The 461,373-nt window shown below is 41.6% G+C and carries 341 protein-coding genes, 6 tRNA genes, 3 rRNA genes, 1 other RNA gene and 2 pseudogenes (2 of these 353 cut by a window edge); 176 read left to right on the forward strand and 177 right to left on the reverse strand.

Annotated features, from left to right (window positions below; translation table 11 throughout):
• From AXF23_RS11075 to AXF23_RS11095, 5 genes are all read right to left on the reverse strand, one after another.
• Positions 1-318, reverse strand: partial view of a toprim domain-containing protein gene (locus AXF23_RS11075; RefSeq protein WP_004342659.1) — the 5' end (the start) only. 618 nt of this gene lie to the left of the window's left edge; 318 of the gene's 936 nt are visible here — the first part of the coding sequence; it begins with the start codon at positions 316-318; its stop codon lies beyond the left edge, outside the window.
• A gap of 458 nt (positions 319-776) precedes the next feature.
• Positions 777-1,967, reverse strand: a complete 1,191-nt coding sequence (locus AXF23_RS11080) for a primase-helicase family protein (RefSeq protein WP_004342658.1) — start codon at positions 1,965-1,967, stop codon at positions 777-779.
• A 4-nt stretch (positions 1,968-1,971) separates the two neighbouring features.
• Positions 1,972-2,286, reverse strand: a complete 315-nt coding sequence (locus AXF23_RS11085; RefSeq protein WP_004342657.1) for a helix-turn-helix transcriptional regulator — start codon at positions 2,284-2,286, stop codon at positions 1,972-1,974.
• Positions 2,287-2,460: 174 nt separating this feature from the next.
• Positions 2,461-3,384: a DUF6043 family protein gene (locus tag AXF23_RS11090; RefSeq protein WP_004342656.1), complete on the reverse strand. Its 924-nt coding sequence runs from the start codon at positions 3,382-3,384 to the stop codon at positions 2,461-2,463.
• Positions 3,385-3,390: 6 nt separating this feature from the next.
• Positions 3,391-4,728 (reverse strand): site-specific integrase, encoded by a 1,338-nt coding sequence (locus AXF23_RS11095; protein ID WP_107625339.1) that lies wholly within the window; start codon positions 4,726-4,728, stop codon positions 3,391-3,393.
• Positions 4,729-5,175: 447 nt separating this feature from the next.
• On the opposite strand from AXF23_RS11095, the gene AXF23_RS11100 reads away from it, so the two are divergent.
• The 7 genes from AXF23_RS11100 (at position 5,176) to AXF23_RS11135 (ending at position 11,184) form a co-directional block, all read left to right on the forward strand.
• Positions 5,176-6,096 (forward strand): hypothetical protein, encoded by a 921-nt coding sequence (locus AXF23_RS11100; protein ID WP_009433951.1) that lies wholly within the window; start codon positions 5,176-5,178, stop codon positions 6,094-6,096.
• Positions 6,097-6,220: 124 nt separating this feature from the next.
• The gene (locus AXF23_RS11105) at positions 6,221-6,514 is read left to right on the forward strand and encodes a helix-turn-helix domain-containing protein (RefSeq protein ID WP_009433880.1); all 294 of its coding nucleotides are present in this window, start codon (positions 6,221-6,223) and stop codon (positions 6,512-6,514) included.
• Between the two features lie 3 nt (positions 6,515-6,517).
• Positions 6,518-7,708, forward strand: a complete 1,191-nt coding sequence (locus AXF23_RS11110) for a primase-helicase family protein (RefSeq protein WP_107625340.1) — start codon at positions 6,518-6,520, stop codon at positions 7,706-7,708.
• Positions 7,709-8,190: 482 nt separating this feature from the next.
• Positions 8,191-9,120, forward strand: a complete 930-nt coding sequence (locus AXF23_RS11120; protein ID WP_009433995.1) for a toprim domain-containing protein — start codon at positions 8,191-8,193, stop codon at positions 9,118-9,120.
• A gap of 143 nt (positions 9,121-9,263) precedes the next feature.
• Positions 9,264-9,617 (forward strand): plasmid mobilization protein, encoded by a 354-nt coding sequence (gene mobC / locus AXF23_RS11125; protein ID WP_107625341.1) that lies wholly within the window; start codon positions 9,264-9,266, stop codon positions 9,615-9,617.
• Positions 9,614-10,534, forward strand: coding sequence for a relaxase/mobilization nuclease domain-containing protein (locus AXF23_RS11130; RefSeq protein ID WP_107625342.1), 921 nt, complete (start codon positions 9,614-9,616; stop codon positions 10,532-10,534). The genes mobC and AXF23_RS11130 overlap by 4 nt, the downstream gene beginning before the upstream one ends.
• Before the next feature lie 2 nt (positions 10,535-10,536).
• Positions 10,537-11,184 (forward strand): hypothetical protein, encoded by a 648-nt coding sequence (locus tag AXF23_RS11135; RefSeq protein WP_107625343.1) that lies wholly within the window; start codon positions 10,537-10,539, stop codon positions 11,182-11,184.
• Positions 11,185-11,350: 166 nt separating this feature from the next.
• Here the strand turns inward: AXF23_RS11135 and AXF23_RS11140 are convergent, their stop codons facing one another.
• The 11 genes from AXF23_RS11140 to AXF23_RS11190 all read right to left on the reverse strand — a co-directional run bounded on the left by AXF23_RS11140 (position 11,351) and on the right by AXF23_RS11190 (position 28,341).
• Positions 11,351-12,193 (reverse strand): agmatine deiminase family protein, encoded by an 843-nt coding sequence (locus tag AXF23_RS11140; protein WP_009433879.1) that lies wholly within the window; start codon positions 12,191-12,193, stop codon positions 11,351-11,353.
• A complete protein-coding gene (locus tag AXF23_RS11145) occupies positions 12,190-12,921 on the reverse strand; it encodes a hypothetical protein (protein WP_009433954.1) in 732 nt (243 codons plus the stop codon). The genes AXF23_RS11140 and AXF23_RS11145 overlap by 4 nt, the downstream gene beginning before the upstream one ends.
• Before the next feature lie 4 nt (positions 12,922-12,925).
• Positions 12,926-14,464: an RNA-binding domain-containing protein gene (locus tag AXF23_RS11150; RefSeq protein ID WP_107625876.1), complete on the reverse strand. Its 1,539-nt coding sequence runs from the start codon at positions 14,462-14,464 to the stop codon at positions 12,926-12,928.
• 1 nt (position 14,465) lies between these two features.
• Positions 14,466-17,663 carry a P-loop NTPase fold protein gene (locus AXF23_RS11155; protein ID WP_009433953.1) on the reverse strand — a complete coding sequence of 1,066 codons (3,198 nt, stop codon included), beginning with the start codon at positions 17,661-17,663 and terminating at the stop codon, positions 14,466-14,468.
• Between the two features lie 29 nt (positions 17,664-17,692).
• Entirely contained in the window at positions 17,693-20,341 is a 2,649-nt protein-coding gene (locus AXF23_RS11160; protein ID WP_107625344.1) for a DEAD/DEAH box helicase, read from the reverse strand.
• Positions 20,342-20,344: 3 nt separating this feature from the next.
• Complete coding sequence (locus AXF23_RS11165; protein ID WP_009434003.1) at positions 20,345-21,949, reverse strand: site-specific DNA-methyltransferase; 1,605 nt, start codon at positions 21,947-21,949, stop codon at positions 20,345-20,347.
• Positions 21,950-21,958: 9 nt separating this feature from the next.
• The gene (locus AXF23_RS11170) at positions 21,959-23,467 is read right to left on the reverse strand and encodes an argonaute/piwi family protein (protein ID WP_004381192.1); all 1,509 of its coding nucleotides are present in this window, start codon (positions 23,465-23,467) and stop codon (positions 21,959-21,961) included.
• On the reverse strand, positions 23,464-24,828 hold the full coding sequence (locus AXF23_RS11175) for a toll/interleukin-1 receptor domain-containing protein (protein ID WP_009433915.1): 1,365 nt from the start codon (positions 24,826-24,828) through the stop codon (positions 23,464-23,466). Before AXF23_RS11175 ends, AXF23_RS11170 begins: the two co-directional genes overlap by 4 nt.
• Before the next feature lie 33 nt (positions 24,829-24,861).
• Positions 24,862-25,071 carry a helix-turn-helix transcriptional regulator gene (locus AXF23_RS11180; RefSeq protein WP_004381194.1) on the reverse strand — a complete coding sequence of 70 codons (210 nt, stop codon included), beginning with the start codon at positions 25,069-25,071 and terminating at the stop codon, positions 24,862-24,864.
• 116 nt (positions 25,072-25,187) lie between these two features.
• Entirely contained in the window at positions 25,188-26,411 is a 1,224-nt protein-coding gene (locus tag AXF23_RS11185) for a site-specific integrase (RefSeq protein ID WP_107625345.1), read from the reverse strand.
• 364 nt (positions 26,412-26,775) lie between these two features.
• Positions 26,776-28,341 carry a sulfatase gene (locus tag AXF23_RS11190; RefSeq protein WP_107625346.1) on the reverse strand — a complete coding sequence of 522 codons (1,566 nt, stop codon included), beginning with the start codon at positions 28,339-28,341 and terminating at the stop codon, positions 26,776-26,778.
• Positions 28,342-28,552: 211 nt separating this feature from the next.
• Here AXF23_RS11190 and AXF23_RS11195 point away from each other — a divergent pair, with 211 nt between their 5' ends.
• Together AXF23_RS11195 and AXF23_RS11200 are read left to right on the forward strand one after the other, a co-directional pair.
• Positions 28,553-30,379: a transglutaminase domain-containing protein gene (locus tag AXF23_RS11195; RefSeq protein ID WP_199222186.1), complete on the forward strand. Its 1,827-nt coding sequence runs from the start codon at positions 28,553-28,555 to the stop codon at positions 30,377-30,379.
• 52 nt (positions 30,380-30,431) lie between these two features.
• Positions 30,432-32,564 (forward strand): DUF3857 domain-containing protein, encoded by a 2,133-nt coding sequence (locus AXF23_RS11200; RefSeq protein ID WP_107625347.1) that lies wholly within the window; start codon positions 30,432-30,434, stop codon positions 32,562-32,564.
• A gap of 596 nt (positions 32,565-33,160) precedes the next feature.
• On the opposite strand, the gene AXF23_RS11205 is transcribed toward AXF23_RS11200, so the two are convergent.
• The 3 genes from AXF23_RS11205 to AXF23_RS11215 are packed head-to-tail and all read right to left on the reverse strand — an operon-like array spanning position 33,161 to position 35,851.
• Positions 33,161-34,039, reverse strand: coding sequence for a DNA-methyltransferase (locus tag AXF23_RS11205; RefSeq protein ID WP_107625348.1), 879 nt, complete (start codon positions 34,037-34,039; stop codon positions 33,161-33,163).
• The gene (locus AXF23_RS11210) at positions 34,036-34,860 is read right to left on the reverse strand and encodes a type II restriction endonuclease (protein ID WP_107625878.1); all 825 of its coding nucleotides are present in this window, start codon (positions 34,858-34,860) and stop codon (positions 34,036-34,038) included. Before AXF23_RS11210 ends, AXF23_RS11205 begins: the two co-directional genes overlap by 4 nt.
• Positions 34,861-34,876: 16 nt before the next feature.
• Positions 34,877-35,851, reverse strand: coding sequence for a DNA adenine methylase (locus AXF23_RS11215; protein WP_107625349.1), 975 nt, complete (start codon positions 35,849-35,851; stop codon positions 34,877-34,879).
• Positions 35,852-36,312: 461 nt separating this feature from the next.
• Between AXF23_RS11215 and AXF23_RS11220 the strand changes: the two genes are divergently transcribed.
• From AXF23_RS11220 to AXF23_RS11235, 4 genes are all read left to right on the forward strand, one after another.
• Complete coding sequence (locus AXF23_RS11220) at positions 36,313-38,193, forward strand: IS1634 family transposase (RefSeq protein WP_107624702.1); 1,881 nt, start codon at positions 36,313-36,315, stop codon at positions 38,191-38,193.
• 618 nt (positions 38,194-38,811) lie between these two features.
• Positions 38,812-39,888, forward strand: coding sequence for an ankyrin repeat domain-containing protein (locus AXF23_RS11225; protein ID WP_107625879.1), 1,077 nt, complete (start codon positions 38,812-38,814; stop codon positions 39,886-39,888).
• Between the two features lie 117 nt (positions 39,889-40,005).
• Complete coding sequence (locus tag AXF23_RS11230) at positions 40,006-40,623, forward strand: DUF2238 domain-containing protein (protein ID WP_199222187.1); 618 nt, start codon at positions 40,006-40,008, stop codon at positions 40,621-40,623.
• 173 nt (positions 40,624-40,796) lie between these two features.
• On the forward strand, positions 40,797-41,654 hold the full coding sequence (locus tag AXF23_RS11235; protein ID WP_009012595.1) for an enoyl-ACP reductase FabI: 858 nt from the start codon (positions 40,797-40,799) through the stop codon (positions 41,652-41,654).
• A gap of 548 nt (positions 41,655-42,202) precedes the next feature.
• Here AXF23_RS11235 and AXF23_RS11240 read toward each other — a convergent pair.
• The 5 genes from AXF23_RS11240 to dgt form a co-directional block, all read right to left on the reverse strand.
• Positions 42,203-42,670, reverse strand: coding sequence for an RNase H family protein (locus tag AXF23_RS11240; protein WP_107625350.1), 468 nt, complete (start codon positions 42,668-42,670; stop codon positions 42,203-42,205).
• 231 nt (positions 42,671-42,901) lie between these two features.
• Positions 42,902-44,722, reverse strand: a complete 1,821-nt coding sequence (argS, locus tag AXF23_RS11245; RefSeq protein ID WP_107625351.1) for an arginine--tRNA ligase — start codon at positions 44,720-44,722, stop codon at positions 42,902-42,904.
• A 337-nt stretch (positions 44,723-45,059) separates the two neighbouring features.
• On the reverse strand, positions 45,060-48,506 hold the full coding sequence (locus tag AXF23_RS11250; protein WP_107625352.1) for an AAA domain-containing protein: 3,447 nt from the start codon (positions 48,504-48,506) through the stop codon (positions 45,060-45,062).
• Between the two features lie 267 nt (positions 48,507-48,773).
• Positions 48,774-49,769, reverse strand: a complete 996-nt coding sequence (locus tag AXF23_RS11255; RefSeq protein ID WP_107625353.1) for a YqiA/YcfP family alpha/beta fold hydrolase — start codon at positions 49,767-49,769, stop codon at positions 48,774-48,776.
• Between the two features lie 211 nt (positions 49,770-49,980).
• Positions 49,981-51,318: a dGTP triphosphohydrolase gene (gene dgt / locus AXF23_RS11260; protein ID WP_107625354.1), complete on the reverse strand. Its 1,338-nt coding sequence runs from the start codon at positions 51,316-51,318 to the stop codon at positions 49,981-49,983.
• Between the two features lie 248 nt (positions 51,319-51,566).
• On the opposite strand from dgt, the gene dut reads away from it, so the two are divergent.
• The 8 genes from dut to AXF23_RS11295 all read left to right on the forward strand — a co-directional run bounded on the left by dut (position 51,567) and on the right by AXF23_RS11295 (position 61,372).
• Positions 51,567-52,004, forward strand: a complete 438-nt coding sequence (gene dut, locus AXF23_RS11265; RefSeq protein ID WP_009012588.1) for a dUTP diphosphatase — start codon at positions 51,567-51,569, stop codon at positions 52,002-52,004.
• Positions 52,005-52,025: 21 nt separating this feature from the next.
• The gene (locus tag AXF23_RS11270; RefSeq protein WP_107625355.1) at positions 52,026-53,762 is read left to right on the forward strand and encodes a tetratricopeptide repeat protein; all 1,737 of its coding nucleotides are present in this window, start codon (positions 52,026-52,028) and stop codon (positions 53,760-53,762) included.
• Positions 53,759-54,670 (forward strand): lipoprotein insertase outer membrane protein LolB1, encoded by a 912-nt coding sequence (locus AXF23_RS11275; RefSeq protein ID WP_107625356.1) that lies wholly within the window; start codon positions 53,759-53,761, stop codon positions 54,668-54,670. Before AXF23_RS11270 ends, AXF23_RS11275 begins: the two co-directional genes overlap by 4 nt.
• Positions 54,671-56,740 (forward strand): murein hydrolase activator EnvC family protein, encoded by a 2,070-nt coding sequence (locus tag AXF23_RS11280; RefSeq protein WP_107625357.1) that lies wholly within the window; start codon positions 54,671-54,673, stop codon positions 56,738-56,740.
• Between the two features lie 746 nt (positions 56,741-57,486).
• Positions 57,487-59,295 carry an AMP-dependent synthetase/ligase gene (locus AXF23_RS11285; RefSeq protein ID WP_107625358.1) on the forward strand — a complete coding sequence of 603 codons (1,809 nt, stop codon included), beginning with the start codon at positions 57,487-57,489 and terminating at the stop codon, positions 59,293-59,295.
• A 190-nt stretch (positions 59,296-59,485) separates the two neighbouring features.
• The gene (gene prfB / locus AXF23_RS11290; protein ID WP_009012582.1) at positions 59,486-60,601 is read left to right on the forward strand and encodes a peptide chain release factor 2; all 1,116 of its coding nucleotides are present in this window, start codon (positions 59,486-59,488) and stop codon (positions 60,599-60,601) included.
• 56 nt (positions 60,602-60,657) lie between these two features.
• Positions 60,658-60,798, forward strand: a complete 141-nt coding sequence (locus AXF23_RS16125) for a hypothetical protein (protein ID WP_009012581.1) — start codon at positions 60,658-60,660, stop codon at positions 60,796-60,798.
• A 76-nt stretch (positions 60,799-60,874) separates the two neighbouring features.
• On the forward strand, positions 60,875-61,372 hold the full coding sequence (locus AXF23_RS11295; protein WP_107625359.1) for a CYTH domain-containing protein: 498 nt from the start codon (positions 60,875-60,877) through the stop codon (positions 61,370-61,372).
• Here the strand turns inward: AXF23_RS11295 and AXF23_RS11300 are convergent.
• A complete protein-coding gene (locus AXF23_RS11300; protein WP_107625360.1) occupies positions 61,332-61,724 on the reverse strand; it encodes a VanZ family protein in 393 nt (130 codons plus the stop codon). The two genes, AXF23_RS11295 and AXF23_RS11300, sit on opposite strands and share 41 nt — an antisense overlap.
• 72 nt (positions 61,725-61,796) lie before the next feature.
• On the opposite strand from AXF23_RS11300, the gene AXF23_RS11305 reads away from it, so the two are divergent.
• From AXF23_RS11305 to AXF23_RS11320, 4 genes are all read left to right on the forward strand, one after another.
• Positions 61,797-63,158, forward strand: a complete 1,362-nt coding sequence (locus tag AXF23_RS11305; RefSeq protein ID WP_107625361.1) for a sodium-dependent transporter — start codon at positions 61,797-61,799, stop codon at positions 63,156-63,158.
• 238 nt (positions 63,159-63,396) lie between these two features.
• The gene (locus AXF23_RS11310; RefSeq protein WP_107625362.1) at positions 63,397-64,368 is read left to right on the forward strand and encodes a ComEA family DNA-binding protein; all 972 of its coding nucleotides are present in this window, start codon (positions 63,397-63,399) and stop codon (positions 64,366-64,368) included.
• Positions 64,369-64,776: 408 nt separating this feature from the next.
• Positions 64,777-66,099, forward strand: a complete 1,323-nt coding sequence (murF, locus tag AXF23_RS11315) for a UDP-N-acetylmuramoyl-tripeptide--D-alanyl-D-alanine ligase (protein ID WP_107625881.1) — start codon at positions 64,777-64,779, stop codon at positions 66,097-66,099.
• Between the two features lie 77 nt (positions 66,100-66,176).
• Positions 66,177-66,249, forward strand: a tRNA-Pro gene (locus AXF23_RS11320).
• A 99-nt stretch (positions 66,250-66,348) separates the two neighbouring features.
• On the opposite strand, the gene dusB is transcribed toward AXF23_RS11320, so the two are convergent.
• Entirely contained in the window at positions 66,349-67,305 is a 957-nt protein-coding gene (gene dusB / locus AXF23_RS11325; protein WP_107625363.1) for a tRNA dihydrouridine synthase DusB, read from the reverse strand.
• Positions 67,306-67,557: 252 nt separating this feature from the next.
• Here dusB and AXF23_RS11330 point away from each other — a divergent pair, with 252 nt between their 5' ends.
• On the forward strand, positions 67,558-69,435 hold the full coding sequence (locus tag AXF23_RS11330) for a heavy metal translocating P-type ATPase (protein ID WP_089365401.1): 1,878 nt from the start codon (positions 67,558-67,560) through the stop codon (positions 69,433-69,435).
• Positions 69,436-69,559: 124 nt separating this feature from the next.
• Here the strand turns inward: AXF23_RS11330 and radC are convergent, their stop codons facing one another.
• Positions 69,560-70,258, reverse strand: coding sequence for a RadC family protein (gene radC, locus AXF23_RS11335; protein WP_009012573.1), 699 nt, complete (start codon positions 70,256-70,258; stop codon positions 69,560-69,562).
• A 22-nt stretch (positions 70,259-70,280) separates the two neighbouring features.
• On the reverse strand, positions 70,281-71,321 hold the full coding sequence (locus AXF23_RS11340; protein ID WP_107625364.1) for a glycosyltransferase family 2 protein: 1,041 nt from the start codon (positions 71,319-71,321) through the stop codon (positions 70,281-70,283).
• Between the two features lie 487 nt (positions 71,322-71,808).
• Here AXF23_RS11340 and AXF23_RS11345 point away from each other — a divergent pair, with 487 nt between their 5' ends.
• Together AXF23_RS11345 and AXF23_RS11350 are read left to right on the forward strand one after the other, a co-directional pair.
• Entirely contained in the window at positions 71,809-73,008 is a 1,200-nt protein-coding gene (locus AXF23_RS11345) for a 1-acyl-sn-glycerol-3-phosphate acyltransferase (RefSeq protein ID WP_107625365.1), read from the forward strand.
• A gap of 45 nt (positions 73,009-73,053) precedes the next feature.
• A complete protein-coding gene (locus AXF23_RS11350) occupies positions 73,054-73,704 on the forward strand; it encodes a NigD1/NigD2 family lipoprotein (RefSeq protein ID WP_107625882.1) in 651 nt (216 codons plus the stop codon).
• A gap of 243 nt (positions 73,705-73,947) precedes the next feature.
• On the opposite strand, the gene AXF23_RS11355 is transcribed toward AXF23_RS11350, so the two are convergent.
• Positions 73,948-74,901 (reverse strand): NAD-dependent epimerase/dehydratase family protein, encoded by a 954-nt coding sequence (locus AXF23_RS11355; protein ID WP_107625366.1) that lies wholly within the window; start codon positions 74,899-74,901, stop codon positions 73,948-73,950.
• 179 nt (positions 74,902-75,080) lie between these two features.
• Between AXF23_RS11355 and kbl the strand changes: the two genes are divergently transcribed.
• Complete coding sequence (gene kbl / locus AXF23_RS11360) at positions 75,081-76,268, forward strand: glycine C-acetyltransferase (RefSeq protein ID WP_107625367.1); 1,188 nt, start codon at positions 75,081-75,083, stop codon at positions 76,266-76,268.
• 187 nt (positions 76,269-76,455) lie between these two features.
• Here the strand turns inward: kbl and AXF23_RS11365 are convergent, their stop codons facing one another.
• The 4 genes from AXF23_RS11365 to AXF23_RS11385 form a co-directional block, all read right to left on the reverse strand.
• Positions 76,456-79,098, reverse strand: coding sequence for a thiol protease/hemagglutinin PrtT (locus AXF23_RS11365; RefSeq protein WP_107625368.1), 2,643 nt, complete (start codon positions 79,096-79,098; stop codon positions 76,456-76,458).
• 1,378 nt (positions 79,099-80,476) lie between these two features.
• Positions 80,477-82,357 carry an IS1634 family transposase gene (locus AXF23_RS11370; protein WP_107625369.1) on the reverse strand — a complete coding sequence of 627 codons (1,881 nt, stop codon included), beginning with the start codon at positions 82,355-82,357 and terminating at the stop codon, positions 80,477-80,479.
• Between the two features lie 420 nt (positions 82,358-82,777).
• Positions 82,778-83,677: an SPFH domain-containing protein gene (locus AXF23_RS11380; RefSeq protein ID WP_107625371.1), complete on the reverse strand. Its 900-nt coding sequence runs from the start codon at positions 83,675-83,677 to the stop codon at positions 82,778-82,780.
• 209 nt (positions 83,678-83,886) lie between these two features.
• Complete coding sequence (locus AXF23_RS11385; protein WP_107625372.1) at positions 83,887-84,789, reverse strand: hydrogen peroxide-inducible genes activator; 903 nt, start codon at positions 84,787-84,789, stop codon at positions 83,887-83,889.
• A 23-nt stretch (positions 84,790-84,812) separates the two neighbouring features.
• On the opposite strand from AXF23_RS11385, the gene AXF23_RS15855 reads away from it, so the two are divergent.
• The 3 genes from AXF23_RS15855 (at position 84,813) to ahpF (ending at position 87,588) form a co-directional block, all read left to right on the forward strand.
• Positions 84,813-85,142: a hypothetical protein gene (locus AXF23_RS15855; RefSeq protein ID WP_146156741.1), complete on the forward strand. Its 330-nt coding sequence runs from the start codon at positions 84,813-84,815 to the stop codon at positions 85,140-85,142.
• A gap of 210 nt (positions 85,143-85,352) precedes the next feature.
• Positions 85,353-85,919 carry an alkyl hydroperoxide reductase subunit C gene (ahpC, locus tag AXF23_RS11390; protein WP_089365394.1) on the forward strand — a complete coding sequence of 189 codons (567 nt, stop codon included), beginning with the start codon at positions 85,353-85,355 and terminating at the stop codon, positions 85,917-85,919.
• Positions 85,920-86,034: 115 nt separating this feature from the next.
• Positions 86,035-87,588: an alkyl hydroperoxide reductase subunit F gene (gene ahpF / locus AXF23_RS11395; RefSeq protein WP_107625373.1), complete on the forward strand. Its 1,554-nt coding sequence runs from the start codon at positions 86,035-86,037 to the stop codon at positions 87,586-87,588.
• 170 nt (positions 87,589-87,758) lie between these two features.
• On the opposite strand, the gene AXF23_RS11400 is transcribed toward ahpF, so the two are convergent.
• From AXF23_RS11400 to AXF23_RS16130, 4 genes are all read right to left on the reverse strand, one after another.
• Positions 87,759-87,959 carry a helix-turn-helix transcriptional regulator gene (locus AXF23_RS11400; RefSeq protein ID WP_009012559.1) on the reverse strand — a complete coding sequence of 67 codons (201 nt, stop codon included), beginning with the start codon at positions 87,957-87,959 and terminating at the stop codon, positions 87,759-87,761.
• Positions 87,949-88,440, reverse strand: a complete 492-nt coding sequence (locus AXF23_RS11405; protein WP_107625374.1) for a hypothetical protein — start codon at positions 88,438-88,440, stop codon at positions 87,949-87,951. Before AXF23_RS11405 ends, AXF23_RS11400 begins: the two co-directional genes overlap by 11 nt.
• A gap of 136 nt (positions 88,441-88,576) precedes the next feature.
• Positions 88,577-89,170 (reverse strand): hypothetical protein, encoded by a 594-nt coding sequence (locus AXF23_RS11410; protein WP_107625375.1) that lies wholly within the window; start codon positions 89,168-89,170, stop codon positions 88,577-88,579.
• 308 nt (positions 89,171-89,478) lie between these two features.
• Positions 89,479-89,751: a hypothetical protein gene (locus AXF23_RS16130; RefSeq protein WP_199222213.1), complete on the reverse strand. Its 273-nt coding sequence runs from the start codon at positions 89,749-89,751 to the stop codon at positions 89,479-89,481.
• 59 nt (positions 89,752-89,810) lie between these two features.
• Here AXF23_RS16130 and AXF23_RS11420 point away from each other — a divergent pair, with 59 nt between their 5' ends.
• Positions 89,811-90,131 carry a metal-sulfur cluster assembly factor gene (locus AXF23_RS11420; protein WP_107625376.1) on the forward strand — a complete coding sequence of 107 codons (321 nt, stop codon included), beginning with the start codon at positions 89,811-89,813 and terminating at the stop codon, positions 90,129-90,131.
• 132 nt (positions 90,132-90,263) lie between these two features.
• Complete coding sequence (locus AXF23_RS11425; RefSeq protein ID WP_009012553.1) at positions 90,264-91,028, forward strand: UDP-2,3-diacylglucosamine diphosphatase; 765 nt, start codon at positions 90,264-90,266, stop codon at positions 91,026-91,028.
• 381 nt (positions 91,029-91,409) lie between these two features.
• Here AXF23_RS11425 and AXF23_RS11430 read toward each other — a convergent pair whose 3' ends face one another.
• Together AXF23_RS11430 and pta are read right to left on the reverse strand one after the other, a co-directional pair.
• Complete coding sequence (locus tag AXF23_RS11430; protein ID WP_089365388.1) at positions 91,410-92,615, reverse strand: acetate kinase; 1,206 nt, start codon at positions 92,613-92,615, stop codon at positions 91,410-91,412.
• A gap of 117 nt (positions 92,616-92,732) precedes the next feature.
• Positions 92,733-93,776, reverse strand: coding sequence for a phosphate acetyltransferase (pta, locus tag AXF23_RS11435; RefSeq protein WP_107625377.1), 1,044 nt, complete (start codon positions 93,774-93,776; stop codon positions 92,733-92,735).
• 410 nt (positions 93,777-94,186) lie between these two features.
• Here pta and AXF23_RS11440 point away from each other — a divergent pair, with 410 nt between their 5' ends.
• Entirely contained in the window at positions 94,187-95,932 is a 1,746-nt protein-coding gene (locus tag AXF23_RS11440; RefSeq protein WP_107625883.1) for a GNAT family N-acetyltransferase, read from the forward strand.
• Between the two features lie 208 nt (positions 95,933-96,140).
• Here the strand turns inward: AXF23_RS11440 and cdaA are convergent, their stop codons facing one another.
• The 3 genes from cdaA to efp all read right to left on the reverse strand — a co-directional run bounded on the left by cdaA (position 96,141) and on the right by efp (position 99,381).
• Positions 96,141-96,917: a diadenylate cyclase CdaA gene (cdaA, locus tag AXF23_RS11445; protein WP_089365387.1), complete on the reverse strand. Its 777-nt coding sequence runs from the start codon at positions 96,915-96,917 to the stop codon at positions 96,141-96,143.
• A gap of 120 nt (positions 96,918-97,037) precedes the next feature.
• Positions 97,038-97,880 (reverse strand): dihydropteroate synthase, encoded by an 843-nt coding sequence (gene folP / locus AXF23_RS11450; RefSeq protein ID WP_107625378.1) that lies wholly within the window; start codon positions 97,878-97,880, stop codon positions 97,038-97,040.
• A gap of 934 nt (positions 97,881-98,814) precedes the next feature.
• Positions 98,815-99,381 carry an elongation factor P gene (efp, locus tag AXF23_RS11455; protein WP_009012547.1) on the reverse strand — a complete coding sequence of 189 codons (567 nt, stop codon included), beginning with the start codon at positions 99,379-99,381 and terminating at the stop codon, positions 98,815-98,817.
• Positions 99,382-99,599: 218 nt separating this feature from the next.
• Between efp and rpmH the strand changes: the two genes are divergently transcribed.
• The 4 genes from rpmH to AXF23_RS11475 all read left to right on the forward strand — a co-directional run bounded on the left by rpmH (position 99,600) and on the right by AXF23_RS11475 (position 103,029).
• On the forward strand, positions 99,600-99,755 hold the full coding sequence (gene rpmH / locus AXF23_RS11460) for a 50S ribosomal protein L34 (protein ID WP_004361653.1): 156 nt from the start codon (positions 99,600-99,602) through the stop codon (positions 99,753-99,755).
• Between the two features lie 217 nt (positions 99,756-99,972).
• The gene (locus AXF23_RS11465) at positions 99,973-100,752 is read left to right on the forward strand and encodes a PASTA domain-containing protein (protein WP_107625379.1); all 780 of its coding nucleotides are present in this window, start codon (positions 99,973-99,975) and stop codon (positions 100,750-100,752) included.
• Positions 100,753-100,758: 6 nt separating this feature from the next.
• The gene (locus AXF23_RS11470; RefSeq protein WP_107625380.1) at positions 100,759-101,859 is read left to right on the forward strand and encodes an RluA family pseudouridine synthase; all 1,101 of its coding nucleotides are present in this window, start codon (positions 100,759-100,761) and stop codon (positions 101,857-101,859) included.
• Between the two features lie 174 nt (positions 101,860-102,033).
• The gene (locus AXF23_RS11475) at positions 102,034-103,029 is read left to right on the forward strand and encodes a D-alanine--D-alanine ligase (protein ID WP_107625381.1); all 996 of its coding nucleotides are present in this window, start codon (positions 102,034-102,036) and stop codon (positions 103,027-103,029) included.
• Between the two features lie 145 nt (positions 103,030-103,174).
• Here the strand turns inward: AXF23_RS11475 and AXF23_RS11480 are convergent, their stop codons facing one another.
• On the reverse strand, positions 103,175-104,134 hold the full coding sequence (locus tag AXF23_RS11480; RefSeq protein WP_089365382.1) for a M48 family metallopeptidase: 960 nt from the start codon (positions 104,132-104,134) through the stop codon (positions 103,175-103,177).
• A gap of 803 nt (positions 104,135-104,937) precedes the next feature.
• Positions 104,938-105,666, reverse strand: coding sequence for a Bax inhibitor-1/YccA family protein (locus AXF23_RS11485; protein WP_089365381.1), 729 nt, complete (start codon positions 105,664-105,666; stop codon positions 104,938-104,940).
• Positions 105,667-106,048: 382 nt separating this feature from the next.
• Here AXF23_RS11485 and pflB point away from each other — a divergent pair, with 382 nt between their 5' ends.
• The 15 genes from pflB (at position 106,049) to AXF23_RS11570 (ending at position 125,644) form a co-directional block, all read left to right on the forward strand.
• Positions 106,049-108,295, forward strand: a complete 2,247-nt coding sequence (pflB, locus tag AXF23_RS11490; RefSeq protein ID WP_009012539.1) for a formate C-acetyltransferase — start codon at positions 106,049-106,051, stop codon at positions 108,293-108,295.
• On the forward strand, positions 108,282-109,064 hold the full coding sequence (gene pflA, locus AXF23_RS11495) for a pyruvate formate-lyase-activating protein (protein ID WP_167386060.1): 783 nt from the start codon (positions 108,282-108,284) through the stop codon (positions 109,062-109,064). Before pflB ends, pflA begins: the two co-directional genes overlap by 14 nt.
• A 343-nt stretch (positions 109,065-109,407) precedes the next feature.
• Entirely contained in the window at positions 109,408-109,884 is a 477-nt protein-coding gene (locus AXF23_RS11500; protein WP_089365379.1) for an arginine repressor, read from the forward strand.
• A gap of 643 nt (positions 109,885-110,527) precedes the next feature.
• A complete protein-coding gene (locus AXF23_RS11505) occupies positions 110,528-111,082 on the forward strand; it encodes a helix-turn-helix domain-containing protein (RefSeq protein ID WP_107625382.1) in 555 nt (184 codons plus the stop codon).
• 134 nt (positions 111,083-111,216) lie between these two features.
• Positions 111,217-112,890, forward strand: coding sequence for an AMP-binding protein (locus AXF23_RS11510; protein WP_107625383.1), 1,674 nt, complete (start codon positions 111,217-111,219; stop codon positions 112,888-112,890).
• 628 nt (positions 112,891-113,518) lie between these two features.
• Positions 113,519-115,049 (forward strand): 16S ribosomal RNA (locus AXF23_RS11520).
• A 417-nt stretch (positions 115,050-115,466) separates the two neighbouring features.
• Positions 115,467-118,369 (forward strand): 23S ribosomal RNA (locus tag AXF23_RS11525).
• A 299-nt stretch (positions 118,370-118,668) separates the two neighbouring features.
• Positions 118,669-118,781, forward strand: a 5S ribosomal RNA gene (gene rrf, locus AXF23_RS11530).
• The 16S, 23S and 5S rRNA genes sit together here, the layout of an rRNA operon.
• A 404-nt stretch (positions 118,782-119,185) precedes the next feature.
• Positions 119,186-120,352, forward strand: a complete 1,167-nt coding sequence (locus AXF23_RS11540) for a sensor histidine kinase (protein ID WP_107625385.1) — start codon at positions 119,186-119,188, stop codon at positions 120,350-120,352.
• Between the two features lie 352 nt (positions 120,353-120,704).
• Complete coding sequence (locus AXF23_RS11545) at positions 120,705-121,223, forward strand: YceD family protein (protein ID WP_013264881.1); 519 nt, start codon at positions 120,705-120,707, stop codon at positions 121,221-121,223.
• A 22-nt stretch (positions 121,224-121,245) separates the two neighbouring features.
• Positions 121,246-121,431 (forward strand): 50S ribosomal protein L32, encoded by a 186-nt coding sequence (gene rpmF, locus AXF23_RS11550; protein ID WP_009012646.1) that lies wholly within the window; start codon positions 121,246-121,248, stop codon positions 121,429-121,431.
• 2 nt (positions 121,432-121,433) lie between these two features.
• Positions 121,434-122,453, forward strand: a complete 1,020-nt coding sequence (locus AXF23_RS11555) for a beta-ketoacyl-ACP synthase III (RefSeq protein WP_107625386.1) — start codon at positions 121,434-121,436, stop codon at positions 122,451-122,453.
• Between the two features lie 187 nt (positions 122,454-122,640).
• A complete protein-coding gene (era, locus tag AXF23_RS11560) occupies positions 122,641-123,522 on the forward strand; it encodes a GTPase Era (protein ID WP_107625387.1) in 882 nt (293 codons plus the stop codon).
• Between the two features lie 386 nt (positions 123,523-123,908).
• On the forward strand, positions 123,909-125,222 hold the full coding sequence (gene der / locus AXF23_RS11565) for a ribosome biogenesis GTPase Der (protein ID WP_009012649.1): 1,314 nt from the start codon (positions 123,909-123,911) through the stop codon (positions 125,220-125,222).
• A gap of 17 nt (positions 125,223-125,239) precedes the next feature.
• A complete protein-coding gene (locus AXF23_RS11570) occupies positions 125,240-125,644 on the forward strand; it encodes a hypothetical protein (RefSeq protein WP_107625388.1) in 405 nt (134 codons plus the stop codon).
• A 1,067-nt stretch (positions 125,645-126,711) separates the two neighbouring features.
• On the opposite strand, the gene AXF23_RS11575 is transcribed toward AXF23_RS11570, so the two are convergent.
• From AXF23_RS11575 to AXF23_RS11585, 3 genes are all read right to left on the reverse strand, one after another.
• Positions 126,712-127,479, reverse strand: coding sequence for an ABC transporter ATP-binding protein (locus AXF23_RS11575; protein ID WP_107625389.1), 768 nt, complete (start codon positions 127,477-127,479; stop codon positions 126,712-126,714).
• A gap of 52 nt (positions 127,480-127,531) precedes the next feature.
• Positions 127,532-127,930, reverse strand: a complete 399-nt coding sequence (locus tag AXF23_RS11580; protein WP_107625390.1) for a four helix bundle protein — start codon at positions 127,928-127,930, stop codon at positions 127,532-127,534.
• Positions 127,931-128,067: 137 nt separating this feature from the next.
• Positions 128,068-128,814, reverse strand: coding sequence for an MlaE family ABC transporter permease (locus tag AXF23_RS11585; RefSeq protein ID WP_009012652.1), 747 nt, complete (start codon positions 128,812-128,814; stop codon positions 128,068-128,070).
• 187 nt (positions 128,815-129,001) lie between these two features.
• On the opposite strand from AXF23_RS11585, the gene AXF23_RS11590 reads away from it, so the two are divergent.
• From AXF23_RS11590 to AXF23_RS11625, 8 genes are all read left to right on the forward strand, one after another.
• Complete coding sequence (locus tag AXF23_RS11590) at positions 129,002-130,111, forward strand: transposase (RefSeq protein WP_107625391.1); 1,110 nt, start codon at positions 129,002-129,004, stop codon at positions 130,109-130,111.
• Between the two features lie 198 nt (positions 130,112-130,309).
• Complete coding sequence (lptB, locus tag AXF23_RS11595; RefSeq protein WP_009012654.1) at positions 130,310-131,137, forward strand: LPS export ABC transporter ATP-binding protein; 828 nt, start codon at positions 130,310-130,312, stop codon at positions 131,135-131,137.
• Between the two features lie 440 nt (positions 131,138-131,577).
• Positions 131,578-132,942: a trigger factor gene (gene tig / locus AXF23_RS11600; protein WP_107625392.1), complete on the forward strand. Its 1,365-nt coding sequence runs from the start codon at positions 131,578-131,580 to the stop codon at positions 132,940-132,942.
• A 178-nt stretch (positions 132,943-133,120) separates the two neighbouring features.
• On the forward strand, positions 133,121-133,813 hold the full coding sequence (gene clpP / locus AXF23_RS11605) for an ATP-dependent Clp endopeptidase proteolytic subunit ClpP (RefSeq protein WP_107625393.1): 693 nt from the start codon (positions 133,121-133,123) through the stop codon (positions 133,811-133,813).
• Between the two features lie 9 nt (positions 133,814-133,822).
• Entirely contained in the window at positions 133,823-135,061 is a 1,239-nt protein-coding gene (clpX, locus tag AXF23_RS11610) for an ATP-dependent Clp protease ATP-binding subunit ClpX (protein ID WP_107625394.1), read from the forward strand.
• Positions 135,062-135,161: 100 nt separating this feature from the next.
• Positions 135,162-137,345 (forward strand): DNA helicase RecQ, encoded by a 2,184-nt coding sequence (gene recQ, locus AXF23_RS11615; RefSeq protein ID WP_009012658.1) that lies wholly within the window; start codon positions 135,162-135,164, stop codon positions 137,343-137,345.
• Between the two features lie 281 nt (positions 137,346-137,626).
• Positions 137,627-137,977, forward strand: coding sequence for a type II toxin-antitoxin system RelE/ParE family toxin (locus AXF23_RS11620; protein WP_089367017.1), 351 nt, complete (start codon positions 137,627-137,629; stop codon positions 137,975-137,977).
• Positions 137,978-137,980: 3 nt separating this feature from the next.
• Entirely contained in the window at positions 137,981-138,292 is a 312-nt protein-coding gene (locus tag AXF23_RS11625) for a helix-turn-helix domain-containing protein (RefSeq protein WP_089367007.1), read from the forward strand.
• Positions 138,293-138,558: 266 nt separating this feature from the next.
• Here the strand turns inward: AXF23_RS11625 and AXF23_RS11630 are convergent, their stop codons facing one another.
• Together AXF23_RS11630 and AXF23_RS11635 are read right to left on the reverse strand one after the other, a co-directional pair.
• On the reverse strand, positions 138,559-139,047 hold the full coding sequence (locus tag AXF23_RS11630; protein WP_107625395.1) for a Dps family protein: 489 nt from the start codon (positions 139,045-139,047) through the stop codon (positions 138,559-138,561).
• A 292-nt stretch (positions 139,048-139,339) separates the two neighbouring features.
• Positions 139,340-139,828: a Dps family protein gene (locus AXF23_RS11635; RefSeq protein ID WP_107625396.1), complete on the reverse strand. Its 489-nt coding sequence runs from the start codon at positions 139,826-139,828 to the stop codon at positions 139,340-139,342.
• Positions 139,829-140,159: 331 nt separating this feature from the next.
• Here AXF23_RS11635 and guaB point away from each other — a divergent pair, with 331 nt between their 5' ends.
• The 6 genes from guaB to mutL all read left to right on the forward strand — a co-directional run bounded on the left by guaB (position 140,160) and on the right by mutL (position 148,751).
• Positions 140,160-141,644, forward strand: coding sequence for an IMP dehydrogenase (gene guaB / locus AXF23_RS11640; RefSeq protein WP_107625397.1), 1,485 nt, complete (start codon positions 140,160-140,162; stop codon positions 141,642-141,644).
• 74 nt (positions 141,645-141,718) lie between these two features.
• A complete protein-coding gene (locus tag AXF23_RS11645; protein ID WP_107625398.1) occupies positions 141,719-143,143 on the forward strand; it encodes a peptidylprolyl isomerase in 1,425 nt (474 codons plus the stop codon).
• 17 nt (positions 143,144-143,160) lie between these two features.
• The gene (locus AXF23_RS11650; RefSeq protein ID WP_107625399.1) at positions 143,161-144,606 is read left to right on the forward strand and encodes a peptidylprolyl isomerase; all 1,446 of its coding nucleotides are present in this window, start codon (positions 143,161-143,163) and stop codon (positions 144,604-144,606) included.
• Positions 144,607-144,659: 53 nt separating this feature from the next.
• Positions 144,660-146,534, forward strand: a complete 1,875-nt coding sequence (locus AXF23_RS11655; protein WP_089367003.1) for an OstA-like protein — start codon at positions 144,660-144,662, stop codon at positions 146,532-146,534.
• 28 nt (positions 146,535-146,562) lie between these two features.
• Complete coding sequence (locus tag AXF23_RS11660) at positions 146,563-146,853, forward strand: Ntn hydrolase family protein (protein WP_107625400.1); 291 nt, start codon at positions 146,563-146,565, stop codon at positions 146,851-146,853.
• Positions 146,854-146,861: 8 nt separating this feature from the next.
• On the forward strand, positions 146,862-148,751 hold the full coding sequence (gene mutL, locus AXF23_RS11665) for a DNA mismatch repair endonuclease MutL (protein ID WP_107625401.1): 1,890 nt from the start codon (positions 146,862-146,864) through the stop codon (positions 148,749-148,751).
• An 859-nt stretch (positions 148,752-149,610) separates the two neighbouring features.
• Here the strand turns inward: mutL and AXF23_RS11670 are convergent.
• From AXF23_RS11670 to AXF23_RS11680, 3 genes are read right to left on the reverse strand one after another with little or no spacing between them, the layout of a single operon-like run.
• A complete protein-coding gene (locus AXF23_RS11670; protein ID WP_107625402.1) occupies positions 149,611-150,222 on the reverse strand; it encodes a DUF8188 family protein in 612 nt (203 codons plus the stop codon).
• Complete coding sequence (locus tag AXF23_RS11675) at positions 150,219-151,424, reverse strand: DUF4280 domain-containing protein (RefSeq protein ID WP_107625403.1); 1,206 nt, start codon at positions 151,422-151,424, stop codon at positions 150,219-150,221. Before AXF23_RS11675 ends, AXF23_RS11670 begins: the two co-directional genes overlap by 4 nt.
• 2 nt (positions 151,425-151,426) lie before the next feature.
• Entirely contained in the window at positions 151,427-152,227 is an 801-nt protein-coding gene (locus AXF23_RS11680; protein ID WP_107625404.1) for a hypothetical protein, read from the reverse strand.
• Between the two features lie 1,486 nt (positions 152,228-153,713).
• Between AXF23_RS11680 and AXF23_RS11685 the strand changes: the two genes are divergently transcribed.
• Entirely contained in the window at positions 153,714-154,877 is a 1,164-nt protein-coding gene (locus tag AXF23_RS11685) for an OmpA family protein (protein ID WP_107625405.1), read from the forward strand.
• A 130-nt stretch (positions 154,878-155,007) separates the two neighbouring features.
• Here the strand turns inward: AXF23_RS11685 and lipA are convergent, their stop codons facing one another.
• On the reverse strand, positions 155,008-156,831 hold the full coding sequence (gene lipA / locus AXF23_RS11690; RefSeq protein ID WP_107625406.1) for a lipoyl synthase: 1,824 nt from the start codon (positions 156,829-156,831) through the stop codon (positions 155,008-155,010).
• Positions 156,832-157,052: 221 nt separating this feature from the next.
• Between lipA and AXF23_RS11695 the strand changes: the two genes are divergently transcribed.
• Both AXF23_RS11695 and AXF23_RS11700 read left to right on the forward strand, forming a co-directional pair.
• Positions 157,053-157,460, forward strand: coding sequence for an FMN-binding protein (locus tag AXF23_RS11695; protein ID WP_107625407.1), 408 nt, complete (start codon positions 157,053-157,055; stop codon positions 157,458-157,460).
• A gap of 28 nt (positions 157,461-157,488) precedes the next feature.
• Entirely contained in the window at positions 157,489-157,773 is a 285-nt protein-coding gene (locus tag AXF23_RS11700; protein WP_089367094.1) for a putative quinol monooxygenase, read from the forward strand.
• Between the two features lie 203 nt (positions 157,774-157,976).
• Here AXF23_RS11700 and AXF23_RS11705 read toward each other — a convergent pair whose 3' ends face one another.
• Positions 157,977-158,990 carry an aspartate-semialdehyde dehydrogenase gene (locus AXF23_RS11705; RefSeq protein WP_107625408.1) on the reverse strand — a complete coding sequence of 338 codons (1,014 nt, stop codon included), beginning with the start codon at positions 158,988-158,990 and terminating at the stop codon, positions 157,977-157,979.
• A gap of 275 nt (positions 158,991-159,265) precedes the next feature.
• Here AXF23_RS11705 and AXF23_RS11710 point away from each other — a divergent pair, with 275 nt between their 5' ends.
• The 5 genes from AXF23_RS11710 to AXF23_RS11730 all read left to right on the forward strand — a co-directional run bounded on the left by AXF23_RS11710 (position 159,266) and on the right by AXF23_RS11730 (position 164,675).
• On the forward strand, positions 159,266-161,383 hold the full coding sequence (locus AXF23_RS11710) for a cation:proton antiporter (protein WP_107625409.1): 2,118 nt from the start codon (positions 159,266-159,268) through the stop codon (positions 161,381-161,383).
• A gap of 76 nt (positions 161,384-161,459) precedes the next feature.
• A complete protein-coding gene (locus AXF23_RS11715; protein WP_107625410.1) occupies positions 161,460-162,134 on the forward strand; it encodes an ABC transporter ATP-binding protein in 675 nt (224 codons plus the stop codon).
• Between the two features lie 84 nt (positions 162,135-162,218).
• Complete coding sequence (locus AXF23_RS11720; protein ID WP_107625884.1) at positions 162,219-162,602, forward strand: GxxExxY protein; 384 nt, start codon at positions 162,219-162,221, stop codon at positions 162,600-162,602.
• Positions 162,603-162,730: 128 nt separating this feature from the next.
• Positions 162,731-163,591, forward strand: coding sequence for a CvfB family protein (locus AXF23_RS11725; protein ID WP_107625411.1), 861 nt, complete (start codon positions 162,731-162,733; stop codon positions 163,589-163,591).
• A gap of 199 nt (positions 163,592-163,790) precedes the next feature.
• Positions 163,791-164,675, forward strand: a complete 885-nt coding sequence (locus AXF23_RS11730) for a tRNA threonylcarbamoyladenosine dehydratase (protein WP_107625412.1) — start codon at positions 163,791-163,793, stop codon at positions 164,673-164,675.
• A 165-nt stretch (positions 164,676-164,840) separates the two neighbouring features.
• Here AXF23_RS11730 and AXF23_RS11735 read toward each other — a convergent pair whose 3' ends face one another.
• A complete protein-coding gene (locus tag AXF23_RS11735) occupies positions 164,841-165,245 on the reverse strand; it encodes an OsmC family protein (protein WP_009012682.1) in 405 nt (134 codons plus the stop codon).
• Between the two features lie 349 nt (positions 165,246-165,594).
• Between AXF23_RS11735 and AXF23_RS11740 the strand changes: the two genes are divergently transcribed.
• Complete coding sequence (locus AXF23_RS11740; RefSeq protein ID WP_107625413.1) at positions 165,595-166,197, forward strand: TetR/AcrR family transcriptional regulator; 603 nt, start codon at positions 165,595-165,597, stop codon at positions 166,195-166,197.
• 20 nt (positions 166,198-166,217) lie between these two features.
• Complete coding sequence (locus tag AXF23_RS11745) at positions 166,218-167,213, forward strand: Acg family FMN-binding oxidoreductase (RefSeq protein ID WP_107625414.1); 996 nt, start codon at positions 166,218-166,220, stop codon at positions 167,211-167,213.
• Positions 167,214-167,363: 150 nt separating this feature from the next.
• Here the strand turns inward: AXF23_RS11745 and AXF23_RS15860 are convergent, their stop codons facing one another.
• The 7 genes from AXF23_RS15860 to AXF23_RS11775 form a co-directional block, all read right to left on the reverse strand.
• Positions 167,364-167,639, reverse strand: a complete 276-nt coding sequence (locus AXF23_RS15860; RefSeq protein ID WP_146156742.1) for a hypothetical protein — start codon at positions 167,637-167,639, stop codon at positions 167,364-167,366.
• 699 nt (positions 167,640-168,338) lie between these two features.
• Positions 168,339-169,010, reverse strand: coding sequence for a YiiX/YebB-like N1pC/P60 family cysteine hydrolase (locus AXF23_RS11750; RefSeq protein WP_107625415.1), 672 nt, complete (start codon positions 169,008-169,010; stop codon positions 168,339-168,341).
• Between the two features lie 112 nt (positions 169,011-169,122).
• Complete coding sequence (gene asnS, locus AXF23_RS11755) at positions 169,123-170,514, reverse strand: asparagine--tRNA ligase (protein WP_107625416.1); 1,392 nt, start codon at positions 170,512-170,514, stop codon at positions 169,123-169,125.
• A gap of 140 nt (positions 170,515-170,654) precedes the next feature.
• Positions 170,655-172,202 (reverse strand): pseudouridine synthase, encoded by a 1,548-nt coding sequence (locus AXF23_RS11760; RefSeq protein WP_107625417.1) that lies wholly within the window; start codon positions 172,200-172,202, stop codon positions 170,655-170,657.
• Positions 172,203-172,341: 139 nt separating this feature from the next.
• The gene (gene purB / locus AXF23_RS11765; protein ID WP_107625418.1) at positions 172,342-173,688 is read right to left on the reverse strand and encodes an adenylosuccinate lyase; all 1,347 of its coding nucleotides are present in this window, start codon (positions 173,686-173,688) and stop codon (positions 172,342-172,344) included.
• 157 nt (positions 173,689-173,845) lie between these two features.
• Positions 173,846-173,920 (reverse strand) — tRNA-Val (locus AXF23_RS11770).
• 48 nt (positions 173,921-173,968) lie between these two features.
• Positions 173,969-174,043 (reverse strand) — tRNA-Val (locus tag AXF23_RS11775).
• Positions 174,044-174,491: 448 nt separating this feature from the next.
• On the opposite strand from AXF23_RS11775, the gene AXF23_RS11780 reads away from it, so the two are divergent.
• Positions 174,492-174,926 carry an HU family DNA-binding protein gene (locus AXF23_RS11780; RefSeq protein WP_107625419.1) on the forward strand — a complete coding sequence of 145 codons (435 nt, stop codon included), beginning with the start codon at positions 174,492-174,494 and terminating at the stop codon, positions 174,924-174,926.
• A gap of 416 nt (positions 174,927-175,342) precedes the next feature.
• Complete coding sequence (locus AXF23_RS11785) at positions 175,343-175,858, forward strand: outer membrane protein (RefSeq protein ID WP_107625420.1); 516 nt, start codon at positions 175,343-175,345, stop codon at positions 175,856-175,858.
• A 432-nt stretch (positions 175,859-176,290) separates the two neighbouring features.
• On the opposite strand, the gene AXF23_RS11790 is transcribed toward AXF23_RS11785, so the two are convergent.
• From AXF23_RS11790 to AXF23_RS11835, 10 genes are all read right to left on the reverse strand, one after another.
• Entirely contained in the window at positions 176,291-179,029 is a 2,739-nt protein-coding gene (locus tag AXF23_RS11790; protein WP_107625421.1) for a TonB-dependent receptor, read from the reverse strand.
• The gene (locus AXF23_RS11795) at positions 179,030-179,881 is read right to left on the reverse strand and encodes a GLPGLI family protein (RefSeq protein WP_107625422.1); all 852 of its coding nucleotides are present in this window, start codon (positions 179,879-179,881) and stop codon (positions 179,030-179,032) included.
• Positions 179,882-180,160: 279 nt separating this feature from the next.
• Positions 180,161-180,649 (reverse strand): phosphohydrolase, encoded by a 489-nt coding sequence (locus AXF23_RS11800; protein WP_107625423.1) that lies wholly within the window; start codon positions 180,647-180,649, stop codon positions 180,161-180,163.
• Positions 180,650-181,126: 477 nt separating this feature from the next.
• Positions 181,127-181,342: a hypothetical protein gene (locus AXF23_RS11805; RefSeq protein ID WP_107625424.1), complete on the reverse strand. Its 216-nt coding sequence runs from the start codon at positions 181,340-181,342 to the stop codon at positions 181,127-181,129.
• A 223-nt stretch (positions 181,343-181,565) separates the two neighbouring features.
• Positions 181,566-181,994, reverse strand: a complete 429-nt coding sequence (locus tag AXF23_RS11810; RefSeq protein WP_107625425.1) for a hypothetical protein — start codon at positions 181,992-181,994, stop codon at positions 181,566-181,568.
• A 2-nt stretch (positions 181,995-181,996) separates the two neighbouring features.
• The gene (locus tag AXF23_RS11815; protein ID WP_009013228.1) at positions 181,997-182,560 is read right to left on the reverse strand and encodes an HNH endonuclease; all 564 of its coding nucleotides are present in this window, start codon (positions 182,558-182,560) and stop codon (positions 181,997-181,999) included.
• Entirely contained in the window at positions 182,557-186,066 is a 3,510-nt protein-coding gene (locus AXF23_RS11820; RefSeq protein WP_107625426.1) for an ATP-binding protein, read from the reverse strand. The genes AXF23_RS11815 and AXF23_RS11820 overlap by 4 nt, the downstream gene beginning before the upstream one ends.
• On the reverse strand, positions 186,063-186,587 hold the full coding sequence (locus tag AXF23_RS11825; protein ID WP_107625427.1) for a hypothetical protein: 525 nt from the start codon (positions 186,585-186,587) through the stop codon (positions 186,063-186,065). The genes AXF23_RS11820 and AXF23_RS11825 overlap by 4 nt, the downstream gene beginning before the upstream one ends.
• A gap of 2 nt (positions 186,588-186,589) precedes the next feature.
• Positions 186,590-188,857 (reverse strand): dynamin family protein, encoded by a 2,268-nt coding sequence (locus AXF23_RS11830; protein ID WP_107625428.1) that lies wholly within the window; start codon positions 188,855-188,857, stop codon positions 186,590-186,592.
• Positions 188,858-188,867: 10 nt separating this feature from the next.
• On the reverse strand, positions 188,868-190,139 hold the full coding sequence (locus AXF23_RS11835) for a dynamin family protein (protein ID WP_107625429.1): 1,272 nt from the start codon (positions 190,137-190,139) through the stop codon (positions 188,868-188,870).
• An 888-nt stretch (positions 190,140-191,027) separates the two neighbouring features.
• Between AXF23_RS11835 and AXF23_RS11845 the strand changes: the two genes are divergently transcribed.
• Positions 191,028-192,800 (forward strand): phosphoethanolamine transferase family, encoded by a 1,773-nt coding sequence (locus AXF23_RS11845; protein ID WP_107625431.1) that lies wholly within the window; start codon positions 191,028-191,030, stop codon positions 192,798-192,800.
• A 213-nt stretch (positions 192,801-193,013) separates the two neighbouring features.
• Here AXF23_RS11845 and AXF23_RS11850 read toward each other — a convergent pair whose 3' ends face one another.
• The 14 genes from AXF23_RS11850 to AXF23_RS11915 form a co-directional block, all read right to left on the reverse strand.
• Positions 193,014-193,472: a DUF6078 family protein gene (locus AXF23_RS11850; RefSeq protein WP_107625432.1), complete on the reverse strand. Its 459-nt coding sequence runs from the start codon at positions 193,470-193,472 to the stop codon at positions 193,014-193,016.
• A 26-nt stretch (positions 193,473-193,498) separates the two neighbouring features.
• Positions 193,499-194,329, reverse strand: a complete 831-nt coding sequence (locus AXF23_RS11855) for a CPBP family intramembrane glutamic endopeptidase (protein ID WP_107625433.1) — start codon at positions 194,327-194,329, stop codon at positions 193,499-193,501.
• Between the two features lie 329 nt (positions 194,330-194,658).
• A complete protein-coding gene (locus AXF23_RS11860; RefSeq protein WP_107625434.1) occupies positions 194,659-197,622 on the reverse strand; it encodes an RNA-binding domain-containing protein in 2,964 nt (987 codons plus the stop codon).
• Positions 197,623-198,148: 526 nt separating this feature from the next.
• Positions 198,149-199,417 carry a PDDEXK-like family protein gene (locus tag AXF23_RS11865; protein WP_233251295.1) on the reverse strand — a complete coding sequence of 423 codons (1,269 nt, stop codon included), beginning with the start codon at positions 199,415-199,417 and terminating at the stop codon, positions 198,149-198,151.
• Between the two features lie 323 nt (positions 199,418-199,740).
• Positions 199,741-200,352 (reverse strand): DUF7255 family protein, encoded by a 612-nt coding sequence (locus AXF23_RS11870; protein WP_107625435.1) that lies wholly within the window; start codon positions 200,350-200,352, stop codon positions 199,741-199,743.
• 74 nt (positions 200,353-200,426) lie between these two features.
• A complete protein-coding gene (gene dnaK / locus AXF23_RS11875; RefSeq protein ID WP_107625436.1) occupies positions 200,427-202,334 on the reverse strand; it encodes a molecular chaperone DnaK in 1,908 nt (635 codons plus the stop codon).
• A 283-nt stretch (positions 202,335-202,617) separates the two neighbouring features.
• Positions 202,618-203,238: a DUF4840 domain-containing protein gene (locus AXF23_RS11880; RefSeq protein ID WP_107625885.1), complete on the reverse strand. Its 621-nt coding sequence runs from the start codon at positions 203,236-203,238 to the stop codon at positions 202,618-202,620.
• Between the two features lie 486 nt (positions 203,239-203,724).
• On the reverse strand, positions 203,725-205,182 hold the full coding sequence (locus AXF23_RS11885; RefSeq protein WP_107625437.1) for a TrkH family potassium uptake protein: 1,458 nt from the start codon (positions 205,180-205,182) through the stop codon (positions 203,725-203,727).
• Between the two features lie 2 nt (positions 205,183-205,184).
• A complete protein-coding gene (gene trkA / locus AXF23_RS11890; RefSeq protein ID WP_009013286.1) occupies positions 205,185-206,525 on the reverse strand; it encodes a Trk system potassium transporter TrkA in 1,341 nt (446 codons plus the stop codon).
• Between the two features lie 60 nt (positions 206,526-206,585).
• A complete protein-coding gene (dxs, locus tag AXF23_RS11895; RefSeq protein WP_107625438.1) occupies positions 206,586-208,508 on the reverse strand; it encodes a 1-deoxy-D-xylulose-5-phosphate synthase in 1,923 nt (640 codons plus the stop codon).
• Positions 208,509-209,047: 539 nt separating this feature from the next.
• Complete coding sequence (locus tag AXF23_RS11900; RefSeq protein WP_107625439.1) at positions 209,048-210,130, reverse strand: OmpA family protein; 1,083 nt, start codon at positions 210,128-210,130, stop codon at positions 209,048-209,050.
• A gap of 435 nt (positions 210,131-210,565) precedes the next feature.
• Entirely contained in the window at positions 210,566-211,987 is a 1,422-nt protein-coding gene (locus AXF23_RS11905; protein ID WP_107625440.1) for an MATE family efflux transporter, read from the reverse strand.
• Positions 211,988-212,219: 232 nt separating this feature from the next.
• Positions 212,220-212,900, reverse strand: a complete 681-nt coding sequence (locus AXF23_RS11910; RefSeq protein WP_107625441.1) for an FKBP-type peptidyl-prolyl cis-trans isomerase — start codon at positions 212,898-212,900, stop codon at positions 212,220-212,222.
• A gap of 113 nt (positions 212,901-213,013) precedes the next feature.
• A complete protein-coding gene (locus AXF23_RS11915) occupies positions 213,014-214,561 on the reverse strand; it encodes a glycine--tRNA ligase (RefSeq protein WP_089366581.1) in 1,548 nt (515 codons plus the stop codon).
• 340 nt (positions 214,562-214,901) lie between these two features.
• Between AXF23_RS11915 and AXF23_RS11920 the strand changes: the two genes are divergently transcribed.
• The 3 genes from AXF23_RS11920 to AXF23_RS11930 all read left to right on the forward strand — a co-directional run bounded on the left by AXF23_RS11920 (position 214,902) and on the right by AXF23_RS11930 (position 219,655).
• Positions 214,902-217,628: a DNA gyrase/topoisomerase IV subunit A gene (locus AXF23_RS11920; protein ID WP_107625442.1), complete on the forward strand. Its 2,727-nt coding sequence runs from the start codon at positions 214,902-214,904 to the stop codon at positions 217,626-217,628.
• Positions 217,629-217,784: 156 nt separating this feature from the next.
• Positions 217,785-218,621, forward strand: a complete 837-nt coding sequence (locus tag AXF23_RS11925) for a DUF3316 domain-containing protein (protein WP_107625886.1) — start codon at positions 217,785-217,787, stop codon at positions 218,619-218,621.
• Positions 218,618-219,655 carry a S41 family peptidase gene (locus AXF23_RS11930; RefSeq protein WP_107625443.1) on the forward strand — a complete coding sequence of 346 codons (1,038 nt, stop codon included), beginning with the start codon at positions 218,618-218,620 and terminating at the stop codon, positions 219,653-219,655. Before AXF23_RS11925 ends, AXF23_RS11930 begins: the two co-directional genes overlap by 4 nt.
• Before the next feature lie 37 nt (positions 219,656-219,692).
• On the opposite strand, the gene AXF23_RS11935 is transcribed toward AXF23_RS11930, so the two are convergent.
• Complete coding sequence (locus AXF23_RS11935) at positions 219,693-220,190, reverse strand: hypothetical protein (RefSeq protein WP_233251296.1); 498 nt, start codon at positions 220,188-220,190, stop codon at positions 219,693-219,695.
• A gap of 286 nt (positions 220,191-220,476) precedes the next feature.
• Between AXF23_RS11935 and AXF23_RS11940 the strand changes: the two genes are divergently transcribed.
• From AXF23_RS11940 to AXF23_RS12000, 13 genes are all read left to right on the forward strand, one after another.
• Positions 220,477-220,558: transfer RNA gene (locus AXF23_RS11940), tRNA-Leu, on the forward strand.
• Between the two features lie 420 nt (positions 220,559-220,978).
• Positions 220,979-221,860, forward strand: a complete 882-nt coding sequence (locus tag AXF23_RS11945; protein ID WP_107625445.1) for a hypothetical protein — start codon at positions 220,979-220,981, stop codon at positions 221,858-221,860.
• A 1,063-nt stretch (positions 221,861-222,923) separates the two neighbouring features.
• The gene (locus AXF23_RS11950; RefSeq protein WP_107625446.1) at positions 222,924-225,800 is read left to right on the forward strand and encodes a DEAD/DEAH box helicase family protein; all 2,877 of its coding nucleotides are present in this window, start codon (positions 222,924-222,926) and stop codon (positions 225,798-225,800) included.
• 11 nt (positions 225,801-225,811) lie between these two features.
• On the forward strand, positions 225,812-227,674 hold the full coding sequence (locus AXF23_RS11955; protein WP_107625447.1) for a DNA-methyltransferase: 1,863 nt from the start codon (positions 225,812-225,814) through the stop codon (positions 227,672-227,674).
• 591 nt (positions 227,675-228,265) lie between these two features.
• Positions 228,266-229,519, forward strand: coding sequence for an ATP-binding protein (locus AXF23_RS11960; RefSeq protein WP_107625448.1), 1,254 nt, complete (start codon positions 228,266-228,268; stop codon positions 229,517-229,519).
• Between the two features lie 246 nt (positions 229,520-229,765).
• Positions 229,766-230,971, forward strand: a complete 1,206-nt coding sequence (locus AXF23_RS11970) for a ComEC/Rec2 family competence protein (RefSeq protein WP_107625450.1) — start codon at positions 229,766-229,768, stop codon at positions 230,969-230,971.
• Positions 230,955-235,196 (forward strand): serine protease, encoded by a 4,242-nt coding sequence (locus tag AXF23_RS11975; protein ID WP_107625451.1) that lies wholly within the window; start codon positions 230,955-230,957, stop codon positions 235,194-235,196. The genes AXF23_RS11970 and AXF23_RS11975 overlap by 17 nt, the downstream gene beginning before the upstream one ends.
• A gap of 67 nt (positions 235,197-235,263) precedes the next feature.
• Positions 235,264-236,043 carry a hypothetical protein gene (locus AXF23_RS11980; protein WP_107625452.1) on the forward strand — a complete coding sequence of 260 codons (780 nt, stop codon included), beginning with the start codon at positions 235,264-235,266 and terminating at the stop codon, positions 236,041-236,043.
• Between the two features lie 610 nt (positions 236,044-236,653).
• Entirely contained in the window at positions 236,654-236,920 is a 267-nt protein-coding gene (locus AXF23_RS11985) for a hypothetical protein (RefSeq protein ID WP_146156743.1), read from the forward strand.
• Between the two features lie 19 nt (positions 236,921-236,939).
• Positions 236,940-238,178, forward strand: a complete 1,239-nt coding sequence (locus AXF23_RS11990; RefSeq protein ID WP_107625454.1) for a VapE domain-containing protein — start codon at positions 236,940-236,942, stop codon at positions 238,176-238,178.
• Between the two features lie 397 nt (positions 238,179-238,575).
• Positions 238,576-239,424 carry a DNA damage-inducible protein D gene (dinD, locus tag AXF23_RS11995; protein ID WP_107625455.1) on the forward strand — a complete coding sequence of 283 codons (849 nt, stop codon included), beginning with the start codon at positions 238,576-238,578 and terminating at the stop codon, positions 239,422-239,424.
• A 418-nt stretch (positions 239,425-239,842) separates the two neighbouring features.
• Entirely contained in the window at positions 239,843-240,013 is a 171-nt protein-coding gene (locus AXF23_RS15980) for a hypothetical protein (RefSeq protein ID WP_158267693.1), read from the forward strand.
• A gap of 130 nt (positions 240,014-240,143) precedes the next feature.
• The gene (locus AXF23_RS12000) at positions 240,144-240,647 is read left to right on the forward strand and encodes a hypothetical protein (protein ID WP_146156744.1); all 504 of its coding nucleotides are present in this window, start codon (positions 240,144-240,146) and stop codon (positions 240,645-240,647) included.
• A gap of 159 nt (positions 240,648-240,806) precedes the next feature.
• On the opposite strand, the gene AXF23_RS12005 is transcribed toward AXF23_RS12000, so the two are convergent.
• From AXF23_RS12005 to AXF23_RS12015, 3 genes are all read right to left on the reverse strand, one after another.
• Positions 240,807-242,108, reverse strand: coding sequence for an alpha-L-fucosidase (locus AXF23_RS12005; protein ID WP_107625457.1), 1,302 nt, complete (start codon positions 242,106-242,108; stop codon positions 240,807-240,809).
• A gap of 129 nt (positions 242,109-242,237) precedes the next feature.
• Positions 242,238-243,251 (reverse strand): DUF4435 domain-containing protein, encoded by a 1,014-nt coding sequence (locus tag AXF23_RS12010; protein WP_107625458.1) that lies wholly within the window; start codon positions 243,249-243,251, stop codon positions 242,238-242,240.
• Positions 243,252-243,270: 19 nt separating this feature from the next.
• Entirely contained in the window at positions 243,271-244,089 is an 819-nt protein-coding gene (locus AXF23_RS12015; RefSeq protein WP_089366484.1) for an AAA family ATPase, read from the reverse strand.
• A gap of 193 nt (positions 244,090-244,282) precedes the next feature.
• Here AXF23_RS12015 and cysK point away from each other — a divergent pair, with 193 nt between their 5' ends.
• From cysK to AXF23_RS12030, 3 genes are all read left to right on the forward strand, one after another.
• On the forward strand, positions 244,283-245,230 hold the full coding sequence (cysK, locus tag AXF23_RS12020; protein WP_009011384.1) for a cysteine synthase A: 948 nt from the start codon (positions 244,283-244,285) through the stop codon (positions 245,228-245,230).
• A 1,129-nt stretch (positions 245,231-246,359) separates the two neighbouring features.
• Entirely contained in the window at positions 246,360-247,775 is a 1,416-nt protein-coding gene (locus AXF23_RS12025; RefSeq protein WP_107625459.1) for a hypothetical protein, read from the forward strand.
• A gap of 10 nt (positions 247,776-247,785) precedes the next feature.
• The gene (locus AXF23_RS12030) at positions 247,786-248,526 is read left to right on the forward strand and encodes a hypothetical protein (protein WP_004360737.1); all 741 of its coding nucleotides are present in this window, start codon (positions 247,786-247,788) and stop codon (positions 248,524-248,526) included.
• A gap of 182 nt (positions 248,527-248,708) precedes the next feature.
• Here AXF23_RS12030 and sprA read toward each other — a convergent pair whose 3' ends face one another.
• Together sprA and ruvA are read right to left on the reverse strand one after the other, a co-directional pair.
• Complete coding sequence (gene sprA / locus AXF23_RS12035) at positions 248,709-256,271, reverse strand: T9SS outer membrane translocon Sov/SprA (protein ID WP_107625460.1); 7,563 nt, start codon at positions 256,269-256,271, stop codon at positions 248,709-248,711.
• 202 nt (positions 256,272-256,473) lie between these two features.
• Positions 256,474-257,091, reverse strand: a complete 618-nt coding sequence (gene ruvA / locus AXF23_RS12040) for a Holliday junction branch migration protein RuvA (RefSeq protein ID WP_089366490.1) — start codon at positions 257,089-257,091, stop codon at positions 256,474-256,476.
• Between the two features lie 952 nt (positions 257,092-258,043).
• Here ruvA and AXF23_RS12045 point away from each other — a divergent pair.
• From AXF23_RS12045 to AXF23_RS12090, 9 genes are all read left to right on the forward strand, one after another.
• A complete protein-coding gene (locus tag AXF23_RS12045; protein ID WP_013264716.1) occupies positions 258,044-258,943 on the forward strand; it encodes a diaminopimelate dehydrogenase in 900 nt (299 codons plus the stop codon).
• A 161-nt stretch (positions 258,944-259,104) separates the two neighbouring features.
• A complete protein-coding gene (locus AXF23_RS12050; RefSeq protein WP_089366523.1) occupies positions 259,105-259,512 on the forward strand; it encodes a hypothetical protein in 408 nt (135 codons plus the stop codon).
• Positions 259,509-260,840: a D-alanyl-D-alanine carboxypeptidase/D-alanyl-D-alanine endopeptidase gene (gene dacB / locus AXF23_RS12055; protein WP_199222188.1), complete on the forward strand. Its 1,332-nt coding sequence runs from the start codon at positions 259,509-259,511 to the stop codon at positions 260,838-260,840. Before AXF23_RS12050 ends, dacB begins: the two co-directional genes overlap by 4 nt.
• A gap of 84 nt (positions 260,841-260,924) precedes the next feature.
• Positions 260,925-262,130 (forward strand): mechanosensitive ion channel family protein, encoded by a 1,206-nt coding sequence (locus tag AXF23_RS12060; protein ID WP_199222189.1) that lies wholly within the window; start codon positions 260,925-260,927, stop codon positions 262,128-262,130.
• A gap of 1,712 nt (positions 262,131-263,842) precedes the next feature.
• Entirely contained in the window at positions 263,843-265,354 is a 1,512-nt protein-coding gene (locus AXF23_RS12070) for a class I SAM-dependent DNA methyltransferase (RefSeq protein WP_107625888.1), read from the forward strand.
• Positions 265,355-265,471: 117 nt separating this feature from the next.
• A complete protein-coding gene (locus tag AXF23_RS12075) occupies positions 265,472-266,632 on the forward strand; it encodes a restriction endonuclease subunit S (RefSeq protein ID WP_107625463.1) in 1,161 nt (386 codons plus the stop codon).
• A gap of 45 nt (positions 266,633-266,677) precedes the next feature.
• The gene (locus tag AXF23_RS12080; protein WP_107625464.1) at positions 266,678-270,010 is read left to right on the forward strand and encodes a type I restriction endonuclease subunit R; all 3,333 of its coding nucleotides are present in this window, start codon (positions 266,678-266,680) and stop codon (positions 270,008-270,010) included.
• 392 nt (positions 270,011-270,402) lie between these two features.
• The gene (locus tag AXF23_RS12085) at positions 270,403-270,951 is read left to right on the forward strand and encodes a hypothetical protein (RefSeq protein WP_233251297.1); all 549 of its coding nucleotides are present in this window, start codon (positions 270,403-270,405) and stop codon (positions 270,949-270,951) included.
• 247 nt (positions 270,952-271,198) lie between these two features.
• Entirely contained in the window at positions 271,199-271,720 is a 522-nt protein-coding gene (locus AXF23_RS12090) for a hypothetical protein (RefSeq protein WP_107625465.1), read from the forward strand.
• 59 nt (positions 271,721-271,779) lie between these two features.
• Here AXF23_RS12090 and AXF23_RS12095 read toward each other — a convergent pair whose 3' ends face one another.
• Positions 271,780-272,841, reverse strand: coding sequence for an AAA family ATPase (locus tag AXF23_RS12095; protein WP_107625466.1), 1,062 nt, complete (start codon positions 272,839-272,841; stop codon positions 271,780-271,782).
• Positions 272,842-273,284: 443 nt separating this feature from the next.
• A complete protein-coding gene (locus AXF23_RS12100; RefSeq protein ID WP_107625467.1) occupies positions 273,285-273,668 on the reverse strand; it encodes a hypothetical protein in 384 nt (127 codons plus the stop codon).
• A 382-nt stretch (positions 273,669-274,050) separates the two neighbouring features.
• On the opposite strand from AXF23_RS12100, the gene AXF23_RS16630 reads away from it, so the two are divergent.
• The 3 genes from AXF23_RS16630 (at position 274,051) to AXF23_RS12115 (ending at position 280,033) form a co-directional block, all read left to right on the forward strand.
• A complete protein-coding gene (locus tag AXF23_RS16630; RefSeq protein ID WP_107625468.1) occupies positions 274,051-274,455 on the forward strand; it encodes a DUF6769 family protein in 405 nt (134 codons plus the stop codon).
• Between the two features lie 80 nt (positions 274,456-274,535).
• On the forward strand, positions 274,536-278,873 hold the full coding sequence (locus tag AXF23_RS12110) for a CusA/CzcA family heavy metal efflux RND transporter (RefSeq protein WP_107625469.1): 4,338 nt from the start codon (positions 274,536-274,538) through the stop codon (positions 278,871-278,873).
• Between the two features lie 5 nt (positions 278,874-278,878).
• Positions 278,879-280,033 (forward strand): efflux RND transporter periplasmic adaptor subunit, encoded by a 1,155-nt coding sequence (locus AXF23_RS12115; RefSeq protein ID WP_158267694.1) that lies wholly within the window; start codon positions 278,879-278,881, stop codon positions 280,031-280,033.
• 258 nt (positions 280,034-280,291) lie between these two features.
• On the opposite strand, the gene AXF23_RS12120 is transcribed toward AXF23_RS12115, so the two are convergent.
• From AXF23_RS12120 to AXF23_RS12135, 4 genes are all read right to left on the reverse strand, one after another.
• Positions 280,292-282,025, reverse strand: a complete 1,734-nt coding sequence (locus tag AXF23_RS12120) for an acyl-CoA dehydrogenase family protein (RefSeq protein ID WP_107625471.1) — start codon at positions 282,023-282,025, stop codon at positions 280,292-280,294.
• Between the two features lie 92 nt (positions 282,026-282,117).
• Positions 282,118-282,513: an endonuclease domain-containing protein gene (locus tag AXF23_RS12125; protein ID WP_107625472.1), complete on the reverse strand. Its 396-nt coding sequence runs from the start codon at positions 282,511-282,513 to the stop codon at positions 282,118-282,120.
• A gap of 140 nt (positions 282,514-282,653) precedes the next feature.
• Positions 282,654-283,676 (reverse strand): electron transfer flavoprotein subunit alpha/FixB family protein, encoded by a 1,023-nt coding sequence (locus tag AXF23_RS12130; protein ID WP_009011404.1) that lies wholly within the window; start codon positions 283,674-283,676, stop codon positions 282,654-282,656.
• A gap of 267 nt (positions 283,677-283,943) precedes the next feature.
• Positions 283,944-284,813: an electron transfer flavoprotein subunit beta/FixA family protein gene (locus AXF23_RS12135; protein WP_107625473.1), complete on the reverse strand. Its 870-nt coding sequence runs from the start codon at positions 284,811-284,813 to the stop codon at positions 283,944-283,946.
• Between the two features lie 657 nt (positions 284,814-285,470).
• On the opposite strand from AXF23_RS12135, the gene AXF23_RS12140 reads away from it, so the two are divergent.
• The 3 genes from AXF23_RS12140 to AXF23_RS16135 all read left to right on the forward strand — a co-directional run bounded on the left by AXF23_RS12140 (position 285,471) and on the right by AXF23_RS16135 (position 289,128).
• Positions 285,471-286,604, forward strand: coding sequence for a hypothetical protein (locus tag AXF23_RS12140; protein WP_107625474.1), 1,134 nt, complete (start codon positions 285,471-285,473; stop codon positions 286,602-286,604).
• A 134-nt stretch (positions 286,605-286,738) separates the two neighbouring features.
• Positions 286,739-288,673: a DNA primase gene (gene dnaG, locus AXF23_RS12145; protein WP_199222190.1), complete on the forward strand. Its 1,935-nt coding sequence runs from the start codon at positions 286,739-286,741 to the stop codon at positions 288,671-288,673.
• A 5-nt stretch (positions 288,674-288,678) separates the two neighbouring features.
• Entirely contained in the window at positions 288,679-289,128 is a 450-nt protein-coding gene (locus AXF23_RS16135) for a hypothetical protein (protein WP_199222191.1), read from the forward strand.
• A 237-nt stretch (positions 289,129-289,365) separates the two neighbouring features.
• Here the strand turns inward: AXF23_RS16135 and AXF23_RS12155 are convergent, their stop codons facing one another.
• Together AXF23_RS12155 and AXF23_RS12160 are read right to left on the reverse strand one after the other, a co-directional pair.
• Positions 289,366-289,635: a hypothetical protein gene (locus AXF23_RS12155; RefSeq protein ID WP_107625476.1), complete on the reverse strand. Its 270-nt coding sequence runs from the start codon at positions 289,633-289,635 to the stop codon at positions 289,366-289,368.
• Positions 289,636-289,758: 123 nt separating this feature from the next.
• Positions 289,759-289,962 carry a hypothetical protein gene (locus tag AXF23_RS12160; RefSeq protein ID WP_107625477.1) on the reverse strand — a complete coding sequence of 68 codons (204 nt, stop codon included), beginning with the start codon at positions 289,960-289,962 and terminating at the stop codon, positions 289,759-289,761.
• 438 nt (positions 289,963-290,400) lie between these two features.
• Between AXF23_RS12160 and AXF23_RS12165 the strand changes: the two genes are divergently transcribed.
• The 11 genes from AXF23_RS12165 to AXF23_RS12215 all read left to right on the forward strand — a co-directional run bounded on the left by AXF23_RS12165 (position 290,401) and on the right by AXF23_RS12215 (position 304,320).
• Entirely contained in the window at positions 290,401-292,329 is a 1,929-nt protein-coding gene (locus AXF23_RS12165) for a phosphatidylinositol-specific phospholipase C domain-containing protein (RefSeq protein WP_107625478.1), read from the forward strand.
• Between the two features lie 790 nt (positions 292,330-293,119).
• A complete protein-coding gene (gene dnaG / locus AXF23_RS12170) occupies positions 293,120-295,054 on the forward strand; it encodes a DNA primase (RefSeq protein ID WP_199222192.1) in 1,935 nt (644 codons plus the stop codon).
• A 5-nt stretch (positions 295,055-295,059) separates the two neighbouring features.
• Positions 295,060-296,745, forward strand: coding sequence for a hypothetical protein (locus AXF23_RS12175; RefSeq protein WP_233251298.1), 1,686 nt, complete (start codon positions 295,060-295,062; stop codon positions 296,743-296,745).
• A gap of 19 nt (positions 296,746-296,764) precedes the next feature.
• Positions 296,765-298,186: a cardiolipin synthase gene (gene cls, locus AXF23_RS12180; protein WP_107625481.1), complete on the forward strand. Its 1,422-nt coding sequence runs from the start codon at positions 296,765-296,767 to the stop codon at positions 298,184-298,186.
• Positions 298,187-298,729: 543 nt separating this feature from the next.
• Complete coding sequence (locus AXF23_RS12190; RefSeq protein WP_107625483.1) at positions 298,730-298,933, forward strand: hypothetical protein; 204 nt, start codon at positions 298,730-298,732, stop codon at positions 298,931-298,933.
• A 43-nt stretch (positions 298,934-298,976) separates the two neighbouring features.
• Complete coding sequence (locus AXF23_RS12195) at positions 298,977-300,584, forward strand: Lcl C-terminal domain-containing protein (protein WP_107625889.1); 1,608 nt, start codon at positions 298,977-298,979, stop codon at positions 300,582-300,584.
• Positions 300,585-300,712: 128 nt separating this feature from the next.
• Entirely contained in the window at positions 300,713-301,231 is a 519-nt protein-coding gene (locus AXF23_RS12200) for a hypothetical protein (RefSeq protein ID WP_107625484.1), read from the forward strand.
• A gap of 27 nt (positions 301,232-301,258) precedes the next feature.
• Positions 301,259-301,630, forward strand: coding sequence for a four helix bundle protein (locus AXF23_RS12205; protein ID WP_107625485.1), 372 nt, complete (start codon positions 301,259-301,261; stop codon positions 301,628-301,630).
• Positions 301,631-301,934: 304 nt separating this feature from the next.
• Positions 301,935-302,111: a hypothetical protein gene (locus tag AXF23_RS15985; protein WP_158267695.1), complete on the forward strand. Its 177-nt coding sequence runs from the start codon at positions 301,935-301,937 to the stop codon at positions 302,109-302,111.
• Between the two features lie 79 nt (positions 302,112-302,190).
• Positions 302,191-303,549: an RNA-directed DNA polymerase gene (locus AXF23_RS12210; protein WP_107625486.1), complete on the forward strand. Its 1,359-nt coding sequence runs from the start codon at positions 302,191-302,193 to the stop codon at positions 303,547-303,549.
• Positions 303,550-303,876: 327 nt separating this feature from the next.
• Positions 303,877-304,320 carry an HU family DNA-binding protein gene (locus tag AXF23_RS12215; protein ID WP_107625487.1) on the forward strand — a complete coding sequence of 148 codons (444 nt, stop codon included), beginning with the start codon at positions 303,877-303,879 and terminating at the stop codon, positions 304,318-304,320.
• A 254-nt stretch (positions 304,321-304,574) separates the two neighbouring features.
• On the opposite strand, the gene rsmD is transcribed toward AXF23_RS12215, so the two are convergent.
• Positions 304,575-305,114, reverse strand: a complete 540-nt coding sequence (rsmD, locus tag AXF23_RS12220) for a 16S rRNA (guanine(966)-N(2))-methyltransferase RsmD (RefSeq protein WP_107625488.1) — start codon at positions 305,112-305,114, stop codon at positions 304,575-304,577.
• Between the two features lie 147 nt (positions 305,115-305,261).
• Complete coding sequence (locus AXF23_RS12225) at positions 305,262-306,074, reverse strand: DUF3822 family protein (RefSeq protein WP_199222193.1); 813 nt, start codon at positions 306,072-306,074, stop codon at positions 305,262-305,264.
• A 225-nt stretch (positions 306,075-306,299) separates the two neighbouring features.
• Between AXF23_RS12225 and AXF23_RS12230 the strand changes: the two genes are divergently transcribed.
• Entirely contained in the window at positions 306,300-306,803 is a 504-nt protein-coding gene (locus AXF23_RS12230) for a CidA/LrgA family protein (RefSeq protein WP_107625490.1), read from the forward strand.
• Positions 306,803-307,552 carry an LrgB family protein gene (locus tag AXF23_RS12235; protein WP_107625491.1) on the forward strand — a complete coding sequence of 250 codons (750 nt, stop codon included), beginning with the start codon at positions 306,803-306,805 and terminating at the stop codon, positions 307,550-307,552. Before AXF23_RS12230 ends, AXF23_RS12235 begins: the two co-directional genes overlap by 1 nt.
• Positions 307,553-308,179: 627 nt before the next feature.
• On the opposite strand, the gene AXF23_RS12240 is transcribed toward AXF23_RS12235, so the two are convergent.
• The 3 genes and pseudogenes from AXF23_RS12240 to AXF23_RS12255 all read right to left on the reverse strand — a co-directional run bounded on the left by AXF23_RS12240 (position 308,180) and on the right by AXF23_RS12255 (position 311,047).
• Positions 308,180-309,247 carry a Fic family protein gene (locus AXF23_RS12240; RefSeq protein WP_107625492.1) on the reverse strand — a complete coding sequence of 356 codons (1,068 nt, stop codon included), beginning with the start codon at positions 309,245-309,247 and terminating at the stop codon, positions 308,180-308,182.
• Positions 309,248-309,676: 429 nt separating this feature from the next.
• A pseudogene (locus AXF23_RS12245) lies at positions 309,677-310,135 on the reverse strand (response regulator transcription factor); the annotation flags it as partial.
• Positions 310,136-310,684: 549 nt separating this feature from the next.
• Positions 310,685-311,047: a hypothetical protein gene (locus AXF23_RS12255; protein WP_107625494.1), complete on the reverse strand. Its 363-nt coding sequence runs from the start codon at positions 311,045-311,047 to the stop codon at positions 310,685-310,687.
• A 395-nt stretch (positions 311,048-311,442) separates the two neighbouring features.
• Here AXF23_RS12255 and AXF23_RS12260 point away from each other — a divergent pair, with 395 nt between their 5' ends.
• A complete protein-coding gene (locus AXF23_RS12260) occupies positions 311,443-313,737 on the forward strand; it encodes a TonB-dependent receptor (RefSeq protein ID WP_233251299.1) in 2,295 nt (764 codons plus the stop codon).
• Positions 313,738-313,930: 193 nt separating this feature from the next.
• Here the strand turns inward: AXF23_RS12260 and AXF23_RS12265 are convergent, their stop codons facing one another.
• The 6 genes from AXF23_RS12265 to AXF23_RS12290 form a co-directional block, all read right to left on the reverse strand.
• Positions 313,931-316,753 carry a M16 family metallopeptidase gene (locus tag AXF23_RS12265; RefSeq protein ID WP_107625496.1) on the reverse strand — a complete coding sequence of 941 codons (2,823 nt, stop codon included), beginning with the start codon at positions 316,751-316,753 and terminating at the stop codon, positions 313,931-313,933.
• A gap of 201 nt (positions 316,754-316,954) precedes the next feature.
• The gene (locus AXF23_RS12270; RefSeq protein ID WP_233251300.1) at positions 316,955-318,556 is read right to left on the reverse strand and encodes a DUF6850 family outer membrane beta-barrel protein; all 1,602 of its coding nucleotides are present in this window, start codon (positions 318,554-318,556) and stop codon (positions 316,955-316,957) included.
• A 45-nt stretch (positions 318,557-318,601) separates the two neighbouring features.
• Entirely contained in the window at positions 318,602-319,723 is a 1,122-nt protein-coding gene (locus AXF23_RS12275; RefSeq protein ID WP_107625498.1) for a DUF4876 domain-containing protein, read from the reverse strand.
• A gap of 30 nt (positions 319,724-319,753) precedes the next feature.
• Positions 319,754-320,269: a T9SS type A sorting domain-containing protein gene (locus AXF23_RS12280; protein WP_107625499.1), complete on the reverse strand. Its 516-nt coding sequence runs from the start codon at positions 320,267-320,269 to the stop codon at positions 319,754-319,756.
• A 38-nt stretch (positions 320,270-320,307) separates the two neighbouring features.
• Positions 320,308-320,688, reverse strand: coding sequence for a hypothetical protein (locus AXF23_RS12285; RefSeq protein WP_107625500.1), 381 nt, complete (start codon positions 320,686-320,688; stop codon positions 320,308-320,310).
• Positions 320,688-323,642: a TonB-dependent receptor gene (locus AXF23_RS12290; RefSeq protein WP_107625501.1), complete on the reverse strand. Its 2,955-nt coding sequence runs from the start codon at positions 323,640-323,642 to the stop codon at positions 320,688-320,690. The genes AXF23_RS12285 and AXF23_RS12290 overlap by 1 nt, the downstream gene beginning before the upstream one ends.
• Before the next feature lie 896 nt (positions 323,643-324,538).
• Here AXF23_RS12290 and AXF23_RS12295 point away from each other — a divergent pair.
• Positions 324,539-325,420 (forward strand): hypothetical protein, encoded by an 882-nt coding sequence (locus tag AXF23_RS12295; protein ID WP_158267696.1) that lies wholly within the window; start codon positions 324,539-324,541, stop codon positions 325,418-325,420.
• Positions 325,421-325,597: 177 nt separating this feature from the next.
• Here AXF23_RS12295 and AXF23_RS16365 read toward each other — a convergent pair.
• The 7 genes and pseudogenes from AXF23_RS16365 to AXF23_RS12330 form a co-directional block, all read right to left on the reverse strand.
• Positions 325,598-325,781: pseudogene (locus AXF23_RS16365) on the reverse strand (transposase); the annotation flags it as partial.
• A gap of 37 nt (positions 325,782-325,818) precedes the next feature.
• Positions 325,819-326,112: a hypothetical protein gene (locus AXF23_RS12305; protein ID WP_107625503.1), complete on the reverse strand. Its 294-nt coding sequence runs from the start codon at positions 326,110-326,112 to the stop codon at positions 325,819-325,821.
• Between the two features lie 440 nt (positions 326,113-326,552).
• Positions 326,553-328,847: a RelA/SpoT family protein gene (locus AXF23_RS12310; protein WP_107625504.1), complete on the reverse strand. Its 2,295-nt coding sequence runs from the start codon at positions 328,845-328,847 to the stop codon at positions 326,553-326,555.
• Positions 328,848-328,887: 40 nt separating this feature from the next.
• Positions 328,888-330,024, reverse strand: a complete 1,137-nt coding sequence (locus AXF23_RS12315) for a lytic transglycosylase domain-containing protein (RefSeq protein WP_107625505.1) — start codon at positions 330,022-330,024, stop codon at positions 328,888-328,890.
• Between the two features lie 40 nt (positions 330,025-330,064).
• Positions 330,065-330,844 (reverse strand): DUF5683 domain-containing protein, encoded by a 780-nt coding sequence (locus AXF23_RS12320; protein WP_107625506.1) that lies wholly within the window; start codon positions 330,842-330,844, stop codon positions 330,065-330,067.
• Positions 330,845-331,014: 170 nt separating this feature from the next.
• Complete coding sequence (locus tag AXF23_RS12325; protein WP_009011440.1) at positions 331,015-331,920, reverse strand: ParB/RepB/Spo0J family partition protein; 906 nt, start codon at positions 331,918-331,920, stop codon at positions 331,015-331,017.
• 210 nt (positions 331,921-332,130) lie between these two features.
• Positions 332,131-332,898 carry a ParA family protein gene (locus tag AXF23_RS12330; protein ID WP_009011441.1) on the reverse strand — a complete coding sequence of 256 codons (768 nt, stop codon included), beginning with the start codon at positions 332,896-332,898 and terminating at the stop codon, positions 332,131-332,133.
• Between the two features lie 114 nt (positions 332,899-333,012).
• Here AXF23_RS12330 and surE point away from each other — a divergent pair, with 114 nt between their 5' ends.
• Both surE and lpxB read left to right on the forward strand, forming a co-directional pair.
• Positions 333,013-333,786, forward strand: a complete 774-nt coding sequence (gene surE / locus AXF23_RS12335) for a 5'/3'-nucleotidase SurE (protein ID WP_089367221.1) — start codon at positions 333,013-333,015, stop codon at positions 333,784-333,786.
• Positions 333,787-333,798: 12 nt separating this feature from the next.
• Positions 333,799-334,998 carry a lipid-A-disaccharide synthase gene (gene lpxB / locus AXF23_RS12340; RefSeq protein WP_107625507.1) on the forward strand — a complete coding sequence of 400 codons (1,200 nt, stop codon included), beginning with the start codon at positions 333,799-333,801 and terminating at the stop codon, positions 334,996-334,998.
• Between the two features lie 228 nt (positions 334,999-335,226).
• Here the strand turns inward: lpxB and alaS are convergent, their stop codons facing one another.
• Positions 335,227-337,893, reverse strand: a complete 2,667-nt coding sequence (alaS, locus tag AXF23_RS12345) for an alanine--tRNA ligase (RefSeq protein WP_107625508.1) — start codon at positions 337,891-337,893, stop codon at positions 335,227-335,229.
• 178 nt (positions 337,894-338,071) lie between these two features.
• Between alaS and AXF23_RS12350 the strand changes: the two genes are divergently transcribed.
• A complete protein-coding gene (locus tag AXF23_RS12350) occupies positions 338,072-338,410 on the forward strand; it encodes a MerR family transcriptional regulator (protein ID WP_089367224.1) in 339 nt (112 codons plus the stop codon).
• Positions 338,411-339,094: 684 nt separating this feature from the next.
• Here AXF23_RS12350 and AXF23_RS12355 read toward each other — a convergent pair.
• The 3 genes from AXF23_RS12355 to AXF23_RS12365 all read right to left on the reverse strand — a co-directional run bounded on the left by AXF23_RS12355 (position 339,095) and on the right by AXF23_RS12365 (position 343,701).
• The gene (locus AXF23_RS12355; protein WP_107625890.1) at positions 339,095-340,054 is read right to left on the reverse strand and encodes a hypothetical protein; all 960 of its coding nucleotides are present in this window, start codon (positions 340,052-340,054) and stop codon (positions 339,095-339,097) included.
• 121 nt (positions 340,055-340,175) lie between these two features.
• The gene (locus AXF23_RS12360) at positions 340,176-340,943 is read right to left on the reverse strand and encodes a copper homeostasis protein CutC (RefSeq protein ID WP_107625509.1); all 768 of its coding nucleotides are present in this window, start codon (positions 340,941-340,943) and stop codon (positions 340,176-340,178) included.
• Positions 340,944-341,103: 160 nt separating this feature from the next.
• Positions 341,104-343,701, reverse strand: a complete 2,598-nt coding sequence (locus AXF23_RS12365; RefSeq protein WP_107625510.1) for a transglutaminase domain-containing protein — start codon at positions 343,699-343,701, stop codon at positions 341,104-341,106.
• A 498-nt stretch (positions 343,702-344,199) separates the two neighbouring features.
• On the opposite strand from AXF23_RS12365, the gene AXF23_RS12370 reads away from it, so the two are divergent.
• Positions 344,200-345,603, forward strand: a complete 1,404-nt coding sequence (locus tag AXF23_RS12370) for a C1 family peptidase (RefSeq protein ID WP_042856070.1) — start codon at positions 344,200-344,202, stop codon at positions 345,601-345,603.
• A gap of 340 nt (positions 345,604-345,943) precedes the next feature.
• Here the strand turns inward: AXF23_RS12370 and AXF23_RS12375 are convergent, their stop codons facing one another.
• Positions 345,944-347,563, reverse strand: coding sequence for a RagB/SusD family nutrient uptake outer membrane protein (locus tag AXF23_RS12375; protein WP_107625511.1), 1,620 nt, complete (start codon positions 347,561-347,563; stop codon positions 345,944-345,946).
• A 32-nt stretch (positions 347,564-347,595) separates the two neighbouring features.
• On the reverse strand, positions 347,596-350,331 hold the full coding sequence (locus AXF23_RS12380; RefSeq protein WP_107625512.1) for a SusC/RagA family TonB-linked outer membrane protein: 2,736 nt from the start codon (positions 350,329-350,331) through the stop codon (positions 347,596-347,598).
• 171 nt (positions 350,332-350,502) lie between these two features.
• Between AXF23_RS12380 and AXF23_RS12385 the strand changes: the two genes are divergently transcribed.
• Positions 350,503-353,670: a glycoside hydrolase family 2 TIM barrel-domain containing protein gene (locus tag AXF23_RS12385; protein ID WP_107625513.1), complete on the forward strand. Its 3,168-nt coding sequence runs from the start codon at positions 350,503-350,505 to the stop codon at positions 353,668-353,670.
• Between the two features lie 222 nt (positions 353,671-353,892).
• On the opposite strand, the gene AXF23_RS12390 is transcribed toward AXF23_RS12385, so the two are convergent.
• The 4 genes from AXF23_RS12390 to rsfS all read right to left on the reverse strand — a co-directional run bounded on the left by AXF23_RS12390 (position 353,893) and on the right by rsfS (position 357,948).
• Positions 353,893-354,540 (reverse strand): SprT-like domain-containing protein, encoded by a 648-nt coding sequence (locus tag AXF23_RS12390; RefSeq protein WP_107625514.1) that lies wholly within the window; start codon positions 354,538-354,540, stop codon positions 353,893-353,895.
• An 81-nt stretch (positions 354,541-354,621) separates the two neighbouring features.
• A complete protein-coding gene (locus AXF23_RS12395; RefSeq protein WP_089366475.1) occupies positions 354,622-355,494 on the reverse strand; it encodes a phosphatidate cytidylyltransferase in 873 nt (290 codons plus the stop codon).
• A 14-nt stretch (positions 355,495-355,508) separates the two neighbouring features.
• Positions 355,509-357,539: an ATP-dependent zinc metalloprotease FtsH gene (gene ftsH / locus AXF23_RS12400; RefSeq protein ID WP_107625515.1), complete on the reverse strand. Its 2,031-nt coding sequence runs from the start codon at positions 357,537-357,539 to the stop codon at positions 355,509-355,511.
• 49 nt (positions 357,540-357,588) lie between these two features.
• Positions 357,589-357,948 carry a ribosome silencing factor gene (gene rsfS / locus AXF23_RS12405; RefSeq protein WP_009011509.1) on the reverse strand — a complete coding sequence of 120 codons (360 nt, stop codon included), beginning with the start codon at positions 357,946-357,948 and terminating at the stop codon, positions 357,589-357,591.
• A 237-nt stretch (positions 357,949-358,185) separates the two neighbouring features.
• On the opposite strand from rsfS, the gene AXF23_RS12410 reads away from it, so the two are divergent.
• A tRNA-Gln gene (locus AXF23_RS12410) sits at positions 358,186-358,256 on the forward strand.
• Positions 358,257-358,330: 74 nt separating this feature from the next.
• Positions 358,331-358,717, forward strand: a complete 387-nt coding sequence (locus tag AXF23_RS12415) for a rhodanese-like domain-containing protein (protein ID WP_107625516.1) — start codon at positions 358,331-358,333, stop codon at positions 358,715-358,717.
• Positions 358,718-359,041: 324 nt separating this feature from the next.
• On the opposite strand, the gene AXF23_RS12425 is transcribed toward AXF23_RS12415, so the two are convergent.
• From AXF23_RS12425 to AXF23_RS12465, 9 genes are all read right to left on the reverse strand, one after another.
• Positions 359,042-360,931, reverse strand: coding sequence for a DUF349 domain-containing protein (locus AXF23_RS12425; protein WP_042856073.1), 1,890 nt, complete (start codon positions 360,929-360,931; stop codon positions 359,042-359,044).
• A 157-nt stretch (positions 360,932-361,088) separates the two neighbouring features.
• On the reverse strand, positions 361,089-362,015 hold the full coding sequence (locus AXF23_RS12430) for a magnesium transporter CorA family protein (protein WP_009011512.1): 927 nt from the start codon (positions 362,013-362,015) through the stop codon (positions 361,089-361,091).
• 520 nt (positions 362,016-362,535) lie between these two features.
• Positions 362,536-363,567: an AMP-binding protein gene (locus AXF23_RS12435; protein ID WP_107625518.1), complete on the reverse strand. Its 1,032-nt coding sequence runs from the start codon at positions 363,565-363,567 to the stop codon at positions 362,536-362,538.
• A 133-nt stretch (positions 363,568-363,700) separates the two neighbouring features.
• A complete protein-coding gene (locus AXF23_RS12440; protein ID WP_107625519.1) occupies positions 363,701-364,738 on the reverse strand; it encodes an o-succinylbenzoate synthase in 1,038 nt (345 codons plus the stop codon).
• A 10-nt stretch (positions 364,739-364,748) separates the two neighbouring features.
• Positions 364,749-365,300 (reverse strand): four helix bundle suffix domain-containing protein, encoded by a 552-nt coding sequence (locus AXF23_RS12445; protein WP_107625520.1) that lies wholly within the window; start codon positions 365,298-365,300, stop codon positions 364,749-364,751.
• Positions 365,301-365,455: 155 nt separating this feature from the next.
• On the reverse strand, positions 365,456-366,283 hold the full coding sequence (gene menB / locus AXF23_RS12450) for a 1,4-dihydroxy-2-naphthoyl-CoA synthase (RefSeq protein ID WP_009011516.1): 828 nt from the start codon (positions 366,281-366,283) through the stop codon (positions 365,456-365,458).
• An 80-nt stretch (positions 366,284-366,363) separates the two neighbouring features.
• Positions 366,364-368,028 (reverse strand): 2-succinyl-5-enolpyruvyl-6-hydroxy-3-cyclohexene-1-carboxylic-acid synthase, encoded by a 1,665-nt coding sequence (gene menD / locus AXF23_RS12455; protein WP_107625521.1) that lies wholly within the window; start codon positions 368,026-368,028, stop codon positions 366,364-366,366.
• Between the two features lie 140 nt (positions 368,029-368,168).
• On the reverse strand, positions 368,169-369,215 hold the full coding sequence (locus tag AXF23_RS12460; protein WP_107625522.1) for an isochorismate synthase: 1,047 nt from the start codon (positions 369,213-369,215) through the stop codon (positions 368,169-368,171).
• A complete protein-coding gene (locus AXF23_RS12465) occupies positions 369,216-369,632 on the reverse strand; it encodes a PaaI family thioesterase (protein WP_009011519.1) in 417 nt (138 codons plus the stop codon).
• Between the two features lie 1,383 nt (positions 369,633-371,015).
• Between AXF23_RS12465 and lysS the strand changes: the two genes are divergently transcribed.
• The 4 genes from lysS to AXF23_RS12485 all read left to right on the forward strand — a co-directional run bounded on the left by lysS (position 371,016) and on the right by AXF23_RS12485 (position 376,232).
• On the forward strand, positions 371,016-372,752 hold the full coding sequence (gene lysS, locus AXF23_RS12470) for a lysine--tRNA ligase (protein ID WP_009011520.1): 1,737 nt from the start codon (positions 371,016-371,018) through the stop codon (positions 372,750-372,752).
• 174 nt (positions 372,753-372,926) lie between these two features.
• Entirely contained in the window at positions 372,927-373,922 is a 996-nt protein-coding gene (locus AXF23_RS12475; RefSeq protein ID WP_107625523.1) for an NAD(P)H-dependent glycerol-3-phosphate dehydrogenase, read from the forward strand.
• 6 nt (positions 373,923-373,928) lie between these two features.
• A complete protein-coding gene (locus AXF23_RS12480; protein WP_107625524.1) occupies positions 373,929-375,284 on the forward strand; it encodes a glucose-6-phosphate isomerase in 1,356 nt (451 codons plus the stop codon).
• 213 nt (positions 375,285-375,497) lie between these two features.
• On the forward strand, positions 375,498-376,232 hold the full coding sequence (locus tag AXF23_RS12485; protein ID WP_199222210.1) for an inorganic diphosphatase: 735 nt from the start codon (positions 375,498-375,500) through the stop codon (positions 376,230-376,232).
• Positions 376,233-376,429: 197 nt separating this feature from the next.
• Here the strand turns inward: AXF23_RS12485 and rsgA are convergent, their stop codons facing one another.
• From rsgA to rsmA, 4 genes are all read right to left on the reverse strand, one after another.
• Positions 376,430-377,374, reverse strand: a complete 945-nt coding sequence (rsgA, locus tag AXF23_RS12490; protein WP_107625525.1) for a ribosome small subunit-dependent GTPase A — start codon at positions 377,372-377,374, stop codon at positions 376,430-376,432.
• Between the two features lie 154 nt (positions 377,375-377,528).
• Entirely contained in the window at positions 377,529-378,089 is a 561-nt protein-coding gene (frr, locus tag AXF23_RS12495; protein WP_009011525.1) for a ribosome recycling factor, read from the reverse strand.
• A 167-nt stretch (positions 378,090-378,256) separates the two neighbouring features.
• Positions 378,257-378,736, reverse strand: coding sequence for a GAF domain-containing protein (locus AXF23_RS12500; RefSeq protein WP_107625526.1), 480 nt, complete (start codon positions 378,734-378,736; stop codon positions 378,257-378,259).
• Between the two features lie 5 nt (positions 378,737-378,741).
• The gene (gene rsmA, locus AXF23_RS12505; protein WP_107625527.1) at positions 378,742-379,545 is read right to left on the reverse strand and encodes a 16S rRNA (adenine(1518)-N(6)/adenine(1519)-N(6))-dimethyltransferase RsmA; all 804 of its coding nucleotides are present in this window, start codon (positions 379,543-379,545) and stop codon (positions 378,742-378,744) included.
• A 78-nt stretch (positions 379,546-379,623) separates the two neighbouring features.
• On the opposite strand from rsmA, the gene AXF23_RS12510 reads away from it, so the two are divergent.
• The 3 genes from AXF23_RS12510 to AXF23_RS12520 all read left to right on the forward strand — a co-directional run bounded on the left by AXF23_RS12510 (position 379,624) and on the right by AXF23_RS12520 (position 383,502).
• Entirely contained in the window at positions 379,624-380,652 is a 1,029-nt protein-coding gene (locus AXF23_RS12510) for a lysylphosphatidylglycerol synthase transmembrane domain-containing protein (RefSeq protein WP_107625528.1), read from the forward strand.
• 65 nt (positions 380,653-380,717) lie between these two features.
• Entirely contained in the window at positions 380,718-382,172 is a 1,455-nt protein-coding gene (locus tag AXF23_RS12515) for an aminoacyl-histidine dipeptidase (protein ID WP_107625529.1), read from the forward strand.
• 454 nt (positions 382,173-382,626) lie between these two features.
• Positions 382,627-383,502, forward strand: coding sequence for a hypothetical protein (locus AXF23_RS12520; RefSeq protein WP_107625530.1), 876 nt, complete (start codon positions 382,627-382,629; stop codon positions 383,500-383,502).
• Between the two features lie 72 nt (positions 383,503-383,574).
• On the opposite strand, the gene AXF23_RS12525 is transcribed toward AXF23_RS12520, so the two are convergent.
• From AXF23_RS12525 to AXF23_RS12540, 4 genes are all read right to left on the reverse strand, one after another.
• A complete protein-coding gene (locus AXF23_RS12525; RefSeq protein ID WP_107625892.1) occupies positions 383,575-384,153 on the reverse strand; it encodes a hypothetical protein in 579 nt (192 codons plus the stop codon).
• A gap of 473 nt (positions 384,154-384,626) precedes the next feature.
• Positions 384,627-385,049 (reverse strand): RNA-binding S4 domain-containing protein, encoded by a 423-nt coding sequence (locus AXF23_RS12530; protein ID WP_107625531.1) that lies wholly within the window; start codon positions 385,047-385,049, stop codon positions 384,627-384,629.
• 31 nt (positions 385,050-385,080) lie between these two features.
• Positions 385,081-385,653 carry an aminoacyl-tRNA hydrolase gene (gene pth / locus AXF23_RS12535; RefSeq protein WP_089366456.1) on the reverse strand — a complete coding sequence of 191 codons (573 nt, stop codon included), beginning with the start codon at positions 385,651-385,653 and terminating at the stop codon, positions 385,081-385,083.
• A gap of 35 nt (positions 385,654-385,688) precedes the next feature.
• Positions 385,689-386,291, reverse strand: a complete 603-nt coding sequence (locus tag AXF23_RS12540) for a 50S ribosomal protein L25/general stress protein Ctc (RefSeq protein WP_089366455.1) — start codon at positions 386,289-386,291, stop codon at positions 385,689-385,691.
• Between the two features lie 262 nt (positions 386,292-386,553).
• On the opposite strand from AXF23_RS12540, the gene nusB reads away from it, so the two are divergent.
• From nusB to AXF23_RS12565, 5 genes are all read left to right on the forward strand, one after another.
• Positions 386,554-387,627: a transcription antitermination factor NusB gene (nusB, locus tag AXF23_RS12545; RefSeq protein ID WP_107625532.1), complete on the forward strand. Its 1,074-nt coding sequence runs from the start codon at positions 386,554-386,556 to the stop codon at positions 387,625-387,627.
• A gap of 157 nt (positions 387,628-387,784) precedes the next feature.
• Complete coding sequence (yajC, locus tag AXF23_RS12550; RefSeq protein WP_107625533.1) at positions 387,785-388,114, forward strand: preprotein translocase subunit YajC; 330 nt, start codon at positions 387,785-387,787, stop codon at positions 388,112-388,114.
• 35 nt (positions 388,115-388,149) lie between these two features.
• Complete coding sequence (locus AXF23_RS12555) at positions 388,150-389,160, forward strand: CdaR family protein (protein WP_107625534.1); 1,011 nt, start codon at positions 388,150-388,152, stop codon at positions 389,158-389,160.
• Entirely contained in the window at positions 389,157-389,720 is a 564-nt protein-coding gene (coaE, locus tag AXF23_RS12560; protein ID WP_107625535.1) for a dephospho-CoA kinase, read from the forward strand. Before AXF23_RS12555 ends, coaE begins: the two co-directional genes overlap by 4 nt.
• A 27-nt stretch (positions 389,721-389,747) precedes the next feature.
• Positions 389,748-390,185 (forward strand): DUF5606 family protein, encoded by a 438-nt coding sequence (locus tag AXF23_RS12565; RefSeq protein WP_009011539.1) that lies wholly within the window; start codon positions 389,748-389,750, stop codon positions 390,183-390,185.
• Between the two features lie 95 nt (positions 390,186-390,280).
• Here AXF23_RS12565 and AXF23_RS12570 read toward each other — a convergent pair whose 3' ends face one another.
• Both AXF23_RS12570 and AXF23_RS12575 read right to left on the reverse strand, forming a co-directional pair.
• Positions 390,281-391,111, reverse strand: coding sequence for a DUF4846 domain-containing protein (locus tag AXF23_RS12570; protein ID WP_107625893.1), 831 nt, complete (start codon positions 391,109-391,111; stop codon positions 390,281-390,283).
• Positions 391,112-391,630: 519 nt separating this feature from the next.
• Positions 391,631-392,038, reverse strand: a complete 408-nt coding sequence (locus AXF23_RS12575; RefSeq protein ID WP_009011541.1) for an Hsp20/alpha crystallin family protein — start codon at positions 392,036-392,038, stop codon at positions 391,631-391,633.
• A gap of 310 nt (positions 392,039-392,348) precedes the next feature.
• On the opposite strand from AXF23_RS12575, the gene AXF23_RS12580 reads away from it, so the two are divergent.
• A complete protein-coding gene (locus AXF23_RS12580; protein ID WP_107625536.1) occupies positions 392,349-395,192 on the forward strand; it encodes a choice-of-anchor J domain-containing protein in 2,844 nt (947 codons plus the stop codon).
• 127 nt (positions 395,193-395,319) lie between these two features.
• Here the strand turns inward: AXF23_RS12580 and AXF23_RS12585 are convergent, their stop codons facing one another.
• A complete protein-coding gene (locus AXF23_RS12585; RefSeq protein WP_107625537.1) occupies positions 395,320-395,661 on the reverse strand; it encodes a DUF488 domain-containing protein in 342 nt (113 codons plus the stop codon).
• A gap of 4 nt (positions 395,662-395,665) precedes the next feature.
• Complete coding sequence (locus AXF23_RS12590; protein WP_089366449.1) at positions 395,666-396,190, reverse strand: hemerythrin domain-containing protein; 525 nt, start codon at positions 396,188-396,190, stop codon at positions 395,666-395,668.
• A 142-nt stretch (positions 396,191-396,332) separates the two neighbouring features.
• Here AXF23_RS12590 and AXF23_RS12595 point away from each other — a divergent pair, with 142 nt between their 5' ends.
• Both AXF23_RS12595 and AXF23_RS12600 read left to right on the forward strand, forming a co-directional pair.
• Positions 396,333-397,004 (forward strand): Crp/Fnr family transcriptional regulator, encoded by a 672-nt coding sequence (locus tag AXF23_RS12595; protein ID WP_089366448.1) that lies wholly within the window; start codon positions 396,333-396,335, stop codon positions 397,002-397,004.
• 51 nt (positions 397,005-397,055) lie between these two features.
• Positions 397,056-397,979, forward strand: a complete 924-nt coding sequence (locus tag AXF23_RS12600; RefSeq protein WP_107625538.1) for a calcium/sodium antiporter — start codon at positions 397,056-397,058, stop codon at positions 397,977-397,979.
• A 494-nt stretch (positions 397,980-398,473) separates the two neighbouring features.
• Here AXF23_RS12600 and AXF23_RS12605 read toward each other — a convergent pair whose 3' ends face one another.
• Positions 398,474-399,310, reverse strand: a complete 837-nt coding sequence (locus AXF23_RS12605) for a TlpA disulfide reductase family protein (protein ID WP_107625539.1) — start codon at positions 399,308-399,310, stop codon at positions 398,474-398,476.
• 394 nt (positions 399,311-399,704) lie between these two features.
• Here AXF23_RS12605 and AXF23_RS12610 point away from each other — a divergent pair, with 394 nt between their 5' ends.
• The 6 genes from AXF23_RS12610 (at position 399,705) to AXF23_RS12635 (ending at position 404,731) form a co-directional block, all read left to right on the forward strand.
• On the forward strand, positions 399,705-401,360 hold the full coding sequence (locus AXF23_RS12610; protein WP_107625540.1) for a hypothetical protein: 1,656 nt from the start codon (positions 399,705-399,707) through the stop codon (positions 401,358-401,360).
• A gap of 18 nt (positions 401,361-401,378) precedes the next feature.
• Positions 401,379-401,591, forward strand: a complete 213-nt coding sequence (locus AXF23_RS12615) for a hypothetical protein (protein WP_009011549.1) — start codon at positions 401,379-401,381, stop codon at positions 401,589-401,591.
• A 272-nt stretch (positions 401,592-401,863) separates the two neighbouring features.
• Positions 401,864-402,556 (forward strand): queuosine precursor transporter, encoded by a 693-nt coding sequence (locus AXF23_RS12620; RefSeq protein ID WP_107625541.1) that lies wholly within the window; start codon positions 401,864-401,866, stop codon positions 402,554-402,556.
• 365 nt (positions 402,557-402,921) lie between these two features.
• Positions 402,922-403,161 carry a helix-turn-helix domain-containing protein gene (locus AXF23_RS16370; protein ID WP_233251303.1) on the forward strand — a complete coding sequence of 80 codons (240 nt, stop codon included), beginning with the start codon at positions 402,922-402,924 and terminating at the stop codon, positions 403,159-403,161.
• 59 nt (positions 403,162-403,220) lie between these two features.
• Positions 403,221-403,676: a preQ(1) synthase gene (gene queF / locus AXF23_RS12630; RefSeq protein ID WP_009011552.1), complete on the forward strand. Its 456-nt coding sequence runs from the start codon at positions 403,221-403,223 to the stop codon at positions 403,674-403,676.
• Positions 403,677-403,714: 38 nt separating this feature from the next.
• Positions 403,715-404,731, forward strand: coding sequence for an endopeptidase (locus AXF23_RS12635; protein ID WP_233251304.1), 1,017 nt, complete (start codon positions 403,715-403,717; stop codon positions 404,729-404,731).
• A gap of 241 nt (positions 404,732-404,972) precedes the next feature.
• Here the strand turns inward: AXF23_RS12635 and AXF23_RS12640 are convergent, their stop codons facing one another.
• From AXF23_RS12640 to AXF23_RS12655, 4 genes are all read right to left on the reverse strand, one after another.
• On the reverse strand, positions 404,973-405,920 hold the full coding sequence (locus AXF23_RS12640; RefSeq protein WP_107625543.1) for a HipA domain-containing protein: 948 nt from the start codon (positions 405,918-405,920) through the stop codon (positions 404,973-404,975).
• Positions 405,917-406,252, reverse strand: coding sequence for a HipA N-terminal domain-containing protein (locus AXF23_RS12645; RefSeq protein ID WP_089366442.1), 336 nt, complete (start codon positions 406,250-406,252; stop codon positions 405,917-405,919). The genes AXF23_RS12640 and AXF23_RS12645 overlap by 4 nt, the downstream gene beginning before the upstream one ends.
• Positions 406,249-406,485, reverse strand: a complete 237-nt coding sequence (locus AXF23_RS12650) for a helix-turn-helix transcriptional regulator (protein ID WP_107625544.1) — start codon at positions 406,483-406,485, stop codon at positions 406,249-406,251. The genes AXF23_RS12645 and AXF23_RS12650 overlap by 4 nt, the downstream gene beginning before the upstream one ends.
• A gap of 622 nt (positions 406,486-407,107) precedes the next feature.
• Positions 407,108-408,403: a histidine-type phosphatase gene (locus tag AXF23_RS12655; RefSeq protein WP_107625545.1), complete on the reverse strand. Its 1,296-nt coding sequence runs from the start codon at positions 408,401-408,403 to the stop codon at positions 407,108-407,110.
• 506 nt (positions 408,404-408,909) lie between these two features.
• Here AXF23_RS12655 and AXF23_RS12660 point away from each other — a divergent pair.
• On the forward strand, positions 408,910-410,202 hold the full coding sequence (locus tag AXF23_RS12660; protein ID WP_107625546.1) for a Gfo/Idh/MocA family protein: 1,293 nt from the start codon (positions 408,910-408,912) through the stop codon (positions 410,200-410,202).
• A 507-nt stretch (positions 410,203-410,709) separates the two neighbouring features.
• Complete coding sequence (locus AXF23_RS12665) at positions 410,710-411,840, forward strand: BPL-N domain-containing protein (RefSeq protein ID WP_107625547.1); 1,131 nt, start codon at positions 410,710-410,712, stop codon at positions 411,838-411,840.
• Between the two features lie 351 nt (positions 411,841-412,191).
• On the opposite strand, the gene ssrA is transcribed toward AXF23_RS12665, so the two are convergent.
• Positions 412,192-412,592: a transfer-messenger RNA gene (ssrA, locus tag AXF23_RS12670) on the reverse strand.
• Positions 412,593-412,802: 210 nt separating this feature from the next.
• Between ssrA and mfd the strand changes: the two genes are divergently transcribed.
• The 4 genes from mfd to AXF23_RS12690 all read left to right on the forward strand — a co-directional run bounded on the left by mfd (position 412,803) and on the right by AXF23_RS12690 (position 418,944).
• The gene (gene mfd, locus AXF23_RS12675) at positions 412,803-416,333 is read left to right on the forward strand and encodes a transcription-repair coupling factor (RefSeq protein WP_199222194.1); all 3,531 of its coding nucleotides are present in this window, start codon (positions 412,803-412,805) and stop codon (positions 416,331-416,333) included.
• A gap of 496 nt (positions 416,334-416,829) precedes the next feature.
• Positions 416,830-417,159, forward strand: coding sequence for a nucleotidyltransferase domain-containing protein (locus AXF23_RS12680; RefSeq protein ID WP_107625548.1), 330 nt, complete (start codon positions 416,830-416,832; stop codon positions 417,157-417,159).
• Complete coding sequence (locus AXF23_RS12685) at positions 417,153-417,551, forward strand: HEPN domain-containing protein (protein WP_107625549.1); 399 nt, start codon at positions 417,153-417,155, stop codon at positions 417,549-417,551. The genes AXF23_RS12680 and AXF23_RS12685 overlap by 7 nt, the downstream gene beginning before the upstream one ends.
• 31 nt (positions 417,552-417,582) lie before the next feature.
• Positions 417,583-418,944 carry a dipeptidase gene (locus AXF23_RS12690; RefSeq protein WP_107625550.1) on the forward strand — a complete coding sequence of 454 codons (1,362 nt, stop codon included), beginning with the start codon at positions 417,583-417,585 and terminating at the stop codon, positions 418,942-418,944.
• Positions 418,945-419,293: 349 nt separating this feature from the next.
• Here AXF23_RS12690 and AXF23_RS12695 read toward each other — a convergent pair whose 3' ends face one another.
• From AXF23_RS12695 to AXF23_RS12730, 8 genes are all read right to left on the reverse strand, one after another.
• Positions 419,294-420,040, reverse strand: coding sequence for a polyprenol monophosphomannose synthase (locus AXF23_RS12695; RefSeq protein WP_107625551.1), 747 nt, complete (start codon positions 420,038-420,040; stop codon positions 419,294-419,296).
• A 65-nt stretch (positions 420,041-420,105) separates the two neighbouring features.
• Complete coding sequence (locus AXF23_RS12700; RefSeq protein ID WP_107625552.1) at positions 420,106-420,918, reverse strand: lysophospholipid acyltransferase family protein; 813 nt, start codon at positions 420,916-420,918, stop codon at positions 420,106-420,108.
• Positions 420,919-420,935: 17 nt separating this feature from the next.
• Complete coding sequence (locus AXF23_RS12705) at positions 420,936-422,108, reverse strand: metallophosphoesterase (protein WP_107625553.1); 1,173 nt, start codon at positions 422,106-422,108, stop codon at positions 420,936-420,938.
• On the reverse strand, positions 422,105-422,944 hold the full coding sequence (locus AXF23_RS12710; RefSeq protein WP_107625554.1) for a vitamin B12 dependent-methionine synthase activation domain-containing protein: 840 nt from the start codon (positions 422,942-422,944) through the stop codon (positions 422,105-422,107). Before AXF23_RS12710 ends, AXF23_RS12705 begins: the two co-directional genes overlap by 4 nt.
• Positions 422,945-422,950: 6 nt before the next feature.
• Complete coding sequence (locus AXF23_RS12715; RefSeq protein ID WP_107625555.1) at positions 422,951-424,300, reverse strand: dihydroorotase; 1,350 nt, start codon at positions 424,298-424,300, stop codon at positions 422,951-422,953.
• 335 nt (positions 424,301-424,635) lie between these two features.
• The gene (locus tag AXF23_RS12720; protein ID WP_009011569.1) at positions 424,636-425,484 is read right to left on the reverse strand and encodes a DUF4369 domain-containing protein; all 849 of its coding nucleotides are present in this window, start codon (positions 425,482-425,484) and stop codon (positions 424,636-424,638) included.
• A gap of 108 nt (positions 425,485-425,592) precedes the next feature.
• Positions 425,593-426,027, reverse strand: a complete 435-nt coding sequence (locus AXF23_RS12725) for a hypothetical protein (protein ID WP_009011570.1) — start codon at positions 426,025-426,027, stop codon at positions 425,593-425,595.
• Positions 426,011-426,355: an FtsB family cell division protein gene (locus AXF23_RS12730; protein WP_107625556.1), complete on the reverse strand. Its 345-nt coding sequence runs from the start codon at positions 426,353-426,355 to the stop codon at positions 426,011-426,013. Before AXF23_RS12730 ends, AXF23_RS12725 begins: the two co-directional genes overlap by 17 nt.
• A 157-nt stretch (positions 426,356-426,512) precedes the next feature.
• Here AXF23_RS12730 and AXF23_RS12735 point away from each other — a divergent pair, with 157 nt between their 5' ends.
• From AXF23_RS12735 to AXF23_RS12755, 5 genes are all read left to right on the forward strand, one after another.
• Positions 426,513-428,324 (forward strand): DNA polymerase III subunit gamma/tau, encoded by a 1,812-nt coding sequence (locus AXF23_RS12735; RefSeq protein WP_107625557.1) that lies wholly within the window; start codon positions 426,513-426,515, stop codon positions 428,322-428,324.
• Positions 428,325-428,760: 436 nt separating this feature from the next.
• Positions 428,761-431,607: a putative LPS assembly protein LptD gene (locus AXF23_RS12740; RefSeq protein ID WP_107625558.1), complete on the forward strand. Its 2,847-nt coding sequence runs from the start codon at positions 428,761-428,763 to the stop codon at positions 431,605-431,607.
• Between the two features lie 90 nt (positions 431,608-431,697).
• Positions 431,698-432,873, forward strand: coding sequence for a trans-sulfuration enzyme family protein (locus AXF23_RS12745; protein ID WP_107625559.1), 1,176 nt, complete (start codon positions 431,698-431,700; stop codon positions 432,871-432,873).
• On the forward strand, positions 432,873-434,051 hold the full coding sequence (locus tag AXF23_RS12750; protein ID WP_199222195.1) for a MalY/PatB family protein: 1,179 nt from the start codon (positions 432,873-432,875) through the stop codon (positions 434,049-434,051). The genes AXF23_RS12745 and AXF23_RS12750 overlap by 1 nt, the downstream gene beginning before the upstream one ends.
• Before the next feature lie 12 nt (positions 434,052-434,063).
• Positions 434,064-434,579: a nitroreductase family protein gene (locus AXF23_RS12755; protein ID WP_107625561.1), complete on the forward strand. Its 516-nt coding sequence runs from the start codon at positions 434,064-434,066 to the stop codon at positions 434,577-434,579.
• 408 nt (positions 434,580-434,987) lie between these two features.
• Here AXF23_RS12755 and AXF23_RS12760 read toward each other — a convergent pair whose 3' ends face one another.
• From AXF23_RS12760 to AXF23_RS12795, 8 genes are all read right to left on the reverse strand, one after another.
• Positions 434,988-435,809, reverse strand: a complete 822-nt coding sequence (locus AXF23_RS12760; protein ID WP_009011578.1) for a zinc ribbon domain-containing protein — start codon at positions 435,807-435,809, stop codon at positions 434,988-434,990.
• Positions 435,810-435,937: 128 nt separating this feature from the next.
• The gene (locus AXF23_RS12765) at positions 435,938-436,753 is read right to left on the reverse strand and encodes a Nif3-like dinuclear metal center hexameric protein (protein WP_107625562.1); all 816 of its coding nucleotides are present in this window, start codon (positions 436,751-436,753) and stop codon (positions 435,938-435,940) included.
• Between the two features lie 85 nt (positions 436,754-436,838).
• Positions 436,839-437,747, reverse strand: coding sequence for a Cbp1 family collagen-binding glycoprotein adhesin (locus AXF23_RS12770; protein ID WP_233251305.1), 909 nt, complete (start codon positions 437,745-437,747; stop codon positions 436,839-436,841).
• A gap of 143 nt (positions 437,748-437,890) precedes the next feature.
• A complete protein-coding gene (locus AXF23_RS12775) occupies positions 437,891-438,838 on the reverse strand; it encodes a DUF4595 domain-containing protein (RefSeq protein WP_107625564.1) in 948 nt (315 codons plus the stop codon).
• Positions 438,839-438,989: 151 nt separating this feature from the next.
• Complete coding sequence (locus AXF23_RS12780) at positions 438,990-441,260, reverse strand: cation:proton antiporter (RefSeq protein WP_107625565.1); 2,271 nt, start codon at positions 441,258-441,260, stop codon at positions 438,990-438,992.
• A 217-nt stretch (positions 441,261-441,477) separates the two neighbouring features.
• The gene (gene pepT, locus AXF23_RS12785) at positions 441,478-442,701 is read right to left on the reverse strand and encodes a peptidase T (RefSeq protein WP_107625566.1); all 1,224 of its coding nucleotides are present in this window, start codon (positions 442,699-442,701) and stop codon (positions 441,478-441,480) included.
• A 408-nt stretch (positions 442,702-443,109) separates the two neighbouring features.
• Positions 443,110-444,309 carry a dicarboxylate/amino acid:cation symporter gene (locus tag AXF23_RS12790; RefSeq protein WP_107625567.1) on the reverse strand — a complete coding sequence of 400 codons (1,200 nt, stop codon included), beginning with the start codon at positions 444,307-444,309 and terminating at the stop codon, positions 443,110-443,112.
• A gap of 761 nt (positions 444,310-445,070) precedes the next feature.
• Positions 445,071-445,144, reverse strand: a tRNA-Arg gene (locus tag AXF23_RS12795).
• 398 nt (positions 445,145-445,542) lie between these two features.
• Here AXF23_RS12795 and asnA point away from each other — a divergent pair.
• Entirely contained in the window at positions 445,543-446,580 is a 1,038-nt protein-coding gene (gene asnA / locus AXF23_RS12800; protein WP_107625896.1) for an aspartate--ammonia ligase, read from the forward strand.
• A gap of 485 nt (positions 446,581-447,065) precedes the next feature.
• Here asnA and AXF23_RS12805 read toward each other — a convergent pair whose 3' ends face one another.
• The 3 genes from AXF23_RS12805 to AXF23_RS12815 all read right to left on the reverse strand — a co-directional run bounded on the left by AXF23_RS12805 (position 447,066) and on the right by AXF23_RS12815 (position 450,394).
• The gene (locus AXF23_RS12805) at positions 447,066-447,950 is read right to left on the reverse strand and encodes a carbon-nitrogen hydrolase (protein ID WP_009011587.1); all 885 of its coding nucleotides are present in this window, start codon (positions 447,948-447,950) and stop codon (positions 447,066-447,068) included.
• Between the two features lie 88 nt (positions 447,951-448,038).
• A complete protein-coding gene (locus AXF23_RS12810; protein WP_107625568.1) occupies positions 448,039-449,106 on the reverse strand; it encodes an agmatine deiminase family protein in 1,068 nt (355 codons plus the stop codon).
• Positions 449,107-449,767: 661 nt separating this feature from the next.
• Positions 449,768-450,394: a tetratricopeptide repeat protein gene (locus tag AXF23_RS12815; protein ID WP_107625569.1), complete on the reverse strand. Its 627-nt coding sequence runs from the start codon at positions 450,392-450,394 to the stop codon at positions 449,768-449,770.
• Between the two features lie 1,232 nt (positions 450,395-451,626).
• On the opposite strand from AXF23_RS12815, the gene AXF23_RS12820 reads away from it, so the two are divergent.
• From AXF23_RS12820 to AXF23_RS12830, 3 genes are all read left to right on the forward strand, one after another.
• Positions 451,627-451,905, forward strand: a complete 279-nt coding sequence (locus AXF23_RS12820) for a CD225/dispanin family protein (RefSeq protein WP_009011593.1) — start codon at positions 451,627-451,629, stop codon at positions 451,903-451,905.
• Positions 451,906-451,944: 39 nt separating this feature from the next.
• A complete protein-coding gene (locus AXF23_RS16500) occupies positions 451,945-452,289 on the forward strand; it encodes a DUF2752 domain-containing protein (protein WP_255413688.1) in 345 nt (114 codons plus the stop codon).
• 66 nt (positions 452,290-452,355) lie between these two features.
• Positions 452,356-452,706: a TM2 domain-containing protein gene (locus AXF23_RS12830; RefSeq protein WP_107625570.1), complete on the forward strand. Its 351-nt coding sequence runs from the start codon at positions 452,356-452,358 to the stop codon at positions 452,704-452,706.
• A gap of 100 nt (positions 452,707-452,806) precedes the next feature.
• On the opposite strand, the gene AXF23_RS12835 is transcribed toward AXF23_RS12830, so the two are convergent.
• The 3 genes from AXF23_RS12835 to AXF23_RS12845 all read right to left on the reverse strand — a co-directional run bounded on the left by AXF23_RS12835 (position 452,807) and on the right by AXF23_RS12845 (position 455,914).
• On the reverse strand, positions 452,807-453,553 hold the full coding sequence (locus AXF23_RS12835; protein ID WP_107625571.1) for a peptidylprolyl isomerase: 747 nt from the start codon (positions 453,551-453,553) through the stop codon (positions 452,807-452,809).
• A gap of 201 nt (positions 453,554-453,754) precedes the next feature.
• Positions 453,755-454,573, reverse strand: coding sequence for a DnaJ domain-containing protein (locus AXF23_RS12840; RefSeq protein ID WP_107625572.1), 819 nt, complete (start codon positions 454,571-454,573; stop codon positions 453,755-453,757).
• Between the two features lie 891 nt (positions 454,574-455,464).
• Positions 455,465-455,914 carry a type I restriction enzyme HsdR N-terminal domain-containing protein gene (locus AXF23_RS12845; RefSeq protein WP_089365893.1) on the reverse strand — a complete coding sequence of 150 codons (450 nt, stop codon included), beginning with the start codon at positions 455,912-455,914 and terminating at the stop codon, positions 455,465-455,467.
• 222 nt (positions 455,915-456,136) lie between these two features.
• Between AXF23_RS12845 and holA the strand changes: the two genes are divergently transcribed.
• The 3 genes from holA to AXF23_RS12860 form a co-directional block, all read left to right on the forward strand.
• A complete protein-coding gene (gene holA / locus AXF23_RS12850; RefSeq protein WP_107625573.1) occupies positions 456,137-457,162 on the forward strand; it encodes a DNA polymerase III subunit delta in 1,026 nt (341 codons plus the stop codon).
• Positions 457,163-457,999: 837 nt separating this feature from the next.
• Positions 458,000-458,470 (forward strand): helix-turn-helix domain-containing protein, encoded by a 471-nt coding sequence (locus AXF23_RS12855; protein WP_107625574.1) that lies wholly within the window; start codon positions 458,000-458,002, stop codon positions 458,468-458,470.
• A 1,187-nt stretch (positions 458,471-459,657) separates the two neighbouring features.
• Positions 459,658-461,373: the 5' portion of a DUF4011 domain-containing protein gene (locus AXF23_RS12860; protein WP_107625575.1), read on the forward strand. The gene runs 3,603 nt beyond the window's last position; only the first 1,716 of its 5,319 coding nucleotides appear in the window; it begins with the start codon at positions 459,658-459,660; its stop codon lies beyond the right edge, outside the window.

The raw sequence follows: 461,373 nt of genomic DNA on the forward strand, positions 1-461,373 counted from the left end.
AGTAGTAATCCTTGTAGGTTGGTAGGAGTGATAGTTCATAGTGGATATGCCTGGAGCTGACTTTTCTATTTGTGCAAGCAGATAGGAAATATCTCTTGAATGATATAACTCTTCTGCAAGTGCGATGATACTACCACCTTTGCCAAGTCCGAAGTCATACCAAAGGTTGAGCTTTGTGTTTACCTTGAATGATGCCTGTGTTTCGTTTCTAAATGGCGATTTATAATATAACTTCTCGCCACTAATTTTGATAGGTGTATGCCCTATACTTTGCAGAAAGTCCTGCAATTTGATATGTTTTGCTGTTTCAATGTTCATAATTGTACGGCTTAGATGTTGTTAGAAAATTGATGATTTGATGAGTTTACTTGTAAGTGCTTGATAATGAGTGTTTATATTATACATCAACTCTTCATCAAAAAAATAAACTAAAGGGGAAGTGATGCTTGTGCAACTATATCTTTACTTCGTTATTTCACGGTTTCATCTTATCACTATTTACCAGATAAGATATTTTTTCTTGGGGAGCAAGTTGTACTTTTGTGCAGACAAAAGTGCTTGCTACTTCAGGAAGTAGTGAAATCGCTACTCTATGTTCTCAGGATTTACTGCTTACCAAAAGAGAAACTTGGCACCATAGTACACTATTTCTCTTTTGGACAGCAATTATACACTTCATCCATGATTTATTTCTGATGGATTTCTGATGAGCATTTATTCTCCTTATATTCAGTAGCTTATATTCTTGTTTCATCATTTCATCAAAATAATAGTATTTATTTCTCTGAAAGTTGTTCGAGAGTGACGGTGTAGTACCTGCCCATTCTCCTTACATCGGAATAATAGTTTGGGCGATTGAAGTCTATCTGGTAGGTGGTGTAGCAAAGTGTATTGCTTGCTGGCTGCAATTTCCAAATATCTTGTACTATCTTTCGCACATGGCTTTTCTCAGCTTTCACTTGCGTATAGTTGAGTAGCGTAACTATGTCGTTTAGGCAGAAAGAATACTCTTTAATATTCATCTGCTTCATGATGTCAATGGCAAGTTCTGCCATTTCAATCTCCAACTTGTTACGATTGCTCCTAATAATTCGTTTTAAAGCTGGTGTTTCCGTGAGTTTAGGATTGAACCACATACGGCTTTCTTCTTGGGTACTTAGTGTGCGATGCTGGAGAAAAAATAGGAAGGCAGGTATTTCTTCTTTGAGCTTCTTGAGAAAATCCGTATCATCAGATTGCAGCTTTTCTATTTTTCTCACCCAATAGCGGGTTTCTCCCATGTCTATGATAAGAGGGAGATACTCGTTGTTGGAGCAGAGTACAAATTTGGAAAAGAAAGCTATTTCAGAGCGGTCTTTTCCTTTGGCCTCCACCTTGTAGGTATGTGTGGTACTTAGGTTCTTTAGTCGTTCACTGTCTTCCCTACGGTTAAGCAGCACTTCATCTACTACGATGATGAGCTTTCCTGCCCAGTCGGCATTGAACTGACTGCGGAAGTCTTCATTGGTGTTAAAGGTTACATTGTCCTTAAAAATGGCTTTAAGGAAGTTGAGAAAAGTACTTTTACCAGTATTGCGCTCCTCTGATACCAACAGAAGAATAGGTAATTTCTGAATGGGCTTTAGATAGAGCAGCTGCAAATAATCCATTCCTAACTCGTACTGTTCACCAAATATATGCGATACAAGGGCTTCTATGTGTGAGAATGTTCCTTCTTTGGGCTCATGGTCTATCGGCTCATAGAGATTGAGGAAGTTTGCTACAACTGGTTGATAGTTCACATGGTCTGGCAAGGTACAGAAGCCATTGTACTTAGGTACACTTGCCATAAAGTCCTTGCCATGGTCTTGGCGCAGCGTTTCGTTGTTCCATACGATACGCTTGCGTACAAAGCCACCTCCTAATTTGGGTTGGTCTACCAATTTATATAAGGTGGTACCAACTCGGATATATTCTTCCTTTTCCATAGTATTAGATTTTTGAGGTTGCGTTACCTAAGATTTTCTGCACATCAGACATTCTGTATCTGACCTTGTTCCCTACCTTTATAGGCTTCAGATAGTTCTTCTTGCCCCAATGCCATAAGGTAGCATCACAGACTCCACATAATTGTTTTACTTCTTCCTTAGAAAGAAAGCGTTCCTTACGTGATTCTTCAACGATGGTTGTAAGTTCGTCTTTTGCACGGTTAATAAGGTCGTTGGAAAATGCCAACAAATCCTCACCAGACACCTCTAATCGCACATGTGCGTTAGAGCCTTGAATGATAGATAAAATATCGGTCATATTTTTTAGACTCCACCAGCTTGTTTGACTTCCTGTTGTCGGTGGCTTGCAAACAAAAAGTCGCCACCTCGGTTGAGATGACGACTGCAAATTTATATCGAAAAATGATTGATTTTCAACGAATTGCAAAACGCTTAATTCGCTTAAATATTAAACGAATTAAACGAACTGTTATTAGGATAAAAAGGTCTTGAATTCATCTATTGAAGCACGGTCTTCTCCCTTATCCATCAACCTAATTCCTGTTTTTCCAATAGTCTCTGAAAGCTCTTTATAGGCATTTTGAACACCACGAAGTCCCACTAATTGAACGTTGTAATAGTCGGATAATGCTCTATGAAATGGCGCAATATCACATTCGTTAAGTAAGCCCCGTTCTTCCAAAGCAATTTTGAGATAAACAATATCTTTCTCTTTTGGCTTGGTTAATATTCTATTCCTTATCTTAGAAAGCAACTCTTCGTTTGCTTCTGGCTTTAAAAGTTCCTTCAAATTCCTTTCATCCTTTGGTCTGCCACGCTTCTTGTTGATAACATTGTTACTGTTACCATCAGAAGTTTTCGCTTCTTCCAATGCTGATTCAACAATTGTATCTGTGGATAAGGAATGTTTATACAATCTAAATTCCTCCCAATCTTCCTTGGTTCTTTCTCCAGAAGATATACTTTTATGAATAATGTATTTGACCAACAACGACAAAATCCATCTATGAACTCTATTAGTTTTATTATTATGAATAAGGCTCTCACCCTGTTCTACCATACACTCGTAACTTCTGCCATAATACAGCCATGCAAGCATAGCTGGTACAATGGAGTGTTTATCGATGTTATGGAACTCATTCACCAAGTTCTCTGCAAGATTTGAATTAGTCAAGATACCTTCCAAGGAAGAAAAGTCTTTCAGAGTATCGTTAGATATTCTCTTTTTTACAGCATCTTTGTATTTGGGAACTAACCTCACTACTAACATGAACACTTTCTGAAATCCTGCACTATCCTTACGGTTCATTTCTTCAACAAATGAACCATACTCTTTAGGATGTGTATCAAGCCACTCTTTTATTAGGCATTTAAACTCTTCAAATTTATCTGTCATACGGATTTAGTCTAAGATTTTAACCAAGTCTTTCTTCATTTCTTCATCAATATCTCTGTATCGCCTAAAGGCTTTACTTCCCTCTTTGTGTCCTGATAACGCTGAAACCAAATTAGGGTCTTTTACTTTCTTGTAGATATTGCCGATAAATGTACGTCTTGCTAAATGGCTACTTGCAACCTCGTACAAGGGTCGCTTCACTTCTTCATGAGTCAATGGATCCAGAATTGTTACTATCCTATCAACTCCAGCTTCCTCGAAGATTCGCTTGATAGCTACATTATATTTCTGCTCGGATATGAATGGGAACAACTTTGCTCCCTTATAGTCATTGTACCGTTCCAATATAGCTTTAGCTTTATTATTCAAAGGAACTCTTACCGTTACAGGATTACCCTCTCTGGTCTTTTTGGGAATATACTCAATAGCTTCATTCACGATGTTTCTTCTCGTCAACCTATATAAGTCACTCACCCTACAACCTATCAAGGTCTGAAAGATAAAGATGTCCCTCTGAATGGTAAGCTGTGGATGTGCGGATAGGTCTGCATCAAATATTTGGTCACGTTCATCCAGTGTAATATAATAAGGTGTACCATAGGTACATTCATCTAATGGGAACTCGTCGAAAGGACGATTTGTTGTTATCTTTCTATCATAACACCAAATAAAGAACGTCCTTATGCGAGAAAATCTATCTATTAAAGTGTTCTTACCTCTTGGTAATGGAACACGCTTCTCTGGAAACGCTTCATATAGCTTGGGATATTTCTCATAATAGATATGCTCATTTTCAAAGAAATCCCACATATTCCTTAAAGTGTTAGAGGTTACATCATCTACATCAAGAATAAAATCACGATGTCCACGCTTTACGGTCTTCACATACATTTCATACCGTGCCAATGAACGCCTAATAACCTTAAAGTTCTTTACTCGTACTGCTGATAGTTTATGTTCTATCAGAAATTTATCAAAGAGTTCCAAGAGTTTTGGCTTATTTTCCTGCATCAACTCTTCTTCCGTTTTGTAACGATTAGGATGATGGTACTTGTTGATAATCATTGCCAGCCATTCACTATCTGCTTCTTCTGTATATTGCTCTGTAATTACTGACACAATATCTTGTATACTCTGCGCCAAATGTAATTTATTCTCTTCAGAAACCAGCGCAACACGGTCTTTGTACCCTTGCTTCTCACTACTCCAATGATTGGGATTAATTACAAGCTCACTTGCAGCCTTAATGTCTTTCTTTCCGTCACGCAAACGAAAATAGATAGTAGCCATACTATCCGTATCATTCTTTTTTGCGGTCTTTCGGATGAATGCAGTAACCTTCATAAATCAATGCTTTTAGTTCTGCTGCAAAGATACATAATTGTTCCCAAATTGTTCCCAATCATCCTAAATTTATTTTTATCACTTTCAACCAAACTAAATTCGTTATTACTTTATTGCATTGATTATTAGTTATTTATATTAAATAATGAGATTTAATAGGATTAAATAAGATGTTCCCATATTTAATATTTCAAATGCGGGTCTGGGTACTACAAATCCCTTGTAAATCGCTGATTTACAAGGGATTTTTCTTTTTCAGTATGTACTAAAAGTGTACTTTGTAACAAAACAATGAGAAAGGTGTACTTTTATAGCTTTTCGCCTCTTAGTTTTATATTTAATTAACGACAACTCTTCCCTTTTATTCTGTTTATTTCCCTTTCTTGGCTTTTTCTCCAACGAATGCCCTATCTTTGTAAACAATACCTATCTTAGAAAATTGAAAAAATGGAAAATGACAATCTAAAGATACAGCTTGACAGTATTCAACGAATATTAAGCTATTGCATTACTCAGACCTACAATGTGCTCATTGGAAATATTCTGAGGAAGAAAGGTTGCATCAACAATATACAGTTCAAAGAGATTTTGCAGAAAGAATATATCCGAATAACCGATGAACTTTCTTCCATCTATCTCAATCATTCTGCTCTCGCATGTGTAGAGGAGTACTACAATGCTGGCGACTTCTTGTGGGAAAGTACCTTTTTTGAATCACTGACCAAAGAACAAAAACAGAAATATACCTCTTTCCCCGTATCTTCATTTGAATATGCAAAGTACATTGAGGCACATATCTACTATAATGATGCCCTGCCGATGTTCTCTTATCTTGTCGATGCTATTTTGTATGAACGCTACACAGAATATCTCATGGGAGAAATAGACCGCATAGAATTGACAGAGGTACAAACCGTTCAGCCTCGCTCTTCAATTTTGGTAAACGATGAACCATGTGAGCAGAAAAAGAAACCTGTCATTGTTGGTAAAGAAATAAATCCATTTCAATCTGATTTTACGGAAGAGCAAATAGAGATTCTTACCACTTGCATCAACGAAATTCAATTATTCACGACCAACATATCCTCCAATATTCTCAAAGACTTCTTTGCTTGTAAACTAAAAGGTGTCTTGAAATCAAACAACAACCGCCAACTGGCATATCTCATGCAGAGTCTTAATCTGAAAGGATTCATTACAGATGAATGGCAATCTGCGATTGCTCGTAATGAACTTGTATTAGGGAAGACAAAAGATACATCACTGACACGCACCGATCTTTCCACTGCAACAGACCAAATCAATATGAAGCAGCCGAAAGGATGGGAAACTATTGATAAATACATCAAACAACTGAAAAAAGGTTGAGCATAGGTTGATACCTCAAACATTGCTCAATGCCAATTACTTTTATCGTTTCTAATTTTGTCCTCGTTAACGAATAATTAGCGAAGGTGCACCTTCATATTGTTTAATTCAAAATGTTTGCAATATGGACAAAACATTAGAAACGCGAGTTGAAGAACTCGAACAACTGGTTTTCATGAACAAGAACGTGCTTAGTTTCGAGGAAGCAAGCAAGTTCTTAAATCTATCCAAGAGTTATCTCTACAAACTTACTTCTGGGAACTTGATACCGCATTACAAGCCACAAGGAAAGATGCTTTACTTTGAGAAAGCAGAACTTGAAGCATGGCTACGGCAGAACCCTATTAAAACTTCTGCACAGAAAAATCAAGAAGCCCAAAGGTATATCATGGGCAGCAAACCTTTAATGCAGAAGTAACTTATGGCACACGAAGATTTTATCCGTGTTGGCACAACCTTATACAAGATTGTGAACCAACCACGCATCAATGGCGGTTTCGCCAAAAAGCGTATTGTGTGGAACAATGAGACATTGCGGCAGGACTATGGAAAGGATTTCATAGCCACAGTCCCAAAGTATGACGGCTTTTGCACAGTTCCCAACCATGTGAACTATCAACCTGTGATCGATAAGTTTCTTAATCTCTATGAACCAATAGGGCACCAGCCAAAAGAAGGAGAGTTTCCACACATCGAATCCCTGGTACATCACATTTTCGGGGAGCAATATGAGTTGGGCATAGACTACTTGCAGTTACTCTATCTCCAACCCGTGCAGAAACTTCCCATCCTTTTGATGGTTTCAGAAGAAAGGAATACAGGCAAGAGTACATTCCTTAATTTCCTTAAAGCTGTCTTCCAGAATAATGTAACTTTCAACACGAATGAGGACTTTCGCAGCCAGTTCAATGCTGATTGGGCAGGGAAACTGCTTATCGTTGTGGACGAAGTTTTGCTCAACCGCAGGGAAGATAGCGAGCGGCTCAAAAACCTCAGTACGACACTTTCTTATAAGGTGGAAGCAAAAGGCAAAGACAGAGACGAAATCTCCTTCTTTGCTAAGTTCGTGCTCTGCTCCAATAACGAGTTACTCCCTGTCATCATTGATGTGGGAGAAAACCGATATTGGGTAAGAAAAATAAACAGGCTTGATAGTGACGACACCGACTTTCTGCAAAAGCTGAAAGCCGAGATACCTGCCTTTCTTTATTTCCTGCAGCATCGCACGCTATCTACCCAAAAGGAAAGTCGTATGTGGTTTGCACCCAAGCTGACTTTTACACCCGCTCTACAGCGTATAATACGCAGCAATAGAAATAAGATAGAGTTGGAAATGTCTGAACTCTGCTTAGAGGTAATGGAGCAGATGGTGGTTACCGAGTATTCTTTCTGTATCAATGATATGGTGTGCCTACTAAACAACACAGGCTGCAAGGCTGACAATAGCCAAGTCCGTAGGATTGTGCAGGATATTTGGAAGCTCTCGCCTGCTCCCAACAGTCTTACCTATCTCACCTATCAGATTGACTACAATAGCTTCAGGAACTATTCGCCCATCAAGAGGACAGGTAGGTACTACACCGCGACCAAAGAACTACTCACAAACATTTAATCATTTATTTTGATGAAATGATGAAAGGAGTATATAAGATTCTGATTGACAATGTCTTACTCATTCATCCTTTTGCTCATCAGTATAAAGGAATGATGAAAGAAGTATTCTATACTATCCAAAAGAGAAATATATCAAGTTTCTCTTTTGGTTGGCTCCTTTATGTGAGTTGCGACCCCATTTCCCGATTTCGCGAAATCGGTAACACTTTTGTCCGCACAAAAGTACAACTTGCTAAACAAGGTCAGATGTGTTATAACGGAGAAATCTCTGTATTTCGGGAAAATGTTAGAGAGCGAGATCGGGAAATAACGAAGTCATGAAATCGAGATTTTGGCACTTCTATGAAGCATAAAAGTATATTCTACTTTGGTAGGCATTGTGATGAAGCTACGATGAGTACATAAGTCGTTTATAACGAGTAGATTATGTTTCATTTCATCAAATCATCAATTTTTCAAACCATTCAACTTCATTGTAATATGAACATTCAAGAAATTAAAACAATAAGACTGCAAGATTTTCTTGCAAGTCTGGGACATACACCTATCAAACAACAAGGTAACAAGTTATGGTATCTCTCCCCCTTTCGTACAGAACACCATGCTTCATTCAAGGTAAACACAAATCTCAACCAATGGTATGACTTTGGAATAGGAAAAGGTGGAAACATCATCGCTCTGGCAGAGGAACTATATAAGTCTTCCGATGTGTCCTATCTTATTAGACAGATAGAACGCAATGCTCTAAGTTGTGTGCATCCCTTATCTATTCCTTATTCAAGGAAGGAATCACCACAACACGCACACCCCTTTGAGAACTTAAAAGTTCTACCTTTGACACATCCTGCCCTTATCAGATACTTATATGAAAGATGTATTGACATGGAAGTAGCTACCATTGTGTGTAAAGAACTTCATTACGACTCTAATGGTAAGCATTATTTTGGGATAGGTTTTCCCAATAGTGCAGGTGGGTATGAAATACGCAACCCGTTCTTCAAAGGCTGCATTGCTCCAAAGGATATTAGTGTTTTCTATGCCCATGAGTCGAAGAAGATTTGCTTTCTTTTCGAGGGTTTTATGGACTTTTTGTCTTTTATTACACTAAGAAAATTGAAGAATCCGCAGCGGACAGGGCTAAGCCAACAAGATTACATAGTCCTCAATTCTGTATCAAATATTCATAAGGTTACAGAGAAGTTGTCGCATTACGACAGCATCCAATGCTACTTGGATAATGACGATGCAGGCAGGAATGCTTATAAACAATTATCGAAAGAATTGAGTCGTTCAGTCTTAGATTCATCTTCTTTGTATAGTGATTTCAAGGATCTAAACGACTATTTATGTGCTGAATTCAAGCATTCAGAGAAAGCAGAAAATAAGAAGACCAAAGGGATTAAGCTATGATTACAAGAATAGTTTTACATAATCTGTTTACTGGGGGAGCAAGTTTATGTTTTGGGCATACCAAAACCACTTGCCCACCTCCTGACAGTCGTTGCAGAGAATCATCCCGCTGGTCTCCATCAAATCAAATTAAAGAAACAAGTATGATAAAAACAGAATATAAAAAAGGTAGTCGCCCAACCAAGGGCGTAGCCGAAAAGAAGAAATACCGTATCACGGTGAAACTGAATACGCAGGATTACTATACGCTCAAAGGCAAAGCCAAAAGCGCAGGAGTAACCATGAGTGAGTTTGTAAGAAAAGTTCTTGATAAAGGAAATGTCATTGAACGACTGACCGTAGAGCAAGCAGACTTCATCCGTAAGCTGTGTGGAATGGCAAACAATCTCAATCAATTGGCACATCGTGCCAATGCGGATGGGTTTCATGTCGTTGCTCCTTTCCACAAAATCATCATTGGCAAGATTGACAAAATCCTAAATCTGATACGAAAATGATTGCCAAGATAATGAAAGGTTCGGGCTTCAAGGGTGTTATTAACTACATCCTCGACCCGAAGAAAGGAACGGAACTTATAGATAGTTCGGGTGTAAGGACAGATGATATTAGCCACATCATTCAGAGCTTCATCGACCAAACAAATCTAAACTCAAGAGTGAGTAAGGTCGTCGGACATATCTCCTTGAGTTTCTCCACACAGGATTCTCTCAAATTAAGCAACGAGTTCATGACACAAGTCGCTCGTGAGTATATGGAGAAAATGGGGATAAAAGATACGCAGTATATCATAGGTCGCCATTTTGACAAGGATCATCCGCATGTCCATATTGCTTTCAATAGGATAGACAATCACGGCAAGACCATCTCCGACAAAAACGACAGATTCAGAAGCGAGAAGATTTGTAAGGAACTGACCACTAAATATGATTTATACTTTGCCAGTGGCAAGGAGAAAATCAAGGAACACCGCTTGAAAGAACCAGACAAGACCAAGTATGAGATTTATCAGGCTTTAAGGGAAAAGATTCCTAAAAGCAGGAATTGGAAATCATTACTCGCTCACCTGAGAAATGAAGGGATTGATGTGCACTTCAAATACAAAGGCAATACACAAGAAGTACAGGGCATTGTCTTTGAGAAGAACGGCTATCATTTCAACGGATCAAAGGTGGACAGGAGTTGCAGCTATTCCAAGATTGATTTTGCCTTGCAGCAGACTAACAAAGAAAACTGTCAACAGGCACAAGGAACCGTCAATCTTATATCAGATGTTGCAGATGCTACGAGCACACTTGTTAATGACTTCATCGAGGGAGGATTAGACCTATTTCAGTCTCACGGTACAGTTCCTGCGGAAGTTTACAACACACTCGACAAAAAGAAGAAAAAGAAAAAACGTAAAATACATTTATAACTATGGCAGATAATAATACATTTGTTCTCTTTGAGGAAATCAAGAACAAGTTGGAGGCAATTTACAAGGAAGTAAGGGAACTTAAAGAAAAGGACATCAGTTCTGTTTCTCTTCCTACACCTACTATTCCAGCGCAAAGTAATGAACAGCAAGACCAAGAGCTGCTCAAACAATATGAGCAGAAAACGAAGGAGATACTCAATAAGTATATAGCCATACAAATGCGTATCAAGGATGAGGAAGCCAAATCTATTGATAAGTTGGTGGCAAGCGTATTGACTATGTTACATGAGTGGCAGGAGCAGAAAGAGCATCCACAACCACAGGAGCAGATTCATAGGCACAGTTTCGACATCAAGTCGTCAAAAGTCTTTACTACTATGGTGTCTGTATCTATGCTTTGTTTTGTTTCTTTGGTCGGCAACTACTTCTTGTGGCAAAGCAAACAACAATACAAAGATGATGCCTTGAAGTTCCGAATTATCAGAGTGTGGCGAGGTTGCAGTCCAAAGGAAATCCTATGGCTCAACGATGTGTTTGATATTCATCGAAACGAAATTGCAATCAAAAATATCAAGAAGAAAACTGATGGCTACGACTTGGAATTAAAGCAGAAAGCAGATAGTCTGATGCAAAGGAAACTGAAGTAGCCTCATATGGAACAAGCCTAACCAAACAGAATACTTGGTTGGGCTGGTTATATCACTTTTTCCATCGTCTTTGACACTGTGATCTTCATAACTACTTCTACTTGTCAAGAAATTAGGCATAAAAAGCTATTATGGTAGATATAGTAAAAGAAGACATCCGGAAAATCTATTCTTTAATATTCCATGACATACAATTAAAGGCTCCTCCATATTTACTAATTAGATAAGGAGCAGGTATTTGTATTATCTTTTGGCTATGAAATAAAGACTGTAAATACTCTAAGGCTATACTATCAGTTTTTAAATTGAGTCCAGGCACCAAAATTACCTTAGATGTTTGCAGAAAATTAATATAAGCCCACGAATCATTGATAGTATAAGGTAATGGAAGTTCATGCACAATATAGCCATTCTCCTCTAATATTTTTCTTATTCGCTTTCCATTTCTTGGAGCAAAATTGGTATAGTCTGCCATTAATAATTCTTTGTCTTTTACAAATCTTACCATACCATCTGTATGGCCACACTTATCTTGCGACCTGTTACACCAAGGAAGTATTATTATCTCTGTTTGGAAAGCTTTTTCTAAGCGATAGATTAATTTTAATTTATTTTGATATTGTGGGTTCTCTATAAATATCTTTTCTGTCATTAGAACATGATACGGAGTCTTAACGACATTACCACCATCAATAGTAATATCTGAGAGATTAATAAACTTGTTATCATTGAGATTGAGAAAAGATAAAGGTTCGTCTACATTCGTAATAAACTCACGTTTTCCCCTCTTATTCAAATAGTCTGGCTTGTACTTATACTTTACAAAAGTATTATCCGTAACCTGTATTGGCATATAGTCACGACACCAATAATCTGCAGTCTTACACAAAACATCTACATGTATCTGATAGTCTTGTAAGACAGACTTCACCGCTTCGTACAATTGCCTATAGTCATTGGCCAAATGAGCCGAGAAGTATACACTGTTGGTTTGACTTGATAATATCATACCCTTCTTGCTTTTAGTAAGTTTGTTAGCAGATGATAAGGTTCTTTTCGATAGTATCGCCATGGTCGGATATCTTTCTCTGGTGACTTTATAGAGGTTTGATTTCCATTGTTATCAATGACGAATTTATTAATATTAATGCGTGGGGCTGCTACAGAACAAAATGATGGCAGTATTTGTAATTCTGGTAACCATTCCATTTGGATAGCCGACTTTAATGTATCATTGTCTGGCTCCATAAACTGGAGATAGTCATAAATATACGAGCTTGCCATCCTCTTATCTCTATTTAAATTTGCTTTATTACTTTGCTCATTTCTATCAACGACATTAAAGGTTTTGATTAGAATGGATGCGCGATATTCGCCTTCTTTCTCAAAAGTAATATCCAGACCAAATTTATGCAAATAGAAACTTCCTATCTTCAAATATGGTGTATTCACAGTCCTATAATCTGCATCATCTAATTTATTTCGATGAAACATAACAGGATCATGAACAAACTCTTGATTAGCCGACTTCTCTACATGAAAATAAAATTCTATAGAATGGGCATAAATCTCAAATCTCCTGTTTATTAACAGAAACCCACCAAATAATAAGGTGTCTGCTACCATGGAAAATTGTTCTTCTAATAGTTTCTCTCCTATTAAATTTCTTAAACAATCGGGATTTACTTCAACATTATGCTGAAACTGTTTTAATGCAAGCAATAAATTCGTTTCCATATTTCTATTCTATAATTTCCCAGAAGCCACTTTTATCCGAGCCGACTCTACGAAGATACTTGCCACGCATAAATTCAATATTACGCATGATTGTACTACCACTCAATCCTATAATAGAAGCCATTTCTTCCTTTGTAATATAAGGGTTTTCTACCATCAGTCGTAAAATAGAGATACGATTCGCTGTAAGTTTATCCCCCTGTTTGGCTGCTTTTGCTATTAATCTATCTATAGTATCATTGGAATTTATAGTTGCATTTTCGGCATTTACAGTCGCGTTTTGAGCATTTACAGTATCTTTTGGACTATTTGCAGTTGCATTTACAGTTGCATTTTTGGTATTTACAGTCGCATAGCCATTGGTTATAGACCGATGTATAACTTTTGGAACTGTAATTTTAAGGATAAAATCATCCAAATGATATGTAGGGATTGGCGACCTATTAGCTTCCAACTCTCTACACACACGATCCACACCCTCACCAAATTCTTTCACAAAGTCGTACGCTTTGAGGAATTGGGCAATTTTTGGATTGCGAGAGAAATGTGTATGACGGATGTTAGAGGGCTTGACCATTCCAGGTAATCTGCCCGGAGACTCGAACACAAGCCGATCATCAAGCATTTTGATTTGAATTTCCGTACCCTTAATATTGTAGGCACGGTGACAACAAGCGTTAACTACCATTTCTTGTATCACAAACTTTGGGTAATCTCTATGGGTTACGAACTGTCCATGCTGCCCAAGGAACGTATGCTCCTCCACTTGTGTTTCAAGATAAGCTATCGTGGCTTTCACTTGATCAAGTATCGTTCCTTCAAAGGTTACATCCTTAATCACATTCATATCTGCACCCACTTGTTCCTCTGTACCTTTATAGCGAATAAAGCGAGTGCGTCCACGAGGGAAGAACTTCTGGGGATATTTGCCAAATAGCAGAATACAAGCCACACTAACTTGCTCTTCTCCCTTTGCGTTTATAGTCAAGAATCCATTGTTCTCTTGTAGATATTGCTTTGCAGACTTGGTATAACCTATCAATTCCGTATATCTTTCGACAGCAGCCATATCAATATCATCTACCGTAGCACCATACACAGCCGTATCCTCATAATAACGCTCGCCCTTGTCGTACATCAACTGTATACGCTCTTCAAAAGACAACTTTCTACTCTTATCACCAACACGCATATAGGCTTCGTCTGCCTGATTAGCGTGTAGCTCCGAACTTGCAGGGATATACATCAACAAGATATGGTTGTCGTTCCCATCCTTATCAGTACAGGGCAGTAGGTTGCTGGTAATAGGCACAGAAGGATTACAGAAATCTAAAGGAACACGCAGCAACTCATTCAGCTTCTCTATATGTTGATCCACGCCTTCTATCTTCCTCGTCTTATCAGACACACCAATAGCAATCGTTCCGCCATCAGCATTTGCAAATGCCACGATGGTGATAGCCAATGCCTTCGGATCTATTTGAATACTTTTGCAGTCAAATGTCTGATCTTCTTTACGGAGTATTATTTCTTGTATAATCATCTTATTCATTATTCTCTGTGTCTCCACTTTCAAAAACAACACCGATTGCCTCTGCAAATTGTCTCAATGTAATATCTTTTGTATTATCAACAATATTATGTAGTGTTTGCTTAAAGTCATTCGCAGCATTACCTGCATGATTTATCAAGGATATATAGAATTCTTTCTGTTCTAATATAATATTCCGGCAATCTTCACTACTTATAATTGGCTTCAAAATTTTATCAACAGAATCTCCAGCCCTATCCTCTAGTTTTCCTTGTGTCCTAAACCATTGTTCAAAGAATTTAAATTTTTCCCTATCGATAGAAACCCTCCCATTACAATAAGAATTTCGTATATCTGATATTATTGAATATGTAGTGCATTTATCAATGCTATTGATTATCTTGGAGTAGTCTTCTGGCAAAGGGAGAGTCTGTACATTATTACCAATATCTTGTAATATTTTCTTACCGAAGTCGGAAATATTAGTAGGCAAAGGATGCATGAACTCTGTTCCGACGAACTCGCGTATAGCTATAAACCAATAATATGTCGTACGACTGTTTCGTTGAGCATATAATTCTTCTGTAGAAACTGTATTAATTGCTTCAATGACTATTTTATTTAATTTCTCTGTCAGTTCATTCTTGTATTGAATAGACAACTTATAAAACGATGCATTTGGAATAATTTTCTGAATATTATCATTAGTTATATTCCCATCTACATTATTGCTCCAATCAGACAGTTGATCTAACATTTCTTTGTCTGAAACACCAATCCTATCCTTTATTTGAAAGTACAGAGGAAGAATATCTTCTATCAAAAGATGTTCTCCTTTTCTGTTTTGAGTCATATATTTTAACACATCATTCAGTAGGCTATTATCCCAATTGAGACTCTTTTGTAGAAGTTCTCCATAATCTGCATAGTAATCAATAACTCCTGCTATTTCAGGAATGCATGATGTATTTACTGATGATACCGGTTGACCTTGTGCTAATCTCATGGCAACAATATCAATATAACCTTTTTGTGTTGGTTCTATTTGTTGCATTATAGAACTAACTGTCTGTGAGGTCAAGCTTTTTTGTAATGGTTTTTTATCTGATAGCTTTTTATAAGTTAAAAATATCTCCCCAATAGAAGAAGCTTCAACTTTATCTTCTTCAATATACAATTCTATGGCATTTATTAATTTAGGGAATTTATAATTCGTATCACCGTCCAATAAAGCTATTACATCAGAATAAGAATAATCACCAGTGTTCAATTTCTCAGATAAATATGCATCAAAAGAGGTCGCGACAGTATGAACACGATATTTTTTATATTCATCCTTTGCCTCTCGTAAGTAATCAATGAAGATTTCTGGATTTACATTTTTATCCTTTACCTGTGTTAATTGGCATGAAATGTTTTCTTCTATAAGATATTTTTCCAATTCTTTCAATGAAGCAAAATATGCATTGCCCTTAAATTCAGAAAAATCGTAAATCTTTAGGTAGAAAGCTTCTACAATCCTTTTAAGGGTTAGCTGATCTTTAACTTTTGAGAGTATGACTTTGTATTCATTTGTTAACATCTGCTTTTCTATTGGCAATTGCACCTTTCTTAGAGCAATGGAATTCCATATTTTCTGTATATTCGCATTATTTTTATTTAGTTTGCCAATACAATTGATTAAATTATCAACAGGAATATCATCCCTATTGATAGCAACATCTTCTAAAACTGCGTCAAAAGAAATATTTGACTCAGCATACTCATTAATATCATATCCTTCTGTTTCTGAAATACATTTTTCAATATATTTTGTCAATGGGATCTGCCTTGCAAGTTCAACATCTACCCCATATACTAAAGCTGCTATTTCTTTTTGCATTTGCATGTCATTATTGACAATAGAGCTTACATTTTTCAAATATTCACCAGACAAAATTTGCGTATTAGGATGTTCTAATATATCATCTTGAAATAGTAAAAAAACAGCCATGTTAATAAGAGAAATATCATTTGCCCGCTCTTGCTTTAACGCTACAATTGCATTTATATACATAATAATATCCCTAACATTTGCGTCAGGCCTTACCATACGACATAATCTATTTATCGTTTCACGAGAGTCCTCTTCCGCATTTCCAAATGCCTCTATAAAAAGTTTTTCAAATAGATTACGATAATCCGTAATAACAGGCGGTGCAACTCTATATATTACTGGAAATGTTTTACTAATAAAAAGTTGGGTAAGTTCCTTTGCCTCATCAGCCTTTTCATTTCCAAAAGCGCAGGCCAAATGTTTTTTATCAAAAGGGATAATCGCCCAAATATTCTCAAATCCGTCATCAGCAAAAAAAGTATGAATAGAAGACCATAGCTCCTTAACTTTCTCAGCAGGTAGACGATCCATATTATCAAATACAAGTATTAACTTCGGTTTGTTGTTATTCTTAATATAGTTTGATATGTCCATCATCCATGCCTTAAATTCTATGACCGTTGGCTCATCTTCACTTAAAGTTTCATAGCAAACATCATTTTCAATCTTATCATTATATATGGCTAATAAATAACTAAGACCATACCTGTGATTTCTTAGATACGCACATAACCATACGATTAATCCTATGATAACAGGAAGAGCTGAAATAATAATAGAAACTATTGTCTGCAACCAATTGGTAGAAGTTGGCTTGATAACATATGAAATATAGGTAAAAATAGGGGTCAAGATTGCAACTAATGCAGTTGCAGCCATGCCATTACTAATTTGGGGATACTTCTCTGTAACTTTTTCTGTTTTCCTAGCTAATAAGTACTTTAGTTTCTCCGCCCAAGAAACCGTTTTTTCTCCTCCACCTTTTATTCTAATTGTAGAATTGCCAGACAAAAATCTATCATCTATTAATTTAGCTGTCAATAGTTCTAAAATGGAACGTCTTTGTAAGTCTTCTTGATGCCCCCATGCGTCGTATTCAAAGAAATAATATTTATCAGACAATTCTTTCTCTAATAGTCTTACCAAGTTTGTTTTACCAGCCCCCCATTCTCCTTGAATACCAATAATTTTGGGCAAGGCATCTTCTTTTGGTAGAACATCATTCTTAATAATCTGCCGTGCAATTGCTTTTGCAAGTTTTGTCTGAGATGCGCCATCAAACTTATCGAACCCTTTAGGCCGATTCTGAATGAATTTTGGGAAAAGGTTATTCATATTATACTCCTTTTTACTATATTTCTAATTTATAACTCATTCAAATACTGCAACAACTGCTTGACAGTAATTGCACCTTCTATCTCTTTTGTTTGGAATACCATAAAATATTTATAGTCGCTTCCAGCAAGGTCGGCCCATTTATTACCAAGCCAAATCTTGTTCTTCGAATCATCATTGACTAAATGGTCGCCTTTTGCCTCTACAAGAATAGTGTTTCCAGACTTCATACGAATGATAAAGTCGGGGTAATGATTGATATACCCATTAATGCAGAAATCCTTCTTTTCTCGATTACGATGCCAGAACAAGACATTGGGATTATCAGCTATGGCAGAAATGACATCGTATTCAAAGTCATTGACCGTTTCTTCGGCAACATACAACCCTTTATCAATGCCGACCATTTCTTCTTTTGGCATTGCAATAGCATCAATAAAGGTATAATGCCCTTTAAGTTGAATCTTTCCCACATTTAACCATTGCAGGAAAACCTGTTTTTGGTAATCCTTTAAGAGAATCTCTATTTTTTCTTTGATGGCATCTCGTGTCAAGTAGAGGTTGTCCACCAAACTAGCAATAGCGTCGGTATCGAGTCCAGAAATCACCCTATCTATGTATTTCTTAATATCTGGCTCCACAACATTGTCAAACTTAACCATACTTGCAATTTGCTTGCTTAACATCTCTTTCTGAGTGGTTGCGGACTTATCCATATATTGCTGTCGAATAAAGTCTATGGCTTGCTGATTATTGCGGCGCACTGGCACATAATCATCGCCAGATTCCGCAACATCGATAGTAATACCCTGTGGGCGGACAATGGTGAAATCCACAGTAGCATCCTTTGAAGGCAAATCAAAACCTTTCGTCAACATCGATTTTTCCAAAGGAATCCATTCCTCATCGGAGAATATTGATGCAACAGTCTTTGTGTAGAAGACAGGGAGGTTTATTTCTGCTACTACCTCTTTATAACTTTCATTGATAGGATAATACATTTCTGTTGGTATAATAGCCGCAAGTGGATCGATGTTTCCACTTTGTGACTGTTCATTTATTTTCTGATTATACTCATTGCCCATCTGCTCCGCCTGCTTTTGTAAGTCTTGGATATATTTACTTGGAGCATCGTTCTGTATCGTTTCTTTGATTGTAGCTACCTCTTCTATTGATAATTCGATAGCATCCTCTACCTCATTCTTTTTCTCCTGATTTTGTGGCTTATCAAACAAATTGGGAATACTTTTCTTTTCTTCTGCAACACTATCCATATTTACTTCACGGAAGTCTTTTTTGCTGAATCCCGCCTTTTGTAACGAAAGAATGATTCTCTCGACTGTATCACGGAAGTCATTACTGCTTGTGAAAACATAGGAAAGATTGAGCAAAGGATTCTGATGCTGGGTGGTATATGGCTGACGGAGTATGCGCCCCAAAATTTGTTCTACATCAACACGACTTGTTTTGTTCGCCAATGTTGCCAAAATGTAGGCAAAGGGACAATCCCAACCTTCTTTCAGCGCATTTATGGTTATAATGTATCTTACTTCACAAGCACGACTCATCAAGTCAATGCTCTTTAATTCGTCTTTATTAGCCGTCTTGATTTTGATTTGCTCCTCAGGAATACCAAAACCAATAAGGTTGTTTTTTATCTTATCAAAAGTAATGTTGTCGTTATCAATCTTTGGTTGAGCTTGAAATAATACAATTGGACGGATGTATCTACCACCATGCTTTTCCATCTCAACGGCATGTTGTTCCAGACTATTACGCATTCGGATGGCACTAACAAGCACATCTTTAGGCGAGTTGCGATTTTCCACGATAACGGGAAGTTTCACCATGTTTTCACGCTTCAGTTGCATGGCATCTACAAAACTGATGATATTGCTATTGTCGCGTGGAGTTGCTGTCAATTCCAATATGAATCGGGGAGATAGATTGTTGAGCAGTTCTACTCTTAGATCGGCCTTGAAGTTATGACTTTCATCTACTATCACCAACGGGTTCTGCTGGGCTATCACCTGTATGAGTGCCGTTGGGTCTGCATTGTCAATCAACTGGTCTGGGTGAACATAATATTGCGTATGTTCAAGGAAGTTTCCATTCTCTCGAAAAGCACGAGGTTTCAATTGCTCTACACTTTTGTCTTTCTTCACACGGATGGTTTCCACAAACGACTGGGCACTTAACACGAAGATGGTCAGATTATCGTGCATCTGTACAGGGCTAATGCCTTGCCCCATCAGCGCAGCCTCCTTGTCCACCACTGTTACACGGTGGGAAAATAATGCATCTATTGTTTGACGATAGGGATGAGTGGCATCCTGTAATTTCTCCAAAGTTTGCTTGAGAATGGTATCGCTGGGAACAAACCATGCCACAACCCGATTAGGAGTACCTGTTTGCAGGTTATCCATAATCCTTTTAATAGCATTGCAGGCAATGAATGTCTTGCCACCCGCTGTAGGAACTTTCAGCGTTACACGCGGCGCACCGTTCACGGTATTGACATAGGGATGCAGATAGCTGTTACTGAATCCGTTCACCGAAACTCCTCTGTTTCCCCAATATTGAGAATAGGCTACAGAGAGACTTTTGCTACCATTCAAAGTCTCAATATATTGCTCCAAATCTCGGAGCACTTGGTGTTGATATTCTTTCAGTTGCATACTTTAAAATCTATTGATGTCACGAGGAATCTTCTTGAATGTAATATTCAATTGCGCCAGCTGCTCTTTACTAATCGTGCAGATATCAGCATAAATCACATAATGGTCTGCAGTCTTGGGTACTATGTTTAATGTGTCATACGACAAAGTTGTGATCTCATTGGGCTCGTAATAAAAAAAATAGCCCGTACCATCCTTGTAGTCTAACAGATAGGGATAATCCACTGTTTGCTGATTTGTCAGGTAATCGTGGGTCTCTGTATAATAAATGTATTCACGCATCTTTCCTATACCGACCTGCTCGTTTAGGTTACCATCTTCATTGAACAGAGGAGAACCTAATTCGTAGTAATCGAAAGAGCCCCCCAAGCCTTCAACAGCTTTCTTCCCTTCTCCGTAGCCTTTGATTACCCGGCGTATTCGTTCCGCAGTAATACTTTCTGCATAAGCTTCCATTTCTATTAAGATAAACTTTCTGTTGCCCTTCGTATTAAAATTAACATCTAACACAGAATGAGCTGTCGTTCCTGAGCCTGCAAAAGAATCGAGGATAATACTATCATCATCAGTTGCAATTTGAATCAGGTGTTCTATCAATTGGAATGGTTTAGGTGTCGTAAAAGGAATTTGTTCAGAGAAGATATTTTTTAAATTGTTCTTGGCGATTTCATTTGTAGCCACATCAGCAGCAAAGAGAATGGTTTCAGGGGTTAATCCTCTATCTTTATCATTTAGATATGTCTTCTTTCGCGGAACATTATTACCACTTTCTCCAAACCAAATTCGTCTATCGGCAATAGCTTGCCGCATTACCTCTTCTGTATATAACCAACAGCGTCCATTTGGTAAAGTATGTTTTTTTCCGTTTGGAGCTATCAATGTGTAAAATTGGCTTTCAGTGGCATGTCCTGCTTGTGCTGTTGCTGGGTCAGACTTCCATAAGCCACGTGGGTCATTATCAGGGTTTTGATATCTACTCAATGCTTCTTTCGACATGGGTAAGAGATGCAGGCATCTATCTGTCTTCATTATATCTTTACAATAGCAAAGGATATAATCGTGACGACATGAAACAACCTTTCTATTCTCTCTATTTTTTCTTTTTTCCCAAATAAAAGTGGCTACAAAATTTGTGCTGCCGAAAATTTCATCACAAATACACTTTAGATTCGCATATTCATTATCATCAATACTTATAAAAATAATTCCTGTACTGGATAATAGCAACTGGAGTAGCCTTAGCCTTGGATACATCATGCAAAGCCATTTATCATGCCTGCTAAGATCTTCGCCCTCGACACCTACCACTTCTCCGAGCCATTTGCGTATGTGTGGGTCATTCACATTATCGTTATACACCCAGCCCTCTTCGCCTGTATTATAGGGAGGATCTATATAGACGCAATCTACTCGTCCCTCATATTCTGGTAATAATGCCTTTAACGCTTCGAGATTATCTCCATGAATAATCTTATTTCCACTATGAGTTTCAGAGGTATCAGAAGGCTTGTCTCCTCGATACCCATATTTGTGTTCCAACACACGGAAGGGTACCTCCGCATGATGGTTAACAACCTTATCTTTTCCTATCCAATGTAGTGTAGGCATATCTCAATTTTATATATAAAACTTAAAAGGTAATACACCTGTGTCTAAATCTTTTCCTGCTGTCAATATTTCTCCTATTGAGTCTGCAAATTTTAATGTTACAGGTAATCCATCTCCATAAATACATGCATTATAATTGAGTTTTGTCAAACTCATAATATCTTTGCAAACAATATCAATATTTGCATTTCCACGGGTGATTTGAATATCAATAGGATTCGGAGTTTCCAATCCAATTTGAGTTTTAAACCTTGGAATATAACCTTTGGTCCACAAAAGGGCTTTATATTCATCATATTGGAGCATTAGTCCTCGCGGCACACAATAAGAAAATTGCCGATACAATTTGAAGGTGTTGTTACTTCTGATTCTTACACCAATTATTTTTGATTTGTTACATGAGGCTTCTTCAAAACCTGCCCACTCTGCATCATCAAAGTATGTTCTTGCATGAATAAACACTTCTGATGGATAGGATCCAAATTTACTAAAATATGATTCTAATGATTGGCTTATTATATTATATGCATCCTCTTTTGACAAATGAAACTCTTTGGTCTGTGGGTTCCACCAAGGTCCGACATTGCCTTTAAATACCATACCATCTCCAGAATCAAGGAACATTTGTGCCGCACAACAGGCATTCCTGTTTTTTTCATCAGTTTTTTTATAAACTAATCCTAAATAACAGACTCCTTCTCGAACCTCCCCCATTTTCCATGGCAGTCCTCCAAGCTTATAATATATGGCAGATGCTAAGTTCCAAGCTTTTGCAGTTCTAACTTGTTCTTCTTTCTCTATTTGTTTTTCAGACAATCCAATATTTGATATTTTTGAATCTCTGATAATTTGCGTCGCTATATTACTCCCTAACAGTCTTGCTTTTAACTGGTTGTGAAAATTTATTTCATATTCATAAGCTTCCCTTATTTTATCATCTTCTTTCTGAAACTCGGGAAAGAGATTCTGATTATTTGGATTTAAAATCTCTTTTGAAAACTTAGTGTGTATATTATCCTCAGCTTTCTTAATTTTTGATTGTGGTCGGCCATAAGTAAAAATAACTTCTGGAATAACTACTAACCAAAGGTTCACGGGAATTTCTTCCTCTTTCATGTAAGCCATCAAAGGATCTACATATAAATTCACAAGTTCATGAATGCGAATATGTGCATTTGTATGTCTTAAAGCCGATTTAATATTTTCTTCTTTTACATCTATTTGCGGTATATTTCCAAAATTCACAGCTATCCCCATTGTAGATTCAATTCCAGGAAAAATAGGATACTTTTTAGAATCTTTAATTGGCAGTATTTGTTCATGCAGTTTTCTAAGATAATCTGTCATAGATAATCGTGCCGCTGCGGGTCCAATAATACCCAGTGTTATTGAACCTTTTAACTTCGTCTTGTCAAAAGGGCCAAATAACATCAGGCCATCTCTCGGGTCTATTGCCTTTTGGTTACAGCCAAATGTTAGAAATGGTTCTTCTATGTATTTAATAATTGGCTCTATCATTCTGTTTTATCTTCATCTATCAAGTCTACAATGTCATCTTCACTCATGGTGCTACATGGGTCATAATAGCCATATTCACTCCAAAAGGTTTCTGTCCAATTTTTCATTTCAAGCATATCATTAGACTGGCTTACTGAAAGCTTTATCTCTTCATTATTATCTTGTAAAGAAAATAAAAGTGCTATCAGCATATCCCTCCATTGTTCATTGAAAAAGGTTTTCCCTTTATTTCTTCGGTAAGAGTGTTGAGTTGAATCATTATCTATAATATTCACCCCATCTTGAGTAAATATCAAATGCGACTTAATAGAAGCCCCAATAAAAGGATGAACGATTGGTTGTATGGATATTCCGTAATGCCAAAAGCCTTTATCTTTATATCTGCCACCTAATGATTTTCTTTTGTTTTTTGAGGAGTATTTATATTTAAAATGAATGGGGATTGGCTTTTTCTTATATATAGGTCGATAAAAAACATATTTTTTATTAGATAGCTCCGTTTTGCGATAACCTTTATTCCTAATAATTTCCGAGATTAAATATCTCAAGAAATCTTTAAAATGATTTACTACATCCTTGTGTGTAGGGAAGCTATCAGAATTGAAGCCATATAAAATTTGTTCGAGAGAGAAAGAATATACCGACTGTGGATGAACATCAAAACTTTGTCCCTCTTTATCTATTAGATATGACAATCTATCATCAAAAGAAGATAATGTATTTGCCAATTGAGCTATAGGAATATTTATGTTCGCTTGTCGAATATAGGTAGCCTGTTCTTTATTGAGGAATTGATACATGTAAAATTTCTGGGGAATTGATTTTACACTCCACCAAGAAGTATAGTATAATTCTTTCTTCAAGACAATTGATGAATCGGTCGAATATGAAGTTTCGTACCAATTTGATAGTGAAGATTCTATATCTGTACTATATGTTACTCCATCTTTATCTAACTTCTTAAATAGCTGTACCAATCCTTTTGCCCAGTTCCCAACAAATGGGATATGATTGATATTGGGTAATCCAATTACAAGATTATATGCAGAATCATCAATATGTAACGGAATAACAAACTCTGTGTCATTCTTTATTCCTACAAGACTTTTGGCATATTCTAATTCATCTTCGATACCTTTTTTGAATATACCATCACGTACGATATTTTTAGAATAAACTAGCAAAACTTTTCGAGAGGAGTAAATTGCTGTCTGTATGGTTTGCCAGAAACGTTCTCCTCCAAGAAGTCCATTTTTGTCAATCCATACTTGATAGCCCCGCATTTCTAAACGAGAAGCGAGCCATATGGTAAAGTCATTATCTTCTGGTGTCGCATGACTTATGAATATTTGATCTTTCATCTTAATATCACGATACTCGTTTATATATGAGGATTAAATATCCTCTGTCCACAACAAATCATCAACTCTCACTCCCAATATCTTTGCCAACTGAATGAACATTTCAACATTGGGTTGGGCAACATTCGTTACCCACTTTGATATAACAGCAGGGTCTTTATCCAAGATTTCTGCCAGTTGTTTATTGGTCATTCCTTTTTCTGCGAGAACCACCTTTAAACGGTTTATTTTCTTGCGTTCCATACTTATGTAACTTGATTACGCCATAAAATTACTCATTATTTTTCAGAATGTATCTCTTTTGAGTAAAAAGATGGTTGTTACTAATCAAAAAAATGTTCTTTAATTCATTTTTCTTGTTATAACTTCAATTCTGGCAAACTATTAATAGCCTCCGACTTTAACTTATCCACAGCACGAGTATATTTCTCGGTATGCTTCAATCCGCTATGCCCTAAAAGACTTGCAACGGTCTTGATATTGGCACCATTATTCAAGATATTCACGGCAAAACTATGGCGGGCACAATGCCAGCTGATGTGTTTATTGATACCTGCACGCTTTACCCATCGCTTTACGGATTTGCAACAACTCTCGTATGTGGGTAAATTGAAAATGGAAGTATCTAAGTCTTCGGGAGCTTCTCCTATCAATGAAAGCAAACCATCGTTCAAAGGGATAACCACACCACTATTGGCAGAATGTCCTTTGGTTTTATTCTGCTCAAACTTCAATAGGCGATTGGTGTAATCAATGTTCTTATAGGTTAGATCTTTCACATCGCAGAAGCGCAAACCACAATATAGGCATAGAATAAAGGCTCGTCTGACATTGGGATTCTCGTTGTCGTAATGACATTGAATTAAAGATTGGATTTCGTCCATAGACAGCACATCCTTGCGCAAAATCTGCTCATCGACCTTGCACACCACAGCCTTACATGGATCTTTCAACATCACTTCATGGTCGATAGCATAACGCACCACTTTCTTGAAACGCTGGTAGATGCTCTTTGCACCTTCACCAACACTTCGCGATTGCAGATATTCCACAAACCGTTCCATCATTTCTTTGGTTATCAGATTGGGCTTGATACTATACTCATAGAGAGGGTAGTGCTCTTTCAGAAAGTCTTTAAAACGATTCAAGGCTATCTTTATCATTCGCAGGTCTTTCTTGGTATAGCTATCAATGTAAGCCTGATAGTAGTCTAAGAAGTTAATACTCCTATCTTTTTTCAAACGATAGCCAAGCATACTTTCCTTAAACTGTTGTTCACGCTCGGCACGAATTTTAGCAGCCAATTCAAGTGTTTCTTTATTTTGCTGTCGCTCGGCAGGGGTACGGGGCTTGGCTATCAAATACAACTGCAAATTCTCTTTTCGCCTGTTGTGTTTGATGTGAACTTTGGGCTTGCCCATCATCTTACCTGTTTCATACAAAACAGGATTACCATTATCGTCTAAAACAGGCGTTTCTTCTCTACCGAGATAATACTCCAAATAGAGACTAATCCGACCATCAACAAGCACATTTTGCTCCAATTTCGGGTTTTCCTTTGCTTTATTCTCTAACTTTGCCATAATTGATAGTTATGTACCTAAATGTGTATCAGACCGAGTAAATCATTAACTCGTTTATTTTCAGATGCTTTCTTATTTTGCAAAGATACTAAAAAGTTTCGAATATCAAAGTGTACTAAAAGTGTACTATCTAACCAAAAACAGGCAAAAATGGGCTAATTTGGCAAAAATAAGAAAAAATGCAAATTGCTGATTATCAGCATTATATATTCTTTTCATTTCTCTTGTTTTCACTACCTTGTACCGGGTCTGGGTACTACAAATCCCTTGTGAATCGATGATTTGCAAGGGATTTTTATTTTATAAGGGATACTTAAAGTTTTGTTTGATGTTAATGAATAGACGTTGGAATTGTTGAATAGAGTTATGGGGATTGTGGATACGCTTCTTTTTTGTGTGCTACAATCGGTTGCTGGGCCTTCATTTTACGCAAACGGGTGATGAGGTGGCGGAAAAGACGTGCTACAAGTTCGGGGTGAGAGGGAGCAAGGTCGTGATTCTCGGAGAGGTCGGTTGAGAGGTCATAAAGCTCTTTATTCCCTGTAAGATACGAATAGATTAGTTTCCACTTTCCCTCACGAATAGCACAGTTGAGGCTGATGCCCAGTCCTTCACCATCCCATATATTAGGATAGTTCCACACCAGTTGACGTTTCTCAAAGCCCTGTTGCCTACCACGAAGTATCGGTGTAATATCTTCACCATCAATAGTCTGTGGCACATGATAGTGCTTGATTCCCGCTATAGAGAGCAGGGTAGGGTAAAGGTCCTCGATGATTATCGGAGTATTTGAACGTGAGTTGGGCTTTACCACGTGGTTCCATTTCACAATGAAAGGCACTCTTATCCCTCCTTCATATAGTGACCCTTTACCGCTCTTGAGTGGTGCATTCTGTGTGTAAAGCTCCCCGTCTCTCCAATAGGACGATGAGGCAAGTCCTCCGTTATCACTCATAAAGATGATAATCGTCTCTCGCTTGAGTCCAGCCTGCGCCACCCAGTCCATGAGGTCGCCCAAACTTTTATCCATTCCAGCAATCAACGAGGCGTAGGCAGCCTCCTTCTCCGATAGTCCACGTGCACGATAGGTGGGATAGAAACGCATATCTCGGTCGATGGGAACGTGTACGGCATAATGAGACATATATAGATAGAACGGCTGGTCATACTTTTTCGCCTTCTCCAAAGCCGCTATCGCCTCCCGTGTAAGGGCTTCAGTCGCAAAGATGCCAGTCCCCCAATAACGTTCCAAGCCAGGTATTGCGAAGGGAGATGTGGGCTTCCCATCCTTAGTAAAGCCATAGTTACGCTCACTGAGATAGGTTGCTAAGCCACCAGCAGCAGTACCAGTTATGTTTGTATCGAAACCAAAGTGGCAGGGATTCTCACCTGGAGTATCAATCGCACCCCAGTGTGCTTTCCCACAGTGTATGGTGTGATAGCCCGCATTCTTTAGTAGTTGTACAAAGGAAATCGCCTTTGCTGTATGCCCCACATTACCACTCTGCGCAATACCATTGTAATTCCAATCAGGTAGTGTGACCCCATCTCGCTTCCCATCTGTCATCTGGTCGCGATGCAAGGTCCAATTCGTTACCCGATGCCGTGCCATATTCATACCAGTCATCAAGCTACATCTTGAGGGCGAACTGATAGGTGTTGCGTACGCATCTGTGAACATCATCCCCTCTGTAGCAAGTCTTTCCATATTCGGGGTGTCGTATTTTCGATTATTAGCAGTAATCGAATCGGCAAAAGGAAGGGACGTATCCTGCCATCCCATATCGTCAACCATAAAGAAGATAATATTGGGCTGCGACTTTACTTGTTGTGCATTAGCTGGAAGGAGAGCCCCTATTGACATCAACGAAGCCGTTACGAACAGGGGAGAAGGGCGTCTCGTGAAATGGAAGAGATAGGTATTCTTCATTGTTGATAATTATTGCTTGGGTTCTTAGTCATGCTACAAAGTTAAAAAGAAAGTAGGTAACAACAACATAATTTTACGATGTTATTAAAAAAATATAAGACTTTTATGTCCTATTCAGAATAATTTTCTATCTTTGCACGTGGTCTTTATTCCAAATTTTCAAGTTATTACCAATAGGCAGTATAACGATTTCTATCTATTTTATCTTCAGATGGTAAGCTATTTAAAAACAATCCGTTCGCTGGTTACAGTACTTCTTTTCACGTGCTGTACGGCTTATGCTCAGGCACAACAATGGGACGATAAGATTCTTATCTCACAATGTGACGAACAATACACATTGACTTTTGATGGTGATAAACCTATTGTAAAGAACATAGAGAAAATCACTTATCAGTCTAATTCAGTGACGAAAGTAATGCCAGAAACCACGGTCTTCTATGGAGAATTTATCTCTTTGGATAATATCTCGGGGCATGGTCAGAAGCAATATACGAATGTCACTCCTGAAAATGTGTTCTACGACGATACGAAGGCATGCACCCTTCAAGGTGAGATAAGTAAGAAAGGCAAAACAAGCAGTGCTTCCTTCGAGCGCACCTTTAAGGATATTAAGTATTTCACACGTGTTTATTTGCTCGAGGACTATTTCATTCAGCACAAGACACTGACCATCACTATTCCTAAGAAGTTGGCTGGTTATAGGCTTAAAGAAATGAACTTTGAGGGTTATAACATACAGGTTGCACATGAGTCAACGCCTACGGATGAAGTTTACCGCTATACCATGACGAACTGCAATCGTATGAAAGAGGATCCGCACATGCCTCCTTCTTCAAGTGTCTATCCTTATCTTTTAATTATCGGTCCCTTTGCTGATGTCAACGACTTGTACAGCTGGTCGATGAAAATGGCTGACGTAGATTGCAATATACCTAATCTTCAGTCACTCTTAGCCGAGATTAATAAAACAAGTAAGACTCCCGAAGACCGCATAAGCAACACTTATCGATGGGTGCAGGACAACATCAGATATATAGCCTACGAAGCCGGAATAGCCGGACATTGCCCAGATACACCTGCCGAGGTGCTCCGTAAGCGTTATGGTGATTGTAAGGGAATGGCGTTACTGCTCACTACCTTACTTAAAGCACAGGGTTTCGATGCTCGTTGGACAGATATAGGAACGGAGGAGATACCCTTTAAGATGAGTGATGTCCCTACTCTTGCAAGTGCCGATCACGTGATTTGTACGCTCTTATATAAAGGTAAGACTTACTTTATTGATGCTACTTGCAAGCACATCCCATATACTTATACTCCGCAGCACATACAGGGCTCGCAAGCAATGATTGCCAATGGCGACCGCCCAAGACTTGAGATTGTGCCCGTCAGGAAGCCTGATGAGTCTATTGATAGCCTCTCTTACAATTATCAACTACAAGGAGATGCACTTGTGGGAACGGCAACCTACATGACTCGAGGCGATATGAAGGAATGGTTTATGACGGTTTCTGACAAGGCTGGGAGCAAACATAACGATGATTTACTTGCCAATAATCTTAATTCAGACACACATAATATGACGGTATCTGACGTGAAATGGATGGATGATGATCCTCGCCACGAATGGGGAAAGTTTACTGGTAACGTTGTTAATAAGCCTGCTGTGCAACAGGCTGATGGTGAGTTATATATCGAGATGAGTCCACATAATAATCTCTTCGATGCTCGCATTGATACCACACAACGCACGCATGATTTCTATTTACCAGTTCGATGCAATGTAGTTAGGCAAGCTGTGCTAACCATTCCTGCTGGTTATCGTGTAGATTACTTACCTTCTTCAGCTACTTTTAATACTCCAGAGGGTACGTTCACCTGTCAATTTGTGCAGAATGGGAACGTTATCACTTTCCGTCAAAAGATGCAAATAAACAAAAGGCAAATCCCATTAAAGAACATACCACAGTGGAATGATGCGCTAAGGAAGTGGACGGATGCTTGTAACGAGCAAGTTGTCTTGAAGCGAAGATAGCCTTTTCTTCGTTCGTTTTAACTGCTATTAATTATTATCAATACATATAATTATGAAAAAGCTAATCACATTGCTACTCCTCACCATCATAACTCTTCCTATGATGGCATTCGATGATGAGGACTATCAAAAGTTTGCACGTGAAGTGAAAGCGGAGGTCTGGAAGAAGGATCTCCCACAATTCAACAATCGTACAGTACCGGAAAAGTATAATAAAGAGTCGGCTGTTGTCTTGGCGAGATATGAGGAGATTGGAGTCGACTATAGTAACCGCTTCAGTGCTCTTAGCCTTGGTAAGGTGAAGCAATGTACGGGCACTCATCTCGTCCGTAACCTTGTGAAGATTAATGATAAGGCTGCTTTGGACAAGTTCTCTACCTTTGAGTTCCGCACCTACGACTATTCTCTCAATAATGGACTATGGCGTAACGACCGCCGAACAGTGCTCGGTGTACGTGTTATCAAGCCTAATGGAACGATTAAGGAAGTAGAAGAGAAGGATTATCAAGACGATAACGAAGGGAAGAAAGGAGAAGAGAAACATGCAAAGCTTGGTGTTCCTAATCTGCAAGTAGGCGACATGATTGACTACTTCTACTATGACTATGACAAGTTAAGAGAGGAGAATATTGACCCAATAGTGTTCTTCTTTGGTGGTCAATATCCTATCCTTGATTATCAGGTTCATTGCTCTATTGATAAGGACTTATGCACTCAGTACCGCACAATGAATGGTGCTCCTGATTTTAAGCAAGGTGCTGACAAGGATGCTGTTGTTCTTGATGTTCGTGAGAAGAATATCGATAAGACTATGCCCGATTACGCTTACAATCCATTGGCGCAGACACCTTATACAATGTTATTCATCAATGCGGACGTAGTTTTAGAGTACATTCCAAAGAGCATGAAGGTCAAAGGTTTGCAGGCAAACCCCGATGCGAAGGTCATTCAAGAGGACGCTTGGACACTCTGGGATGTGACTACTAGCAAGTGGACATTCTATAAGATGTTCAACAAAGTGATTGATGAAGCGAAGAAAATCAGCGATCCAACAGAGAGAGCAAACTATGTCTACAATTTCGCTATGTTGAACACCTTGGTGCATAATAATCCTTATTTCTCCTACAGGAACTTTGGTTCTGTATTCGCATTCCTACTTGATAAGCTCAAAGTACCCTACTCACGTTTGTTGGTAACTAACCGCATGACCGAACCTATTGGGCAGTTGGCGAATATCTGGAATGTAACAGATGGATTCATGTTGAGTAATGGTCAGTGTTATTTTCCTCTAAGTACTCGATACGTCACTACGGCTAACACCATTCCATCTATCTATCAGAACCGAGACGCTGTGGCTACTGATGCCAAGAAGAAGTTCCAAAAAGGACCTTTTAGAAACGTGACAGTGCCGGGTAGTCAGGCGAAGGATAACACGGAGAAGGTGGATATTGATGCTACTATCGATGGTATCTTGCTGAACATCAAACGCCAAGATGCAACCACAGGATGCGACAAGGAAGGTAACATCATGGACTATACTTCAGCCGAGCAGATGGCTCAGGCATGGGGTGCTGACTATGGCGTAACAAAGTTCGCACAGCTTTATGACAAGGGATTAAACGTTGCTGACCAGCGAGCAGCAGAACGTGCAGAGCAAGATAAGAAATCTATTGCAGATAACTTCAGCGATGAGATTAAGGGATATCACGACCGTGCAGCAGTGAAAGTGAATGACACTAAGGTGCTCTCATGCGGTGAGAAGGATAAACCCTTTACTTATCTTGTAGATTACCAGATGGATGGTCTGGTCAAGAAAGCTGGTCGCAACCTTGTAGTCTCTGTCGGTCAGCTTGTCGGTCAACAGGTTCATATAGAGGGAGCAGAGCGTCAGCGCAATGTAGATATTATCTATCCTTACCCAAGAACCTACTCTGTTACAGTACGTCTGACCATTCCTAATGGTTATACAGTATCTCCCGAAAGCTTGCAGAAACTCAATTCTAATGTAGATAATAGTGCAATATCCTTTACATCAAAGGCTTCTGTCGAGGATGGTAAACTATTAATGACTTTCGAGAAGGTGTATAAGCAGTACCGAGTGCCAGTTTCTCAGTGGTCAGACGTGTTATCTGCTCTTGATAAAGCATACGATTTCAATAGCTTACAAGTTATTTTGAAGAAGTAATCAAAACTCTCTCACGCTTCTCATAGAACCCTTCCCATTCTCTCTGAAGGGGAAGGAGATTCTAACGAATGTTAGCTTGAAAGAGGAGAATGAAACCTTAATATGGCGGACAGATACCCAAATCTATCCGCCTTTTTGTTGTCTCGTCTACCTCACAATATTCTATATAAGATATTTCCAAAGAGCCAATACGCCTCTTTTTGAATAAAGTCTTGTCGATAGAGGGAGATGTGAGGCACCCCTCTCCCTCGTTCCGTTTTCTCAAGTAGATTTATAAGCAGTTGTTGAGTAATCTACAAATCGGCTTGGAGAAAGGCGTAGACATCCTTCACCAGGTTAAACCAATAAAGATAGTTCCTCTACCAAATAAAGTTAAGCATGTTGTCTTTGTCTTTTTCTATTTATGTCCCCAGGAGGCCGTATTCTATATCTTTTAAATTGCAGAGTAATTCTTCTTTACTTTTGATACATCTCCCTAACATCTTCCTAATTAGGTGGTGTTACTATGTCTTAACACCTATTTAAATATTATGTGATAGATATGTTTGCCAATATCTCTTAGATAGATATCTTTATGTCACCTAATTAACAGTATCCTAAATCCAAGGAGTGTTGTAGCACGCTTGCGAGCTATCGGATACGACAGAGGTGTCCGATGCGGGTATGATGTTATTCTTTTCTAATCGTTTGAGGTAACTCCATCGAATGTTTGGGTCTTCTAATTCAAGTCTTCTTGCCCTACTCATATTCAGAAACTCTTCCTCCTTCTCCAGCCCAAGATAGTTTCTTCCCAACAAGTTTGCGGCTATGCCTGTTGTAGCACTCCCACTAAAGGGATCGAGAATCCACGCATTAACTTCAGTACTTGCCTGAATTAGTCTTGCTAATAGGCCTAATGGTTTTTGTGTAGGATGCTTTCCACATGTCTTTTCCCATATCCCAATGGCTGGTAAGTGCCATACATCTGTCATCTGTTTATTCCCATTTAGTTCTTTCATTAAGGCATAGTTAAAGTAATGGGGTACTTTTGAAGATTTACGCGCCCAAATAATAAACTCAGTAGAGAATGTAAAATAACGACAAGAAATATTAGGTGGAGGGTTCGTTTTAGCCCATGTTATAACATTCAATATCTTGAATCCTAATTTTAATAACTGTTGTTGTACACTGAAGATATTATGGTGTGTACCTGATATCCATATCGTGGCATTGTCTTTCATGTGCTCACGTACAACAGAAAGCCAGCGCAGATTGAAAGCATCCAACTCTTCTGGTGTAGTTGGTTTGTCCCAAACACCCTTATCCACACAGACTATCTTGCCACTCTGATAGCTGATACCGCCACCTGACAGGAAGTAGGGAGGATCCGCAAAGACCATATCAAAGCCAAACTTAAACTTTGATAATGTTTCAACACAATCACCTTGAATAAGTGTGAAATCGTTGTTTGGTGATTTATAAAAGGATGAGATCATTCTTTAATAAGCTTCAGAAAATCACTTATACTTGTTAGGTTATAGACGCTGGGGATGATGTTATATGCTTCATGAAGTTTAGTTCTTGCATCCTTCCAGCCAATACCATCAGTAATCCATACGAACTCAAAGTTTGGAACTGAATTTACTTTTGGTGCAATGTCAGTATATGCACGAGCAACTTCGTTTAGTTTTGAGCCTCCTCCGCTATAGAAGTTTACTTCTATAAGATAAGTCTTTTGATGTGCTTCTATTACAAAATCAAAGCGCTTCTCATCATCTCCTAAAACTCTTTTAATGTCTGTCCATTCTTTAGAATACACTTCTTTTCGATAAGTGATATTGTTGTCATCAAATATCTTAGATATCATGTTCTCCATAACATGCCCACTTCTATTTTTACGAGCATTACTATCAAGACCTGTTTCGATGCCGAAGACGTAATCAACAAGGTTCTTTATCCTTCCTTCTTTTAGTATATGAGCAAGTCCAGTGTCCTCTAAATACTCAACAACACTATCCACGCTTTCAAAGAAACTGTTAAGAGCAACGCACTCTCCATTGGCGTTAAGCACCTTCTTCTGCCCATTACTACGAACAGCAATGAGGATATCTAAGATGTTGAAAGCCGTTTTGTCTCGTTCCCAAATCGTTTCAACACTTCGTCGAAGGTCGTTTGTTCCTATGAGACTATTCAGCATACATAGGCTTAACTTTATGTTCTCAACATTATTAGATATTTTATCAAAATCGCAGAAGAAACCTAATGTTTGGTTTGTTTCCCGTAGTTGAGACATGAAAGTCCCAAAGTTTTTCTCCATATTCATTATGATTAAGTTAGACGATATGCGTTTTTACGTTTGCTTCTCTTTCCTGTCTTAAGTTTTCGATGTAGCTTACTTTGGAGGTGTTGGCCTTAGTGTTCAAATAATTGTGTACTAATATCTCTGTTAGTTTTCCTCTTTTATGAGGGTTGGAGTTAATACTTCTTGAAGCTACGAGGCGTTCTATTGAGTAAGATCTATAAAGATTATCAAAGAAATTGTCGTCTCCGTTCATTCCTTTACAGTCTGAATTGCTAAGCATAAATTTATGGCCAGCATCATGAATCTTATCACAATATTCTTTTAATCTTACCTGAGCGTTATCATTAAAAGCCTCTTTTGTATAATCGTTAAAACTGGAAGTGTTACTTAAAGGGCGATAGGGTGGGTCAAAATAAAAGAGAGTCTTGCCTTGAGCATAGTCAAATGTTGCCTCAAAGTCAGCATTGATAATCTCAACCCGTTGTAACAGTTCGCTATCTCTTCGAATGGTATTAGGATCGCAAATAGTAGGATTTGCGTATTTCCCAAAGGGGACATTGAATAGACCTCGCTTGTTTACGCGGTAGAGTCCATTAAAGCAAGTCCTATTGAGGAAAAAGAATAATGTCGTATTCTCAACTGCTTTTAAGTCCTTCTGATTGTAGCGTTCACGCATGTTTAGGAAGAATAATTTACGTTCCTCCTCTGTTTTAAGGTCCCGATAAGTGTTTTCTATTTCGTACAATGCTTCTATTAATTGCTCTGGTAGGTCTCTAACCGTTTGATAACAGGTACAGAGATCGCTGTTGATATCATTGATGATAGCATGTTGAATACAAGGATAACGCTGTAACATATAGAAGAGCATGGCTCCTCCACCTACGAATGGCTCTATGTATGTAGCATTCTCCCAATTATCAAAGTCAGCTGGAAGCTGTGCTTCAAGTTGTTCAATGAGTTGGGTCTTACCGCCAACCCATTTGATAAATGGCTTTGCTTTAAACATATTATTTATAGTTTACTTGAGTAGACAAAAATACAAAAAAACTATGAAGAAGCCATATTTATTCAGATGAAAATAAGAATAATGTGTGATTACGGGGATGATTGAAAGGCTGTCATTCGTCTTTAATCATCTTACTATTATTACTATTTAATCGGATAGTCGACTGTCTCTGATTTTGTTTTATTTATTGTTTGGTTATCCTCCTTGTATGTTGCATCCCTCCATGGCCTAAATAGCCATCTACAACTTTGTTATTAGTGGTACTGTCAAGGGCCTTTTAAGAAATATAAGAGCTTAGCCCAAGTTTAACCGGCAAAATTATTTTTCATAAATTTTCGGGATATTTTGTGTAGTATCAATTTGATAAATAATTGATAATCAAACATAGGGTATTGTAACGAGGAGTAAAATCTGATTTGTAGGACACAGCCATATCAAAATTATTTTGTTACTTTGCACTCATGCACGCAAATGTACAGACACGATTCAACCCTGTAACAGGCGACATGGCTCCTTATTATCGCATCAAGGAGTCATATCGTGACGTGCAGGGTCATGTACATTCGCTAATTTTGTTAAACATCGGGTTCGAACCTTCACTTACTGCTGTACAGGTTCGAAAAATTGCATACGCTCTTACCAAACGCTTCAAAACAAGAAATACACCCTCGCTTTTCAAAGAGCGTCTTGAAGAACTTACTCCTATTGAACAGGCAAAGGCTGACGAATGGTGGATCCGTATGGAGAAAGAAGGTGGAATCGATCGGTTTAATAAGGAAGAGCAGAAGTCGCTGAGAAAATATGAGAACTATATTGACCTTGAGACGGCAAACTATACTGACGCAAGGGATGTCGGTGCTGAGTGGCTCTGCAAGCAGACAATCGACAAGCTGCAATTAGAGGGTTTTCTGCGCAAAAACGGCTGGACGGAGAATACGATACACACGGCTTTGTCAGCATTGATTGTCCGTACGGTATATGCAGTTTCTGAACGTTCATCTTATTATTATTTGCGCGATAACTCGGCTGCTGGCGAACTTTACAGTGGAGTTCCTGGCTGGACACCAGGAATCAATTCTCTGTATAAAATCACTGACAAGTTATATGAACTAAAGGAACAGTTAGAGCGTCATCTGTGCAGCGTTACTGACGATCTCTTTAATATAGACAACAAGTTGATGCTCTTCGACTTAACCAACTTCTATTTCGAGGGTAGCAAGCGTAATAGCGATAAAGCCAAGTTCGGTCGTTCAAAAGAAAAACGCTCTGACTGTAAGCTACTTGTACTTGCATTATGTATCAATAAAGAAGGTTTTATACGTTATTCTTCAATCTTGGAGGGTAATACAGCAGATCCCAAGTCTCTACCCAATATGATTGATACGCTGGCAAAGAGAAATCCATCACGAATCAAGGATACGCTCGTTGTCATGGATGCAGGTGTTGCCACGGAAGAGAACTTGGAGCTAATAAAGAAAAAGGGTTACAATTATCTCTGCGTATCCCGTACGAAAATGAAAGACTATACGCTCAGTGATGATAATAAGAGCGTTACGGTAATGGATGCCCGTCGGCAGAAGATAACGCTGAAAGAGGTTAAGACAGAGGATGATAAGGATTATTATCTCGAAATAACATCTCCTTCGAAAGCTATGACAGAGTCGTCCATGAACAGAGTCTGGAGAGAGCGTTTTGAGATGGAACTGCAGAGGATAAACGATGGAATTTCCAAGAAAGGTGGAACAAAAACCTATGAAAAGGTTGTTGAACGTACAGGACGTGCCATACAGAAGTACCCTTCTATAGCGAAGTTCTACCAGATAAGCTACATAAAAAATGAGAAGAAACCCAAGCAGATGCTACGTGTAGACTGGGAGATAAAAGACCTCTCAGCAATGGAATCTGGTCATGGAGTCTATTTCCTCCGCAGCAATGTCAGGACACTTTCTGAGCGTGTGACATGGGAATACTACAATCTCATTCGCGAGATAGAATGCACGAACAGACAACTAAAGAATGATCTCAACCTCCGTCCAATCTATCATCAGAAAGATGAGCGAAGCGACGCACACCTTTTCTTCGGTTTATTAGCCTACTGGGTGGTAAACACCATCCGTTGTCAATTAAAACGGGAAGGAGAATCCTGTTACTGGACCGAGATAGTACGACGTATGAGCACCCAAAAGCTTGTCACCACACAAGGGAAGAATCCATTAGGTGAAACCATCGAGATGCGCCAATGCAGTAGTCCTTCGAAACAAGCAAAACAGATATACGATAAGTTGAACTTAAAACACTCACCATTCAAAAAGAATAAAATTTGTAGGACACAGAGCCCATAAGAAAAACGATGAAAGCACGGTGACAGTTAGATTAGGCGAAAGTGGGTGTTAAACTTGGGTTAGATAAGGGATATTTTGCATCTTAAGAATATAAAGAGACCATGGCGGTTTCGTTGTGCTTAACCTTCTTCTTAGAATTATTTTCATGAAAAGAAATATTTTTTCTCACGTAAATAAATATTTTTTTTCATGAAGAAAATTATTTTTTTTCATGAAAATAATTCGAGAAGGGGATGGGGGGATGAGGTGGAACAGGGATGGGAGGCTAATGAACGATGGCTTTTATACTAATAAAAAACGCTTGTTACCGTTTTTGAGTAGTGCATTATTCTACTATTAAAAGCGCTTGTTTCTTTTCAGAGTTAGCGCATTGTTCTACTATTAAAGGCTCTTGATTCCTTTTAGAAATAGCGCCTTGTTCTACTATTAAAGGCTCTTGATTCCTTTTAGAAATAGCGGTTTGGTCTACTATTAAAAGCCCTTGATTCCTTTTAGAAATAGCGGCTTGTTTAACTTAAAAAAACTTGCTTATGTCTTATTGTAGCGTTTTTTTTGCGTTTATGGTATGTTTTAGCTATTGAAATTCGTATCTTTGTTGCTGATTATATATGTAATCTTATGAAACTAAGTATCTTTGATAATACTCTTCCTTTGTGGTTAAGAAGGGTCTCATGGGTATTCCTTACGCCTGTTCCGATTGCTCCATTTGTCTTTATTTGGACTATAATGAACTATGACGGACCTACTAATGAATTGGAGAGAATTGGTATGCTCCTTCTCTTCAATAGCTATTCTCTATGGCTTATTGGAGTAGTTCAGTTGGGAGCTGTTCTGTATCGACGCTATCATAAGGTGCTCATCTCGATTATTCCGCACGCCATTCTTGTGTTGATTATAGGCTTGTTGATAACCTGGTTAGCGCTTCGTCCTGTAGCTCCTTCTACGTTGGATGGGTATAGATATACGATATATCGTGATACACCAGCTGCTGAGCTTGCCACAGCAGTAGAGGATAATGACACTATGGAGATCGATCGTATCTTATCCAGTCAGCCAAAGTTGGTGAACTTCCAAGATACGCTTTATGGGCAGAGTATGCTGAGGTTTGCTTGTTTGGATGGGAATGTAGCTACAGTGAAGAGCTTATTGCGATATGGTGCCAACCCAAATCTCAGTAACTGGTATGATGGTAGGACGCCTTTGATAAGCCTTTGTGAAATTCCTAATCCATCTGAGGAGCAACTCAAGATAGCGGAGATATTACTGCAACATGGGGCTACGGTGAAACCAATAAAATCTTACTTGAAAGATTTTAAGCGCCTACCAGATTCCGAAGACGATACTATCAGTTTGGCTCCATTGGACATGGCAGCAGGAAGAGGGTCGCTTCCAATGGTGAAGTTATTGTTGAAACATGGTGCAGACGTAAATTATCAAGAGTACTACACGGCTAATGATAGCACTTACAAAAGCTATTCAGCTGTTACGATAGCAATGATCGGTAGGCGTTATGAGGTTGTTACTTATCTTTTGGAGCATGGTGCTAATCCTTTTCTGACGTTCTATGAAGACAATGAGACCTTGTTGTCCATGATTGAGAAGAGTCTTAAAGACCCAAGGATTAGCCCCTACGATAGGGAGCAGACGGAGAAAATCAAGCATGTGATTATGACCTACAAAGGGCGTTCATATTAATTGAGCGTTTTAGTTGAGGCTTGTTAGGGGATGAGAAGATGTTGAAGAGGCGTATTAAAAGTATTAATCTGTAAAAGAAAAAGCCACCTTTGGTGTTGATAGATAAACAGTTTGCTGATGGATAAGATAAGACTTACACTCGTATTAATGCTGGTGATGTTAACTGTCGTTACTTGTATTCACCCGATTTATCCGAATGAACAGGTGCTACAACATATCGGTACAGTCTTGTTATTGGTACCTCTGACCACCGATGTGTTTAGGAAGCGGTTGCCAATGTCAGCCTTTATCGGTATTAGTTGTTTCACGATTCTTCATGTTATAGGTGCCCGTTACATTTATTCCTACGTCCCCTATAAGGAGTGGGCAGTCTCATTAGGTTTGGTAGAAAGAGGTTTCTTTCATGATCCACGCAATCACTACGACCGGTTAGTGCACTTTTCATTTGGTGTGTTGTTCTTTCCTTATTTTGTTTATGTTTGTAGAAAGTGGGTAAAACAATCATCTATTGTAGCTGTTTTCATGGCGTGGTTGATGGTTCAGACGGGTAGTATGATTTACGAACTATTTGAGTGGCTACTGACGATCGTCATGTCTTCGGATGTAGCCGACAATTATAACGGACAGCAAGGAGACATGTGGGATGCACAGAAGGACATGGCTATGGCATTAGTGGGGTCTACGAGGATGCTGATGACATATATGTTGCGTTGTGTAATAGTGCGTAGGAAGTAGGGTGGAAAGTGGCCTAACGGCAGGTTGATGAAGGTCCTAATATGGATAAGAAAGTCAGGACAAGGGAGGAGTATTGGCATTTATAGATGTCATTTTGACGTAATTTATGTATAAATCCTTGGGAAATCAGCCTTTTTTTCTTACCTTTACACCAAATTTGAATAACGTAGATTATGAGTTACAACTTATTAAAAGGTAAAAGAGGTATTATTTTTGGAGCCCTCAATGAGAAGTCTATCGCATGGAAAGTAGCTGAGAGAGCCGTTGAGGAAGGTGCAGTAATCACTTTGTCAAATACTCCTGTTGCAGTGAGAATGGGTACAGTAAATGCACTGTCAGAGAAGTTGAACTGCGAGGTTATCCCTGCTGACGCAACCAATGTAGAGGACTTAGAGAACGTGTTCAAGCGCTCTATGGAAGTGTTGGGGGGTAAGATCGACTTCGTTCTACACTCAATTGGTATGTCACCAAACGTGCGCAAGCATCGTACATACGATGATTTGGACTACAATCTGCTTGATACAACACTCGATATCTCTGCTGTATCATTCCATAAGATGATACAGAGTGCTAAGAAGTTGGATGCTATCAACGAGTATGGTTCAATCCTTGCTCTCTCTTATGTGGCTGCTCAGCGTACCTTCTACGGCTACAATGATATGGCAGATGCTAAGGCTTTATTGGAGAGTATAGGCCGTAGTTTCGGCTACATCTATGGCCGCGAGAAGCATGTACGTATCAATACCATCTCTCAATCACCTACAATGACAACCGCAGGGTCTGGTGTTAAGGGTATGGATAAGCTCTTTGACTTCGCCGATCGTATGTCTCCATTGGGTAACGCAAGTGCTGATGAGTGTGCAGACTATTGTATCGTGATGTTCTCAGACCTCACTCGTAAGGTTACAATGCAGAACCTCTATCATGATGGAGGCTTCTCTAATGTAGGTATGAGTCTACGTGCTATGGCCACATACGAGAAGGGTCTTGATGAATATAAGGACGAGAACGGTAATATAATATACGGTTAACAACCTCTAACTAAGTCCTACAAAGAAGGAATAGAACCTACGGGAGGTAGTTTAGATAGGCAATTTCTCTAACCTCCTCCGATGGTAGGAAGCGACTAACGAAAGCCCGTTAGGGTGAGAGGCTGTCTGCTTCACTTTTCTAAAAGGGAAAGGGCTTGGAAAAAGTGTAATGTATAAGAAAAGCTTCAGTAGGCTGAGACTTACTGAAGCTTTTTGTTTTCTTTTATTGACGTATAACCTTGGTGGGAGTTTGCTTGTTAGTTCAGAGGAAAAGAGAATAGGGTTCTTTCTCTGTTGGGTGGACTGAGTTAGGTGTCTCAATAAGGGTTGCTCTTTTTAAAAGAAGGCTGAAAAAGGCTCATAAGTAAGGGTTACCTGGCTTTTAGAAGGAGCGAAATAAATTTTTAATTAATGGTTTCTCCTCTTTCAAGAAGGGTGAAATGGGATCTATCAAACTATTTGTGTTTAGTTCTTGGCTACGCTTAGTAAAGGTTGAGATGAGCTTCTAAGCCATGTCTTTCTCCCTTTCAGAAGAGTGGGATGAGGGCTTATTTCCTTCCAAAGTCGGCAGGTATCTCCCCCCACATCTTTGTTTCCCACTTTATAATAGGTGTCGTTATCTTATGCGTTTTGAGCCAGTGTTCAGCGCGGGCGATGACCTGGTGGAGTTGTTCTGTACCTGCGTTACGTACGAGAGTGGTCTTACAACGCTTTTTGTTCACCCATAAGATGGCATTATAAGAGTCGCTGTAAATGACTTTGTCCTTGATTCCCTGTTTCTCCATCAACGCCAAGGCATGAACAATAGCAAGGAATTCACCAATATTATTCGTCCCCATTACCGGGCCAAAATGGAATACTTGTTCTCCTGTCTGTAGGTCAACACATTGATACTCCATAGGTCCTGGATTACCAGAACAAGCGGCGTCAACAGCCCAAGAGGGACATTGCACCTCAGGTGGCAACGGCAATACGGTATCGTTGCGGTAGGTAGGAGGGTTTACAAGTTGGCTCATTGAATTTGCTGTTTACTGCAGTTGTTGTTTGTTGTTCTTTGATTCCAAAGCCATTGTAGTTTGTTTTCTCTTATTTATTACTCCCTACTAATGGTTCTTACTCTTTGTTATAAGTAAATCAAAAGAGGGGGTACAGATTAATAAACTATTGTGTAGTAAGCTTTCTACAAGGTATATTAATCTATAACCCCATTAGGTCTCCCCGTCCTTGGAAGGGTCGGAGAGATAGTTTTACATCCTCTCTGGTACCTCAATACCAAGTAGTGCCATACCGTTCTTGATAACTTTAGCTACGTTCTTAGCAAGCATCAAGCGGGTAATCTTCTCTGCTTCGGTGTCTGCATTGAGTATGCTGTAGTCATGATAGAACTGGTTAAACTCCTTGGTGAGCTCATAGCAGTAGTTTGCTATACCACTTGGACTATAGTCAACACCTGCCTGTGCGACAGCAACACTAAAGTCGTTGAGCTTTTGGATGAGTGCTTTCTCCTTCTCATTGAGCGGTGCATCATCGCTAAGGGATGTTGGTAAGGTGATATTCTGTGCTTCGGCCTTACGAAGAATACTGCGAATACGTGCATAGGTGTACTGAATGAAGGGGCCAGTATTACCATTGAAGTCGATAGACTCCTCTGGGTTAAATAGCATGTTCTTACGTGCGTCGACCTTAAGGATGAAGTATTTCAAAGCTCCCAGACCCACGATACGTGCAATCTCGTCCTTCTCCTCCTCTGTAATACCTTCCAGTTTGTTCACCTTATCTTCGCTAAGTGTCTTCGCATTCACAATCATTGAGGCTACAAGATCATCCGCATCGACAACCGTACCCTCACGACTTTTCATCTTGCCGTTCGGTAGTTCGACCATACCATACGAGAAGTGAACAAGGTCTTTACCCCATTTAAAGCCCAAGCGGTCCAAGAGTATGGATAGAACTTGGAAGTGATAGTTCTGCTCATTACCCACGACATAAATCATCTTGTCGATAGGAAAGTCGTTGAAGCGCATCTCTGCCGTACCAATGTCCTGTGTCATGTAAACTGATGTACCGTCTTTACGCAGCAAGAGCTTCTGGTCCAAGCCTTCATCTGTTAGGTCGGCCCATACTGAGTTATCGTCTTTACGGATGAAGAGCCCCTTTGCAAGACCTTCTTCCACCTTCTTTTTACCAACGAGGTAGGTGTTTGATTCGTAGTAGATCTTGTCGAAACCGACTCCTAACGCCTTATAAGTCTCATCGAAACCAGCGTAAACCCAGTTGTTCATCATCTCCCACAAACCACGTATCTCAGGGTCGTTATTTTCCCATTTCACGAGCATGTCGTGTGCTTCCTTAATCAGTGGAGCCTCTTGTTCAGCCTTTTCTTTCGCCTTATCGGCCGTCATACCTGCTTCTTCATACTGCTTTTGCAGTTGCTGACACTCCTCTTTAAAGTGCTTATCGAATAGTACGTAGAAGTCACCAATCAAATGGTCGCCTTTCTTACCAGCCTTTTCTGGTGTGATACCATTGCCCCACTTCTGCCAAGCCAACATAGACTTACAGATGTGGATACCACGGTCATTAACGATATTCGTCTTTACCACCTTGTTACCGTTAGCCTCCATAATCTGTGCCAACGACCAACCGAGCAAGTTGTTACGTACATGTCCGAGGTGGAGAGGCTTATTAGTGTTAGGTGAAGAGTATTCAATCATCACCAAAGGACTCTCCTCTGTCACCGGCTTCTCGCCAAACTTTTCGTCAGCGTTAATGTCGTTCAACAGACCCGTCCATGCTGCTTGTGCAATAACAAGGTTAAGGAAACCCTTAACAACGTTGAAATCAGCCACAGCCTTGCAGTTCTTCTTCAAGTATTCACCTATATCTTGTGCCGTGTCCTCGGGCTTCTTGTGTGAAGTCTTCAGTAGTGGGAATGTTACGAGTGTGAGGTTACCCTCAAAGTCGCTGCGTGTTTTCTGCAACTGAATCATCTTCTCTGGGACTTCTGTCCCATATAACTCCTTGACAGCTGCAAGTGCAGCAATGGTAATTTGCGCTTCTATCTTCATCTTTTATTACTTTTTATCTGTTTGCAAAGTTACGGAAAATCAGTTGAATAACGGCAGGAGGAAGCTTGTTAATTCTCATTTCGTAAATTAGATGCCGTAATTAGGCTTACTTTTAAGCCAAAACACGTATGTTGTAGATTGTTATAACGAGTCCTACCCACTTTCTCCATTAGGTTTATATGTGGTTGTGTAACTCCTTTCTGATACTAACTTACAACAGAGTTGATAATCTACAAGATGCCTTTTAATCCTCAGCACTATTAGAGACTATGCCCCACATCCTTTGTGCATATCTACAACAAGAAATGTTACCATATATCCTTTTTCCTCACCTTATCTATCCCCACGTATAGTATCCACCCTTCTCTTTGAGATAGTCAATGAGTTCCTCAAAGAGTTGGTTCTGTCTTAATGTCGATTCATTACCTGTTAGAATTAGCTGTTTGCGGGCTCTCGTGATAGCAACATTCAGTTTACGGTCAATAGGCAAACCATCTTCATAGAAGGTGTTGGCCGTTAGGAAGTCAAGTTGATAGCGACTTTGAATAGTGAACGAATACAGGATAATATCACGCTGGCTACCCTGATAGCGTTCAACAGTGTCTATACTGATTTCTTCAAGTTCGTGAATACCAAGTTTCTCTATCTCCTTTCGTATCATTGCAATCTGATTTCTATAAGGCACAATGACCCCAACAGATTTCTGTGCATCGAAGTCCTTGCCAAGTTGTCGGTATAGTCGTTTAAGTAGATCAGTGATGATACGAGCCTCCTCCATGTTTACCTTCTCTGATATATTCAGTTGTCTACAAGGTTTTGAAGGGATGAATATCATACGATGCGCCTTTAACAGCTCGTCAGTTTCGTCTTCGCTTGCTTCGTTGTAGGCTAATGTTTCTTCCAACTGGTGGGCTAATGGAACACACTCCAACCGTTCTTTAGCATAGAACTTACGATTGGCAAAATCGGCGATAGCGGGGTGCATGCGTCCTTGCTTGTGTAGTGTACCAATAAAATCAGTTCTTCCAGCTACCCGTTCGGTAAGGATAAGTCTCTCAAACAAGGAATTAGCACAGGATAAGAGATGGATGTCTTTGAGAATCTGATGGCTCTCGTCCATCTCTAAAGAGTCTTGTTGCTGCACCACCGCAGGCAGTTGTTTATGGTCGCCTATTAGTATAAACCGATCTACTGCACGCTCTTCTCCATGTCGGGCAGACAGTAGTCCAATCACATTAGGCTCTAATATCTGACTTGCTTCATCGATGATAGCGAGGTCAAAATGCTTGATGTTAAAGAGCGAAGCATTACTGTTCATTGTAGAGGTAGTGGCTACTACGATGCGAGCAGCAACCAAGGTAGACTTGATACTGTTGAGGGTTGCATTCTCATCTAACACCTCCTTCAATAGATGGTCGCTGTATTTCGGATCACAACTGAACTCGTTACCTATGCGGATGTAGTCGAGTTTGTTCTCTGTCAGCATATTACAAACCTCATCGACAGCACGATTTGTATAAGCAAGGAGGAGGATGGATGGTTGGGGGGTGGGTGTTGAGTGTTGGGTGTTGATGGTTTCTGATGGGTTGTTAGGCATAGAAACATTCGTTATACAAGCTGCTGATGATTGCGAATAGATGTTGCCAGCCAGCTCTTCACGCACAAGGAACTGCAGAGCCTGTGAAGTCTTACCCGTACCAGGAGGACCGATTAGAAGAAAATAGTCCTGTGCTTGCTTTGCTTTCAAGACGATTTCGTCATAATCGGGGTGGTAGCTACGAGACAAAGTAAGCGACTTGTCGCTGCGTGGCGCACGTTGTCCTAAAAGTAGCTGACGCCGTTCTTCACTTGAGGTGATGAAGGTGTGTAGACTTCTGATAGCCGATGTACCACCGATGTCACTCCCCGCATGTTCAATGGCGAAGTAGTCTCCGTTGATGAGGTTAGGGTTTTGCTGTCCGTCATTGAGGTGTACAACAAGTTTGTCACCGTGTATCTCCTGTAGAGAACCTTTGAAAAGAATACTCTTCCTGACGTCAGGAGTCTCCTTCTTCTTGTATGCATAGAGGTAAATCATGTCTCCTCTGCGAAAGTTAGGGAGGAAGTCTTCACCCTGTTGAGGCACGGAGAGCGTGATAGTATCGTATCCGTTGAACGAGTTGCTACGCTCTTTCTCGATGATAGTCAGACCTGTATATATGTTACCCGTCTCTTTCTTCTCCGCAAGCGGCATGTTCCAAAGGTCGGCATTGCTACTCCCAACGCCCTCTTGCACACCCACTTTAGAAACCAACTGTTCCTTGATAACGAAAGTCATCATACGTGTGAAATAAGCTCTTTCGAGGTCGCTGAGCTGATGGAGTGGTGCCAGTAATGCTATGAGTGGTGGTAGGAGATAACGTTTATAGAAATCATCATCATGCTTCTCAGTGTTCAGTGTTTGCGGAGTAAGCAGTGGTAATATCTTTTCAAAACCATTTTCTGCCATCCAGAACTCCGTTGCCACAGCTTGGTTACGGAAGCGAATAGCCTCACGTATCAGTTTTTGCAATGGTTCAACCTCAAGTAGTCCGTCAGGTAGAGGATACTTAGAATACAACAACTCGATGTGTGTGTTCTTCGGACTGAGTTGGAAATTATATTGCAGAATACCATAGTAGAGCAACAACTGCACGTAGTGTTTCTCTACATGAAGCGACCCATGCTCATTGCGACTCTTTCTTTCAATAAAGTAATTCTTGCCCGACTTCTGTTCAACAAGCAGTTTTAAGTCGGTCGTCATAAGGTCTACACGCCCCTGTATGCCTAACCGCTCGCATACAAACGATGGTTCGAGGATAGCTTTCTGGCGGTCGAAACTACGGAAGATTTCGTCTACAATCTCCTTGATGTTCTCTACCTGTCGTTCAGCGTCTTGTTTGAACGATGCTGCATCAAAGCCAGGACAGGTGGCATAGTCCAATGCCTTCTCTCTAAAGTTAGACCTAAAGGTGTCTTTAATGTCGTATTCTGCAGGATGATTGATGATATCATCGAGGGCAGAACCAGCAAAGTTACCCAATAGAAAATACTTGTTACTGAGACGAGGACTAAGTCGGTTGACGGTGAAGAGCAACGGATGATGTCCGTAAGACTCAAAACAGTTGGCAATGGTAGAGATGTCTATGAGATAGTCTGGCTCAACAACGACAAGACGTGGTACTACCTTCTTGCGTGTGACAGTACAGTCAAGAAGGTTCAGTTGCATCCCTTCGCGTAGCAAAGGGCGTAAGTAGCTGAAGTCGATATACTCTGGTGTGTCCATATAGTCTACTGTCAGGAGCTCTTCGCTACTGTCCTGATTGGTTACAGCTACTTGAATTGTCTTGTCATCCCACTCTCTTACGATACAGCGGATGTATCGATAATTCATTATCTGTATGTTCTCTGTTGTGCGTCCACGTGCAGGAATCATCTTAACAAGGAACGAAGGGATAGCTTCCTGTACGACTGCAGAGACGAAGATTGCCAAGGCACGACAGTCGTAGGCCACGTCGTCGGGTAGGATGGGGGCCGTAGAGTTACTATGCCTACGCATTTTCTGTATTGCTACAATGTCATGTGGAGCTATATGATGTTGTCTACATAGCGACTCCACCTGCGACGACAGGTTACCGAAACCATGTCGGGTATTTTTCAATCCTTCGTGACAAGCAATGACAAGTGTCTCGTGCATGATGAGAGCCTGCGTTTCAGAAGGTGCCGAAAGGATGTCGGCAATACGTGCAAAGAGTTCGTGTGCCATGATGAGAGAGTTTCCTTAGTACGCTGAACGTGTATGACGTGTATTCTTACAGAGCGTGGAGATTGATTTGCTGGGTTATGTTTTGAGTGGGTGTTATTGCTTTGTTGTCAGTTTGCTATGCGCTTTATCTATTGCAGAGAGTCCTCTGTCGTGAATTATTTTCATGAAAAGAAGAATTTTTTTTCATGAAGAAAAATATTTTTTTTCATGACAAGAAATATTTTTTTTCATGAAAATAATTCGAGGAAGATTGACCGTTTTGCTCGCTTACTGTCCTCCTAAGCGTTCAAAGAAAGTGATAATTTCCTCCCAAGTCTTGAACTCTTCGCTACCAAAAAGCAATGTTGTTCCGAGGAAATCATCGTGTTCTTTACTACTGATAAGGTAGTCGCCATAGAGAAGCTGCGGCTGGTTGGTGAAGATAGCATGGTTCCAAGCAGGTGCACTGAAGGTGTCCTCTATCCATGCTTGCTGTTCGGTGATTGCAGATGGGTTGTTTGTCGGTGCTGGACAGGCAAAGAATACGTTGTAGTTATCGAGCAAGAACTCGTAAGCCTTGTTCAGACTCGACTTCGGTTTGCCGTATCCATCAGCGAGCGTGTTCTGGTCTATGAGTACAGTTCGCCGTTCGCGTCCCTCCTGTCGGTCGTCAATCCATCGGATGACGGGCATTAGGTAGTGGTAAACAGCCTTCTCGATGAGTCGGTGTTCACCATGAAAACGAATCGCTTGAGGGTAGTGCTCGCTGAAAAGGTCGAAGGTATGGACAACGGGATCAGCGTCGCCAAAAAGTCCGAAGACACGTTGCTGCTCCTCTTCCGTCACTTGAGAGAAGCACTTCTCGGTTATCTCTTTGTATTCCTTAACCAATGCTTTGGTGACGATAACCTCCTGTATGCCATCTTGTCGAGGATTTTGAAACACTTGTTTACCCATCATATTGGTCTCGCTGATGGTAGTTCCCATCTGAAAAGCAGGATTTACGCATATTCGATCGACCCCATAAAGCATCTCCGTGTACATTCCTCCCATTGAAGTACCTATGATTAAGTCGGGCTTCTCGGTGTCGACAAGATTGTTTAACAGCTCCATCGCCTCCTCAGGATGTATGGGGAGGTCGGGCGCAATGACTGTAGCTTCGGGCATGTAGTCCCTTAGTATTTGTACTGTGTGACTTGAACCGGCTGACATGAAGCCGTGAACGTAGATAATCTTCTTTCCTACCATGAGGTCAGGAAAGGTCTTTTTATATTGATTTTCCATTGTTTCTGTCTGGGAGTTAAAGGAGTTGAAGGAGTGAAATGGAGTTAAGACAAATGCGTTGTGGGGTGTCTTTATGTTGATATTCCATTGTTTCTTTTTAGGAGTGAAAGGAGTTGAAGGAGTGAAAGGGAGTTAAGACAAATGTCTTGTAGAGTGCTTTAATCCTTTTCCTCTAAGTCCTCTTTGCCTTGTGAAAAGGCTGAAGAGAGGGTTAAACTATGGGAAGACTGATACCGTTTATCTTCTGATAGATATCGAGCGCATAGATGTCTGTCATCCCACTGATGAAGTCGAGCACTGCCATGATACGTGTTTCAAGACAGGGACTTTGGATGTCATACTGACTTGAGAAGCGTCGGATGAGTTGCTGACTATGGAAATGGTCGGGCTCAACAGCCGCTCCGATGAGTGCTTCCATCAGTGTTTCCATAATCTTATAACCTGATAGTTCAACGTCGAGGACCGCTTTACTGCGGTAAATCCTGTCTACTGAGACCTCTGTACAGTGCTTGTAAGCCTGTCGAGGAAGCTCGGATATATGCTTGATAAGCGACCCCTCGAATGTTCCATTGAGTATTTCGTCCTCGTGTTCGACGAAGACATTGACGCACTCGGCCTCTAATAATCCCACAGCACAAGCACGGAAATAAACGACTTGTTCGTTTTGGTCGGTCACCCCCTCGTCCTTTATGCGCTGACGAATACTCTTCTTTGTCGCCTCATCGAAGAAGCCAAGGAGTAAGTCGGCTGTCTCCTCAAACGAAAGGAGCTTGAGTTTATGAGAATCTTCGATATCCATAATCTCGTAACAGATGTCGTCTGCCGCCTCCATAAGGTAGGTTAGTGGATGGCGAACATAACAGATACCTTTCTCCGAGCTATCCTTCTGTATGATACCTAATTCATCAGCAATCTTCTTGTAAGTGTCTTCCTCTGTAGCAAAGAAACCGAACTTGCCGTGTTTGCCAGCGTAGGTAGAACTGAAAGGATACTTGACAATACTCGCAAGGGTAGTGTAGGTCATCACAAATCCACCTTCTCTTCGGCCCAAAAAACGGTGGGTCAGTAGGCGGAAGGCGTTGGCGTTGCCCTCAAAATGGGTGATGTCCTCCCAGAAATGTGGACTGACACGGTCCTTTAAGCTGGCTCCTGGGCCTTCAGTGAAGAATGCTTGCATCGCCTTCTCACCACTATGACCGAAAGGAGGGTTACCCATGTCGTGCGCATAACAAGCTGTCTGTACGATGGTTCCAATCTCTTCAAAGAGCGTTCCACGTAACGTTGGGTGCTTTTCGATGAGTTTTCTTGCTACGTCATCACCCAAGGACTTACCTAAGGAGGCCACTTCCAAGGAGTGAGTGAGGCGGTTGTGCACAAAGACACTGCCTGGTAGAGGGAACACTTGGGTTTTGTTCTGCAGTCGTCGGAAGGGTGCAGAATATATCAGTCGGTCGCTGTCACGCTTGAATTCAGAACGGTCGTCGTGCCGAAGGGCATGTCGCTCTTCCTGTCCGAGACGCTTGTTGGATATTAATTGTTGCCAGTTCATTGCGGTTGATGTTGGTTGATGGGTGTTGAATGTTGGGTGTTGATGAAATGAGCTGATGCTGAGTTGGGGTATTGAAAGTTGGTTGATGGGTGTTGAATGTTGGGTGTTGATGAAATGAGATGATGATTAGTTCGGTGATTGAAAGCTACACGCAAAAGTAATTAAAATTGGCTAAAAACAAGTTTTTTACTACATAAAATGTATGAATATGGCTTTAATTGCTTAATTTTGTACCTTATTATATAGCAATGATACAGATAAAAGTAATCAATAAAGGGCATCAGCAGCTTCCTGCTTATGCTACTTCACAGAGTGCGGGGATGGACCTCCGCGCTAATATCGACGCACCTATCGTATTGAAACCCATGGAGAGAAGACTCGTTCCGACTGGTCTTCATATCGCTCTACCAGTAGGGTTTGAGGCACAGGTGCGCCCTCGTAGTGGTCTTGCCTTGAAGCATGGACTAACTGTTCTGAACTCTCCTGGTACGATAGATGCCGATTATCGTGGTGAAATCATGGTTCTTCTCATTAACTTCTCAGATGAGCCTTTCACCATCAACGACGGTGAACGCATTGCACAAATGGTCATTGCACGGCATGAACAGGCTGAGTTTGTTGAGGTGGATATGCTTGATGAGACCGAAAGGGGTGAAGGGGGGTATGGCCACACGGGCGTGAAATAAAGATAAAGAAAGGAACTATAAATGTTCAATAAAGTTATATTGAAAGGCATAAAGATACGTCGCACCCTCATTGCGCTTGCTCTGCTGGGTGGCTCTTTGGCTGTACATGCTGACCGAGAGGATAGCCTTCAAAGCTATAACTACTTCTTCCTTGAGGCGATGAGACAGCAGGATATGGGCAACTTAACGGCTGCTTTCGACCTACTACGCCATGCACGCGACCTCAATCCAGCTGCTCCAGAGGTTTATTATCAGTTGGCTGCTTTCTATGTAGACATGAAGAAGGATGCTCTGGCACGTGAATACTTCGAGAAGGCGGCAAGTCTTGACCCAGAGAACTCGGCTTATCAAGAGAAATTAGGTAAACTCTATGTGTCGCAAAAAGACTATCCTAATGCTATAAAAGCCTTCGAACGGCTCTATGAAGCTAATAAAACGCGCTCTGATGTACTGCAACTTCTCTATCAACTGTACGGCTCTCAGAATGATTATAAGATGATGATTAAGTGCTTGGAACGGTTGGAAACGGTGGAGGGAACCAGCGAGCAGATCTCTCTAAGCAAGATGCAAATATACGAACAGATGGGAGAAAAGCGCAAGGAGTACGATGAGTTGAAGGCGCTCGTTGATGGTCATCCTCTCGATCTCAACTATCGTGTGATGTTCGGGAACTGGCTCTTGCAGAATGGAAAGAAGAAGGAAGCACTTCAAAAGTACCGTGATGTGTTGAAGGAAGACCCTGACAACTCGCTTGCCAAGGTCTCCATGATGGATTACTATAATAATATTGGTGACAAGGCAAGCGTAAAGACGATCCTACGGGAGCTGTTGCAATCTCCGAAGGCGGCGCAGACTTTGAAGTTAGAGTTGCTCCGCCAGGTTATTGCAAGCAGTCAGAAGGATAATAATCCAGACAGTACTGAGGTGTTGAGACTCTTCTCTGAGGCCTTAGCTGTGCCCCAAGAGAATGCTGACATCTATATGCTTAAAGCTGCATACATGTCTTTTCTCAAGTTGCCAAAGCCTGACATCACTCGAGTCTACGAACGGGCAATAGAGATAGAACCTGATAATTCGAGTGCAAGGATAGCCCTTATACAGAATATTTGGGACACACACGACTATGATAAGGTAATTGCTATCTGCCGTCCTGCCATTGAGTACAACCCAGATGAGATGTTATTCTATTACTTCCAAGGGATGGCTCAGTTCCATAAGCACGACAACAACGCCGCATTGGAGACTTACCGAAAGGGAGTAGGGCAGATAAAGCCAGACAGTGACCCAGCTATTGTATCGGACATCTACGGTATCATGGGTGATATCCTGCATGAGAAAGGACTTAATAAAGAAGCTTTTCAAGCCTATGACAGTTGTTTGCAGTGGAAACCAGATAATGTGCTTGCATTGAACAACTATGCCTATTACCTCAGTCAGGCAAATGAAAACCTCGCTAAAGCAGAGGAGATGAGCTATAAGACCATCAAGGCCGAGCCTAATAACAGTACTTTTCTCGATACATACGCATGGATACTTTTCCAGCAGAAGCGCTACGAAGAGGCTAAAATATATATCGAACAAGCAATTCGAAATGACTCAACACTGAGCAACGTAGTCAAGGAACACGCTGGTGATATCTATGCACAGACAGGCGATATGGCTAAGGCTATTGAGTTCTGGCAGAAGGCCATTGATGGAGGTAACGACAGTGCTACGTTGAGAAAGAAGTTAAAACTAAAGAAATACGTCGTAGAATGAAGAAAACAAAGATATTACTTATAAGCATGACTGCCCTTCTCTTGGCAGCATGCGGTACTAAGAAGGCTGTGATTCAACAGAAGCCTGTGCAGGACACAAAGGTGACACAGCCAACAACACCTGCCCCAAAGGATAACAAGCTGCAGAGTGTTGTTGCCATGCAGCGCATTACCGACAATGCACTCTACCAAAAGAACCTTGTTTCAAACCTAACTTTTACGCTCAATGATGGCCGTAAGGACATTACAGTACCGGGTATTCTGCGTATGCGTAAAGATGAGGTTATCCGCTTACAGTTGCTCATCCCAATCCTTCGCAGTGAAGTGGGACGCATCGAGTTTACCAAGGATTACGTTCTTTTCATCGACCGTATCCATAAACAATACGTAAAGGCAGGCTACGACGAGGTAGGGTTCTTGCGTGATAATGGTATCAACTTCTATTCGCTTCAATCGCTCTTCTGGAATCAAGTGTTTGCTCCTCGCCAGCAAAGGATGAGTGAGGCTGACTTGTCACAGTTTACTGTTGACGAGAGTAAAGCACAGGGGGAAGGTGCTATAACAGTAAGTCTTAAGGACGGTAAGATGGACTATAAGTGGTCTGTCAACTCTAAGAACAATCTTATTCAGCTTACTACTATAACATATAATAGTACTGCTCACGGCGCTTCAAAGCTCTCTTGGACCTATAATGACTTTAGAGCGTTTGGCTCAAAGCTGTTTCCTGCCGATCAGACTTTGACTATCAATACTCCAGCAATTGGTCAGAAGCCAGCAAAGACACTGAAAGCTAATTTCGTTCTTGATGGTTTTAGTGATGGTAGTGATTGGGAGACTTTAACCCAGCCATCGGATAAGTACACAAAAGTAAGCGTAGAGGATATCCTCGGCAAACTAATGAACTTCTAAATGAAACGTCTTTATTTACTATTTATATTAGCAATGATGAGTGTGCTGACAACCTCTGCTCAGCACACAAGAAGGCATTCACGCCATCGGAATACGGCTGTTGCTCAACCTGTTGAGACGAAGTCTACTGTAAAAGAAAAAGGTAGACATGCTACTGCGGCAGTAGATAATAAGCAGACAACAACCCCTGTGACTCCTTTACGAGGACGTAAACCAACGGTGGAGAAAATACAGTATCAGGCTCCTGTTAGAGGTCGATCACATCAGCAAATGACGGCTACACAACAACAGGGCAAGCTTCAACAGCAACATGGAAAGCAGCAACAACAACATGAAAAGCCTTTACAACAACAGCAAATCAAGGGACAACAAGTTCTTGTAAAGGGTCAACAAGTTGCGCATGGGAAAGCTGCAGCACGCAATGCTGTCGTTGGTAAGAAAGGAGCGAAGGGTCCTGCCTATGTGACGACGGCTGAGATTAAAGGATTGCAACAGCAGAATCAGAAGCTACAACAGGAGATATCAGCGCATGAAGAAGAGATGAAACTGAAGCAGAAGGACGTTGATGACCGCTTGCAGAAGATTGTTCGGCTTGATACTGAAATCGGTCATCAGCAGAGAACGATTGACACTATAGCCACAGACATCAAAGGCTTAGATACGAATATCGGTATTCTGAAAGGTCAACTCGCCTCTCTTGAAGCACAGTTGAGCGAGCGTCGCGCTCGTTTCATCCGTTCTATGCGTTACATGGCACGTCATCGTAGTATTCAAGACAAGCTGATGTTCGTCTTCTCAGCAAAGAATTTGACCCAGATGTATCGTCGTCTTCGCTTCGTACGTGAGTATGCTGCTTACCAGAGGGCGCAGGGCGAGCAGCTTAAAGTTAAGCAGTTGCAGGTGGATGAGAAGCATACTCAGTTGAAGCACGTACGTGTCAATAAAAGTAACCTTCTGTATAAAGACCGTCAGGTACATGCCCAGATGGAGCGTAAGCGTGTTGAACAGCAGGCGGTGGTGACCTCCCTACAGAACGACCAGAAGGTGTTGCAGGGTGTAATAGCACAACGTCGTCAGCAGCAACAAGCGTTGAATGCACAGATAGACCGCCTTATTCAGATTGAAATACAGAAGGCGCGCGAACGTGCCATAGCTGAGGCAAAGGCGCAGGCTGCCGCTCGTGCCGCTGCAGCAAAGAAGCGTGCAGAGGAGTTAGCACGTAAGAAGGCGGCTGCAGAGGCCGCTGCTCGTGAGAATGCTCGGCGTATTGCTGAAGCGAAAGAACGTGAGGCAAAAGCCAAGGCTGCCGCTCGTGCTGCTGCTGAGGCTGCCGAGAAGGCTCGTCAGGAGGCTGCTGCTCGTGCCGCTGCAGCCCGTGCTGCGGCTGAGAAGGCACGTCAGGAAGCATTGCAGAAGGAACGTGCTGCCGCTCGTGAACGGGCTATTCGAAAGGTAGAAGAGCAGGAGGCTGCGGCTAAAGCGGCACAGGAAAAGGCCGAAGCACGTGCTGCCGCTGAGCAAGCTCGTGCCGACCAGATGGCTCGTGAGGCTGAGGCAAACCGTGTGGCAGCTGAACGCAAGGCCGATGCCGACCGTGCTCGAGCTGCTCGAGAGGCTGAGGCTGCAAGGGCCGCTGCCGCTGAAAACAATGATATGCTAAGCTCAGCTGACCGTGCAATAACGGGTAACTTCGCTAATAACCGTGGTCGATTACCAATGCCATTGTCGGGCCAGATAGTCAGTCACTTTGGTCAGTATAATGTGGCAGGCATGTCGAATATCCGCTTGAACAACGATGGTATTAATATTAAGGGTGCTCCTGGCAGTGCTGTTCGTAGCGTCTTTATGGGCGAGGTGAGCGGTGTCTTCATGGCAGGCGGTATGAGTGTCGTGATGATTCGTCACGGTATTTACATCACCGTCTATGCTAATTTGGGTTCTGTAGGCGTCAGCAAGGGACAGAAGGTAGGTACAGGACAGACCATCGGAACGGTTGGTAGGACTGGTATACTCCAATTCCAGCTGCGTAAAGAGACTGCTAAACTGAATCCAGAGCAGTGGTTACGCTAACTAACTATCGGTCTTCTATATTAATAAGGTGGATTTCTTGAGATCTAATTGGCGGTAGTTAGCTTGGCTTTTCATCGTCTTTCTCATCTCAATAAAACATCATAACTGAATTATCTTCATGAAGAGAAATATTTCTTTTCATGAAGATAATTATTTTTTTTCATGAAGAAAAATATTTTTTTTCATGAAAATAATTCGGAGCCTTTGCCCTTCTGTTGTGTAGGTAGTTGTGAATAAGGTGATTACTACTATACGAAAATAAAAGTGATAATGCCTCTCTGTAACGTTGTTCGTGATAGGCTCGATTGCAATCTATCTGGGTGTGCAATCCTTCTAAACCACAATAGGTTGCATGCTCATCGAAGTCTCATTTTCTACTGATAATCATCCATCTACTTATTAACCATTTGTTGAGATTTTGATAGGCTTCAAACAACCAATTAACCATGGAAAACATCCTATCGAGTATCGACCCAACTATCATGGATAATCTGCTCTATTGATCAGTAGATGATGGTAGAATAGGTCTTGTTCTGTCCTATAAAGGAATATAATTGTCCTGTTGTTCTAAGTTTAGAGAGGTCGAAAGGAATAGGTAAAAATTATCATTTAATATCTAATTTATTTTTTGCTTTGCGGATAAATGTTTATATTTGCAGGAAATAAAGTATAATCAGCGATCGGTCTATAAGCTTAGCATGTAGATAGAGTATCTGCTGAAGGGATGAAGAAAAATAAGGAAAACAATGCAGACAATCAGTCATCTTTCTGTTCTTATACATGAACAAGCAAAAAAACACGGTACTAAAGCGGCCATTACCTTCCGTAACTTTGGTAGTTTGGAGTGGCGTTCAGTGTCATGGAATCAGTTCTCAATGCGCGTAAAGGAGGTTTCAAACGCTCTTTTGAACCTTGGGATGAAGCCTCAAGAGACGATTGCTGTGTTCTCACAGAACTGTATTCACCATCTTTATACAGAGTTTGGTGCATACGGAGTGCGGGTGATTAGTATTCCTTTCTACGCCACAAGTTCTGAACAACAGATACAGTATATGATTCAGGATGCCAGTGTAAGGTTCCTGTTCGTTGGTGAGCAGGAGCAGTATGACAAGGCACGTCGCATCCAATCGCTTTGCCCTTCGCTCGAAAGAATTATTGTTTTTGATTCGAGTGTACGACTTAGTCAGCACGACCCCAATTCTATTTACTTTGAAGACTTCCTAAAGTTAGGGGAAGGTTTCCCACGTGAAGCTGAGGTAGAAGAGCGTTGGGGGCAGGCGAATGAAGCAGATATTTGTAACATACTCTATACAAGTGGTACCACAGGAGAGAGTAAAGGCGTGGTCTTAACATATAAGATGTATCATGCAGCTTTGCGTGCCAATGCGAAGAGTGTACCCTTGAATGATAAAGACCGTGTCATCAACTTTCTACCGTTCAGCCATGTCTTCGAGCGAGGATGGGCTTATCTGGCCCTCTCTCTTGGGAGTGAATTGATTGTAAACACCTATCCTAAGGAGATACAACAGAGTATGCGCGAGACGCATCCGACGTGTATGGCAGCCGTACCTCGCTTCTGGGAGAAGGTTTATGTGGCTGTGAAGGAACGCATGGAGAACTCCAGTATCGTTCAGCGCAAGCTGTTCTATCATGCTTTGAACGTTGGAAGGAAACGCAATATACAGTATATAGCACGTGGAAAGCGTGTTCCGCTTACGTTAGAGATGGAGTATAAGTTTGTTAATAAGACTGTACTAAGTCTTGTTCGTAAGCAGTTAGGACTGGAGAATCCTCATATCTTCCCAACAGCGGGAGCTTACGTGTCACCAGAGGTAGAGGAGTTTGTACATAGTGTTGGTATTAACATGATTGTTGGATACGGACTGACAGAGAGTCTGGCAACCGTTACCTGCGACCATATTGGACAGCCATATACTATAGGTTCAGTAGGGCGTCCAATCGAAGGTGTTGATATCAAGATTAGTGAAGAAGGTGAGGTAATGCTGAAAGGACCTACGATTATGCCTGGATACTTCCGTCGTGAGACATCTAATGCAGAAGCTTTTGATAAAGACGGATACTTCCATACGGGTGATGCGGGGTATATGAAAGATGGCGAGTTGTTCTTGAAAGAACGTATCAAAGACCTCTTCAAGACCTCAAATGGTAAATATGTCGCACCGCAGATGGTTGAGGGTATGCTATTAGTGGATAAGTTTATTGAACAAGTGTCGGTCATAGCAGACCAGAGAAAGTTTGTGGCTGCTTTGATAGTCCCTGAGTTCTCTGTGCTTGAAGAGTGGGCTAAGGAGAACCATATAACGTTCAAAGACCGTGAAGAGTTGTGCCAGGACAAGCGTGTTAACGAAATGATGCGTGAGCGTATAGAGACTTTACAACAACGCTTGGCGTCCTACGAGCAGATTAAACGGTTCACACTGCTCCCTCATCATTTCTCAATGGAGAACGGAGAGTTGACCAATACGCTGAAGCTAAGGCGCTCTGTCGTAAACCGTCGTTACCATGATGTGATTGAGAAGATGTACGAAGAATAGTCTGGAGTTGATGTGTTGACGAGTTAATGAGCTGATAGGTGGGATATTCTAAGGGCTTAGACGGTAGTAGCTAAGCCTGTTGGACATCCAAATCTATTTAGGGGTGTGAGCATTGATAGGTTTAATTGTCTTGTAGAAAGTCCTATTCTCTCTGTCTTTACTTACCTCTAACAACGATAAAAGAATAAAGATGATAACAGCAGACCAACTTAAAGATATACAAGAACGCACTGAAGCGTTGCACCGTTATCTTGATATTGATAAGAAGAGAATAGAGTTTGAGGAGGAACAACTCCGTACACAAGCACCTGACTTTTGGGATGATCCAAGCAGAGCACAGGTGCAGATGAAGAAAGTAAAGGACATTGAGAAGTGGGTGAAAGACTATGATAAGGTGCGGGCGTTGGCTGATGAGGTGCAATTAGCATACGACTTCTATAAGGATGAACTTGTGTCTGAAGAGGAGGTTGACGCTGCCTACGATAAAGCACTTCGGTTAATTGAGAGCTTAGAGTTAAAGAACATGCTTCGACAAGAGGAAGATCCGATGGAGTGTGTGATGAAGATTAACTCTGGAGCAGGCGGTACGGAGAGTCAAGACTGGGCTTCTATGCTGATGCGTATGTATATGCGTTGGGGCGAGGCACAGGGTTATAAGGTGACTATCTCTGATATTCAAGAGGGCGATGAAGCTGGTATTAAGAGCGTGACAATGAAGTTCGAGGGTGGAGAATACGCCTACGGATACCTGAAAAGTGAGAATGGTGTACACCGATTGGTACGTGTTAGCCCCTTTAATGCCCAAGGTAAGCGTATGACAAGCTTTGCCAGCGTGTTTGTAACACCGTTGGTTGATGACACAATCGAGGTCTTTGTCGACCCAGCTCGCGTCAGTTGGGATACTTTCCGGTCGAGTGGTGCGGGTGGACAGAACGTCAATAAGGTGGAGTCTGGAGTCCGTTTGCGCTATCAATATGAGGACCCTGACACTGGAGAACAGGAAGAGATTCTTATCGAAAATACTGAGACTCGCGACCAGCCAAAGAACCGTGCGAAGGCTATGCAGCTTTTGAAGTCACAGTTATACGACCGTGCTATGAAGAAGAGGATGGAGGAGCAGGCTAAAATAGAGGCTGGTAAGAAGAAGATAGAATGGGGAAGTCAGATAAGGAGTTACGTCTTTGATGACCGACGTGTTAAAGATCACCGCACGAACTATCAAACCTCTGATGTCGACGGGGTGATGAATGGTAAGATAGACGACTTCATTAAGGCTTATTTGATGGAGTTCCCTGTGGAGGAGTAATTGCTCCTCTTTGATTTAAACAGAATGATTTAATAACCTTTTTAAGTAATATAACTATGAGTGAAAGAAGTAAATATAATCGCAAAGAGCGTGAACTTAAACAAGAGAAGTATGCTAACCGTGTTATTGGATGGCTTGCATTGATATTGGTAGCCTTAGGTGTTTTGACGATTGTCATTGCTTCCTATATGTCTTAAAGGCATAGATAAGCAATGAGACGACGAGCACATCTATAATATAAGACGGTAGAAACTTATCCTAACAACGGTTCTTATGAGTGGATTAGAGATTGAAAGGAAGTTCTTAGTACGTAAGGATAGGGATTGGAAAAGGCTTGCCAGCAGTTGTAGTCATATACAACAAGGATATTTCGCAGCCGTTAACACCGTCCGTGTTCGTATCCGAGACGATAAAGGATACCTAACGATTAAAGGTCCATCAAGCAATGGCGGCTTGTCACGTTACGAGTTTGAAAAGATGATATCACTTGAGGAAGCACAGCAGTTAATGCTGTTGTGCGAGCCTGGAGTTATTGACAAGCACCGTTACCTTGTCCCTTTTGAGGGTCACACCTTCGAGATTGACGAGTTTCATGGGGACAATGAAGGACTCGTCTTAGCCGAGGTTGAGTTGGGAAGTGAGGGTGAGGCCTTTGCTAAACCAGATTTCCTTGGCTTAGAGGTAACGGGCGATCGTCATTTTTATAACTCCCAGATGCGTCGCAACCCATTCAAGCTTTGGTGCGATATCGTACCAGAAGAATACCGATGATGAGGGCTATTGCGGAGCCTAAAGAGTCTGCAAAGAAGTCAAGCCATTCGCCACTTCGATTGCCATTCGTGCAGTAAGTCTGTAGAATCTCTATGAGTCCACCCATCAAAAGAGGTACAAGCCAGACCCAGCCAACAATGAAGGAGGGGCTTGGATGCTTGGTTGTGCGTATGTATTCAAGGCATATACTTACTCCTAAAACCAAGTAGATGACACTATGTGTCCACTTATCAATAAATCTAATATCGCTCAGTGGCGTCTCTGGAATAGGTATAAAGCATAACACCCAAGTAGCAATAACGATGATGCAACTACATGGATACTTTGTGAGGATATGATGTAATAAATGCATAATTAACTTTGAATCTGATACAAAGGTAGATATTTTTTCGTATATTTGCACATGTATTCAAGTTAAATCTATATGGGTGAACATAAAAGAGCAAAGTTTGGAAGCAAGCTTGGGATGATTCTTGCCACAGCAGGAGGAGCTGTTGGCTTAGGGAACGTATGGCGTTTCCCATACATGACAGGTCAGAATGGTGGTGCAGCCTTCATTCTTATTTATATTGGTTGTATCTTGTTATTAGGCTTACCATGTATGATAAGCGAGTTTATCATTGGTCGTCATGCTGCTTCTAATACGGCCCGTGCCTACACAAAAGTGTCTAATGGCACTGCTTGGAAGTGGGTGGGTTACTTGGGAGTGCTCACTGGCTTCTTGATTACAGGCTATTATGCTGTGGTGTCAGGATGGTGTTTGCAATACGGTTTTGCCTCTGTGATGAATCACTTACACGGTTCACCAGCTTATTTCCAATCCTATTTTTCAGACTTCTCTACCAACCCTTGGAAGCCAGTCTTATGGACAGCTGCTATTCTGTTCTTCACCCACTACATTATTATTCATGGTGTTAGGAACGGTATCGAACGTGCTTCAAAGATTATGATGCCTGCCCTCTTCGTGTTGTTAGTTGCTATTGTCGTCGCTTCTTGCCTTCTTCCAGGAGCAAGCAAAGGTGTGGAATTTCTGTTGAAGCCAGACTTTAGTAAGGTGACAGGCGATGTTTTCCTTGGTGCGTTAGGTCAGTCTTTCTATTCGATGAGCATTGCTATGGGTTGTATCTGTACTTACGCCTCTTATTATAGCCGTCATACAAACCTCTTAAACTCAGCTGTTCAGATTGGATTGATTGATACCATCGTGGCTATTCTTGCTGGTTTGATGATCTTCCCAGCAGCTTTTTCGGTAGGAATCAACCCTGACAGTGGTCCTTCTCTTATCTTTATCACCTTGCCAAACGTCTTCGAACAGGCCTTCTCGAGTATGCCTATCATCGGATATGTTATCTCCTTCGCATTCTATCTACTCCTTTCTATGGCTGCTTTGACGTCGTTAATCTCCTTGCACGAGGTGAGCACGGCCTTCTTCCAAGAAGAGTTACACATTAGCCGACCACGTGCTGCAATGATTGTTACGGTGGGTTGTCTGCTAATCGGGGCTGTTTGTTCTTTGTCATTAGGCGACTGGAACTTCTTGAAGATAGCTGGTGTCGACCTCTTCGACGTCTTCGACTTTGTCACAGGACAGATATTCTTACCTGTAGGCGGACTCCTTACCTGTCTTTTCATAGGGTGGTATGTACCGAAGAAGTTGGTGAAAGACGAGTTTACTAACTGGGGAACGATACGAGGAACCTTCTTTGGAGTGTATTATTTCCTCATTCGCTTCGTCTGTCCATTGGCTATTTTGGCCATCTTCCTACATCAGTTAGGAGTCTTCTAAACGAATAGATACACATTTCCCTCCCTCCTCTTCTTTTCAAAAGAACAACGTCTTATAACGCTTTCAAGTAGAGACTTTGGACGAAGAGGAGGGAGGAAAGAGTTGAAAAGGTATTCCACAATCTTCTACTCTCTACTACCTAAAATCTTAAATCAGTACTTAATAATTACATGACTGTCCTCAACCCTTCAGAAGCGTATGCTCTTGAGAGATTATAGGGACTTAAACCTTGCAACCAATGAACCTCAAATCTATATTCTATCTCCACCGTTCTGACCGCAAAGTAGTCTTTCTGTTGTTACTATTCGTTGCTGGATGTGTTGGTATAATACTCCTTGTTGGCAACCAGACGAAGACGACGTCGGATGTTAAGAACGATAGTCTTTCACATCAGAAGTCAGTATCCTTTGCCCATAAAGCACCGCTTCCTGAAGTGGTGACAGCAGAAGGTAACCACCTCTTCACCTTTGATCCGAACACAGCCACGCCCGAACAGTTGCAACAGTTAGGCTTGGCTCCTTATCAAGTGCGTAACATCATGAAGTATCGCGCTAAAGGAGGAGTGTATCGTTCACCGATGGACTTTGCCAGAGTCTACGGTCTTACACGTAAGCAATATCGGACTTTGGAACCTTATATAACGATAGGCGACGATTATCAACCTGCCTCAACACTGGCCTCCGTACAAGCTTATATAGCCCAGAAAGAAGCTAATAAGCAGGCTGCCCATGCCGCATACGAAGCTTATAAGGCACAAAATACGTATCAACCCTACAAAGGTTACGAGCGTGACACGCTCCGTTATCCTGTGAAACTGAGAGCGGGAGAACACGTCAACCTCGTTACTGCGGATACAACACAGCTAAAGAAGATACCAGGGATAGGGTCGGGATGGGCACGAGCTATCCTCAATTATGGTAAACGATTAGGTGGATATGTTGCCGTGGGACAGTTACAAGAGATTGAGGGGTTCCCAGAAGAGGCCCTACCTTACTTCTCTATTGCCAATCCAAAGACTGAGAAAATAAACCTAAATACGGCAAGTCTTTCACAACTTAGGCGTCATCCTTATATGAACTTCTATCGTGCAAAGGCAGTCTGCGACTATCGGCGGCTAAAGGGAAAACTCACAACTCTATCACAACTCCACCTGTTAAAGGAATTTACCCCAGATGTTATCGAACGCCTACGTCCCTATGTTGAGTTCTAAATAGGTGCTTTCATGTAGCATATATACATGATTTTAAGATTGTTATAACATCATATAAGGATAGAAACGAGTGATTATAAAGGTCAAAAAGAAAGTCTTCACAGTCTTATGAAACGTTCATTCTGTTCAACGAACACCACCCGTAGCGAATTATTTTCATGACAATAAATATTTATTTACGTGAGAAAAAATCTTTCTTGTCATGAAAATAATTCGGTCAGAATGGTTGGGAGGAGGTTTGCGAAGCGATTACAGAATGAGAAAAGACGGTTTCTAAGAACCGTCTTGATAGTGTTCTCTCATCTATAAAACCTACCTTAAATCGCAAGATAAGTATTAAAAAAGACATACAATACTTTGCATTGTCTTTCATTTAGATTACCTTTGCAGTAAGAAAAACTAATGGCAATGGACATACAGGAGATATACAAGATTTACCAAGAGCATCCCGTCGTTACTACTGATAGTCGTAACTGTCCTGAAGGAAGTATCTTTGTGGCATTGAAGGGAGCTTCATTCGATGGTAATAAGTTTGCGGAAGCAGCCTTAGAAAGGGGCTGCAGCTATGCTATCGTTGATGAAAAAGAGTACGCAAAGGATGGTGATGAACGCTTCATCCTTGTCGACGATGCTCTAATCACCTATAAAGAGTTGGCACGCGAACACCGTCGTCAGTTCTCAATCCCTGTGATTGGTATTACAGGAACCAATGGTAAGACAACGAGTAAAGAGCTTATCTCAGCCGTGTTAGCCGAGAAATTCAACGTACACCATACGGAGGCAAACTATAACAACGACGTTGGCGTGCCACGTACCTTACTTGGTATTCGTCCTGAACATGAGATAGCTGTCATCGAGATGGGTGCCTCTCACCCTGGAGATATCGAGAAACTCGTTACTTACGTAGAGCCAACTTGCGGTTTGATAACCAATGTTGGGCGTGCTCACCTGCAGGGCTTCGGTAGTTTTGAAGGTGTGAAAAAGACGAAGGGCGAACTCTATGACTTCCTTAAAGCCCATGATGGATTGCTCTTCCTCAATGAGAGTAACCCCGACCTGACGGCGATGGCAGAGCAACGAGAGTTCGAGCGTGTTATTACATACGGGCAGGATGAGACGGCAGACGTGCAGGGCTATGTTGTTAATTGTGCTCCTTTCTTACATTTCGAATGGCAGTCATCAAGTCTGAACACCCATCAGCCTGCTCCTACCATCTATGATGTGCAGACCCATCTGATAGGTTCTTACAATTTAGATAATATGTTGGCGGCCATAGCCATAGGTCTTCACTTTGGCGTAACACCGCAACAAATCAACAACGCATTGGAGAGTTACATCCCTCATAACAATCGCTCACAGCTGACAGAGACTGCCCATAATAAGCTAATCGTGGACGCTTATAACGCTAACCCATCCAGTATGGCTGCTGCGATAGACAATTTCCAACTGATGGAGGTGGATAATAAGATGGCTATTCTTGGTGATATGCGTGAGTTGGGAGATGCTTCTGCAGTCGAACACCAGAAGGTTGTTGACTTATTGAAGGCTACTGACATTCGTAACGTATGGCTTGTTGGTGAGGAGTTTAGTAAGACGCAGACTGCTTTCCGTAAGTTCCATGATGTCGAGGAGGTCAAGGCTGAGATTGCTTCTCACCGTCCAGAAGACCATTACATCTTGATAAAAGGAAGTAATGGAATCCGTCTTTTTGAATTGACAGACTTGTTATAACGGGTTGTAAAAAGGGCGAGATTGTTTGCATTAGTTGCAGAAAAATACTTATCTTTGCACCTGCTTATCATAGCAATCGGGATGTAGCGCAGTTGGTAGCGCACTACGTTCGGGACGTAGGGGTCGCCAGTTCGACTCTGGTCATCCCGACTGAAAAAGGGAAGAAACCGTGTGGTTTCTTCCCTTTTAGGGTTTTATTGGACTTATAAGGCTTATTAGTCTAATTAGGCCTATAAGCCTTATTAACTATCATCTCCTTAGTCTTTCCCTGCAATCCTCAAGGATAGCTAACAACTCAGCCATCTTTGTTGTGCGAAGCATGGCTATACGCATCTGCTTAAAGTCAGGTATTCCTTTGAAGATAGGCGATGATGCTAAGTGTCTACGGGTGTGAAGAATACCGCGATGTTCGTCAATACGCTCCACATTGATACGTAACATCTCCTCAAGAATGTCAATCTTCTCGTCTATTGTCAACTGCTTCTCTCCTTGATAGAAGAGCCACGGACAACCAAAGGTAGCACGCCCAATCATCACTGCGTCTACCCCGTAACGGTCGAAGCGTTCGTTTGCTTGTTCGATACTCGTCACGTCACCGTTGCCAATGATGGGTATATGAATACGTGGATTGTTCTTTACTTCACCGATGAGGGTCCAATCTGCCTCACCAGTATACATCTGTGAACGTGTACGACCATGGATGGTTAATGCCTGAATACCGCAGTCTTGTAGTTGTTCTGCAAGTTCTGTTATAATAAGGTTGTCGTTATCCCAACCCAAGCGGGTCTTTACGGTGACAGGTGTCTTAACTGCTTTCACAACCTCTCGAGTGATGTCAAGCAGCAAGGGGATATTCTTCAGCATACCAGAACCAGCCCCCTTGTTAGCAACCTTCTTAACGGGACAACCGAAGTTAATGTCTATTACGTCTGGTCTTACCTGTTCAACGATCTTTGCGGCTTCAACCATTGAAGCCACGTCCCTGCCATATATCTGTATTCCTACAGGTCGTTCGCTATCATCAATGACTATCTTTGCAAGGGTCGACTTGATGTTTCTGATTACAGCATCAGCCGAAACGAACTCTGTGTAGACCATAGCTGCACCGAAGCGCTTGCACATCTTGCGAAAACCTATGTCTGTTACGTCCTCCATAGGGGCTAAGAATAGAGGGCGTTCTCCTAAGTCTATTGTTCCTATTTTCATACTGCAAAGGTAAGGAAAAGGCTTTGAATAGTAAAAAGGTAGGGTAGTAAAAAAGCGAAAGGAGGACGAAAAGGCTCACTTCTGTCTGTTGGGTAGGGGATAAGAAAGCCTTGATAAGAGGGTAGTCTATGGTTGTTGGGAAGGTTATATATTCGTAATTATTTTCTTGAGAAGGCCATCTTTGCAACCAAGTTGCAAAAGTTAATCTTTATCTTTGCAGCAGAATATTAATCCAGTAACAGGTTTTAAGTTATGAATAAGAAACTATTAAGAATCATTCTCACGGTTGTTCTCCTCGTTGGAGCATGGCTGGTAGAGCATTTCGCAGCACTCCCAATGTGGCAGTTGTTGCTTGTTTATCTGGTACCATATCTGGTTATCGGTTATGATGTACTTGGGGAAGCTGTTGAAGGAATCATGGAAGGCGACCCATTCGACGAAGATTTCCTCATGAGTCTTGCGACAATTGGAGCATTGCTCATCGGTTTCCTCCCAGGTGCTGAACCCCAGTTTATTGAAGGAGTCTTCGTTATGTTGTTCTTTCAAGTGGGCGAACTCTTTGAACATTATGCGGAGGATAGGGCCCGTAAGTCTATCTCCGACCTGATGGACATCCGTCCTGATGTTGCTTATGTAGAGCGAAATGGAAGCGTAGAGAAGGTAAGTCCAGACGCAGTAAATATCGGTGAAACATTGATTATAAAGCCGGGAGAGAAGATACCATTGGACGGTACGATTCTTGAAGGGACCTCGAGTCTAAACACAGTGGCGTTGACAGGCGAGAGTCTACCACGTGATGTGAGCGAGGGGATGGAGGTTATCTCTGGTTGTGTCAATCTTTCGGGGGTGTTGAAGGTACGAGTAGACAAGCCATTTAGCGAGTCTACGGCAGCTAAGATTATCCAACTTGTAGAGAAAGCGAGTGAGAATAAGTCGCGCAGTGAGTCGTTTATCCGTCGATTTGCACGTGTTTACACTCCGATAGTAGTCATCTCTGCCCTTGCATTGGCCATTATCCCACCTTTCTTCTACGATAGTTATGCTACGGCCTTAGGCGTTTGGCTCTATCGAGCATTGACCTTCTTGGTCGTAAGTTGCCCATGTGCCTTAGTGATATCTATCCCGTTAACCTTCTTTTCTGGTATCGGAGGAGCTTCACACAGGGGTATTCTTATCAAGGGAGGAAACTATATGGATGCTTTGGCAAGGCTCTCCACGGTGATGTTCGATAAGACAGGAACATTAACGCGAGGCACTTTCGCTGTTGAGGCTGTCCATCCAGAGACCTTATCAGAGCATGAATTGCTCCACTTGGCAGCTCATGTCGAACGTTACTCTACTCATCCTATTGCCCTTGCACTTCGTCAGGCTTATAAGAATGAGGCTGATAGTTGTAAGGTGGAGGATATAAAAGAGACGGCAGGACAGGGTATTACGGCTTCTATCAATGGTAAGACAGTGAGCGTAGGCAACGTTCGTTTGATGACAACACTTGGTATCACACCCCCTGTTTGTGAGCGTTGTGCGCATCAGACAGGAACAGTTGTTCACGTAGCTGTCAATGGTGAGTATGCTGGACACATAGTTATTTCCGACCAGTTAAAGGACGATTCGATAGCAGCTATCGACAGTTTGAAGCAGTTAGGAGTACGAAAGACGGTGATGCTGACTGGCGACAAAGAGGAAGTTGCAAGGCAGATAGCCGAAGAGACAAAGGTCACGGAGTATCATGCCGACCTCCTTCCAGCCGACAAGGTAGACTATATCACACGTTTTATCACAGCTAAGAAGGAGGGCGAAACGATAGCTTTTGTTGGCGATGGCATCAACGATGCGCCTGTACTGGCACGTGCTGACGTAGGCATTGCGATGGGTGCTTTAGGCAGTGATGCCGCTATCGAGGCTGCTGATGTTATCTTGATGGATGATAAACTATCGAAGATAGCGCTTGCTATTAAGCTCTCTCGACGCACAATCTTTATAGCGAAAGAGAACGCATGGTTTGCTATTGGCATTAAAGTAGCAGTCCTTCTCCTTGCTACGTTTGGGTTGGCAAACATGGGATTAGCCGTCTTTGCTGATGTTGGCGTTATGGTTCTTGCTGTTCTTAATGCGATGCGAGCACGATAGAACGGCCTCTCCACTGAATTATTTTCATGAAAAGAAATATTTATTATCATGAACAAAAATATTTTTTTTCATGAAAATAATTCGTTTTGTTCGTGAAGAAAAATCGAGAAAGGTTGTTTCTTCTCTATAGTTTTCCTTCTTCTCGATAGGAGAAATAGCCTCCATCGGTAAGCACAACATGGTCGGCAAAGTGAATGTGAAGCAACTCGCAGGCCTTTTGTATGCGTGATGTAAGGAGATCATCATCACGACTTGGAGTGGTGTTGCCGCTTGGATGATTATGACAAAAGACTAAAATAGTTGTGTTCTTCAATAGTACTTCCTTCATCATCAGACGTATGTCGACAGGAGCCATAGTAAGTCCACCCACCGAGATGCGCTTTGCTTCGATGAGACGGAAGTTCTGTTTCATCATTAAAACCCACGCTTCTTCGATGTCAAGGTCCTGTATTGTGGTGTGCATGAACTGATAGATACCATCAGCACTATTGAGTATTGGCGCCTCTTCTACGGTAGCCTTTTGTCGTCTTTTACCCAGTTCGCAGGCAGCAAGGATGGTGATAGCCTTTGCAGGACCTATCCCTTTGTATTGTTCTAAGTCGTGCAGAGACAGTTTACCAAGGCTGTTTAGGTTGTTCTTACAATCGTTGAGAATGCGCTTCATGAGGTCTACGGCACTCTCTTTCGGGGTACCAGAGCCAATCAGTATGGCAAGTAGTTCGGCATCACTTAGCGCATTTGCGCCCAATCTCTCAAGTTTTTCACGTGGGCGGTCGGCCTCCGCCCAGTGAGTAATAGATAAGGTTTTTGGTTCAGAAGGCATTATATTAAGTTATCATTAGGATTTACTTGTAGAAGTTCTTCTCGTATGCAGAGAACTCATCCATGCCACATACGCAGCGTTTCCACCATGCACTGATGAAGCCACAACCATAGCCTGTGAGCTGAATGAAGGCTGCAGCGATACTAAGGAGTCCTATCTTTAGACTGTTGTTTTGCATGGTTGAGTCCACACAGATGATGATGCTGTAAAGTAATAACGGCATCAATCCTATCATGACGAGGAGACTACCAATGATGTTGAGTATCGGTATGCAGAGAAGGAAGAGTCCGGAGAGGATTAATAAGAGCAGACAAGCAGTGCCAACGGTGAATACCATTGGTAGCAGATGGACAAGTTTCAGAGAGTCAGGATACTTTTTATAGAGGTTGATTCGGGCTATACCAGAATTATAAACCTGCTTCCAGAACTTGCGGAAGTCCGTTCGCCGCTTGTGCCACACCCATGCTTTAGGGAACAGACGACAGCGTTTGCCAGCCTTGAAGATACGGATAGAGAAGTCAATGTCTTCTCCAAAGCGCATCTTAGAGAACCCACCTAACTCCTGATAGACGTCACGTCGGATGCCCATATTGAATGAACGAGGATAAAACTTGTCAAGTTTCTTCTTGCCACCACGTATTCCTCCCGTCGTAAAAAACGATGTCATAGAGTAAGAGATGGCCTTTTGTGTGTCGGTGAAGGACTCATGTGCGCAGTCAGGACCACCAAAAGCGTCGGCAGGTTCACGGTTCAGCTCCTCGCTAACAGCACGAATATAACCCTTAGGAAGTACAACATCGGAGTCAAGAATCAGTAGATAGTCCCCCTTGGCACGCTCGGCACCATAGTTGCGGCTCTGTCCTGGACCTGAGTTCTCTTTGTAGTAATAGTGCAGGTCGAGCCTGTTGGCATATTTGTCGCACACCTTCTTACACGGAACTTTTGAGCCATCTTCAACGATGATGACCTCGAAATCCTTCTCTTCCTGGCTGAGCAGGCTCTCTAATAGTTCGTCAACCTCATCCGGACGGTTGAAGACTGGGACAATAATACTGTACTTCATAATATTGCAAAGATACTATTTTGTTCGTGAATGACAAGTAATTTGAAAGATTATTCTTCCTAAATAATGGTCTTTCTATTAAACGGTAAGATTTGACAGAATACTTTTTTGTTAGCTATGATACGGTGAGAAAGCCCATTTTTCACCCTCAAATAATTGTTAATCTTCTGTTAAACGAGGACTTCACCTTTACTCATTGATTTATTTTAACTATATTTGTACGATACTATTCTTGGGTGATAAAGCATGCAAAACGGCTGCTGATGGCCCTCATGGAGAGGCATTGATGAAGGGAGGGAGAGACAGGTGAAACTTTGCTTTCAGCTATCTTCTAACGGAGAAGATAGTCTTCATGCTCTCTATCGGTGCTCTTCACACGGATAGACATTGGTGTAAAAGCGTTAGAAGGATGGGTAGAACCATTCTGAATAGACGTTTTCAGCATAGAAAAAGAATATAAAACAGAAACTTATTAATTATTAGAATTATGAAAATACCATCAGAGTTTGACCCTATTCGTCCGTTCGAACCGGAGGAGCTACCCGCAGCATACGAGCGAATCCTTGCTGATAAGCAGTTTCAGCAAGTGTTGGCTTATCTCTACCCTGATGTTCCAATAGAGGCGATAAAGCAGAAGATGTATGCTTGCAAGACAAATTTTGAATTTCAAAAGGTTTTCTGTTATACCTTCCTTCAGCGTCTTGTTACTGAGCTTAGTTTAGGTTGTTGTATGGATGCAGCAAATATCAACACACGGGATCGCTACACCTTTGTTAGCAACCATCGTGACATTGTGCTCGACTCTGCCTTTCTTGACAAACTGCTTATTGATGTGGGCTTTGCTACGACATGTGAGATTGCTATCGGTGATAATCTCCTTTCATTAGACTGGGTGCGTGATTTGGTACGTATCAACAAGTCGTTTACAGTAGAGCGTGCCCTCCATTCGGTTGAAATGCTGCGTGCAAGCAAGCGTATGTCAGAGTATATTCACTTCGCTGTAAGGGAGAAGAACGAGAATGTATGGATTGCACAACGACAGGGAAGAGCAAAGAATTCGAACGACCTCACCCAACCCGCTATCTTAAAGATGATGGCTATGGGAGGGGAAGGAACCGTTATAGAGCGTCTTAAACAGCTGCATATTGTTCCGTTATCTATCTCCTACGAGTACGACCCATGCGATTACCTTAAAGCACGTGAGTATCAGTTGCGACGCGATCTACCTTATTGGAAGAAGACGGCAGAGGACGACCTTGAGAGTATGTTGGTTGGTATAAAAGGCTACAAAGGCCATATATTCTATAAGTGTGCACCTTGCATTGATGATTGGCTCGATACTGTTGATGAGGAATTACCAAAGAATAAACTCTTCGATACGATAGCTGCGCATATTGATCATGAGATACACAGCAATTACCGACTCTATCCAATCAACTACGTGGCACTGGATATGATTCAAGACACAAGTGTCTATGAAGAGTATTACACTGCAGAAGATTATCAGAACTTTGAGGCTTACCTCGAAGGACAGATTGAAAAGGTTAAGATAGACAACCGTGATGATAAGTTCCTACGTACCTGTCTGTTGACACAGTATGCTTATCCTGCAAAGAATTATATTGCTGCATCGTCAGAGAATGGGCGTTTGAAATCATTGTTGAGTCGTCTCACATTCTTAAAATAGTATTCTGTGGAAAGGTTCAGACAGACAGCTTACAGCATGTTGACTATGGTGGCGGCGCTTGTGTCGCTACTTGTAGTCTCTGCTTGTGAGCATGATTTCTATGAGACAGGCGACAGTGAGCTATCTTATCTGCATACTGACTTCGTTGAAGCACGGACAAACGAACTGGGAGCGTTCGTCTCTGCAAAGACTGACGATGGTGAGGAACTTACGCTAAGTCCTGCTGTAAAAGAGCAGTGGGCTACAAGACCTGATACTACTTACCGTGCCCTGTTATATTATGATAGGGTGGAGAAGGGTGTTACAACGTCTTTTGCCTTAAATCCAGTCTTGGTTCTTCGTCCTCATCTGACGTTTGATTTGGCCTCCGTTCATACTGATCCACTTGGTTTTGAGAGCCTATGGATGAGTAAGAATCGTAAGTATCTTAATCTAACACTTGTGTTGAAGAGTGGACAGACAGATGATAAAAAGTCTATACAGTCGTTGGCACTTGTCTGCGACTCCATTAGGAAGCAGGCTTCTGGGGGTAGGAAGTTCTATCTCCGATTGTGCCATAGCCAGAACAGAGTACCTGAATACTATAGTAAACGAGTCTATACAAGTATTCCGTTAACGGGGCTTACTCCTAATGATGTCCTTTGCCTTGATATTAATACATATAAAGGGGTAGTAAGAAAAGAGGTTGTTTACTAAGTTCGTAAATAAGCTTTTCTTTTAATGTCATGGACGTTTAGGAATAAAATAGGTCCATGTGTGATTTCAACATAAATCTTAGTATAAAATAAGAGAGGTGACTTCTGTAAGGGAAGCCACCTCTCTGTCTTTTGAACAATAGTAGGTTAAAGAGACCGTTTACGTGCTATGTGCGGTAAGGAAAGCCTGTCCTTAGCTTTCTAATCGACACATCTTATAACCTACCTAATCGTATAGAGTATTTTATTTCAGCTTTGCCTCAAGGTTCTTCAACATATCAACAGTCATGGACTCAAGGTCGTACTGTGGTTTCCAATCCCATTCAGCACGTGCACAACTATCGTCGAGACTGTCTGGCCAACTGTCAGCAATACCCTGTTTGAGCATGTCTACGTCGTATTCCATCTCAAAGTTAGGCTTGTGACGTTTGATGGCTTGGAAGATCTCATCGGGGTCGAAGCTCATAGAAGCTATGTTGAAACCATTACGATGGACCAGACGTGTTGGGTCAGCCTCCATCAATGAGATAGCAGCATGTAGACCATCTGGCATGTACATCATGTCCATCAAGGTTCCTTTCTTTATAGGACACACGAATTTCTCACCACGTACTGCGGAGTAATAGATGTCTACTGCATAGTCAGTAGTACCACCACCTGGAGGAGTTACGTAGGAAATCAAACCAGGGAAACGTACTGAGCGAGTGTCGACACCATACTTCTTAAAGTAGTAGTCGCTGAGCAACTCTGTGGTAACCTTTGACACTCCGTAGATGGTGGAAGGGCGCTGAACAGTGTCCTGTGGCGTCTGTGTGTGAGGTGTACTCAAACCGAACGAACCAATGGAACTTGGAGTAAAGACAGCACAGTTGTTCTCACGTGCTACTTCCAAGATGTTCCACAGACCGTCAATACCGATTTTCCAAGCCAGTTGAGGCTTCTTTTCTGCAACTACAGAGAGTAATGCTGCAAGGTTGTAGATGGTGTCAATGTTGTATTTCTTAACAACATCGGCAATCATCTCTGGGTTAGTAACGTCGGCTTCAGCTGATGGGCCGCTTTCTTTCAGTTCACCTTTAGGTTCTGCTCCTTTAATGTAACCAGCAATAATGCTGTCGTTTCCATAACGTTTTCTAAGTTCTCTGGTAAGCTCTGAGCCGATTTGACCTGTAGAGCCTATGACCAAAACATTTTTCATAAATATTGTTAAGCTTATTATAACTGGGTGCAAAGTAAGCATATTTTTTGTTGATTACACCACTATAAGGTATTAAAATTATTAAAAATTTAAGTCATCACGTAAAAAAAAACTCCTTAACGGCCTTTTTCTCGTTTTTTATCAGTTACTTTGCTAACTATTAAATAAAATCTAATGTTATGTACGGTAAGATGAAGGAACATCTCAGTAACGCACTTGCTGAGATTAAAGAAGCAGGACTTTACAAGGAGGAAAGAATCATTGAGAGTCCTCAGAGTGCGGCAATAGAGGTTAAAGGTAAAGAGGTATTGAACTTCTGTGCTAACAACTATCTTGGTCTTTCTAATCATCCTCGGCTGATAGATGGTGCTAAGAAGATGATGGATAAACGCGGATTCGGTATGTCCTCTGTTCGTTTTATCTGTGGAACGCAGGACAGCCACAAGGAGCTTGAGGCTGCTATCTCCGACTACTTCAAGACAGAAGACACTATTCTTTATGCTGCTTGCTTTGATGCTAATGGTGGAGTCTTCGAACCATTGCTCACCGATCAGGATGCTATTATCTCCGACGCCCTCAACCACGCCTCTATTATTGATGGTGTACGTCTTTGTAAGGCGAAGCGTTATCGTTATGCAAATGCCGACATGGCCGACCTTGAGCGTTGTCTACAAGAGGCACAGGAACAGCGTTTCCGTATCATCGTAACGGATGGTGTGTTCTCTATGGACGGTAACGTTGCTCCAGTTGACAAGATTTGCGACCTCGCAGAGAAGTATGATGCACTCGTGATGGTTGATGAGTCTCACTCAGCAGGTGTCGTTGGTGCGACAGGTCATGGTGTTAGTGAGCTCTGCAAGACATACGATCGTGTGGACATCTACACGGGTACACTTGGTAAAGCCTTTGGTGGTGCACTTGGAGGATTTACTACTGGTCGCAAGGAAATCATAGACATGCTTCGTCAGCGCAGTCGTCCATACCTCTTCTCTAACTCTCTTGCACCTTGTATCATCGGTGCCAGTCTTGAAGTATTCAAGATGTTAAAGGAGAGTAATGAGCTTCATGATAAGCTTGTAGAGAATGTTAACTACTTTAGAGACAAGATGATGTCTGCTGGTTTTGACATCAAACCAACTCAGAGTGCCATCTGTGCTGTGATGCTTTATGACGCTAAGTTGTCTCAAGTTTACGCTGCTAAGCTCCTTGAGGAGGGTATTTATGTAACTGGCTTCTATTATCCAGTAGTACCAAAGGGCGAGGCTCGTATCCGTGTTCAGCTCTCAGCAGGTCATAATCATGAGCAACTTGACAAGTGTATTAATGCTTTCATCAAGATTGGTAAGGAACTTGGTGTATTGAAATAGAATTTGTAAGCACTGCCAAGAACGGCCATTATCGCAGCTTGGCAAGCTCTACACATATAAAATAAAGGCTGAACTCTATGATAGGAATTCAGCCTTTTATTTATTCTCAACCTTAAATCAGAAGTGTGTTGCATATATAAAGAAGGTGTCACAATACTGTTACACACGCCTAATACGATGTGACATCTTATCGGATAACGCTTGTGTAACGACCACTTTGTGTGATGATGCGCACCACGTAAGTTCCCTTTGGTACGGAGAGGGTAAGGTTGTTGCTATTCTTCACACTATTGCTTGCTACTAACATACCATTCATACCATATACCTCCACACGTTTCAAGCCCAGCTGCTGTATGTGTAAGCGACCGTCAACGAACTGCAGTGTAGGTTTGATGATCAATTCTTCCACACCATCTGTTCCTCCCTCAGGATATTTGTCATACGGTCCATTGATGAGGGAAAGGTAAAGTGACGTTGTAGAAAATGGTAATAAGTCAACATTCCTACCATCTACCACACCAAACAATGCCACTCGATAACGTCGGTTATTGATGAGTTTCTCAGTCTTGGGGTCAATCCAGTCGCTGTTTATTATTGTCATATCATCAGCCTGTGAGAGGTCTACTTGTAGCGGATTCTTCGTTACTTGAATAGACATACCCGTCACAGTATCGATAAGATAGAGCGTCAGACCACCCTTGTAATGTACGTTCTCTGCAAGAGTGGCAATACATGCGACTCTGAATGTTGGACTTTTTGATACATCAAAGTTCTCCATTGGGACACTTCCTTCCTCGTTATCTTGCGTATAAACAGTCGCTTTTGAGAAAATACCAGCTTGACTCTTTTCTTCAATTGTGAGTGTATAAGGCTCTTGTGAAGCCACCTCACGCACTGGATAGCTTATGTTGTCGGTACTGGTGATGGTCGTGCGCAAATGATAAGTACCAGAAGCTATGTCGTAAGGAAGGTTGAACGGCAGTCTAACACGCTTTGTGTTGAAGGCATCAAAGTCTACTGTTCCTGCGGTCTCTGTGGTATATACCACCTTATTCTCATTGTTAATTAGTTCAGCCTTTACGGTTCCATAGAAGATATTAGCATCCAACTTGCGGATGTTTAGACGTAGCACATTCGGCTCACCTAACATCACTTTGTTGTCTAACTTAGGCTCGGTTGTGAGCAGGAAGGCTGGCTCTTCTGTTGGCAGCTCTAAGTAGGTTATCTTACTGTTCTCCACCTTCATCACGATATGAGGGGCAGTCTTCATTCTTGCCCAGGCGCCTAACGTGCTATCTTCAAGCATTCGTGCTGCAATAGGACAGAGTGAATAGGTGCCATCAGGCAATGCCTTAAAGTCGGGGGTGAAGGTCACCTTATCATTAACCACACCTCCAGAAATCCACTCACCATCGTTGAAGACAAATCGCTCTTTGCTGAATATCTTCCTTCCGTCCTGTCCGTATGGTGTTACTTTTACCAGTTTCCCCTCTTGGTCATAGATTCCTAAACCGATGTCGCCCACGAGAACAGCATTAGCATAGTTGACAAACCCAGTAAACATCACCTTTGCTGCATCGGATGTAGTGGTAGGAGCATCTCCTACGAACGCCATCATACCATCGTTGTTAAACTTGATAGTAGGCGACTGATACGCTATATCATCATCAATCTTCGGTGTATTAGGTTTGTTAGGATGTATCGCAATGACATGAATACGTTTGTTAAAGCTATGCTGTGCACCATTAAACTCACTACCTGTAGACTTTACATCCAAGGTAGCAAGTGAGTAATAGCCATTTGCCTGACCATTCCATCCAAAGTTCATGTGGAACTTATCCTCCTTATCAAAGCCATCGCAAACCCACGCATGACCACCTCCAGTCTTCGAATCACCGGATATGTAGAGTGGAAAACCATTGCGGAGCTCTTTCTTTACAATCTCAATAAAGTTGTCAACACCCTCGTTTGCTCTTGTTACCAACGCCGCATCATAGTCGAAGTAATTGCGCAAAGCACGCTCAGCCATATAGCTCTGCGTACCACTTACCCTATCCGTGTATTGCATATTGGTTGCAATACCCACGTCGTTCATCAACAATGCCACTGCATCTTCCTGCTTTGTAGTAACGTTCCTACGGTTATAATCGGGCAACATATTGTCCCAGTCGTAGTGTGACTTTGTGAAATCGGCTGACCGAACGGTGTTATCAAACGTCACTTTATAGCTCTCTTGTCCCTTTCCTTGTGCTGGCCATTTATGGTAATACATCACTTGTGCAACCGCAGTAGCCACACATCCCGTTACATATTGCGTCTGTTTGCTATAGGGATAGTCCTGTCCCCACTTGCTTTTCAGCATAGGCTGCACATCATCAGTCGCCTTTGTAGCTGTTTTTGCACGTGTGGTAAGCCCCTTGTTCTTGCCCAATTCCTCATACACCTGCCGATAGGTATCAAAGAGATAACGTGCTTCGGGATTGAGGTTGGCCATGTCGATAGATGCCTCATGACTATAAGCTAACACCTCACCCATCTTGTCGTCGCCTGCAACAACTACAAATCCTTTGCCCGTATCATCATTGAAGACGTAGTAAGGCTGTTGTGTTGTCGTTGCTGCAGCACGTGTTTTTAGGTTCTTGGCGGCTTTCTTACTAATGTTTACATACGTCCTCGCAATGCGCAGTGCAGTATTGAAATCAACATTGTCAGCATAGTTTGCTGTTGCTGAAAGTAGGAGGGTAAGAACAAGAAAACCTCTTTTCAATAGTTTGTTATGTGCTGAAAACACCGTCTTTCTAAAGTTAATTTGAAATATAGAATTAATCATGTCAGGTTTATACTAATTGGATTAATGGGCTACAAAGGTATATTATTTTTTCTTAATCTTAATTAGAAATAAGAGAAATATTCATTGTTTGCGATTAAAACTCAGTTTATATGCGTTCTTGCTGGCAGTCCCTTGGTTTGTATGGGTTTGTAGATTATCAGTTTACCAACCCTCCACAGTTTGTTTATCTCTGGTCGTATGGTATGGATGACCGTAATAAGAATGATAAAAAAGATTGCTGTTTTAAGGAGAGATGTATTGCTCTATATACCAAAAAAAGTTTTATTTTTGTTTGCTGTCATATTTAACACTTCGTGTAACCATGCTGTAAATTAATGAGTTAGGCGGTCGTTTATGATGACAGAAGTGACAGGAAAATTATTGTCTCATCAGTCCTATCGACCTTTCTTTATCGTAAGTTGTATGGTTCCTCCGCCTTTTCGAGTGGGGTTTCAATTATCTCCTTTCTATGAGCAGGCACACATCCTATTGCTTTTGCCGATATCTTTTATGTTGCGAAAAATCGTTACAGTGCATCTTGAAAAATACACGCAAGATAGGGGGATGTAATCTTCTTACATATAGTCTGTAACTCTCAATAAATCAGTGTGATATGATTAGTGTTGGAGAAGACGCCTTTCTTGCTCCAAGAAGGGCGTCTTCTTGCCTCAAGAAAGGCCTGTTCTTGAACGGAGAAGGGCCTCTTCTTCACTCATGAAGGGCATGTGTTAGAATCGAGAAGGGTGAAATTTATTTACAAAAGGATAAGGGAGAATCTCTCTCCATGACCTGAATAGGGAGGGACCTCCCCCAACCCCTCCGAAGGAGGGGAGCCCCTAACAGGATAAAGATTGCTGTAATCTTATTTATTAAAAAGTTCCCTCAGATGCGCACTTCTTCATCTATCAATATACAACTCCCAACACCTATCACTCAAGCAGAATATCTTCTCTTAGACGAACATTTCATCATCACCTAACAGTCAACACTCATCACCCACAAAGCAAACCATTAACACCCATCACTCAACACCCATCACCCACAAAGCAAACCATCATCACCTAATAGTCAACACTCATCACCCACAAAGCAAACCATTAACACCCATCACTCAACACCCCTCACCCAACATTCATGAGCGTGATTTCAATAGATTTCTCCGTCAAACTCACTTGCCAAAAGTTCTTCTCGAAGTCGTTGAAGTTCTCGACTTGGAGAGATTCCACCGATGAAGAGCGTGACACGTCTCCCATCCTTTATATCCACGACAACAGAAAAGGCGCCATTGAAATATATGCTCTGATTAAGCTTTATCCTAACCCAAGTTTAACACCCACTTTCGCCTAATCTAACTGTCACCGTGCTTTTTTCGTTTTTCTTATGGGCTCTGTGTCCTACAAATTTTATTCTTTTTGAATGGTGAGTGTTTTAAGTTCAACTTATCGTATATCTGTTTTGCTTGCTTCGAAGGACTACTACATTGGCGCATCTCGATGGTTTCACCTAATGGATTCTTCCCTTTTGTGGTGACAAGCTTTTGGGTGCTCATACGTCGTACTATCTCGGTCCAGTAAGAGGATTCTCCTTCCCGTTTTAATTGACAACGGATAGTGTTTACCACCCAGTAGGCTAATAAACCGAAGAAGAGGTGTGCATCGCTTCGCTCATCTTTCTGATGATAAATAGGACGGAGGTTGAGATCATTCTTTAGTTGTCTGTTCGTACATTCTATCTCACGAATGAGATTGTAGTATTCCCATGTCACACGCTCAGAAAGTGTCCTGACATTGCTGCGGAGGAAATAGACTCCGTGACCAGTTTCCATTGCCGATAGGTCTTTTATCTCCCAGTCTACACGTAGCATCTGATTGGGTTTCTTCTTATTTTTTATGTAGCTTATCTGGTAGAACTTCGCTATAGATGGGTACTTCTGTATGGTACGTCCTGTACGTTCAACAACCTTTTCATAGGTTTTTGTCCCACCTTTCTTGGAGATTCCTTCGTTTATCCTCTGCAGTTCCATCTCAAAACGCTCTCTCCAAACCCTGTTCATGGACGACTCTGTCATAGCTTTCGAAGGAGATGTTATTTCGAGATAATAATCCTTATCATCCTCTGTCTTAACCTCTTTCAGCGTTATCTTCTGCTGACGGGCATCTATTACCGTAACACTCTTATTATCATCACTGAGCGTATAGTCTTTCATTTTCGTACGGGATACGCAGAGATAATTGTAACCCTTTTTCTTTATTAGCTCCAAGTTCTCTTCCGTGGCAACACCTGCATCCATGACAACGAGCGTATCCTTGGTTCGTGATGGATTTCTCTTTGCCAGCGTATCAATCATATTGGGTAGAGACTTGGGATCTACTGTATTACCCTCTAAGATAGAAGAATTACGTATAAAACCTTCTTTATTGATACATAATGCAAGTACAAGTAGCTTACAGTCAGAGCGTTTTTCTTTTGAACGACCGAACTTGGCTTTATCGCTATTACGCTTACTATCCTCGAAATAGAAGTTGGTTAAGTCGAAGAGCATCAACTTGTTATCTATATTAAAGAGATCGTCAGTAACGCTGCACAAATGACACTCTAACTGTTCCTTTAGTTCATATAACTTGTCAGTGATTTTATACAGAGAATTGATTCCTGGTGTCCAGCCAGGAACTCCACTATAAAGTTCAGCGGCAGCCGAGTTATCGCGCAAATAATAATAAGATGAACGTTCAGAAACAGCATATACCGTGCGAACAATCAATGCTGACAAAGCCGTGTGTATCGCATTTTCCGTCCACCCGTTTTTGCGCAGAAAACCCTCTAACTGCAGCTTGTCTATTGTCTGCTTGCAGAGCCACTCTGCACCAACATTCCTTGCGTCAGTATAGCTTGCCGTCTCAAGGTCAATGTAGTTCTCATATTTTCTCAGCGACTTCTGTTCTTCCTTATTAAACCGATCGATTCCACCTTCTTTCTCCATACGGCTCCACCATTCGTCAGCCTTTGCCTGTTCAATAGGAGTAAGACCGTCAAGATGTTCCTTGAAAAGCGAGGGTGTACTTCTGGTTTTGAAGCGTTCGGTAAGAGCGTATGCAATTTTTCGAACCTGTACAGCAGTAAGTGAAGGTTCGAACCCGATGTTCAACAGAATTAGCGAATGTACATGACCCTGCACGTCACGATATGACTCCTTGATGCGATAATAAGGAGCCATGTCGCCTGTGGCAGGGTTGAATCGTGTCTGTACATTTGCGTGCATGAGTGCAAAGTAACAAAATAATTTTGATATGACTGTGTCCTACAAATCAGATTTTACTCCTCGTTACAATAACCTATACTTGATTATCAATCATTTATCAAATTGATACTACACAAAATATCCCGAAAATTTATGAAAAATAATTTTGCCAGTTAAACTTGGGCTAACAATATCTTTTATACAGATAGGTTGAGGAGGCTTAATCAGTGCGATATGGCCCTGTTGAAAACGGGGATACAGGTAACCATCAACTATAATAAAGCTATTTATAAGGCTCTTTGGAGGGTTGAGTACAAGCCGTCCAACAAAGAAGATAACTACCAATATAAAAAGTTGGATGGAAAGTACCAAAAGATAGATTTCACCGTTTGTCATAGGTCTAAGCGTTCTTATTTTATTTACAATCGGTGAAGACGTAGCCTATCGGCGGATGTTCCACATCGGTGTCTCACCTCCTCCGAAGAGAACGTCAATGTTAGCTCCATTCTTCTTCTCGATGACATCCCATGCACGTAACTGTATGAACTGTGCTGGCGAGAGGTTCAGCTCGGTCATGTAAGCCTTGTCGGCCACCGCTTTATTACGCTCGGCCTTGGCACGTGCCAGCTCCATCTCGGCTCTTTTCTCCTGTGTTTGCTTGGCTTGAATACTTGCAGCAGTCTTGTTCATCTCCTCTAACTGCTCCTTGTTAGGCATCACACGGTCGGTAATCACCTGTTGGATGTCAACAGGGAAATTGGCTTTTCGTGACAAGGAAGCTACATACTGGCGCATAGACTGCTTAATGCGGTCGTCGAACTTAGCAAGAACTTCACGATTACTCATCAAGTCGAATGGCGAACAAGATGACACATACTCACGTACCTTATTGCGGAAATAGGGTTCAATAAAGTTCTCAAACCAGTTCTCACCATAGTTTCTTAGTAAGTCGGGGGTCTGTCCCTTCTTCACTTGAATAATCATATACATATTGACATCAAGTGGAGTATTATCGTTTGAGAGTAGGTCGTCAAACTGAAACTGCATCTTCTGCGGTAGTATATTGAAGTAGACAGCCGACGTCGTTGGCGCTACGAGTGTGATAGAATTGACTGGTTCGTCAGAGACACGTGTGCTACCAAAGAAGATAGGCTTCATCTTCAATGCTGCTTCTTGGTCGTATGAAGGGTTTACGAAAGTGAAGAATACGAGGCTAAGCGCGCAGGCTGTGGCAATAAGGGCTACTGGGATTAACAGTTTCTTAGAATTATTCATGTTAAAGAAGTTAGAGAGGTTAGAATTTAAACGCTGTTGACTGTTTTGTCTTTGATTAGGATTCATATAGATAGACTTTGTTATGTTGCTTGTATAATATACTTTCTAATGATTGCAAAGATAGTGAAAATAATAATATGTCACAAATATTTATGGAGCTTATCACTTATTTTTCTGTGCTTTTTGAGGGATAGAAAAAGCCCCAGATACGGTGGATGTAACTGGGACTTATCGTTTCCTGCGTGCGTTATCACTTAGGTGAAGCTACTAAAACATTAGTCTTGCATGTCATCAGGGAGTGACTCTTTTATTCTGTCAACGAGCATTCGGAGTAGTGTATGACGTATGAAATTAGGCGAAGTCATAAGGATAATCTCACGAGAGGGCACTGGGTGCGCAAAAGGACGTACGAGTCGGTGTTGCTCCTTGGTGAGCTGTGAGAGTGCAAGTTGCGGTATGAAGGTGACTCCCTTGCCGTTCTCTACAATGCGCATGAAGGTCTCTATGCTTCCTAAGTTATAGCTCTTCTTACTTAATGCGGCCGACTTTAGCTGGCAGAACTTCACAAGTTGGTCACGAAAACAATGTCCTTCATCGAGTAACCATAGGTATTCACCAGACAAGTCGGCTGGACGAATAAACTCTTTAACGTACAGTGGGTCGTCTTCTGCTACGTATGCAAAGAACTGTTCACGGTAGAGTGATGTACAGTTCATCTCTTCCAAGCCGTCAACACGTGCCAATATACCAGCGTCGATAGTACCCCTTCGAAGTGCTTTGCGCATGTCTTCGGTCTTCATCTCCGTGATTCTCACATCCATCTCGGGGTGTTCATTCATCAACTGGGGAAAGAAGCGGGGGATAAGATAAGGTGCTATCGTTGGAAGCACAGCCACTTCAAAGGTGCCTGTAAGGGTCTGTCGCTCCTCGTCGATAGTCTGTCTGAGTTTCTTTGCACGGTTAAGAACCTTCCACGCCTCCTCTATCACCTTCATTCCCGCTTGTGTTGGCTGTATTGGTTGACGCTTACGATCAAAGATTTTAACCCCTAATTCGTCCTCTAACTTCTGTATCATCGAACTAAGGGTAGGCTGTGTAACATTACAATCATCGGCTGCCTTTGCGAAATGTTTCAGTCGATAAACTGCCATTACATATTCTAATTGTTGTAGTGTCATGCTTTTAATACAATATATAGACTATGACAAAAATAGATAAAAAAAGTCGAATAACCGTGTCTTCATCGTGTTTTTATTCTTTATACTCGGCTTTTTCATCTTTTATAGTGACTACTTTCGCCCCTCCATCATCATTAATAAGTATCGTTTTCTCCCCATATAAGCTCCGTATCAGTATCCCTCACCACCTGTTCCCAGTATTCCTTGTCATCCACTACTCATCTCTCAGTATTCATGAACACCCATCACCTATCACCCATCACCCATCTATCAGTATTCATAATCACCCATCACTTAACACCTTTCAATCAGTATTCATAAACACCTACCACCTATCACCTACCACCTACTAATTACCACCCAACACAAAAAAACAGCGGCTATCAATCTTTTAATTCGGCTTTTACTCGAGTGTAACCTGTTGATAATCAGTAGCAGAGTGGGGCTTGATAGATTTTATTAATCAGCACATAGATTTTATCTATTGGCTGTAATGATTACAAATACTAACTTTGCACTGCGAAACAAAAAAGTATAATCACATAAATAGAATTAAGTTAGATATGGAACCAATTATCAATGCACACGCACCAGAGTTTACCGTTCAGGCATTCCAGGACGGACAGTTTAAGACCGTTTCAAGCAAGGATATCGAGGGCAAATGGGCTCTCTTCTTCTTCTATCCAGCTGACTTTACCTTCGTATGTCCTACGGAGTTGGAGGATTTGGCTGATAAGTATGAGCAGCTTAAGGGCCTTGGTGTAGAGGTGTTCTCAGTTAGTACTGATACTCACTTCGTACATAAAGCATGGCATGACGCCTCTGATACAATCAAGAAGATTAAGTACACTATGCTTGCTGACCCAACTGGCGTATTGAGCCGTGGCTTCGGTGTTTATAAAGAGGACGAGGGTGTCGCTTATCGTGGTACATTCCTTGTAAACCCAGAAGGCCTTGTTAAGATTGCAGAAATACAAGACAACAGCATTGGTCGTAATGCTGATGAGTTGGTACGTAAGGTTGAGGCTGCTCTCTTCGTGGCTTCTCACGATGGTGAGGTTTGCCCAGCTAAGTGGAAGCAGGGCGGTGAGACCTTGAAGCCAAGCATCGACCTCGTAGGTAAGCTCTAAGACTTATTATCTGTAATAACAGACATAAGACTGTCATAGTAGTTATAATGGAGAGATAGGTCACCGTACTTTATCTCTCCATTCTTTATAATGTATAGAGAAATTTACAAGCCCCATGTTAGATTCAAACATACTCGAACAGGTGAAGGGCGTCTTTGCTTCGCTCTCATCTGATATAACGCTTAGCGTTACACGCAATAGTAATGACGAGAACTCGGCCGAGTTCTCTTCCTTCATAGAGGACATCGCTTCTACTTCCGACAAGGTTAAGGCCGTTTACCAAGAAGGAGAACGGTTCTCATTCAGTATTCTTCGTAATGGCGAGGAGACTGGTATCAGCTTCAGAGGCATACCCAACGGACATGAGTTCACTTCCTTGCTCCTCGCTGTACTTAATGCTGATGGACAGGGTAAGAACCTTCCTGATGAGGCGATAACGGCTCGTATCAAGGCACTGAAGGGTGAAATACGCCTTCAGACCTACGTTTCTCTCACCTGTACCAACTGCCCTGACGTTGTTCAGGCACTCAACGTAATGGCACTTATCAACCCTAATATCAGCAATGAGATGGTTGATGGGGGGCTATACCAGGATGAGATACAACGTTTGAACATACAGGGTGTACCGTCAGTGTACGTCAATGGCGAACCATTACACACTGGTCGTGGCGACCTCGGCGTCCTTCTCCAAGAGTTAGAAGACAAGGTTGGTACCGACCATGACGCTAACTCCGTGCAAACCGTACGTGATTATGATGTTATCGTACTTGGTGGTGGTCCTGCTGGAGCGTCGTCTGCTATCTATTCTGCCCGCAAAGGCTTGCGTGTAGCTATCGTTGCAGAGCGTATCGGAGGACAGGTAAACGACACAACGGGTATCGAGAATCTTATTTCAGTTACTAAGACAACTGGTACACAACTTGCTGCTGACCTCCGCACACATATCAATGATTATTCTATTGATGTTTTCGACAACCGTAAGGTGGTGGCAACTAATCTAAAGGAGGCTGTTAAGACTGTCTCTGTAAGGGGTGGTGAAACCTTTACCGCACCAGCTGTTGTGATTGCAACAGGTTCAAGCTGGCGTCGACTTGGGCTGCCTGATGAGGATAAATATATTGGTCATGGCGAGCATTTCTGCCCTCATTGCGATGGTCCTTTCTATAAGGGTAAGGACGTAGCAGTCATCGGTGGCGGTAATTCTGGTATCGAAGCAGCCATTGACTTGGCTGGTATTTGCCGCCATGTGACCGTCCTTGAGTTTGCTGACTCTATGCGTGCCGATGAGGTACTACAGCAGAAAGTGGCCAGCTTGACCAATGTTGATGTGTTTCTCTCTACTCAGACAACAGCTCTCTTGGGCGATGGTAAGAAGCTAACGGGCATTACCGTGAAGGATCGTACCAATGACGAGGAGCGTAATATAGCCTTGGATGGTGTCTTTGTGCAGATTGGTCTATCGCCAAACAGTGATGCTTTCAAAGACGAGGTGGAGGTTAGTCCTCGCAATGAGATTGTCATTGACGCAACAAATCGAACCAGTCTAAGGGGCGTATATGCTGCCGGTGACGTTACAACGGTGCCTTACAAACAGATTACAATCGCTATGGGAGAAGGTGCGAAGGCTGCCCTTTCAGCCTTTGACGACCGTATCCGTGGTTTGATATAACGAATAGAACTTTTCCATAACTTGAGTATATTTTGAGCCCGATGAGGCAGGTGTGAACTATCTTCACCTTGTCTATCGGGCTTTTTTATGGTTTATTCCAAAAATGAAAAGTTACTGTTATAATTATGATTACCAATACGAGGACGCTTATAGGGGGTAAACATAAATTCTTAATCGCCCTCTTCAAGTTCGAAAATATCATCTACACGTTTATCGAAGACACGTGCAATCTTCAGACTGAGAACTGTTGAGGGAACATACTTCTCGCTTTCGATGGCGACAATTGTTTGTCGGGACACTCCAATAAGTTCTGCTAATTGCGCTTGAGTCATACGTTTTATAGCTCGTTCTACTCTTATATTATTCTTCATTACCTATTCTTCTTTTATGTAGTTCGTACAGAAAACGGAAGTGAAACAGCAGGAATATGCTGAACATTGAGAGCATTAATAAAGTTATATAAACCATACCAAAGCAGAACCAAGTGAAGATAATAAAGAAAATCGTGTTTACTTTCAATGCCCATACTAATGAACGCATGCGGAGATGTTCAACATATTCATCCTCAACTATATTCTTTGAAAATGCTATCATATATAGAGAGAGAAAGGTCAAACAGTAGACAAGTTCAGAGAACATGTCTTCCTGTGCAAAATAAAAGAAAGAACGACCCTCTTGTTCAGGCGCAAAGAAATTAAGGTTCCCAATGTGTAAGGTAATAAAACTCAGTCTGTCATCATTAAACCAGTCGTTGATACCTAACCAGGAAACCAAGATCATGACACAACAGGGGGTGAAAATAATCCAACCAATCTTCCTAAAGATGTGGGGTAAAAGGTAGTCTGCTTTCATAAAGTAGCTTTTTTGATTAATAAGAAAAGATTTCTATCACGCTACAAAAGTAATATTTACCTTTCTAAAAGTCAAGTAAACTATACAAAAAGATTGCTTTAATAGTCTTGTATTTAACCTTTATTTGCATTGAAAGCTATCTCTTGGGCTCTTTCTCTTCGTTTTTTTTCTGAATAGAGTCGGCTTTTAATTCCTGTTGTGTCTGTCGATAGGCCTTGAGGATAGGGTCTTCCTTATCCTCTAAACCGTCCATTTTCTTGAAAACTTCACGTAGCTTCTCAACATGCTTACGGTCTCTACGGTATCGTTTATCAAGCATAAGCCCAACATCAAACTCTAATAGGGAATGGGCTGGCTTCTTTTCTAAGATGTCTCGCTTCGGCATTCTCTTTAAGAGTTCACGTCCGTCAACAATCTGTTTGCCTGTCACTATGACTTCATCTAAGTAATGTTCTGCGGGATAGAGAAACACCGTGTCGCGTAAAACCTCATTGCGTAACAGTTTCTCTGGTGCGTATCCTTTCTTTTTGAAGCTGGCTGTTTGGAAGGTATCGGGTAGGGTGATGAGCCCTTTCCATGTGGTTAGTCCGATATTCTTACCGTCTGCAATGACTAAAACATCACGTATTGGGAAATGTGAGACGCCATCGCATACCAGCACCTCCTGGGCTTGAAGTGAGGCCAAGGGGAGTAGTAATAGCAAGAGGAAAAGTACGACTCGTCTACGCATAGCTATCTATTTGTTTTTTGCAAACTTACATAAAAGTTTTCTTATATACCCTTTTTCGTAATTGTTTTTCGTGGAGAGGAATGTAATCGTAACTTTGTTTAACCTGAAACGACCCTCTTAGTTGATTTTTCTTGCCCTCTTTGCGGAATATCTACACCCCCTTTTGTCCTCGTTGGCATGGCATATTAATGTCTTGTTTAGACCTGTCTTAATACGACTCATCACTTAGTTTGGGTTTATTTTCATGAACGGAAATATTTATTTTCACGATAAAAAATATTTTTCTTCATGACAATAAATATTTCTTTTCATGAAAATAATTCGTGGAATACGATATTTTCAGCCTTTAAGACTGAACCTTTCCATGTGGATTTATTGTGTTTATTGTTTTTAATTACTATCTTTGCAGAAGATAGGCGGCACTCGGCAATGTCAAAGCAAGCTTTCATTGCACTCGTTTGCACTATCTTTGCAGAAGATAGTCGGCACTCGGCAATGTCAAAGCAAGCTTTCATTGCGCTCGTTTGCACTATCTTTGCAGAAGATAGGCGGCACTCGGCAATGTCAAAGCAAGCTTTCATAGCACTCGTGTGTACTATCATTATAAAGAGTAATTCACCTTAAAAGGATATTAAAAGATATGACAATAGAAGAGAAAACAAAGATAGAAGAGAGTATCGTTGACGTGTTGAAGACTGTTTACGACCCAGAGATTCCTGTGAATATCTATGACCTTGGTATGATCTATAAGATTGATCTTGATGATGAGGGTAACCTTGATATGGATATGACCTTTACTTCTCCATCCTGCCCAGCAGCTGACTTCATATTTGAAGATGTGCGCACAAAGGTGGAGAGTGTCGAGGGTGTTAAGACTGCAAACATTAATCTTGTGTTTGAACCGGTCTGGGATCAGAGTATGATGTCAGAAGAGGCACGTGTTGAATTAGGTTTCGAATAAGCATCCTCGCTCCCTCTTCGTTAGCCCAGAGGTGCCCCCTCGTCCCCAGCTCGGTCCCTGCTTCTGAGGTACTACCTCAGAACTCCCTCCGAAATCACCCACCTTTCATCACCCATTCACCCTCCCAATGATATGAAAAATATCTATTTCCTTTCTGATGCCCACCTTGGTTCACTTGCCATTGACCACCGTCGAACACACGAACGCCGCCTTGTACGCTTCTTGGATAGCATTAAGCATAAGGCTGCTGCGGTCTATCTCCTTGGAGATATGTTCGACTTTTGGAATGAGTATAAGTATGTTGTCCCCAAAGGATTTACTCGCTTCCTTGGGAAAGTGTCTGAGTTGACGGACATGGGAGTGGAGGTCCATTTCTTTACAGGTAATCATGACCTATGGACCTACGGCTATTTAGAGGAGGAGTGTGGTGTCATCCTTCATCGCAAACCAGTGACAACGGAAATCTATGATAAGGTGTTCTATCTTGCACATGGCGATGGCTTAGGTGATCCAGACCCAATGTTTCGCTTTCTTCGGGAGGTGTTCCATAATCGTTTCTGTCAACGACTGCTTAACTTCTTCCACCCTTGGTGGGGAATGCAGTTGGGCCTTAACTGGGCAAAGAAGAGTAGATTGAAACGTGTCGATGGGAAGGAAATACCCTACTTGGGCGAAGATAAGGAGTATCTGGTGCAATATACGAAGAAGTATATGGCTACTCATAAGGATATAGACTACTTTATCTATGGTCATCGCCACATCGAACTGGATCTCACACTGTCGCGGAAAGTGCGTATGCTCATCCTTGGCGATTGGATATGGCAGTTTACTTACGCCGTCTTCGATGGTGAACACATGTTCTTAGAGGAGTATGTAGAGGGTGAAAGTAAGCCTTAACAAACGTAAAAATTTCCTATTTGTAAAGACAAATGGACCCATTTTGAGTATAAAATATAAATTTTCGCAAAAGAATTTGGAGGTTATCAAACAAAAGCGTAACTTTGCATTGTCTTTAAGAGGGATGGACATTAAACCATTACCGATAGAGAAGAAGACTGGTGTTCAGCCTTTGATTTGATTTAAGACATTCATAATATAAAATAAAACTCAGGTTTGTAGATTAAGTTTAGTTAAAAGAAAGGTAGTTGTCGTGAGACAACTACCTTTCGCGTTTCTATGTGTCTTTATCGTTATTCGACAATGTCTTTATACAAATATAGGCGGTTATAGCTCCCTATGGGATGTCTATAACCGCCTAATACGTCTAAGTCACGATGTTTACTTCTTCAAGTCTCTGACCAAGTCCTGTGTGTCGCGTGCAATAACAATCTCTTCGTCTGTTGGAACAAGGACAACCTTTACCTTTGAGTCGTCGGTAGAGAGTACCTTTTCCTCACCTCGGCACATGTTGCGTTCCTTGTCGAGTTTAATGCCAAGATACTCCATGTCCTTGCAAGCATCCCAACGAAGACCAGTCTGATTCTCACCCACACCAGCTGTCCAAACGATGATGTCCACACCATTCATTGCTGCTGCGTAAGCACCGATGTACTTCTTAATACGATAGGTGTACATCTGTAATGCCAGATGAGCCATCTTGTCGCCAGCGTTGTCAGCGTTCTCAATGTCGCGCATGTCCGAGCTGATGCCAGTAATACCAAGTACACCAGACTCCTTATTAAGGAAGTCTGCCATCTCCTGTGGCTTCTTTCCGAGTTTCTCCATTAGGTATGTAACGGCAGAAGGGTCGATGTCGCCAGAGCGTGAACCCATCATCAAACCTGCCAATGGGGTAAGTCCCATAGAGGTGTCGATGACCTTACCATTCTTGATAGCAGCCATTGAAGCACCATTACCGATGTGACAAGTGATAATCTTCTGTGTCTTAATGTCAACACCAAGCATCTCACAGACACGGTGTGACACGTAACGATGGCTCGTTCCATGGAAGCCGTAGCGGCGAACATGGTACTTCTTGTAGAACTCGTAAGGCACTGCATAGAGGTAAGCGTAGTCAGGCATGGTGCTGTGGAACGCATTGTCGAATACTACTACCTGTGGTGTGTGAGGCATTAAAGCGTCAACAGCACGCAAACCACGCAAGTGTCCTGCGTTATGAACAGGTGCAAGGTCGATAAGACTCTCGATACCTTCCTCCACCTCCTTGGTTACGATGCAGCTCTTCTCAAATAGATCGCCACCTTGTACGACACGATGACCAACAGCGTCTATCTCGTCCAAGCTCTTCAAAGCACCCATCTCTGGGTCGAGGAGCACCTTGAATACGAGTGCAACACCCTCCTTGTGGGTAGGAAGGTCAGCCATAATCTGCTTCTTCTCACCATTGTCAAGTTTCACTTTGATGAATGCCTCATCAAGACCAATGCGTTCAACGATACCCTGAGCCAGTACAGACTCGTCTGCCATATCGTACAGTTTGTATTTAATAGAACTACTTCCGCAGTTTAAAACTAATATCTTCATATACGTAATTGTGATTATTGAATGATGTTGTTAGTAATATTGATTTTGAGTCTTGCTGGTTTCTAATAGTGCAACAGACGAAGTAATAACTATTAGATCAGCACTTTTGATTTCAGTTTACCTCTTTGCGTCCTGTGCTTGACACGCTGTGATAGCTACCATATAATAGATATCATCGACGCAGCAGCCACGTGAGAGGTCGTTTACAGGACGTGCTATACCTTGGAGGATAGGGCCAATAGCCTTCGCACCACCGAGGCGCTCAATCAGTTTATAGCCAATGTTACCTACCTCAAGGTTAGGAACAACGAGCACGTTAGCCTTACCTGCGATGTCAGAACCTGGTGCCTTCTTTGCTGCAACGGCTGGGACTAATGCGGCATCTGCCTGTAGTTCGCCATCAACCTTCAGTTCTGGGAATTTCTCTTTGGCAATCTTTGTAGCCTCAACGACCTTGTCGATGATATAAACACTCTTACCGGTCTCACGGTCCTTAGCGTCTTGTGCAGAGCCCTTAGTAGAGAAGCTCAACATAGCAACGTATGGATTCTGGAAGCCAGCAACGCTCTTTGCGGTCTCAGCAGTGGTATATGCGATCTGAGCCAACTGGTCGGCTGTTGGGTTAGGAGTAACAGCAACGTCGCCCATAACGACGATTCCGTTCTCACCATACTGTTCCTCATGTGTAAGAATAAGCATAGCACCACTCACACAGCTAATCCCTGGTGCACATTTAATAATCTGTAAGGCAGGACGAAGGGTATCACCTGTGGTAGAGAGGGCGCCAGAAATCTGTCCATCAGCACCTCCTGTCTTAATAATCATGCAACCGAGGTAAAGATTGTTCTTGGTTACCAGCTCACGAGCCTGCTCTAATGTCATACCTTTCTTTTGGCGTAGTTCGGCCAATTTAGCGGCATATTCTTCACTCTTTGGGTTGTTTTCTGGGTCAACAATGGTAGCCTTGTCAATATTCTTAAGCCCCCACTCTGTGGCAAGCTTACGTATGTTGGCTGGGTTTCCAATGAGGATCAGATTGGCGATGTCGTCAGCCAACACTCTGTCAGCTGCCCTTAAGGTACGCTCCTCTTCTGCCTCGGGGAGCACGATACGCTGCTTGTCGGCTTTAGCACGTGCAACGATTTGCTCTAATAAGTCCATATTTGTATCTTAAAATGTATTTATTATAAATTCAGTTTTGCTATGCAAAGATAGCAAAAGAAAGTTGTAATGCCAAACATAATTATTGTTTTCTCCCATAAAAGAGAATTATGTTGTTTGCTAAACATTTTTAGTAATGACCTTACTATGGCTGTCTTTTGAATGTGATAGGGGTGAAAATGCTCCTATTTTACCTTCTTTCGTAGTTGTACAGGGACTTCACACCGCATGTGCGGATAGTGTACATCAATGGTAATCGGGGCTAAACAGGACGCTATCTACTTACATTAGCTTATATGATGATAGGAGATACCATTTTATTTCACCCTTATAAGAATAAAAGCAAGCCTGCCTTTGTGAGTCTAAAGATTTCTGATTATCTTTGTAATCTAAACAATGTAGATAATTATATGATTAAGTTTCATGATGTAAAGACGACCGACCGTGAATTAATACAGCGTTATACGCTGTGTGGCGACCGCATGAATTGCGACTTAAGCTTTGCCAACATCATTTCATGGAGGTTCTTATATAATACGCAAATAGCTGAGGTTGATGGCTTCTTAGTGTTCCGTTTCTATACAGGACACCATCTTGCTTATATGGCTCCGGTGTGGAAATGCAAGTGGGAGGAGGGGATGCGAGAGCGTTTTGCTGCTGTTGTTCGTCAGATGCGAGACGATGCTATCATCTTGGGTCATCCCTTCTTGATGTTAGGCGTATGTTCTTATATGACGAAAATATTAGAGGAAACCTTCCCAGAGACCTTTTATATTAAGCCAGACCGCGACCACTTCGATTATATCTACACACGAGAAAAGCTGGCGACACTATCTGGTAAGAAGCTACAAGGGAAGCGTAACCACTGTAATAAGTTCCGTAAGAGCTTCCCAAACTATGAGTATCGACCACTAACAAAGGACATGATACCAGAGTGTATCGCTGTGGAAGAGTCATGGAGAGCTGTCACAAAGGAAGATACAGACGAGTCTGAAGAACTCTCAGAGGAGCTTCGTTCAATGACACGTGTCTTCGACTTGTGGGATGAGATTGGTGCTCTCGGTGGGACAATATGGGTAGATGGCAAGCTGATAGCCTTTACCTTTGGCTGTCCTATTACGAATACGGTCTTTGACGTGTGTGTTGAGAAGGCTGACACGGCCTACGAAGGAGCTTTCTCTATCATCAATCAGGAGTTCGCACAGCATCTCCCAGAGCAATATGAGTATATGAATCGTGAGGAAGACCTTGGTATAGAGGGTCTCCGATATGCGAAGCTTTCTTATAAGCCAGACATCCTCTTGGAGAAGAATGTTATCATGGAGAAATATCCACTGGCGCAGGAAGAGACACAGGAGGAGATTAAGGAGGAGACGATAGCACTATGGCGTGACACCTTCCATGACGTTGAACCCTTTATTCAACTTTATTTCTCACGTGTCTTCAAACCTGAATATAACGTTATCTGTCAGGTTGATCAGCACACTGTGGCAGCCCTTCAGACGCTCCCTTATACGATGAAGTATTATTCAGAAGAGGTGCGAACTGCTTATATTAGTGGTGTGAGTGTACGAGAGGAGTACCGCAAGCAGAACATGGGCAACAACCTTATGTCACAGGCTCATTTCCGTCTTTATCACAAGGATATTGTCTTTGCCACATTAATACCTGCTGAGGAATGGCTTTATGACTGGTATGCTCGATGTGGTTACACACGTAACATCACTTGTACTCCGGGTCCGAAGGAGATTGACAAGATAGACTTTAAGACCTTTGATGAGTGGCAACGCAAGAAAGACTGTGTACTCTTACATGACGAGGAAGGGTTGGAGATTATTAAGGAGGACAATCGTCTCACATTGACGCTTAACCCGACTGGACAGCAAGAGACCAAAGATATCCCTGCAATGATACGTGTTATCAATGCGGAGAAAGCATTAGAACTCTATGCGCAACGCCATCCTGAACGTACAGAGAATATCCGTGTGTATGACGATTCGGATATTCCAATGAACAACACATACTTCCAAATCAAGCGAGGACACGTCGTTCGAACAAATCGACCGTTGCCTGATACGCGCTCACTAACGATTGCTGAGTTAGCTGATTATATCTTTAAGGATGATAGCCTTGAGATGAACTTAATGCTTAATTAGGTGTTAGGTGTTAGGTGTTGAGTGTTAGGTGTTGATGAATAGTGATGTTAGATGTTGGTTGATGGGCGTTGAGTGTTGAATGTTGGTTGCTGATTTACATTTTATCCAACCCCCTTTATAAGTATTCACCCAACACCTACCACTCATCACCCAACACCTACCATTCATCGCTATTCATCAACACCTACCCCTCAACACCCAACACCCATCACACAGTGACAATCTCTTTTGTGAGGATACTCTCCAACTGCTCGGCTGAAAGACGTAGTTGGAACTCACCGTGCATGGCAACACTAATGCGCCCCGTCTCCTCTGATACGATGATAGCCAAGGCGTCTGAGTCTTGCGAGATACCCATGGCAGCACGATGGCGGAGGCCAAGTTCCTTTGGAATATCCTGCTTATGACTGACAGGAAGGATGCAACCTGCTGCTTTGATACGGCGTTTTGAAATCACCATCGCACCGTCATGAAGGGGTGAGTTCTTAAAGAAGATGTTCTCTATTAGGCGTTGGTCGATACGAGCATCAATCAGGTCACCGGTTTCAACAATGTCTTCCAACATCACACCACGCTCTATGACAATCAGTGCACCAACCTTTCCACGACTCATACTCATACAGGCCATGACGATAGGCATAATGGTCTCTTTGTCTACCTCACCTTTATTGCCTTTCCTTGTGAATAGTTTCATGATGTTATTCACCTTTCGGTGTGCGCCAAGGCTATAGAGGAAGTGACGTATATCTTCTTGGAACAGAACGATAAGACCGATGACTCCCACCGAAACGAGCTTGTCTAAGATACTACCTAATAAGCGCATCTCTAACACTTGACTGACTATGAGCCACACGATAATGAATACCATGATACCGATAAAGACGTTCAGCGAACGCGACTCTTTCATCAATCGGTAACTATAGTAGAGCATCAATGCTACCAGCACGATGTCGATTACATCCTTTATACCAAATGGGAAAAACATAATTACAAAACTACTCCCCGTCTTTTTACCATCGTCTCTGACCGTGTAGGGCAGAGGATAGCTGATAGTGGGTGAAGTATGGGTTATCTGTTGGGTTATAATTAATGTGTAAAATCGAGCTTACTGCTCGGCATTCTGACGCATTGCCTCAACGATTCTCACTGCTTCAACGGCAGGACGAACGTCGTGAACGCGAAGAATGTTGGCTCCTTTCATGAGGGAGATAGTGTTCAGAACGGTTGTACCGTTAAGACTCTCTGCGGCTGTTATGCCTAAGAGCTGATGAATCATACGCTTACGACTAATGCCAACGAGTATAGGTAGTTCCATTACCTGCAGTCGCTCCATCACGCTTAGTAGTGTGTAATTACCGTCGACGGCCCCTTTTCCAAAGCCAAAGCCTGGGTCGAGGATGATGTCTTTCTGTCCTAAAGCACGTAGTTCTTGCACTTCACGTGAGAAATTGATGAGCATATCGTGTAGATTGGCTGCCGTAGACATTAATATATAAGGTGCACCTAATTCGGCGACAGAAGGGAACATGTTTGGATCTTTGCCTTCTTCAACATCATTAATGATGTCGGCTCCAAACTCTTCTATCGTTCGTTTGGCTATTGACGCACGGAAGGTATCGATAGAAAGGATAGCATCTGGCTCGGCTTCTCGTATGATGGGGAGTGCAAAAGCCAGTCGACGCATCTCTTCATCAGCACTGACAACCTCGCCGCCAGGGCGTGTTGAGCATGCACCAACATCAATAATCTTCGCTCCCTCAGCCATTATCTGGTGTGCACGTTGGCGGATAGCCTCCTCTGTCTGTACTCGACTGTCGGCAAAGAAAGAGTCGGGTGTTACATTCATGATACCCATGACGAGTGGATGACTCAAGTCGATGAGTTGCCCTCGTACGTTGATAGTGTAATTAGTGGGCTTTATGTCTGCCCCAAGGTTCATATTCTCCATATCCGCAAAGGTAATGCAAAAGTAGCATATATGGGAATTTTGAATTGAAAAAAATAACTTAGTGGGGGAGACAGGGTTTGTTAAAGACAGGGTAACAGGGTAGGGTGGGATGGTTTGAGACATGGTAACAGAGTAGACGGGGTTTGTTTAAGACAGGGTAACAGGGTAGAGTGGGATGGTTTTAAGACATGGTAACAGAGTAGACAGAGGATGTTTAAGACAGGGTAACAGGGTAGAGTGGGGTGGTTTTAAGACATGGTAACAGAGTAGGCAGGAGATGTTTGAGATAGGGTAACAGGGTATTTGGGGGCGTTATAAGGCATGATAACAGGGAGATGGGGGAGTTAGTGATGTGGGAAAGTGATGTCGTTTGTAAGAGAGAATGAGGTTTGTAGAACTTGATAAAAAAGATAAGATGAAGGTAGAGTGGCGTTAGGTCTCGAATTATTTTCATGAAGAAAAATATTTCTTGTCATGAAAAAAAATATTTTTCTTCATGAAAATAAATCTTTCCTGTCGTGAAAATAATTTGAAGGTGGAACTTTTCTCTTATTGTAGAACGAGTTGTGAAGATGGTAGAAAGGTGTAATCAAATGATGGGTTGAGCCTTGCGAATGGGCCGTTATACTCTTTTCTCTTATCCTATAATAAGCTTTTAAGGAATGAGGAAAGCAAGAAATAGGTTACAGTATTCTATTGTTAAGAATTGGGGAAAGTGAGGAATAAGATTTAGGGATAAGCTTTTAAGGAATGAGGAAAGCAAGAAATAGGTTACAGTATTCTATTGTCAAGAATTTGGGAAAGTAAGGAATAAGATTTAGTGATAAGCTTTTAAGGAATGAAGGAAAGCAAAAAAATAGGATATGCCAGTCGTCTGACATATCCTATTCTATATGCTATTTGATGATAATATCTGTCTTTCGACAGGCGAGACTTAGGCGTTTACACGGCCCAAGTAGCTACCATCACGAGTGTCAATCTGGATAACTTCACCCTCATTGATGAAGAGAGGGACACGAACAACAGCACCTGTCTCAAGTGTAGCAGGCTTTGTTGCGTTTGTAGCAGTGTTACCCTTAACGCCTGGCTCGCTGTGTGTGATAGTCAAGGTAGTCTTAACAGGCATCTCAGCGAGGAGGATTGTGCCGTCAGAAGTGTCTGTAACAACCTCTACAACGTCACCTTCCTTCATGTAGTCAGAACCAGTAATCTGGTGCTTAGGGATAGGAATCTGCTCGAAAGTCTCCTGATTCATGAAGATGTAACCCGTTGGATCCTGATAAAGATACTGGTAAGGGCGACGCTCAACACGTACATCTTCAAGTTTGAAACCTACCTGGAATGTACGCTCAAGCACACGGCCGTCTGATACATTCTTTAGTTTGGTAATCATAACAGTGTTTCCTTTACCTGGCTTGCGGTGCTGGAAGTCGATGCAAGTCCAAATTTTACCATCGAGACGGATACATGTTCCGATCTTGATTTCCTGTGAATTAATCATAATCTGTTAATATCTAATTTGTTATTTTTTATATGCTGTTATCTTGTAAATGCGGTGCAAAGTTACAGAAAATATAGAAAAAAACGTAAATAAAGGGCGTAAAAATCATCGTTTTCTTGGTTAATTCAAAAAGATTAAGTAATTTTGCAGCCCATAATGGCAGGCTTTGTCCTGTCGTACTGATAATTTGCATAATAACAATAAAATAGGATAAGAAAATGAAAAGAACATTTCAGCCGCACAATCGTCGCCGTGTCAACAAGCATGGTTTCCGCGAGAGAATGGCAACAAAGAACGGTCGTCGCGTATTAGCTGCCCGTCGTGCCAAGGGTCGTAAGAAGTTAACTGTTTCTGACGAGCATCACGGAAAGTAAATGAGTACGCCTGTCCTTGATGAGGAAATAGGTGAAAACGGAAAGAAGTAGAGAGTATTCTTTGCTTCTTTCCGTTTTTTTATCTAACTTTGCCAGATAGAATTATGAGTTGACAAGTTGGTGAGTTGGTAGGTAGACAAGTTGACAGGTTGACGAGTAAACAAGTTATTTGAGAATACTACGAGTTGATTAGTTAGAAGAAAAAGAGACAAGTTGAATGACATCAAGAGAATTCTTCCACAAATTTAACAGCACATATATCTGGGGTAATATCCTTGCTATTGTCATCCTTGTGCTGATACTCTCGATAGGAGTCAGGTTTGGGCTTGACTATTATACACTTCATGGTGAGTCTATCGTCGTACCGAATGTTATTCATAAGCAGTATGATGATGCTGTGGATATAATGGATAAAGTAGGACTGACAATCGAGGTTACGGATACAGGATATGTGAAGGAGCTTCCTGCTGATTGTATTCTTGAACAATCGCCAGCAGGAGGTAAGCGCGTTAAGTCTACCCATGTAATCTATGTAACGATTAATGCTGCGAGCGCTCCATCGCTTGTCATCCCTGATATTATTGATAATAACTCGCTTCGTGAGGCGCAGGCTCAGTTGCTCTCTATGGGCTTTAAGGTCGGTGAACCAGAATATATCCCTGGTGAGAAAGACTGGATTTATGGCATCTTGGTTAATGGTAAGCATGTACAAGCAGGCGATCGTGTTCCATCTGATGCTGTGATTGTCTTGCAGGTGGGTGATGGTACACGTCAAATCTCTGATACAGCAGGACTGAATGAGCCTGAGTATGAAGACGTGGAAGTAGAAGAGAAGGTTCCTAAATACGATGAGGTAGAGGAATATGTAGAGGTGCCTGTTGATGAGAATGGCAACGAGATAAAAGATAGCCGTGGAAGGTCGGGTACTGGTAGTTCGGGTCCCTCTTCACAATCGGGCTTACCTGCCGACCCATCTTCGGTTAGATCAAAAGAGTAGTTTACGATGACAACAGAAGAAGAGATTGTTTTTGACGATGAGCTTAACGATGATCTCCTTCCTACTGAAGGCTGTGGAGAAGGGGAGGGAACATTGTATGAGCACTTCCGTGTCGTGGTAGACAAAGGGCAAGAGCCTGTCCGTATTGATAAGTTCCTCTTCGAACGGATGCAACACTCCAGTCGTAACCGTATTCAGAAGGCTGCTGATGCGGGGTATATCCATGTGAATAACGCACCAGTGAAGAGTAATTATAAGGTGCGTCCAGAGGATGTTATCACCTTAATGCTCGACCGCCCAAAGCATGATAATACGATAGAGGCAGAGGATATACCCTTAGATATTGTTTATGAGGACAATGTCTTGATGGTAGTAAACAAGCCGGCGGGTCTTGTCGTGCATCCTGGAGCAGGCAACTTCCATGGTACATTGATCAACGCAGTGGCTTGGCATCTGCGGGACATGCCTTCCTTCGACCCTAATGACCCTGAGGTTGGGTTGGTACATAGGATAGACAAGGATACGAGTGGCCTTTTGGTGATTGCAAAGACGCCTGATGCGAAGACAGCCTTGGGTAAACAGTTCTTTAATAAGACAACCCATCGCAGCTATAATGCCCTTGTTTGGGGTAATCTGACAGATGATGAAGGGCGCATCGAAGGGAACATTGCGCGTGATCCGAAGGATAGATTGCGGATGACTGTATTCCCTCCTGATTCGGAGATCGGTAAGTCTGCTGTCACACATTATCGTGTCATTGAGCGCTTCGGTTATACAACACTTATCGAGTGTATCCTTGAGACGGGACGTACACACCAGATTCGTGCACACATGAAACATATTGGTCATCCTTTGTTCGGGGACGAGCGTTATGGAGGAACGGAGATTCTGCGTGGGCAACGGTCGAGTTCTTATAAGGCGTTCATCCATAACTGTCTTGCTATCTGCGACCGTCAAGCACTCCATGCACGGACGTTAGGATTCGTTCATCCAGTTACGGGTGAGCAGATGGACTTTACGAGTGAGCTTCCAAACGACCTTGCCACATTGATAGAGAAGTGGAGAAGCTACGTTGGAGGCTTAGCAAGCAAACAAGCTGACGAGTAGTGAAATTGTGAGTTGATGGTTGGGTAAATCGCTTATTAGTAGGATTTTAATTCGTCCATACCATTGACTATTCATAAAGATAGAAATAATAATAACCCAAATAAGCCCTACGAAGGGAATAAAAAATATCCTTCTCTGCAAGGGAAAAGAGGGAATAAAAATAAAAAAGGTACAATGAAAGAATTAAAGCGTACAATTGCTATCGTTTGTGGTGGCGACTCATCAGAGCATGATGTATCTATGCGTTCAGGACAAGGGTTATACTCTTTCTTTGATAAGGAGCGTTACAATATATATATAGTAGACGTAAGAGGTCTCGATTGGAATGTCGAATTGCCTGATGGAAGTATTGCTCCAATCGATAAGAACGACTTTTCTTTTGTCGTGAACGGTAAGCGTACGGAGTTTGATTATGCTTATATTACAATTCATGGACAGCCTGGTGAGAACGGAGTAATGCAAGGCTATTTCGATCTTCTCCATCTTCCTTACTCAACAGGAGGTGTGTTGGTTGAGGCTTTGACCTTTGATAAATATGTTCTTAATAACTATCTACGCAACTTTGGGATAAAGGTAGCAGACAGCATCTTGCTCCGTCGTGGTGAAGAGTACGATGAGGCTGAGATTGAAAAACGCCTTGGTATGCCTTGCTTCGTTAAGCCTTCTTCTGATGGAAGTAGCTTTGGTGTGTCAAAGGTGAAGAATATCGACCAGTTAGCACCAGCTCTTCGTGTTGCTTTTATGCAGAGTGATGAGGTGATGATAGAGGCTTTCATGGATGGAATGGAAATCTCTCAGGGTGTTTATAAGACTAAGAATAAGTCTGTTGTATTCCCTGCTACGGAGGTAGTAACCAGCAATGAGTTCTTTGACTACAATGCTAAGTATAACGGTCAGGTTGAGGAAATCACCCCAGCCCGTATGTCTGAGGAGACAGCTAAGCGTGTAACAGCCGAGACCAGTCGTATCTATGACATCCTTCATGCCAATGGTATCATCCGTATTGACTATATCATTTCAAAGGATAAGGACGGTAATGATGTCATCAACATGCTCGAAATCAATACTACTCCTGGTATGACAGCTACCAGCTTCATCCCTCAACAGGTGCGAGCAGCCGGTTTAGATATCAAGGATGTACTATCCGATATTGTTGAGAATCAGTTTTAGTGAAAGGATAGAGTTTATCTCTTTCAAGACAACATAAAGTAAGAGAGGGTATCAGATATGCCATTGTCCTTCCGACAGGCTTTCTGATACCCTCTCTTTTTCGTGTTTGTTCGTTGACAGAAAGTCACGAACAAACAGGTAATTATTATCTACGTCTGTGTGCAGGACGTGCAGGACGCTTGCCTACAGGGCGTTTGCCAGCTGGGCGCTTACCTACGGTTTGCTTTCTTGGAGTGCGGTTGCTGACCGTCTTCTCAGTTGTTTGCTGAGTCTGTGCAGGCTCTTCACGTACAATCTTCTCTGGCATCTTGTTCTCAGGACGGGTGAATCCATCTCTCTCAGCACGCTTACTCATAGTCTTGATACGTTTGTCGAGGTCTGGATGAGATGAGAACATGCGCTGCCATTTACTATCTTTTTGAACGCCAGCATCCTCTTCTAACTTCTTAAGACGCTCGAATGCAAGTGCCATAGCCCATGGGTTCTTATCGTTCTCCTTGAGGAAATCATAGCCGTAGGCGTCAGCCTTACTCTCTTGTTTCTGTGAATAGTTAGCTTGAAGGAGAGCCTCACCAAGGTCGCCAAGCTGTGACTGGCTAAGAGATGAAGCCACACCGTTGGTTGAAGAGATACCGTCTTTCAAGGCAGAGGTAAGCAAAGCTGTGCGGAATCGCTTCTTTGAGTCCTTGTGTGCGACGTGTCCAAGCTCATGTCCGATAACACCTAACAACTCATCATCGGTCATTGCGTCCATCAGAGAAGAGAAGACACGAACACTACCATCAGGACAAGCAAAGGCATTAACGTCTATAACATAGTACACCTTAAAGTTCAAAGGGATGCCTTCAACCGATGTCAGTCCCTTTGTCAGTCTATTCAGACGCTTCGTGTAAGGACTATTTGCGTCACAAACGTGGTTGTGCTCGTCCATCCATTCAATATACTCTTTTACATACTTTGCCATGTCGGCATCTGTTAATGTGGCTGCTTTTAGCACTTTCGTAGCACCACCTGCTGCTTTACCAATGTTGAACTGTGCCATTGCAGGCATGGAACCTAATAAGAGTAGGGCACTAACGCATACGCTAAAGATACTTTTTTTCATACGATTTTAGTAATTAATAATATTTCTTATAAGTGCAAATGTATTGATTATTTTTTGATTACACAAGCTAAATTAGGGCTTTCTATTTTCTTTAAATTTTATTTAAAATTGGGTTAATGATGGGTCTCTTTTGATTAATATTTAGTGTGTTATTATGTATATAATTATTAAGAAAACTGCCTTCAACGTGTACTTGAAATAGTATTAACCCTGTGCTTGTTTGGTATATGTGGTCTCTTCCCATCTCTGTAAGCTGCAATACGGTTGCTAACTGTCGTTTTCATCATGTGTCCGGAGGCTTCGGACAATCTGTCCGAGGCCTCTGGACACTTTGTCCGAAGCCTCCGGACAAGGTGTTCGAGATGTTTGGACATTGATAGATGAGGGGAGGGAAGCCAGATGATGACCTAATACTAAGAGTGAGTAAGGCGTTATGAATAAACTTGTCTGAGGATGTTTTTATTAGTTATCCATAGTCTAAGCGTTCTGAAAAGGTATTCTCTCTTTCACTTTTCATGTGTGATGAGAGTAGTTACTACTGATAGTTCAATTTGCAAAAAATAATTTTTCCTGTCATATCTGTTATCCTTTTTGGCTGTGTAGGTCGTTAGATAATAGCGTGGTTACACTAAATATTAAATATGACAGCAACTGAAAATAAAACTAATCTTGGTGTTTTGAGGTTATATCTACGGTAAAAAAATAAGGAACTGATGGACAACGCATGTCCTCTTTTACGTTTGACAATAAAAAAAGGACAACCGAATTACGGCTGTCCTTAGATGTTTATTTCTCTTGTCTGATTAGTTTCTGTTGTTACCGAAGAAACGGAGAAGATAGAGGAAGAGGTTGATGAAATCAAGGTAGAGGCTCAATGCACCAAGGAGTGCTATCTTCTGAGCACCCTCGTCAGCATCTGGTGCCATCTGAAGGTTGCGCTTAATCTTCTGAGCGTCCCATGCAGTAAGTCCTGTAAAGACAAGTACACCGATACCACTTACGATGAAATCGAACATTGCACTCTTTAGGAAGATGTTCACAAGACCTGCAATGATAAGACCGATAAGGGCCATGAAGAGGATACCCCCCATCTTCGTCAAGTCCTTCTTAGTAGTAGAACCTATCAATGCCATTGCTCCGAAGGTTCCTGCTGTTACAAGGAATGTCTTCGTGATGGCCGCTGATGAGAAGGCTGCGAAAATCCATCCTAATGTGAGTCCATTGACAGTAGCAAAGATAATGAACCATATTGTTGCTGCTGTGAGAGACAGTTTGTCAATGCGTGAAGAGAGATACCAGACGATACCAAACTCTACTAATGCCATGACAATCATAGCACCTCTACCCATGTAAAGGAACTGGATGAGCGCAGGAGAGTTACCCGCACCGTATGCTACGACACCAGTGATAGCAAGTGCCATCGTCATCCATATATAAACCTTACGCATTAAGGAAGGGAAGACACGTGACATCTCTAAGTCACGCTCTTGTGTGTTTGTTACGTTAGTGAAATTGTCAAAGTTCATATTCATTCTTTTTAATTTGTTATCAATGGGTTATTGGCTCAAAAGAAATGGGCCATCTATGTTTGAATGTACAAATGTCATGCCATTCAATCGCAAAGATAATGGAAAGATTAGATACTGACAAATGTAGCACATGTTTTTTCATTTTTTTAGATATTATGGTTTTTGCTTTATATAATAAGGTGGGTTACGTGTTATTATCATTTTCGCTTCGACTTTACGAAAGGCATACCTACTTTTATGTATTTTATGTATAATAATGTGTTCAATTACTTGCTATTACGCTTTTTTTGCCTAACTTTGGTCACTGTAATACATAGTACTTTGTAAGTATGATGTGTTATAGCTAAAAGTATTAAATATTTCACAACGTAACAAACAGACATTTATGAAAAAAGCCTGGAGAGGATTTACTGGTACAAAGTGGCTCGACGAAGTCAATATGCGTCAGTTTATCCAAGATAATTACGAAAGTTATGATGGTGATGCTTCATTCCTTGAAGAACCTACAGCCGCAACAAACAAACTTTGGGGTATGCTCAAAGAGCTGCAAAAGCAGGAACGTGCTAAGAATGGTGTGTTAGACATGGAGACCGAGGTCGTTTCCAGTATGACTGCCTACGGCCCTGGCTACATCGGAGAAGGAACCAAGGATTTGGAGAAAATTGTTGGTTTACAAACTGATAAACCTCTGAAGCGTGCGTTTATGCCGTATGGTGGTATCAAGATGGCTGAGCAAGCTTGCACAACCTACGGTTATGAACCTTCTGAAAAGCTACATGAAATCTTCACAAAGTATTGTAAGACACATAACGATGGTGTCTTCGATGCTTATACAGACGAGATGAAACTTGTAAGACACAACCATATTCTTACAGGACTCCCTGATACCTATGGTCGTGGACGTATCGTTGGTGACTATCGTCGAGTTGCACTTTATGGCGTAGACTTCCTTATCAACGAGAAAGCAAAGGATCTTCGCAACTGTGGAGACGGTACGATGACTGAAGAGATAATCCGTTTACGTGAAGAGATCTCTATGCAGATAAAGGCTCTTAAGGAGATGAAGGAGATGGCAGCCATCTATGGTTATGACATTTCTGAGCCTGCTAACAATGCACATGAGGCTGTTCAGTGGCTTTACTTTGGCTATTTAGCAGCCATAAAGACCCAGAACGGTGCGGCGATGTCGGTGGGTCGCATCTCAACCTTCCTCGATATCTACATTCAACGAGACTTCAAAGAAGGCACACTAACGGAGAAAGAGGCACAAGAACTTATCGACCACTTGGTTATGAAGTTCCGTATGGTTAAGTTTGCACGTATTCCTTCATACAACCAGCTCTTCTCTGGCGACCCTGTATGGGCTACGCTCGAGGTGGCAGGATTAGGTATGGACGGCCGTTCAATGGTGACTAAGAATGATTTCCGCTTCCTTCATACACTTGAGAATATGGGTCCTTCACCAGAGCCTAACCTCACCGTGCTCTATAGCTCTCGTCTTCCAAAGCATTTCAAGGACTATGCTGCGAAGATTTCTATCTCTACCAGCTCTATACAATACGAGAATGATGATGTTATGCGACCAATCTGGGGCGACGACTACTCTATCTGTTGCTGTGTATCTGCTACCCAGACAGGTAAGGAGATGCAGTTCTTTGGTGCTCGTGCAAACCTTGCTAAATGTCTTACATACGCTATTAGTGGTGGCGTTGACAGTAAGACACGTGAGCAGTGTGGACCTGCTTACCGTCCGATAGAGGGTGATGTCGTTACCTACGAGGAGTTTATGCCTCGCTTCATGGATATGATGGAGTGGTTGGCGGGTGTCTATGTAAACACATTGAACCTCATCCATTACATGCACGACAAGTACTTCTATGAGGCTGCAGAGCTCGCTCTCATCGATACAGACGTACGTCGTACTTTCGCAACGGGTATCGCTGGCTTCAGTCATGTGGTCGACTCTATCTCGGCTATCAAGTATGCTAAGGTGAACATCATACGTGATGAGACTGGCTTCCCAATAGAGTATAAGACGGAGGGTGACTTCCCTCGTTATGGTAATGACGATGATCGTGCTGACGATATAGCAGTATGGTTGTTAAAGACCTTCATGGATATGATTCGTAAACACCACACCTATCGTCACTCAGAGCCTACAACAAGTATCCTTACCATCACTTCAAACGTGGTATATGGTAAGTTTACAGGTAATATGCCAGATGGTCGTCCAGCTGGTGCACCGCTTGCGCCGGGTGCTAACCCGTCTTATGGCGCAGAGCAGAATGGCTTGTTAGCATCGTTGAACTCAACTGCCAAGCTCCCATACGAGTATGCGCTTGACGGTATCTCAAACACTCAGACGATTAGCCCAGACGCTCTTGGCCACAATGATGAGGAACGTGTCAACACGCTCGTGGGTGTTATGGATGGCTACTTCGACCGTGGTGCACACCATCTGAATGTGAATGTCTTTGGTGTAGACAAACTAATCGACTGTATGGAGCACCCTGAGAAGGAGGAGTATGCTAACTTTACCATCCGTGTGAGTGGCTACGCTGTGAAGTTCATCGACCTCACACGTGAGCAGCAGATGGACGTTATTGCTCGTCGAGCACATGGATCAATGTAAAGTGAATAGTCAACATATTGAATTATCGGATTTGCCGACATCCGAGACGATGCTGCGAGTGCACTCTGTAGAGTCGTTCGGGTCGGTTGATGGGCCTGGTATTCGTTTCGTCATCTTCCTTAAAGGATGTGCTATGCGGTGCCAGTACTGTCATAATCCAGACACATGGGACAGGGCGGGGGGTAACCTCCGCTCTGTTGATGATGTCCTTTCACAAGCACTTAGATACCGCAGCTATTGGGGTGAGAAGGGTGGCATCACGGTGAGTGGGGGTGAGGCGCTGCTACAGATACAGCCTCTGACCGAGCTATTCCATAAGGCTAAGGACTTAGGTATCAATACTTGTCTTGACACTTCTGCCCAACCTTTCAGCAGAAAGGATGGTCGTTTCTCGGCTTTTGAAGCATTAATGAAATATACCGACTTAGTCTTATTAGACATAAAGCATATTGACAATGATGCCCATAAACGGCTTACGGGGTGGGAGAATGAGAATATCTTAGATTGTGCACGTTATCTGTCGGATATTCATAAACCTGTGTGGATAAGACATGTCTTAGTCCCTGGTATTAATGACGACGATGAGTCGTTGCACAGACTTCGTTCTTTCATAGACACGTTAAGCAATGTGGAGCGTGTTGAGGTGCTGCCTTACCATGACTTGGGAGTCTATAAATGGGAGCAGTTGGGCATTCCTTATAAACTCACAGACGTGAAACCTCCTACGGAAGAGAGTGTTCTCCATGCACGTAAGATATTGACAGAATGACGGGGGTATATATATAATGGTGTAACAAGTGTCTTATAAGTAAGCTTCATGAGGGGTTTGCGTTATTCCTCTGGTGTTTTGTAGATACATGTTCCTCTGTTTTCTTGTCTCGTCGCTAAGCTTTTAGATGGTTATAGCAATAAGGTTAGCTTTAAGAGACGTAATGTGACAGGATGACTGATAGGTGGAGATAAGTTTGGAAGTATGTATGTTTTATTATTGAGTATTTATGCAACATGATGCGGTATAATAATACTCTTTCTTCTTAATTTATACGTTTTTATTTGCATATATCGGTGTAATTGCATACTTTTGCAGCCGAATTAGAATTTATATACGGGTTATGAAGGTAAAAAACAGTAGACTTGAAACATTGAAAATGCTTATTTCAAGTATGGAACTAAGTTCCCAAGAAGAAGTATTGAGGGTATTGGAACAAGAGGGATTTAAGCTGACGCAGGCTACGTTGAGTCGTGACCTAAAACAGTTGAAGGTGGCTAAGGCCGCTTCAATGAATGGTAAGTACGTTTATGTTCTACCAAACGAAACTATGTACCGACGTGTGACAACGCCTCGTAAGGCAACTGAGATGTTGCAGAGAAGTGGGTATATCTCGGTGAACATCTCTGGTCAGTTGGCTATTGTCAAGACGCGCCCTGGCTACGCCAGTGCTATTGCATACGATATTGATAACTTGGATTCTCCTTACATCTTAGGTTCTATTGCTGGCGATGATACCATCTTCATCGCTCTTCGTGAGGGTTCTACTCGTGGGCAAGTGCTGGATGCTTTGTCTTACGTAATCCCAGAGATTGGATAGTACTTAGGTAGTAATCAACTATATTCGACGTTAGCTCGTTGCGTATTTCCTTTGAATAGGGCTTTACGCAACGAGCTTTATTTATGGCTTATCCTATCTTCTTAGTGGTAGCTTGGTCGCTACTCCATATTTCGGAGGACTTAGGTGAAGCGTAAAAAACTATTACAGTTGGTCTCGACAAGTATCTTCGAAATAGGAATGTACTATCTCTTATAATTGAATCTGTAACCCACAAGTAATCAGTATGTTGTGAATAACGAAATAGAAGACGCCCTTCTTGCTCCAAGAAAGGCGTCTTCTTGCTTCTTGAAGGGCATGTTCTTGGATGAAGAAGGGCGTCTTCTTGAAACAAGTTGAGGCTCTCTTCGAATGGAGAAGGAAATGTTCGCCGAAATATCTTTACATTTTCTGCGTGCACGTTCAGGGTTCTTTCTTCTTCTTTTATAAATATCCTCTATATCTGTGTAGGGTTATTTAGCTTTGTTAGATTACACTTTTAAGTTACTATTTACATGCACAAACATCCTACAAGTGTGTATAAATTTAATTATTTAATGCTTATTTTATCGAATACTTGTTACTTTTTAATGCCGATATGATTTTATTTATTACTTTTGCGGAGAGTAAAGTAGTATGTTGAATTATGGAAGAAGCGATAAAGCAAATAGGCGAAAGATTAAAAGGGTTACGTGAATCTTTAGACCTCTCAGTAGAGGAAATGGCAGAGACCTGCGGTGTCACGGAGGAGAAATATCTAAAGATGGAAGCGGGTGAGAACGACTTGTCGGTTAGTAGACTGTATAAGTTGTCTCAAAAGTATGGTATTGCATTGGACGCTTTGATGTTTGGTGAGGAACCACACATGTGTTCTTATTTCCTTACACGTAGGGGGAAAGGTATGAGCGTAGAGCGTAAGTTCGCATATAAATATCAGAGTTTAGCAAGCGGATTCAGTGGGCGTCGGGCCGACCCCTTCCTTGTGACGGTTGAGCCGAAGCCTGAAGATGCCCCTGTAAATATGGATATACACCCTGGACAAGAGTTCAATATGGTTTGGGAAGGCCGTATGGACCTGCGAATAGGGGATAAGAAATTTATCTTAGAACCAGGCGATTGTATTTATTTTGATGCTAATCAGCCTCACTGTATGCGTGCTTTGGATAACGTGACGATGCGCTTCTTGGCAATTATATTTTAGGTTTTTAATTCACTCAATAGCTCTAAGTAAACGATGGAATATCGTGAGACTTAGAGAAAGGGTTTGGTCTTTTAATGTTTATTTATGTGCTATAGAGTAGTCTATAGACCATGTTTTTAATTCAATAGGATAAGATGATAGAAAGATATTTGACGCAAACACATTTCACGTCAGAGGCAGATTTTCGAGAACACTTGCATTTCAAAGTCCCTGAAACATTTAACTTTGCTTATGATGTCATGGACGAATGGGCGAAAGTGGCACCTGATAAGTTGGCTTTGTTGTGGACCAGTGAGCGTGGAGAGGAGCTGAAAGCGACGTATGCGGAGTTCAAAGAGCAGACCGATCAAGCTGCTGCTTATTTCCTAAGTCTTGGTATTCGACGTGGAGACAAGGTTATGCTGATTTTGAAACGCCATTATCAATGGTGGGTTTCGATGATGGCTTTGTGTAAGATAGGGGCTGTGGCTATCCCTGCAACCCACATGTTGACGGCAAGTGATATTGTCTATCGTAATCAACGTGCGTCGGTGAAGGCTATTATATGCGTCAATGATGAATACGTAACGACGCAGGTTCTGCAGGCTATGGCGGAGAGTCCAACAGTTGAAGTGCTCGTTGCTGTTAACTCATTGGCTAAGAGAAATAAACCTGTGGCTGAAGGTTTTCATGATTGGTTTGCTGAATTGGAGAAGGCACCAGCCTTTGTTCGACCAGAGAAGGTAAACTCCAATGAAGACACGATGCTGATGTATTTCACAAGTGGTACCAGTGGAGAGCCGAAGATGGTGGCACATGATTATCTCTATGCGTTAGGTCATCTTATTACGGGTGTCTTTTGGCATAACCTCGATGAGGATAGTGTCCATCTGACGGTGGCTGATACTGGTTGGGGTAAGGCTGTATGGGGTAAGCTTTATGGGCAGTGGTTTGCCGGCGCAACGGTCTTTGTGTATGATCATGAGAAATTTACGGCTGAGAAGATTATGTGTATGATGGAGAAATATCACATTACATCGTTCTGTGCTCCACCTACTATCTATCGCTTTATGCTGCAAGAAGATTTCTCAAAATACGACCTCTCTTCGCTAAGATACTGTACTACGGCAGGAGAAGCACTTGAGCCTGTTGTGTTCCAAAAGTTCTTCGACCTCGTTGGAGTTAAAATGATGGAGGGATTTGGACAGACTGAAACAACGATGACTTTGGGTACTTTTCCTTGGGTTAAACCTAAACCTGGAAGTATGGGAAAGCCTAATCCTCAGTATGATATACAATTGTTGAGGCCTGACGGAACACCGTGTGAAGATGGTGAGAAGGGTGAGATATGTATCGATACCAGTGCAGGAAAACCGTTGGGACTCTTTAAGGGCTATTATCGGGATACTGAACTGACGGAGAAGGTGTGGCATGATAATCTCTATCATACAGGCGATTTGGCTTGGCGTGATGAGGAAGGATACTTTTGGTTTGTAGGTCGTGCTGATGATGTCATTAAGAGTTCGGGCTATCGTATTGGTCCGTTTGAGGTAGAGAGTGCGTTAATGACGCATCCGGCTGTCGTTGAGTGTGCTGTGACGGGTGTACCTGATGAAATTCGTGGTATGGTTGTTAAGGCTACTGTTGTCCTTGCTAAGGAGTGGAAGGATAAGGATAAAGAGGCGCTCATAAAGGAGTTGCAGGGTCATGTTAAACGTGTGACTGCTCCTTATAAGTATCCGCGTATCATTGAATTTGTGGATGCTTTGCCTAAAACTATCTCTGGTAAGATTCGTCGTGTGGAGATTCGTGAGCGTGATAAGCAGTAGTCTTCTGCCTTCAGAGGACTGTAAAACGGTGTGTATCGGGTGGGTGGTTAGGCTAATCTCTGACTTTTTTTAATTCAAAGATAGAGCCTCTGCCCCTTGTTGATGCTGTTCCGTTGAATTTAAAGAGGCATGAGAATGATGTGTGATTGCTTTTATTACGGTTGTATGTTGCTTATATTATATAAGGTGTAATCCGATTATTAAGCTTCAAATTAGGTCTGAAAGAAGAAAAAGTGCACTTTTTTGAAACTTTTTCTTCAAAATGTTTGGAGGGTAAGTAAATTCTCTATACCTTTGCACTCGCTTTACAAAACAAGCCACCTGGCAAGTTAGTTAAAGCATAGAAGAAAGAGTTCTTTGAAAAGATTTACATAAACAGAGAAGTAGTACAAGAAGCGTCTGTTTGGTTTTATATCAAATGGATGGGTAAAAGAAACGAACCGATCAATTCATTGTTTCTGCTTTTGAGGCATCGCTTCAAAACAATTAAGGAACAAAAGAAAAGGTGCTTTTTACTTGATACTTTTAGGATAAGCGTTCTGAAACAGAGATTACTCGGTGAAGCGTTTGGGTTAACATGGTATTCATTATCATTAATCACCCATCACTTATCACCAAAACATATTTTACAATGGAGAGTTTGATCCTGGCTCAGGATGAACGCTAGCTACAGGCTTAACACATGCAAGTCGAGGGGAAACGGCATTTAGTGCTTGCACCGAATGGACGTCGACCGGCGCACGGGTGAGTAACGCGTATCCAACCTACCCATTACTGTGGGATAACCTGCCGAAAGGCAGACTAATACCGCATAGTCTTCGATGACGGCATCAGATTTGAAGTAAAGATTTATCGGTAATGGATGGGGATGCGTCTGATTAGCTTGTTGGCGGGGTAACGGCCCACCAAGGCAACGATCAGTAGGGGTTCTGAGAGGAAGGTCCCCCACATTGGAACTGAGACACGGTCCAAACTCCTACGGGAGGCAGCAGTGAGGAATATTGGTCAATGGGCGCGAGCCTGAACCAGCCAAGTAGCGTGCAGGATGACGGCCCTATGGGTTGTAAACTGCTTTTGTATGGGGATAAAGTCAATCACGTGTGATTGTTTGCAGGTACCATACGAATAAGGACCGGCTAATTCCGTGCCAGCAGCCGCGGTAATACGGAAGGTCCGGGCGTTATCCGGATTTATTGGGTTTAAAGGGAGCGTAGGCCGGAGATTAAGTGTGTTGTGAAATGTAGACGCTCAACGTCTGACTTGCAGCGCATACTGGTTTCCTTGAGTACGCACAACGTTGGCGGAATTCGTCGTGTAGCGGTGAAATGCTTAGATATGACGAAGAACTCCGATTGCGAAGGCAGCTGACGGGAGCGCAACTGACGCTTAAGCTCGAAGGTGCGGGTATCGAACAGGATTAGATACCCTGGTAGTCCGCACAGTAAACGATGGATGCCCGCTGTTGGTACTTGGTATCAGCGGCTAAGCGAAAGCATTAAGCATCCCACCTGGGGAGTACGCCGGCAACGGTGAAACTCAAAGGAATTGACGGGGGCCCGCACAAGCGGAGGAACATGTGGTTTAATTCGATGATACGCGAGGAACCTTACCCGGGCTTGAATTGCAGAGGAAGGATTTAGAGATAATGACGCCCTTCGGGGCCTCTGTGAAGGTGCTGCATGGTTGTCGTCAGCTCGTGCCGTGAGGTGTCGGCTTAAGTGCCATAACGAGCGCAACCCCTCTCTTCAGTTGCCATCAGGTGATGCTGGGCACTCTGGAGACACTGCCACCGTAAGGTGTGAGGAAGGTGGGGATGACGTCAAATCAGCACGGCCCTTACGTCCGGGGCTACACACGTGTTACAATGGCCGGTACAGAGGGATGGTGTAATGCAAATTGCATCAAATCTTGAAAGCCGGTCCCAGTTCGGACTGGGGTCTGCAACCCGACCCCACGAAGCTGGATTCGCTAGTAATCGCGCATCAGCCATGGCGCGGTGAATACGTTCCCGGGCCTTGTACACACCGCCCGTCAAGCCATGAAAGCCGGGGGTGCCTGAAGTCCGTGACCGCAAGGATCGGCCTAGGGCAAAACTGGTGATTGGGGCTAAGTCGTAACAAGGTAGCCGTACCGGAAGGTGCGGCTGGAACACCTCCTTTCTGGAGAGTTCGCTTATTAGTTGATTTAGTTGATAAGTATTTAAGTATACATGTCAACAAGTTAACGGTAATCAAGAAAATAAAAGAACCTTTGGTTCGTTTTTCTTCTTGTACTGCAATGACTCTGTATTATATAAATGTAGGAGAGAAGAGTTTAAGGCTCACATGAAAGGTTCAAGTCCTTACCCTCCACTTAGCTGTTCCATGCTTCTGAGGCACTGCCTCAGAACACAAAGAGTAACAGCACAAGATCTTTGACATATTGACACAAGCAAGACTGTAAGTAGAACTAATATTCCTTATTATATAGGAAGAGTTAGTATTCTCATTCATGAAGATTAATCTTCATAATGTTTAGAATCACACAACAGCTGAAAGTATGAGCTACATTCTTTGTAAGTAATTACAAAGAAGGCGAAGAAAGTAAGAAAGGGCGCATGGCGGATGCCTTGGCTCACGGAGGCGATGAAGGACGTGATAAGCTGCGATAAGCCTTGGGTAGGTGCAAATAACCTTTGATCCAAGGATTTCCGAATGGGACAACCCAGCAGGTTGAAGACCTGTTATCACTACAGACGTAGTGAGGCGAACGGAGGGAACTGAAACATCTTAGTACCTCTAGGAAGAGAAAATAAACTAATGATTTCCCTAGTAGTGGCGAGCGAACGGGAAAGAGCCTAAACCTGCTTTGTGGCAACGCTTAGCAGGGGTTGTAGGACCACGTTGTCGTACTTAGATTGTGAGGAGAATCTACTGGAAAGTAGAATCATAGAAGGTGATAATCCTGTATCCGAAGCATGACGAGACGTAGTGGTATCCTGAGTAACGCGGAACACGTGAAATTCTGCGCGAATCTGCCGGGACCATCCGGTAAGGCTAAATACTCCCGTGAGACCGATAGTGAACGAGTACTGTGAAGGAAAGGTGAAAAGCACTCCGATTAGGAGAGTGAAATAGTTCCTGAAACCATGCGCCTACAAGCGGTCGGAGCCGCGTAAGCGGTGACGGCGTGCCTTTTGCATAATGAACCTACGAGTTACCATGTCTGGCAAGGATAAGTAACAAGAGTTACGTATCCGCAGTGAAAGCGAGCCTGAATAGGGCGTCAAGTCAGATGGGGTAGACGCGAAACCAAGTGATCTACACTTGCCCAGGTTGAAGTTCGGGTAACACCGAATGGAGGACCGCACGGATAAGCGTTGAAAAGCTTCCCGATGAGGTGAGTGTAGGAGTGAAAGGCCAATCAAACTTGGAGATAGCTCGTACTCCCCGAAAGGCATTTAGGTGCCGCGTGCATCGATCTCCATAAGAGGTAGAGCGACCGATAGGTCAAGAGGGCTTCACCGCCTATCGAGACCTGACGAACTCCGAATGCTTATGGACAGCAGATGTGCAGTAAGGGGGCGGGTGCTAAGGTCCGTCCCCGAGAGGAGAAGAATCCAGACCGCCGTCTAAGGTCCCGAAATTCTGTCTAAGTTAGTCTAACGAAGTCTGGTCCCCGTGACAGCTAGGATGTTGGCTTGGAAGCAGCCATTCATTCAAAGAGTGCGTAACAGCTCACTAGTCGAGGGTCCGGGCATGGATAATAATCGGGTATAAGTCAGATACCGAAGGCGCGGGATAGTAATGTATATTAAAAGTATCGGTAGGGGAGCATTCCATCGACGTTGAATGGTGAAGGTAACTGATCCTGGAGTTTATGGAAAAGCAAATGTAGGTATAAGTAACGATAAAAAGGGTGAGATTCCCTTTCGCCGAAAGACCGAGGTTTCCCGGGCGATGCCAATCAGCCCGGGGTTAGTCGGGTCCTAAGTCTCAGCCGAATGGCGAAGGCGATGGCAGATGCGGTTAATATTCCGCAACTCGCATTATCAGTGACGTGGAGACGGAGCAGTGACACTGCCGCGCCCTGACGGAATAGGGCGTTTAAGTGCGTAGGTTATGATAGTGGCAGGCAAATCCACCACTTGAGCTGAAACACGAAAGTACAGCATTTCCTTCGGGAAGAGTTGAGTGCAGGTAATCATACTTCCGAGAAAATCCGCTAAACTTAATGATACTGCGACCCGTACCGCAAACGGACACACGTGGTCGGGTAGAATATACTAAGGCGTTGAGAGATTCATGGTTAAGGAACTAGGCAAATTGACCCCGTAACTTCGGGATAAGGGGTCCTCATAGTAATATGAGGCGCAGAGAATAGGTCCAGGCAACTGTTTAACAAAAACACAGGGCTGTGCAAACTCGAAAGATGATGTATACAGCCTGACACCTGCCCGGTGCTGGAAGGTTAAGAGGAGATGTCACTAGCAATAGGAAGCATTGAATTGAAGCCCCAGTAAACGGCGGCCGTAACTATAACGGTCCTAAGGTAGCGAAATTCCTTGTCGGGTAAGTTCCGACCTGCACGAATGGTGTAATGATCCGGACGCTGTCTCAACCATGATCTCAGTGAAATTGTAGTATCGGTGAAGATGCCGATTACCCGCGATGGGACGAAAAGACCCCGTGAACCTTTACTACAGCTTAGCATTGACCTTGGTCATCCGATGTGTAGGATAGGCCGGAGGCTTTGAAGCGGGTGCGCCAGCATTCGTGGAGCCATCCTTGAAATACGGCCCTTTGGCTGTCTGAGGTCTAACGCGCCTGTGGCGCGGACACTGCTTGGTGGGTAGTTTGACTGGGGTGGTCGCCTCCAAAAGTGTAACGGAGGCTTCCAAAGGTGCCCTCGGGCCGATTGGTAACCGGCCTTATAGAGTGCAATGGCATAAGGGCGCTTGACTGGGAGGCAGACATGCCGAGCAGGCAGGAAACTGGGGCATAGTGATCCGGCGGATGTGTATGGAAACTCCGTCGCTCAAAGGATAAAAGGTACTCCGGGGATAACAGGCTGATCCCCCCCAAGAGCTCATATCGACGGGGTGGTTTGGCACCTCGATGTCGGCTCGTCACATCCTGGGGCTGGAGAAGGTCCCAAGGGTTGGGCTGTTCGCCCATTAAAGTGGCACGCGAGCTGGGTTCAGAACGTCGTGAGACAGTTCGGTCTCTATCTATCGTGGGCGTTGGAGTTTTGCGTGGTGCTGACACTAGTACGAGAGGACCGTGTTGGACAGACCTCCGGTTTACCAGTTGTGCCGCCAGGTGCACCGCTGGGTATCTGAGTCTGGATTGGATAAGCGCTGAAAGCATCTAAGTGCGAAGCCAGCCGCAAGATGAGAACTCCTCATAAGGGTCGTCATAGACGATGACGTTGATAGGGTGTAGGTGTAAAGACGGTGACGTCAAAGCCGAGCACTACTAATTGCCCGAAACTTTCTTCGGGTCTTCCGCCTCCAAAGTTTGGAGTGCGGGGACCAGTGACTCAGACTTTGAGCTGTGTAATCTTCTTGATAGGAAGATATGAGTTCTATATGTTTTGCTTGTGGAAATACGTCACCTTATACGGCTGACAAGTCAGTAGACGAGTTGACAAGATAACGAGTTAACGAGTAAACAAGTTATTAGTTCTATGGACAATGTTTAACAACGGCTCTACTGATAAGAAGACAGAAAGAAGACAAGGATAAAGACAAATAACTATTCAACTTGTCAACTGTGAATTAGTCAACCGAGAGAAATATTAGGTGGTTATTGCGGCGGGGTCCCACCTCTTCCCATTCCGAACAGAGAAGTTAAGTCCGTTTGCGCCGATGGTACTGCAATGCAATGCGGGAGAGTAGGTGGCCGCCTTCTTTTACAAGAGCCTTGAAGAGAAATCTTCAAGGCTCTTTTTTTGTTGTTGGTACGTGATGGTAGAGTTTACGAGGGATGGTTATTAGGCTAATGGGCCTTATATGGCTTATAAGTCTAAGGGGCTATGGGCTTAATAGTATGGGGCTGATATGCCTAATGGGCCTTATATGGCTTATAAGTCTAAGGGGCTATGGGCTTAATAGTATGGGGCTGATATGCCTAATGGGCCTTATAGAGCCTATAAGTCTAATGGGGCTAATAAGGCTTATAACTCTAATTGGGCTAATTAGCCTAATAGTTTTAGGATAATAAGTTAAATTTACAAATTAAGCTTGTTGAGTAATTTGTTATAGGATTAAGTCATTTTTTATAATATTCTTTTATTCTTTTCGTTAATTCTTTATATGCAGTGGACCGATAGGATTCGACAAGTAAAGATTTTCTTAGTAGTTGCAGCAATTCTTATAGCTGTAGCTTCGTTGCTTGTGTCACGCTCTTTGACACATGACTTGGCTGAACAGGAAAAGAGTAAGATGCAGGTGTGGGCAGAAGCGATGAAATCATTAAGTGCTGCAGATGAAAACACTGATTTAAGTCTTGTTTTGAAAGTTTTAGACGAGAATCATACTATTCCTGTTGTTGTGTTGAATAACGAAGGAGTTGTCACAGAATATCGTAATATAGAGATTAAGGCACGAAATGCTAAAGATAGTATTGCGTTTGTAACATCATACGGACAACAGATGAAGGCATCTGGACAGGTAATACGCATTTCTTTGAGTAAGAATCATCATGATTATATAGATGTATGTTATGACGATTCTTTGATGTTAAAGCGTATTGCCGTTTATCCATACGTACAGTTAGGAGTGGTACTATTATTTGTTATTGTTGCTATTTTTGCTTTGTTGACATCGAAGCGTGCGGAGCAAAATAAAGTTTGGGTGGGATTAAGTAAAGAAACTGCACACCAATTGGGCACACCAATTTCTTCCTTAATGGCTTGGTCGACAATCTTGAAAGAAACTTATCCAGACGATGAACTCTTGCCTGAGATGGATAAGGATGTAAAACGATTACAATTGATAGCAGACCGTTTCTCGAAGATTGGCTCAATCCCTGAACCCGTTCCATCCTGTTTGAATGAGGTTCTTATCCATGTCGTTGATTATATGGATCGTCGTACCTCAAAGAAGATAGAGATGAAGACAGAACTACCTAAAGAAGATGTTATCATTAATATAAATGCGTCTCTCTTTGAGTGGGTAATTGAGAACCTATGTAAGAATGCTGTTGATGCGATGGGGGGAAAGTTAGGTAGTATAACGTTACGTCTGGAAGAGACAGACAAGCGTGCTATCGTTGAAGTAAGTGATACGGGTAAAGGAATTAAAAAGAAAGATATAAGTAATGTGTTCCGACCTGGATTTACGACTAAGAAGCGAGGCTGGGGCTTAGGTTTGAGTCTCGCTAAACGTATAGTAGAAGAGTATCACCATGGTAAGATATATGTTCAAAGCTCAGAAGTAGGTAAAGGTACCACCTTTCGAATAGAACTTCGAAAGGGGTAAGATTCCATGTTCTGAATTTCTCTTCATGAGAAAAAATATTTTTTTCATGAGAATAAATGTTTTTGTTCATGAAGAAACACACTTTTTTATACGAAAGTAATTAAGATATATTAATCAAAGGCCTTAAATTTTATTGCTTATTGACCCATAGAAAGGATGTGGTAGGTACTCTGTTAGAACCGTCGTTATAAATGAAAAATCACTTTGTCTTTCAATGAATATACTACACAAAACATCATTTGATTATGGGTATAAGCGAAAGAGCATAATAAGACTTACACATGTGTTCTTACTTTTTTTACTTATAATTTGCTTATAATCAGAAAAATATTCGTAACTTTGCAACCCAATTATGGACTTAGAAACCCTTAAAATAGATTTGAAGGGTCTGGAAGAAGGTGTAAATCACCTTGAGTTCGACCTGGATGACGCTTACTTTAAGGCAGTTGACGCTCCTGAAGTGAGTCAAGGACGTGTGCATGTATCTCTTGATATTGTGCGTACAGGAGATGATTTCTTTACCCTTGATTTCCATGAGGCAGGTACGGTAATGGTTCCGTGCGATATATGTCTCGACCCAGTAGAGCAGCCAATAGAGACAACACAACGTCTCGAAGTTAAGTTAGGAAAAGAAAACTCAGAAGAGGACGACCTTGTAACGGTGGCCGAGGACGAAGGAATACTCGATGTTGCATGGTACCTCTACGAATTCATAGCTCTCGCAATCCCTATCAAGCATGTGCATGCACCTGGAAAATGCAACCCTGCTATGGTACGAGCTCTTGAGGAGTACTCTGCCGCCCGAAGCGGTGAGGAAGACGAGCAGGCGATGGATCCGCGCTGGGAAGCTCTATTAAAATTGAAAAAATAAAATATTAAACGTTTAAAGAATTATGGCACATCCAAAAAGAAGACAGTCAAAGACTCGTACACTCAAGAGAAGAACTCACGATAAGGCAGTAGCTCCTACATTGGCATTATGCCCTAATTGTGGTGCTTATTATGTTTATCACACAGTTTGCCCAACTTGTGGTTACTATCGCGGTAAGGTTGCTGTCGTAAAAGAAACAGCTGAATAAGCATGAGTAATATCAATGCGATTATAACAGGTGTCGCTGGATATGTGCCAGACTATGTCCTCAACAATGAGGAATTGTCTCGTATGGTTGATACCAATGACGAGTGGATTACTACTCGTACAGGTATCAAGGAGCGCCGCATCCTTACAGAGGAAGGCCTCGGTACGTCTTATATGGCACGTAAAGCAGCTAAGCTCCTGATGACGAAGACAGGTGCTGATCCAGATAGTATTGATGCTGTCATTGTTGCTACAACGACTCCTGACTATCCGCATCCTTCCACAGCCTCTATCGTTTTAGGGAAGCTTGGATTAAAGAATGCGTTCGCATTTGACTTAGCTGCTGCTTGTTGCGGTTTCATGTATGCACTCGATGTAGCTTGCAATATGATCCAGAGTGGTCGTCATAAGCGTATCATAGTTATCGGTGCTGATAAGATGTCAGCAATAACTGATTATCGTGATCGTGCGACATGTCCTCTCTTCGGTGATGGTGCAGGTGCTATCATGTTAGAAGGAACAACGGAAGAGGGTATTGGTATGATTGATTCTTATCATCGTACAGATGGTAAGGGCCTTCCATTCCTCCACGTAAAGGCTGGTGGTTCAGTTTGTCCTTCTTCAAGTTTCACAGTTGATCATCGTTTGCATTATACCTACCAGGAGGGGCGCACTGTCTTCCGTTATGCAGTAACGGCAATGGGCGAAGATTGCGCAACACTGTTGGAGCGCAATGGCTTGACACAGAACGATATTGATTATGTTGTTTGTCATCAGGCGAACCTTCGTATCATCGAGGCTGTTGCAAAACGCATAGGTGTCCCAATGGAGAAGGTGTTGGTTAACATTCAGCGTTATGGTAATACCAGTGCTGCTTGTATGCCACTTGTTCTTTGGGATTATGAGTCACAACTGAAGAAGGGTGATAAGATTATATTCACTGCCTTCGGTGCAGGTTTCGTTAACGGTGCAGCTTACTTTAAGTGGGCATACGACGGTGTCTCTGCGGCGGTTAAGAAGTAAAGACTTTAAGTTATCATACAAAGAGCGCATCTTTCTTTCATAATAAGATAGGTGCGCTTTTCTATTAAAATCGGATTAAGAATATGGTTGTTGAGATATTGTCTCACGTCCGTTTCTTAAGTTAATATTATAACAGAACTTTTCAAAAGTCCCTTCTTTTAGGAAGAGATGGTCGGATATAGTATATATGCACAAAGCAGGATTTGTAAATATCGTAGGTAATCCAAATGTCGGAAAGAGTACACTGATGAATCAACTCGTTGGTGAGAAACTCAGTATAGCTACTTTCAAGGCTCAGACAACACGTCATCGTATAATGGGAATTGTCAACACAGAGGATTCGCAGATCGTTTTCTCAGATACGCCAGGAGTGTTGAAACCCAATTATAAGATGCAGGAGATGATGCTTCAATTCTCAGAATCAGCTTTGGCAGATGCTGATATCTTACTTTATGTGACCGATGTTATAGAAGATCCTGAGAAGAATATGGACTTTCTTGAGAAGGTTGCCAAGATGTCAATACCAGTCATCTTACTTATCAATAAGATTGATGAGAGTGATCAGAAGAAGCTTGGCGACCTTGTGACGAAGTGGCATGGACTGTTACCAAATGCTGAGATACTTCCCATCTCAGCTAAGAATAAGTTTGGTACAGATATTCTCTTGAAGCGTGTTCACGAACTATTGCCTGAGAGCCCAGCCTTCTTTGATAGGGACCAGTTGACAGATAAGCCTGCAAAGTTCTTCGTTTCAGAGATTATCCGAGAGAAGATTCTGCGCTATTACGATAAGGAGATCCCTTATTCCGTTGAGGTTGTTGTTGAGAGCTTCAAGGAGGATGACCGCCAAATCCGTATCAATGCGGTCATTTATGTGGAACGTAATAGTCAAAAGGGAATAATCATTGGACATCAGGGTATGGCCCTCAAGAAGGTGTCTACTGAGGCTCGTAAGAGTTTGGAACGTTTCTTTGACAAGAAAATATTCCTTGAGACCTTCGTGAAAGTGGATAAGGACTGGCGTAACTCACAGAAGGAACTAAAGCATTTCGGCTATAATCCGGAGTAGAAAAGGGGCCTCATCGATCCCTTAGAAGGAGAGGAATGCCTAAAAAAGGAGGGATGAGAGAAATCTTATTGGGGAAATTAGGCTAATAAGGCTAATAAGCCCCATAGGGCTAATAAGGCTAATAAGTGTCTTAGGCTAATAGGGCCAATTAGGCTAATAAGGCTAATAAGAAAATAAAGCAAATAAGCCCAATAAGGTTTATAGCCTACCTTTATAATAAGAGAAAATCGCCCTAACTGCTTAGTAGGGTATACTCTCGCACGATGCGAGGGCTGGGGAATGGTCATCCTCGGCAAATATTCATCGGATGCCTGACCACATCTGGGCCTTCTCATGGTAGTAATAAAGATAATCAAGAGTTATGAGGAGGGAAAAGACCAATATAAATGGCAAATTTAGTAGCTATCGTAGGACGCCCAAACGTAGGTAAGTCCACTTTATTCAATCGATTAACCCAAACACGTCATGCAATTGTAAGTGATACTGCAGGTACCACACGCGACCGTCAATATGGTAAGTGTCAATGGAACGGTCGTGAGTTCTCTGTCGTAGATACTGGTGGTTGGGTTGTGAAGTCAGATGATATTTTTGAAGACGCAATCCGCAAACAGGTCCTTGTGGCAACTGAAGAGGCCGACCTTGTACTCTTTGTTGTTGATACGGAAACCGGCATTACCGACTGGGATGAGGATGTTGCATTGATTCTTCGACGCACCAAACTACCTGTACTCCTTGTAGCCAATAAGGTAGATAATAGTGGTGAGTATTATCAGGCAGCCGAATTCTATAAGCTTGGTTTAGGCGATCCTATCTGTATCAGTGCTGCCACGGGTGGAGGAACAGGTGATTTGCTCGATACACTACTTGAGAATCTGAAAGATGCACCAGATGAAATCGTTGATCAAGATATCCCTCGTTTTGCAGTTGTAGGTCGTCCTAATGCAGGAAAGTCAAGTCTTATCAATGCGTTCATTGGTGAAGACCGTAATATAGTGACCGAGATAGCAGGTACAACACGTGATAGTATCTATACACGTTACACTAAGTTTGGTTTTGATTTCTATCTTGTTGATACTGCCGGTATCCGTCGTAAGAACAAAGTAACCGAGGACTTGGAGTTCTACAGTGTGATGCGTTCTATCAGAAGTATTGAGAATGCGGACGTATGTATTCTTATGTTGGATGCAACTCGAGGCATTGAGTCACAAGATATGAATATCTTTCAGCTCATACAGCGTAACAACAAGAGTCTTGTTGTCGTTGTGAATAAGTGGGACTTGGTACAGGATAAGACGCAGAAAGTCATCGACACCTTTGAAAATGCTATCCGGAGCCGTATGGCACCATTCGTTGATTTCCCAATTATCTTTGCTTCAGCACTGACCAAACAACGTATCTTTAAGGTTCTTGAAACAGCAAAGCAAGTATATCAGAACCGCACAATACATATTGGTACAACGAAGTTAAACGAGGTCATGCTTCCTATCATCGAGGCAACCCCACCACAGTCTGTGAAGGGAAAGTATATCAAGATTAAGTATTGCTCACAGCTTCCAAACACACAGATACCATCTTTCGTGTTCTATGCGAACCTTCCACAATATGTCAAGGAGCAGTATCGTCGGTTCTTAGAGAATAAGATTCGTGAGAACTGGAACCTTCATGGTTGTCCAATCAATGTGTTTGTTCGTCAGAAGTAGCCGTAGGAGGAATGTCAATGAAACGAGTTCTGTATTCTCTTCTTCTTGTTTTACCATGCTTGTTATTGGCATGTAGCAAGAAGAAGGATGAGATAGATCACGGTAGACTGGCTGGTCAGGCTGCCAAGCACTATTATGAGCAATTATTAAAAGGTAAGTATGATGCCTTTTTAAGTGGTGAAAATCGTGTAGAGAAATTGCCTGATAGTTATCGTAAACAGCTCTTGATTAATTTCCGTCAATTCGTTGAGCAGCAGAAAGAAGACCATAAAGGTGTCGACTCAGTATCTTTGACTTCATCAGTGTTTTCTGCCAAAGACAGTACAGCCAGTGCCTTCCTACTTTTCCATTATGGTGACAAGACAACTGAGCAGTTTGTTGTGCCAATGGTAAAGGTACATGGAAAATGGTTGATGAGATAGTTCTATCGTTTACATATAAAGGGGATTGCTGATAAAAGGCAATCCTCTTTTTATTTGTCATCCGCTTTGTGTTAGGTTACAAATCAGGTTCTTTCGTTAAATGTGTGGACGCTTTTCGTAGTGCTTTAACGTAAGAGCCAAAGTTACTCATTAAACACGAATATAGCTGAGACAGTCAACTATCTATCCTATTTTCATCCTCTTTCATTGAAAATCTTTTCGTTTTAAGACATCGAAAACCTGCAGACAAAGGTTTGAAAAATCATTACATAATTTCAAGGAAAACACCTATAGCTAACGGCAAAAATACACACATGAAGCAGGTTTACAATCAACAGAGTATCAATTAGTTACCAAGTATAAAGTAAAAGGTGCATAGTTGGACTTCAAAAGGGCGTTAGCAAGGGTCTTAAAGGGCATCTTTTGCAAGCCAAAAGGGCGTCTTTTAGAAGCCAAAAGAGCATGTATTGGGTTTGAAATGTACAAAAATAGTTTACAAACATGATTTAATAAAGGAATAAGCAGGTTATAGATGCCAGATAGGCATCACACCTAATTACATTTATCATATAGTTTACCCCCCTTATAAAACAATCTTATTGGAGGTAAGCTTACCATGTATGTGGATTAATCTCATTCTATTAACAATCTACACATTTAACGGAAGAACCACAAAACAGCATTGGCAAGCTTATAGAACTTGGAGAATAGAAAGCGTAGATAGTAAGTAGTATATAATAGCACTATATACTATAAAAGTTTATTTTTCGTTTCCTGTCATTTTTAACACTTTTCGTAGGAGTCTGTTATAGAGTGGTTTATGAGCGAGCATGGCATGACAGATATGACAGGAAAATTGATTTAGGGATTTTGTTCAGTCGTATTAATCGAAGGATTAAGCCCGACAAATTAGTCTTTGACAGCCAACACGTGTCGTTGTTGATGGTTAACACCAATCGTACTATGGGTAAGTACTAATTAAGCTACAGAATTAGTCATCCATAGCTATGGTTTGGGATTGTCTCCAACAACCCAAAACCATAAACTTTATGACAAACCGATATCCTCTATTCTTCCTCAGATAGCTCCACATTCTTTACCTTCTTAAATAGATCAGAAGCAAAGACGAGGTCGTTAAGTTTCTCGTTCTTGGATGTGATAACCGATTCTTTATCACCTTGCCATTCTTTCCTACCATCTGCAATGAAGACGATATTCTCACCAATACCCAACACAGAGTTCATGTCATGGGTGTTGATGATGGTAGTCATGTTGAACTCTCGCGTGATACTCGTCAGAAGTTCGTCAATGACCAGTGATGTCTTAGGGTCAAGACCAGAGTTTGGCTCATCGCAGAAAAGATATTTTGGGTTCATAACGATGGCGCGAGCAATAGCTACACGCTTTTGCATACCACCCGAAATTTCACCAGGAAACTTCTGTTCAGCTCCTATCAGGTTCACACGGTCAAGACATTCCATAGCCCTTTTATCGCGTTCTTGCGCAGTCATATCTGAGAACATATCCAATGGAAAGCGTACGTTTTCCAGTACGGTGAGCGAGTCGAAGAGTGCAGAACCTTGGAAAATCATACCCATCTCACGTCTCATAAGAATCTGTTCCTTCTTTGACATGTTGACAAAGTTACGTCCGTCATACAGCACTTCACCCTTAGTAGGCTCAATCAGTCCTGTGAGTGAACGCATTAGTACGGTTTTTCCCGCACCACTCTGTCCGATGATGAGATTTGTTTTTCCGTCTTCAAAAACGACATTAATGTCCTTCAGCACTTCTTTGTCACCGAATGACTTGAATAGATGTTTTACTTCAATCATATTATGGGGATTAGTCAGGAGTTAAGGAGTGAAATGGAGTTAAGACAAATGTTTATTTATCTAAATCATTCATAGCATGGTTGTTAGCAATACCATAGCAATATGCATTGAGCAACTTACTTGCTTCTTCAATCTTAGTATGAAGCTGTTTATATTGTTCCATGCCAATATATCGTAAATCACGAGATAGTATAATATAGTCTCTACATTCCTCTAAACTTCCTTGTGCAATGTTCATAAAACGTAATTTGTCCTGTTGTCCAAGTCTCTTATATCCTTCTGCTATATTTGCTTCGATAGAGATAGCTGCTCTCCGGAATTGAGATGTTAGTCCAAACCTCTCATCTGAAGGGAATAGTTTCGTAACTTCATATACATAAAGAACAAAGCTATGGGTCTTCTGCCATGCAATTATTCTTTCAAAGCTATATGTCTGAGGATAGTTGTACATAAGTTTGCTAATTTAGTATAAGAGTCTAATAGCTTGTGGTGAGTTAAGGATTAAAATGATAAGTAGTTGTCTGGTACTATACAAATGATGGTATTGTCTTAACTCCATTTCACTCCTTAACTTCTTTAACTCCTATATCAACTCAACATCTGTGTGAGGAAAACGTCACTGAAGAGAATCAAGACGCTTGAGCAAACTACTGCATCCGTAGATGCCTTACCAACTTCAACACTTCCTCCCTTCACCGTGTAGCCCATAAATGACGAAACACTTGAGATGATAAAGGCAAAGAAGAATCCCTTGATGATACTCATCCACATAAACCATGGGTTGAAATCATGTTGAAGACCAGCAGTCAGGTCTACTGGTGTGATGATATGTGCGAGGTAGGCCGTGGCGTATGCACCGATGATACCCGTTGCCGCAGAGAAGATAACAAGGAATGGCATAATCGTGATAAGACCTAATATCTTAGGCAAGATGAGGTAGCTGGCAGAGTTGATACCCATAATCTCCAATGCATCAATCTGCTGTGTTACACGCATGGTACCTAACTCTGAAGCAATGTTTGAGCCTACCTTACCCGATAGAATCAGACACATAATACTGCTGGAGAACTCCAAGAGCATAATCTCTCTCGTCACATAACCAGAAACCCAATGTGGCATCCAAGGACTTTGCACGTTGAGCTTAATCTGTATACATATAACTGCACCTATAAAGAAAGAGATGAGAAGGACGATACCTATTGAGTCTACGCCCAACTGAGACATCTCTTTAACATATCGTTTTAGGAACATTCGCATTCGTTCGGGACTACTGAATGACCGTCCCATCAACATAAGATAATTACCGAATGTGTTCAGCCACTTAAATAAAAGCATGTTCTTTCTGTTTGATGTTCAAAGTGCAAATTTAACCAAAATATCGTAGAAATAGAAAAGAAAGACATTATTTAATAGTCATGAAGGCTACTTTCGCTTTTTGTAAATAGTATCTTTGCCACTTTTGTATAGCTCTTTTAGGATTATATTTGTATCTTTGTGCGTGACAAACTATGGGTTTAAAGCTATGAAAAGTAATCCTGCAATATATGTGGAAGGGGTAGGCTGGCGTCGTGAGCGTGTGGCGTCGCTGCTACGGAGGCTTAAAGGGCATGACTATCAAGGGCGGTGTATCTATATGATAACGCTCTGTACGGAAGGAAGACAGCCGCTGTTGGGTAGGCTTATGCGAAGGACAGCAGCTGTAGCATCCGCCTACATAGAGCCAACAGAGCTGGGGAGTGAGGTCGAGCGTTGTTGGAGAGAGATTCCTAAGCATTATTCAGAGGTGAGTATGCTTGCCTTTCAGGTTATGCCGGACCATATACACGGCATCCTCTTTGTGACACATGAGATGGCTGTACACCTGGGGAAGGTAATCAATGGGTTCAAGGTGGGCTGTAATCGGGCGTATCGGCGGTTGGTGTTGGGGAGTTCTGAGGCAATGCCTCAGAAGCAAGGACAGAATGGACGATGCGGAGAAGGGGCGAAACAGCGAGGTTGCAAGCACCCAGAACACGGCATGCTCTTTGCACCGGGCTATCATGACAGCGTACTGAGAGGGAAGGGACAGCTGGAGAATATGTTCAGATATATTGCTGATAACCCACGACGGCTGGCGATGAAGCGGGATAATCCGCAGCTCTTTCGTGTCGTGAATAGTCTGAAAGTAGGTGATAGAACTTTCTCTGCTATAGGAAATCAGTGGTTACTGGAGCACCCAATAAGACTGCAGGTACGTTGTCATAATAATAAGACACCAGAGAATCTGTGCCTTATAGCCTTGCAAAAGGAATACTTCCTTGCACGAGGACGAGAGGGAGGGGTACTTGTTAGTCCCTGTATATCGGCTGGAGAAAAAGAAATAGCACGTGCAGCATTGGAGGAGAAACTCCCGCTTATAGTCTTGTTAGAAAACGGTTTTCCACCTCTCTATAAACCTCCTGGGCAGTACTTTGACGCTTGTTGCGACGGACGGCTCCTCATGTTAGCCCCTTGGGAATATCATCACGAGCGCAGAACCATAACCCGTGAACTGTGTCGGTCGCTCAATGCGATGTCTGCAGCCCTTTGCAATGAACCATGGACAGTAGCCGATGAGCAGGAATTGTTGAGATATACTACAGGAGAAGAATAGGGGAGTGCTCCTTCAAAAGCGAGGTATAGCACCTTTGAGAACAAGTCGTTCACGGAGAGAAAAATTCCCATCGATGCCTGTTTGCCGTTTCTCGTTATTCCTTTCTCCGTCTTCTTCTTTTGTTTCTTTTCACGTCTTTATGATTGCTATCTGCTTTTTATTTCGTAATTTTGCACCAATTGCTTAAAAGAGAAAACTATGTCAGAGTCAGATAATATTGTTGTACGCCCAGAAGGCGAGGGAAGCATTCTTCGTACGGAGAAGCTGGTGAAGCGATATGGAAAGCGAACAGTAGCCAATGGTGTGAGCATCAATGTGAAACAAGGAGAGATTGTTGGGTTGCTCGGACCAAATGGTGCGGGAAAGACTACGTCGTTTTATATGACGACAGGTCTGGTTGTTCCTAATGAAGGACACGTTTACATTGACGATCAAGAGATTACGAATTTCCCTGTTTATAAGCGTGCACGTGCTGGTATAGGCTATCTTCCTCAAGAGGCGAGTGTCTTTCGGAAGATGAGTGTGGAAGATAATATCATGAGCGTATTAGAGATGACGAAGCTTTCTAAGCAAGAACGCATCGACAAGATGGAAAGTCTTATCCGCGAGTTCCGATTGGAGAAGGTGCGTAAGAACCTTGGTGATCGTCTTTCTGGTGGTGAGCGTCGTCGCTGCGAGATAGCCCGCTGTCTGGCCATCGACCCAAAGTTTATCATGCTTGATGAGCCTTTTGCGGGTGTCGACCCTATCGCCGTTGAGGATATCCAGCACATTGTTTGGCGCTTGAAATTCCGTAATATCGGCATCCTCATCACCGACCATAATGTACATGAGACGCTGAATATTACCGATCGCGCCTATCTTCTCTTCGAAGGTCGCATCCTCTTTAAGGGAACTCCAGAGGAGTTGGCCGCTAATAAGATAGTAAAAGAGAAATACCTCGGTACTGACTTCATTCTACAGAAGAAAGACTTCCAGTTGCTCGACCAGCGTAAACGGGCGCAGGAAGAGGCTAATGAGAGGTAAAAACAGGGACTATCCCTCTCTTTACAGGCGTCTTATTTGAGGTAGCATATCAGCTTTATCGAATTATTTTCATGAAAAAAAATATTTTTTTTCACGACAAGAAATATTTTTCTTCATGACAATAAATATTTTTTTTCATGAAAATAATTCGCAACCAGATTTATTCTTGGAAAAGAAAGGGTCTCGGAAGAGAGGCAACTGACGGGAAGAATCGATATAAAAGTTCGTTCTAAGGGGGCATAATCATAAGGAGATAGCACCCGATATAGGCTGCTGTAGTAGCTTATCTTGGTTAAAAAAACAAATTTCCCCTTATATATTATAAGGTTATGCGAATTTTTAAGTATCTTTGCATTTCAAAGTCTATAAGGGATAAGTGTGTCCTCTTGTAAACACATGCTTTTGATAAATAATAATAAACATAAATATAAACATCAAAGATGAAAATTTCATTTGAGAATGCCGACAAAGTGAATGGCTTAATGACCATCACTGTTGAGGAAGCTGATTACAAGGATGAGGTAGAGAAAACCCTCAAGGATTATCGCAAGCGTGCCAATGTTCCTGGTTTCCGTCAGGGCCAGGTGCCTATGGGACTGATTATGCGTCAGTACGGCCCACAGGTGAAGATGGAAGCTATTAACAAGATTCTTGGAGAGAACCTACAGAAATACATCACTGATAACAAGATTCAGATGTTGGGTCAGCCTATGGGTTCTGAGTCACAGGAAGCTGTTGACTTGGAGAAACCAGCACCTTACGTGTTCAAGTTTGATATAGCTGTAGCACCAGAGTTCAAGATTGAATTGAACGGTAAGAACAAGATTGATTTCTACGAGATAGCTGTTGATGACAAGTTGATCGACCAGCAGGTAGAGATGTTCCAGAGCCGTGCAGGTCACTATGACAAGGCAGAGAGCTTCGATCCAGAGCAGCGTGACTTACTGAAGGGTGACCTTCGCGAGTTGGATGAGAATGGAAACACACTCGAAGGTGGTATCACTGTTGAGGGTGCATCATTGATGCCACAGTATATCAAGGTTGAGGATCAGAAGAAACTCTTCGATGGTGCTAAGCTCGGTGATATCATTACCTTTAACCCAACAGCAGCTTATCCAGATAATGAAATAGAGGTTTCTTCACTCTTGAAGATTAAGAAAGAGGAGGTAGCCGAGCATAAGGGTAACTTCTCTTATCAGATAACAGAGATCTCACGCTTCGTTAAGGCCGAAAATAATGAGGACCTTTGGAAGAATGTATATGGTGAGGATGCTGACATCAAGACGGAGGCAGATTTCCGTAACAAGATTGCTGAAGGCTTGAAAGAGCAGTTGAAGGGCGACTCAGACTATAAGTTTATTCAGGATCTTCGCGCATACTGTGAGAAGAAGGTTGGTGAATTAACTTTCCCAGATGCTATCTTGAAGCGCATTATGTTGGCTAACAACCAAGATAAGGGTGAGGAGTTTGTAGAGAAGAACTATGCACAGAGCATCAAAGAGTTGACATGGCACTTGATTAAGGAGCAGTTGGCTAATGATCATGACATCAAGGTTAATGATGATGATGTTCGTGAGAGTGCTCGTCAGATGGCACGTGCACAGTTCGCTCAGTACGGTATGACCAATGTACCAGAGGACTATCTGAATGGTTATGCAGACGAGTTGTTGAAGAAGCGTGAGAACATTGACAACTTCGTAGAGGCTGCACTCGATCGCAAACTCGCAGCAGTAATCAAAGACGTAGTAAAGTTGAATGTTAAGACAGTAAGTCTTGAAGAGTTCAATAAACTTGTAAGCGAGTAACATTTTTAGTAAAAATCTTCCTTTATATAGAGGGGTTATCGATTTTTTTGCTTATCTTTGCTTTAGATATACAAGCCCTTGTCGCATGGAGTGGCATAATGTTTGTATTGATGGCAATGGTAAGAGAGGTCGATAACCTCTATTTTTGTCATAATAAAAATATATAGAAAGGAAAACAATGAACGATTTTAGAAAGTTTGCCACAGGGCATCTTGGGATGAATGGTATGGTGCTTGACGACGTTATGCGTGCACAGGCGCAGTATCTCAATCCATATATTCTTGAAGAGCGTCAGCTGAATGTAACGCAGATGGATGTTTTCTCTCGTCTTATGATGGAACGTATCATCTTCCTTGGAACTCAGGTTGATGACTATTCAGCTAATACTATTCAGGCACAGTTGCTCTATTTGGATTCTGTTGACCCAGGTAAGGATATCTCAATTTATATCAACTCTCCTGGCGGAAGCGTTACTGCAGGTTTAGGTATCTATGATACCATGCAATTTATATCCAGTGATGTAGCAACGTTGTGTACTGGTATGGCCGCATCTATGGCTGCCGTCCTGCTTGTTGCAGGTAAGGAAGGTAAGCGATCAGCGCTGAAACATAGCCGAGTAATGATTCATCAGCCATTAGGAGGCGTACAAGGTCAAGCTTCGGATATTGAGATTGAGGCACGAGAGATACAGAAGTTCAAGAAAGAACTTTATACAATCATCAGCGAACACTCCCATCAACCATTTGAGAAGGTGTGGAATGACAGTGATCGTAACTACTGGATGACTTCGGATGAAGCCAAGGCCTATGGTATGATTGATGAGGTTCTTGTGAGAAAATCAGTAAGTAACACTTCGGAAGAAGCAAAGTAAAGGATAAGAATGCCCCCAAAGAAATGTAGTTTTTGTGGTCGTAGTGAGAAGGATGTAAAACTTCTTATCACAGGCTTGAATGGCTATATCTGTGAGGATTGTGCACAGCAAGCCTACAATATCGTCATGGAGACAGGTGCGTTGGCACAGGGAAAGAATGGCGAAGGCGAGGCTTTCAAGCTCAAGAAAGTTCCTAAACCGAGAGAGATTAAGAAATATCTTGATGAATATATAATCGGTCAGGACGAGGCGAAACGCTATCTTTCTGTGGCTGTTTATAACCATTATAAACGTTTACAGCAGCCTAAGGACGATGATGGTGTGGAGATAGAGAAGAGTAATATCATCATGGTTGGCTCTACAGGTACGGGTAAGACTTTGCTCGCTCGTACCATTGCTAAGCTCCTTGATGTTCCTTTCACGATAGTTGATGCAACGGTATTTACGGAGGCTGGATACGTAGGTGAGGATGTGGAAAGTATCCTCTCACGTCTCTTGCAGGTGGCAAATTTTGATGTTGCTGCTGCCGAACGTGGTATTGTCTTCATTGATGAGATTGATAAGATAGCACGTAAAAGCGATAACCCAAGCATTACACGTGATGTAAGTGGTGAGGGTGTGCAGCAGGGTTTGTTGAAACTCTTGGAGGGAACAATGGTTAACGTACCGCCAAAGGGTGGTCGTAAGCATCCTGATCAGGATTATATACACGTTGATACTCGTAATATTCTTTTCATTTGTGGTGGTGCCTTCGATGGTATAGAACGTAAGATTGCACAACGAATGAATACCCATACGGTCGGATATAACTCTGTACAGAACGTTGCAAAGATTGATAAGAACGACTTGATGAAGTATGTTCTTCCTCAAGACTTGAAATCTTTCGGTCTTATTCCAGAGATTATAGGACGTCTGCCTGTGCTCACCTATCTCAATCCGTTGGATAGAAAGGCGTTACGGAGGATACTTGTTGAACCGAAGAACTCTATTGTAAAACAGTATATCAAGCTGTTTGACATGGATGGTATCAAACTGACTTTCACAGAGGCAGCACTTGATTACATCGTAGACAAGGGCGTTGAGTATAAACTTGGAGCTCGTGGTTTGCGTTCAATAGTTGAGGCTGTGATGATGGATGCTATGTTTGATGTACCATCACGACGTATTAAATCATTTGAGGTGACGGAAGAGTATGTGCGTCAACAACTTGATAAGGCTCATATTCAGAAGTCGGATACTGCCTCATAAACCTATATATACAGCCTGCCGATGTGAAGAACTATTCACATCCGTGGGCTGTGTTATTTCTACAGAACCGTAAAGTATAGAAATATACCCAGCTATTAACATGACACAAGAAGTCAATCTTACCGAAAAACTAAAACATTATTTTGGCTTTGACAAGTTCAAAGGCGACCAAGAAGCTATTATCCGTAATCTTCTTGATGGGAAGGATACTTTCGTGCTAATGCCTACCGGTGGTGGCAAAAGCCTTTGTTATCAACTCCCTTCATTGATTATGGAAGGCACAGCTATTGTTGTTTCTCCGCTTATTGCATTAATGAAAAACCAAGTAGATGTCATTAATGGAATCAGTGAAGAGGATGGTATAGCTCATTATCTCAATTCTTCTCTAAAGAAAGGGGAGATAGACCAGGTCAGAGCAGACATTGTCTCTGGTCGAACAAAACTACTCTATGTTGCTCCTGAATCACTGAATAAAGAGGAGAATGTGGAGTTCTTAAAGTCGGTAAAGATAAGTTTCTACGCTATTGATGAGGCACATTGTATCTCCGAATGGGGCCATGATTTTCGCCCAGAGTATCGTAAGATACGTTGTGCAATTGAGTCGATTGGGACAGCTCCAGTCATCGCTCTTACTGCTACAGCTACTGATAAGGTACGTACAGATATCGTACGTAGCTTAGGTATTGAGGATTGTGCCGAGTTTAAGAGTTCGTTCAATCGACCAAACCTCTATTATGAAGTGCGGCCAAAGAAGAGTGATGATGATACGAATAAACAAATCATTAAGTTTATAAAGCAGCACGCTGGTAAGAGTGGAATTATCTATTGTCTTTCTCGTAAGAAGGTAGAAGAGTTGGCAGCCATTCTTAAAGCTAATGATATTAAGGCAGCACCTTATCATGCAGGGCTTGACTCTGAGACACGTTCTAAGGCTCAAGACGACTTTCTTATGGAAGAGTTGGATATTATTGTAGCCACGATTGCTTTTGGAATGGGTATCGATAAACCTGATGTCCGCTTCGTTATACATTATGATATACCGAAAAGTCTGGAGGGTTACTACCAAGAAACAGGACGCGCAGGACGTGATGGTGAGGAAGGTATATGTATTGTTTTCTATTCTAAGAAAGACCTCAATAAACTTGAAAAGTTTATGGAGGGGAAACCTATAGCCGAACAGGACATAGGGCGTCAACTGTTGCAAGAAACAGAGGCATACGCAGAGTCGTCTGTATGTCGCCGTAAAATGCTCTTACATTACTTTGGTGAAGACTATCCAAAGTGTAACTGCTCTATGTGTGATAACTGTTTGCATCCTAAGACAAAGATTGAGGCTGAGAAGCAGCTACTTATTGTTCTACAGGCTGTGAAGACCTTAAAAGAGAATTTCCGACAGGAGTATGTTATTGACTTTGTGCGTGGTAGGGCTACAGACGACCAGAAAGATCATAAGCACGATGAGTTAGATGACTTCGGTGCAGGCGAAGGCGAAGACCCAAAGATATGGAATCCTGTTATACGTCAGGCTCTTTTAGCGGGTTATTTGAAGAAGGATGTAGAGAACTATGGGTTGCTGAAACTAACAGCAGCTGGTAAGCGTTTCTTGAAGTCACCAGAGTCGTTTATGATTGTTATGGATACTGAGTTTAAGGATGATGACGATGACGATGAACCAATCGTAAGTTCGGCAGTCCTTGATCCAGAACTTTTCTCCATGCTGAAGAAGCTCCGTAAGGATATTGCACATAAGTTGGAGATACCGCCTTATGTTATCTTCCAAGATGTCTCTTTGGAGCAGATGGCGATGATGTATCCTATCAATGAGCAGGAATTACAGAATATCCAAGGCGTAGGAGCTGGGAAAGCAAAACGCTATGGGAAGGAGTTCTGTGAGCTAATTAAGCATCATTGTGAGGAAAACAACATAGAACGTCCAGAGGAATTACGTGTCAGGACGGTGGCAAAGAAATCAATGCAGAAGGTGAAGATCATCCAAAGTATCGACCGACAGTTGCCGCTTGATGATATTGCGTCTGCTGAGGGACTTGATTTCGATGACCTGCTGACAAAGATTGAAGAGATTGTTTATAGTGGTACAAAACTTAACATAGACTATTTCCTTGAGGATGTCTATGATGAAGACCAGATAGATGATATCTATGATTATTTCATGGATAGTGAGACTGACAGTCTTAATGCTGCAATGGAAGAACTTGATGGTGACTACAGCGAAGAGGAGATACGCCTCGTACGCATTAAGTTCTTGTCAGAGATGGCTAATTAATTCTCGCCGTCAAAGTGATGATATTATATTTATCCGTAGGCACTCACAGCTCGTACCCTTCTCATCGTTAACTTCTCTTTGCTACGATGAAACGAGTTGTGTGTGCCTATTTCCTTTAATACATACGAATCTTGAGTGCCCTTTTACCCTCTGAGAATCTAATATAAAGCTGAACCTTTCTCCCCTTAAAAGTAAGTGTTAATACCCTTTATAAGCCTTAATAAAGTAATTAAACCCTTCCATTTGTTTGGATATATGTAATCTATTTGTTACCTTTGCCTATGGATAAAGTTGTAAGAGAAATCCTTTACTCATTAGAGTATGAAGCTTATTATGCAAGCTTGGATTTAAGAACTAAAGAGAAATATGATTATGTGGAGCATATTATTAAAACACAAGATGTTGTAAAGAAGAAGTATGTGAAGCATTTAGAGAATACTGACCTCTATGAGGCACGTGTTTCAGTAGGCAGTAATGAGTATCGTACAATCTTGTTTGCGGTAAATGCTGCCAGTTTTATGCAAGCAACGAAGATTCTCTATCTGAATTCTTTTCTGAAGAAAGATACGAAACAATATAAACGTGAGATAAATAAAGCTTATAGATTATTGGAGAATTACATGGAGGAATAAGTTATGATAAAGTTAGATGAAAATAGATTAGCAAAGTTGCACACCTCTTCAGAACACTTGAAGGAGAAGTATGGGGACTTAGGCTCTCCCGAACGTGAGGCGTTCGAGGCACGTGCGAAAGCTTATTACTATGCTGAACTACTGAAAGAACAACGTAAGCAACAGAAGATGACACAGCAGCAGTTGGCAGATAAGATAGGTAAGAAGCGAGAGTATATCTCTAATATCGAGCGTGGAAACAGTGATATGCAGCTATCTACTTTTATGCAGATTGCGAATGCTTTAGGACTTCGGTTTGCACTTGTTGTTGGTTAGTTACATCACTGAAAGATGTCTATTATGATTTATCTTCACGAGAAGAAATATTTTTTTTCATGAAGATAAATCTTTCTTTTCATGAGAATAATTTCTTCTTTTCATGAGAAGAAATAAAGAAAGAGGCTGAATTAGAAAGTTGACGATGGCTAATGGTGAGGATAATAAGTATAGTTAATCCTGCAATAGAGCCTTCTAATCAATGCACATGACGTGCACTTTAACTTATGATTCAGCCTCTTGGCAATATATTATAATCTGATGAATTACTCAGCGCAGCTCTGTGAGCTAACAGCAACGAGCATCCAAACAGTCTTCTCCTGCTGAACGAGGAAGTCATTCATCAATGAAACTGTAGTGTCATCGTGTGCCTCTGTAGCAAGGTCGATGATTCTACGCTCACGAGCAATCAGTGTCTTGTAGTAATCTAAGAGCAAGTCAACAGCCTCTTTGCTGCAGCTAACAACGCCAGCCTCTTTGATTTCAGCAACTTCCAGATAAGCACTGAAGCGGCTTTCTGGATTGCTGCCCAACTGAAGGATACGCTCAGCAACCTCGTCAACCTTCTCTGCTGCATCGTTGTAAAGCTCCTCATACTTGCTGTGCATTACAAAGAAACCATGTCCTTTTACGTCCCAGTGGAAACCACGAAGGTTGCTATAGAATACCTGAAGGTCTGCCAGTAAGAGTGATAAATCTACTACTACGTGCTGTACCTTCTTCTCGTCTAAACCCAATACTTCTAATCTTTTCATCTTAAATACGTTTAAGTTAATAATTCTAATTCTCAATAGCAAAGATAGCGGTTATATCTTATAAAGCAATAGAGAATGACTATTTTTTATATTATTTTATATATATCAATGCTTTTTATGTATTGACAATCAGTATTTTTCCTAATCTTAATAAGTTCTATGCTCATGTGAGATATACTCAACTGTATGCATAGACTACAGATATCTATGTCTATAATTGGTAGAGGCTGAGGCAATGATTTGTCTTCAAGTTTGACTCAGCCCCTTACTTATATATGATAATGTTTCTGTATTATTCAGCGCAACTCTGTGAGCTAACAGCAACGAGCATCCAAACAGTCTTCTCCTGCTGAATGAGGAAGTCATTCATCAATGAAACTGTAGTGTCATCGTGTGCGTCAGAAGCAACCTCGATAATTCTACGCTCACGTGCAATCAGTGTCTTGTAGTAACCCAAGAGCAAGTCAACAGCCTCTTTGCTACAGCTAACGACACCAGCTTCTTTAATCTCAGCTGATTGCAGATATGCACTGAAGCAGCTTTCAGGATTGCTGCCCAACTGAAGGATACGCTCAGCAACCTCGTCAACCTTCTCTGCTGCATCGTTGTAAAGTTCCTCATACTTACTGTGCATTACAAAGAACCCATGTCCCTTTACGTTCCAATGAAAACCACGGAGGTTGCTATAGAACACCTGAAGGTCGGCCAACAAAACTGATAGTTCGTTTACTATGTTCTCTACTTTCTTTTCGTTTAATCCTAATACTTCTAATCTTTTCATCTTGAATATATTTTTAAGTTGTTGTTTCTTGTTTACGAGTGCAAAGTTAGTGAGTTTGTTATTCTACCACAACAGATATTATCTATACGGGCATTGATTTAATCTATAATATACTTATATGTGCTGATAATAAGTTAGTTATAAGCAATTAAGAAGGTTAAAGAGTATGTGAATAATTGTATGTGTGAAGGAGTCGATAGTCGAAAAGTAGGGAAGACGGTAAAGGGAAATATTAAATACTTTTAATAAGGTGTGAGAAAAAACGGAAAAAACCAGTCTGTTTGATATTTAATTGCTAAATTTGCATGCAATAAATTTCTAAAATACAATTATGTCATCATTTGTTGCAGACAAAATCACAATGGACGGCTTAACCTACGATGACGTCCTTTTAATTCCGGCTTATTCAGAAGTACTGCCCAAAGAGGTGGTGTTGAAAACCAAGTTTTCACGTAACATAGATCTTAACGTACCTTTCGTCACAGCAGCGATGGACACCGTTACGGAGAGTTCTATGGCGATTGCGATAGCACGTGAGGGAGGTATCGGTGTGATTCACAAGAATATGAGCATTGAAGATCAGGCTCGTCATGTGGCTATTGTGAAACGTGCAGAGAATGGTATGATTTATGATCCTGTGACTATTCGTAAGGGTCGTACGGTGAAGGATGCACTTCAGATGATGGCAGACTACCATATTGGTGGTATCCCTGTCGTTGATGAGGATAACCATCTTGTGGGTATTGTTACCAATCGCGACCTCCGTTTCGAGCGTCATTTGGATAAACTTATTGATGACGTGATGACGAAAGAGAATCTCGTTACGACACATCAAAAGACTGATCTCACAGCAGCAGCACATATTCTTCAAGAAAATAAGATTGAGAAGTTGCCTGTTGTCGATCGTGACAACCGCCTTATTGGTCTGATTACCTATAAGGATATCACAAAGGCTAAGGATAAGCCAATGGCTTGCAAAGACGAGAAGGGACGTCTGCGTGTTGCTGCAGGTGTCGGTGTCACAGCTGATACGATGGAGCGCGCACAAGCACTTGTAGCTGCAGGTGTAGATGCAATCGTAATAGATACAGCACATGGTCACTCTGCTGGTGTTATCGGAAAGTTGCATGACGTGAAGGCTGCTTTCCCTAACCTTGATGTTGTAGTAGGTAATATAGCAACAGGTGAGGCTGCAAAGTTCTTGGTAGACAATGGAGCTGATGCCGTTAAAGTTGGTATAGGACCAGGTTCTATCTGTACAACACGTGTTGTAGCAGGTGTTGGTGTACCACAGTTGAGCGCTATTTATGATGTTTATAAGGCTTTAGAGGGAACGGGAGTACCATTGATTGCAGATGGCGGATTGCGTTATTCCGGCGATGTCGTTAAGGCATTGGCAGCAGGTGGTAGCAGTGTGATGGTAGGATCATTGGTTGCTGGTACGGAAGAGTCACCTGGTGACACCATTATCTTTAATGGACGTAAGTTTAAGAGTTATCGTGGTATGGGTTCATTGGAGGCAATGGAACAGAAGAATGGCTCACGTGACCGTTATTTCCAGAATGATGTTGGTGATGTGAAGAAGCTCGTTCCAGAGGGTATCGCTGGTCGTGTTCCTTATAAGGGAACTGTCCAAGAAGTTATCTATCAGCTTGTCGGTGGTCTTCGTTCAGGTATGGGCTATTGTGGTGCAGCATCTATAGCAGACTTACATAACGCAAAGTTCACACGTATCACTAATGCTGGTGTGATGGAGAGTCATCCTCATGACATTACCATTACCAGTGAGGCACCGAACTATTCACGTCCAGAGTAATAGTAAAAGACGAAAAATATTCACCCTCTTCCCTGTCTTTCGGGGGAGAGGGTCCCTGCGTTAAAAGAATAACAATGAAATTCAAAGCGATTTTGTCAGTAGTATTGCTCTCCACGACAATGGCATACGGACAAACTGACCCAACAATAATGACTATCAACGGCAAGCCTGTGAGCCGTTCGGAATTTGAGTATTCATATAATAAGAATAATGCTGATGGAGTGATTGATAAGAAGAGTGTAGATGAGTATGTTAATCTCTTTATCAATTACAAACTGAAGGTACAGGCTGCGCTCGACGCACACCTTGACACACTCAGCTCTTTTAAGAAAGAGTTCTTAAGTTATCGTGACCAGCAGGTGCGCCCAACCTTTATTACAGATGCTGATGTTGAGGCTGAAGGACATAAATTGTATCGTGAAGCAAAGCAGCAAGTAGAAGCTAATGGAGGTATGTGGCATTGCGCACATATCCTTATCGGGATGTTACAGAGTGCTGATAAGGAAGAGGCTGAGACAGTGAAGCAGTTGGCTGACTCTATCTATACAGCCATTCGTGGTGGTGCTGATTTTGCAGAACTGGCAAAGAAATATTCTACAGATGTTAATTCTGCCAAGAATGGTGGTGAGTTACTACATCTTCAGAAAGGTCAGACTGTGCCAGAGTTTGAGAAGGTGCTGTTTGCTTTGAAGCCAGGAGAGATAAGTGCTCCTGTTCTTTCTCCTTTTGGTTATCACATCATCAAGATGATAGGTCGCGAGGAATTCCCAAGTTATGAGACGCTACATCCTGATATCATGCGCTATATTGAGATGCAGGGATTGCGTGACCAAATAATCGAACAGAAGCTTGATTCACTTGTGGAGAGTGAAGGGAAGGGAGCTACACAAGAAGAAATTCTTGCAAAGAAGCTTTCTTCGTTAGAGAAGGAAGATGTAAATCTCAAGAATCTTATCCGTGAGTATTATGACGGTCTGCTGATGATAGAGATGAGTAATCGTACCGTTTGGGATAAAGCGGCCAAGGATGAGAAGGCGTTGGAAGCTTATTTCCTTAAGCATAAGAAACAATATAAATGGACAGAGCCACGTTTTAAGGGTATAGCCTATCATGTAAAGAAGAAGGAAGATGTGGAAGCTGTGAAGGCATGCGTTAAGGATGTGCCTTTCAATCAATGGGCAGAGAAGCTACGTGATAAGTTCAATGCAGATAACACGATTCGTATCCGTGTAGAAAAGGGAATCTTTCGAAAGGGCGATAATGCATTGGTAGATCGTGACGTCTTTGGTGAGAAGACAACTGTGAAACCTGTTGCTGGATATCCTATAGACGCCGTTTATGGTAAGAAGATAAAAGCACCAGAGAGCATGGATGATGTGCGTGACCTCGTTGTATCAAATTATCAAGAGGAACTTGAGAAGGCGTGGGTAGAGTCATTGCGCAAGAGATATAAGGTAGTTGTTGACAAGAATGTTCTTTCAACAGTCAATAAGCATTAAGATAATACAGCATTTCAATGAAGATAAATAAAGGAAAAACAGTCGTCCTACTTGTAGGGACAGTTCTCACGGCAATGGGGCTGCATGCTGGTGCATTCCGTCCCAGCGGTCAACCTATTGCTCTGTCAGACTCAATGAAGGCCGATACAGCAGCGGTAGACAAACCGAATAGTGTTGTTGACGAGGTTATCTGGGTAGTAGGTGATGAACCTATCTTGAAGTCAGAAGTAGAGATAATGAAGCTTCAGAGTGAGGCTGAAGGAGTGAAATGGAATGGTGATCCTGAGTGTATTCTGCCTGAACAGATTGCAGTTCAGAAATTATTCCTTCACCAAGCGGCTATCGATAGTGTTGAAGTCTCTGAGTCGGAGATTGCACAGGGTGTTGATCAACAGATTAACTATTGGATTTCTTTGCCACAGATAGGTTCTAAGGAGAAGCTTGAGCAGTTCCAAAACAAGAGTATGACGCAGATCCGACAGGACCTACATGACGACTATAAAAACCGTCTGCTTGTACAGAAAATGCAAGAGAAGCTCGTAAGTGATGTGAAGGTTTCGCCTGCTGAAGTACGCGAGTACTTTAAGAAACTCCCCGTTGATAGTATTCCTATGATTCCAACAACGGTTGAGGTAGAAATCCTTACACAGACTCCAAAGGTTGAGCCTGAGGAGGTTAATCGTATTAAGAACTTACTACGTGACTATACAGACCGAGTGACAAAGGGTGAGACTTCTTTTGCAACCTTGGCTCGTCTTTACTCAGAAGACCCAGGTTCTGCTCGTCAAGGTGGTGAGTTAGGCTATATGGGACGTGGTGTACTTGATCCAGCGTTTGCTGCTGCAGCTTTTAATCTGACGGATCCAAAGAAGGTGTCAAAGGTTGTGGAGAGCGAGTTCGGTTACCATATCATTCAGCTGATAGACCGTCGAGGTGATAAGGTGAACGTTCGTCATATCCTTTTGAAGCCGAATGTGTCAATTGCTTCTATCGATGCTGCTAAGGAGCGATTAGATTCGATAGGTAAGGATATCCAAAAGGGTAAGTTTACATTTGAGGATGCAACAGCTTATCTCTCTGATGATAAGGACACGAAGAACAACCATGGATTGATGGTTAACTCTCAAGAGAATACTCGTACATCACGTTTTAAGATGAAGGATCTTCCGACAGAGGTGGCTCGTGTTGTTGATACGATGAAGGTTGGGGAGATTTCTGTACCATTCCAGATGACCAATGCACGTGGTAAAGTCGTTTGTGCAATCGTGAAGTTGAAGGAACGTATACCAGAACATAGAGCAACAATCACAGAAGACTTCCAAGCAATGCGTGATATCGTCACGGCAAAACGCAGAAAGGAAATTCTGCACGATTGGGTTGTGAAGAAAGTAAAAGAGACATACGTGCGGATTAATCCTCGGTATAAGAGTTGTAATTTCCAATACGAAGGTTGGCTTAAATGACAATAAACAGCAAGTATAAAGATACATTTTGCGGGCATAGAATCTTGTTAATTATGATTCTATGCCTGTTTGGGCTATGGCAATCCCAGTCGCTCCGAGCACAGAATGCAACGGAGAAGAAGGGAGATAAGTTCTATATTGACCATGCCGACAATCTACGTCATAATCAATTGGAAATGCCTGATGTGATGATTGCTAAAGGCGATGTTCGTTTCCGATATAAGGGTATGACGCTTAAGTGCGATAGTGCTTATTTCAATGAGAAGTCTAATTGGTTTAAAGCTTTCAGCCGTGTGCATATCACTCGCCCTGGTGGAGTGAACCTTGACTGCCAACGCTTACATTATGATGGCTTTGGACAGATGGTACATGCACGTGGTAAGGTGGTTGTTAGAGAGCCTGGGCGGTCGCTTCGTTGTGACAGTTTGGACTATAACACTGCTTCAAAGGTGGCCAATTACTTTGGTGGACGTGGTACGCTGGTCTATAATGGGAACACTGTTGTTGCTGATCAGGGTGATTATAATACGGAGACACATGATGCCAACTTCTTTGGTAATGTTGTGATGTACACTCCGAAGTATCGTATTACTACCCCGGAAGCACATGGTAACACGGAGACGGGACTTGTCCACGTTATCGGTAAGTCTGTTATAAAGACGGCTAAAGGTGAGGTCGTGCATACGACTGATGGTACTTACAATAGTAAGACCGACCACATGGAACTAAATGGCCGCTCAACAATCACTTCTCCTAAGCAGGATGTTGAGGGTGATAACATTATTTATAATAGTACGACGGGTGATGCAGAAGGCCATGGGAATGTGAAGATTGTTGATAAAGCAAACAATCGTACCATCATTGGTCAAGACGTTTTCTATAATGAAAAGACTGGACACAGTAATGCACGTGGCAATGTAAAGATTGATGATCGTAAGGCGCAACGTGTTATTACTGGCGATGAGGTGACATATAATGCTAAAACTGGGTACAGTGAAGGGCATGGCAATGTAAAGATTGTTGATAAACTGAAGCAACGCACTGTCACTGGTCGCGACCTTAGTTATAATAGTAACACACATGAAGGAACGGGCGAAGGTAATGTCTATTATATTGATTATAAAGGTAAGCATGCTTTCTATGGCGATTACCTACATTATACCGACTCTGCTGCGATCGCTTTCGGAGGTAGTCCTGGTCCTGTTGCTAAGGATTTCTCTCAGGGTGATACCCTCTTTGTTCATGCGGATACAATCAGTATGAAGGGTTTTCACATGAACACGCCACAAATGTATCGTGAAATCTATGGTGTGAATAATGTGCGTGCTTATCGTACCGATGTGCAAGCTGTATGTGGATTTGTTATAGCTAACTCTAAGGACTCCTGCATGACGATGTATGATTATCCTATTGTGTGGAGTGGAACACGTCAGTTAGTGGGTGATTCTATTAAGGCATATATGAACGACTCAACCATCCGCCAGGCCTTTGTCTATGGTAATGCTTTCTCCATAGAAAAGCTATCAGGAGGTAAATATTTCAACCAGATATCCTCTAAGGATATGCGGGCAGACTTTGTGAAGGGTGTTGTTCGGCGTGTAGACGCTTGGGGTAATGTGGAAGTTATCTATTATCATACGGATAAAGATAGTACGCTGATAGGACATGATTATACCGAAACAGATACGTTACGGATGTTTATCTCACCTGAGCGAAGACTTCAGAAGATATGGATGCCAAAAGCGAATGGTGTCATTAGTCCGATGACACAGATTCCTCCCGACAAGCTGAAACTACCTCACTTTGAGCTTTTTGATGAGGTTCGTCCTAAGGATAAAAATGATATCTTCCGTCGTGCAGCACGTAAAACAAGTGCTACCGTACGTAATGCGAGAGTGTCTTTGCCTCCTCGTCAGCATATAGAATGACGATGTTTTACTTAAAGTTCATAATGAAATGCTTTTCTTTCAATCATCACGTCCGCGTCGTTTCCATCATGAATATATGTTTGTTGACGAGCGAAAAGAATTGCTAAACGATATAGAGCAGCGTGCACGCTGTGAGGTGGATGGGAAGGAGGTATCCGAACGTCAGTATCGAGAGGAGTTACAGCGCAAGTTAGGCGATTCCTTGAAGCCACAGATGTTGCATCATCGACGTAATCGCTTTACGGCTATGTGGGTATCGTTGATTCTTTCGGCAGGTGTTATCGCCCTTCTTATCTTATTTTTATTTATAGCTTTATAGGATTATTCATGAGTGATATTATACAACTTCTCCCAGACAGTGTAGCCAATCAGATAGCTGCTGGTGAGGTTATCCAGCGTCCAGCTTCTGTTATTAAGGAGTTGGTGGAGAATGCCATTGATGCTGGAGCAACGCACATTGATGTGTTGGTCGTTGATGCTGGCCGCACTTCTATTCAGGTTATCGATGATGGGAAAGGTATGTCGGAGACGGATGCACGCCTTTCTTTTGAACGGCATGCCACGTCTAAGATACGTAAGGCTGACGACCTCTTCTCTCTTCGTACGATGGGGTTTCGTGGGGAGGCATTGGCTTCTATTGCCGCAGTGGCTCAGGTTGAATTGAAGACACGTATGGCGAGTGAGGATTTGGGTACACATCTCTCTATTGCAGGAAGTCGTTTTACTGGGCAGGAACCTTGTTCTTGTCCTGTGGGAAGTAATTTCTTGGTAGAAAATCTCTTCTTCAACGTACCAGCTCGTCGTAAGTTCTTGAAGTCGAATACTACAGAACTTAATAATATCATCACTGCCTTTGAGCGTATCGTATTGGTCTATCCACAGGTATCTTTTACGCTTCACAGTAATGGGACAGAACTTTTTAACCTTCGTTCTTGTAGCTATCGTCAACGTATTGTTGAGGTGTTTGGTAAACGACTCAATCAAGATCTGTTACCGATAGATGTTGATACGACTCTTTGTCATATCCACGGCTTTGTAGGTAAACCAGAGGCAGCAAGGAAGAAGGCACCCCATCAGTATTTCTTCGTCAATGAGCGCTATATGAAACATCCTTATTTCCATAAGGCTGTTCTTACGGCTTTCGACCGACTCATTCCTCAAGGCGAGCAGGTTCCTTATTTCCTTTACTTCGATGTGCCTGCTGAGAATATTGATGTGAATATCCATCCTACTAAGACTGAGATTAAGTTCGAGAACGAGCAAGCTATTTGGCAGATTCTGCTTGCAGCTGTTAAGGAAGCGGTAGGACGTTTTAATGATATCCCTGCTATTGACTTTGATACAGAGGGGAAACCAGATATTCCTGTGTTTAATCCTAATACTGGTACGGCTGCACCAAAGATTGACTTTAATCCTAATTATAATCCTTTCAAGCAGTCTTCTTCTGTAAAGACTTCGGCTTCTGATGGATGGGAAGAACTCTATACAGACTTGGGTTCTGGTGGTGAGATTCGTCAGTCTAAGCTCTTTGATCAGAATGAAGATGAGATGATTACCAGTAGCTTGGGTACTGGAACCAATGCTGTGGAGGAGGGTTCTATTATTCCTTCTGCTGTCACACAGCCTGTTGAAGAGTCTTTGATAGAAGACAAGGCACCATTGCATTATCAGTATAAGGGATGTTATATCATGACAGCTGTGAAATCGGGACTGATGATTATCGATCAGCATCGTGCACATATCCGTATCCTTTATGAGGAGTATTTACGTCGATTGTCCGAACATAAAGTACATTCTCAGAAGGTATTGTTCCCTGAGATGGTTCAGTTCTCTGTGTCCGACCAAGTTGTTCTCGACCAGATCTTACCAGAGATGGCTGAGATGGGCTTCCAACTTGATAGTCTTGGTGGAGGGAGTTATGCTGTCAATGGTGTCCCTGCTGGTATCGAAGGGTTAAATGTTGTGACACTTATCAGTGATATGGTGGCCTCAGCAATGGAGAGTGGAGCAAGTGCTAAGGAAGAAATAGACCAGGCCTTAGCATTAAGTCTCGCTCGTAATGCGGCTATTCCACAAGGTCAGGTGTTGAGTGGCCTTGAGATGGATAATCTTGTCAACGAACTCTTTGCGTGCGGTAATGTCAACTATACTCCTTCTGGCGAACCAGTAATTGCGATTATGAAGCAACAGGATATAGAGCATCTCTTTCATAGTTAATTGTCTCTTTTATGACAGTTTGTTATATAAGCCTTATTAGCGCTAATTGGCCTAATAGGGCTTATAGTTTATTAATATCCTTCTGAGTTAATGTTCGATAATGTCTCTAAAGTTTGTAGATTACTCTATTATAAGTTTTCTTTTTAGTTGCTGTCAGTTTTAACATTTCGTGCAATCGTACTGTAAATAAGTTAGTTAGATGATGAATCCTAATGACAGTAATGACAGCAAAATCGAAACGCACCAGAAGAGGAGATGAGTTCTCACCCCAATCTTCTTCTCCAAACTGGCATTTACTGGCTGAAGGAGAGTGACGATTGCTATACCTCTATAAGGTAGATGGAAAAAGGAGGGCCTTCAGAATTTTAGTGTGATAATGAGCTGCCTAAACTTAGGTCCCTGACGAAATATCACACAGTGCAATGGAGAGTATGGAGGGTTATGAAACAAAGCAACGGTAGTCACGGAGACTCCGTCGGTGTGGGGAGCGACAGCGGTAGTTTGCCAGTTTTATTAGAAACTCTATACCCAAAGCAGTTTTCTCAGAATTAATCAGGAATCTGTACGCTACACCTTTGTCGCTCTTTGTGCCATCGGCAGCTCTGTGGCATTGCCTTTACCTCCGTCCCTTCTTTCCCTCCGTATGCCTTATTATATGAGAGTTTTAGTTATCACTATATATCGGAAGACCTAAATATATTGATAAGGAAACACAACAAAGGGAAACCGACTACGGTACCTAAGATCTGACCTAAGGTGACCATTGGAATATATTTAAAGATATTTCTCATAACTGATGTGCTTGGATTTTCTCTCTCCCCTACTTGCTAAACCGATTCTTACTCATTACAGAATAACCTTACTCTTTATTCTTGAATCGTCTTTCAAACTCCTCCTTTGGCATCTTATATTTCAAGTAACGTATGACATTGTTATGATAGAAACTGTCCATATATGCTTGGTCATAATCTCTGTCATTGTCTCTAATGGATTCATGAACTCCCACCATCTTTAGAACAGGAACAGGATTGTCCTTTGTACCATACGCTGGGTTGCTCATTTCATCCTCATTTACTGTCAAGTATACTTCTTTATTGTCATAACCATAGACTTTAGGAAAATCAAAATACATAATACTGAAATATTTCTTATACTCAGGACTATAGAAAGGGATGTAACGTGCTTCAGGATTAGTAAAATAATTACCATCCATCTTCACCATAAAGGTCTCTAATGTCTTGGTTTCTGGTTCAAGATTAGACAAATACATCTTAGAGTCATAGTCATTCATATAAACCTTGATACGCTTTGATTTTTTTATATATTCTTCAGCATAAACTTCAACATTATCATTATATTTATATGGAAAATACAATTTATTGATAAGGAAGTATATAAAAGGGACAACCAACATACCTCCTATAATCTGTCCTACTAATACCATTGGAATATGGTTAAAGATTCTTTTCATTGACCTACCGCTTTTATATTAATACCTCCTTTACTTTCTCCTCGGGCATCATTTATCTTATCAATAAACTCCTTATATAAGTCATTCTCTTCTTTATTCATACCCAATTCTATACTATTACTTATCATGGACGCAACGACACCCACTCCAAGTTTCTGCAAATTGGTTTTATCTATAATATCTTTAATACTTTTACTTACCATTTGCTTTCCAACATTTTTAGCTGTTCTTCCTGCAAACACTCTCCAGAAAGCTCTGGAAACATTGTTACCTTGAGAAACTTCTTCTGCACCCCAACGTCCAAGAGTTTTGAGAACTTCGCCATTACTTCCAATAACACCTACCGAAGCCTCTCCTGCAGTTAGAACACCGCTTACTCCAGCATCACGTCCCATTTCCGGTTTCAAGATACTACCATCTGCTTCCAACTCAGCCTGCTCCCCTTTTAAGATTTTACGAGCATATTCATGCTGATTCTGCATATTTTTATTACGATAGTTCTCGTCTGCCCCCGAAACATAATCATACACCGCCAATCCAGAACCAATGATAAGTCCTGCCACATCCCAACCGCTTGATGCTTTAAAGGCATTAGCACCTGAACCAATTAAACCTTGTAAAGCATTAGAATATAAATTCAACTCTAATATCTTCTTATTACTATCGCTAATCTTCTTAGATAGTTCAAGAGCTTTTTCATGACTCATCACTAAAGAGACAATCCCTCCTTTTTGACAAGTAAGGAAAGAACGTTCCAAAAGAGCATTTGCCTTCTCTATATAAACTTTACGATGGAACAACTCCCACGTGCCTCCTTTTGTACTATCGCATTCATGCGGTGCTTGTCTACAGTCATCCGCTTTGTTAGAATAAAAAATAGCAGCTCCACCTAAAGCGCCAGTGGTAATGACAGCTGCTGCAACAACAGCTGTACCTGCACCAAAGGTTATAACAGAAAATGTAACAGCAGCTGCTCCCAATGTCAAACCCAAAAGCAAACTACCAAGCCCCTCATAATACGAAACTTTGATACGGCATTTCAACTGACATGTTAATTTCTTGTCACAAATATTGAGTAATGCTTTATTCTCTTTGCCATACAAGACTTTAGCGTCTCTCTCCGTAACGATTTGGCTGGGTAATGTAGACAACATCTCCGTACAGATAACATCTGTGCCAGCAGGTATATATGATTGTGCCATAGTTATTTCAGTCTGTGAATACGATAAGTTACCAATATCTCAATATTATTCTTTACCTCCTCGATGATATTCACCTTGATTTCTTGAGGAAGTCCGTCATCTGCAAGGAGGATATCATGATAGAACTCATAATTATATTGCGTAAAGCTATACTTGATAATTGGCTGATAGCGTTCCTTATAGGTTCTCATGATACCATACTCATTGACGAACTTTGTACGCTGGTCGTCAGCTGAGATGTAACGTGATATCTTCTTCAGTCCCGTCTCCTCATCTGTAGTAACCTCTTGCGTAAGAGAAGTCTTAATAGGAGTTTGGTCAAAGAGGAAAGAATAGAAGGTTTGCTCGAACTTCTCATCTTCCAGCTTTTTCCCTAAAAGATACTTATCAAAGAAAACATCATAAAACAACTTACCCGAGAGTTCTGTTCTAAAGGTTGGCTCATCAACGAACTGCTTGTCAATAAGGTCAGTAAACTTCTCCACCTGCTTGCCTTCGTTAGAGCCTTGGCCCATTGTAGAATTGATAGTATAGAACATCTCCGCACGGTATTCCTCCCAGCGTTTCTTGATTTCTTCAAAGTTCACCACTTTGTTAATCTTGCCAGTCTGCGTGTCAATAGTAACCTCTGCATGACACTTGATACTATCAATCTTATCCAATAACTCCAGAGCTGGCATCATGTTGTCTGGTCGTATCTTGACAAAACTCTCCGTCACTTCACCTTTAAACCTGTTGTTTTGCAGTTTGGAGTCATACTGCAAAGATATTTCACGCCGTGTATCAGAATGGCTTGTTATCATTCCGTCTATACGGTTCAACACTTTCTGTTCACATCTGTACTTGACAGTCTTATCAAATAATTCTGTTTCTCAAATAGGTTACGCCATGGGCTCCCTTCTTCTCCCCAATCTATCATATCGGTTTATATAGAATTAGTAAATATTGTTATAGAATATGTAGGAAAAGAGGAAGAGGACTACAATCCTATTTGTCAAGTGCAAATATAAAGAAAAAGCATTAGAATAACAAATAAAATGACAGGTAAAAGTCAAGCACTTATGAGAAGTGAGATGACAAGATAGACCATAGCAACGGCATCTACTATTAGCTTTCATTGTAAGAGATTATTGTAGAGAGAGCCACACAAGATAATCAAGTAAGGTTAGTGTTAACCTCTCCTTTTTGGTTCTTCTGAAATATGGAGTGATAAACTAAAACTCTTATATAATATGACACACAGGGGGACGGAGATATAGCGTACTGATTTCTGATAATTTCTGAGATAAATGCTTGGGGTATAGACTGTCTAATAAAACTGGCAAACTACTTCTGTCGTTCCCCGTGTCGACGGTACCTCCATGACTATCAGTACTTTGTGTTTGATAATTCTCCGTATTCTCTATTACTCTGTGTGACATTTCGTCAAAGTTCAAGACTTAGTTGCCCTTTTCAATCGAGCTTCCTAAAGAGATCCCTTTTACTCACAGAACTACACAGAAGAACAGAGCTTACAAAGGCAGACAGAGACATTAAGTCAACCGATGACACAGAGCGTTTCTGCTATTGTTGGGTGTTGGGTGTTAATTGTTAGGTGTTGATGATTAGCTATAGAGGTATCTCGGTGATTACGCCCTTCCTTTTGGGGGAAGAGATGGGGGAGGGGTCAGCATTTCTCTGCGTGCTTAAAACTTTGGGGGAAGATTAAGAGAACGAGCGATAGATGGTGTTGTAATAAATGAAGAACAGAGTTCTGTTGTAAATCCTTTTCGTACTTCTTAAAACCAGTACCTGCTTTTTAATGTGCAAGAAGATGCCCTTCAACGTTCGAGAACATGCCCTTCTTGAGTGTTGCTAACGCCCTTCTTGAAGCTTGTTAGGCGTCTTCTTGAACAATGCTTGTAACTGTTTGAATACCTGTATGTTGTGAGTAGCTTTCATCTTCGTGCTTTTATTTTGAATAGCAAATATAATCATTTCGTTTTGTTGTACTTTTTCATAAAGCTATAAACATATTCAACTGACAAGAGACGGCATATCCATTGTCTGATAAATATGTATCTTTTACCATTGTTTATCATGCTGTTATTGAGTCTTTTCTTCTTCCTTTTTTTCCTTTGTTTTCCATCCCGTCATTCAGTCTTTACTTATTTGTACAACGTTAAATAAATTGTATTTTTCATGAAAAAGCGGCTGTGATAGATTTTAATTACTATCTTTGTGAACCGACTTATTTCCCAGTTGGTAGAGAGTGTGACGAAATGAATAAGTTCTTAAAAGTAATAAGTTATGAGAAAGTTTTTGATAGTATTGGCATTGGCGGGCGTGTCGTTGACAGGTTCGGCCCAAGAAGAGGTGCTTACCGAGAAGTATAGTGTTGCCACAAACTCGTTCTGGAATAATTGGTTTGTACAGCTTGGTGCAGACTGGAATGCGTGGTATTCTAATCAAGAACATGGTCGTGATGCAGCTATTAGTCCGTTGAAGGATTTCCGTTCAAAGCCGGGTGCAGCCTTCGCCATTGGTAAGTGGTTCACACCGGGTATCGGTCTTCGCACGAAGATACAAGGTATCTGGGGCAAGCGTGTCGGAGCTGACAGTAATCCTGCTTCTCAGCTCGACAATAGTAATAAGTATTGGATAGCACAAGAGCAAGTGATGTTCAATCTGAGTAACCTTCTTTGCGGTTACAATGAGAACCGAGTATGGAACGTCATTCCGTTTGCTGGTGCTGGTGTTGGCCGTTCTATGTCGGCTAATCGCTATGCAATGGGACTGAGTGCAGGCCTTCAATCTTCTTGGAAGGTGTCAAAGGGGATGCGTGTCTATCTTGAAGCAGGATGGAATCGTTATGAGGGCGACCTCGATGGGGCGGCTTACGCAAGTAATGAGCGCCGTGGATGGGAGTCGCATGACAATAACCTTTATGCAGAAATCGGTCTGAATTTCAATATTGGTAAGAGTACTTGGAGCAGGACACCAGATATGGAGACGATCAACGCACAGCATCAAGCAGCCCTTGACGCACTGAATGCACGCCTCCAAGACGCAGAGGAAGAGAATGCACGTCTTCGTAATGAACTGTCAAATCAGAAGCCTGTTGAGACTGTGTCGGAGTCAGTTAAGCAGTTGGTAACAACTCCTGTTTCAGTATTCTTCGACATCAATAAGGCAACAATCGCTTCTCAGAAAGACCTCGTAAACGTACAGGCTCTTGCGAAGTATGCTAAGGACAATAATAATAACCTCCTTGTGACAGGTTATGCTGACAGTGCAACGGGCTCTGCTGCCTACAACCAGAAACTGTCTGAGCGACGTGCTGCTGTCGTTGCTAATGAGCTTGTAAAGATGGGTATTGAGAATAATAAGATTACGACTGTCGGTAAGGGTGGGGTAGAGACCTTATCTCCTATTTCCTTCAACCGCCGTGCAACGGTTCAGATAACTGAATAGGGAAAGTACCATAAAGATATTGTTTATAACGATAGGAATAATTGGGCTTATTAGGCTTATTGGCCTAATAGGCCCAATATCATCTTATTTATCATTGATACTTTGCCTTCCCTATCGTGAAAGTAATGACCTAAATGCCTTCAGCAGCATGATAAGACGAGCGGACGAGCGGTCCACTTACAACATGTTTAAAACCTTTCTCTAAAGCTATCCGCTTATATTCAGCAAACTTTTCAGGCGTGATATAGGCCTTGACAGGTAGGTGGTCGACAGTAGGTTGGAGATACTGACCGAGTGTGAGGCGTTGGCAACCAGTTGAAAGGATATCGTCCATAGTCTCTAAGATTTCTTCGTGGGTCTCACCTAAGCCGAGCATAAACCCTGTCTTGGCAATGACACCACAGTTGGCAATCTCTCTCAGAACGTCTAAACTGCGTTCATAGCGTGCCACGGAGCGTACTGATGGTGTGAGACGACGCACTGTCTCCATGTTATGTCCTGCTACGTGGGGGCGTGTTGCCATGACTTGTCGTATGAGGTTGGCCTTTCCCATAAAGTCAGGGATAAGCAGTTCTATCTTTGTGTCGGGGTTCAAACGGCGTATCTCTTCGATGGTCTTTATCCAATGGGCGGCACCATAATCGGGCAGGTCGTCACGGTCGACAGAGGTGATGACGGCATATCGTAGCTTAAGAGCTCTCACTGACTCAGCTACATGGCGTGGCTCATCAGGATTGAGGAGTCTGGGACGACCACTTAACGTATTGCAGAAACGGCACTTTCGAGTACAGATGTCACCGCCAATCATCAAGGTTGCCGTACGTGCCATCCAACATTCCGAGCGATTAGGGCAGAGTCCACTCGTACAGATAGTGTTCAGATGATGCTTGGCAAGGATGCCAGCCGTCTCACCAGTCGACTTCTTCGATGTAAGGTCAATCTTAAGCCAGGCTGGTTTCATCACGTGTGGCTCACGTCCGAAGAGTAGACGCAAGAACTGTCGTAGCTTCAAGCCACGAATGATAGTAGATAGGTCGATGCCATCCAACCTCTCTTCCACCGCCTCTCTTGTGAACTCACAGCCTTTTAGCAGGCTGAGGAAATCGTGGTCGATATCGCCAAGAAGGAAGTAATCGCCCACCATATTGATGCTCCCTATGATGTTGTTCTTCAGTTCTATATGTGCTTCAAGTGTTCCGATACCTTCAAAACGATGCTTGCGAACGAGAGAGTATTTGGGATTCTTACCATAGACAAAGTCGTCAGAAGATAGTTCTTTCTCAATCTCAGCAATACCCTTCATGTCTTCCTCCGTTAGTTCGAGCACCTCCTTACCACACATTTCCTGTCGTACGTAGTCCATAAAAGCCAAGATATCTAACTGTGTGTAGGATGCAACATTCGTTACCCTTTGTCTGACAGATGCCACTCCTTTGCTTTGTAGTTTCTCTTTTGCAGGAGTGAGCGCATTAGAGAGGTGGTCGAGTTGGGTGTCGAAGAGTAGGGAGTTATGCAGAACACTACGATTCGACAGCTGATAGAAGGCGCATCCCGACACCTTCGTGTCGTCAATGAGAATGTCGTTTCGTCCCGATAGTTGTGCGTTAATATTCAGTCCTCGTAGTAGTTCGGCCATTCGGTGCATGTACTGTGCAAAGGCTTCATTGGCATTGACAGCACGTGAGATGTAAGAGAACTGTATGCATCCCTTGTCGGCATAGATGCAGCCTCCACCACTCTTTCGTCTGAAAACATCTATCTTGTGCTCTTTACAGTAGTCTGTATTGACCTCATTATCAATCAGCTGATTGCGTCCTAACATTACCGTAGGGTTCACTCGCCACCCCATGAAGTAGTCATCATTGGTGTAGTGACGGGCTACGTATTCCTCCACAGCGAAATAGAAGGGCAGTTGGTGAATAGTATCTGGTTTAGGAAGTAGTATATATTTCATCGTTGGTATTGATTGTTGATAGGGCAAATGTACAAATAAATTTACGAAAGAAAGAAAAGAAAGTGAGGAAAATAGTGAGGAAGGCACTATTAGTCTTATTAGCCTTATTAGCTCAATAAGACTAATATACAACCCTTAAAAAATGCAAAAAGCAATCATCGCTCTTATACTTTTCGTATTTTTGCAGTCGAATTAATCAGTTTAAATAAAGGTAATAGGTTATGTTAAGAAAACAATTAGTATCAGTAACGGCTGTAGCAGTATTAACTACTGGTGTTGCTTTCGCTGCAGTGCAGCAGGATAGGGTAATGTATAGGCAGGCAGATGGCACCTATGTTGTCAATACGACCACTCTCTGTCAAAATGTCAAGGGCTTTAAGGGTGCTACACCCTTGGAGGTTTTTATCAAGAATAATAAGGTGGTTAAGGTTGAGGCTCTGCCAAATCATGAAGGACCAAAGTTTTTTGATAAGGTTAAACAAGGTCTTTTTCCAAAGTTTAGTGGCTTGAAGGTGTCAAAGGCAGCGAAGGCAAGTAGCATTGATGGGGTCACTGGTGCTACCTATACATCACGTGCTGTGAAGGAGAATATAGCTGCGGCCGTAGCTTACTATAAGAAGAATAAGTAAGAGTTAGATAACTAAAAAATAGAAAAAGATGATTAGATTAAACGCTTTTTTCAAAGTTAAGGCTGGTGTGACAACAGCCCAAGTGAAAGAACTCGCAGATGAGTTAGTAGCACTTTCACGTAAAGATGAAGGTAACAAGGGCTATGATTTGTTTGAGAGCACAACCCAACCAGGTGTTTTCCTTTTCTGTGAATCATGGGAGGACAAGGCTTGTTTGACGCGTCATGCTCGTTCAGAACATTTCACTCGCATTGTTCCTGAATTAGAGAAACTAACTGATGGTGGCTTAAGCATTGAGCAGTTTGAGCGCTAATCACATATAGCTCTCTCCCTTCATTAGCCTTGGTCATTGACTATTTGGTTGAAGAGGGGGATGAAGGAACTAAATTAAAAGAGCGTATCAAGAAGTATTCAATCTTCTCGATACGCTCTTTCATTATCTTTGATAAACCTTCCCTCTTTTCGGTATCTACTCTCCTCCCTTTAGAAGAGAAATCCTTTGAGAGGAACCGGGCCTTACTTTACATCCCCCACCTTAATCAAATACTCCGCAATCTGTACCGCATTCAATGCAGCACCCTTGCGAATCTGATCGCCAGTGAGCCAAAGTGTATTGCCATTGTCGTCAGCAAGGTCCTTACGGATACGGCCCACATAGATGTCATCATGACCAGCGCTCTCGAGTGGCATAGGGTAGACATAGTTCTGTGGATCATCAACGACTGTAACACCAGGGGCAGCCTTCAAAGCCTCACGAATCTCCTCAACAGAGAGTGGACGCTCGGTCTCGAACCATACAGCCTCTGAATGGCTACGGAGAGAAGACACACGGACACAGGTGGCAGAAGTGCGAACATCAGAGTGCATAATCTTACGTGTCTCGTTGAACATCTTTATCTCTTCCTTCGTATAGTCGTTCTCTGTCATCTTATCAATCTGTGGAATGACATTGTAGGCCAACTGATGTGGGAATTTCTCGATTGTCTTTACCTCGCCAGTCTCAACAAGTTCCTTGTACTGCTGCTGCAACTCTGCCATAGCGGCAGCACCCGCACCAGATGCACTCTGGTAACTACTGATATGTATATTCTTGATATGGCTGAGCTTATCGATAGGGTTCAATACGACAACCATCATAATGGTAGTACAGTTAGGGTTGGCAATGATGCCACGTGGACGGTTCAATGCATCCTCAGCATTAATCTCTGGAACAACCAAGGGTACGTCGCCATCTTGACGGAATTGGCTGGAGTTATCAATCATGATAGCACCATATTTGGTGATAGTCTCTGCAAACTCGGCTGATGTTCCACCGCCAGCACTGGTGAAGGCGATGTCTACATCCTTGAAATCATCATTGTGCTGGAGTAGCTTCACTTCATATTCCTTACCCTTGAATGTATATTTCTTGCCAGCTGAACGCTTAGAACCAAAAAGGACAAGGTCGTCCATTGGGAAGTCTCTCTCTGCTAAGATGCGCAGAAACTCCTGACCTACGGCACCACTGGCACCAACAATTGCTACTTTCATATCTTTTATCTTTATTTATTTCAAACCTATTCTTAGTTGCAAATTTACTATTTTTCTTGTAATGTGTGCTACAATCTATCTATCTTTTTAATATAATGTGATATATTTTATAAAATATCTTTGTTTATTCCTCATGCATTGTTCTTAGGCTATTATGTAGAGTCTTGAAGCGTTGCTCGCATGAAACAGAAAAGATATATACCTTTATACACAGTTAATGTTAGGTATGCCAAAAGTTTTTTCGTAACTTTGCAGACAGTAATTTATAGATACGCATGCTGAATTTATCCCAATATTTCCCGATAACTGACCCAACATTGATATTCTTTGTTGTCTTGCTGATGATATTGCTTTCACCTATCATTATGGGACGACTGCGTATTCCACATATCATTGGTATGGTGTTGGCTGGTGTTCTTGTAGGCAAGTATGGATTGAATATACTGGAGCGTGACGCTTCTTTTGAGCTGTTTGGACGAGTAGGATTGTATTATATCATGTTCCTTGCAGGGCTTGAGATGGATATGGGAGGACTGAAGAAAAACCGGAATAGTGTGATAGTCTTTGGTATGTTGACTTTCATTATTCCCTTTGCGATGACCTATTTCATGGGTATCAGTCTCTTGGGGTATCTCCCTTTAGCCTCCCTTCTGCTCTCGGCTATCATGGCGTCTAACACGTTGATAGCCTATCCGATAGTAGGACGATACGGTCTGACACGGCATACGAGTTCTACGTTGAGTGTGGGGTCGTCTATGATTGCGCTTTTCATGGCCTTGATAGTGATGGCATCTATTGTCAATTCGTTTCATGGAAATGGTGGAATTGTTTTTTGGCTGTTATTCATTCTAAGGTTCGTAGCTTATTGCGTGGGACTTATCATGGTCATACCTCGTGTGACCCGTTGGTTCCTTCGTCGATATTCGGATGCTGTGATGCAGTTCATCTTCATTCTTGCAATCGTATTCCTTTCTGCTGCCTTATCGGATGCTGTTGGTTTGGAGGGTATCTTTGGAGCCTTTCTGTCAGGCTTGATATTGAACCGTTTCGTACCGAGAGTATCTCCATTGATGAATCGCATAGAGTTTACTGGTAATGCACTCTTCATTCCTTATTTCCTTATCGGTGTGGGTATGTTGATAAATATACGCCTGCTCTTCGTCGGAAGTCGGATATTGTGGGTCGTATTATGTATTGTACTCTTCGGTACGTTGGGTAAGGCTTTGGCTGCTTATGTGGCTGCTCGCCTCTTTCGAATGTCTTGGTTGTCAGGTCACATGATGTTCGGTCTGACCAGTGCACATGCTGCTGGTGCTATAGCAATGGTGATGGTAGGACGTAGACTGGAGATTTCTCCAGGTAAATACCTCTTTGGTGATGAAGTCTTGAATGGTATTGTAATAATGATTCTCTTTACTTGTGTCATCTCGTCTATCATCACAGAGGGGGCAGCACAACGGCTTCGTCTACAAGAGAAGGAGGGTCAGGATATGATGAAGAACCTTGATGATGAGAAGATTCTGATACCTGTGAAATATCCAGAATATTCTGATAATCTTGTAACTATGGCAACACTGATGCGTAATCCACGTCGAAAGAGAGAGTTGGTAGCATTGAATGTTGTGTATGATGATGTGAATATGCGTCATAATCAAGCTGAGGGACAGCGTTTGTTAGACCATCTATGTGACTTAGCAAGTGCTTCAGATGTACCTATGGTAACGCAAGTGCGTGTCGCAGCTAATATTGCCAATGGTATAAAACATGCTTTCAAAGAGTTCCAAGCATCAGAAATCTTGATGGGCTTACACTTCCACAAAGAGATAAGTCGTAGTTTCTGGGGCGAGTTTACACGAAGTCTTTATAACGGATTGAGCCGTCAGATTATCGTTACACGTATCCTACAACCACTAAATACAATTCGCAGAATACAAGTGGCAATTCCTTCCCGTGCTGAGTTCGAACCTGGTTTCTATCGTTGGTTAGAACGTTTAGCACGTATGGCAGGCAACTTAGAGTGTCGTATCACGTTCCATGGGCGTAGAGATACATTGCAACTTGTTAACGAGTTTATCCGTAATCGTTTCTCAAGTGTGAGGGCTGAATATGAGGAGATGGAGCATTGGAAAGATTTGACCACGCTTGGTACGAAACTTCGGGACGACCATCTTTTTGTTATTGTGACGGCTCGTAAGGGTACAATATCCTATAAGACAGCCATGGAAAGGCTGCCAGAAGAATTGAATAAGTGCGTTAAGGGCAAGACTATCATGATTATCTTCCCTGACCAGTATGGTAGTGAGATGGATGATATGACCTTTGCTCAACCACAGCATACGGAGGAACGCAGTGCTTACGAGGCTGTTAGAGAGTGGATTAATAATAAGGTGTAAGAGGATATTAGGCTAATTAGGCCAATTAGGCTAATATGGCTAATAAGCCTAATAGCCCCAATAAAAGAATAGAATTATGATAGACATTAAGAACATAACTAAAAGTTTCGGCTCGCTTCAGGTATTGAAAGGCATAGACTTACATATAGAGAAGGGGGAGGTTGTTAGTATTGTCGGACCATCAGGAGCTGGTAAAACCACGTTGTTACAGATACTTGGCACATTGGATAAGCCAGATAGTGGGGCTGTCGTGGTGGATGGCATCGATGTAGGAAGCTTATCAGCTGGTAAGCTGAGTGACTTTCGTAACCAACACTTAGGTTTTGTGTTCCAATTCCATCAGCTCCTTCCAGAGTTTACGGCCCTTGAGAATATTATGATACCTGCTTATATCGCAGGGCGAAAAACCAAGGAAGCACGTCAGCGTGCCGAAGAACTATTGGAGTTTATGGGCTTGAGCGACCGTGCCAACCATAAACCCAATGAGCTTTCTGGTGGTGAGAAGCAGCGTGTAGCAGTAGCTCGTGCGTTGGTAAACAATCCTGCTGTCATCCTTGCTGATGAGCCTTCAGGTAGTTTGGACAGTAAGAACAAGCAGGAACTACACCAACTCTTCTTCGATCTCCGTGATAAGTTCGGTCAGACTTTCGTTATCGTTACACACGATGAAGGGCTCGCACATATAACAGACAGAACGATATATCTCAAAGATGGCTTGATACAGAACGATGTTTGTCAAGAGACAGAATGACATAAAGACATATTCTTTTAAAGACATATTTCCGAGGTGGAAGGAAGAAATTCACCGTTAAACCTTAATCAATCTGATAATACAATAGACACAGAACGGTTAATAAAACTGATTATAAACACAGCCTACGTGGTTCGGAGCCATTTGGTAGCTGGATACTTAGAGAGTGTATATAAGAAGGCTTTATTGTTAGAACTTGAAGATGCTGGGCTGAAAGTTGAGGATGAAGTAGAGTTGCCTGTGTTGTATAAAGGACATGTGATAGGCGATTTCAGAGCAGATATAATAGTAGAAGAATGTGTTATTATAGAGTTAAAGGCCGTTGCTCATTTGCTACCAGCACACGAGATTCAACTCGTAAACTATCTTACCATAGCTGAGATAGATAATGGACTGCTTATAAACTTCGGTGCTGCAGAGAGATTAGAAATTAAACGCAAGTATAGAGTTTATAATCCTCATATTTAATGTCTATGCCATTGGAGAGAGTATATCATTAAAGTCTATGTCATTAAAAGAATAGAGTCTATGTCATTATAGGAATATGTCATTATGTCATTCTGTCTAAAACTCATTCTGTCTAAAAACTATATATTATGTCTAAAATAAAGCTTGGAGCATACAACACGCTCACTGTATTAAAGGTTGCCTTACGTGAAGGCAATGGTGAACCATTTGGTCTCTACCTTGATGGTGGACCTGCTGGAGAGATTCTCATGCCTCAGAGGTATGTCCCTGAAGGAGCTGAGATAGGTGATGAAGTGGAGGTCTTTGTCTATCTTGACCAAGACGAACGTCCTATTGCTACGACCGAAGAACCCTTAGCGCAGGTAGGCGACTTCACTTACTTGGAGTGTTCATGGGTAAATGAGTATGGTGCTTTCCTCTCTTGGGGTGTGATGAAAGACCTCTTCTGTCCTTTCCGTGAACAGAAGAAGCGTATGACTATCGGCAATAGCTATATCGTTTATATTCATCTTGACGAAGAAAGCTATCGTCTTGTGGCCTCTGCAAAGGTGGAACATTACCTTAACGAGCAACCACGTGGCTATAAACACGGACAGGAGGTTGACCTGTTGGTATGGCAGAAAACCGACCTTGGTTTTAAGGTCATTGTCGATAATCAGTATCCGGGGCTTATCTACGAAGATCAAGTGTTCCAGTATGTCCACACTGGCGACCGTTTGAAAGGCTATATCTCTACTGTTCGTCGTGATGGTAAGATTGATTGTACTCTTCAACCCACAGGACAACAGCATGCAGAAGACTTTGCTGAGACCCTGCTTCAATATTTGAAGGATAACGACGGAGTATGTGATCTTGGCGATAAGAGCGAAGCAGAGGATATCAAACGACGTTTCCAAGTATCGAAGAAGGTGTATAAACGTGCCGTTGGCGACCTCTATAAGCGTCATCTTATCACTGTCGAACCGTTGTCAATACGTTTAGTAAAATAGAATAAATCCCTTTTTCTTATTTTTTTCGTACTTTTGCACATGATAGGCTGCACTCGACAAAGTGAGAACGAGTTCTCTTTTGTTCTCATTTGCACTATCTTTGAATAAGATAGGCTGCACTCGACAAAATGAAAGCAAGCTTTCTTTTGTTTTCATTTGCACTATCTCTGTAATCTAAATAAAGGATAATAATAAAACAATGCAGAATCAATTTTCAAGAACACAACTCCTCCTTGGTAAGCCTGCCATCGATACGCTTAATGGTAGTCGTGTGGCTGTCTTTGGTGTTGGAGGTGTTGGTGGATATGCTGTTGAGGTCTTGGCACGTAGCGGCGTGGGAGCTATTGATGTTATTGATGACGACCGTGTCTGTCTGACGAATGTCAATCGACAACTCCTTGCTACCACTCGAACAGTGGGAAAACACAAGGTAGATGTGGCTGAGGAGCGTATTCGTTCAATCAATCCACGTTGTATTGTACGGAAGTATCAAACTTTCTATCTGCCTGATAATGCTGATCAGTTCGACTTCTCTCATTATGATTATGTTATAGATTGTATTGACACCGTTACAGCTAAGCTCGACCTTATCTATCGTTGTCATGAACTTAACATCCCATTGCTCTCTTGCATGGGTGCAGCTTATAAACTTGATGCCACACAATTTCGTGTGACTGACATCTTCAAGACCATCAACGACCCATTAGCGAAGGTCATTCGTAAGAAACTTCGTAAGACAAAGATTAAGCATCTAAAGGTTGTTTATAGTCCTGAGGAGCCACTTGAGAGTATAGAACAGCCTGAAATCTCTTGCCGTTTCCATTGTATTTGCCCTGACAAGGATATGCGTAAGTGCACTGACCGCCATACTATCCCCAGTTCTAATGCGTGGGTACCAGCTGCAGCGGGACTTATTGCAGGTGGAGAGGCTGTGAAAGATCTTGTCAATCTTGCCCACACTATGCGCATCCGTCCTGAAGATGAGGCTACAAGTGAGCCTGCTCGCATCGCTCGTGAACGTGCTGCAAAGATGTTGGAAGAGCATAAACGAATCAAAGCAGAGAAGACTGCAGTGGATAAGTAATGTATTTATATTTTATTATTAAGGACATATAAGTCATTTCTGTCATCATTGGAAAGACATAGTCCTAAGACTACGTAAGAATATAAAAGGACATTTGGTGATGTTGCTATCCCAAATGTCCTTTTTTATTGTTTGTTGTCTTTAATGCCAAATCATACTATAAGATTACTCATAAATGAAGGTGAAATCTTTCTTTGCGGTTAGTGTATTGCCAACAAAACAGGTCTTAAGAGCGATATGCTCAAACTTCTTACGTTGCTTCTCATCAAATGAAGCTTTTAGATGGAACGTGATAGGAATACGTGTAACAGTAAAGGTTTGCATGTCTTCTTCTATCTCACCGACCTCAGCATAGCAACCAGAAAAATCTACACCGCCACGTTCTGCCTGCAAACCCATCATTGTCAAGCCACATGCAGCCAGTGCGTTACCTAATAGCTCCACGGGATTCTGATTTTCTCCTAAGCCTCCTACTGCCTTACCCGCATCAGTATTTATGGTTACAGCAGACCTAACGTGCGTTGCTTCAACTCGTCCTTTACCTTGATAAATAGCTTTTGTAATTGTCATAATTGTATCTATTAGAATTAGTAATAATACTTCGATTGGTTAATAACATTTATATGTCTCTTGCAAAGATAATAAAAGAATATAGATAAACCAAGCCTTGCTAATCTTTCAATCATCTTTTTCTTTTTTCTTAAAGTACAACCTTTAAGAAATTGTATTCTTGTTATATGCTAATAGGCTTGTGTCTCTACTCATCTCGGTTAGTCTGATTTTATTTAAAACTGTTATATCCTTTGCTTGCAGGTTAAACTATATAAAATAGGAGAAATAACTTAGCTTAATATTAGCGTGTTACCGATAAGTAACTTAACTTTGTAGTTACCGATTGGTAACATAGGCATATAATAGAATGAAAAGTAGAGAACAAACAGAAAGTAAGATACTTGAAGCTGTCGCAAGCATTGTTGAGAGCGACGGTTTCGAGAAGCTTGGTATCAATACTATTGCGTTAAAAGCGAATGTTTCTAAGATGCTTATTTATAGATACTTTGGTGGACTTGAAGAGTTAATTGCACGGTTTATAATGCAGAAGGATTATTGGGCTAACACTGATACGCTTATCCTCAATCCTCATTCGGTTGGTGATAGTATAAAGAGCATGTTTCGCAATCAGATTGAGCAACTACGAAACGATGTTACTTTAAGGCGGTTATGTCGTTGGGAGTTATCCTGTCATAACGCAAGCATTGACCGGCTTAGAGATAAACGGGAAGAGAATGGATGCAATCTAATCAAAGTGGTCAGTAGACTGACTGGGTGTTCTAATTCGGAGGTGGCGTCTTTAGCAAGTATTCTCTCGGCTTCTATCAGTTACTTGGCATTGATAGAAGATCAATGCCCTACGTATAACGGTATTGCTTTACAGACTGATAAGGGTTGGGAACAGATTGCACAAGGAGTGGACATGATAGTCGACCTATGGATAAAAAGTATTCAAGAAGGGAAAAATTAATTGTTTTATGATTTGTTTGTATGGGAGTTATGAATAATATAGTAGCACAAAATTCAGATTATCTGTTTATGATAGAGAGCGCTTGTAAGGCTCCTTCTGGGCATAACACACAGCCTTGGTTGTTTAAGATAGGTGCGTCTGAGATTGATATCTATCCTGATTTTTCAAAAGAATTACCTATTGTCGACCCAAGTCATCGGGAGTTATTCGTTAGCTTAGGCTGTGCGACAGAAAATCTTTGTATTGCTGCTCATGAGAAAGGCTATCATACTGAGGTCAAAGTCATAGAGAACTCCTTTATTCGAGTCCTACTTACAGGGGGGAAGGAAAAGCTGCCTGATTCTTTATTGTTCCCTCAAATCGCTGTAAGACAGACGAATAAACGTGTCTATAATGGTGAGGCAATACCAGAAAGCACCATCAATATACTCAAAATGGTTCCTATCGAACCGTCTGTATCTATTCATTTTTATAGAAATGGAACTGTTGATTATGAGAGAATAGCTGGTTGGGTTTATGCTGGTAATCGCTTGCAAATGAACGATGAGGCTTTTAAGACGGAACTTACTGACTGGATGCGTTATAATAAGAAACAACAGGACATTACACGAGATGGACTGAGTTATGCAACTTTCGGGGCTCCGAATATTCCTCTTTTTATGGCTAAGTTTATCATGTCAAAACTTATCAATGAGAAAACACAGAATAAAGGAGACCGAAAAAAGATAGCTTCTGCATCGCATCTCGTACTTTTCACAACAAAAGATAATACTGTTGAACAGTGGGTTGCTTTAGGTAGGACCTTAGAGCGGATGCTATTGTGCACAACACAGGTAGGTATCGCAAATGCTTATCTCAATCAGCCTAATGAAGAGAGTGGTATTGCAAAAGAAATGGCAAAGCAATTGCAAATCCCTATGGAATATCCTACTGTCTTAATAAGACTGGGTTATGGGAAGCGTATGCCTTATTCACTTAGGCGTGACTATAGGTCATGTATTCTCTCTGAAGAGTAAATTTGTTGACAAGAAATAGGTCATTGGATAGGTTAAGTATTATTCTCTTTCATAAAAGTACTATTTAGTAAGTTGGAATTATAAGCTTAACAACTTTGGTTCGTCCAACGCTTCGCATGATGTTTCAGACCTCTCTTGTCGCTTCAAGTCCTATTTCTTCGTAAGCCTTAGGTGTCTCAGTGATAATTGACGGAACTCCATGCAGGCTTTCTCCTTATAATACAAGCTGTTGGCCACTCCTTTTCTCTCATGGAAAATAGGTAGGTGGAACTTATAAAGAGAGGTGATTTTCTCCCTTGCTATCCATTGTAGCGAGAAATGGATGATTGAGCTTGCTCCTCTTTGGATGCTGATAAAAGGGGTGATATGAAACGTGCGAGCATACTTGTAGGGGATAGGGTGGTGGAGGCGTTGCCTCTTTATCACACTAACTTGGTAACCTTCCCATGCCTCAGAAGGAATAATAGGACTATGAAAAAGCGTTACATATCAATGATCTAAATACCCTCAAAATAGGAGTATAATATCTTAAAAAATCAGCCTTATAACCTTCATGAAATCAATAAGTTACAAACTGCGATGGAGAAGACGCCCTTCTTGCCTCAAGAAGGGCGTCTTCTGCATGCAAGAAGGGCATGTTCTCGAATGCTAAAAGGCCTCTTCTTCGAGCTTGAAGAGTATGTGTGGGATACGTAGGGTGCGAATAAAGACCCCTCCCCCAGCCCCTCCCCGAAAGGGAGGGGAGCGCCTAACGGGACACAGTTTGCCATGAAATTGTGGGTAGTTAGTACGTGTTAGCGTCTTTACTCAAACCATTAACACCTAACATTTACCACCCACCACCATAAAGGATGCTTTGATTTTGTGGGTAGTAAGTACGTGTTAGCGGCTTTACTCAAACCATTAACACCTATCATTTACCACCCACCACCATAAAGGATGCTTTGATTTTGTGGGTAGTAAGTACGTGTTAGCGGCTTTACTCAAACCATTAACACCTATCATTTACCACCCACCACCATAAAGGATGCTTTGATTTTGTGGGTAGTGAGTACATGTTAGCGGCTTTACTCAAACCATTAACACCTAACATTTACCACCCACCACCATAAAGAAATGGTCAGCTTAGTTTGCAGTTGGAGCCTCAAAGTCGTAAGCAACCTTAACAGCTTTGTCACGTGACAGCTGTCCGGGGTTAGTACCGGGTTCTCCTTCGGGTATTTCACGATGATAGAAAGCATAGAAGTGGACCCATGCGTCTAATATTTTCCCGTCTTTATCGTGGAAAGACATAGGGATTGTTGGGAATACAGGGAGGCCATGGTGGTCGACAAATGACTTCTGAACCAGTTCACTACAATAGATTTCTTTGTCGTCAGGCATGTAGAAATGGTCGTATGGACGGCCGAGATAGCTTAGTGCTCGGTTCATGGAAGTAGCCATATCACAGTCGACAATTACTCTACCAACAGCAATGAGCGGTTTTCCTTCTTTCCCTTTCGTACGATCGAGGAACTTGGTAAGAGGGGTGAGCGACACCGCTTTGCCATAAGCCTCCAGTGCATAATCGGCACTATCCGTATGATGGAAGATGGCCACGTGGTCAATCTTTAGTCCGTTAATGCCCTGTGTAGCATCTGTAATAGGGTTGCTTGTTTCCTTCACAACGAACATCAAGTCGCCTTCATGCAAGTTTTGCAGTGATATGTCTTCGTCTTGAAAGGACTCAGTAGAGCAGCCGACTAAGGAAATAAGGCACAGTAAGAGAAGGTTTGATACAATGTGTTTTAGTTTCATGATTGTTTTTCTGTTTATATAAGTTATATTTTAAGTTTCGTCAGGAGTGTTCTTTTAGGTAAATAAAAAGACGACCATCTCTTGTAGACAGTCGTCTTTTATTGTCTAATCCTTAGAACTCAGCGTTCTTTGGAGTACGTGCAAATGGGATAACGTCACGGATGTTCTGCATACCAGTAACGAAGAGGATGAGGCGCTCGAAGCCAAGACCGAAGCCACCATGTGGACAGGTACCGTACTTACGAGTATCAAGATACCAGTCGTAGACCTCACGCTTCATGCCACGATTGTCTATCTCTGTAAGCAACTTGTCGTAATCTTCTTCACGAACAGAGCCACCAATAATCTCACCAATATGTGGGAAGAGGACGTCAGTACCCTGCATTGTCTTGCCGTCAGGATTCTTCTTCATATAGAACGACTTGATCTCGCTTGGATAGTCAGTCATGATGACAGGGCGTTTGAAGTATTCTTCTACGAGATAACGCTCATGCTCGCTACTGAGGTCCATTCCCCAACCAGTGATAGGGAACTCAAACTTCACGCCGTCAGCGACTGCCTTCTGTAGAATCTCGATACCCTCTGTATAAGTAAGACGTACGAAGTCTTCCTTTAAGATGCCCTCCAAGCGAGCAATCAGCCCCTTGTCAATCATCTTATTGAGGAATTCAAGGTCGTCCTTGCAGTTCTCCAATGCCCAACGGACGCAATATTTGATGAAATCTTCCTCAAGGTCCATGAGCTCATCCTTGTCGATGAAGGCTACTTCAGGCTCTACCATCCAGAACTCTGCCAGGTGGCGTGGGGTGTTGGAGTTCTCTGCGCGGAAGGTAGGACCAAAGGTATAGATAGCACCAAGTGCTGTCGCACCTAACTCACCCTCCAACTGTCCAGACACAGTAAGGTTAGTACGTTTGCCAAAGAAGTCAGCGCTGTAATCAACCTCACCACCTTTTGCAACGCGGTCAAGGTCAAGTGTGGTTACTTGGAACATGTTTCCTGCACCCTCAGCATCACTACCAGTAATCAGCGGAGTGTGGAAATAGTAGAAACCATGGTCGTGGAAATACTTGTGGATGGCCATTGCCATGTTATGGCGGATACGGAAGACAGCACCAAAGGTATTTGTGCGAAGGCGCATGTGACCGTATTTACGCATATACTCGAAGCTCTGTCCCTTCTTCTGCATTGGGTAGTCGCTTGGGCAAAGACCGTAGATCTCAATCTCTTTACATTGTATCTCAGACGTCTGACCAGCGCCTTGGCTCTCTACGAGCGTACCGATAACGCTGATACAAGCACCTGTTGTAATGCTCTTCAGTTGGTCTTCGTCGATAGTAGAAGGGTCGACAACAACCTGAATGTTCTTAATTGTAGAACCATCATTCAAGGCGATGAAGTCAACAGCCTTGCTGCTTCTATGAGAACGAACCCATCCCTTTACGTTGATATCCTTACCAAAATCGGTGCAAGCAAGTGCATCGACGATTTTTGTTCTTTTCATTTGTTATATTGTAATTAGGTACTCCCCAAGTCTCTCAAAAGGCGAGGAATGCTGTTAGTCCATGTGTCTAATGCCTTAATAGTGGCATTGTTAGGTCTCGCACATCCACTTTTTTTGAGAGGTTTGGGGAGGTTTCTATTTTATTCAAACGCACCCATGCGCAGCATGTCAACCTCCTTCTCAGTGAGGAAACGCCAGTCGCCACGACGTACATTCTTCTTAGTCAAGCCCGCAAACTGTACACGGTCGAGTTTTACGACACGGTAGCCAAGGCTTTCAAAGATACGACGTACGATACGATTCTTGCCGCTGTGGATCTCAATACCAACCTGTGTCTGATCCTGTGGGTCAGCATATTCGATTGCGTCAGCCTTAATCTCGCCATCTTCCAACTCAATACCGTCAGAAATCTTCTGCAGGTCATTAGCTGTTACAGGCTTGTCGAGGAATACGTGATATACCTTCTTTTTCAAGAACTTAGGGTGAGTAAGCTTTGAAGCGAGGTCACCATCGTTAGTAAGAAGCAGTACACCAGTTGTGTTACGGTCGAGTCGACCAACAGGATAGATACGTTCTGGGCACGCACCCTTCACAAGGTCCATCACAGTCTTACGTTGTTGAGGGTCGTCACTTGTAGTTACATAGTCCTTAGGCTTGTTCAGAAGGACATAGACCTTCTTCTCCAATGATACTGGTTTCTCTTGGAAGAGTACCACATCAGAGCGTAGAACCTTACTACCGAGTTCCTTTACGACTTCACCATTTACGGTTACTGCACCAGAGAGGATGAACTCATCAGCCTCACGACGTGAGCATACACCAGCGTTAGCAAGATACTTGTTCAAGCGGATTGGCTCATTTGGATCGAAGTTCTCCTCCTTATATTCAATGCGCTTCTTAAGTGAATACTTTGCATTTGGGTCATAATCAGCACTGTGCTGACGGTATCCACCCTGATTGTATCCGCCACGGTTGTTGTATCCGCCACGATTGTTGTTGTATCCGCCACGGTTGTTGTTGTATCCGCCGCGATTGTTGTTATATCCGCCACGGTTATTGTTGTATCCGCCACGACTCTGATAGCTTCCCTGCTGGCGAGGCTGGTATCCACCCTGACGAGGCTGGTAACCGCCTTGACTTGCCTGATAGCTTGTCTTCTCCTCACCCTCAGCACCATTATTGGCGTTGTAACGTGGGCGATAAGCCTGTGACTGATAGCCATTTTCTTCACTGTTGTAACGTGGACGATAGCCACCCTGCTGTGGACGACTCTGGTATCCGCCACGATTATTATATCCACCTTGGCGTGGCTGGTAGCCGCCTTCTTCACCGTTATTATTGTAACGTGGACGATAACCACCCTGCTGTGGACGGCTCTGATAGCCCCCACGATTGTTGTTATATCCGCCATTATAGCTGTTCTGACGTGGACGATAGCTACCCTGTTGTGGGCGACTTGCACTCTGCAGACCAGAGCCGAAGCCCTCAGGACGGAACCCGCCTTCGTCGTTACTGCTATTAGCCTTATCGCTGCTGTAAGCGCGTTGGCTGTGAATACGTGGACGTTGTGTACGTCCTGTGCCACGGCACTCTCTTTGATAGCCGCCTTGTTCGGCAGCTGAATAGCCCTCGCGGCTGTTCTCATTCTGCTCAGACTGAACTTCTTTGTTCTCGAATTCTTCTGTCATAATTGTTTAACTTAAGATTTGATACTACTGGCCTCACGGCCAATCCATTTATTTATTAATTATTAAAAATCAAACTCCGTTAGACGGAGAGACTCAGTTTAATATCTTCTTTATACTTTATTATACCCTATAAGACGAATTAAATGCCCGTATAGTTGTGTGGATTGATAGCCATTAGTTCGGCTTTCACACTGTCGCTGACATTGAGTGTCTGAATGAAAGCATGTATTGTTTCCTCTGTCATCTTCTTGTTTGTGCGTGTGAGTGCCTTTAATGCCTCGTATGGGTGTGGATAAGCTTCACGGCGCAAGATAGTCTGAATAGCCTCTGCCACAACTGCCCATGTATCCTCAAGGTCAGCTTTTAGCTTCTCTTCGTTGAGGATGAGCTTACGAAGACCCTTCAGTGTGCTCTGTATGGCGATGATACTATGTCCAATAGGAACGCCTACATTACGCAGAACAGTTGAATCTGTAAGGTCACGCTGCAATCTACTTACTGGCAACTTCTGTGCCAAGAACTGTAGGATAGCATTGGCTACACCGAGGTTACCCTCACTATTCTCGAAATCGATAGGGTTCACCTTGTGTGGCATTGCACTTGAACCTACTTCCCCAGCCTTAATCTTCTGCTTGAAATACTCCATTGAGATATACATCCAGAAATCGCGATCGAGGTCGATTATGATGGTATTGATTCGGCGAATAGCATCAAAAATGCTACCTAAGTGGTCGTAGTTGCTAATCTGTGTAGTCCACTGCTCGCGCTCTAATCCTAATTTCTCACTGACAAAACGGTTGCCGAAAGCACGCCAGTCATGTTGTGGATAAGCTACGTGATGGGCATTGAAATTACCCGTAGCACCGCCGAACTTAGCCGTCATCTTACAGTTGCGCAAGCTTGCGAGCTGCTCGCTGAGTCGGTAGACATAAACCTCTATTTCCTTACCTAAGCGAGTAGGGGAGGCTGGCTGACCGTGAGTCTTTGCCAACATCGGTATGTCCTTCCACTCATCAGCGTATTCCTGTAATTGCGCTATTAGCTCCTCAACCTGAGGATAGTAGACCTCTTCGAGAGCTTCCTTTATAGAGAGTGGGACGCTGGTGTTGTTGATGTCCTGTGAGGTTAGTCCAAAGTGAATGAACTCCTTGTAGTCGTCAAGTCCACCAATCTTGTCAAACTCCTCTTTAATAAAGTATTCTACGGCCTTTACGTCATGGTTGGTTGTCTTCTCAATCTCCTTTACACGTGCTGCAGAAATCTCATCGAAATTGCGGTAGATATCACGCAATTGCTCAAATAGAGTACTGTTGAAACTTTCCAGTTGTGGTAATGGTAACTCGCAAAGAGTGATGAAATACTCAATTTCTACGCGTACACGATAACGGATAAGTGCGTACTCTGAGAAATAGTCAGCAAGACATTCCGTTTTACTTCTGTAGCGACCGTCAATAGGCGATACGGCTGTTAATGCGTCAAGGGTCATAATTTCATTTATTAATATGCTGCAAATTTAAGAATAAAATCATTAATAGCGCAAATAATAATAATAATAATATCAAAAAGGAAGCAGATTAAAGCTGAATAAAACAAAAACGACTTCACAACAAAGTTGCAAAGTCATCATTTCAAAGTCTCATCGGTGGGCGTTGACGGATTCGAACCGCCGACCCTCTGCTTGTAAGGCAGATGCTCTAAACCAGCTGAGCTAAACGCCCTTAAAAAATCCCCTGCAACCCCAAGAAGTCACAGGGAAACACCCCTTGTGGGCGTTGACGGATTCGAACCGCCGACCCTCTGCTTGTAAGGCAGATGCTCTAAACCAGCTGAGCTAAACGCCCCTTACTTTTTGTAAGGCGAGTGCAAAGGTAAGGAAAGTTTTTTATTCTCGCAAACAAATGGCAAATAATTTAGTTGAAAATCTCATTTTAGTAGGTTGTAGAAAGTCTTTTCTTACCTCTACAATTCTTTTTACCGAATTATTTTCATGAAAAAAAATATTTTTCTTCATGAACGGAAATATTTCTTTTCATGAACGGAAATATTTCTGATCGTGAAGATAATTTAGTGGATGGCAGTGTGTCATGTTGGTAAAAGGCTTTATAATTGATGATGTTTGATACATGCAAGTTGTTGCTTAGTCGCTTCTATGGTCGTATGAATTGGTGCGCTTGATTGAAAGAGAGTATGACGTGGATTCGTAAAATAGTTTATTTTGTTTTGCATGAATTGTTTATTTTGTTTATATTTGCACCGTTTATATTATAGGAAACGAATAGGCAGAAGATTATGTCAGTAGAAATAAGACTGGAACAGAGTAAGTTTAAGGATAAGAATGGTGCTGGAAAATGGTATGCACGAACTGTCAGTACGGGTATCGCTACGACAGACGACCTTGCTGATGCTATTCAGGAGAATACGTCATTCTCACGTGGCGACGTGCGTGGACTTGTCATTGCATTGGTAGACGAGATTTCTTATCGTCTTCGTCAGGGTGAGACTGTAGCACTTGAAGGGTTAGGACGATTCCATCTGACGGTAGAGAGTGAACCTGTGGATAATCCTGACGCCTTCGATATCAAGAAGCATATAAAGAATGTGAAGTGTCGGTTTGTACCAACCAGCACTCGTAATGCACGTACAGGCAAGAAGGAGCAAACGCTGGCTAACGGTGCACGTGTGGAATGGGCAGAACCTGATTTAGACGATGATGATGATTGGTAGACAGGACGAGAGGGTCGTTAGTGGTCGATGATGGCTTAAAGAATAAAGATTAAAAGGCGAATTTTGTGTATTTATCCCCATAATATATGGTGTAATCCTGTTTTCTTTGCTTTTCTTATAACTTTTGTGCCATTTCCCTTTGATGCTAATAATATTTTGTATATATTTGCACAAGGTGATTAGATAGGCATCTATCAGTATAGCTTTTATTCAGTGTATAGTAGATAGTTGCAAGTGTTTTACGAATATAATTAAAAGCTAAAAGACTGTTTAAGCAAGTGTTTTAAATCAGTTCTTATTCAATTTAAGACATAAACAAGGGCAATGGCATTCTCTGTTTGAATGGTAGGAAAAGCCTTCCAAGCCAGTGATTGTCAATATTCCCAGACTTATTTTTTTATATAAAACAAATAGAAATGAAAAAACTTTTACTATTAGTATGTGCAGCCGTTATGAGTCTTTCGGCTTCAGCACAGGCCGGTGATAAAGCACTTGGCGCACAGTTTGTATTCGGGTCACAGACTAATAACATCGGATTTGGCGTTAAAGGTCAGTACTACGTCACTGATCATCTTAGAGGTGAGGCTTCTTTTGACTACTTCTTTAAGAACAAGGGCTTGACAATGTGGGATATCAATGCAAATGCTCACTATCTTATTAATGTAGCTGATAAGTTCAATGTTTATCCTCTTGCAGGTATTGGCTATACAAACTGGTCATATCGTAATGATGTACTTGTTAAAAACGAACAGAATGGCTTAATTGATAAGGTCGAGGTTAAGGGCACAGATGGTCGTATTGCCATAAACCTTGGTGGTGGTGTAGAGTATGCTGTTACTGATAACATCATCCTAAATGCTGAGATGAAGTATCAGATTATCAGCAATTACAACCAGTTGGTACTTGGTGTAGGTGTAGCTTACAAGTTCTAAATATTTAGCCTAATCGAGCATTAGATACCGAACAGATTTTATGGTATAAAAGCTGTCAAGAGACAATACGGATTAGTTGGTCCAAGATAGTCTAATGTCCGATTTTCGTTTATGTTAGGTTCTAAAGACTTTATGTCGTACTATAGCCGTTTGGCCATATCCGATAACAGTCTTTAGAATCTAACTTGTTTTTGTCCCCTCGACCTGTTGTTGTCTACATAGAATGTAGCTTATTTATTTAGCATCAAGTGCTGAAAAGAAATAACTTAGTACTACTTTGAATTCTTTGTTGTCGAAATGTAATAGAAATAGCTTTCCACTTTCCAAAGGTTGAATTCTAATGGGTATACGGAATAATACAATTAAAGTGGCTATCTTTAACATTATTCTCCTCCCTCAAACGTTTTGCAAGTGCATTGTCTTATGTCTTTTCTATAATATTTTAAATCGTATAGTTCCTACTATGTTAAGAGGTCTCAATTGTGAAGTAGATGAATATATATCAAGACCACTATAGTTAACTCTTGTGTACTGACGCTGATTGAAAAGATTATTAACTTGCAAATCTAATTCAACATGCTTCAATTTGTATTTAAACAACATATCTCCAAACCATGTGTGTCTGTTCTTTTCGGTCAAATTGTTGTAATTACCTTCTATTGTAGTACTAAACGTAAATTGCTTAGTAACAAAGATATTGAACTTAATACGCTGAGTTGCTGTTCGAACAGTCTGTGAAGAATTATCATTAATAGCATCTATAGATGACACATTCCATGCATATCCGCTGGTAATGACAATATTAAGCCATGTAAGAGGAGTAATAGTGCCACCGCCTCCAATACTGATTGTTCGAGAATGGAAAGGATAAAGATTCTGAGCAATGAGGCGCTCACTCTTACTATAACTATAGCCACCAAAAGCACGAATGGTTGATTGTAACCAATCAAAACCTTTGCTGCCATCAAAGCCGAAAGCATAATTATCTGTATATGTTTTTTTATCAATGGCATGTACAACACTGGTTGCACCTCGATATTCATAACCATAAATTTGATTGTCACGAGTGTGTCCATAGTTACCATTTATACGGAAAAAGGTTGCTGTAAGAGCACTGCGATACCCAACTGATGCACTCGTTGTGAAGCAACTTGTTTCTGACAAATGTTCAACATACGACCGTTGAAATGTTCGGTAGTTGTTCATTATATAGCCACTATAGATACTTCCAGGATCTCCGACATTCTTATAGTATGTTGCATTAATGTTACCACTCCAATCACGCCACTCATAGTTTGCAGTAAACGATGGTGTTACAAGCAAGCGGGTATATTTATTCTTGTTTTTAGTGATGCGGTCATCAAGAGTTTGTGTGTATAAGTTTAGAGGGCAGGTAAGGGAGAGACGCCAACCTGCCTGCTCGAATTTGTATTGTTGATTTAGCGATAATTCATAAATGTTGTACCATAAATCATTTAATACCGACTGTGATGTGTGATTTTGACTACCATTTGCCATCAAATTAGTAAAACCACTTAAATCTGTCTTTATGCCATGCAAATTGGCATTAGCTAAAACCCCATAGTCTATAGAGAACAATCCTAAGTGAAAGGTAAAGTTAGTGTGGAAGTCACCCGCTATGTTGCGTGACTTCAATTCTTGATTATAATGGACTGATGTTTGTGGTAAAAGAGAATCCACATTAACTATCAATGTGTTAGGGCGCTGAGCATAACCAACAGAGAAATGCAAATCAAGTGTACGTTTACCATAATTCTGGATGATATTCATAGTATTACTTACTGTTAGCGAAGGACGATGGAAATGTTGATAAACTCGATTGTCTCCATAGTTGATGGGGACAGCTCCTGTTAGATTAGAGGTGAGTTGGCTTTGTACGTTATCATTATTCCATTCTCCATCTAACTTCAGTACATTGGCTATAAAACCATTTTTACCATTGCAATTGTATCTTAAGTTTGTACTAAGATTATTCATGTGTGTCACAAGTATAAGCGACTCGCTGCTTAATAGTCGTTGATTAGAACTATAAAATAGGTTAGCTTCTGAGACACCTTCTTGACGTATAGATGCATGGAGATATGACATATTCAAAGTTATTTCAGATTGTTTGCCTATTTTCTCCAAGTGGTTCATTGATATAATGTGTGACTGATTGTCAAAAGTCCGTTTCTGTGGTAATCCACTGCCAGATGGCGTAACAACTCCCAGTGGGGCAAAAGCAACAAGCCCTACATCATTGATACCAGAATAATGTGAAGTTAATTCTTGGGAAACATCATCACCTATATTGTTTCCTTTATAGAGTGTTATATTCTGCCTACGTTTTGCAAAGTACATACCTACAACCTCTGCCGTCCATAATGGATTTCTGCCAATAGGATTTTGTCCATCAGATAGGGAACGCATTCCAAAGCCCCATCCACCAGACTGTTGCCCCCCACCACCGAGCATTGTATTTACCGCCACAGTACCTTTAGCAGCATTTTTTAATTTCAGATTTATAGCAACATCATCGCTTGGTGTTCGTCCCTGTAGGGCTTTCACTGGTTGATGATTCTCAAGCACTTGAACCGAACCAACATCTTGTGCATTGATATTTCCTGTTGCAAGACCATATCGACCTTGCAACAAATCCATGTCTTCAACATAAAACTTTGAGATACTTTTCCCATTGAATTTTATACTACCATTATCTGATACTTCTATACCAGGCATACGCTTTAAAACATCGCCTATTGTGCGATCGCCTTGCTGTTGATATGCACCAACAGAATAGTTAAGAGTATCACCGTTTTGTCGTATCTTCTTAGCATGAACTTCAACTTCCTTAAGTTGTAGTACCTTTTCGTTGACTCGAAAGTCTAATCGTTGTGAACGGTTAGCAACAATTTTAACTTGCTGCCCTATAGACATACCAGCTGCGGTAATTGTTAAGCTATCGGATTGTGAATTTACCTCCAAACGATAGTCACCCTTACTGTCTGTCTCTGCAAATGCCAGTACGCTACTATTCCCTTTTGACGTTACAGTAACAATGGCATCTCCAGACTTGCCCTGTGCGTCTAACACACTGCCTTCAATGACAGTTTGAGCTTGTATCTTTAAGCAAAAGATAATCAGTAGACTGAATATGGTTGTAGTTTTCATCTATTCTTTCTCTAATGGTTCGTAAGGGTGTGGCTTTGATTTTAGTTGTCCTGTTTGATAGTCGCGGGCTCCAGCTGTTTTAAGGTGATCTCGATTTGCGGCTACTTGTAATTTATAAATATGTTCACGTGTATCCTTAACAAATCCTTTATAATCGCTTTTAACAATTGGGAAATTACCAGATTTTATCTCAACAGCTTCCCATGTATAGAGATGGTCTTTATCATATATCTTTAATATTAGTCCAGGTAATCCACCAAATATCCATGGACCGAGGCGTGTAGGAATTTTGGTAGTAAACCAAGCTTCAAAAGTTCTACCTCTCCATTGGCAAGTTGCTTTTTGACAATCATACCCCAGTATTGATAGCTGCTCATTAGAAAGCGTCCAATGTTGTTGATACATCGGTTCAGTATAGAAAGCATTATAACGTTCCATAGCCCATGGCATCGTAGCATAGCAAGTGTATATGCCATTAGCAGAGTAAATGTCAGTAAATTGATACTCGCTCCAATACTGACTGTTCCTTCCACCAGAAAAGCATATTCTCGGCATACTATTCGCATTTGGATTTTGCTTAATAAAATCATCATGTAAGGAATCGTTTAGTTCTAAGAAACGACTATAAAGCTTACTCAAACCTTTTCCTATTAGAAGCACTTGAGAATCTAAATAAGTATGTTCATCGCTAATATCATTAGCATTTAGAGCATATATAACTTTAATTGGGGCTTGCCCAATCACTGAACATTTTCCTATATCTCTACTGTTAGGGCGCATTACATGCCCTTGTTTTTCCTGTGCATGCAACGTTAATGAAAAACAAATAAAGAAAATAATGATACTTCTCATGTGTAATCTTTTATTCTTAATTAGATTTCTTATCCATGTATTTCTCTCTGAGTTCCAACACGGCTTTAAGTATTCAAACCGTCATGAAGTGTATTGTTACTTAGCATTATATTGTGTTATTTGTTTTTATTAAAATCATCATAATATATGCTATTGATACTGATACGTATTTACATTTAAGGTTGCAAGGGCCAGTTACCTTAAAGATTAATTGAAACAAGTTTATCAAGTTGTTGAGAATTTGATTTGGTGTTATATATTCAGTCATGTTGCTTGTTTTCATATCCTTTTTTTGCTCTTACTTAAGTAAGCAAACTCTTGCTTATATTGTTCAACACGTTCATAATCCTTCTTCACAGGGTTAGGAATTCGAGAAAGGTCCATATTGTGAGTAAGGTCGTGCATCTTTACGGCAGTTGCAAGGGTATTCTCTTTTATACGATGAATATATGTTTTTCTGTTAGGTGCAAGATGATGATTGAGCAAATGTAAAGCATCGGCAAGTTCAAGCCTATCGGTATCTGACAAGGGAGTTCCTAATTTATCAGCTAACAAGTTAAGCACTTCCTCAACGGAATAGGGAGTATCTTCACTTGCATCGTGCAGATAACCCATAGCCTGCTCTTGCCATGTACTGCCCATTTGGGCAACAGCTGTAAGATGGCCAGTGAAATAATCAACCCCAGCCTTGTCCACCTGCCCTTTGTGTAGCTCACGAGCTAACTCAGCAGCACATTGTACGATGTTTTCTTCCTTGTTGACTAACATAGTTAAAATTTAAGTTAATGTAATAGAATCTCTTCACTATCTACTATTCACAATACAAAGGTACATCTTTTTTGTGAATATATCAGTCCCGTTAAGCATTAATAGAAAATAATTCATAGGTATGTTCTACATGACATGCTACTGATAGCAATAATATATGACGAAATTGTACCAAGTAGTATTTTTCATGTGATGAGCAGATTAGAACAGTTGTGGAGATAAGAATTCCAAAGGGTTTGTGGTTGTCTGTATAGAAATTTTAAGCACACATTCTGCATCTGATAAAGTTCTCCCCAACGAGTGCAATAGTTGAGTACCTCATCAATTATTTCGTCAGGACAGAAGAGCAAGACAACTTATGTTCATCATGTCCCTTTTGTCCCCCCCTGGATTCTTACCACTTGGCTTACGGAGGCTTCTTGTTCTTCTGACAACCTCATCCTTCATACGCTCCTTATTTGGGGAGTACTGCTGTTGTTAGAAGTTCTTATCAGAGTTTTCATACTTGGCCAAGCGTTCCCGTAAGTTTGTAAGTTCAGTATCTTTCTTGCGAATTTGGAGGTTCAGGGCATTAATGTTATGGTTCAATTTGATAATCTCGGCATACTGCTGATTGACAGTTTCACGCAACAATCGCATCTCTTCCGTTATGCCTTGTAATACTTTTGATATGTCCGTAACTTGCTCTTCCATAGGCGTAAAGGTACAGATACTTTCTGAAATATGCAAAAACAAGCTTCTTTGTTGCCTTTTTATGAAGATTTTAGAGGAGAGAATACAGACTAGTCAATACCGCTGAATAGTTACAGGTTGAACGCCTATTGTATGGATATTCATCGTTAGGTGTTCACCTTTGTTTATCTGATTTCCTACACCAAGATACATTTGATGGATTGCGGCAATTCAAATGCCGGTATCAATATTCAAACTCTAAAATATATCCTTCGTCAACTTTTAAGTTTGCTCCATCACATAATATGCACATGTCACTCTCAGACCATTTTGTCTGAAATAGTATTGCATATTTACCATTTTTGAAAAATAACACCTCGTATGGAGTAAGCAAAGTCGCTAAATTTTCAATAGCTTGTATACCAAGCTGTTCAGATATTTGTTCTTTGTTAACATCTATAAAGTTGTCTATCAAGATTTTTGCCTTTTCACAAATTGTATTTTTTTCTACTTCAAAGCTAAGATAGGAGTGTTGTTGGATTTCTGTAGGTAACTCGTCTTTTAAACTGGATGTACGTATACGAACATTATACAACTTATCAAAGAATCTTATTTGTTCTTTTTTTGTCCAACCGAATCGGAAGGACAATGTGCCGAAAACTTTATCTTCCATATTTATTGATTTCTCATTTTTGAAATTCCACCACTATGAGCAATATTACCATGTATTTCACGAGGTATTTTATCCATTGTTTTACAGTCGCTTCGTTCGTGCCATGTATAATTGTTTTCTATGCGCCATTGACGAACTTCTTCTTTTGTGCAACCTATTTGTTGCGCAATTTTTTTATCAGCTTGATCGAAATTACCTCCTGCTCCATATCTTGCATCAGAGAAATCATCAATTTTGACAGTAGCTTTGCTAATCTCGGAAAAATCAGGTTCTCCGTTATTGAAATGTATACCTTCTATACCATATTTGTCCAAAATCTCACCCCATGTTTTCCCTTCAGTGTTTGAATAGTTCCTGTTACTTGGCGTTATCTCAGGATCTGGTTTCCATGTAGAATTACCTGGCTCACCCGACCATTTTCCACCATTTCGCGGGATTATACCCATTGATTTCTCTCCTAAAGACTTATTCAGTTCTCTATCTGGTAAAAGTTCGAATCCTTTCGACAACTCTACCAAGGGAGATTCTATAGGTTTAATTTCTGATATGTTAAACGGATTTATCATGATAATCTGCTAATTTTAATAGTTTGATACCAAGCATTATAAATATTCTTTTCGACATCACCATATAAAGAATAATCTCTCATCAAGCATTGTGAAGCAACCAATTTAAGCTCTTCTGGTAAGCCTTCTACCTTTTCATCAATTAATCGGATTAAATTATATGTTAATTCTACAAAATTACCAGTAGAACTAGCAATCTTTTTGACTTCATACTTGGCAGAAAGTATGTTAGTTACCAGTTGTGAAAGAGATTCAAAATTATTATCCTTCCAGATATGAAGTTTATTATTTTTCTTATATTCATTTAGAAGTTCATAGAGGCAGATCTTGCAATGGGTTGTTAAATCTTCCTTGTTCAAGTTGAACCCGATATTATCAATATCAAAATCAATCTCGTTTGAAATACGACCACAGAGAAGAAATTTTAAAATCTCAGCTTTTAATGTAAAATTCTTACTTTTTTCATTATCTTCTTGATAATTTGGAATATACTCAAAGATAATTTCTTGTTCATCAAACTTACCTATTTTACATAATACAGGTTCCTCCCAATCATTCTGATAAACGACTGCAACTCCAGTAGGAAGCTTTGCAATTTCATCAACCTGGTTGTCCTTCATTCCAGAAGCTTTTCCTGCAACTTTTCTGTCAGAATCATCAGGAAGGCGCATGATAATCTTCGTATTCGTGTTTCGTATTGCAGATGCATCGACAGCGCCAGGTGATTGATCAACAATGATGAAACCTTCACCATAGGTGCGCATCTCTGCAATAGCATTTGAAATCATTTCTACGCTTTTACCTGCAATATTTCCTCCCTCACTACTCTGTTCTACCGAATCACGTTTGAGAATATTATGTGCCTCTTCAAGAATAGTAATATGACGTAAATTACTGTTATGATGAATATTACTATTAGAACGATATTCATTCAAGCGCATAATGAGTATCCCCATAATTAACGATTTTGTTTCTTGAGAACCAATTCTGCTTAGGTCGACTATGACATTTTCGTCAAATAATGCAGCATCTCCCAGTTCTTGCCCAGAGAATATTTGTTTGCATAGTCCATTGTCTAGTGACTTTACTCTGGTCACTAACGATCCTTGATAATTACTTTTTACTTCCTCTGAATATGCCGACGTATTAATGACAAGTACCAATTCATTTAGCAGGTCTGCAAATGTTGGGAAGAGTTTGTTTGGGTATTTGTTGGTAGAATTATATAGATCCCATCCACAATCTTCATAGGAATTAAGTATTGCCTCCTTAAGAACAGCAGGCATTGCTGCATACATAGGCCAACATACGTTGAAAATTTCAACGAGTCGATCAATGTGCTCTAGGACATGAACACCTTCAGGGAACCGGAATGGATTGATTTTAAGCAAAGGAGTCTTCAATGGATTTGTACCATAGATGTGCTCGTTTCCAAAGACATCCTTGTATTCGCCCTTTGCAGGTTCAATAACCATAAACTTTGGTGCATTTACCTGATTTCTAATTTGCTTTATTAGATAATAAATCGTATTACTTTTTCCGCATCCAGTTGAACCTGTTACAAAAGTATGTTGAGTCAAACTCTTAGCATCAAGATGAACGATATTGTTCTTGCGCTCAATTCCTTGATCAAAAATACAACCTAATTGTAATTGTTCAATTGAATCAGACTTATTTAACCTTACGACCTCTTTGCCCATAGAAATGTGTTCAATCACAGGAAATCCAGGAACAGATTTCCTAGGTAATCCCATCATGATTGCTAATTCCTTACTACTCAATAATGAGGTTGGAAGTATTTCAACCTTAGTATTATCTAAAGGATTGTCATACAAGAACAATGGATGAGACAATGCTCCTATATAATGTACAATATTATTGAAATTTGACTCCACATCTGGATACCAAGTGTTTATTGCTGAATTTTCAACACCAGACTGTTCACCTTGCATAATTGAACGGAAAATAGTAGCACCTATTTCTGCTGTAGATCTATCTGTGTTATACGATAAAAAATACGCACCAGTTGACCAAAGTCCTGTACTTTCACAAATCTCTATTCTTTCAAGTTGCTTATCAATTCTTTTTTGAATTTCAAGGATGTGCTTATCTTGGATTGTTATTGTAAAATTCTTAGAAGTACCAACTGTAGAAGTTGTTCCATCGGTTTCACTGAAAGAATCAGAATGAGCATCACTGATAGTTGTTGTCTCAGTTTCTGTATGCGTCACACCATCAGATGTCGTATGTGACGTACTTTTTGTTCTAGTAATGCTATCAGATTTAGATTTAGACTTACTTCCCATACCCAAAACAGCTCCGCCAATACCCATCGCAGCTCCGGCAGTAGCTGCACCGCCAGCACCACCTAACGCAGCTATACCAGCTGTCGCTACTGCGGGCAAAGCTGCACCTCCTGTTGCTACAACAACAGCCACACTAGCAACAGTACCACCTACAAAAGCCAAAGTTTTACCAATCTTACCGAGCATATTCTCTTTATTCTCAGATTCAGAATGAGATATTGCTGTTGTATCTGTATCAGTAATTGAGTCAGTATGTGTAATTGAGTCACCTTCTGACTTTGCTACACTAACAGTATGAGTGTCCGTAGTTCCTTTTGTTCTACTTATAGCATTGGCCAATGACTCGTTAGTACTATACGCAAGTTGTTTTGTCGCTACAGCTGAGAGCTCTGTATAAATTTTTTCATAGTTCTTTCTTATTTCAGAAATTTCATTCTGCGGTACATTTGATGCTAGAATTATTGCAGTGTATTCTTTTCCCTGCATAGCAGAAGCAAATTTTTCTATTCCTTGAATAAAATTTGCATTAGTGTACTCACCTTTACTATTCTTATAAGAAGGAATTCCAACACATGAGCTAACACTAGCAGCTTCAGTAATTCTATGTAGTAACTTATCCTGTTTTGAATGTTCAGAATTAACTTTTACATAAGAGTAATCTTCTATTTCAGCACCAGGGAATTGTCCTAAAATTGAACTTTTGAAAGTCTCAGCAATCGTACTCTTTTGACGGTTCTCGTCTTCAGTCTTAATTCCTAAATAAAAGTTTGTGCCTGACTCATGTCCATCAACTATCAAATATATAGAGCTATTTGTATAGGTCATTGCACTAACAACACTTATAAACTTATCTGTTACATATTCATCCTTTTCATAAACCATTTTGTTAATTTTAAAAAGAATGATATTATCAGTATTCAAATCGTTACATGGAACAACTTCATACATAGATAATTTTGTAAGATAATTTTTCAGTACAATATCATCCACTAACTCCATAGCTTGAGACGCACGCTCTTGATAAGAATTCATTTCTTTCTTAATCTTATCAAATGAATGATCTTCTGATGGTTGCAAAGAGATTAACTCTTCATTTTCTCTAACAGATTGTACGACTGTAGACTGCGAAACTTCTGAAGAAGGTGACATCCCCCCATCAAGAAACTCGACATTTTTCTTATTATCGTAAACAGTACTCATTTCCGTGTATCATTATATAGTAAGATGCCACCAATAATTACTCCAGCAAATCCAAAAGAAGCAAGAACGACTCGAGAAAGACATAAGCCTGTTACAGCAACAGCTGCACCGCCAACTGTAATACCCATATAAAGTTTTTTATTGTTTTTCTTTTGTTTTCTGTCAACATTCTCCGAATATTTTCTTTGAGAGCAAGACGTTTCTTCCTTGTTAAGTTGGTCGGCTTTTTCCTTTAAGACATACTTGGCAACATTTTCATAAATTGCCAACTTTTCCTTTGAAAAGTTATTGTCCAAATCATTCTTGATTGAGAACAGAAACTTCTCGTTCCATTCTGCTTGAGTGGATGAATAAGACTTGGCGTCATCAACATCGTATAAATTACTAATTTTTGACTCTGCAAAACTCTTCATTTCTGAAAAACTTTTTCCACGAGGATCGAGCATAAGCTCATTTGATATGAAAAGGCGGATACTTACCAGGTCCCCACTTTCAACAGCTTTAATAAATTTTGCTTTCATACTTAGAAATTTATAATACTATTAATTTTTCTCTGTATTGCTTCAAGCCATTTAAGGTTATTCTCCTTCTTGGCAATCTCTTCTGTTTTTGCGATATTGTCTGCTTCTGTTTTAGAAAGTGCATCCAACTTCTGTTCAAGGACTTTGTCTATTTTTTCTAATTCACCCTTAAGATAGTCTTTCAAACGCTGAGTTTCTGAATGCACGTGATTGATTGCATCATTTTTTGTACTATCTAAGCTCTTTTGGAATGGGACAATATAATCAGATGCTACTTCATTCATATCAACATAGTCAACAAACTTTTCTATAGTTTTCCCCTCCCAATGCGCTCCTTCGTTAAGCCATGAAAAAGGATTATACCACTTCTTTTGAGAAGGAACCCACTTATATTTCTCATTGTAATAACTCTCATCTTCCGTTTCAGTCTTTGCATCTATGATTGAAGATAAATCGGCTAAAGAACTAGATACGAGATTTGCTGGATTGAATAAAAGAGTACCTGAGTCAACACATATATTCAACTCTGTAAGATATCGCTTGTAATCTTCCAAAATCTTTGTAATTGTGTCCTTGTAAGCATCTTCAAGTATTTTATCTATTTGAACCTTAATCTGAAGTGAAATCGATTTGCACTCTTTCTCTAGTTCTGCGCATTGTTGTTGTGCCTTTATCTTTTCGACTTTGTTAGAGCATCCTGACATCATTACACTGAGCTTATTCTTTATTTCAGTCATGTACGATTCTACACGGTTCTCAACAATTGTCGTCAAGTCAATTTTATCAATCTTTTCAGATCTGTCTTTAGCATTTTTAGCGGACCGAATATGAGCATTTATTGTTTCTATTTGCTTTTCGAGTCTTGCCTTTGCCGTTTTATCTTTTCTGATTGCATCTTCAAGATGTGCGACTGCTGCCAATTCATTCAATTTTTCATTAAACGATTGAACTAAATCAAAAACTTTAGTTGTACGTGCATATTTGTTGATATATTGAGCAATCGCTTGTTCAATAGAAACTATACCTGTATGAACTTCCAGCTTATCGTCATCGCTACTAGCTTGACCTATAAAATCATCAAGACGCGTCCTAACAGTTAGAGGAAGATTATTGTACTCATAGTACTTCTCAAAGTGCATTACGTCATAATATTTGCACATGTCCTTGAAATTATGAATAGCACGTGCGCGTATTCCTTGAAATCCAGCCCTTTTCTGTAAAGCGGGGAGAGAACATACAGGAAAGATGTTGGGGCTATAAATTTCTCTATCTTCAAGGCCAGATTTGACATTATTAAGGGCATTTGTGATACATTTTGGACCATCGTCTTGTGGCTCCGGGCTAAATGCATCCATTTTATTTACAGCAAAAATAAAACGTTCACGTGCCTTCTTACCACCGTCCTTCATGCTTTTACACACATAGTCAAGAAAGATTTTTTCATCATTTATACCTAATTGCTGACCATTCATGACATATAGGACAAGAGATTTGTCAGAATCTGAAATCATCTTGTACGTCATCTCCTCATGACTATTATCACGAGAATTATTGGGTCCCGGAGTGTCAACTAATACAAGTTTCATACCAACAGATGAAACACAAGGAATCTTACCTCTAATTTCAACAGTAGAGACCTTTTTGTCTGCATTTAGAGCTTGCATATCTTCCAATGTAACGTTGTCTAGTTTCGTAACAACTTGACCAGATTTGTCGTATGCAACAGCTGAGAAATTATCTTGATCTGTGTCGATAATCTTTACAATAGTTGCAGTTGTAGCTTCGTTCGCTGCAGGCATAAGTTGTTGTCCCAACAAAGCGTTGATAAGTGTTGACTTACCAGAACTCATTGTTGCCACTACATTTATCTCAAACTTAGAATCTTTTGCTTTCTCAAAGGCATTAACGATTTTCTTGTCTTTTAATTCAGCAATAGGCCCTTTTTTGATTTCTTCAAATATCTTATCAATTGTTTTCTCGACATCTGTTATATCTGCTGTTTTATTGAAATTAAATGTTACAGACAATTTTTCTTCAAAAGCATTGAATGAAGACACAATATCTTCATAATCAGACACTGTTCCTGTAAAATCGATCGTTATATTGCTATCACGATATTCTTCTAGTACGATTTGAGGGAACTTTTCAACCCATTCTTGAAGTCTTTTCTTTTTGACATTTAAAGCACTATTTGCTTTTGGTTTTTCCCCATTCACAATGATTTCTGTATCAACAATGTACGGGTTGTACTTAATTTGAATTTTTTTCATATATTATGTATTAAATTCTTATTATTTCCGATTCTAAAGTTTTTATACCAGTCATCTCTATTAATTCAGACGAAAATTCTTGTCCAATATATTGAGGAAGATGATAATATTTTTCTTTAAATAGTTTAATCATATTATGTTTTTTTATGACATCTATTTTAGTTAAACATGAAGAATCTAATCTGAACAGAAATGACGCATATGCAGAAATTGGTATTATTGTAGGATTTTTAAATCCAATTTTCATAAGATCAGACTTGTAATCGTTCAACATTTTAGGAATTGAATCTTCTTCAGGATTAAATACATCAAGTTGATTTAGGATAAATAATATAGGCTTTGTTACATTTAATTTTAAGAACTTGAGTAAGTTATGCTCGTCGTTTGTACCAAAGTACTGACAATTTGAAATGTAAAGGACGGCATCATAATTACCCTTTTTAATAACCTCTTCTGTTATTTGTTTATGACTAATATTTTCAACGTTGTTTATACCTGGTGTGTCTATAAAACAGATATGTTCATTCCCCAAAGTAGATTTGAAAGGAAATGCAGCCTCTATTAAAGTGTCACTATCCCCTTCATTAATATTACTGCTATAGGTGTACGTACCATTGTTTCTTTTGATTGTTATGCCATCATTTGAACACTTATTATGAATATATACCAATTTGTCAGTGCAAGCTGTTGTCTTTATTCTATTTAAACGATAACCAACTAATGCGTTTATTAAAGTAGATTTCCCTGCACTGACATTTGCAACCACAAGTATCTTTTTTTCTGTTCCAGACAAAACCTTATTATTAGTTTTTCTGTGTGCTATCTGGGCCGAACTTACTCCATCAATACATGACTCCCCAGTTTTGTATGCTACTAAAATCTTGTTTAAAGATTTCTTTGAGAAAAATCCACATACATTCTTGCGCAAATATTCTGATGACTTTTCAAGTTCAGCTTCGTCTAAAACACTTGCCTGTGCAAGATAAAAGACATCAAAGAAGAAAGATTCTCTCATATAAAAGAACTTCATTCCCTTTCTGTGCAATGATATTGCTTTCTTTACTGCTTCAGTATTTGCCGTCCATAGTGAATTAAGGTTATCATGTATAGCATGAATAGAATTTACCCATGCAAAAGTTATCATTTTTGCAATATCTGAGCCTTTGGATATATAATATAAACATGCAGCTAAACCTTCTACATATTGTATACGGAATTTTTCATCCATTTTTGCAATTGGATGATTATCAATATTGCATATTCTATTTAAAATCTTATCCATATTATTTATTTTGCACAAAAATACTTAAATAATTTATAAAAAACAAGGAATGTTGAGAAAAATATGGTTACAAGTACAAAATCATCGATTCGATTAATTTTAAATACTTAGAACCATGTTAATATGCGTAGATTCCAAAGATTTCATGTCGTACGATAGCCGTTTGGCTACACTCAATAGCAGTCTTTAGAAGCTAACTCGTTTTTATCCCACTCTGCCTGTTGTTGTCTATATAGATTTAATTTATTTTTTAGCTTCAGAATCTGATAGGAAATCAATATCACTTTTTCCTTGCCTATCTTCAAGCCTTCTATTAATGTGTCTATTACATTCGCATACACATCATGGTATCTTTGCTTGACAAATCTAAGTACATTCCCATCGTATAAAAGAAACTTAGGCAAGTTGGTTTGCAGTTTCCTGTCATATCTGTCATGCTCTTTTCACTTACTTTCATTTGGTACTTAACGCTTTACGAGAAATGTTAAATATGACAGCAAATGAATTTAAAACTAAATTAGGGATTTATGTAATGTTAGTCTTTGTATTCTTTTGATGCGATATACCTTTCGGACATGACAGTCCTATTTAAGTAAGTTTATAGATGGAACTGTTTTGAGTTTACGTAAGTAAGCAGATTCTCTCTGGTATTGCTTAATGCTTTTGTTATCCTTCTTCGTGGTGTAAGGAATACGAGAAAGGTCTATGTTATGAGTAAGGTCTTGCAGTTTTACGGCAGTAGCAAGGATGTTATTTTTAAGGCATTAGAAATCTCTCGCCCTTTTCATATATTTATGACGTAAGCTCGTTCATTGTAAAGGTATAACTTCTTTTGCTGAGAAAGATACTATTTTGTATCTTTGCAACTGATTATGACTACATGATAAGATGAAGAAAGAAGTAGAAAAACTGAGTACGACAAAGGTGAAACGCACTTTCGCAGATTACTTACTGAAACCGATAGAAGTAAACTCGCTTTTCTTTGTGTTTATGTTGTTGGTTGGTGTTATCATGAATGTAAGCCATCGCAACCTGTTTAGTTATTTTGAATTGCTGGCAGATGTATATGTTGTCAGCTTCCTGTTAAGCCTTTGCCCCAAGATATTACGTCGAGGGTTACAGATAATATTATGCAGTATCACGTACAGCATAGCTTTTATCGATGCTTGTTGTAAAACACTTTTCGGTACACCAATTACACCAACAATGCTGCTTTTGGCACAAGAAACGACAGGCAGAGAATCCACAGAGTTTTTCTCACAATATATTAAGCCAGAACTCTTATGGTCAACAGCAGGAGTAATCTTATTGATTGCACTGTTTCATATTGTTATGGCTGTAAGGAAGCAGACGTTTCGTAGTTCATTCTTTAAGCAACCTATCATTGCATCAACCTTGGCCGTTACCCTTTTGGTAGGCATAGCATTAAGTGTTTACGATAAGACGCAATTATATACAGCACGAAACTTGTCAGAACTTGAAGTTGCAGTAGTGAATGGCTTTGCACATATTTATCACCCTGTTGAGCGTGTCGCGTATGGACTTTATTCTAATCATTTAATAGCAAAGCAGGTTGACGGAGTGATAAAAGCAAATAGGGAGATAAAGATAGACTCATGTGCAACGACATCGCCAATCATTGTTCTCGTGGTGGGTGAGAGTGCTAATCATCATCATTCGCAGCTATACGGCTATCCCTTACCGACAACACCCCGCCAACTTGCCCTGAAAAATGGTAAAGACTCTTTAGCTGTATTTACCGATGTTGTATCGCCATGGAATCTTACAAGTAGAGTGTTCAAGCAGATATTCTCTTTACAATCAGTTGGAGAGAAAGGCGATTGGAGCGATTATGCACTCTTCCCAGCAGTATTCAAGAAAGCAGGTTATCATGTCAGTTTCTTGTCTAATCAGTTCCCGTATGGGATAAACTATACACCCGATTGGACGAATAACCTCATGGGAGGTTTCTTTCTTAATCATCCACAATTGAACAAACAGATGTTTGATTACCGAAATACCAAGATTCATTCATTCGATGATGAGCTACTAAACGATTATAAACATATCAATGTAAAAGACAAGAAGCCTCAACTGATTATCTTTCATCTATTAGGTCAGCATTTTCAATATACAATGCGCTGTAAAGACGAGATGAAGAAGTTCGGAATAAAGGATTATCCACGAAGAGACTTGACGGATGATGAAAAACAAACGATAGCTGATTATGACAATGCTACGTTTTATAATGATATTGTGTTGAGTAAGATTGTGGAGCTATTCAGACAGCAGGAGGCTATTGTTATTTATCTGTCTGATCATGGAGAGGATTGTTATGGCAAAGATGCACAAATGGCTGGTAGACTGACTGAGACAGAACAAATCGATATCAAGAAATATCACGAGGAATTTGAGATACCCTTCTGGATATGGTGCTCACCAGCTTATAGGCAAAAGCATCACAAAATATTTATGGAAACGTTGAAAGCTCAGAACAATAAGTTTATGACGGACGACCTTCCACACCTTCTCTTCTATCTTGCTGGGATAAAATCAAAAGATTATCAGAGAGAGAGGAACCTAATCTCCCCACACTTCAATAATGCTCGCCACCGCCTTGTATTGCAGAACATTGACTACGATCGAGCCTTAATGAGATAATTCAGCGTGGTCAACGATACTTATGATAATTACAAATCAATATGTATGGCGTAAATTATAGCACTATCCTACATCCTGTTTCATATTGCTGAAACTCTATTTTCACTCTGATGAAACTTGAGTTTCATGTGTCTGAAACTTGAGTTTCATAATGATGAAACAGCTGATACTGACCGATGGGACAGTAGTAAGGCGCCGAGAAGATATTTTATTTTATACACGTTTGTAGGTACGCATAAGTGTAGGGTATTGTTCTTCATAGCTGTCGAACTCAATTGCAGAGCCGTCGTAACCCATGTCTGTGAAGATATCTCTTATCTCCTTTTGCTCACTTTCAGTCAGTACACGTTCCTTTCGTTTAATCCGATAATAGGCCGTGCGGCCAAAGGTGTAGATGAGATTTTGTCGGATATCACTTAAATCAGCCACCCGCACATTGTCATATATTCGTGATATTCCCCATGCAAAACGTTCCTTGCTGTTAGGGTCGAAGAACGGACAAGGCTGCTTGTCTACAATCACATTCGTGTTCACCATCATATACTGCTCCCGTCCACCCGTTTCGAGCATCGTGTAGGCGGTGTGGCGTAAGCACTGGCTGGCTTTCTCGCAATGAGTGCCAGCACAGTGCGCATAGTCGTAGGGTAATTGGTTGTATTGTTCAATGGTCATAGGATAGGTGTTGTGGATAAATGATATTATGCCAATGTCCGCTTAAAGAAGAGTTGGCGGTCTTTTAGTACAACAATGATAGATACGATAAGTAATAATATTGTTTGTATACACTTGCTATCAGGGTGAGTTGCAAATATTTCATTGAAATAACCTGCCGTAATATGAAAGATAATAGCAACGAGGATATTTCGGTTGGTTTTATAATAAAGCCAATTCATCAAAAAGACAAAAGGGAAGATACTAACGATGAAGTTCAGACTATAAAGCCAGCCTTCGCTCACTACATTAGCATGGTAATAACCCTTAATACCTGCAAGAGGGAAATGCCAAACAGCCCAATAAGCTGCAAACAGCATAGACGTTTTGAAGAGACTCATTCGAGAACGGAGACAGTCAGTACCATAACCATGCCACGCAAGTTCCTCAAGCGTAGGCGCAAGAATAAGGAGGAACCATACAGGGAAGACACCCGAAGTGAAGGTGTAATGACCTGTAATAATGAATTGTGATGGACTGTAGCCGAACAATAGAGATACAGCCATAGCACACAAGATACTTGCTGGCATCAGTAGGCAGGCAGTGAGATAATATTGCCACTTATCAGAAGACAAGTTTAGGAATCTCCCAAGAAAGTCTTTCCGCAGTTCCTTACGCTGAAAAACCAAAATAATAGTCAGAAACATTGGGAAGAAAAGTCCTGCCAATCCCAACAATGGCGCTACCCATGTGCTTTCCGAATAAACTACATGATGACTTACATAACTGGCAGCAAACCAGAATATCCATGGGATAAGGGTTGCCAAGAGATAGAAAAGTACCGTATGGCGATACTTGATGACGATGTTTTCTTTCATATTGCTTTGATGCTATCAATAATTACAGATTACGTAAATAACAAGATGTACATGAACAGTAATAACCAATGTATTACAAAATCATCACAAATATACTTCCTACATCGCAAAGAGCCAAAATGAAACACTTAAAATACTATATATCTGATATATTTTTGATTTAGATTATCCCATGTTAAGTAAAATTGAGAACAGGCATAATAAAAAAAATCTTTCACCTAATCATTTCATTAAAGCTATAGCTATTACGAACAGTGAAACTATGCATCACAGATTCTAAACTATATAATGCTCCTTCGTACTTATTTCGAACATTGTGTAGGCTCTCACTATAGATTCTCCAGTATTTTTACATAATCCTTGGCATATAGAACAAGTTCTTCTCCTTCTATGACTTTAATCTCCTTAATTAATCCCAAATAGAAGCGACCGATACCCATAAGACTGAACACCTCCGTCTTGAGCATCATAGGGTATAGTTCCTTGTCATCTTCAGTATTATCCATCAGTACATCCAAAGAAGCAGGGTATTCTTCACGAATAAGATTATATGCCAAATTCGACAGCTTCAGTTTTACCCTCACTGGTGCATCCTTCGGATTCTCCATAATATTAAAGATATCAATCCTTAGATTCCTATGCTTATGGGCATACTTCCAGTTCTGTCCTGTTATATCTACGCTTCTAATACGTGATATCTTATATTCTCTTATTTCTTTTTTATCAATGTCATAGGTAATAGCAACCTGTTGCTTAGTAAGAATCTGATATACCTCTACATTTCTATCCTTGGTTCCACTCTTTGAAGTGTAACCGCGAAGGATAACCTGCTTACGTTCTTTACATGCCTGCCGTAACAGAAGCATCATCCGTATGTCCCTGTCTGCAGAGAATTGTATCTTCTTTTCAAGAATCGTCTTCTTGATTTCACGAGTCATAGGAATAGTAGCCCCACTCGTACGATAATAGCTTTCCTTTATATGTTCAGGACGTTCCAGTTTATCATCAAGGCAAATTATTCCATATTCGTATGGCTGCACCTGGATACGCAGTAATTCCATACCTTCATCGTTCTTCTCAATCAGGAGACGTATTCGGGTTGCAGTGATATCTCCGCCACGAATAGTGTTCTCCTCATCCATAAAAGCATGGTCTATCATATATTTGACAAACAACCGATACTTATCCATTGACATTTCTGTAATTTTATGGTTCTTATACAACCACTCAAGGTCCTGTCGAAGGTCGCTACTATATCCTTTGTCGTTGACACCGAGTAGCAACTCTCCTCCTGAGACTGTATTAAGAAAACCACAGATAGTCTTGAGGATTGTCCATTTCTGAGTGGACAGGTCCGGGCGCATATTTTGGGAAAACACTACAGACGTCTTAAATTCTAACGTATCACTTTCCTCTCCATAATAAGTGAGGTCTCTGTAAATATTCTGATAGACGTCACCCACACCAAGGAAGGATGCTATAGACCTTTTGATTCTATTAATCTCGCTGAGTTCTATCTTACCGTTCAACGTATTAGATGCCTTTATCAGCTGATCAAGGTAATCAATATCTTCTGTCGTAAAAGTATTTCTCTGTCTTTCTGGTTCAAACCGTTCATCAATATAGCATTCTAACTTTTGCATAACGTCTGATTCCCTTTTAATACGCTTATCGCCGCTGAGTTCAATATTTTCAGGAAGATACAAGGTTTTAACACTTTCCCCCATTGAGAATTTTATGATAGAATTCTGATAATTCAACTCATGTGAAAGCCAAGCACAATCATACTGGTTTCCTGCCATAAACGCAATCATTCGCGCTGCAAGCAAACGATTATAGCGTTCATAGGTATCTGTCACCAGCTGGGACTCCTTAAACAAAATGTGAGACAGGAGACTTACTGCTTCGGAAGAAATCACAGAGCCAACAGTCTTATCACTTGTAGGAATCTCACTTGGCTCACAGTATTCTATAAATTGTTCTATCAGCCATTGCTGAGCATCATCAATAAAATCCTTACCTATTAGAGAGTCATCATCTGGCGTATCTACATAAGCGAATTCAGCATTAAGAACGACGTGATGGTTTTTATCACGCTTGCAACCTTTAACAAGCACCTTAATCGGCCTTTTCTCATCCATTGTAGAAAGGCTTTCACCAAAGATATTGACAAGAAGACCATCCCTGGTAATACATCTTATTCCTCCATTAAACTCCTCAAAGAATACTGCATCGCAACTATCGTGTACAGCAGCTTTACCTTGAGTCTCATAGAAATTATCGAAGGAATCATCAAGGCTGAATACGTAGCCCATCTCCTCTATTCGCTTTACCTTGAGATAATCACCAACTCTCAACACCTGCCACCAATGTTCTATTGGGATAAAACAAAAATTATTTGTAATAAAAACCTTACCCTTAACTTTCTCATATTTAGGATCAATACTTTCCGCCTGCACATCACCATCAACAAATGTAACCTTAACGATCAACTCATCTTCAGGCATATATTCTTTTGGTTTGCAAATAGGGGATGGTTGGACTTTTTGTTGCTCATTATACAAGTCTCTAGAGAGTTGAAATAATCCAGGGAACTCCGTCTTATTAGACCTTTCATACTTCTTGGTCATAATATCAAGGTAAGAGTTTACCTCTATCTGCTTAGTCACTTGGGTTTTCTGATATTGGCAAAGATTCATATTTACCAAAGCAATATGATTGTTTTCCATACGCAGGAGTCCCCTGCCTTCATAATACCAATAGGGTGATTCTGGAGCCTTGCCAAATTGTGTCTGTGACAACTTAGTTGCAAGGATGTATGGGGTGAAATTCTCTTTTGTCAAATCATCCCAAGAAAATCCGTACCGCACGACAGGTGCCCCTATTGCAGCTTCATAAGCAAGTACTTGTATTTCTGATAGGACTTGACTGTTATCGCAGTAGCTGTTGAGAAGAAGATAATCAGCTAACAAAAGCAAAACATTATGATCCTGTTGATGTTTCTTGTCAGATGCAAGCAGATAGGTAGCTATCATTCTTAAATGAAGTGATTCATTCTGATTCCAAACGTTTGAGGCACTAGAACTCAGGTTACACAAAGCCATATCTCCAGTCAGATCTGTAACAACCTGCCCAAGACATAAATAGCTTTTATCAAAATCGTTATCAGAAGTTTCTTCGTCAATCTTGTAATTATACAATCTCAAATAACGAAGCAGATTTTCAAAGTTGTCTACCACGTATTCCTTCCTTACTTCCAACCAAAAAGTTGGCTGATTCTTATTCTCTGCCATAGATTAAATATTAAAAATACAAACATACAAAAATTAAATGAGAACAAATATATTTTGCGGATTAAAATAATACAGACATCCTATATTCTCTCGAGTCGCTTTCACGCTATAAGTCAGCAGACAACACATTGACATTGAGACGTAAAAAATCTTATCCAGTTTTTCACGGATTATTTTTATTTTGCTGTCACTCCTATCAGCCACTTACGACTTATAACACTTTATAAATCAATAAACTACCGTAAATGTTAAAAATGACAGCAAACAGTTTTCAAACTTAGTGTAGTAGATAAAACAATGCTACGGAGATATTGCTCTCCTTATATATCAGTAAACGCTCAGTCAATTAAAGAAATAAAAAGCAACAAGATTAACCATTTTCCTGTCGTCAGGAAAATGGTATAAAAGGGGAGATTAGAAGAATTTTTGATGGTGATGTATAACTACCTAATTATAGCGTTATGCCATATTAAAATAATTATTTTTGTGAACATACCAATCCTATTAAGCATTAATAGAAAATAATTCATAGTTCTATAAAATCTATATTTACATAGTTATGCCTTCTGTCAAATTCATTAAAGTCCTGCACGCATTCTTTTATCTCTTTTTGAATATCCTTGTTAAACAGTTTTCTATATACATATTCTCGTCTCCAGTCATTATATTCAAAATCTTTTATATAAGCCCACCATTCTTCAGAACGTCCATCATGAGTCTTTTCTTGGATTCTCTCTTTAATATTTTCATTATCTTCTCTCGTTTTTGGACTATTATACCTTATCCCATAGCTTAGCTTATTGAAATTAGCATTCTTAAATTCAAAGCATATCTTTGCATAGCTCCATTCTTTCTTCCAAAGAAGGAAGTGACTGTACTGCTGTTGCCAATAACCATTCTCTGTCCGGAACTCTAATTCCAGCCTCAACTCGTTGGCTATTTCCTCAACTTGCTTTCTTAACTCTACACCAATAACCTTATTGAGGATTCGATTATAGTTATCATGTATTCGGATTGCAGTAAAGATATTCTCGGAGTTCGCAAGTAATTCTATCAACTCCTTCTGTTTTTGCTCGTCCATATTCTGATACGTTAATAATGATAATATGTTCCTATATTGTATAATTGTCTCTCTTACTAAGGGCTTATCAAAAGCTTTCTCGGTACACTTCTGAAGCCACGGACGTATAAAATCTCTATAAGAAATACAAAAGTAATCTTCGTTTTTCTTCATCTTCCTACTGCTTCCAGTAACGGATATATCATGAGGAGAATGTCCATCTAAGGTCAGATATAAAATTAGGGAATTCTCCAAACCATATTTTTGATCAGCAAATTGATAATACCTATAGAGTTGTTTAGTTTGGTCGCTGGCATAAATTTTATTTTCTATGATAATAGCTTTTGTCTTATCACCTTGTATACTACCTGATTTTATCAGAATATCCATTCTTCCACCTTCTTCATTATCTCCCGAGATACCACCTATCGACTTTTCTACATCTACAGTAGCATTGGTTGAATCAAAAACAAAGTTAGAGCATTTACTATCGCAAACTAAGTCATGGAGTTGCTGGCAAAACAACTCTAAGAATGCTGTTCCACAACTATGCGTACCTTTTGGATCCATCAATGCTGCAAGCATAGCTGAGTGCGTACGAACTTCATCATTCTCAACGTGCATTATCTTAAAAACATTAAAGTCTTCTCCACGCTTACTTTTTTCTTTCTTCAAGATTTCATCTTCATCTATAAACCTTCGAATCTTATGCAATAGCTCTTTAATATCTTCCATAAATTATTGTTTTTCTTTATAATCTAAATCAGCCACCCACATGTCATTATAGCTTCGTGATATTTCCTCATGAAAAATGTTCCTTACAAACTGATGCAAAGAGCTGATAAAATTGGAAGTTCGTAATCACTTTTAAGTTTAATATCATATACTACTATCTTCTACCCATTTCTCATATCGTATAGACTATATGATACAAACACTGACTGACCTTCTCGCAGTGAGTGCCAGCACAGTGTGCGTAATCGTAGGATAATCAGTTGTATTCTTCAAGGGGTCATAGGATATTCTTCTTCAATATTATGTAATGTCATAAGTGATTCCTACATCCACTCATCGACTGTCGTCCTTACTAAATCTAAAATCATAGTCTTATCTTTAGACTCTATAATATCTTGGACATTCTTACCCTTAAATGTTTGATAAATAGATAAACGGATAACAGGAATTCCGCTTATAACTCCAGTAATATCTCTTAGGAAATCATAAAAGGCACGTTGCTTCCATCTTGAACTCCCAGCTCCATTTAAACATCCATTATCATTACTTTTCATAAACAAATTCTCTGAAGAATCGGATTTCCAATATCCTCCGAATTTACGGCAACGAGACTCATATTGTTCACAAAATTGTTTATATGCCTCCAAAGGGAATCCCTTTATGCTCTGATAAATATTAGAGTTTAAGGTCTTTAATCTATATCTATTGAAATGATTCTCTTCATCTAATTCTATTATAAACTTAGGGGTTGAGATGTCCCATGGACCAAAAGTTAAAGGAGGTTCTTCCTGTGTTCCCCCTAATTCTTTGTAGATTCTTTCTACTTCAAAATACAGTTCAGATGAAAGTGAGAACTGATTCTTAGTTAGTTTTGGGTGCTTCTTTTCTCCATATTCTTGCAATACAATTTGCTTTAAGATATTCTCTTTTTTCATTGTTTAGATTGAATAAAACAAAAGAGGAGAATATAAGAATCCCCTCTTTTATTGTAATATACTTATTATGTTCTTTACTTAACTTCCTCAAAGTCTGCATCTTGGATGGTGTCATCCTGCTTTGGCTGCTCCTGCTGACCAGCATCTGCTCCTGGCTGAGGACCTGCCTGCTGACCGCCTGCTTGGCTGTACATCTGCTGTGATGCTGCCTGCATAACGGTGTTGAGGTTGTTGATAGCTGTGTCGATTGCTGCAACGTCAGCTGACTTGTGAGCATCCTTGAGCTGCTGGAGAGCAGACTCGACGCCTGACTTCTGGTCAGCTGGAATCTTATCACCGTTGTCCTTCAAGAAGTTCTCGGTGGTGAAGATCATTGAGTCAGCCTGATTCAGCTTGTCAATCTTCTCACGCTCTGCCTTGTCGGCTGCTGCATTCTGCTCAGCCTCAGCCTTCATACGGTTGATTTCGTCCTCGCTTAAGCCGCTTGAAGCCTCGATGCGGATGCTCTGCTCCTTACCTGTTGCCTTGTCCTTAGCTGATACGTTAAGGATACCGTTAGCATCGATGTCGAATGTTACCTCAATCTGTGGAACACCACGGCGAGCTGGAGCAATACCTGTCAAGTTGAACTGACCGATAGACTTGTTCTGTGCTGCCATTGGACGCTCACCCTGCAGAACGTGGATAGTAACCTCTGTCTGGTTATCAGCTGCAGTAGAGAACACCTCACTCTTCTTGCAAGGTATAGTAGAGTTTGCATCGATCAGCTTTGTCATCACACCACCCATTGTCTCGATACCGAGGGTCAATGGAGTTACGTCGAGCAATACGATGTCGCCTACACCGCTCTCCTTATTAAGGATAGCACCCTGAATAGCTGCACCAACAGCAACTACCTCATCAGGGTTTACACCCTTTGAAGGCTCCTTACCGAAGTAGTTCTTAACCAATGTCTGCACTGCAGGAATACGGCTTGAACCACCTACGAGGATAACCTCATCGATATCTGATGTCTGCAACTTAGCGTCGCGGATAGCATTCTGGCATGGAACGAGACAAGCTTGGATAAGGCTATGTGCCAACTGCTCGAACTGTGAGCGAGTCAAAGTCTTTACCAAGTGCTTTGGAACGCCACCTTCTGCAGTGATGTAAGGCAAGTTAATCTCAGTAGAAGAAGAGCTTGAAAGTTCAATCTTAGCCTTCTCAGCAGCTTCCTTCAGACGTTGCATTGCCATTGGATCCTTTGTGAGGTCAACACCTTCTTCAGCCTTAAAGCCATTAACTAACCAATCAATGATTACTTGGTCGAAGTCATCACCACCAAGGTGAGTATCACCATTAGTAGAGAGCACCTCGAATACACCGCCACCGAACTCAAGGATTGAGATATCGAACGTACCACCACCAAGGTCGAATACGGCAATCTTCATATCCTTATTAGCCTTGTCAACACCGTAAGCAAGCGCTGCAGCAGTAGGCTCATTCACGATACGCTGTACATTAAGACCTGCAATCTGACCAGCTTCCTTGGTAGCCTGACGCTGTGAGTCAGAGAAGTAAGCAGGTACAGTGATAACTGCATCAGTTACTTCTTGGCCGAGATAGTCCTCAGCAGTCTTCTTCATCTTCTGCAGAATCATTGCAGAAATCTCCTGTGGAGTATATTTGCGGTCGTCAATCTGTACACGTGGATAGCCACCTTCATTAACAACCTTGAATGGAACACGCTCAGCCTCTTTCTTACACTGCTCGTAGGTCTCACCCATGAAACGCTTAATAGAGTAGATGGTCTTCTCTGGGTTTGTGATAGCCTGACGCTTAGCAGGGTCACCTACCTTACGTTCGCCACCCTCAACGAAGCCTACAACAGAAGGTGTTGTACGCTTACCTTCGCTGTTAGCAATTACTACTGGCTCGTTACCTTCAAATACAGCAACACAAGAGTTTGTTGTTCCTAAGTCAATTCCAATAATCTTTCCCATAATTGTATATCTTTTTTTTATTATTATTCGTATTCAGTTATTGACGCTTATTGCTATAACTCTACCAGACGTGATTGTCTGTCGCTATCGTTTTCAGCGTCGTTCGCCTATAATTAGACAAATGATATGCCAACAGAGGAGAACTGACATAATGGCAGATGATATGACAGTTTAGCGGTGACAGACGGAATGATAGTGTCTATGTTGGCACACATAAAAGCCGAGAAAAGTCAAATACGGACTTCCCTCGGCTTTTATTAATTCTATTATAAGGCCCTTATTCCTATAACTTTGGCTTAGAGTAAATAAGGAAAGTAGTCAGAGGACTTGTAGCTAAATCATCGAATACACCATCAACAAACACACCTACTCCCTTTAGGTAACAAGCTGACGTTTTTGATTCAGTATCGTAACCACCGTAAGTAAAGCTTGGGTCAAATCGAAAATGGATACTAATATCGTGTACCTGACCTTTATATGTCATCTTACCTAAGTTTATAGCGTAAGGAGCAGCAAGGAAAAGAATAGGCTTCACACTGTATACCCCGATGGCACACTTGATTTCCTGGTCTGGTAAAGCAGCTATTGTCTTTCTTAAAACAGAGTCCTTAATGTTAGCTGCTAACATTCTACTTGGGAAATTTCGTATAACAAGTGTGGAGTCATCTTTGATTTCCCAGCTGCTATTCACTGAGTCTTTCTTCTCTGATTTGCCAGTCCTATCATTTAGACCATACTGATAGATCTTTCCTTGATAAGAGCCTTGAATCAACTTACTTGCAGCTTTCAGTTCTTCTGCTGATGGCAGTTTTGCCCTGCTCTCATAGTCGTCGTTAAGACAAGAGGCTAATGAGAATGTTGCAAGGAATGCAATAGCTAAAAATAATAAGTTCTTTCTTTTCATTGTAGTACGTTTTGGTTTATTGTTTTGTATGTGGACCTCCATTATATGGAAATCACCATAGTACTTGTTTTAAGTTTATCGTTTACAAAAATACAAATTCTCTACAGAACTCCAACACAAATACTGTTAAAAGTCTGATAAGAGGTGTGTTTGGTTGTTTCTACCATCTGTGTTGAATCTTTTTCTGCCTTTCTATGGGGTGGTTTCAGCGTGTTTTAGGGAATTATTAAGTGATATAAGATAGGAAGAGGAAGGGGGAGAAAGTGGTAGACGACAGTCGTCAATGTTTTATTATCACGGTAATAAATATTTTTCTTCATGAAAAGAAATATTTTTTCTCGTGAAGATAAATATTTTTTCTCGTGAAGATAAATATTTTTTTTCATGAAAATAATTTGTTGATGACAGTTGTAGAGGAAAAATAAAAGCCTTTATGAGGTATCATCTTGAAACGAGTATGATCCTGATAAAGGCTTTTGTCCATCATTAGTTCTCCTTCCAAAAGGCCGGAGTAAATAGTACTAAGACTGTAAACAACTCCAGACGACCTACGAGCATAAGGAAGGAACAAATCCATTTAGCCAAGTCTGGCAGTTGTGCCCATGACATGGTAGGTCCAATCTCCATACCTAAAGTTGGTCCGACATTACCCAATGAACTCAATGTAATTGTGATAGCATTCGTGTTATCAATGCCAACTGCAATCATTGTGAAGGCACAGAAAAGAGTTAGGATGAGGTAAAGTCCTACGAAACCTAAGAGGGTTACACGCTTAGACTGTGGGATGTTTACACCATCAATCTTCATTGGTAAGACTGCATTCGGGTGTAGAATCTGACGGAACTCATTGCGTACCACCTTCAAAAGCATTACGCCACGAATACTCTTAATACCGCCACTTGTTGAACCAGAACAGCCTCCAAAGAACATACAAGCAGCTAAGACTACCCACGTAACATGAGGCCATTTACCAGCATCATCACTGAAGAGACCCGTCGTAGTAATAAAGGACACCACCTGGAAAAGTGCACTACGGAAGGCGTGTTCTATGTCATAATGATTACGATAGACGAGTTCTGCTGCGATGAAGATGGCAAACGCCAGTACCATAATCGTATAGAAACGGAACTCACTATTCTTTATAAGTTTCTTGATGTCCAACCCCACGGCCGAAGCATACAACAAAGTAAAGTTGACACCAGAGAGGAAACAGAATAAGGCACAGACATACTCTTCTGTAGGAGAGTGGAAAGTAGCGATAGAACCACTCTCCGTAGAGAACCCTCCTGTCGCCGTACTGGTCATTGAATAGTTGAAGGCATCGAACCATCCCATGCCACAAACCTTATAGGAGAGGATACAAGTGATGGTTAGAACTAAATAAACCACCCATATCCACTTAGCACTCGTACTCAATCGGGGATGTAGCTTACTCTTAATAGGGCCGGTAGCCTCGGCAGCAAACACCTTTACCGAACCTCCTACCATAGAGGGAAGGATGGCAATAGTAAAGAATACGATACCTAATCCTCCTATCCATTGCGTTAGTGAACGCCAAAAGAGGAGTCCTTTAGGGAGATACTCAGGATAGTCAATGATGGATGCTCCCGTCGTAGTAAAGCCTGACATTGCTTCAAAGAAAGCATCTGTGAAACTCTTAATACCACCACTCAACATAAAAGGTAGTGTACCGAAGAGCGTAAAGAATATCCAAGATACCGTTACAACGAAGTAAGCATCACGACGTCCCAAGAGGTTATCGGCATTGCGTCCAAGCAATCGTAAGGACAAACCTGCGCCCAACGTAATGAGAATACTCCACACGAAAGGCATGATATCGGTGCCTTGATAAAGTATTGCAACAAACAGACAAACGAGCATCAATACACCCTCTATCCATAGCAACGAGCCAAGTATCTTGGAAATAAGTCTCAGATTAAGCATGGTTAAATAAACAATTTCTCTACCTTTTTAATATCGACATTATAACAGAATACCACCACAGAGTCGCCAGCCTCAATCTGTGTGTTACCAGAAACAAGCATTCCTTCCCCGTTTCTTACGAGTCCACCGATGGTCATTCCCTTTGGAAGATTAAGCTCTCGGACAACTTTCCGAGTCACTTTCGAGTTAGGGCTGGGTACAAACTCAGCCACATCAGCATTGACAGACATAAGGAACTTCACGTTCTCTACGTTTGCATCGAGTAGCATCTGATAAATATGACTGGCTGCAAGCGCCTTCTTATTGATAATCGTACCAATATCCAGACCGTCTGCAGTAGCCACATAATCGAAGTTCTCAACTGATGCTACCGTCTTACGAACGCCCAATCGCTTAGCTGTCAGACAAGCTAAGATATTCGTCTCAGCATTAGACGTTAGCGCCACAAAGGCTTGTGTGTGGCGTATTCCTTCTTCTTGTAATAAGGCAATATCCCGTCCATCACCATTAATGACCAATCGGTCTTCACTGAAGACATCGTTTAGAACCTCGCAGCGGGCGGGGTTTTGTTCGATAATCTTTGCGTTCATGTATTCTGGTAACATTTTCACCGCACGTGCAGCAGTCTTGCCTCCACCCATGAAGATAACATTCTGTACATCAACATATTGTTCTTTACCAACAATCTTACGAATGTATGGGATATACTGCTTTGTGGTCATGAAATAAACGAGGTCATACAACTGTAGCGTATCATTACCACCAGGGATGATAGTCTCCTCGTTATGTTTGATAGCAACGACGTGATAAGGGTCGTCAGGTCCACTTATCTCACGCAGAGGACGGTTAAGAATCTCACAACTCTCACGCACCTTAATACCTAACATCACTAAAGCGCCGTCGTGTACATCCCAACGCTGGCGCACCCAAGACATTTTTAGACCGTTGATGATGTCCTTTGCTGCAAGTATCTCCGGATAGATGATATCGTTGATACCCATCTGACGAAAGAGCTCTTTGTTCTGTTCTTCCACATACTCAGGGTTGTCAACACGTGCTACCGTCTTCTTCGCACCCAACTGGTGTGCTATAACACAGGCAGCAATATTAGCCGATTCGTTTGGCGTTACTGCTATAAAGAGGTCGGCATGCTCTGCACCAGCATCTTTTAGACCTTTAATATTCGTAGCAGAGCATTCCATCGTAAGCAAGTCGTACTCATTACCGATTTTCTCCAGGTTCTCTGGGTTCTCATCCATGAGCACAATGTCTTGCATGTTACGTGAGAGTAGCTTTGCCAAATAGGTTCCTATGGCGTAAGCGCCTGATATAATGATTTTCATACCTTATTCTTTTAGAGATGAAACGAGGGAGTATATAGTAGGTAGTAGGGGAATGGTTTGTTATTCGTTACTATCCAGCAACCTTTTCTTGATGCTTTCTATGTCTATTCCACAGATTTCACGCAGTTGCTGAACAGTTCCCTGTTCTACGAAGTGATCTGGCATTCCCATACGAGTGATATGTGGTGTATAACCATGATCACTCATCCATTCGGTCACAGCTGAGCCTAAACCACCATTGCGTACACCATCTTCTATCGTTATGATGCGTGAGAAGCGGTTGCCTACCTCTTCAAGGATTTTCTCATCTAAGGGCTTTAGGAAGCGCATATCATAATGGGCTATTGACGGGCAATGCCCATTTGAGGTTGATGACTCTGCTCCCTCTACCAGTTTAATAGCCTTTTCAACATCATTACCGATAGGACCGATACTCAATACAGCCACATCCCAACCATCGTGGATACGTCGTCCTGTTCCCACTTCAATCTCTTTGAGAGGACATTCCCAATCTGTTAGCACACCCTTCCCACGTGGATAACGGATTACGAAGGTACCTTTTCTTGGCAACTGTGCCGTGTACATCAATCGACGTAACTCGCGTTCGTCCATTGGGGAAGCGATTGTAAGATTTGGAATAGGACGTAAGAAGGCCATGTCGAAAGCTCCATGATGGGTCGCACCATCCTCACCCACTAAGCCAGCACGGTCTAAGCATATAACAACAGGAAGATTGAGGATAGCAGTGTCATGGATGATACTATCGTATGCACGTTGTGAGAAAGCACTATAAATATTGCAAAAAGGCTGCAAACCATCCTTTGCCATGCCCGCAGAGAAAGTCACTGCATGGGCTTCAGCAATACCAACATCGAATGTTCTCTCAGGCATAACGTCCATCATAATATTCATCGAACAACCTGTTGGCATGGCCGGCGTTACTCCAACAATGCGTTTATTCTTCTTGGCAAGTTCTAACAGTGTCTTACCAAACACGTCTTGGAACTTAGGAGGTTCGTTACTGCTGTCTTGGACAATACGCTTACCCGTCTCTGGATCAAACTTACCAGGGGCATGCCATACCGTTGCGCTCTTCTCAGCTGGTTCGTATCCTTTTCCCTTCTTGGTGTGCAGATGAAGTAGCTTTGGGCCCTTCATGTCTTTCAACTGGCGAAGGATACGCACTAATTCCTCAACATTATTACCATCAAAAGGACCAAAGTAGCGGATATTCATGCCTTCGAACATATTCTGTTGATGTGATAAAGCCGACTTTAACGCATTGTTAAAGCGCAACAAGCCTTTGCGACGTTCGTCATTCAGTAGACCTTTATCACGCAACCACTGTGATGCCTTGAAGCGTAGTCGGTTATAAGTCTCGTTGGTATCGAGCTTTAATAGATATTGCTCCATACCTCCCACAGCTCTGTCAATAGACATGTCATTATCATTCAGAATGATAAGCAAGTCATTAGGTTGACTGGAGACATTGTTCAGTCCTTCGAAGGCTAAGCCTCCACTCATTGCACCATCACCAATGATGGCAACCACATGACGCTGCTGCTTCGTCAGTTTAGAAGCAACCGCCATACCCAATGCGGCAGAGATAGAGTTAGAGGCATGCCCACAAGTAAACGTGTCGTATTCGCTCTCAAAAGGAGAGGGGAAAGGCATTAATCCGTTTAACTTACGATTATTACAGAAGTTCTCACGTCGACCAGTAAGAATCTTGTGTCCGTATGCTTGATGTCCTACATCCCAAACGAGACGATCTTCTGGAGTATTAAAAACATAGTGGCAGGCTACCGTTATCTCAGTTGCTCCTAAGCTGGAGGCAAGATGACCTGGATTGACGGCAACCTCTTCAATGATATCTTTTCGCAACTGCTGACATAATCTTGGCAATTCATCTAACGTTAACTTGCGCAAGTCGGCAGGTGACTGTATTTTATTTAGAAGGTCGAACTTATTTTCCTTTGACATTGTCGAATAACATGAAAACAATGCAAAGGTACGCTAAATAGCTTAAAAAGCAAAATAAAACAGTGAGGTATTCTGTTATTTATCCCAAAACGAGCCTTATATGAATGTTTGATTTTGATTACTCAAACATGGAGATAGCGATACTACTTATTAGAAGAAATGTTTTTAAGATGGTATGTTGTTACTCATAAAGCTTCGTGTAATCTTACTATAAACTAATATGATACCCGCTTACAAAAGGTTAACAGCAATGAAAAGGAGTTTTGTTTGGTGGAGTCTTACTCTTGATAAGGTGTTATAGATTCAGGTGGTAATGGGCAGTAGAATAGTGGACATTCAGCACTTCATATATAACGTAGTGTGTCTACTTCTATTCTCGTCTTTCTTCTGCAAAGTCCCACACTAAGTTCTTATAAAGAGTGGATAGAAGTATGGAATGATGAGAGTATATAAAAACAATAGGGATGAACCTTAAAGATTCATCCCTATCAGTTATTTTTGTCAACTAACCTTTACCGGTTAGTGAGATGTTAGCTTGATTACTTAACGTAAACAACAGCCAAACGGTTAGATGTTACACCCTGTACACCCTGACCCTTAGCCTCATCAACGATGACACCACGGCTCTGGAGATACTTAGCAACAACGTCTGCACGGTTCTGAGAGAGGCGGTCGTTGAATGCCTTAGAACCCTCTGGAGAAGCTGTACCTACGATCTGTACGTGACGGCCAGACTTAACCTCGTCAAGAGCCTTCTTAGCATCGTTTGTAAGGAAGTACTTACCTTGAGCGAATGTTACGAATACCAAGTTGTCAATGCAGAGAGTCTGAGTTGTCTGTGCAGGAACTTCCTTAACAACTTCCTTAACGACTTCCTTGATAACCTCCTTTGGTTTAGCGTTAAGCTGGTCACGGAGAGAGTTAATCTCATCGTTCAACTCACCAACATTCCAAACCTTGAAGTTGTGAGTACCATTAGAAGTCTTGAACTTGTAGTTAAGACCTACGAAGAGACCGAGCTGTGCTGCCTGCTTTCCAAACTGAATAGCATCGCCAGGACCGTGGGTGAGGTTCCAGAGAACTGCTGGCTCAACATAAAGCTGCCAAGCTCTCTTTTCACCAAGGTTGTAAGCGAATGTAAGACCAGTCTTAGCTGTCAACTCTGTATCATCACCAGTGTTACCAGTCTGAATGAGGTGCTTGTCACCGTAAGTAATCCAGTAACCGATACCTGCCTCAGCTCCTACCTCGAAACGACGGTCTGGGTTGTACTCGCAGAAAAGGTTTGTGAAGTTGATAGTACCATTCAAACCGAGGTTGATAGCACGAACAACAGTGTGGCTGTTAGAGAAACCTAATGAACCAGTCTGCCAACGGTTGTCACCGAAGAAAGCAAGACCCTCGAGGTTTGCACCATAAACTGGGCTGAACTGCTTACCGAGCTTAAGACCTGCTACAGGGTTAACTGGAGCGAAATGTTTGAAATTAAGAGGACCTGTAACACCACCCTCAACGCCGAGGTAAATGTTGTCAAATGCCTTAGCCTTCTCGTAAGCTACCTGAGCTTGTGTACTTGTGATACCCATAGCGAGCATCGAAAGTGCAATCAAAAACTTTTTCATAAATGCTTAATATTAATTCTGTTAATTTTAGCGACTTAATTATATTCGGTGTGCAAAGGTAGCACTTTTTTTGAATAGACTACATTATTTCATAGAAAAAATTCTAATTTTTAGGTAAAAAAGTGCTTTTTCAACATCTTTTTCAGCGTTTTAGACAATAAAACGGGCTAAAAGTGGTTATGTAGCTCGTTCCTTTCTGCACGGAAAAGGGCAACGAAGAAGGGCTAATCTACCAATAAATGTTTCCTATTAAACAATGCCTATAGGATGTTTCCATCCTCTTTAAGACACAAGGGTATGATTTTCTAATCTTTTGGAAAGTCTCCCTTCGCATGTCTCTTTCCACCTTATTATATATAATATATCTTTTCCTATTGACATATCTACGTATAAGAGGGTGATTCTCAATAATATTTTTTAGTCATTCCTCCTTATTTAAGTCTTTCGGAGACGCTTGAAAAGATAGAAGATAAACATCATACCACGTAGAGAAAGCTCGACAGCCATTGCAAACCACACACCACGCAGACCGTACTGGGACGCAAGGCAATAGGCTAATGTCAGACGGATAAGCCACATACTACCTAAATTAATCATCGAAGGTTTCAATGTGTCACCTGCTCCGACACAGACGCTATATGCCACGATGGCTGCTGCAAAGAATGGTTCGGCAAATGCTTCGATGCGGAGAATAGAAGTTCCCAAGTCTTGAATGGCTGTAACAGGAGATAAGAGTCCTATCATTTCTGGGGCAAAGATATACATCACAACACCCATGAAGGCCATGACTATCATACCAAGGAAGACGGTCATCCATGCGAAACTACGATGGAGGTCACGCCTGTCAGCTCCCACACTCTGGCCTACTAAGGTTGTGGCAGCCTCACTGATGCCATATCCAGACATGTAACATAAACTCTCAGCTGTAATAGCAAACGAATGTGCAGCAATTGCAATGTTACCCAAAGGAGCCACGATCATTGTTGATACGAGTTGAGCACCATTCATGAGTAGGTACTGTAAACCCATTGGTGCACTAATCTTCAGTGCGTTCCAGATATACTGCCATCGCCATGAGAAGCGTTCTGTATCTTGTTTCCATGCCAAGATAGGACTGCGGGAGATGGCATAATAAGCCAAGGGTAAAGCGACACAGACGAAGGCTAAGAGGCTACCGAGGGCTGCACCAGCAACACCAGCACCCAAGCCTGGCATTGTCAGCTCTATCCCGAAGAGTGAGATAGTACGTGTAGGAAATATCAGAAAGTAGTTGAAAATAACGTCCAACACGCACATCAGTATTGCCATCATACTTGGACGACGCATGTCACCAGCCACTTTAAGCATAGCTCCCGACATGTATTCTATCAGATGAAATGGTGTGATACAGGAGAAGATGAGGAAATAGACCATTGCATCATGCTGTATATCAGTTCCTCCACCGAGCCATATAGGGAGTCGTGGACCAATAAGGAAGGCGATAAGTAGCATTAACAACGAGAAGCAAAGTCCAAAGACATAGCCATGCCGCATGACTGCACGTGCTTTTGGAAAGTCATTCGCACCAATGAAATGAGCCACTTGTACAGAGAAACCCATCGTCACGGCACTCACTAAAGAGAAGATAAGCCATGTGGCTGGTTCGACAAGTCCGATGGCTGCTGATGGTTCTGCACCAAGCGATCCCACCATTCCTGCATCGATATAAAACATCAGTACCGTTGTTACTTGCGCTAAGATAGATGGGACACTGAGTTGGATAATGAGATTAAATTTCTCATTCCTGCTCATCATCCCACCATTTCTAATCTTGGTGAGAAGCCTATCTGTGACGGATTTACGGAAGGATAAATGCACGGAACTACTATGATATCTGACGAGTGAAACCTAAGTAATAAATCAAGAAAGATGCGTGAAAGGGAGAGGCAGAAGACGTCATAGAAGGAGGGGTAGCTTATGAAAAGAGAAAAAGGGACATCAATCTCGTCTGTTCACTTCTGTTCTAAAAACGAACACACGAGACTTTGTGTCCCTATACTATAAGACTAAAACTCGTTCTGACCTTCTTGTGCAGCCTTTATGCTACCTTTTAATCCTTCAACTTCACGCCTGGATGAGAGAAATCATTCAATCGTAAATCAAAGATGAGGGTTGAGTAAGCTGGTACAACACCAGAGTTCTTCTCACCATAACCCAACTGATAAGGGATGTAAACAGTCCAATGATCGCCACGGTGCATTGACATTAAGGCAGTTGTGAAGCCATCGACAAGACTCGTCGGCTTACCCTCAGCATCGTATGTCAGTCCGATGTAGCTGTGTACAGGGCGTGATGTTGCAGCGTTGAACTGGTTGCTTGACCATGACTTATCAAAGATAAGCCCCGATGTATAAGTCGTAGATGGAATCAGTCGACCCATATAGTGCATAGACACAGAGTCAGAATACAACGGACTTGTCGTGCCTGTCCCTGCCTGTTCTACGTGTGCAATGATATAGTTTTCTGGACGATAAGTAAGTGCAGAACCTGTAGTTTGCTTCTGATTTTGGAAGGTGTAATTAAGTATTATCTTCCAAGAAATGTCGCCACCCTTAATCTTCTGTTGGGTAGTCGTGTATAGATTATCCCAATAGGTCTCGTTTTTCGACTGCCAATTAGCATATTCTTCTACAGTATCATCATTCTCAGTACATGAGGTGAAGAGGCCTGCAGACAGCATCATTCCACCTAAGCAGAAGATACCAATCAAGGTCTTAATATTCTTTGTCATAGTCTGTTATTTGGCTATAAAAAGTTGACAGGACAAGTTCTCTTGTTCTTCTTCAGTCGTTTCTACGCTCTTTAGAGAACTAAAAGAACCTGCTCTGCTACCTTTCTCTTAAATTAGTCAATATCAATCTTCTTCAGTAATGAGGTGATAGATACGCGGTCTTCGATAATCTCGCGCAGCTTCTCAACTGGTACACGCTCCTGCTTCATAGAGTCACGATAACGTAGCGTAACGGTGTTATCCTTCAGTGTGTCACCATCAACAGTCACGCAGAAAGGAGTACCGATGGCATCCTGACGGCGATAACGCTTACCGATAGAGTCCTTAGCCTCCATGTGTGTGTTGAAGTGGAACTTAAGATTGTTAACAATCTCTTGTGCCTTTTCTGGTAGACCATCCTTGTTAACCAATGGAAGAACCGCACACTTAACAGGTGCTAATGGCTCTGGCAATTTCAGAACAACACGACTTGAACCATTCTCCAATGCCTCCTCCGTATAGCTGTGACACATAACAGAGAGGAACATACGGTCAACACCGATAGATGTTTCTACTACGAATGGAGTGTAATTCTCGTTGCGTTCTGGGTCAAAGTATTTCACCTGACGACCAGAATATTTCTCATGCTGAGAGAGGTCGTAGTTCGTACGAGAGTGGATACCCTCCACCTCCTTGAAACCAAACGGCATGTGGAACTCGATGTCAGTAGCAGCATTCGCATAGTGAGCCAATTTCTCGTGGTCGTGGAAGCGATAGTTATCGTCGCCCATACCAAGTGCCTCATGCCATGCCAAGCGATGTTTCTTCCAATAGTCGAACCATGTCATCTCTGTTCCAGGCTGGCAGAAGAACTGCATCTCCATCTGTTCGAACTCACGCATACGGAAAACAAACTGACGTGCAACAATCTCGTTACGGAAAGCCTTACCAATCTGACAGATACCGAAAGGCAACTTCATACGACCCGTCTTCTGTACGTTGAGGAAGTTCACAAAGATACCCTGCGCTGTCTCTGGGCGCAAATAAATCTTGTTAGTAGCATCAGCAGATGCGCCCACCTCGGTAGAGAACATAAGATTAAACTGTCGAACGTCCGTCCAATTGGTTGTACCACTGATTGGGTCAACGATTCCTTCGTCAAGAATAATCTGCTTCAAGGCCTCAAGGTCTGGTCCTTGCATTGCTTCTGTATAGCGTGCATGGAGGTCGTCGCGTTTCTTCTGGTTTTCAAGGACACGTGGGTTAGTCTCACGGAACTTAGCTTCATCAAAGGCATCGCCAAACTTCTTAGCAGCCTTAGCTACTTCTTTCGCAATCTTCTCCTCGTATTTACCAATCTGGTCCTCGATGAGGTTATCAGCACGATAACGCTTCTTAGAATCGCGGTTGTCAATCAATGGATCGTTGAAAGCATCAACGTGACCGCTTGCTTTCCATACTGTAGGATGCATGAAGATAGATGCATCGATACCAACAATATTGCTGTGTAGCAATACCATTGACTGCCACCAATATTGTTTGATATTGTTTTTTAGCTCAACACCATTCTGACCATAGTCATAAACAGCTGCTAAACCATCATAAATATCACTACTTGGGAAGACGAAACCATACTCCTTACAATGGCTTACAATCTTCTTGAAAACATCCTCTTGTGCCATAATTATCTATTTATACCTTAATTTTTGACGCAAAGTTACGCTTTTTTAGCCGAAAAAGAATAGGTTTACTGCGAAACTTTCGCCTAAATCGATTATTAATAAGGCAAGTTTTGGTTTGTTGGGAGTCAAGATGTGGCATCTGCTAAAGTCTCCATTTGTTATCTGCTGTTCTCTTTGTGACACTTGACGGAGGGTCATGACACAGGCGAAATGAGCGTAGGCTGCAAACAGAAAACCAATTCGAACACTTGAACAAGCTATAATTTGCCTGTTTACTTTTTTTTTCGTACATTTGCAGTCTTATGAAGCTTGCTTCTTAAAGAGATAAAACAAGAACTATATGGATGACGAAATAAAAGACATGGACGGCCTTACTCCTGGTGAAGATAGCCAGGAACAGAATTCTCATTCTGATTACAAGCCTGCTGATAGGTTTGATGCTTCTGCCGTGCATCATCTTTCTGGTATGTATAAAAACTGGTTCTTGGATTACGCCAGCTACGTAATCCTTGAACGTGCTGTACCTCATATCGAGGATGGATTGAAACCTGTTCAGCGTCGTATCCTCCATTCTATGAAGCGAATGGACGATGGACGATATAACAAGGTGGCTAATATCGTGGGACATACGATGCAGTTCCACCCTCATGGTGATGCTTCTATTGGTGATGCCTTGGTGCAAATGGGACAGAAGGACTTGCTCATTGACACACAAGGTAACTGGGGAAACATTCTTACTGGCGACCGTGCAGCAGCACCCCGATACATTGAGGCACGATTGTCTAAGTTTGCTTTAGAGACGGTTTTCAATCCTAAGACAACGGAGTGGCAGCTCTCTTACGACGGAAGAAACAAAGAGCCGATTACGCTCCCAGTGAAGTTCCCACTGCTTTTGGCGCAGGGTGCTGAGGGTATTGCCGTCGGCTTGTCATCCAAGATACTCCCACATAATCTTAACGACATCTGCGATGCTGCCATTCACTACCTGCGTGGCGAGGAGTTCCATCTCTATCCTGACTTCCCAACGGGGGGTAGCATTGATGTTTCGAAATATAATGATGGTCAGCGAGGAGGCGTATTGAAAGTACGTGCGAAGGTTGAGAAACTCGACAATAGGACGCTTGTCATCCGTGAGGTACCTTTTACTAAGACAGCTAACACGCTTCAAGAGTCTATTACCAAGGCTGTTGAGAAGGGCAAACTGAAGATTCGTAGGGTGGAGGATATGACAGCTTCGGAGGTGGAGATTCAACTTCATCTTACACCGGGTACGTCAAGTGATAAGACAATCGATGCGCTCTATGCCTTCACCGACTGTGAGGTTAATATCTCACCGAACTGTTGTGTCATCCGAGATAACAAACCAGAGTTCTTGACAACATCGGATGTATTGCGCAATTCTGCCGAGCACACGAAGGCGTTACTGCAACTTGAACTGGAAATCCGTAAGCATGAACTGGAAGAGCAGTTGTTCTATAACTCCCTTGAACGTATCTTTATCGAGGATCGTATCTATAAGGAACGTAAGTTCGAGACGGCTAAAAATATTGACGAAGTTGTTGATTTCGTCGACTCAAAACTTGAGCCTTATAAGAAGAACTTTATCCGTGAGGTGACACGTGACGACATCATCCGTCTTTTAGAAATCAAGATGCAACGCATTCTGAAGTTCAATAAGGACAAGGCAGACGAGTTGATACAGAAAATTAAGGCCGAGATAGCTGAGATTAATAAAGATCTCAGTGAGATGGTACGTGTCACTATCGAGTGGTTTACACACCTGAAGGAGAAATATGGTAAGGATCATCCACGTCGTACAGAGATAAAGAGCTTCGACACAATTGTTGCGGCTAAGGTAGTCGACGCCAACGAGAAGTTATATATCGACCAACAAGAGGGCTTCATCGGTACGGGTCTTAAGAAGGCGGAGTTCGTTCAGAACTGTTCCGACCTTGATGATGTGATTATCTTCTACCGTGATGGTAAGTATAAGGTTATCCGAATAGCTGACAAAGTCTTTGTTGGTAAGGGCGTACTCTACGTACAAGTGTTCAAAAAGAATGATAAACGCACCATCTATAACGTTGTTTATCGGGACGGAAAGACAGGACCTTATTATATTAAACGTTTCAACGTCACTTCCATCACACGTGATAAAGAATACGACGTAACCCTCGGTACGGCTGGTTCTAAGATTAACTATTTCACGGCTAACCCTAATGGTGAGGCGGAAGTGATAAAGATTACACTCGACCCAAACCCTGATAAGAAGAAGCAGAACATCTTTATGGAGCGTGACTTTGCTAACATCCTTATCAAGGGACGTGCCGCAAAGGGTAATCTGCTGACCAAGGAGAGTATTCATCGTATCTCACTTAAGAGTCACGGACACTCTACATTAGGTGGTCGTAAGGTTTGGTTCGACCCAGATGTCAACCGTATCAACTACGAAGACCATGGTCGTTACCTCGGAGAGTTCTCTGATCAAGATAGTATCTTGGTAGTTCTTAAGAACGGAGAGTTCTATATCACAAACTTTGACTCGGCCAATCATTATGAAGACAACATTCTGCGCATAGAGAAATTTGATGCCGACAAGCCTTGGACGGCTGTCATCTTTGATGCCGACAATCAGGGTTATCCTTACTTGAAGCGTTTTCAGATGGAAGCTAACAAGCGTCATCAGAACTTTATCGGAGACAATCCTAACTCCAAGATGGTACTGTTAACGGACGTTGCCTTCCCTCGTATTTTGATTACATACGGTGGAGCTGATGCCTCACGTGGTACTGAGGAGGTCGATGCAGAACAATTCGTGGGGGTGAAGGGATTTAAGGCAAAGGGTAAACGTCTGACCACTTGGACGGTTGACAAGATTGAAGAACTGGAGCCAACACGCTTCCCTGAAAAGGAGAAGGAGGAGGATGAGAACTCTGAAGACGACCTGCAGGAGGAGAACCCAACAATGGGTAACGAGGAGGAAAATCTCGATCCAGATGCTGGTAAGTCTCAGCAGCAGGTCATTGATGAGATTACTGGTCAGCTGAACCTCTTCGACAATGAGTAAACTGTATGATAAAAAGACTATTGAAAAGGGGGTGTACACCTCGTACACTCCCCTTTCATCGTTTTACTTATAAATACCTAATCATATTATCACCTATCGGTTTTCAACAAACAACTATTTGACTTGCATTTACATCCTATTTTCTTTATCAAGCCTATGAACCTAAAGACATTTTTATTTGGTTGTGTCTCACTTTCAGCAATAACCCTTTTCGCAACACCAACAGCTGCGTTGGCACAGGACACCCTACGTAGTAACAAGGTGATCACCAATGCACAGATGTTGGGAATTGGTGCTGTAAACGTCCTCGACACCTACCTCACACCCGAAGAATACGCAGGGACAGAGCTTCGTTATGTCTCCCATTCTGAGCGTGAGAACGGTACTAAGCTGTCAAGAGAACTCATACACCAAGCACAAATCGTGTCTGTTCGTAATCGAAAGGAGAACAACAACGAATTAGGTGGCTTCTACAACTTTCAGTATAACTGGTTGTATGCCTTGGGAAAATGGAACGTTGGCGAAGGAGAACTGCTACTAAAAGCGGGCGGAGGAATTGATACACGACTCGGTTTCCTCTATAATATGCGCAATTCTAACAATCCTGCACAAGCTTACGCACAGGTGAATATTGCACCGACTGCCGTTGCTGCTTATCGTTCCCACCTTCTCAAGCTCCCTTTCCAACTACGATATGAGGTACAGGTGCCGCTCCTCGGACTGGCCTTCTCGCCTAATTACGGACAGAGTTATTACGAGATCTTTACACGTGACAACTACGACCATAATCTTATTGTCACAACACCTGCATCTGCTCCGTCGCTCCGCCAGCAGCTTACCTTTGATTTCACGCTCCGCCATACAACCTTCCGTGTAGGCTATCTCGGTGATTACCAGCAGGCGAAGGTCAATCGGCTACGCCAACATGTATGGAGTAATCTCCTCGTGATTGGTATTGTTCGTAAATTCTCAATCAATAAGTTTATCCCATGAGAAAGCTTTTTCCTTCCTTCCTATACGTACTGGTTTCATCACTTATAATCCTCAGTTCTGTGACAAGTTGCGTCACCAACGACCAGCTATCAGATAGTCCACAAGGCAATTTCGAGGCTTTATGGAGAATCATCGACGAGCACTATTGTTTCTTCTCACAGAAAGGAATAGACTGGCAGGAGGTGCACAGTCGTTATGCACGGCAGTTTGATAACTCTATGACAGCCAAACAACAGTTCGAGGTGATGACTAATATGCTCTCTGAACTGAAGGATGGACACGTCAATCTGTACACTTCTTTCGATGTAGGACGCTACTGGGCGTGGCATGAAGACTATCCCAAGAACTATTCTGATTCGTTAGAAAGGATCTACCTCAAGACTGATTATCTCATTGCAAGCGGCTTAGACTATACTGTCCTTGATGATAACATCGGTTATGTGCGCTGTGAGACATTCCAAGGGACTATTGGCGCTGGTAATCTGGATGATATCTTCATTCATTTGCAACCCTGCAACGGACTGATAATTGACATAAGAAATAATGGAGGAGGGAGTGTCTCAAATGCTGAAACATTAGCTGCACGCTTCACAAACGAGGAACTACTCGTTGGCTACATACAGCATAAAACAGGGAAGGGACATGATGATTTCTCTTCGTTACAACCGCAATACTTAAAACCAGGAAAAGGTGTTCGTTGGCATAAACCAGTCATTGTATTGACCAACCGTAGCGTCTTCTCTGCTGCTAACGAGTTTGTGAAGTATATGAAATGTTGCCCAAATGTCAAGATTGTTGGCGACCGTACTGGTGGCGGAGCTGGTCTGCCTTTTACCTCAGAGCTACCTAACGGGTGGGCTGTACGCTTCTCTGCTTGTCCGATGTACGACCGTGATAGACAGATGACAGAGTTCGGTATTGACCCTGACTACAAAGTTTCCCTCACTTCTGAAGACTTTGCACGAGGCAAGGATACGATTATAGAGTTTGCAAGAAAGGTGATAAAGACGCTTCCTAACGCCCAATCCCTCTAAAAGGAGGGACTGGGAGGTTCAGAAAGGTCTTTATGTTTTATATTTTACCTTGCTTAATCTCGTCAAACATCAGTTTGTTACCGACCTTGATAACCTTTACCTTATTGGTACATTTTATGCCCATATCCAAGAAAGTATACTGATACCAGTTGTTACCAAGGCTCACAACACGCAGAACCTTATGTGCATCGCTCGGTCCATCTTGGGCACCAGAGCGGAACAACCAGCCAGCATAAGCATCTGGAAGTGGGTCATATTCATAATCATACGCAGCCTTCAACACCTTAAGCAACTTCTTTGTACAGTGCCTCTTTAGGTATGCAGTATTGTCAAAGCCTTTTGTGTTATACATAGACGTAATGAGTGAGATAGCGGCACGCTCATCTTTACTCAAAGCATTCTTGGTAGGAACGGGCTTAACGGAGACTGTATTCTGCCTCATCATTACACCAGTTTCACCAGTACCATTGTAAACTACAGAAGCTGAAGCACACAAAACGCCCATACATAAAACAGTTAATAATGTCTTTTTCATTGTCGATCGTTAGTTAGTTAAAGAATTAATATTGTTAAGATCATTGTTGGCTATTCGTAAAATAAGCCCCTCCTTTCTTATGAGGTATCTTGATCACACATGGACGCAAGGAGAGATTTATTTAGCAACCCATCTGTTTTTGCAAAGATATATCTTTTATTTCATTCGTAAACAAATGTCATAAGATTATTTATAAACAAATGTCACATAGGTAGGAAAGGGATATAAAAGAAATTCCCAAATATTTGGTTATATCCAAAACATTGCGTATCTTTGCAGTCGTTATGCGCCTGTGGCGGAATTGGTAGACGCGCTAGACTTAGGATCTAGTAACTCACGTTGTGCAGGTTCGAGTCCTGTTAGGCGCACAAAAGTAAGGGCCAGATAATTGATTGTCAATTATCTGGCTCTTTTTTCATCTCCGTCTTTGGCCTTTCAAGATTGTTTCTTTACTGTAAGGTGGGATGTAAACATCTTCAAGAGAGTCTGCTACAGTGTTTTGAAGAATATGGAAAACAAGATTTATAATTGGTTTGAGAGAGAAAAACGAGTGTTTATTTATTTTTAACGGCTAATGAGCGATAGTAAACGAAAGTATTTTTATCTTTGCGACTGATAAAATTTAATTGAACAGATAGAAGCCTTGTCTAATGAAATGAATAGGAGTTTAGCATTGCTTAATCCTTTGTTAGCAAGATAGGTTGGCAAGGGTTGATTAGGTACAGGTGGCTTATAAATGAGCGATTAGATGACTTCAAAGGATAAAACAAATACTTAAAGAAAATGATATGAAACATTCACAATTTTTGGTAGCGGGTTTGTTAGCATTGACAACACTAAGTTTTACAGCATGTAGCAGTTCGGACGATGATGTAGATAAGCCTATCATTGAGCAACCATCGCACGTTGCTGATGCTGCGAGATACAAGGTGACAACGTTTGGGTCTGCTTGGAAGAGTATTGAACTATCTGAGGGAGGACGTTATTTCATTGTTAAGAATGCCAGTATCTTGGGTACAAAAGATGACGTAATCCTCTCTGGTAGCTACGAAAAGAAGGGAGATAGTTATGTGTTGAATGGCTTTGGTGAGCTGACAATCATTCCGATCAGTAAGTCTTCTTACAGTCTTCAGTTGACTAATAAGGGTAAGGTATCAAAGTTGACAGCAGAGAAAGTAGGGGTGCTACCGTCTGATAAGAACACTGACTATCTGTGTCGCACGTGGAAATTCTCTCAGTTACACCTCACAGTGAGCTATGATGGTAAGCAAGTTTATGATGGGACGGCTACGACAAATTCTTTTAATGACGTTAAAAACGGTCTGAAGGCTGCTATTGACGCATCTGAGTATAAGGATAAACTCAAGTTGGCTAAAGAGAGATTAGATGATTTCAAAGACTTTGACATACTGCAGACAGTGACGTTCACACACGCTGGTTCGTATTATGTAACCAATAGTCGCAGTAATGAAGATGTGATGAATTATTGGCAATGGACAAATGCTAACGAGTTAGTAATTGCTGTCTCTGAGAAAGAAGACGGCTTTACCGATAAAGAGCAATTACCTCTTAAATTCGAAAAAGGTAAGCTGCTAATTACAGACAGTGATAGTGATGGTCATGAGGTAGTAACACTTACTGTGACGCTCCTGCCTGTTAATGGACAATAAGAGGACCTTTTGAGCGATAGAGAGGACGGGGCTCACTTTTATGTGGGCTCTGCCTGTGTGCAAATTTCAGCGCTTCGCTGTGAGAAGAGAATGCAGGGAAGGTTCTACAAGAATACGGAGTGAGGAAGAAAAACCATTAAACGGACAGATAGAGAATGTTGAGATTTTTCGCTAACCACTCTTTTCTCCATTCGTGAAGAGGCTGAGGAAGCGACAAGAAGAGGCCTGACAGTATTTGAGAACATGCCCTTCTTGCGTGTTGAAGACGCCCTTCTTAAAGCAAGAAGGGCGTCTTCTTTTATGCTGTATGTAATGTGCTGATTTCTTGTAGGTTACAAACTCGATAATAGGGGAGAATATACTCTTGTTTTGAAAAGTCTTAGTTTGGTGGTATGTAAGGATTTTTTACAAGAGTGTGGTAGCTATGTTCTCCTGTTGAAGCTCTCTTCCTAAAGTGTTTCTTTATTCCTAAGGATGCGCTGAAGGACTTCTACATGACTGCTACCTCCATCTTCTGTCAACTTTGTCAGTGGTAGGACAGTCAGTTACGTCTGACAAGTCGAGCCCATGTCGGTCGTGTCCTTGCCAATATCCCGAACCTCTGCAACATGAACTCCATGCTGGGACAGAGTAACTGGTAGCTCTACGAAGAGCCTAATCTGTAATGGATAATCCTGTCTTTAACCGTATGGGGCAGTAGAACCTTTGCGTAAGAAGTTTGGAAGTTGCTGTCATATCTGTCATGTGAAGTCGCCTTGTAAGTATCTTATAATATGCGTTTTATGTCAAATGTTAAATATGACAGCAACTAAAAATAAAACTAAATTGCATATATTTGAGGGTTTTGAGCGAGATGTTTTATTAATAAAAGTGCCATCGTTCTTATTTATTATAGGTTTTTTTAGTTACCTTTGTAGAATACTATCTCGTAGGCTTAGTGACTAAGAACCTACTTATGGAAGCACATCAAAACGCATGAAATCCGTTCACTTCTTCAATGATTGTGAAGTATGGACAGTAATTACTCGTATGGTTACGAGCAAAATGATTAAAGATTAAGACAATGTTCTATAGAATTATACAAAGGAAAAGGGACGAATGGTTAGGTCGTATAGATTGCCCTGTCAGGTCTTTGCTTTCATACATTGAAAGCAAAGGGATGATGCGTGATGCGCAAATTGATGCTATAAAGACTTACTTGTTCTTGAAGATAGAATGTGCTAATAAACCTTTGTGGAGGCTTTTCACGGAGGGAGATTTCTTGTCTCTTGATCTTGATAACATGAGTCTTACTACGAAGGCAAGGCGTATTCTGGAGACTAATAAAGCAGCAGCTTCACTTTATGAATACGCTTGTCTGAGTGATGAGAAAGGGGATGCTTCAGCACCGGCATTAAAGAAATACATTGAAGATAACCCTGATACTATCGATTATGTAGCTGTCTTTAAGAAGCTCTTTTATGATGTAGCCTATCCTGATTATATCTTTAGTTTACCAATGGGAGCTGGTAAGACGTATTTGATGGCTGCGTTTATCTATCTTGACTTGTATTTCTCATTAAATGAGCCAGATAACCCCTCCTTTGCACATAACTTTATGATCTTGGCTCCATCAGGCTTGAAGTCTTCTATTATCCCAAGTATAAAGAATATACAAGACTTTGATCTGACGTGGATTCTTCCAAACCCTACGGCATCACAAATAAAGAATGAGATACAGTTTGAGGTACTTGATGCGCAGAAGACGGCACAAAAAAGCAATCTTGTTAAGAACCCAAATGCACAAAAGATAAATAGTCATCTGACCTCAAATGAGGTTCGTGGTCTGGTGGCTGTGACCAATGCTGAGAAAGTAATTCTTGACAAATTAGATAAAGATGAAAGCCCATCATTGCTTAGCGATAAGGAAAAGAAAGAGTTTGAGATATCTAATGAGCTTCGTTCTATTGTAGGAAAAATTCCCCATCTCTCTATTTTCATTGATGAGGTGCACCATGCTTCAGACGGTGACATAAAGCTTCGTCAGGTTGTTAATAAATGGACTGAAACAGAAACCTTTAATTCTGTTTTAGGCTTCTCAGGTACTCCTTATCTTTCTACTGCCGAGTCGGTGAAGGTGGGATTAGACTTGTCATTGAAAAACAAGAACCTTTCAAATGTTGTTTATTATTATCCGCTGATAGAAGGTGTGGGTAATTTCTTGAAGTCTCCAACAATAAAAGTGGCAGATGGTGGTTATGAAACTATTATTCGCAAAGGCGTGACAGAGTTTCTTGACACCTATGGTAATTTAGTTTATTCTAATGGTACATGTGCAAAACTGGCCATCTATTGTGGACGTATAGACAATTTGGAGGAGAATATCTATCCCATCGTTGCTGAGCTTATCAGTAAGTTCGACTTGAATCCCGTTGATGCTATTCTTAAATATCATGGTGGGAATAAGGAGTATTCCGTACCTGAGAGTGCTGCTGTTGAGTTTGCTTCATTAGACACTAATCTCTCAAAGGTAAAGATAGTGTTGTTAGCGCAAATAGGTAAAGAGGGTTGGGACTGTAAGAGCCTGACCAGTGTTATCTTACCACAAAAAGGTGCATGTCCACAGAATATGGTTTTACAGACTTCTTGTCGTTGCTTACGTCAGGTTGTAAAGAATAATAAGGAAACAGCTTTGATTTGGCTTAATGAGGATAACGCTAAGACACTGAATAGGGAATTAGACAAGCAACAAAACACGTCTATTGAAGAGCTTAACAAAGGAGGAAATGCCAAACGGTACACCTTGCAACGTTTCTCTCGAATGGAGAAATTGTGTGTGCCTCCAATTGACTTCTTCCAACTGAAGGTGTCTTATCTGACATTAGTGTTAGAGGATGAGTTGAATACTGCAAAAGAACTGCAAAGAGAGGATTTTTATTCCACCAGTGGCTTACAACTAATCCAACAACAGAATCTAAAAGGAGAGATAGAAGGTAAATCAACAGAACTGTTGCAGGATGATGAAAGTGACAAGGCTATTACATTTAATAGCTGGCTACATCTTATTTGTAAAGAGAGTTTTCGCACTTTGCATATCGCTCATTTGAAGACGTACACCACGGCGCTGCAAACTATCTTTGATACTATCACGGAGTTTCGTGAGGGTGTTCGCTACCTTAAAGGAGAGTTTAATCAAAAGCAGGTGCGTGCGAATGTGCGTAAAGCCTTTGTTCCTCATCGTTCTATTGAGGTGAAAGAAGAAGTGATACCAGAGACAGCTGAACTGCTTCAGATTAAGAACTTCAAATCAGCAATAGAAGTGAATGATACTTCTAAATATTTCCCAAACCAAGAGCAAGTATTAAAGATAATTGATGCTGATAAAGGGAAGAAACGTCTAAGGGCAGCAATACAAACAACTATTGATACGCTTAAAACATTAGGTAATCAAGAACAGACTATACAAGCATTATTGGATAGCCCCGATAGTTACGAGTCAACAGATAGCAACATCAATGACAAGACTTATCATTATCTACCTTATAGGTTCGACAGTAGCTTTGAGATTGGTTATTTTTCAGACTCTCTTCAAGCTATCATACGTGATAAGCAACTCGAGTTCTATTTCAATGGCGATGATAACCTGACCGATTTCAAAATACGTTGCTATAAGAAGTCTGGTAAGAACTGGGGGCTGCTCGGTAATTACACACCCGACTTCTTAGTGATTAGCAGAGATAATCAAGGGGCTATCAAACAAATACTTATCATCGAGACGAAAGGCGAAGGCTTTGCTGCTAAGTTTGCTGAACGTAGGCAGTTTATGGAAGAAGAGTTCGTGAAACTCAATAACGAGCACTTTGGTTATAATCGATTTAGTTTCTTGTATATCGAAGACACGATGACACCAGCTGAACAAGATGAGAGGACTATCAACGCTATCAATCAATTTTTCAAGTAAAAGATTTAATCATGGCAATCAAATATATTTCTTATGATCCTAATGTCCTCGAAGGACAAGCAATACTCGACAACTTTGTGCGCACGCAGCGCATTCTTCGTTACCGTGATAATGATAAGGTGTTTGAGCGTATTCAGCGTGGTATGCCACTCTATGAAGTAGAGAGCCAAGAGGTAGTGGGCAAGAATCCTAATCATAACCTCGTGCTTCGTGGTGAGTGCCTTTCTGCTTGCGCTTATCTTAAAGAGGAGGGTGTGAAAGTAGACCTTGTCTATATTGACCCACCTTTTGCAAGTGGTGCCGATTATGCCAAGAAGGTTTATATTCGTCGTAACCCAAAGGTGGCAGAAGCTATTAAGCAAGCCGAGACAGAGATTGATAGCGAAGAACTGCGTAACTTTGAAGAAAAGATGTATGGTGATGTGTGGGATAAGGAACGCTATCTGAATTGGATGTATGAGAACCTTATGGCAATAAAGTCCGTTATGAGCGATACTGCCTCTATCTATGTGCATTTGGATTGGCACATCGGACATTATGTGAAGATTCTTATGGATGAGATATTTGGAGAGGATAATTTCAGAAATGAGATAGTATGGTGTTATACTGGACCTACAAATCAAAAGAATAATTTCCCACGCAAGCATGATTTAATCTTCTTATATGATAAAAGTGAACAATATGTTTTCAATAGTGATAGTGTGCGCATTGGATTTAAGAAGAGCACAAAAACAGGTGGTAAGACTTCTTTAGCTGGTAAACAAAATGATTCAGTTTTAGAAGAATTAGATAAGAAAGGAAAGATTGTAGAAGATTGGTGGATTGATATTGCTGATTTAGGGAAAGTACATACTCAAGATGTAGGCTATGCCACCCAAAAGCCAGAAGCCCTATTAGAGCGCATCATCAAAGCCAGTAGCAATGAAGGTATGCTTGTAGCCGATTTCTTTGGTGGCAGTGGCGTAACGGCTACAGTGGCAAGTAAGTTAGGGCGCAAGTTTATCCATTGCGATATTGGCATTAACAGCATTGAGACTACACGCGACCGATTGCGTAAGGCAAGAGCAGAGTTTGAGGTGATGGAGATAAAAGATGGTGTTTCACTCTATCGCAATCCTGTGCAGACGAAGGATAAGCTAAAGGGGCTTATCCCAGGACTTCGCAATGAGGATATGCTCGATAAGTTATGGGCTGGGAGCATTCATGATACGAAGGTGGGTATGCAGCCAGTTTATCTCCCAAACTTAATGGATAGTAGTACTCGTTTGTTAGATACAGCACTGATGAATCGTATTCTGAAAGAAGCGATGCCTAACCTACCTGACGAAACAAAGAAAGTAGTTGTTTATTATATTGATATCACTGATATAAAGGAAATAAAACAATTTATTAAAGAGCAGAACAACACGTTGATAGATGTTGAGTTAAGAGACTTAAAGAATGTGCTCGACAATGTTGTTGTGGAAGATGATGCCGAGTTTGATGTGAAGGAAATTCAGCCAGAAGGTGAGGCTTTCAAAGTGTGGCAAGTAAGCATCAATCGTTTCTTTAGCGACCGTGTGAATAAGAAGATAGAAGAGTTCAATCTTAAGGGGCAGCAACAAACGCTGAAGAGTGGTAAAGCGTTTAAGCCTATCTCTTTGAGTGAAGAAGGACTGGAGACAATAGAGTTCCTAAGCCTTGATTGTAGTTCTGCCGATGCTTCTTCTCCTTGGCACAGCGACGCTGAAGTCCTTATCGATCGCCTCGGTTATGTACGTAAGAATGGTATTGATACTAAAAGCTTTTGGGATGGTACAATTACCTCCGACAACAAACCTCTCCGCCTCAAGATTAGAAACATCTGTGGGGATGAGACGATATATGAACTTTAAGTAAGCGGGTGTGTCTATTATGGCACACCCGCCTTCGTTAAGGCTATTTGTAGTTCAATAATTTTCTGTGGGTTGTAAACTCTATTATAGGAGAGGTTTTACCTTGCTCAGAGGAGGAGATGATATAAGATCTTTTCTGGGTCTTTCAGAATATGGAGTGATGGTTTTATATTTTTCAAGCTACCTGCTGATAAACAAGTATTGTAGTTCCTTAAATAGAAACTCTTTGTAGTATGGATAGCCCATGTAAGGTAAGTATGGATTTTGGAGTCTCTATCTTAGCTCTTTATATACTTTGATGTTCAGTAAATAAAGGGGTGTGAGAGGGTAGAGCTTACAAGAGTTATTGATAATCAGATGTTAGACGACCTCGCTCCAAATACCCAAAGAACAAGAAAAATGAAGTTTGCATCACCTCCGCAATACTTTATGAAAAGATTATCTAAAATATACACTTGCTTGTTGAATCCGCCGACTTGTGATAAAAAAAGCGTAAAAAGTCAGAGTTTATAAAGTTTGTCTTATAAATAATATATAACTTTGTAAACCGAACTTTATAAGAACACATGTTTCTTATTAAATGTAATTTATATGAGTATTAGTAAAGATGTCATCAAACAGTGCCTGATTAGTAAGCAGCGTGAGGTGGATGAGGCGGTACTTGTGGAACGTCCCATAGACTTTGAAGAGAATGGCAATTATGTGATAGTGGGTGTGAGACGTGCGGGTAAGTCGTATCTGCTGTATCAGCGTGTGCGACAACTACAGGTAGCAGGAAAGGGATGGGATGAGATTCTGTTTGTGGATTTTGAAGATGAACGTTTGGCGGAATTCCAACCGGAAGACTTTAACATTTTGCTGGAAGCCCATTTGGAACTGTATGGTAAAAAGCCAGTGGTATTTTTGGACGAGGTGCAGAACATTCCACATTGGGATAAGTTCGTGCGCAGGTTGGCTGATGCGAAATACAGGGTGTATGTGACGGGCAGCAATGCGAAGATGCTGAGTAAGGAGGTGGCAACTACGTTGGGTGGACGGTTCTTTATCTACGATGCGTACCCATATTCATTCAAAGAGTATCTGACAGCGCAGCAGGTGGAACTGAGGGAGCATTGGGAGTATGATACAATTCAGCGAAGCGAAGTGAAGCGACGTCTGAATGAGTACTTCTATTACGGTGGTCTGCCAGAGATCCTTTCGTTTAAGAACAAGCGGGCTATGCTTTCGAGTTTGTACCAGAAGATCTACTTGGGTGACATCTGTGCCCGAAATAATATTAAGAATGATAGGGTGTTGAATATTCTGATTAAGAAGATGGCAGAAAGCGTAAAGCAACCGCTGTCGTATAACAGGCTGAAGAATGTGATAGTGGCAACGGGATCGCCCATCAGTGTGCCCACTACGATAGACTATGCGGATCATGCCGCTGACAGTTGGCTGATATTGCCCATGGAGAATGAGATAGGGAAACTGACTGAGAAGGAGACGCAGAAGAAGTACTACTTTGTTGATAACGGTTTACTGAACCTGTTCCTGATGAATTCAGAGACATCGCTATTGGAGAATATGGTGGCGGTGGAACTGTGTAGGCGGTATGGCAAAAAGAATGTGTTTTACCTGAATGCGGAGAAGGAGATAGACTTCATTGTACCCGACGAGAAGTTGGCTATACAAGTGTCTTACAGCATCAAGGATGAGACTACTTACAATAGGGAAGTGTCGCCATTAGTGAAGTATGCCAAGGCGCATGAAGACTGGAAATGCCTGCTGATTACGTATGATGAGGAGGACACAGAAAAGGAAATATCTGTGGTGCCGGTGTGGAAGTGGCTGATGGAAGGGTAACTTAGGAGAAGGTGCGGAATCTCAGTAGTTAGGACGCTCGGAATATGATTTAGAATGATCTGTGGTTGATAAAATGTAATGAGCTAATGGATTTCATGGTACGAGATGATAAGAAAACAACGAAACACTATCTTGAGGAGGAGTTGTATAACAATGGGAACCTAAAGATAGAGAGGTTGGAGAGGTTAAAGCTGCTAATGGAGATGTGTGAAATGTATAGGAGTAAAAAAGCAATACGAATAGGAGATGAAAGCAATAATAAAAACCTTTGAATCTGGAGCTGGTGACTGTATCTTTCTCGTAATAAAAGATGAGACGGATGGCAACTGTTTTCATATTATGATGGACTGCAATGTATTGACAGATGAGATAAAAACTTATATACGTGATGAACTTTATAAACATATAGATGTACTCATAGTTACTCATATTGACAGTGACCATGCAAATGGTATAACCAAGCTAATGCGTAACCCTGATTTTGCAGATATGCAAATAGGTATGATTCTATTCAACGGTTTCCAGCCGCAAACGAAACAACCTCAGACTTTGCCCCCTCAAACTGTAGCAAAACTGCAGGCAGTGGCTGAATTGTTGCCGCCGACGGTAAATGAAGCATTTCAAAAAACGAATGGAATGGATGCGGCATGTTTAATCACAGAGTTAAATAAGCATCCGCAATGGAAAGCCGTATGGAGACAAACTTCGATATTGGCAGGGGAAACGATACCGCTTGGTAATAAAGAAAAATGGGGAAGACTGAGAGTGCTGTCTCCAACACAAGACGTGATGGACGATTTGCTACACGATGTGAAGTTGGAATATGCCAAAAGATTAAGCTCTGCACCTCCAAACGAGGCATTTGAGGATCAAGATAAATACTATGAATTGATGCTACGGTTAGCAGAACTACGTAAAAGCCCCTCTTTGGCAAGAAAGACCAGTACAGAGGCTATAACTAAAGAAACGTTGAATAAGGGCGCAAAAACAGAAGCAGAGGAAAATGGTGTTACCAATTCTAATAAAGCATCACTCGCTTTCTGTTGGGAAGGTGGTGATGAGAAGAAACGTATTCTTCTGATGGGAGATGCCGTATCATCGCAAGTCGTGAAAGAATTAAATTACATTGATGATGATGGAATATGGTTTGAAGCTGTGAAGGTGTCACACCACGGGAGCAAGCATAATACTAGTATAGAACTGAATGCTAAAGTTGATTCAGCTCATTACTTTTTTACAGGCGGAAAAGATAATGAAGGACCAGATTTTGAAACTGTTGCAAAAATAGCTATGAAACCGCTGGCAGAGGGAATAGAACAACGGGTGATTCATTATAACCATGAGAAAGGAATCAACCTTTGGAAAGAACTGAATAAAGAAAAGGCAATACAATTGCTTAATAATCATCATACACAGTTGAATACAGACAATACATATGAATTTGAATATTGACAATTACGGAGACAAGGGTGTAGTCCCTGTATTTTGTGGGAGCTATGTAAGTGGCACCGCTTTCTTTGTAACGCCAACACACCTATTAACAGCAGGTCATGTAATAGCTGAGTATATTTTAGACAAAGAGGCAATGGTTGCAGTGGTTGTGGAAGAGGAGTACAAGGTTTGCCGCGTACTTGTACATCAATCCGAACCTGATGTCGCTATTTTGGAATGTGTTGACTATATATGCCCTAATGAGTATGTACTGCCATTACTAGCCAGTAAGTTTAAAGAGAGTATTGATTTGTTGATAGTCGGGTATCCGAGAGAACTGGGAAACGGCGTGGATTATTTCGGGGTGACTGTGAAAAATAGTCGGGAGAAAGCAGACCTTAAAGGGGGCTTTGACCGAATGGTTGTAAGAACTGATAGTTTTGGCTTCAATAGCTATGAAGGTTTTTCAGGATCGCCAGTGATTAATGATTTCGGAATGGTTATAGGTATAGAAACAGACCAACTCTACTCTTCGTTAGGCTATCTTTCCATCGCAGTCATTAAAGAACTGGTTGAAAAGGAAACAGAAATCAGAATTGAGGAGAATGACGATTTATATGATAACACCCCGTATGGTCTGAGAAGGAGTTATAACCACATACGAGAGCACACTGCCGACATGCTCAAAACACGTTATAATGACAAAGTTCATGTTGAGAATGAGGAAGTAGAAAAGACAATACAGCGATTTTGCGGCTATGGCTTTGAAGAGGAACGGCTTGACATACATGATGAGTATAAGTCTTGGCATGATAAGATGGCTGGTGTCAGACTATCATATATTGATAGTATCACTCAACTTGTAAACTATTTACAAGATGGAATTATCACAGATGGGGTCAAAGGCGAAATGGAGAAGCTATTTAATTTGAGGGATAGCGAAAGGAAACTCCATGCTGACCATAGGAAGGAGTTGCAAGCCATTTATAATAAAATATATACATGGCTTCATAATAAGACGTTATATGAAGAAAGACAATTCATGCACGTTAGCGGTACTGCTGGGTGTGGAAAGTCTCATTTACTTTATAGAGTAGCTCTTGAAATAAGTAATTGTCAACAAATATATATGCTATTAGGTTCGGAATTCTCATCCTTGGAAGGTCCAGAGAATACTATAGCACGTGTTATGGGGTGGAAAAGTAGTGATCCGCTCAAAGAACTGAATGATGAACTTGCACATGAAGAAGGGAAAACTGCAACTATCATCATTGATGCTCTGAATGAAGGAGCGGGTACTCACTTTTGGATGGAGCAATTGCCAATTCTAAAGAATAAGATTTCCCGTTACAGTCATCTGAAGATGATAGTATCGCTTAGGACGCTTTCGAAAGAAGACCAACTCAACGATATCTTGAGAGACGATTGGCATCCTATGAGGGTAGAAGGTTTTAAGAACCGCCAAAAGGCAATCGGTGATTATTTCGAGGCATACGAGATTAAGACGAACGAAACACCATATACAATAATAGCGGAATTCACCAATCCGTTATTTCTGAGAATGTTTTGTGAAACTTACTATAGCCAAACAAAAGAAGAACGAGAGAAAGTATTAAGGCTTCCCATCTACAACAGATATTTAGAAAAGCGTAACTATGAAATATCTGACGGCGTGGATGAAGATGTAAAACGGGATATAACCAGCAAGTATATATTGTGGGTTGCACAACGCTCACTTGAACAGTTCCAATGTGATGACTTGCCAAGGCAATTAGCTTATAAGCGTTCTTATAAACTTTGTCCTTTCAGGACGTGGAAAAATAGCCTATTGAGAAACTGTATAGAAGCCAACCTGCTTCGTGAATATACTACTGAAAAAGATGACTTTGTAGATTTTGAGTTCGATTCGATGGGTGACTACTTGAAAGCAGAACGTCTGCTGAGCCGTAATTGTGATGACGGCGACCGTTTTAAGACACTCGTTAGAATATACGATAAAATGGATGCCGATTATAGTTCGAATCAAAATTGGCAGAAGAAACTTAATTTTGTAAAAGCCTTTCTGAGTGTATGGAACCCACCTGCAGCTATATGGCAAAAACCTGAGTTCATGAAAGGAAAGCTGACGAGTCTATTGTTAAGCAGTATGCCTTTACGTAATCAGCGGGATGAAGAGAATACACTTACTTCGGATATTATAGGGAGTATCCTTCAAAACAATCCTGACTATATCCAACCTGAACTTATATTGCAGAACATTGAACTGTACAGTACGGGGCTGATGGATAAAGTACATGCTAAGTTGATGGATATGACAATGTCTGTGCGCGACTTGGCATGGACAACCAATGTGAACGGATTGTTCGATGGAGCGTATTATCAGGCTCTTTTAGAACCTCTACAACTTACCTTGCAGCACGAAATAGAAACGTTGCTGACGGTTGAAATATGGATGCTGAGCACAAGTTTCCCTTATTTAAGGGCTTATATGATGAGGAAAGTGAAAGAACTATTATCAGAGCATGCAGACAAAACAAACGAAATGATAGTCAAGTTCCATGCTGTGAATGACCCGTATATCCTATCAGGCCTATATACTGCGGTTTATGGTGTAATTGTCAGCGTTGACAAAGCTGATTTCAGCAGAGGTGTTGCAGAACAAATTTTATCTTACCATTACGGAGAAGCAGGAAAAGCGCCACAAGACTTGATGGTTAGGCATTGGACACTTAAGATTCTAGAGTTGGCTAATCATCAAGACCCTACAATAGATGCATGGAATAAAGCTCAACCGCCTTATAATGTAACTGAAGATATTTTTGCAGAGATGCCCGAAGATGACTACGAGGCTGATGGATATTTTGGTGAAACATATGGTGGAAAACAGATTACCCGTTCGCTGTTTCATTGGGACTTCAGCCGTTACATTATCGGAACTAACAGTAACAACGTATCCAGGATCTTCTTCCGCAACGGAAAAGGCGTGAGCTTGAGGAAAATTGAGTATGCAATAGCTTATTTGATAAAGCATAAGTTTGGATGGAATGATGAGTTGGGAAAATATGATTCAGATGTGCCATATCAGAATCGTGCAGAGAACTCTGTAGAGCGTATAGGAAAGAAATACCAGTGGATAGGTATGTATAGAGTCTATACTTATCTGTGCGATACTTGTCAAATGAAGGTTAACCTCAGGTCTGCACGTGAACGATTTGCAGAAAAGAACTACCCTTGGTATGCCAGAAAGCATGACTACTACGATCCTACACTCACGAACAAAGATTTGACTTTGGAGAAGTCACATCAACTGTTTGATGTGTTACGACCAGCATCGACGATGAAGCAAATTGCCAAAGAGTGGTTGCAAGATGAGTGCCAGATGCCTCCATTGTATTTTAGCTTGAAAGATCACGATGGAAAAGAGTGGATTGTTTTACAAGCCTATAGTACCATTAAGGAAGAGAAGGGTGATGATAAACGTGAGCAATTTGTGTTATACAATGGAGCGTTTGCAAATAAAAATAATTTTGAGAAGCTGAGATCTTGGGCTTCGAACGCGAATTTCTATGGACGTTGGATGCCAGAGCATAGTGGTAGCATTGATTACAGATGGAATGAATATCCATGGGCAGATAGTTATTTGCAATTAGGGGACGAGGATGACGAAATCTTTGATGAAGGTGGCGGAGAAATGAAATTGGCTTACGAAGCCCAACTACAGGAGGATTATAAAGGGATTGATGATGATCATCGATTTATGAGTACGGCATACATGCCATGCAGAGATATGATGGAAATGTTTGGCTGGCATACAGCTGAACGCGGTATTATTCGCGATGCACACGGCAAAATTGTAGCAATCAATCGAAATATACCAGGTGATCCTCTGTATGCGTTGTTGGTATTACGAAGCAAACTGGATGAATATATGGAGGCTAAAGGTTTGGTGTTGTTCTGGAGTCTGGTAGGAGAGAAGCAATATGGCAACCATCCTCATGCGTTAATAGCACGACTGACAGGAGCTGCTGCTTATAGGACGGGTGAGGAAATAGACGAGATACAACCATTGAGGAATGAACCACCAGCACCGCCAAAAGAACGTGTGAAGCTAGAGAAGAAAGATTTTCCATCAATATCAGAAGAATTACTCGATCAGATGAATGAAATGGACGAAAATGAGCTGATGAAGATGATGAGTGAGGGCGTGTCGAAAAAAAGGAAAAAAGATAATAAAGATACTGAATAAGAATTGCAAATTCAAGTAAAAGAGGGGTGTTATAAACTTCTTGTATTAAATAGTTGCACGAGATATAATGATGGTGACTGAGATAAAACAACTGTTTGCTGAAGAGTTAACCTTGTTGAAGAAGATTCAAAAGTACGGGAAAGAACAGCCACAGGGTAAACAGGAACGGGTTGAGAAGGTTAAGCTACTCCTGTTATACCGTATCTACTCAAATCTGTATTCATCACTGCTGTTAACTGCGCAAGTCTTGAAAACTGGAAAGATTTCATTTTTTCAGTTACCGATAGGATTGTTGTTGCGTTGTTGCTTTACCGATTGTTTGTTCACCCTATACATACAGCGTGCTGGCAAGAAACGAGCTTACGAGGAACTTAATCTGAGAACAATAGAGTATGCCAACTCTATGTTGGAGCGCCAAGAGGTATACAGAGATCAAGTGAAAAGTACGGGAAAGATACTTGATGATGTTTTTATAGACCATTTGTGGGAGTTGACAATGGAAGATAGTTTCTTGGAACAGCTGACATTTGACGATAATCTGGAAGAGTTGACGGTAATAAAGCAATCGAAACAACAATTGAAATATGAAGGTTTTTCGAGGGTAAAGAGTGTTATGACCAAAGATGTTGCAAACTTCTTGATTAGGATTCCTGAACTCGAAAAAGTGGCAACACGATTGTATCACTATTACAAGTATTTCTCGCAATATGAACACTTCTCGGAGAACGGACAAGGGGATGTACTTGCGGCATTGGAAAAGGACGGTAATGATAATATTCATCTACCTTCAGCCATCAAATCCTTAAGTGTCGGAGTGGAGATTGTGATGAATAAACGTGGCAAGTAACGAGTGAAATGCGGTATACAAATGGAAAAATAAAGGAACTGATAGATACAAAAGCAATTGGAAGAAATCGTTGATTCAGTTCAAAAGTTTTATTGAAAACAGCAAGGTTATCTCGCAGTCCATTGCATAATATGACAAAGAATCATACAGGAATTGGTGTTTGTACTTTTGTGTTGAATGTAATAGAGCAAACTTAGAGCGTTATATGGTGGAGATATTGAAATCAACAACTCTCCCATTCTGAGAGTACACACAGTCGAGTTCAGATCGCTTTGGTACCTTACGAAAGTGTGTTCTGTATCACTGTGTTTTGAGCAAAAAATATAACATATTCTTTTCTCGGAACTTTTCCAGGGAAAAGAATGTGGTATTTGGTTGCCCTTGGGGAAGTCCAAGAGGGAATTAACTGAAATTTCCTATGTAAGAACATTAGTTTATCACTCTATACTTCGTAAGAAAGATAAAGAAAACTCTCGAAAAACTTGACAAGGGGTATGTCTGTGTATTATCTTTGCAGACAGAAATTAGGAAGGCGATAGTATGGTAGACGTGATTAACCTACATACTGGCACCGTCTTCTTTTTTGTTTTATTCTTAAATCATTCTTTTTATGTTTACAGATTTTCCTAACATGCCCAAAGACTGGGCAGTGTGCTTTATGCACGATTGTATGCATGTGGGACGGGACCTGCATTATCCTATTGGTAAGGTGCCCGTTTTCTATCAACGTTCAGCAATGGTTGTCGCCCTTCCTGTGGGTTTGGGTGATAGCTGTAATATGTTTCATGCTATGAAGAAAGAACGAGAGGTATGGGAACTTTTACAACTCTTCGATGATGAAAAGTATTACCCAACTCGTAAACCTGTCAACTCGTAAACTCGTCAACTTATTATATATGAAAAATCTTAGAAGTGTTAAAGCTGAGAATCAGCATAACAAACGGTCTAATAGACTGAAGTATGATATAACCCGTCGTCTGCTTGACTATCTCGAACGGAAGTATGAGATGCGATATAATACGGCCTTGGGCTGTGCAGAGATCCGAAAGGCTGGGAGTGGTGAACCTTTTGTGCCTGCGGATGAACGGATGCGCAATACAATCTCTATCAAGGCGCGTCTTGATGGGATTGATGTGTGGGACAAAGACATCCGACGATATACGGAGTCGGACTTTGTCAAGGTTTTTAATCCTGTGGACGACTTCCTCAAAAGCCTGCGAGGGCGATGGGACGGAAAGGACCATATCAAGGCTTTGGCTGACTGTGTACCTAATGACAATGCACGGTGGGCAGACTGGTTTCACACGTGGTTTCTTGCAATGGTGGCACAATGGATGGGCTTGGATAATGCACATGGTAACAGTGTGGCACCGCTACTCATATCACGACAGGGCTATCGAAAGTCTACCTTCTGTAAACGTTTGCTGCCCGAAGTGTTGCAGTGGGGATATAATGACAACCTTGTCATCAGTGAGAAGCAGAATACGCTGAGGGCAATGACACAGTCGCTGCTTATCAATATTGATGAGTTCAATGCCCTGTCGGCAAAGACGCAAGACGGTTTTTTGAAGAATGTCATGCAGCTTGCAAGTATCAAACTCCGTCAGCCTTATCGTAAGCAGCAGCTTACGTTGCCACGTGTTGCCTCTTTCATTGCCACAGCGAATATCTCGGATGTCTTTAGCGATCCCAGTGGCTGCCGTCGTTTTATAGCGGTTACGCTGACTGGTCCTATCCGCTTGCCCGACCATATAGACTATGAGCAGCTCTATGCGCAGGCTGTTGCCGAACTTGTGGCTGGTAGACGATACTGGTTTGATGAGGCTGACACCCAAGAAATCATGGCAAACAACGTGCAGTATCAGCAGCGCACACCTGCCGAGGCTCTCTTCTTTGAGTGCTTTTCCATTCCTAAGGACTTGACTAAGGGTGCCTATATGACAGCCGCCTCTATCTTCAGTCTTCTTCGTCAGCGGTATGGCAGTCAACTGAACCTGACAAGCCTTTCCCATTTCGGTCGTGTCCTTGCCAACATCCCGAACCTCGATAGTAAACATTCTTCGCATGGCACAGAGTATTTGGTAGCAGTACGTAGTAGCCTTGGTCAGTCTGCCTCTTCCATCTTAAATCGTTAGTTGCCATCCGAATAAATTTTTAAAGTTGCTGTCACTACTGTCACGCTTCAATGTACTATAAGTCGTTTATAATCTGCTGGTTGCATGAAGTGTTAAAAGTGACAGCAACTAAAAACAAAACTATGTTAGCTTTATTGACATTCAGTATGAAAAGTTTTTTGTAAAAAACCTTTTCTCTTTATTCTTTATATAAATATTTTATATTATATTTGCAAGGTGTTACCCATGTTAATGGAAGGTGTAACTAAAAACTCATCTATGAAAGAGCGCAAGGAAGGACACTATATATTTTCTTGTTCGTAAATGGCGATAAAGTGAGAGAATATTTAATATCTAAGCAACAAAGTGTTCTAAGTCTTGCTGCTATGAAAAAGATAAAAGCTACAAAACTGATAAGATGCAAAAAGAAGTAATTCAAGAACTATACAATGGCTTTGAAGCTGTGGCTGTAGAGGTCGAGGGGATTGAATGTTGGAGTGCACGCGAACTTCAGCTGCTTTTGGGTTATTCTAAATGGGAGAACTTCTCGAAAGTAATAGATAAAGCCAAAATTGCCTGTGAAAATGCAGGGAGTTTGGTTTCTGACCATTTTCCTGACGTCAGGAAAATGGTTAATCTCGGGTCTGGGTCCGAACGTGAAATTGAGGATATTCTCTTAACTCGCTATGCTTGTTACCTCATTGCACAAAATGGTGACCCACGTAAAGAGCAGATAGCTTTTGCACAAACCTATTTTGCGATGCAGACACGTAAGGCTGAGTTAATAGAGCAAAGGCTATTGGAGATAGAACGTGTAAAAGCTCGTACAAAACTGCAAGAGACAGAAAAGCATTTATCTGGTATTCTTTATGAACGAGGTGTTGACAGTAAAGGCTTTGCTGTAATCCGCTCTAAAGGAGATCAGGCATTGTTTCGCTTGAGTACAGCACAAATGAAAAAGAAGATGGGAGTGCCTGCAAGTAGACCTGTTGCTGATTTCCTACCGACTATCAGTATTAAAGCGAAGGATTTTGCAGCTGAAATGACTAACGTCAATGTACAACAAAAGGACTTATATGGAGAAGGTCAAATCAGTAATGAACATATTGAAAATAATAAAGCTGTTCGGCAAATGATGATTCAACGTGGTATTATACCAGAGAATCTCCCCCCTGCAGAGGATGTTAAGAAAGTAGAAAGGAGGTTGGCGAGTGAAGAAAAGAAAGCTCTTATAAATAGGCATGGGAAAGATAGAGATAGAAGGTGAGAGTTGTTATTTCTTAATCTTAACAAGCTAAACCTTATCAATGTTAATGAAGCATGTGTGATTTTAAAAGAATAATAATTTTTAAATAGTTGAGTAAGAATGTAAAGATGGAGGAGTTTAATCTTAAAGAATAGCGATAATTAACAAAGAGCCTAAGTCTAACAGGTTGGTTGAAGAAAGATTCAGAATAATTTGGTTTCTATTTTTTATAGTGATTCATTCGAATCTTTCTCTCTTTAGTATGGCGATTCAAAACTCTCATCGACTACCTTGGTTATATACGTAAGAATAAGGTTTCTTGGATAGTACAATAACCTCTGAAAACAAATTTCGCCGTTTTGAGATTAGAAATATTTGTGGGGATGGAATAATGGTTGTAAATAATAGAAACTAAATATTTAATAAAAAATAAATGAGTATGAATAGAGATAATTTTAAAAAAGAACTTTTTGACATATCTAACAACGAATTTCGTAGAAATGGTTTTACACTTTCTGTAGAAGCAAGAATGCAACTGCGTGAAATAATTTCAGCAGGTGTTGATAGAATGTCATATGAGGATATGCACAATGATTTTGCTCTTCTATAGCTCGAAAAAATATAATCGTGTTATCGAGGAAATTGTGCGATATAAAAACTTCTCCGAGAAGAATAGTTGAAAATAGGACGTTTACAACTGCCCGATTTAAAATTTGTCCAATATGGCCATTTTGTTAAATATGGATAAACAAGATAGAGCATTTACTATAGCATCAGATATGGTAAAGTTACTAATAACGTTATCGACAGGTGTTATTACTTTTACTGTTACTTTTTGTAAAACGTTTTTGGGGAGTATATCTGGAGTACATAGTATAGGATGGTTACTTGCATCATGGATCATATTAGTTTTATCTATGATATTGGGGTTTCTTACATTAGGAGCAATGGTTGGTAATTTATCTAAAACCAATAAATCTAATGTGAAAACGGAGGAAGCCAAAGATTCTGAAGGAGAGAATATTGAAGGCGTTTACTCTTCAAATATAACTGTTTTAGAATTTCTCCAAATGGTAGCTTTTGTTGTAGGAGTTATTTTTGTATTTATATTTGGATATCATAATCTTACAATTAAAGAAACTCCCACCAAAGAGAATATTACAGAATTTCGTATGTTAGAAAAAAAATCTTATTCATTATTAGATAGTTTGAAAACTGATACTATAATAATATCTAATAAATAGGCTTCAAATATATTTTCTTCTAATATCGAAAATGGTAGTTGTTGATAATAAGTATGGAATATGGTGGAGACAGTAATCTATACTTACATATAAATAGACCCGCAGCAACGAAGTGATTGCTGCGGATTGTTTTGTATATTAATAAACTTGAATCCTCTATCACAACGTCAACTCAACGATATAATCAATATCAGTTGGGATGGTGTCGAGGTTAAGGGTGATGCCATTACCAGTCTTTGTGAAGTTGACACGCTTGTTGGTACCAAAGACGGTGGCAGACTTGATTTTGTGGTTGCCAGTAGGGATGAAGAGGCTGGAGTCCATACAGTTTAGGATGTGGATGTAGAGTTTGTTACCACGCTGTGTACTTACTCCCCATTCATGTGGCCCAACGATGCCGCCACGAGTGCCGTAAATGGTCTCGCCGTATTTGTTCAGCCATTCACCGATAGCCTGAAGGCGGTTGAGGGCAAGTTCGGGAAGGGCACCACCTGGCTCTGGACCGATGTTGAGGAGGAGGTTGGCATTCTTACCAGCAGCACGAACAAGCATCTGAATCAACTCCTTTGGTGACTTGTAGAGGGTGTCGGTGATGTTGTAACCCCAATGCTCGTTGATAGTCTGGCATGACTCCAAAGGCAGACGGCTGATGCTCTGTCCGGACAGTCCAGCCTTGTTCTCACCTGGTAGGTCACGCTCAAAGATCTGAATATCCTCACCAGGGAAAGGAGTATGATGGTGGTTGTTAGCAACAAGGCACTGTGGCTGTAGCTTATGAATCATTGCATATTGTTCCTCCAACTGCCAGTCGAAAGGTTTTGCGTCGCTGTCATGATCCCACCAACCATCAAACCAGATTGCCCCCACCTTTCCATAGTTTGTGAGCAATTCTGTCAGCTGTGTGTTCGTGAACTTATAGTAGCTTGCCCAGTTAGCCTTCTCTTTTGGTCTACCAGTGCCAGTTCCTGTTCTTCCCACTGGATAGTCTTCGCGTCCCCAGTCAAGGTGAGAATAGTAAAGATGCAACTTGATACCATTTCGTTGGCATGCATCAGCCATTTCTTTAATGATGTCACGTTTGAAAGGAGTACCATCAACGGAATTATACGGGCTGGTAGCCGTCTTAAAGAGTGAGAATCCATCGTGGTGGCGTGTCGTAATGGTGATATACTTTGCACCAGCAGCCTTGATAGCTTTTACCCAAGCATCCGCATCGAACTCTGAAGGATAGAACGTCTTTGCCAATTTAGGATATTCTTTATAGTTGATATCCCTGTTGGTCATAATCCATTCGGTAGTACCCATCATTGAGTAGAGTCCCCAATGCAGAAAGATACCAAACTTCTCGTCTTGGAACTGTTCGCGTGCTTTAAGATTCTCTGCCGTTGGATGGTAAGTCTCTTGTGCCATACTGACGTAACTTGTCAGCAGTGTTGCGATTAAAAGTAGAGTCTTCTTCATGTATGAATTTTGTTGTTTAGATTTTGAGTACAAAGATAATAAAACTACAGCAGATAATGCCCCACTTAGTAAAGAAAGTATAGATACAAGCATGGGGGTAGGGTGATGTTATGAAAAAAACAGAAGGACTTAGTCTGTTGGTTGTTGTGTCGGTGGATTCAAGAATGTATAAATATCTTCTTTCAATCTTAGGAATGGTTCAGCGTTCGTATAACCAACATTGCGACGGAGCATAGGGATAATCGCCTCCGTACTATGGCCATAACTTGATAGTTCGTTTCGACGTTGCGTATCGTGTACTGCATTGCGGTTAATCTCGTCTTCACGTTCGCGCACAAGAAGGTCGCATACCCGCTTCAAGACCGGTACGATGATATTATCAAAGAGATGATGACCTTGTATATATAAGTAGGTTGTTGAAGGTGTAACACCTAAGGAACGCAGTTCGTCTTTTAGTTTTAGATAGCTATCCTTTGCGTTCGGATTCTCCTTTTGCAGTTGTCGTACACGCATCTGCACCTTATGGCGTAGCCGTTGAATACTTTCAGTTGCCCCTTGTAGAGAGAAATTACCAATCTCCACAACTCGATTAAAGTCGGAGATCGTAAAACGTCGATGAATACCTTGGCGATAATGCCAAATACTCCAGACAAAGAGGGGATGTATACTCTCACTGTATAGCTTTAGGAACTCTTCGAAGTTAAAGATAGAATGGTCGTTGAGCGTTACTGCTACTGTCACATCATGTAGACTCGGTGCGTAACATTGTAGGTTTTCAATAGCGTAAGCATACGTATGGAAAACGTATGGGTTGTTGATTACTTCATCGGATAGTGGGGTAGTTCCTTGTAGCAGATAGTCATAATCAGCATCAACACAAGCAATCATGTTCTCACCAATATTCTGCGAAACAAGGTTCATCAATACCGATCGTTTGCCCTTGGTAAGGTTTAATCGCGATGGCAACATCACTTCAAAGTAACGCTCCTCGTTCTCAAAACCGCTTAAGACAGTGCGCCAAAAGAAGATATCGTCATACGCTTCCACGTATGCGATAATCTTTCTCCGTGCCCGCTTACCGTTCAATCGGTTTGCTGCATCAATATAAGCCGATGATAGGTTGTCACTCAGTCTTTTTCCCATTACTCCCTCCTTCAGACAATCATTTATCGGTTATGTCTGTAACTTCTGTTACACGGTCAATCCATCCGTTCATGATGACAGCTGGACTGTGGGTAGTGAGGATAATCTGAACATTCGGATTCAGTTCTAAGATGAGGTCGATTAAGCGTTTCTGCCACTCTATATGCAGACTCACCTCTGGCTCGTCCATAAAGAGAACGTAATGTTCATTGTCTTCTACCAATACGGTCAGCAGGATAACCAAAATCTGCTTCTCACCACTTGACAGCTGATAAGGAGCCAATACCTCACCGAGTGATGAGAACTTTATCTCATTCTCCGAGCGAATAATCTTCTTACCTGTCTCGGTGAAGAGGTCGTCTAAGATGTCTTGAAAGCGTTTTTTAGGTTGAGAAATCTGCTGCGCTTTCTCTGCAGCATCTGCCTCACCACTTTGTAAGGTCTCGATGATACGATTACCGATGTTCACCTGATAGTCAAGATATTTACGTTGAAGTTGGAAAAGCTGCCAATCAAGTTCTGTAACAAGATCAACGTTAATCTTGCTAATGCTATCCGAGTTCATCAGTGGACGGTCAAACGAGCGGATAATGTCATAACGTATCCATCGTGCATCATTAGGACTTACCTTTAGTCGGACACCCTTCAATGAATGGCTGGGGAACTCACCACCTTGCGACAGACTGCGTACCACCTTATTAAGTATGGTACTCTTCCCGACACCATTAATACCACTTAGGATATTCACCTGTCGGTCCAGTGTCCAACGGATATGTTTCTTCCCGCTCCAAAGCGAGTCAATCTCAATCTCTTCTATGTAATCTGCGTATTTCTGCATACTCGTAGATATTATGACAATCGTAGTGCAAATATAAGGAATTTTGCGTTAATGGCAATAAGAATGCTTTATTTTAATACAAATACCACATTTGTGGTATGCTAAATAGCATAAAGAGAGTATTTCACATATTAGTAAATGTCCGTACCTTTGCATCCGTAAACATTAAGTAAGAAATTAAATCCCAAAGAATATGGCAAAGATAGTAAACAAACTCACAGAACTTATCGGTAATACACCACTGTTAGCACTTAATAAATTCTCTGCAGAAAGAGGACTCAAGACTCCCGTTCTTGCAAAGGTTGAGTATTTCAATCCAGGTGGTAGTGTGAAGGATCGTATAGCATTGGCGATGATAGAGGATGCTGAGGCTAAGGGACTCTTGAAGCCAGGGGCTACTATCATTGAGCCAACCAGTGGCAATACAGGCGTTGGCTTGGCTTTGGTGTCTGCAGTGAAGGGTTATAAGCTTATTCTCACCATGCCAGAGACTATGAGTGTGGAACGTCGTAACCTTGTAAAGGCTTACGGTGCTACGGTGAAGTTGACAAGTGGAAAGGATGGTATGAAGGGTGCTATCAAGGCTGCGGAGGAGTTGAGAGATTCTATTCCAGGTAGTATTATCCTTCAGCAGTTCGAGAATCAGGCTAATCCAGAACGCCACTATCTTACTACGGGCCCTGAGATTTGGCGCGATACAGATGGTAAGGTTGATGTGTTTGTAGCTGGTGTAGGTACTGGTGGTACGGTGAGTGGTATCGGTCGCTATCTCAAGGAGCAGAATCCTGATGTGAAGATTATTGCTGTTGAGCCAACTTCATCTCCTGTATTGAGCGGTGGCGAGAGTGGACCACATAAGATTCAGGGTATTGGTGCTGGCTTTGTGCCAAACACTTACAATAATAAGTATGTTGATGAGATATTCCAAGTAGAGAATGATCAAGCTATCCTTGCTGGTCGTCAGTTGGCACAACAAGAAGGTTTGTTGGTTGGTATTTCTTCTGGCGCAGCTGCTTTTGCAGCTACTGAGATTGCTAAGCGTCCTGAGAATGCAGGTAAGACCATCGTAACCTTGCTTCCAGATACAGGTGAGCGTTATCTCTCAACAGTGCTTTACGCCTTTGACGAGTATCCTCTTTAATAGTTTTCAAATTCTAAAATACTTTCCCAACAGACTGCTTATGTCCTTAAGACACGGCAGTCTGTTTTTGTTTTTAGGTAGGAAGATAATGCTTTTATAGTTTGATAAATACTATTTTGATATGCGAAAATGTTTTACACAAATAGGGCTTTAACCCCTATTGATACTGTAAAATAATGCTTTAGTTTCCATCTTTATAACCTTCAGATTATCAGATGATTGCAAACTTGTGAAAGAAAAGGTGCTTAATAAGCTTCTTAAAGGGCGTTAGTAACACTTCAAAAGAGCGTCTTTTGCAAGCCAAAAGGGTGTTAATTTGAATGCAGAAGGTGCTTGATTAAAAACGAGGAGTAGAAAAGTTATTACATTTTAGACTGATTTCTTCTCCATTCTCTCCTTTTGGAGAGAGTGGGGAAGAACTTTCTTTATTATTTTTGTAATAGTAAGGTTTGTGTCTGTCAAGTGTTCGGACGCTCCACATTTCCTTTGATGCTGCTTCAAGATACCATCGTGTTGCAGTCTCGTCGTCTATGCGTAGGACCTTGAAAATATGTGTTCAAGTGAGATTTGGAAATCGCGATTTCCAAATTTCATAGTCATCAATAAGAAGATAAGAACTTTCTATCTTTTATTAACGTGCAGAAGTCATAACACTAAAAAGATGGTAATGACACACAGTGTTGTTAAATGTAGGGTACTTTGTTTAGTACAAAGAAAACAAAAGAGATTTATGTCATATAAAGAAATACATCAGTGCCACTTAGAGTGGCGAGTACATCGAAACGGTTTCTCCATTGTGCTTTAACCTCACTCGATGGAATGTGATTTTGATTGTATTTCGATGAACTTGCAATATTTTTTATTAATTGCAAATGTTTTTATGGGTAAGATATATAAACTTGTTTGTTGGATATATTTCTATAGTCTTTGCTTTTATACAGTTGGTTAGATAAATGTTTTATGTTTATCATATATTTATTCTTAATTTTTATCTAAGAATAAAATAAAAATGTTAAATTTGCAGTGTGTACTTTTTAGAGTAAATATTTGAATCAATATTTGAAGACAGATTTTCTCTTGATAATACACTTATCATACTATTATCTTAGCAATTTATAAACAATAATCTATGGGAACATTTGAGAACTCATTAAAGAGAGAATTGGGTAAAAATACAGGAAAGTTTATCAGTAATATAATTTTTGGTGATAGACATTCTACACCTTATCGTCGTGTTAGGAATTCAAATAGAAGCAGAATATCTTCATCTGAAAGAAAAAGAATAGAAAACGAATGCCGACGTCAGGAGGCTATTGTGCATGCTGATATAGAACGAAAAAATCAATTATATATTTTGGACGGAGCAGTACTTGAAAATATAGATGCGTTAAATAATTTAGATATCCCACTTGAGAAAGAGCCTTTACTTCAAGTTCTTTCTAAACTTTCTGTATTATTGAAAGCTAATAAGTGGGAGTCTGGAGGAGATGAAGCAAAGATAAGAAATAAATATACTGATGCCCTTCTCGAGAAATATAGACTGGCTGTTCAAGAGTTGGAAATAATTGATTCTGACGACCCTCATCTGGAAAACTATAAACGGATATATTCAAAACAAAAGCGGAGACGTTTCTTCAAGGTTTATCAATCTGTTCTAATTGCATTATCAATGATTATAGGTGGTGCTTACCTGATGGCTTTGGCTGATTCTCCTACTGCTACTTTATCTTATACACTTATATTTATCATTGCTCTTAGCTTTATCATAGGTGTAATTACCTATATAAAGTATTGGTTAAAGAAGAAACATGCTCCCATGAACTCTAATAAAAGTAGGAAGTTTCAACCTGCTGTGCTTATAGAAGAAGTTTCCCAACAGGAAAGTAATTTTTCCAATGTTGAAGAGGAATTAAATATGCAGTCTCCTATTTTCTTTGATCTTAATGAGAATGGACGGATAGAAACAAGACTTGCGTCTATATGGAATAAGTATCAATGTTTAGATTATGACTTTATTCGTAGAAAGCCTCTTTTTGCAGCAGATGGAGTTAAAGATAGTATATTGTTCGTGGGAATCAATCCTGCTTACGATTATAGGGATGACGAACTAATGCTCCTGAGTACAGATAAAGAATCATTAATGTATGGAAGTTTCTATCAGCGTGATGATGCTCCAGAGTATTTTAAAAGCTTAGAAGAATTTGCTGCATCTTTTGAAAAAGGATATACACAGATAAATCTATTGTATATGCGTGAGAATGATAGAGACAAGATGCTTAAAAGTGATGAGAATTTTATTCGAGAGCAGTTAGAACTGACTTATGAAACTATAAGAAAAATCAACCCTTTGGTTATAGTATTCTTTACAGATTATTGCCGATATCTAATTTTCGGTGCAGATCGATGGATAGATCCTGTCACAGAAATAGATAATCATTATATTATACGTGGAACAAATATTCCTGTATTTTTTTCTGATGATATAACTATTCTTGATACAGTTGAAAGAGGTGAATTGATAAATAAAATAAGAAAGCTATTATAGAATTTTAATTATGGATATAGGAAAAAGATTAGCTGAGATTTGGAATGAGGAATACATTGCTTCACTTCCCAATGAGATTATTAGCAGAGGTTATACTTATGCAGACAATGTTCAAAGTGAGATTTTAGTAACAGGAATTAATCCATCGTTTCGCAATAATGAAGATAGTGGGATTATTCATGGACCAATAAAAGAAATCTGGTATGGGCAACAATATGATAATTATTGGAGTCCAGTAAAGAAGATGCTTTTTGACGAAGATATAGATTTAAGAGATAAGTCTGATTATCTTGATATTTTCTATTTTAAGGAGAGAGAGCAGAATATTTTGAAAACCCAAATATTAAAGACATCTGATGGTATAAAATTTATTGTTGACCAATTAAATCTTACGATGCACATTATTGAGGAAGTTGTAAAACCTAAACTGCTTGTCGTGAAGAATAAGGAGTCACAAGCTTATTTTGGGAAACTCTTTGATGAGAAAGGATGGGTATGGATGGGTTATGAATTTGAGCATATTCTGGATATGGAATGTGGAGAACTTTGTCGTATTATTGGCTTAAGAGAGTGTGAAGGACGCATAGCCCCAGAATTTAAAGATACGCAACTGGAAGGGACCTTCGTTCTATTTACAAAGCATATAAATCAATATACGCCAATTGCAGAACGTCCTACCTCAAGGATTCTTAAACTCATCTTAGATTGGTATGATTCCGAGAGGAGCGTTAGAGAGTTTGCAATAAAATAGCTTTATATTGGTCTTAGAATGACATTCTTTGGATGGTTCTGTATAGAAAAACAGAAAACAAGTAAATTAATACAAGGTGTACTTAAAGTGAAAAAATAGTACACCTTTTCATGTTTCTTGGAATAAAACGAATATTCAAGTTATATTTTGCAATCGTGATTGCAAAATTGAAATCTCTTAGTTTACCTTGTCAGACTAAGTCTTAGGCTCACACCAAAGTCGTGGGTGGTTGTAGGGTAACTGCCTGATGATAGGAGTGGAGTATTAATCTGTAAGTCGTAGTAGAGACTGGCAGTAACCAAGCGGCTCAAGGTGTAATCGCTCAAGAAAGAGAATTTGAAAGCGGTGTTACCACTTGAAGCTGCTGAGGTGAGCGAAGCAATGTCGCGTGTGAGCGATGCTTGCTGACGATAGCTCATGTCAAGACGTAGGTTGAGGTCACGGTTCAATCCGTTGTTCTGACGAGAAGAACTGTTGTCTTGCTGTGAGGAGTCTGATGTCTTTTTCTTCTTACTCTTAGCCACACGTCGTGTACCATTGTTGAAAAGATTGAAGTCGTTGATTCTATAACCAATACCGATAACCCAGTCTTTTGATGAGGCTTCATTCAACTGTACACTGGTCATCGAGAGTGATAATACACGTGTCTGGCGATACTCCAAGCGTGCTGTGAGGTTGTTCTGAAGAGTTACATCAACACCTAACAGAGGCGAGAAAGCCTCGTTGATACTCACCTGTGAGATGTTATACATCGAACTTGGGATAGGGTTACCCGTAGTTGCATCAGTAATGAAACCGAGTCCGTTCATGTATTCCTGCCATGTGCTATAGCTCTGATAAGAACCGATAGCAAAGATACTGCGGTAAGCATGATTGATGTTAACACTCTTGAAGAACTGTTCAAAGAATGGCAAGCGTGAAAGACCGCTGTAACGGATAGACCAGTTAGGTAATAAACTGCGCAGAGAAGGGAATATGTTGAGTCCGTTTCCACTCATGCTGGTGTACGCATTGAGGAAAGCAGGAACCATAACATCTGCGCTATACTTATTAACAGCACCTACTGCAGGAGTGAAGTGTCCGCCACCGAAAGAAGCAGGGTAGGTTGCATTGTTATATTGTACCTCGACACGATTGCGATAACTATCAAGTGACTGCACGAAACGATTAAACGTTGGACTATGATAGCCGTTGTTGGCATTGCCCTGACTTTCGAATGCAGTACCTAATGATAGGGTTGTCATGGTAAGTGAACCGCTCTGTGTTGTAGGCGTACCCGTGTACATATATTGGATGCTTCGTGAGGTTGTCTGCATACGACTGGCAGTAAGGTCAATCTTAAAGTCCTTAAATGGTTCAAGTGTCATACGAATCTGTAAGTCTTCGGTGCGATTCGTTACAGCAGGTGTAGCTACACTGTCGTTCATAAGCAACCAATTGTTGTCACGTGCCTTACCGATATAGTCGTCATCAATAAGACCGAAAGCGAAGTCAAGACCTGGTGATAAAGCACCTGTTCCACGTGTCTGTCCAAAGGCATCACCCACCGTTGGCATAAATCCAGGCAGTGCCATTGCATATTGGTCACGATAAGAAATACTTGCCGAACGTACCATCATCAGCGCACGTGCCACACACTGTGCTGTCTTATACCAACCCTTATTATCGAGTGGTTCCTTAGGCGTTACGGTAAGCTTCATGCGGATAGCAGAGTCTGTACGATTAAAGACTTTCAACTGCGTATCACCTACCTTACGATATTTAATCTTGATAGCCTTTCCTCTTTCGTCTTTAGCTGAGATGATAAGGCGTTTTGTATTCTTGCCATGTGAAACAAGGATAGCAGAATCGGCATTGATAACGATTTCCTTTTCAAAGCTCTTCTGGTTCTTAGGCAGTGCTTTCTTCTTGTCATCGTCTTGACCTTTCTCCTTTTTTTCTTTTTCTTTCTTTTCCCTCTCAGCCTTCTTCTGTTCTGCAGTCAGCTTAGGACGAGTAGGGCGGGTGCGGTTGAAGCGTTCGTTCGTTTTCTTTAAGAAAGGAATATGGTTATAGAGGCGTTCAAAGTTGAAGCTACTATTGATGTTCAATGCACGGTTACTTGTGATGGTATTACCGAGCGAAGTACCATTATCAAGACTCGTTCCACGCACCCAAGTATAAGATGCAGTATAATTCGCATCAGCATTTACCCAGTCAAAGATAGGTAGCAGATTGAGTGGAAGCTGATAAGAAAGCGTAAAATTCTGTTGGTAATCGAGTGGAGTACCGAAGTGTTTAATGCTTGTCCATACCGAGTCTTTCCATGCCTGATAACGGTCGGCATAGAGGTCTTTATTAATAGGAGTGTAAGGTTCTTCAATCTCAGCATGTGTCGCACTTTGGAAGTTCATGTGGAGATTGCGTGTCAAGTCCCAACGTAGAGCGAAGTCACGATTCCAAAGGAACTGCTCACTGAAGGTAAGAGGTAGCAGACTGTTCTCAGTTGATTCCATATCACGCTCCTGCAACTCGTAGTAGTTGCGCACCATTTCAGTGTTGAAGGTTACGTTCTGTGGGAGCCAGTTTAGCCCGAAGCGTTTGAGGATTTCAAACCATTTCGACCTACTCTTGATAAGATGCTTGAAAGGTTCCCAAGACTTATATACTGGGGTCCAGTTATAGTTCAATGCTCCACGCCAGTTGTCTTCATTCTCATAGACCGTTGTCTCACCCGATGTGTGAGAATGAGAGTGGCTATAAGAGAATGAGAAGTTGGCAGGGTCGTATGGCATAGGGTGGTTCTTCGTCTGAATACCAACACGTACATTAGACAAAGAGAAGTTCGTTGTCAGTCGTTTCGTAACGGCAATAGACTCGATGGAGTCACGCTCTTGACGGTTAGCAGTACCATCAAGAGCATCCTTCAATTCCATATCCGTGTCGAGAGGATTATACTTAGGGCGACTCTCGCTCTTGGTGATACTGTAATATAATGGTGCTGATACCTTTGCTTTGTCAGGGAAGAACTTTCCTAATTCAAGACTTGTGGTAACAGAAACATCCGTCTTGGACTCCTGCTGTCGCTCGTTAACACCCTGCTCCAAACCACCGAAGCCATCAGTGCTATGGCTGGCATTAACATCCACAGTACCGAAGTCAGACAGCTGTAGGTTAAGCTGACCTCTTGCTGCCCATCCACCTTCGTTGTTAAACTCTCGTAGACGTAGCTCATTCACCCATACCTCTCCACTCTTCTGACTGCTGGAAAGGTTGCGAACACCGATAATCATTGTCTTTACTTCACCAAGGGTTGGGTTACCCATCACCGTTACTTTGTTAGCAGGATGATCGGTGTCGTATATAGAGAAAGCACGGTTATAGCTTGCTGTACCTGCTCCACGTGCTTGATTACGTTGCTTCTTTACGGAGGTGAGGAGCTTCAATGGTATGTCGAGCATGTTCTCCTCTGGCCATACAATACGTCGCTCTTTCCCTGTGTTTGTATCGTAATGACCTGGAGCTGACAGCTTCAAAGGAATTTCATACTCGTAGTAGTTGTTCTTGTAATCAGAACCCAAACGGATGAACACAGCCAACTGGTTATCCGTAAGGTTAGTTGTATTCTGTTCAAAAGCGTTTGCATGTACGAACATCTGCAGACGCTTGTACTGACGAAGGTCGAGGGTTGTATTCTTATAGACCGCTTTTGACTCGCCTGTTCCAAGATTGTTGACAACCATAGAGAGTGCCTGCTCATTCTCCTCAACCAACTGTGGCTGGTTAGGGTCCTTTCCACGTTCAATGCCTGGAGGTATTACATAGTTTACAGGAGTCTTCTCATTATTCTCTTCAAGGCTCACGGCACTCACTGACATTGTACCCGAATTACTTGCAGAGTTGGTAAGGTTCTGCTGATACTGACGCCACTTACCACTTACAAGGTCGAAGGTACCAAAGCGGAGTACGATAGGCTTTGCAAAACCAGTGAGGAACATACGCATAAAGCGGATGCTGGTAAAGTCACTGATATTACCCACACGCTTCTGGAACTCCTCTAAAGGAATACGGAACTGATACCATGTGACAGGTTCAGAACCACCCTTACGCAGTGGGGCTGAGGCTACACGCTTGTCAACAATGAAGTTCTGACCTACGACAAGGTCTTGTGGACGAATACTAATATGGTACTGATAGTATTTCTCATATTCGTTCAGCGTATAGTCCTGATTGATATCCTCTACATCAGGCGTTGTTTTATACGAGGTATCGTAACGCTCGTTGTTGTTGTCATTGTCTGGTGAGTTACCCTGTGGGTTGTTAATACGCTTATATCGTTCAAGGATAGAAGCCTGCTTTGCATCCCAGTCAGAGCCACGGAAATAGTGGTAGTCGTCATTGGCAGGGTCTGCCCATATCGAGTCGAAGATAGCCTGATTGGTGTTAGCACGAGCTGCTGTAAGGAAGTTCTGATAAGAAGCAAACTGCTGTTCTTCCTCATCAGTCAATCCATTAAAGCCGACATCTTGTTTCGCACGACTACCCTTTGAGGTTGCGAAGGCGTAAGTAATCGTACTTTGTGTTGGTATTTTTCCCCATTGCGTAGTTGTCCATGAGTGACTACCGTCTACAGGCATACCACTCTCGTAGAACTTCTTACCATCTTTCAGGACGTCTTCAGACACCTCTCCAAGGTTGATATAGAAGTCACCACCATACTGGTTTGCATTTGGTAGTCGGTTGGAGTAGATGAATGGGTCGAGCATCCAGAACTCTATATATTCGATGTTAGCAGTTTGGAAGTCGTTAGTATCCAACTTACGCATCATACCTCCCCATGTTCCAGTAGGGTTTGTGAGGTGACCATTGATATCCAAGTTTGGATTGAAGTTATACGGTCCACGCTCAGAAGGATAGTAAGCGAGGTTTAGAATATTCAATGTTGAGATAGAACCGCTGTAGTTTCTATCACGATTTGGGAACAATTCGGTAACTGGAATCTCACGTACATAATGGTTAGAGAGCTGTTCAAGGTCACTCTTGATGTGTCCCGGAGTCAGCGAACTACTACGACGAGTGAAGAGTGGGTCGATAGTGTACCATGCCAATAAGCTTCGGTTGAAGCCACTGCGAAGGGTTGTCTTATCTGAATACTCTGGGAAGTCTGATGGTACACTGGAGATAATCCAAGAGGTAGGCTGACTTACGTCAATAGTTGTCTTTGCTCCCTCAAAGTCATCAAGATAAGAAGCATTGTCCTGTGTTCCCTTGCTTTGGCCTGCTAACAACTGTGCGAACTCAGCAGAGAAAGTAATGTAAGAAGGCTGGGTTACGTGCAGGAATGGAATCTTGTTGAGCATATTTGTAAGCCACTGACTCTCTTTCTTCCAGTTGATATTCAGTCCCCAAATGGTGTTGTTGAGTGGTTCAGAACCCATATTCACCTTAGTTGTCAATGGTTGTTCAGAGAGGTGCATGAAGGTACCACCAATCTGGAAGTCCTTCGAGAAGTCGTACTCCCAGTTTACACCAATCATCGTCTTGCGCTCCTGCTGGTAGGCACTCTGACTTTCCAATGATACATTGACTGCCGTACCTGCATCGATAATACTCTGATTAAGGATAGTCACCTCACCAGCACTGTAATCAACGCTATAGTCAGAACCCTCATTCAAGGTCACACCACCCGCAGTTACTATTACCGAACCCTGTGGAACATTATAGGCTCCAAGGGAGATAACGTTGGCTGCCGAACCACGATACTGTCCAACAAGGACGAACTTATCTTTCTCGGCAATCTGCTTGGCGATAGTCTTTGTAGAATCGTAAAGTTGTTCGAAAACGTACTTATTCGCAATAGCTGTAGTAACACCCTTATCCGTCAATGCTTTCCGAAGTCCGTTACCGAAAGGTTCAGCCATTGGGAAGAACACACGTCCGTTGCTGATAGTATAGCCTTCAACGTAATCGAAATAACCATTGGAATGTGGATTATTGTTATTATCTAATCGGTCAGCATTGAGAAGTTTGATGAGCGTTTGGTTCTTTACTTGTGGTTCTGGGATGTATGACAGATAGACACCTGTCGTATCACTCTGATACTTCACATCAAGGCGGAATTTATCACGCTCAATGTTAGCAGCTAAATAATAGACGTTTTTCATCATCAAGTCCCAGTTTCCTTGCTTAGGATTATTGCTGGTGTTCTTCAATGACTTGACGAAGAGTGCCTCATTGATATTGGTATGGTCGCTGGCAAACTCACCCACCTGATAGGTTACACCACCATAGGTATATTCGTAGGCAATCGCCAAAACTTGATCAGTCTGTAGTCCGCTTTTCAGTGAGATATAACCCAAGGCATTGTTGACTGTGTATTCAGAACTATTGAGAAGTCGGGCATTTGCCAACTTCTCGTAGTCGTTACCACCCACAAGACCTGCCCCATCAAGAATACTCGTCACTTGGTCTATGTTACGAGCAGCAGGATAGGTCTGTGTAATAGTGGTGTATTCTGTATTGGCATTGTTCGTTGGTACGGGTCCGTTACCAGTTCCCCACAGGTCTGTACGGCTAATCTTCTTGTTTTCACCGAGGTCGGTCAGTGCAACAATGTTACGTGTGTTACTGGTTGTTCCAGTCTTATTTGTCACCCACACCTCCACACGATTAATCGTCACACCTGTCTTGAGGTTAGGCAATGACTTCATTGCCGCGTCGTAGTTGTCGCGGAAATATTGTGAGAGGAAGAAGTGGTGATTCTCTTCATAGTCGGCAGCATCAATCTCAAATGGTGTAAGCTGTTTGCCACCACGTGAACTAACGCTTTTATTAGAACTCTTCTTTTGTGACAATACGGTCTGTAACTTCAGTTTACCAAACTGCATATCGGTACGAATACCAAAGAGGGCAGATGCTCCCTGTACGAGAGAGTTGTTTGAAGGGAAGGTAACATTACCACCCTCAACGAGTTTGATAATCTCGTCTTCCTTTCCTTCATATCTTAGTTTGAAGTTCTGTGTGTCAAAGTCGAAGGTTGCATCGGTATTGTAGTTAAGGTTCATGTTCACCTTATCACCCACCTTACCATTGACATTGACATTGATTTTCTCATCAAAGTCCATTGCCGTTGTCTTACGATTACGGATAGGAAGTGATGGGTTATCAATGTTCTTTATGTTTGCACCGAATTTCAGTTCAGCCGAACCCTGTGTCTTGATACGTACACCACCAGGACCGAATATCTTTTCAGCAGGACCTAATGAGAAGTGCATGTCAGTGAAGTCGAACTTATCCTTACCCTTCTCCCTAAGTATCTCTTGGTTCTTTGAACGGTAGTAATCTGTAAAGCTACGCTTCTCCGTCCACTTCCGATACTCCTCTGGCGTCATCATGATTGGAGCCATCACGTAAGTCTTACCAATCTTATAACCAATGATATAGCGGTCGAGCGAATCATTATACTCCACAGTCTGTCGCATATTCTCTGGGCGTATAAGGTCAGTAGAGTTCTCCTTGAGGTCGTCGTAAGTAATCGGGGTTGTGCGCTGCACCTTCCAACGAGGGTGTAGCAAAGAGTCAGGAATAGTCTCCTCATCAATCTCCACTTCAATAGGCTTCGCTTTCTTAACCGTATCTGGTGGTGCTACCCTATAGACGAGTTTAGCAATCGGTGCAAAACCAAGTGCCGAGCGTCCCCAACTCAACAGTCCGATACTGCCGAGAAGTGTGATAATAAGGATGGATATGTAATACTTTCTTTTCAAGAAGATAAGTGGTTCTATACCTCCCCAAGCCCCTCCAAAGGAGGGGATATGTTGGAGTAGGTGGATAGTTCTAATCGATGATGAACTCTAAGATACAGCAAAGTGCAGTTGTAGGCGGTAATCACGCCCCTCCCTTTGGGGGAGGGGATGGGGGAGGGGCCAGCTGTGGGGCCAGTTGTGGGGTCAGTTGGTTGGTTCGCTTTTACTTAATCATCTTCAACGCCAACTTAACAACCTGTTCCACTGGTAGGTCTGGTTGTTCAGCGAGGATACTCACAACAACCTTTGCAGATGGGGCAGGGGAGAAGCCCAGCATCGTCAATGCACTGACCGCTTCGTCCTTGATAGCAGCGTTGACAGCTGGTGTGTTAGGCTGACTGCTAACATGTAGTTCGTCTGCAATACCGCTCTGCATAATCTTGTCCTTCAAGTCAACGATGATGCGTTGTGCTGTACGGAGTCCGATTCCCTTCACCGTCTTCAACATCTTCTCGTCACCATTGGCAATGACATTACAAAGTTCTGCAGGTGTCAGCGATGAGAGAATCATACGAGCGGTATTCGCACCGACCCCCGAAACAGTAATCAATAATCGATAGAGCGAACGTTCCTGTTTGTTGGCAAAGCCATAGAGCGTATAGTTGTCGTCCCGTCCACCTGTCATAATAGCCTCGTGTACATAAAGTTTCACTGAGCTCTTGCCTTGTATGGCGCTATAAGTGTTGAGCGAAATGTTCAGTGCATAACCCACACCATGTGCCTCGACAACAGCCAAAGCAGGTGTCAGGTCAGCCAATTCGCCCCTGATGTATTCAATCATAATCCAATAAAAATAATCCTTACCGTGGTAAGGGGTTTTGTATATACAAGATTAGTAACGTAACAGGAATATAAATTATTGTATTGTTAAGGTATAAAATAGAAAAAGAAAGAGTACTATACCCACCGACTACCTACTGGATTGTACTTCAAAAGGAGGACGTGAGGGAGGGAATAGATGGCAGACTGGTAACAAGGCTCATATCCTTTTGGTTCTTCCGTTAAATGTGTAGATTGTTAATAGAGTGAGATTAATCCACATACTATGGTAAGCTTACCTCCAATAAGATTGTTTTATAAGGGGGGTAAACTATATGATAAATGTAATTAGGTGTGATGTCTATCTGTCGTCTACAAGCAATTTATTCCTATTAGCCTAATTAGGCTATTTAGTCCAATTGGGCTAATTAGGCTAATAACTTATTATTCTGTTATAATTTTTCACATCATAATTTTGAACACATGCTCTTTTGGCTTCTAAAAGACGCCCTTTTGGCTTGCAAAAGATGCTCTTTAAGACCCTTGCTAACGCCCTTTTGAAGTCCAATTAGGCACCTTTTACTTTATACCTGGTAACTAATTGATATCCTGTTGATTGCAAACCTGCTTCATGTGTGTGTTTTTGCCGTTAGCTATAGGTGTTTCCCTTGAAATTATGTAATGATTTTTCAAACCTTTGTCTGCAGATTTTCGAAGTCTTAAAACGAAAAGATTTTCAATGAAAGAGGATGAAAATAGGATAGATAGTTGACTGTCTCAGCTATATTTTTGTTTAATGAGTAACTTTGGCTCTTACGTTAAAGCACTACGAAAAGCGTCCACACATTTAACGGAAGAACCATCCTTTTTACTATATAATATTGTTAAAAATGTGACTAAAACGATACTTTTTACAAATAAAACGTTACTTTTGTAGGAGATAACGAGAACTAAACTTTTAATTGTAAATAAATATGAAAAAGATTAGAGCAGCCGTTGTTGGCTATGGTAACATTGGTGTTTACAGTGTTCAGGCACTTGAAGCAGCAAAGGATTTTGAGATTGCAGGTATCGTTCGCCGTCAGGGTGACAAGGATAAACCATTGGAACTGACCCCATACGAGGTTGTTGATGATATAACAAAGTTGAAGGATGTTGATGTGGCTATCCTCGCTGCACCAACTCGCAGCTGTCCAGAATATGCTGAGAAGATTTCTGCGTTGGGTATCAATACTGTAGATTCTTTTGATATTCACGGTTCAATCCTTGACTATCGTACTAAGCAGATGGAGAACAACAAGCGCACCAATACCGTTAGTGTTATTGCTGCTGGTTGGGATCCAGGATCTGATTCAGTTGTTCGTATCTTGTTAGAGAGCCTCGCACCAGAAGGTCTTTCTTATACCAACTTTGGTCCAGGTCGTTCAATGGGCCACTCTGTTGTAGCTCGTAGCAAGAAGGGCGTTAAGGAAGCTTTGTCAATGACTATTCCTCTCGGTGAGGGAATCCATCGTCGTATGGTTTATGTTGAGTTGGAAGAGGGTGCTAACCTTGAGGATGTAACAAAGGAACTTAAGGCTGACGACTACTTTGCACACGATGAGTTACACGTGTTTGCAGTACCAAGCGTTGCAGCTTTGAACGATGTTGGTCATGGTGTTCATATGACTCGTAAGGGTGTGAGTGGTAAGACCCACAACCAGCACTTCTCTTTCGATATGTCTATCAATAACCCTGCGCTTACAGCACAGGTACTTGTTAACGTGGCACGTGCAAGTATGCGCCTTGCTCCAGGTTGCTATACAATGCCTGAGATTCCAGTCATTGATATGCTTCCAGGTAACCGCGAGGATATTATTGCAACTTTGGTTTAAGGCTATTTGGCTTATTAGGTCTATTGGCCCTATTAGGCTAATAAGTCCAATTAGGCTAATAACCTTCCCCCCTAATAATGGCAACCACATGTTGGTTGCCATTATCTTTTTATGTAATAGATGGATGTGCAAAGGCTTTTTTTTGTACTTTTGCAGGTAATATGAGAACTTTCCAACATAAAGTAACGGTAAATGACATGGGCGCCATCGTGGTTTTTGGGCTTGGTGCCTTCTTCTGTCTGTGGCATCGTACGAACAGTGTGATGGTCTTATTAGGCTTTCTACTTATCATTGTGACGCTCAGAGCAGTAGACCGTGCCATTCACTCTAAATATGTGTTGACAGATGAGGCTACGCTACTGGTGATGACAGGACGCATAGGACGCACCAAGCGGGTTGTCCTCTCTGATGTGAAGAGGGTAGAGAAGCGTCCGTTTGCCTTTCGTCTGGGCTATTACGCACTGTTAGAGATGACAGATGGTAGTGTTGTCAGCGTACAACCTGATAATGTCGACAGTTTCTTGTCAGCACTGGAAAAACGAATAGAAAAGAAAGATAACAAGGTATGAGATTGAAATACTTATCGGCACTGGTCGTCGGTGTCGTGTTGAGTCTGCCTACACAGGCACAGGTATATTTGGATAGTACAGAGGTTGCTAACGTTCTTCATCCTAAGGCTGTGGTCGTCACACAACCGAAGATTGTCGCTTTAGATACTGATGATAGTGGCGAGGAAGAGGAAGATACAGACAGTATTATCCCTGCTTTCACCACTGATAGCCATCTTAGTTGGAAGGAGAATATCACAGCCCGACTGGATGGAATACTCCGAAGTGCGCTCTTAGAGACGGTACAGACAAGTGTGATGGTATGGGATTTGACGGATGATGTACCTGTCTATCAGTTCCGTGAACGTCTGCACATGCGCCCTGCTTCTACGATGAAGTGTGTTACTGCTATTGCAACATTGGATAAACTTGGGGCTGATTATGACTTTAAGACAAACCTTTACTATACGGGTGTGATTGACGACTCTACGCAAGTATTGCGTGGCGACCTCTATTGTGTTGGCGGTATGGACCCAATGCTTTCTTCTTCGGATTTGACAGAGATGGCACGTGCCGTACGAGACTTAGGTATCAAGACGATAGAAGGCAGTGTCTATGCCGACCTCTCTTTTAAGGATCGTGACCGTTTGGGCGAGGGTTGGTGTTGGGATGATAAGAATCCTACGCTCTCTCCTTTGCTCGTTGATGGTAAGGACGAATTCACCTATCGTTTCTCCCGTAAGTTAGAAGATATGGGTGTGACGCTGAATGGTTCTACTGGCGAACGTCAGCTACCAACTGATGCACAGTTGCTAACGATACGTACACATTCTATCCGTCAGGTTCTCCATCGTATGATGAAGGTGAGCGACAACCTCTATGCTGAATCTATGTTCTATCAGTTGGCTGCTAATGGTGGCACACGATGGGCAGGTGCAAAGACTGCACGCCAGTATGAGAACGCACTCTTCAGCCGTATCGGACTGAATCCTCGTGATTATAATGTTGCTGATGGTTCTGGCTTATCTCTGTATAACTATGTAAGTACCGAACTTGAAACAAAACTCTTGCGCTATGCTTATCAGCGTTCAGATATCTATGGTGCCTATCTTGAAGCACAGCCGATAGCTGGCGTAGACGGAACTTTGAAGAGCCGAATGCGTGGTACGGCTGCAGCTGGTAACGTACGTGCAAAGACGGGTACGGTGAAGGGTGTCAGCTCACTTGCAGGTTATCTCACTGCTTCTAATGGTCATCTGCTCTGTTTCTCTATTATTAATAATGGTGGACTCAGCAATGGACCAATGCGCAATTTCCAAAACAAGATTTGTGTGGCGTTGTGCCAATAAGGCTTATTAGTCCAATTTGGCTTATTAGCCTTATTAGCCCAATTAGCCTAATAGCCCAATAACCCTTTAAAAAGAAAAGAAATTATGATAGCAAAGCTTCCTCATCATCTCCTCGAAGATGTCCTTGAAGAGATAAGAATCTTTGTCGAGAACATTATAGAGTCAATCGGTGTACATGGTCATACTGTTCCTGTATTGCGTCATGTCTTATTGACATTAGTAGCAATCTTGTTGGCTTTCATTGCCGAACGAATCTGTAAATACTTATTCGTTCCCCTTGTTCTTCGTCTGGTAAAGCGTACGCAAGCTCGATGGGACGATGTTCTCCTTGACCATCAAGTGCTGCGCACAGCCTGCCACATTGTCCCTGCCTTGGTGATATGGCAGTTGATGCCGCTTGTCTTCTATCAGTACCATGTTGTTCAGGTGGCTTTGACACGGCTAACAGCTGTCTATCTTACCGTAGCAACGACGCGACTTGTGACGAAACTCATCGACCGCCTGCGCTATCTCAACACGAAACCCGGTGACTCGACAAGTCTTTATCTTAAGTCTTTCTGTGGCGTATTGAAGATTCTTGCAATCTTTATTGCTGTGATTGTGGTAGTTGGAATCCTTATTAATCGTAGTCCGATGACGTTGTTGGCTGGCTTAGGAGCAACCTCTGCCGTTCTTATGTTAGTCTTTAAGGACACGATTGATGGTCTTGTTGCTGGTGTCCGTCTGACGAGTAACGAGATGATTCATATTGGTGATCATATTGCTTTGCCTGGAGGCTTCGTGGATGGAACGGTTATTGATATCACACTCACAACTGTGAAGATTCGTCAGGGCGATAATACGATTACCACCGTACCGCCTCTTACATTAGTTAGTGGAATGTTCCAAAACTGGAAAGGATTGGAAGATGTAGAGGGACAAAGGGTCAAGAAGATGATTTATTTTGATGTTCGCAGCATTCGTATTGCTGACGATGGACTCAAACAACAGCTAATTGATAAGGGACTTGCTAAGGCGGACGACCTAAAGGGTGAGGTTGTGACGACTGCTCTCTTCCGTCGTTACATGGAGCATTACCTTGCCAAGCGTGAGGATGTCAATGCGAAGATGTCTCTCCTCGTACGTCAATTGGAGGCAACACAGGCGGGTGTCCCTATGGAACTTTACTTCTTCCTACGTCAGAAAGACTGGATTCCTTACGAGCATGCCATGGCTGACATCCTCGAACATGTCTACGCCTATGCCAACGAGTTCGGCTTGAAGGTTTATGCACAGACCCCTGTGCAGTAAAAGAGGTTTTTTTGAAAATTAGAGTGATAAGGAAAGTATCTCTTAAGTTTAGAACTTTGACGTAATGTCACACAGAGGTACGGAGTGAATGGAGGATTATTAAAAACAAAGTGGAACGCACGGAGACACCGTCGGTGCAAGGAGCTACGGAGAAAGTTTGCAAACTTTGTTAGAGACTTATGCTCAAACCATTTATCACAAAAGTTATCAGGAATCTGTACGCTACGCCTCCGTTGCTCTATGTGCCATCGGCACCTCCGTGCTATGCCTTTACCTCCGTCCTCTCCGTCGCTCCGTGTGCCTTATTATGTAAGAGTTTTAGTTTATCACTTCATACTTAAGAAGAACCATAAAAGAGGTGGTTGAGAGGCGGCTAAACCCTCAACACAATAGTGCGGAGCATCAACACGACATGTGCGAAGGCTTCGCACATATCGTGCGAAGGCTTAGCTCCATTCTTTAAGTTGCTTGGCTAAACTCCAAAGAAGTTTGAATTCAAGTGAAGGAATTGGAAAATAATTTATGTATTTATAGCTACTTTGTTATGCTGAGGGCAGATGTTACGTAACAATTGTAGCTTGATAAGACAATATCATATCATTAAAGAATAACGAGTCTATCACCTTCTTTGTCCGAACGATAAGGCAATTGAGCTTAAAGAGCAAGGAAACATATCAGTATAATACCAATATCTAATACTAAAATAGTACTATAAACCACTCGTAAAAAAGCAGATGAGGTCTTTCTATATTCATGTTTTAGCAGCAAACAAGAAAGCACAAGCAAGATTATACTTACTAAATAATACAATAGATATTGGATTAAAGAGGGATGAAAAACGTCTGTATCTCCTCTTTCAAGAGACTCCTCTACATCAAACCATACTCCCTGCATAATGCCCAAAGCTGCAAGGATAATAACAGGACTTATTATTGATAGGATTTTTAGTAGGATGCTTTTCATTATTGTTATTTTATATTTTGGGGTGTAAGTCACCTAATGAACAGTCCGAAACATTGGTTGAGTAGTTTGACAACATAGCTATGTCCGTTAAGTGTTAGTAGTGCGATTGTAGGCATAGAGTTCTGTTTCTTTGTTCTTTGCAAATATAATGTTTTCTTACAGAAATACAAAGAAATGGAGACACAATTTAGGGTCTTCAGATATTTGGAATGATAATGATTCGCCTAAGCTTAGGTCTCTGACGAAATGTCACACGGAGAAAAGGAGAGTACGGAGGATTATTAAAACAACGTAATGGAAGTTACGGAGGCACCGTCGGTGCGTGGAGTAATGGAGATAGTTTGCCAATTCTATTAGCAATATATATACAAAGCGTTTATCCCAACAGGGTTGTCAGGAATCTGTACGCTACACCTCCGTTGCTCTATGTGCCGTCGGCACCTCCGTGCTATGCCTTTACCTCCGTCCTCTCCGTAACTCTGTGTGCCTTATTATGTAAGTTTTTTAGTTTGTCATGTCATATTTTGGAGAACTACAATTTGTGTGATAAGTCCTTTCTATCCAAAGGCTACATACTCTTTTGTTTTTTCTTTTATGTCAACCAGTCCATATCTCTGCTTTCTTTTGGCAAAGACTAAAGTTCAAAATTCAAAGTTTCCAAGTGAAAGAATTGGAAAATAATTTGTACATTTGTAGTCGTCTTGCTTGGTAGAGGGCAAGCACAATCTATAATCCGTAAACTGATAACGATGATAACTGGCGAGATAAAAACCAAGATTGACCAGATATGGGACACCTTCCACGTCTCTGGTATCACCAATCCTATTACTGTTTTAGAGCAAATGACCTATATCTTCTTTATGAAGATGCTTGACGACAAGCAGCTACAAGAGGAAGATATGGCACGCGACTTTGATACCGAAGTAAAGAATCCTACCTTCCTTGTTGGGCAGAACTGGTTGAATCCTACTACCGAACAGGAGGTGCCCTACGAGAGTATGCGCTGGTCGGTATTCCGCCATACAGGTCCTGAAAACATGTTCCAGATGGTTCGTCAGAATGTCTTTGAGTTTATCAAGACAATCGGAACAGGTGAGGAGAGTGCCTACAGCAGGTATATGCAGTCGGCTACCTTCCTTATCTCTGATGCTCGTACACTGACGAAGGTGGTCGATGGGGTCGATGCACTCGACATGAACAACCGTGACGCGATGGGCGATGTCTATGAGTATATCCTCGGTAAGATGGCTGCTTCGGGAACGAACGGACAGTTTCGTACACCTCGCCACATCATCCGTATGATTGTGGATATGATGCAGCCGACGCCTAACGACTTTATCTGCGACCCTGCGATGGGTAGTGCGGGCTTCTTGGTGGAGGCGGTGAAGTATATCAAGGAGCATCACGAGCGGGCACTCTATACGGCAGAATCGGTGAAGCATATTAAGTCTTCGCTTGTCAATGGCTATGATACCGACCCTACGATGCTGCGTATCGGAGCAATGAACCTCCTCTTGCATGACATCACAGCACCTGAATTGGCACGTCGTGACTCCCTTTCTGAACAGAACAATGACGAGTCTTGCTATACGCTCATCCTTGCTAATCCACCCTTTGCGGGCAGTCTTGACAAGGGAAATGTGAACAAGAAGATTCTTGCCTACGCTGACACGAAGAAGACGGAGCTACTCTTTCTTGCCCAGTTTGTACGTTCGTTGGAGGTGGGCGGTCGCTGTGCGAGCATCGTTCCAGACGGTGTTCTCTTCGGAACGTCCAAGGCACACATCGCTATGCGTAAGGAACTGGTCGACAATCAGCAGTTGGTGGCTGTCGTCTCTATGCCGAGCGGTGTCTTCAAACCCTACGCTGGAGTTAGCACGGCAGTACTTGTCTTCACGAAGACGAATAGTGGCGGAACGGATAAGGTGTGGTTCTATGATATGAAGGCGGACGGTTTTTCGCTCGACGACAAGCGTTCGCCAATAGCTGAGAATGACATCCCTGATGTTGTCAACCGCTTCCATAACCTTGCTGACGAAGCTAATCGAAGCCGTAGAGAACAGAGTTTTATGGTGTCTGTTGATGATATTCGTGCGAATGATTATGACCTCTCCATTAACAAGTATAAGGAAGTAGAGCGTGAGAAAGTAACCTACGAACCTGTCCGTGATATCCTTTCTCGTCTAAAAGCGAATGAGGCGGATTATCTAAGTGGCTATAATGCACTCATGGAAATGTTGGAGGAGGGTACGAATGAATAATCAACTGACTTTTACAAGGGTATATTCTCTTGGTTGCGAGAGGGTAGGCAAGGGGATTGCTATGCAGTGGTTTGAACGGAATCAAGCTTGTTTCATGCTATAAAAGGAGGTGTGCATATGAGAAAGGAATGGGAATTAAGGAAAATAGGAGAATGTTTCTCTTATATTAAGAATGGTGCTAATATAAAACAAACAAAAGGAGCAGGAGGTTACCCAATAACAAGGATTGAAACTCTATCAGGTGGAGTCTTTAATAGAGACAGGTTGGGTTATGCAGATGTTGTTGATCTTGAGCAGTATAAAGATTATATTTTAGAGTCTGGGGATTTACTCGTATCACATATAAACAGTAAGACTTATATAGGTAGAACTGTTGTTTATGAAGGAAAGCAAGGAGAGAATATCATTCATGGAATGAATCTGTTGAGATTAAAACATAATAGGTCTCTCATTAATTCTGTGTTTCTTTGTTATTATACTCAGAGTGTATCTTTTAAATTGGATATTATGCGTATCCGTAAGGATGCTGTAAATCAATCCAGTTTTGCAATTTCAGATTTCAAAAAAATAAGGATACCAGTGCCAGTGTTAGCTACCCAGATATCCATTGTCTCCGAACTTGATAAGCTAAACGAGCTGATACAGATAAAGAAAGAGCAACTTAAAGACTATGACGCACTTGCACAAAGCATCTTCTATGAGATGTTTGGAGACCCTGTGGTGAATGAGAAGGGGTGGGAAATGATATCATTAAGTGAATTATCTATGTATCCTAATGAACGAATTGCTATAAATCAATTAAGCCCAAGTCAATATGTTGGCGTTGAAAACCTTATAAAAGATAGGGGCGGCGTTCGATTCTCAAATAGTTTACCTAAAGCAAATAGTGCTATTGCATATAAAGAAAATGATATATTATTAGGTAATATAAGACCCTACTTAAAGAAGATATGGCTTGCAGATAAGGGTGGAGGTGCAAGTGGTGATGTAGTTATTATACGAATAAGCAATAGGAAAATTACACCAGTCTTCCTATTTAAAGTATTATCTTCGGACTCTTTTTTTGAATATGATAATACCTATACGAAAGGTGCAAAGATGCCACGAGGCGATAGAAAGGCAATTGCAAAGTTCGGAGTTATTCTCCCTCCGCTTCCTCTCCAGCAATCTTTTGCGCATAAGATAGAACAGATAGAACGTCAGAAGGCGTCTGTTCAGAAAACAATCAGTGATTTAGAGATGCTTCTTGCTGCACGAATGCAACACTGGTTTGACTAAGTAATCAATCAAAATACATGAAACATTAATACAAAGCAAGACGATATGGCTAAAAACTTTGATTATATACTATTGTTAGCAGACAAGATACCGACCTTTAAGCACCTACATAACTACTGCAGGTTGGCTGAGGAACAACAACCAATCTACCCTGATGCGTCTGCCAATAACGCTCGTAAGGCCCTTGAGTGGCTGATGAAGAACATGTTGAAGATGGCTGGTGTTACCGTTGACGCACGTGCGACACTCAACGATATGTTACGCCTTCCAGCGACAGACGCCTTTGTCAATCGTGATTATAAGTTTCGAGAAGATATTTACTTAGTAAAGAAAATAGGCAATGCGGCCAGCCATGACGGTGCAGAACCCGTCAATCGGGTGAAGGCTTTCCGCTGTCTTCGTGCACTCTATAATGTCGTAGCGGGTTTTATGGGGCGTTGGGATGCTGTTAAGGATATACCTCCTTTCGACGCAACACTCATCTCTTCACCGTCTGCCCCAGTCGCCCTCGTCAAGAGTCCAGAACCGAAGGTGGAGATGGAGGTGGTCAATAGCGTACGGAAAGAGTCGCTCGACGACCCACAACCAGTGGTGCTACCTCGTGAGAGTCTTGCCAGTGAGGCCGTGACAAGGAGGTATCTCATTGATTATATGCTCATGGAAGCAGGTTGGGAAATCTTAGAAGAGAAGGGAAAAGTGCAGGGCGGAAAGGCTTGCATAGAGGTGGAAGTGGACGGGATGCCCACTGCTTCGGGGAAAGGCTATGCCGACTATGTGCTCTTTAGTCGTGGGGGTAAGCCCTTGGCTGTCATCGAAGCGAAGGCCACCAGCCGTGCCATAACAGAAGGGCGACACCAAGCAACGCTCTATGCAGACTGCTTAGAGAAGCGATATGGTGTGCGCCCTGTCATCTATTACACCAATGGTTTCACAACAAAGGTCATTGACGGAATGGGTTATCCAGACCGTGACGTGATCTCCTTCCACTCTATGGACGACCTCGAAAGGCTGATACAGAAGCGAGGGAGGGCTGAGATAAAGGACGTGACGATAAAAGAAGAAATTACTGACCGCCCTTATCAGCAGACCGCCATCAAGCGTATTGTGGAGTGGTTTAATGCCAAGCACCGTCGAGGACTACTCGTCTTAGCAACAGGAACAGGTAAGACACGTGTGAGTATCTCGCTCTGCGACATCCTTATGCGCAATGATTGGGTGAAGAATGTACTCTTTCTTGCAGACCGTACGGCACTCGTCGGTCAGGCACATAAAAACTATGAAGCCTTGCTGCCGAGTGTTTCTATGTCGGTGTTGAGCGAAGAGAAGGCACCTGATATGCAGGCACGTATCCTCTTCTCTACCTATCAGACGATGATAAACTACCTCGACAGAGAGGATAAAGCCTTTAGTGTTGGTCGCTTCGACCTTATCATCATCGACGAAGCCCATCGAAGTGTCTTTGGTAGATATGGTGCCATCTTCAACTATTTCGACTCGTTGCTCATCGGTCTGACAGCCACCCCACGTGACGAGATAGACCGCAATACCTACGACCTTCTACAGTTAGATAATGGTATGCCTAACTACAGTTACGACATTGATGAGGCTGTCAGGGATGGCTATCTCTGTCCTTATAAGACACTGCAGTATCACTCTAAGATTATGGAACGTGGTGCCAAATGGGACGAAATGTCGAAGGAGGACCGTGAAGAAGCCGAAAGACTAATGGACTATGAGAAATCTTTAGCAGGCTTAGGACCCGACGATGAGTATCATCGTGACATCCTTCCGCAAGAGATATTCAAGTATCTTTTCAACATAGACACCATTGACAAGGTGCTGATGGAGCTGATGGAAAAGGGACTAAAGGTGAAGAGTGGGGAGGAGATAGGCAAGACTATCATCTTCGCTATGAACCATCCTCATGCAGAACTCATCGTTGAACGTTTCCGTACGCTCTATCCTGAGAAGGAACCCGACTACTGTCAGCTGATTGATAACTATGTCAACAAGGCACATGGACTTATACTTGACTTCGAACAGATGGATAAGTACCCACAGATAGCGGTCAGTGTTGACATGCTTGATACGGGTGTCGACGTGCCATCGGTGCTCAATCTCGTCTTCTTTAAGTGTGTTCGTTCGAAGATAAAGTTTATGCAGATGATAGGACGTGGTACACGTCTCTGTCCGAAGGTGTTTGGTGATGCTGACAAGAAAGAGTTCTACATCTTCGATTGGTGTGGCAACTTCGAGTATTTCTCAGTAAATAGTGATGGCGCAAACCCTGTCGCTGTGAAGTCGCTGACCGAACGGCTCTATGCGTTGAGGCTCGATATTGCAGCTGCCTTACAGTCGGCTGAACACCAAGAGAGGGAGGTCGACCGCTGTCTACACGATGAGTTGAAGGCTATCCTACATGCACAGGTGAGCCAACTCAGTAGGGCGCGCATTGATGTCAGAGCGCATCTGCAGACGATTGAGCCCTATCGTGAGCGGGAAGCGTGGGCCTGCCTGAGTGATTTAGACGTTGCCGAACTGAAGGGAATAGCCCACTTATTGCCGCGTCCGAAGGAGAATGAGGCCGCAAAGAAGTTCGATGTGCTGATGCTCTATCTGCAGTTAGAGCAGGTAGATAGTACGGTGAAGGCTGATAACAGTCGTGCGAGTGTGATTAAGATAGCGCAACTCTTAGAGAAGAAAGCCACGATCCCAGCTGTGAGGGAGCGGATGGAAACGATTAAGGAGGTGCAGACTGCCGCCTTCTGGGACCATTGTACGCTGAATAGTCTTGAACGAGTGAGGAAGGAACTACGTGAGTTGGTGCATGTGTTAGCTGAGAGTAGGGACGAGAGAAGATTTGTTATCAATATCGAAGATGCAATCAGTTCGGATGCTGTGGCTGCTCCTGTCACGCTGAAAGCCACCTATCACGACCGTGTGATAGACTATCTGGCGAAGCATACAGACAATGAAGTGCTAAGGAAGATACAGAACTTTGAGCAGCTGACGACAGCTGATGTCAATGAGTTGCAACGTATCTTCTGGGAAGAATTAGGTACACGCACGGAGTTTGATGAGGCTACGAATGGAAAGAAATATAACCATAATGTGGCTGCGTTTATCCGTGTCATTCAAGGTGTAGACCGCCAGAAAGCGTTAGCCCTCTATACCCGCTTTATCAAAGACGGCAACCTGACAGGTGAGCAAGAACAGTATCTGAAAGAGATACTGAACTATCTCAGCGAGAATGGTGACCTAAAAATGAGTGACTTCATGGAGTACCCATTGAACCGAAACAGGTGGCGGGATGTCTTTGGTGAGTATTTTGTGGGGCTAAAAGACTTTGTGAATGAGTTGCATAACGTCATCAGTTAGGAGGTTCTACTTTATTGGTATGGGTCGACAAGATGCTTTTCAGTTAGACAGCAGAACAGGGTCATTAGTCCGTTTTCGTCTTCGTACAATAGTGTTCCATCCTGTCATTGCGAATTATTTTCATGAAGAAAAATATTTATTTACGTGAAAAAAAATATTTATTTACGTGAGAAGAAATATTTCTTTTCATGAAAATAATTCGAGAGCAGATGTTTATCAGCTGTTTGCATAGTAAGATTTATGGTCAGAATCACCACATATCTCCTACCCCTCAACACCCCTCACCCTCATAATCTATCCCTCATCACCCAACATTTAACACCCCTCATCCCTCACCCCAATCCCCTTGTCCAATCAAAAATAGAAACTAATTAAATAAAGAAAAATATAAGATGAAATCATTTATTGTATCTATCATTATTATTTTAGGAGCATACGGCTTTATTTATGGGCTTAATAAACTATTCTATCGTTACTCTTTTTTTCATTCGGCACCCAGTATTAAGACCTTTTCTAAAGGCGGTCTTGTTTGGTACTTCCTATCTATAATAGCATTCTTCGGCATATTCGTGGGTTTAGCCTTTTCTGGTATTGGATTTGATTTACTCTATGAAAGGGGGTTGTTTGTCTATCTACCTGTTTTGATGATAGTTCTGGTGAGCGTGGCGATAGTTGCTATTTTTCGTATAGAGAAAAGTGCTTGGCTCCGTCGTAATCCCCAACATTGCCGATTGTTCTTCCCCTCATGGAATGAAGGTGCTAAGAACATGATGGTGTCAATAAGCAAGATTGATGATATTAATTCTGGTCGTGGCGTAAGTTTCTCATGGTTTGATGGTAGCTTCCTGACCGCAGGAAGACACCGAGTGGAGTTCGTATTCTATGAGGAGCGTATTCTTTCAAAGCGCAATATGAGTAACGAACTTTATAAAAAGAGATGAGTTTTAATTTCCGAGCAGGTGTGGTGTATGTGATAGAACCACTCCCAGAGGAACGTACTTTCCGTATCGTTGAAGATAAAACACGGTTTGTGTAGAGATAGGACGATGGTGGCTGCGGCTAACAGCTTGGGTGTTAAAATAAGATGATGCAGGTTATTTTGCAAGAAAAGAGTTGTATTCTACAAAATAAAACACTATATTTGCAAAGAAACTTTTGTGTTAACTAACCCTATAAATAGATATACGTATGAAATATTGGAAAGCTATTAACTGTCTGACTATATGCTGTCTGTCAGTGCTAATGTTGTCATGTACGACGGAGAACGCAGTTGTTGGGAATGTTGGGATAAGTGATGTGAAGTCGTCAGGCTGCAAAGCATCAGCCTCTCTGATGGAGTCTCGGCCTGATTACTATAATCGTTTTATGGGGCAGCGGTCTGTGTTACGTCTCCTACTCGGTACGGACAATACTGTCACGGCACGTTTTGTAGACGTCATGGATAACTGTGCAATCGACCTGTTCCATGTAGGAGCAAGCAGCAGTGAGGGTAAGATTGTTCTCATCCTGTATCCCGATAAGGACATGATGACAAACTGCATCTGTCGCTATGATGTTGATTTCAAGATAAATAATATCCCTTCTGGCAACTACCAGTTGGAGGTTTATCACACTACTGCCAATAAACAGATAAACAAAGATAACCAGATTTATAGCGGAACTGTAAACTTAGAGAAAGGGAAGGAACTTATACTGACAATGAGTCGGTAAGGGATAAGTGTGGAGATTTGGGTTGTGGTGGCTTGGTTATACAAGTATTACGAGTCTTTTCATAGTAGGGTCGGTTGTCCATTGATGATACTTTTTGTCCATAATTCTCCTAAGGAGTAATCATTTAACCAATGTTGTAATGTGTCGTTGTTTAGTCTGTTGAAGGTAGATTGCTTATCTTTGCGGTCGACAGTGATAATATCTTCTGCGTCAAAGTTATTGATAAGGTTTACAGATTGCGTGGATACGATAATCTGACAACCTCTGGAAGCAACAGACTTTATCATGCCAGCCAACTTAACAATAGCTGTTGGATGAAGACCAAGTTCTGGTTCGTCAATGATAATGACTTTTGGTAAGGTAGGTTGCAACAACAGGGTAGCCAGTGCAATGAAGCGTATGCTACCATCAGACAAGTCGTTGGCATCGAAATACTTCTCATTGTTTTCGATGTCACTCCACTGTAAGTTGATTTGGCTTTCATCAAGTAGAGATGGTGCTAAAGAGAAATTACCAAAGTAAGGCATGACTGAACGGATAGTCAACTCTATCCTTCTTAGAGTCTTCGGATACTTCTCTTGCAACATGAAGAGAAAGGCTGGGAGGTTACTTCCGTCTGTCTTGAGGTAGCGGTTGTCGTTAATATTAGCACTACTCCTCAATGGTGCACCTTTACTTGTGTCGTGGAAATGGAAGATTTTATAGCTTTGCAGATAGTCTCTAAGCCACCTGTCTCTATAAGTTGATGAGTTCTTAATTTGGCTCTCATCTATGTTTGAAACATTGAAGGAGCTTGACTGGTAGTAGCTTCTTTCTTCGGCAATAAACAGACTTCCGTTGTCTCGTGCCTGAAGTCTTACCTCATAGGCATTATCTCCAAATGCTAAATATCCTTTTAGTTCGCTGGTTTGCTTCAAACCATAGTGAAACAACCTCTCAGCACTGTTCTGCATCGTATAGTTATGTAGGCGTTGTTCATAGATGATGTTTATCAGCTTGAAGAAAGAAATGAAATTAGTCTTGCCAACACCATTTGAGCCAATCAAGATATTGATAGGTCTTAGTTCTACATCTGTATGTTGGATAGACTTGTATCCATCTATGATAACTCTGCTCAACATTGTGAAAATCTTATTAAAGGATAATTCCTCTGCAAATATACGATAAATTTATTATCTTCACAACTATTTCTTTCTGATAGCGAATTAAATGTTATTTCTTAGTGAACGGTTAGCTGTGATGTTTGTATAAAGTTGCTTTTAAGGTGCCGAATCAATTATTCTTTGAGGAGAAGGAAATCCTTGAAAAATAATTTTCCTGTCATTTCTGTCATGCAAGTTCGGCTCTTAACTTATTGGATGATAGTATGGTTACGTGAAATGTTAAATGTGACAGCAACTAAAAATAAAACTTTTTTCGTAGTATTAGGGGTTATTTCTTGCTTATAAAAGTAGGTTTTGTTGCTACCAGTTTTGAGCGAACTGACATCGCATTTGAGGTGGGAAAAATAAGCCACAATGCTACTCACATTATGGCTTGACTTTTAGTTTTAGGATAGGGGCAGTTACTGTATTTGCATGATACCGTCTTTGTTGACACTTGTCACACCTTTTACTTTCTTGAAATCAACGATAGCCTTATCAACGTCGTGCTTCTCGTCAACCTTAACAGCAACCCCACTGAACTCCTTGTATTTATAGAGTAGGGTGCAGCCCTGCTTCTTAATGGCTTTTAAGAGTGGTTTGCTACCCGTCTTCTTGTCGAAGAAGATAATCAGCGTGTGGCTGACCGGAGTCTTATCTCGTTCTCGGTTAGCCTTCTCTAAGCCTTCTCCGCCATCGTCACCATTCATTATCTGCTCCTTGATAGGGCATTGTGCAGACGCTGTTGTTGACTGGATGAACAATAAGCCCATCAGCAACATACTTGCTTTAAAATATTTCTTCATCTTGTTTTCTCCTTTTAATATGAATGACAAAGATAGTTATAAATAAGCAGATAACTACTAAGATTTATAATTATTTCAGTTTTCTTTCTCCCCGTTCTGCATATTATCTTTGCAAATGAAAGTATTTGGTGGGGGATGATGTTAGAATTCTCTATGTGTGAATATTAGTTGTTTATAGTGATTCAACAACCTCTTTTCCTATGCATTGTACAAGTTTTGCTCTGAAAAAATCAGAGATCTGTATCTTTTAGATGATTAAGAGAATAAGAAAGGATAAAAGGTAACTGGGTTACGAGTTGGAAACAAGTGATTTTCTTATTCTTTCTTTACTCTGCAATTTTGCAACCGAGTTGCAAAAAGAAATTTCTACCTTTGCAGCGTGATGAAGAAGAAAGTTTACATATTCTGTATTTGGTTGGCAACATTACTAATGTTGTCAACGGCATTCTTGCCTCACCATCATCACTTAAAAATGCTATGTTTTACCCAAGAGAAGTGTCAGGTAGATAATCGTGTTAATGACCAGCACACAACACATCAAACTACTGGGACGGAAAGTGGATGTGCAATAGAGCAAATCAAACAAGCATTTACAACCGAGAAGAACTTACATCAGGGCGAACAATCTCTTTTGCATGAAATATGCTTGCTGTATTCTGTCCTGTCTGCACTCTTTTATTTTCGAACAAATAACTTATCTCTTAGAAAGTTCTTCCGTAATCCTATAATTCTTCTACATGACGGATGGATTACGTCGCGTGGACTACGGGCACCACCTACATTATAATTATATACAGCATTATTTTTTCAGGAAGTGTTCAATTTTCAAATACTTTCTGTTGATGTAGCATATAATTATATATAAACATGATAAATCGAATTATTTATTTTTCAATCAAACATAAGTTTGTGGTGGGATTACTATTGGTTGCCATCATCTCAGGTGGTATTTATTCGTTACGTACCATCAATGTAGACTCAACCCCTGATATAACGAATAACCAAGTACAAGTTATTACGGTGTCAGAAAATTTATCAACAGCTGATATTGAGCAATTTGTTACTTATCCTGTTGAACTTGCAATGTCGAATCTTCCTGGTGTGGAAGATATCCGTTCGGTTTCTCGATTTGGACTATCGGTAGTTACCATTATTTTCAAAGATGATATGGGTACTTATTTGCCTCGGCAATTAGTACAGGAGAAATTGGAAGAAGTGCGTAATGAGATTCCCAAGGATTTCGGAACACCTGAAATGGGACCGATAACAACTGGTCTGGGTGAAATTTACCAATATACGCTTGTTCCTAAGGACACAACTCGCTATACACCACAAGAATTGCGGACAATGCAAGACTGGATAGTCAAACGCCGATTGTCCATGCTACCAGGTGTGGTAGAAGTGAACTCATTTGGTGGCAGTATAAAGCAATATGAGGTAGCACTCAATCCAGAAAGGCTCAATGCAATGAAAGTGAGTATTGGCGAAGTTTACGAAGCTTTGAGTCAGAATAATGTAAACACAGGAGGTGCTTATATAGAGAAGAGTCACATGGCTAATTTTATTCGTGGAGAAGGACTTGTTAAGTCGTTAGATGATATTAGGAATATCGTTGTGAAGAATAATAATGGTCGACCAATTCTTATTGGCGACATCGCAGACAAAGTAGACTTTGGCTCTCAGGTTCGTTATGGTGCATTCACACAAGATGGTCATGAAGCCGTAGGTGGTATGATATTAATGCTAAAAGGAGCAAACTCGGATAAAGTGGTGACAGCTGTGAAGGAGAGAATGAACGAAGTTCAAAAGTCGCTTCCATCCGATATAGAATTAAAACCATTTCTCGATCGTTCCAACCTGATAGAACGCACGACAAGCACTATTTCACGCAATCTGATAGAAGGTGCGCTTATTGTTATTTTTGTACTTGTCTTATTGTTGGGTAGTGTTCGTGGAGGTCTTATAACGGCATCCGTTATACCACTTTCACTACTTTTCGCTTTCATCTTAATGAAAATCTTTGGTGTATGGGCAAATTTAATGAGCCTTGGTGCTATAGATTTCGGTATCATTGTAGATGGAGCAGTAATTATTGTCGAAGGAATCGTTTTCGAAATTGAAAGGAGAATAAGCCGTCAGAAAGCTGTACTCAATCGTGCAGAAATGGATAAAATCAGTTATGAGGCTGCTTCCACAATGATGCACTCTGCGTTTTTTGGACAGCTCATTATCCTCATCGTGTTTACACCAATATTGTTCCTTGCTGGTGTAAGTGGGAAAATGTTCGCACCTATGGCTTATACGTTCTCGTTCGCTGTACTCGGAGCGCTCATTCTCTGCCTAACCTATGTACCAATGGTATCTTCTTTATTGATGAAACCAGCAGCAAATGCTAATAGCCGTATGGCCCGCACAGAACGATGGTTAGAAAAACTGAGTAATAGGTTGGTCGCTGTAATCACCCATATATATCAACCTATGCTTCGTTTTGCATTGCGACATAAGCAAAGTGTTATCATATCAGCCGTTGTTTTGTTTACTTCCTCTGCATTTGTTTTTGGTAAGATGGGAGGAGAATTTATTCCCGAACTTGATGAAGGAGACATAGCTATGCAAACATTTTTAAGACCAGGAAGTTCTCTTTCTGAAACCATTAAGAGAGAAAAGGAAGTGGAAACGCTATTACTAAAAAGTTTTCCGGAAATTAAAACGGTATGTGCACGTATTGGCGTTGCTGATATTCCTACAGATCCAATGGGCTTCGACTATACCGATAGTTTCATTATTTTAGAGAAAGACAAAAGCAAATGGACCTCGGCAAAAAACAAAGAAGAACTGATTGAAAAAATAAAGAAAAAGTTACAAACCCTACCAGGATTGAACTTTTCTTTCTCTCAGCCTGTAGCACTCCGTTTCAATGAATTGCTTACAGGCGTTCGTGAGGATGTTGCTGTAAAACTCTATGGTGACGATCTTGACAAACTAAACGAACTGGGAGAGCAAATGGTGAATATAATAAGTAAAATACCAGGTGCAGAAGATGTGGCACTTGAACGTACTGCAGGACTTCCACAAATTACTGTGAGATATGACCGCAAGCGCTTAGCACAATACGGATTACAAATAGAAAAACTCAACCGATATGTGAGTGCTGCTTTTGCAGGTAGTTCAGCAGGTGTAGTATTTGAGGGAGAAAAGCGCTTCGACCTTGTCATACGCTTAAATGACAATTACCGAAAGGATATCAGCAATTTGAAGAATCTGTTTGTTGACCTCCCCAATGGGATACAGATACCTTTACGTGAAGTGGCAGATATAAGTTACCAAGCAGGACCGATGCAAATCTCTCGTGACCAAACTTCTCGGCGTATTTATGTAGGAGTTAATGTGCGTGGAAGAGACGTTGAATCTGTGGTAGCCGATATCCAACAACAATTGGGAAAGCAATTAAAATTACCCGCAGGATACTATGTTACGTATGGAGGCGAATATCAAAACTTGCAGGAAGCCAAGGCACGTTTGATGATTGTTTTGCCTATAGCATTATTACTCATCTTCTTGCTACTTTATTTTGCACTGAAATCGTTTAAACAAAGTATAATGATATACATGGCCGTTCCACTTGCAACAATGGGAGGTGTCTTTGCATTGGCAGTGCGAGGAATGTCGTTCTCTATTTCTGCAGGTGTAGGATTTATTGTCTTGTTCGGTGTAGCCGTACTTAACGGACTTGTACTCATCAATCGTTTTAATTCATTAAAACAAGAAGGAATGAACAACATCAATAGAAGAATATTAGTTGGGACACGTGAGCGCATTCGTCCTATATTACTTACTGCAACTGCAGCTATGCTTGGTTTCTTACCTATGGCTGTTTCTACATCAGCTGGCGCTGAGGTACAACGACCATTAGCGACAGTTGTTATCGGCGGACTCTTCACTGCCACATTGCTCACATTGATTATTATTCCAGTTCTTTATGCTTTGGAAGAGAGAATGAAAAAAATATCGTTCAAACGAATACTTCCTCTTTCTATCATTGCTGTCCTATTTTTGGTAAATACCCCTAATCAGGCACATGCGCAACAAAAGGTAAATTTGAAACAAGCACTAATATTAGCTGAACAATACTATCCTTCAATGAAAGCTGCACAATTAAGTGTGAAACGTGAAACGGAAATGAAAGCGGGTGTGAACGATATTGGAACAACTGAGTTCTCATCAGGAGCAGATGAGATAGGAAAAGGCAAAGATGGAATTTTCACACTTTTGTCTGTGCGTCAAAATCTCAATATACTTGGTAATAAAGTACGAACTCGCTATCAGGAGCAGGCTATCACGACTGCACAAGCTGCAGTTGAACTCACACGGCAACAGCTTCAGAAAAGTGTTTGCCAAGCCTATGTTGCTGCATACGTGACAAATAAACGAATGAAAGTATATGCTATAATTGACTCTATCTATCGCAATTTCGAACATGCAGCTAAAGTAAAGTATGATGCTCGAGAAATATCTTACTTAGAGTATCTTACTGCCAAGAAGAAATCCAGGCAAATAGTAGAAGATAAACTACAAGCTACAGACGACTATCATGCAGCAGTCTTACAGCTTTCACAATGGCTGGGAAGTGAGGTTTACGAACCTACAACTGCACCTGAAGAACACCTGATGGTGGTTAAAAGCGACAGTCTGATAGGTACAGCTTTGACTAAATTCTATGCTGAAAAGGTAAGGTTAGCAGATGAAGGAATTACTTTGGAAAGGTCGAAGTCTCTTCCTACATTCTTCGTGGAAGGTGGAACAAAGATGTTGGGTAATCGAGCTGGATATTGGAGCATTAATGCAGGCATTAGTATTCCCTTGTTCAAGAAGACTTATCAGGCACGTGAAAGAGCTGCACGCTTAGAACGGGATATAGCTCAGGCCAATTATGAAACAATAGAGATGACAATTCGAGCTGCCAAAAGAGTTACTGAAGCACAGTATGATAAGTTACAGCGCAAGTTAGTGTATTATCGTCAAACAGCACTACCCACAGCACGTGAGCAACAAAAAGGAGCCGCAGCAGCCTATCAGTTAGGAGCTACAGACTATGTAGGATTTATTCAGACAATGGGAGATGCTGTGCAAACTGAGCTTGACTATTGGACTGCTTATGAACAACTCCTCCAAACGCAAATAGATTTACAATATCCAAATATATAATGATAATGAAAAAAAATATATTCATATACATAGTTGCCGCCTTGTTTGTAACATCGTGTGGCACAAAAGAAGTAAAAGAAAATAAAGAAGCAACAGAATCGACCTCGAACACTGTTGAACTTACTGATAAACAACTCAAACAGCTTGATATTACTACGGGTACATTAGTTTATACATCCTTTCAAGGAAATGTTGAAGCAAGTGGTCGATTACAGACCTCTCCTCAAGGAGAAGCATCGGTAGCACCAAAGATAGGAGCAACTGTGCAACGTATTCTTGTGCGTGAGGGACAAGAAGTTAGTAAAGGACAAATCTTAGCTTACTTATCCCATCCCGACTTAATAGACATACAATCCCGCTATCTTACGGCTGTTAATCGTCGCGATTATCTTTACAGAGAGTATATACGACAAAGTAAGATGATGAATGAGCGTGTGGGGGTTGGTAAAGACTTCGACCGCACTAAGTCTGAACTTCAAATTGCCAATAGTGAACTAAGTATGCTCTCTACACAAATGCAACAGTTAGGTATATCTCCATCAGCAGTGCGAGATGGGAAAGCATCTACAAACATTGCTGTGAGGAGCCCCATCGCTGGTACTATAGAGCAAATAAATGTAGAGATAGGACAATATGCAGCACCCGAAACGGTGATGATAAGAATAGTAAACACGCAAAGTATTTTTGCCGAACTGCAGGTATATCAGCGTGATATACCAAAGCTACAAAAGAACCAAGAGGTTATTTTACAGACACAAACAGATGGTGGACAGGTTTATAACGGAAAAGTGTTTTCAATAGGAAGTACTTTTGATAGTAATACACAAGCAGTTCCCGTAAGAGTGAACATCTATAGCAAGAAAGATGCACTTATTGCAGGGCTCTATGTAGAGGCTCGTATAGCAACAAAGGCAACCAAAATGAAGGCTGTCCCTGCAGAAGCCATAGTAGACGATGCTGGGAATTCTTATATTTTTACCGCAACCAAAGTAAAAGGCAACTGGAGGTTTACTCCTCTTGCTGTCAAAAAAATAAAGGAGGAAAATGGTATGGTAGCTGTGCAGCCTGTTCAGAATAATGCGAAAATAGATATCGTTGCATTATCTGGTGCCTACTACCTGCTTTCTGATATGAAAAAGGGAGAAACTGGGGAAGAATAATAGCGGAAAGTCTACTTTTATATTATCTTTGCAAAACAGTCTACAATAGAGGTTGTAATTGTGCATTAATCAATTAAAACGATAAGTTTTGATAGGAAATCAAGAAATAATTTAGATTTATAGTCTTGCCTATCCAGCTCATCTTAGCTGTTATGGAGGAAAAGTTAGCGGCATTCAATGTTTTGCAATTATTATAAATAAAAGCGAAGGGAAATAGTTCCTCCACCCTTCGCTTTTATTTCATATATTGTTTGATATTTATGCTTCTTCTGTCTCTTCTTCCACAGCCTTGAACTGCTCAAGGTCTTCTGGGTTGAAGGCTTTGATATAAGCAGTATGACCGATAACTTCTTCCTCAGCCATGCGAACAAAGACATGAGCAGATTTCTTGAAGAGGTCTGGTGCTTTAGAAGCATCCTCGATAAGGAGGAGAGAACCGATGATATCGGCTGTCATGTTGTAAAGACGGCGTGCGAGGAAATCGTGAACATCCTGGTTTTCGCTTGCGTTAACCTTCTCAACAGCCTCTTCGTAGAGCTGAACAAGTTTGGCAACACGGTCGCGCAGACCCTTCATGCAGTCGCAAGAGAGTTCGCCCTCAAGCATCTCCTTCATGATAGAGAGGTAAGTACCGTTAGTGATGTAACGTACGGCAGCAACAACCTGCAGCTGTGTAGTACCCTCATAGATAGAGAAGATACGTGCATCACGGTACAGACGCTGACACTTATACTCCATGATGAAACCAGAACCGCCGTGGATAGAGATAGAATCGTAGGCTGTCTGGTTAGCATACTCAGAGTTAATACCCTTTGACAATGGTGTGAAGGCATCAGCAAGACGGTTGTACTTCTTCATCTCCTGACGCTCCTCAGGGGTGAGCTTCTGGTCACGTGCGATATCTTCCAATGCCTTGTAGATATCTACATAGCGTGCTGTCTGATATAAGAGAGAACGACCAGCATCGAGTTTCGCCTTCATACGAGAGAGCATATCATAGACAGCTGGGAAGTTGACAATCTTCTTACCGAACTGTGCACGGTCCTTAGCGTAAGCTAATCCCTCGTTGTAAGCCTCCTGCTCAAGCCCAACAGACTGTGCTGCGATACCAAGACGAGCACCATTCATCAATGCCATTACATATTTAATAAGACCCATGCGGACATTACCACAGAGTTCTGCCTTTGCATTCTTGTAAACAAGCTCGCAGGTAGGAGAACCATGAATACCGAGTTTATGCTCGATATGACGTACGTCAACACCGCCATTACGCTTGTCATAGATGAACATTGAGAGACCACGACCATCACGTGTACCCTCTTCTGAACGTGCAAGAACGAGGTGGATATCAGAGTCGCCATTGGTAATGAAACGTTTTACGCCATTCAATCGCCAGCAGTTCTCCTTCTCATCGAAGGTTGCCTTGAGCATTACACGCTGAAGGTCGGAACCAGCATCAGGCTCGGTGAGGTCCATTGACATCATCTCACCCTCACAGATACGAGGGATATACTTCTGGCGTTGTTCCTCATTACCAAACTCATAGAGTGTGTCGATACAAGACTGCAACGACCAGATGTTCTGGAAACCAGCATCGGCAGCAGCAATCAACTCAGACATCATTGAGAAGACAACGTTTGGAAGGTTCAGTCCACCATAACGGCGAGGCATAGAAACACCCCACAATCCTGCCTGACGTGTAGCCTGGATATTCTCCAAAGTCTTGCTGGCATAGTGCATACGGTTGTCGATAAGGTGTGGACCTTCAAGGTCGACAGCCTCAGAGTTAGGTGCAATGATATTTGCTGTTATGTCACCAGTGATATCCAAGATGCGCTTGTAGTTCTCGATAGCATCCTCATAGTTTACCGGTGCGTCAGCGTGTGTAGAAGCATCAGCGTAGTTACGCTCTTTCAGTTCTACGATGCGTTTCATCAATGGATGCTCCAAGTGAAACGCTATTTCTGGGTGGTCAGTATAATAATTTGCCATGATAAAAAATGTAAGAGTGGCCCCTCCCCCTTGCCCCTCCCCCAAAGGGAGGGGAGTAGAATGTACTGATTCTTACGGTTAGGGGACTCTTTTTATTCGTTGTTTATAAATTCGGTTATTTGTTCTATCACATTATCTATGTCCGTGTATATCTCTTCGTTAGTGAATCTAAGAACATTAAAGCCCATCTCATTAAGGTATTCTGTTCTTGTTTCATCGTCTACCTCTTGTAGAGGTTGCTTGTGGTAAGCCCCATCTACTTCTATGACTAAGTTCTGTGAAAGACATACAAAGTCTACAATAAAGTCACCTATAGGATGCTGTCTTCTGAAATGACAGTCGCCTCTTGTACCCTTTAATTCCTTCCAAAGAACCTCTTCAGCCAAAGTCATCTCGTTTCGATTCTCCTTTGCAAAGTCCTTTAGAATATGGTACCTGTCAGGTGAAGCTGTCTTGTAGGTGCATTTCTTTCTATTTTCTTTAGTCATAGGTTGGTAGTTAGTCAATGATAATACACGCTATGCCTCTTGTGATAATGAGTATTTAGCGACAGTAGTCCTCTTATTCCCTTTTCGCATTTTACTCCCCTCCCTTCGGGGAGGGGCAAGGGGGAGGGGCCACTTCTTTGTTACTTACTATTCTGCTTATAATACTTTATCAGCTTTGGAACGACCTCCTCAACGGTGCCATTGATGACATAATCGGCTATGGCATTGATAGGAGCATCGGGATCGTTGTTGATAGAGATGATGATACCACTGTCTTGCATACCAGCAATATGCTGAATCTGGCCAGATATTCCGCATGCAATATAGACTTTTGGATGGACGGTAACACCAGTCTGACCAATCTGACGGTCGTGGTCTACCCATCCTGCATCAACTGCTGCGCGACTGGCACCAACCTCTCCATGAAGCTCTTTAGCCAACTTAAAGAGTAGGTCGAAACCTTCCTTAGAACCAACACCGTAGCCACCAGCGATAACGATAGGCGCACCCTTTAAATTGTTCTGTGCTGGCTCAACATGACGGTCGATAACCTTTACGACATAGTCAACCTCTGGTACATACTTTGCAACGTCTGGATAGACAACCTCACCCTTTGCCTTACCCTCATAGACAGCCTTCTGCATAACGCCAGAGCGTACAGTAGCCATCTGTGGACGGTGGTCAGGATTGACGATGGTTGCTACGATGTTACCACCGAAAGCAGGACGAATCTGATAGAGAAGGTTCTCATAACGCTTACCAGCTTTCTTATCTTCGTAGTCACCAATCTCAAGTTGAGTACAATCAGCAGTAAGACCACTGGTCAAGGATGACGATACACGTGGACCGAGGTCACGACCGATAACGGTAGCACCCATCAAACAGATCTGTGGTTTCTCCTCAGTGAAGAGGTTTACAAGAATGTCTGTGTGTGGTGCTGATGTGTAAGGGAAGAGTCCCTCACCATCAAAGACAAAGAGTTTGTCTACGCCGTATGGCAGGATTTGGTCTTCTACCTTTCCCTTAATACCACTACCGGCAGCGATGGCATGGAGTTCCACACCTAACTCATTTGCGAGCTTGCGACCCTTGGTCAACAGCTCCTGTGAAACCTCCTGTACGGTGGTTTCCTCTATTTCGCAATATACAAATACGTTGTTCATAAATCAAATGTTCGACCACATACTAATCCAACTAACAGGCCTAAGTGGCCCCAACTGGCCCCTCCCTCTTACCCCTCCCCCAAAGGGAGGGGAGTGAAATGTATCACTTGCTGTAGGGTAACTGGCTTATTAAAAGGTTGTTCATAAATTTTCTTTCCCTTATGATGTCTGTAGCTAAGAAAAAGCATCAGGACATTCTACGCCCCTCCCTCTGGGGGAGGGGATGGGCCAGTCGCTTGTTTTGTTGGTTAGTTGTTCTGTCGTTTTTTAACCAATAATCTTCTCTCCTAACAGTTCTTTGATGAGTCCTTCTACGTCCTCGTCTGAGCCAGTGAGCGTCTTACTCTCCTTAGCTTGGAATACAATATTCTGCACAGTCTTGACCTTTGTAGGTGAACCACTTAAACCACACTGTGCCTCATCACCGTTGACATCGGCAACTGACCACTGGTTCAGTGTGAGATAAGGACGCTCCTCGTAGAGTTGTGCCCAAGGTTCATCGCCCTTGCGCTCCATCGGACAGGTAGCATACTTGTATTTCATGACAAGCTTAGCATTGCAAGGACGGGCAGGAGCAGCAGTGCCGTTCACGGTAATGAGAACTGGCAATGGTGCTACGACAGTCTCTACACCACCATCAATATGGCGGCGGATAGTTGCTTTACCATCCTCTATCTTTAGGATTTCCTCTGCGTAAGTAACTTGATTTAGGCCTAACTTCTGCGCAACCTGTGGTCCTACCTGTGCTGTATCACCATCAATCGCTTGGCGACCACCAATGATAATGTCTACATCACCGATTTTCTTGACGGCTGTAGCCAATGCGTAAGATGTAGCGAGAGTGTCAGCACCAGCAAACTTACGGTCGGTAAGCAGCCAACCAGTGTCAGCACCACGATAGAGACCCTGTCTGATAATCTCTCCAGCACGTGGAGGTCCCATGGTTAATATGCCTACAGTAGAGCCAGGATTTTGTTCTTTTAGTCTTAGCGCTTGCTCCAGAGCGTTTAGGTCTTCTGGGTTGAAGATGGCAGGCAGGGCGGCACGGTTTACTGTTCCCTCTGCTGTCATGGCATCTTTACCCACGTTTCTTGTGTCAGGTACCTGCTTTGCAAGTACTACAATTTTCAAACTCATAAATATAATAATGTGTTATTTAATATTCAATAGCTTTGGTTGGGGGCAAAAGTACAGCTTTTTTGCAACATAAACAAAAAAGTTGCACAAAAACAGCTTTCCTGTGTTTATGATTGTTAGGAACTATCCTATGAGCTGTTTTGTTGGAGTTAGAGGAGGTGTTGTAGTTTAAGAGAGTTGTACCCTCATTTGTTTTACGGAAGTAGAATCCTAATAACTGATTTAAACTTGAATGTATATCGTAAAAATAGTGTAGGGGTTGATGGATGGCAACTTCTTTTTTACTATTTATAAAACCCTTAATTCCAATGGAAAAGTTCTATCAGAAAGCTCTTTTATAGCTTGTTCTATCTTGTTATATTTGCTCATCTCGGCATTATTTTCACGTAAATAAATATTTTTTGTCGTGAAAAAAAATATTTCTTTTCATGAAAATAATTCCTTGAAGTTGTATGTATCATGGTGAAGAAGGGCGTGTATAGTTATGATACAATATGTTTATAAGTACATAATTTATCTAATATAAGAAGATAATATTGTGTGTACTTTTATTTTTTCATATCTTTGCGTGGTGAGTTCTAACCCTTTTGAAGTTTTGATACTTGTAGTTCCTTGAAGATAAAAGAATTTTGCAAATAAATAAAGTTAATATAGCAAATGAATAAACGTACTATTGTTAGCATTGTTTTTTTATGTTTTTCTGTGACTTCATTTGCGCAGAAGACGTTCGTTATTTGGGATAAAGCAAATAATATCCCAGTGAGCAGAGCAAGTGTATATACCACCTACATGGGGAAAGTGAGGAGTACGTTTAGCGACCAACAGGGGAGAGTCGTTGTGGATTTTGCTTTTGATAATCTGATGATCTCGCATATAAACTATCAGAAAGAAAGTGTGAAAGTATTGTCTGATACACTGTTTATGGAGCAAAGTATACAGTTGCTTTCAGAAGTTGTCGTGAGTCCTGCAGGCGAGCCAGCATGGATTAAACCCATGTTGATGAAATTTGTAAAGACGAAAGCAAAGAAGTATAGAAGTAATGGAGTTCTAAGATATGAGTATCAGACACAGAATGTAGGCGATACGGTGTTATATCGCTTTGTAAGTAATGGACTGGTAAGAAAGAAGGAACTCTTTGAAATCTCTCCCTTGCAGAATGTTATCACCTTTAAGGATAAGTCAGCTGGTTGTGACTATAGTAACCTTAAAAATACGCTTTACCATGATTTTGTTTCTGATATGGATGAGAAGTTTGTGAAGGAACATCGGTTCTATGTGGATAATGAGTCTGAAAGCTTGGGTGTCAATGTGGTAAGACTCCTATTCAAGTCGAAAAAAGATTGGAAAGATTCGGGCTATTTATGTATAGATACTCTACAAAATGTCATCCTCAGAGCAAAACGTTCTACGGGGTTGGCTTATAATGTACAGCACCGTACTAATGCACTTGTGCGCTCAACAATTAATGCCATGTACGGGCATAAGTATAAGGACTGGCAGATTGACATTGAAGCAGTGTATCAGCAGGCAGATAATTACTTCTATCTAAGTAGTTGCCGTTATTCCAATTATATGCAGGAAGAGTTTGACGGAAAGAAGAAAAAAGGAGTTGAAGTTTATAATGTTACCTCTATTTATGAGGCACAACCTTATCTGAAAAACGAGGTAGGTGAAGGAACAGAATTTCTTTTATTGCCTCAACCTTTTGCAATGAAGATTATTGTGAGCAAGAAGGAAAGAAAACAAGAGGAATTGCTGCAGGATGTGAAGAAAGAATATAACGTTTATTGAATCCAGTGTGAGAATTTTATCAAATCTTGGTATAGATGTCGACTGTTTATGTCAAGGCTTTCTTGTAGGAGGTATCTATCTTTTTCTAGTTCTTACTTTGCTATCTCATTGGTTTGTGTTATCTTTGTAGCATAATGATAGATAGACCGACAGTAGATAGGATTATGAATGCGTCGAACATCGTTGAAGTAATCAGCGATTTCGTATCTTTACGCAAGACGGGAACAAGCTATAAAGGTTTGTGTCCTTTTCATGATGACCGTACACCATCTTTCTCTGTTAGTCCAGTGAAAGGTGTTTACAAATGCTTCTCATGCGGTGCAGCGGGGAATGTGGTGAAGTTTATCATGGAACATGAGCAGTTGACTTATCCAGAAGCCCTTAAGTGGCTTGCGAATAAGTATCATATTGAGGTGCATGAACGTGAACTGACGAGTGAAGAAAAGCAACAGGAGAATGAACGAGAATCAATGTTCTTGGTCAATGAGTGGGCTGCGAAATACTTTAATGACATCTTACACAACGATGTTGATGGGATGGCTATTGGTATGCAGTACTTCCGTAGCCGTGGTTTCAGAGATGATATCATTCGTAAGTTTCAGTTAGGTTTCTGCCTTTCGGGTCGTCATGCCTTTGCTGATGCAGCCTTAAAGGCGGGCTTTCAGAAAGAGTTTCTCGTAAAGACAGGTCTCTGCTTTGAACGAGAGAACGGCGAACTCGTCGACCGCTTCAATGGTCGAGTGATGTTCCCATGGCTGAGCGTGAGTGGTAAGGTGACTGCCTTCGGTGGTCGTCTGCTGGATTCTCGTACGAAGGGAGTAAGTCAGAAGTATGTCAACTCACCTGATAGCGTTGTCTATCATAAGGAGCGAGAACTCTATGGCATCTATCAAGCAAAGAAAGCCATAGCCAAGCACGACCTTGTCTACATGGTGGAGGGATATACCGACGTAGTTTCTATGCACCAGTGTGGTATTGAGAACGTTGTTGCCAATAGTGGTACGGCACTCTCAGTACATCAGATACGCCTTCTTCATCGCTTCACTTCTAATATTGTTCTACTCTATGATGGTGATGAGGCAGGCCAGCATGCAGCCTTACGAGGAACAGATATGCTCTTAGCCGAGGCTATGAACGTGAAGGTGCTACTGCTTCCTGACGGTAAAGACCCAGATGAGTTTGCACGTAGTTACAGTGCGGAGGATTTCAGAAAATATATTGAAGAAAATCAGACAGATTTCATTGTCTTTAAGATTAACGTACTCTTGAAAGGAGTCACCGACCCTATCAAACGTTCAGAGGCTGTTAGTTCAATCGTTCAGAGCATATCTGTAATCAAAGACCCAATACTTCGTGACACCTATATACGTGAGTGTGCCAATCGTACGGGCGTGTCAGAGCGTACACTGATGGAACAGATGAACCGTAATATCTATTCCAATCGTGAACAGCAGACACGTGAACAGCAGCAACATCGGGCCGCAGACATAGAGGAACAGCGTGAGGAGGTACAGGCTATGACGTCTAATCAGTCAGCATCAAAGGTTGAACAAATGCTCATTCAGGCTGTTGTTAGGGATGGCGAGAAGGTTATCTTCCGTGATGTGAAAGATGAGAATAGCGGACAGACATATAACCTGACCGTAGCACAATATATTGCTTATGACCTTGGAAGCGATAATCTTGGTTTCTCAAATGAACTTTATACTAAGATACTGCAGGAGGCTGTAGAGCATTGTGGAGAAGAAGGGTTCAAGGCTGAAGAGTATTTCACACAGCATGCAGATATCAATATCGCATCTGTAGCAGTGAGATTGAGCGTAGACCGTTTCCAACTCGCAGAGAGTCTGCAAGTGAAAGAAACGGAACAAACATTGCGTGATCGTGTCTTACACCTTGTCGCTGACTTACGTCTTGAGTATGTGTCATCTCGTTTGAAAGAGTTGAATGCACGATTAAAACAGGTGAAAGACCCGAAAGAGATGCAAGAGATAATAGAAGAGATAATGAAGATTCAGAGTCTTCGCAGTAGCCTGGCAAAGAAAACAGGTAGTAATATTCTGGCATGATGAATATGTTTAGAAATTTGTTCAAACCGTCACTTCAACTGTCAAACCTTGACTTCAGCGAGAATAAGAGAATTATAAAAGAAGCCCTTAGGTCGCTTAACTGTACGGGAGACTGGCAGAAAGATGGTAACGATATAATCGTCCGCTTTGATTTCCAGAGCGGTCACTTTGGTATATTCATCTCTGCTCAGCATCCACAGATAGAGTTGTCTTTCCTCTATTTTGGCGAGGCGAAGATGGAAGAAATCAATCTTGTACGTCATGTGTGCTTCTGGTTTTACCAGTTCTGTGTCTCGCTTCACCTTGAACCGAAGGAGTGTTCCTCTGGCCTTGAAAATCCAGTTCCTAATATCGATAACGTTAGTTTGCTTGATATCGAGCTTTGTCCAGCCTGTGCTGAAAGCTGCCGTTACACGGAGGTTTACCTTGGCATCACGAGTGTTGTGTGCACTTAAAGGATTGAACTTGACGTAAAAATTGTAAAGCTGGAGTGCAAGTTTTTTTAGGGCTGGGTCTGTAGTTTTTTCGGATGTTTCTTTGAAAAAATCATCGTATTCTCCACCAATAATACCACAGATGTACTAGTCTTCGCCGGCTTGCATAGGTACTTCCTTTCCTAGCCATGTGAGAGTGAGTGCGTTCTTGTCGGAATGAAGGTTTATACCGCCGCCATTGACCTGTTGGATATTATCCTAAGTAACTTCGCCAGTTCCCATAACAACCTTATCAGGGTCCATCGCTTGCTTACCGTTAATCATCTTCATAGCGTTTTTGTCAGCTTTCACTACAAAGACTCTTGCCTTTAGGTCAGAGCCTTCCGCCAAAGGCATATAGCGTTCATTGAGCGATACGGCTCGTGTGGCAGGTGTGTTAGGATCGATCGTATTTGTAATGTCGGGCAGCTGTAAGCCTACATTGGCAGAGAAAAGCATGGTGGAGGTGGTGAGCTTAACGCTCTGCATTGACTGTGTTTTCACTCCATTGGTTGAGTTGCTAATCGTGTCATCGGTGCACTAAGCGAACGTAACACACAATGGCAGCAAGTGCCATGGTGGATAGCTTTGTCAGAAGAGATAGTGGGAATTTCATCGCTTCGTCTCCTCTCCTGATTTTGTGGTAGACCCATCACCATTCCAGTCAGTATCAAAGTCTTCTTCATTAAAATAGTTTTTCTTACCCAATGAGCCTCCGTCAGCCCAGCCACCCACTCCAGCTGAAATCCCCATCAGGCTCTCGGTTTCCACCTTATATATATGGCAGCAAGGTGGTTGATAAGTCTTGTTTTGCATTTTCTTAATTTTATAGTTAATATAAATAGCCTACTCGGTAACGAATTATTTTTGTCAGTACCTAATCGATAAAATATCACTCGGATTTTGGTTATACCCCAAAAATCAACTTCTAAGTTGCAGTTTCTACAAAAAAATGAATTTCGAGAGTGCAAAGTTAAAAATTAAATATGAAAATCTTGCCTCTTTTTGATGTTTTTTAGTGTAATCTTAATTCCACAGCACTCTGGTACATTCTCTGCGTGCGCACGGCACATCTTATAACTATTCACACGAAACTTTATAGAGCCAAATTCAATCTCCAACTAACAGAAAAATCATTTTCTGTACAACTTTTGAGTGTTTTTGCAAAAAGATTTTATAATTTTGCAATGTATTGCATTTGCACGATGAATACGCTAATTTTAATTAATAAATATAAATAAAAAAGGGAACCACATGGATAAAGTATGGATATCAAAAAAAGTCTTTTTCATAACTGTTTTATTATTATGTATAAATTTTAGTTGCAGTAACCAGTATGTTACAGAGGATATCATAACTTCTAAAACGTCAAGCACAACATTTCGTTTATATATTGAAGGGACGAAAGCCGAAATAATGCAAGAAACGAAAGCAACAAGGAGTTTTCATTTTAACTTCGAAGGACCTAACCTTATTCCGACAATAAATTTAAAAGATGGAGAGAACGTACCCTCACGTTGTTTCATAAAAAACGAAAACCCCAATATTCCAATTAAAGAAATACCAGTCGAATGGACTGTACGAAACAAGAAGTTGTTCTGTGATGATTTCAATGTAGATGTTGACATACCAAACAATACAAAGGCTGGCAAATGGGAAGTTTGCTTTTATATAGGAGATGGTACATATAATGAAAATACAGAGACATTTTCAATTGATGCAGAAAAGACCTTGCGTCCTATAAGCAATAATCAAGAACAACAATGGTCATTTCCTTATCTGTCAGCTTGGACTGAATTACGGATTATGGAAAATGGCAAAATGACTACATCCTCTGTCAGCTTCACTCCACAAGGTGCCTTTATCTGTACAAACATAGTAAACAATACGAACGAGAAGATTTCCCTGAAAGCTCTTTCTATGCGTGCCAGCGACCCTTCGCAAGCGGCAGGACCATTTGTTTGGAAAGCACAATGGAACATCCGCAGTAACAAGAAAGAAGCACTGACACCAGTACTAAGTCCAAAAGAGGAAAATCAGGGAATCATTTGTAATCTACCTGCTCCCATTGAATTAAAACCTGGTGAAGTGTCAGGTTGGTATGGCTTTTGGGTTATGCCTATAGGAACAGAACATAGCTACGCTTCAAATATATACGCTATTCCACAAGACGATGAGACAGAACACAATACAGCATGGTGGGTATATAACACACCTGTAGAAGGGAGGAGTAATGCACAAGGACCTGTTGCAGGACGTAGCTACACTATGACTTTCCGTTTACATAAACTCATTAACACTACCTTGGCAAATTGGATGCAAGACATTGATGGAAACCGTCTCGTATGCAAAATGTCTATTCCAGGCACACATGATGCTGCTGCAAATACGGGAAATGGTTGGGTTAAAACGCAAGATTGGGATATTAAAACACAATTAGAGAATGGTATAAGGTTTCTTGATATCCGTTTAGTTCATGATAATGGTGTCATAAAACTCTGTCATGGCAGTAACATCTTTAGCACAACCTTTGTAAAAGATGTCCTACACACTACTGCTGAATTCTTACGAGAACACCCTTCTGAAACAGTGTTAATGACTATTAAAAGAGACCACGATCTGGACCATGACCATGGTGTAAAATATTGGCAAGCACTTATGAATGTACTTAACGAAGATGAGTTAGCAAAAAAATATATGGCAGGTGACTTCCAAGGCGGATATAGGATGAAAGACTTACGAGGAAAGATGCTCGTTATTAGTAGAGACGGTTGGTACACAACGCAATCTGGGAAAGTTTCATCTTGGCCTGATAATAGAAACTTTACTTCTTCTATAGTATCGAATGATGGTAGCTCTACGCCTCTCATTGTTGAGGACCATTATAAAGCAAGTGCTACTGATAAAATAAAATATGTTACAAATAACCTACTTGAAGCAAATAAAGCATTTTCTGAAACTAATAGTCCTTATAAGTGGTTTATTACCTTTACTTCTTATACTGGTCCTGTTGGTGCTGCAATGCCAAAATATACAACCACATACGTAGATCCAGATATAAACAAAATGCTAAAAGAGTCTGACAACTTCAAGTGTTCAGGCATCTTGCTCTCGAATTTCCCGGGTTGGTATAATATAAATCAAACAGTGATTAAATTAAACAAAGGTGTTAATCTTCCTTGAATTCCTATGTTTGTCTTTTCAATATGTACTCCCCCAAAAACTATTAAAGGATCTTTGATAGAGTAAGGGGGGCAGTCCTAACACAAGTTTAGCACCTCTCATCCTATAATCTCGGCATTAATGCAATTTTGTAGTTTTGGCTATAGATGCTGTGTCCAATATTTGGGTTCTTCCTGAAAATGGAGTGATGGCGCAGGTCTACTCTATATTTCGGTACACAGAGAAAGGGAACGCACGGAGGTCGTAGTAGTAAAGACTATGCGCTGAGATGGTGAGGACACAAAGAGCGACAGAGGGGTGGTGAGCGTTTTGCTGACAGCTTTGGCGATAGACGCTATTCGTAGAGCTTGCAGGCAAAAGAGCATGTAATGGCTTTGAATTATGGGAAAATAGTTTGCAAATCTCGGCTGGCAAGGGAATAAGTTGTTTGTATAAGACAGGTAGACATCGCGTCTAATTACATTAATCATGTAGTTTACCCCCCCCCATTCTAAAACCCTCTAATTGGGTGTAATCATACCTTCATTATAGATTTACCCCAAATTTCTGAAGTGCTATAAGAAAAGCTTGAAGTTACATTTCCTGTCATGTCTATCATCTTGTGTTGGCGCTTAATTCGTTGGTTTATAGTATAGTTACGTGAAATGTTAAATGTGACAGCAACTAAAAACAAAACTATTTTCGTAATAATCGGTGTTTTTATTCATGAAGATAATTTGGTGAAGTAGAAGTGTCTTTTTTCTTGTTCTAACTTTGCTATCTCATTGGTTTGTGTTATCTTTGTAGCATAATGATAGATAGACCGACAGTAGATAGGATTATGAATGCGTCGAACATCGTTGAGGTAATCAGCGATTTCGTATCTTTACGCAAGACGGGAACAAGCTATAAAGGTTTGTGTCCTTTTCATGATGACCGTACACCATCTTTCTCTGTTAGTCCAGTGAAAGGTGTTTACAAATGCTTCTCATGTGGTGCAGCGGGAAATGTGGTGAAGTTTATCATGGAACATGAACAGTTGACTTATCCAGAAGCCCTTAAGTGGCTTGCGAATAAGTATCATATTGAGGTGCATGAACGTGAACTGACGAGTGAAGAAAAGCAGCAGGAGAATGAACGAGAATCAATGTTCTTGGTCAATGAGTGGGCTGCGAAATACTTTAACGACATCTTACACAACGATGTTGATGGGATGGCTATTGGTATGCAGTACTTTCGTAGCCGTGGTTTCAGAGATGATATCATCCATAAGTTTCAGTTAGGTTTCTGCCTTTCGGGCCGTCATGCCTTTGCTGATGCAGCCTTAAAGGCGGGCTTTCAGAAAGAGTTTCTCGTAAAGACAGGTCTCTGCTTTGAACGAGAGAATGGCGAACTCGTCGACCGTTTCAATGGTCGAGTGATGTTCCCATGGCTGAGCGTGAGTGGTAAGGTGACTGCCTTTGGTGGTCGTCTGCTGGATTCTCGTACGAAGGGAGTAAGTCAGAAGTATGTCAACTCCCCTGATAGCGTTGTCTATCATAAGGAGCGAGAACTCTATGGCATCTATCAAGCAAAGAAAGCCATAGCCAAGCACGACCTTGTCTACATGGTGGAGGGATATACCGACGTAGTTTCTATGCACCAGTGTGGTATTGAGAACGTTGTTGCCAATAGCGGTACGGCACTCTCAGTACATCAGATACGCCTTCTTCATCGCTTCACTTCTAATATTGTTCTACTCTATGATGGTGATGAGGCAGGCCAGCATGCAGCCTTACGAGGAACAGATATGCTATTGGCTGAGGCTATGAATGTGAAGGTATTGCTGCTTCCTGATGGTAAGGATCCAGACGAGTTTGCACGTAGTTACAGTGCGGAGGATTTTAGAAAATATATAGAAGAAAATCAGACTGACTTTATCGTCTTTAAGATTAACGTACTCTTGAAAGGAGTCACCGACCCTATCAAGCGTTCAGAGGCTGTCGGGTCTATCGTTCAGAGTATCTCTGTAATCAAAGATCCAATACTTCGTGACACCTATATACGTGAGTGTGCGAATCGTACAGGCGTGTCAGAACGTACGCTGATGGAACAGATGAATCGTAATATCTATTCCAATCGAGAACAGCAGACACGTGAACAACAGCAACATCGGGCCGCATTCATAGAGGAACAGCGTGAGGAGGCACAGGCTATGACGTCTAATCAGTCAGCATCAAAGGTTGAACAAATGCTCATTCAGGCTGTTGTTAGGGATGGCGAGAAGATTATCTTCCGTAATGTGAAGGATGATAATAGCGGGAAGATAGTTAATGTGACCGTAGCACAGTACATAGCATGCGACCTTTGGAACGACAACCTCAGCTTTTCAAATGAGTTATATACAAGGATATTGCACGAAGCTGTAGAGCATAGTGGGGAGGAAAACTTCAAGGCAGAGGAGTATTTTACGCAGCATCCAGATATTAATATCGCATCTGTAGCAGTAAGACTAAGTGTTGATCGCTTCCAACTTGCAGAGAGTTTACAGGTGAAGGAAACTGAACAAACACTGTGTGATCGTGTCTTACACCTCGTTGCTGACTTACGTCTTGAGTATGTGTCTTCTCGCTTGAAAGAGCTGAATGCACAACTAAAACAGGTGAAAGACCCGAAAGAGATGCAAGAGATAATAGGAGAGATAATGAAGATTCAGAGTCTTCGCAGTAGCCTGGCAAAGAAAACAGGTAGTAATATTCTGGCATGATGAATATGTTTAGAGATTTGTTCAAACCGTCGCTTCAGCTGTCAAACCTTGACGTCAGCGAGAATAAGAGAATTATAAAAGAAGCCCTTAGGTCGCTTAACTGTACGGGAGACTGGCAGAAAGATGGTAACGATATAATCGTCCGCTTTGATTTCCAGAGCGGTCACTTTGGTATTTTCATCTCTGCTCAGCATCCACAGATAGAGTTGTCTTTCCTCTATTTTGGCGAGGCGAAGATGGAAGAAATCAATCTTGTACGTCATGTGTGCAACCAGTTTAATATCAATTCTGATGGTCCTCGCTTTGCTTACTCAGTCAATGAGGAAACGAATGTCATAGACCTACACATCATGACGACACTTCTTTTAGACCAATATCGGGCTAAGGAGATATTGTCATTGGCTATGCAAAACTGTTTCGCATGGCAGAATGCGTTTATAAGAAACTTCAATGAGGTGAGGAGTGACGCAAGGAATATAGGAACGGCGGACGTAGAGCGGACGCTGAAAGACGCTGGACGTGAACTCTTTCTATTGAGAGAATTGGAGTTGATGACACAAGAGACAGCTTCTGGATGGCGACATGATGAGACGACAGCTGCTACGTTAGGCCAGTGGATGGTACGGGCGTTTGGTATGGCGGATGCTGTCTTTTCAGAGTTGACGATAGTGACTGATAAGGTGATGTGCCTTGATGACAGTACTGCTATTGCGAATTATAACTTGTCAGATGCGTTGATAGCTGATAACAGCTTTGTTCGTCAGAAGGTAATGCTCGACCTTGTGTTCTTTCTTCCGTCTCATCCTACAAAGCGTCGGCACATGATGTTTAGTCTTCAGCAGGCTGATAGCTGTGAGAGCATACTCTACTATCAAGTTGTCGCAACGCTTCTCCCATTGAATATTTCTGCTGATATATCATTCCATTCACAGGAGACAGAGGTGCAGTCGCGTTCAGTTTTATTGGCTTACGACCTCCGTTCAGCTAAACAGTTCCATGATGAATTTGTCTATATGTGGAAGGAAGCGAAGAGTAAAATGGCTAATGGCGAACAGAAACAACTAACGGATGAGCAGTTGCTGATAGCTAACATTGTTAATATTAATACTGCTGAGTTTATCTATCGAGGTAAGGTACTCTATCGACAGAAGCGTTACTATGAAGCAGTGTCTTATTTAGAGAATGCTTATAAGCGCCTTCAACTTGATTTCCATAAGCTAAAGAAGAGAGAGCGGGAGACTTTCTTTGATGTTTCTTTCTGGGTGGGTTTCTGTTACAATGCGTTACATCAGTATGAGCGGGCCCATTACTACCTTGCATATTGTGCTCAATCAAATAGTATTGAACAAATAGAGACATACGTGAATTGTCTGGTTAATATGGGAGATTTCCGTACGTTTATGCAGATAGGTGAGCAGATTAATAGATACGTGGAGATAGAAAACGATTATGAAGAGGGTGAGAATCCTATTCCTCAGTCGTTCTTAAATTTCCTACAACGCCGAAAAGTTTATATGTTAATTAAGACTATGCAGTTGGATGAGGCTGAAGATCATTTGCATAACATGCTTCATACACCTGAAAACAAGGAGTTTGCTTTAAGCCAGTTGGCTCATATACAACAGTTGAGGGAGAAGCAGAAAGAAAAAGAAAAGGGAAGAGCAGGGGAGAATACTCCCAAGATAGAATAATAAGAAAAGGAGGAGAAAGATGATTTACGTACATTGGGTATTCTTAGTCATCTACGTTGTTATCGTCATAATGGTGATGGTGCGCGTATTGATGGATAACCGACAGCCAGCCAAAACAATGGCTTGGATGTTGGTGCTGACGTTTATCCCAATGTTAGGAATCATTCTTTACTTCTTCTTCGGTCAGACAACTCGTAAGGAGCGTAAGATATGGCAGTATAGTATGGACCAGCTGACCAAGCATTCCATGCTGGAGTTTGTAGAGCAGAAAAGGCTCCATTTGCCTCATGAGTATCGTGAACTCATCAATCTCTTTATGAACCAGAACTGGGTCTTACCCTTTAAGAACAACGAAACAGAGATCTATACTTCTGGTTACGAGTTCTTTCCTTCTTTGTTAATGGAGATTGGTAAGGCTGAACATCATATCCATTTAGATACGTTCATCATCTCCAGTGACCCCTTGGGACAGATTGTTGCTGATGCTTTGATTGATAAAGCACGACAAGGAGTTGAGGTACGTGTCATCTATGATGATGTAGGTTCTTGGAAAACAAAGAATCGTTTCTTTGACCGTATGCGTGCTGAAGGAATAAAAGTATATGCCTTCATGCCTGTACGCTTCCCAATCTTTACCAGTAAGGTGAACTATCGTAATCATCGTAAGATATGTGTCATTGATGGTGAGGTGGGTTTTATCGGTGGTATGAATATTGCCAATCGTTATGTGAAAGGGATAAAGAAATTGGCTTGGCGTGATACGCATGTTAAGATAACTGGTGCAGCGGTATATGGTTTGCAACGTGCCTTTTTGGTAGATTGGTTCTTTGTGAGTCGTGAACTAATAACCAACCATGTTTATTATCCTGTCAGTAAGGTTGCTGAGAATAATAGTCTTATTCAGATTGTCACCAGTAGTCCAACAAGTTTATGGCCAGAGATTGAGCAAGGTTACGTGAGAGTGCTTGCCAGTGCTAAGCGATATGTCTATATGGAAACACCTTATTTCCTACCTACCGACCCTATTCTCTTTGCGATGCGTACTGCAGCCTTGTCGGGAGTAGATGTAAGACTGATGATCCCTTACGAGACAGACACAAAGATTGTGGAATGGGCTTCACGCACATACGTCTTAGATACGGTGAAGGCGGGAGTAAAAGTTTATTTATATAAGGCTGGTTTTAATCATTCGAAACTTCTTGTTGCCGATGATAGCATAGCAACGATTGGCTCTACTAATGTTGACTTCCGTAGCTTTGAGAATGACTTTGAAGCAAATGCTTTCTTCTATGATAAGAAAATAGCATTAGAAGTAAAGGATATCTTCTTAAAGGACCAAGAAGAGTGTGTTTCCTTAGAAGATGTGCGAAACCTTACACATCGTTCTTTCCTACAACGATTGTGGGAATCAATGGTAAGGCTCTTGAGTCCACTGTTGTAAGGGTAAGAAACCTCTTGCAAATAAATACTGTTGCTGATTAGTTATCAATTAATAAAGGTGATGTATAGAGTAAGGTGAGATAAATGTTTTTATATTTTTTTGCTAATTTCTTGTTTGTTTCATATATTCTCACTACCTTTGCGGCCAGTTAAAATAAAATTAACTCGTAATAACGATGAGAGTCATAAAGAATATTAATTCAGCAAATGTTTGCACTTTATTAGGAAATAAAGGCGCAGACAGGCTTTGTACTGCATTAGATTCTTTAACAAAGAAAGACAGAAAAAATACAGCAAATTATTTGGTAGTTCCAAATAATTTTGTACTCTCTCTCTCTCTCTCTCTCTCTCTCTCTCTCTCTCATATAGGCCAGGCCTAACCTCCCCACTTTTTTCTTCACGCATACGCGCGCGAGGCGTGCCGTGCAACCCCTGTAAACAAAGGACTTTTCGGAGTTTCCTTTGTTCGCTTTTTGTGTCCCTACGTAAACGAAATAAGAAGAAATTAAGCACGAAATAATAACTATTTTTAATCAATAAAACAATGGAGAAAATGAAACAAAATGAGAACTATTCTGCACCAAAGTGTGAAATAGTTCACGTAAACGAAACCACTAATCTGATGGACGCATCCATGCCTGGTCAGCACAAAAAAGCGAACCATGCTACTGGTCCAGCTGCTGCTAAGGCAAGTCAATGGGATGAGGAAGACTTTGAGAACGAAGCTCCAGTATCATGGGAAGACTAAGAGAGAGTTATTAACTAAAAGAACAAAGTAAAACGAATAAATGATGAAGAAAACAATGAAACAATATTCATTCGCATCGCAACTAAAGTCTTTGGCTGTCGTGTTCGGCATCGCCTTGACTTTCGCATCCTGCGCTAATGAGGATGTAGCACAGAACCCGACAAACCCAAATGATGATAACGACAAGAACCTAACAACTTTCGTAGCAGGCGACGAGGCAAAAACCCGTACGTCTTTGGATTATAACAGTAGCGATTTCTCTTGGGAGGCAGGCGATTATATCTACGTTAAAGACGACGATGGCATAATGAGAAAGAGTACGAACGCTCCAACTCAGAAGGTGGCATCCTTCCGCTATAGAGTTCCTGGTAAGTTTGGCGCAAGTGCAAGTTATAAGGTTTATTACTTGGGAAAGAACAGTAACGGCAGCCAAGTAACGATCTCTGCTAACCAAACGCAAACCGCCCCAGACAACACCGAGCATTTCGGCACAGCAGGTGACTATGGTACCGCTACGGCAACAGGAGCAGTAGGTGGTAGCATCTTTAGCTTCCAGTTAGAGCATCAGCCAGCTTACCTTGTCTTCCAGCCTTACACAAGTAACACTATTCTCCGTAACTGTTACTTAACCAAGGTGGAGGTAACTTCTGACAACGATATTGCTGAAACATACAGCATCAATACAACAACAGGTGCTTTGGACGCTTCAGCAGGTACAGGCAGCAAACAAATCGTCTTGACTACAAGCGGCAGCGGCAGTTATAGCAACGGCTTCCCACTAAGCAACAGTTCAGCCAGCGTAAGTACTAACGGAGCTTACATGGTGATTAAGCCAGGAACTCATATTTTAAAAGTACGTTATTGGGTAAAAGACGTAGCAACCAACGTAGAGGGTACTATCACGAAGACGCTTCCTGCTACAGCTTATGCTTCCAATACCTACTACGACATGACTGCTAACCTCAACGTACGCGATTACGACGGCGACCATTACTACATGTGGGATGCACAACAACAATATTGGTATGGTTACGAATGGACAAAGCACTTGTCAGGAAACACAGGTCAGCCAACACTAAACGGAAACAGTTCCTCAAATTACCCTCAGAGTAACAGCGATGTGTCTCGTTGGTACAACGAGTATTACCCAGGTTATGGCGTAAGTAACCCAGCAACGCACAGTTCATGTAAAGACCTTCCAAACGCAAACGAGATGTCTTGGTACTGCATGTACGGCGATCCACGTTGGGACGGTGATGAGTTATGGACTACAATGGGTCACTTATACAAAGGTGGCATGTGGTTTAAGAAGAAGGCTGTGTTGCAGGCTGAGAATCATTACGACACAGAGACATCCGCCGATAATACAACCGACATGCGTACAACATGGAAGAACTACAACAACTATAACAGTAGCATCATCTCCGGTGTCCCATCTGCAGCCGACGCAGGTAATTACTTCTACCTGCCCGCCTTGGGTTACTACACCTCTGGTCAGCTGTACTTCGTTGGCAGCAACGGCTACTATTGGTCGTCAAGTGCTTACCCATGGGACAGTTACTACGCGTACTACCTGTACTTCCTCAGTGGTACCGTCGTCGTGGGCAACCTCAACCGCAACAACGGGTTCAGGGCGGGGGCGCTTCAGTAGTTCTCGCGATTGCCCCTTTATAGGTGTCGCCCTCTAAAAGGCGACACCTTAAGAACCGCCGTAAGGCGGTCGATGCAAAATTTTAGAAAATTAAGAATATACATAATAATAAAATAGTCGACAACATAATGAAATTGTCTTCAATCTTGGCATTAGAAGCATCAGAAGAGGTAAGGATTTATCTTCATCGTGAAGGTCTTTTTTGGAAGGCTTACGAGCGGAGTGCTTTTCTTTTGCTTCGTGAGACAGGCAAGAAGTATCAAGTAAAGTGTCGGCAGCAGAAATCAACGGGAGACATTGTGCGCTCGGTAGGCTTCCCTGATTCTGTGCTTCACCAGCTTTTCCCTGCTGATGTGCTCCATGAGGTGGCACAGTCAGCAGAAGAAGGTGAACACTCACAGGCTTTGTGGGTAGAAGCGTCTCATGCAGACTTAAGCGACTTTGCTGTATGGAGAGCAGAACACGATGTTGAGGAGCTGAATACTGATAGCGCAAACAAGAGTTCAAAGGCTAATTCTCGAGCAGGAAATGATGCTACTGCACTCGTCATGCAACGTTTATCAGCTTTCGACCTTGCTAACTCTACGCCAATAGACTGCCTGCGCTTTGTTGCCTTGTTGAAGGAGATAAGTTCACATGGAATGTAAATCGACTTAAAGAGAAAGGTCTCAGTCATGGTGCTTTATGATAATCTTCCAGTTTATCGGGCTGGCTACAACTTATTGCTCGATCTTTTTAAGGTAATAGGCAATCTTCCTCGTGATTATCGTTATACGATAGGCGAGGACTTACGCCGCCAACTAATGAAGATACTTTATGATATTTATAAGGCGAACAGTACAGAGATAAAGGCAGACATACTTAGTGATGCGTGTGAGCGCATGCTTGAGGTGAAACTTTATGTTCGTGTGTTGCGTGACCTTCATGTTATTTCTTCTCGTTCGTTCTCTCATCTTGCCGAGCATGAGGAGATTCTCTCTCGTCAGCTTACGGGCTGGTGGAAGAAACAGAGTGGGGGAGAGAACGGAGACCACAAAAGAGGATGATGTAAGAATAATGTTAGAAAAAGATTAAGTTTATGCTCTCTTCTTCGCTATCTTCATGTGCCCAGAATTGCAGTCGGTCTTTATTGCCTCCTTGAGCAATGACACGGCAGTAAGCGTGGTTTGTCAGTTTAAAGCGGCTTACCTGTGTAGGGCTTAAGTGTTCGTTTGTTTCTCTGTTTTAGCAGTGTTGTAGATGTTCACAAGTCTTATTCGTAGGTCAATTATTCCAGTCTGTCTTGTCACTCGGTTTAGTCAGTTTGCAGGATAGTTCATTCATAACAGCCGCTTCTATCAGCTGCCCGCCTTGGGTTACTACAACTCTGGTCAGCTGAACAACGTTGGCAACAACGGCAACTATTGGTCGTCAAGTGCTAACCCATGGAACAGTAACAACGCGTACAACCTGAACTTCAACAGTGGTAACGTCAACGTGAACAACAACAACCGCAACAACGGGTTCAGGGCGGAGGCGCTTCAGTAGTTCTCGCGAAAACTGGCAGTAGAAGCCTAACCCTTTATGGGGGAAGAGAGTTTTTTTATGAGAAAAGAATAAGATAGAAATGATGACAGGACGGAAATTGCAGGCAGAAGAATTGTTGGAGGATCTGTACTGTGCTTACTTTGATGCACGAAAGAATAAGCGTGGGACAGCAAGCCAGTTGCGATTTGAACTGAACTTGGAACGCAACCTCTCAGTCTTAGCACGTGAGATAAGTACAGGGCATTACGAGGTGGGACGTTCGATTTGCTTCGTCGTTGACAAGCCTGTGAAACGTGAGATATTTGCAGCTGACTTTCGTGATCGTGTGGTTCATCACCTCCTGTTTAATTGGCTTTCGCCTATGTTAGAACGTAGTTTTGTAGCAGACAGTTACTCTTGTCGAAAAGGAAAGGGGACACTCTACGGAATAGAACGTACAAGGAAGCATATTCGGCAGTGTACTCGCAATTTTACGCAGACGGCTTATGTTCTGAAAGTAGATATCAGCGGTTACTTTATGTCGATTAATCGTCAGCGTCTGTTAGACACAATCCTCACTGAAATGGAAAAGTATAGGCATCGTCGGTGTGGAAGAGGCAAAATGACATGGGAAGAACGTATTGACTATACACTGGCAACAGACTTGCTACGTAAGGTGATACTGAACGATCCTACGCAGAACTGTATTTTTCGTGGGAATAGGAGTGCTTGGAATGGGCTTCCAGCCAATAAGAGTCTCTTTAATAGCGAGGAGGGATGTGGACTACCAATAGGCAACTTAACCTCACAGCTGTTTAGCAATGTTTATCTTTCTGCGTTTGACAATCGAATGAAGCGTGAAGAAGGACTGCGTTATTATGGCAGATATGTTGATGATATTATTATTGTTCATCCTGATAGCCATTATCTTGCTCAATTGTTGGGGCGTATGGAAAGAATTTTGAAGACGGACTATGGGCTTACAATGCATCCACGAAAACGCCTTCTGCAACGGGCTGACCAAGGGTTTGATTTCTTGGGTATGCGAGAACACGGTAGTGTCTTGTTACCGGGTCGGCGTTTGAAGCGGGGTTTGCGGTATGCGCTTGATGCTTATGCTTATGAAATGGAAACCAAGTGCTTGAGTTATGAGCGATTTTGTCATCACCGTGCACAACTTAACTCGTATATTGGCTTGATGGGACATTGTTGTGCGGGACGCTTGATAGAGGGCGTAAGGAAAAGGCTGCTAAGTTGTGTTCAATGCAGGAAGGAGGAAGACGCTTTTGTTTCTTTATCGGGAATGGGTAACGTGAGAACTTCTGTGGCTGGTGAAAATAAAGATAATGTGCCAATTTCTTTTGTACGCTGTCTTTCGCTTCGCCCAATGGTGAAGGGGTTAGGCTACGTGATGAATCGGGCAGCTGTCGTGTTTATCTTTCATACACTCTTTTATTAGGTGATAAAGGGTGCTCTTCTTCGTGTAAAGGGAGAGACACTTAATAAGTGTACATTTCGTTGTTGTCCTCAGTGCGTTTTAAGGGAGAGATATTCGTTATATGTAATAAAAAAAGAAGAAGAAAACACGTAAAAACTTCTAACCTGTTGGAAGAAAATTTCTAACGGGTTATAAATTTACGGGGAACGTGTTAGAAAGAAATTTCTAACGTGTTAGAAATTTATGGGGAACGGGTTAGAAATTTCCTTTGGCTCTTTTAGCTTGTTGAAAATATATTGCTGCAAAGTGCAGCAGAAGTAAGTAATAACTAATAAAATCTTAAGCACAATGAAGATCAAATTGATTGAAAGAAGAAAACCAGGTACCAAGACAGGTCCTGGAAAGTTTTATGCAAGTCCTGTGAACGTGGGTAAGAAGACCTTGCGAGATATTGCGCATGACATTGCGGGGCGTTCTTCGCTGACACGTGGTGACATCGAAAACGTGCTGGCGAACTTTATGGATTGTCTGCCTCATTACCTCCGTGACGGCTTTAGCGTGCAGTTAGGAGAATTTGGCACGATGCGCCTGACACTGTCAAGCGAGGGGGCTGCAACGGAAAAGGCCTTTAAGACCGAGACGATTAAGCCGCGTGTGGTCTTTACGCCCGGAAGAGAATTGAAGAGTGAGCTTGCCGTAAACTCCTACGAGTCGGTGAGGAAGAAGGAGGAAGCAGAGAAAGACAAGAAAAAGAACGGAGGAGGAAGTGGCCCAGTAGCTGGCCAAGGATAGGAAAGGATATTGGGCTAATGGGCCTAATAGGGCTAATAAGGCCAATAGAGCCTATTGAAAAGAAAAAAGTTCGGTTTTAATAATACTGAATTGATTAATTTAGTTTTAATTATGTTTCCAGCGGGAATCCATTGATGTGATATCAATGACGATACATCGGTAATTTAATTTTCGTTTCTTGCCCCTGGCACCATGGTTGGTGTCATGAGGCAAGTTTTTGTTCGTTGAAAACTTTGCTCTGATGTATGGAAGATTTAAGGCTTAGCTCTAAACAAAGTAAAGTTCACGCTACCATAGCTTCGGTGTTCTATGAAGTGGGGATGAGCGGAGAAATCATTATTCTTACCATGTTCAAAGATAAGTAGGCCATCTTCTTTTAATAGGTCATATTGGAAGATGAGGTCTGGAATAGTCTCTAACTCTGGCAATGCGTATGGAGGGTCAGCAAAGATTAGATCAAACTTCTGATGGCAACTCTTTAAGAAACGGAACACATCTCCTTTAATTAATATATGCTCGTCTGTGCCGAGCTTCTCCATACATTGACTGATGAAGCGAGCATGGTCACGGTCTTTCTCTACGCTTATCACCTCACGGCAACCACGTGATAAGAGTTCTAAGGATATACTACCCGTACCGGCAAAGAGGTCGAGTGCCGTTGCTTCTTCCCAATCCACGTAAGCATTGATAACATTAAAGACGTTCTCTTTAGCAAAGTCTGTTGTAGGACGTGCCTTAAAGCTACGTGGAATATCAAAATGTCTGCCTTTATATTTTCCTGTTATAATTCGCATAGTTTCTATTTTTAGGAGATGAAGGAGATGAAGGAGTTATATGGAGTGAAATGGAGTTAAGGAGTGAAATGGAGTTAAGACATTAGTCTTTTATCGAAGATGTGAGTGGTTTAACTTATTCGATACCTTAATCTTTCTCTATTTCTTTTATTCCAGATAGATAGTCTTCATGTCATAGGGTATCTCAGTACGCTTAGCCAGTTGACTATTATTGAAGTAGACCTCTTGGTCAAGGACTCTACAGAACTTTAGATGTTCCTTAGCTTTCTTCAAGAGCCACTCTTGATAAGGAAGGTCACCAACAAGGTATAGCTCGTCTTTCTCGGTATCCATTCCTGTTAGCTTCCATATATAAAGAAGGAAATACAAGGCATCATGTTCGTTTGTGACCTCGTATGAATTGCTGAAACGGAACCTATTTTGTTGGAAACTAAACACCTCCATACGCTTGTCGTGGAAGTAAGCATAGAGCTTCCTGCGTGGTCCAGCGTAAGAGCGACGATAGAGATGGGTCCATACCGACTGCATTAGCGGTTGTAAACGGATATCATTGAAATGGTCATCGATAACAAGTTTGAGGTCTTTGTTAATCGCAAAGACAGCAACAGCGTTCAGATCAGGAAGGATACTCGATAGAATTTCCTCATTACCTTGCCTCTTGAAGGTGTGATGATAAAGTGTTTCAATGTCCTGTGTACCAAAGTCGTCTGTAGGCATCAGCATGACAGGGGTGTCAATGGTTGCTAATAATCGTTTGTATCCACTCTGCAGTAATTCCGAAACTTTGAATGCTTCACGCAGATTAGCAGCAATAGAGATACCCATATTCATGTCGTATGGCTCATAAACGAGTGTACCATTCTCCTGCGGGTCGCCCACGGCAAGAACCATACTATTTCTGCTAAATCTGATAGTAAGGCGTAGTTTCTTATCGTATAAATTATTGTCTGTCTCTGTCATTACGAACGTTATATAGCATATTATCATTTGCAAACTTACATAAAATTTTCCGATTACGAGGGTTAACCATTTGATAAATATCAGAGAATAGTTCCTTTTTAAGTATAAAAAAAGGGAATTTCGATACGTGATACTCAAAAAAAGTATAACTTTGCACCCACTTATAAAGCGATAACTATTCAATTCATCATTTTAAGTGGTCGTATTGAATAATAATTTTTATACATGGCAATACAATTCTTTGTAATCTTCGGATGCTTAGCATTAGGAGAGGTGATTGTTTGGGCAACAGGAATCAAACTGCCGTCCAGTATTATTGGTATGCTTATCCTTACACTTCTTTTGAAGTTGGGATGGGTAAAGTTAGGTTGGGTAGAACGCCTTTCACAGCTTTTAATATCCAATCTCGGTTTCTTCTTTGTACCGCCTGGGGTGGCTTTAATACTCTATCTCAAAGTTATCAAGGATTACTGGCTTTCGATAATGATGGCAACAGTTGTCAGTACGGTCTTAGTATTGGTTGTCACTGGACACATGCACCAACTCATCATTAAGTTTGAACGTCGACTGATGGCGCTTGACTTGCTTCATCATCGTTCTCATGCAGCGAAGCTGAAAAAGGCTTTGGAGGAGGCAGAGGAGGCAGAAGCCATTGAAGAGTCCGAACGTATCGTTATGGATAAGGCGTTACATGGTCAGGATGGTATAAATAATCAGGAGGAAGAATAATGGGTTCATGGAATGATACGATTGGTCAAACTATTGACCTAATACAGGATGGTAAGGACATCTTCTCCAATCAGTACGTTATTCTCGCATTGACTTTTGCTGCTTTCTTTTATGTAAGACGACTGCAGCAGCGTACAGGTTGGATGCTACTCAATCCTATTCTGATAGCAATAATACTTCTCATTATTTACCTCAAGGTAACGGGTGTTCCTTTTGAGGTTTATAAACAAGATGCACAACTTATTGACTTCTGGCTCAAACCAGCCGTTGTTGCCTTAGGCGTACCGCTTTATCTTCAGCTTGATGCGATAAAGCGTTTATGGCTCCCGATAGTCCTCTCTCAGCTTGTAGGTTGCTTGGTAGGTATCGTGAGTGTTGTTTTGGTTGCGCAATACTTTCATGCTCCGAAGTTCATCATACTGTCTTTGGCAAGTAAATCTGTCACAACACCTATCGCTATGGAGGTGACACAGAGTCTTGGAGGTATTCCTTCTCTTACGGCAGCCGTGGTGGTCATCACTGGTATTATTGGTGCGTTGGTAGGTTTCAAAGCATTGACTATCGGCCATGTGAAGAGTCCTATTGCTCAAGGACTATCTATGGGAGCAGCTTCTCATGCTGTGGGTGCATCAACAGCCATGGCATATAGCAGTAAGTATGGTGCTTTTGCAAGTTTAGGTATTACGCTAAATGGTATCTTCACTGCCCTGCTTACTCCAACGGTTCTCCGTTTGATGGGGATTATTTAGGGCGTCTTTGTGTAATAGCGTGATAAAGTCTACTAAAAGTAAGTAGAAAATCATACACGCTATTACACGAATAATTTTAATTTCGTTTTGCTTTCACATTTAACATTTCGTGTAATCCTACTGTTACATAATAAGTTAACTAATGAATTAGGGTGACTGTAGTGATAGCAAAATTGTTTTCACTGGGAAATGCTTTGGTTCTTCCGTTAAATGCATAGATAGGAAACTGAATAAAGGCTTATTGCTTACATGGTATGACTTTCCTGGATCAATGGTCTAACAAAGGGGACATAGTATGTAGGAAAGACAAACACATATTATACCTATCATTACCATATCTCTCTGTATTCTACAAACAACTTATCCCTATACTAACCAATATTACAATACCCTATACTTGGTTATCAATCATTTATAAAGTTGATACTACACAAAGCATCCCGAAAGTTTATGAAAAATATTTTTGCTGGTTAACTTGGGATAATAAGAGGCAAAAGTTACATCTGCGAAAAGCTAACTGCGACATTCACAGAAAACGGAATGTCGCAGTTAATCAAAGGAGTGTTCTACCCAGTAGCAGACTAAATGTTTGAGAAAAGGTTGTAGTGATGCAACCTTTTTGCGTGTTTACTGGGTAAGAAAGACTCTCCAGCTTCCATCTTTCTCACCGCGCTCCACATACTTTTTAGAAAGCAGTTTATCCAACAGTTTTTGGATAGCTGACACACTAATACCTGTTTCCTCTTTCATGTCGTTCAGAGTCAACGTAGGCTGTGTGCGCATGGCGTTCAATATTTTGGTGTAGTTAGGCGAGCGGAAAGAAATTCTTTCGCCGTCATACCACCAAATATTTTCATTCTTTTCGCTGATGAAGAGCACATCATTATAAACCTCTGTTGCCACAAGCTCATTGAAATATTTGAGGAATGGACGAATATCGCCAATGTTGGCGTGTGCTCCGTCGCTCGGCACAGGGCCGACTTCAAGGTCAGACTGATGCAACGCTTCCAGATACTCGCTCTTCTTGCGGCTGCGCACAACAATCATCGGATAATTGTGGCGTGTGAGAATGAAGTTGATCATCAAACGGGCGATACGTCCATTGCCATCCTCAAAGGGGTGAATGCGTATATAACGATAGTGGAACAATGCCGCCAGTTCGATAGCTGAAAGTTCCCCTTTCTTCTCGGCTTCATTGTACCAATTCACCAAGTCAAACATCAGCCCCGGCGTTTCTTCGGGCGAAGCGTACTCAAAGCGGTCGCCATACCTTGTTATCACACTATTGGGGTGCGTCTTATACTGACCTGCGTGTATCACATAATTTGTCTGCACACCACCAGGCAGATTGCGGTAAACGGTGTAGTTTTCACGAAGCAGTGTTCTGTGCAGTGTGCGGATGAAGTTTTGTGTCAAAGGCTTTTCTTTGACAGCAGCCTCTTCTGTCATCATTTGCAGCCCCACGTTGCTTGCCGTCATCTCGTGCACGTCCCTTATGTCAGCCTCGCCAATCACCTTGCCGAATAGCAGAAGAATCTCGGTCTGACCATAAGTCAGTGTGTTGCCCTCAATGTGGTTGCTATTATAGTTGAAGTCCACGGTGAAGCGGCGGCTGAGCCTGTCCCTATCCTTCTCTGACAATGGCTGAATATCGCGCCAAGCAGCCAATGCCTTCTTTATATTTAGATACTTCATACAGACATATTTATTTTAAATACATCGCAAAAATATAAAAAATGTTTGAGAAAAGGTTGTAATGTTACAACCTTTTTGTTGAATTTTACTGTTTTTGGTCTTTTCGTATATAATATAAGCCGTTAGTTTATCGTCTAAATGTTAGGTCGTGTGGAATTTATACACACTATTCCACGAATAGTTTTAATTTCATTTTGCTGTCATATTTAACATTTCATGTAATCCTACTGTTACATAGCAAGTTAGCTAATGAATTAGGGTGACAGTAGTGACAGCAAAATTGGTTTTACTGGGTAATGCTTTTAAACGACACTCTGTGTTAGAACATAGAACCATTTAATCGGTAGGCGTCTTTTCAAAGCCAAATGAGTATCAATATGCACTTACTAATTGAATGTGCATCTTCGTTTTTGCCGTAAATTATTATTTTCAGAAGAGTTTGTTTAAGATAGCTCTTGAAATAGCTTCGGTGATATTCGCCACGCCTAATTTGTCAAAGGCGTGGCGTTTGTAGGTTTTAATAGAATCTAATGAGCGGCACATTCTGTCTGCTACTTCTGTCATTGTTAGTCCCGCTGCTGACAATCTAAGCACTTCGAGTTCCTCTTCTTTTAGCGAAACTCCTTCACATTCCATTCACCGATGGCTTTCGAAAGAATATTTCCAATAGTTAGGATTACCCTTTTTGTGGAACTCTACATGCCCAACTGTTTTATGTGAAGATAGAGAAACAACACACATACCTATCCATATCTTGCCATCGTCAGTTAATAGTATAGGAGTTAGCTGGTGGTTGATCAGTCTGCTCCTTGTTCCACTCTTCAGATGAAAATGATATGACATGGAACATTGGTATTTATCAACATTGTCGAAAGTATCAAAGAACTTAAGGTTCTTCCGTTAAATGCGTAGATTGGAAATAGAATAAAGGCTTATGCACTTGCAAGGTATGCCTGTCCAAAATCATATGGTCTTACATCGGAAGATAAACTACAAGATAAGATGCAGAAAAGGCAAATTGATGCTGTGTCTGTTCATTAGCATGTCTTTCTGCCTTTACATACAATTTATTACCATAACATCGGTGTCTGTAAATATTTTTACTCAGTTCAAAGCTGACACATACTCTTCTGGCTTCTAAAAGACGCCTGATTACCGTGCAATAGATGCTCTTTTAGCGTGTTACTAACGCCCTTTTGAAGTCTAATTAAGCACCTTTTAAGAATGACTTGATAACCAGTTGATTGGCTGCTGGTTATAAACTTACATTTTTGCATTTGTTTTTTATATTTGCAGATGATATGTCTGAAATTATGTAATGACTTTTCAAACTCTTGTCTGTATTTTGAATGTATTAAAATGAAAAGGTTGTTTTGCATAGGAGAGTGATGATAGAATGGACAGTTGACTGCCTTGCCCATGTTTTTGTTTGATGAATTATTTTGGGTCTTCTGTTAAAGCTGTACGAAAAGCATCTACGCATTTAACGGAAGAGCCGAACTTAAAACCACTTCTGTTCAAATCAACAAGCATTTTTTGTTCTTCCTCTGGTACATATTTCAAATAAAAACTATATCCCAATTCCTTCACCTCCTTTGCTGTATGACCACAAAGAAACAAAGGGTTATCTGATACATAAAGAAATTCCTGCTTATAATAGTCTATCAAATAAATGCTCTGATAGGTTACACGTGCAAAGGACTCTACTGTATGAATCAATGTGGACAGTACATTTGAATCATAATCTGGCGCATTGCTTACAGTATTTGACGCTATAAAGAATTCTTTTATATCTGTCATATATGTTCAACTTAATAAGGTCCCTCTATTTTATTTTCTACAAAAGTACATTTTTAATGCAGAATATCGCAAGAGAATTACACAAAAGTGTAAAAAACAAAGAGAGAGGAGCAAATTTACACAAAAGTGTGATAGGTGATCTTTGGAAAAGACGTATTTTTGCCATATAAATCAAGAAACAAAAGAAATTATGTGAATATTGTATTTATAAAGCAACATGATCACACTTTGATGTTAAATTTAAGCAAACAACTAAGAATTACACTTTTGCGTAGTGAAAATTAAAAAAAGAATTACATTTGCAACATCGAAAGACAAGAAAAGTTGTCGCTATATCATGATGTTGACTCCAGAATTATAATATGACAATACATATAATAAATAATATAATGTTTATGAAAAAGAAAATACTCACGTTGCTCATGTCTGGCTGCTATGGTATTCTTGCAGCACAAACTACGGGAACGGTCGTAGATGAAAACAAGCAACCATTACCAGCTGCAACTGTTTCGTTATTTCGTGAAAGCGAAAATAAGATGATTAGTGGAGTGGTAACTGATATGAATGGTGGCTTTGAACTGAATACGCATGAAGGAGAGAACTATAGAATAAGGATATCTTTTGTTGGGTATTCTACGCAGGAAATTAAATGCCAAAACATTTCTAAGCACCTTTCGGTGGGTACAATCGTGTTGGAGCCAGAGAGTAAGCAGCTTAATGATGTTACAGTGACCGCCAACAACGTAATACAAAAAGCTGACCGTCAAATAATTATCCCTAATCTGCTTCAGCAAAAAACATCAAGCAATGGTTTAAGTTTGTTGCAGCATCTTCAGCTTTCACGAATCTCTGTAAATACGCTCGACAGTAAGGTGACTACCACAATGGGGGATGCCGTAGAGTTACGTATTAATGGTGTAAAGGCAGAGATACAGGAGGTGAAGGCTCTCTTGCCGGCAGACGTATTGAGAATAGAATATCATGATAATCCTGGTCTAAGATACGGAAATGTAGCTGCCGTAATTGACATTATCTTAAAAGAAAAGAAGAATGGTGGAAGCATCTCCGGAGAGTTTATGAACACTATCAATCCCTTAGGTATAGGAGATTATCAGCTATCGGGTAATTATCATGTAGGAAAGTCAAACTTTAAGACGTCTATAAACTGGAATCGACGTGATATAAACTGGTTACGTGAAAACATGGAGGCTTTCAATGCAACGACACCCAGTATCAACAACTATGAGATAGGGCAAAAGACAAAGGCACGATATGATAACATCAATCTATCCATAGGATATGATTACATAAATAGCGGAAACATATTGAGTGTTACTTTTCGTGATTTATATAACAATACGCCTCATGCGGTATTTGATAGAAATTCCAAACTTATTCAGAATAGCAACACATTTGATATCATGGACCGCACCAAGTCAAAGAGCAACAATCCATCCTTAGATATTTATTATCAACATGAGTTTACCAAGGATAAGCATCTTTTCTTTGACCTGATAGGAACATATATCAATACTAAGAACGACCGTTTATATCGCCAATCTCAGGGCAATTCTGTACAGGAAATATCTTCCCATGTCAATGGCAATAAATATTCGACCATAGCTGAAGTTATTTACGAGCAGAAAATCAAGGATTCGCGGTTGTCATTCGGTCTGCGACATCAGCAGATGTACACAAAAAACGCATATGATGGAAACACATCCTCAAGCGTAAAGATGAATACAGGTGAGAGTTATGGTTTTGGAGAATGGGCTTCAAAGTTAGGAAAACTGGATTATATGGTAGGTGTAGGTGCTATGAGAACCTATGTTAGCCAAGGAAATGCCAAACAGGTAAAATATATATTTCGTCCAACTATTCAGCTGGGGTACCGTTTCAACAATTATCTGTCAATACGCTACAAAGCCTACATGGGAGGCTACGCACCCTCACTTGCCGAATTAAGCGATGTTGAACAACACATAGACATTTACCAAATACGCCGTGGAAATCCAAATCTACAGGCGGTCAGATTTTTCTCTAATGAACTATCAATTAGCGTAGGAACAAAATATATTAGTGCAGAATGGTTTACTCGTTATAGCTATGATGATAAACCATATATGGAAGAAACAACCTATTCGAATGGCTTCTATGTTAGGAGTTATGCCAATCAAAGAGGCTTCCATCGTCTGAACTCTCAAATAAACCTAAAAGTACAACCTTGGAGGGATTATATGTCCATCCAATTTACCCCATTTGTCAATCGCTATATCAGCAATGGCAATACCTATACGCATACACATACCAACTGGGGTTTGCGTGCCAACTTAATGGGAATGTACAAGAATTGGTATGTAGGCGCCAATCTTGAAACAAGTTTTCATAGACTGTGGGGGGAGACACTTAACAAAGATGAGAAATCACATAGTATAGTTTTTGGGTATAATAGAGAAAAATGGGGTGTAGAACTCCAGTTGCAGAATATCTTCAGTTCACGTTATGAAATGTCTGTAGAAAATCTTTCCCATCTTGCTCCTTATAATCAAATGGTATGGTCGAAAAATCTATGTAAAGTTTTTGGCATAGACTTTCATTTCAACCTGAATTTTGGAAAGCATGGCTCTGAGGTGAACCAACGTATTCATAACTCTGATACTGATGCAGGTATTGTACCAACAACGAAGTAGTAGATAAATATAAATCCACACAGATAAAGAGGAAATCGAAAATCTTTCAAAGATTAGACGTTATATTAGTAAGGTCATAGATAAATCCTCTCGAACACCAATAGCAAAGAAGAACAGCCATATCAAAGCATTCTGGCTTCGATATGGCTGTTTTAAGTAGGGTTACTTTGTGTAACCTATAATATAGTACGGCTTACATTTCCTTTTCAGACTGCATCGTCACTTCAATGCGGCGGTTGCTCTTGATAAGGTCTTGGGCAATACGCTGGATGTCAGCAGCTGTGATGTTACGCACGATTGTCTTGTAGTCTTTGTCAAAGTCAACTCCGTGGCGCAGCTGGTTGTATATCACGTAGAGCCAGTAGTCATTGGTAACAGAAGACTGGTCATACTGCTTTAGAAGGTATTCCTTCACCTTCTGCAAACTAACAGCCTCTGGACCCTTATTGGCAATGTGCTCAATCTGTTTGGTGATGATTGGCATCACCATGTTATATTTGTCTGGGTCGGTATCAAAGGCAATCTTCAAGAGGGCGTGAGGATTACTTGTAGCATTCAGACTCTGCTGTAGTTTTACACCATATACCCCACCTTTCTCTTCACGGACAGAGTCGGTATAAGCGATAGACAATACACGCTTGAAGACATCGAGTTCCAAATCAGCCTTCGCTGTGTAAGGTTCGTCCCATGTGTAGAAGACGGTTACACGTGCCAATGGGGTCTTCATCTTCTTTTCAAAGCGGTGTGTCTCGTTGCAGTTGCGTACGTCAGGATAAGTCTTCGCAAAGGTTTCCTTCTTACCTGTTGATGGCAGAGTTGCAATATACTGCTCCAAGAGAGGGCGAAACTGAGCGATGTCAATATTACCCATGATAATCATCTTGAAGTTAGAGGCATTGCTGAAGCGCTCCTTGTAAATCTCGAGAACACGGTCATAGCTTACCTTGTCAAGTGATGCAGCCTTGAGTGGTTGTACACGTGGCGAATTACCATAAACGATGGCAGCGATAGAGTCGTTGTAGCTAACGTTAGGACTTGCTTCACGGTTGGTGAGGAAAGAGCGCATACGGTTGAGCTCTGACTGGAAAGCTTGGTCATCACGACGTAAGTTTGTAAAATATAAATAAGTAAGTTCAAAGAGTGTACGGATGTCTTTGATAGATGAGTTACCGCTGATAGACTGTGTCTCATCACCTACACCAGCATTGATGCGAACGGTCTTGCCTGCCAAGAACTTGTTGAGTTCTGTTGCGCTGAAACGGCCAACACCACCTTCCTTTACAGCAGCTGAGATAAACTGCGTGTTGATTAAGTCCTTAACAGGATAGAGGGAAGAACCACCTTCTGCAAAGAAGTTCAGTGTCACAGCATCCTTCTGGTAGTCGGTCTTCTTGAAATATACCTTCACACCATTGCTCAGCGTGATTTCTGTTGTTCCATGCAAACCTGCTTTCTCACTCTTGATACGGCCCTTCTTCGGCAACGCCTCTATAAGTTTATCGTCCAACTTCTTCTCTACATACTTAGGATAGGACTTTGCCTGTGCATCAAGAACCATCTTTTCAAACTGCGCATCTGAGGGAACATTTACGCCAGCTTTGTCTGGAGAATAGACAACAAGCACTTGATTCTTGTTGGTGATAGCCTCACGCATAGCCGCATTGACCTCGTCGAGTGTCACCTCTTTAAAGAACTGATCGTCGAGTTGCTTGTCGTATGCTTCGGTGGTGATGGGTTCATTATCGAGGAAGTTCTGCTTTGCACGACGCACATAGTAAGAATTGCGACGGTCGTTGCGCTCATTGTATTGGCGGTCAATCACCTTCTGGCGGAAAGCTTTGGCACGGGCAAGTTTTGACGGAGTAAAACCGTGCTGACGAATCTGCTCTATCGTACCCACTGCTGCATCGAACGAACCCTTTACATCTTCCTGACGAGCACCAAAAGAGAGGACAAAAGCATCTTTTGTACGACTGATCAAGAACTGACCCATACGTGCAGAAGCACTCAAGCAAGGCTTTGGATTCTTGTCCTGCATCTCGTTAAGGCGTTCGCCAATCATATAAGAGACTAAGTCGTCAACATATCCGTCTCGCTGATACTTTACTGAAGACTTCTCTGAATCGGGTGTTGCCTCACGCTTCATGTAAAGTGTAACGAGCATGATAGGTTGTTCTGAATCCTTCAATGATGCTACAATCATCTTGTCGTTGTCATTCACAGGGAAGTAATCGCGATGAGCAGCATTCTCAGGCATTGGAATAGCAGAGAAGACAGATTGAATCTTCTTCTCCATCTGGTCTACATCTATATCACCCACAACGATGATTGCTTGCAGGTCTGGACGATACCACTTGTGGTAATAGTCACGAAGTGCCTTGTAAGGGAAGTTGTCTACAATCTCCATCTTACCGATTGGCAGACAGTCCTCATACTTCGTACCACGATAGATAATCGGCAATGCCTCTTCCATCAGGCGCTGTGAAGCCATACCAGCACGACGAGTACGCCACTCCTCATGAATAACACCACGCTCTTTGTCAATCTCTTTGTCCTCAAGGTCCAGATAGTGGCTCCAGTCATGGAGGATAAGTAGGGTAGAGTCGATAGTTGCCTCATGCTTTACTGGTACGGAACTGACATTATAAACTGTTTCGTCAACGGAGGTGTAAGCATTGAGGTTGGTACCGAACTTGATACCATGAGCTTCACACCAGTGAACGATACTTGGTGAAGATGGGGTATTCTTGAAGTTCTTACTTCCATTGAAAGCCATGTGCTCAAGGAAGTGAGCCAATCCCCTTTGGTTAGGTTCTTCGAGAATACTTCCCACACGCTGTGCAATGTAGAAGTCGGCAATTCCTTTCTCCTTAGCATTGTGGCGTATGTAATAAGTCATACCGTTCTTCAACTTACCTATGCGGAAGCTGTTGTCGGTAGTGACATTCTGCGCCATAGCACCTGTCACGAGGAGCAGGAGCACAAGCGCATTGATGATTCTTTTGTTCATTAACATAATATGTGATAGATTCCTTTTATAATTCTTTTATGTCTGTCTGATTTTTATTCTTTATAGGATAATGTCTTCCTATCGATGAGTTGCTTTCGCCTTAACAGCATCTTGCACCCTATTAAGTACTCCGCACGTATGGTGCGGAGGCTCAACACCACTTGTGCGAACGCTTAGCACCATTCGTGCGGACCAACAGTAAGACTGTTAGAAGGTGCAACCAATGGTCAGCCTGCCCGTTGAATAGTTCCTACCTACAAGGTAAGCGTTGCCGTCATTAGTGTGGCGATGAGTAAAGTCGAAGGCTGTGTAGGTCTTCATCTTGGTGCCTGGGAATACAAAGGCGTACTTAACGCCAAGTTGGAGGGAGTATTGTGGGTCTGTAAGATACTTATACTCACGATACATCAGTACGTCCATCGTAGGGAAACCGTTCTGCTTGTCAGATGGTTTAGCTAATGTTCCATCCTCGAAAGCATCGCCCTTTCCCTTCTTATAGGCAAAGCCCGCCTTTAATGACAATACCCCCTTGCGGAAAAGGAGGTTACGTGTAAGACTTGTGTAAGTCTCCATCGTGCGGATGTCCTGACGGCGGAAGTAAGGATAGCTGTAGCCTGTCTGCTTACGTTGTGCAATGTTCGCACCTGCTTCTACCGTCCAGAGAGGTAACTCGTTTATGATACCATAATAACCTCTATAGCCAAGATGCACATCATTCCACGCCTTATTGGCACTCTTTACAGGGGCAAGATACTGATAGAAGTAGGCTCCCTGTTCATTTTTGTTAGAACGATAAGCATTCATCTCGTTGACAAGGTTCTCGCTTGAGAAACTAAAGTCAAGATGATGTATTTGCTTATCGAGGTTCAAAGTTAGGCGTGTTTGGTAGTCATAAATATGGCTATGATGATTGGTGTGAACAATCGTATAGGGTGACTTCCTACCATAATAACCCTTTCGATAAGCCATATCCAAGTGGTTAAACCATGAGAGGTGTGGGAGGATTTCCCAGCCAAGTTGTAAACCTAATTTATGATATTCATTGAGCATAGGTTGCTCCCTATTGCTATCAGTAAAGCCCGAACTACTGAAGGGTTCAGTCTTACCAATCCACGGACCATAGTTGATATAAGACGTAAACTCCTGTGCATTTGAAGCGTAGGTACTAAAGATTACGCTCTCTGTGTTCCGTCGGTAAGTATAATTGAAACCAAGACTAAAAGGCTGTAATGGTATATAGACGCCAGTAGTGAGGACTAAATCCATCAGCTTTGTCTTATGTCTTAAATCCTTATACTTAGCAACATTTGCCGCAGTGAAGTCCACCTTTGTACCAATGGCAAGTCCTTTATATATCTCCCAAGACAATGCCCCCATAAGATTATAGGTGTCACGATGCTTTGTGCCAGCATTATTTAGCGAGTCTTCGACAATATCGAACGGCAGACGTTGGGTCTGTATGAATGCTGAGCCGGTCATATTACGTCCAGAGAAATTGTCATAACGCATACTTCCCGACAAGACAATCTTGTCTGTTAGGCGATAGAATGAAGAGACGTTAGCACCTGCCTGCATGGTACGTGGCGACTCGTCATAGTTGACAAAGCCTCCCTTGCCATATTGTGCATAGACTTCAGCCAAGGAAATGTTCTTTGTCTTAAATCGTGTCAAAGCTGCAGCATTGTCACTTCCCAGCCATGCATCGCTATTGGCAACGAAGCTAAAATCACGATGGAGCAGACTATCTTTAGCCTGCTCCTGTGCGTTGAGGCTGGCAGAGAGGGTTACCCCTGCCAGTATAAGTGTCATGAACCTATATCTCATTTTACAGGTTATGTTCTTTTATCATCTGTTTTACTTGTCTCTAAGTGAGAACTGACTGCGCTCGTGGAAGTCAGCAGTAGAGTTGTTTGTGTCCATGTAGACAATCTTTGCTCCATTCTTCATAGATGCTTCAGCGTCGATATGACTTGGGTCTGCGCCATACTGATAGTTATAAACCAGCTTACCGGTATTGCCTTCAATCTTCTTTGTAGCTTCAACGTCTACATTACGATATACGCTATGACCAAGTTTGATAGTTTGCTTCACATAACCAGCATCTACCTCAGAGCCGAAACGCTTTTTACTCTTGCTCTCATTAATTTTCTCATAAACCTCGACACCGTCAATAATCCAGTCTGTTGGGACCTTCAATACAGCATTTATTTTGTTCTGAGCTTTGCCTGGTGCGTATGTGATATTACTTGCATCGTTTGCGAAAGCAGCAGGTGTTGTGTTCTTTGTTTGGAAGATAAAGAAGCCAGGAGAAGTTACACTAAGTGGCCAAGCATTAGCCTGTCCATATTCTACTGCCTTAAGGTATTGGCTGGTAGGGATAACGTCTGCTGGTGTTGGATAGTATTTTGGATTCTTAAAACCAGACTCTGGGTCGTACATAGTATAGTAGTCTTTATTGGCATAGTTGATACTCTGTGGGTAGGTCTTAGTATTATCTATTGCCCCCATACAGCAGATAACAACCTGTGAATAAGGCTCGATAATCAATGAATTAGGGAAGTACCATATACCACAAGCTGCTGGAACCCAGCCCTGTGAAACGTAAGAAGGTTCTGTCGCTCCTGTGCCGTACCATGCGTTCGCAACAGAGTGTGCATTATAGGGGTCTAATATACCAATAGCTAAGTTGCTGATTACTGCTGTCTTACCACCATTGTTGTACAGGATAAAACCCTTGTCCATCTGGAAGAAATTCTTGGGATCGTTTTCAATTGGTACACCTGTTGTGTACAGTTCCTTGATGATGACTTGGTCAGCATTCTGATCAGGCAATTGGAAAGTAACGTTCTTTACATCTGATGCTTTGATGACTTGTACAGTACCATCATTATGTGTCACAACCATATCCCATACTTGTGCATTGATGTTGCCAATGAATGCAAACATGGCAACAAGGAGAAGTAATATTTTCTTCATATCTTTTCTATTTAATTTCTAATGTTATTCTTACTTATTCATAAACTTAAAACTCTTTGTAGGTGTGCGGAGGATGTAGACACCCTTTGGTAAAGACGAGAAATCAAGGGCAACTCGTCCCTCACCATCAGCTGTTACAGAGCTGATTTGTGTACCATTAAGATTGTAAATAGCCACTCTTGCACCTGCTTTCAATCCACTTACTTCTGTATTACTGAATGAGAACTGAGGTGTGTTAGACGCATTCTTTGGGTCATTCGAAAGCACACTACTAATGCTTGTCGGCACCTTCTTCTCAATGAAGCGGTAGTCCTGCACGCCTGTCAGTGCTGTTGTGAGTTTCTGATCCTTACAAGTAATAACAAGGTTGTTATCCTCTATGGTTATAACAGGTAATGACTCCAAAGCAAACTCGGTCGTTGTACCATTCGTCTCGGTCAAGACAAGGCAGGTTATTATACGCTCTTGTACTGTCTGTGCAAAGCCACTAAGGGGAATGAACGACAGTGTCAAAGCGATAAGCCCTATAAAACTTATTTTCTTCATAAACATTGTTTTTGATTTATACTATCTTTATTTCTCTTTTAATTTACGATACGTTTCTTCGACATTACTAATGGTAAGGTTACCACGTGAGGAGAGTCTACGGCAACGACTACCTGCGACTTGACACCATTGAAGAAGTAGCGATAGTCTGTGGTCTCCTTTCTTGCAGAGCTGCTGACCTTATACAAACCTGAAGGAACACTGAAATGCGCTACTCCCTCAGCGTCTGTACTATCAACGAAGGTGCTTGCCACGGCATCTTGTAACTCTACGCGTAAGCCTTCATAAGAACCGTCATAAGTGCTGGGGAATTCCAACTTCACATCGAAGTTGACTACCTTAATGCCCTCCTCATAATCAGCACACGAGATTAATATCGTCATCACGCATACTGCAAGTAAACTAAATATCTTTTTCATTATATCTTTAATCTTAATGAAAGTCCATAATAGAAGCTCGGAACATATCCACTACCAAAGAGACTTGTCTCAAGTCCCGTCTGTGATGAGTGTACTTGAGCAAGCGTGTTGAAGAAGTTATTGGCATAAAACGATATAGATACGTGCTTACCTATTTCCTTTGTTACACTCAAGTTAGCCGACCAGAACGCACTCAACTTGTTCGGATTCAATGTGTAAGGATAGTTTGTTCGCACAACCAACTGTGCTAAGTCGTTGTATAACCCTCTGTCATTCGTTGCTGCCCAACGTAACTTCTCTGCAAAAGGAACTAATGTCTCTGGTGTATCCCACGTACTATAATACTCTGGATAGACGATAACTGTTTGATTCTCAGTCTTACCATTGTATGCTTCACCAAAGTATTCATTGCCACTATTCACAACATATCCTCTACTGCTGGTAGCTCTGCTGTAAGTATAGAGCGAACTTTCCAAACGCAAAGCTACGATAAGGCGAATCTTTGGTATGTGTGTCGTTAGTGTGACATTCATATCTACTTGACCACTGACAGAGCCATTTGAGGCAGAAGCATCAGCCGTATAGTTGGTTGATGTGGCTGCACCACCACGGTAATAACCAATATATTGATATAGTTTACCGTCTGACTGACGTGTATTCAGACCTACTGGAATATCCGCAAAGAGCGTTTCGTCCTGTGCTTTATAATGATAGTACTTACCGTCAACGCGTACCTGTGTGCGGAGAGTCTTAATCTGTTTGAAGTCTATAATCCATTCTAAGCCATAGCGACTCAATGGGTCAGCATTCACATATTTTGTGTTGGTGACGTAGGTGTTACGTTCGTCATAACCGAGAACAACTGGGGCTTTCGCACCGCTGGCATCACTTACCGTCACAATACCTGTCTGTGGGTCAATCGTAAAGAGGCGATTAGCCGTCGCAATACCGCTCGCTTGAAGTTTAGCAGGTGATGTGTACTTATAGGTGAAAGGTGCGTAAGTGTTTGTTGCCATGTAAGGATTGAAAGTCTTACTATGGAAGAATGAAAGGTTGACGTCTGCAATCTTCGTTCTCAGTTCCACACCTAAATCCCATTGGTTGGCATATTGCCATTTCAAGTCAGCATTGTATCGTGCCTTTGAAGGGTAGGTGTAGTAGGCGTAATAAGAGCGATTATTAGCATCACTGGTAGATGAGAATGCCAACATATCACGATAAGATGGAGAAGGGTAGAGTACTTGGAAACTTGGAAGTTTCACACTCTTTCCCCATCCTGAGTGCACGCTAAGACTATTCACCCAACTATCTTGTCCAAAGCGAAGCATATAGCGCATATTCACACGTGGTGAAAGGCTACCCACTGTTCCATATTCTGAGCCGGGAATAGAGGTGATATCTTCACGTACACCTGTTGTCAGTTCAACATTCTGTTTGGTATTGATAGCCATTGATAGCTTATTCTCGGCATAAAGTGCCATGTTGTTCAAAGCGGGTAGGACGTCAAAACGATATTCACGCCATGTCGGTGCATAGCGCATATCTTCGTAGTGTGTACCCTTTCCTTTATTCCTACTGCTGGTCCATTCAGCACCAATAAGTAAGCGGTTGCGGAACTTTCCAAATGATTTATTCCAATTACCCTTTAGCTTCAAACTATAGGTTAATGGTTTGGAGTCGCCAAAACCACGCAGATACCAATAGCCTGTAGGACCAAGAATGATGTTGGCAGAAGGGTTCTTATCGTAGTCTTCTGCAATGTTATATCCTTCTGTCAAAGTGTGAATATAAGGTTGTGTAGAACTACTACTCTCATTGCTGTAGCTTTCTGAGCGTTTATCTGCGTAGGTGAAGGCTGCTGTAAAATTAAGATTGGTTATCCATGACTTGTTCAACAGCCAGTCAAGGCGTATATTACCACCTACATTATTATCCTTAACCTTATAATAACTGTCTAAGTTGCGGTCTGGATCAGCCTTCGAATCATAGCCTCCCACGCCACCATTTAGCCCAATGTCCAAGGTCAGAGGCTGTGTCTTCTTCATAAAGACATTCATATAGTGCAGTGACAGTACATTACGTTGATAAGCTGTATAAGGCGATGCTGCATCCGAGAAAGAGCGTGCATGCTCAAGGGAGAAGTTGATAAGTCCAGCGTTCTTGCCTAAGTCTAATCCTTTGTGAAGGGCTATTTGGCGAGTGTGTTGGTTGATACTTCCTTCCAAGATGAAAGGCGAACTACCTCTACGGGTCTTCACTTTTACTACACCATTGGTGAGGTCGCCGTATTCTACAGAGGCAATACCGGGTACGACCTCCACACTTTCAATGTTAGAAGCACTGACACCACGTGTACTCACACCAGCTGTTTCGCCCATCATAGCATTGTTGTTCAGACGAACACCATCCACTTCAATGGCTGTACCAAACGACGCGTTGCCTCGCTCTGATGAACCGCTACGCAAAGTCAATTTGCTATCATTCATCAAAGAAGGGTTCACACTCTTACCGCCCGGCAGGAGTTGGGCAATATCGCCCAAAGTCATTATCTGTTGATTGTCTAATGTCTTACGGTCAATGGTGTAAGAGGTTGTTATCTCGTCTTTCTTTCGATGCGCAACAACCTGTACTTCATCGAGTTGAAGGTTGTCTTCGGCAAGGTGCACGTTGAGCGTGGCACCATCAGCATTAATGGTGACAACTACTGTTTGTTCTGCGTAACCAAGGCAGGAGATAACTGCAGTACACTTTCCTTTCGGTACGTTTTTTATCGTGAAACAACCTTTTTCGTCCGTAAAAGTGTACAAGCGATTTTCCTTCAATGTGACTGATGCGTAGGCTATAGGCTTACGATCATCCTTCCCCACAACACAACCTGTCAGTGTCTGTGCTATTCCATTGATACTTAGTCCGCAAAATACAATAGACGCTATTATCCTATTCGTGAAGTCCATGACTTGCAAAGATAAGACGATTTAACAAATTCTACAATACTCAAAAATAGGTATTTATTTGCTTTTCTTTATGAATAAAAATAGATTTTATCATATTAGATAAGGTCCTTTTGATATATGGATTGATAAGGGGCAGCCCAATGTGTGAGAAGAAACGATATCTAATACTTTCAGAGTAGTAGATTTTTGTAAGGTTATAAACCGCCTAAATGATTGGTGTTAAGCCTCCGCACTATTGGTGTTTACCATCCGCACCATATGTGCGGAGCCTCCGCACGTTTGTTAAGAAAGGGTATCTGTTATATTGAATATCCTCTTGCAGAAGTAAGCTTTATCGTTTTACATCTCAGATGAAGCAATAGTTGATTCAAATATATAGCTTAGAATACTCAAAAATACACAAAAGGTGTGTCGATGAGACTCTATTGTACTCAGCCCAAAATAACGACCTGGCTTTTATTATCTCTTTTTATCTTTTCGTTGGTATAGACGATAATATTAAAAAAATATTGCAAAATTAATGAAAATATAGATTTTTTATTTACCTTTGCGCTAGATTTGAACTATTAGTTTGGGAAATATCTAATTTTTCTTGAGTAAAGAAATAGCATTCGTTGTCTATTGAATTGTCGTAGGGCTCGAAATTTTTTATAAGAATATAGTTTATAGATAAGTACTGTGAATGTTTATGCATGGCATGAGTAAGTAGTATCTAAGCTATATGTAAGTTCCAAAGCTATACGATAAGGATTATGAAAAACTTATGCTTTATGGGCTCTGGCTTAAATAATTATTAAACAAGTATTGATATGAAAAAACAAAGAAACGTAAGGCTATGTACTTATTGCGATGAAAACAGACACGTGTACCACAAATGTAGAAGTAACATAATTATTATGTTCCTACTTTTTTTCTGTGTTAAAGGCTGTGCTCAAGAGCGAACTACTTTATCTAAAGTCCTAGAAAATGCAATATGTATAAATGTAGCATCTTACTATCCAGATTCATCATTTGTTCATTTTGCAAGGCTTTGCGACAATGATGTTATTAGATATACTCGCAGAACAAAGGAATCTGAGTTTGCAAGAAATGAATATCTTAAATCTGAGCAATGTAAATATGATCGTTTAAAATTAAATGCAGAACGAAGTAAATTGTATTATTTCGAGTTGGAAGGTAAAATTAACTGCAAAGTGGGAGGATTTGAGTTTGAGAATAGAAAACAAGAGTTTACAATGTTAAGTCTCTCTTCTAACTATATAACAATAAGTGTGTTTGCTGTCCCTGTTATTCAAAATATAACTAAATATACTCCAAAAGGGCAGATCTTAAAGTTCAGAACGTCAAATAATAACGTACTAAGAAAATTAGACCAAGGTGGTTCTTATAAAATAATTATTACCTGTAAGCCTGGATATAGTGAAGATGGATTCAAATCGTCAACATGGACTGATGAAAAAGTAACTATTAGATTTGTAAAACCTGTTGGTATGTATCTAGTTGATATGTATGATAACAAGGTATTATTAGATTTGAGTAAATACCTTAGCCAGATAACTAAAATTTCAAAGTCTCAGGTGAAAGTTTCAAAGCAGAAGGATAATGCTTGGTTTAGTACCCATAAGCAAGTAGGTAGCTATATCCAATCATATCATAAGCAAGCAAGAAAAAAAACATGTGCTACTTGTATGGGATCTGGTATATTTAAAGTTGGAGATGGAAGTCTGGTCTGTCCAATCTGTTATGGAAAAGGCTATAAGATGAGCCACTATTACTAATTATACGCAAAAACAGTTTACCATATAAATTATATGTGCTAAAAAACTATACGAAACAAAAAAATAGGTGACAATTCCTTTATGGATGTAACAGAGGTCATCATTAGCTGAGTAATTTATTGAGTGCGTATAAAAAAATGTGGTGTAATTGACACTTAGTAGGCTGGTCATTCCAGCCTACTTTTTAGTATCTATAAATCCATCTATAATTTTTCTTGTTGGCTTCATTCGATTCATTATGATTATGTAGTATTCTTTAAAACTATGAGTTAAAACCTTCTAATATATTTGTTGTAAATGGAATTTGTAATTCTTTATAATCTTCATGCGTATAGAGCCATTTAAGATGAGTCTTAATAGAATGGTCTTGCAGTTCTTATTTATCAGTATTGAATGAGCTATATATAATCAGACAATTCTCCATCAAGATAGTAATCTCCACCTTCACCTTCATAATATTCAATCCACACATTATGAAGAGTCTGACTAAGCTCTTGAACAAGCCCATCTGTAATTCTGCTACGCTCATAATAGTTACGAATATCATCCTCATCTATAATCACCCCATCTCCACTATATAACATAGCAAAAGTTCTAGTACAACGTACATCATGAAAATCAGAACTCCAATGGTATGCCTGATTTCCGACATACCAAACATTTCTTCTAACATATTTAACTTTACCTCTCATATTATTTTTAGGTGTACAGATTTGATTAAAATAAATTATTATACAAAGTTATAAATAATTATTATCTAAAAAAATATAATACTAAAAAACACTATATTTAACACTTATATATAAAGTGTTGAACAGTTCTACTATCTTTAGTAGCGATTATAATTCAATAAAATGCTATTTCGTTTTTCAACATAAATATCTAAAAAGAATATACTAAGGATCTAATGCTAGATTTGAGTTTAAAATAAATTTTGCTGTCATTTCTGTCATCCAATATTGTGTCCTAACTGATTAGTTTACAGTAGAGTTACATGAAATGTTAAAAATGACAGCAACTTAAAATAAAACTATTCTTGTAAGCTGTGTAATAGTTTTACTCTTGTTGGGGCTTTGTCACTCGGTAGATTGGAAGGACGCTTTATCTTGAGGTTAGATAGTTCTTTAGAGGACTAAAGAATCTCTAAGACCTCTTGTACATCCTTAATATTCTTCATATTTTCAACGATAAACTGTACATCCTTGCGGTCGTGGACTTGCATCTCAATCGTTCCGTCAAAGATTCCATTATCGCTGGAGATTGTTATCTTACGGATATTAACACCCAACTGGTCGGAGAGAACATCAGAGATGTCGTGCAGCATACCACTACGGTCAATACCACGAATCTCAATCGTTGCATCGAAGAACAATCGACGGTGCATATCCCATTTGGCATCCAAGATTCTACCACCATAGCTTGCTTTTAGCTTTGCAGCTACTGGACAGGCACGCTTATGAATCTCGATGTGGTTTTTGTTGTCAATATATCCAAGGATATCATCACCTGGAATAGCATGGCAGCAGTGTGGGAAGAGATAGCGATGTATGTTTTCTTCGTTGATGAAGATAGGCTTCTTTCTGTTGAGTTCTTTGGTTACAACAATTAAGCCTTCAGTACACTCTATATCTTTAGCCTCTACAGACTCTGTTGTCTTCTTGTCATTCGACTTCAAGAAAGGAACGTATCGACGCCAACCACGTGAGGTAACAGTCTTCTCTGACTTTGACTTTCCACGAAGTTCGTTCAAATCAGTGTCGCCAAGGATAACGGTCTTGTCTCCAACGGCAAGGAAAAGACTGTCATGCTTACGAAGGTCGTGTAGTTCGCAAAGCTTATCTAAGGTAGCAGTTGTCATCTCAAGGTCGTGTGCCTTTAGCCACTTCGATAGCTGCTCTTCACCTGCCTTCTGCAACTCACGGCTCTCACGTCGCAAGATAGCTTGTATCTTTGCCTTAGCCTTCGCTGTAGATACAAAGTTTATCCATGAAGGATTGACGTGTTGCGACATCGAAGTCAGGATTTCTACTTGGTCACCACTATTGAGTTTATGGCTCAAAGGAACAAGCTTATGGTTGACCTTTGCACCGATACAGTGGCTACCAAGGAAGGTATGGATTTGGAAAGCAAAGTCGAGTGCCGTACAACCTGCTGGCATCGTCTTAATCTCTCCCTTTGGTGTAAATACAAAGATTTCAGATGCAAAGAGGTTGAGTTTGATAGCATCGAGGAAGTCCATAGCATCTGGCTGTGGGTCGTCGAGAATCTCTTTTATCGTACTGAGCCACTCGTTCAATTCGCCTTCATCCTCAGTAATCTCACCGCCATCCTTATATTTCCAATGTGCTGCAAATCCCTGTTCAGCTAATTCGTTCATGTGCTCAGAACGTATCTGAACCTCAATCCAACGGCCCTTAGCAGACATGAGAGTTACGTGCAATGCCTGATAACCATTAGCCTTAGGATGGTTCACCCAGTCGCGCAGACGATCAGGATGACTCTTATAAATCTGACTGATAGCCACATAAATTTGGAAACAGTTGTTGATTTCCTCATCAGGTGACTTCGGTTTATAGATGATACGTACGGCAAGGATATCGTATATTTCTTCAAAAGTGACGTGTTTGTTCTGCATCTTATTCCAAATAGAATAAGGACTCTTTACACGTGCTTTAAGTTCATATTCAAAGCCCATCTTGTCAAGTTTGGCACGGATAGGTGCTGTGAACTGTTCAAAGAGGGTGTCACGCTGCGCCTGTGTTGAAGCAAGTTTCTTCTCAATAGAGGCGTATGCGTCAGGATGTTCGTAGCGGAAACTAAGGTCTTCTAACTCAGTCTTAATCTTATTTAGTCCCAATCGGTTTGCAAGCGGTGCATAGATGTAGAGTGTTTCACCTGCAATCTTATATTGCTTGCTGGCAGGCTGAGAAGCAAGAGTACGCATGTTATGCAAACGGTCGCATATCTTGATAAGAATAACACGAATGTCGTCGCTCATCGTGAGCAGAAGCTTCTTGAAGTTCTCTGCTTGAGCAGAAGCCTGTTCGCCAAAGATACCACCAGAAATCTTGGTTAGTCCATCAACGATTTGTGCAATCTTAGGACCGAAGATATTTTCCATATCTTCCACTGTATAGTCGGTATCTTCTACGACATCATGTAAGAGGGCTGCACAGATACTCGTTGCTCCGAGTCCCATCTCTTCACAAGCAATTTGGGCAACGGCAATAGGGTGCATGATATAAGGTTCGCCCGAGAGTCGGCGCACACCCTTATGCGCTTGTCGTGCGAAGTTAAAAGCCTTGGTAATGATATCAACCTTCTTTCGATGACGTGAAGCAAGATAGGTATCAATGAGATGCTGAAATGCATCATCTACCATCTTCTCATAGTCAATCTCCTTAACTTCAATATTGTCCTTGTCCATTGTGCATCCTCCCTTTATATAATAAGGTAAAAGAATCTTGTTAGTATGGCATGGTTCCTTGGCTTGTATTAGTAGCCGCGATAGTCATGCTTGGTTCTTCGTTTGGTGTTTCGTTTTGGTAAATTAGATTTTTGTAACCTTTGAACTTCTCAATCATTTCAGAAGGTAGGCGTAGCTTAGCAACACCATTGTTAGCAAAAGCCTTGATTAAGCCTTGTCGATACTGTGGGTTAAGTACTTTCAAATCGTCCACATTCATACCTAATACGTTGGCAATCTTGGCAAGTGTAACGTCTTTCTCTACAATGATCGTATCACAGCGGTTGGGTAGACCTGTTGATAAAGGTGTGATGTTGTAATCAGCATAGTAGTTCATTACATAATTAGCAGCGATGAAAGCAGGTACATAACCACGTGTCTCCTTCGGTAAATGCTGATAGACTGCCCAGAAGTCAGCACCACCACCAGCCTTTGTGATAGCACTGCTAACACGTCCCGGTCCACAGTTATAGGCAGCAAGTGCCAATGTCCAGTCGCCAAATCGTTTGTAAAGGTCGCTCAGCATACGTGCTGCAGCGTAGGAAGACTTCTCTGGGTCGCGGCGTTCATCAATATAACTGTCAATCTGAAGGTCATATTGTTTACCGGTTGTTGCCATGAATTGCCATAGTCCTGCTGCTCCCACACGTGAGGTAGCATTAGGGTTTAAGCCCGACTCTATCACAGGAAGATACTTTAGTTCTAATGGTAAGCCATAGAAACGGAGTGCCTCTTCAAAGATAGGGTTGTAATAACGTGCACGTCCCAAGAGGTAAGAAGTTGATTGGCGTCCTGCCTTTGTGTAGCGATCGATATATTTCTTAACTTCCTCATTATAGGTCATTGTCATCACATTCGATAGATTGCGCATCTTACGATCAATGACTTCCATACCGTTTTCTGGCTCTGTTGCATTCGTAGAGGGTGTATTCTCGAACCCTGTTTGTATGCCACTATTATAGAACTTATCATCTACATAGTCTACATCAACATATCCTGCCATCGTTTCAGATGCCGTAGGAATCATCACTTCTACAGCTTTACCACGACTATCAACGACAGTTTGCTGTTGTGCATAGATTCCACAGGTTGCTCCCATTGTAATAAGGAAGGAAACAATATCTCTCTTTCTACTCATTATTTCTGATTTAGTTAGCGCAAATACAGTGCGCTGCTGCTTAGAATGTCAGACTACATCCAATACCTATTGCCGATGAACGGAAAGGGTTGTTAGGTGTAGCGATACTCTTATTTGATATGACTGTCGGTGCAATATGCAGTGAGAGGTCATCTGATATGTCAAAGTCGGATAAGGAAGCGTCTACGTAAGCATCAATAACTGACAAGGCATAAACCGCAATAGTTGTAAAGATACTTAGGTCGCGCCATCTGCGGTAGCGATCCTTGCGCTGTTTGAAGATGTTCTTATAACGCTCTTCATTGGCAGAGGTGATTGTAGCTCCAAGGTGTAGGAAGTTATTATAACTCTGCGTTGTTGGGTCATTATCCATGATGTCCATATAAGCCTGCGCATAATCATGGTACATCTGGTTATTCCATGTCATGGCATAGATACAGCCTACAAAGCCTCCGTAGAAGATTGGTAGTTTCCAGTACTTACGGTTGTAGACCTGTCCAGCACCAGGGATGACGAGTGCAAGCCACAAAGCACGCTTAGGATTAGGGCGCCACTTAGACCAGTCTCGTCCCTGTTTCTTCACCATGCCGACACTATCCTTACGCAGAACAGAAGTGAGTTTACCCTCATCATCTGGTGTGAGGATTGCCTTCTCTTCTATATATTTATCCTGCGAACTCGGTATCTCAACGACAGCAGAGTCGCCTGGATACATAACCTTTAACGTGTCATGGGGCAGATCTTGTGCCTGCATGACCGTAACACTGGTGAGCATTCCGGCTATCAACAGTCCTTTGAGGATTCTATTCTTCATCTTCATCACTACCCTTTGTCTTGCTTAAGTTACTGGTTTGAAGGTTTGTTACTTATTCTTTACTTTGTAGTCAGCCACTTGTTGAGGCTTCCTAATGCTTGTGAATCGTTCTTCTAAACCAGAATACTTGCTTATCTTATACTTACTAATACCTTAATCTTTCCGTATGGGAAGTATTACTTCATCTTATCCATCACTTCCATGATGTGAAGTAATTCCTCTTCTGATGCAAACGGAATACTAATCTTACCCTTTCCATCAGCGTTACAACTCATCTGTACCTTCGTATCGAAGAATGATGAGAGTCGCTGCTTGAGGATATTAAACTCCTCTGGAAGGCGAGTTCGAGCAGAAATCTTCTTCTTTGCACTCTGGATATCTTCTCCGTTATTGAGTTGCTGACACAGTTCTTCAACCTTGCGAACACTATATCCGTTCTTTAAAATCTCACGATAGAGTTTCAATTGGAGTGAAGGACTTTCTAAGGAAAGCAATGCACGGGCATGTCCCATGTCTATTTCTTTCTTTTGCAAACCCATCTGTACCAATGCAGGAAGCTTCAACAAACGAAGGTAGTTAGCAATAGCAGCACGGCTTTTACCCACACGCTCTGCTACACGTTCTTGAGTCATTCCGCTCTTTTCAAGCAGATGTTCGTAAGCCAAAGCAATCTCAATCGCATTCAAGTCCTCACGCTGGATGTTCTCAACCAGCGCCAACTCCATTACATTCTCGTCCTTAATCGTACGGATATAGGCTGGAACAGCTTTCAAGCCTGCCAACTGACTGGCACGCCAACGGCGTTCTCCTGCAATAATCTGGAAGCGGTTATCGTCAATCTGGCGCAGTGTAATTGGCTGAACGAGTCCTAACTCACGAATACTGTTGGCCAATTCTTCCAACGCAACAGGGTCGAATTCACGACGCGGCTGGTTTGGGTTGGCTTCTATCTGGTCTAAGGCAACCTCGTTAATAGTGGAGCTGCCTTGTGTACTGACAGTCTCTGTAGATATCAATGCGTCCAGACCACGGCCGAGGGCATTGGTCTTTGCGTTTCGATTATATTTCTTTTGTACAGCCATAGTCTTTGTTTGGGAGTAAAAAAGGAGTTTAGGTGTTGGTGGAGTTTGTCGCAGTTATGTTCAATATAAAGCGACTCTTTATTCCCAGCTCTATATTTCTTTACGTTCAACAGATGAATGTCTGCAGTTAGAAATATTAGCTTTGTAATTGGGAGACGGCCTTTCTATTGGTTTCAAAGTCCACCTTTCTGCTCCATTCCTATCCTCTCTTTATTTCTTATTCTTTTCAATGATTTCCTTTGCAAGGCTCAGATGATTCTTTGCACCCGTAGAGTCAGCATCGTAGAGGATTACTGGTAAACCATGACTCGGACTCTCAGAGAGTTTCACGTTACGCTGGATAACAGACCTGAACACTAACTCTTGGAAGTGGCGCTTTACCTCATCGTAGATCTGACGGGCAAGACGCAGACGACTGTCGTACATCGTCAGCAGGAAGCCCTCTATCTCTAACTTCGGATTAAGCTTACTCTTGATTATCTTAATGGTGTTCAACAGCTTGCTGATACCCTCCAATGCAAAATATTCACACTGCACAGGAATGATGACTGAGTCGGCTGCTGTCAACGCATTGACGGTAATCAAACCGAGTGACGGACTACAGTCTATTAAGATGTAATCGTATTCGTCACGGATTGGAGCCAATAGATTGCTCATAACCTTCTCACGACCATTAAGCTTCAACATCTCAATTTCAGCTCCAACAAGGTCGATATGGCTCGGAACAATGTCTAATCCTTCTATGTCAGTGGTGTAGATTGCATCTTTTATGTCGGCATGGTCAATGATACATTCGTAAAGAGAACAGTCCACCTCCTTGATATCTACGCCCAAACCGCTCGATGCATTAGCCTGCGGATCGGCATCAATCACAAGGACAGACTTCTCAAGTGTTGCTAAAGAAGCTGCCAGGTTGATGGTGGTTGTAGTCTTTCCTACGCCGCCTTTTTGGTTGGCAAGTGCGATAATCTTTCCCATTTTTCTATTTAATCCTATACGTTTATTAGGCTACAAAGATACATATTTTATATGAGATTAGAGGGCTTTATAAACCTTTTTTCGTACTTTTGCACTGAAAACAAAGTGAAATTTATGAATTCTAAGAGACCACTCATACTTATATCTAACGATGACGGATATCACTCTAACGGTATTCGTACACTCGTTTCATTTCTTTCTGATTTTGCAGAAATTGTTGTCTGTGCCCCTGAAGCGGGGCGTTCGGGTTTCTCATGTGCTTTTTCGGTGGTTGACTATCTGCTGTTGAAGAAACGGAATAATATCCCTAACTGTGAGGTTTGGTCATGTTCGGGTACGCCTGTCGACTGTGTGAAACTGGCGTTAGACCGTATTCTTGTTGACCGAAAGCCTGACCTTATCTTGGGAGGTATCAATCATGGAGATAATTCATCAGTCAATAATCATTACAGCGGGACGATGGGTATTGCCTATGAGGGGTGTATGAAATATATCCCTTCTATTGCCTTTTCAAGTTGTGATTACGATCCTAATGCCGACCTATCTTACCTACGTGATTACGTAAGACTTATTGTCAAGAAAGTTCTTGCTGATGGTCTGCCAAAAGGTGTCTGCCTAAATGTGAATTTCCCTAAGGTCGAGAAGTTTGCAGGACTGAAGGTTTGCCGTATGGGTTGGGGTAGTTGGACAAGAGAGGTTGAGGCTTGTAAGCATCCTCGTGGCTTCGATTACTATTGGATGACAGGGCATTATCGTAACGACGAACCTGATGCGACGGATAATGACCAGTGGGCATTGGCACATGGATATGTGACTGTTACGCCATCAAAGATTGACGTGACGGATTATGAAGTGCTCGACAAGATGAAATCATGGGAATCTCTTTAATTCTTTGATGTTATGAAGTATTACCTGATAGTTGGTGAAGCATCTGGCGACCTACACGCCTCACGCCTTATGCAATCGTTGATGCAGTATGACCCTGAGGCTGAGTTTCGTTTCTTCGGAGGTGACTTGATGGCAAAAGTGGGGGGTACACGGGTGAAACACTACCGTGAACTTGCTTATATGGGATTTGTTCCCGTATTGCTACACCTGCCTACCATCTTCAAGAATATGAAGATGTGTAAGGAAGATATCATGCGTTGGAAGCCTGATGCTGTAATCCTCGTTGACTATCCAGGATTTAACCTTAGTATCGCAAAGTTTGTAAAGAAGAATACAAGTATTCCTGTCTATTATTATATCTCACCGAAGATATGGGCATGGAAGGAGTGGCGTATCAAGGCTATCAAGCGTGATATAAAAGAGATGTTCTCTATTCTTCCCTTTGAAGTGGCCTTCTATGAAAAGAAACATCATTACAAAATAAATTACGTAGGTAACCCGACTGCCGAGGAAGTTGATAATTTTCTCCATGTTTATTCGGAGTCAAAAGACGAGTTCTGTCAGCGTAATGGGTTATCTTCTAAACCTATTATTGCCATCCTTGCTGGTAGTCGAAAGCAGGAGATAAAGGATAATCTTCCTTCAATGCTTGAGGCTGCTCGCCATTTTGAGGATTATCAGATGGTGGTTGCCGCAGCACCTTCTATCACTGAGAGTTACTATAAGAGGTTCTTAGAAAACAGTGAGGCTAAGATGGTGAAAACACAGACTTACGAACTACTTGCACATGCCACTGTGGCACTTGTTACCAGTGGTACAGCAACGCTTGAGACTGCTTTACTAAATGTTCCACAGGTTGTTTGCTATGAAACGCCAGTCCCTAAATTGATTCGCTTTGCTTTTAAGCATATTATTAAGGTGCGTTTTATCTCGCTTGTCAATCTTATTGCCGATAAGGAGATTGTGCAAGAACTTCTTGCTGATCGTTTCTCAATTCGCAATATTGCCAACGAGTTGTATCGGATTCTTCCTGGTCAACCTTCGCGTGAACGTATGTTATCTGATTATCAACTTGTTCGTGAACGATTAGGTAACGAGGTAGCACCTGATAATGCGGCAAGAATTATGGTTGAGAAGTTGACGAATAGGCGTGTCTACGATATGTCAAGTAAACCGGAAAACGAGTTTATAAGCGAACAAATTTACGAATAAGTAGCATACTTAAAAGCATGCCTGTTCGCCAAGCAGCAGATTGATTTTAGGCGAATAGTTCTTTGCTCCCGAATTATTTTCATGAAAAAAAATATTTTTTTTCATGAAGATAAATATTTCTTTTCACGTAAATAATATTTTCTTTTCATGTAAATAATTCGAGAGAAATAGGTAAATAAAAAAATAAGGAGAGCCGAAAGCTCTCCTTATTCCTTGTATTTAATAGCATTATAAGCTAATTAGTTCAATCACTTTATCCACTGCCTCTCTTATTCCATCGGCATTCTTACCGCCTGCTTGAGCGTAGTGTGGTTGACCACCACCGCCACCTTGGATAAGTTTAGCAGCCTCACGAATAATCTTACCAGCATTCAGATTGTTGTCTTTTACCATGTCATCACTGAGCATAATTGATAGAAGAGGACGATTCTCATGTACTGAACCGAGTACACAAACGAGCTTCTCTGGTAATGCCTCACGCACTTTAAAGACGATGTCTTTAGCTGAAGCTGGATCGATTGGTAATACTGCCTTCACAACATGTACGCCATTTACAGTCTCAGCACGCTCCACCATGTTCTTTGCAGCACGACTAACGGCCTGTGCACGGAAGCTCTCAAGCTCCTTCTTCATGTGGTCGTTCTCCTCAACAAACTTAGAGAGAACTGCCTTGAGGTCCTTAGCATTGTTGAACATTGCCTTTAAGTCACGCAAAGTGTCCTCAAGGAAGTAGATGGCATTCTCGCATGTTTCACCTGTCATAGCCTCGATACGGCGTACACCTGCAGCTACACTGCTCTCGCTAACAATCTTGAAGAAACCAATGCGGCCAGTTGATGTGGCATGAATACCACCACAGAACTCACAGCTTGGACCGAAACGAACAACACGAACCTTGTCGCCATACTTCTCTCCGAAGAGGGCTACTGCACCCATTTTCTTTGCTTCCTCCATTGGCGTATCACGATGCTCGTCCATTGGATAATCCTTACGAATCATCTCATTGACAAGCTTCTCTACCTGACGAAGTTCTTCATCGGTAATCTTCTGGAAGTGAGAAACGTCAAAGCGGAGGGTGTCAGGACTTACGTATGAACCCTTCTGCTCAGCATGCTCACCGAGAACCTGCTTCAAAGCATAGTCGAGAAGGTGAGTTGCGGTGTGGTTGGCAGCTGAAGCGTCACGCTTCTCAGTGTCAACACAAGCCATGAAGTCAGCCTCAAGGTTCTTTGGTAATTCCTTAACAATGTGTACGCTCTGATTGTTCTCACGCTTGGTATCGATGACATTAATAGTCTCGTCCTCACTAACAAGTACACCTTGGTCACCTACCTGACCACCCATCTCACCATAGAAAGGAGTATAGTCGAGTACAAGTTCATAGAAACTGTTCTTCTTCTGAGTCACCTTGCGGTAACGGAGAATGTGGCACTCATATTCTGTGTAGTCGTAACCAACAAACTCCTGTTCGCCTTCACGCTGTACTTCCCAGTCACCATTCTCTACAGCGGCAGCATTGCGCGCACGTGCTTTCTGCTGTTCCATCTCCTCGTTGAACTGCTTCTCGTCAACGGTATATCCGTTCTCTGCGCAGATAAGTTCGGTGAGGTCGAGTGGGAAACCGTAGGTGTCGAAGAGGCGGAAAGCCTCCTTACCATCGAGTTGGGTCTGACCATGTGCCTTTAGCTCATCCATTGCACCGTTAAGGAGCATGATACCCTTTTCCAATGTGCGAAGGAATGAGTCTTCCTCTTCCTTCATCACGCGACCAATCAGCTCACGCTGTGCAGTGAGTTCTGGGTATGCAGTACCCATCTCACGTACCAACACGTTGAGCAACTTATACATGAAAGCTTCCTTCTGACCAAGGAAAGTATAAGCGTAACGAACGGCACGGCGAAGGATTCGACGAATAACGTAACCTGCTTTAGCATTGCTTGGTAACTGACCGTCAGCAATTGAGAATGCAACAGCACGAAGATGGTCGGCAACAACACGCATGGCGATGTCTACTTTCTGTTCTTCGTTGACACCCTCACCATTAGGACCTTCTGGGAAAGTGTGGTTATATTTCTTACCAGAGAGGTTCTCAATCTCTGCAATAACTGGTGCGAAGATGTCTGTATCGTAGTTAGAGTTCTTGCCCTGTATAAGACGAACGAGACGCTCGAAGCCCATACCTGTATCGATAACATGCATCTTCAATGGGTCAAGACTACCATCAGCCTTACGATTGAATTGCATGAATACGATGTTCCATATCTCAATAACCTGTGGGTGATCTTTGTTTACAAGTTCTTCACCAGGCACTTTTGCCTTCTCTTCCTCCGAACGGAAGTCGATATGAATCTCTGAACAAGGACCACAAGGACCAGTGTCACCCATCTCCCAGAAATTATCATGCTTGTTGCCATTGACGATATGGTTCTTTGGGAAGTGCTTCTCCCAGTAGCCTGCAGCCTCATCATCACGTGAGATACCCTCGTTCTTATCACCCTCAAAGACTGTTACGTAGAGGTCTTTTGGGTCAAGATGGAGTACGTCTACAAGGTATTCGTAAGCATAGTCGATTGCTCCTTCTTTGAAATAGTCGCCGAAACTCCAGTTACCTAACATCTCGAACATGGTGTGGTGGCTAAGAGCTGCATCACGACCTACCTCTTCCAAGTCGTTGTGCTTACCACTTACACGTAGACATTTCTGTGAGTCTGTACGGCGGCGAGGCTCTGGATCCTTTGTTCCGAGGATAATATCTTTCCACTGGTTCATACCAGCATTAGTGAACATCAGCGTAGGGTCGTCCTTAATAACCATAGGGGCAGACGGTACGATAACGTGTCCCTTCGACTCAAAGAATTTCAAGTAAGAGTCGCGGATTTCGTTTGCTGTCATCATCTTTATTTTATTTTTAATTCAATTTTTCTACCTAAAAGTGTTGCAAAGATACTGACTTTTGAGTATTTTTGCAAACAATTAGGCTGCTGAATACGTAAAAACTTCTTTTAGAGGTGGGCGTAGTCTTTCCTTTCAGACCTAAGATAGTGTAAATAATTGATATAAAAGTTACTAAGACATGGCAGAGAATCCGCGCAAACTGTATTATTCTATCAAGGAAGTGGCACAGCAGATGAACGTTACGGAGAGTCTGTTGAGATACTGGGAAACCGAGTTTCCACACCTTCGTCCTAAGACGACGGGCAATCGTGTGCGCCAGTATACGGAGAAGGACATTGAACAGATAAAGGTTATTTACAATCTTGTCAAGGTGCGTGGCTTTAAGATTGCTGCAGCGCGCAAGATGTTGCAGGAGAATAGGAATGGTGTTGAAAAGAGTCAAAAGGTAATGGAGACGCTCATTTCTGTGCGCGATCAGCTGAAAGAACTTAAGAAACAGTTAGACGGTTTAGTATAGACGGCATATCAAGGGGAGATTCCTTCGGAGATATGTCACACCAATTAGCAGTCATAGAGCGGACTTTTGTATTCTTATTTTCCCTATTTTATTTTTGTTTTTAGTTGCTGTCATTTTTAACATTTGTGATAAAGATCTTATAATAAGCTACTTACGGTGTGGTTTGTTGTGATAGGAGTGACAGCAACTTTCAGATTGTATATATACTACTTCACACTCGGTCTTTCATATCAAGGCTGAATAGTATCCGTTTTCTACCTATTATCTTGCTTTTACAAGACCCTTTTTATGTGACTTACAACTGTCATCACAATTCGTGTTTACGGTTAGCACGCCTCGTGCTAACACTGAGCACAAGGCGTGCTAACCATAAACACCAAAGTACGGAACACTCTTGACAAACTCTTGCCATAATAAGTTTCACCCTATCAGAGTTCTATTACTTCTCAAACCTCCCCTTTCTACCTACAAATTAGGCATAGTAAGAACATTACTTCATCTAAGAAATAATAAGACTTCGTTTTAAAACTTTTGCATACCTTCTTAAATTTGCTATCATCACTGTTACACTCTTTTACTACGTAACTTCCTATTAAATTTATATCTATTATGGAGTAAGTTTTTGTCATACTGGCTCGATACTCATCTAAAGGCTTGACAAGAACTTAACTCCTCCAAACTAATTTATAAAAGGTGATATCCTCTTATTCGTATTCCTATTCTATCGTTATCTATATATGTATCTCCTATTTGCTCTTTGCTCTCAAAAATAAAAGGTTCAATTTCATTTGTAATGCCATTTTCTGCATATTCTAAAATGTTGATAGGTATGATAATACTCGGTTGATAATATTCAAGCCATTCAAAGGGGAAAAAAGGAATATTTATGAAATAGTTTCTAAGAAGATTATTAATAAGAGTAACTTCATAAAATTCCTCCCCTTGTATTTTCACCTTCTTATAACTAAAATATTCTGGATTCAAAAAGTCTAATAAACCATTATAATATTTCTTTGTTAGTCGCTTTAATAATTCATTATCATAAGGTATATTATCATTGAAAGGATCGTGATACTTGCATTTAACTTCATTATATAAGTTATATGAAACTGATGCAATAGAAAAATTAACTTTGATACCACCTGCCATAGATTGTGCTTTATGTTTTTTCATATTAGCACATCCTCCCGAAGAGTATCCTTTTGCCTCAATAGCAAAACATTCATCCTTACTAAAGGCAAGTAAATCTGGTCTTTTAACTTGTTTGCCATTATTAGATAATGGAATAGGTGGGATATGCATTCGCATAGCGGCTTCATAATTCACCGTGTATATACTACCATTAATCTTTTTAGACAGGAAATCAGCAATTGCCTTACCTGCAAGATTAGAAAACTGCCCTTTCTCTGTTGGATCTGAAAAGCAAATTGGAGGTTCTGAAAACCTGTTATTATAAAATGCTTGTCGTTGCATATATGGGTTATAGTGTAAAAACATACTGATTATTCGCAACAATTTTTGTGCTCTTGGCGCATAATGCATTCCTGCGCATGCTAAATGCTTTACAAATGCAAGTCCTGATAGGCTGTATTCAGGATTAGTAACATTCCCTTGTTTATCCTTGTATTCTACTTTTATATCCATCTTATTTCTCATTTTAAAGAGTTTATTATTCTTTTGTAATATACTTAAAAGCCACGTAAATTTTCAATAATTCTCGTACTTGTTTTTGTTAAATACAATTTATTTGAAAAATTGATAGGTATTAATCTTGCCCAATCTTTCCTATCACAGCATTTATCGTATTTCTTACTCTACGCTCTGTTGTTAACATGATAGTGTCTTCATCAGCACCCTCAGCACCCATATATACGGAGGGGTTGGAGTAGGTCATACGGCTTGTTTGTGGTTCACGAGCAGAGAAGTGGAAGGCTGGTACGCTTGTTTCTTGGCGTATGCGAGCGATGTTCTTTTCGTTCACACCACAACCAGCCATGATTTTTATACGATCATTTGACAACTGGTTTAATCGTTGGAGTAAGGGAATACCCTTCTCGGCAGTAGGTTGCTGTCCAGATGTAAGTACTCTTTCAAAGCCGAGTGCAATGATCTGTTCCAAGGCTTTCTCTGGTTCGCGGCAACGGTCAAAGGCACGATGGAAGGTCACACTCATCCCTTTCGCATGTGACATCAGATACTTGTTGGCAGCCAAGTCGATATCTCCTTCAGCTGTCAGGCAGCCAAAGACAACACCATCCACACCTAACTCACGACAAAGGTCAATATCCATAGCCATGCGCTGAAGCTCTTGTTCGGTATAAAGGAAGTCTCCACCACGGTTGCGGATGATGACATGTAGGCGAGTATCAGTCAACACTTCCCTTGCCATCTTTATCTCACCATAAGAAGGAGTGGTACCTCCTTCGGGAATACCCATACAGAGTTCTACACGATTGGCCCCACCTTTCTGTGCTTCTATACAGCTTTCAACGCTGTTAGCACATATCTCTATCTCAAAATCACTTCGTTTCATGTTGGATTATTTGAGGAGTTAAAGGAGTTAAGGAGTAAAGGGGAGTTAAGACAATACTTTTATATAATGTAATATATCAGACAATAAACAATCATATATCACACTAACAAATAGTGTTGTCTTAACTCCCCTTTACTCCTTAACTCCTCTCTCTCCTTATTTAAAGTTTACTACTTGTTTTCACGAGTTGCTCACCCAGTCCGATTGTATATCCTTGAGAAAGGAAGACAATACGGTTAAAGGTATCAGCGATGATAAATATTGGTAGCTGTTCAGTATTACGTAGTTTCATCTCTTTCACTATCTCCTGCTGAATAATTCCATCCTTATCAATACCGAAGATAGTCTTTGCAGGGAGGTTAGGGAACTCACCCTTCTGTGCTTGGAACTTCTTTGCTTCAGCCTCATTCTTGAAGAGTAAGACGAATGGACGGCCCCACTTATCGAGTTTATCCTTCATCTTCTCAATATCATGCAGCGCATGGTTCGTTGGTTCCTGACCGATACCTAAAACACCGAGAACGTAATATCCGCGTCCTGTCTGACTTAGGATAGAAACGTTCTGGCCGTCTTTATCAAATAAGTCCTCACTATTGAAGCTACCAATCACCTTCACACCTTCGCTTTCTTGGCGTACATCGAGTGGAAGAGTGGTCGTCTCGCCTGGTTTAATCTGGAAGAAACGGCTATGAGCAAGTACACTGCCATCTGCCATACGTTGCCCAGTCACGAGGATATAGGTGCCCTCATCGAGTGTAGCCCCGTTCTTAAAGGTGTTCGACCAAGTAGCACCACCACCCATGTCAACTTGTCCTTCGTCGAAGTTCATCAGCCATGTCTGTCCGTAAACAATCTTACTGATAGAGAAATGGCTATAATACTTAGGATCATCGAGGAAACCATCAGGAGTGAAAGTCAGTATCAGTTTACCAGTTTTAGCAGTCTGCTGATCTGCTGCATCAAAGTCAACATCCACCCATTTACCATCTTGCTTATACTGAATCTTCCATGCTACAGGGTCCATACGAGCCTCAATACCGAGACTGCGAGCTACATCCACGAAGAAGATATCACGGCTGCGGCTATCAGTGATACGGCTCTCCCACACACTTCTTGGGGTCTGTGGGATTCTCATCGCACGAGTATTAGGGTTCATGCGGATGTTCTTTCTAATCCAGTCTACCAATAGAGCAGGGTTCTTACGGAAACTTGCTGCCTCCTTTGCAAAGGCTTTCTCAAAGAATTGTTTGAATGGTGTGAGTATCATTTCACTCTCAACACGTGGAGAGAGTTGGCTGCTCTTTGCCTTCATGTTATCCTCTAAGATATACATTGGCATGTCGCGAAGGTCCTTGTCGCTCAATGTGCTGAGCAATTGGAGGGCTCTTTCCTGCTGATTAGCATACTTCTCTACAAACGCCTTGATGGTCTTCCAGTTACCACGAGCCTTTATTATATAAGGTGTAGCAGCTGAATAACGATAATTCTTCATTGATTCTGCAGTAGGGAAGGTAGCAATGTAGGCATGACGAATAGAGTCTTCGTAGGTCAGTCTACGTGTGTTTTCATCACGCTGTGCCTTGGTTACAGCCGGTAGAGTGGTATTTGATGCAGGCGGAACGATGTCGAGGTCGGCCTCTTTTGGCATGTTCTGTTCGTTATAATCCAGTTTGATGGTGATTGACTTATCCTTTCCAAAGGTGGCTTTAGCAAACCCGAACTGTCCATCCTTTGATGCCCAGACAATCATATCACCCTTACCAGCAGAGAGGAAGGTTGTTCCATCAGTACCAGTGTACTTAGACACAGCGGTGTAGAACTCGGCATAATTATAAATCTTGAAGTCTACCTTTGCGTTGTCAACAGGCTTACCATCTTTGTCGACAATCTTAAAATCAATCTTTGACGTACTGCCATAGTTATCGATGAGATTAATTTCGGTGAAATTATTGGTACGTAGCATCACCTCCTCGGGACCCTCATAATCGCCGAAGGCACGTGTGTGCATGAGCATAGCACGTGATGCTGGCTCGTTAAACCAGGCAAGGTTGAGTACTGGCTCTGGCTCGCAAGCGCCTAAGAAATACCATTTGCCGTCTGCCCAAGCTTCCACCCAAGCATGATTGTCGTCCGTATGTGCCCAGCGAGGAGTATATACCTGACGAGCAGGAATACCGATAGAACGGAGGGCAGCTACCGTAAAGGTACTCTCTTCGCCACAGCGTCCACGTCCCGTGCGGATAGACTGTAGTGGTGAAGAAGTGCGTGCGTCAGAAGGCTCGTAGGTAACTCTTTCATGACACCAGTGGTTCACCTCAAGGATAGCATCCTTCATCGGGAGTCCTTTCACACGCTCGCTTAGTTCACGATAGAAGATAGCACGTGAGCTGTCGAGTGGTTCGTTGTTTACACGCATAGGCAGAACAAAATGTCTGAAAAGCAATTCAGGCACCTTCTTTCCCCATGGCATCGACGTCCTTGTACGCAAGGCTGTGCGTATGTTCTTGAGATGATAGGCCGTAGGATAGTCTGTTGCGTCAGCGATAGGCATGTAAGCATACAGGAAGTGGAGGGCTTCCTCCTCCTCTGGAGACACCCGAAGTCCCTTGGTGTTATAGAACTTCTTTCCAATAACCTTCATCTTGGATTGGAATGCGCTTTCTACTTTTTGTCTGAAATTAGGGTCTGTTATAAAGTGCTGTGCATAACTTGATAAGCAGACAACAGTAAGAAACAGACTCAATAAGATTTTCTTCATAGATTTGTTTTTAGTTTGTGCGACTTTCATCAGTCGCTTATTTGCATTTGCAATATTCGTAAAAAAAAACAATATACGCAAATGTTTTACATAGAAAATGGCATAAAAGGCTTGTCAAAAGAGTTATGTTTGGCTATCTCCTCTCCATGTGTTCCCTCCTATCCAAGGGAAAACAACGTGCAAGAAAGTGCTAAGTGTGCGAGATAAGGTGGGACTGTAAGCATCCTTTTGAGTGCTTTTATTCTCATGGTTTATCCTTGTCCTCGAAATTTTTTTCATGAAAATAAATATTTATCATCATGAAAAAAAATATTTCTTGTCGTGAAAAAAAATCTTTATCTTCATGAAAATAAATAGTGATCCCCTCTTTTTTGGGTAGAAATTATCAGTGTTGTTGATGTTTTTCGAGCTTTCTTACAACCACAATGGGAAATAAATAGTATCTTTGTGGAGTATATTTTATTAGTAACTCTTTACCTTAATATTATTAAGAAAACAATGAGAAAGAATATTATTATTGCCTGTGGCTTGTTGAGTTGTGCGCTTTCACTTCAAGCACAGACGAAAGATGGCGGTATTGATGCGCAGATGTTACAGCAGATACAGAAGACAGGTTTGGGCACATCCGACCGTGCTCTGGCGAATGCTATCGCAACAAATTCGATTGACGACCTTGCTTATAACTTCCGTAATTCAGGACCAGTAGATACCTATTTCAGCGTGGAGACACCAAAGCAGAACATTCAGGACCAGAAGAGTTCTGGGCGTTGCTGGCTCTTCACGGGTCTGAATGTGTTACGTGCCAACTTTGCTCGTCAGCATAAGGACACACTGAAGGTGGAGTTCTCCCACGTCTACCTCTCTTTCTATGACCAGTTAGAGAAGGCAAACCTGATGTTACAGGGGGTGATAGACAATGCGAATAAGCCCTTAGACGACCCACGTGTGCAGTTCTTCTTTAAGAATCCTATTAGCGATGGCGGTACGTTCTGCGGTGTGTCAGACTTGGTTGAGAAGTATGGTGTTGTACCAATGGAAGCAATGAAAGAGACCTATTCTGCTGAAAACACCTCTCGTATGGCAAGGATAGTGTCGTCAAAACTACGTGAGTATGGACTGGAATTACGTAAGATGGTAGCTGAAAAGAAATCGAAGGCAGCTATTAAGGCACGCAAGACAGAGATGTTGGGAAGTATCTATCATATTCTCTCACTTTCTTTGGGCGAGCCTGTGAAGACGTTTACCTTTGCTTTTAAGGATAAGAACGGCAAGCAGATTGGTAAGGCAAAGACCTATACTCCACAGCAATTCTATAAAGAAACGGTGGGCGGACCACTTAATGGTACGTTCATTATGGCCATGAATGACCCTCGTCGTCCTTACTATAAGACCTACGAGATAGAGTATGATCGCCACACCTACGATGGTCATAACTGGAAGTATGTGAACCTCCCTATGGAGGAGATAGCAAAGATGGCGATTGCTTCTTTGAAGGATTCGACGAAGATGTACACCAGTTATGATGTTGGTAAGCAGCTCGATCGCAAGCGTGGTTACCTTGACTTGGATAACTATGACTATGGGACACTTTTTGGAACGACCTTCCCAATGAACAAGGCAGAGCGCATAGCGACCTTTGACAGTGGTTCTACGCATGCGATGACACTTACGGCAGTAGACTTAGATGAGAACGGTCAGCCTAAGAAATGGAAGGTTGAGAACTCTTGGAGTGCCTCTTATGGTCAGAATGGTTACTTGATTATGAGTAATCCTTGGTTCAATGAATACACCTTCCGTCTGGTTGTTGACAATAAGTATGTACCAGAGAATATTTTGAAGGTTGCCCAGCAGAAGCCTATCATGGTTGTGCCTGAGGACCCATTGTTCCAAGAGGATATGTAAAGACCCACCCCCCTATTTATCCAAAGGAGGGAAGGGAGGATAAGCTGATGACTGTAGACTTGCTAAGTCAAGAGGGTTGACAGGCCTTCTATGTGAGGCATACAAGCTATCTTTTCTTACAAGTTAGTCATAAAGAAAACGCAGAGAAAGACGGAATGGTCTATCTCTGCGTTCTTTAGTTTATACTACTCTTGTTTGCAATATAGGGGTAATTGCCCTCTTCCCGATATTCCCTTGTAGTGGAATAGGGGGGTATCGCTCCTTGTGTCGATGATGAAACAGCATGCTCTACATTGTAAAGGTAGAGGCAGCCAGCTGTCAGACAGGCGAAAGGTAATCATTAACTCTGATACCCCTTATTCTGTTTTAGCTTTTCATTGAGGTCTAATGCGCGTGAAGGAATAGGGAAGACAATCGTATGTCGGTCGGCTTCTGTTGCAGGTGCAGTACGTTGGTCGTAGGACTGATGGAAGCGATCAAAGCGGATGAGGTCGTTGCGGCGCCAGCCTTCCCACATCAGTTCCATAAGGCGTTCGGCCAAGATATTATCCAAGGTAGCTGTTCTGTAGCCCATTCCACTACGACTTCTGACGAGGTTAAGTTCCCTATCACCATTCTCTCCATTGCGTACTTCGGCCTCTGCCTTCATCAGTAACACATCAGCATAACGGAAGAGAACAATGTCGTTATCAGGGCTTTTACCATCGTTAAAGGCGGTACGGTCCACCTCATACTTAGCCATTCTTGCCCCTGCTGTCTTGATATATGGGCTGTTTGTGAGGGTTGGCTCTACTGCAAGTGGTACATAGACAAGCGGCTGACCATTCTCCAAACGGATGATATTCCCGTCTACACGAACCGTGTCAGAGTAGAGGTTGTAGGCGTAACGATTGTCTACATGACTGGTACCATAGCCGAAAGTCCTCACAGTTGAGACGGTTGCTGAGGCTCCATTCTCAGAGCTTGTACCAAAGGCACCGCCATGTGCGTAGTGACGAGAGCGGAACAGATACTGGAACTGACTCTTATAAAGGTGTTTGTCGAGCGGGATGATAAAGATATTCTCTGGTGAATCCTCATTGTGAACATAGAAGTTACTAAGATAGTCTGGGGCTAAGGTGAAGCCATCGGCAGTCACCTTATCACAGTAATACTTGCAGGCTTGCCATATATTCATCTGTTGACCGTCAACAGTAAAGTAAGTTTGCCTACCATCAGGACGCTGATTGTCGGTCCAATCGGCATCAGAGTAGACCTCACCATTAAGCATTAACTTAGCAAGGAGGAAGTTGGCAACAGAGCGTGTCACACGTCCATAATACACGCCAGCATGGTTGCTATGCCCTGTAGGGAGTAGGGGAGCGACCTCTTGCAGTTCCTTAACAATGAACTTATATACCTCAGGACGACTTGCCTGTTCAGCGTTTTCAGTATCTTCATTTACCGTTGTTACCAAGGGAATATTGCCGAACATGTCCATAAGATAATAGTAGTATAAGGCACGAATAGCCCTAACCTCTGCCTTATAAGTCTTATACTGTTCGTCAGTCAGCAGTTGTTTATGTCGTTCGATAGTAGAAAGTCCATCATTACTGAACATGATCACCTTATATAAATATTTCCATGTGTCGTAGAGCGGTTTGCTATCTTCGGCCCAGTTGTGTGTGTATAAGTCAATCCAAAAACCTCCGTCATACCAGTCACCACCACGAATAGGGATGATGGCCTCGTCGGTTGTGAACGTATTATAGTCGTACACACCCCGATAGGTACCTTGTAGTCCTTCACTGTCTTTGTCGCCGCCAATGTAATTATATAAGGTTGCAACAGCATTGACATACACGTCTTTGTCTGTAGTGTAGACTTGTTGCTCGTCAAGTCGGTCTTTGCTGTTTTCGTCCAAACAGCCCGTAAGGGAGATGAGGGCCATGAACAGGAGTGGTCGAAGTAGGTATTTCATACTTGATAGTTGTTTATGTTGCGTTAAAGTACTTAGAACTTAATGCTCACACCGATAGAGTAGGTACGATAAGGAGGGTAGGTTCGCTTGTCGTCAATACCTAAGGTGTTGTCTACTACATAGCTGTTGATGATTGGTGTTAAGCCACTGTAGCCTGTGATAGTAGCAAGGTTGTTGATGCTAAAAGACATGCGTAGAGAATTGATATACTTGTTTTTAACGGGTGTGTTCCAGCCTATCGTGAGATAATCAAAGTTCAGGTAATCACCGCGTTCCAGCCAGTAGTCAGTCACGTTCTGGTCTACAATGTTCCGTGAAGGGGCTTCTGCAAGCACGTTATAGTCAGGGAAATTCGACATGTTCATAAACGACAGTGCCGTACCATTAAATATCTTATGTCCGAAAGCACCGTTCATTTGTAGAGAGATGTCGAAGTCTTTGTATCTGAAACTTATATTAGAACCCAGCGTCATCTTAGGTGTTGCCTGTCCTGCAATATATCGATCACCATGGTCGCTGAGGTCGATTACGTTGTCATTGTTTAAGTCGGCAATGTCATACTTGTAGTGTCCATATCCGTTGTCAACAATTCCTTTGCAGTGAGGAAGATAGAAAACGCCTAAGGGTTGACCTACTATCTGATAAAGAATATCACTATATCCACCATGGAAACCAGCACCATTCATACCACCGATAGGGGTTATTTCTGATGCAGTCATCTGTCTTCCATTATGTTTACCATTGAGTGACAGGAGTCTATTCCGTTGCCATGACATATTGATATTGACGTTGAGTTCCATATCTTTCTTTGATATAGGAACAAGGCCAATACCCACTTCAAAACCGCTGTTAGACATAGATCCGATATTTGCTAATAGCTTGTCAAAGGCGAAGGTAGGTACTGGTACATCGTATTCATAGAGCATATCTGTTGTCTTGGAATAGTAGTACTCTGCCGTAAGAAGGAGTCGGTTGTTGAACAAACCAAGGTCGGTTCCGATATTGAAAGTGCTGCGTGTCTCCCAACGTAGGTCTGGATTACTATTACGCAAGGTACCCATTGTTACAGTAGGTGTACCGTTGTATGGCACTAAACCTACTGGAATATACTGTCTTAAAGTAAGATAAGAACTGATACCACCAAGGTTTCCTGACCTACCATAGCCCGTTCGAAGGTTCAATAGACTAATGGTATTGCAGTTACGAAGGAACCTTTCCTTCTTTAAATCCCAGCTTGCTGAGATAGAAGGGAAGATACCCCAGGTATGATCTTTGCCTACCATTGACGAACCATCAGCACGTGTTGTCAGGTTAAGGGTGTATCTGTCGAGTAGCGTATAGGATAGAGTACCCATAAAAGAGGTAAGACTTGGGTCGGCATAGCTGCTTCCTGTTCCTCCGTACGGGCGGTCAGAGCCTGCTGCAAGATTGTCATAACCAAAGTTGTTGTTGGTCAATCCCTTTACTTGAGTCCAAAAGGCAGCTACCTTTCTCTTCTGATATTCAGCGAGGAGGGTGGCTGACAAGGCATTTGCACCCCAATGGTTCTTCCAGTCAAGAGAGATGTTTCCTAACATATCTTCGGTCTTTCGCTCTCCTCTATACGCCAATCCCTGTGCCCAAACCCATGTAGGAGCAAACTTACCATTCTCTGTTGAGGTGTAAGAATAGGAACCTAAGGCCGCTAACTGTAGGTTATGTGCCAACTGCAAGGATAACTGCAGGTGAGAATTGAACGTGAGGTTCTTCTCATCATTACGCTCAAACAGCAGTGGTTCTGTTGGTCCTATCTGTGAAGCATTACCGTTCCTCTGCCATCCTGTTCCTACCTTATGGAAGGGTAGGGTAGGGTTCATAGCAGCGGTAGAGTAGGACAATGCTTGTATATCAAATATCTTATCGTCTTGTTGAGAAGAGCCGAACACACCGAAGTCTATCTTTAGTTTCTCATCAAAGGCAAGCTGTGAGATATCCAACTTAGCCACGAAGTTATTGTAGTTCTTGTCCTTAATGACCGTTTGTCCACGTACATAGCCTAATGAGGCACGATAGTTAGACTTGTCACTACCCCCACTAAAAGCAACGTGATGCGAGTTTACGAAGCCTGTTCGTACTATTTCTTTTTGGAAATCGGTATCATAACCCTTGTCAACATAGTCTAATCCCAATGCTTTAGCCGCACTTATGTACTCTGCAGCATTAAGCATTCGAAGGCGTTTGTACACTACATCGAAGCCTGCAGTCCCATCATAATAGATTTGAAACTTACCGCCATTACCACGTTTCGTCTTTACTTCGATAACACCCGCTGCTCCTCTTGAACCATACTTAGATGTTTCAGAGGCATTCTTGAGGATAGTAAAGCTTTCAATATCAGCCGGGTAGATAGTGGAAAGAGTAGCTAAATCAGACGAGACACCATCTATGAGGACCAGAGGGTCGTTACCTCCTGTAAGCGAAGTGGTACCACGAACGCGCACACTGGTCAACATTGCCATTCGATCCTGTCCACTTGTTACGACATTCACACCAACAGCTTGTCCAGAGAGGGCACTGATGGCAGAGTTTACCAAACCTTTATTCATCTGTTTCTCACCTACCTTTGCCATAGAACCGACAATAGGAAGGGTGTCATTGATGAGGAATAATGGCTTCTTATGTTTGTTAGTAATTGCCTTATGTCTGCTCTGTGCATTTGCTACAGTGGTAGAACTAATCATCAAAAGGCAACAAACAATTGAGCGGTTTAGGGAGTGTTGTCTGGCCATATTAGGATACAATAAATGTTATTTATACTGTTTATCTAAGCAAATATACATATTTTTCGTGAGATAAGACGATAATTACAGGTTTTTTTGTTAATTTTGTTGTGTTATCCTTATATATGCTCTTTGTGTGAGTTAAGGAACTTTAAGATAGAAACCTAAATTGTTATCAATATGGAAAAGTTATTTCTAACAGCATTACTGATGGGTATGTCTGTTACTGGTGTTCATGCGCAGAATACCATTCCTGCGCCAACTTTCACCGAGTGGCATGACCTTCAGGTAAATGCTGTCAATCGTTTTGCTACGCATACAGACTTTTTTGCTTTCGCACCTACGGAGGATATGCGTGGAACAAAGTTCGATAGGAAGAACTCGACGAACTTTCTTTCCCTCGATGGGGACTGGAAATTCAATTGGGTTGAGAATGCTGATCAACGTCCAACAGACTTCTTTCGTACGGATTTCGACGATTCTCAGTGGAAGACCTTCCCTGTTCCTGGCATCTGGGAGATGAATGGCTATGGTGATCCTGTCTATGTTAACATCGGTTTTGCATGGCGAGGTAATTTCAAGAATAACCCTCCCGAGGTTCCTATCAAGGGGAATCACGTAGGGTCTTATCGTCGTACTCTTCGTCTACCAGACAACTGGGATGGCAAACAAGTTATTGCTCATTTTGGTTCAGTGACGTCTTGTATATATCTGTGGGTGAATGGTAAGTTCGTTGGTTATAGTGAAGACTCTAAGATAGGGCCAGAGTTTGACGTGACGAAGTATCTAAAGAAGGGTGAAAACCAGTTTGCTTTCCAAGTGTTCCGATGGTCGGATGGCAGTTATTGTGAGGACCAAGACTTCTGGAGACTCAGTGGTGTTGCACGTGAGAGTTATCTCTATGCACGTGATGCTAAGCAGCATTTGAAAGACATTCGTGTTACTCCAGACCTCGTAAATGATTACAAGGACGGTACGCTTAGCGTCAATCTCCAGTTGGCAGGTGGCGCAAAAGCTTTCTTAGTCTTGGAGGATGCGGATAATAACCTTGCCAATAAGACTGTCGTTACGGCAGATAAGGCAGGACAGGCTACGGCTTTTATGGAACTCAGAAACCCAGAGAAGTGGACTGCTGAAACTCCTTATCTCTACAATCTCTATGTTTATGTAGAGGATACCAAGACTGGTAAGGCTATTGAGATAATCCCTCTAAAGGTTGGTTTCCGTAAGGTTGAGATTAAGAACTCGCAGGTGTTGGTGAATGGTCAGCCTATTCTCTTCAAGGGAGTCAACCGTCATGAGATGGACCCAGACGGAGGCTATGTTGTTACACGTGAGCGAATGCTTCAAGATATCAAGCTGATGAAGCGGTTGAACGTCAATGCCGTGCGCACATGTCACTATCCTGACGACCCTATATGGTACGACCTTTGCGACGAGTATGGCCTCTACGTCGTTGCTGAAGCTAATCAAGAGAGTCATGGCTTTGGTTATAATAAGGATGCAGTGTCTGGTAGTCCACTCTTTGCAAAGCAGATTATGGAGCGTAACCAGCATAATGTTGGGACAAAGTTTAATCATACAAGCATCACATTTTGGAGCTTAGGCAACGAAACTTGCTACAGTAAGAACTTCGATGCGGCATACGATTGGATAAAGTCGCAGGACAAGAGTCGCCCTGTACAGTATGAACGTGCAGAGCTGAATGGCTATGCTACGGATATCTTCTGTCCGATGTACTATCCTCCAAAGGCTTGTGAGGAGTATTCAAAGGATGATAAATACACCCGACCACTTATCCAATGCGAGTATAATCATACCATGGGTAACTCTGGAGGAAACTTGAAAGGGTATTGGGACCTCGTCCGTAAGTATCCAAAGTTCCAAGGTGGCTTTGATTGGGACTTTGTTGATCAGGGCTTACACCGCAACCCTAAGTTCAATGCTGCTCGTAGGTTAGAGGATTATGAACGGGCGGCTGATGCAGTAGATGCGAAGACTGAGTACACATACGGGGGTGATTATAATAAGACAGACCCATCGGACAATAACTTCAACTGCAATGGTATGATTGGTCCTGACCGTCAGCTTAATCCACATGCGTACGAGGTTGCCTACGAGTATCAGAATATATGGGCGCATCCTGTCGACCTTAAACAAGGAAAGATAGCTGTTCATAATGAATATTTCTTCCGTGATCTTAGCAACTATCGCATGGAATGGAGTCTTGTCAACGATGGTAAGACAGTAGAGAAGGGTACGATTGAACAGCTGAAGGTCGCACCGCAGCAGACTGTTGAATACACTTTGCCTATCACAGGTAAGGAGTTTGATGGCGAAGTACTCTTGAATGTCGACTTTAAGTTAAAGTCGGCTGAACCATTAATGGCTGCTGGTCAGACTGTTGCTGAGATGCAAATGGAGGTGCAGCCTTGGCAACCTATGCCAAAGATGGAGCCTGTTGCTAAGAGTAAGGTGAAGGTTATAGATAACGTGAAAGCGGGTTTTGTAGGCTTTGCAGGTAATAACTTTAACATTGTCTTCGACCGTAAGACTGGCTTCCTCAGCAGTTATCAGGTCGATGGACGTAATTTCTTGGGCGAAGGCGGTAGTTTGAAGCCTAATTTCTGGCGTGCTATGACAGACAATGACATGGGAACGAACTTCCAAAACCGCCTGTCTGTGTGGAAGAATCCTACCATGACTCTTAGGTCATTAGAGGTCGATAAGAAGATGAATCGCCTCACTGCTGTCTATGATATGCCACAGGTTGAGGGCCAGTTATGCCTTGTCTATCATGTAACAACGGATGGTGCACTCCATGTAAGTATGGATATGGACATGAAGGAAGGCAGCAAAGCACCTCAACTTCCTCGTTTCGGAGTGTTGATGCAGTTGCCTTATAATATGGATAAATCGGTGTTCTATGGTCGTGGACCTATCGAGAACTATGCTGATCGTAAGCTTTCTCAGCGCATCGGGATATATGAGCAGACTGCTGACAAGCAATTCTATCCTTACATCCGACCACAGGAAACGGGTACGAAAAGCGATATTCGCTGGTGGCAACAGACTGATAACGGTGGTCATGGGTTCCGTGTACTGTTTGATGAGGCTGCTTTCTCTGCCAGCGCATTACACTATAATATCTCTGACCTTGATGAAGGACGTGAGAAACATCAGCGACATAGCTATCAGGTACCACTATCTAAGTACACTAATCTTACTTTAGATGCTGCAATGATGGGTGTGGGTGGTATTGACAGTTGGGGTGCTGAACCATTAAAGAAATATCAGTTGCCAGCTGAAAACCGTGCTATGCACTTCTGGATTGTACCAGTTTACTAAGCTGATAGGCATATTTTATAATATAGAAAACGCCTTTGCGGGACTCCTGCAAAGGCGTTTTTTGTATTATTTCAGTAGGGTGTACATCCCCCATGGGGTAGTTATTTCTAATTTTTTTTCATGAAGAAAAATATTTTTCTTCATGAAAAAAAATATTTCTTGTCGTGAAAATAATTCTTTCTTGTCGTGAAAATAATTCGGATAAGGGACTCTATGAGACTTTTATTTGAGTCGTTTCATCTTCTCAATCATCGTCGTATAGACCTCTTTCGACACTTGTTTGCCCCGTAAAGAACGCACGCATGGCATGTTGTGGAAGTACTCGTCTTGTGATTGATACCATGCGTAATGAGCTATCTCATGCATGCGAGCAAGAGAGAGCGACAATTTCCTTGCGAAAGAGGGGTTGACGGAGGAAAGGAAATACTTGCCATCTTTCATCTCTATCGCCAGTATAAGAAAGTTCTTGGTTTGTTGTGCTATACGAGGTTGGAGGTTGCGTGTGCGCATGGAGATGGTGATGTGTCTGTCGAAAGTACGGTTTATCTTGTCCATCATACCCCGGAAGACAATGCCATGTGGCGATGTGTCTTTTAGTCCAGTATAAGCGATAGTGTAGTGAATCATCTCATGAATGAGCACATCGTCTATCTCTTCCAGTGTTAACTGGTAATAGCTAGAGACAGAAATACAATAGTCATAATACGTCGTGCGCCCTGAGTCCATCTTTCTTTTACATGTCATCTGTCCCAATCGAGTCTTAGAGTACGACCACTTTAGCTTTGGTACGGGTAGTCTACTACCAAAGATGAGGGCATTGTAATAGTCGAAAGCTTGTCGAAGATAATCTACTGTGGGTGTTGTGTTCATTGTCAGAATGTGACAAGGTTATAAACAAGATAGGGACAGACGGCTTTGTCTGTCCCTATACGTCTGTTATATCATTATTAATCAGTGTTGAATCCAGAAGGTCAGAGTATAAAGATACACGACAGCTGCTGGTATTGCTAAGAGAGAAGAGTCGAAACGGTCGAGCATTCCACCATGTCCTGGTAAGATGTTACCGCTATCCTTAACACCGAGTGTACGTTTGAGAAGACTCTCTACAAGGTCGCCCCACGTCCCGAAGAATACGACGACGAGTCCGAGACCTACCCATGCAGGAATACTTAGCACGTGAGGTGTACCACTGTTGTTGGCAAAGTAGCCAATGACACCAGCCACAATCAGAACGAGAATACCACCACCGATACTTCCTTCCCAGCTCTTTTTAGGACTGATACGTGGGAAAAGTTTATGCTTGCCAAAGAGCGATCCACATACGTAAGCACCTGTGTCGTTGGTCCAAAGGAAGATGAAGATACTCAACGGAAGGAGGAAGTCGAAAGTTATCTGGCCCGGTCCTACCTGTTGAAAAGCCAATACGTTAATCAAAGAGAAAGGTAGTACGATGTACATCTGGCCTAACATCGTGTATGCCCAGCTGTTGACAGGGTTCTCATTCTTCAAGTAGAGTTCTGAAATAAACATGTAGATGATGGTCAGAACGTAGGGTACAAAGACGATGAAACCTTCAATGGGTGTCACACATAGCCCTGCAACCGACAGGAAGAAATAGACACCTGCGATGGTTGATATAAACCGGTTTACCTTTACTCCTTTGATGTTGTTCACCAGTCCTGTGTATTCCCAGACAGAAAGGCCCGTGATGAGTGCGAAAAGAGCAATCAGTCCGTGAGGGTGAAGGATACCTAACACCATCGCAACAACGAAGAACACACCCGTTATAGCCCTTATAATCAAGTTCTTTAGTTTATCACTCATAACTGTATCGATGTTTATAAGTCACTGGCTTTGTCGTTTTCTTCCTTTGCCTTCATTGCTTCGTGCTCTGCTTGAGCTTGCTTAACCTCTTCTGGCATATCCTCTAATTTAGGCTGAGAGTTCTCCTCTTGATGAAGTAACTCATCTGTGCGACTTACCCATGGACGCTTTCCGAAGATTTCTTCAACGTCTTCTGCCATGATAACCTCACGTTCAACAAGAAGTTGTGCCAGGCGGTTATGACCCTCTTTATGCTCTGAGAGGATCTGCTTTGCACGTGCATACTGTCCGTTAACCATCTTCAGTACTTCTTCGTCGATGGTCTTAGCCGTCGTGTCAGAGTATGGCTTCTGGAAGTTGTATTCGTCATTGTTATAATAGCAGATGTTTGGCAACTTGTCACTCATACCTGCATAAGCTATCATACCGTATGCACTCTTAGTGGCACGCTCAAGGTCGTTTATCGCTCCTGTGGATATATGACCAGTGAAGAGTTCCTCTGCTGCACGTCCACCCAGCAATGAACACATCTCGTCGAGCATCTGTTCCTTGGTGGTGATAGGGCGTTCCTCTGGTAAATACCATGCTGCACCGAGTGCCTGTCCACGTGGTACGATGCTCACCTTAACCAATGGGTTGGCATGTTCACAGAACCAACTAATTGTTGCGTGACCAGCCTCATGGAGCGCGATGGTGCGCTTCTCGGTAGCTGTCAGTATCTTTGTCTTCTTCTCAAGACCACCGATGATACGGTCAACAGCGTCAAGGAAGTCCTGCTTTGTTACCTCTTTACTATCATGACGGGCTGCGATAAGTGCAGCTTCGTTACATACGTTAGCGATATCAGCACCTGAGAAACCTGGTGTCTGACGTGCGAGAAGGTCTATGTCGAGGTTCTTCTCTAACTTTAGGTTGCGCATGTGAACAAGGAAGATCTCCTTGCGTTCAGGCAAGTCGGGTAGGTCTACATGGATTTGTCGGTCGAAACGTCCGGCACGAAGGAGGGCTTTGTCGAGCATGTCAACACGGTTGGTTGCTGCAAGAACGATGACACCTGAGTTCGTTCCGAAGCCGTCCATCTCTGTCAGAAGGGCATTGAGTGTGTTCTCACGCTCGTCGTTTCCACCCATAGCAGGGTTCTTTGAACGAGCACGGCCCACGGCATCAATCTCGTCAATAAAGATGATACAAGGTGACTTCTCCTTAGCCTGATGGAATACATCACGTACTCGACTGGCACCGACACCGACAAACATCTCGACGAAGTCAGAACCACTCATAGAGAAGAAAGGTACTCCTGCTTCGCCTGCAACGGCCTTTGCCAAGAGTGTCTTACCCGTTCCTGGAGGTCCAACAAGTAGTGCTCCCTTAGGTATCTTACCGCCTAAGTCGGTGTATTTCTTAGGGTTCTTCAAGAACTCAACAATCTCTTCTACCTCCTGTTTAGCACCCGTCTGGCCCGCAACATCCTTGAAGGTGATGCCCATCTCATTGGCCTTTTCATAAAGCTTAGCCTTAGACTTGCCAACACTGAAGACACTACCGCCTCCGCTGCCACCTCCGCCCATGCGGCGCATGAGGAAGTACCAGATACCAAAGAAGAATATCCATGGTGCGATAGAACCAAGAATATCAAGGATGGTATTGCTTGATTTGTTCTCATAACTATAGCTTGCAATCTTCTTTTGGGCTACAGCTTGATCGAGGAAAGTCTCAACTTTGTCAACAGACCCAATCTCTACGTTTACGTATGGGGCTGTTCCTACTTCTTTTGTGCCTTTCTTGAAGATGTCACGGATGTGGTTTGGGCTAACATACATGCGTAGGGTATTGTCGTTTCTATTGATAACAACTTTCGTACCATAGCCTTTTGCAACATATTGCTTAAAGGTGGTATAATCCTTATCTACACCTGCACTTGACGGAAATATTCCATTTCCTCCCGCAAAGAACACTACTCCGAGGGCAATGATAACGAATATGTAAAGCCAATTCATATTGAATTTAGGCATATTCGGTTTGTTGTTCGGTTTTGAATTGTCCATTTTGAAGTTTTAATTTTGATATAACAAGGTTGATTACTGGGTTACTTTATCAGTCTAAATCAGGCAGAGTAATCAACTTGGCATCCTCCCAGAGGTGTTCTATATCATAGAAAGCACGTGTCTCTGGGGTAAAGATATGGACGATAACGTCCGCATAATCTATTGCAACCCACTGTGCATTACCGAGTCCAACACAGTTGATTGGCTTCTCACCGACGGCTTCACGAACATAGTCGCTCACCGATCCTGCAATAGATTCTACCTGTTGAGTGGAGTTACCCTGGCATATTACGAAATAGCGACAGATAGTACCATCAATCTCTGATAGGTCTGCAATAACTATGCCATGTCCTTTCTTATCTTGAATTCCTTTTGTTATAAGTTCTACTAATTTCTTTGTTTCTTCCATTAAGTTACATTATTATATGAGATGCAAAGGTAGCGTAAAAGGAATGAAGCACAAAATAAATTTTGTTTTATTTAGCAATTTGTTACCATTTGACGAAGTTGTCCACTTTAACCAACGTAGAACTCCATTAAAGAACAAATTTATCTCTTTTATTAAAAAAAGTCGTTAGAAGTTTTGGTAGTTAAAGAAAAAGTGCTAACTTTGCACTCGCAATTCGGAAATGAGTTGCTTAGTTATTGGGATATGGTGTAATGGTAACACTACAGATTCTGGTCCTGTCATTCCTGGTTCGAGTCCGGGTATCCCAACAAAGATGAGAGAGTTGAGTGTTCAGCTCTCTTTTTTCGTTTCATAAAGTATTTATCTTCTTACACAGTAGAGTATGAAAAAGTTTATTGCAGCCATTTTGGCAGTATTTGGAATAGGGTTGGGTGCATCAGCACAAAGTGCGTACAAGAATGTTGATGTAAATGGTTTTGAACAGCTGATTAAGTCTGATTCTGTTCAGTTGGTGGATGTTCGCAGACTTAATGAGTATAAGGAAGGACATATTCCAGGCTCACTACATATCGACGTATTGGACTCTACATTCCTAACGAAGGCTCTTGCTACGCTTGACAAGCATCGTGCTTGTGCGGTTTATTGTCGTTCGGGGAAGCGTTCGGCTATGGCTGCTTCTCTTCTTACCAAGGAAGGCTTTAAAGTAACTAACCTTTTAGGGGGTATCATAGCATGGAATGAGGCAAAGAAGAAGACGGTTAAGGAGTGACGAAACCATCTTTCAGAGTAGATTCTATGTGTGACAGATACTCCTTTCATTCGATTTCTTCGAGTAAAGAAAAGTTTGTTTTCGATTTTTTTTCATGAAGAAAAATATTTTTTTTCATGAAGATAAATATTTCTTTTCACGATAAAAAATATTTCTTCTCATGAAGGTAAAATCGACAATGAAGCTTTGTTGGGAGTGGAGCTGTGGATGAAAGAGAACAAAGAAAGGGGCAATCCTGTGTGGAATTGCCCCTTTCTTTGTTTCTATTTTACCCTTCCCTCCGTCCTTTATTACCATGGACGAACATGGTAGGGATGTTATGTTTTATTTGTTTTCAGCATCGATTGCCTTAATCTTCTGCTTCACCTCTTCCATATCATCCTTGAGTTTCTGAATACGACGGTTCATATCATCAATAAGGCTATTGCCCTTCTTTGAACTAATATTGAGGAACCCAAGATTGTTCTCGTAGGTATTTATCTCCTGTTTCAGTTGTTCGAAGCGTCTGAGGAGACGGCCGCGCTCGTTGTCAAGAGCATCTGCACCACGGTCTGCAACCTTCTTCAGATTGTTACGGAAGTTGTCAACACGCTTGCGAGCAGCAGAGATATGGAGGTCCTTATATATCTTGTCCAATACCTCATGATACTCTTTATAAAGTTTGTCTTTCTCCTTGTAAGGTACGTGCCCCACCTTATTATATTGCTCAGTCAGCTCTTGAACCTTCTCGTGCAAACCTTCCTCGGCCTTTTCTGCGTGTTCCTTCAATTGCTTGATGATGTCACGTTTCTTGTTCAGGTTCTCATGCTCCTCATTACGAGAGTCTGCATGGACAGCGTTACGAGCCTCAAAGAAATGGTTACAAGCAGCCAAGAAATCATTCCATAGCTGGTCACCAATCTTCTTAGGAACCATACCAATGGTCTTCCACTCTTTCTGTAATGCAATGAGTTTATCTGATGTTGCTTTCCAGTCAGTAGAGTCACTTAATGCCTTTGCCTTCTCAACAAGTGCCTTCTTCTTCTCTGCGTTCTCAGCAAACTGCTCTTTGAGCTGCTTGAAGAATTCACCTTTACGGCCGAAGAAATCGTCACATGCAGCACGAAAACGCTCAAAGATCTTAACGTTCATCTTCTGTGGAGCAAAGCCGATAGTCTTCCATTCTTGCTGAATAGCTATTATCTCCTTTGTACGTTTCTCCCAATCAGCAGAGGTCTTATTCTCCTGTTTAGCGATATCCTCAACCTTTTCGCAGAGTGCAGTCTTCTTTGTTAGATTCTCTTCCTCATGGTTGCGAAGTGTCTCGAAATGCTGCTGATGGCGTTTGTTGATAACAGTACTTGCAGCCTTAAAGCGTGTCCAAATCTGTTCACGAAGCTCCTTTGCCACAGGACCAGTCTCTCGGTATTCCTGATGAAGCTCCTGTAACTGATGGAAAGCACTGATGATATCTGTTTCGTCAGCTAACTTTTCTGCAGCCTCACACAGTTTTGTCTTCTTCTCAAGATTCTTTTTGAAATCGTATTCTCGTGCCTCACGGTTGAGGTTTAACAAGTCGTAGAACTGTTCAACATAGAGTTGATAGTTACGCCAAAGCTCGTTAGCCTTTTCAGCAGGGACAAGTTTGATTTCTTTCCACTCCTGTTGTAGCTTCTTGAGCTTGTCGAAGTTCTTGTTAGCCTCATCTGGAGTAGTAGCCATCGCCTTAATCTGCTCGATGATAGACTCTTTCTTCTTCAGATTTTGCTGTTTCTCTTCTTCAAGTGCAAGGAATGCTTTCTGGCGTTTTTCTTTGATAATGGTCATCTCCGCCTTAAAGACTTCTTCGTCCTCATCAGGTAGTACCTGATATTTCTCAGGGTCTCCGCCATTGTTGAGATATTCCTTTTGTTGTGCTTCGCGCTCGGCAAAGTGCAACTTATAGAATACCGTTTTAAGGTGTTCCACTTCTGCTTTTTCAGGTGTATCGTCACTGTCGACGATAGCCTTTAGACGCTCTATGATTTCCTTTTTTGAACTATACGCCTTTGCAGCAGGGTTTGTCTCCTCGCTTTCAGGCTGTGTTTCAACTGGCTGTTTGAGGTCTTCTGCTGCTTTAGTATTAGTTTCCTGTGCTTCTTCAGAATTATCTTTTGAGGCGTTAGTTACAACTTCTTCAGACAGCTTAACTTCTTCTGCACCCTGCTTCAGGGTATTTTCTTGAGAGTCCATCATTTCACTTTTTGTTTGTGATTTGGGTTTTTCCACATTCAAGGTTTCAGACCATTGCAAAGATGCCGGTAGTCTTCTACCATATAACATATCATTTGCAAACTTAGACAAAAAGTTTGAAAATACCTAATTTTAAGTTGTTTTTTTTTATTTCTCTGCTCTAAAGCAATCGTTTATGGCGTAGGAACCACCATGAAGCAACGGAAACAACGACTGATAAGAGCATTGCTACAGGGAATCCCCAAGGGTTTGTTTCCATTCCGTTGACGAGGTTCATACCGAAGAGAGAGGATATTAGCGTTGGCAACATCATGACAATAGACACCGAGGTGAGCGTACGCATCACGGTGTTCATGTTGTTGTTGATAATACTTGAGTAGGTATCCATTGTTGACTCAAGGATGTCTGAATAGATACTTGTCGTTTCTCGTGCCTGTGACATCTCAATGTTTACGTCTTCAATGAGGTCGGCATCCAACTCGTCTATCTGCAGTTTGAACTTCAACTTAGCCAGGAGGTTCTCGTTACCACGGATAGATGTGATGAAGTAAGTGAGCGAGTCCTGTAGTCTACTTAGTCCGATAAGGCTCTCATTATCCACTCCTCTATCCAAGTTGTGTTTTGCCTTCTCAATCAAAGTACTGATTTGCTTCAGTCGTTTAAGATACCATACGGCAGAAGAGAGGAAGAGACGGAAGATAAGGTCTACATAGTCGGTGAAGCCTTCATTCCTTTTTTGCTGATAGCTGACGAAGTCGAGCATCATATTCGTCTCAAAGTTGCAAACCGTGATGGTCACATCTCTTTTATGAATGATACCCAATGGCACCGTAGTATAAGGTGTTCGTGAGCGTATCTCCTTCACGTATGGTATACGAAGGATAATCAGCATCCATCCATCATCATATTCATAGCGAGCTCGCTCATCGGTATCGCTGATATCCGATAAGAAATAGTCTGGAATATGAAAGGTGTCTTCGAGTTCTTGTTGGTCTTGTTCTGTTGGGCAAGTAACCTGAATCCAGCAGTTTGGCTGCCATTCTTTAATGGTATTCAGGGTTCCGTTAATGTTCCAATATGTCTTCATTAGCTAATCTCCATAGTTAAATAATAGGGTGGGGATTAGCAACTTCTTGTTGTAATCCTCACGTCTACGAATTGTAATTCTCCGCGTGATAATCGTCCATTTATAATCTACGTATTGGTTTTGTGAGTGCAAAATTAGATAAAAAAATCGGTTGTGGCAAACAAAAGATTAAGTTTTTCATTGTATAGCAAGCGCTGAATAGGTTCCATGAGAGAAAAGATGCCGAATGGTTGTGGGGGTATATCGCTTGTGTGACTATTATCGTGTATTATATATAAAAAGGTGTATTCTCAGCATCAATAGTATGATAAGAGACGCTATCTCTTTGTTTTATATTCCTGCTTTACGTTGGTCAATAGATTGTTAAGGGATGATTTTGTTCTGAATAGGACTTTCTGGGCAATATTGATAATCTTCTTGACTAATTTCTCAGGCCCTTGTCAAGAGGAGTGGGGATGCCCCGCACGTGTTGTGCGGAGCTTGAATACCAATAGTATATACTATTAGCAAGGGAGCAGTCTTATGTGTTTAACTTATTCATTTGGTGTGCTAAGGCTTTTATCTCAGCCCTTGCAGGTTTCCCTGTACCTGTTTTAGGGAGGGAGGGAACGTGGTAGATGAAGCGAGGCTGCCAGAATTTGGGGAGATGTTGCAGGCAGAGTGCTTTAATCTCATTGGTATTGTCTTGTGTTGAGAGTAAGACAACAGCTTCTCCAAAACGCTCATCAGGACAGCTGGTTATGGCAAAGTCGGCTATTAGATAGGGTTTTAGACGCTGTTCCACTTCCTCAATTTGAATCTTGATGCCGCCCGAGTCAATTACATTATCTTTCCTTCCGAGGATACGAAAACAAGGAGTTTTAATGTTATCTTCTGTTGTGAAGGGGCTAATCTCAGCTCTGTCGTTGGTTACCAATGGATGTGTACATACAGTAGGGGCGTCAATGACAAGACAACCTTCCTCGTTGAGCCATACAGTCACACCCTCGAAAGGCTTATACCATTCGCTCGCATTGGGTCCGTTTAGGCGTCGTAGGGCTATGTGAGAGAGTGTTTCTGTCATACCGTATGTGCTCCATACCGCATTAGGGAAATCGAGTAGGGCCGCTGATAGTTTGTCGTCAATAGCACCACCACCTATTATTAGGTGGCGTATATGGCGTAATCTCTCGCATTCTTTAGGTACTTGTAGGGAGTTATAAACCTGTAATGGTACCATAGCAGCAAAGGTTATTTCTTTGTCAGGGAGGTCCGCTTCTGCCAGGGAAGCGTCAGATAGGGGATGTCCGGATGGTGTGACACTCAACAAACGCAGGTTGCGTTCGATACTCCTTACCACTACCATCTTTCCCGCAATGTAGTCGAGTGGCATACAGAGTAAGGCTGTGTCGCCTGCTTTCAAGCCAAGGAAATCGCAGGTGATGTGGGCTGAGTTGAGCATACGTTGCTTCTCCACCCACAGCGGTTTAGGCTTACCTGTAGAACCACTGGTGTGTACAAGGAGTTGTGGACAGTCATTCTGCCATTCTGAAAGAAAGTCTTGTAGTGTCATTGTTGTTGTTGTTTGTGCTATTGGGCCAATGGGGCTAATACGCCTAATAGGGCTAATAATAACTATCTTGTTGTTTACTTGTGCTATTGGCCTAATTGGCCTAATAGGGCTAATAAGCCTAATAATAACTATCTTAATCGCTGATCCATAGCTGATCGCCCCTTATCTCTAATGGCACTGGGATATTGTCAGTGAAGAGTTGTCCCGTACCTAATCCCTGTGGGGTGGTGATATTCGACCCATAGATATCTGCGGTTAGTTGTGCGATAGCATTCAGTCCGATGTTACTCTCAAGTGCTGAGGTTATCCAAGAGCCGATGTTACGTTCCTTTGCCATTGTGATCCACTCCCTTGTACCCGTCATTCCCCCATGTAGACTCGGCTTGAGGATGATGTATTGTGGGTGGATTGTGTCGAGTAATAATGCTTTCTCGGCAGGGTCATTGACCCCTATTAGTTCCTCGTCGAGGGCTATCGGTAGCGGAGAATCAGCACACAAGCGTGCCATCTCCTGCCATTGATGCTGTCGGATAGGCTGTTCGATGGAATGAATGTCATATTGTGCCAGTGCTTCCAACCGTTGCATAGCCTCCTCTGGAGCAAAGGCTCCATTTGCATCAACACGTAGTTCGACCCGATCACGTGTGAAGGTCTGACGGATATGACGTATGAGTTCTATTTCTTTCTTGAAGTCTATTGCTCCTATCTTGAGCTTCACACAACGGAATCCAGCCGTGAGTTTTGCTTCTAACCGCTGATACATCTCGTCGAAGGATCCCATCCAAACGAGTCCGTTGATGGTGATTCCCTCTTCTCCTCGGCCAAACGACGTATTGAAGAGGTTGATACTTCCCTTGGTATCCAGCTGTGCCTTAGCTGTTTCCAACCCAAAGAGCATAGAAGGATAAGGCCGCATAGCATCAATGTCTATCCTCCCTGTACGACAGAAATCCTCACAGAAGGAATGTAATCTATGCTCATATTGTTCGTCAGGCATGGCGTCGCACGACAGGTCGGGGAGTGTTGCACATTCCCCTACACCCACAACTCCTGGTTGATGGGTGTCAGAAAGTGTGACATAATAGCTTTTCCTCGTTGTGTAAACACCCCGTGAGGTACCTGCAGGGACGTGGAAATGAAGCGTGCGTGAGGTGATATTTATCTTGTACATAGTATAATCATTATTGCTTGTTTCTATATTCAATTCTTGCTTTTGTCATCTGCTCACGTATACCACCATGTTTAAGGAAATCCTCTTTGATATAGTCTAAGTATCTTCTAAGTATTACGTCTTCTTGATGAATTAGGGTGATAGCAATGTTCGCAATGGTTTCGTCGGTGCGTACCTGAATGGCATTGCGATAAAAAGAAGAGTCATTATGCTTGGCACATACGCGCCGAGCGATGATAGCATTCTTATCGTTTACATTCCATTTAGCAAGACCTCGGACACGAAGATAGTCTTCATAATCAATTAATAGTTCCTGTAGACTGGCGCGTGCAACGTTTACCAACTTTAGCTCAGTTTCTGCAGAAGTAGTTGAGGCAGCACATCCTTCTGCAATGTTCTGCTTTCCCGAGCGAGCAGCTTGTACCATCTGGTCTATTGTCCTATCGTTTCTTTCCAGAAAGTGGTGGGCAAAGTAGTAGGTGATATCGTATATACACTCAGCCTTCTGATAAGCTATTAGGTTTCGATAGTTGCCTTTTTGTGGCAAGAAAGGTGTTTCCATGATTGTTTCAATAGGATGTTGATAATAATAATTCTGTAAGGGGTATTGGCCTTATAGGGCTTATAGGCCTAATAGAGCAACAATTCTACAGTTCTTATTTATTAAAGGCAATATTGGCCTCATTGGTCTAATAAGGCCAATGAGGCTATAACCAATTATGGGAACTGCGGATACTTGTCGAAATCTGGTTTGCGCTTTTCAAGGAAGGCTTTGCCTCCTTCCTGTGCTTCATCAAGTGTGTAGTAGAGCATGGTAGCGTCACCAGCAAGCTCCTGAATACCTGCCTGACCATCGAGTTCGGCGTTGAAGCCTGCCTTCATCATACGGAGAGCCAGTGGAGAACGCTCTATCATTGTCTCTGCCCATTCTATACACTCGTCTTCGAGATGGTCGAAAGGTACTACCTTATTGACCAGTCCCATGCGTTCTGCCTCTACTGCAGAGTATTGACGACACAAGAACCAGATCTCACGAGCCTTCTTCTGACCGACAATACGGGCCAGATATGATGCACCGAAACCAGCATCAAAGGATCCAACCTTGGGTCCAGTCTGCCCGAAGATGGCATTGTCTGATGCTATGGTGAGGTCGCATACCACGTGGAGGACGTGTCCACCACCAATGGCATAACCATTAACCATTGCGATGACAGGCTTTGGAAGACGCCTAATCTGCATCTGTAAGTCGAGTACATTAAGGCGTGGAACACCATCAGTACCTATGTATCCACCATGTCCCTTCACGTGCATGTCGCCTCCAGAGCAGAACGCCTTGTCGCCAGCACCAGTCAGTATAACGACGCGTATATCGAGGGCTTCACGACAGTAGTTAAAGGCCTGCGTCATTTCCCATACTGTCTTTGGTGTGAAAGCGTTACGATAGCGTGGGCGATTGATGGTTACTTTCGCTATGTGGTTATACTCTTCAAAGAGGATTTCCTCAAAGTTAAAGCCTTCAATAGGCTTCCATTCTCTTTTCTCCATAAGGTCTTTTTGTTTTTTATTGATTATAGGGAGCTTGCCAAGGCATTCCTAAAAAGAGGGTAGACCATGGCAAGTTGTTCTTATTTAAAAGCTTGATAATAATCCTTCAAGGCTTGTGCATCATCTTCTACATTGGTGAATACTTCCAAAAGGACTGGTCCTTCTTCTGAGTTAAAGAACTTGTCAAGATTCTCATATAGCTCTTCTTCGTTATGTGCAGATAGATAGACGATGTCATGTGCTTGGCAGACACCCTCTGCAGAGGTCGTATGCTCAGCACCAATAGCACTATCTCGGTAGGGAGAACGCTCCAATCCCGATAGCTGATGGAAGATTCCTCCACCACCATTATTAAGTAATAAGATAGAAAGATTGGGTGAGAGCGACTCGTTCCAGAGTGCGTTCTGATCATAGAAGAAGCTCAGGTCACCAATAACACAGTAGACATCCTCTTCGTCTTGATGTGCAATAGCATAACCGACAGCCGTTGACAAGGAGCCTTCAATACCATTCACACCTCGATTGACATAGATGTATTGGTCAGAGAAGATATTGCCGAGGCGCACTGCCGAGCTGTTGCCGTAGAAGAGTTGCCCATCAATAGCCTCTTCTCTCATCTTGTGATGAAAGGTCTTGACAGCCAACAGTTGTGAGAAACGTGGTTTTATCGTATTACGAATAGCCTTGGCTTTATCAAAGAGCTTGTCCCATTGTGTCACAAAAGCCTTTTGTTCCACTCCTACCGTCTCATTAGCAAGGATGCTGATAACCTCTTCTGCCGACCCTTGGATAATGTCGGTTGTGTGCATAAAGGTGTCACAACAATCCCCGCCTTCGTTCACAACGATTGACATCTTACACTCACTCTTACGAAGAAATTGACGAAGGCGTTTACTAACGATGGTCCCTCCTATATATATAAGGTGGTCTGGGTGGTAGCTGTCATCCCCTTCAATCATCATTAAAGCCTCATCCAGAGGTTGTGAAGGCCCAATATCGTCATCAGCCAATTTCTCTTGAATGACGACCGCAACCTTCTTTATCTCCTCGATAGGCTCAAGTAAGTTGCCTACAACTTCGGGGATTAGTTGTCCGAGGACGACCATTGGCTTTTTTGAACAGAGGAAATCTGCTGCTATTTCATAAACACTTGTGTCATTGGTTACAGCAGGGTAGACTGTGATACGACGTTCGTCGGGTAGTTGCATGACGTCGTAATCAAATAAAGGTTCGGTGATGGGCACATTGATATGTACTGGACCGCCACCATTCAGGTGTAGAGCATTCAACGCTTCATTGACCAATCGGTTGCAATACCAGCGTTCCTCGTCGTTGTGAGGTTCGGGGAGAGTGACACTCTTGCGTACGTTTGGTTCTAATGCACGGTGTTGTTGTAGTGTTTGTCCGTCCTGTTGGTCAATCCACTGAGGCGGTCTGTCGGCTGAAATGATTACCAATGGGCGCTTCTGATAGAAGGCTTCAGCGGCAGCAGGTGCCACGTTGAGCAAGGCCGACCCAGACGTAACGCAAACGACAACAGGTTCGTTGTCAGCCAAGGACATACCCAATGCCACAAATCCTGCCGACCGCTCGTCAGTCACGGGATAACATTCTATATCGGGACAAGCGCAGAGGTTGTGTACAATCGGTGAGTTACGAGAACCTGGACAGACAACTGCTTTTGTGATGCCTTCCTTTACGAGCAAGGCTGTAAGTATGTTAACGTTTTCTTTCGTGCTGTACATAATGGGTGATGGGTGATGGGTGTTGGGTGATGATGGTTAGGTTTTTTGGGCTTATAGGGCCTATTTGGCCTATTTGGCTAATAAGGCCTATAGGGCTAATAAGGCTAATAAGGCCTATAGGGCCAATAAGCCTAATAAGGCTAATCCCTTATTAATAGCTTTCGCATTGTGTCGAGTTTGGATTCTGTCTCCAGCCATTCATTCTCTTCGATGCTGTCCTTTAAGAGACCACCACCAGCATAGAGGCGGCAAGCAGAGCGGGAGAGTTGCATACAACGGAGTGTGACATAGAGCTTTGCCGTACCGTTTTCACCGAGCAGTCCACTAAACCCACTGTAATAACCTCTATTGAGTTGTTCGTTAGATAGGATGAATTGCTGTGCCTTATCCTTTGGTATACCACATACCGCAGGGGTAGGGTGGAAGGCTGTAAGGAAGGTTCCAAGGCGTTGCCTATCCTTGAGAAGGAAACGAAAGTCTGTGCGGAGATGAGCCAGATGGGCTGCACGTGTCGTGTAAGGTTCGCTTTCTGTAATCTCCATCGCAAACGGCTGTAAGCAAGTACGGATATAATCTGTCACAAGTTGTTGCTCCTCTCTATTCTTGTCAGACCATCTCATGTCTTCACCCGCATATCTCATCGTACCTGCTAAAGCCATGGTTTGATAACCATTAGCGTCTCCACGGAGAAGAATCTCCGGACTTGCAATGAGCCACATACCCGTCTCTTGTGTGTAGAAAAGAGCGATGTATGAGCGAGGATACATACTACAAGCATTCAAGAAGATGTCCCGAGGACTCATGTGCTCGTCTTTCTGTTCGATGATCGAGCGAGCCAAGACCAATTTTCGGAATGTATTGCGTTCCAACTCACTATGGAAATGACAGAAATCATTGTGATAGTCCTCACGATAAGCGATACTTGATGCGGTAAACACAGCATCGTCTTGCCAATCAGGAATAGCTTCAAAACCTTTACTCCCATCTAATGGAAGGACGACCGAAGTGCCCTTTGGACCATCCAGCAAGTAGACTTTATCATTAGTATGGCAACTGAAGGGAGCAATAACAAATCCTTCTCGTCCGTTAAGGGCTGTGAGGGAAGAGAAAGCTGACGGCTGTTCTGGTTGAGTATAGCAATGACAAACCTCCTCAAAAGGTTCGCGATAGATAAAAAAAGAATCCATTTACTTCTTCTGTGGGGCTATGACGTAGTTGGTAACTTGTACGCTTGAAATAAGTTCGTTATCGTCATTCTTGATGTCAATGTTCCATACGTGTAGTGTACGCCCTTTGTGAATCAGTTTCCCATAAGCCGTAACCGTTCCACCGTATGGCATTGCCTTGACATGATTACCGTGTACATTAATACCCATAGCCATCATCCCAGGGCATAAAGCCATCGATCCAACCCCTGCAAGGTTCTCTGCAAGTGCCAAAGAAGCACCGCCTGCGAGGAAGCCAAAAGGCTGTTTATTACGGTCGTCGACCGCCATCCTTGCTTTTAAGGTGTCGTCTTCTGGTGTCGAAATAAACTCCATACCGAGTGTATGACTTAGTCCGTCTTCCCCTTTGATATGTTCCCAAACTTTATCTATATTCATTACTTTGTCTGTTTAATGCTATGCAAAGGTAGTAAAAAGTTAGATAGATTGCAACATTACAGCAATAGTTATGAGGTGCTAAGCGGCTATTAAATGTATGATGTCATGTGTTCTGATGGATTATGTTATCCTAAGACTCATGTGCACAAAGGTATATGAAAGTTGGAGGGGTGGCATCCTCACTCACTGTTGCATAGGTGGTCTATTCCCAATTCCAGCTGGTCCTTTCTCCTTCCCCAGTTGGCTTTTCCCTTTCTCCTCCCTCGATGGGAGAGGCGTAAAATGTGAGGTCACTCCTCATGGACTGCTGATAAAAGGAGATGAAACGTAACGCTTGCAGATTGAATTTGTGAGAGTAGTTCATTAATCACCCTCCTTTAAATTTGTACAGAGGTTGGTTGTGAGTCCGTTCTTGTCTGTCTTTTTCAGTAATCGTTCCCTCTCTCAATTGCGAAAGAGGCTGGGGACGTACCAAGAAGACGCCCTTCTACGTTCGAGAACATGCCCTTCTTGCATCAAGAAGACGCCCTTCTTGGGGCAAGAAAGGCATGTTCTTAAACGCTATTCGTAACATTCTGATTCCTTGTGGGTTATGAATGTTATGAAAGAAGGCTCTATACCCTTGTTTTGAGGGTTATTAGTTCGAGTCTGTGTAATGATTTATCATAATCCCACAGACCTATCATAGGCATGGAGTGATTGCCGAGGCATCGCCTATGTGTACGTAAGAAAAAGTAAAAGGGAGTCATCCTTTCTTTCACAGATGACTACCGATTTATGTACATTGGTAGAGGCTCATAGATCCCCATAGCCAATTTAGTTCACATAGAGCGCCACTACTGACTATCGTAAATAATTAAATTCTCCCTCCTTTTTGCATACAATTCCAATCGAGCTAAGAGCAAAATGTGAAGATGTTAAGGATTGGTTGAATGAGAGGAAAAATAATTTTGCTGTCATATCTGTCATTCTTTTGACGTATATAAGCTATTGAATGATAGTAAGTTAACACCAAATGTTAAAATGACAGCAACTTAGTTTAAAACTAAAACTGTAATTATAGCTCATCTCTTAGACGTTTTCAGGTGTCATTATTATTCTTACTAATCGCATGGTTATTTACTATCAGTGTATCATCGGGTAGGTATCTTGGAAGACTTTGTTGCATGATGTAGGTTGGAAGCAGCAGAGTTATGTAGTCCGAACAGGCAGTTCGATAATAAAAAAAAATCTGTTTAGGCACTGAAAAGCAATATGGGATAAATATTGAAAAGTAAGTGTTATAAATGCGAAGTAGCCATAAAAAAGTCAAAACCAGCCATAATTTGCGAATTATTTAGTAAATTTGCAAACTATAAGAATATATTCGATTTAATTATAAATATGAACGTTTTAGAATTATCTGAGCAGGAGATTGGTCGCCGCCAAAGCCTGCAAGAATTGCGAGAGATGGGGATTAATCCTTATCCAGCGGCAGAGTTCCCAACAAATGCTTACTCTACTGATATCAAAGAGCAGTTCAAAGAAGACGAGCACCGTGAGGTTGTAATTGCTGGTCGTATGATGGGACGTCGTGTTATGGGCAAGGCCTCCTTCGCAGAATTACAGGATAGTAAGGGTAGAATTCAGGTTTATATCACTCGAGATGACATCTGTCCGGGTGAAGATAAAGATTTATATAATAAGGTATTCAAGAAGTTGCTCGACATAGGTGACTTCATCGGCGTTAAGGGTGAAGTGTTTAAGACACAGATGGGAGAAATCTCTGTACATGCAAAAGAGATTACCCTCTTGGCTAAAAGTTTGAAGCCACTACCTATCGTAAAGTACAAGGACGGTGAAGCCTACGATAAGTTTGAAGATCCAGAACAGCGTTATCGTCAGCGTTATGTCGACCTCGTTGTGAATGATGGTGTGAAAGATACTTTCTTGAAGCGTGCCACCGTACTGCGTACTATGCGTAAGTTCTTCGATGAAGCAGGATATACAGAGGTGGAGACTCCAACCTTGCAGAGTATTGCTGGTGGAGCAAGTGCACGTCCGTTCATCACCCACTTCAATGCTCTCAATATCGAGATGTATATGAGAATTGCAACAGAACTTTATCTAAAGCGTCTGATTGTCGGTGGTTTTGAGGGTGTTTATGAGATTGGTAAGAACTTCCGTAACGAAGGTATGGACCGTTTCCATAATCCAGAGTTCACTTGTATGGAGCTTTATGTACAGTACAAGGACTATAATTGGATGATGTCTTTCACCGAGAGATTGCTTGAGAAGATATGTACAGAGGTAAATGGAAAACCAGAAGTACAGGTCGGTGATAAGGTTATCAGCTTCAAGGCACCATTCCGTAGACTGCCAATTCTTGACGCAATCAAGGAGAAGACGGGCTTTGACCTTAGTGATAAGACAGAGGACGAAATCCGTAATATCGCTGTAAACGAGCTAAAGTTAGAAGAGATTGACGAGAGCTTCGGTAAAGGTAAGCTTATTGACGAAATCTTCGGAGAGTTCTGTGAGGGTACATACGTACAACCAACCTTCATTACAGACTATCCTGTAGAGATGTCACCACTGACGAAGATGCACCGTTCAAAGCCAGGCTTGACAGAACGCTTTGAGTTGATGGTTAATGGAAAGGAGTTGGCTAATGCCTATTCAGAGCTTAACGACCCAATTGACCAGGAGGAGCGTTTCGTAGAACAGATGCGCTTAGCAGATAAGGGTGATGACGAAGCGATGATTATTGACCAAGATTTCCTCCGTGCTTTGCAGTATGGTATGCCTCCTACATCAGGTATCGGTATCGGTATCGACCGTTTGGTAATGCTGATGACAGGTAAGGAATACATCCAGGAAGTATTGCTCTTCCCACAGATGAAGCCAGAACCAAAGATACCACAGTCTTCTGTTAAGGAATGGGCTGAGCTCGGAGTAGCTGAAGAGTGGGTCTATGTTCTGCGTAAGGCAGGCTTTAATCTCATCTCTGATATCAAAGAGGAGAAAGCACAAGGGCTGCAGCAGAAACTTGGAGAAATCAATAAGAAGTACAAGCTCGGCTACGAGAAGCCTTCTGTTGAGGATATCCAAAAGTGGATTGAAGAAGCAAATAAAAGATAAGAAAGTAGAAGCAAATAGGTAAGAAAGTAGGGAGTAAGCTATTGTTATGATATAGGATAGAAAAAACAGGGAGATGGTGTTGCGTCAAGAGATATGTTTATTACATCTTACTGATACACTAATCTTATCCCATTCTTAGCCTTATTACCCTATAACCTTTTTACTTTAGTGACTATGTTCGACATCGGTAAAATAGCAATCATAGGAAGCGGTAGCTGGGCAACGGCTATCGCTAAGATTGTTGTGGAGCATACGCATCATATTGGTTGGTACTTCCGACGTGACGATAAGATAGAAGAGTTTAAGCGGAGAGGACATAACCCAACCTATCTCACCAGTGTGAAGTTTAATATGAAGGAGGTGATGCTCTCATCAGATATCAATGCGATAGTACAAGAGTATGACACGTTGGTGTTTGTAACTCCTTCTCCTTATCTAAAAGCATTACTAAAGAAGCTGAAGACAAAGGTAAATTCTAAGCTGATAGTGACAGCTATTAAGGGTATTGTTCCCGACGAAAACCTTGTGTGTTCGGAGTATTTCCATGAGGCATATAATGTACCTTACGATAATCTTGCAGTCATTGGCGGTCCTTCTCATGCGGAGGAAGTGGCAATGGAACGCTTGACCTATCTCACAGTGGGTTGTTCTGATCTCAGTAAGGCACGTGCTTTCACGGAGGTGTTGGCATCAAACTATGTAAAGACAAAGACCTCTCCAGACGTCCTCGGTATAGAGTATGCATCTGTATTGAAGAATGTCTATGCCATTTCGGCTGGTATTTGTTCTGGTTTGAAGTATGGTGATAATTTTCAGGCAGTATTGATGTCAAATGCAATGCAGGAGATGGAGCGCTTCCTCAATACGATAAATCCTATCAAGCGGTCTATCATTGACAGTGTGTATCTTGGTGATCAATTGGTGACAGGATATAGTAAGTTCTCTCGAAACCACACCTTTGGTACAATGATAGGAAAAGGATACAGCGTTAAATCAGCACAGATAGAGATGGAGATGGTTGCTGAGGGCTACTTCGGAACAAAGTGTATGAAAGAGATAAATCGTCGTCTACACGTCAATATGCCTATCCTCGATGCTGTATATAACATCCTTTATGAACGTATTAGTCCACAAATAGAAATAAAATTATTAACAGATTCATTTAGATAAACACAAATGGAAAGTATTAAGTTAGACATCACAAAAGCGGTTCAGTTTCTGAATCCAGGCACAGTAGAGGCTTATGCCCCTCATGTTGCTGCAGCTCAAGACGCTTTAGAGAAGGCTACTTGCCTAGGTAATGATTTCCTTGGATGGTTGCATTTACCATCAAGTATTACTCCAGCGTTCCTTGATGAGATTCAAGCAGTTGCCAATACACTCCGTGAGAAGTGTGAGGTGGTTGTCGTTGCAGGTATCGGTGGTTCTTACCTCGGTGCTCGCGCTGTCATTGAAGCATTGGGTAACAGCTTCGCTTGGCTTGTAAATGATAAGAAGAACCCAACTATCCTCTTTGCTGGTAACAATATTGGTGAGGATTACCTCGCTGAGTTAACAGACTATCTGAAGGATAAGAAGTTTGGTGTTATCAATATTTCTAAGTCTGGTACAACGACCGAGACTGCCCTTGCATTCCGTCTTTTGAAGAAGCAATGTGAGGATCAACTGGGCAAGGAGAATGCTAAGGATGTCATTGTTGCTATCACTGATGAGCACAAGGGTGCTGCACGTGCTGCTGCAACAAAGGAAGGCTATAAGACATTTATTATTCCTGATAATGTCGGTGGACGTTTCTCTGTACTCACTCCAGTTGGTTTGTTGCCTATCGCTGTTGCTGGTTTCGATGTAAAGAAGCTTGTTGAGGGTGCGCAGGTGATGGAGAAAGAGACTTCTGTTGACGTTCCTTTCGCAAACAACATCGCAGCACGTTACGCAGCAGTTCGTCAGGGTCTCTACTCACAAGCAGGCAAGAAGATCGAGATTGTAGCTAACTTCCAGCCAAAGCTCCACTTCTTTGCTGAGTGGTGGAAACAGCTCTATGGAGAGAGTGAAGGTAAGGATCGCAAGGGTATCTTCCCAGCGGCTTGTGACTTCACAACCGACCTCCACTCTATGGGTCAGTGGATTCAGGAGGGTGAACGTTCTATCTTTGAGACAGTCATCTCTATCGAGGAGCCTAATGCTAAGGTTCTCTTCCCACATGATGAGGAAAATCTTGATGGCTTGAACTTCCTCGCTGGTAAGCGTGTTGACGAGGTTAATAAGATGGCTGAGCTTGGTACACGCTTGGCACACGTTGATGGTGGTGTCCCTAACATCCGTGTTAGTGTTCCTAAACTGAATGAGTATTACCTCGGTCAGCTTATTTATTTCTTCGAGAAGGCCTGCGGTATTAGTGGTCTTGTACAAGAAGTTAATCCTTTCAATCAGCCAGGTGTTGAGGCATACAAGAAGAACATGTTTGCTCTTCTTAATAAGCCAGGGTACGAAGCAGAGAGTAAAGCTATTCAGGAAAGACTGACTAAGGAATAAGAACCTCTCCACAATCTCTCCTCGAAAGGGAGGGAAGCACCCTATCCAAGCTCCTCGAAAGGGGAGGAATACCTACTGAAACGAAGTTAGGGTGGTGTGGATAGATGTCACGGAGAGTACTATTTATAATATTCTTACTATATCCTCAAGTTCTTCACATAGCTGAGGGACTTGAGGATAATAATATATAATAATAAGGTGAAGCAAGTTACGATGATGTCACAAGCTCAGCAAGACAGCCCTTCCGTAGGAGAGTCTTGGAGAGAACCCAAGGTAGTCCTCTTTGATATGGACGGTGTTCTTTATGATTCAATGCCCAATCACGGTATTGCTTGGCAGCGTGCTATGAAAGAGTTTGGTATCCACTTCACCCTTGAGGACTCTTACGCAACGGAGGGAGCACGTGGAGTTGATACTATTCGTAAGTATGCTAAAGCGCAATTAGATAAGGAACTTAGTGAGGAAGAAGCCCAGCGAATATATGATGTTAAGGCACATTACTTTCATGAAATGCCTGAGGCTAAGGTGTTTGATGGTGTGATAGACCTCATGCGAAAGATTAAGGAAAGTGGGTTAAAGATAGGTATTGTAACAGGAAGTGCTCAACTTCCCCTGATAGAGCGTGTCACTCGAGACTTTGGTGAGTTTGTTTCTAAGGACCAGATAACGACGGCCTACGATGTGAAGCGTGGTAAACCTAATCCCGATCCCTACTTGATGGGATTACAAAAAGCAGGTAACTATTCACCATCAGAGGGTATTGTTGTTGAAAATGCACCACTTGGAGTGCATGCAGGAGTAGCAGCAGGATGCTATACGGTGGCCATCAATAGTGGTCCTTTGGCTGATTCGGTGCTCTTAAAAGAAGGAGCTAACATCCTTTTCCCTACCATTCGCGAGTTTGCCGACAGTTGGGAGCATGTTTTAGAACGTCTCACAAAGTGTTAATTAGAGCCGATTTAGCTTTTAGTCTACTTGTTTTCTACTATCATTCGTATATCGAAAGAACAATTATAAAAGCTCTCTTCTTCAATTTATTTACGTGAAAAGAAATATTTCTCATCATGAAAATAAATATTTCTTGTCGTGAAGAAAAAACTTTCTTATCGTGAAATAAAATTGAAGCGAACAAAAGAAACGTGAAGCTAAAAAGCCTCACGATATTTATTTTCATCCTTGTCTTCGAGCATAGAGAGGTAGCTATTGTAACGACTCTCAGCTATGTAGTGGTCTTCGACAGCCTTTCTTACGGCGCAGCCAGGTTCATGTGTGTGCGTACAGTTTGAGAACCTGCAGTCTTTTGAGAACTTAAAAATCTCACGGAAGTAGCTTGTCAGCTCCTCACGTTCTATATCGAATGTTCCAAATCCCTTTATTCCTGGTGTGTCAATAAGATATCCACCTATAGGCAACTCCAACATCTCGCTGAATGTTGTAGTGTGCATACCCGTGTTGTGAACATCAGATATCTCAGCCGTACGAAGGTTGACATGGGGTAGGAGAGCATTGATGATGGTTGATTTTCCTACGCCACTATTCCCACTCAAAAGGGTCACTTTCCCAGCCAGTAATGGCTTTAGTTTCTCCACGCTAAACTCGTTATCTGCTTCAGCGCTTGCCTGTATCTCTACACATTGATATCCGATAGTGTCATAGAGATTCATCACGGCATGCTGATAACGTAATTCGTCCTCATCAAGTAAGTCGTGCTTATTGAATACGAGTGTTACAGGGATGCGATAAGCTTCAGCACTGGCAAGGAAGCGGTCGATAAAGGTTGTGGATGTTTCAGGATAGTTTGTTGTGACAATCAAGAACGCTTGATCGATGTTGGCAGCAATGATATGGCTCTGTTTTGATAGGTTAGGTGATTTTCGGATGATATAGTTTCGTCGGTCTTCTATCTCTGTGATGAAGGCCGTTCCCTCTTGGTTGGGCGTGATGACAACATGATCACCCACAGCCACGGGGTTAGTTGAGCGTATTCCTTTCAGTCGGAAATTGCCCTTAATCTTGCTATCTATCGTCTTGCCGTCATCGGTCTTCACCGTGTACCAGCTACCTGTGTTCTTTATTACTAAGCCGCGCATAAAAATAAAAAAGAGTTGCCCCTCCCCCTTACCCCTCCCCTAAAGGGAGGGGAGTAGTTACCGCCATTAATCTGAATAGAATTGTGATAGTCGGTACATATTACTCCCCTCCCTTTGGGGGAGGGGTAAGGGGGAGGGGCCGTTGTGTGCTTTATTAAACGGTCATAATCTCTTTCTGCTTATCTTCTAACAGCGTATCAACCTGCTTGATAAACTTATCATGGATCTTTTGCAAGCTGTCTTCTGCGTCCTTCTCATTGTCTTCAGAGAGGCCATCTTTGATAGCTTTCTTCAGTTTTTCCTTGATATCAGATCGAACATTACGTATCTCTACCTTGGTACGCTCGCCTATTTTGTTGCATTGCTTCACCAAGTCGCGACGTCGTTCCTCAGTAGGTTGAGGCAAATTAAGGCGAATCAGCTCACCATTGTTCTCTGGTGTGATACCAACATCTGAGTCCATAATAGCCTTTTCAATGTCTTTGATGGCTTTCTTATCCCATGGCTTGATAGCGATGGTACGTGCGTCAGGCACCATGACAGAGGCAACCTGATTCAAAGGAACCTTTGAACCGTATGAATCTACTCGTACGCCATCGAGGATGGCTACGTTTGCACGGCCAGCACGGATGCGCTGCAACTCATCACCGAGATACATCGTTGCCATTTCCATGCGCTCGCTGGCATCATTTAATGTCTGCTTAACGTCTATCATATTCCGTTGTGTTATTATTCAATGTTACAAAAATAGGTATTAATTCGGATATGTACAAGATTTTACTTTACTTTTTTGTCAAAACAAGGTCTTACTCCTTATACATTATCCGTATCGTTGGGAGGTTAGCTACTATTCTTACTTAAAACAGGCTTCTCAATCCTTCTTTATAAGAAAAGGTCTTGTGTTTCTTCCATGAGTAAGTCGATGATACGTCCTAAGCCTTCTTTGTCGTCTTCGTCGAAGTCGTTGAGGCGGGTGCTATCGATATCGAGTACACCACGGAAAATATGTGTATCATCATACATAGGGACAACAATCTCACTGCGAGAAAGACTACTACAAGCAATGTGTCCAGGGAATGTCTCTACGTCGGGAACAATGAGTGTGTGTCCTTCTTCCCATGCTTTCCCGCAGACACCTTTACCGTATGGGATGGTGTAACAAGCTACTGACCCTTGAAAAGGACCTAATCTCAGCATATTGCCATGTGCTTGTAGATAAAAGCCCACCCAAAAGAAATGCTCTGGGAAGGTGTCATGCAATGCTGCCGATACATTCGCTAAGATGCCAATGAGGTTTGTTTCATCTTTTATCAAACCTACAATCTGCGTCGTAAGTTGTTCATATTGTTCCTTTCTTGTCATGCACTCTATTGTTGATAATTAACTAATTGCGCCTCAACCATGTTTGTTAGTTCTACAAACTGAGTGATAGACAGTTGTTCAGGACGTTTGGTCATGATGTCTTGCTCATAGAAACCATTCGTTGGTTTACCAGTGTTGAAAATCTGACGTAGGCTCACACGCAACATCTTACGACGCTGATTGAAGACAGTCTTTACCACACGCTTGAAGAGTTTCTCATCACATCCGATGTCTGTCACATCATTGCGTGTCATACGGATAACGGCACTCTTCACCTTTGGGGGTGGGTTGAAGACATTCTCATCTACAGTAAAGAGATATTCTACATCATACCATGCTTGTATCAAGACAGACAATATTCCGTAAGCCTTTGAACCTGGTGCAGCAGCCATACGCTGTGCAACTTCACGCTGAATCATTCCCGTACAGCAAGGAATAAGGTCTTTATACTCAAGCATCTTGAAGAAGATTTGAGATGAGATGTCGTATGGGTAGTTACCAGTCAGTACGAATTGTTTACCGTCAAAGACCTTTGTCAAGTCCATAAGGAGAAAGTCCTCCCCAAGAATATTCTCTCTTAACTTAGGGAACTTATCGTAGAGAAAAGCCACACTCTCCGTATCTATCTCTACAGCTTTCACTTCACGTGGCTTCTCAACAAGGTATTGAGTGAGGACACCCATACCTGGTCCTATCTCTAATACCGGTATGTCAGGACAGGCATCAACGGTGTCAGCAATCTGACGAGCGATGTTTAAGTCGGTAAGAAAGTGCTGACCCAAATTCTTCTTTGGCTTGACTAATTTCATAATTTTTCTTTATTTGCCTACAAAGATACTCATTTTATTTTGCATTAAAAAACATTTTAATTATCTTTGCTCCATTATATGAGGACGAAGAAACTGTTCAACAATACTGTGAAGATTGCATTGCCGTTACTACTTGGAAGTGCAATCCTCTATTGGATGTACCGGGGATTCGACTTCTCCAGCATCAAGCATGTACTACTACATGATATGAACTGGACCTGGATGATTCTCTCTCTCCCCTTCGGCATACTGGCGCAAGCATTCCGTGGGTGGAGGTGGAAGCAGAGTCTTGAGCCTATTGGCGAGCATCCACGTTCGTCGGTATGTGTCAACTCAATCTTCCTTTCTTACGCTGTTAGTCTGCTTATCCCTCGCATAGGAGAGTTTGCTCGCTGTGGCGTATTGAATAGGTATGATAAAGTAGCCTTCCCGAAAGCTATCGGAACGGTAGTTACTGAACGCGCAGTAGACACGATTATCGTATTACTTATCAGTGCTACAGCCTTCTTAATGCAGATAGGAGTCTTTACAAACTTCTTCTCTAAGACGGGAACACGTATTGATGATGTCTTCGGAATGTTCTCACCAACAGGCTGGTTGGTAACAGCTATCTGTGGTGTAGCCTCTGTTATCCTCATCTATTATGTGTTACGTCACTTGTCTTTCTATAAGAAAGTGAAGGAAATGTTTAGTGGTATATGGCAGGGAATTAGCTCATTACGTAAAGTAAAGAATATTCCCTTGTTTATCTTCTACAGTCTGGCGATATGGGGAAGTTATTTCCTACATTATTACTTGACGTTCTTTTGTTTTGATGCAACAGCAAACCTCGGTCTTTCATGTGCACTTGTGAGTTTCGTTGTTGGCTCGGTAGCCGTTATCGTACCGACACCTAACGGGGCAGGACCCTGGCACTTTGCTGTCAAGACAATGCTGATACTCTATGGAGTGGCAGACAATCAGGCACTCTATTTCGTACTGATTGTACATACCATTCAGACCTTATTGGTTATTCTCTTGGGCATCTATGCATGGATAGCACTAAGTTTCACCAAGACACCAGTGTCTTTAGGTCGTCCAACCGAGCTTACTCGTCCTGCAGAGTAAGGGTAGAAGAAGAATCTATTGAGCGAATGAATAAACAATGATAATAACCTTTTAAAATCAACATTATGAGTGAAATCAGAAATCTTAAGCCTGAAGGCCTTTGGAGAAACTTTGATGATCTGACACAGGTTCCACGCCCTTCAGGATTACCAGAGAAAGTACAGCAATTCTTGTTAGACTTTGCTAAGAGAGTAGGTGTTGAGTCTTATATCGATGCTGGCGGCAATGTCGTTATGCGTAAGCCTGCCACACCAGGATACGAAAACCGTAAGACGGTTCTGTTGCAGGCTCACATGGATATGGTTCCACAGAAGGCTCCAGATAGTAACCATAACTTTGAGACCGATCCTATCGTCACACATATCGTTGATGGATGGGTATATGCAAACAACACAACACTTGGTGCTGACGATGGTATCGGTGTTGCTGCTATCATGGCTGTCATGGAAGATAAGACCTTGAAGCATGGTGTTGTAGAGGCATTGATTACTCGTGATGAAGAGACGGGTATGTATGGTGTCAATGAAATGCCAAGTGGTGAGTTGCATAGTGATATCCTTATGAACCTTGACTCAGAGACTTGGGGTAAGTTTGTGATTGGTTCTGCAGGTGGTGTCGACATTACTTCAACATTAGAATATAAGGAGGTTGAGAACGAACAAGAAGCTGCTGTAAAGGTGACCTTAAAGGGTCTTCGTGGTGGTCACTCTGGTCTTGAGATCAATGAGGGTCGTGCTAACGCTAATAAAGAGATGGTTCGCTTCGTTCGCAATGCAGTTACTGAACTCGGTGTACGCTTGGCATCTTGGGAAGGTGGTAATATGCGCAATGCTATTCCATTTAAGGCAGAGGTTGTTTTGGCGTTGCCACAGAGCAAGGTTGCAGCTTTGAAGGATATGGTTGCACGCCAGAAAGCACTCTTAGAAGACGAGTTTAAGGGTATTGAACCAAATGTAGAGTTCTTCGTAGAGGATGTTGAGAAGCCTGCAAACCTTGTCCCTGTAGACATTCAGGACAATCTTATTGATGCAATCTATGCTTGCCACAATGGTGTGTTACGCATGATTCCTTCGTATCCAAACGTTGTTGAGACTTCGTCAAACCTTGCAATTATACATATTGAGCCAACTAAGGCCTCTATTATGATTCTTGCTCGTTCAAGCCGTGAGGACATGAGAGACTATATCTCTGCTCAGTTGGAGAGCTGCTTCAATATGGCTGGCATGAAGACAGTCTTTAGTGGCCAATATGGTGGTTGGGATCCAAACCCAGAGAGTGAAATCCTTAACCTCTTGAAGAAGGTTTATAAGGAGCAGAATGGTGTAGAGGGTATTGTGCAGGTAGACCACGCTGGTCTTGAATGTTCAGTCATCCTCGGCAAGTATCCAGGTATGGATGTTGTAAGTCTTGGTCCAACTCTCCGCAGTCCACATACAGCGAAGGAGCGTCTTGAGATAGCAACTGTTGAGCCTTTCTGGAAACTTCTCGTTCAGACTTTGGAGGAGATACCTGTAAAGTAAGGCTAATCATAATAGAATGAAAATGCAATGGTCTTCCGTTTTTATAAGAAAGCGGGAGACCGTTTATGGTTTTTATCAAAGAACTCTTTATTCTCGAGATTTTAATTCATCAGTTTCTGATAAATCTTAATACGTTGATTCCATTCTAATTTTGGCAATATTCTGCAGGGAGTTTAGTGTTAGCAAATCGGTATATAATGGTAAAGGATTTTATCGTTATATAAAGTAAGTTATCCTATATATAGAGTTGAGTTCTATCTTTCGTAATCGTTTTGTTTTCGAATCTCTTTCATTTTATGTCATCATCTTGTCTGACTCTCTAACTTGTAGGAGTTCGTAATACTTTCGTTACATATGACAAACGATTTGTTCGATAATATATTAAAAAAGTGGTCAAGGGTTATAACTAATAGGGATTAAGGTTTTAGGACTAATCTTAAGTAAAAAGAAAATTATGAAAAAGCATCGATTGGCAAAGTTTATTGCCACATCTCTTTTAGCATTCCTTGGTGTGGTAATAATAGTTGCATGTACCGATGGGAGTCGAAAAGTAGTTAAAGCTTTTCCTAAAAAGGATTCCGTTGTTCTTCAAAAGCAAACAGATTTACCTCAACGTGTCTTTAGAGGTTTGGAAACAGTCGTCGATACCGTTTACGATGATTGGCATGTTCTTATACAAACTGCGGATACCAAGAGGAAGATAAAATACTACAAGATGTTTGAAAAGAAACTACTTGTTACCGTATCGAAGAAAGGTAAGCTACTCTTTGATAAAAAGGAATTTACGGTAGACGACTTTATTAGTACAGATAGTACCTATCAACTCTATGTTCGTCCTTCCATTGAGATTACTAACACTACGGCATACGTTTCTGTTGGTATCTATCAAGCTGAGACAGATGAAGGCTTTCCTTTTGTGTTAGCCTTCTCTAAAGGTGGAAAAGTTAAGTCTTATTCAATACCAAAGTCATGGGATCAGTCGGATTTAGCAACAGATTTTTATATTCGATACATCCACGAAACACAGCAGAAACCAGTAGATAAAGCATCGCTTATAAAGCTCGCCCACATCTATGGCAGTAGTAACTTTGTACAGCAGGTTACTAATAATGGAATTCAATCAATCTGTCCAACGAAAGTCTTCTCACGTCATCTTCGGAATATAGAGGTTGCATCTGAATTCATGGATTCTGGTGATAGTACTAAGATAAGAAGTAAAGTCTATTTTTATCTTCATGATACTTACACTCCATTTGACTCAGTGTATGTGGAAATGAAGCGTGATGACGAAGTTAATTATGGTTGTGTAATAGATAAGGTAATCCCTTAGCTGTTCCTTATATGACAAAAGCAGGGGCGCACGATACGTACGTCCCTGCTTTTGTTATTATCTGTTTCTCAATTAAAATGCCCAACCGAAGCCGAGGTATGGAAAGAAGAATGCTTTCTTAACTGCATTCTTCTCGCCAATAGTAAAAGAAGGACTGAAACCTGCACGGAACAGGAAACCCTTGTTAGATACGTGACGATAGCCTATGTTTCCAAAGAAATAGTAGCCGAATTGGTTACGACTCTCATTGTAAGCCAGCCAGGTCTTTATTCCTTCTAGAGTGTTATACTCTCCCACAGCATGCTTCTGCTGGTCAGCTGACAGCGAAGACGTAGGGCCATCTACAGACTCCACAAATATACCGTGTATATTGTATATACCCACACTGGCACCCACACCAACCTCAAGGTTGTTCTTTTGGCTACCCAAGAGATAGTTAACTTCCAATGGTACAGCATAGCCACGTACGTCTGAACCTTCCCAGAATATATTGGAATTATGACCATAACCGAAGCTCAATCCGGCTCTCCACCCAAAGCGTGTATGGTCGTTGAAACGTGCATCATAGTTGATACCTACAAGGTTAGAGGCACCTAATAGTTCCAAGTAAACGGCTTTATCCTTATCCAATCCAGTCGTGTCTTGTGCCATAGTCGCCGTTTGTAAGCCAAAGAACAAGGTGAAAATGAGTAGTTTCTTCATTTGTTTAGTTTTATTAAATCCATTTGCAAAGATATGAAATAAAATGAATAAAGATGAATGAAAGGCTAATTTTGTTGGAAAACGATAGTTTGGACTATTGTTGGTTGAACCTTTTGTAGGTGTAGGTTTGGTAAGATTTAGAAGTTAGGGGTAGTTCGCTTTGTAATTTATTCGTCATATTCTCAATTTCTCTGGATGCCTTATTGGACTTTAAAAACATCCGTTAGTTCTGCAGAAGATACGCTTTTAGCATGTCATTATTATATAAGAAAACACGACTTCCCTGTCCGCTTATGATTGTTGTTTGCGGTACGTAAGTCGTGTTTTCTTATTTTTTATGAAATCACATGGTGCAAATATGGCTTCAATAGAGGCCTTGTAAGACAGTCTATAAATTATGTATAACCAAGTTGATAGAACCTTTAGAAATCGTCTTCCTCGTCGTCCTCCTCATCAAAACCGAATAGGGCAGGGTCGACGAAGGCATCCATCTGACGGCGGTCCTTCTTAGTTGGACGTCCTGTTCCACGTGCTCTGTCGACGAAACCACTGATACGGCTCATCTCTAAAAGCTCGTATTGCTTAGCATCGGTCACATTCTCGTAGACTTCAGGGATGAGTTTTGCACCCACACGTTGCTCAATTGGTTTGAGAACCTTGAACGAGTAGGTGATAGGCGACTTCTTAACACTCACCACTTCACCCGCCTTAATGGTATGAGAAGGCTTCACGTTGACACCATTTATTGTGATACGACCGTTTTTGCAGGCATCCGCTGCAATCGAGCGAGTCTTATAGATGCGGGCTGCCCAGAGCCATTTGTCAATTCTTGCAGTATCGTTCATAACTTCATTTGATGTTAGAGAGCGTGTACTATTACTTCTTTCCGAGTTTATTAAACTGGTTCATCGTGATGTCGATACCAGCAAGAACAAAGCTCTTGATGATTTCTACACCTAAATCGATAGCTGGTTGAAGTTCTTTCATTTGTTCGTCAGAGTAGTGTCCCAGCACCCAGTCAACCTGTCCACCACGTGGATAGTCGTTACCAACACCCATACGCAGACGAGCATAGTTCTGTCCGATGAGTTGTTGAATATGTCCTAAACCATTATGCCCACCATTTGAGCCACTTCCTTTCAAGCGGAAAGCACCTAATGGAAGAGCAACGTCGTCGGAGATAACCAAGAGTCGACTCTGGTCGATATTCTCTTTGTTGAGCCAGTAGCGCACTGCATTACCAGAGAGATTCATGAATGTTGTAGGCTTCAGAAGAATAATCTTACGACCCTTGATGGTTGTCTCTGCGATGAAACCATAACGCTTATCCTCAAAAACAATATTGGACGCCTTAGCGAAAGCGTCCAATACCATAAATCCTGTATTGTGTCGGGTCCCATCGTATTCATACCCTGGGTTACCCAATCCACAAATTAAATACTTGTCCAATTTCCTATATTAAGTTAATTGTTGGCGTAGGATTACTATGCCTCAGCAGCTGCTGCAGCCTGCGCAGCTTGGATAGAATTACGTGTAGCCTTGATTGAGCAAACTACAACCTCCTTTGGTGTTACCAGCTCAAGACCCTCGAAGCTCAACTCGCCAACCTTGATACTCTTACCAAGACGAAGTTCTGTAACGTTGATGTCGAGGTGCTCAGGAATCTGCTGATAAGGAGCCTTAACGTTAATCTTGCGGATAGAGAGGTTCATACGACCACCATCACGAACACCCTGTGCCAAACCTACGAGCTTAACAGGAACGCCGATAGTGATAGGCTTCTGGTCATTTACCTCATAGAAATCTACGTGAAGCAGTGCATCTGTTACTGGGTGGAACTGAAGCTCTTTGAGAACTGCAGTGTGTCTCTCGCCATCAATAACCAACTCAACAACGTAGATGTGTGGTGTGTAAACCAACTTACGCAACTCTGACATAGGAGCAGTGAAAGAGAATGCTACTGGTTTGCCATCCTGCTGAGCCTCACCATAGAGGTTACATGGGATTAAACCTTCCTTACGGAGCTGCTTAGAAGCTTTCTTTCCAAGGTCTGTACGCTTCTGACCTGATACTTTAATTTCTTTCATAATTGTGTTACTCTAAATTAATATGAACTTTAATTCGCCATCACACACTGAGTGATTAAGGAATTGGAAATCTTTATCTATATCCATAACTTTCAATCCTCAATTTGCAAAAAGCGCTGCAAAGATACCGCTTTTAGCTGGATTAAGCAAGTAATCAATAAAAAAACATAGAAAAAGATAGTAATGTTTGCACGTACGAAGGATTTTTCCTACATTTGCAAAATAAAGTATTCAATACGAAACACAATCTTTAGAAAAGGCAATGATCAATAGGGAATTAATTAGAATTAAGATTGTCCAGTTAACCTATGCATACTATCAGAACGGTAACAGGAATATGGACAATGCTGAAAAGGAGCTACTTTTCAGCTTGGCGAAAGCGTATGATCTCTACAATTACCTCTTGGCTTTAATCGTATCCATAACTCAAGAGGAGCGTCATCGTGTGGAGATTGCTGCGAATCGTGCTACCCGTGAGGGGACAGAGGCTCCCTCAAGTCGTTTTGTAGATAATAAATTCGCTCTTCAGTTGGAGGAGAATAAGCAGCTAAACCTGTTCATGGAATCACAGAAACGCCGTTGGGAAGATGACATGGAGGCTGTTCGTAAACTCTGCGACCAGATAGAACAGAGTACAATCTACCAAGAGTACATGAATGGTGATGATGATTCATACGAAGCCGACCGTGAGGTATGGCGTAAGATATATCGTACGCTAATACAGGAGAACCCTGACTTGGATGTAGTCTTGGAGGAGAAGAGCCTTTATTGGAATGATGATAAGGAGGTTGTTGATACCTTTGTTATCAAGACTATCAAGCGTTTTGACCCAGCTAATGGTGCTGATCAGGAGCTTCTACCGGAGTATCGCGACGAAGAAGACCGTGATTTCGCTCTTAAGCTATTCCGTTCGACAATCCTCAATGCCAACGACTATCAGCGTTACATGAGTGAGTCAAGTCGTAATTGGGATTTCTCTCGTTTGGCGTATATGGATGTTGTCATCATGCAGATAGCCATTGCAGAGATGTTGACATTCCCCAATATACCAGTGACGGTAACGATCAACGAGTATGTTGACTTAGCTAAGTTATATAGTACACCACGTAGTGGCGGATATATCAACGGTATGCTTGATACGATAGCACGTCATCTCATACAGACTGGTATGATGATGAAGACGATGCCAGAGCCTCGCCCTCGTCATCCTCATAATGAACGTCAAGACAATAGGGCTACTCGTCGTGAAGGTCGTCGCCCTACGATTGCGCAAATTTCTGCTCAGCGTGTTGCTAATCGTCAGCAACAAGAGCCAGAACAGGCTGTAGAGGAATAAGGAGTTAGCGTATAGAGAGAATAACAATAAGCATTGATAAGAATGCGAAACTCATGTGAATGGTTCTCATATACATTATGATAGCTACCAAAGGAGTAGGTCCAGCTGTTTACTCTCTCTTACTTATTACATTATAGAATATAATAACTGATAAATAATGAATACAACATTAATCCTCGCAGCTCAGGCTGCAAATCAAGGTAGTCCAATGCCTATGATTATCATGATGGTCGCTATCTTTGCCATCATGTGGTTCTTCATGATTCGTCCACAACAGAAGAAGCAGAAGGAAATTCGTGCTTTTCAGAATGCGCTCTCAGTAGGTGATTCTGTTGTAACTGGTGGTGGAATCTATGGAACAGTAAAGCATATTGATATGACAACCAATAAGGTTGAAGTCGAAATAGCACGTGGTGTTGTTATCACTGTTGATAAGAACTACGTATTTGCAAACGTACAGGCTTCTCAGCAGGGACAGTCTAAGTAAGACCTTATTGATAGAGAAAAGAAGGAAAGGATTTGATGAAAACAAGCAAATCGCTTCGTACATTCAGTACCTTCAGGAGCTTCTTATTGAGGATATTCAATAAGGAGTTTCTGATTTTTTTGTTCTTCTTGGTATTGAGTGGAGGTTTTTGGTTGATTATGACACTGAACGAGACTTATGAACGAGAGTTCAGTATCTCACTTCGCATGACGGGAGTTCCTCGTAATGTGGTCATCACCAGCGACCTTGATTCCGTTGTTCGCTTTACCGTGCGAGACAAGGGTTATATGATAGCTTTTTATGGACTTGATGATACTTTCCATCCTCTTTACATCGATTATAGGGCATACAGTGATGGTAGAAGCCGAGGAGAAGTACCCGTTGCCGACCTCCAGCGTCAGATTAATCTTCAACTTTCCAAGAGTTCAAAGATAACTTCTGTTAAAAACGGTAAGTTCACTTTCTCTTTTAACTTTGGTCGTCATAAGAAGGTTCCAGTACGTCTTTTAGGTACAGTAACGCCAGGTGATAACTATTATCTTGCACGTGTCGATTTCTATCCAGACAGTGTACAGGTCTACGCAGCACGTAGTGTGTTGGATAGCATCCAAACTGTCTATACGGAGCGGCAGCATATAAGTAACTTTACTGACGTTAAGGAATTGACAGTCGACCTCAGAAAGTTCACCGATGCTAAGTGTATTCCTTCCAAGGTGAGGATGAAGCTTTATCCAGACGTACTTACTGAAGAGAGTGTTGAGGTACCTATTGAGGCGATTAACATGCCAGAAAATAAGGTGATGCGTACCTTCCCAAGCAAGGTAAAAGTCAACTTTGTGGTAGGAGCCTACCGTATGCAGTCTATGCCAAAGAATGCTGAGACGAAAGAGCTACTCCCTGTCGGGTTCCGAGTTGTAGTCAACTACGAAGAGATAGAGAAGAGTAATAGCGATAAATGTCCTATCTATGTGATTAGTTCACCTAATGGTGTACGCAATGTTCGACTGGCCATCAATAGGGTTGATTATCTTATCGAGCAACGATGATTATAGCATTAACAGGTGGAATTGGTAGTGGAAAGTCTTACGTCTGTAAGCTTCTTGCAGAGCGAGGTATCTCTGTTTACGATTGTGATGCGCATGCAAAGGAGTTGATGCGCACCTCTCAGTCCTTACAGCAGCAGCTCTCCACACTTATTGGTGACGATGTGTTCCGTGATGGAGTGTTACAGAAAAGCATCCTTGCGGCCTATCTCCTTCGTAGCGAAGACCATGTACAAGCTGTAAATGCTATCATTCATCCTGCTGTTGCTCACGACTTTGAGCAGTCTGGGCAAACATGGTTAGAGAGTGCTATCCTTTTCGATAGTGGTTTTGACAAGCGCACTCATATAGATAAGGTAGTATGCGTCACAGCTCCAGAAGACATTCGTATTCATCGAGTGATGGTACGTGATGGTATTAGTAGGGACAAAACCCTTGAGTGGATAGCACGTCAGCTACCGCAGGAGGAAGTGTTACGACGTAGTGATTATGAAATCATCAATGATGGCATACGTCCTCTCGCTCCGCAGGTAGACCATCTGCTTTCCGTTATTTCAGAATGATTAAATTATAAACAAGAATAAATTAAAATGTTACAGACAATTCTTTCAATCGCAGGTAAGCCAGGTCTTTATAAGTTGGTGAGCCGTGGTAAAATGAATCTTATCGTTGAGTCACTCGATGAAACACACAAGCGTCAGCCAGCATTTGGCTCAGACCGTGTGACAAGTCTTGCTGATATCGCTATGTTCACAGAGTCTGATGATGTCCCATTGGGTGAGGTGTTGGCAAAGGTACGCGACAAGGAGGAGGGCAAAGTGGCTTCTCTTAACTGGCGTAAGGCTTCTGCTAAGGAGTTGCAGGACTACTTCGCAGAGGTTCTCCCTGACTTCGATCGCGACCGTGTACACTCAAGTGACATCAAGAAGCTCCTCCAGTGGTATGAAATCCTCGTTAAAGCAGGTATTACAAACTTTGAGGAAGACATGAAACCAACCGAGGGCGATAACGTTGATGACAGAAAGTAAGATTGCTTTCAAGTCAGAATACAAACAAACAAAAGCACTGTGAGTTCGCTCGCAGTGCTTTTAATTTTTCTATTCTAAGCTGTATCGAATGCTAATTAGAAGTGTTTAGCATAATTACCACGGAAGTACCAGTTTGGAGTCTCAAGGTATTTTACCTGTGGATCGATACAGAACCACTGATTGAAAATCTCTATTTCTTGTGCAGGCGTATATCCTTGTGCAAGTAGGTAGACGGCTTCTCCCTTCTTGTTGACAGCTTTGTCTACGACAATAACGGTGTGTCCAGGATGACCACCATTGATAATCACATCACCAACCTGCAGTTCTTTACCCGTGACGTTGGCTAATTCCTTCTCAAGAGAGGCTGTTCCAGCATACGTGAAGACGAGATTTAGATATTTGCGGAATGTCTTGTAGGAATAGTCTGGTCCTGTGTCTTTGCTATACGAGCATCGCCAAGTCCTTTTGTCAATATGGATTCGTTCGCCTTTAGCCCACCGGATGTAATCAGCTCGAAACCCATTGGTGAAGTTAAAATGGATTTTATCATACTGCTTTGTCCTCCAAAGCCATAAAGCTCTGAGGAAGATAACAGCATCAGCACACTGTTCTACCTCCCCATGACCAAAGTCGATGTCAACAACCGCACCTGCGTAGTTCTTTCGTTTGATGCTACCATTATAATAATGTAAGTCACTTCCCACAGGTTTCAATGGCAGATGCCGTAGGAAATAACCGAATGTTCCCTCTGTTAGTTTTACTTTTTCGTAGCCAGGTGGTGGGGCCAAGCGTTGTTGATTACCCATGGTTGTCTGTTCGACAGTAGATGGTTTTTCTGTAGGCTGCTGTATCTGTCCATTGGTTTTCCCCGTGCAAGAGAGTAGAAACGTAGCCAGTAAGAAAGTGATTGTATAGGTAGTCTTCATCATTATCTTTGTACGAGTTTATTTTATTCTGGTACAAATATAAGGATAAATAACCAACTTGTCAAGTGTTTATCTTAAAAAACTATACTCTTTCCTATTGTTTTTAAGGAAGATAATAGTGGCTTTCTTTCGTCCTTCTCACCTACTTCTATATATGTTAAGTTTACTTTTTCAAGGCTGAAAGGAAGTTATCATCGAATTATTTTCATGAGTGGAAATATTTATTTACGTGACAAGAAATATTTTTTTTCATGAAAGAAAATATTTTTTTTCATGAAAATAATTTGTAAGAGGAGTTCTTTCAATGTGGGGAGAGGTTGTTTGCTGGGGTGGTTTCATTCGTATTTTGAGTGCATGATAGATAGCCAGTTGAGTCGTAAAAGCTAATGTATAGACACGAAAAAGCCCCCAAACACATTCCGTCCGGGGGCATATTCACCAATAACTAACCTATTTCATCAAGGTTCCTCAGCTTAACGCATCAGAACGACAACCTTTCATCAGGGGTACAGTGAGTATTTAGCCCACTGTGATCTGGCGTGCAACCTTCTGCTCCTCTACCTGAATCTTAGGCAAAGTAATGGTGAGCACTCCGTTTGCAACACGTGCTGCGATACTGTCCTTCTGAACATCATCAGGCAAGATCAGTGTCTGCTCATACTTACTATATGCGAACTCGCGACGGAGGTAATGAGCCTTCTGCTCGTTCTCCTCAGCTTTCTTTTCCATCTTAATGGTCAAGTCACCATCGCTGTTAATGTTCACATCAAAGTCTTCTTTGCTCAGACCCGGTGCTGCAAGTTCAACAACATAATCCTTCTCAGACTCCAGTACGTTGATAGCTGGTGCTGTTGGATTAGCCTTAGGCATATTTGTAGTGTTCAAAAAGTCATTGAAAACCTCTGGTAACCATGAATTTCTATACATATCTTAATCTCCTTTACTTTTGTTTGTTTATTAATGTTTTGTACCAACTAATATGCAATGAGCGTACCATTAACGCCTTTATGACATCTTGTCGGTTGTGACTGACAAATTGACTCATAGGCCTTATTGGTCCTATTGGACTAATAAGCCTAATAGTACCACCATTTGCTTATAATTAATGAGAGCTTATACACCTTTTAGTTTAGATTGGTATTATTATAAGTCAAAAGTCAAATAAAATGTAACAAAACTTTGTTTGTATGTGAATAATTCCTATATTTGCAGTATGTTAATCAATAATTAGATGTCAATGAAGCATTTTTACTTATCTGCAAAACTGTTTGTAAGTCTTTGTTTAGTTGGTTTTACAAACACGTTGTATGCACAAAATGGTATCTCTCGATCGGTTAGTCATGCAAGTCAACTTACTGCTGAACAAGCAACGGTAGAGTTGTTGGAGGACCCTTATTTCTATTCTTTTAATAATGGTAAGCCTGCACAGTGGGAGACAGCAGGAACGGTTACACAGCTGAAGGCTGGGGATAGATACAGTAGTGACACGGGTTTCGGTATAGGAATAATGACTGCATCAGATGCTGAAGGCTATCTGAAGCAGGTGATAGACCTCAAACGTACTGGGAAGGAAGTCGCTGAAGGCGACGAGTTGGAGTGTTTGATACATTATTGTACGATGGAGAGTAGTCGCACGGAGGGGCCTTTCCGTCTTGCTCTGCGCTGGTTAGACGCTGCAGGGAATGAAGTTGAGTCTAATGAAAAAGCCTTTATCCATAACCCAGAGGTCTATTTCGGTCGCATGAAGGCGTATGGCGAATTGAAATTCCGTACCGTTTGTCCGGCTGGGGCAGTACGTTTAGAATTCTCACTCTTGGTAGCTCCAGGAAGTCAAGTTCGTATGGATGATTTCAGTGTGTTACGTTTGTCAGACAGAGACAAGACTCCACTCGTTGCCATTCTTCCACAGTATCGTACGATGACAGGAGAGGTGGGACAAGCAAAGTCGTTCCCAGTAGCCTTACAAGGTATGCATCTTGCAGCTGAGCAGGTGCCTAATTTCTCTGGTAGTCAGTCGTCTTCTGTAATGCAATTAGATGTAGAGAAGCTACCAAAGAACGGTACACTAAAAGCCAATCTAACGATTACACCGCAGACAGCAGGTGTCTATGTGGGTGGTAATACCTATAAACTCCGTTTCTCAGGAGCTGATGAAGAGAATAGTGGAATGCTCAGTTTGACAGGATACTTTAAGAAGGCTGGTACTACTCCGACGATTAAACTAAAGTCTGGACAGGCTCGTGAGATGAGTGCTGCGCCAGGAAAGACGGACGAGCAGACACTTGAGTTCGAGATTAATGATGTCATTACGAATGTGAACCTTGCGCTGAAACATGGCGTAAACACTCCCTTCCGTATAGATAAAAGTCAATATTACTATGCAACAAGGACAGGAAAACTTTATCAGAGTCCTGTAAAGGTGACCTTTGCACCACGTGAGGCAGGGGTATATGAGGCCGAGTTGAGGGTGTCAAGTGTCTTGGTTGACACCTTGGTCATAAAGCTCAAGGGCGTCTCACAGGTAGCAGCTACAGCCGACTTAGTAGAGAAATTCACTGCAGACCGTGCTATGGACAGTCGCTTTACGGGTGCTGCATGGAAGGGATATCATAAGTTCGACTTAGGTTATTGGAAACTTAATGGTAATTGGAACAGTGCAAGTAATGTCACGTTGACGGCAAAGGATACGCTTTATTACGATGAGTTGGTTGCCGATGGAGTCAATACACTGCAGTTGTCACCAGTAGGTAGTGCTGCAAAGTGTACTGCTGAATATTCTGTAGATGGTGGTGGGCATTGGAGTTCAGTTGGTGCAGCTGATGTTGACGGCAAGTTTGTTGTGGGAACTCATCGTCCTACACTCGTGCGTTTTATCACCTCTGAGCCTGTAGAGCTGCAGGGGGTGACCATTAATCCGAATGCAGCAGAGGCACGTAAGACATACGATAAGATAGAAGACGCTATGTTGAAAGGAGCTGACAGTGAGCCGTTAGCAGTGTTAGATGAGACCTTCTCAGGTTTGCGTCATACACGTATCCTTGGCTTGAAGGGTTGGCAGAATCTTACAGTACGTGGTGAACGCCCATTCTATGCATGGCAACAGAAGAATGCTGACCAGAGCGTTGTAGAGAACGAGGTGGCACAGATTTCTTTCTTAAAGTATGGGGTTGTGGACAAACGTGAGCATGAGAGTTGGCTTATCTCTCCAACACTTTCTTATAAGAAAGCACAAAGCAAGGACCTTACTTTCAGTGTGATGTATCGCAATCAGACGACTAATGGTGAGGAACAGTTCGGCTTCTATATCATTACAGAGAAGGACGGTAAGGCTACACCTTATTATATAGACCTATCAGCATACGTCCCAGCAGGCGTCAAACTTGAGCCTGATATGTGGTTTGACTATCGTATAGACTTGTCTAAGGTAGAGGGACTAACCATTGATGATAAGTTCCATGTGGCCTTTTCATATTATAGTCCAGTAGGTGGGAATGAGACCTCCTTGAACTTTATGATAGATGATGTTACCTTCGGACGTACTGACCTTCCAGAGCTAAGTGTTGATAATGACTTCATTAAGTTTGTGTTTCGTTCAGGACAGGAGATGACACCTCAACCACTTAATATATATAGTGATCGTACGACAGCACCTGTGACTATCACCTTGACTCCTTCTACTCAGAAGAAATACTTTAAACTTTCACATGAGAAGTTACCCCTTGAAGGTGGGGCGATGGCCGTAGGTTTTAAGAGTAATGACTCAAAGACACACGCTGCCGCACTACTTATCCAAACGCGTGGAGCAGAGCCTATCATCGTGAAGTTGCTTGCACAGCCTGTCACGGATGGTATCAGCAATGTTACGAGTGGTAGTGATGATAGTCTGATACCCGTTGTTAACGGTACAGAACTGACTGTTAACGGTACGTATCAGACGTATCAGCTTTTCTCAACAGACGGGAGTCTCTTGCAGCAAGGCAGTTATCAGCAGCGTATAGACCTGTCTGGTGTTCAGTCAAAAGTTCTCATCTTGAAACTTAACACAGGCAAAGACGTAAGGACATTCACCTTAAAGCGTTAAGGACTAACCTCTGACATAGAGAATGTGGATGTCAGATGGTGAAAAAGAGAAAGGGGATAGACGATGATGTCTGTCCCCTTTATTTTTGTTACTTCTCTTTTGTTCTTTTGCGTTATAGGGCAAATGCTTACTTTGTTTCAAGCAGATGCTGCAGAACAACAGCGTTGTTATGTTCTTCATCATGGGCCGCAAAGAGCAAAGTAGCGTTAGGATGATCCTTAATAGCACTACGTAGTTCGTCTAAGGCACCGCTCTCTTCTAATTCAGCCTGATAACGTTTAGAGAACTCAGGGAAGCGTTCTGGGTCATGCCCGAACCACTTACGCAAGTCATTACTTGGTGCAACCAACTTCAGCCAGAGATCGATTTTCGCCTTATCCTTACTGATACCTCTTGGCCATAGGCGGTCGACGAGGATTCGATAACCGTCGGTATCTTCTACCGGAGCGTAAGCACGTTTGATTTTCATTGTTTTATTCTAACATTAATGCCCTTGGGAATATGATTTCATTTTCTACATAGACATGCTCAAGGAGATTGTCACGGAACTGACGGAGGTCGGCAAGGGCCTGTACATATTCTGGTTCAGCACCTTCTGGAGCAGTGTAGTCGTTTGTCAGTTCTGCTATTCGTTCATGCCGTTCAAGCTCCTCACTATGGTCAGCCATCATCGCATTGATAGGAAACTGAATAGAACCACAGTGGAAAGGAGCGTGTTCTTGGCCATACTCTGCAGCGTTGAAGATGTCGATAATGTATGGAAAGAGAATATTCTCCTCTTTCTGACAGTGCATATCAAGGTCGGCAACACTATTGCGAAAGTGGTCTGCTACACGATTCAGTTCTGGGTGACTGCCTGCAAGAGCGTTTAGTCTTACAGCGAGGTCCTCTCCCTTTCTGCGTATGTTACGATGATGGAATTTCAGAACGTAGTCTACGAGTAGGTCAAGGTCCCATGACTGGAATGGAATTGTGGTTTGAAATGATGTTTGTGCCATTATTATTCTATTTATCTTGTTCGTTTAATACGATTGCAAATGTAATCATTATCAAGCAGAAACGAGGGTAACAAATGTGTCCAACATGAATTAAATAAAGTTAAATCTATAGGAATAACAAGAAACTTCGTAACTTTGTAACATGGAAGACAAAGTAATGAAAGCACTCCGTTCCTGTCCGCTTTTTGCAGGAATGAGTGAGATAGAGATAGACCTGACGTTAGGTAACGTTAGTCACCAGCTTGTTTCGCTACCTTCGCATGAGGTATATGCCTTGGCAGGTATGCCCTGCAAGTATGTAGACATCGTGGTGACAGGTAGGCTTGTATGCCGTATGGCTGCACTCTCAGGCAAGCAGGTTGAGGTAAGTCGACTACATAGTGGCAATATGGTAGCTCCTGCTTTCATCTTTTCAAAGGATAGGAGTCTACCAGTGAGTGTCGAGACAGATGGGAAGGTACAGCTGTTTCGTATGCGTCCAGAGGAGTTGAAGCGGCTCATTGATGTCGATGATGTTATTCGAATGAACTTTATTCGTATTCTTTCAAACATCGACGTGTTCTTAACACAGAAGATGAAGATACTTAGCCTGTTCACTGTTCGTGAGAAGGTGGCTTATCTTCTGATGGAGCGTGCTGGAGAGCAGGGTAGCAATGAGGTACATCTTGAGCGGTCACGGCAGGAGATAGCCGACTCGTTTGGCATTCAGAAGTTCTCTTTGCTACGTGTTCTGTCCGACTTTGAGAAGGAGGGTGCGATAGAAATCGACGGTAGGAACATTAAAATACTTGACCGTCGTAAGATGTTAAAATGACGAGTGCTATTCCTTAGGTTTGTTTTTAGTTATTCAATATAGTACGATTTAATGATACTAAATATTCTTTTTATAGTCATCGGGATAGTCCTTGTGTTGTGGGGAGCTGACCGACTGACAGATGGGGCAGTGGCTGTTGCGGAGAAGATGAAGATGCCGCAGATTGTTATTGGGCTGACCATTGTTGCAATGGGGACAAGTATGCCAGAGTTCTGTGTGAGTCTTATCTCTGCTTTGAAAGGTACATCCGACCTTGCAGTGGGTAATATTGTTGGTTCAAATATCTTCAATACGCTGCTTATAGTTGGTGTGTCAGCCTTGGTGGCACCAATGTCTATTATGAAGACAACGGTACGGAAGGATATTCCCTTTGCACTTGTTGCCTCTGCTTTACTATTGATAATGTGTCTTGACGGGGATATTAGTAGGATTGATGCAGCTATTCTCTTTGTGATGTTCCTTATCTTTATGTATATAACCCTTCGAGGAGCAAAGGTGCAAGGGACTGATGTAGAGGAAAAAGAAAAGAAGTCGATGGCCACTTGGCTGTCTGTTGTATGGATTCTTGTTGGGCTGGCTTGTTTGATAGGAGGTAGTAATCTGTTTGTTGATGGTGCTACAGCAGTGGCAACAAAGCTTGGTGTGTCGGAGGCAGTTATCGGTCTGACGATTGTTGCAGGAGGAACTTCTCTCCCTGAACTGGCTACAAGTGTTGTGTCAGCTCGCAAAGGGAATAGTGGTATAGCGATAGGTAACGTACTCGGTTCGAATGTGTTTAATATCCTTGCTATCCTTGGTCTTACGGGCGTGATAAGTCCAATGACATTAAAGGGAATTACGATGACCGACCTTTCCATGATGGTTATCTCCATCATCCTTATATGGCTCTTTTCGTTTACGAAATATAAGATTGAGCGATGGGAAGGTGCTATACTGACGGCAGTGTTTGTGGGGTATATCTATTCCTTGCTCTAATAGCATCTTTAACTCTGCCTCGGAAGGCTTTTTCTGAACTAAAGCAACGACGGAACTGTTGAAGGGAGCGTTGCTTGTCCTTATTTAGTATGGTCTGATGGACTTATTGTTTAGAGGTAAGTTGTTGATGTTTCGCTATATTGATGGTGATTATGCTGGAAGGTCTTTACCCTTTCTTACATACGTACGCAGACTTAGCACGTGTGGTGCTGACTACTAAATACTTTGTAATGTGTTGTTAGGAAGAGATGAATATATAGTGAGGAACGAGTGATACAATCCTCTACTTAACAATACTTATCGGTTAGATAAAAACGCAATAATACTAAAAGAACCCTATCTAAACTCATAAGTAGAGTTAGATAGGGTTCTTTCTTATATTAATAAGGTTGTAATTTCTCGGAGTGTGTAATAGGAACTCATATCCCCTCAAAAGGGAGCTTGAATATTCTCAGGCAATGCCTCTTATTCAGTAATTCCTTTTTACAGTCTCTTTATTTCAATTTCTCAGCCAGTACCTCCTGTAGTTTATTCTCTCTAAGGTCCATTGCCACAATCTTACCCTGTGGGTCAATGAGGATGTTAGAAGGAATACTACGGATGCCATAAACGGCAGCTGCAGCTGACTCCCAGCCTTTAAGGTCGGACATCTGAGGCCAAGTCATACCTAACTTCTCTACTGCTGCAGACCATTGTAGCTTCTTACTGTCGAAGCTAACACCAATAATCTCTAAGCCTTTATCCTTGAAACGCTTGTAAGCCTCAACGACATTTGGCATTTCCTTACGGCAAGGACCACACCAGCTTGCCCAGAAGTCAACCAATACATACTTACCTTTACCTACCCATTGGCTCAGTTTAACCTGCTTGCCATTGAGGTCTTCCATGGTAAGATCCTTATACATTGAACCAGGTTGACGTAATTTGTAAGATTCAAAGAGTTGCTTTGGTTTGGCCATCTCAGGCTCATTATAATAGCCTGTCTTTGGGTCGCAAAGGTCTTTTAGTTCGTCATATTCAACGTCATACATCACCTGTGCAATATATTTTGCAGGGAACTTTGTGTCTTTGAATTTCTTTGCTATCTCTAAGACAGCATTCTTCTGTGCGCTACCAAGCGAATCTGCTTTAGCGATAATCTCGCTAATCTTTGCCTTCTCAGCCTCGGTGAGGGTTGAAGGATCTTTCTTTCCGAATGCCTGATAGTCAGCTTCAAGTTTCTTAAACTGCGCCTCTATTTGAGACATCTTCTCCTCGTATGGCTTGGTGTCTTGTGCATTAGCGGTGAAGACAGCCGTAGCTAACATTGATATTAAAATAATCTTCTTCATAATTAATTATTCTTTGATAAGACTACAAAAGTACTGATTTTCTGCTTATCACCATGAATAATTATGTTTTTTTATGCGTTTACCCTCGCTTTATGCGTAAAGTGATATATTAGGCGAGCATGAAAAATAGTTGATCATACGGTTTATTCGGTTATAGTAAATTAAATTTCAGAAATATAAACACGACTGGTTAATATATGTCTTAAATACTTTAATCTATAAAAGTTATGTAAATGTACTCGAAAAAGAATGACATAAAGTTGCATTATGATGAATTTTTATTAATAATACATACTGTTTTGTATTGCTATTTACATAAAGTATTATTTTTGCACAGCTAAATTAAAGAGACAAAACATGTAAGCTAAATAAACTCTTATATAATATAAAACTTATGGTTAAACATTTACACTCAGTCCTGACACTTGTGTTAGGATTCTTTTCTGTGGCTGCGTCAGCACAAGCACCAGCTACTGTAACAAAACCAGATGATGGTTATTATCGTATTGTAAATGCTCGTCAGCGTACCGATGGCAAGCAGTATGTTTATGTAACGGGTAAAATTGCGGCACAGCCTAATGCCACTAAGGCTGAAGCAACTACGTTGCCTGGTACTGTAATTCACCTTAAAACAAAGGTTGACGACAAAGACGCAAGCAGGCTTAATGTGACAACTCTTCGCTCTCAAGGTGTTGATGTCATCAATGATTATTTGAATGATGCGATTGAAAAGGTGGAGAAAGCTGTGAAAGACAAGCTGAATGAAAAGCTTGATGCTTCTATGAGTAGCATGGCTTATTGGTTATTTAATACGAGTGTGATTGGACAATGGGACTTGAAGATGCACTTAAAGCCTGTTACCACATCTGATGGACGTACTGCTTATTATGCGTTTGCAACGGTTCCTTCCATGCAACCAATCTGTGATTTCTGGCATACTTATGGGATATTTGCAGGTCGTGCTCTTGATAGCTATCCTAACTTGAAATCAGCTTTAGACCGTGGCAATCCAGACGATGTATGGTATGAAATAGAACGCCTTGCCTTAGCAAAGATAGAAAGTAGTCCAAATGCCAATGCTGATATAGTAAATATCATAAAGCATTATATTGGTACTACACGTGCAGAAAATCGTATCAATCAGGGGCAAACTTACTATCTTATCTCTGGTGCATTAAAGAAGGTTGACCCTTCAGGAACAGCCTATAACCCTGCTAATCCGACAGGGACAGCACATAATGAATATGACGGAACGGAGGCAAAGTTCGACTTTGTCAATAATAATACTACGGACGAATACTTTGGTCCTGAGCTCCCTGTGACAGGAGATGCTGCTATGTGGATCCTTGAAAAGGTTGATGATACAAACTACTTTGGTGTTAAGCCTTCTGCTAACATGAAGGGTAGAGATGGCAAGTATTACACTACATTGTATGTGGACTTCCCCTTCAAGATAGTTGGTGACGTAAAAGCTTACACCATTGAGGGCGTTGATGCTAAGAATGCTCAAGGTTATTACTTCGCTAAAGTGAAGGAGCTTGCTCAGCAAGGCGATACTGTTCCAGCTCAGACCGCCGTTGTTTTGGAGTGTAACTCTACGAATCCTGCTGACAATCAGTTGTTGCCTACGGGTGATGAAAAACCTAAGACAAGTAATAACCGTCTCTGTGGAACATTCTTTGGAGGCTCTATCAATGGCATGACAGTGAAGGATGGTGCAGGAAATGACTACAATGTAACGCATGATAACATCCGTGCTTTCAATATCAACACCGCTGATAGCAGAAACCCAATAGGTTTCTATAAGGTGAAGAATAATGTTACTAATATCCCTGGCAACAAGGCATTCCTTGTCCTTACCAGCACTGAAGCACAGGCAAAGAGCTTTGTCTTAGAGTTTGAGGACGGTGGTACAACTGGTATAGAGACTATCGAAAACTCAAAGAATAGCACTGATGATGGTGTTTACTATGACTTACAGGGTCGTCGTGTAGAGAATCCAACACGCGGAATCTACATTGTTAATGGTAAGAAGGTCGTAATTAAATAATCAAAGGAGGATAAAGTCATGAAGAAGATATATTTAACCCCTCAATGTGAGGTGGTGGTTTTGAATGTAAATGGTGATATCCTTGATGGCCATTTCGGTAACCAGAGCGGTGTTCCTGTAGAGTCCTCGAACTCACAACCAGGTGATAGTGGAGCCACTGATGGCGTAGGTGGTTTCGAAGCTAAGGAAAGTGAATGGGGCGAAATTGAGTTCACTCCTTGGGAGGATTAAGCTCCGATGGTGTAAAAAGGGTAATATAGTAATTTGCTACATTTAGACTTATATTGCCTATATTGCCACGATTAGGGCTATAATACATGATAGAGAGTGTGTTAAGATATTGGTCTTACAGATGCTTAGAGTGTCTGTTCTGATAGAACAATAACTTAGCACACTCTCTCTTTTCTTGTATTATTTAGAGTTATTTCAATATTAATGTGTACCTTTGCAGCCGCTTAATTGAATAGGGGTACTTGCTCAACCCCCTTTAACAAAACAAGACAATGACAAAAAGTAGACAACAAGTGAGTGTGCTGTTTATGCTTTTCAGCATCCTCTTCTGCGTTTGCCTTATTGCAGCAAACACGCTCGAGACAAAGCAAATCTCTGTATTAGGTATCTCATTGACGGGTGGACTCATCGTTTTCCCTATCTCTTACATCATCAACGACTGTGTTTGTGAGGTGTGGGGATTCCAAAAAGCACGTCTGTTAATATGGACGGGCTTTGCAATGAACTTCTTTTTCGTGGCGATGGGAGCATTATGCGACTGGATACCGGGTGCACCTTATTGGACAAACGAAGCTGGCTTCCATGCTATCTTTGGCCTTGCTCCACGTGTGGCAGCAGCCTCTTTCGTAGCTTTCATCGTAGGGTCATTCGCTAATGCCTACGTAATGAGTAAGATGAAACTACGTGATGGAGGTCGTCATTTCTCGTGGCGTGCCATCTTGAGTACCATTGCTGGTGAGAGCCTTGACTCTCTTATCTTCTTTCCATTGGCGTTGGGTGGTGTTGTTCCTACCCCTGAATTGCCAAAATTAATGCTTTGGCAGGTAGTGTTAAAGACGCTTTATGAGGTGATAGCCTTGCCTATCACTATCCGTGTAGTAAAGAAGTTAAAGCAACATGAAGGCGAAGATGTTTATGACAACGGTGTGAACTATAGCATCTGGAAGATTTTCTCTTTGCAATAAACATAAGTGGATAGGCGAAAGAAAGGGGATGTGTCAATCAGAAGACACATCCCTTTTTTCGTAGTTCATTATCTTAAAAGTCATTTTGAAGCTTGGAAAATAGTGTTGTTAGTAGTTCAAATACAGATAGTATGTATCATAGTACACTCTTTAACCTACTAAAAAGTGAATTTCTGTTGCGTGTTTGCGGTGAGACTCATTATGAGCGAGTGAAATAATAGTATGTCTTTTCTCATTGTTTACTTACTTTCTTAAAGTTGATAAGACGATTACTTTTAGTTCTACATTACCGACTTTCATATAAGATGTCAATGTGTGAGAGTAGTCCTGTACGTCAGAAACTGCTCTAACAAGCGTTAATTCTAATGGTCGTAAGCTTGTTGAATTTCAAGTGCAAGGTTCTTTGTAGGCTTCTTAGTCGACCTGCTATCAGCAACTACCTACGCACAACGGATATGAGTGTGAAGGAGATTAGTAACTTATTAGGCTTCCCTAACACAAGCTTCTTTGGGAAGTACGTGCGCAATCGGCTGGGTTGCAGTCCTCTTGAATATCGGAGACAACAAAAGGAGAGGTCGGTCATCTTCTTTGGTAATATCTTGTGAAGGTGTTTGTAGTTTACTAACAATGTATTACCTTTGCAAGTAAAACAATATAAACGATTATGGAAAGAAACGAAGAGGGCTTGCAGTCGTTAGGTTCTGCAACCCAATACAGAATGGATTATGCGCCAGAGGTGTTGGAGACGTTTATGAACAAGCATCCAGAGAATGACTATTGGGTGCGTTTCAACTGTCCTGAGTTCACGAGTCTGTGCCCTATTACGGGACAACCCGACTTTGCTGAGATACGTATCTCATACGTCCCTGACGAGCGAATGGTTGAGAGTAAGAGTCTTAAACTCTATCTTTTTAGCTTCCGTAATCATGGTGATTTCCATGAAGACTGTGTGAATACTATCATGAAGGACCTCATCAAGTTGATGGATCCTAAGTACATCGAGGTGACAGGCATCTTCACTCCTCGTGGGGGTATCAGCATCTATCCATACGCTAACTATGGTCGTAAGGGTACGAAGTATGAGCAGTTAGCCGAACAACGATTTATCACGCACGAATAAGGGAGTATATTCCTTATCCATAACAAATACTGATTGTTATGACAACTAAGCGGATTGTATATTCCATCTTCTTACTACACATCCTACTGTGCTTCAGTTGGTGGATATTGCACATGTGCCTGTCTGATGACTTACAGCTCAATGTTGTCTTAGACAGCATATTGTATTATGGCATGCTCTGCACCCTCCCTATATGGCTTTATCCTATAGTGAGAGTCATCAAGAAGAGCTTTAACTATCATGAGATATTAGGTGTCTTAGCGATAATCCTCATCAGTGGTGTTGTCTTTGTGATTGGATTTATCGGTCTGCTTTTGTTCACTATTGAAGCTCCAAAAACTGTGTGGTATGAGGATAAGATTCATGTCATTACAGGAGGTTATGCTTTATCTAAATATTCGTTCTTCGTGTGCGATAGGGGAGTAATAGTAGATAAGGTGAAGTATAAAGGGTTCACTGGTGATTCACCGATAATCCCTGATTCTACACAATGGAAGTTCTATGACCAGTGGGGAGTACTGGTGGCATGGTCGGATAATAAGCTTGATGAAGATCGAGGTATGAAGGCTTATAGCCTTTTTGTTACCGACTCCTTATTATATAAGCGGCATCAGAAGGAAATTCTAAACCTACGTAAGTCTTATCTGATGAAGGAACGAAACTATATTCTCAATTGTCATTTACTCTGTTACGGAAGCTCTCTTCCAAACTATGAGTTCGAATATAACACACGGACACGGATAATGAGTATAGACGACGATGGGGTTGATTTTAAGAATAAAATTAGTTTTAAGTTGTCCCAGGAGGCGAATGATAGTATTGTTACTTTCATTCATCAGCATCCAGAGGCATCTATAAATTATGATGGAGAAATTGAACAATATGGACAAGGAGATGTATGTGTATGGCTTGAGGTAAATAGGCGTTCTGTCTTTGACTGTGATAATAGCGACTTTGCACAGATGCCAGTTCCTTTCCAGAATATCATTCGACTATTTGCAAATAAGCATGTACGGGGGCGCGACCTATTGCAAGTTGTGGACAAAGCAAAGTGATTTACCTAAAATAAAAGCCCTCTATAAGACATGATAAATCCCTGATTTAGTTTTGTTTTTATTTGCTGTCATTTTTAACATTTGCGTTAACTCGTTGGTGCACAATACTTTTTTAATGCAAAAGCAATGATAGGAATGACAGCAAATAATGATTTCCTCGTTTCTTATAGTGTGTCCAGATTGTGTCAGCAGCTATTTCAAAAGCTTCGTGAATATCTCTACTTTATGTACAAAGGAGCAGCTATTCCCATGCTAATACATCTAATCGACTATCGATAAGAGCTTTATAGTTCTTTTTCTGATCGTCACTTATGAATGAAGAATCTATACAAGCAAACCACTTATCTCTAAACTTTGAGAAGTCAGACAGTATCCTATTTGTCACTACCTCAGTAATGCCTGTGGAATACATCGCCTCTCTAAAGTCATAAACAAGTAGTTTCTTTTTGAATCCGTTGAGGCTTAATGCCATTTCTTCCGTGTCTTCTGGCATAACAATCTTAGTAGACACTTGATCGTAAGTAGGGCTGAGAACGTAATGATCTGTGCGTGGACTATACAAGGAGAAGTTCTTTAAGTGCATGTCAGTATTACCAATAATCCATGAGAAGACGACCTGTTGCCAATAGTTTATCTTATCCAATTGCGGTAAACTTGAATACTGTTCTATGATTTTTGCAATCAACTCATAGCTACCTTGATATTTCTGTTCTGTGAGCTTACCGCTCAATTGACACATGTCTTCCATAGGTAGTTTCTGCCCATCGTCTGTCCTATCTATTCGCCGTGTGATGTAATTCAATTCGCCATCAACAAAGCGAATGAGCGTATGAGGGACGGTCGGTATTTTTGCAATCTCAGCCAAGTGCATAGAGAGGTCTTCTATTTCGGGCAGTCGTTCAAAACGTTCTGTTTGTGGTTTAAGGATATAGCGCCCCATCAATCCCACTATTGTTAAGCGTTGAGGCCCACCTGTATTATCCTGTTGAAGGTCTATTGATAACTTTGATTGTACACCTGTCACAGTGGTGCTATTAGCAACGATTACCTGCGCTAAGTCGTTGATGTCCTTACGTGTATATGGTAATACTGGCGCTGTGGGAGAGCCAAATATCTTCTTTGCACATTGTGGGTGATAGTCTATTTCTCCTGCATGCAAGGGTCTATAACAGCACAAACATCGTTTCATCTTTCCGTTTCTTTTTGTTCAATGGGGACAATACTAATATCACCTATACAATCACGACAGCATGAGAGTAGTAATCCCATGCGGTCATGTCGATTGATTTTCCAGTTCCGTTCAGCAATATTCAGCATCCAGCCTTCGGGTATGAGACCATCAAAGAAGGAAAATAGAACATTGCTGTGATAGTCCTTCTTGCTTAATGGCAAGGTAAGGCTAACAGGTGTGGGATGGTCACTATCTAAGTATGCTTGTGCGTAAGTGAAGCCGTAACCAGTCTCATCTTCTGTTATGATACCCGCCAATTGATTCTTAACAAATACCTGTCCTTGTCTCATTTCGATGAATATAATAATGGTGGTTCTTGCCTTGGAATGGGTACAGGGGCTAATTGTAGGTTGAACAGTAGAAGCACTTGATTCACCTTGTCCATACGTAATGTAGCTTTTCCTTGCTCCATTTCGCGGACAAAGCGTAGACCTACTCCAGCCTTGAAAGCCATATCCTCTTGCGTAAGATGATACTCTTTACGTAGCTGCTTTAGTGTGGTTGATAATTGATTATTCTCCATTTTGATTATACCTTATCGGGTACAAATATACGAAAAAAATATGAAAAAGAGCGTAGAACATCCCTAACGGGTATAATCTTATACTTATTTAACGTAATTATACCCCATTGGGTATAAACTTAATGCTCGTTTACTTTTATCATTCTAAGTTTTTTCTTTAGCTCATCCGATAATTGCGTGGGTGTTTCAAACATTCTTTTTAGGGTTATATAAGTTTCCAAACACTTTCATGGGTAGCGGTTTCTCCCCTTATCAGTAGGATTAGTAAGATTATGAAAAATCATTACATATCACTTAACAAAATACTCTCAAGATAGGGGTGTGATACCTTCTATAATCGAGTCTGTAACATTCAATAAATCAGGTGGTTAGGTTTAGTATTAAAGAATAGGCCTTTCTTGCATCAAGAAGGGCCTCTTTAATGTGCAAGAAGGGCATGTTCTTGACTGTAGAAGGGCGTCTTCTTACCCCGTGAAGGGCGTGTGTTGGATTTAAGAAAGGTGAAAATTATTGACAAACGGTCAGGGCTTTGATGAGTAAAAGGGACAGGGGTGGGGGAAGAAAACAGCTGGTGATGGGAAGTACCCACCATCAGCTGTTAGAAAGAAGAGCGTGCAGCCCCTTATTCACGATAGCTGTTTAGCTTTGAAAGATAGTATTTCTTAAAGTCACTCCATCGATAATAATAAGGTGTAGAGGTCTTTGGAAGGGGCAGCGTAGCCTCTTCCTCATTGAGTAAAACCTTCACGAGGACATCGGCATTAGGCTTCTTAGGGTTCTTATAGAATACGAACTGAATGTTAGCAGCCATAGGGACAATGCGAGTAGAGCTCCAACCTTTTAGGTCGAGACTATCTATATCCGATACGCTAATGTCGTTGTTATTAAGATTAAGTAGACAAGTCAATGGCATAACCATCGTGTCATGACCGAAACGAAGGGTTGCACCTAGGTGAGGTAGGGCCAGACAAGAGTCGGCATCGGTAATAATCTTACGCAAGAGATTGCGCTGTGAGAACGGTTGCTTACCTCCACTTTGTGGTGCACTGGCATAGCGTAGATACCACCAAGCATTGCTTCGCTCCCATAGACGATATAACTCATCCGATGTAAAGATGTTGTACAATGAGATCGAATGGCGTATCTCAGAGTTCTGAACAATACTTGCCAGACTGAAGAGGTCGAAGGCGAGTTGTCCTGCATCTACCTTCTTGGCCACGTATTCCTTATCCTTAAAGAGGCGAGCCATCAATGGCTTGGTGTCGATATTGCGTTTGCCCCACTCGTCAATCGTGTTTTTTACAGCACTACTATCCCTTAGGTGAGACAGTTTCTTGTCTGATTGATTCATGAAATACATGTCATGTGCACTCGCATCATGCCTAATGCGTAAGCGAGGATTATGTCGAATCAGCTCTTGCAGTTCGTTTTCCATGGACAGAATACAGCGGATAACATCCGTAGACTTGGCATCTACCCACACTGAATCACGGAAAACGGATGGGAAACGACGATACATTCTTCTTGCAATCTGCTGATGCTGCTGTGCTCCCAACGGTGTTAGCTCGCCCCATCGCTTGTAGGATTCAGCATACATGAGGTGTAACTTCTTCAATACATCTTTCCCTTCATTGGTCAGGACGCCTGCAGAATCAGCTCGCTCGAGCGTCTGTATTGGTCGGAGATATTGCTGCGCATGGATGAGATAACGTGAGCCATGGCGGCCGTAGTGGGAGAGATAGACAGGAAGATAGCCTGACGGAGCAGGTGTCAGCTTACCAGAAGGAGTCGGATAAGCAAGGTAATTGTTGGCAGAAAGCTCTGGACGAGCACTAATCTGCTTCTTAAACGATTGTGCTGTGACGTGTAGCGATGCGGAGAAGGCCAACGCACAAAGCAAAATAAGCTGTTTTTTCATATCGTTGTGATTTGTTCTAAACTACTTTGCAAAGGTAATCATTTTCTATAAAGATACGTAAGTGAGCGTGAATTAAAGATAGATAGCAGGGGTTATCAGGCATGTGTTCTCATCGGAAATGGACGTTTTGAAGGCTGAATGGTGTGAGGACGATTTATTACAGTCTTGTCTTTCAGTTCAAACGAATGTTGTTTTAATAATAATCTCAGTCTATGCGCTGACATAAATATCTCCAAAAGTCAGCTGACATACAATGTTTTCGATAATAATTGACTATCTTTGCAAGTCATGACAATGTACTTGACGGGTATCTTTCTTCATGTTTAAGCTTCGCTTTATGACTGGTTATGGTCGTTATCGTCAGACTGCAATAGGGAAATAGGAGACCTTCGAGGAGTGAGTTAGTGCTGTGTAAGGACTCAGTTCCACTCGAAAGGGAAGAGAGCATAGTGCAACATCTTCCCATGCCTTAAGTATGTTGGCACAGAATAAAACCTACAATAACAATGAAAGTGAAGTCTATTGCTTGTCCGTTAGAAACCTTTATCCCAGCTCGGGCTGTTGGTCAGCGTGATGTTCTGTCGTTGACACTCCCGCCGATGTCCCTCTTGCAGGTGGCTTTTGTGGGTGTTGGCGCTCGTGGACGGATGGCGGTTACACGTTGGTGTCATATCCCTGGGGTTCGGATAGCTGCTGTCTGTGATGTTTCAAGAGAGGTGGCTGAGGAGGTGGCACAGCATGTTGAGCAGTTAGGGAAGTCTCGTCCGATGGTCTTTTGGGGTGAGACAGCTTACGTCGATATGTGCCGACAGCAAGCAGTCAATCTCGTTTATGTGTGCACGGATTGGATGTCGCACGTCCCTATAGCCGTTCATGCAATGAAACAGGGGAAGTGTGTCGCTGTGGAAGTACCAGCAGCACTCACCTTAAAAGACATTTGGAAACTGGTAGATACGGCCGAGCGGACACGACAACACTGTATGATGTTAGAGAATGTGGTGTATGACTACTTTGAGATGGCGGTCTGTCAAATGGTAAGAGAGGGTCTACTCGGTGAGCTTATACATGTTGAAGGGGGGTATGCACACCCTATCGGCGACCGTTGGATGCCTTGGCGCATGGAGTACACACGTCGGCATGCCGGCGATATCTACCCTACGCACAGTATAGGACCAGCTTGTAGGCTCCTTGATATACACCGTTCTGACAGCATGCAGTACCTTACGGCGATGCAATCTAATGCTTTTAAGGGGCGGGAGATGTATCAAACGGTGATGGGGACAGACTGCGATGACTTTGCTAATGGCGACCAAACGTCTACGATGATACGGACGGTGAAGGGGAAGACTATCCTTATACAGCATAATGTGATGACTCCACGTCCTTATAGTAGGATGTTCCAAGCGGTTGGTACACAGGGGTATGCCGCTAAATATCCTGCCCCGGAAATGCAATTGAGCCCTATGGTTGCGGCCAAGGTGGGTATTGATATAGAGGGAGATGACACACCCTTGAATACTGTTCAGATAGAGAGACTACTCAGTCATTATGCGCCTTCCTTCTCATCAGAGACTATCGCTTTAGCCAAACAGCTCGATTCACGAGGTGGGATGTCCTTCTTTATGGACTTACGGCTCGCTCAGTGTCTGCAAGATGGGCTCCCTTTGGATATGGATGTGTATGACTTAGCGGAGTGGTGCAGCATTGCGGAACTATCTAAACTATCTGTTGAGAATGGCTCAATACCCGTGATGATACCCGACTTCGTGCACCGTGTACATTTATATGATAAGGAATAGCGATGATGACAATAATGGATATGATACAATGAGGTGGTTGGTTTGACATTACACTTTGCTTCCATGGAGTTAGGTAGTGTGTTTTTTTATCAGTTATACAAGGTGTCTCCTTTCACGGAAGACGCTATAATTGAGGCTTCTCACCCTAATGACCTTGGCTGTGTGGCATAATCACGAGCCTATAAAAAGATGTTGGGCAAGGTGTTTCGTAAGTGATAAAGAGCGTAATAGGCGTTGACAAGGAAATCAATCGCTCGTTCTGCTTTGTTTAGTGATAATGTCGTGTAAGGGAGTTGGTTGTCCGCTTATTGGTAGGAAAGGGTAGGGGAGATGAGTGGAGACTATATAATAAGGTGGAACAAGACGGTAAGTAATAGTCTAAAAATACTTAAAACACGTATGTAAGCATGTAAGTATCAAAGATAAATACTATCTTTGTCTCGTTCATAGCAGGTTGATAATGAACAAGCAAGACTATAAAAGAATTACAAACTAACATAAACAATTATGCTACGAAAAACGATTTTTATCATTGCCATGTGCTTGGTAGGACTGAGTGTATGGAGTAGGGGAGTAGGAAACAAGGTACGTGTGGGTGTTTTCCAAGGTAATGGCGGTGCGCAAACGTGTATTTGGGAGGCCATAGCGTCTATACAGTTAGACCCAGACATGACTGTGAGAACGATCACAACAGGCGATATTGCGAATGGAGCTTTGAGTGATTTGGATGCTATCATCATCCCTGGAGGGGAAGGAGCAACGCAGTACATGAATCTTGGTGAGGAGAACATGGAACGAATAAGAAACTTTATTCGTTCAGGAAAAGGTGCTGTGGGTATCTGTGCCGGTGCCTATCTCTTTACAGACACACCAGGATATGCTTGTATGCACATTAATGGTGGAAAGGCAATAGACATCGAACATGACAACCGTGGACATGGTATATCAGCCTTCTCCCTCACGGCAGAAGGTAAAAAACTATTCCCTGAGCTTGCTAAGCGTGATAAGTCATACGTCATGTATTACGAAGGTCCTGTCCTTGTGAAGAGTGATAGTGTCCCTCTTCCCTACACGGCTATGGCGATGATGGAGACCGATGTGCACGAAGAAGGTAATGCACCTGCTAACATGACGAACAATCGTCCATTCTTCATCGCCAATGAGTATGGGAAAGGACGTGTCTTTAGTAGTATCTCACACCCAGAGGCAACACCAGGAATGATGTGGATGATACCACGCATGGTGCGTTGGACCTTACGCATGCCAGTCGTAGCCTATTCGAAGCGAGTCGTTAATCCCGATTTATACAATCGTGAGATTCTCATGACGAAAGATGATTTGAGAAAGGAACGTGGATATTATAGAACATTCTTATATGGTTCGCCTAAGGAGAAGATAGCTGCACTCGACTGGTTACAGGCATGTCGGTCGTGGGATGCTAAACGCTGGGTACAAGGCTTACTCTTTGATAACAGCCCTGCAGTAAGAGAACGGGCGGCTCGTTTTATAGCTGAGACTGACTATCTTCCCTTCTTATCTGACTTAGAAGCGGCGTGTCGTGTAGAACGTGATGAGCAAACGAAACAAAGTATGATGAGGCACCTTGAGCATCTGAAAGCGCTATTGCTGCATAAATAATCCTTGTCTTGTAGGGTCTATTACAGGATAGAAATGTATATGATTTGGGCATTGCTTCTAAGGAGACATTACTTGGAAATAAATTTTCCTGTCATTCCTGTCATTCAAAGCAATGACTTAATACGCTGAACAACAGGGATATTACATAAAATGTTAAATATGACAGCAAAACGAAATTAAACTTTTTATGATAATAGAAGACATAATCTCTCCTTCTTTCAGTGGGCTTTCTCAGGCCATGTCTCGGAAGAGCTGTATATGAGTTCAGCAATGAGAGCATAAAAAAAGACAGTATCAAATTAAGCTTTGATACTGCCTTTTAATTTTTAGATAATCCCTTTTAGGATTAAAAAGTGGACCTGGTGGGAGTCGAACCCACGTCCGCACAAGGAAACCATACGCTTTCTACACGTTTATTCCAGCCTTCGGTTTTCGTATGTCGGCAAGACCTGGACCACCAACCGACATCTTATCCTCTTAGTCTTCATCAGTGTATTGAGGCATACACTAACTATCTCCGATTGAACCTGCATCGCTTACTCTCTGGATTCGGAACAACATCCTCGGAGCGATGTCTCGTCCAACTATCTAATAGTCGGATAAAGCCAGTAACCTACTGTACTTCGGTTAGGCAGCGAGAGCGTAATTGTTTTCGCCAATTAATTGTTTGATAACTGAGATTTAGGAGCCAGTCAACGATGCTCCGCGTGCTTACGTACCATCTCGTCTTGCCGTCAAATCCAAACAAGCCCATAGTACAATGAGGATTTTTATAGGTTTAAGGAGACGTTAATCATCCTTGTTTTCCTATCATATCCTCTTCTGTTTCCACTGAATCAGACTGCAAATATAAGGAGAGTTTACGAAACCACCAAATCTTTAAGTACTTTTCTGCTTAATTTCATAGATAATTGCTGTCTATCTGAAATTTGTTGTAACTTTGCAAACACAACGCATTTGCGATGAAGATACAAGACATACAGAAACTATACGCTATGCTGCCACAGGCAGGAGCGATATTGAAGATACAGGAAGAAAAGTCAGTTAAGACTGTTTTCCTGCAGGGACTCGTGGCCTCAGCTGCCCCGATGTTCTTTGCATCAATAGCTGAACGATGGAAGACAACGACTGTTTTCGTGTTGAACGACAATGATGAGGCGGGTTATTTCTATAATGACCTTAAGACAATTGCTATGCCTGCAGATGGTGAAGGGAAGGTGGCAGAGGTGCTGTTCTTTCCATCGTCTTATCGTCGTGCAGTGAAGTATGGACAGCGTGATGCGGGTAATGAAATCCTGCGTACAGAGGTCTTAACACGTCTTTCTGCCCTTGCTTCGGATACAGACAACGCTCTACCGCTTTATATTGTCACTGAGCCTTCAGCCCTATCAGAACTTGTTGTATCAAAAAAGCAGTTGGATGAACGCCGTTTGACATTGACAGTGGACCAGCATATTGATATTGTAGAGGTGGAGAAAACCTTACGTTCTTTTGGCTTTACAGAGACGGATTACGTCTATGAGCCAGGTCAGTTTGCTGTGCGTGGTAGTATTATAGACGTCTATTCCTTCTCTAATGAACTGCCATTCCGTATCGACTTCTTCGGTGATGATATAGAAACCATTCGTAGCTTTGAGGTAGAAACGCAGTTGTCTACAGAGAGGTTGACACGTGTTGAGATTGTTCCAGAATTGACAACGATGTCAGAAGAGAAGGTTCCATTTCTTCAGTTCTTACCAGAAGATGCCGTGTTGGCATTTAAGGATTTCCTCTATGTGCGTGATGCGATTGATAATATCTATCAAGAAGGCTTTACTAATCAAGCTTTGACGGAGAAGTTAGAGGGTAAGACGGAGTTAGAACAGCATGAACTGGAGCAGGCTTACCGCAAGGAAGGACAGCTTGTACCAGCTTCAAGATGGATGAATGATGCACTTGACTTCCGTCGAATAGAGTTCGGTATTAATCATTCCTGTTCCGATTTAGCAAAGAAGAAGGATGGTTCACGGGCTACTATTAACTTCAATACCTCGCCACAACCACTCTTTCACAAGAACTTTGACTTGCTGTCTAAGACGCTTCGTGACTATCTTATAAAAGGTTATAAACTCTATATCTTTGCAGATAGCGAGAAGCAGACTGTACGTTTGAGGGATATCTTTGACTCTTTGTCAGATACGAATGTGTCGGCTAAATCAGAGAACTTATCTGTAGCCGAACTGTCAGGTGAGGGTGGGGAAGCAACGGTGGGCGCCTTACCTTTTACACCTGTCAACCGAACGTTGCATGAAGGTTTTGTTGATAGTACGCTGAAGGTATGTTTCTTTACCGATCATCAGATTTTCGACCGTTTCCATAAGTACAATCTCAAGTCAGACAAGGCACGTCAAGGTAAGATGGCTTTGACGATGAAAGAACTGCAAGAGATGGAACCCGGTGACTTCTTAGTGCATGTAGACTTTGGTATAGGTAAGTTTGCCGGTCTGGTTCGTGTACCTGCTGGTGACTCTTATCAGGAGATGATACGTCTTGTCTACCAACATAACGACATTGTTGATGTATCTATTCACTCGCTCTATAAGATTAGTAAGTATCGTCGTGGTGATAGTGGCGAACCACCACGACTGTCTGTTCTTGGCTCAGGTGCTTGGGACCGACTGAAAGAAAAGGCGAAGAAGCGTATCAAGGATATTGCGCGCGATCTCATTAAACTCTATGCTAAGCGACGTCGTGAAAAGGGATTTGCCTTTTCTCCAGACTCGTTTATGCAGCATGAATTGGAGGCTTCGTTCCTTTATGAGGATACGCCCGACCAGTTGAAGGCTACACAAGAACTCAAACAGGACATGGAAAGCGCGCGACCGATGGATCGTCTAGTTTGTGGTGACGTGGGCTTTGGTAAGACGGAGGTGGCTATCCGTGCTGCTTTTAAGGCTGCTGTGGATAATAAACAGGTGGCTGTATTGGTGCCTACAACTGTGTTAGCGTTCCAGCATTACCAAACCTTTAAGAAGCGATTGAAGGATATGCCAGTGCGTGTTGACTACCTCTCACGTGCTCGTAGTGCTAAACAAACAAAACAGGTGTTGGAGGATTTGGCAGAGGGAAAGATTAATATTCTTGTTGGTACGCATAAGTTGATAGGTAAGTCGGTGAAGTGGCATGACCTCGGACTCCTTATCATTGACGAAGAACAGAAGTTCGGTGTGTCAACAAAGGAGAAACTCAGACAGCTGAAAACGAATGTTGACACCCTTACGATGTCGGCAACGCCTATCCCACGTACGCTCCAGTTCTCACTGATGGGTGCACGTGATATGAGTATTATGCGTACACCGCCACCTAACCGTTACCCTATTCAGACCGAGATAGCTTCTTTCTCGCATGAAGTAATAGCAGATGCTATTAACTTTGAGATGAGCCGTAACGGACAGGTTTACTTTGTAAATGATCGCATCAGCAATCTTCCTGAGATAGCAAAGCTTATCAAGAAGTACGTGCCAGACTGCCGTATTGCTATCGGACACGGGCAGATGAAGCCTGAAGAGTTGGAGGAGATAGTTATGGGTTTTATGAACTATGACTATGATGTACTACTTTCAACGACGATTGTTGAGAATGGTATTGATATTTCCAACGCCAATACTATCATCATCAACGATGCTCATCGCTTCGGACTCTCAGACCTACATCAGATGCGTGGTCGTGTGGGACGTTCTAATAAAAAGGCTTTCTGTTATCTTCTCGCGCCACCTTTGGCTGCATTGAACCCAGAGGCACGTTGTCGTCTGGAGGCTTTGGAGACTTTCTCCGACCTCGGTAGTGGATTTAATCTTGCGATGCAGGACCTTGATATCCGTGGTGCTGGTAACCTCTTAGGTTCTGAGCAGAGTGGATTTATGGAGGACTTGGGATATGAAACCTATCAGAAAATCCTCAATCAGGCAGTGATGGAGCTGAAAAATGATGAGTTCCAAGACCTTTATGAGGAGGAGATGGACGAAGGAAAGCAGATCACGGGTGATGACTTCATTGATGATTGTGCTGTAGAGAGCGACCTTGAAATGTACTTCCCTGATAACTATGTGCCGGGTAGTTCTGAGCGTATGCTACTCTATCGTGAGCTTGATAATATTGAAAAAGACGAAGACCTCGATGCCTATCGTAAGCGTCTACAAGACCGTTTCGGTCCTGTTCCACGTCAAGGTGAGGAACTGATGCAGGTCGTTGCACTTCGTCGTGTAGGTAAGCGATTAGGCTGTGAGAAGATTATTCTTAAGCAGGGACGTATGCAAATGCAGTTTGTTTCTAACCCTAATAGTGTCTACTATCAGAGTGCTGCCTTTGATAAAGTTCTCAACTACATCGGTTCTCATCCTCGCCGTTGTAATCTGAAAGAACGAAATGGCAAACGTTCTATGGTAGTCAGTGATGTGAAGACGGTAGGAGAGGGCGTAATGATTCTACGTGATATAGAGCATCCTCAGTCGTAAACGCTTGACAGAGGATTGCTTTATCGTTCTCTCTTTCATCCCATACCTATTGACATAAAGGATGTAATCGAGTAGGGGGTGTGATAGTCATGGAGCTAATCTATAGCTATATACATAGTATATACCTAAATTATATGACCTTTTGTACGGTCGGATAATCGGTATTAAATTGTCTAATCGGCAGTTGTCTATTTGTTTTCTTACCGTTAAAACCAATTTATTCTCATGAAAAGAAATAATTACCTTCTTGTAAATAAATATTTCTTTTCACGACAATAATCCCTTGAATACGACCTTGTCGATACTTAGACAAGATTAATTCAATGATAGTCCTTTTTATCTTGTGTGTCTATATACGATTAATTTCAATCGATAGGTAAGTCTATAATAATCGTGTGTAGGCTTGTCAGCGTATCTTGTTTTAGTCATGTAAACAACAATAAAAAGCACGGAAAAACTTGCAAAAGTCATAAATCATGCTTAAATTTGCGAACAGATGATGAAAGAAGTAAGACATAATGATGTGTTGAAGGCTATTAGCAGCATTGCGATGGAGTTAAAACCTGAAAACGGAAAGATAATTCTTTTCGGCTCTCAGGCGCGTGGTGATGCCAGTGAACTGTCAGACTGGGATATTCTCATTCTTCTTGATAAGGATAGAATAGAGGAATCTGATCATGATAAGTTCACCTATCCTTTCTGGGAACTTGGATGGAAAATTAATGCAATGATACATCCTATTATCTATACCTTGCAGGAGTGGGCTACTCGAATTCACTCTCCTTTCCATAACAATGTTGAATCAGAGGGGATTTTGTTATGTTGACAAGTGAAGAACGAAAAGCACTTGTAGCATACCGTATTGAGAAAGCAAAGGCGGTGTTAGTAGAAGCACGTGACAACGCTCGTTTAGGTCATTGGAGTCTTGTTGGGAATCGTTTATATTATGCTGTCTATCATATGGCACAGGCTTTACTCCTTGATAAAGGATTATCTGCAAAGACACACGCAGGAACTATTCATATTATAGGACAGCAGTTTATCTCTGTTGGGCTTATCGACAAAACTTATGGGAGATTGTTCTCCCGTTTATACGAGTTACGCCAATCTGGTGACTATGATGATATGTATGATGCTACGGAGGAAGAAGTTATGCCTTATTTTATTCAGATTGAGAAATTTATCAATGAAATGGAAACATTGATTACTTTCAAATAATAAAGAAGATAATCACAATAAATAAAGAATTATGATTAAGAAATATGTAGAAGAGAATAAAGACAGAATGCTCGAGGAGTTGTTCAGTCTGATACGCATACCAAGCGTAAGTGCACAACCTACTCATAAGGAGGACATGGTACGTTGTGCTGAACGTTGGAAGGAACTGCTGCTTGAGGCAGGTGTTGATAAAGCTGAGGTGATGCCATCAAAGGGTAATCCTATGGTTTATGCAGAGAGAATGGTTGACCCTAATGCAAAGACTGTATTGGTTTATGGTCACTATGACGTGATGCCAGCAGAGCCATTTGAACTTTGGAAGACTGAACCATTTGAGCCAGTTATCAAGGATGGTCATATCTGGGCTCGTGGTGCTGATGATGATAAGGGTCAGTCATTCATGCAGGCAAAGGCATTCGAGTATCTTAACAAGAATGACTTGTTGAAGCATAATATGAAGTTCATCTTTGAAGGTGAGGAAGAGATTGGTTCTGGTAGCCTCGGTCCATTTATTGAGGAACACAAGGAACTCTTGGCTTGCGATGTTATCCTCGTTTCTGATACAGGTCTCATTGGTCCTGATACTCCTTCTATTACAACCGGTTTGCGTGGTTTGTCTTACTGGCAGATAGAGGTGACTGGTCCTAATCGTGACCTTCACTCAGGAACCTTCGGTGGTGCAGTGGCTAACCCAATCAATGTACTTTGTAAGTTGATAGCTGATGTAACTGGTCCTGATGGTAAGATTCGTATCCCTGGCTTCTATGATGATGTTGAGGAGGCTTCTGATGAGGAGCGTAAACTTGTTGCATCTATTCCTTTCGATGAGGAGGAATATAAGAAGTCTATTGGTGTTAAGGCACTCTTCGGAGAAGAAGGTTATAGTACAATCGAGCGCACTGGTTATCGTCCAACATTTGATGTATGCGGTATCTGGGGTGGTTACACAGGTGATGGTGCTAAGACCGTTATTCCATCAAAGGCATACGCAAAACTTTCTTCACGTCTTGTGCCACATCAGGATCATACAAAGATTAGCCAGTTGGTAGTGGATTATTTCAACAGTGTTGCTCCTGATTATGTTACAGTTAAGGTAGAGAAGCATCACGGTGGTCATGGTTATGTTTGTCCAATTGACTTCCCAGCTTATAAAGCTGCTGAGCGTGGCTTTGAAGCAGTATTCGGTAAGCGTCCATTGCCTGTACGTATCGGTGGTAGTATTCCAATCATTTCTACTTTCGAGAAGTTACTTGGTGTGAAGACTGTTCTTATGGGCTTCGGTTTGGAGTCAAATGCTATTCACTCTCCAAATGAGAATATGCCAGTAGATCTCTGGTTGAAGGGTATTGAGACAATCATTAACTTCCACCTCGAGTACGATAAGGAGGCGTAAGTTCGGTAATAAGACATATTGTAAGGTGTGTTAAGACATAGTAACAAAGGAACATTGTTCTCTGTAGTAATATATCTTTCTCATATAAACAGAAAGGCTTACAACAGAGAATAGTGTTCCTTTTGACATCATTGATGTCTTATAAATAGGTGTTGGCAGATTTTATGAACATGTTTGCCGAAAGCATTATACTATTATATAATAAGGAGGGAGTACAATATAGTAAGCCAGCTCGGCTAATGAAGACAAAGAGACCTATATATAAAAGGTAACAGCCAAAATCTATGTAGATTGTGGCTGTTACCTTTTATTTACTCCGCTTGTTTATTCTTTCTTGTAAAAGCGAATGTTAGTTTTTAATCTTAGGATACTTTCTGAACCAACCATCGATACGGAGTCGGATGACACCAAAGAAGGCTTCAGAGAAGATACCACCGCTCATCTTACTTGTTCCCTCACGTCGATTAACGAAGATAACAGGTACTTCTTTAATCTTGAAACCAATCTTGAAAGCGGTGTACTTCATCTCGATTTGGAAGGCATAGCCCTTGAAACGAATCATATCCAATGGGATTGTCTCAAGAACGCGACGACGATAACATACGAAGCCCGCAGTCGTATCATGAACATGGAAACCTGTTACAATACGAACATACTTGCTGGCAAAGTAACTCATCAATACACGTCCTATAGGCCAATTTACAACGTTTACTCCACTGACATAACGTGAACCAACTGCAACATCATAACCTTCGTCATGGGTCGCAGCATAAAGGCGAGGAAGGTCGTTAGGGTCGTGGCTAAAGTCTGCATCCATCTCAATGATGTATTCGTAGCCATGTTCTAAAGCCCATTTGAAGCCAGTGATATAGGCCGTACCTAATCCTAGCTTTCCTGAACGCTCAATGATAAAGAGACGATCAGAGAATTCTGTCTTAATCAGATTATGTACGATTTGTGCTGTCCCATCAGGACTACCATCATCAATTACCAGAATGTGAAAAAGTTTCTCCAGTCGGAATACTGCTCGGATAATCTTCTCTATATTCTCCTTTTCGTTGTATGTCGGTATAATTACAATGCTATCGCTTGTCATAGATTTTTGTTTTTATAGGACAAATGTAGTATAAAAATATGATACTAACAAGTTTTTGTCTGTTTTTATTGGTCTGGGTTCTCTACGAAACCTTGGTATTCAGGAGTAAGAGCAGACATAACAGAATTGTAAGCTTCGTTCATAGTCTCCTTTTCATATTCGCTACCTTTCCCTTTAGGTGGGATAGGTCTATGAATGGTGAGACTCAGTCGGTGCCAAACAGGGAAATGCCAATCATTCGTACGGGGCATAACATCGAAGGAACCATTGATGGTGATAGGACAAACAGGTAACTGAAGTTCGTCTGCTAACATGAAGGCACCACGGCGGAACTTACCCATGTGTCCCGTAAAACTACGTGCCCCTTCTGGGAATACAACCACTGACATTCCTTCATGAAGTGTTTCACGTGCTGTGTCGTAAGTCTTTTTGATTTTGCTTGCTCCACTCTTATCCACAAAAATATGGTGTGCTTTCTCACACGCTAAGCCTACCAATGGTATCTTACGAAGAGACTTTTTCATCATCCATTTGAAGTTACGACCAAGGAAGCCATAAATAAGAAAGATATCGAACGCACCTTGGTGATTGCTGACGAATACATAGCTCTGTTTAGGATTGAGGTGTTCACGTCCTTCAACCTTTACGGGGAGGAAGAGTATTCTGATAGTAAACCATGACCACCATTTCCCTGGGTAGTATCCCCAGAAATGTCCATTACCGAGTTGACAACCAATGGTTGTGGTTAATGCAGTAAAGATGGACGCAATGAAAAAGAGTGGGAAAGCAATGAATAGCATGTAAACCCTATATAGAAAGGTTATAACCAACATCACTATTGACGTTTGCTTTTTTTGTTGCGATACTGTATTGCTCATATATGTTTCCGTTTATTCTATTTCTTTATATGTAATGTTATAACAGTAATCTCGTTAGGCATATTGATTCGGAAGGGGACAAGACCACCTAATCCAGCCGTAACATTGAGAAAACGACCATCTTGTTCGTAGACTCCATAGTCTTCATGCTGGCGTACACTCGTTGGTCGCCATCCAAAAAGTTGCATTTGTCCTCCGTGTGTATGTCCACTAAGCGTCAGTTGTGCTGTTGTCTTTGGAAGGATAGAACGCTTCCAAGCAGATGGATCATGCTGTAGCATAATTATAAACGAATTTGGTGCTATGCCTTGTGTTGCTTTCTTATAATCAGAATGATTTGGGAAGGGAGGCATACCGTCATTTTCTGTACCACAGATATAAATAGACTCTTTCTTAGGTGATGTGATACAAATGTTCTGATTGCGTAAGAGTGTCCAGCCTAAGATCTTCCTTTCAGCATTGACTAATCGTTCTTCTTGCGCTGCCTTCTCTCTTTTATCACCTTTTATATACTCCGTATAATCATGGTTCCCTAAGACGGAGACAGTCCCCTTCATGGATTGACGAATAAAGGACGACATCCTTTCAACCTCTTCTGGGCGTATATTCTGTAAATCACCAGTGAAACAAATGAGGTCAGGCTTTTGCTTTTCAATACTATCCATCTCTGCTTTTAGTATCTTACTGCGCCAACCATCGAAAGTTCCAAGGTGCAAGTCAGATACATGTACGACTCTATAGCCCTCAAACGACTTTGGTAAGTCTTTGAAATAAAGGTCTACATGCCTGATGCGTATATCTGATATTCCGTATGTGAGTCCATAAACAAATACTCCAAAGGCAAAGCAACCTAAAAGTACTCCTATATAATGTCCCCAATTTCGATTTGTACGAATAATATATTTACGAACTATCGAACCTAAGAATGATGTGAGTGCAAAGATAGCCTTAGGTCCGACAAACATACCGAGCAGGAACAGATAAGTGTTCAACCAAGTGAGGTTGTCTGGCGCAAAGTTCTGAATGGATGCCATTGCACAGGTATAGATTACCATCCCGATGCAGGGTAACCACCACAATAGACGTAGCCACCAAGATACGTGGTAACGCTTACGGAAATAGTGAATGTCAATATACAAGTCGGACAGCACTATTATCAATATAAGATATACAACGATTCGAGCTATCATTTCTTCAATAAAGAGGAGACAAGAAACTTTCTTAACAGCTCAACAGGCTGATTACGACGACGAGCATAGTCTTCTAATTGGTCTTCATCAATCTTCCCTACTTCAAAGTATCTACTTTGTGGGTGAGCAAACATAAAGCCAGATACACTGGCATGAGGTATCATCATACCACTTTCTGTTAGGCTAATCCCAATTCCTTTCATATCTAATAATTCATATAAAAGGAAGTTAACACTGGTATCAGGTATAGATGGGTAGCCTACAGCTGGTCTTATTCCTTGATATCTCTCAGCAAGGAGATCTTTTATTGTAAGCTGCTCATCTGCTGCATAACCCCAATATTTCTTGCGGACATCCTCATGAAACTTCTCTGTTGTAGCTTCAGCTAATCGGTCAGCAATGGTCTGGGATAGCATACGTTGATAGGGGTCATCCCCATTACTCTCTGTAAAAGCCGCATCAACAGAAGCTGCAAAGAGTCCTACAGTGTCTTTAATGCCCGATGCAGCAGGGCGTAGGAAATCTGAAAGACAGAGGTTGGGTTTTCCTGCAACTGCCTTCTGCTGACGCAACATGGGGATACGTGTTCCATTGACGATGATATCATCACCATCGCTATTAGCATCACACAATGCAAAGACGGCATGGGTGTGATACTTTTCTTCCATATCGTTTAGCAGGGCCTCAGCTTCCTTACGTAGTTCTTGTTGAGCCTCTTTAGCCTTACCATTCATCGACCAAGCATAGAAGAAGAAAGCCCAATTAATATATGGAACAATGTCACTGATGTTATAAGTTACAATCTTACTTTTATTATCAACTATTGCATCGTTCATTTTACTTTAATCCTTATTTCGGAAAGTAATCTTCTCACCACGAAGCGTGTCATCAAACTTTCCGTTATTTAATAGGTGTTGTCCGTTGCAGAAGGTGTGTAACACTCGCCATTGATAGGTGTGTCCTATCATCGGACTCCACTTACATTTACTCTGAATACAATCCTCGTCTACAGTCCAAGGTTGGTTAGGTGAAACGATGGTGATGTCGGCCTTATATCCTTTACGTAAGAAACCACGTTGGTCAACATGGAAGAGCCGAGCTGGTGCGTGTGACATCAAGTCAACCATCCGTTCTATTGTCAGAACACCTTTGTCAACCAATTCGAGCATTGTGACGAGTGAGAATTGTATCATTGGCATACCTGATGCTGCCTTAGCACAACCACCTTGTTTCTGTGTCAATAGATGTGGCGCATGGTCGGTACCAATAACTGTAATCCGCCCGTCTGTGAGTGCCTGACGAATAGCATCTCTATCAGCTACCGTCTTGACAGAAGGATTACATTTAATAAGTGCTTTCTTTGTAAGATAATCTTCATTCGAGAAAGCTATATGAGCAATAACAGCTTCCAAGGTTATCCTTCCCTCGTCTTCTGTTTGATTGGCTAATGAGAGCTCCTTTGCAGTAGTGATATGAGCTATATGGAGTTGGGTCTTATACTTTCGGGCTAATTCTACGGCTAATTGAGAGGATGCCCAGCACGCCTCAGCGCTTCTTATCTCCCAATGATGTGTAATATCTGGATCATTACCAAAGTGTTCCTTGGCAACTCTCATGTTCTCATTGATAATACCAGAATCCTCACAATGTGTCATCACTGGTAGATTCAATGCTGCTGCAGTACGGAATGTTTCTTCTAACGCTTCACGTCTATCAACAAGCATGTTTCCTGTTGAGGCTCCCATAAAGAGCTTTATTCCAGGGATAGTATGTATATCTAATTGAGGAAATAGCTTACTATTAGCATTCGTTGCACCAATAAAGAAGCTATAGTTCACATGACTTGTCCGGCTTGCACGCTCCCATTTATCTTGTAAAGCTTCCAGCGTTGTTGTTTGTGGATTGGTGTTTGGCATCTCAAAGTATGATGTGACACCACCATACGCAGCTGCACGACTCTCACTTTCAATATCTGCCTTCTCTGTTAGGCCGGGTTCACGAAAGTGGACATGGTCGTCAATAACGCCTGGTAGAACAAAGCACCCCGTGGCATTGACAATCTCGTCAAACATACCACGGGGTACCTCGTTACCTTCTATAATCTCTATGACACAATCGTCCTCTATGACGAGCGAACCTATAAAGCTTCGCCCTTCATTGACGATAGTTCCACCTTGAATGAGTTTCCTCATATATTATATTCTTTTTTGTTTGAGATTGTTTGTTAATTCATCCGAAAGTTGAAAGCATAAAACCTACTAAAGTAAGATAGAAAACATTACCTATTTTACTAATAATAGTTTTATTTTCATTTGCTGTCATTTTAACATTCCGTGTCAATATCTTATAATCCAGCCAGTTAAATACCCATGTGGGCTGACAGATATGACAGCAACTTTCGTTTTGAATAAATCCGTAGTCGCTCGTAGACTCTTTATCCTACCTTCGGAAACACTCCTATGGAATCTTATCCTACTCTTGTTAAGTCAGAGTCGTTACAGAAAAGATGGTGGGGTATGGTTGGCCCTTATTTTGAAATAGAGTCGCCTGCCATTTGTGCTGGTGTTGGAGGAGCAACTGCAGCATTAGGTGTTGTACCTGCTGCATCTGGTAGTCCTGCAGGATCAGCCATTCCGTTCATTTCCTTTTGAGCTTGTAAGAAATTAGCATAGAATGCTTTTATCTGCGGATTCTGCTTAAACGTGTCTGTAGCCTTAGACATGATATATTCAATCCATGAAGGTAATTGATTAATAGCATTGCTATACATATAATCATTCATCCATTGTGGATATGCGTCAGGTGTTGTCTCATAGCTGATGCGCGTAAGGAAACACCATGGTCCAAGGATATTATTAAAATTCTCTGTAATAAACTTTGTGAAAAGTTTGTCACCTTTGTCATATACGCCCAAAGCCTTCTTTGTAAGACGAACATTCACCGTCTCCTCATCTTGTCCATTCATAATGGCTGCACTTTCTTCATGGTCAATCTCGGCGTATTGGTTGCGTAGCTGTATAAACTTCGTCCAAAAATCATTAAGTTTATCATTCAGGGGCGTACCACTGACACGTTGCTGTGTATTATCCAGTTTAACCGTAATATCGCCTTTCTCTATTACAACAGGGAACTGAAGGTTGATGTCATCCATGAATATTTGTCCTATCTTGGTAGAGTCAACCGTTCCATGGAAAGCAAACTGACCATGAACCACGTCACATGAGTCCAAGTCAATGAGTGAATCGGCCTGATCAGTTTTCAGATACAACTTACGTCCATCCAGACTTGAAACGTTAGATGTACCTTGGATGTTGAATGAGTTGGCACATGACGTAAACGCTATCAGCGTTAGTAATGCATAGAGAATCTTATTCATAGATGATTAAACTGGTTCTGTTTCTTCTCAGACAAAATTACATTCTATAATCGAAGCCGAGAAACTTTTTTATTCAAATTAAAACAATCTGTGAGCTTTTAGCTTTTTTTAGGTATTTGTGCTGCTGCTTTCCCGCTTCAATTCGTAGCTGATACGATGAGTAGTATACATCTCAATAACAGCAGAAATGAGTAGGAGTATGACCCAATTATGATGGAAGATACTTACATAACTGCTGTATCCATCTAATGAGCCAGTGAAAATAGGGCGAAGGAAATGATAAGCGTCTTCTACCATAAAGATGCCAGCGAGGATAAATCCCCATCCTGCCAACGACATAATCTTGCGTAGACGACGAATAGCTAATACTGTACCTAAGTAACGTTGTCGTGACTGCATAAGTGCAAATAAGATTGCACCTACAAGCATTAGCCAGCAAGCAATAGGCTGGATTAAAAGGAAGGCATACAAGCCTGCCCCTGCAACCATTGTTATTCCTCCTAAGAGGTAAACGATAGATTCTACTTTAGTCAGTTGTTTCATTCTTACCAGTGTTTTCGGTTGGATGCTCATCATCGCTTAGAACGAAGATGTCTTCATTGTCAGCTTTCATAAAATAACGTTCACGAGCGACTCGTGCAATAGCTTTTGGATCAGTCTTTAGTTCCTTAAGTTGTTGCATGTCATGCTTATATTGAGAATCGTACTTTTGGATTTCTCTCTTCAAATCATCAATCTGATAGGCATACTCTATTCGTTTCATAAAACTGTTTTCATCCACGATACCAACAATGAGTACACCGAGAATGATAACAATATAAAACTTGAACCGATTGAAGAAACTAATGATATGTCCAGTAATCTTACTCACTTCTTTACATTCTTTTTTGCAAAAGTAAGGAAAAGATTGCATATCGGAGCATTAAAGATATATATTTTTAGCAAATTAACAATTTAATTCTTCTTACCTCCTTACTGTTTTCTTAACTTTTATTACCTTTGCATTGATAATCAGACTTTACTATTTTATGGATGAATATATTGTTTCGGCGCGAAAGTATCGCCCGTTGTCCTTTGATGCTGTCGTAGGGCAACAGGCGCTGACTACTACGCTGAAGAATGCTGTGAAGAGTGGTAAGCTGGCTCATGCTTATCTTTTTTGTGGTCCACGAGGTGTGGGTAAGACTACTTGTGCCCGTATCTTTGCGAAAGCTATTAATTGCGAACACCCTACGGCTGATGGTGAGGCTTGCAATGAGTGTGAAAGTTGCAAGGCTTTCAGCGAAGGACGCAGTTATAATATCTTCGAGTTAGATGCTGCCAGCAATAACTCTGTTGAGAATATCAAGGCATTGATGGACCAGACTCGTATCCCACCACAGGTAGGACGTTATAAGGTCTTTATCATTGACGAGGTTCACATGCTTTCTACAGCAGCCTTCAATGCGTTCCTCAAGACGCTGGAGGAACCGCCAGCACATGTCATCTTTATCCTTGCTACGACTGAGAAGCATAAGATTCTCCCAACGATCCTATCGCGTTGTCAGATTTATGACTTCGAACGAATGACGGTTCCAAATATTATCGACCATCTTAAGCGTGTTGCTGAGAAGGAGGATATACAGTATGAGGAAGAGGCTCTGAGCGTGATTGCGGAGAAAGCGGATGGCGGAATGCGTGATGCGCTCTCTATATTCGACCAAGCTGCAAGTTTCTCTCAGGGGAATATCACTTATCAAAAGGTGATAGAAGACCTGAATGTACTTGATACTGAAAATTATTTTAACATTGTCGACCTTGCCTTAGAGAATAAGGTAAGTGAGATAATGGTACTTTTAAATGCTGTCATCAATAAGGGATTTGACGGTGGGCACCTTGTGAACGGTCTGGCTTCTCATGTTCGTAACGTGTTGATGGCAAAGGATGCGCAGACTCTCCCGTTGCTTGAGGTGAGCGAACAGTTGAGAAATCGTTACCAGCAGCAGGCACAGAAGTGTCCTGTTAATTTCCTTTACACTGCATTGCAGATTATGAATCGATGTGATGTGGAGTATCGACAGAGTTCTAATAAGCGTTTGTTGGTTGAACTAACGCTTATCCAAGTGGCGCAGATTACGCAGAAGGAAGATGATATTCCTGCCTCGGGGCGTAGCCCTAAACGATTAAAATCCCTGTTCAAGAATCTTATTCTGAAGGCTCAACAGAAACCGACTCCGCAGGTGGTTGGGAGCCTGAAACATGATAATGACACTGTTCACAATGCTAATGCGGGTGGGACAGTGCCTGTTGAGGTTGTGTCTTCGTCTGAAAAGTCTGTTGCTGAGACTTCTGGCGAACGTCCTAATGTGAATGTAAATTCAGGTGTCCCGAATGCTGTTAATCTCAGTTCGTTGACGATGTCATTCGATAATCTGCTCAAAGCCGATAAGAAGAAAAAGCAAGAAGAGGAGCTTGAAATAACCAATAAGGATGAGAATGAGCGGTTTACACAGCAAGAGTTGGTTGTGAGTTGGCGGGCTATGTGTTCACGAATGCCTGAGCGTATGCAGGCTTTGGCACAGCGTATGAAGAATATTACACCTACTGTCACAGAGTATCCAACAATCTTGGTACTTGCAGAAAACAATATTCAGCTCAACGAAATGCTAACTATTAAATCGCGCATCCGTGCTACATTGGCAAAAGAACTGCACAACGGACAGATTGAAGTAGATATTCGTCTTGCTAAGTTTGAAGAAATCAAGCCAATGCTTACGCCTCGTGAGTCTCTGAATAAACTGTTGGAGACAAATCATCCTGTAAAGGAACTTATTGATGCGTTGGACTTGTATTTGGATTAAGAAAATCCACCTTTGGTGTTGTCACGGCTAATATCGTCCCATAAGTAGTGTACAGGTAGCTGATATTTAGTGCTCTAATAGTTGGGTTTTAGGTGTTTTAGTGAACCTTGCTACTTGTTTTTAACTATTGTCCGAAGGCTTCGGACAAGTTGTCCGGACGCCCCGTACAAGTTGTCCGGAGGCTCCGGACAGTTAGTGAGAAGGCTTAGTATCAGTCTTATTTGGGGTTGAGAAACTTGCTTCTTTAGGTGTTTTACAGTGTTATTATTATCAATAACAGACCGTAATGAGGGTGTACTATTCAAGTCTTAACGGAACGCAATATATGAACAAAATCTTTTCAGTTAGTGTGTACGTACATTATTGTAAAAGTTAAAATAGCGTAATGGTAGTTCTATTCGGCATTATTTCAGTATTTTTGTACGTTATTTAGGCAATGAGAAATAAGAGCATTATATTCCTATTATCCTTTGTTGTTGTTTTTGCAATGGCAAGTGTCAACATGCCTGTGCCTCAAGGTAAGAAAACCAAGAAGGCTAAGGCAAACGCTGTTGTGGTTGATACATTACTGAAAGGACAAGGTTCAAAGGATAGTAAGGCGGTTGATAAGAATATTCCAGATACCACGAAGATGGATTCTCTTCAGTTGGCTATCTATCATCATAATAAGGCTATAGACGATTCTATTCGTGCTGATAGTGTGATGCGTGCACGTTCGAATGGAATTGACGCACCTGTTAAGTATTCAGCAGAAGACTCTATTGTGTATGATGCTGCGTCGGGTACTGCCTATCTCTATGGTAATTCGAAGGTTGATTATGAGAATATGAAGCTTGCGAGTGACAAGGTTCACATGAATCTTGATAATAGTACAGTACGTGCGACAGGTACTGCCGACTCTACTGCAGAGGGTGGTATTAAAGGAAAGCCAGTATTTACGATGGGTAAAGACGAGTATCAGAGTGATACAATGGCTTTTAATTTCAAGTCGAAAAAAGGCTTGATAAAAGGAATATATACCGAGCAACAAGATGGATTCTTGAGTGGAGAAGTGGGGAAACGTGACTCTACTGGGGCTGTCTTCTTGCAGCATGGCCGTTATACTACCTGTGATAAGCCCCATCCTGACTTCTATATCGCCCTTTCTCGTGCAAAGGTTCGTCCGGGCAAGGATGTTGTCTTCGGACCGGCTTATCTTGTAGTGGCCGATGTCCCTCTGCCTTTGGCTATCCCATACGGCTTCTTCCCATTCTCAAAGAAGTATTCGAGCGGTTTCATCATGCCAAGTTATGGTGATGAAAGCGACCGTGGTTTCTATCTTCGTGATGGTGGTTACTACTTTGCTATTAGTGATAAATGGGACTTAAAACTCATTGGAGAGATTTATACTAAGGGTTCATGGGGTGTGTCTGCGGCCAGCAACTACCGTAAGCGGTATAGATATTCAGGATCATTCCTCTTTAGTTATCAGGATTCAAAGACTGGTGATAAGGGATTACCAGACTTTGCTGAGCAGGAGAGCTTTAAGATTCAGTGGAATCATCGCCAAGACCCAAAGGCTAATCCTTATAGTTCTTTGGCGGCAAGTGTAAACTTTGCGACATCAAGCTATGAACGTAACAACCTCAATAGTTTGTATAATCCGCAGACACTCACGCAGTCTACGAGAACTTCTTCCGTGAGTTGGAGCACAGGTTTCTCAAGTATTGGACTCTCTTTGAGTGCTACTACGAACCTTGCACAGAATATGCGTGATTCTTCTATACAGATAACACTGCCAGACTTGAACATTAGTTTGAGCCGTTTCTATCCTTTCAAGCGCAAGCATCTTGTGGGGAAAGAGCGTTGGTATGAGAAGATTTCTATGAGCTATACGGGTCAGTTGGCTAACTCTATCTCAACGAAGGAAGACAAACTCTTGCACTCTAATCTTATAAAAGACTGGAAGAATGCTTTCCAACATACAATCCCTGTACAAGCAAACTTCACCTTGTTTAATTATATCAATGTGACTCCATCTTTCAATTTTACGGATCGTATGTATTCTAAGAAGGTGACACGTGGATGGGATAACACCCTTCAGAAAGAAGTAGTAAGAGATACTACCTATGGTTTTCATAATGTTTATAACTGGAGCATGAGCGTGGGTGCCAGTACAAAGGTGTATGGCTTCTGGACACCTAACAGGAAGCTGTTCGGTGATAAGATTCAGGCTATCCGTCATGTCATCACACCTCAGGTGACATTCTCATACGCTCCTAACTTTGGTGCACGCCGTTATGGCTACTATGATAGCTATCAGTACACAGATGCAAGTGGTAACGTGAAACTTGTTGAATACTCACTTTATCAAGATGAGCTTTATAGTGTGCCGGGTAAGTACAAGACTGAGATGATTAGTTGGGATGTTAGCAATAACATCGAAATGAAGGTTAAGAGCGATAAGGATACAACTGGTTATAAGAAGATAAGTATCATTGATGAGTTAGGAGCAAGTATGTCTTATAATGCGGCAGCTGACTATCATCGTTGGAGCGACCTTAGCATGCGTCTACGTTTGAAGTGGTGGAAGAACTATACATTCTCTATGAATGCACAGTTTGCCACCTATGCTTATGAACTTGACGCCAATGGTAAACCTTATGTAGGTAATCATACGGAGTGGGGGTATGGTCGTTTGCCTCGTTTTCAGGGTATGTCGCAGAACTTCTCATTCACTTTGAACCCAGAGAAGTTGAAGAAGTGGTTTGGACATAAGGATGAAAAAGATGATGACAAGGTATCAGCAGATAGCGACGGACCAGATACTGATATCGAGTCAAATATGGATGATGACCTTGAAAAGGGAAAGTATGCTGCTAAGAAGAAACGTGGTAATATTGCTGAGACGGACGATAACGGTTATATGAGATTTAATATGCCGTGGTCATTGACTATTGGTTATGGTATTACGATGCGTGAGAACACTGCGGGTAAGTTCAATACTAAGACGATGCGTTACCCTTATAAGTTCACACAGACGCTGAACCTCTCTGGTAACATTCGTATCAGTGATGGTTGGAATATTAATTTCTCAAGTGGTTATGACTTTGAGAACCATGCGATGAGTATGACAACAGCGAGTCTGTCACGTGACCTTCACTGTTTTAATATGAGTGCTTCTATCGTGTTAGCACCCTATACCTCTTACAACTTTACCTTCCGTTGTAATGCAGCAACACTGACGGATGCACTTAAGTATGATAAGCGAAGCGGTATTGTCAATGCTGTGCAGTGGTATTAATTCGCTTGATTATAGTTTCTTTGGTGGGTGTTTTCGCTATCTACCTTTGATACAGAACCCTTTATAAACAACACAAATAATTGATTGAATATGAAGAAACAGACACAAGCTATACATCTCCCTTATAAGCGTAGGGATGCTTACGACGCTTTAAGTATGCCTATCTATAACGCTGTTGCTTATGAGTTTGATAATGCGGAAGTGATGGCTGATGCCTTTTGCGGACGTATTGATGCGCCTGATTATTCACGTGTAGAGAACCCAACAGTAACTAACTTTGAACTACGGGTTAAGGCTTTGACAGGCGCAGAGCATGTGATTGCACTTAATTCGGGTATGGCTGCTATTAGTAACACTTTGTTTGCTATTGTCGAACAGGGGAAGAACGTGATTACTTCGCGTCATCTCTTCGGGAATACCTTCTCCTTACTTACATCAACACTAAGCCGCTTTGGCGTAGAGACAAAGCTATGCGACCTTACTAATGTAGACGCTGTTGAGAAGTTGGTGGATGATAATACGTGCTGTCTCTTCCTTGAAGTGATGACGAATCCACAGCTTGAAGTCGTCGATGTTCGGGCTTTGACGGAGATGGCCCACCGACATGGTATTCCTGTTATTGCCGATACTACTATTATTCCTTTTACTCAGTTCTCTGCAAAGGACTTAGGTGTTGACGTTGAGGTTATCTCAAGTACAAAGTATATTAGTGGTGGGGCTACCTCTTTAGGTGGTCTGATTATTGATTATGGAAGATTTCCTTTCATTGGAAAACGACTCTTGAATGAGATGCTCTTCAACCTTGGTTCTTACATGACATCACAGGTTGCATATATGCAGACTTTGGGTTTGGAGACCTTAGATGCTCGCTATCGTGTACAAGCTGCTAATGCTTTAGCGTTAGCAAAACGGTTGTGTACGCTCAAGCCTATCTGTAATGTCAATTATGTTGGCTTGGAGGATAACCGTTATCATCAGCTCTCTCTAAGTCAGTATGGTGAAACGGCTGGGGCGATGATAACGATTGACTTGGAGAGTCAGGAGGCTTGTTTCAAACTGCTGAATAACCTCAAACTCATTCATCGTGCAACTAATCTCTTTGATAATCGTACTTTAGCAATTCATCCAGCAAGTACTATCTTCGGACTCTTCTCGGCTGAGGAGCGTGCAGCAATGGATATCCTTGATACGACGATACGACTGAGTGTTGGCTTAGAGGATGTTGACGACCTATTCAATGATATAAAACAAGCTTTGGAAGCATAATGAAGACATATAACTTCGATGAGATAATTGACCGTTCAGGGAGTGGTGATTTAAAGCATGAGGCGCTCCTTCCACGGTGGGGACGCAATGACTTATTACCCCTTTGGGTGGCTGACATGGATTTTGCCACACCTGATTTCGTTGTTGATGCACTTAAGGCTCGTCTCTCACATCCTATCTTTGGTTATACTATTGAGCCTGCTGACTATCGCCCAACAATTATTGATTGGAACGAATCACATCATGGTTGGAAGATAAAACCAGAGTGGATAAGTTTTATTCCAGGTATTGTTAAAGGTATTGGCTTCGTTGTGAATGTGTTTACAAAGCCAGGAGAGAAAGTTATCATACAGCCTCCTGTCTATCATCCGTTCCGTATGACGCCTGAAGATAACGGTCGTGAGGTTGTTTTCAACCCGCTTCGTCTGCGCGAGGATGGTTATTATGATATGGACTTTGATAACCTTTCGGAGGTATGTGATGATAAATGTCGTGTGTTGATACTCTCTAATCCACATAATCCTGCGGGAGTATGTTGGTCAAAAGAGACTTTGCAACGTTTAGCCGACTTCTGTTATGAACACAATATCATTGTCATTAGCGATGAGATACATAGTGATATGGCACTCTTCGGTAATCGTCATGTCCCGTTTGCGAGTGTGTCTGAACGTGCTGCTGACATAAGTATCACCTTTGCAGCACCGACTAAGACCTTTAATATGGCGGGTATTGTTAGTTCGTATGCAGTTATCTCGAATGATGACTTGCGTCAACGCTTCTATGGATGGCTAAAGGCTAATGAATTAGACGAGCCTACGATATTTGCTCCGATAGCTACTATAGCTGCTTATCAGAAAGGAGAAGAATGGCGTAAGCAGATGTTGGCTTATGTAGAAGATAATGTTCGTTTTGTGGAGGATTACTGTCGAGAGCATATCCCTGGTATTCGTCCACTTCGTCCGCAAGCCAGTTTCCTCGTTTGGTTGAACTGTCGTGGACTTGAATTAAGCCATGACAAGCTGCTTGACCTTTTCATTGATAAGGCGCATCTGGCCCTAAATGATGGTGAGATGTTTGGCCCTGGTGGGGAAGGCTTTATGCGATTGAATGTGGGTACACCACGTTCTGTACTTCGTCAGGCGTTGGAGCAGTTGGCGAAAGCTGTAAATGAATTATAAAACAAAGATGTTATGGAAGCATTAGAAGCATTGTTAACACGTCGCAGTGTACGTTCTTATGAGGCACGTATGCCTGAGCAGGAGTTGATTGATAAGGTGATGGAGGCTGGTCTTTATGCTGCAAGTGGAAAGAATATGCAGACCGCTATCATCGTAGAATTGACCAATAAGGAGGTACGCGACCGCTTGTCAGTGATTAATGGTGAAATTTTGGGCGTAACGAGTGACCCATTCTATGGTGCACCTGTCGTCCTTGCTGTGTTAGCTGATAAGAGTAGTCCTAACCATGTCTATGATGGGGCGTTGATGATGGGCAACCTTATGAACGCTGCTCATGCTTTAGGCTTAGGTAGTTGTTGGATTAATCGTGCCAAGGAAATCTTTGAGCGTGAAGAAGGTAAGCAGATGTTGAAAGAGTGGGGAGTAGAAGGCGATTATGAAGGTATCGGCTTCTGTATTCTTGGCTATACTGCGAAGGAGGGTAAGACGGCACCACGTAAGGCAAACCGTATCTTCTACGTGAGGTAAGAATTTGGCAGACTACTAATAAATTAATATTTCCGTAGAAGTTAATCGGCTATGCCCTGCTATATATAATAAGGTGAAGCTGGATATTCTCTTACGTTTTCAACCTACGTGTTGAAGCCTCGCACAAGTCGTGTTTATGGTCAGCGACAATGGTGTTGAGGATTGTATAGATTATGCCAGACTACTCGAAGCCTTACAGTATGTCGTCTTATTGGGTACGATTGTTTGTAAGTGTCCTCCAAGATGACAAGTTAGTCTGTTGTTTATTGAGCGGTTTAAGCAGAGTGATGATACAAAGTAGCCTCAATATATTTGAATAATTTGTGTTCATTCAAATATATTGAGGCTATTCTTTTCTATCTCTTAGAAGTAGAAAACGTTTGGTTCTCTATGAAAAGAAGGACTTAATTATTCTCCTTCCTCTTCCTTCTTCTTGCGAGTAGCTCTACGCTTCTTAGGCTTCTCCTCAGTCTTGTCAACCTTTACACCAGCCAACTCAGGATCGATGAGGATACGGCCACAGTACTCACAAACGATAATCTTCTTGTGCATCTTCACATCCAACTGGCGCTGAGGTGGTATCTTATTGAAACAACCACCGCAAGCATCACGCTGTACATAGACGATACCCAAACCGTTACGAGCACCACGACGGATGCGCTTAAAGCTACGGAGCAATCCAGGCTCAATCTTTGTCTCTAATTCTGCAGCCTTCTCTTTCAAGAGTCCTTCCTCTTCACGAGTCTCCTGCATAATCTCATCGAGCTCATTACGCTTCTCTTCTAAGGCATGCTGACGGTCTTCGAGCAGAGCACGGTTAGCCTCTAAGTCTCTTTGCTTCTCTTCAATCTTGTATTGAGCTTCCTTAATCTTCTTATTGCAAAGCTCAATCTCCAAGGTCTGGAACTCAATCTCCTTTGTCAGTGTATCGTATTCACGATTGTTTGCAACAGAGTCTAACTGCTTGTTATAGCGTTCCAAGCTTGCTTGAGCCTCAAGGATATTAGCCTTCTTCTGCGTTACTGCGCTCTGATAGTCCTTGATGTCTTGTTCTATCTTCTCAATGCGAATGTGCAAGCCTTCCAACTCGTCTTCCAAGTCACGTACCTCAAGTGGCAACTCACCACGCAAAGCTCGTTTCTCGTCGATTCCTGATAGGGTTGTCTGCAACTGGAAAAGGGCCTTCAATTTATCCTCTACTGATAACTCTTTTGGATCTTTCTTTGCCATAGTTCTTATGTATTATTTAATTCAAAATGCTATATTAATCATTCAAAATAGTATTGTCACTGTTCGCTGTTGGCTCGTCAACGTCTTAAGAATTCACTCGTCAACGTGTCAACTCATTAACTTGTTAACTAAAAATAGCCGATAGGATTTGTGTTAATCTCTGATAAGCAACACTTCACTCCTGGGCATTCTCGTACGATGATGTCACGTAACACCTCTGTCGTGAATTGTTCACTCTGATAATGACCAATGACACATATTTGTATTTCTTGCTCATGCCCAAAGTACTCATGATAGCCCATCTCACCTGTCAGAAAGGCATCTGCGCCTGCTGCTATCGCATCCTTCAAGAGGAACGAGCCGGAACCTCCACAGAGAGCAATGGTGCGTATCTCACGACGGAGTAGTTCGTTGGTCTGAACACATTCTACATCAAACTTCTTCTTAAGTAATAGTATTAAGTCGTCTGCTGCTAATGGCTCCTCAAACTCACCAATGACACCATCGCCACCTGTTACAGATTCGCCTGTCTGTGGGTCTACCACCTGTTTACTTCGACCAAAGAAACGTGGATTCTTAAGGCCTAATTTCTCTGCTATCTTATAGTTGACACCATCCACAGCTGAGTCTAAGTTTGTGTGCATAGCAGCGATGACAATGTCGTTCTTAATAGCCTTTATCACCGTACGCTGCACATAGTCTGCATCTGTCACTTGTGCTAATTTGCGGAAGATGAGTGGATGGTGCGCAACAATCAAGTTACACCCTCGACGAATAGTTTCGTCAACCACCTTCTCAGTCACGTCAAGACACAATAAAGCCCCTGATACTTCCGCCTCCGTCAATCCAACTTGTAGGCCAGTATTATCATAGCTCTCCTGCAAGGGCAAAGGCGCAAATCGTTCAAGGGCATCAATTACTTCCTTAATTTTCACGCTACGCATAAGTTTTAGAATGCAAAGGTAAGAAAATTATTCGATTTTCACAACCTTGTAGTCTAATTTCTTTTCATTCTCTTTCAAAGTAGAATTACTCTTGAATAATTAGATAACGTGATACGTTCCAGAACTTATCCGCATCGGTGATGGTGAGGGTTGTTGTTCCATCCTCATTCTCTGTGAGTGTGTAACTACCTTCTGGGTTCTGTGAAAGGAGCTTAGGATTGGATGAGCTTATTGTCAGTGTCTTCAGAACCTTACTGTTAGCTTCGGTAAACAGTTCTTTGGTAACCTTGTTATTATTCACCTTCTTTGAGAAAAGTGATGTTTTCAAAAGACCTTTCTCTTTTAGTGTTTCTTTGTTTGCAATGATATAGTAGACGCTGCCTGACTCTTTTTCTTCGTTGTTTCTTTGCTTTTCCTTAGCCTTCAACTGGGCATATTCGCGTTCTAAAGCAGCCATATTGAACCTGTAACGCATTGCATCAACACTGTTAGCCTGGTTCATAACGATGTATTTGAGCTGGTCTACAGTGACATCCTTACGACTTGCAACCTGCTCTAATTGGGTTACACGGTCTCCTTTCTCCTTCAGCTGTGATGAAAGAAACTCTATTACCTTATAAAGGTTGTCTATGGTGGGATTAGATACTGATGGTGTATCCACCTTCTTAGCCTTCTCGCTTAGCAGTTTGTCAATCTGGCTCTGCTTTTCTTTGAGCAGTGCACCGAGTCCTCTTATCTGCTGAATAATCTTCGATTTCTTATCCGTATGCTCAGTAGTCTTGCAGAGCATAGCTTCCTGAGAAGAGATGGCATCAAGGTTAGCTGATATCTCATCTATAGATGCTGTCAGCTGACTTATCGCCTCTGCCTCTCTGGATGGAGGAGTTACATTGATACGTTCTCTGACAGAAGCCGGACGTTTCACATCCTCACAAGATGTGAAAGCTACAATACCTATTAATGCTATCAGAGCTGTTAATTTATTACGTTTCATCTGTATAATCATCGAATGACAATGCAAAGATACTCTAATTATATGAAGAAACGTTAGATTATGTATTAAAAATACTAATAAAAGGAGAAACAATAGGGTGCTTCTCCTTTAATTTCGTTATTTCTTTGATAAACAGACGAATATTATCTCACAATAACTTTATATGTCTTACCATTTGTTTCCTTGATAATATTCACACCATGTTGTATATTTTCAAGACGTTTACCAGATAGGTCATAAATCGTTCTTGTGCCTTCTTTCTGCTGCTTATAAACGCTAATACCTGTTGGATTGTCTTCTTCCCAAATAAACGTTGCTGTTACTCCTTCTTCTCCTGATTGTATGCCCTTTTCTACGACACCACTTGCATTCAGGTTATACGTAATTGTGAAATCATCATCACTTGTCCAGCCAAAATAGTGTTTATCTATCACCGTATAGCGCACAGCAGCCACTGGATGCTGGAATACTTTACCAAAGTATCCTGCTAAAAGTTGTCCGTATGGTGAGATTCCTTCATGATCGGCAATTGAAGTAATTGGATTAACAAATAGAGAAAGATATTTGTTGGTAATGCTTTTGTTGTATTCATAAGCTACCTGTCCTACTTTTTTGTTATCTCGAAAATGCTCTACGAGTGTAATATCTCCGTCTGTCCATGTTAATTTATACTCTGTTCCAGTACGTTCATTGTTTGTTATTACAATCTTTGTCAGTTCCCCAGCTGTATTATATGTGTAGTTATATTCTGCCCAATATTCAGGCTCTCCTTCATACGGAATTAAGTTTATTTTTTCTGAAACAACTCTATTATTCTGGAGAACAGTTGTTCGGATATCTTTATTTTTGATATTTTCATTCTCATAGAATGTTTGAACGACCTTGTCATTACTATAAGCATACTTGCTACTACGTTTTAGGTGGTCGTCAGCAATATATTCAACAGACTCTATGATTCTTCCTTTTTCATCATACTTTAATTCAAAGTAAGATTCGCCAAAGGTCATCTTCAACAATTTCTTATCGTTCTGTGCACTGATGGTCTGACCAAACACAATGAGGGTAATAAGTAATAAGTAGATTCTCTTCATATACAATATAATTAAAATTTATAAATAGTCATTCTTTTATCAACTGCAAAGTTAATAAAAAAACGTTAATCCAGTTTTGTTCTTTATAAAATTCAGGCTTATTAGTCCAATTACTTAATCGAGTAATAAGGGCTAATAAGCCTGAAGGGGTTTATCCTAATGCAAGGATACGTTCTAAGTCTTTTTCTTCACCTACTACCCATAGAACGTCACCTGCCTGCAGACAGCGGGAAGGAGTGATGAGTGTGAGATTCTGCTGACCTTCATCAACACCCACAACCATACAGTTGTATTCATCACGAATACCGCTGTCTTTAAGGGTCTTTCCTATGAAAGGACTTGTTTTAGAGATGGTGAAACTGCGGAGTTTCATTTCATGTTTCTCTATGTCCGTAATCGTTGGCTGTAGTTCAGCCTTCATTGCTTTCGAAAGTTTTGTAAGCTGTTCGTCATCACCAATGGCTTGCAGTTTGTCGCCAGGGAAGAGAATCGTACCACCATTCGGAATATTGATACGTTGAGAACCACGAAGAATACTACTGATATGTACACCGAATCGGTTACGTAACTTTAGGCTATACAATGTCTTACCAGCCCATAGAGAATCGTCGGGCAGTTCAAGGTTGGCGATATGAATATCTCGGTCTATCAGATGGTCGGCAAAGAGTGGTTTCTTCTTTCCTTGTATCTGTGCCTCGATATCACGACTTCGGAGGTTCTGGATAAAGAGCCGTTCCAAAGTAATACTCCGTTTCTTGAGCCAACGAGAAAGAAGCATGAGTATCAACAAGCCAATAGCAACAGCAATCATCAATGCATTCTTAAAGCGTGTGAGATAGTTACATACGTAGAAGATGAAACTGAGTGCAATAAGTACACGTGCAAGAATGGTTGCAGTGAGAGGTAGACGATTGATACGACGGTCTGTCCAAAGTGCCTTAAACGCTTCTGAATGATTTTGTTTCATTACAATAGAACGTAGGAATGGTGCGATGAAGAGGATTGTAAGGAATCCACACACAGCATTTCCAATCCAGTGGCTGCCCGTCCATTTTATAGATAAGTTTCTACAGATAGGTAGGGCAGCAGAGAACATGATTGCGATGACAGCTGCAGAGAGAATACCATAAATAAGGGTGTTGAATATCATCTTCTTCATTAGAACCTTCCATAGATTATTAGTCGATGCACTCTCTCCCGCACTATTTGTTTGGATATGGGTAAGACGACGTACCCATCTTTTTGGAAGATGCTTAACGAGGACGTTATAGCATGGTTCTGCCGCACGAATCATATACGGAGTGAGGAAGGTTGTGATGACTGATACGGCTACGACAACAGGATAGAGGAATTCGCTGATTACACCTAAGGACTTTCCTAATGTTGCAATAATAAAGGCAAACTCGCCAACTTGTGCCATTGAGAATCCACAGCGCATAGCATTCTTGAGGGTCTGTCCACCGAGAAGATAGCCTAAGGTTCCAAACAGCGCCTGTCCGACGAGGATTGTTATGACAAGTAAAAGAATAGGTATAGCATATTCTACAATAACTTGAGGCTTTACCAACATACCAACAGAGACGAAGAAGATAGCTCCAAAGAGATTCTTTACCGGATCTACAAGGCGGATGATTTTATCAGCCTCAACCGTCTCTGCTAAGATACTTCCCATGACGAAAGCACCAAAGGCTGCACTGAAACCTACCTGTGTTGATATAACAGCCATAAGACAACAGAAACCTAATGACACAATAAGCAAGGTCTCGCTGTTAAGGATTTTACGGACAGAACGAAGGAAGAGTGGAATGGCAAAAAGTCCAACGACAAACCATAATACAAGGAAGAATCCAATCTTCATGATGCTTCCAAGAAGTTGTACACCGTCAGGACTGTTACCACTGGCAACGGTACTGAGCATCACCATCATCACTATGGCAAGGATGTCCTCTAAGATAAGCACACTCATCACGGTAGAAGCGAAGCCTTGCTGTGTGAGTCCCATATCTGAGAAGGCTTTGTATATAATGGTTGTGGAACTCATTGCGACCATACCTCCGAGGAAGATACAGTCCATCTCTTTCCATCCGAAGCTGTGTCCTACAATGATACCTAAGACCATCATACTGAAGATGATAGTACAGGCTGCGATGATGGGGGAGGCTCCCATCTTGAGAATCTTCTTAATAGAGAAGTCTAATCCCAATGAGAACAATAAGAAGATGACACCAATGTCTGCCCATGTTTGTATATCGTCTTTGTCGACAACGCTCATGGTATAAGACATGTGGGGTGATACAAGAAAACCTGCTACAATGTATCCTAATACCAATGGTTGCTTGAGTTTCTTGAATAGAAGTGTTACAAATCCTGCTACGACGAGAATGAGAGCAAGGTCTTGGACCAATTCGGGTAGTTCTGACATAAATCTTTTATGGAGTTAGAGGAGTTAGTGGGGTAGTTGGATGTTAAACCAATACCTTATTATGAGTAATCTTGTATGTGTTGTTTGTGGGAGAGGTGAGCTATAATTGAAAATCTCATAGTTAAAAGAAAAGGAGTTAAACCAACGTTAATATATAATCCATAAAAGTGTTGGTTTAACTCCAGTGTAAAGTCTTTAACTACTTACTTCCCTATTGTTAATCATTAAACTCTGCTGTTAGACGGCAGATGTTAATGATAACCTGCATCGCTTTCTCCATTACCTGAACTGAAACAAATTCGTAAGGACCATGGAAATTTACGCCACCTGCAAAGATGTTTGGACAAGGAAGGCCCTTGAATGAAAGCTGTGCACCGTCCGTACCACCACGGATTGGCTGTACCTTTGGAGCTACATTTGCCTGCTGCATAGCCTGAAGAACTAACTCGATAACATGCATATTAGGATCAATCTTCTCCTTCATGTTGTAGTACTGGTCGTTCATCTTCAGTTCAACGGTTCCTTCACCATACTTCTCATTCATCTTCTTTACGCAGTCCTCCATGAAACGCTTACGGTCTTCGAAGTGTTCACGGTCGTGGTCACGGATGATATAGCTGAGCTTTGCTTCTTCACAACGGCTTTCGATACCGATAAGATGATAGAAGCCTTGATAGCCTTCAGTCTCTTCTGGAATCTCTGTTGCTGGGATCATGTTGTTGAACTCACATGCCAAACGGCTGGCATTAACCATCTTTCCCTTGGCATAACCTGTATGAACACTTACGCCATGGATAAATACCTTAGCACCAGCTGCGTTGAAATTCTCATATTCAAGTTCACCGAGGTCGCCACCATCAATGGTGTAACCCCATTCACATCCGAATTTCTCTACATCAAAATGATGCGCACCCATACCAATCTCCTCGTCTGGATTGAAAGCAATACGGATGTCGCCATGTTTTATCTCGTCGTGGTCACGAAGGAAACACATAGCCTGTACTATCTCAGCTATACCTGCCTTGTCGTCAGCACCCAACAGTGTCGTACCGTCTGTTACGATGAGGTCTTCTCCCTTATGCTCTAAAAGTTCAGGGAATATGCGTGGAGAGCTGACCATGTTAGGGTTCAGTTGTATGTCACCACCGTCATAGTTTTCTACAACACGTGCTTTGATATTGGCGCCACTGGCGTCAAGTGCTGTGTCATAGTGGGAGATGAAGCCGATTGTTGGTATCTTCTTCTTTGTGTTGGCAGGGAGGGTGGCATAGATGTACCCCATCTCGTCCATCTCAACATCTTTCATGCCTTCACGCTCAAGTTCCTCCTTGAGGTATTTCGCAAAGATCAGTTGCTTCGGTGTACTTGGCACTGTCTCTGAGTCCTCGGCTGACTGTGTGTCAAACTTGGTGTAGTTGATAAATCTTTCTACTATTTCCATGATGTTACTGATATTTAATTGTATGTCTTTTGCTGAGCCAGTACTGCTTAATTGCAGTCTGTCATTTGCAAAGATACTATTTAATTTTGATAATGCCTAATGATAGGACTTCTGTCGTTTCTTTTTAGTATTTCTTATGCTGATAAGGATATTACTACTTATTCTACATGTTTAGTTTTAATTTCGTTTGCTGTCATTTTAACATTTGGAGGGAACCTTCTGTAAACTAATTAGTTAAATGCTTGTTATGAATGACAGATATGACAGCAACTTTTGTTTTGGTTGATATGCTTCGTTATCATACATGGGGCATTCCGATAAGAATAGGAGAAGCAACAGTACTTGTCGTCTCTCCTTATTCTTCAAACATTATGGTTAGATTTGTATCGTCTCCTACAGCATTACGTCTTATGATATTTCACTTGAAAGGGTAGACATATCTTTCTTCTTTCCAAAGAACTTGTTGACGGCAAGAGCAATCGCTCCATCACCAGTCACGTTACAAGCAGTACCGAAACTATCCATTGCAATGTACAAAGCTATCATCAATGCTTGGGCCTCTTCATTAAAGCCTAAGATACTTGATAAAGGTGCTAAAGCCGCCATAATGGCTCCTCCTGGTACTCCTGGTGCTGCTACCATGATGATAGAAAGCATGAGGATAAAGTAGATGAAGAGTCCTGGGTCGTGGGGTAGGTCTGTCAGTAGACAGATTGCTAAGGCACAAGCTGTAATCTTCATCGCACTACCACTGAGGTGGATAGTGGCACAAAGCGGTACGACAAAGCCTGCTACTTCGTTGCTTACACCGTTCTTTTCTGTTTGCTTCAGTGTTACTGGGATGGTTGCTGCTGATGAGCTCGTTCCCAATGCGGTCAGATAAGCTGGTAGCATGTTCCATAGTAATCTGAAAGGGTTGCGCTTGACGATAGCACCCGCAATGCAGAACTCATAGACAAGGATGAGTACATGTAGTACGAGGATGACAATGATAATCTGTGAGAATACTATGAGTACTTGTCGTGCCTGTCCATTATGGGTCATACTAAGGAATACACCGAAGATATAAAGGGGTAGGAGAGGGATGATAGCCTTCTCTATCACTTTCTCTATAATGTTCTTAAACTCACTAAATAGGTTCTCCATTGTGCGCAAACCACCGTAGGCAATACCCAGTCCGACGATGAATGAGAACACCAAACTACTCATCACATCAACCATTGCAGGGATATTGATAGTAAAGTAAGGTGTTAGCTCTGTCGCCTTTTCTATCTGTGGTATGGCGCCTCCGGTAGAGGCTATCATAGAGGGGAATAGCCATGTTCCTGTTCCGTAGGACAGTCCACCTGCAACAATCGTGTCTACGTATGCGATAACTACTGTTGCCAGTAGTAGCTTACCAGCCCCTTTACCGATACCAGCAATAGCAGGTGTCACCAATCCGATGATAATCAGTGGTATCATAAAGCCAAGGAACTGACTGAAGATACTATTGAAAGTCAGAAACACTCTTACTGCTGGGGCTGGGAGATAATAGCCAAGGAATAATCCAAGCAGTATGGCGATGATAACACGTGGGAGTAGTCCAATTCTGATCTTCTTTTGCATACTATTTTCTTTTAGGATGAATAATCTATTTCTTAGTTAACTCGGTTGAACAAAAAAAGGATGAACAGTAAACAACCATACATCCTTCGTTACAATCTGTGTCCCCCATTAAGCGTCTTGTTTCCTCTCTTAGTGACTCCGATGGGAGTTTTGTCATCTCTTCTTATTGACTCCGTTGGGATTCAAACCCAAGACCTTCAGAACATTTTTCTGGCCTCATTCGGCTAAATGTCATCAGAAAGTCGTCACTTTTTGTGACTCCGTTGGGATTCAAACCCAAGACCTTCAGAACATTTTTCTGGCCTCATTCAGCAAAATGTCATCAATGTATTGTCACTCTGTATCTATGATAATGTTCATTTAATTACCCTTATTAGGATAAATATAATGAAATATCATTAGTGTTTAGTGACTCCGTTGGGATTCAAACCCAAGACCTTCAGAACATTTTTCTGACCTCATTCAGCTAAATGTCATTAGAGAGTCTTCATTCTTAGTGACTCCGTTGGGATTCAAACCCAAGACCTTCAGAACATTTTTCTGGCCTCATTCAGCTAAATGTCATTAGAGAGTTTACACTTTTAGTGACTCCGTTGGGATTCAAACCCAAGACCTTCAGAACATTTTTCTGGCCTCATTCGGCTAAATGTCATTAGAGAGTCTTCATTCTTAGTGACTCCGTTGGGATTCAAACCCAAGACCTTCAGAACATTTTTCTGACCTCATTCAGCTAAATGTCATCAGAAAGTCGTCACTTTTTGTGACTCCGTTGGGATTCAAACCCAAGACCTTCAGAACCGGAATCTGACGCTCTATTCAGCTAAGCTACGGAGCCTAATGACTGTGCAAAGATACAGTAAAGTTTGCATAACTCCAAACGAACAGTAAACATTCTTACTAAAGTATCTGATATAAATGCGTTGTTTTGAAGGTTTAGTAATATCCTTACTGATAGAGAGAACCCTGTGTTCCTCTCTTTGTGGCTGTTTGGTAATCAACTCTTTGTCGTCAGAGCAATTGTTTTGGTTGGTAGGTTGTTCTTGTTAACAGTGGCGATAAGAAATAACATGAGAGGAGATAATTGACTAATAAACTGTCATAACGTTGTGAAATGTAGTCGGAATATATTATTATGTAACATTGGATAGGTGTTTGTTTCGCAGTTTGATAATTAATATATACCTTTGTGAGCAATTAAAATAATAGTCAAGTCATTAATAGAAAGGAACGATGATGAGTCAACTGATAAAACCAAAAGGATATAAAGCTGCACTTGGAAAACACCAGACCGAGTTAGGAATAAAACTGATAAAGGAGTTTTTTCAACAGAACTTAGCTACTGAACTACGACTAAGTCGTGTTACAGCACCGCTATTCGTACTGAAAGGATTAGGTATCAATGACGATTTGAACGGTGTCGAACGCCCTGTATCCTTTCCTATTAAGGACTTGGGAGAGGCACAGGCTGAGGTGGTACACTCATTGGCAAAGTGGAAACGGCTGACATTAGCCGACTACGACATCCAACCGGGCTATGGTATTTATACAGATATGAATGCTATTCGTGCCGATGAGGAGCTGGACAACCTTCATTCTCTTTATGTTGACCAGTGGGACTGGGAAGCTGTTATCACCGAAGACGATAGGACGCGTCATTATCTGGAGACTGTTGTTCGTCGTATCTATGCAGCTATTCTCCGCACAGAGTTCCTTGCTTGTGAGACTTATCCTCAGTTGGAACCATTCCTTCCACAGTCGATTCATTTTATTCATGCGCAGGATTTGTTAGATATGTATCCTACGATGACGGCTAAAGAGCGTGAGGATGAGGTGTGTAAGAAGTATGGTGCGGTGTTTATTGAAGGGATAGGCTGCAGATTAAGCAATGGCGAGAAGCATGACGGTCGTGCTGCTGATTACGATGATTGGTCAACGATTGCAGAAGATGGTAAGGTGGGTTTGAATGGTGATATCCTCATTTGGTATCCAATCTTAGGACGTAGTATTGAACTCTCGTCTATGGGTATCCGTGTGGACAAGACAGCTTTACTCCGTCAGTTGGCAATAGAGAAACAGGAAGAACGTGAGCATCTCTTCTTCCATCAGCAGCTGCTTTCTGACAAACTGCCACTGTCTATCGGTGGTGGTATCGGCCAGAGCCGTCTTTGTATGATAATGTTGCACAAAGCACATATCGGTGAGATACAAGCAAGTATATGGCCTGAAGAAATGAGAAGAGCGTGTGATGAGGCTGGTATGACATTGATATAAGAGTCCCTTCCCTCCTATCTCTCCAAAAGAGGTGACAAGTTAATAGGATAAAGTGTCCTATAAATCTCTGAAGAAGAGAGTATGATTTTTAAATATTGTTAGACCTCCATACTATTGTTGCTCACCAAGAACACTGCGTGTGATGAGCATAAAGATGTGAAGGAGAAGATGGCCCAATAGGTGCATTACGAATCTTGTAAGCTATCATTGAAAACCCAATAATCAAGGTTGGGACATACCTAATAATAAAAAAGGGCCATATCTAAACTCATTGTATGAGTTTGGATATGGCTCTTTCTCTATCTATGAATATAATCAGTAAACTACACTGATGTTTGTTATAAGCTTTGTGCTCTTTTCCTTATAGAAGTAAGTGTTCTCTCCTTATTAATTCTCTGCAATCAGTGAAATGTTAGGGCGGAGGGACTGAGGGGAGCTTTATTCCATTAGATAATCCCCTCCTTTGGAGGGGTTAGGAGAGTTTTTTAATCAATAAACCTCTTCGTTATCTCTCCATATTCATCGATTCTTCTGTCACGCAGGAAAGGCCACCAACGACGCACATTCTCGCTGTGGTCGAGGTCGATATTGAGGATAACGCTTTCCTCATCATCGTCACAAGCACGATAGAGTAGTTCGCCCTGTGGGCCAGCAACAAAACTACTTCCCCAGAACTGAATACCTTGTGTTTGCTCACTTGGGTCTGGTTCATGGCCGACACGGTTGACAGCAATCACTGGCAAACCGTTGGCAACAGCATGACCACGCATCACTGTTGTCCAAGCCTCACGTTGACGCTGTTTCTCCTCGTCTGTATCACTACTTTCATAGCCGATGGCTGTAGGATAGATAAGCATGTCTGCACCTTGCAAAGCCATCAAGCGAGCTGCTTCAGGATACCACTGATCCCAGCAGACAAGTACACCAAGACGGCCCACACTTGTGTCAATAGGATGGAAGCCGAGGTCGCCTGGTGTGAAATAGAACTTCTCATAATAGGCTGGGTCGTCTGGAATGTGCATCTTACGATACTTACCAGCAATACTGCCATCCTTCTCTATCACTACAGCTGTGTTATGATAAAGTCCCGGTGCACGTTTCTCAAAAAGCGATGTCACGATGACAATGCCCAGTTCGCGTGCCAATTCACCATAGAAGCCAGTAGATGGACCCGGTATAGTCTCGGCTAAGTCGAACTTATTTACGTCTTCTGTCTGACAGAAATAGAGTGAGTTATGTAACTCTTGAAGGATTACAAGCTCCGCACCACGTTGTGCTAAGTCTGTAATACCCTCTGCCAGTCGTTCTATATTGTTCTTGATGTCTGCAACATTATGTTGTTGCAAGAAACCTATTTTTAGTTCTCTCATAATAAAGGTGTTTGCCTTGTTGATGTTTATTGTTCTGTGTTTTAAGCTTACAACACCGTCTTCTGTCACGATAATGAGGCGGGTAGGGCTATCCGTTTAATGGCAGCTGCATCGTCAAACAGTGTATTGAGCCATGCTGTCTTATGATAGTACGGCTGTCTATGCCGATGATTTCACGGTCGGGGAAAGCCTCTTGAATTATATCCAAAGCTACTTTGTCCTTTTCGGGTTGGTTGTAGGTTGGGACAAGCACTGCCCCGTTGATGATAAGGAAATTAGCATGTGTCGCTGGTAGGCGTTCTCCATCATCATAGATAGCATCAGGCATCGGAAGGCGGAGTAGATGATAAGGGTCACCATCGATTGTACGAAGCTGCTTTAATTGTTCCTCCAAAAGTCGGAAATCCTCATAGTGTTCGTCTTCTTTGTCGTCACACCCTATATATAATAAGGTGTGATTGGGTGCAACTCGTACGATGGTATCAATATGTCCATCGGTGTCATCACCTGCCAACTGACCATAATCCAACCAGACAACCCGCTCTACATTGGGGAAGAAAAGGCGCAATCGTTTGTCTATATCCTCTTGTGTGAGCGGTTGGTTGCGGTGTGGTGCCATTAGGCAACCCGTTGTTGTGAAGAGTGTGCGGTCTCCATCGCTCTCTATCGAACCACCCTCCAGCACGAAGTCTTTGTGGTTCTCCAATACACCTTGTAAGAGTCCTGCTTCATAAAGTTGGCGGTTAATTCTATTGTCCTTTTCTGCTGCGAACTTCTCGCCCCATCCGTTGAAACAAAAGTCGAGTAGGCAAAGTGCTTGTAAGCTACCTTTCGGCTCCTTGTCTGATACGAGTGAGATGGGTGCAACGTCACGTGCCCATGTGTCATTGTTATCACAAGCAAAGAGCGTCACACGCTTCATCTGTCCTTCAGTCAGCCTTTCTGCTAATAGGGAATGTACTTTTTCCGTATCACGTGCCGTAATCAACAATGGTTCAAAACGTGTGATAGCGTCTGCCATCTGTAGATAAACCTCGGTAATCTCGTTCAAGTACGGGCGCCAGTCGGTGTCCTCATGCGGCCATATCAGTATAATCCCGCTTTGTGGTTCCCACTCAGCAGGTAATCGGAAGCTATGATTTTCGTTCGTGTTCATACTGCAAAGATAAGAAAAGAAAATGTGATAAACCGCTTTCCAGTCCCTTTTTTATGGTTCATCCGTCTTTTTCGAGTGACGTTTTAGGCATCTCATTTAACCTATGTGTCTGTATTCTGATTCTTTTGTGTCTGATGGCAGCTGTGGAGGAACACCTCTTCTATAAAGAACCTCAGTAATCATTCCAGTTCTAAGCAAAGTCAGTAAAATCGTAAAATATCATCACATTGGGTCGAGCTATATTCTTTCAAAGTAGGAGTGTGAAATCCTCTACAGTTGCGTTTGTAACCTTCAATAAATCAATATGTTACCAATACGCATGAAGAAGACGCCCTTCTTGCCTCAAGAAAGGCGTCTTCAACGTGCAAGAAGGGCATGTTCTCGAATGCAGTTAGGCCTCCTCTTGTTTTCTGTTCAGCCTATGGTTGAACAGAGAAAGGAATGATTACCGAAATTCTCCTACAATTTCAGTCTGTACATTTAGCGTTTCATCCCCCTTTATCTTGCTTTGTTATGGGAGATAAGCTCATCTTCTCTTTTCCTCTCTACCATTTCCCTTTAAGCAGTAGTATTATTTTTCATTTATTGTTTACTTAGTTTCTGACGGGTTAAACTTGTTACTCGTCCACCAGTCACTACTCTTGAAAAATACTGTAACTGTCTACTTTATAAACTCTTCACGTGGAGTTTCAATAATAGACATCACAAAGGTATCATTCGCTTTACGATTCTCTTCGTCTGAAGCAAGGTGGTCTCTCTCAGCCTCATACAGAGCCTTAATCCTCTTAGGTCCCTCTATCAACTTGATAGCTAAATAGCGGTTTATCTCGTGTGCACTGTTATGATCTTCCTCGTAGAGTCTCTTGAAGTTTTCTTCAGCACGCTTGTAGTAGTCCATTGCCTCCTTCTTGTTTCCCATCTTCTCATAGAACATACCTGCACCAAGAAGTGTGTAAGGCTCTGTTGGGTTACGCTTGAGATAAGCATTTAGCGTCTCTAATGCCTGCGTAACATTGCCTTGATCATTGAGGTAAGTCGCCTTATTTGCATAAGCCAGTTGGTAGTCAGAATCCTTTGCTATAGCATTGTCGAGTAGGGTCAACGCCTTTTTCACGGAGTCAGGTGAGTTCGACCGATATGTATATGCGTTTACTGCCTGATTGTTTAGTACTATTGCAGCTGAGTCAGGTTTATGTCCACAACACAGTCCCTTATTGCGCTGCGCATTACAGGACATCAATGATAGAAATAAGAATAGCGATGATGCTAAAAGAAAGTTACGATTCATAGTCTTTAATATATTAAGTTTAATAATTAGATAATTCTATTATTTAGGTTGGCCTCTATTCTGATGAGGCATATCTACCTCAACGTTTATACAAACGCTAAAGTTCTTCTCGTTGCAAAGATAACATTTATTTGTAAAATAAGAAATTAATTGTTACATAAAACAGCCGTTCCTTAAGGAAATAGTAGGCTACGCTTCAAAGTGATACTTCACGTTGTCGGAATATAACTTACCTCATACAGCCTAATTACGATACTAATGTAAGCAAATACGGAGAGGTTCTGTTTTAGTTTTGCAAGTTCTATCACTTTGTTTATGGGTAGAAACTCCTTTTCATAATCATGGTGGCTTGGTAAATTGATATACATCAATCCAAAGCGTTGACGTAAATCAATCAGGTCGTTTGATACGTGTCAATAGCATTGACGTCAGTCAATTATTGATGAAAAAACAGCTTGAAAAAGCAAGTTTTCTTTGTCAGATATTGGAAAGTGTACTAACTTTGCAAGCACAAAACAACACAAACGGCACCTCATAAAGATAACAAGAGGTTGCCACTGAAAGGGCTTCAGTCTCAGTAGGGAACACAAAAAAAAGATTGTATAACTCAGAGTAAAGAAAGGAAACATTATGATGAAGAAAGTAAAGAATATGAGTTTTATGCGTAAGTTAGTTCATTATTTGACACATGGCATTAGTGAATATAATATAGGTCGTGCGAACTGTCTGGCATAAAGAATGGTTCAGACCTATAACTACGCAAGTAGTTTGAAAGAAAGATTAATTGGGAGAATATAAAAAAGAAGTCGGGTTAGAGTCTATATAGATTCTGGCCCGATTATTTTTTGTAGGTGTCTTCTGTGTCATAAATTTATGTCCTCTATCTGAGAAGGGGCTTGTTAGCCTTGATGAGAAACGCTTAAGCGGTGCAAGATTCAAATATCCTTGTATATATAGGCTTTCACATAAATGAGTAAGACGGTAGAATATTAATAATTAGATGTTATTTTTACTTAAAATGTAATATATTTGTTTTCTATAAGAGGATTATTCTTTTTTGTGCTTGTGTATTTACTCGAAAATACTTAAATTTGTCCACAATAAAGAAATAAAGCAAAAACTGTGGCCCATCTGTGAAGCGATGATTATCAAGACTTCCCCATCGTATTAGCAATGTGGTTCAATAATAAACAATAAAATAAAGTCCATGGGGAGTCGACTCAAAAAAAGTTATGGAAGAAATGAATACTCCTAGGCCAAATAACTATTTGGCTCTTGCGATTTTCACAACAGTGTGCTGCTGTTTGCCAGCAGGTATTTATGCGATTATTCGCGCTATGAAAGTGAATGATTACTATGCGATGAAGCAATACGATGAAGCTAATTTAGCAGCTAATGATGCTAAGAAGTGGAGTATTATCGGTATTGTTGGAGGTGCGATAGTTTCTATTCTTTACCTTGTTTTCTGCGGTGGTTTGGCAGCTCTTGGGTCACTCTCTGGCGCTCATTAAATCTTGAAAGGTAGTGTAAAGTCTATAGGTTGGCTCTGTTTGGTAGCCTTCCTATTAACTCTATATTATTTCTATAACCCTGTTACGACGTTATGGACGCCTAAATGTCCGTTTAAGCTCGTAACAGGGTTGCAGTGTCCTGGGTGTGGTATACAGCGTGCATTGCATGCTCTATTGCAAGGGCATTTCTTAGAAGCAATCCATTATAATTATTTCCTTCTGTTTTCTGGACCATACATCTTGTCGTTTGGTGTCCGTGCCTTACTCCCACAAGGGCAGGCTAAGGATAGTCTGACTAAGGTAATAGAAGATAGACGGCTTATATGGTTGTATATAATCCTCTTCTTTATTTGGTTTATTGTAAGGAACATATTAAAGATATAGTGGATATATAAGACTTCCCTCCTCAAATGGATTAATGTATTAACTATTCAACCTCGTGTAAATATTATGGAATCAGAACAACTTAATAGCATATTGGTATTGCTTTCTTCTAAGATACCTGCGGGATGTATTCCGAGTGTACGTGCAAGATTGGAGAGCTCTAATGTAAGTGCAGAAGAGATAATGGCATTTACGAATCAAATGAGTGAGCCTACAGTGGCGATTATTCTGTCAATATTTCTTGGAGTATTGGGTGTCGATCGTTTTTATATAGGTGACACAGGAATAGGTGTTGGTAAACTACTGACATTTGGAGGGTGCTATATTTGGTGGCTGATAGATATCTTTTTGATTATTGATGCTACTAAGCAAAAGAACTTTGAGCGGTTGTCACACTATCTCGCTATTGCGAAATAGTCAGCCTTCCCTATAAAAGAGTAATCCCTTATCTGGTTATTTCGTTGTGAGATAGTCAGATAAGGGATTGTGTTTAGTTGTAAAGTCTTTACTTGTAAAACTATAGTAATTCTACATTCTTAATTTTGATATCTTCTGTTGGACGGTCATTGCGGTCAGTATCACAGTTTTGGATGCGTTCAACAATATCAAGTCCTTCCTCTACCTCACCGAAGACAGTATATTGATTGTCGAGGAAAGGAGTACCACCAACGTTCGTATAAGCCTCTATTTGCTCTGGCGTAAAGGCAGGCTTCCCTTGTTGCTTACAGATAGTTTTAGTCTGTTCTATCAGTTTCTCTTGTAGCTCCTGCAGTCCTGTACGGTCACGATTACGTCTTAAATTCATGATTTCTTCATGATGCTCCTTGGTAAGCTGATTGAAAACCAACTGTTCTTGTTGCATTGCCATCTGATGTTCCATCTGCTTTAGTTCAGTAGGCTTATAAGTCTTTCCCCATACAATGTAGAACTGACTACCACTACTTTCCCTATTAGGATTAACTTCATCACCCGTACGGGCTGCACTCAAGGCACCACGTTTGTGGAAGTATTGTGGATAAACAAACTCCGCAGGGATGGTGTAGTCTGGTCCACCTGTTCCTAACATCTTACCCTTAGGTGCGTTTTTACTATCAGGATCGCCGCCTTGTATCATGAAATCCTTTATTACTCGGTGAAAGATTGTTCCGTTGAAATATTCTTCTTTCACTAATTTGAGGAAGTTGTCACGATGTTTCGGGGTCTCATCATAGAGGCGAATGGTGATATCACCTTCTGTTGTCTTTATTTTTAGTCTTGTTGCCATAGTGCAATTATATGATTGTTTCTTATTAAAAATGATGATAGTAGGCAATAGTAATATTCTAATTAACTGTAACTTGCCAACCTATTTACTATCAACTTGTCAACTTGTTCACTATCAACTTGTCAACTCGTCTACAATCAACTCGTCAACTTGTTTACCATCAACTTGTCAACCTGTTTACCATCAACTCGTCTACTTTACTCACAATCCTCTTGCCTTAAAGATTCTCTCTTTAGCATCGTTAATCTCTTGGAATTTCTTTTCTGCAGCCTTCCGTATGTCGTCTCCCAAGGTTGCCACACGGTCGGGGTGATGCTTTAGTGCCATCTTACGATAGGCTGCTTTAACCTCATCATCAGTTGCTGATGGAGAAACCCCTAACACCTTATAGGCATCTTCAATGCTGCTACTTGCTTCTGCGCCGCTTTCTAAGTTGAGCATAGACTCAACATCTTGCATAGAAAGTCCTATGTATAGGGCTACCTCCTTCAGTGCAGCAACCTCTTCTGGGCTTATTACACCATCAGCTTTTGCGATGATGACAAGGTAGTTAAGTAATTGAAGACGTTGACTTACACTTGTGTGGAAGCGAATCTCAACACAGCTCTTACGAATGGTCTCCTGGAATTGGACCGGTCCTTGCTGCTTTTGTACGTCAAATAACTTCAGTAGAATGGCTTCTCCTTGGCTGACAGCCTGTTCACCAAAGTTTACACGAAGGAACTGGCGTACATATTCCATCTCAGAGTGCATTATCTTACCATCGGCTTTTATAATGTAGGAGGAAAGGACAAGCATAGAAAGTAAAAAGGAATTTCGCTCTCCTTCGAAAGAATTTGTATCGTCAAAATGGTCTTGTTCATCATATACTCTATATTTATTTGCACTAAAAGGGAGGTCTTCTCCATTTGAAAGCGCTATGTCGAGTAAACTACCTATGTAAAAGCCAACTAAGGCACCCAGCGTATTTCCGCTAATTATCCAACCTAATGCGCCACCAATCCACTTTGCGATTGCCATATTCTTTTCTTTTTTTCAATGTTACTTTAACTCAAAGTCTTATTATTATTATGATACAAAGATAATGCCAAAGTTTATATCTTTTATCGGTAATGCCATGTGAATTTTGCTATCTGGGAGATTATTGCAAAGGATATATGGCATGATAATAGTAACGAAGGCGACAAACTCAGTACTATATTTACTCTTTTATTTATGTTTGCAGGCAGATTAAGATATCCTGTCAATAAATTGAAGAATAATTGTTTATATGCTCAGAGGGAGTGATAGGGACAAAAGGAGATGTCAAACGATAGTTTGGGGAACTGACCTTAGTTGTTCATAAGAGTATTACGATGTCTTGTAGTAATAGGAATTGTCTTTCTTTCTTTTTTGTTCCCTCTATGCGTTTAGGGTTTGGATGTTGAATGTTGGGTGGTGATGATTTGTGGTGATGGGTGATGAAATGGTAGTAGGATCTTGTTAGAAATGTGTTATATCACGCTATGAGGATAAAGATTCTGCTGCTAGTTGTGTAGAAAGAAAGTTGTATTAAGGCTTATTCTTTTGCATTTTTCGGTAATTGAATACCTAATATCTGGTAGTTGTGATGGAAGGATGATAGACAAAATCAAGGTGAAGAAAAATTGAGTTATCACTATTTTTTCTGCCTATTATCGGAGGGAAGATCGCTTAGGAAGAGATGTTTATGAACTGATTTTGAACCTATAAAAAACAAGGCATGGTCTCTTGGAATAGAGACCGTGAGAAGTAATGATACTCAGATGCTCGTATGTAGACTTTCTTACTTAGGGAGGAGTTGTTGTTTTAAGCTCAGTTGGCTTCTTAAGATACAGTCAGCTTGTTGGTTGTTTTAATCCTATTATGGAGGTGGTAATGTGGAAAATTGGACTAGATGTCCTGATAGTCTGGTATTGCCTCAAGAAACGTGTATGTCTGGTTGTCATAATCCATCTTGCAGATATAGGTATCTATACCATTTGATATAATGAGGTAATCAACATGGAGTAGGAGGTTGTAAACAGATATCTGTTCAAATACTTTTTGTGTTAATGGTATGGTAGGTGCTTTGTATTCAATAATCATCCTCGGACGAAGCTGATTATCGTAAAGCACACTATCAGCACGAACTTTCTTCTCGCCAACTTGTAGTGGAACTTCGTTAGCAAGTAGGGGAGCAGGATAGCCTTTGTGGTCAATAAGATAATGAATAAAGTGTTGTCGCACCCATTCCTCTGGAGTGAGTGCTACATATTTTCTGCGGAGTATATCAAGAATCTGCTTTCGTCCGTTTGTCTCCCTTACTCTAAGCTGGTAAGGAGGGAGGTTGAGCTGTATCATAACTAAATATCCTATATATAATAAGGTGGAAGGGTATGGCGAAAGTCAAATGAAAATTTTGTTTTCTATCTCTTTTCTATTAACTTTGCATGAAAGACCGTGTCGTAAGAGGTTCGGGAGGTGTAACCCTTTAGAGCACCTTCTGTCAGTATGGACTTATTGCCGTTGTTCTCTTAGGTCGTATCACGGTTTATCGTTTATGCAAAGTTAATAAAAAAGTAAATGCCAACAAAGCAAGGACCAACATTTCAGAGTATAATGCAGGATCTGAAGAATAAGAAGTATGCACCCATCTATATGTTAATGGGCGAAGAGTCTTATTATATCGATCAGATTTCTGGTTATATAGCAGAGCATGTTCTTTCTCCTGAAGAACGAGACTTTAACCAAACTATCTGCTTCGGTTCAGATGTTACAGCCGTTCAGGTAGCTGATATGGCAAGGCGTTATCCTATGATGGCCGAGTTTCAAGTAATAATAGTCAAAGAAGCACAGAATATCCGTTCTTTAGAAGCTTTGGAGAAGTATCTCAAGAATCCTGTAAAATCAACTATCCTTGTATGGTGTCATAAGAATGGGAAAATTGATGCACGTAAGAAGGTTGTTGGATTGGCACAGACAGTAGGGGTTGTTTTTGAAAGTAAGAAGTTGCGCGACTATCAGCTCCCTGATTTTATCCAAAGTTACTTAAGGGAAAGAAATGTAAGTATTGATCCCAAGTCATGCCAGATGGTAGCCGATCATATTGGAGCTGATTTGAGTCGACTCACTTCCGAGTTGAATAAGGTGCTTATATCTCTTCCGGCAGATAATCTTCGCGTAACACCAGAGGTGGTGGAAAAGGAGATAGGGGTAAGTAAGGACTTTAATGCTTTTGAACTTAGAAATGCTATTATTCAGAAGGACTATTTCAAGGCTAATCAGATTGTGAAATATTTTGACAATAATCCCAAAGCTGGTTCTCTTTATTCTTTCCTTCCATTACTCTTTTCTTATTTTCAGAATCTTATGATAGTTCATTATACTCCTCAGAGAGGTACAGAACAAGGGATAGCTTCTGCTTTGGATTTACGTAATACATGGGGAGCGAAGGATTATATTATAGGATTAAAAAACTATTCTGCACGTAAAACGATGGACATTATTTCTAAGATTCGGGACATAGATGGAAAGAGTAAGGGATTAGATAATCCTAATACTGGTGCGGGAGATTTGATGAAAGAGCTCATTTTCTTTATTCTTCATTAAGAAATAGAGGGTAATTTGATATATTTTTAGCCGTAAAATCACTCTTTCCCAGTCTAAAATCATATTATTTTAAGCTAAAAGGAGCACTCTGAAAAGAGTGCTTTTTTTATGTTTTATCTTGATTAATAGCGTAATAGGCGAAATTACCCTATTCATTTTTCGCGTATTTTCCTGCATCTTTCCCCCAGTTCGCAAATACTTTAATAACGCTCAAAATGATAATTTTCGACAATGCTCAATTTAATTTTCACACTTGTTTTACTTTAATTATGTAGAGTTTGGAAACTACAAATGAGCATTATCATTTATATTTGTAAATACAAATGTAAACATAATAAAGTTATTTATTGCTCACATAAGTGTGTTATCTTGTTATGTAAATGTGTATATTTACTTTTATTAATCGAGATGTATTTTTATGCACGTACTAATTATGGCATATAAATACTAATATATCAGTACATTATAAGAATATAATATTGTTTTAGTTACCTAACCCTTCTTTTATTCCCTTATAATTCGCATATTTGTACTATTTAGGTTTAGATATGCTTAATAATGTGATTTATAACCAGTAATTTAGTAGTTCTGGTTTATTTATTTGTTCTGTACTCTATAGGTTTGTATATGTTACTTTGTAAATGTATAAGGCGCATGCACACTTTTGCTATTTTGTGTTTGTAAAATGTAAATATTAAAAGTTAGATATACAAACATAATCTATTCAACTTATTATTTGGGTATATAAAATATTATGTTTACCTTTGTATAGTTGTTAGAAGAGTGGCTAATCAGCCTAAAAACTCCTCTATTTACTAACAAACGATAGAATTTGAAATGAAAGATCGAATAAGACAGCTTATGGAGAGTCAGCACATGACTCAGCAAACTTTCTCAGATTTCATAGGAATCTCGTCTGCATCTCTCAGTAGTATTTTTACTGGAAGAACAAAACCGACTCTTAATACTGTTGAAGCTATCAAGAGTAAGTTTACAAAGATTAATCTTGATTGGCTTTTGTATGGACAAGGTCCAATGTTTAAGGATCAGACCGCTGAGCCTAATTCTTCTACAGGAGAGGCTGCAACCATGACTCCTAGAAGTTCTGAAGGCACGCTAGACTTTTCTAATTCTACAACTCCACCACTGGTAGAGACAGAACAGAGAAGTTTACCATATAATGATAATATGTATAAAATCCCTTCTCGTACAGAGGTAAAATATATTGACAAGCCGCAACGACGCATCACAGAGATTCGTATATTCTTTGATGATCAGACATGGGAGACTTTCGTTCCGAAGAAGTAAGTCTCTGATATGTCAATTAGACGTTCTCTAATCTATTGTCGGAGCATGAATTCTTATTTTCTTGGTAGTACTCAGTTAAGTGTTTTTGCTTCGTCATGTTGTACCTTTATTGATTTCGATAGGCTACCTTGGGTCATATTCTTTAGAATAATGAGACACCTTTAAGTAGTGATTCTCGTTATCTCGCTTGGTATGTTATGTCTAACGATAACAGACGAACATAAATGATTCATGCTATATTTTAAGTGCTACGGTGATAAGTCTTGATAGTAGCATCCCTTGCTTTTCAGTAAACCTTTATATTTCTTCTTAACCAACTAATCTTCATATACCTAATAAGCTCGCACGAAATTTTGAATGTCCTACGACAAACCAAATCCTCCAGAATAATATTTCCTGTCATTTCTGTCATTAGAGATGACGTTACAACTAATTGATTTATAATGAGTTTATTTGAAATGTTAAAAGTGACAGCAACTTGAAATCAAAATTATAATGGTATTATTGTAGCATTTCATGAGAGCGGGAAACTATTCCATCTCTTAAAGGACAACGCATAAGATGTGTCGTAGGGTGCGTTCTTATTCCCACATAGTTATATAGGTCAACAGGTTTTTTTTACCACATTACAACTTATAAAGCCTTTAGGTTCACTTGAAACAACAGGACACTTTTGTTTTGATATGATAGTAATAATGGTGAAAGCAATTAGAGTAATGTTCTTTGGGTAGCCTTGCGATAACTATACAGCCGTAAAGTTTTGTGTTAGAGAATGCTTTCAAGCTCTCACGTAGGTAGTTTCCTTACTGTTTATGAAGTTCTATCCATCCATCTATTGCTTAATCTTAAACAAGCTTTAAGACCTGTATATAACTGGAGATGATGGTAGATTTATGTTATTCATAGAATTATCTGGTACCAATAGTATATTTACAAGCATAATACGAGGAGATATAAAAACAAATAACTATATTTGCAGGTTAGTACTTTAGTTTGATAAGATAAACACCTTTGACAGCGTTAGTATTATAGAGGGGGTATAACCAAGTGACCGTTGTAATATCTTTCTCAATGGTTATGTAATAAGCATATAATATTTGGCAGTTAATGTCTAAATCCAATAAGTCCGTAAACCCAAGTAATTAATATTGGTATAAGTAACAAAATCTACAAATTATCAAATCGTTATGGCAACTATCAATATAGAATATCTACCATCTATCAATTATTCCTTAATTAATAACGGGGTAGCAATATGCCAGTCAGTTGAGCTTTGTAATGACAAGGCTGATGATTTAAGGGATATAATAATAGAATGTTCTGGTGATTTTTTCCAAGACTTTCGTTCAAGCATCATCGCATCACTTAAGACTGGTAAGTCAATTCGTTTACAGGGTATGAGCTTATCTCTGAAGCCAACAGAGGTAGCTTTGGTAACAGAAAAGATTACGTCCACATTTACCATCAATGTATATGCTGATGCGCTGTCAGATGCAAAGAAGATAGTGTTTACTCATAGTTATGACATAGATATAATGCCATACGACCAATGGTTGGGAACCAGTATTCTACCGCAATGTCTTGCTTCGTTTGTTACGCCCAATCATCCCGCTGTAAACAATATTATAGCTAAGGCAGCCAGTAAGTTGAAGGAAGTGTCGGGGGCTTCTGCATTTACAGCATATCAGACAGGTAATTCAAATGAAGTACGAAAGCAGGTGGCTGCTGTGTATGGTGCACTCCATGCTGAGGGTATTGTATACCGTTCTGCTCCAGCATCGTATGAAGTCATTGGACAACGTATTACACTGCCTGACCAAGTCCTGGCTTCTAAGGTCGGGAACTGCATAGAACTTACGCTACTCTTTGCAAGTGTACTTGAAAGTATAGGGCTCAATAGTGGTATTGTACTACAAGAAGGGCATGCTTACCTTGCTGTTTGGTTAGTCGACGACTGTTGTCAATATAGTGTTTGTGACGATGCTTCGTATATAGAGAAGAAATGTTCTGACGGCATCGATGAGATGCTTGTACTTGAATGTACACAAATTACAGCAGAGTCTACTACCTTTGAAGATGCTCAGAGTTTAGCCATAAAGAATCTTGCCAATACGGCAATCTTTGAGATGTTCATTGATATCAAGCGATGTCGACTTGAACAAGTGCGTCCTCTTCCACAGCGTGTCATGAATAATGGTGTATGGGAGGTTGCTGTAGAGGGAACAAGTCATGATGAGTGTATGCTAAATGTAAAGGAACACTCGCGTTTTGATCTGAGTATGCTAATGGACAACAAACGTGAGATAACCAAGCTGGATATCTGGGAGCGCAAACTTTTAGACTTCTCTTTGCGTAACTCAATGTTGAATCTTTATCTAAGGCAGAAGGCTATTCAATTTATTTCATTTGATATTGACCTGGTAGAAGACTATTTGCAAGATGGGATGGAATACCTAATTTCTTGCAAACCTGATGTAAGTTTTAAGATTAATGACGAGAAACGCCTTGTACGCTCTAAGTCTTTGCCAGAACTCCATGAGTTGATAACAAATGATATTAAACATCGTATGTTACATACTTATCAAACGGAGGCAGATACACGCAATACGTTGAAGAATATCTATCGAGCTTCAAAAAATGCTATTGAAGAGACAGGTGCAAATGCGTTATACCTTGCTATAGGTACACTGCGATGGTATGAAACAGAGATAAGTGAGAAGTCTCGTTATGCTCCAATATTAATGCTGCCTGTGGAAATGGTGTATAAAAAAGGCGATTACTATATTCGTACTCGAGATGAGGAGATTACTTTGAATATAACCTTGATAGAATTTCTACGTCAGAATTTTGAAATCAACATACCAGGCCTTAATCCCCTACCTACAGATGAGCACGGGGTAGAT

The organism is Prevotella sp. oral taxon 313, from assembly GCF_003043935.1.
Classification (GTDB): domain Bacteria; phylum Bacteroidota; class Bacteroidia; order Bacteroidales; family Bacteroidaceae; genus Prevotella; species Prevotella jejuni.

Coding starts and splice junctions, on each gene's coding strand:
- AXF23_RS12705 (WP_107625553.1), bottom strand. CDS start 422,108: ATGATAGCTCGAATCGTTGTATATCTTATATTGATAATAGTGCTGTCC.
- AXF23_RS11425 (WP_009012553.1), top strand. CDS start 90,264: ATGAAAAATATCTATTTCCTTTCTGATGCCCACCTTGGTTCACTTGCC.
- AXF23_RS11185 (WP_107625345.1), bottom strand. CDS start 26,411: ATGGCAAAGTTAGAGAATAAAGCAAAGGAAAACCCGAAATTGGAGCAA.
- AXF23_RS12645 (WP_089366442.1), bottom strand. CDS start 406,252: ATGAGACAAGGACAGGTATTTGTTAAGAATCAATTGGCGGGTATCATA.
- AXF23_RS12435 (WP_107625518.1), bottom strand. CDS start 363,567: ATGACACTACAAGACTTTCTTTCAGAATGGCAGAATGACTGTCCACAA.
- lptB (WP_009012654.1), top strand. CDS start 130,310: ATGTCAGAGTCAGATAATATTGTTGTACGCCCAGAAGGCGAGGGAAGC.
- recQ (WP_009012658.1), top strand. CDS start 135,162: ATGACACAAGAAGTCAATCTTACCGAAAAACTAAAACATTATTTTGGC.
- AXF23_RS12835 (WP_107625571.1), bottom strand. CDS start 453,553: ATGGCAACAAGACTAAAAATAAAGACAACAGAAGGTGATATCACCATT.
- AXF23_RS11210 (WP_107625878.1), bottom strand. CDS start 34,860: ATGGAGAAAAACTTTGGGACTTTCATGTCTCAACTACGGGAAACAAAC.
- guaB (WP_107625397.1), top strand. CDS start 140,160: ATGTCATCATTTGTTGCAGACAAAATCACAATGGACGGCTTAACCTAC.
- AXF23_RS11470 (WP_107625380.1), top strand. CDS start 100,759: ATGACAACAGAAGAAGAGATTGTTTTTGACGATGAGCTTAACGATGAT.
- AXF23_RS12270 (WP_233251300.1), bottom strand. CDS start 318,556: ATGACACTTATACTGGCAGGGGTAACCCTCTCTGCCAGCCTCAACGCA.
- AXF23_RS11180 (WP_004381194.1), bottom strand. CDS start 25,071: ATGGAACGCAAGAAAATAAACCGTTTAAAGGTGGTTCTCGCAGAAAAA.
- AXF23_RS11835 (WP_107625429.1), bottom strand. CDS start 190,139: ATGGATAAGATTTTAAATAGAATATGCAATATTGATAATCATCCAATT.
- AXF23_RS16130 (WP_199222213.1), bottom strand. CDS start 89,751: ATGAAAGCTTGCTTTGACATTGCCGAGTGCCGCCTATCTTCTGCAAAG.
- ruvA (WP_089366490.1), bottom strand. CDS start 257,091: ATGATTGAATACATCAGGGGCGAATTGGCTGACCTGACACCTGCTTTG.
- AXF23_RS12440 (WP_107625519.1), bottom strand. CDS start 364,738: ATGTACAAGATAAATATCACCTCACGCACGCTTCATTTCCACGTCCCT.
- AXF23_RS12725 (WP_009011570.1), bottom strand. CDS start 426,027: ATGAAACAACTGACTAAAGTAGAATCTATCGTTTACCTCTTAGGAGGA.
- AXF23_RS12080 (WP_107625464.1), top strand. CDS start 266,678: ATGGCTAAAAACTTTGATTATATACTATTGTTAGCAGACAAGATACCG.
- AXF23_RS11385 (WP_107625372.1), bottom strand. CDS start 84,789: ATGACACTACAACAATTAGAATATGTAATGGCAGTTTATCGACTGAAA.
- AXF23_RS11705 (WP_107625408.1), bottom strand. CDS start 158,990: ATGAAAGTAGCAATTGTTGGTGCCAGTGGTGCCGTAGGTCAGGAGTTT.
- AXF23_RS11500 (WP_089365379.1), top strand. CDS start 109,408: ATGAAGGTAAAAAACAGTAGACTTGAAACATTGAAAATGCTTATTTCA.
- AXF23_RS12815 (WP_107625569.1), bottom strand. CDS start 450,394: ATGAATCGTAACTTTCTTTTAGCATCATCGCTATTCTTATTTCTATCA.
- AXF23_RS12295 (WP_158267696.1), top strand. CDS start 324,539: ATGTTCCTACTTTTTTTCTGTGTTAAAGGCTGTGCTCAAGAGCGAACT.
- AXF23_RS12650 (WP_107625544.1), bottom strand. CDS start 406,485: ATGGAGAATAATCAATTATCAACCACACTAAAGCAGCTACGTAAAGAG.
- purB (WP_107625418.1), bottom strand. CDS start 173,688: ATGACCCTTGACGCATTAACAGCCGTATCGCCTATTGACGGTCGCTAC.
- AXF23_RS11215 (WP_107625349.1), bottom strand. CDS start 35,851: ATGTTTAAAGCAAAGCCATTTATCAAATGGGTTGGCGGTAAGACCCAA.
- AXF23_RS12095 (WP_107625466.1), bottom strand. CDS start 272,841: ATGTTGAGCAGAGTTATCATAGATGGATACAAGTCTATCCAACATACA.
- dnaG (WP_199222192.1), top strand. CDS start 293,120: ATGATAGATAGACCGACAGTAGATAGGATTATGAATGCGTCGAACATC.
- AXF23_RS11155 (WP_009433953.1), bottom strand. CDS start 17,663: ATGAATAACCTTTTCCCAAAATTCATTCAGAATCGGCCTAAAGGGTTC.
- AXF23_RS11760 (WP_107625417.1), bottom strand. CDS start 172,202: ATGACAGAAGAATTCGAGAACAAAGAAGTTCAGTCTGAGCAGAATGAG.
- AXF23_RS11630 (WP_107625395.1), bottom strand. CDS start 139,047: ATGAAAAGATTAGAAGTATTGGGTTTAGACGAGAAGAAGGTACAGCAC.
- trkA (WP_009013286.1), bottom strand. CDS start 206,525: ATGAAAATCATTATATCAGGCGCTTACGCCATAGGAACCTATTTGGCA.
- rsmA (WP_107625527.1), bottom strand. CDS start 379,545: ATGAAATTAGTCAAGCCAAAGAAGAATTTGGGTCAGCACTTTCTTACC.
- AXF23_RS12525 (WP_107625892.1), bottom strand. CDS start 384,153: ATGGCACAAGACACGACTGGATTGGATAAGGATAAAGCCGTTTACTTG.
- AXF23_RS11345 (WP_107625365.1), top strand. CDS start 71,809: ATGAAAATACCATCAGAGTTTGACCCTATTCGTCCGTTCGAACCGGAG.
- AXF23_RS12285 (WP_107625500.1), bottom strand. CDS start 320,688: ATGAAAAAGATATTTAGTTTACTTGCAGTATGCGTGATGACGATATTA.
- AXF23_RS12025 (WP_107625459.1), top strand. CDS start 246,360: ATGGGAACATTTGAGAACTCATTAAAGAGAGAATTGGGTAAAAATACA.
- AXF23_RS12715 (WP_107625555.1), bottom strand. CDS start 424,300: ATGAGGAAACTCATTCAAGGTGGAACTATCGTCAATGAAGGGCGAAGC.
- clpP (WP_107625393.1), top strand. CDS start 133,121: ATGAACGATTTTAGAAAGTTTGCCACAGGGCATCTTGGGATGAATGGT.
- AXF23_RS12280 (WP_107625499.1), bottom strand. CDS start 320,269: ATGAAGAAAATAAGTTTTATAGGGCTTATCGCTTTGACACTGTCGTTC.
- AXF23_RS11355 (WP_107625366.1), bottom strand. CDS start 74,901: ATGAAAAATGTTTTGGTCATAGGCTCTACAGGTCAAATCGGCTCAGAG.
- AXF23_RS11105 (WP_009433880.1), top strand. CDS start 6,221: ATGGACAAAACATTAGAAACGCGAGTTGAAGAACTCGAACAACTGGTT.
- lipA (WP_107625406.1), bottom strand. CDS start 156,831: ATGAAATATATACTACTTCCTAAACCAGATACTATTCACCAACTGCCC.
- AXF23_RS11700 (WP_089367094.1), top strand. CDS start 157,489: ATGATTAGATTAAACGCTTTTTTCAAAGTTAAGGCTGGTGTGACAACA.
- AXF23_RS12165 (WP_107625478.1), top strand. CDS start 290,401: ATGGATAAAGTATGGATATCAAAAAAAGTCTTTTTCATAACTGTTTTA.
- asnS (WP_107625416.1), bottom strand. CDS start 170,514: ATGAAAAGAACAAAAATCGTCGATGCACTTGCTTGCACCGATTTTGGT.
- AXF23_RS12575 (WP_009011541.1), bottom strand. CDS start 392,038: ATGTATAGAAATTCATGGTTACCAGAGGTTTTCAATGACTTTTTGAAC.
- pflA (WP_167386060.1), top strand. CDS start 108,282: ATGGATCAATGTAAAGTGAATAGTCAACATATTGAATTATCGGATTTG.
- AXF23_RS12805 (WP_009011587.1), bottom strand. CDS start 447,950: ATGAGAGAACTAAAAATAGGTTTCTTGCAACAACATAATGTTGCAGAC.
- AXF23_RS11310 (WP_107625362.1), top strand. CDS start 63,397: ATGAACCTCAAATCTATATTCTATCTCCACCGTTCTGACCGCAAAGTA.
- AXF23_RS11120 (WP_009433995.1), top strand. CDS start 8,191: ATGAACATTCAAGAAATTAAAACAATAAGACTGCAAGATTTTCTTGCA.
- AXF23_RS11300 (WP_107625360.1), bottom strand. CDS start 61,724: ATGCATTTATTACATCATATCCTCACAAAGTATCCATGTAGTTGCATC.
- AXF23_RS11340 (WP_107625364.1), bottom strand. CDS start 71,321: ATGAAGTACAGTATTATTGTCCCAGTCTTCAACCGTCCGGATGAGGTT.
- AXF23_RS11585 (WP_009012652.1), bottom strand. CDS start 128,814: ATGCTTTTATTTAAGTGGCTGAACACATTCGGTAATTATCTTATGTTG.
- AXF23_RS11510 (WP_107625383.1), top strand. CDS start 111,217: ATGATAGAAAGATATTTGACGCAAACACATTTCACGTCAGAGGCAGAT.
- AXF23_RS12090 (WP_107625465.1), top strand. CDS start 271,199: ATGAAATATTGGAAAGCTATTAACTGTCTGACTATATGCTGTCTGTCA.
- yajC (WP_107625533.1), top strand. CDS start 387,785: ATGAATACAACATTAATCCTCGCAGCTCAGGCTGCAAATCAAGGTAGT.
- dnaK (WP_107625436.1), bottom strand. CDS start 202,334: ATGGGAAAGATTATTGGAATTGACTTAGGAACAACAAACTCTTGTGTT.
- AXF23_RS12790 (WP_107625567.1), bottom strand. CDS start 444,309: ATGCAAAAGAAGATCAGAATTGGACTACTCCCACGTGTTATCATCGCC.
- AXF23_RS15855 (WP_146156741.1), top strand. CDS start 84,813: ATGACAAAAATAGATAAAAAAAGTCGAATAACCGTGTCTTCATCGTGT.
- AXF23_RS11405 (WP_107625374.1), bottom strand. CDS start 88,440: ATGAAAGCAGACTACCTTTTACCCCACATCTTTAGGAAGATTGGTTGG.
- murF (WP_107625881.1), top strand. CDS start 64,777: ATGGACATACAGGAGATATACAAGATTTACCAAGAGCATCCCGTCGTT.
- AXF23_RS12755 (WP_107625561.1), top strand. CDS start 434,064: ATGGAAGCATTAGAAGCATTGTTAACACGTCGCAGTGTACGTTCTTAT.
- AXF23_RS11580 (WP_107625390.1), bottom strand. CDS start 127,930: ATGTACAACTATCCTCAGACATATAGCTTTGAAAGAATAATTGCATGG.
- nusB (WP_107625532.1), top strand. CDS start 386,554: ATGATCAATAGGGAATTAATTAGAATTAAGATTGTCCAGTTAACCTAT.
- AXF23_RS11365 (WP_107625368.1), bottom strand. CDS start 79,098: ATGATTAATTCTATATTTCAAATTAACTTTAGAAAGACGGTGTTTTCA.
- AXF23_RS11100 (WP_009433951.1), top strand. CDS start 5,176: ATGGAAAATGACAATCTAAAGATACAGCTTGACAGTATTCAACGAATA.
- AXF23_RS12425 (WP_042856073.1), bottom strand. CDS start 360,931: ATGATGGACTCTCAAGAAAATACCCTGAAGCAGGGTGCAGAAGAAGTT.
- AXF23_RS11945 (WP_107625445.1), top strand. CDS start 220,979: ATGAAACATTCACAATTTTTGGTAGCGGGTTTGTTAGCATTGACAACA.
- lysS (WP_009011520.1), top strand. CDS start 371,016: ATGAACGTTTTAGAATTATCTGAGCAGGAGATTGGTCGCCGCCAAAGC.
- AXF23_RS12325 (WP_009011440.1), bottom strand. CDS start 331,920: ATGGCTGTACAAAAGAAATATAATCGAAACGCAAAGACCAATGCCCTC.
- AXF23_RS12570 (WP_107625893.1), bottom strand. CDS start 391,111: ATGAAGACTACCTATACAATCACTTTCTTACTGGCTACGTTTCTACTC.
- dnaG (WP_199222190.1), top strand. CDS start 286,739: ATGATAGATAGACCGACAGTAGATAGGATTATGAATGCGTCGAACATC.
- AXF23_RS11380 (WP_107625371.1), bottom strand. CDS start 83,677: ATGAATCCTAATCAAAGACAAAACAGTCAACAGCGTTTAAATTCTAAC.
- AXF23_RS12655 (WP_107625545.1), bottom strand. CDS start 408,403: ATGAAAAAACAGCTTATTTTGCTTTGTGCGTTGGCCTTCTCCGCATCG.
- AXF23_RS11195 (WP_199222186.1), top strand. CDS start 28,553: ATGGTAAGCTATTTAAAAACAATCCGTTCGCTGGTTACAGTACTTCTT.
- AXF23_RS12255 (WP_107625494.1), bottom strand. CDS start 311,047: ATGACAGATATAAAAGAATTCTTTATAGCGTCAAATACTGTAAGCAAT.
- AXF23_RS11465 (WP_107625379.1), top strand. CDS start 99,973: ATGACATCAAGAGAATTCTTCCACAAATTTAACAGCACATATATCTGG.
- AXF23_RS11110 (WP_107625340.1), top strand. CDS start 6,518: ATGGCACACGAAGATTTTATCCGTGTTGGCACAACCTTATACAAGATT.
- radC (WP_009012573.1), bottom strand. CDS start 70,258: ATGCCTTCTGAACCAAAAACCTTATCTATTACTCACTGGGCGGAGGCC.
- AXF23_RS11860 (WP_107625434.1), bottom strand. CDS start 197,622: ATGGCAGAGAATAAGAATCAGCCAACTTTTTGGTTGGAAGTAAGGAAG.
- AXF23_RS11975 (WP_107625451.1), top strand. CDS start 230,955: ATGAATTTGAATATTGACAATTACGGAGACAAGGGTGTAGTCCCTGTA.
- AXF23_RS12685 (WP_107625549.1), top strand. CDS start 417,153: ATGTTGACAAGTGAAGAACGAAAAGCACTTGTAGCATACCGTATTGAG.
- AXF23_RS12320 (WP_107625506.1), bottom strand. CDS start 330,844: ATGAAGATGAAGAATAGAATCCTCAAAGGACTGTTGATAGCCGGAATG.
- AXF23_RS12745 (WP_107625559.1), top strand. CDS start 431,698: ATGAAGAAACAGACACAAGCTATACATCTCCCTTATAAGCGTAGGGAT.
- AXF23_RS12100 (WP_107625467.1), bottom strand. CDS start 273,668: ATGAAGAAATATTTTAAAGCAAGTATGTTGCTGATGGGCTTATTGTTC.
- AXF23_RS12140 (WP_107625474.1), top strand. CDS start 285,471: ATGAATAAACGTACTATTGTTAGCATTGTTTTTTTATGTTTTTCTGTG.
- AXF23_RS12125 (WP_107625472.1), bottom strand. CDS start 282,513: ATGACTAAAGAAAATAGAAAGAAATGCACCTACAAGACAGCTTCACCT.
- AXF23_RS11240 (WP_107625350.1), bottom strand. CDS start 42,670: ATGAGCCAACTTGTAAACCCTCCTACCTACCGCAACGATACCGTATTG.
- AXF23_RS11225 (WP_107625879.1), top strand. CDS start 38,812: ATGAAACTAAGTATCTTTGATAATACTCTTCCTTTGTGGTTAAGAAGG.
- rsgA (WP_107625525.1), bottom strand. CDS start 377,374: ATGCGCGGCTTAGTAATAAAGAACACAGGTAGCTGGTACACGGTGAAG.
- AXF23_RS12390 (WP_107625514.1), bottom strand. CDS start 354,540: ATGAACACAACACCCACAGTAGATTATCTTCGACAAGCTTTCGACTAT.
- AXF23_RS11730 (WP_107625412.1), top strand. CDS start 163,791: ATGCAGAATCAATTTTCAAGAACACAACTCCTCCTTGGTAAGCCTGCC.
- AXF23_RS12350 (WP_089367224.1), top strand. CDS start 338,072: ATGGCAGAGAATCCGCGCAAACTGTATTATTCTATCAAGGAAGTGGCA.
- AXF23_RS16630 (WP_107625468.1), top strand. CDS start 274,051: ATGAAGAAGAAAGTTTACATATTCTGTATTTGGTTGGCAACATTACTA.
- AXF23_RS12315 (WP_107625505.1), bottom strand. CDS start 330,024: ATGAGTAGAAAGAGAGATATTGTTTCCTTCCTTATTACAATGGGAGCA.
- AXF23_RS12050 (WP_089366523.1), top strand. CDS start 259,105: ATGAGAACTTTCCAACATAAAGTAACGGTAAATGACATGGGCGCCATC.
- AXF23_RS12030 (WP_004360737.1), top strand. CDS start 247,786: ATGGATATAGGAAAAAGATTAGCTGAGATTTGGAATGAGGAATACATT.
- AXF23_RS12430 (WP_009011512.1), bottom strand. CDS start 362,015: ATGAAGACATATTGGAACATTAACGGAACCCTGAATACCATTAAAGAA.
- AXF23_RS12120 (WP_107625471.1), bottom strand. CDS start 282,025: ATGGCAAATTATTATACTGACCACCCAGAAATAGCGTTTCACTTGGAG.
- AXF23_RS11280 (WP_107625357.1), top strand. CDS start 54,671: ATGAAACGTCTTTATTTACTATTTATATTAGCAATGATGAGTGTGCTG.
- AXF23_RS12720 (WP_009011569.1), bottom strand. CDS start 425,484: ATGAATAAGATTCTCTATGCATTACTAACGCTGATAGCGTTTACGTCA.
- AXF23_RS11135 (WP_107625343.1), top strand. CDS start 10,537: ATGGCAGATAATAATACATTTGTTCTCTTTGAGGAAATCAAGAACAAG.
- AXF23_RS12590 (WP_089366449.1), bottom strand. CDS start 396,190: ATGGCACAAACATCATTTCAAACCACAATTCCATTCCAGTCATGGGAC.
- pta (WP_107625377.1), bottom strand. CDS start 93,776: ATGGACTTATTAGAGCAAATCGTTGCACGTGCTAAAGCCGACAAGCAG.
- AXF23_RS12060 (WP_199222189.1), top strand. CDS start 260,925: ATGATAGCAAAGCTTCCTCATCATCTCCTCGAAGATGTCCTTGAAGAG.
- AXF23_RS12265 (WP_107625496.1), bottom strand. CDS start 316,753: ATGTTAATGAACAAAAGAATCATCAATGCGCTTGTGCTCCTGCTCCTC.
- AXF23_RS11160 (WP_107625344.1), bottom strand. CDS start 20,341: ATGCAACTGAAAGAATATCAACACCAAGTGCTCCGAGATTTGGAGCAA.
- AXF23_RS12130 (WP_009011404.1), bottom strand. CDS start 283,676: ATGAACAACGTATTTGTATATTGCGAAATAGAGGAAACCACCGTACAG.
- AXF23_RS11250 (WP_107625352.1), bottom strand. CDS start 48,506: ATGGCACACGAACTCTTTGCACGTATTGCCGACATCCTTTCGGCACCT.
- AXF23_RS12690 (WP_107625550.1), top strand. CDS start 417,583: ATGATTAAGAAATATGTAGAAGAGAATAAAGACAGAATGCTCGAGGAG.
- AXF23_RS12840 (WP_107625572.1), bottom strand. CDS start 454,573: ATGGCAATCGCAAAGTGGATTGGTGGCGCATTAGGTTGGATAATTAGC.
- AXF23_RS12665 (WP_107625547.1), top strand. CDS start 410,710: ATGCTACGAAAAACGATTTTTATCATTGCCATGTGCTTGGTAGGACTG.
- AXF23_RS11370 (WP_107625369.1), bottom strand. CDS start 82,357: ATGCACGCAAATGTACAGACACGATTCAACCCTGCCACAGGCGACATG.
- AXF23_RS11620 (WP_089367017.1), top strand. CDS start 137,627: ATGGATAAAGTTGTAAGAGAAATCCTTTACTCATTAGAGTATGAAGCT.
- AXF23_RS11920 (WP_107625442.1), top strand. CDS start 214,902: ATGGATGACGAAATAAAAGACATGGACGGCCTTACTCCTGGTGAAGAT.
- AXF23_RS11590 (WP_107625391.1), top strand. CDS start 129,002: ATGAAAAGTAATCCTGCAATATATGTGGAAGGGGTAGGCTGGCGTCGT.
- AXF23_RS11990 (WP_107625454.1), top strand. CDS start 236,940: ATGAAAAATCTTAGAAGTGTTAAAGCTGAGAATCAGCATAACAAACGG.
- AXF23_RS12305 (WP_107625503.1), bottom strand. CDS start 326,112: ATGAGAGGTAAAGTTAAATATGTTAGAAGAAATGTTTGGTATGTCGGA.
- clpX (WP_107625394.1), top strand. CDS start 133,823: ATGCCCCCAAAGAAATGTAGTTTTTGTGGTCGTAGTGAGAAGGATGTA.
- AXF23_RS11815 (WP_009013228.1), bottom strand. CDS start 182,560: ATGATAAATCCGTTTAACATATCAGAAATTAAACCTATAGAATCTCCC.
- AXF23_RS12750 (WP_199222195.1), top strand. CDS start 432,873: ATGAAGACATATAACTTCGATGAGATAATTGACCGTTCAGGGAGTGGT.
- AXF23_RS11230 (WP_199222187.1), top strand. CDS start 40,006: ATGGATAAGATAAGACTTACACTCGTATTAATGCTGGTGATGTTAACT.
- AXF23_RS11710 (WP_107625409.1), top strand. CDS start 159,266: ATGCTGAATTTATCCCAATATTTCCCGATAACTGACCCAACATTGATA.
- efp (WP_009012547.1), bottom strand. CDS start 99,381: ATGATTAATTCACAGGAAATCAAGATCGGAACATGTATCCGTCTCGAT.
- AXF23_RS16135 (WP_199222191.1), top strand. CDS start 288,679: ATGTTTAGAAATTTGTTCAAACCGTCACTTCAACTGTCAAACCTTGAC.
- AXF23_RS12780 (WP_107625565.1), bottom strand. CDS start 441,260: ATGTCAGAACTACCCGAATTGGTCCAAGACCTTGCTCTCATTCTCGTC.
- AXF23_RS12555 (WP_107625534.1), top strand. CDS start 388,150: ATGAAAACAAGCAAATCGCTTCGTACATTCAGTACCTTCAGGAGCTTC.
- AXF23_RS12610 (WP_107625540.1), top strand. CDS start 399,705: ATGGTTAAACATTTACACTCAGTCCTGACACTTGTGTTAGGATTCTTT.
- lpxB (WP_107625507.1), top strand. CDS start 333,799: ATGAAGTATTACCTGATAGTTGGTGAAGCATCTGGCGACCTACACGCC.
- AXF23_RS11880 (WP_107625885.1), bottom strand. CDS start 203,238: ATGAAAAGAAAGAACTTATTATTTTTAGCTATTGCATTCCTTGCAACA.
- AXF23_RS12700 (WP_107625552.1), bottom strand. CDS start 420,918: ATGAGCAATACAGTATCGCAACAAAAAAAGCAAACGTCAATAGTGATG.
- AXF23_RS11420 (WP_107625376.1), top strand. CDS start 89,811: ATGACAATAGAAGAGAAAACAAAGATAGAAGAGAGTATCGTTGACGTG.
- AXF23_RS12465 (WP_009011519.1), bottom strand. CDS start 369,632: ATGAATATAGATAAAGTTTGGGAACATATCAAAGGGGAAGACGGACTA.
- AXF23_RS12735 (WP_107625557.1), top strand. CDS start 426,513: ATGGATGAATATATTGTTTCGGCGCGAAAGTATCGCCCGTTGTCCTTT.
- AXF23_RS11540 (WP_107625385.1), top strand. CDS start 119,186: ATGCAGTGGACCGATAGGATTCGACAAGTAAAGATTTTCTTAGTAGTT.
- AXF23_RS12600 (WP_107625538.1), top strand. CDS start 397,056: ATGATACTAAATATTCTTTTTATAGTCATCGGGATAGTCCTTGTGTTG.
- AXF23_RS11085 (WP_004342657.1), bottom strand. CDS start 2,286: ATGACCGATATTTTATCTATCATTCAAGGCTCTAACGCACATGTGCGA.
- der (WP_009012649.1), top strand. CDS start 123,909: ATGGCAAATTTAGTAGCTATCGTAGGACGCCCAAACGTAGGTAAGTCC.
- asnA (WP_107625896.1), top strand. CDS start 445,543: ATGAGTCAACTGATAAAACCAAAAGGATATAAAGCTGCACTTGGAAAA.
- prfB (WP_009012582.1), top strand. CDS start 59,486: ATGATAACAGCAGACCAACTTAAAGATATACAAGAACGCACTGAAGCG.
- argS (WP_107625351.1), bottom strand. CDS start 44,722: ATGAAGATAGAAGCGCAAATTACCATTGCTGCACTTGCAGCTGTCAAG.
- AXF23_RS11285 (WP_107625358.1), top strand. CDS start 57,487: ATGCAGACAATCAGTCATCTTTCTGTTCTTATACATGAACAAGCAAAA.
- AXF23_RS12175 (WP_233251298.1), top strand. CDS start 295,060: ATGTTTAGAGATTTGTTCAAACCGTCGCTTCAGCTGTCAAACCTTGAC.
- AXF23_RS12580 (WP_107625536.1), top strand. CDS start 392,349: ATGAAGCATTTTTACTTATCTGCAAAACTGTTTGTAAGTCTTTGTTTA.
- AXF23_RS12445 (WP_107625520.1), bottom strand. CDS start 365,300: ATGGAAACACCTTTCTTGCCACAAAAAGGCAACTATCGAAACCTAATA.
- dacB (WP_199222188.1), top strand. CDS start 259,509: ATGAGATTGAAATACTTATCGGCACTGGTCGTCGGTGTCGTGTTGAGT.
- AXF23_RS11650 (WP_107625399.1), top strand. CDS start 143,161: ATGAAGATAAATAAAGGAAAAACAGTCGTCCTACTTGTAGGGACAGTT.
- AXF23_RS12415 (WP_107625516.1), top strand. CDS start 358,331: ATGAAAAAGTTTATTGCAGCCATTTTGGCAGTATTTGGAATAGGGTTG.
- coaE (WP_107625535.1), top strand. CDS start 389,157: ATGATTATAGCATTAACAGGTGGAATTGGTAGTGGAAAGTCTTACGTC.
- mobC (WP_107625341.1), top strand. CDS start 9,264: ATGATAAAAACAGAATATAAAAAAGGTAGTCGCCCAACCAAGGGCGTA.
- AXF23_RS12515 (WP_107625529.1), top strand. CDS start 380,718: ATGAGTGAAATCAGAAATCTTAAGCCTGAAGGCCTTTGGAGAAACTTT.
- AXF23_RS11670 (WP_107625402.1), bottom strand. CDS start 150,222: ATGAAAAGAATCTTTAACCATATTCCAATGGTATTAGTAGGACAGATT.
- AXF23_RS11780 (WP_107625419.1), top strand. CDS start 174,492: ATGTCAGTAGAAATAAGACTGGAACAGAGTAAGTTTAAGGATAAGAAT.
- AXF23_RS11795 (WP_107625422.1), bottom strand. CDS start 179,881: ATGAGAAGTATCATTATTTTCTTTATTTGTTTTTCATTAACGTTGCAT.
- AXF23_RS12240 (WP_107625492.1), bottom strand. CDS start 309,247: ATGAAGTATCTAAATATAAAGAAGGCATTGGCTGCTTGGCGCGATATT.
- AXF23_RS12845 (WP_089365893.1), bottom strand. CDS start 455,914: ATGATACAGCTCAACCTCCCTCCTTACCAGCTTAGAGTAAGGGAGACA.
- AXF23_RS12460 (WP_107625522.1), bottom strand. CDS start 369,215: ATGGATTCTTTTTTTATCTATCGCGAACCTTTTGAGGAGGTTTGTCAT.
- folP (WP_107625378.1), bottom strand. CDS start 97,880: ATGGAGAATATGAACCTTGGGGCAGACATAAAGCCCACTAATTACACT.
- AXF23_RS11255 (WP_107625353.1), bottom strand. CDS start 49,769: ATGGAAAATCAATATAAAAAGACCTTTCCTGACCTCATGGTAGGAAAG.
- AXF23_RS11750 (WP_107625415.1), bottom strand. CDS start 169,010: ATGAAACTAAAACACATTGTATCAAACCTTCTCTTACTGTGCCTTATT.
- AXF23_RS12810 (WP_107625568.1), bottom strand. CDS start 449,106: ATGAACACGAACGAAAATCATAGCTTCCGATTACCTGCTGAGTGGGAA.
- menB (WP_009011516.1), bottom strand. CDS start 366,283: ATGGAGAAAAGAGAATGGAAGCCTATTGAAGGCTTTAACTTTGAGGAA.
- dusB (WP_107625363.1), bottom strand. CDS start 67,305: ATGAAAATAGGAACAATAGACTTAGGAGAACGCCCTCTATTCTTAGCC.
- AXF23_RS12775 (WP_107625564.1), bottom strand. CDS start 438,838: ATGAAGAGAATCTACTTATTACTTATTACCCTCATTGTGTTTGGTCAG.
- AXF23_RS12370 (WP_042856070.1), top strand. CDS start 344,200: ATGAGAAAGAATATTATTATTGCCTGTGGCTTGTTGAGTTGTGCGCTT.
- AXF23_RS12830 (WP_107625570.1), top strand. CDS start 452,356: ATGGAATCAGAACAACTTAATAGCATATTGGTATTGCTTTCTTCTAAG.
- AXF23_RS11130 (WP_107625342.1), top strand. CDS start 9,614: ATGATTGCCAAGATAATGAAAGGTTCGGGCTTCAAGGGTGTTATTAAC.
- AXF23_RS11440 (WP_107625883.1), top strand. CDS start 94,187: ATGATTAAGTTTCATGATGTAAAGACGACCGACCGTGAATTAATACAG.
- AXF23_RS11955 (WP_107625447.1), top strand. CDS start 225,812: ATGGCAATCAAATATATTTCTTATGATCCTAATGTCCTCGAAGGACAA.
- AXF23_RS11930 (WP_107625443.1), top strand. CDS start 218,618: ATGAGAAAGCTTTTTCCTTCCTTCCTATACGTACTGGTTTCATCACTT.
- AXF23_RS11200 (WP_107625347.1), top strand. CDS start 30,432: ATGAAAAAGCTAATCACATTGCTACTCCTCACCATCATAACTCTTCCT.
- AXF23_RS12500 (WP_107625526.1), bottom strand. CDS start 378,736: ATGACAAGAAAGGAACAATATGAACAACTTACGACGCAGATTGTAGGT.
- AXF23_RS11845 (WP_107625431.1), top strand. CDS start 191,028: ATGAAGAAAGAAGTAGAAAAACTGAGTACGACAAAGGTGAAACGCACT.
- AXF23_RS11165 (WP_009434003.1), bottom strand. CDS start 21,949: ATGCCTACACTACATTGGATAGGAAAAGATAAGGTTGTTAACCATCAT.
- AXF23_RS12235 (WP_107625491.1), top strand. CDS start 306,803: ATGGGTTCATGGAATGATACGATTGGTCAAACTATTGACCTAATACAG.
- AXF23_RS11080 (WP_004342658.1), bottom strand. CDS start 1,967: ATGGAAAAGGAAGAATATATCCGAGTTGGTACCACCTTATATAAATTG.
- cysK (WP_009011384.1), top strand. CDS start 244,283: ATGGCAAAGATAGTAAACAAACTCACAGAACTTATCGGTAATACACCA.
- AXF23_RS11625 (WP_089367007.1), top strand. CDS start 137,981: ATGATAAAGTTAGATGAAAATAGATTAGCAAAGTTGCACACCTCTTCA.
- AXF23_RS12000 (WP_146156744.1), top strand. CDS start 240,144: ATGGATAAACAAGATAGAGCATTTACTATAGCATCAGATATGGTAAAG.
- AXF23_RS11570 (WP_107625388.1), top strand. CDS start 125,240: ATGAAACGAGTTCTGTATTCTCTTCTTCTTGTTTTACCATGCTTGTTA.
- AXF23_RS11545 (WP_013264881.1), top strand. CDS start 120,705: ATGGACTTAGAAACCCTTAAAATAGATTTGAAGGGTCTGGAAGAAGGT.
- AXF23_RS11170 (WP_004381192.1), bottom strand. CDS start 23,467: ATGATAGAGCCAATTATTAAATACATAGAAGAACCATTTCTAACATTT.
- AXF23_RS11925 (WP_107625886.1), top strand. CDS start 217,785: ATGAACCTAAAGACATTTTTATTTGGTTGTGTCTCACTTTCAGCAATA.
- AXF23_RS16125 (WP_009012581.1), top strand. CDS start 60,658: ATGAGTGAAAGAAGTAAATATAATCGCAAAGAGCGTGAACTTAAACAA.
- AXF23_RS12765 (WP_107625562.1), bottom strand. CDS start 436,753: ATGCGTAGCGTGAAAATTAAGGAAGTAATTGATGCCCTTGAACGATTT.
- AXF23_RS12695 (WP_107625551.1), bottom strand. CDS start 420,040: ATGACAAGCGATAGCATTGTAATTATACCGACATACAACGAAAAGGAG.
- AXF23_RS12530 (WP_107625531.1), bottom strand. CDS start 385,049: ATGAACGATACTGCAAGAATTGACAAATGGCTCTGGGCAGCCCGCATC.
- holA (WP_107625573.1), top strand. CDS start 456,137: ATGCCAACAAAGCAAGGACCAACATTTCAGAGTATAATGCAGGATCTG.
- AXF23_RS11660 (WP_107625400.1), top strand. CDS start 146,563: ATGCTTTTCTTTCAATCATCACGTCCGCGTCGTTTCCATCATGAATAT.
- AXF23_RS11575 (WP_107625389.1), bottom strand. CDS start 127,479: ATGATTGAAGTAAAACATCTATTCAAGTCATTCGGTGACAAAGAAGTG.
- frr (WP_009011525.1), bottom strand. CDS start 378,089: ATGATAGACGTTAAGCAGACATTAAATGATGCCAGCGAGCGCATGGAA.
- AXF23_RS11145 (WP_009433954.1), bottom strand. CDS start 12,921: ATGGAAACGAATTTATTGCTTGCATTAAAACAGTTTCAGCATAATGTT.
- era (WP_107625387.1), top strand. CDS start 122,641: ATGCACAAAGCAGGATTTGTAAATATCGTAGGTAATCCAAATGTCGGA.
- kbl (WP_107625367.1), top strand. CDS start 75,081: ATGTACGGTAAGATGAAGGAACATCTCAGTAACGCACTTGCTGAGATT.
- AXF23_RS11140 (WP_009433879.1), bottom strand. CDS start 12,193: ATGATATTATCAAGTCAAACCAACAGTGTATACTTCTCGGCTCATTTG.
- AXF23_RS12485 (WP_199222210.1), top strand. CDS start 375,498: ATGATGTCACAAGCTCAGCAAGACAGCCCTTCCGTAGGAGAGTCTTGG.
- AXF23_RS12070 (WP_107625888.1), top strand. CDS start 263,843: ATGATAACTGGCGAGATAAAAACCAAGATTGACCAGATATGGGACACC.
- rpmF (WP_009012646.1), top strand. CDS start 121,246: ATGGCACATCCAAAAAGAAGACAGTCAAAGACTCGTACACTCAAGAGA.
- dinD (WP_107625455.1), top strand. CDS start 238,576: ATGCAAAAAGAAGTAATTCAAGAACTATACAATGGCTTTGAAGCTGTG.
- AXF23_RS11980 (WP_107625452.1), top strand. CDS start 235,264: ATGATGGTGACTGAGATAAAACAACTGTTTGCTGAAGAGTTAACCTTG.
- AXF23_RS11870 (WP_107625435.1), bottom strand. CDS start 200,352: ATGAAAAAAGAGAATATCTTAAAGCAAATTGTATTGCAAGAATATGGA.
- AXF23_RS11410 (WP_107625375.1), bottom strand. CDS start 89,170: ATGCGTAGACGAGTCGTACTTTTCCTCTTGCTATTACTACTCCCCTTG.
- AXF23_RS12595 (WP_089366448.1), top strand. CDS start 396,333: ATGGAAGACAAAGTAATGAAAGCACTCCGTTCCTGTCCGCTTTTTGCA.
- AXF23_RS12565 (WP_009011539.1), top strand. CDS start 389,748: ATGTTACAGACAATTCTTTCAATCGCAGGTAAGCCAGGTCTTTATAAG.
- AXF23_RS12005 (WP_107625457.1), bottom strand. CDS start 242,108: ATGAAGAAGACTCTACTTTTAATCGCAACACTGCTGACAAGTTACGTC.
- AXF23_RS11235 (WP_009012595.1), top strand. CDS start 40,797: ATGAGTTACAACTTATTAAAAGGTAAAAGAGGTATTATTTTTGGAGCC.
- AXF23_RS11970 (WP_107625450.1), top strand. CDS start 229,766: ATGAAAGCAATAATAAAAACCTTTGAATCTGGAGCTGGTGACTGTATC.
- AXF23_RS12770 (WP_233251305.1), bottom strand. CDS start 437,747: ATGAAACGTAATAAATTAACAGCTCTGATAGCATTAATAGGTATTGTA.
- cls (WP_107625481.1), top strand. CDS start 296,765: ATGATTTACGTACATTGGGTATTCTTAGTCATCTACGTTGTTATCGTC.
- AXF23_RS12360 (WP_107625509.1), bottom strand. CDS start 340,943: ATGAAACGAAGTGATTTTGAGATAGAGATATGTGCTAACAGCGTTGAA.
- AXF23_RS12855 (WP_107625574.1), top strand. CDS start 458,000: ATGAAAGATCGAATAAGACAGCTTATGGAGAGTCAGCACATGACTCAG.
- AXF23_RS11935 (WP_233251296.1), bottom strand. CDS start 220,190: ATGAAAAAGACATTATTAACTGTTTTATGTATGGGCGTTTTGTGTGCT.
- AXF23_RS12160 (WP_107625477.1), bottom strand. CDS start 289,962: ATGCAAAACAAGACTTATCAACCACCTTGCTGCCATATATATAAGGTG.
- AXF23_RS11270 (WP_107625355.1), top strand. CDS start 52,026: ATGTTCAATAAAGTTATATTGAAAGGCATAAAGATACGTCGCACCCTC.
- AXF23_RS11855 (WP_107625433.1), bottom strand. CDS start 194,329: ATGAAAGAAAACATCGTCATCAAGTATCGCCATACGGTACTTTTCTAT.
- AXF23_RS12510 (WP_107625528.1), top strand. CDS start 379,624: ATGAGGACGAAGAAACTGTTCAACAATACTGTGAAGATTGCATTGCCG.
- AXF23_RS11785 (WP_107625420.1), top strand. CDS start 175,343: ATGAAAAAACTTTTACTATTAGTATGTGCAGCCGTTATGAGTCTTTCG.
- AXF23_RS12230 (WP_107625490.1), top strand. CDS start 306,300: ATGGCAATACAATTCTTTGTAATCTTCGGATGCTTAGCATTAGGAGAG.
- AXF23_RS12480 (WP_107625524.1), top strand. CDS start 373,929: ATGGAAAGTATTAAGTTAGACATCACAAAAGCGGTTCAGTTTCTGAAT.
- AXF23_RS11430 (WP_089365388.1), bottom strand. CDS start 92,615: ATGAAGATATTAGTTTTAAACTGCGGAAGTAGTTCTATTAAATACAAA.
- AXF23_RS11950 (WP_107625446.1), top strand. CDS start 222,924: ATGTTCTATAGAATTATACAAAGGAAAAGGGACGAATGGTTAGGTCGT.
- AXF23_RS11865 (WP_233251295.1), bottom strand. CDS start 199,417: ATGGAAGATATTAAAGAGCTATTGCATAAGATTCGAAGGTTTATAGAT.
- AXF23_RS11910 (WP_107625441.1), bottom strand. CDS start 212,900: ATGACAAAGAATATTAAGACCTTGATTGGTATCTTCTGCTTAGGTGGA.
- AXF23_RS12115 (WP_158267694.1), top strand. CDS start 278,879: ATGAAAAAAAATATATTCATATACATAGTTGCCGCCTTGTTTGTAACA.
- AXF23_RS11820 (WP_107625426.1), bottom strand. CDS start 186,066: ATGAGTACTGTTTACGATAATAAGAAAAATGTCGAGTTTCTTGATGGG.
- AXF23_RS12205 (WP_107625485.1), top strand. CDS start 301,259: ATGGTGCTTTATGATAATCTTCCAGTTTATCGGGCTGGCTACAACTTA.
- AXF23_RS12710 (WP_107625554.1), bottom strand. CDS start 422,944: ATGAACGATGCAATAGTTGATAATAAAAGTAAGATTGTAACTTATAAC.
- AXF23_RS12210 (WP_107625486.1), top strand. CDS start 302,191: ATGATGACAGGACGGAAATTGCAGGCAGAAGAATTGTTGGAGGATCTG.
- AXF23_RS12820 (WP_009011593.1), top strand. CDS start 451,627: ATGGAAGAAATGAATACTCCTAGGCCAAATAACTATTTGGCTCTTGCG.
- ftsH (WP_107625515.1), bottom strand. CDS start 357,539: ATGGACAATTCAAAACCGAACAACAAACCGAATATGCCTAAATTCAAT.
- pflB (WP_009012539.1), top strand. CDS start 106,049: ATGAAAAAAGCCTGGAGAGGATTTACTGGTACAAAGTGGCTCGACGAA.
- AXF23_RS11205 (WP_107625348.1), bottom strand. CDS start 34,039: ATGATCTCATCCTTTTATAAATCACCAAACAACGATTTCACACTTATT.
- AXF23_RS11480 (WP_089365382.1), bottom strand. CDS start 104,134: ATGAAAAAAAGTATCTTTAGCGTATGCGTTAGTGCCCTACTCTTATTA.
- AXF23_RS12385 (WP_107625513.1), top strand. CDS start 350,503: ATGGAAAAGTTATTTCTAACAGCATTACTGATGGGTATGTCTGTTACT.
- AXF23_RS12355 (WP_107625890.1), bottom strand. CDS start 340,054: ATGGATATAAAAGTAGAATACAAGGATAAACAAGGGAATGTTACTAAT.
- AXF23_RS11400 (WP_009012559.1), bottom strand. CDS start 87,959: ATGAAGAATAATATAAGAGTAGAACGAGCTATAAAACGTATGACTCAA.
- menD (WP_107625521.1), bottom strand. CDS start 368,028: ATGTACAGCACGAAAGAAAACGTTAACATACTTACAGCCTTGCTCGTA.
- ahpF (WP_107625373.1), top strand. CDS start 86,035: ATGTTAGATTCAAACATACTCGAACAGGTGAAGGGCGTCTTTGCTTCG.
- AXF23_RS11645 (WP_107625398.1), top strand. CDS start 141,719: ATGAAATTCAAAGCGATTTTGTCAGTAGTATTGCTCTCCACGACAATG.
- ahpC (WP_089365394.1), top strand. CDS start 85,353: ATGGAACCAATTATCAATGCACACGCACCAGAGTTTACCGTTCAGGCA.
- AXF23_RS11505 (WP_107625382.1), top strand. CDS start 110,528: ATGGAAGAAGCGATAAAGCAAATAGGCGAAAGATTAAAAGGGTTACGT.
- tig (WP_107625392.1), top strand. CDS start 131,578: ATGAAAATTTCATTTGAGAATGCCGACAAAGTGAATGGCTTAATGACC.
- AXF23_RS12520 (WP_107625530.1), top strand. CDS start 382,627: ATGAAAAAGCATCGATTGGCAAAGTTTATTGCCACATCTCTTTTAGCA.
- AXF23_RS11715 (WP_107625410.1), top strand. CDS start 161,460: ATGATAGACATTAAGAACATAACTAAAAGTTTCGGCTCGCTTCAGGTA.
- AXF23_RS11805 (WP_107625424.1), bottom strand. CDS start 181,342: ATGGAAGAGCAAGTTACGGACATATCAAAAGTATTACAAGGCATAACG.
- AXF23_RS11825 (WP_107625427.1), bottom strand. CDS start 186,587: ATGAAAGCAAAATTTATTAAAGCTGTTGAAAGTGGGGACCTGGTAAGT.
- AXF23_RS12110 (WP_107625469.1), top strand. CDS start 274,536: ATGATAAATCGAATTATTTATTTTTCAATCAAACATAAGTTTGTGGTG.
- AXF23_RS12760 (WP_009011578.1), bottom strand. CDS start 435,809: ATGGCAAAGAAAGATCCAAAAGAGTTATCAGTAGAGGATAAATTGAAG.
- AXF23_RS11485 (WP_089365381.1), bottom strand. CDS start 105,666: ATGAATATGAACTTTGACAATTTCACTAACGTAACAAACACACAAGAG.
- AXF23_RS11635 (WP_107625396.1), bottom strand. CDS start 139,828: ATGAAAAGATTAGAAGTATTAGGATTAAACGAAAAGAAAGTAGAGAAC.
- AXF23_RS11175 (WP_009433915.1), bottom strand. CDS start 24,828: ATGAAAGATCAAATATTCATAAGTCATGCGACACCAGAAGATAATGAC.
- AXF23_RS12155 (WP_107625476.1), bottom strand. CDS start 289,635: ATGCAGAGCGTTAAGCTCACCACCTCCACCATGCTTTTCTCTGCCAAT.
- rpmH (WP_004361653.1), top strand. CDS start 99,600: ATGAAAAGAACATTTCAGCCGCACAATCGTCGCCGTGTCAACAAGCAT.
- AXF23_RS11960 (WP_107625448.1), top strand. CDS start 228,266: ATGAGTATTAGTAAAGATGTCATCAAACAGTGCCTGATTAGTAAGCAG.
- dgt (WP_107625354.1), bottom strand. CDS start 51,318: ATGAACTGGCAACAATTAATATCCAACAAGCGTCTCGGACAGGAAGAG.
- AXF23_RS11695 (WP_107625407.1), top strand. CDS start 157,053: ATGTTAAGAAAACAATTAGTATCAGTAACGGCTGTAGCAGTATTAACT.
- AXF23_RS12215 (WP_107625487.1), top strand. CDS start 303,877: ATGAAGATCAAATTGATTGAAAGAAGAAAACCAGGTACCAAGACAGGT.
- AXF23_RS11295 (WP_107625359.1), top strand. CDS start 60,875: ATGAGTGGATTAGAGATTGAAAGGAAGTTCTTAGTACGTAAGGATAGG.
- AXF23_RS12605 (WP_107625539.1), bottom strand. CDS start 399,310: ATGAAGAAGATTATTTTAATATCAATGTTAGCTACGGCTGTCTTCACC.
- rsmD (WP_107625488.1), bottom strand. CDS start 305,114: ATGCGAATTATAACAGGAAAATATAAAGGCAGACATTTTGATATTCCA.
- AXF23_RS11810 (WP_107625425.1), bottom strand. CDS start 181,994: ATGGAAGATAAAGTTTTCGGCACATTGTCCTTCCGATTCGGTTGGACA.
- AXF23_RS12275 (WP_107625498.1), bottom strand. CDS start 319,723: ATGAAGAAAATATTACTTCTCCTTGTTGCCATGTTTGCATTCATTGGC.
- AXF23_RS12475 (WP_107625523.1), top strand. CDS start 372,927: ATGTTCGACATCGGTAAAATAGCAATCATAGGAAGCGGTAGCTGGGCA.
- AXF23_RS11655 (WP_089367003.1), top strand. CDS start 144,660: ATGATTCTATGCCTGTTTGGGCTATGGCAATCCCAGTCGCTCCGAGCA.
- AXF23_RS15980 (WP_158267693.1), top strand. CDS start 239,843: ATGAATAGAGATAATTTTAAAAAAGAACTTTTTGACATATCTAACAAC.
- AXF23_RS11850 (WP_107625432.1), bottom strand. CDS start 193,472: ATGACCATTGAACAATACAACCAATTACCCTACGACTATGCGCACTGT.
- cdaA (WP_089365387.1), bottom strand. CDS start 96,917: ATGTTTTTCCCATTTGGTATAAAGGATGTAATCGACATCGTGCTGGTA.
- AXF23_RS11680 (WP_107625404.1), bottom strand. CDS start 152,227: ATGATAACAAGCCATTCTGATACACGGCGTGAAATATCTTTGCAGTAT.
- AXF23_RS11830 (WP_107625428.1), bottom strand. CDS start 188,857: ATGAAAAAAATTCAAATTAAGTACAACCCGTACATTGTTGATACAGAA.
- AXF23_RS12615 (WP_009011549.1), top strand. CDS start 401,379: ATGAAGAAGATATATTTAACCCCTCAATGTGAGGTGGTGGTTTTGAAT.
- AXF23_RS11745 (WP_107625414.1), top strand. CDS start 166,218: ATGGGAGTTATGAATAATATAGTAGCACAAAATTCAGATTATCTGTTT.
- AXF23_RS11330 (WP_089365401.1), top strand. CDS start 67,558: ATGAATAAGAAACTATTAAGAATCATTCTCACGGTTGTTCTCCTCGTT.
- AXF23_RS12635 (WP_233251304.1), top strand. CDS start 403,715: ATGACAACTAAGCGGATTGTATATTCCATCTTCTTACTACACATCCTA.
- AXF23_RS12045 (WP_013264716.1), top strand. CDS start 258,044: ATGAAAAAGATTAGAGCAGCCGTTGTTGGCTATGGTAACATTGGTGTT.
- AXF23_RS11475 (WP_107625381.1), top strand. CDS start 102,034: ATGAAAGAATTAAAGCGTACAATTGCTATCGTTTGTGGTGGCGACTCA.
- AXF23_RS11740 (WP_107625413.1), top strand. CDS start 165,595: ATGAAAAGTAGAGAACAAACAGAAAGTAAGATACTTGAAGCTGTCGCA.
- AXF23_RS12740 (WP_107625558.1), top strand. CDS start 428,761: ATGAGAAATAAGAGCATTATATTCCTATTATCCTTTGTTGTTGTTTTT.
- AXF23_RS11190 (WP_107625346.1), bottom strand. CDS start 28,341: ATGAAGAATACCTATCTCTTCCATTTCACGAGACGCCCTTCTCCCCTG.
- AXF23_RS12540 (WP_089366455.1), bottom strand. CDS start 386,291: ATGAAAGAAATTAAAGTATCAGGTCAGAAGCGTACAGACCTTGGAAAG.
- AXF23_RS12225 (WP_199222193.1), bottom strand. CDS start 306,074: ATGACAGAGACAGACAATAATTTATACGATAAGAAACTACGCCTTACT.
- rsfS (WP_009011509.1), bottom strand. CDS start 357,948: ATGGAAGAAACAAAGAAATTAGTAGAACTTATAACAAAAGGAATTCAA.
- AXF23_RS11885 (WP_107625437.1), bottom strand. CDS start 205,182: ATGCTTAATCTGAGACTTATTTCCAAGATACTTGGCTCGTTGCTATGG.
- AXF23_RS11220 (WP_107624702.1), top strand. CDS start 36,313: ATGCACGCAAATGTACAGACACGATTCAACCCTGTAACAGGCGACATG.
- AXF23_RS12660 (WP_107625546.1), top strand. CDS start 408,910: ATGAAAGTGAAGTCTATTGCTTGTCCGTTAGAAACCTTTATCCCAGCT.
- dut (WP_009012588.1), top strand. CDS start 51,567: ATGATACAGATAAAAGTAATCAATAAAGGGCATCAGCAGCTTCCTGCT.
- AXF23_RS12375 (WP_107625511.1), bottom strand. CDS start 347,563: ATGAAATACCTACTTCGACCACTCCTGTTCATGGCCCTCATCTCCCTT.
- AXF23_RS12680 (WP_107625548.1), top strand. CDS start 416,830: ATGATGAAAGAAGTAAGACATAATGATGTGTTGAAGGCTATTAGCAGC.
- AXF23_RS11095 (WP_107625339.1), bottom strand. CDS start 4,728: ATGAAGGTTACTGCATTCATCCGAAAGACCGCAAAAAAGAATGATACG.
- AXF23_RS12330 (WP_009011441.1), bottom strand. CDS start 332,898: ATGGGAAAGATTATCGCACTTGCCAACCAAAAAGGCGGCGTAGGAAAG.
- AXF23_RS12200 (WP_107625484.1), top strand. CDS start 300,713: ATGAAATTGTCTTCAATCTTGGCATTAGAAGCATCAGAAGAGGTAAGG.
- AXF23_RS11275 (WP_107625356.1), top strand. CDS start 53,759: ATGAAGAAAACAAAGATATTACTTATAAGCATGACTGCCCTTCTCTTG.
- AXF23_RS12075 (WP_107625463.1), top strand. CDS start 265,472: ATGAGAAAGGAATGGGAATTAAGGAAAATAGGAGAATGTTTCTCTTAT.
- AXF23_RS12010 (WP_107625458.1), bottom strand. CDS start 243,251: ATGGGAAAAAGACTGAGTGACAACCTATCATCGGCTTATATTGATGCA.
- AXF23_RS11555 (WP_107625386.1), top strand. CDS start 121,434: ATGAGTAATATCAATGCGATTATAACAGGTGTCGCTGGATATGTGCCA.
- AXF23_RS16370 (WP_233251303.1), top strand. CDS start 402,922: ATGGTCGTAAGCTTGTTGAATTTCAAGTGCAAGGTTCTTTGTAGGCTT.
- mutL (WP_107625401.1), top strand. CDS start 146,862: ATGAGTGATATTATACAACTTCTCCCAGACAGTGTAGCCAATCAGATA.
- AXF23_RS12015 (WP_089366484.1), bottom strand. CDS start 244,089: ATGCAGAAATACGCAGATTACATAGAAGAGATTGAGATTGACTCGCTT.
- AXF23_RS12640 (WP_107625543.1), bottom strand. CDS start 405,920: ATGAAACGATGTTTGTGCTGTTATAGACCCTTGCATGCAGGAGAAATA.
- AXF23_RS11305 (WP_107625361.1), top strand. CDS start 61,797: ATGGGTGAACATAAAAGAGCAAAGTTTGGAAGCAAGCTTGGGATGATT.
- queF (WP_009011552.1), top strand. CDS start 403,221: ATGGAAAGAAACGAAGAGGGCTTGCAGTCGTTAGGTTCTGCAACCCAA.
- AXF23_RS11735 (WP_009012682.1), bottom strand. CDS start 165,245: ATGACAATTACAAAAGCTATTTATCAAGGTAAAGGACGAGTTGAAGCA.
- AXF23_RS12190 (WP_107625483.1), top strand. CDS start 298,730: ATGGAGAAAATGAAACAAAATGAGAACTATTCTGCACCAAAGTGTGAA.
- dxs (WP_107625438.1), bottom strand. CDS start 208,508: ATGTCAAAGGAAAATAAGTTCGACCTTCTAAATAAAATACAGTCACCT.
- AXF23_RS11090 (WP_004342656.1), bottom strand. CDS start 3,384: ATGACAGATAAATTTGAAGAGTTTAAATGCCTAATAAAAGAGTGGCTT.
- AXF23_RS11900 (WP_107625439.1), bottom strand. CDS start 210,130: ATGAAAAAGTTTTTGATTGCACTTTCGATGCTCGCTATGGGTATCACA.
- AXF23_RS11800 (WP_107625423.1), bottom strand. CDS start 180,649: ATGTTAGTCAACAAGGAAGAAAACATCGTACAATGTGCTGCTGAGTTA.
- AXF23_RS12085 (WP_233251297.1), top strand. CDS start 270,403: ATGAAATCATTTATTGTATCTATCATTATTATTTTAGGAGCATACGGC.
- AXF23_RS12365 (WP_107625510.1), bottom strand. CDS start 343,701: ATGAAGAAAATCTTATTGAGTCTGTTTCTTACTGTTGTCTGCTTATCA.
- AXF23_RS12585 (WP_107625537.1), bottom strand. CDS start 395,661: ATGAAAATCAAACGTGCTTACGCTCCGGTAGAAGATACCGACGGTTAT.
- AXF23_RS11915 (WP_089366581.1), bottom strand. CDS start 214,561: ATGGCACAAGAGGATGTTTTCAAGAAGATTGTAAGCCATTGTAAGGAG.
- AXF23_RS11350 (WP_107625882.1), top strand. CDS start 73,054: ATGGTGGCGGCGCTTGTGTCGCTACTTGTAGTCTCTGCTTGTGAGCAT.
- AXF23_RS11725 (WP_107625411.1), top strand. CDS start 162,731: ATGTCTAAAATAAAGCTTGGAGCATACAACACGCTCACTGTATTAAAG.
- mfd (WP_199222194.1), top strand. CDS start 412,803: ATGAAGATACAAGACATACAGAAACTATACGCTATGCTGCCACAGGCA.
- AXF23_RS11985 (WP_146156743.1), top strand. CDS start 236,654: ATGTTTACAGATTTTCCTAACATGCCCAAAGACTGGGCAGTGTGCTTT.
- surE (WP_089367221.1), top strand. CDS start 333,013: ATGAATTCTAAGAGACCACTCATACTTATATCTAACGATGACGGATAT.
- pepT (WP_107625566.1), bottom strand. CDS start 442,701: ATGGAAATAGTAGAAAGATTTATCAACTACACCAAGTTTGACACACAG.
- AXF23_RS11675 (WP_107625403.1), bottom strand. CDS start 151,424: ATGGCACAATCATATATACCTGCTGGCACAGATGTTATCTGTACGGAG.
- AXF23_RS12135 (WP_107625473.1), bottom strand. CDS start 284,813: ATGAGTTTGAAAATTGTAGTACTTGCAAAGCAGGTACCTGACACAAGA.
- AXF23_RS12380 (WP_107625512.1), bottom strand. CDS start 350,331: ATGGCCAGACAACACTCCCTAAACCGCTCAATTGTTTGTTGCCTTTTG.
- AXF23_RS11790 (WP_107625421.1), bottom strand. CDS start 179,029: ATGAAAACTACAACCATATTCAGTCTACTGATTATCTTTTGCTTAAAG.
- AXF23_RS12195 (WP_107625889.1), top strand. CDS start 298,977: ATGAAGAAAACAATGAAACAATATTCATTCGCATCGCAACTAAAGTCT.
- AXF23_RS12395 (WP_089366475.1), bottom strand. CDS start 355,494: ATGAGTGATAAACTAAAGAACTTGATTATAAGGGCTATAACGGGTGTG.
- AXF23_RS12620 (WP_107625541.1), top strand. CDS start 401,864: ATGACAAAAAGTAGACAACAAGTGAGTGTGCTGTTTATGCTTTTCAGC.
- AXF23_RS12310 (WP_107625504.1), bottom strand. CDS start 328,847: ATGGACAAGGACAATATTGAAGTTAAGGAGATTGACTATGAGAAGATG.
- AXF23_RS12260 (WP_233251299.1), top strand. CDS start 311,443: ATGAAAAAGAAAATACTCACGTTGCTCATGTCTGGCTGCTATGGTATT.
- alaS (WP_107625508.1), bottom strand. CDS start 337,893: ATGATGACAGCAAACGAAATCCGCGACTCTTACTTGAAATTCTTTGAG.
- AXF23_RS11150 (WP_107625876.1), bottom strand. CDS start 14,464: ATGATTATACAAGAAATAATACTCCGTAAAGAAGATCAGACATTTGAC.
- AXF23_RS12290 (WP_107625501.1), bottom strand. CDS start 323,642: ATGGACTTCACGAATAGGATAATAGCGTCTATTGTATTTTGCGGACTA.
- AXF23_RS11685 (WP_107625405.1), top strand. CDS start 153,714: ATGAGAAAGTTTTTGATAGTATTGGCATTGGCGGGCGTGTCGTTGACA.